This is a genomic window from Bdellovibrio bacteriovorus, from assembly GCF_002208115.1.
Lineage (GTDB): Bacteria > Bdellovibrionota > Bdellovibrionia > Bdellovibrionales > Bdellovibrionaceae > Bdellovibrio > Bdellovibrio bacteriovorus_C.
Map to the genome: position 1 here is coordinate 2464573 of NZ_CP020946.1, position 461373 is coordinate 2925945.

General features: G+C 50.6%; 443 protein-coding genes, 3 tRNA genes, 4 pseudogenes and 1 riboswitch (1 of these 451 only partly in view). Of the genes and pseudogenes, 180 read left to right on the plus strand and 270 right to left on the minus strand.

Annotation, left to right across the window (positions count from 1 at the left end; all coding sequences use genetic code 11):
• The 4 genes from B9G79_RS11800 to B9G79_RS11815 all read right to left on the minus strand — a co-directional run.
• Positions 1-14, minus strand: the beginning of a protein-coding gene (locus B9G79_RS11800) for a S1 family peptidase (RefSeq protein WP_088565678.1). The gene continues 838 nt to the left of window position 1, outside the view; 14 of the gene's 852 nt are visible here — the first part of the coding sequence; its start codon is at positions 12-14; the stop codon falls past the left edge of the window.
• Between the two features lie 116 nt (positions 15-130).
• Positions 131-904 (minus strand): hypothetical protein, encoded by a 774-nt coding sequence (locus B9G79_RS11805; RefSeq protein WP_088565679.1) that lies wholly within the window; start codon positions 902-904, stop codon positions 131-133.
• A 114-nt stretch (positions 905-1018) separates the two neighbouring features.
• Positions 1019-2656, minus strand: coding sequence for a hypothetical protein (locus B9G79_RS11810; RefSeq protein WP_088565680.1), 1638 nt, complete (start codon positions 2654-2656; stop codon positions 1019-1021).
• The gene (locus B9G79_RS11815) at positions 2643-3299 is read right to left on the minus strand and encodes a hypothetical protein (RefSeq protein WP_088565681.1); all 657 of its coding nucleotides are present in this window, start codon (positions 3297-3299) and stop codon (positions 2643-2645) included. Before B9G79_RS11815 ends, B9G79_RS11810 begins: the two co-directional genes overlap by 14 nt.
• 154 nt (positions 3300-3453) lie before the next feature.
• Here B9G79_RS11815 and B9G79_RS11820 point away from each other — a divergent pair, with 154 nt between their 5' ends.
• Entirely contained in the window at positions 3454-5055 is a 1602-nt protein-coding gene (locus B9G79_RS11820) for a tryptophan halogenase family protein (protein WP_088565682.1), read from the plus strand.
• Here B9G79_RS11820 and B9G79_RS11825 read toward each other — a convergent pair.
• The gene (locus B9G79_RS11825) at positions 5052-5666 is read right to left on the minus strand and encodes a tRNA-uridine aminocarboxypropyltransferase (protein ID WP_088565683.1); all 615 of its coding nucleotides are present in this window, start codon (positions 5664-5666) and stop codon (positions 5052-5054) included. The two genes, B9G79_RS11820 and B9G79_RS11825, sit on opposite strands and share 4 nt — an antisense overlap.
• Positions 5667-5848: 182 nt before the next feature.
• Between B9G79_RS11825 and B9G79_RS11830 the strand changes: the two genes are divergently transcribed.
• Positions 5849-6472 (plus strand): hypothetical protein, encoded by a 624-nt coding sequence (locus B9G79_RS11830; RefSeq protein WP_088565684.1) that lies wholly within the window; start codon positions 5849-5851, stop codon positions 6470-6472.
• Here B9G79_RS11830 and B9G79_RS11835 read toward each other — a convergent pair.
• Entirely contained in the window at positions 6469-7749 is a 1281-nt protein-coding gene (locus B9G79_RS11835; protein ID WP_088565685.1) for a trans-sulfuration enzyme family protein, read from the minus strand. The genes B9G79_RS11830 and B9G79_RS11835 overlap by 4 nt on opposite strands.
• 65 nt (positions 7750-7814) lie before the next feature.
• Positions 7815-8489 carry a glycerophosphodiester phosphodiesterase gene (locus B9G79_RS11840; RefSeq protein WP_088565686.1) on the minus strand — a complete coding sequence of 225 codons (675 nt, stop codon included), beginning with the start codon at positions 8487-8489 and terminating at the stop codon, positions 7815-7817.
• Between the two features lie 67 nt (positions 8490-8556).
• Here B9G79_RS11840 and B9G79_RS11845 point away from each other — a divergent pair, with 67 nt between their 5' ends.
• Genes B9G79_RS11845 through B9G79_RS11855 form a run of 3 tightly spaced genes read left to right on the plus strand, consistent with a single transcriptional unit; the run spans position 8557 to position 12028 of the window.
• A complete protein-coding gene (locus tag B9G79_RS11845) occupies positions 8557-9123 on the plus strand; it encodes a YaeQ family protein (protein WP_232468618.1) in 567 nt (188 codons plus the stop codon).
• Positions 9120-9839 (plus strand): pseudouridine synthase, encoded by a 720-nt coding sequence (locus B9G79_RS11850; RefSeq protein ID WP_088565688.1) that lies wholly within the window; start codon positions 9120-9122, stop codon positions 9837-9839. Before B9G79_RS11845 ends, B9G79_RS11850 begins: the two co-directional genes overlap by 4 nt.
• Before the next feature lie 50 nt (positions 9840-9889).
• On the plus strand, positions 9890-12028 hold the full coding sequence (locus tag B9G79_RS11855; protein ID WP_088565689.1) for a hybrid sensor histidine kinase/response regulator: 2139 nt from the start codon (positions 9890-9892) through the stop codon (positions 12026-12028).
• On the opposite strand, the gene B9G79_RS11860 is transcribed toward B9G79_RS11855, so the two are convergent.
• From B9G79_RS11860 to B9G79_RS11870, 3 genes are all read right to left on the minus strand, one after another.
• A complete protein-coding gene (locus B9G79_RS11860) occupies positions 12025-14616 on the minus strand; it encodes a PAS domain S-box protein (RefSeq protein WP_232468619.1) in 2592 nt (863 codons plus the stop codon). The two genes, B9G79_RS11855 and B9G79_RS11860, sit on opposite strands and share 4 nt — an antisense overlap.
• Before the next feature lie 70 nt (positions 14617-14686).
• Positions 14687-15616: a PA2778 family cysteine peptidase gene (locus B9G79_RS11865; protein ID WP_088565691.1), complete on the minus strand. Its 930-nt coding sequence runs from the start codon at positions 15614-15616 to the stop codon at positions 14687-14689.
• 1 nt (position 15617) lies between these two features.
• Positions 15618-15980 (minus strand): PA2779 family protein, encoded by a 363-nt coding sequence (locus B9G79_RS11870; RefSeq protein WP_088565692.1) that lies wholly within the window; start codon positions 15978-15980, stop codon positions 15618-15620.
• 174 nt (positions 15981-16154) lie between these two features.
• Here B9G79_RS11870 and B9G79_RS11875 point away from each other — a divergent pair, with 174 nt between their 5' ends.
• Complete coding sequence (locus B9G79_RS11875; protein ID WP_198298005.1) at positions 16155-17009, plus strand: hypothetical protein; 855 nt, start codon at positions 16155-16157, stop codon at positions 17007-17009.
• Here B9G79_RS11875 and B9G79_RS11880 read toward each other — a convergent pair.
• The 4 genes from B9G79_RS11880 to B9G79_RS11895 all read right to left on the minus strand — a co-directional run bounded on the left by B9G79_RS11880 (position 17006) and on the right by B9G79_RS11895 (position 20757).
• Positions 17006-18205 carry a DUF7453 family protein gene (locus B9G79_RS11880; protein ID WP_232468620.1) on the minus strand — a complete coding sequence of 400 codons (1200 nt, stop codon included), beginning with the start codon at positions 18203-18205 and terminating at the stop codon, positions 17006-17008. The two genes, B9G79_RS11875 and B9G79_RS11880, sit on opposite strands and share 4 nt — an antisense overlap.
• A 41-nt stretch (positions 18206-18246) precedes the next feature.
• Complete coding sequence (locus tag B9G79_RS11885) at positions 18247-19992, minus strand: substrate-binding domain-containing protein (protein WP_088565695.1); 1746 nt, start codon at positions 19990-19992, stop codon at positions 18247-18249.
• Positions 19993-20118: 126 nt separating this feature from the next.
• Entirely contained in the window at positions 20119-20385 is a 267-nt protein-coding gene (locus B9G79_RS11890; RefSeq protein WP_088566873.1) for a nuclear transport factor 2 family protein, read from the minus strand.
• A gap of 48 nt (positions 20386-20433) precedes the next feature.
• Positions 20434-20757 (minus strand): hypothetical protein, encoded by a 324-nt coding sequence (locus tag B9G79_RS11895; protein WP_157678777.1) that lies wholly within the window; start codon positions 20755-20757, stop codon positions 20434-20436.
• A 121-nt stretch (positions 20758-20878) separates the two neighbouring features.
• On the opposite strand from B9G79_RS11895, the gene B9G79_RS11900 reads away from it, so the two are divergent.
• Positions 20879-21151: a hypothetical protein gene (locus B9G79_RS11900; protein ID WP_088565697.1), complete on the plus strand. Its 273-nt coding sequence runs from the start codon at positions 20879-20881 to the stop codon at positions 21149-21151.
• Between the two features lie 2 nt (positions 21152-21153).
• Here the strand turns inward: B9G79_RS11900 and B9G79_RS11905 are convergent, their stop codons facing one another.
• From B9G79_RS11905 to B9G79_RS11915, 3 genes are all read right to left on the minus strand, one after another.
• Positions 21154-22428, minus strand: coding sequence for an aminopeptidase P family protein (locus B9G79_RS11905; RefSeq protein WP_088565698.1), 1275 nt, complete (start codon positions 22426-22428; stop codon positions 21154-21156).
• A 64-nt stretch (positions 22429-22492) separates the two neighbouring features.
• Positions 22493-24172 (minus strand): glutamine--tRNA ligase/YqeY domain fusion protein, encoded by a 1680-nt coding sequence (locus B9G79_RS11910; protein ID WP_088565699.1) that lies wholly within the window; start codon positions 24170-24172, stop codon positions 22493-22495.
• A gap of 99 nt (positions 24173-24271) precedes the next feature.
• Positions 24272-25498 (minus strand): DEAD/DEAH box helicase, encoded by a 1227-nt coding sequence (locus tag B9G79_RS11915; protein ID WP_088565700.1) that lies wholly within the window; start codon positions 25496-25498, stop codon positions 24272-24274.
• A gap of 275 nt (positions 25499-25773) precedes the next feature.
• Here B9G79_RS11915 and B9G79_RS11920 point away from each other — a divergent pair, with 275 nt between their 5' ends.
• Together B9G79_RS11920 and B9G79_RS11925 are read left to right on the plus strand one after the other, a co-directional pair.
• Positions 25774-26808 (plus strand): hypothetical protein, encoded by a 1035-nt coding sequence (locus B9G79_RS11920; RefSeq protein ID WP_088565701.1) that lies wholly within the window; start codon positions 25774-25776, stop codon positions 26806-26808.
• A gap of 67 nt (positions 26809-26875) precedes the next feature.
• Positions 26876-27928 carry a P1 family peptidase gene (locus B9G79_RS11925; RefSeq protein WP_088565702.1) on the plus strand — a complete coding sequence of 351 codons (1053 nt, stop codon included), beginning with the start codon at positions 26876-26878 and terminating at the stop codon, positions 27926-27928.
• A 42-nt stretch (positions 27929-27970) separates the two neighbouring features.
• On the opposite strand, the gene B9G79_RS11930 is transcribed toward B9G79_RS11925, so the two are convergent.
• The 6 genes from B9G79_RS11930 to msrB all read right to left on the minus strand — a co-directional run bounded on the left by B9G79_RS11930 (position 27971) and on the right by msrB (position 32777).
• Positions 27971-29257: a beta-sandwich domain-containing protein gene (locus tag B9G79_RS11930; protein ID WP_088565703.1), complete on the minus strand. Its 1287-nt coding sequence runs from the start codon at positions 29255-29257 to the stop codon at positions 27971-27973.
• A gap of 173 nt (positions 29258-29430) precedes the next feature.
• A complete protein-coding gene (locus B9G79_RS11935; protein ID WP_088565704.1) occupies positions 29431-29973 on the minus strand; it encodes an SRPBCC family protein in 543 nt (180 codons plus the stop codon).
• 129 nt (positions 29974-30102) lie between these two features.
• The gene (locus tag B9G79_RS11940; RefSeq protein ID WP_088565705.1) at positions 30103-30717 is read right to left on the minus strand and encodes a DEAD/DEAH box helicase; all 615 of its coding nucleotides are present in this window, start codon (positions 30715-30717) and stop codon (positions 30103-30105) included.
• Positions 30693-31811 carry an AAA domain-containing protein gene (locus B9G79_RS11945; RefSeq protein ID WP_088565706.1) on the minus strand — a complete coding sequence of 373 codons (1119 nt, stop codon included), beginning with the start codon at positions 31809-31811 and terminating at the stop codon, positions 30693-30695. Before B9G79_RS11945 ends, B9G79_RS11940 begins: the two co-directional genes overlap by 25 nt.
• A 55-nt stretch (positions 31812-31866) precedes the next feature.
• Positions 31867-32253, minus strand: a complete 387-nt coding sequence (locus B9G79_RS11950) for a nuclear transport factor 2 family protein (RefSeq protein ID WP_088565707.1) — start codon at positions 32251-32253, stop codon at positions 31867-31869.
• Entirely contained in the window at positions 32250-32777 is a 528-nt protein-coding gene (msrB, locus tag B9G79_RS11955; RefSeq protein ID WP_088565708.1) for a peptide-methionine (R)-S-oxide reductase MsrB, read from the minus strand. The genes B9G79_RS11950 and msrB overlap by 4 nt, the downstream gene beginning before the upstream one ends.
• Positions 32778-32965: 188 nt before the next feature.
• Here msrB and B9G79_RS11960 point away from each other — a divergent pair, with 188 nt between their 5' ends.
• Entirely contained in the window at positions 32966-34147 is a 1182-nt protein-coding gene (locus tag B9G79_RS11960) for a sugar transporter (protein ID WP_088565709.1), read from the plus strand.
• An 11-nt stretch (positions 34148-34158) separates the two neighbouring features.
• On the opposite strand, the gene B9G79_RS11965 is transcribed toward B9G79_RS11960, so the two are convergent.
• Complete coding sequence (locus B9G79_RS11965) at positions 34159-34581, minus strand: DUF4288 domain-containing protein (RefSeq protein WP_088565710.1); 423 nt, start codon at positions 34579-34581, stop codon at positions 34159-34161.
• 245 nt (positions 34582-34826) lie between these two features.
• On the opposite strand from B9G79_RS11965, the gene B9G79_RS11970 reads away from it, so the two are divergent.
• From B9G79_RS11970 to B9G79_RS11980, 3 genes are all read left to right on the plus strand, one after another.
• The gene (locus tag B9G79_RS11970; protein WP_088565711.1) at positions 34827-35651 is read left to right on the plus strand and encodes a hypothetical protein; all 825 of its coding nucleotides are present in this window, start codon (positions 34827-34829) and stop codon (positions 35649-35651) included.
• A gap of 14 nt (positions 35652-35665) precedes the next feature.
• Positions 35666-36268 carry a hypothetical protein gene (locus B9G79_RS11975; protein ID WP_088565712.1) on the plus strand — a complete coding sequence of 201 codons (603 nt, stop codon included), beginning with the start codon at positions 35666-35668 and terminating at the stop codon, positions 36266-36268.
• A 174-nt stretch (positions 36269-36442) separates the two neighbouring features.
• The gene (locus B9G79_RS11980) at positions 36443-37777 is read left to right on the plus strand and encodes a BspA family leucine-rich repeat surface protein (RefSeq protein ID WP_232468621.1); all 1335 of its coding nucleotides are present in this window, start codon (positions 36443-36445) and stop codon (positions 37775-37777) included.
• Here the strand turns inward: B9G79_RS11980 and B9G79_RS11985 are convergent, their stop codons facing one another.
• Positions 37778-38632 carry a trypsin-like serine protease gene (locus B9G79_RS11985; RefSeq protein WP_088565714.1) on the minus strand — a complete coding sequence of 285 codons (855 nt, stop codon included), beginning with the start codon at positions 38630-38632 and terminating at the stop codon, positions 37778-37780.
• A 245-nt stretch (positions 38633-38877) separates the two neighbouring features.
• Between B9G79_RS11985 and B9G79_RS11990 the strand changes: the two genes are divergently transcribed.
• The 3 genes from B9G79_RS11990 (at position 38878) to B9G79_RS12000 (ending at position 41356) form a co-directional block, all read left to right on the plus strand.
• A complete protein-coding gene (locus tag B9G79_RS11990) occupies positions 38878-40452 on the plus strand; it encodes a L,D-transpeptidase family protein (RefSeq protein WP_232468622.1) in 1575 nt (524 codons plus the stop codon).
• A gap of 2 nt (positions 40453-40454) precedes the next feature.
• The gene (locus tag B9G79_RS11995) at positions 40455-40763 is read left to right on the plus strand and encodes a hypothetical protein (RefSeq protein WP_088565716.1); all 309 of its coding nucleotides are present in this window, start codon (positions 40455-40457) and stop codon (positions 40761-40763) included.
• A gap of 68 nt (positions 40764-40831) precedes the next feature.
• Positions 40832-41356, plus strand: coding sequence for a dihydrofolate reductase family protein (locus B9G79_RS12000; protein ID WP_232468623.1), 525 nt, complete (start codon positions 40832-40834; stop codon positions 41354-41356).
• Positions 41357-41392: 36 nt separating this feature from the next.
• On the opposite strand, the gene B9G79_RS12005 is transcribed toward B9G79_RS12000, so the two are convergent.
• From B9G79_RS12005 to B9G79_RS18160, 3 genes are all read right to left on the minus strand, one after another.
• On the minus strand, positions 41393-41713 hold the full coding sequence (locus tag B9G79_RS12005; RefSeq protein WP_088565718.1) for a hypothetical protein: 321 nt from the start codon (positions 41711-41713) through the stop codon (positions 41393-41395).
• Between the two features lie 102 nt (positions 41714-41815).
• Positions 41816-42553 carry an SDR family oxidoreductase gene (locus B9G79_RS12010; protein ID WP_088565719.1) on the minus strand — a complete coding sequence of 246 codons (738 nt, stop codon included), beginning with the start codon at positions 42551-42553 and terminating at the stop codon, positions 41816-41818.
• Between the two features lie 93 nt (positions 42554-42646).
• A complete protein-coding gene (locus B9G79_RS18160) occupies positions 42647-42784 on the minus strand; it encodes a hypothetical protein (RefSeq protein ID WP_157678779.1) in 138 nt (45 codons plus the stop codon).
• Positions 42785-42993: 209 nt separating this feature from the next.
• Between B9G79_RS18160 and B9G79_RS12015 the strand changes: the two genes are divergently transcribed.
• On the plus strand, positions 42994-43524 hold the full coding sequence (locus B9G79_RS12015) for a hypothetical protein (protein WP_088565720.1): 531 nt from the start codon (positions 42994-42996) through the stop codon (positions 43522-43524).
• 8 nt (positions 43525-43532) lie between these two features.
• Here B9G79_RS12015 and B9G79_RS12020 read toward each other — a convergent pair whose 3' ends face one another.
• Together B9G79_RS12020 and B9G79_RS12025 are read right to left on the minus strand one after the other, a co-directional pair.
• Positions 43533-44045, minus strand: a complete 513-nt coding sequence (locus B9G79_RS12020; RefSeq protein WP_088565721.1) for a hypothetical protein — start codon at positions 44043-44045, stop codon at positions 43533-43535.
• A gap of 165 nt (positions 44046-44210) precedes the next feature.
• Entirely contained in the window at positions 44211-44744 is a 534-nt protein-coding gene (locus B9G79_RS12025) for a gamma-glutamylcyclotransferase (protein ID WP_088565722.1), read from the minus strand.
• Between the two features lie 262 nt (positions 44745-45006).
• On the opposite strand from B9G79_RS12025, the gene B9G79_RS18510 reads away from it, so the two are divergent.
• Complete coding sequence (locus B9G79_RS18510) at positions 45007-45444, plus strand: substrate-binding periplasmic protein (protein ID WP_269768114.1); 438 nt, start codon at positions 45007-45009, stop codon at positions 45442-45444.
• A 556-nt stretch (positions 45445-46000) separates the two neighbouring features.
• Positions 46001-46642: a hypothetical protein gene (locus tag B9G79_RS12035; RefSeq protein WP_088565723.1), complete on the plus strand. Its 642-nt coding sequence runs from the start codon at positions 46001-46003 to the stop codon at positions 46640-46642.
• A gap of 49 nt (positions 46643-46691) precedes the next feature.
• On the opposite strand, the gene B9G79_RS12040 is transcribed toward B9G79_RS12035, so the two are convergent.
• The 3 genes from B9G79_RS12040 to B9G79_RS12050 form a co-directional block, all read right to left on the minus strand.
• Positions 46692-47243, minus strand: a complete 552-nt coding sequence (locus B9G79_RS12040) for a hypothetical protein (protein ID WP_088565724.1) — start codon at positions 47241-47243, stop codon at positions 46692-46694.
• A 386-nt stretch (positions 47244-47629) separates the two neighbouring features.
• Positions 47630-47929 (minus strand): hypothetical protein, encoded by a 300-nt coding sequence (locus tag B9G79_RS12045; RefSeq protein ID WP_088565725.1) that lies wholly within the window; start codon positions 47927-47929, stop codon positions 47630-47632.
• A gap of 95 nt (positions 47930-48024) precedes the next feature.
• Positions 48025-48249: a helix-turn-helix domain-containing protein gene (locus tag B9G79_RS12050; protein ID WP_157678780.1), complete on the minus strand. Its 225-nt coding sequence runs from the start codon at positions 48247-48249 to the stop codon at positions 48025-48027.
• Positions 48250-48347: 98 nt separating this feature from the next.
• On the opposite strand from B9G79_RS12050, the gene B9G79_RS12055 reads away from it, so the two are divergent.
• The gene (locus B9G79_RS12055) at positions 48348-48998 is read left to right on the plus strand and encodes a hypothetical protein (protein WP_088565727.1); all 651 of its coding nucleotides are present in this window, start codon (positions 48348-48350) and stop codon (positions 48996-48998) included.
• On the opposite strand, the gene B9G79_RS12060 is transcribed toward B9G79_RS12055, so the two are convergent.
• On the minus strand, positions 48972-49874 hold the full coding sequence (locus tag B9G79_RS12060; RefSeq protein ID WP_088565728.1) for a hypothetical protein: 903 nt from the start codon (positions 49872-49874) through the stop codon (positions 48972-48974). The two genes, B9G79_RS12055 and B9G79_RS12060, sit on opposite strands and share 27 nt — an antisense overlap.
• A 328-nt stretch (positions 49875-50202) precedes the next feature.
• Here B9G79_RS12060 and B9G79_RS12065 point away from each other — a divergent pair, with 328 nt between their 5' ends.
• The 3 genes from B9G79_RS12065 to B9G79_RS18585 all read left to right on the plus strand — a co-directional run bounded on the left by B9G79_RS12065 (position 50203) and on the right by B9G79_RS18585 (position 52885).
• The gene (locus B9G79_RS12065; RefSeq protein ID WP_088565729.1) at positions 50203-50946 is read left to right on the plus strand and encodes a hypothetical protein; all 744 of its coding nucleotides are present in this window, start codon (positions 50203-50205) and stop codon (positions 50944-50946) included.
• A 243-nt stretch (positions 50947-51189) separates the two neighbouring features.
• Positions 51190-51402, plus strand: coding sequence for a helix-turn-helix domain-containing protein (locus B9G79_RS12070; RefSeq protein ID WP_088565730.1), 213 nt, complete (start codon positions 51190-51192; stop codon positions 51400-51402).
• Complete coding sequence (locus tag B9G79_RS18585) at positions 51395-52885, plus strand: recombinase family protein (RefSeq protein WP_420042857.1); 1491 nt, start codon at positions 51395-51397, stop codon at positions 52883-52885. Before B9G79_RS12070 ends, B9G79_RS18585 begins: the two co-directional genes overlap by 8 nt.
• Here the strand turns inward: B9G79_RS18585 and B9G79_RS12085 are convergent.
• Positions 52844-52920, minus strand: a tRNA-Asp gene (locus B9G79_RS12085). The genes B9G79_RS18585 and B9G79_RS12085 overlap by 42 nt on opposite strands.
• Before the next feature lie 168 nt (positions 52921-53088).
• On the opposite strand from B9G79_RS12085, the gene B9G79_RS12090 reads away from it, so the two are divergent.
• The 5 genes from B9G79_RS12090 (at position 53089) to B9G79_RS12110 (ending at position 56617) form a co-directional block, all read left to right on the plus strand.
• The gene (locus tag B9G79_RS12090) at positions 53089-53364 is read left to right on the plus strand and encodes a heavy-metal-associated domain-containing protein (protein WP_088565731.1); all 276 of its coding nucleotides are present in this window, start codon (positions 53089-53091) and stop codon (positions 53362-53364) included.
• 100 nt (positions 53365-53464) lie between these two features.
• On the plus strand, positions 53465-53872 hold the full coding sequence (locus B9G79_RS12095) for a response regulator (RefSeq protein WP_232468625.1): 408 nt from the start codon (positions 53465-53467) through the stop codon (positions 53870-53872).
• A gap of 76 nt (positions 53873-53948) precedes the next feature.
• Positions 53949-54476, plus strand: a complete 528-nt coding sequence (gene orn, locus B9G79_RS12100; RefSeq protein WP_088565733.1) for an oligoribonuclease — start codon at positions 53949-53951, stop codon at positions 54474-54476.
• A gap of 101 nt (positions 54477-54577) precedes the next feature.
• Positions 54578-55456: a hypothetical protein gene (locus B9G79_RS12105; protein ID WP_088565734.1), complete on the plus strand. Its 879-nt coding sequence runs from the start codon at positions 54578-54580 to the stop codon at positions 55454-55456.
• A gap of 27 nt (positions 55457-55483) precedes the next feature.
• Entirely contained in the window at positions 55484-56617 is a 1134-nt protein-coding gene (locus tag B9G79_RS12110) for a DNA alkylation repair protein (protein WP_088565735.1), read from the plus strand.
• Here the strand turns inward: B9G79_RS12110 and B9G79_RS12115 are convergent.
• From B9G79_RS12115 to B9G79_RS12140, 5 genes are all read right to left on the minus strand, one after another.
• Positions 56614-58287: a thioredoxin family protein gene (locus B9G79_RS12115; RefSeq protein WP_088565736.1), complete on the minus strand. Its 1674-nt coding sequence runs from the start codon at positions 58285-58287 to the stop codon at positions 56614-56616. The two genes, B9G79_RS12110 and B9G79_RS12115, sit on opposite strands and share 4 nt — an antisense overlap.
• 104 nt (positions 58288-58391) lie before the next feature.
• Positions 58392-59984, minus strand: coding sequence for a methyl-accepting chemotaxis protein (locus B9G79_RS12120; protein ID WP_088565737.1), 1593 nt, complete (start codon positions 59982-59984; stop codon positions 58392-58394).
• Positions 59985-60437: 453 nt separating this feature from the next.
• Complete coding sequence (ahcY, locus tag B9G79_RS12125; protein WP_198298079.1) at positions 60438-61730, minus strand: adenosylhomocysteinase; 1293 nt, start codon at positions 61728-61730, stop codon at positions 60438-60440.
• Positions 61731-61946: 216 nt separating this feature from the next.
• Positions 61947-62711, minus strand: a complete 765-nt coding sequence (map, locus tag B9G79_RS12130; protein WP_088565739.1) for a type I methionyl aminopeptidase — start codon at positions 62709-62711, stop codon at positions 61947-61949.
• 461 nt (positions 62712-63172) lie between these two features.
• Entirely contained in the window at positions 63173-63592 is a 420-nt protein-coding gene (locus B9G79_RS12140) for an SWIB/MDM2 domain-containing protein (protein ID WP_088565741.1), read from the minus strand.
• Between the two features lie 156 nt (positions 63593-63748).
• Here B9G79_RS12140 and B9G79_RS12145 point away from each other — a divergent pair, with 156 nt between their 5' ends.
• From B9G79_RS12145 to B9G79_RS12155, 3 genes are all read left to right on the plus strand, one after another.
• Positions 63749-64153 (plus strand): J domain-containing protein, encoded by a 405-nt coding sequence (locus B9G79_RS12145; protein WP_088565742.1) that lies wholly within the window; start codon positions 63749-63751, stop codon positions 64151-64153.
• Between the two features lie 106 nt (positions 64154-64259).
• Entirely contained in the window at positions 64260-65540 is a 1281-nt protein-coding gene (locus tag B9G79_RS12150) for a sensor histidine kinase (RefSeq protein WP_232468627.1), read from the plus strand.
• A 92-nt stretch (positions 65541-65632) separates the two neighbouring features.
• Positions 65633-68995, plus strand: coding sequence for a beta strand repeat-containing protein (locus tag B9G79_RS12155; protein WP_088565743.1), 3363 nt, complete (start codon positions 65633-65635; stop codon positions 68993-68995).
• Here the strand turns inward: B9G79_RS12155 and B9G79_RS12160 are convergent.
• Positions 68992-69714 (minus strand): DUF4010 domain-containing protein, encoded by a 723-nt coding sequence (locus tag B9G79_RS12160; RefSeq protein ID WP_232468629.1) that lies wholly within the window; start codon positions 69712-69714, stop codon positions 68992-68994. The two genes, B9G79_RS12155 and B9G79_RS12160, sit on opposite strands and share 4 nt — an antisense overlap.
• A 126-nt stretch (positions 69715-69840) precedes the next feature.
• Complete coding sequence (ettA, locus tag B9G79_RS12165; protein WP_088565744.1) at positions 69841-71511, minus strand: energy-dependent translational throttle protein EttA; 1671 nt, start codon at positions 71509-71511, stop codon at positions 69841-69843.
• Positions 71512-71715: 204 nt separating this feature from the next.
• Here ettA and B9G79_RS12170 point away from each other — a divergent pair, with 204 nt between their 5' ends.
• Positions 71716-71976 (plus strand): hypothetical protein, encoded by a 261-nt coding sequence (locus B9G79_RS12170; protein WP_088565745.1) that lies wholly within the window; start codon positions 71716-71718, stop codon positions 71974-71976.
• Between the two features lie 137 nt (positions 71977-72113).
• Here B9G79_RS12170 and B9G79_RS12175 read toward each other — a convergent pair whose 3' ends face one another.
• From B9G79_RS12175 to B9G79_RS12190, 4 genes are all read right to left on the minus strand, one after another.
• Complete coding sequence (locus B9G79_RS12175) at positions 72114-72440, minus strand: BolA family protein (protein ID WP_088565746.1); 327 nt, start codon at positions 72438-72440, stop codon at positions 72114-72116.
• Positions 72441-72443: 3 nt separating this feature from the next.
• Positions 72444-73031 carry a hypothetical protein gene (locus B9G79_RS12180; protein ID WP_088565747.1) on the minus strand — a complete coding sequence of 196 codons (588 nt, stop codon included), beginning with the start codon at positions 73029-73031 and terminating at the stop codon, positions 72444-72446.
• A gap of 12 nt (positions 73032-73043) precedes the next feature.
• Entirely contained in the window at positions 73044-73973 is a 930-nt protein-coding gene (locus B9G79_RS12185) for a ParA family protein (protein ID WP_088565748.1), read from the minus strand.
• A gap of 69 nt (positions 73974-74042) precedes the next feature.
• Positions 74043-74297 carry a hypothetical protein gene (locus B9G79_RS12190; protein ID WP_088565749.1) on the minus strand — a complete coding sequence of 85 codons (255 nt, stop codon included), beginning with the start codon at positions 74295-74297 and terminating at the stop codon, positions 74043-74045.
• Positions 74298-74414: 117 nt separating this feature from the next.
• On the opposite strand from B9G79_RS12190, the gene B9G79_RS12195 reads away from it, so the two are divergent.
• Both B9G79_RS12195 and B9G79_RS12200 read left to right on the plus strand, forming a co-directional pair.
• Positions 74415-74825 (plus strand): hypothetical protein, encoded by a 411-nt coding sequence (locus B9G79_RS12195; RefSeq protein WP_088565750.1) that lies wholly within the window; start codon positions 74415-74417, stop codon positions 74823-74825.
• Positions 74822-75508 (plus strand): RluA family pseudouridine synthase, encoded by a 687-nt coding sequence (locus tag B9G79_RS12200; RefSeq protein ID WP_088565751.1) that lies wholly within the window; start codon positions 74822-74824, stop codon positions 75506-75508. The genes B9G79_RS12195 and B9G79_RS12200 overlap by 4 nt, the downstream gene beginning before the upstream one ends.
• Here B9G79_RS12200 and B9G79_RS12205 read toward each other — a convergent pair whose 3' ends face one another.
• The 6 genes from B9G79_RS12205 to B9G79_RS12230 form a co-directional block, all read right to left on the minus strand.
• Positions 75509-76867 (minus strand): PAS domain-containing protein, encoded by a 1359-nt coding sequence (locus B9G79_RS12205; protein ID WP_088565752.1) that lies wholly within the window; start codon positions 76865-76867, stop codon positions 75509-75511. It lies immediately after the preceding gene.
• Positions 76868-76994: 127 nt separating this feature from the next.
• Positions 76995-79013: an ATP-dependent helicase gene (locus B9G79_RS12210; protein WP_088565753.1), complete on the minus strand. Its 2019-nt coding sequence runs from the start codon at positions 79011-79013 to the stop codon at positions 76995-76997.
• A gap of 22 nt (positions 79014-79035) precedes the next feature.
• Positions 79036-79476 (minus strand): hypothetical protein, encoded by a 441-nt coding sequence (locus B9G79_RS12215; protein ID WP_088565754.1) that lies wholly within the window; start codon positions 79474-79476, stop codon positions 79036-79038.
• A gap of 14 nt (positions 79477-79490) precedes the next feature.
• Complete coding sequence (locus B9G79_RS12220) at positions 79491-80423, minus strand: hypothetical protein (protein WP_088565755.1); 933 nt, start codon at positions 80421-80423, stop codon at positions 79491-79493.
• A gap of 45 nt (positions 80424-80468) precedes the next feature.
• Complete coding sequence (gene fumC, locus B9G79_RS12225; RefSeq protein ID WP_088565756.1) at positions 80469-81878, minus strand: class II fumarate hydratase; 1410 nt, start codon at positions 81876-81878, stop codon at positions 80469-80471.
• 2 nt (positions 81879-81880) lie between these two features.
• Positions 81881-82648 (minus strand): SDR family NAD(P)-dependent oxidoreductase, encoded by a 768-nt coding sequence (locus B9G79_RS12230; protein ID WP_088565757.1) that lies wholly within the window; start codon positions 82646-82648, stop codon positions 81881-81883.
• A gap of 125 nt (positions 82649-82773) precedes the next feature.
• Between B9G79_RS12230 and B9G79_RS12235 the strand changes: the two genes are divergently transcribed.
• The 3 genes from B9G79_RS12235 to B9G79_RS12245 are packed head-to-tail and all read left to right on the plus strand — an operon-like array spanning position 82774 to position 84598.
• On the plus strand, positions 82774-83169 hold the full coding sequence (locus tag B9G79_RS12235; protein ID WP_088565758.1) for a YchJ family protein: 396 nt from the start codon (positions 82774-82776) through the stop codon (positions 83167-83169).
• A complete protein-coding gene (locus tag B9G79_RS12240; protein WP_088565759.1) occupies positions 83166-83624 on the plus strand; it encodes an EVE domain-containing protein in 459 nt (152 codons plus the stop codon). The genes B9G79_RS12235 and B9G79_RS12240 overlap by 4 nt, the downstream gene beginning before the upstream one ends.
• 2 nt (positions 83625-83626) lie before the next feature.
• Positions 83627-84598, plus strand: coding sequence for a tRNA dihydrouridine synthase (locus B9G79_RS12245; RefSeq protein ID WP_088565760.1), 972 nt, complete (start codon positions 83627-83629; stop codon positions 84596-84598).
• Here B9G79_RS12245 and B9G79_RS12250 read toward each other — a convergent pair.
• The 3 genes from B9G79_RS12250 to B9G79_RS12260 all read right to left on the minus strand — a co-directional run bounded on the left by B9G79_RS12250 (position 84580) and on the right by B9G79_RS12260 (position 88651).
• On the minus strand, positions 84580-85437 hold the full coding sequence (locus B9G79_RS12250) for a TIGR02285 family protein (RefSeq protein WP_088565761.1): 858 nt from the start codon (positions 85435-85437) through the stop codon (positions 84580-84582). The two genes, B9G79_RS12245 and B9G79_RS12250, sit on opposite strands and share 19 nt — an antisense overlap.
• A 101-nt stretch (positions 85438-85538) precedes the next feature.
• The gene (locus B9G79_RS12255) at positions 85539-87812 is read right to left on the minus strand and encodes a hypothetical protein (RefSeq protein WP_232468631.1); all 2274 of its coding nucleotides are present in this window, start codon (positions 87810-87812) and stop codon (positions 85539-85541) included.
• Between the two features lie 182 nt (positions 87813-87994).
• On the minus strand, positions 87995-88651 hold the full coding sequence (locus B9G79_RS12260) for a class I SAM-dependent methyltransferase (RefSeq protein WP_088565762.1): 657 nt from the start codon (positions 88649-88651) through the stop codon (positions 87995-87997).
• 47 nt (positions 88652-88698) lie between these two features.
• Here B9G79_RS12260 and B9G79_RS12265 point away from each other — a divergent pair, with 47 nt between their 5' ends.
• The gene (locus tag B9G79_RS12265; RefSeq protein ID WP_088565763.1) at positions 88699-88953 is read left to right on the plus strand and encodes a glutaredoxin; all 255 of its coding nucleotides are present in this window, start codon (positions 88699-88701) and stop codon (positions 88951-88953) included.
• Between the two features lie 2 nt (positions 88954-88955).
• Here the strand turns inward: B9G79_RS12265 and B9G79_RS12270 are convergent, their stop codons facing one another.
• The 7 genes from B9G79_RS12270 to B9G79_RS12300 all read right to left on the minus strand — a co-directional run bounded on the left by B9G79_RS12270 (position 88956) and on the right by B9G79_RS12300 (position 94540).
• Positions 88956-90014, minus strand: a complete 1059-nt coding sequence (locus B9G79_RS12270) for a tRNA-dihydrouridine synthase family protein (RefSeq protein ID WP_088565764.1) — start codon at positions 90012-90014, stop codon at positions 88956-88958.
• 4 nt (positions 90015-90018) lie between these two features.
• Complete coding sequence (locus B9G79_RS12275; RefSeq protein ID WP_088565765.1) at positions 90019-90537, minus strand: DUF6580 family putative transport protein; 519 nt, start codon at positions 90535-90537, stop codon at positions 90019-90021.
• 13 nt (positions 90538-90550) lie between these two features.
• The gene (gene acs / locus B9G79_RS12280; RefSeq protein ID WP_088565766.1) at positions 90551-92488 is read right to left on the minus strand and encodes an acetate--CoA ligase; all 1938 of its coding nucleotides are present in this window, start codon (positions 92486-92488) and stop codon (positions 90551-90553) included.
• Positions 92489-92567: 79 nt separating this feature from the next.
• A complete protein-coding gene (locus B9G79_RS12285; protein WP_088565767.1) occupies positions 92568-93347 on the minus strand; it encodes a sulfite exporter TauE/SafE family protein in 780 nt (259 codons plus the stop codon).
• A gap of 11 nt (positions 93348-93358) precedes the next feature.
• Complete coding sequence (locus B9G79_RS12290) at positions 93359-93799, minus strand: DUF6691 family protein (protein WP_088565768.1); 441 nt, start codon at positions 93797-93799, stop codon at positions 93359-93361.
• 1 nt (position 93800) lies between these two features.
• A complete protein-coding gene (locus tag B9G79_RS12295) occupies positions 93801-94220 on the minus strand; it encodes a YeeE/YedE family protein (RefSeq protein WP_088565769.1) in 420 nt (139 codons plus the stop codon).
• Positions 94217-94540 (minus strand): rhodanese-like domain-containing protein, encoded by a 324-nt coding sequence (locus B9G79_RS12300; RefSeq protein WP_088565770.1) that lies wholly within the window; start codon positions 94538-94540, stop codon positions 94217-94219. Before B9G79_RS12300 ends, B9G79_RS12295 begins: the two co-directional genes overlap by 4 nt.
• Before the next feature lie 185 nt (positions 94541-94725).
• Between B9G79_RS12300 and B9G79_RS12305 the strand changes: the two genes are divergently transcribed.
• Positions 94726-95586 (plus strand): MBL fold metallo-hydrolase, encoded by an 861-nt coding sequence (locus B9G79_RS12305; protein ID WP_088565771.1) that lies wholly within the window; start codon positions 94726-94728, stop codon positions 95584-95586.
• Here the strand turns inward: B9G79_RS12305 and B9G79_RS12310 are convergent.
• The 5 genes from B9G79_RS12310 to B9G79_RS18520 form a co-directional block, all read right to left on the minus strand.
• A complete protein-coding gene (locus B9G79_RS12310) occupies positions 95569-96165 on the minus strand; it encodes a Crp/Fnr family transcriptional regulator (RefSeq protein WP_088565772.1) in 597 nt (198 codons plus the stop codon). The genes B9G79_RS12305 and B9G79_RS12310 overlap by 18 nt on opposite strands.
• Positions 96166-96254: 89 nt before the next feature.
• The gene (gene dnaK / locus B9G79_RS12315) at positions 96255-98168 is read right to left on the minus strand and encodes a molecular chaperone DnaK (RefSeq protein ID WP_088565773.1); all 1914 of its coding nucleotides are present in this window, start codon (positions 98166-98168) and stop codon (positions 96255-96257) included.
• A gap of 259 nt (positions 98169-98427) precedes the next feature.
• Positions 98428-99543, minus strand: coding sequence for a molecular chaperone DnaJ (gene dnaJ / locus B9G79_RS12320; protein ID WP_088565774.1), 1116 nt, complete (start codon positions 99541-99543; stop codon positions 98428-98430).
• Between the two features lie 541 nt (positions 99544-100084).
• Complete coding sequence (locus tag B9G79_RS12325; protein ID WP_232468633.1) at positions 100085-100723, minus strand: tetratricopeptide repeat protein; 639 nt, start codon at positions 100721-100723, stop codon at positions 100085-100087.
• Between the two features lie 46 nt (positions 100724-100769).
• Positions 100770-101384, minus strand: a complete 615-nt coding sequence (locus B9G79_RS18520) for a type IV pilin protein (RefSeq protein ID WP_088565775.1) — start codon at positions 101382-101384, stop codon at positions 100770-100772.
• A gap of 224 nt (positions 101385-101608) precedes the next feature.
• On the opposite strand from B9G79_RS18520, the gene clpS reads away from it, so the two are divergent.
• From clpS to B9G79_RS12350, 4 genes are all read left to right on the plus strand, one after another.
• Positions 101609-101953 carry an ATP-dependent Clp protease adapter ClpS gene (clpS, locus tag B9G79_RS12335; protein ID WP_011163787.1) on the plus strand — a complete coding sequence of 115 codons (345 nt, stop codon included), beginning with the start codon at positions 101609-101611 and terminating at the stop codon, positions 101951-101953.
• Positions 101950-104280 (plus strand): ATP-dependent Clp protease ATP-binding subunit ClpA, encoded by a 2331-nt coding sequence (clpA, locus tag B9G79_RS12340; protein WP_088565776.1) that lies wholly within the window; start codon positions 101950-101952, stop codon positions 104278-104280. Before clpS ends, clpA begins: the two co-directional genes overlap by 4 nt.
• Positions 104281-104339: 59 nt before the next feature.
• On the plus strand, positions 104340-105236 hold the full coding sequence (htpX, locus tag B9G79_RS12345) for a protease HtpX (protein WP_011163785.1): 897 nt from the start codon (positions 104340-104342) through the stop codon (positions 105234-105236).
• A gap of 99 nt (positions 105237-105335) precedes the next feature.
• Positions 105336-107498 carry a lytic transglycosylase domain-containing protein gene (locus B9G79_RS12350; protein WP_232468635.1) on the plus strand — a complete coding sequence of 721 codons (2163 nt, stop codon included), beginning with the start codon at positions 105336-105338 and terminating at the stop codon, positions 107496-107498.
• Between the two features lie 41 nt (positions 107499-107539).
• On the opposite strand, the gene B9G79_RS12355 is transcribed toward B9G79_RS12350, so the two are convergent.
• From B9G79_RS12355 to B9G79_RS12370, 4 genes are all read right to left on the minus strand, one after another.
• Complete coding sequence (locus B9G79_RS12355) at positions 107540-108085, minus strand: GNAT family N-acetyltransferase (RefSeq protein ID WP_088565778.1); 546 nt, start codon at positions 108083-108085, stop codon at positions 107540-107542.
• A 10-nt stretch (positions 108086-108095) separates the two neighbouring features.
• Complete coding sequence (locus B9G79_RS12360; protein WP_088565779.1) at positions 108096-108509, minus strand: hypothetical protein; 414 nt, start codon at positions 108507-108509, stop codon at positions 108096-108098.
• A gap of 17 nt (positions 108510-108526) precedes the next feature.
• On the minus strand, positions 108527-108826 hold the full coding sequence (locus tag B9G79_RS12365; RefSeq protein WP_088565780.1) for a hypothetical protein: 300 nt from the start codon (positions 108824-108826) through the stop codon (positions 108527-108529).
• 152 nt (positions 108827-108978) lie between these two features.
• Complete coding sequence (locus B9G79_RS12370; protein ID WP_088565781.1) at positions 108979-109488, minus strand: hypothetical protein; 510 nt, start codon at positions 109486-109488, stop codon at positions 108979-108981.
• A 171-nt stretch (positions 109489-109659) separates the two neighbouring features.
• On the opposite strand from B9G79_RS12370, the gene B9G79_RS12375 reads away from it, so the two are divergent.
• The 3 genes from B9G79_RS12375 (at position 109660) to B9G79_RS12385 (ending at position 112402) form a co-directional block, all read left to right on the plus strand.
• Entirely contained in the window at positions 109660-111036 is a 1377-nt protein-coding gene (locus B9G79_RS12375; RefSeq protein WP_232468637.1) for a S8 family peptidase, read from the plus strand.
• A gap of 158 nt (positions 111037-111194) precedes the next feature.
• Positions 111195-111767, plus strand: coding sequence for a hypothetical protein (locus tag B9G79_RS12380; protein ID WP_088565783.1), 573 nt, complete (start codon positions 111195-111197; stop codon positions 111765-111767).
• Positions 111768-111832: 65 nt separating this feature from the next.
• Entirely contained in the window at positions 111833-112402 is a 570-nt protein-coding gene (locus tag B9G79_RS12385) for a hypothetical protein (RefSeq protein WP_232468638.1), read from the plus strand.
• 51 nt (positions 112403-112453) lie between these two features.
• Here the strand turns inward: B9G79_RS12385 and B9G79_RS12390 are convergent, their stop codons facing one another.
• Entirely contained in the window at positions 112454-113275 is an 822-nt protein-coding gene (locus tag B9G79_RS12390; RefSeq protein ID WP_088565785.1) for a hypothetical protein, read from the minus strand.
• A 33-nt stretch (positions 113276-113308) separates the two neighbouring features.
• Between B9G79_RS12390 and lnt the strand changes: the two genes are divergently transcribed.
• Genes lnt through B9G79_RS12405 form a run of 3 tightly spaced genes read left to right on the plus strand, consistent with a single transcriptional unit; the run spans position 113309 to position 117529 of the window.
• Complete coding sequence (lnt, locus tag B9G79_RS12395) at positions 113309-114919, plus strand: apolipoprotein N-acyltransferase (RefSeq protein ID WP_232468639.1); 1611 nt, start codon at positions 113309-113311, stop codon at positions 114917-114919.
• Positions 114897-117227, plus strand: coding sequence for an endonuclease MutS2 (locus B9G79_RS12400; protein ID WP_088565787.1), 2331 nt, complete (start codon positions 114897-114899; stop codon positions 117225-117227). The genes lnt and B9G79_RS12400 overlap by 23 nt, the downstream gene beginning before the upstream one ends.
• A gap of 8 nt (positions 117228-117235) precedes the next feature.
• A complete protein-coding gene (locus B9G79_RS12405; RefSeq protein WP_088565788.1) occupies positions 117236-117529 on the plus strand; it encodes a GlsB/YeaQ/YmgE family stress response membrane protein in 294 nt (97 codons plus the stop codon).
• 44 nt (positions 117530-117573) lie between these two features.
• Here B9G79_RS12405 and B9G79_RS12410 read toward each other — a convergent pair whose 3' ends face one another.
• On the minus strand, positions 117574-117849 hold the full coding sequence (locus B9G79_RS12410) for a hypothetical protein (RefSeq protein ID WP_088565789.1): 276 nt from the start codon (positions 117847-117849) through the stop codon (positions 117574-117576).
• Between the two features lie 112 nt (positions 117850-117961).
• Here B9G79_RS12410 and B9G79_RS12415 point away from each other — a divergent pair, with 112 nt between their 5' ends.
• From B9G79_RS12415 to B9G79_RS12425, 3 genes are all read left to right on the plus strand, one after another.
• Complete coding sequence (locus tag B9G79_RS12415; RefSeq protein WP_088565790.1) at positions 117962-119419, plus strand: lipase maturation factor family protein; 1458 nt, start codon at positions 117962-117964, stop codon at positions 119417-119419.
• A gap of 145 nt (positions 119420-119564) precedes the next feature.
• Complete coding sequence (locus B9G79_RS12420) at positions 119565-120005, plus strand: hypothetical protein (protein ID WP_088565791.1); 441 nt, start codon at positions 119565-119567, stop codon at positions 120003-120005.
• Between the two features lie 191 nt (positions 120006-120196).
• Positions 120197-120946, plus strand: coding sequence for a hypothetical protein (locus B9G79_RS12425; protein WP_232468640.1), 750 nt, complete (start codon positions 120197-120199; stop codon positions 120944-120946).
• Positions 120947-121175: 229 nt separating this feature from the next.
• Here the strand turns inward: B9G79_RS12425 and B9G79_RS12430 are convergent, their stop codons facing one another.
• Positions 121176-122045, minus strand: coding sequence for a PBECR2 nuclease fold domain-containing protein (locus B9G79_RS12430; protein ID WP_088565793.1), 870 nt, complete (start codon positions 122043-122045; stop codon positions 121176-121178).
• Between the two features lie 143 nt (positions 122046-122188).
• Between B9G79_RS12430 and B9G79_RS12435 the strand changes: the two genes are divergently transcribed.
• From B9G79_RS12435 to B9G79_RS12445, 3 genes are all read left to right on the plus strand, one after another.
• A complete protein-coding gene (locus tag B9G79_RS12435) occupies positions 122189-122506 on the plus strand; it encodes a hypothetical protein (RefSeq protein ID WP_157678781.1) in 318 nt (105 codons plus the stop codon).
• Between the two features lie 222 nt (positions 122507-122728).
• The gene (locus tag B9G79_RS12440) at positions 122729-123046 is read left to right on the plus strand and encodes a hypothetical protein (RefSeq protein WP_088566879.1); all 318 of its coding nucleotides are present in this window, start codon (positions 122729-122731) and stop codon (positions 123044-123046) included.
• Positions 123047-123122: 76 nt separating this feature from the next.
• Positions 123123-124361 (plus strand): Hsp20/alpha crystallin family protein, encoded by a 1239-nt coding sequence (locus B9G79_RS12445; protein WP_232468641.1) that lies wholly within the window; start codon positions 123123-123125, stop codon positions 124359-124361.
• Here the strand turns inward: B9G79_RS12445 and B9G79_RS12450 are convergent.
• The 3 genes from B9G79_RS12450 to B9G79_RS12460 form a co-directional block, all read right to left on the minus strand.
• Positions 124324-124536 carry a helix-turn-helix transcriptional regulator gene (locus B9G79_RS12450; RefSeq protein WP_232468642.1) on the minus strand — a complete coding sequence of 71 codons (213 nt, stop codon included), beginning with the start codon at positions 124534-124536 and terminating at the stop codon, positions 124324-124326. The genes B9G79_RS12445 and B9G79_RS12450 overlap by 38 nt on opposite strands.
• Before the next feature lie 189 nt (positions 124537-124725).
• Positions 124726-124956, minus strand: a complete 231-nt coding sequence (locus tag B9G79_RS12455; RefSeq protein WP_088565796.1) for a hypothetical protein — start codon at positions 124954-124956, stop codon at positions 124726-124728.
• Between the two features lie 108 nt (positions 124957-125064).
• The gene (locus B9G79_RS12460) at positions 125065-125706 is read right to left on the minus strand and encodes a matrixin family metalloprotease (protein WP_198298007.1); all 642 of its coding nucleotides are present in this window, start codon (positions 125704-125706) and stop codon (positions 125065-125067) included.
• A 495-nt stretch (positions 125707-126201) separates the two neighbouring features.
• On the opposite strand from B9G79_RS12460, the gene B9G79_RS12465 reads away from it, so the two are divergent.
• From B9G79_RS12465 to B9G79_RS12480, 4 genes are read left to right on the plus strand one after another with little or no spacing between them, the layout of a single operon-like run.
• Entirely contained in the window at positions 126202-127203 is a 1002-nt protein-coding gene (locus B9G79_RS12465; RefSeq protein ID WP_088565797.1) for an isocitrate/isopropylmalate dehydrogenase family protein, read from the plus strand.
• A 2-nt stretch (positions 127204-127205) separates the two neighbouring features.
• Positions 127206-127931: a coenzyme F420-0:L-glutamate ligase gene (locus B9G79_RS12470; RefSeq protein ID WP_088565798.1), complete on the plus strand. Its 726-nt coding sequence runs from the start codon at positions 127206-127208 to the stop codon at positions 127929-127931.
• Between the two features lie 39 nt (positions 127932-127970).
• A complete protein-coding gene (locus tag B9G79_RS12475) occupies positions 127971-128435 on the plus strand; it encodes a hypothetical protein (protein ID WP_088566881.1) in 465 nt (154 codons plus the stop codon).
• Positions 128435-129340: a hypothetical protein gene (locus B9G79_RS12480; RefSeq protein ID WP_088565799.1), complete on the plus strand. Its 906-nt coding sequence runs from the start codon at positions 128435-128437 to the stop codon at positions 129338-129340. The genes B9G79_RS12475 and B9G79_RS12480 overlap by 1 nt, the downstream gene beginning before the upstream one ends.
• On the opposite strand, the gene B9G79_RS12485 is transcribed toward B9G79_RS12480, so the two are convergent.
• Entirely contained in the window at positions 129337-130002 is a 666-nt protein-coding gene (locus B9G79_RS12485; RefSeq protein ID WP_088565800.1) for a hypothetical protein, read from the minus strand. The two genes, B9G79_RS12480 and B9G79_RS12485, sit on opposite strands and share 4 nt — an antisense overlap.
• A 3-nt stretch (positions 130003-130005) precedes the next feature.
• A complete protein-coding gene (locus B9G79_RS12490; RefSeq protein ID WP_232468643.1) occupies positions 130006-131220 on the minus strand; it encodes a sensor histidine kinase in 1215 nt (404 codons plus the stop codon).
• 201 nt (positions 131221-131421) lie between these two features.
• Between B9G79_RS12490 and B9G79_RS12495 the strand changes: the two genes are divergently transcribed.
• Positions 131422-133614, plus strand: a complete 2193-nt coding sequence (locus B9G79_RS12495; RefSeq protein WP_088565802.1) for a phospholipase D-like domain-containing protein — start codon at positions 131422-131424, stop codon at positions 133612-133614.
• Between the two features lie 577 nt (positions 133615-134191).
• On the opposite strand, the gene B9G79_RS12500 is transcribed toward B9G79_RS12495, so the two are convergent.
• A complete protein-coding gene (locus B9G79_RS12500; protein ID WP_088565803.1) occupies positions 134192-135091 on the minus strand; it encodes an Hsp33 family molecular chaperone HslO in 900 nt (299 codons plus the stop codon).
• Between the two features lie 78 nt (positions 135092-135169).
• Here B9G79_RS12500 and B9G79_RS12505 point away from each other — a divergent pair, with 78 nt between their 5' ends.
• From B9G79_RS12505 to B9G79_RS12525, 5 genes are all read left to right on the plus strand, one after another.
• Positions 135170-135661 (plus strand): phosphoglycerate mutase family protein, encoded by a 492-nt coding sequence (locus tag B9G79_RS12505; RefSeq protein WP_088565804.1) that lies wholly within the window; start codon positions 135170-135172, stop codon positions 135659-135661.
• The gene (locus B9G79_RS12510) at positions 135658-136245 is read left to right on the plus strand and encodes a fumarylacetoacetate hydrolase family protein (RefSeq protein WP_011163753.1); all 588 of its coding nucleotides are present in this window, start codon (positions 135658-135660) and stop codon (positions 136243-136245) included. Before B9G79_RS12505 ends, B9G79_RS12510 begins: the two co-directional genes overlap by 4 nt.
• Positions 136246-136351: 106 nt before the next feature.
• Entirely contained in the window at positions 136352-139300 is a 2949-nt protein-coding gene (gene pruA, locus B9G79_RS12515; RefSeq protein ID WP_088565805.1) for an L-glutamate gamma-semialdehyde dehydrogenase, read from the plus strand.
• 221 nt (positions 139301-139521) lie between these two features.
• Positions 139522-139977, plus strand: coding sequence for a hypothetical protein (locus tag B9G79_RS12520; protein ID WP_198298008.1), 456 nt, complete (start codon positions 139522-139524; stop codon positions 139975-139977).
• A 280-nt stretch (positions 139978-140257) separates the two neighbouring features.
• Positions 140258-145075: a hypothetical protein gene (locus B9G79_RS12525; RefSeq protein WP_088565806.1), complete on the plus strand. Its 4818-nt coding sequence runs from the start codon at positions 140258-140260 to the stop codon at positions 145073-145075.
• Positions 145076-145516: 441 nt separating this feature from the next.
• Here B9G79_RS12525 and B9G79_RS12530 read toward each other — a convergent pair whose 3' ends face one another.
• The 6 genes from B9G79_RS12530 to B9G79_RS12555 all read right to left on the minus strand — a co-directional run bounded on the left by B9G79_RS12530 (position 145517) and on the right by B9G79_RS12555 (position 151150).
• Positions 145517-146383 (minus strand): endonuclease I family protein, encoded by an 867-nt coding sequence (locus B9G79_RS12530; protein WP_232468644.1) that lies wholly within the window; start codon positions 146381-146383, stop codon positions 145517-145519.
• 23 nt (positions 146384-146406) lie between these two features.
• Positions 146407-147390 (minus strand): rhomboid family intramembrane serine protease, encoded by a 984-nt coding sequence (locus B9G79_RS12535; protein ID WP_088565808.1) that lies wholly within the window; start codon positions 147388-147390, stop codon positions 146407-146409.
• Complete coding sequence (locus B9G79_RS12540; RefSeq protein ID WP_088565809.1) at positions 147387-148613, minus strand: RDD family protein; 1227 nt, start codon at positions 148611-148613, stop codon at positions 147387-147389. The genes B9G79_RS12535 and B9G79_RS12540 overlap by 4 nt, the downstream gene beginning before the upstream one ends.
• Positions 148614-148652: 39 nt before the next feature.
• Entirely contained in the window at positions 148653-149270 is a 618-nt protein-coding gene (locus tag B9G79_RS12545; RefSeq protein WP_088565810.1) for a hypothetical protein, read from the minus strand.
• A gap of 169 nt (positions 149271-149439) precedes the next feature.
• Entirely contained in the window at positions 149440-150645 is a 1206-nt protein-coding gene (locus B9G79_RS12550; protein WP_088565811.1) for a S41 family peptidase, read from the minus strand.
• A 70-nt stretch (positions 150646-150715) separates the two neighbouring features.
• A complete protein-coding gene (locus B9G79_RS12555; protein WP_011163743.1) occupies positions 150716-151150 on the minus strand; it encodes a helix-turn-helix domain-containing protein in 435 nt (144 codons plus the stop codon).
• A 287-nt stretch (positions 151151-151437) separates the two neighbouring features.
• Here B9G79_RS12555 and B9G79_RS12560 point away from each other — a divergent pair, with 287 nt between their 5' ends.
• Positions 151438-152175 carry a substrate-binding periplasmic protein gene (locus tag B9G79_RS12560; RefSeq protein ID WP_088565812.1) on the plus strand — a complete coding sequence of 246 codons (738 nt, stop codon included), beginning with the start codon at positions 151438-151440 and terminating at the stop codon, positions 152173-152175.
• Between the two features lie 53 nt (positions 152176-152228).
• On the opposite strand, the gene B9G79_RS12565 is transcribed toward B9G79_RS12560, so the two are convergent.
• The 4 genes from B9G79_RS12565 to B9G79_RS12580 form a co-directional block, all read right to left on the minus strand.
• Positions 152229-152732, minus strand: a complete 504-nt coding sequence (locus tag B9G79_RS12565; RefSeq protein WP_011163741.1) for a Dps family protein — start codon at positions 152730-152732, stop codon at positions 152229-152231.
• A 257-nt stretch (positions 152733-152989) separates the two neighbouring features.
• Positions 152990-153529 carry a hypothetical protein gene (locus B9G79_RS12570; protein ID WP_232468645.1) on the minus strand — a complete coding sequence of 180 codons (540 nt, stop codon included), beginning with the start codon at positions 153527-153529 and terminating at the stop codon, positions 152990-152992.
• Between the two features lie 188 nt (positions 153530-153717).
• Entirely contained in the window at positions 153718-154185 is a 468-nt protein-coding gene (locus tag B9G79_RS12575; protein WP_088565814.1) for a hypothetical protein, read from the minus strand.
• A gap of 75 nt (positions 154186-154260) precedes the next feature.
• On the minus strand, positions 154261-155034 hold the full coding sequence (locus B9G79_RS12580; protein WP_088565815.1) for an AMP nucleosidase: 774 nt from the start codon (positions 155032-155034) through the stop codon (positions 154261-154263).
• Between the two features lie 79 nt (positions 155035-155113).
• Between B9G79_RS12580 and B9G79_RS12585 the strand changes: the two genes are divergently transcribed.
• Positions 155114-156010 (plus strand): pirin family protein, encoded by an 897-nt coding sequence (locus tag B9G79_RS12585; protein WP_088565816.1) that lies wholly within the window; start codon positions 155114-155116, stop codon positions 156008-156010.
• 9 nt (positions 156011-156019) lie between these two features.
• Positions 156020-156451 carry a hypothetical protein gene (locus tag B9G79_RS12590; RefSeq protein ID WP_088565817.1) on the plus strand — a complete coding sequence of 144 codons (432 nt, stop codon included), beginning with the start codon at positions 156020-156022 and terminating at the stop codon, positions 156449-156451.
• Positions 156452-156454: 3 nt separating this feature from the next.
• Here B9G79_RS12590 and B9G79_RS12595 read toward each other — a convergent pair whose 3' ends face one another.
• Positions 156455-157735 (minus strand): carbohydrate porin, encoded by a 1281-nt coding sequence (locus B9G79_RS12595; protein WP_232468647.1) that lies wholly within the window; start codon positions 157733-157735, stop codon positions 156455-156457.
• Positions 157736-157826: 91 nt separating this feature from the next.
• Here B9G79_RS12595 and pulA point away from each other — a divergent pair, with 91 nt between their 5' ends.
• Genes pulA through B9G79_RS12625 form a run of 6 tightly spaced genes read left to right on the plus strand, consistent with a single transcriptional unit; the run spans position 157827 to position 166970 of the window.
• On the plus strand, positions 157827-160490 hold the full coding sequence (pulA, locus tag B9G79_RS12600; protein WP_088565819.1) for a pullulanase-type alpha-1,6-glucosidase: 2664 nt from the start codon (positions 157827-157829) through the stop codon (positions 160488-160490).
• Complete coding sequence (locus tag B9G79_RS12605) at positions 160490-162691, plus strand: extracellular solute-binding protein (protein WP_088565820.1); 2202 nt, start codon at positions 160490-160492, stop codon at positions 162689-162691. The genes pulA and B9G79_RS12605 overlap by 1 nt, the downstream gene beginning before the upstream one ends.
• A complete protein-coding gene (locus tag B9G79_RS12610) occupies positions 162691-163509 on the plus strand; it encodes a sugar ABC transporter permease (RefSeq protein ID WP_011163732.1) in 819 nt (272 codons plus the stop codon). Before B9G79_RS12605 ends, B9G79_RS12610 begins: the two co-directional genes overlap by 1 nt.
• A gap of 1 nt (position 163510) precedes the next feature.
• On the plus strand, positions 163511-164554 hold the full coding sequence (locus tag B9G79_RS12615; RefSeq protein ID WP_088565821.1) for an ABC transporter ATP-binding protein: 1044 nt from the start codon (positions 163511-163513) through the stop codon (positions 164552-164554).
• A gap of 9 nt (positions 164555-164563) precedes the next feature.
• Positions 164564-166006 (plus strand): alpha-amylase, encoded by a 1443-nt coding sequence (locus B9G79_RS12620; RefSeq protein WP_088565822.1) that lies wholly within the window; start codon positions 164564-164566, stop codon positions 166004-166006.
• A 1-nt stretch (position 166007) separates the two neighbouring features.
• Positions 166008-166970 (plus strand): ROK family protein, encoded by a 963-nt coding sequence (locus B9G79_RS12625; RefSeq protein ID WP_088565823.1) that lies wholly within the window; start codon positions 166008-166010, stop codon positions 166968-166970.
• Positions 166971-167038: 68 nt separating this feature from the next.
• On the opposite strand, the gene B9G79_RS12630 is transcribed toward B9G79_RS12625, so the two are convergent.
• Positions 167039-168748, minus strand: coding sequence for an ABC transporter ATP-binding protein (locus B9G79_RS12630; protein WP_088565824.1), 1710 nt, complete (start codon positions 168746-168748; stop codon positions 167039-167041).
• Positions 168749-169088: 340 nt separating this feature from the next.
• Here B9G79_RS12630 and B9G79_RS12635 point away from each other — a divergent pair, with 340 nt between their 5' ends.
• From B9G79_RS12635 to B9G79_RS12645, 3 genes are all read left to right on the plus strand, one after another.
• Complete coding sequence (locus B9G79_RS12635; RefSeq protein ID WP_198298009.1) at positions 169089-169886, plus strand: hypothetical protein; 798 nt, start codon at positions 169089-169091, stop codon at positions 169884-169886.
• A gap of 171 nt (positions 169887-170057) precedes the next feature.
• Positions 170058-170819: a TIGR02147 family protein gene (locus B9G79_RS12640; protein WP_088565825.1), complete on the plus strand. Its 762-nt coding sequence runs from the start codon at positions 170058-170060 to the stop codon at positions 170817-170819.
• On the plus strand, positions 170816-171421 hold the full coding sequence (locus B9G79_RS12645; protein WP_088565826.1) for a hypothetical protein: 606 nt from the start codon (positions 170816-170818) through the stop codon (positions 171419-171421). Before B9G79_RS12640 ends, B9G79_RS12645 begins: the two co-directional genes overlap by 4 nt.
• Here B9G79_RS12645 and B9G79_RS12650 read toward each other — a convergent pair.
• Both B9G79_RS12650 and B9G79_RS12655 read right to left on the minus strand, forming a co-directional pair.
• Positions 171418-171753, minus strand: a complete 336-nt coding sequence (locus tag B9G79_RS12650) for a hypothetical protein (protein ID WP_088565827.1) — start codon at positions 171751-171753, stop codon at positions 171418-171420. The genes B9G79_RS12645 and B9G79_RS12650 overlap by 4 nt on opposite strands.
• The gene (locus tag B9G79_RS12655; protein WP_088565828.1) at positions 171737-172093 is read right to left on the minus strand and encodes a hypothetical protein; all 357 of its coding nucleotides are present in this window, start codon (positions 172091-172093) and stop codon (positions 171737-171739) included. The genes B9G79_RS12650 and B9G79_RS12655 overlap by 17 nt, the downstream gene beginning before the upstream one ends.
• 175 nt (positions 172094-172268) lie before the next feature.
• Here B9G79_RS12655 and B9G79_RS12660 point away from each other — a divergent pair, with 175 nt between their 5' ends.
• Positions 172269-172622 (plus strand): hypothetical protein, encoded by a 354-nt coding sequence (locus tag B9G79_RS12660; protein ID WP_088565829.1) that lies wholly within the window; start codon positions 172269-172271, stop codon positions 172620-172622.
• Between the two features lie 47 nt (positions 172623-172669).
• Here B9G79_RS12660 and B9G79_RS12665 read toward each other — a convergent pair whose 3' ends face one another.
• Both B9G79_RS12665 and B9G79_RS12670 read right to left on the minus strand, forming a co-directional pair.
• Entirely contained in the window at positions 172670-173764 is a 1095-nt protein-coding gene (locus B9G79_RS12665) for a hypothetical protein (protein WP_088565830.1), read from the minus strand.
• 217 nt (positions 173765-173981) lie between these two features.
• Complete coding sequence (locus B9G79_RS12670; RefSeq protein WP_088565831.1) at positions 173982-174572, minus strand: YdeI/OmpD-associated family protein; 591 nt, start codon at positions 174570-174572, stop codon at positions 173982-173984.
• Between the two features lie 194 nt (positions 174573-174766).
• On the opposite strand from B9G79_RS12670, the gene B9G79_RS12675 reads away from it, so the two are divergent.
• Positions 174767-175312: a hypothetical protein gene (locus B9G79_RS12675; RefSeq protein ID WP_088565832.1), complete on the plus strand. Its 546-nt coding sequence runs from the start codon at positions 174767-174769 to the stop codon at positions 175310-175312.
• A gap of 149 nt (positions 175313-175461) precedes the next feature.
• On the opposite strand, the gene B9G79_RS12680 is transcribed toward B9G79_RS12675, so the two are convergent.
• Complete coding sequence (locus B9G79_RS12680; protein WP_232468649.1) at positions 175462-176643, minus strand: MFS transporter; 1182 nt, start codon at positions 176641-176643, stop codon at positions 175462-175464.
• A 91-nt stretch (positions 176644-176734) separates the two neighbouring features.
• On the opposite strand from B9G79_RS12680, the gene B9G79_RS12685 reads away from it, so the two are divergent.
• The 3 genes from B9G79_RS12685 to B9G79_RS12695 all read left to right on the plus strand — a co-directional run bounded on the left by B9G79_RS12685 (position 176735) and on the right by B9G79_RS12695 (position 178537).
• Entirely contained in the window at positions 176735-177625 is an 891-nt protein-coding gene (locus tag B9G79_RS12685) for a LysR family transcriptional regulator (protein ID WP_088565834.1), read from the plus strand.
• A gap of 160 nt (positions 177626-177785) precedes the next feature.
• Positions 177786-178079: a hypothetical protein gene (locus tag B9G79_RS12690; RefSeq protein WP_088565835.1), complete on the plus strand. Its 294-nt coding sequence runs from the start codon at positions 177786-177788 to the stop codon at positions 178077-178079.
• A 17-nt stretch (positions 178080-178096) separates the two neighbouring features.
• Complete coding sequence (locus B9G79_RS12695; RefSeq protein ID WP_088565836.1) at positions 178097-178537, plus strand: hypothetical protein; 441 nt, start codon at positions 178097-178099, stop codon at positions 178535-178537.
• A 52-nt stretch (positions 178538-178589) separates the two neighbouring features.
• Here the strand turns inward: B9G79_RS12695 and B9G79_RS12700 are convergent.
• Positions 178590-178665 (minus strand) — tRNA-Arg (locus B9G79_RS12700).
• Positions 178666-178734: 69 nt separating this feature from the next.
• Positions 178735-179340 (minus strand): TetR/AcrR family transcriptional regulator, encoded by a 606-nt coding sequence (locus tag B9G79_RS12705; protein ID WP_088565837.1) that lies wholly within the window; start codon positions 179338-179340, stop codon positions 178735-178737.
• 51 nt (positions 179341-179391) lie between these two features.
• On the opposite strand from B9G79_RS12705, the gene B9G79_RS12710 reads away from it, so the two are divergent.
• Complete coding sequence (locus B9G79_RS12710) at positions 179392-179994, plus strand: ATP-dependent Clp protease proteolytic subunit (RefSeq protein ID WP_088565838.1); 603 nt, start codon at positions 179392-179394, stop codon at positions 179992-179994.
• Positions 179995-180005: 11 nt separating this feature from the next.
• Here B9G79_RS12710 and B9G79_RS12715 read toward each other — a convergent pair whose 3' ends face one another.
• The 3 genes from B9G79_RS12715 to B9G79_RS12725 all read right to left on the minus strand — a co-directional run bounded on the left by B9G79_RS12715 (position 180006) and on the right by B9G79_RS12725 (position 182290).
• Positions 180006-180653 (minus strand): TPM domain-containing protein, encoded by a 648-nt coding sequence (locus B9G79_RS12715; protein ID WP_088565839.1) that lies wholly within the window; start codon positions 180651-180653, stop codon positions 180006-180008.
• 271 nt (positions 180654-180924) lie between these two features.
• Positions 180925-181686 (minus strand): TPM domain-containing protein, encoded by a 762-nt coding sequence (locus B9G79_RS12720; protein WP_088565840.1) that lies wholly within the window; start codon positions 181684-181686, stop codon positions 180925-180927.
• A 13-nt stretch (positions 181687-181699) separates the two neighbouring features.
• Positions 181700-182290, minus strand: coding sequence for a LemA family protein (locus B9G79_RS12725; RefSeq protein WP_088565841.1), 591 nt, complete (start codon positions 182288-182290; stop codon positions 181700-181702).
• A gap of 196 nt (positions 182291-182486) precedes the next feature.
• Here B9G79_RS12725 and B9G79_RS12730 point away from each other — a divergent pair, with 196 nt between their 5' ends.
• Positions 182487-184052 carry a pseudouridine synthase gene (locus B9G79_RS12730; RefSeq protein ID WP_088565842.1) on the plus strand — a complete coding sequence of 522 codons (1566 nt, stop codon included), beginning with the start codon at positions 182487-182489 and terminating at the stop codon, positions 184050-184052.
• Here the strand turns inward: B9G79_RS12730 and B9G79_RS12735 are convergent.
• Genes B9G79_RS12735 through B9G79_RS12750 form a run of 4 tightly spaced genes read right to left on the minus strand, consistent with a single transcriptional unit; the run spans position 184049 to position 187367 of the window.
• Positions 184049-184483 (minus strand): hypothetical protein, encoded by a 435-nt coding sequence (locus B9G79_RS12735; protein WP_088565843.1) that lies wholly within the window; start codon positions 184481-184483, stop codon positions 184049-184051. The genes B9G79_RS12730 and B9G79_RS12735 overlap by 4 nt on opposite strands.
• Complete coding sequence (locus B9G79_RS12740; RefSeq protein ID WP_088565844.1) at positions 184480-185361, minus strand: phosphatase domain-containing putative toxin; 882 nt, start codon at positions 185359-185361, stop codon at positions 184480-184482. Before B9G79_RS12740 ends, B9G79_RS12735 begins: the two co-directional genes overlap by 4 nt.
• 60 nt (positions 185362-185421) lie before the next feature.
• Positions 185422-186138, minus strand: a complete 717-nt coding sequence (locus B9G79_RS12745) for a TrmH family RNA methyltransferase (protein WP_011163712.1) — start codon at positions 186136-186138, stop codon at positions 185422-185424.
• 20 nt (positions 186139-186158) lie between these two features.
• Positions 186159-187367, minus strand: coding sequence for an acyl-CoA dehydrogenase family protein (locus B9G79_RS12750; protein ID WP_088565845.1), 1209 nt, complete (start codon positions 187365-187367; stop codon positions 186159-186161).
• A gap of 182 nt (positions 187368-187549) precedes the next feature.
• On the opposite strand from B9G79_RS12750, the gene B9G79_RS12755 reads away from it, so the two are divergent.
• A complete protein-coding gene (locus B9G79_RS12755; protein WP_088565846.1) occupies positions 187550-188650 on the plus strand; it encodes a competence/damage-inducible protein A in 1101 nt (366 codons plus the stop codon).
• Here B9G79_RS12755 and B9G79_RS12760 read toward each other — a convergent pair whose 3' ends face one another.
• The 3 genes from B9G79_RS12760 to B9G79_RS12770 all read right to left on the minus strand — a co-directional run bounded on the left by B9G79_RS12760 (position 188651) and on the right by B9G79_RS12770 (position 192836).
• Positions 188651-189016, minus strand: a complete 366-nt coding sequence (locus B9G79_RS12760; protein WP_088565847.1) for a hypothetical protein — start codon at positions 189014-189016, stop codon at positions 188651-188653.
• Positions 189017-189228: 212 nt separating this feature from the next.
• Positions 189229-190425, minus strand: coding sequence for a S1 RNA-binding domain-containing protein (locus B9G79_RS12765; protein WP_088565848.1), 1197 nt, complete (start codon positions 190423-190425; stop codon positions 189229-189231).
• Positions 190426-190541: 116 nt separating this feature from the next.
• Positions 190542-192836: a vitamin B12-dependent ribonucleotide reductase gene (locus B9G79_RS12770; protein ID WP_088565849.1), complete on the minus strand. Its 2295-nt coding sequence runs from the start codon at positions 192834-192836 to the stop codon at positions 190542-190544.
• Positions 192837-193033: 197 nt separating this feature from the next.
• Here B9G79_RS12770 and B9G79_RS12775 point away from each other — a divergent pair, with 197 nt between their 5' ends.
• From B9G79_RS12775 to B9G79_RS12785, 3 genes are all read left to right on the plus strand, one after another.
• Positions 193034-194602: a hypothetical protein gene (locus tag B9G79_RS12775; RefSeq protein ID WP_088565850.1), complete on the plus strand. Its 1569-nt coding sequence runs from the start codon at positions 193034-193036 to the stop codon at positions 194600-194602.
• Positions 194603-194688: 86 nt separating this feature from the next.
• Positions 194689-195858 (plus strand): cysteine desulfurase family protein, encoded by a 1170-nt coding sequence (locus B9G79_RS12780; RefSeq protein WP_232468651.1) that lies wholly within the window; start codon positions 194689-194691, stop codon positions 195856-195858.
• 104 nt (positions 195859-195962) lie between these two features.
• A complete protein-coding gene (locus tag B9G79_RS12785) occupies positions 195963-196289 on the plus strand; it encodes a HesB/IscA family protein (RefSeq protein WP_088565852.1) in 327 nt (108 codons plus the stop codon).
• Here the strand turns inward: B9G79_RS12785 and B9G79_RS12790 are convergent.
• The 14 genes and pseudogenes from B9G79_RS12790 to B9G79_RS12850 all read right to left on the minus strand — a co-directional run bounded on the left by B9G79_RS12790 (position 196279) and on the right by B9G79_RS12850 (position 211390).
• The gene (locus tag B9G79_RS12790; protein WP_442857625.1) at positions 196279-197265 is read right to left on the minus strand and encodes a methyl-accepting chemotaxis protein; all 987 of its coding nucleotides are present in this window, start codon (positions 197263-197265) and stop codon (positions 196279-196281) included. The genes B9G79_RS12785 and B9G79_RS12790 overlap by 11 nt on opposite strands.
• An 87-nt stretch (positions 197266-197352) precedes the next feature.
• A pseudogene (locus B9G79_RS18630) lies at positions 197353-197781 on the minus strand (MCP four helix bundle domain-containing protein); the annotation flags it as partial.
• Positions 197782-197881: 100 nt separating this feature from the next.
• Positions 197882-198691 (minus strand): alpha/beta fold hydrolase, encoded by an 810-nt coding sequence (locus B9G79_RS12795; RefSeq protein ID WP_088565854.1) that lies wholly within the window; start codon positions 198689-198691, stop codon positions 197882-197884.
• Positions 198692-198754: 63 nt separating this feature from the next.
• On the minus strand, positions 198755-199552 hold the full coding sequence (locus B9G79_RS12800) for a 2Fe-2S iron-sulfur cluster-binding protein (protein WP_088565855.1): 798 nt from the start codon (positions 199550-199552) through the stop codon (positions 198755-198757).
• A gap of 25 nt (positions 199553-199577) precedes the next feature.
• The gene (gene tyrS / locus B9G79_RS12805; protein WP_088565856.1) at positions 199578-200795 is read right to left on the minus strand and encodes a tyrosine--tRNA ligase; all 1218 of its coding nucleotides are present in this window, start codon (positions 200793-200795) and stop codon (positions 199578-199580) included.
• Complete coding sequence (gene rny, locus B9G79_RS12810; RefSeq protein ID WP_088565857.1) at positions 200792-202357, minus strand: ribonuclease Y; 1566 nt, start codon at positions 202355-202357, stop codon at positions 200792-200794. Before rny ends, tyrS begins: the two co-directional genes overlap by 4 nt.
• 7 nt (positions 202358-202364) lie before the next feature.
• Entirely contained in the window at positions 202365-202928 is a 564-nt protein-coding gene (locus B9G79_RS12815) for a 5-formyltetrahydrofolate cyclo-ligase (protein ID WP_232468652.1), read from the minus strand.
• 26 nt (positions 202929-202954) lie between these two features.
• A complete protein-coding gene (locus B9G79_RS12820; protein WP_088566884.1) occupies positions 202955-203263 on the minus strand; it encodes a cell division protein ZapA in 309 nt (102 codons plus the stop codon).
• A gap of 146 nt (positions 203264-203409) precedes the next feature.
• Complete coding sequence (locus B9G79_RS12825; protein WP_088565859.1) at positions 203410-203904, minus strand: hypothetical protein; 495 nt, start codon at positions 203902-203904, stop codon at positions 203410-203412.
• 108 nt (positions 203905-204012) lie between these two features.
• A complete protein-coding gene (locus B9G79_RS12830) occupies positions 204013-205026 on the minus strand; it encodes a hypothetical protein (protein ID WP_232468654.1) in 1014 nt (337 codons plus the stop codon).
• Between the two features lie 13 nt (positions 205027-205039).
• Complete coding sequence (locus B9G79_RS12835; RefSeq protein WP_088565861.1) at positions 205040-206773, minus strand: L,D-transpeptidase family protein; 1734 nt, start codon at positions 206771-206773, stop codon at positions 205040-205042.
• A 124-nt stretch (positions 206774-206897) separates the two neighbouring features.
• Positions 206898-208370, minus strand: a complete 1473-nt coding sequence (locus tag B9G79_RS12840) for a hypothetical protein (RefSeq protein ID WP_088565862.1) — start codon at positions 208368-208370, stop codon at positions 206898-206900.
• Complete coding sequence (locus tag B9G79_RS12845; RefSeq protein WP_232468656.1) at positions 208370-209497, minus strand: hypothetical protein; 1128 nt, start codon at positions 209495-209497, stop codon at positions 208370-208372. Before B9G79_RS12845 ends, B9G79_RS12840 begins: the two co-directional genes overlap by 1 nt.
• Before the next feature lie 258 nt (positions 209498-209755).
• The gene (locus B9G79_RS12850; RefSeq protein WP_088565863.1) at positions 209756-211390 is read right to left on the minus strand and encodes a hypothetical protein; all 1635 of its coding nucleotides are present in this window, start codon (positions 211388-211390) and stop codon (positions 209756-209758) included.
• A gap of 162 nt (positions 211391-211552) precedes the next feature.
• On the opposite strand from B9G79_RS12850, the gene B9G79_RS12855 reads away from it, so the two are divergent.
• Together B9G79_RS12855 and B9G79_RS12860 are read left to right on the plus strand one after the other, a co-directional pair.
• Entirely contained in the window at positions 211553-213112 is a 1560-nt protein-coding gene (locus B9G79_RS12855) for a hypothetical protein (protein WP_088565864.1), read from the plus strand.
• 19 nt (positions 213113-213131) lie between these two features.
• Positions 213132-213803, plus strand: coding sequence for an oxidoreductase (locus B9G79_RS12860; protein WP_232468658.1), 672 nt, complete (start codon positions 213132-213134; stop codon positions 213801-213803).
• A gap of 8 nt (positions 213804-213811) precedes the next feature.
• Here B9G79_RS12860 and B9G79_RS12865 read toward each other — a convergent pair whose 3' ends face one another.
• The 8 genes from B9G79_RS12865 to B9G79_RS12900 form a co-directional block, all read right to left on the minus strand.
• The gene (locus B9G79_RS12865; RefSeq protein WP_088565866.1) at positions 213812-214252 is read right to left on the minus strand and encodes a hypothetical protein; all 441 of its coding nucleotides are present in this window, start codon (positions 214250-214252) and stop codon (positions 213812-213814) included.
• Positions 214253-214348: 96 nt separating this feature from the next.
• A complete protein-coding gene (gene ftsY, locus B9G79_RS12870; protein ID WP_088565867.1) occupies positions 214349-215557 on the minus strand; it encodes a signal recognition particle-docking protein FtsY in 1209 nt (402 codons plus the stop codon).
• Between the two features lie 176 nt (positions 215558-215733).
• Complete coding sequence (locus B9G79_RS12875) at positions 215734-218118, minus strand: FHA domain-containing protein (RefSeq protein WP_088565868.1); 2385 nt, start codon at positions 218116-218118, stop codon at positions 215734-215736.
• A complete protein-coding gene (locus tag B9G79_RS12880) occupies positions 218119-219024 on the minus strand; it encodes a hypothetical protein (RefSeq protein WP_232468659.1) in 906 nt (301 codons plus the stop codon).
• A gap of 12 nt (positions 219025-219036) precedes the next feature.
• Entirely contained in the window at positions 219037-220566 is a 1530-nt protein-coding gene (locus B9G79_RS12885) for a microtubule-binding protein (RefSeq protein WP_232468660.1), read from the minus strand.
• Between the two features lie 222 nt (positions 220567-220788).
• Complete coding sequence (locus B9G79_RS18590; protein ID WP_088565870.1) at positions 220789-220998, minus strand: DUF5522 domain-containing protein; 210 nt, start codon at positions 220996-220998, stop codon at positions 220789-220791.
• Positions 220988-221542 (minus strand): GNAT family N-acetyltransferase, encoded by a 555-nt coding sequence (locus B9G79_RS12895; protein ID WP_088565871.1) that lies wholly within the window; start codon positions 221540-221542, stop codon positions 220988-220990. Before B9G79_RS12895 ends, B9G79_RS18590 begins: the two co-directional genes overlap by 11 nt.
• Positions 221539-221952, minus strand: coding sequence for an RrF2 family transcriptional regulator (locus B9G79_RS12900; RefSeq protein WP_011163679.1), 414 nt, complete (start codon positions 221950-221952; stop codon positions 221539-221541). The genes B9G79_RS12895 and B9G79_RS12900 overlap by 4 nt, the downstream gene beginning before the upstream one ends.
• A gap of 156 nt (positions 221953-222108) precedes the next feature.
• On the opposite strand from B9G79_RS12900, the gene B9G79_RS12905 reads away from it, so the two are divergent.
• Complete coding sequence (locus tag B9G79_RS12905; RefSeq protein WP_088565872.1) at positions 222109-222750, plus strand: NAD(P)H-dependent oxidoreductase; 642 nt, start codon at positions 222109-222111, stop codon at positions 222748-222750.
• A gap of 188 nt (positions 222751-222938) precedes the next feature.
• On the opposite strand, the gene B9G79_RS12910 is transcribed toward B9G79_RS12905, so the two are convergent.
• The 7 genes from B9G79_RS12910 to B9G79_RS12940 all read right to left on the minus strand — a co-directional run bounded on the left by B9G79_RS12910 (position 222939) and on the right by B9G79_RS12940 (position 233738).
• Positions 222939-223640, minus strand: coding sequence for a hypothetical protein (locus tag B9G79_RS12910; RefSeq protein ID WP_088565873.1), 702 nt, complete (start codon positions 223638-223640; stop codon positions 222939-222941).
• Between the two features lie 5 nt (positions 223641-223645).
• Complete coding sequence (locus tag B9G79_RS12915; RefSeq protein WP_088565874.1) at positions 223646-225331, minus strand: twin-arginine translocation signal domain-containing protein; 1686 nt, start codon at positions 225329-225331, stop codon at positions 223646-223648.
• A gap of 12 nt (positions 225332-225343) precedes the next feature.
• Entirely contained in the window at positions 225344-226891 is a 1548-nt protein-coding gene (locus B9G79_RS12920) for a hypothetical protein (protein ID WP_088565875.1), read from the minus strand.
• A gap of 222 nt (positions 226892-227113) precedes the next feature.
• Positions 227114-230701: a chromosome segregation protein SMC gene (gene smc / locus B9G79_RS12925; RefSeq protein ID WP_088565876.1), complete on the minus strand. Its 3588-nt coding sequence runs from the start codon at positions 230699-230701 to the stop codon at positions 227114-227116.
• 279 nt (positions 230702-230980) lie between these two features.
• Positions 230981-231490, minus strand: coding sequence for a hypothetical protein (locus B9G79_RS12930; RefSeq protein ID WP_088565877.1), 510 nt, complete (start codon positions 231488-231490; stop codon positions 230981-230983).
• A gap of 265 nt (positions 231491-231755) precedes the next feature.
• Positions 231756-232238, minus strand: coding sequence for an ankyrin repeat domain-containing protein (locus tag B9G79_RS12935; protein WP_088565878.1), 483 nt, complete (start codon positions 232236-232238; stop codon positions 231756-231758).
• Between the two features lie 12 nt (positions 232239-232250).
• Positions 232251-233738: a catalase gene (locus tag B9G79_RS12940; RefSeq protein ID WP_088566887.1), complete on the minus strand. Its 1488-nt coding sequence runs from the start codon at positions 233736-233738 to the stop codon at positions 232251-232253.
• A 164-nt stretch (positions 233739-233902) separates the two neighbouring features.
• Between B9G79_RS12940 and B9G79_RS12945 the strand changes: the two genes are divergently transcribed.
• Both B9G79_RS12945 and B9G79_RS12950 read left to right on the plus strand, forming a co-directional pair.
• On the plus strand, positions 233903-234412 hold the full coding sequence (locus B9G79_RS12945; protein WP_088565879.1) for a paraquat-inducible protein A: 510 nt from the start codon (positions 233903-233905) through the stop codon (positions 234410-234412).
• Positions 234387-235232 (plus strand): MlaD family protein, encoded by an 846-nt coding sequence (locus B9G79_RS12950; RefSeq protein WP_198298010.1) that lies wholly within the window; start codon positions 234387-234389, stop codon positions 235230-235232. Before B9G79_RS12945 ends, B9G79_RS12950 begins: the two co-directional genes overlap by 26 nt.
• Before the next feature lie 37 nt (positions 235233-235269).
• Here the strand turns inward: B9G79_RS12950 and ppdK are convergent, their stop codons facing one another.
• Positions 235270-237981 (minus strand): pyruvate, phosphate dikinase, encoded by a 2712-nt coding sequence (ppdK, locus tag B9G79_RS12955; protein WP_088565880.1) that lies wholly within the window; start codon positions 237979-237981, stop codon positions 235270-235272.
• 290 nt (positions 237982-238271) lie between these two features.
• On the opposite strand from ppdK, the gene B9G79_RS12960 reads away from it, so the two are divergent.
• Entirely contained in the window at positions 238272-238583 is a 312-nt protein-coding gene (locus B9G79_RS12960; protein WP_088565881.1) for a hypothetical protein, read from the plus strand.
• Positions 238584-238740: 157 nt separating this feature from the next.
• Entirely contained in the window at positions 238741-239244 is a 504-nt protein-coding gene (locus tag B9G79_RS12965) for a hypothetical protein (RefSeq protein WP_088565882.1), read from the plus strand.
• 94 nt (positions 239245-239338) lie between these two features.
• Here the strand turns inward: B9G79_RS12965 and B9G79_RS12970 are convergent, their stop codons facing one another.
• Complete coding sequence (locus B9G79_RS12970) at positions 239339-240679, minus strand: glycine--tRNA ligase (protein ID WP_088565883.1); 1341 nt, start codon at positions 240677-240679, stop codon at positions 239339-239341.
• A gap of 125 nt (positions 240680-240804) precedes the next feature.
• On the opposite strand from B9G79_RS12970, the gene B9G79_RS12975 reads away from it, so the two are divergent.
• The 6 genes from B9G79_RS12975 to B9G79_RS13000 all read left to right on the plus strand — a co-directional run bounded on the left by B9G79_RS12975 (position 240805) and on the right by B9G79_RS13000 (position 250750).
• Positions 240805-241158 carry a photosynthetic reaction center cytochrome c subunit family protein gene (locus B9G79_RS12975; protein ID WP_088565884.1) on the plus strand — a complete coding sequence of 118 codons (354 nt, stop codon included), beginning with the start codon at positions 240805-240807 and terminating at the stop codon, positions 241156-241158.
• Between the two features lie 190 nt (positions 241159-241348).
• Positions 241349-244366 carry an efflux RND transporter permease subunit gene (locus B9G79_RS12980; RefSeq protein WP_232468661.1) on the plus strand — a complete coding sequence of 1006 codons (3018 nt, stop codon included), beginning with the start codon at positions 241349-241351 and terminating at the stop codon, positions 244364-244366.
• Positions 244363-244785 (plus strand): YbaN family protein, encoded by a 423-nt coding sequence (locus B9G79_RS12985; protein WP_088565886.1) that lies wholly within the window; start codon positions 244363-244365, stop codon positions 244783-244785. The genes B9G79_RS12980 and B9G79_RS12985 overlap by 4 nt, the downstream gene beginning before the upstream one ends.
• 82 nt (positions 244786-244867) lie before the next feature.
• Positions 244868-245308, plus strand: a complete 441-nt coding sequence (locus tag B9G79_RS12990) for a hypothetical protein (RefSeq protein ID WP_232468662.1) — start codon at positions 244868-244870, stop codon at positions 245306-245308.
• Positions 245309-245374: 66 nt separating this feature from the next.
• Positions 245375-245821, plus strand: coding sequence for an OsmC family protein (locus B9G79_RS12995; RefSeq protein WP_088565888.1), 447 nt, complete (start codon positions 245375-245377; stop codon positions 245819-245821).
• A 51-nt stretch (positions 245822-245872) separates the two neighbouring features.
• Positions 245873-250750: a CUB domain-containing protein gene (locus B9G79_RS13000; RefSeq protein WP_088565889.1), complete on the plus strand. Its 4878-nt coding sequence runs from the start codon at positions 245873-245875 to the stop codon at positions 250748-250750.
• A gap of 2 nt (positions 250751-250752) precedes the next feature.
• Here B9G79_RS13000 and B9G79_RS13005 read toward each other — a convergent pair whose 3' ends face one another.
• On the minus strand, positions 250753-251037 hold the full coding sequence (locus B9G79_RS13005) for a hypothetical protein (RefSeq protein ID WP_157678782.1): 285 nt from the start codon (positions 251035-251037) through the stop codon (positions 250753-250755).
• Between the two features lie 185 nt (positions 251038-251222).
• Between B9G79_RS13005 and B9G79_RS13010 the strand changes: the two genes are divergently transcribed.
• Positions 251223-252023 carry an Mrp/NBP35 family ATP-binding protein gene (locus B9G79_RS13010; RefSeq protein ID WP_088565891.1) on the plus strand — a complete coding sequence of 267 codons (801 nt, stop codon included), beginning with the start codon at positions 251223-251225 and terminating at the stop codon, positions 252021-252023.
• Positions 252024-252446: 423 nt separating this feature from the next.
• A riboswitch (cyclic di-GMP riboswitch) is annotated at positions 252447-252530 on the plus strand.
• A gap of 158 nt (positions 252531-252688) precedes the next feature.
• Here the strand turns inward: B9G79_RS13010 and B9G79_RS13015 are convergent.
• Positions 252689-253756, minus strand: coding sequence for a branched-chain amino acid aminotransferase (locus B9G79_RS13015; protein WP_088565892.1), 1068 nt, complete (start codon positions 253754-253756; stop codon positions 252689-252691).
• 221 nt (positions 253757-253977) lie between these two features.
• On the opposite strand from B9G79_RS13015, the pseudogene B9G79_RS13020 reads away from it, so the two are divergent.
• Positions 253978-258610: pseudogene (locus tag B9G79_RS13020) on the plus strand (tail fiber domain-containing protein).
• Between the two features lie 111 nt (positions 258611-258721).
• On the plus strand, positions 258722-260539 hold the full coding sequence (locus B9G79_RS13025) for a hypothetical protein (protein ID WP_088565893.1): 1818 nt from the start codon (positions 258722-258724) through the stop codon (positions 260537-260539).
• On the opposite strand, the gene B9G79_RS13030 is transcribed toward B9G79_RS13025, so the two are convergent.
• A complete protein-coding gene (locus B9G79_RS13030; protein ID WP_088565894.1) occupies positions 260536-260856 on the minus strand; it encodes a hypothetical protein in 321 nt (106 codons plus the stop codon). The two genes, B9G79_RS13025 and B9G79_RS13030, sit on opposite strands and share 4 nt — an antisense overlap.
• 74 nt (positions 260857-260930) lie before the next feature.
• On the opposite strand from B9G79_RS13030, the gene B9G79_RS13035 reads away from it, so the two are divergent.
• Positions 260931-261794: a LysR family transcriptional regulator gene (locus B9G79_RS13035; protein ID WP_088565895.1), complete on the plus strand. Its 864-nt coding sequence runs from the start codon at positions 260931-260933 to the stop codon at positions 261792-261794.
• An 84-nt stretch (positions 261795-261878) separates the two neighbouring features.
• On the opposite strand, the gene B9G79_RS13040 is transcribed toward B9G79_RS13035, so the two are convergent.
• The 3 genes from B9G79_RS13040 to B9G79_RS13050 all read right to left on the minus strand — a co-directional run bounded on the left by B9G79_RS13040 (position 261879) and on the right by B9G79_RS13050 (position 267268).
• Positions 261879-263459: a LysM peptidoglycan-binding domain-containing protein gene (locus tag B9G79_RS13040; protein ID WP_088565896.1), complete on the minus strand. Its 1581-nt coding sequence runs from the start codon at positions 263457-263459 to the stop codon at positions 261879-261881.
• Positions 263460-263522: 63 nt separating this feature from the next.
• Positions 263523-265742, minus strand: coding sequence for a transglycosylase SLT domain-containing protein (locus B9G79_RS13045; RefSeq protein WP_088566889.1), 2220 nt, complete (start codon positions 265740-265742; stop codon positions 263523-263525).
• A gap of 5 nt (positions 265743-265747) precedes the next feature.
• Complete coding sequence (locus B9G79_RS13050) at positions 265748-267268, minus strand: flippase activity-associated protein Agl23 (RefSeq protein WP_088565897.1); 1521 nt, start codon at positions 267266-267268, stop codon at positions 265748-265750.
• A 62-nt stretch (positions 267269-267330) separates the two neighbouring features.
• Between B9G79_RS13050 and B9G79_RS13055 the strand changes: the two genes are divergently transcribed.
• Positions 267331-267984, plus strand: coding sequence for a hypothetical protein (locus tag B9G79_RS13055; RefSeq protein ID WP_198298012.1), 654 nt, complete (start codon positions 267331-267333; stop codon positions 267982-267984).
• Here the strand turns inward: B9G79_RS13055 and B9G79_RS13060 are convergent.
• From B9G79_RS13060 to greB, 3 genes are all read right to left on the minus strand, one after another.
• On the minus strand, positions 267928-268932 hold the full coding sequence (locus B9G79_RS13060; RefSeq protein WP_088565899.1) for a YheT family hydrolase: 1005 nt from the start codon (positions 268930-268932) through the stop codon (positions 267928-267930). The genes B9G79_RS13055 and B9G79_RS13060 overlap by 57 nt on opposite strands.
• 2 nt (positions 268933-268934) lie before the next feature.
• Positions 268935-269480: a DUF3465 domain-containing protein gene (locus B9G79_RS13065; protein ID WP_088565900.1), complete on the minus strand. Its 546-nt coding sequence runs from the start codon at positions 269478-269480 to the stop codon at positions 268935-268937.
• A 126-nt stretch (positions 269481-269606) separates the two neighbouring features.
• Positions 269607-270083: a transcription elongation factor GreB gene (gene greB / locus B9G79_RS13070; protein ID WP_088565901.1), complete on the minus strand. Its 477-nt coding sequence runs from the start codon at positions 270081-270083 to the stop codon at positions 269607-269609.
• Between the two features lie 136 nt (positions 270084-270219).
• Here greB and B9G79_RS13075 point away from each other — a divergent pair, with 136 nt between their 5' ends.
• The 3 genes from B9G79_RS13075 to B9G79_RS13085 are packed head-to-tail and all read left to right on the plus strand — an operon-like array spanning position 270220 to position 275490.
• Entirely contained in the window at positions 270220-272031 is a 1812-nt protein-coding gene (locus B9G79_RS13075; RefSeq protein ID WP_088565902.1) for a hypothetical protein, read from the plus strand.
• Positions 272031-273647, plus strand: coding sequence for a fibronectin type III domain-containing protein (locus tag B9G79_RS13080; protein WP_088565903.1), 1617 nt, complete (start codon positions 272031-272033; stop codon positions 273645-273647). The genes B9G79_RS13075 and B9G79_RS13080 overlap by 1 nt, the downstream gene beginning before the upstream one ends.
• A gap of 13 nt (positions 273648-273660) precedes the next feature.
• Complete coding sequence (locus B9G79_RS13085; RefSeq protein WP_088565904.1) at positions 273661-275490, plus strand: adenylate/guanylate cyclase domain-containing protein; 1830 nt, start codon at positions 273661-273663, stop codon at positions 275488-275490.
• On the opposite strand, the gene B9G79_RS13090 is transcribed toward B9G79_RS13085, so the two are convergent.
• Positions 275487-275702, minus strand: a complete 216-nt coding sequence (locus tag B9G79_RS13090; protein WP_088565905.1) for a hypothetical protein — start codon at positions 275700-275702, stop codon at positions 275487-275489. The two genes, B9G79_RS13085 and B9G79_RS13090, sit on opposite strands and share 4 nt — an antisense overlap.
• 313 nt (positions 275703-276015) lie before the next feature.
• Here B9G79_RS13090 and B9G79_RS13095 point away from each other — a divergent pair, with 313 nt between their 5' ends.
• Together B9G79_RS13095 and B9G79_RS13100 are read left to right on the plus strand one after the other, a co-directional pair.
• The gene (locus tag B9G79_RS13095; RefSeq protein ID WP_088565906.1) at positions 276016-276300 is read left to right on the plus strand and encodes a hypothetical protein; all 285 of its coding nucleotides are present in this window, start codon (positions 276016-276018) and stop codon (positions 276298-276300) included.
• A 37-nt stretch (positions 276301-276337) separates the two neighbouring features.
• Positions 276338-278242, plus strand: a complete 1905-nt coding sequence (locus tag B9G79_RS13100; protein ID WP_088565907.1) for an iron-regulated protein frpA — start codon at positions 276338-276340, stop codon at positions 278240-278242.
• 56 nt (positions 278243-278298) lie between these two features.
• Here the strand turns inward: B9G79_RS13100 and B9G79_RS13105 are convergent, their stop codons facing one another.
• Genes B9G79_RS13105 through B9G79_RS13120 form a run of 5 tightly spaced genes read right to left on the minus strand, consistent with a single transcriptional unit; the run spans position 278299 to position 281214 of the window.
• A complete protein-coding gene (locus B9G79_RS13105) occupies positions 278299-279348 on the minus strand; it encodes an ABC transporter permease (protein ID WP_232468663.1) in 1050 nt (349 codons plus the stop codon).
• Positions 279323-279565 (minus strand): hypothetical protein, encoded by a 243-nt coding sequence (locus B9G79_RS18390; RefSeq protein ID WP_232468664.1) that lies wholly within the window; start codon positions 279563-279565, stop codon positions 279323-279325. The genes B9G79_RS13105 and B9G79_RS18390 overlap by 26 nt, the downstream gene beginning before the upstream one ends.
• 8 nt (positions 279566-279573) lie before the next feature.
• Positions 279574-280263: an ABC transporter ATP-binding protein gene (locus B9G79_RS13110; RefSeq protein ID WP_088565908.1), complete on the minus strand. Its 690-nt coding sequence runs from the start codon at positions 280261-280263 to the stop codon at positions 279574-279576.
• Positions 280250-280747, minus strand: coding sequence for a ZrgA family zinc uptake protein (locus B9G79_RS13115; protein WP_088565909.1), 498 nt, complete (start codon positions 280745-280747; stop codon positions 280250-280252). Before B9G79_RS13115 ends, B9G79_RS13110 begins: the two co-directional genes overlap by 14 nt.
• Positions 280748-280764: 17 nt before the next feature.
• A complete protein-coding gene (locus B9G79_RS13120) occupies positions 280765-281214 on the minus strand; it encodes a DUF3299 domain-containing protein (protein WP_232468665.1) in 450 nt (149 codons plus the stop codon).
• A 100-nt stretch (positions 281215-281314) separates the two neighbouring features.
• Here B9G79_RS13120 and hisS point away from each other — a divergent pair, with 100 nt between their 5' ends.
• Positions 281315-282565, plus strand: a complete 1251-nt coding sequence (gene hisS, locus B9G79_RS13125) for a histidine--tRNA ligase (protein WP_041583482.1) — start codon at positions 281315-281317, stop codon at positions 282563-282565.
• 84 nt (positions 282566-282649) lie between these two features.
• Here hisS and B9G79_RS13130 read toward each other — a convergent pair whose 3' ends face one another.
• Positions 282650-283267, minus strand: a complete 618-nt coding sequence (locus B9G79_RS13130; protein WP_088565911.1) for a hypothetical protein — start codon at positions 283265-283267, stop codon at positions 282650-282652.
• Positions 283268-283683: 416 nt separating this feature from the next.
• Complete coding sequence (gene lgt, locus B9G79_RS13135) at positions 283684-284742, minus strand: prolipoprotein diacylglyceryl transferase (RefSeq protein WP_088565912.1); 1059 nt, start codon at positions 284740-284742, stop codon at positions 283684-283686.
• An 83-nt stretch (positions 284743-284825) separates the two neighbouring features.
• Between lgt and B9G79_RS13140 the strand changes: the two genes are divergently transcribed.
• On the plus strand, positions 284826-285581 hold the full coding sequence (locus B9G79_RS13140; RefSeq protein ID WP_232468666.1) for a hypothetical protein: 756 nt from the start codon (positions 284826-284828) through the stop codon (positions 285579-285581).
• A gap of 44 nt (positions 285582-285625) precedes the next feature.
• On the opposite strand, the gene B9G79_RS13145 is transcribed toward B9G79_RS13140, so the two are convergent.
• The 4 genes from B9G79_RS13145 to B9G79_RS13160 all read right to left on the minus strand — a co-directional run bounded on the left by B9G79_RS13145 (position 285626) and on the right by B9G79_RS13160 (position 288890).
• The gene (locus B9G79_RS13145; RefSeq protein WP_088565914.1) at positions 285626-286366 is read right to left on the minus strand and encodes a hypothetical protein; all 741 of its coding nucleotides are present in this window, start codon (positions 286364-286366) and stop codon (positions 285626-285628) included.
• 99 nt (positions 286367-286465) lie between these two features.
• Positions 286466-287014, minus strand: coding sequence for a hypothetical protein (locus tag B9G79_RS13150; RefSeq protein ID WP_232468667.1), 549 nt, complete (start codon positions 287012-287014; stop codon positions 286466-286468).
• Between the two features lie 62 nt (positions 287015-287076).
• A complete protein-coding gene (locus B9G79_RS13155) occupies positions 287077-288264 on the minus strand; it encodes an RsmB/NOP family class I SAM-dependent RNA methyltransferase (RefSeq protein ID WP_088565916.1) in 1188 nt (395 codons plus the stop codon).
• The gene (locus B9G79_RS13160) at positions 288261-288890 is read right to left on the minus strand and encodes a hypothetical protein (RefSeq protein WP_232468668.1); all 630 of its coding nucleotides are present in this window, start codon (positions 288888-288890) and stop codon (positions 288261-288263) included. Before B9G79_RS13160 ends, B9G79_RS13155 begins: the two co-directional genes overlap by 4 nt.
• Before the next feature lie 147 nt (positions 288891-289037).
• Here B9G79_RS13160 and nrdR point away from each other — a divergent pair, with 147 nt between their 5' ends.
• The 6 genes from nrdR (at position 289038) to B9G79_RS13190 (ending at position 293208) form a co-directional block, all read left to right on the plus strand.
• Positions 289038-289622 (plus strand): transcriptional regulator NrdR, encoded by a 585-nt coding sequence (gene nrdR, locus B9G79_RS13165; protein WP_011163623.1) that lies wholly within the window; start codon positions 289038-289040, stop codon positions 289620-289622.
• A complete protein-coding gene (gene nusB / locus B9G79_RS13170; RefSeq protein WP_088565918.1) occupies positions 289561-289968 on the plus strand; it encodes a transcription antitermination factor NusB in 408 nt (135 codons plus the stop codon). The genes nrdR and nusB overlap by 62 nt, the downstream gene beginning before the upstream one ends.
• The gene (locus tag B9G79_RS13175; protein ID WP_088565919.1) at positions 289968-290420 is read left to right on the plus strand and encodes a hypothetical protein; all 453 of its coding nucleotides are present in this window, start codon (positions 289968-289970) and stop codon (positions 290418-290420) included. The genes nusB and B9G79_RS13175 overlap by 1 nt, the downstream gene beginning before the upstream one ends.
• A gap of 79 nt (positions 290421-290499) precedes the next feature.
• Positions 290500-291054 (plus strand): GTP cyclohydrolase, encoded by a 555-nt coding sequence (locus tag B9G79_RS13180; RefSeq protein ID WP_232468669.1) that lies wholly within the window; start codon positions 290500-290502, stop codon positions 291052-291054.
• Positions 291054-291899, plus strand: coding sequence for a pyruvate, water dikinase regulatory protein (locus B9G79_RS13185; protein WP_088565921.1), 846 nt, complete (start codon positions 291054-291056; stop codon positions 291897-291899). The genes B9G79_RS13180 and B9G79_RS13185 overlap by 1 nt, the downstream gene beginning before the upstream one ends.
• A 73-nt stretch (positions 291900-291972) precedes the next feature.
• A complete protein-coding gene (locus tag B9G79_RS13190; protein WP_198298013.1) occupies positions 291973-293208 on the plus strand; it encodes a hypothetical protein in 1236 nt (411 codons plus the stop codon).
• Here the strand turns inward: B9G79_RS13190 and B9G79_RS13195 are convergent.
• The 3 genes from B9G79_RS13195 to B9G79_RS13205 form a co-directional block, all read right to left on the minus strand.
• A complete protein-coding gene (locus B9G79_RS13195) occupies positions 293205-293594 on the minus strand; it encodes a hypothetical protein (protein WP_088565923.1) in 390 nt (129 codons plus the stop codon). The genes B9G79_RS13190 and B9G79_RS13195 overlap by 4 nt on opposite strands.
• Positions 293594-294586, minus strand: coding sequence for a hypothetical protein (locus tag B9G79_RS13200; RefSeq protein WP_088565924.1), 993 nt, complete (start codon positions 294584-294586; stop codon positions 293594-293596). Before B9G79_RS13200 ends, B9G79_RS13195 begins: the two co-directional genes overlap by 1 nt.
• An 80-nt stretch (positions 294587-294666) precedes the next feature.
• The gene (locus B9G79_RS13205) at positions 294667-295098 is read right to left on the minus strand and encodes a hypothetical protein (RefSeq protein WP_232468670.1); all 432 of its coding nucleotides are present in this window, start codon (positions 295096-295098) and stop codon (positions 294667-294669) included.
• 184 nt (positions 295099-295282) lie between these two features.
• Here B9G79_RS13205 and B9G79_RS13210 point away from each other — a divergent pair, with 184 nt between their 5' ends.
• On the plus strand, positions 295283-295738 hold the full coding sequence (locus B9G79_RS13210) for a hypothetical protein (protein WP_157678784.1): 456 nt from the start codon (positions 295283-295285) through the stop codon (positions 295736-295738).
• Positions 295739-295746: 8 nt separating this feature from the next.
• Here B9G79_RS13210 and B9G79_RS13215 read toward each other — a convergent pair whose 3' ends face one another.
• From B9G79_RS13215 to B9G79_RS13235, 5 genes are all read right to left on the minus strand, one after another.
• Positions 295747-296115, minus strand: a complete 369-nt coding sequence (locus tag B9G79_RS13215) for a hypothetical protein (RefSeq protein WP_088565927.1) — start codon at positions 296113-296115, stop codon at positions 295747-295749.
• Positions 296112-297467, minus strand: coding sequence for a hypothetical protein (locus B9G79_RS13220; RefSeq protein ID WP_088565928.1), 1356 nt, complete (start codon positions 297465-297467; stop codon positions 296112-296114). The genes B9G79_RS13215 and B9G79_RS13220 overlap by 4 nt, the downstream gene beginning before the upstream one ends.
• Positions 297468-297526: 59 nt before the next feature.
• Positions 297527-297919, minus strand: coding sequence for a hypothetical protein (locus tag B9G79_RS13225; protein ID WP_088565929.1), 393 nt, complete (start codon positions 297917-297919; stop codon positions 297527-297529).
• A gap of 153 nt (positions 297920-298072) precedes the next feature.
• Complete coding sequence (locus B9G79_RS13230) at positions 298073-299977, minus strand: methyl-accepting chemotaxis protein (protein WP_088565930.1); 1905 nt, start codon at positions 299975-299977, stop codon at positions 298073-298075.
• A gap of 75 nt (positions 299978-300052) precedes the next feature.
• Positions 300053-300958, minus strand: a complete 906-nt coding sequence (locus B9G79_RS13235; protein WP_088565931.1) for a LysR family transcriptional regulator — start codon at positions 300956-300958, stop codon at positions 300053-300055.
• Between the two features lie 113 nt (positions 300959-301071).
• Between B9G79_RS13235 and B9G79_RS13240 the strand changes: the two genes are divergently transcribed.
• Entirely contained in the window at positions 301072-301791 is a 720-nt protein-coding gene (locus tag B9G79_RS13240) for a hypothetical protein (RefSeq protein ID WP_088565932.1), read from the plus strand.
• A gap of 79 nt (positions 301792-301870) precedes the next feature.
• On the opposite strand, the gene B9G79_RS13245 is transcribed toward B9G79_RS13240, so the two are convergent.
• From B9G79_RS13245 to B9G79_RS13255, 3 genes are all read right to left on the minus strand, one after another.
• Entirely contained in the window at positions 301871-303292 is a 1422-nt protein-coding gene (locus B9G79_RS13245) for a M16 family metallopeptidase (RefSeq protein ID WP_088565933.1), read from the minus strand.
• Between the two features lie 2 nt (positions 303293-303294).
• Positions 303295-304695 carry a M16 family metallopeptidase gene (locus tag B9G79_RS13250; RefSeq protein WP_088565934.1) on the minus strand — a complete coding sequence of 467 codons (1401 nt, stop codon included), beginning with the start codon at positions 304693-304695 and terminating at the stop codon, positions 303295-303297.
• A gap of 135 nt (positions 304696-304830) precedes the next feature.
• Positions 304831-305337, minus strand: a complete 507-nt coding sequence (locus tag B9G79_RS13255) for a flagellar basal body-associated FliL family protein (protein ID WP_088565935.1) — start codon at positions 305335-305337, stop codon at positions 304831-304833.
• 162 nt (positions 305338-305499) lie between these two features.
• Here B9G79_RS13255 and B9G79_RS13260 point away from each other — a divergent pair, with 162 nt between their 5' ends.
• Entirely contained in the window at positions 305500-306498 is a 999-nt protein-coding gene (locus tag B9G79_RS13260) for a L,D-transpeptidase family protein (RefSeq protein WP_088565936.1), read from the plus strand.
• 64 nt (positions 306499-306562) lie between these two features.
• Here B9G79_RS13260 and B9G79_RS13265 read toward each other — a convergent pair whose 3' ends face one another.
• From B9G79_RS13265 to B9G79_RS13305, 9 genes are all read right to left on the minus strand, one after another.
• Positions 306563-307555 (minus strand): Fe(3+) ABC transporter substrate-binding protein, encoded by a 993-nt coding sequence (locus B9G79_RS13265; RefSeq protein WP_088565937.1) that lies wholly within the window; start codon positions 307553-307555, stop codon positions 306563-306565.
• A 130-nt stretch (positions 307556-307685) separates the two neighbouring features.
• Complete coding sequence (locus B9G79_RS13270) at positions 307686-308063, minus strand: hypothetical protein (protein ID WP_088565938.1); 378 nt, start codon at positions 308061-308063, stop codon at positions 307686-307688.
• Between the two features lie 140 nt (positions 308064-308203).
• Positions 308204-308389, minus strand: a complete 186-nt coding sequence (locus B9G79_RS13275; RefSeq protein ID WP_088565939.1) for a hypothetical protein — start codon at positions 308387-308389, stop codon at positions 308204-308206.
• A 69-nt stretch (positions 308390-308458) separates the two neighbouring features.
• Positions 308459-309205 carry a rhomboid family intramembrane serine protease gene (locus B9G79_RS13280; protein ID WP_232468671.1) on the minus strand — a complete coding sequence of 249 codons (747 nt, stop codon included), beginning with the start codon at positions 309203-309205 and terminating at the stop codon, positions 308459-308461.
• A complete protein-coding gene (locus tag B9G79_RS13285) occupies positions 309198-309818 on the minus strand; it encodes an HIT family protein (protein ID WP_088565940.1) in 621 nt (206 codons plus the stop codon). The genes B9G79_RS13280 and B9G79_RS13285 overlap by 8 nt, the downstream gene beginning before the upstream one ends.
• 2 nt (positions 309819-309820) lie before the next feature.
• Positions 309821-310228 (minus strand): hypothetical protein, encoded by a 408-nt coding sequence (locus tag B9G79_RS13290; protein ID WP_088565941.1) that lies wholly within the window; start codon positions 310226-310228, stop codon positions 309821-309823.
• A 3-nt stretch (positions 310229-310231) separates the two neighbouring features.
• A complete protein-coding gene (sppA, locus tag B9G79_RS13295) occupies positions 310232-311200 on the minus strand; it encodes a signal peptide peptidase SppA (protein WP_088565942.1) in 969 nt (322 codons plus the stop codon).
• Positions 311201-311349: 149 nt separating this feature from the next.
• Positions 311350-313149 (minus strand): 30S ribosomal protein S1, encoded by a 1800-nt coding sequence (locus B9G79_RS13300; RefSeq protein ID WP_198298014.1) that lies wholly within the window; start codon positions 313147-313149, stop codon positions 311350-311352.
• A gap of 221 nt (positions 313150-313370) precedes the next feature.
• Complete coding sequence (locus B9G79_RS13305; protein WP_088565943.1) at positions 313371-313883, minus strand: hypothetical protein; 513 nt, start codon at positions 313881-313883, stop codon at positions 313371-313373.
• A 119-nt stretch (positions 313884-314002) separates the two neighbouring features.
• Here B9G79_RS13305 and B9G79_RS13310 point away from each other — a divergent pair, with 119 nt between their 5' ends.
• Positions 314003-315295 carry a prenyltransferase/squalene oxidase repeat-containing protein gene (locus B9G79_RS13310; protein WP_088565944.1) on the plus strand — a complete coding sequence of 431 codons (1293 nt, stop codon included), beginning with the start codon at positions 314003-314005 and terminating at the stop codon, positions 315293-315295.
• Here the strand turns inward: B9G79_RS13310 and B9G79_RS13315 are convergent.
• From B9G79_RS13315 to hisC, 3 genes are all read right to left on the minus strand, one after another.
• Positions 315292-316128 carry a TIGR02285 family protein gene (locus tag B9G79_RS13315; RefSeq protein WP_232469316.1) on the minus strand — a complete coding sequence of 279 codons (837 nt, stop codon included), beginning with the start codon at positions 316126-316128 and terminating at the stop codon, positions 315292-315294. The genes B9G79_RS13310 and B9G79_RS13315 overlap by 4 nt on opposite strands.
• Before the next feature lie 251 nt (positions 316129-316379).
• Positions 316380-317033, minus strand: a complete 654-nt coding sequence (gene cmk / locus B9G79_RS13320; RefSeq protein ID WP_088565946.1) for a (d)CMP kinase — start codon at positions 317031-317033, stop codon at positions 316380-316382.
• A gap of 12 nt (positions 317034-317045) precedes the next feature.
• Positions 317046-318164, minus strand: a complete 1119-nt coding sequence (gene hisC / locus B9G79_RS13325) for a histidinol-phosphate transaminase (RefSeq protein WP_088565947.1) — start codon at positions 318162-318164, stop codon at positions 317046-317048.
• A 262-nt stretch (positions 318165-318426) separates the two neighbouring features.
• Here hisC and B9G79_RS13330 point away from each other — a divergent pair, with 262 nt between their 5' ends.
• The 4 genes from B9G79_RS13330 to B9G79_RS13345 all read left to right on the plus strand — a co-directional run bounded on the left by B9G79_RS13330 (position 318427) and on the right by B9G79_RS13345 (position 322701).
• On the plus strand, positions 318427-319686 hold the full coding sequence (locus B9G79_RS13330; protein WP_232468672.1) for a hydantoin utilization protein: 1260 nt from the start codon (positions 318427-318429) through the stop codon (positions 319684-319686).
• Positions 319683-321083, plus strand: coding sequence for a hydantoinase B/oxoprolinase family protein (locus tag B9G79_RS13335; protein WP_088565949.1), 1401 nt, complete (start codon positions 319683-319685; stop codon positions 321081-321083). The genes B9G79_RS13330 and B9G79_RS13335 overlap by 4 nt, the downstream gene beginning before the upstream one ends.
• A 142-nt stretch (positions 321084-321225) precedes the next feature.
• Positions 321226-321732: a peptide-methionine (S)-S-oxide reductase MsrA gene (gene msrA, locus B9G79_RS13340; RefSeq protein WP_232468673.1), complete on the plus strand. Its 507-nt coding sequence runs from the start codon at positions 321226-321228 to the stop codon at positions 321730-321732.
• A 90-nt stretch (positions 321733-321822) separates the two neighbouring features.
• Positions 321823-322701 carry a substrate-binding periplasmic protein gene (locus tag B9G79_RS13345; RefSeq protein ID WP_088565951.1) on the plus strand — a complete coding sequence of 293 codons (879 nt, stop codon included), beginning with the start codon at positions 321823-321825 and terminating at the stop codon, positions 322699-322701.
• Here B9G79_RS13345 and ilvA read toward each other — a convergent pair.
• Positions 322618-323829: a threonine ammonia-lyase gene (ilvA, locus tag B9G79_RS13350; RefSeq protein WP_088565952.1), complete on the minus strand. Its 1212-nt coding sequence runs from the start codon at positions 323827-323829 to the stop codon at positions 322618-322620. The genes B9G79_RS13345 and ilvA overlap by 84 nt on opposite strands.
• Before the next feature lie 527 nt (positions 323830-324356).
• Between ilvA and asnS the strand changes: the two genes are divergently transcribed.
• The 3 genes from asnS (at position 324357) to B9G79_RS13365 (ending at position 327678) form a co-directional block, all read left to right on the plus strand.
• Positions 324357-325748 carry an asparagine--tRNA ligase gene (gene asnS / locus B9G79_RS13355; protein WP_088565953.1) on the plus strand — a complete coding sequence of 464 codons (1392 nt, stop codon included), beginning with the start codon at positions 324357-324359 and terminating at the stop codon, positions 325746-325748.
• Between the two features lie 338 nt (positions 325749-326086).
• Positions 326087-327229 (plus strand): hypothetical protein, encoded by a 1143-nt coding sequence (locus B9G79_RS13360; RefSeq protein ID WP_088565954.1) that lies wholly within the window; start codon positions 326087-326089, stop codon positions 327227-327229.
• Between the two features lie 14 nt (positions 327230-327243).
• A complete protein-coding gene (locus tag B9G79_RS13365) occupies positions 327244-327678 on the plus strand; it encodes a phosphoenolpyruvate carboxylase (RefSeq protein ID WP_088565955.1) in 435 nt (144 codons plus the stop codon).
• Between the two features lie 3 nt (positions 327679-327681).
• Here the strand turns inward: B9G79_RS13365 and tpiA are convergent, their stop codons facing one another.
• The 7 genes from tpiA to B9G79_RS13400 all read right to left on the minus strand — a co-directional run bounded on the left by tpiA (position 327682) and on the right by B9G79_RS13400 (position 336550).
• Positions 327682-328407: a triose-phosphate isomerase gene (gene tpiA, locus B9G79_RS13370; RefSeq protein ID WP_088565956.1), complete on the minus strand. Its 726-nt coding sequence runs from the start codon at positions 328405-328407 to the stop codon at positions 327682-327684.
• Positions 328408-328500: 93 nt separating this feature from the next.
• Positions 328501-329706: a phosphoglycerate kinase gene (locus tag B9G79_RS13375; RefSeq protein ID WP_088565957.1), complete on the minus strand. Its 1206-nt coding sequence runs from the start codon at positions 329704-329706 to the stop codon at positions 328501-328503.
• A 3-nt stretch (positions 329707-329709) separates the two neighbouring features.
• Positions 329710-330717 carry a type I glyceraldehyde-3-phosphate dehydrogenase gene (gene gap / locus B9G79_RS13380; protein ID WP_011163580.1) on the minus strand — a complete coding sequence of 336 codons (1008 nt, stop codon included), beginning with the start codon at positions 330715-330717 and terminating at the stop codon, positions 329710-329712.
• A gap of 147 nt (positions 330718-330864) precedes the next feature.
• On the minus strand, positions 330865-331836 hold the full coding sequence (locus B9G79_RS13385) for a beta-sandwich domain-containing protein (protein ID WP_088565958.1): 972 nt from the start codon (positions 331834-331836) through the stop codon (positions 330865-330867).
• 105 nt (positions 331837-331941) lie between these two features.
• Positions 331942-333306 (minus strand): beta-sandwich domain-containing protein, encoded by a 1365-nt coding sequence (locus B9G79_RS13390; RefSeq protein WP_088565959.1) that lies wholly within the window; start codon positions 333304-333306, stop codon positions 331942-331944.
• Positions 333307-333360: 54 nt separating this feature from the next.
• A complete protein-coding gene (locus tag B9G79_RS13395) occupies positions 333361-334953 on the minus strand; it encodes a beta-sandwich domain-containing protein (RefSeq protein ID WP_088565960.1) in 1593 nt (530 codons plus the stop codon).
• A 142-nt stretch (positions 334954-335095) separates the two neighbouring features.
• Entirely contained in the window at positions 335096-336550 is a 1455-nt protein-coding gene (locus B9G79_RS13400) for a beta-sandwich domain-containing protein (RefSeq protein ID WP_088565961.1), read from the minus strand.
• A 245-nt stretch (positions 336551-336795) separates the two neighbouring features.
• On the opposite strand from B9G79_RS13400, the gene B9G79_RS13405 reads away from it, so the two are divergent.
• Positions 336796-337728 carry a S1 family peptidase gene (locus tag B9G79_RS13405; protein ID WP_088565962.1) on the plus strand — a complete coding sequence of 311 codons (933 nt, stop codon included), beginning with the start codon at positions 336796-336798 and terminating at the stop codon, positions 337726-337728.
• On the opposite strand, the gene B9G79_RS13410 is transcribed toward B9G79_RS13405, so the two are convergent.
• From B9G79_RS13410 to B9G79_RS13430, 5 genes are all read right to left on the minus strand, one after another.
• Complete coding sequence (locus B9G79_RS13410; protein WP_088565963.1) at positions 337691-338461, minus strand: TatD family hydrolase; 771 nt, start codon at positions 338459-338461, stop codon at positions 337691-337693. The genes B9G79_RS13405 and B9G79_RS13410 overlap by 38 nt on opposite strands.
• Positions 338462-338502: 41 nt before the next feature.
• Complete coding sequence (locus B9G79_RS13415; protein WP_088565964.1) at positions 338503-339447, minus strand: DNA polymerase III subunit delta'; 945 nt, start codon at positions 339445-339447, stop codon at positions 338503-338505.
• Between the two features lie 10 nt (positions 339448-339457).
• Positions 339458-340090, minus strand: a complete 633-nt coding sequence (gene tmk, locus B9G79_RS13420; RefSeq protein ID WP_198298015.1) for a dTMP kinase — start codon at positions 340088-340090, stop codon at positions 339458-339460.
• 18 nt (positions 340091-340108) lie between these two features.
• The gene (locus B9G79_RS13425) at positions 340109-341272 is read right to left on the minus strand and encodes a hypothetical protein (protein WP_088565966.1); all 1164 of its coding nucleotides are present in this window, start codon (positions 341270-341272) and stop codon (positions 340109-340111) included.
• A gap of 136 nt (positions 341273-341408) precedes the next feature.
• Positions 341409-341879, minus strand: a complete 471-nt coding sequence (locus B9G79_RS13430; protein WP_088565967.1) for a hypothetical protein — start codon at positions 341877-341879, stop codon at positions 341409-341411.
• A 140-nt stretch (positions 341880-342019) separates the two neighbouring features.
• Between B9G79_RS13430 and secG the strand changes: the two genes are divergently transcribed.
• Together secG and B9G79_RS13440 are read left to right on the plus strand one after the other, a co-directional pair.
• A complete protein-coding gene (gene secG, locus B9G79_RS13435) occupies positions 342020-342424 on the plus strand; it encodes a preprotein translocase subunit SecG (protein ID WP_088565968.1) in 405 nt (134 codons plus the stop codon).
• 41 nt (positions 342425-342465) lie between these two features.
• The gene (locus B9G79_RS13440; protein ID WP_088565969.1) at positions 342466-343266 is read left to right on the plus strand and encodes an AgmX/PglI C-terminal domain-containing protein; all 801 of its coding nucleotides are present in this window, start codon (positions 342466-342468) and stop codon (positions 343264-343266) included.
• 23 nt (positions 343267-343289) lie between these two features.
• Here B9G79_RS13440 and B9G79_RS13445 read toward each other — a convergent pair whose 3' ends face one another.
• From B9G79_RS13445 to B9G79_RS13455, 3 genes are read right to left on the minus strand one after another with little or no spacing between them, the layout of a single operon-like run.
• Complete coding sequence (locus B9G79_RS13445) at positions 343290-344366, minus strand: phosphatase domain-containing protein (protein ID WP_088565970.1); 1077 nt, start codon at positions 344364-344366, stop codon at positions 343290-343292.
• A 41-nt stretch (positions 344367-344407) separates the two neighbouring features.
• Positions 344408-345991, minus strand: coding sequence for a penicillin-insensitive murein endopeptidase (locus tag B9G79_RS13450; RefSeq protein WP_088565971.1), 1584 nt, complete (start codon positions 345989-345991; stop codon positions 344408-344410).
• Between the two features lie 57 nt (positions 345992-346048).
• Positions 346049-346903 (minus strand): alpha/beta hydrolase, encoded by an 855-nt coding sequence (locus B9G79_RS13455; RefSeq protein WP_088565972.1) that lies wholly within the window; start codon positions 346901-346903, stop codon positions 346049-346051.
• Positions 346904-346912: 9 nt separating this feature from the next.
• On the opposite strand from B9G79_RS13455, the gene B9G79_RS13460 reads away from it, so the two are divergent.
• Complete coding sequence (locus B9G79_RS13460; RefSeq protein WP_088565973.1) at positions 346913-347839, plus strand: magnesium transporter CorA family protein; 927 nt, start codon at positions 346913-346915, stop codon at positions 347837-347839.
• Between the two features lie 34 nt (positions 347840-347873).
• Here B9G79_RS13460 and B9G79_RS18595 read toward each other — a convergent pair.
• The 8 genes and pseudogenes from B9G79_RS18595 to B9G79_RS13500 all read right to left on the minus strand — a co-directional run bounded on the left by B9G79_RS18595 (position 347874) and on the right by B9G79_RS13500 (position 356518).
• Positions 347874-348742 (minus strand): annotated as a pseudogene (locus tag B9G79_RS18595) (class I SAM-dependent methyltransferase).
• Between the two features lie 304 nt (positions 348743-349046).
• Positions 349047-349985 carry a DUF429 domain-containing protein gene (locus tag B9G79_RS13470; RefSeq protein ID WP_088565974.1) on the minus strand — a complete coding sequence of 313 codons (939 nt, stop codon included), beginning with the start codon at positions 349983-349985 and terminating at the stop codon, positions 349047-349049.
• Positions 349931-350923: a GHMP family kinase ATP-binding protein gene (locus tag B9G79_RS13475; protein WP_088565975.1), complete on the minus strand. Its 993-nt coding sequence runs from the start codon at positions 350921-350923 to the stop codon at positions 349931-349933. The genes B9G79_RS13470 and B9G79_RS13475 overlap by 55 nt, the downstream gene beginning before the upstream one ends.
• Positions 350923-351906 carry a DUF4340 domain-containing protein gene (locus B9G79_RS13480; protein WP_088565976.1) on the minus strand — a complete coding sequence of 328 codons (984 nt, stop codon included), beginning with the start codon at positions 351904-351906 and terminating at the stop codon, positions 350923-350925. Before B9G79_RS13480 ends, B9G79_RS13475 begins: the two co-directional genes overlap by 1 nt.
• Positions 351906-353441 carry a GldG family protein gene (locus tag B9G79_RS13485; RefSeq protein WP_088565977.1) on the minus strand — a complete coding sequence of 512 codons (1536 nt, stop codon included), beginning with the start codon at positions 353439-353441 and terminating at the stop codon, positions 351906-351908. Before B9G79_RS13485 ends, B9G79_RS13480 begins: the two co-directional genes overlap by 1 nt.
• Before the next feature lie 3 nt (positions 353442-353444).
• Positions 353445-354218, minus strand: coding sequence for an ABC transporter permease (locus tag B9G79_RS13490; RefSeq protein ID WP_088565978.1), 774 nt, complete (start codon positions 354216-354218; stop codon positions 353445-353447).
• Positions 354215-355159, minus strand: coding sequence for an ABC transporter ATP-binding protein (locus tag B9G79_RS13495; protein WP_088565979.1), 945 nt, complete (start codon positions 355157-355159; stop codon positions 354215-354217). The genes B9G79_RS13490 and B9G79_RS13495 overlap by 4 nt, the downstream gene beginning before the upstream one ends.
• 96 nt (positions 355160-355255) lie before the next feature.
• Positions 355256-356518: a DUF814 domain-containing protein gene (locus tag B9G79_RS13500; protein WP_088565980.1), complete on the minus strand. Its 1263-nt coding sequence runs from the start codon at positions 356516-356518 to the stop codon at positions 355256-355258.
• Between the two features lie 82 nt (positions 356519-356600).
• Here B9G79_RS13500 and B9G79_RS13505 point away from each other — a divergent pair, with 82 nt between their 5' ends.
• Complete coding sequence (locus B9G79_RS13505; protein ID WP_232468676.1) at positions 356601-356870, plus strand: DNA-dependent DNA polymerase; 270 nt, start codon at positions 356601-356603, stop codon at positions 356868-356870.
• 33 nt (positions 356871-356903) lie between these two features.
• Here B9G79_RS13505 and B9G79_RS13510 read toward each other — a convergent pair whose 3' ends face one another.
• The 6 genes from B9G79_RS13510 to B9G79_RS13530 form a co-directional block, all read right to left on the minus strand.
• Complete coding sequence (locus tag B9G79_RS13510; RefSeq protein ID WP_088565981.1) at positions 356904-357794, minus strand: RsmB/NOP family class I SAM-dependent RNA methyltransferase; 891 nt, start codon at positions 357792-357794, stop codon at positions 356904-356906.
• Between the two features lie 10 nt (positions 357795-357804).
• Positions 357805-358503, minus strand: a complete 699-nt coding sequence (locus tag B9G79_RS18405; protein WP_332454884.1) for a sensor histidine kinase — start codon at positions 358501-358503, stop codon at positions 357805-357807.
• 52 nt (positions 358504-358555) lie between these two features.
• A complete protein-coding gene (locus tag B9G79_RS18410) occupies positions 358556-359254 on the minus strand; it encodes a hypothetical protein (RefSeq protein ID WP_232468678.1) in 699 nt (232 codons plus the stop codon).
• Complete coding sequence (locus tag B9G79_RS13520) at positions 359251-359958, minus strand: response regulator transcription factor (protein ID WP_232468680.1); 708 nt, start codon at positions 359956-359958, stop codon at positions 359251-359253. The genes B9G79_RS18410 and B9G79_RS13520 overlap by 4 nt, the downstream gene beginning before the upstream one ends.
• On the minus strand, positions 359951-360616 hold the full coding sequence (gene phoU, locus B9G79_RS13525) for a phosphate signaling complex protein PhoU (protein WP_088565982.1): 666 nt from the start codon (positions 360614-360616) through the stop codon (positions 359951-359953). Before phoU ends, B9G79_RS13520 begins: the two co-directional genes overlap by 8 nt.
• Before the next feature lie 102 nt (positions 360617-360718).
• Positions 360719-361783, minus strand: a complete 1065-nt coding sequence (locus B9G79_RS13530; protein ID WP_088565983.1) for a hypothetical protein — start codon at positions 361781-361783, stop codon at positions 360719-360721.
• A gap of 43 nt (positions 361784-361826) precedes the next feature.
• Between B9G79_RS13530 and B9G79_RS13535 the strand changes: the two genes are divergently transcribed.
• The 3 genes from B9G79_RS13535 (at position 361827) to B9G79_RS13545 (ending at position 367594) form a co-directional block, all read left to right on the plus strand.
• Positions 361827-362738, plus strand: a complete 912-nt coding sequence (locus B9G79_RS13535) for a Ppx/GppA phosphatase family protein (protein WP_232468682.1) — start codon at positions 361827-361829, stop codon at positions 362736-362738.
• Positions 362739-362843: 105 nt separating this feature from the next.
• Complete coding sequence (locus tag B9G79_RS13540) at positions 362844-363386, plus strand: transposase (RefSeq protein ID WP_088565985.1); 543 nt, start codon at positions 362844-362846, stop codon at positions 363384-363386.
• 197 nt (positions 363387-363583) lie between these two features.
• Positions 363584-367594 (plus strand): DUF3047 domain-containing protein, encoded by a 4011-nt coding sequence (locus B9G79_RS13545; RefSeq protein WP_088565986.1) that lies wholly within the window; start codon positions 363584-363586, stop codon positions 367592-367594.
• Here B9G79_RS13545 and B9G79_RS13550 read toward each other — a convergent pair.
• Positions 367591-368097 (minus strand): SixA phosphatase family protein, encoded by a 507-nt coding sequence (locus B9G79_RS13550; protein ID WP_011163546.1) that lies wholly within the window; start codon positions 368095-368097, stop codon positions 367591-367593. The genes B9G79_RS13545 and B9G79_RS13550 overlap by 4 nt on opposite strands.
• A 7-nt stretch (positions 368098-368104) precedes the next feature.
• Positions 368105-370285: a polyphosphate kinase 1 gene (ppk1, locus tag B9G79_RS13555; protein ID WP_088565987.1), complete on the minus strand. Its 2181-nt coding sequence runs from the start codon at positions 370283-370285 to the stop codon at positions 368105-368107.
• A gap of 79 nt (positions 370286-370364) precedes the next feature.
• Here ppk1 and thiL point away from each other — a divergent pair, with 79 nt between their 5' ends.
• Positions 370365-371321: a thiamine-phosphate kinase gene (gene thiL, locus B9G79_RS13560; protein ID WP_088565988.1), complete on the plus strand. Its 957-nt coding sequence runs from the start codon at positions 370365-370367 to the stop codon at positions 371319-371321.
• A 64-nt stretch (positions 371322-371385) separates the two neighbouring features.
• The gene (locus tag B9G79_RS13565) at positions 371386-371928 is read left to right on the plus strand and encodes a PilZ domain-containing protein (protein ID WP_088565989.1); all 543 of its coding nucleotides are present in this window, start codon (positions 371386-371388) and stop codon (positions 371926-371928) included.
• Here B9G79_RS13565 and B9G79_RS13570 read toward each other — a convergent pair.
• Positions 371925-372824, minus strand: coding sequence for a LysR family transcriptional regulator (locus B9G79_RS13570; RefSeq protein WP_088565990.1), 900 nt, complete (start codon positions 372822-372824; stop codon positions 371925-371927). The genes B9G79_RS13565 and B9G79_RS13570 overlap by 4 nt on opposite strands.
• Before the next feature lie 95 nt (positions 372825-372919).
• Here B9G79_RS13570 and B9G79_RS13575 point away from each other — a divergent pair, with 95 nt between their 5' ends.
• Together B9G79_RS13575 and ygiD are read left to right on the plus strand one after the other, a co-directional pair.
• A complete protein-coding gene (locus B9G79_RS13575; protein ID WP_038450985.1) occupies positions 372920-373519 on the plus strand; it encodes a YceI family protein in 600 nt (199 codons plus the stop codon).
• A gap of 1 nt (position 373520) precedes the next feature.
• On the plus strand, positions 373521-374291 hold the full coding sequence (gene ygiD, locus B9G79_RS13580) for a 4,5-DOPA dioxygenase extradiol (protein ID WP_088565991.1): 771 nt from the start codon (positions 373521-373523) through the stop codon (positions 374289-374291).
• On the opposite strand, the gene B9G79_RS13585 is transcribed toward ygiD, so the two are convergent.
• A complete protein-coding gene (locus tag B9G79_RS13585; RefSeq protein WP_088565992.1) occupies positions 374288-374653 on the minus strand; it encodes a hypothetical protein in 366 nt (121 codons plus the stop codon). The two genes, ygiD and B9G79_RS13585, sit on opposite strands and share 4 nt — an antisense overlap.
• A 94-nt stretch (positions 374654-374747) precedes the next feature.
• Between B9G79_RS13585 and soxR the strand changes: the two genes are divergently transcribed.
• Positions 374748-375221 (plus strand): redox-sensitive transcriptional activator SoxR, encoded by a 474-nt coding sequence (soxR, locus tag B9G79_RS13590; RefSeq protein ID WP_088565993.1) that lies wholly within the window; start codon positions 374748-374750, stop codon positions 375219-375221.
• Positions 375222-375265: 44 nt separating this feature from the next.
• On the opposite strand, the gene B9G79_RS13595 is transcribed toward soxR, so the two are convergent.
• Positions 375266-378418, minus strand: a complete 3153-nt coding sequence (locus B9G79_RS13595) for an efflux RND transporter permease subunit (RefSeq protein WP_088565994.1) — start codon at positions 378416-378418, stop codon at positions 375266-375268.
• 192 nt (positions 378419-378610) lie between these two features.
• On the opposite strand from B9G79_RS13595, the gene B9G79_RS13600 reads away from it, so the two are divergent.
• Genes B9G79_RS13600 through B9G79_RS13615 form a run of 4 tightly spaced genes read left to right on the plus strand, consistent with a single transcriptional unit; the run spans position 378611 to position 382098 of the window.
• Entirely contained in the window at positions 378611-379345 is a 735-nt protein-coding gene (locus B9G79_RS13600) for a hypothetical protein (RefSeq protein WP_232468684.1), read from the plus strand.
• On the plus strand, positions 379339-380823 hold the full coding sequence (locus tag B9G79_RS13605) for a TolC family protein (protein ID WP_088565996.1): 1485 nt from the start codon (positions 379339-379341) through the stop codon (positions 380821-380823). The genes B9G79_RS13600 and B9G79_RS13605 overlap by 7 nt, the downstream gene beginning before the upstream one ends.
• A gap of 14 nt (positions 380824-380837) precedes the next feature.
• Positions 380838-381764 carry a hypothetical protein gene (locus B9G79_RS13610; protein ID WP_088565997.1) on the plus strand — a complete coding sequence of 309 codons (927 nt, stop codon included), beginning with the start codon at positions 380838-380840 and terminating at the stop codon, positions 381762-381764.
• Positions 381765-381795: 31 nt separating this feature from the next.
• A complete protein-coding gene (locus tag B9G79_RS13615) occupies positions 381796-382098 on the plus strand; it encodes a hypothetical protein (protein ID WP_088565998.1) in 303 nt (100 codons plus the stop codon).
• Between the two features lie 35 nt (positions 382099-382133).
• Here the strand turns inward: B9G79_RS13615 and B9G79_RS13620 are convergent, their stop codons facing one another.
• The 4 genes from B9G79_RS13620 to B9G79_RS13635 form a co-directional block, all read right to left on the minus strand.
• The gene (locus B9G79_RS13620) at positions 382134-383600 is read right to left on the minus strand and encodes a DUF1254 domain-containing protein (RefSeq protein WP_088565999.1); all 1467 of its coding nucleotides are present in this window, start codon (positions 383598-383600) and stop codon (positions 382134-382136) included.
• A gap of 81 nt (positions 383601-383681) precedes the next feature.
• On the minus strand, positions 383682-385493 hold the full coding sequence (locus B9G79_RS13625; protein WP_088566000.1) for an ABC-F family ATP-binding cassette domain-containing protein: 1812 nt from the start codon (positions 385491-385493) through the stop codon (positions 383682-383684).
• Between the two features lie 8 nt (positions 385494-385501).
• Positions 385502-386380 carry a trypsin-like serine peptidase gene (locus B9G79_RS13630; protein ID WP_088566001.1) on the minus strand — a complete coding sequence of 293 codons (879 nt, stop codon included), beginning with the start codon at positions 386378-386380 and terminating at the stop codon, positions 385502-385504.
• Positions 386380-387969, minus strand: coding sequence for a polysaccharide deacetylase family protein (locus B9G79_RS13635; protein WP_088566002.1), 1590 nt, complete (start codon positions 387967-387969; stop codon positions 386380-386382). Before B9G79_RS13635 ends, B9G79_RS13630 begins: the two co-directional genes overlap by 1 nt.
• A gap of 279 nt (positions 387970-388248) precedes the next feature.
• On the opposite strand from B9G79_RS13635, the gene B9G79_RS13640 reads away from it, so the two are divergent.
• Positions 388249-388770, plus strand: a complete 522-nt coding sequence (locus B9G79_RS13640; protein WP_157678785.1) for a cell wall hydrolase — start codon at positions 388249-388251, stop codon at positions 388768-388770.
• Positions 388767-389348, plus strand: coding sequence for a hypothetical protein (locus B9G79_RS13645; protein ID WP_088566004.1), 582 nt, complete (start codon positions 388767-388769; stop codon positions 389346-389348). The genes B9G79_RS13640 and B9G79_RS13645 overlap by 4 nt, the downstream gene beginning before the upstream one ends.
• 30 nt (positions 389349-389378) lie before the next feature.
• Here B9G79_RS13645 and aat read toward each other — a convergent pair whose 3' ends face one another.
• The 3 genes from aat to B9G79_RS13660 are packed head-to-tail and all read right to left on the minus strand — an operon-like array spanning position 389379 to position 392597.
• Positions 389379-390044, minus strand: coding sequence for a leucyl/phenylalanyl-tRNA--protein transferase (gene aat / locus B9G79_RS13650; protein ID WP_088566005.1), 666 nt, complete (start codon positions 390042-390044; stop codon positions 389379-389381).
• Positions 390044-391117, minus strand: coding sequence for a PQQ-dependent sugar dehydrogenase (locus B9G79_RS13655; RefSeq protein WP_088566006.1), 1074 nt, complete (start codon positions 391115-391117; stop codon positions 390044-390046). Before B9G79_RS13655 ends, aat begins: the two co-directional genes overlap by 1 nt.
• Positions 391118-391151: 34 nt before the next feature.
• A complete protein-coding gene (locus B9G79_RS13660) occupies positions 391152-392597 on the minus strand; it encodes a RecQ family ATP-dependent DNA helicase (protein ID WP_088566007.1) in 1446 nt (481 codons plus the stop codon).
• A gap of 213 nt (positions 392598-392810) precedes the next feature.
• On the opposite strand from B9G79_RS13660, the gene fusA reads away from it, so the two are divergent.
• The 4 genes from fusA (at position 392811) to B9G79_RS13680 (ending at position 396194) form a co-directional block, all read left to right on the plus strand.
• The gene (fusA, locus tag B9G79_RS13665) at positions 392811-394919 is read left to right on the plus strand and encodes an elongation factor G (RefSeq protein ID WP_088566008.1); all 2109 of its coding nucleotides are present in this window, start codon (positions 392811-392813) and stop codon (positions 394917-394919) included.
• Between the two features lie 202 nt (positions 394920-395121).
• Positions 395122-395352: a hypothetical protein gene (locus tag B9G79_RS13670; RefSeq protein ID WP_088566009.1), complete on the plus strand. Its 231-nt coding sequence runs from the start codon at positions 395122-395124 to the stop codon at positions 395350-395352.
• Entirely contained in the window at positions 395353-395793 is a 441-nt protein-coding gene (locus tag B9G79_RS13675) for a hypothetical protein (protein ID WP_088566010.1), read from the plus strand.
• A 146-nt stretch (positions 395794-395939) separates the two neighbouring features.
• Positions 395940-396194, plus strand: a complete 255-nt coding sequence (locus B9G79_RS13680) for a hypothetical protein (protein WP_088566011.1) — start codon at positions 395940-395942, stop codon at positions 396192-396194.
• Between the two features lie 84 nt (positions 396195-396278).
• Here the strand turns inward: B9G79_RS13680 and B9G79_RS13685 are convergent, their stop codons facing one another.
• Together B9G79_RS13685 and B9G79_RS13690 are read right to left on the minus strand one after the other, a co-directional pair.
• Positions 396279-396788, minus strand: coding sequence for a hypothetical protein (locus B9G79_RS13685; RefSeq protein WP_088566012.1), 510 nt, complete (start codon positions 396786-396788; stop codon positions 396279-396281).
• Positions 396789-396910: 122 nt separating this feature from the next.
• Positions 396911-397699 (minus strand): dienelactone hydrolase family protein, encoded by a 789-nt coding sequence (locus B9G79_RS13690; protein ID WP_088566013.1) that lies wholly within the window; start codon positions 397697-397699, stop codon positions 396911-396913.
• 236 nt (positions 397700-397935) lie between these two features.
• Between B9G79_RS13690 and B9G79_RS13695 the strand changes: the two genes are divergently transcribed.
• The 4 genes from B9G79_RS13695 to B9G79_RS13710 are packed head-to-tail and all read left to right on the plus strand — an operon-like array spanning position 397936 to position 400934.
• Entirely contained in the window at positions 397936-398976 is a 1041-nt protein-coding gene (locus B9G79_RS13695) for a CNNM domain-containing protein (protein ID WP_088566014.1), read from the plus strand.
• A 3-nt stretch (positions 398977-398979) separates the two neighbouring features.
• Positions 398980-399294, plus strand: coding sequence for a divalent-cation tolerance protein CutA (cutA, locus tag B9G79_RS13700; protein WP_088566015.1), 315 nt, complete (start codon positions 398980-398982; stop codon positions 399292-399294).
• A 32-nt stretch (positions 399295-399326) separates the two neighbouring features.
• Positions 399327-399842: an orotate phosphoribosyltransferase gene (pyrE, locus tag B9G79_RS13705; RefSeq protein WP_193352326.1), complete on the plus strand. Its 516-nt coding sequence runs from the start codon at positions 399327-399329 to the stop codon at positions 399840-399842.
• A 42-nt stretch (positions 399843-399884) separates the two neighbouring features.
• Positions 399885-400934, plus strand: a complete 1050-nt coding sequence (locus B9G79_RS13710) for a hypothetical protein (RefSeq protein ID WP_088566016.1) — start codon at positions 399885-399887, stop codon at positions 400932-400934.
• Here the strand turns inward: B9G79_RS13710 and B9G79_RS13715 are convergent.
• The 8 genes from B9G79_RS13715 to topA all read right to left on the minus strand — a co-directional run bounded on the left by B9G79_RS13715 (position 400852) and on the right by topA (position 411258).
• Positions 400852-401640 carry a phosphatase domain-containing protein gene (locus B9G79_RS13715; RefSeq protein ID WP_088566017.1) on the minus strand — a complete coding sequence of 263 codons (789 nt, stop codon included), beginning with the start codon at positions 401638-401640 and terminating at the stop codon, positions 400852-400854. The two genes, B9G79_RS13710 and B9G79_RS13715, sit on opposite strands and share 83 nt — an antisense overlap.
• Positions 401641-401666: 26 nt before the next feature.
• Entirely contained in the window at positions 401667-401861 is a 195-nt protein-coding gene (locus B9G79_RS13720; protein ID WP_232468686.1) for a phospholipase, read from the minus strand.
• 257 nt (positions 401862-402118) lie between these two features.
• Positions 402119-402958 carry a class I SAM-dependent methyltransferase gene (locus B9G79_RS13725; protein WP_088566018.1) on the minus strand — a complete coding sequence of 280 codons (840 nt, stop codon included), beginning with the start codon at positions 402956-402958 and terminating at the stop codon, positions 402119-402121.
• Complete coding sequence (locus B9G79_RS13730) at positions 402959-404014, minus strand: alpha-ketoacid dehydrogenase subunit beta (protein ID WP_011163511.1); 1056 nt, start codon at positions 404012-404014, stop codon at positions 402959-402961.
• Positions 404014-405144, minus strand: a complete 1131-nt coding sequence (locus tag B9G79_RS13735; RefSeq protein ID WP_232468688.1) for a thiamine pyrophosphate-dependent dehydrogenase E1 component subunit alpha — start codon at positions 405142-405144, stop codon at positions 404014-404016. The genes B9G79_RS13730 and B9G79_RS13735 overlap by 1 nt, the downstream gene beginning before the upstream one ends.
• 258 nt (positions 405145-405402) lie before the next feature.
• Positions 405403-407424: a S41 family peptidase gene (locus tag B9G79_RS13740; RefSeq protein WP_088566020.1), complete on the minus strand. Its 2022-nt coding sequence runs from the start codon at positions 407422-407424 to the stop codon at positions 405403-405405.
• A 119-nt stretch (positions 407425-407543) separates the two neighbouring features.
• The gene (locus B9G79_RS13745; RefSeq protein WP_088566021.1) at positions 407544-408443 is read right to left on the minus strand and encodes a hypothetical protein; all 900 of its coding nucleotides are present in this window, start codon (positions 408441-408443) and stop codon (positions 407544-407546) included.
• A 91-nt stretch (positions 408444-408534) separates the two neighbouring features.
• Positions 408535-411258 carry a type I DNA topoisomerase gene (gene topA, locus B9G79_RS13750; protein WP_088566022.1) on the minus strand — a complete coding sequence of 908 codons (2724 nt, stop codon included), beginning with the start codon at positions 411256-411258 and terminating at the stop codon, positions 408535-408537.
• A gap of 158 nt (positions 411259-411416) precedes the next feature.
• Between topA and B9G79_RS18600 the strand changes: the two are divergent.
• A pseudogene (locus B9G79_RS18600) lies at positions 411417-412212 on the plus strand (HAD family hydrolase).
• A 9-nt stretch (positions 412213-412221) separates the two neighbouring features.
• Here B9G79_RS18600 and B9G79_RS13760 read toward each other — a convergent pair.
• The 3 genes from B9G79_RS13760 to B9G79_RS13770 are packed head-to-tail and all read right to left on the minus strand — an operon-like array spanning position 412222 to position 415402.
• The gene (locus B9G79_RS13760; RefSeq protein WP_088566023.1) at positions 412222-412668 is read right to left on the minus strand and encodes an LEA type 2 family protein; all 447 of its coding nucleotides are present in this window, start codon (positions 412666-412668) and stop codon (positions 412222-412224) included.
• Between the two features lie 2 nt (positions 412669-412670).
• Entirely contained in the window at positions 412671-414014 is a 1344-nt protein-coding gene (locus tag B9G79_RS13765; RefSeq protein ID WP_088566024.1) for a TldD/PmbA family protein, read from the minus strand.
• The gene (locus B9G79_RS13770) at positions 414014-415402 is read right to left on the minus strand and encodes a TldD/PmbA family protein (protein ID WP_088566025.1); all 1389 of its coding nucleotides are present in this window, start codon (positions 415400-415402) and stop codon (positions 414014-414016) included. Before B9G79_RS13770 ends, B9G79_RS13765 begins: the two co-directional genes overlap by 1 nt.
• A 174-nt stretch (positions 415403-415576) precedes the next feature.
• Between B9G79_RS13770 and B9G79_RS13775 the strand changes: the two genes are divergently transcribed.
• Positions 415577-417133, plus strand: coding sequence for a hypothetical protein (locus B9G79_RS13775; protein ID WP_232468694.1), 1557 nt, complete (start codon positions 415577-415579; stop codon positions 417131-417133).
• Between the two features lie 3 nt (positions 417134-417136).
• Positions 417137-418498, plus strand: coding sequence for a hypothetical protein (locus B9G79_RS13780; RefSeq protein ID WP_088566026.1), 1362 nt, complete (start codon positions 417137-417139; stop codon positions 418496-418498).
• A 196-nt stretch (positions 418499-418694) separates the two neighbouring features.
• Here the strand turns inward: B9G79_RS13780 and B9G79_RS13785 are convergent, their stop codons facing one another.
• The 3 genes from B9G79_RS13785 to B9G79_RS13795 form a co-directional block, all read right to left on the minus strand.
• The gene (locus B9G79_RS13785) at positions 418695-421037 is read right to left on the minus strand and encodes a helix-hairpin-helix domain-containing protein (RefSeq protein ID WP_088566027.1); all 2343 of its coding nucleotides are present in this window, start codon (positions 421035-421037) and stop codon (positions 418695-418697) included.
• Positions 421038-421084: 47 nt separating this feature from the next.
• Complete coding sequence (infA, locus tag B9G79_RS13790) at positions 421085-421303, minus strand: translation initiation factor IF-1 (protein ID WP_011163494.1); 219 nt, start codon at positions 421301-421303, stop codon at positions 421085-421087.
• An 83-nt stretch (positions 421304-421386) separates the two neighbouring features.
• Positions 421387-422004 (minus strand): hypothetical protein, encoded by a 618-nt coding sequence (locus B9G79_RS13795; RefSeq protein ID WP_088566028.1) that lies wholly within the window; start codon positions 422002-422004, stop codon positions 421387-421389.
• 126 nt (positions 422005-422130) lie between these two features.
• Here B9G79_RS13795 and lpxD point away from each other — a divergent pair, with 126 nt between their 5' ends.
• Entirely contained in the window at positions 422131-423177 is a 1047-nt protein-coding gene (gene lpxD / locus B9G79_RS13800; protein WP_088566029.1) for a UDP-3-O-(3-hydroxymyristoyl)glucosamine N-acyltransferase, read from the plus strand.
• Positions 423178-423192: 15 nt separating this feature from the next.
• Positions 423193-423558: a hypothetical protein gene (locus B9G79_RS13805; protein ID WP_088566030.1), complete on the plus strand. Its 366-nt coding sequence runs from the start codon at positions 423193-423195 to the stop codon at positions 423556-423558.
• A 59-nt stretch (positions 423559-423617) separates the two neighbouring features.
• On the opposite strand, the gene B9G79_RS13810 is transcribed toward B9G79_RS13805, so the two are convergent.
• From B9G79_RS13810 to rpmB, 9 genes are all read right to left on the minus strand, one after another.
• The gene (locus tag B9G79_RS13810) at positions 423618-423992 is read right to left on the minus strand and encodes a polyketide synthase (protein ID WP_088566031.1); all 375 of its coding nucleotides are present in this window, start codon (positions 423990-423992) and stop codon (positions 423618-423620) included.
• Positions 423993-424032: 40 nt separating this feature from the next.
• Positions 424033-424428: a branched-chain amino acid aminotransferase gene (locus B9G79_RS13815; protein ID WP_088566032.1), complete on the minus strand. Its 396-nt coding sequence runs from the start codon at positions 424426-424428 to the stop codon at positions 424033-424035.
• Between the two features lie 17 nt (positions 424429-424445).
• Positions 424446-425570 carry a THUMP domain-containing class I SAM-dependent RNA methyltransferase gene (locus B9G79_RS13820; protein WP_088566033.1) on the minus strand — a complete coding sequence of 375 codons (1125 nt, stop codon included), beginning with the start codon at positions 425568-425570 and terminating at the stop codon, positions 424446-424448.
• A 51-nt stretch (positions 425571-425621) separates the two neighbouring features.
• Positions 425622-427358, minus strand: a complete 1737-nt coding sequence (locus B9G79_RS13825) for an electron transfer flavoprotein-ubiquinone oxidoreductase (protein ID WP_088566034.1) — start codon at positions 427356-427358, stop codon at positions 425622-425624.
• A gap of 53 nt (positions 427359-427411) precedes the next feature.
• Positions 427412-427657, minus strand: a complete 246-nt coding sequence (locus tag B9G79_RS13830) for a hypothetical protein (protein WP_088566035.1) — start codon at positions 427655-427657, stop codon at positions 427412-427414.
• Positions 427658-427795: 138 nt separating this feature from the next.
• On the minus strand, positions 427796-428626 hold the full coding sequence (locus B9G79_RS13835; protein ID WP_088566036.1) for a carbon-nitrogen hydrolase family protein: 831 nt from the start codon (positions 428624-428626) through the stop codon (positions 427796-427798).
• Between the two features lie 11 nt (positions 428627-428637).
• Entirely contained in the window at positions 428638-428991 is a 354-nt protein-coding gene (locus B9G79_RS13840; RefSeq protein ID WP_088566037.1) for a hypothetical protein, read from the minus strand.
• A gap of 173 nt (positions 428992-429164) precedes the next feature.
• Positions 429165-429425 carry a KOW motif-containing protein gene (locus tag B9G79_RS13845; RefSeq protein ID WP_088566038.1) on the minus strand — a complete coding sequence of 87 codons (261 nt, stop codon included), beginning with the start codon at positions 429423-429425 and terminating at the stop codon, positions 429165-429167.
• Between the two features lie 15 nt (positions 429426-429440).
• Positions 429441-429728, minus strand: coding sequence for a 50S ribosomal protein L28 (gene rpmB / locus B9G79_RS13850; RefSeq protein WP_041577024.1), 288 nt, complete (start codon positions 429726-429728; stop codon positions 429441-429443).
• Positions 429729-429922: 194 nt separating this feature from the next.
• On the opposite strand from rpmB, the gene rpsR reads away from it, so the two are divergent.
• Positions 429923-430192 (plus strand): 30S ribosomal protein S18, encoded by a 270-nt coding sequence (gene rpsR / locus B9G79_RS13855; RefSeq protein WP_011163482.1) that lies wholly within the window; start codon positions 429923-429925, stop codon positions 430190-430192.
• A gap of 76 nt (positions 430193-430268) precedes the next feature.
• On the opposite strand, the gene B9G79_RS13860 is transcribed toward rpsR, so the two are convergent.
• On the minus strand, positions 430269-430661 hold the full coding sequence (locus B9G79_RS13860) for a hypothetical protein (RefSeq protein WP_232468696.1): 393 nt from the start codon (positions 430659-430661) through the stop codon (positions 430269-430271).
• A gap of 145 nt (positions 430662-430806) precedes the next feature.
• Here B9G79_RS13860 and B9G79_RS13865 point away from each other — a divergent pair, with 145 nt between their 5' ends.
• Positions 430807-431013: a hypothetical protein gene (locus tag B9G79_RS13865; RefSeq protein ID WP_088566040.1), complete on the plus strand. Its 207-nt coding sequence runs from the start codon at positions 430807-430809 to the stop codon at positions 431011-431013.
• On the opposite strand, the gene B9G79_RS13870 is transcribed toward B9G79_RS13865, so the two are convergent.
• Positions 431010-431672 carry a hypothetical protein gene (locus B9G79_RS13870; protein ID WP_088566041.1) on the minus strand — a complete coding sequence of 221 codons (663 nt, stop codon included), beginning with the start codon at positions 431670-431672 and terminating at the stop codon, positions 431010-431012. The genes B9G79_RS13865 and B9G79_RS13870 overlap by 4 nt on opposite strands.
• Before the next feature lie 82 nt (positions 431673-431754).
• Here B9G79_RS13870 and B9G79_RS13875 point away from each other — a divergent pair.
• The 3 genes from B9G79_RS13875 to B9G79_RS13885 all read left to right on the plus strand — a co-directional run bounded on the left by B9G79_RS13875 (position 431755) and on the right by B9G79_RS13885 (position 432677).
• Positions 431755-431831: transfer RNA gene (locus tag B9G79_RS13875), tRNA-Pro, on the plus strand.
• A gap of 131 nt (positions 431832-431962) precedes the next feature.
• A complete protein-coding gene (locus B9G79_RS13880) occupies positions 431963-432157 on the plus strand; it encodes a hypothetical protein (RefSeq protein ID WP_088566042.1) in 195 nt (64 codons plus the stop codon).
• A gap of 31 nt (positions 432158-432188) precedes the next feature.
• On the plus strand, positions 432189-432677 hold the full coding sequence (locus B9G79_RS13885; protein ID WP_157678786.1) for a GNAT family N-acetyltransferase: 489 nt from the start codon (positions 432189-432191) through the stop codon (positions 432675-432677).
• A gap of 18 nt (positions 432678-432695) precedes the next feature.
• On the opposite strand, the gene B9G79_RS13890 is transcribed toward B9G79_RS13885, so the two are convergent.
• A complete protein-coding gene (locus B9G79_RS13890) occupies positions 432696-433358 on the minus strand; it encodes a hypothetical protein (protein ID WP_088566044.1) in 663 nt (220 codons plus the stop codon).
• Between the two features lie 218 nt (positions 433359-433576).
• Between B9G79_RS13890 and B9G79_RS13895 the strand changes: the two genes are divergently transcribed.
• Entirely contained in the window at positions 433577-434320 is a 744-nt protein-coding gene (locus tag B9G79_RS13895) for an endonuclease I family protein (RefSeq protein ID WP_088566045.1), read from the plus strand.
• 1 nt (position 434321) lies between these two features.
• On the opposite strand, the gene B9G79_RS13900 is transcribed toward B9G79_RS13895, so the two are convergent.
• The gene (locus tag B9G79_RS13900) at positions 434322-435212 is read right to left on the minus strand and encodes a YihY/virulence factor BrkB family protein (RefSeq protein ID WP_157678787.1); all 891 of its coding nucleotides are present in this window, start codon (positions 435210-435212) and stop codon (positions 434322-434324) included.
• Positions 435213-435408: 196 nt separating this feature from the next.
• Here B9G79_RS13900 and B9G79_RS13905 point away from each other — a divergent pair, with 196 nt between their 5' ends.
• On the plus strand, positions 435409-436035 hold the full coding sequence (locus B9G79_RS13905) for a hypothetical protein (protein ID WP_198298016.1): 627 nt from the start codon (positions 435409-435411) through the stop codon (positions 436033-436035).
• 268 nt (positions 436036-436303) lie between these two features.
• Positions 436304-436879 (plus strand): pentapeptide repeat-containing protein, encoded by a 576-nt coding sequence (locus tag B9G79_RS13910; RefSeq protein ID WP_088566048.1) that lies wholly within the window; start codon positions 436304-436306, stop codon positions 436877-436879.
• A 3-nt stretch (positions 436880-436882) separates the two neighbouring features.
• Here the strand turns inward: B9G79_RS13910 and B9G79_RS13915 are convergent, their stop codons facing one another.
• Positions 436883-437890: a malate dehydrogenase gene (locus B9G79_RS13915; protein WP_011163471.1), complete on the minus strand. Its 1008-nt coding sequence runs from the start codon at positions 437888-437890 to the stop codon at positions 436883-436885.
• 140 nt (positions 437891-438030) lie between these two features.
• Complete coding sequence (locus B9G79_RS13920; protein WP_088566049.1) at positions 438031-439290, minus strand: JmjC domain-containing protein; 1260 nt, start codon at positions 439288-439290, stop codon at positions 438031-438033.
• Between the two features lie 189 nt (positions 439291-439479).
• Between B9G79_RS13920 and B9G79_RS13925 the strand changes: the two genes are divergently transcribed.
• The gene (locus B9G79_RS13925; RefSeq protein WP_088566050.1) at positions 439480-440697 is read left to right on the plus strand and encodes a class I SAM-dependent rRNA methyltransferase; all 1218 of its coding nucleotides are present in this window, start codon (positions 439480-439482) and stop codon (positions 440695-440697) included.
• A gap of 19 nt (positions 440698-440716) precedes the next feature.
• Positions 440717-440998 (plus strand): chorismate mutase, encoded by a 282-nt coding sequence (locus B9G79_RS13930; protein WP_011163468.1) that lies wholly within the window; start codon positions 440717-440719, stop codon positions 440996-440998.
• A gap of 31 nt (positions 440999-441029) precedes the next feature.
• Here B9G79_RS13930 and B9G79_RS13935 read toward each other — a convergent pair whose 3' ends face one another.
• The 5 genes from B9G79_RS13935 to B9G79_RS13955 all read right to left on the minus strand — a co-directional run bounded on the left by B9G79_RS13935 (position 441030) and on the right by B9G79_RS13955 (position 447275).
• Positions 441030-443588, minus strand: coding sequence for a U32 family peptidase (locus B9G79_RS13935; protein WP_232468698.1), 2559 nt, complete (start codon positions 443586-443588; stop codon positions 441030-441032).
• Positions 443589-443750: 162 nt separating this feature from the next.
• Positions 443751-444968, minus strand: a complete 1218-nt coding sequence (locus B9G79_RS13940; protein WP_088566052.1) for a hypothetical protein — start codon at positions 444966-444968, stop codon at positions 443751-443753.
• A gap of 90 nt (positions 444969-445058) precedes the next feature.
• The gene (locus tag B9G79_RS13945) at positions 445059-445775 is read right to left on the minus strand and encodes an SDR family oxidoreductase (RefSeq protein ID WP_232468701.1); all 717 of its coding nucleotides are present in this window, start codon (positions 445773-445775) and stop codon (positions 445059-445061) included.
• Positions 445772-446482 carry an alpha/beta fold hydrolase gene (locus B9G79_RS13950; protein ID WP_088566054.1) on the minus strand — a complete coding sequence of 237 codons (711 nt, stop codon included), beginning with the start codon at positions 446480-446482 and terminating at the stop codon, positions 445772-445774. The genes B9G79_RS13945 and B9G79_RS13950 overlap by 4 nt, the downstream gene beginning before the upstream one ends.
• A 34-nt stretch (positions 446483-446516) precedes the next feature.
• Positions 446517-447275, minus strand: coding sequence for a type 1 glutamine amidotransferase domain-containing protein (locus B9G79_RS13955; protein WP_088566055.1), 759 nt, complete (start codon positions 447273-447275; stop codon positions 446517-446519).
• Positions 447276-447374: 99 nt separating this feature from the next.
• Between B9G79_RS13955 and B9G79_RS13960 the strand changes: the two genes are divergently transcribed.
• The gene (locus tag B9G79_RS13960) at positions 447375-448283 is read left to right on the plus strand and encodes a LysR family transcriptional regulator (protein ID WP_088566056.1); all 909 of its coding nucleotides are present in this window, start codon (positions 447375-447377) and stop codon (positions 448281-448283) included.
• A gap of 14 nt (positions 448284-448297) precedes the next feature.
• Here the strand turns inward: B9G79_RS13960 and B9G79_RS13965 are convergent, their stop codons facing one another.
• Positions 448298-448732 carry an OsmC family protein gene (locus tag B9G79_RS13965; RefSeq protein WP_088566057.1) on the minus strand — a complete coding sequence of 145 codons (435 nt, stop codon included), beginning with the start codon at positions 448730-448732 and terminating at the stop codon, positions 448298-448300.
• 56 nt (positions 448733-448788) lie between these two features.
• Here B9G79_RS13965 and B9G79_RS13970 point away from each other — a divergent pair, with 56 nt between their 5' ends.
• Positions 448789-449343: a GbsR/MarR family transcriptional regulator gene (locus B9G79_RS13970; RefSeq protein WP_088566058.1), complete on the plus strand. Its 555-nt coding sequence runs from the start codon at positions 448789-448791 to the stop codon at positions 449341-449343.
• On the opposite strand, the gene B9G79_RS18605 is transcribed toward B9G79_RS13970, so the two are convergent.
• Both B9G79_RS18605 and B9G79_RS13980 read right to left on the minus strand, forming a co-directional pair.
• A complete protein-coding gene (locus B9G79_RS18605) occupies positions 449251-449553 on the minus strand; it encodes a TIGR03643 family protein (protein ID WP_088566059.1) in 303 nt (100 codons plus the stop codon). The genes B9G79_RS13970 and B9G79_RS18605 overlap by 93 nt on opposite strands.
• Positions 449554-449582: 29 nt before the next feature.
• Positions 449583-449987 carry a thiol-disulfide oxidoreductase DCC family protein gene (locus B9G79_RS13980; RefSeq protein ID WP_088566060.1) on the minus strand — a complete coding sequence of 135 codons (405 nt, stop codon included), beginning with the start codon at positions 449985-449987 and terminating at the stop codon, positions 449583-449585.
• A 70-nt stretch (positions 449988-450057) separates the two neighbouring features.
• Here B9G79_RS13980 and B9G79_RS13985 point away from each other — a divergent pair, with 70 nt between their 5' ends.
• Entirely contained in the window at positions 450058-451356 is a 1299-nt protein-coding gene (locus tag B9G79_RS13985) for an ABC1 kinase family protein (RefSeq protein WP_157678789.1), read from the plus strand.
• Positions 451357-451369: 13 nt separating this feature from the next.
• Positions 451370-452428, plus strand: coding sequence for a cytochrome-c peroxidase (locus B9G79_RS13990; RefSeq protein ID WP_198298017.1), 1059 nt, complete (start codon positions 451370-451372; stop codon positions 452426-452428).
• Positions 452429-452432: 4 nt separating this feature from the next.
• On the opposite strand, the gene B9G79_RS13995 is transcribed toward B9G79_RS13990, so the two are convergent.
• The 3 genes from B9G79_RS13995 to B9G79_RS14005 all read right to left on the minus strand — a co-directional run bounded on the left by B9G79_RS13995 (position 452433) and on the right by B9G79_RS14005 (position 455684).
• Entirely contained in the window at positions 452433-453302 is an 870-nt protein-coding gene (locus B9G79_RS13995; RefSeq protein WP_088566063.1) for a LysR family transcriptional regulator, read from the minus strand.
• A 425-nt stretch (positions 453303-453727) separates the two neighbouring features.
• On the minus strand, positions 453728-454558 hold the full coding sequence (fghA, locus tag B9G79_RS14000; protein ID WP_088566064.1) for an S-formylglutathione hydrolase: 831 nt from the start codon (positions 454556-454558) through the stop codon (positions 453728-453730).
• Between the two features lie 16 nt (positions 454559-454574).
• Complete coding sequence (locus B9G79_RS14005) at positions 454575-455684, minus strand: S-(hydroxymethyl)glutathione dehydrogenase/class III alcohol dehydrogenase (protein ID WP_088566065.1); 1110 nt, start codon at positions 455682-455684, stop codon at positions 454575-454577.
• An 85-nt stretch (positions 455685-455769) separates the two neighbouring features.
• Here B9G79_RS14005 and B9G79_RS14010 point away from each other — a divergent pair, with 85 nt between their 5' ends.
• From B9G79_RS14010 to B9G79_RS14025, 4 genes are all read left to right on the plus strand, one after another.
• Positions 455770-456669: a LysR family transcriptional regulator gene (locus B9G79_RS14010; protein ID WP_088566066.1), complete on the plus strand. Its 900-nt coding sequence runs from the start codon at positions 455770-455772 to the stop codon at positions 456667-456669.
• Positions 456670-456849: 180 nt separating this feature from the next.
• Positions 456850-457299, plus strand: coding sequence for a DUF3015 family protein (locus B9G79_RS14015; RefSeq protein WP_011163441.1), 450 nt, complete (start codon positions 456850-456852; stop codon positions 457297-457299).
• Between the two features lie 29 nt (positions 457300-457328).
• A complete protein-coding gene (locus B9G79_RS14020; RefSeq protein WP_232468702.1) occupies positions 457329-459215 on the plus strand; it encodes an Lnb N-terminal periplasmic domain-containing protein in 1887 nt (628 codons plus the stop codon).
• Positions 459216-459278: 63 nt separating this feature from the next.
• The gene (locus B9G79_RS14025) at positions 459279-460301 is read left to right on the plus strand and encodes an SDR family NAD(P)-dependent oxidoreductase (protein WP_088566068.1); all 1023 of its coding nucleotides are present in this window, start codon (positions 459279-459281) and stop codon (positions 460299-460301) included.
• 45 nt (positions 460302-460346) lie between these two features.
• On the opposite strand, the gene B9G79_RS14030 is transcribed toward B9G79_RS14025, so the two are convergent.
• Together B9G79_RS14030 and B9G79_RS14035 are read right to left on the minus strand one after the other, a co-directional pair.
• Positions 460347-460910: a DUF3341 domain-containing protein gene (locus B9G79_RS14030; RefSeq protein WP_088566069.1), complete on the minus strand. Its 564-nt coding sequence runs from the start codon at positions 460908-460910 to the stop codon at positions 460347-460349.
• Positions 460911-460918: 8 nt separating this feature from the next.
• On the minus strand, positions 460919-461269 hold the full coding sequence (locus B9G79_RS14035; RefSeq protein ID WP_157678790.1) for a BON domain-containing protein: 351 nt from the start codon (positions 461267-461269) through the stop codon (positions 460919-460921).
• Positions 461270-461373: the final 104 nt, after the last annotated feature.

Below are 461373 nucleotides of genomic sequence, written 5' to 3' on the forward strand. Positions count from 1 at the left end.
TTAGAATTCAACACAGGGACTCCCCTTACAACGGCGTGAATCGCCGGTGGGAAATCTATCAAAGAGTTATGAAAACTCCTAGGAATTGATCAGTGTCAAATCGATGGACAGTATTAATTTCAGTTAATGATTACAGGAACAATTGAGAGCAGCGCTGAACGAACTTTTCAGATGAGCTGACCCGCGTTTTACGGAACATCTCGAACATGTCTTTGAAATAGCTGTTATAGAAGGGATCAAACAATCCCCCCGGCTTGGTGTTGTATTCCCACGAGCTCGGACCGATTTTGGCCGGTCGGGTGACATACATGCGAAGTTTTTTATCAGTGGAATATCCGGTAAAGCGCGAGAACCATTCTTCCAATAGCATCGGCCGTCCGGTGAAGGTATCCACGGCATACCAGCCGTTTTTGTCCTTGGCGCGAACCACGGTGGTCACATGGAACTGCCAGTCCACGCCATTTTTCATGGGACCCACTATAAAGACTTTCTTAATGGCTTGAGCATCGACACCATGGCGAAGCAGTTCCAAATGGGCATACAAAGCGCGCCCAAAGCAGAATCCACGGATGCCATTGGGATCATACTTTGAATGAGATCGGTTGCCGGTGACGTCGTTCTGATTGGTCATTTGCACGATTTTCAGGGCCTGTTCATAGGTCACGCCTTCGGCGCGCCCGTTGGTGGAGGGCTTGTAGTTACGGATTTCTTCCATCAACTGACGATTGGATTCGTCGATGTTGTCACCACGGCGGATTTCTGAATCCCGCAGTTCATAAAGATTTGCCCGATAATCGATTTGATCCCAGGAATACTGGGCGAAGGCGGGCCAAGACAGCACCGTCAGCAGTGCGATCAACACCGCCGGAAACTTGAAATGTCCTGCCAACTTCAAATTGTTCATGGGCCTCACCTGTTTTTCCAGGATTTAAGCAAATTGTTTGCCCCGTAAAACAGACGTCAGCTCAGATATAGGAATTCTGACAAGACCCGCCCTGCCCAAGAACTGAGCGTGGGCCTATTTTGGGCCTATCTTAGGAACGACCTGGGATTTTAAGACCGGATTGTGGACGATGCTAAAATCGACAATGTCCGGCCCCTGAAGCTCAATTTGTTCTTTCCGTCCATAGGCGCGCAGGAACAAATGCCCCTCATCACTCAGTTGCCCATGCATCTTGAGACCTTGCAGGTATTTGATTGAACGGCCGGGGATTTTAAAGTCCACGGCTTCTGTCGTGTAAGTCGTGCGCGAGTTGTATTCATCCAGCTCTTCATAGAAGGACTTAGCCACTCGCAATTCGCCTGTGCGAGTCAGCAGGAACAGATCCTCGTAAAGCACTCCTCCGGTTCCCTGCTGCCAGCCGCGGGAATCCTGCAGCCCTTCCGGTTTTTTAAACCAGTCTGAAAGGTAGGCATCATGAGCCAAAAGCCACGCATCCCCTTCTGTACTCAGGAAAACACTGTCCCCGTATTGCGCCAGAAAATAGCTTTCAAAGGCCGGATACTTGGCGATGTCTTTGGCGGGAATCATGTCCACCAGTTCAAACTTCATTTTGCCGGGCAAAAGTTTTGAAACCTTATAGACGCCGCCATCAGTTTTAAACGTGTGACGGGTACGATTAAATTCCCCCGGGATGGTGATTCGGGCGGCATCCCACACGGGCAGGTCCGGTCCAATCAGTTCGGGGTTGTAGTCCTTGAAACCTTCCCGGAAGGACCAACTGTATATATGCCCTTTGTTTGAAAAAAGAATCAAACCGCTGTTGCGCGGATTAAATGCAAGACGAAGAATTTTTTCGCCGGCGGAACGCAATTTCGTTTCTACCGGAGTGAATGTTTTTGCTGTCGCATCCACCACATAAACCTGCCCTCGGCGTCCCAGCGCCATCAGCACATCGGTCTTTTGCGAGACCTCCGCAGGCAGCTCATTAAAGCGGCTGACCAACACGGTCAAAGCCGATGACATCATGTATTCCCTGTCGGCCGGACTCAAACCTTTGCCGTAAAGAGCCAGCCCCGCTTGCAGCAGAACCTCGTAAGAATAGGCCCCGGCATCCTGCTCGGTGGTGTCAAACTTAGCATCACACCCACCCGTGGAAAATGGAATATCCCCACCGCGGCACTGAACATGTTTGGGAGAATAACGGACTGAGTGCCTTGCCTCATGAATCAGGGTCGAGATGGCTTCCAAAGGTTCAGAACCAAAGAAGTATCCGCCCAGATAGATGGACTGCTCTGAAGACATGTTATAAGCAATGGAGCCGGTCTGATTCAAATCCAGATTCAGCTTGCGTGAATTCTTGGCGACATAGCCCAGCAGGTCCCCCAGATCGTGCTGAAAACCGGGCAGCCAATCCGGCGGAGCCTCGATACGCAGTTGATCCATCAGCAAAAGAATCTTTCCCAGCTTTGCACGGTAAGAATCATCACAGGCTTCCGTCCCTTCCGGAATGACCAGCGAAACTTTACGCGCCAGCTCGTGGTACTTTTCTTCTGAAGGACAGGAAAGGTTTTCAATCACATTCACACTGTTCACAGATTCTGAAGCCTGCTCCAGACTGAATTCCGAAACCTCGGGCATCCACCGGCCGCCAGCAAAGCCCGCCACCATCGCAAATGAACACAAGCCCCAGGAAAGCCATTTAGCGCTTTTCACGCAAGGCCTCCTCGACGATTTCAGCTTCGGATTTAACAGACAAGCCCACAACGCGGGAATCCAGCCGACGATAGTACGCCTGTTTTTCCGAGGGACTTAAGGAGGATTTCAGGTTGCGAAAGACCTGACGTTTGATGATCCAGTTTTCTTCCGGATTTTCCAGAACCTGACGATAGAAAGTGCGAAGCTCCGGAGCCATCACCGAACTGGGCGCCCGACGAAGAGGCGCTTGCTGCCCCAGGGCTTTTAAAATACCCAGACGCTCAACCATCACCGCGCGATGGTATTTTTCAACCCGGGGATAAGGTTTGGCGAAAAGGCCGCTGATCTTTTGCAGATCCTGCGGATTTAATTTCTGAAAGACCTTCTTATCAAAGAGCGCGCTAAACAGGGCGCCCCCCTTCAGGGTTTCAAGGGCGCGGGGTTGCCATTGCGTTGGCGTTGCCATCTTCACGGGTTCTGGGATAGAGGGTCCCCCCGCCACCGCTTGGCCTGGCTTTAAAGACTTAGGTTGCACCCGTCCCTGCGGCAGTTCTGCGCGCAAAGGTGGCAGAACCGACCGGCTTTTTTTTCCTGCCCAGAAACAGGCAGCAAACAACAACGTGGCAACAGTGAGATACCCCCACCAGGAACTTTTCTTCATGGGAGGCTTATCGGTATTTCAAGATCGCAATATCACAGGCGAAGGTCCTGAATGACTGTTCTTATTTAAGACAGTTCCGGTAGTTTTTTCCGGCCCAGGAACGGTCCATCTCTGAAGTTGCAAATGACTGAATTCACGGGCAGATTAGCGCCCTATGAAAACACTCTCCGAACACATCGAAAATGCTTTTGACCTGTCCTATCTGAATTTCCCCAAATGTCCGCCAACGGACATCAAAACCATCGGCATTTTGGGCGGAGGCACCGCCGGCTATCTGGCGGCCCTGGCATTGGCAAAGTACCATCCGGAAGTGGAAGTCACCGTCATTGAATCCAGCAAGATCCCGGTCATTGGCGTGGGCGAATCCACCACCACTGAGATTGTACCCTTCCTGCACCGCGGACTCGAGATCGATCCGGTGGAGTTTTTCCGCGAAGTGGAACCAACCCTGAAGTTTGGTATTCACTTTGAATGGGGCTGCCCGGGTGATTACAAATTCAACTTCAGCTTCTTCGCCGGTCACCAGTACGAATCTTACTACTACGAAAACGATATCAAAAATTCCAACTGGCCATCCGTTCTGATGAACGCCAACAAGATCCCGGTCATTCGCAACAAAAACGGTTCTTTGACGTCCTTCCTGCCAAGCATCCCGTTCTCTTACCACATCGACAACAAGAACCTGATCCGCTTCCTTAACAAAGAAGTCAAAAGCCGTGGCATCGAGATCGTTGATGCCGAAGTTCATGAAGCCAAACTGGACGCCCAGGGCAATGTCGCTTCCCTGGAATCCAAAGAAGGTCACAGCCTTTCTTATGACTTGTACATTGACTGTTCCGGCTTCCGTTCCAAACTGCTGGGCCAGACCCTCAAGACCGAGTTCATGCCGTTCACCGACACTTTGATCACCGACCGTGCACTGACCTTCGATTTGCCGAACAAAGACGTGGTTGATTGTTACACTTCTGTGATCACCATGAATAACGGCTGGTGCTGGAAGATTCCAATGCGCACGGAAGATCACTATGGTTATGTATTCTCGTCCAAATTCTGTGACGAAGAAACAGCCCTGGCCGAAGCCCGCGCGCGCTTCGGTCACTTTGAAAAATACAAAATGGTTGAATTCCGTTCCGGCCGACACAAGCAGGCCTGGGTGAAAAACGTGTTTTCTCTGGGGAATGCTTATGGCTTCATCGAGCCTTTGGAATCCACGGCCATTCAGACCGCCGTTCACAGCATCAATGTTCTGTGCCGTCTGATGCCAAAGTCCCTGGAAGATCAGATTTCCATCAACGGTATCAACAATGAAATTGCCGTGACCTGGGACACCTTCCGCTGGTTCGTGGGCATGCACTACAAGTTCAACAAAAAACTGGATACACCATTCTGGAAACACTGCCGTGAAAAAACCAATATCGGCAACGCACAGACCGTGGTGGATCTGTTTAACCAAAGACCTCCGCTGAGTGCCGGAAACTTCGGATCCAATTCCCAGTTCACCGCCACGGAAGCTTTGGTGTTTAACAGCTACAGCTATGACACTTTGATCTTTGGGCAAAAAGAGGTTCACAAACCTCTGACCGCACCGGAAATGAGCAAAGAAGAATACTTCAGCAAGCTAAAGTCCTATGAAGAGCTGACCAGCCGTTCACTGTCTTTGTTTGAGTTGTTCAAAGGAGATCATCTGATGGAAGATGGAATTCTGGAGCAGCTCTTCAATGACACTGACACCTGGATCATGGAAGCCGACGTCTAAGTCGGCTTCGGCAGAACTCCCCGTCCCATCAAGGTTCTTTTTAATTTTTCCTGATACAAATCCATCAAGGCCCCACCGACCTCGGGGCCTTCCGCCACATAAAAGGCCTGCGCAATCGCCTGCAAAGTCGCCATACCTTCTTCGGTCGTTTCCGCCCGCAGGTGGTGCTGGGACTTATTGGGCGCACTGATCATCACACGCGGAATGCCGGCAATCTCAGGATGGCGAGTGTTGACCTTACTGGCCTGGCGCCAGTTTCCATCGGGGACAATCAACTGCAAAGGCCTTGGGTCTTCGGCCATGAAGTCAGCATTCAGTTCGCGGGCGTCTTCCGACGGGAAAAACAAAACCGTGCGGTACTGCGGCACCAGCACATCAGCAAGGCTCAAAGGCTCTTGGCTGTCCCCGCGCACCCGCATTTCACTGTTGATCAAAGACTTGATCGCCAGACGACCGGTGTTGGTGGTGCGTTTCAGTTCTTTGGCGTGAATCACCAGACACAAACGGGTGCGGGATTGCAAACGCGGTATCAAACTGCAAAGACACAAATCCCGATGCAAGAAACATTCGGGGCAAGGATCTTTGGTTTTACGTTTGCGCTGTGGGATCATTCCTTCACCTTATTTTTTCACACTGCCCGCAAAGGCCGCCGTGATCAACAAATTGACACACTCCTGGGGCAAAAAATCCCTGAGCCGGGCTCTAATTCCAACTGAAAGGGCTCAGCTGGTGGCATGGGCTTGGCATTTCCCTGTCATGGATGAATATTTAAGCCTCTTCCAAAGGATGAACCATGAAACTGCTCGTTGTTTTCCCTGCTCTGATCACCCTGCTTTTGGCTTCCACATCCTTTGCGGAAACCCGCCTGCAACCCAGTGCCGAAGGCCACCTGATTCAGGGAAAAGCGCCGGTCTCTACCCAGATCTCGGCGATGGCTTTTTATTCCCCGGCTTTCACCTTTAATAAAAAACTGGATGCTTCTGTTTGTAAATTTGCTGAAGACCGTATGAGCCCCGCAGGACACGACCGCACCCTGGTCATAAAAGCCCAGCGCCAGGAAGACGGCAGTTATGCGGTGAAAGTTCCAACAGCCGGCCAGCGTGGCGCCTGCCCGTATGTTCTGACTTCCGTTTATCTGGATTTGAATGACACCAAGGTCAGCCAGAACTTAAGCCTGTCCACTGAAAAAGAAATCCAGCAGACACGCGATGCCCTGTCTGACGTCACTGAACTTGATCCGGTCACTCCGTTTGAACAAGTCAAAACCATTTACTGCGAATTTGAATCGGAGTTTGAAATCGGTCTTTGCCATGTTGACGACGGTCTGCCAGAGATGAGTTACCAGATCTCTGACACGGCCACCAGCTACATTCTGGATGTGAAGGACGCATCCCAGCGTCCGCCCCGCGAATTCTAGATTTTTTTCAGGGCCTCGCTGAGGTCCTCAATAATGTCATTCACGTTTTCAAGACCGATACTAAGGCGGATCGCACGCGGATCAATACCGCTGTCGCCGCGCTTGTCATCCGGAATCGCCGAGTGGGTCATAAAGCCCGGAACCTCGATCAGGGTTTTTGTCAGACCCAAGCTGACCGCCAACGTGATCGAGTATGAATTCTTGGCGATATCATCGACAAACTTCTGACACTTTTTCATGTCACCTTTAAGCTGGAACGAAATCATTGTACCCGGAGCAAACTGACCTTCCGGGGATTTCAGATATTTTTTGGCCAGCTTGTATTGCGCATGACTTTTCAGACCCGGATAAGTGACGCTGGCCACTTTCGGATGAGCTTCCAGGAATTTTGCCACTGCTGTTGCTGAAGCCTGCTGCTGTTCAAAACGGATGGCTTGGGTGGAAATACCGTACACCAGAATGTGCCAGGCTGAATACGGATGGATGATCGCACCAAAATCTTTGCGGGCCACGCGCAGGATGCTTTCATGCGCTCTCGGGGCAATCACCGCCCCGCCCATCTCGGTACCGAAGCCGGAGATATTTTTGGTCAGACTCTGAATCACAAAGTCCACGTTCCATTCCACCGGACGCAGGGCCCATGGTGTCGCGAATGTGTTGTCCACCACTGTGTAAATCTGATTGTCCTTGCCACGTTTTTTATTGGCCGCTTTCACCAGGGACGTGATCTTTTCCAGATCAGCGATTTCCAAAATAGGATTGGATACAGATTCAAAGTACACCACACGCGCGGCAGGGTCCGCCAGTTGCTGCTCAAGACTTTTGAAGTCATTCACGTCCATCAAATGCGTGGAAATATTCAGTCGCGGCAACCAGTTCGTCAAAAGACTGTAAGTGCATCCGTACAAAGTTTTATGGGCAATGACCTTTTGACCGGAAGAAAGAAGTGACATCAGCGTGGAGGCAATCGCCCCCATACCACTTCCGAAGGTAACCGCGCACTCGCCTTTTTCCAGAAGAGCCAGTTGGTCTTCCAGCATTTTGGTGGTCGGCTCTTCGAGACGGTCATAGATCCAAATCGGTTTTTCCTCGCCCTTTTGCGCGCCGAAAGTGCTAAAGCCTTCTGCCCCCCGTTGCAACGACTCCAGACGGAACGTCGTTGAAGCTGTCATCGGTGGAATCAAATGATGAGAAAACTCCCAGGATTTGGAAAGGAACTCACCGTGAATGGCCTGCGTGCGCGGTGATTTGGATTTGGCCGTCTTTTTTTTGGTCATGGGACCCCCACAAAATGTATGGGAATCACTAGAGCACAGGTTCTAATTGAAGGAAAGCTCTACTCTCAGGCCCACGACGCAGCGGTAAATGGAACGTCTGTGCCCAGGCAATCCACGCCGATACGCTTCATTTTCCGGAAGGTCGCTTCGTCATTGGCATTCCAGGCCGTGACCGTAAATCCCGCCGCATGGCATTCAGAAACCAGTTGCTGATCAATCCAATTCACGCTTAAGGAAATCCCCTGCGCCCCGGCGCTTTTCATAATTTCCACGGGATTCAGTGGCAAACCAAAGAGCAGACAGGTTGTCCGGATCGAAGAATGATCCCGAAATTCACGCAGCCAGCGATGGTTGAAAGAAATGACGGTCAGTTTTTCAGACAAAAAATTCTTGCTCAGCAGTTCCGCCAAAGCTTTAAAATTCCCCGGGGACTTCACCTCGATCTGCAACTGGACTGGAGCGTTTTGAAAAAGCTCCAGAACCTGCTCCAACCGCGGCAGCGGGTCGCCCTCTTTTGTGCGAACCTTTGACAGGTCCGCCCAGGTGCAGGCATCCAAACGGCCCGTGCTGGTGGTAGTGCGATCCAAAGTGTCGTCGTGATGAACCACCCAAACGCCGTCCTTGGATTCATGGATATCGAATTCCACGGCCGCGACGCCGGATTGCAAAGCAAACTCAAAAGAACGCAAAGTGTTTTCTGGCGCCCGGTCCCGAGCCCCGCGATGTCCCATCAATTTCATGGCGCCATTGAATCAAAAAAACCTGTATCGGGGCAATCTTTTCTCGCTTTCACTGGGGAAAACTCCTATGCTACGCCCCATGGCACAACCCTCCAAACTGTACCGGTTTCGGATTGATCTTTCCGACATCGACCGCGGTATTTATGAACAGCTTGATTTCCGTCTGGCGATGCATCCGTCGGAATCCATGCCCTATTTGCTGACGCGGGCTCTGGCTTATGCCTGCAACGTTACCGAGGGTCTGGAGTTTTCCGCACAGGGTTTGGGTGATCCCGAGTCCGCAGCCCTCAGCCACAGTGATGCCACCAGCGGCAGAACTCTTTTGTGGATAGAAATTGGAAATCCCAGTCCGAAAAAACTGCACAAGGCTTCAAAAGCCGCGCAAGCCGTCAAAGTTTACACTTACAAAGACGCCTCCCAGATACTGCGCGATTGTGAAAAAGAAAATGTGCACCAACCCGAAAAAATTGAAATCTGGCAGTTGGATGACAAATTTCTGACAGCCCTGGGGGAAGAAAGCTCGCGTGAGTTCCGCTTTGGCTTGATGGTGCAGGACGGTTCGCTGACCGTCTCCCGCGGCGAAGAAATTCTGAACAGTGAATTTAAAAGGTACTATCTGAAAGATCCCGCATGAGCAGCGAAAGCCCTTTGAAAATCATCTATCAGGATGAAAACTTTTTTGCCATCGACAAGCCGTCAGGATTCTTTGTGCATCCGCCGGAGCTGTCTCCGTATCCCGTTCCCAAAGAACGCATTTGCCTGTGGCACTTGCGCAAGATGTTCAGAAAAGACGTCTTTCCGGTGCATCGTCTGGATGCGCCGACCAGCGGGATTGTCCTGTTTGCGATGAGCCGTCAGGATGCGCGTGAACTCAATTTTCTTTTTGCGGAACGCCGGATGCATAAAACCTATCATGCCGTGGTACGCGGTTTTGTGCCCGCGTCCGGCAGCATCGACTTGCCTCTGGAAGTCGATGAAGGACAAAGCATTGTCGAAGCCCAAACGGTGTTTCACAGTCTGGCACAAGTGGAACTTCCCTATGCAGTAGGTAAAAAATATCCGACTTCACGCTACTCTCTGGTTCAGGCTCATCCGGTGACCGGCCGCTGGCATCAGATTCGTCGTCATTTTGACCGCATTGCGCACCCGCTGTTGGGAGACATCGAACACGGTGATTCTCATCACAATCGCTTCTTCAGAGACACTTTAAACATCAAAGGACTGTGTTTGAAGGCAACCAAGATCGAAATGGACAGCCCGTGGAACGGAAAACCCGTCGTCATTGAGGCTCCGCCGTGTGAAAAATGGGATCAAATTCATAAGCTGTTCTCTTGGCAGCCTCCAACATGAAGCCGATGCAATTTGCCTAAAGAACACCGCCCTTGTAATATCACAGACAAATGGCGAACAAAGCGGATCTTCCATCCATCACATCGAACAACTCCAATTACGAATCCCTGGATTTGGCTGTTCGAAAAATTGATCTTATCTATCGCCAAAGCATCAATGGCGTGATCGTTATTTTCGCCAATGCCGCCGCCTTTCTGTATATTTCCTGGAACAATGTATCTCATGCCTTTTCCCTGACTTGGGTGGCGGTACTGCTTACTTCCGTGTTGATTCGCCTGTCCATGTTGTATCGCTGGAAACGCGTAAAACCCACCTTGCGCCACGTGGATGAAACTCACTTCTGGCATCGCGCCATGTGCGGACTGCTGCTGGTTTCCGGGCTTTGTTGGGCGGCGGTGGGTTTGGTGGCGCCTTTTGGTTCGACCCCCCAGCAGATTCTGACCGCCCTTCTGGTGTGTTCGATGTCTGCAGGGGCCATGATCACTTATGTTTCTTCACGAGTCGCCATGATGTGTGTGGTGGCACCGGCAATGCTGGGTTGGGGAATTGGGTATGTGACATCGGGACAACCCCATCATCTGTTGGTGGGAATGCTGGTGATGGTGTACTGCGGTCTGATGATTGTCATGGGTAAAAACCTGAATCAGGCGATCATCAAACTTCTGACCATGGACACCAGGCTGCAAAAGAATGAAGAACATCTGCGCATGTCCATGGCATCTTCCGATGCTTTGACCTGGGACTGGGACATGGCGACGGACAGTCTGCACTGCGAAGGAAATGCCTCGTTGTTCCCCGATGGCACTGAACAACTGAAAGCTTTGCTGAAAGAAAATCGTCACGCCACTCTGGAGCTTGATACAGAGGCGATCTTGACCGACACCTTTGGCTCCGCCCGCCACGTGGCTTTGAAGGGGCGCTTCTATCGCAACCCCGACAATGTTCCTTACCGTGCCACTGGGATTGCCTGGGACATCACCACGAAACGCAATGAAGAGCTTTTGCGCCGTGAACGCGATCTGCACGAAGCGGCCAACAATGCAAAATCCGTTTTGCTTGCCAACGCCAGCCACGAAATTCGCACTCCGCTGGCGGCCATTCTGGGATTTGCCGACACCCTTTTGCGCAATCCGCATCTGGATGAACAAAGCCGCCGGGATGTTCAGTCCATCCACCGCCAGGGGAACTTTATGGCCTCTTTGGTGAATGATCTGCTGGATCTTTCAAAAATTGAAACCAACCGCCTGTACATCCAAAAAGCCCCGATGAATCCCGCGCGGGAACTGGAAGACTCTTTAAGTGTCATTCGGTCGGCTCTGGAAGATCAAAAACATGACATCCAGATTTACTATGAATCCCAGATCCCTGAAATCATCGAATCGGATTCGGTGCGCTTCCGTCAGGTGCTGATCAACCTTTTATCCAATGCCGTGAAGTTCACCCATGAAGGAGCGATCACCGTGCGCGTGGCTTTCTATTCAGACATGAACAACAGCGGGCATCTGACAATTTCTGTGACAGACACCGGGATGGGCATGGATGAGGCCACTCAAAAAAACCTGTTCCAGCCTTTTGTGCGCGGGGAAAGTGCCGAGGTTCAGCGCGTGCAGGGCTCGGGTTTGGGGTTGGCCCTTTCAGAACGTCTGGCGCGCATGATGAACGGCCGTCTGCGCCTGGTGAATTCGGAACTGGGCAAAGGCAGCACCTTTGAACTTTCCCTGAATGTCGGACCGGTGCAAAATCTGAAACTTGTGGCCCCTTCCAAACACAAGATCCAGGCTTTGGACCGCGTGAAGATCGCAAAGGAAACCGGCTTCCTGAAAGACCGCCGGGTCCTGGTGGTGGACGATTCTGAAGATTTGCGTGTGCTGATGAACCGCTATCTGAAAAAGCAAGGTGCCGACGTCGACACCGCTGAAAACGGAGAGGAAGCCGTCAACAAAGCCATGGCCAACCCTTTTGATGTTATTCTGATGGATATCAAAATGCCGGTCATGGATGGCTATAAGGCCACCACCCAGCTTCGCACCAAGGGTTACACCCGTCCGATTGTGGCCCTGACCGCGCAAGCCAGCGTGGAAGGTCAGAAAAAATCGATGGAGTACGGATTCGACGGATACTTAAGCAAACCCGTCGACATGAACCTGCTGAACGATATTCTGACCCGGGTACAAGGGCCACTGAATTAAAGTTCCGCATCACGCGAAGACTGTTGTTTTGAAAAATCCAGACTGAGCACACGTTTTAACTCGGCCCGATCCAGGGGTTTTTGCAGATACCCGTCAAACCCCGCAGCCAGACATTTTTCCCGATCCCCCTTCATCGCATGGGCTGTCAAAGCCACAATGGGTCCACGATATCCTTGTGTGCGCAGTTTTTTAAGCGCCTGGAAGCCATCCATCTCGGGCATCTGAATGTCCATCAGAATCAGACTGAAGGGTTTCTCCAGCGCCTTGCGCACAGCTTCGGCCCCGTTGGCAGCCGTCTGGATGCGGTTTTCCGGAATCCCTGCGCGGATGATAAATCTTTTAAAAAGTTCCCGACTATCCATGGCATCGTCCACCACAAGAACGGTTTCCACCTTGCGGGAAGATGCCGGGATGGAGTCGGTGGAGGTCTTTGGCACATACACACGTTGAGTCCCTGTGACCTCTTTGCCTAAAATGGAAATCAGGAAGCTGCTGCCGATCCCCGCGGAACTGGTGTTCAAAATCACATCCCCGCCCAGCAGACGCGCAAGTTTTCTGGACAGAAACAGCCCCAGTCCCGTTCCCCCAAAACGCCGCGTGGTAGAACTGTCGGCCTGGGAAAATGGTTGAAATAAATTGTTTCGCTGTTCAGCGGAAATCCCGATGCCCGTATCAGTGACCAGGAATTCGATGCGTTGATGTCCACCGCGGCGCCTGCCGTTGCGTGAGCGGGCCTCCATTTCGACGTACCCGGAATCGGTGAACTTGATGGCATTTCCGATCACATTAATCAGAATCTGGCGCAGCCGGGTGGGATCTGACTGAATCTTTTGCGGCAAGGACCCCAGACGCAGTCGCAGCTCAATTCCCTTTTCCTCGGCCCGGCCACGCAGCAGATGGATCACATCATGCAAAAGATCCGGCAGATCAAAGACAATGCTTTCGATCTGAATGCGCTCGGATTCCACTTTCGAAATATCCAAAATCTCATCCACGATATGCAGCAGTTGCTGCCCGTTGCGCAGCACTGTCTCGACAGCTTCTTTCTGTTCTTCGCGCAAACTTTCATCTTCTTTCAGAATTTCAGCAAACCCCAGCATCGCCCCCAGCGGGGTGCGAATCTCGTGACTGACATTGGCCAGGAACGCCGTCTTGGCCCGGCTGGCCTCCTGCGCCCGATAATATAGCCGGGAATTTTCAATCAACACCGCCAGCCGCCGGCCAATTTCTTCGGCCATACTTTGATCAATCGGAGAAAAGTGCCGGCCGGGCGTGGTCGAAATCAGGCTGATAACCCCCAGTGGTTTTTCATCCCGCAACAGGATCGGCACTGTCATAAAGGCTTCCGCATGAATCGGGCGTTCCGTCAGGGCGGCCTCGGGACCGAAAGCGGACTTCAAAAACTGGTCCAAATCCACCCCGTTGATGATTTCTGTTTTGCGCGATCGAATCACACTGGCCGCCCCATAAGTGCCGTCCCAGCGCATCGGAAACTTTTCCCGCCAGCTCTGAATAAATTCGCTGTCTTCGGAATTCTTGGCGGCGATCTGGGTGTGGGAAATCTCAAGCCCCTCTTCATCCATTAGATCCACTATGCAAATGTCCGCCAAAGTCGGAATCGATTTTTCAGTGAAGGCTTTTAAAATATTATCCAGATCAAATGACTGGGTCATGGCGAAGGTCAGATCCGACAAAAAACCCATCTGCTGGGCACGAAGTTCAGCCGCACTGCGAGCGATTTGCTCTTTCACCAGAATGGCGCGCTGTCTTTCCGCTTTTTTCAGTTCAGTGATGTCCTCGGAAGCACCCAGCAAGTACTGAGGCCGTCCTTCTTTGTCAAAGACCGGAATCTTGCGCGTGTGCAGATAACGTACGCCGTGGGTGGTATTGATTTCCTCTTCGGGAATGTCGACAATTTTTGATTCCTTTAAAACATCACGGTCTTTCGCAGTAAAAAAATCAGCCTGTTCCTTGGGAAACAAATCATAGTCATTTTTCCCAATCAGCTCAGACCGGGGAATACCGATCAGATCCTCACCCGCCTTGTTGAAACGGACGAAACGCAGATCCCGGGCATCCTTGACAAATATCATGTTCGGCATGTTTTCAAAAATCGCCGACAGAAAAGACTCTGATTCCACCAATTGCCGGGTGCGTTCAGCCACGCGCTCTTCCAACAGAACTTTGGCCTCCTCAAGCTTTCTTTCGCTTTCTTTTTGTTCCGTAATGTCCTGAACCAGAGTGATCACAGTGCCGTCTTCAAACATCGTCAGACCCAGGCGCACCGCCACCAGATGTCCGTCTTTATGAATATACTCCTTTTCAAAAACCGGAACAGAACGCTGGGTTTTCAGAAGCTCTGCGACCTTCAGGCTCTGCTCCAGATACTTGGGATGGGTCAGGGTTTTCCAATTCAGCCTCCCCGCCTTCAGGTCTTCACGGGTATAGCCGACCATTTCCAAAAAATAGTCGTTCGCATCCAGGATCTGACCGTTCATGTTCGTGGAAAGGATGCCCACCATTTTTGAATCAAAAATGGTCTGATAGCGACGTAACAGTTGATTGTTCTGTTCCTGTTCTGCTGGCATCAAAGCTCCCTACCCTATGGTAAAAGAGCTTCCCGCAACCGTCATCGCCCCCTCAAAAGGCTGTCAACAATCACGGTCCATCCAGAAAGGACTGCAGATGTTTCGCGTAAAAATCTTTTGATTCCGGGCCCACCCAGCGCAAAGCCTCTTGGGCGCTTTTGCGTGCGGCGGAGAACTGCCCCACAGCGGCCTGTGCCATTGTCAAATTATACCAGGCCACGGCAGATTCCGGTTGCAGGGATGTGGCTTTCTGCAAATGACTGATGGCTTCTGAATACTGTTTTCGCGAATAATGAATGTTTCCCAGCCCCACATAAGCCGCCAAACTTTGCGGCCAGCGTGCCAGAATACTTTGATAGGACTTTTCAGCTTCGGCACTTTTTCCGACTGATTCCAACGCCGCCGCCGCCGTAACGTGCGCTCGTTCAGACGCCGTGACCGACAACTTGCCCGGAGGCAGCACCACCAACCCCCAATAATCCCCAAGCTTCCAGGAGCGCTCAAATTTACGAATGTCCCAGCGTTTTCCCGCTTCCGGTCCGGAGTGCATGATCACTTCTTCGCTGCCGGGATCAAAGCCGTAGACGATGGCATAATGCCATTGGGGAAGCCAGCTTAACGCCAGATTTTCAAAAACAATCACCGGATGCCCCGCCCGCACTTCGCGCATCAGATTCTGCACACCCGTCACCGGCAAGGCCATCATGCCCTGACGACGGGCGCCGCTTATCATGTCTGTTTGCAAACTGCCTTTCATTCCCGGCGTGTAGACCTGGGAGGTCACCGTCGACACAGACACACGGCTTCCCGCCCACTGCAAAGCCATGGTGAGTGTCGCCGGGCCACAATGGCCTGCGCTTTGTTCAACAAACGGCACACCGGCTATTTCTGTTTTTTGCGGAACCAACGAATGCAGATTCAACGAATCCACCTGCGGAGTTGTGCTGGCACAACCCGCAGTCAGCAGCAAAATTCCTGTTATCTGCCAGATGAATTTCATCTTAGATTCGCTTAATCAGGAAGATGATCAAGACCACAATGAGGATGGTCACCAGAATGTCGCCTCCGGCCTTGGCTTCCTGCACCTGTTTTGAAAGGTCATTCAGCTCGGCCACGGACAAGCTGGCCAAACGCTCAGACGCTTCGGCAGGCGAAAGGCCGCGTTGAATCAGGGCTGCCTGAACATCCTCGCGGCTCAGGAAATCCTGCACCTGAGCTGTGGCCTCCTCCCGGTTCAGCTCTTCAATCAGCGTCGTGGTGGGAATCATGCGGTTGACCTCGGCGAAGGCCACGGCGGGCGCCTGGGAAATGAATGCCGCCATGGAAAGCGCACAAACTGATTTAAAAGGTTTAGAAAACAACATAGAGCAACCTCCTTGTTCAGTCCTATTATACTAAATTCCCCTGCAAAGAGCGGCAAAGATCCCCGCAGTAATTTGCGAAGTGGCAATAAGTCGTTTTTCAGAGGGGAATCGTCAAAAGAATCGACAAAAAACGGAAATCAGTTTCTCTGTCAGAGACGTGCTATTCTTAAGTCCATGATCAAGGAACTATGGCATTCATTCCCACGTTTATTGGAACAAAAGATCAATGCCCTGCTGGACGAGGCGGAACCCACTCCGGCCAAAGCCTTTCAGCTATATAAAACCTGCCAGAATGAAGGTCTGTGGAACGAGTCCTTTGAAAAGTTCTCGGACCGTCTGGAAGATTTTTTTGCCATCGCCCGCAGCGAACGCCGCAAATCCCATATGGATCAACTGCTCGACCGCCCGATGAGCATGGCCGTGTATGAAGGTTTTCATCTGAATTTCCGCAGCGGTCTGGTGAACAGTCATTCAGTCATGAACATTGTCAGTTGGGCCCATAATCTGATGCGTCTGGGACATAAAACGGACAGCGCGGTGATTTCCAAGGATGTCCTTGGCAAGACCCTGCACTATATCACTCACCCGCCGTTTTTTGAAAAAGCCGAAAACATTGATTTCGATGATTTTTGCGCAGCCTGGAAAAAAACCGTCTTCAGCCTGTTCGGAAAAAAGCACGACGCTGAATTTAATGCCATCGTAAACGAACTGCGCTGGCTGAACACTCAGCTAAAAAGTGAAGAGCAGGCGATCAAAAAGACCGGCTTTGTGCCGACCATCTATCTGACTCAGACAGAAATCGACTGGACCGAAGCCGTCGAAAAAGCCGTGACCCTGAACCGCGAAATCCCAAAATTCCCGCTCTCACGAGGGCCGGAAAAACAAAGGCTGATAGATCTGGTCCGAACTATCAGCCTTTATAAAATCGTGCAAACAAGCAAGCATCCGGAGTTTTCAGAGCAGCGGGATAAAATCCGCGCCACCATCCTGGATCGCTGTGCCTCGCTGTTGCGGGAATGTGCCCGTTAAAGACCGGCCGGAGAAATGCGATAAACCGCGTCTCCGGTGATCTGATTGTCGGTGGTGGCAACCACACAGGCAAAGACCACTTCATTCTTTTCGTTGATATCGATATCCCCGGCAAATCCCGGGAAGTCTTTTCTTTGCAGAATCTGTCCCGGCCCCAGATCCGTCGGGATGCTGTCGCCCTCGCCGATCAGGCGTTTGATACCGTCCTTGGAGGCCACATAGATGCCGCGCAAGCCTTTTTCATTTTTCGCACGGAAGGCCACCACCCCGTTGGAATTCACTTTCGGAGAGAACAGCTCAAGTTCTGAGATTCCGTTTTGGCCTTCGCTAACCAGTGCCGTCTGGCTGCCATTTTCCCAAAGGATCAGTGACTTGGCGTTGTTCTTGTCATACCCCACGAAAGCCACCAGGCCGTTTTGAGCCATGGTCACTCCGTTACCAAACCCAGTGAATGGAGAATTCACGTCGCCCTTGTTATCCTGAGCCACGATGATCTTGTCATATCCCTGCGGCGTTGGCTTAACCAGCAGGATCTGATCGGATTGCTCGTTGCCGATTTCACCGCGTTCACCCACACGAACTTTGAACGCCCAGTGCTTTTTATCATTCACGGCAGGTTTGAACAAATACGCCGAGGGAACTTCAAAGTTCTTCTGACCTTCCCGGGCAACGGTTTTCAGGCCGCCATTAACTTCATAAAAGCCGCGCTCAAAATCGGTGTCCATGCCTCTGAAAACGGAAGTGCCGTCATTCAGGGTTTGAACATAAGCCATAAAGACCATTTTATTGGCAGGACCTGATAATTTCTCGACGGTTGTTCCTGACTTCGTGTCGAACACGAAAAGACCGTCACTCATCACCTCGGTGTATGGGCTGAAGGTGATTTCTCCACGATCATTCACCGTCGGATCAGAAACATAGCGGTCTTCCGGGGCTACATAGACAACCTGCCATTTGCTTTCATTCCTGGCCTTGTACCACACCGCCTGATTCGGAGTGCCATCCACGGCCATCAGCTTGAAAGTCACATCGCCATGGTTATTGATGGAAGGTGACGTGTTGCTGAGGTAAGTCAACGGCGGCAGGTTGTATGCGTTTCGATAGTGTGCACGCACCTGCATCTCGGGCGCTTGATAGGAAGGCAAAGCCCAGCAGGAACTCGCCACAAAGAACAAAGACAATCCCAGTGTTTTCATAGAAACTCCATTTTCCATGAAAATCATATGTCGAAAAACTGCTACAAAGCAAAGATGTTCCAGTCTTTCAGGTTGTATTTATTAAGAATCTTTTCCAGCTTTCCTGACGCGCGGTGAGTCTCAAACCACTGATTCAGGATCAGCGGAAGTCCCCCGTGCTCAGGATCTTTCGGGTGCCCCACAAGCACCAGCGCATTATAGCCCGCCAAAGACGTGGGTTGAATTTCAAAGCTCAGCAACTGCCGGCGCAGCATATTGTAGCGAAGGACATTATAGTCCCCCAAAGCAAGATCCACGCGTCTTTCGGCAATCAACTTGGTCATGCGGTCGCCGATTTCACCGCCGGAAATTTTAAGAGACCGATTGAAATCCGACGGCGGGAGGTGCATCGGTTTTTCATGGGCCAACTGAGCAAAGACGATGCGTTTATCCGCCAGCGAATCCGAATCCACCAGTTGAAGCTTCACCCCCGGCGTGAACAGGGCTCCGGCCAGACTCATCCCCAGCTTGGGCCCCACAATGCGCAGATCCGGTGTGTAGCGAACCTTTGAAATAGGACTGATCACAAAGTGAACCTGCTGACTTTGCAAAGCCGGCAGCAGCTTTTCACTGGGCAGGCTGACAATCTCCACTTTCAGATTGTTTTCCTTCGCAGCGCTTTCAAGAATATCATAAAGATATCCCGACCATCCTGCCGGGCCCATTTCGCAAAGATACGGGCAAGACGGAGTCAGACCCACTTTGATGATAGCGCCCCTTTTTAGCTTCCCGACCTTGGCCTCTTTGATAAGCAGATCGCGCAAAGACTGGAAGCGGACCTTTTCTGTCGGCCGCCCCATCCAGCCGGGATAATCTTTCAGGGATTCCGATGTCACCGGAAATGTAGGAATGAATTTCACCGGCTCCACTTTGCCTGACTGGAAAAAATGCATCATGGTTCGCGCGGTTTCCCGCCCCAGCTCTCCACAGAACTGAGCCGAATCAATCACCGTCATTTTTTTGTTTTTGATATTTTCAATCGAGGCCGGATCCCCGTCCACGGTCGCATGAACAAGTTTTTTATGCCCTTCATCCCACAGGGTTTTCACAATAATCAAACCACCGCCATCATTGTTGGTGAATATCACATCCACACTGCCGCGCTTGAATTTCTTCAGATATTCCTGCGCCGCCTTCAGACCCCCGACAGGCTCCACCGCTTCAAAATGCCCGAGCACGGTGAACTTGCGGTTGCGACTGCGAAGGGCATCAAAAAAACCATCCATGCGCTCAACGGTCGCAGACACCCGAAAGTATTCAAACGGCACAATCCTCAAAACCTTTTCCGGAGGAAATTGACTGTCGATGTAAAGACCATTGTCCCATCCGGCCTGATAGTTGTCGCTGCTGATGTAGGAGGTCATCTTGGCATTGACGACATACTGGTCATAGACAAAGACCGGAATATTTTTACGGTTGGCATCCTGAACCCCACGACTGAGAATTGTGATATCGGCAGGCTGGAGGACGATCGCATCCGGCGCGGATTTCACGGCCTGATCCAGTTGCTCGATTTGTCTGAGCAATCCCTCACGACCTTCCCCCGCCACATAGGGAGTCAATTTTATTTTGTTTTCCTCGTTGGCCTTATTGTACGCATTGATCTCTTCTTCAAACCCCTCGCGCATTGCAACCTGGCCGGGAATCTTCATGCTCCAATACAAAACTGCCACGTTGTAGGTACGGGCCTGACTGACTGCGGAAGCCAGAAAAAGAAATGTAAAAAAGGAAAGAGCTAGGGTGTTCACACACTGATTCTATAAATCGTGCTTCGGTTCCACCAGCTCTCACCTTGTGGACGTCTTGATGATTTCGCAAACTTAATCAGCAGGAGTGCTGATACTCAAAGGACTCACATCAAAACACGAGTTAACTCACATCCTATAGAAAAACTCTTCTTTGACAATTTTGCCGTCCTTCACTGTATACAGGGCGACCTCTTCCATTTTTATCCGCTTGTTGGTTTTCTTCTCGGTCGCGTCCATTTTATAATGAACTGCAAACCGATCTCCGAATGGAAAAGGACCTTCCACTTCAATTCCGTGCATTTCCATCTGCTCGTCAAAGTCCTTCATGTTGTCGCCCTTCTTGCAAAGTTCAACCAGCTTCTTACCTACGTTTAAAGTTGCGTTTGATTCCACAATTCCTCCTGGGAAGTTTGTGGGAACTATAATCCCCCCGCCCGTCATCTAAACAAATATGTATCTGAACATCGTTCCTGTTTTTCCGCCCATGGAACATTTCTCTTGCCAACTGTTACGGTCATCGACACTCTTGATGTCGAGCAACACGCCTGTATACGGCGCCGCTTTGATTGGACTGGTATAGGTAAATTGAAGAATGAACGCACAACCTAAAAAGACTCGCTCGCACTTTAAAGAAGATGGCGACGAAAAAACCAATGGCATGACCACACCTGTGACACCCGCCCCAGCCCCCAACTTGGCCTCTGTGTTCAAATAGTGGACAATCCTTTTTTCCATCATTGCTGTTTCCAATGTAGAAACAGGCAATTACTGACTTCCTGTCTAGAGACTGAAGGCTGTCAAAACAATGGGCCCTGTAGTCCCCCTATATTCACGGAAGCACTCGGCACAGCTTTGCAATAGGACTTTTCTGGAGAGAGGGGGATGCATGCGTAAACGCTATATCGCGCTGATCGTCGCGGCTTTCATTGTGGCAATTATACTGACTCGTCCGAAGTGGAATGTCGAGGCTGAGCCCAGAGGATCGGCAGCGGGAAGTTCCCCTGCTATTGAACATGCTCCTTTACGCGAAGGAGATGAGAAGGCCAATGGTTTTGACACTTCCATGGAGGCCCATGAGAGTGTCCCAGAATTAGACGCCGACTATGACACTCACAAATGGTCTTCCTGGCTTAAGGCAGGCCAGGAGACCTCTTTGTAAAATCACTTCGAAACGACGTTGGTGAGGCTTTCGGCCTCACCTTTCGTGATCAGGATGTCGTCCTCCAGACGAACCCCGCCAAAGGACTTCCACTTTTCTGCCTCGGACCACTGAATGTGGTCTTTGTATTTTTCGCGGATTTCCTGATCTTCGATAAAGGCGCGCGCGAAATAACAACCCGGTTCGACAGTGATCAGATAGTTTTCTTTCAATTCCAGATCCACGCGCAATCGTGCGCCATAGTATCTTTGTGGATTCAAGTTTTCTGGATGACCCGTGTCGCGCACTTTCAGACCCACCAGGTGCCCCACGCCGTGAGGATAGAACACGGAAATCGCACCGGATTCCAAAGCCGCATCCACCGAGCTTTTCCAGATCCCCCACTGCTGCAAACCTTCCGCAATCACGCGGGCGGATTTCATGTGCACGTCACGCCACTGCGTGCCCGGACGGCACATCGCCACTGAGGCCTTGTAAGCTTCGTGAACCAGATCATAGACGTCTTTTTGTTGCGGGGTGAATTTGCTATCGACCGCATAGACACGCGTGATATCAACACAATAGTCTTCCACGTCAGCACCGGCATCGACTAGAACCAACTCTCCGGAAGCGACTTTCTTTTTGGTCGGCACTGCGTGCAGAATTGCTGCATTTTCACCACTGCCCACGATCGAGCCATAAGGCATCTTGTCAGCACCCGCCATCAGCACGGCATTTTCATAGTGAAGTTGCAGTTCACGTTCCGTGATTCCCGGACGCAGGGCATTTTGCAGTGCCTGATAGCCTTTGTTCGCCATATCCGCAATCTGACGAATCAGCTGAACTTCGTGGGAATCTTTGCAACGACGAACCTGATCCAGCCTGATGGAAAGTTCGCGGGTTTCGGCTTCAAAGGTCTTTTCAGAAGTCTGCCCCAGATGGAAGACACGCTTGTACGCCCCACCCTGCAGTTTCTTTTGCAAATCCACCAGAGTGCTTTCACATTCGAAATTGCCTTCCGCACCTTCCCAGACGATATCCACGGGACTGAGCGGGCGCTGATGTTCGATCCAGCCTTCGCTCAGGGAATAAGCCATCACACCCTCATCACGGCGATGTCCGGTCAGCCAGAAATAGGACGGATGAGGAAGGAAATCATACGTCTGATCCAGACCACCAGGTTTCTGGACCGCTTCACCACTGTGAACCAGCACCAGATCCTGTGGCCCCAGCAGGCTTTTCCACGCTTCAGCCACTTTACCCTGACGGGTTTTATATACATTTTCAGCAAACAGCATAAACGACCACCTCTAAAACAAAGGCAGCCTTGAGGCTGCCTTCATCGTTTGATTTTCTTATTTCTTAGTGACTGGAAGCGAGTTCAACAACCCGGTTGAACACCAAGGCCCCTGGCTTGGAGTCCTTGCTGTCCAGGCAGAAGTAACCCACACGCTCGAACTGGTAGCGGTTTTCAAGTTTTGCGTCTTTCAAACCTTTTTCCAGTTTCGCGTTTTTGATCACCTTCAAAGAGTTCGGATTCAGATTCACTTTGAAATCCTGACCTTCCGGCACGTTTTCCGGATCTGCCACTTTGAACAGACGCTCGTACACACGCACTTCCGCATCCACACAATCCGTCGCAGAAACCCAGTGAACGATACCTTTCACCTTACGGCCATCGGCTGTCGGTTTGCCACCCAAAGTCACCGGATCGTATTCACAGCGAAGCTCAACAATTTTACCGGCAGCATCCTTGATCACGTCCTTGCACTTGATCACATAAGCATTGCGCAGACGAACTTCCTTGCCCGGAGACAAACGGAAGTAATCATCCGGTGGATTTTCCATGAAGTCCGCCGCATCGATGTACACTTCTTTGGTGAACGGCAAAGAGCGGTTCCCCAGCTCTGTGTTCTTCGGATGCACAGATGTTTCGATAAACTCTTTATGGCCGTCCGGAAGATTCTCGATCACAACTTTGATCGGATCCAGAACCGCCATTGCACGATGAGCTGTTTCATCCAGATGATCGCGCACACAGCTTTCCAGAATATCGTATTCGATGATGCTTTCAGATTTCGCCACACCAATGCGTTTTGCAAAACGACGGATGGATTCCGGAGTATAACCACGACGGCGAACACCGGAAATGGTTGGCATGCGCGGATCATCCCATCCCGAAACCAGCTTTTCTTTCACCAGTTGCAAAAGTTTGCGTTTGCTCATCACCAGATAAGTCATGTTCATGCGCGCAAACTCATACTGATGAGGTTCGGCCGGCACCGGAACATTCTGAACGCACCAGTCATAGAACGGACGGTGATCCTGGAACTCCAAAGTACAGATGGAATGCGTGATATGCTCCATCGCATCGGACAACGGGTGAGCATAGTCGTACATCGGATAAATGCACCACTTGTCACCCGTACGGTGGTGATGCGCCTTGCGAATACGGTACAACAACGGATCACGCATGTTCATGTTCGGTGACTGCATGTCGATCTTCGCACGCAGAATATGCTGACCTTCCTCGAACTCCCCGGCACGCATGCGGCGGAACAGATCCAGGTTTTCTTCAACAGAACGATTGCGGAAAGGAGAGTCCTTGCCCGGAGTCGTGAAGTCCCCGCGGTTCTTGCGCACTTCTTCTTCGTTCTGGGAATCCACATAGGCTTTCCCGTCTTTGATCAACTGTTCAGCCCACTGATAGATCTGTTCAAAGTAATCAGACGCATAGTAAAGGTGCTCACCCCAGTCAAAGCCCAGCCATTTGACATCTTCCTGGATGGATTCAACGTACTCAGTTTCTTCAGTTTCCGGATTGGTGTCGTCAAAGCGCAAATGGCAGCGACCCTGGTATTCCTGAGCCAGACCAAAATTCAAACAGATCGACTTGGCGTGCCCCAGGTGCAGGTATCCGTTCGGCTCTGGCGGGAAGCGTGTGACCACTTCGCCTTTGACTTTGCCAGTCTCAAGGTCTTTTTCGATGATTTGTTTCAGGAAATTAGGCGCATCTACAGGTGTTTTATTGGGCTTGCTCATAGTGTACCAGTACACTCCGCGCCCTGATTTCTGTCAAGTCTGGGAGGGTCTTAACTGGCTCTGAAAAAGTCCGAAAGCCCCCCTGCTGCTATGCGCAAGTTAGCGCTTTTTTACTCCCATGGATTTCGCGTATCCAGACTTGCCTTTGGCGTCTTTAAAACGAGTGGTGGAACCAACCCGAGGTTTCCCCATATGCTGGGTCTTTTTCTCCAGCGAAGGAGGCTTGTTTCCATCAAGAGCCGCCATCAAACGACCGTCCCGTTCGGTGACCAGATTCACCACCAGCCCCGGACGACCTGCGCGCGCCGTACGCCCCGCCCGGTGCAGATAGTTTTCCATTTCTTTCGGCAAATGATAGTTGATGACGCGAGCGATATTGGACACATCCAGCCCCCGACCGGCAAGGTCCGTGGCCACCAACAGATCGACCTGACCCTCGCGGAACTTCTTCAGGTTCGTGCGACGTTCGTTTTTATCCATTTCACCGCGATAAACCACGCAGGCATATCCCTTGTCCGTCAATTCTTTGGCAATCTTGTCACACTGTTCACGGGTGTTGGCGAAAACAATGGTGCCCCCGTCCACTTTCTGCGACAGAACTTTTTCAAACAACGGCCAGCGCTTGCCATCCTCGACCGTCAGATTTTTGGTTTTCAAAGTGGAAACGACTTTGCCACTGTTCTTGCTGCGAATGACTTCCGCTTTCGCGAATAAATCATTCATCAGCTTTTCCACGGTTTTGGAAACCGTGGCGGAAAACAGCGCCAGGTTCACGTCTTCAGGGCAGCAGTCGACAATGCGGTTGGTATCAGGCAAGAATCCCTGATCCAGCATTTGATCGGCCTCATCAAAAACCAGAAATCGCACATCACGCAAACTGATCAGATCCCGGTTCAGCATCTGCACCAGACGCCCCGGCGTCGCCAGCAGAACTTCAAAGGTTCCGGAGGTGTTGCGACGGGCTTGCTCCAGACTCATCCCGCCCAGGGCCGGGCGCACGCGCAGTCTTGTATCGTGAGTCATGGATTTAAAGACCTTGGCGACCTGTTCCCCCAGTTCACGGGACGGCACCATGACCACTGCGCGAGGTGCGTTTTCCTCTTTCACCGGATCACCGGATTCTTCCAAAGACTTCAGATAATTCAAAATCGGCAGGACATACGCCAAAGTTTTGCCGCTTCCCGTTTCAGAAACACCGACCACCGCCTGATGGCTCATGATCAACGGAATCGCCTGCTTTTGAATCTCCGTCGGTTTGGAAATCTTCAAAGTCTTAAGGGTTTTCAAAAGAGACGGCAGCAGCTCAAAATCAGCAAAGGTATTCATTGGGAAACTCCGGGATAAAACGAGGGACCACTATAGCTTATTTCGCCCTGGAAGAACACCACAATGGCACTATAGCTTATTTCGCCCTGGAAGAACACCACAATGGCAAAAGCCCCATGCCGGAGCATCGGCACCCACCGAACCACCGGCACAGGGCCCGCCGGGAACCCGGCAGAAGGCGGCTCATCTCGAAATAAAGGCCTTTAGAGGGTGGTTTCACCTCGGCATGACTGATGCTTTTAGATCCAGACATAACAATCAAACTGGAGTTAACAATGAAAAAATCCACCCTTCTGACCCTGATGATCCTGATGAGTAACACCGCTGCGATGGCGAATGTTCTTCATGTCACCACCGGCAAGGACTCAGTCCCGGGTTCTTTGCGATCCGTGGTTTCTGAAGCGCAATCCGGCGACACCATCGAAATCGACGAAAATGTGACACTGCTGACTTTGAGTGATGGCGAGATCGTGATTCAGAAAAGCCTGACCTTGCAAGGCGCGAAAAACTCCCGCCCGGTTGTGGATGCTCAAAACCGAAGCCGCATTTTCATGATCAGCGGATTGAATCTGAACGTGAACATTTCCAATATCAACTTCACCCACGGAAATTCCAACAAAGCCACTTTGACGACTTATCCTGCAGGCGGTGCCATCAATATTCTGAGTGAAGGTTCCAGAATTGACATCACCAATGCGGACTTCTTTGAAAACACTTCTGCAAGCCATGGAGGTGCGATTGAGGCCTCGGGGCCGGCGGCCCCTCATTACAGTATGCTGACTCTGAACCACGTGAACATTCATGACAACACCTCCCGCTATGGTGGTGCGGCCTTGTTTCACTGGGGTACTTCCGTAAAAGCGACGGACACTGTTTTTGAACACAACACTGCAATGCAAGGGGATGGTGGCGCCATCTGGTCTTCCACCGGATGTCTGGATCTGAATCACGTGTCTATCACCGGCAATCAAGGTCAAATCCAGGGTGGACTATACTCTGCCTCCTTCATGAAACTTGTCGACGTTTTGGTGGACCACAACCTTTCTGCTGAAAACACCGCCGCAGTCGAAGGCGGCTTCATCCTGAAAATGCAGGACAGCCAGATCCAGAGCCTGGCAAAACCACTTTCTTTGAAAAGTGACGGAAACAATCTGATCGGTGAATTCACACCATCCCCAACCAAACCACTTTCTTCGGTGGTTTTTCACCCGACCGATAAAGTAGGAAATACGGAAAACGTTTCCAGTCTTAACGTCAATGTCGCTCGTCAGCCCACCTACGGTCCATGTGTATGGGAGATGATGAAATAAACGCGCCGCTGCCGGACTTTTCTCGTAACAATTTGTTATTTACCCTAAAACCAACCAAGGAGCCCTTATGAAATTCAACTTTAAACCCGGCCCTCGAAACAGCATCACCGACATTGACTCAATCCGTGTTGGCCAGGCTGAAGATCCTAAAGTCTGGACCGGCGTTTCCGTAATGCTTCTGGATAACGGGGCTGTCGCCGGTGTGGATGTTCGCGGAGGTGCGCCGGGCACTCGCGACACCGACGCTTTGAATCCAAGCTGTCTGGTCGACCGTATCGATGCAATTGTCCTAAGCGGTGGCTCGGTGTTTGGATTGGGAGCCTCGTCCGCAGTCACGGACATTCTGGCTTCCCGCGGAATCGGTTTTCCGATTGGCCCCGCACGCGCCCCGATCGTACCCAGCGCAGTTTTGTTTGACCTTCTAAATGGCGGCGACAAAAACTGGGGCGACAAGTCCCCTTACTGGGAACTGGGTCGCACCGCTTTGAACAACGCTTCTTTGGATTTCAAATTGGGTAACGCCGGCGCCGGTTTTGGTGCGAAGGCTGGCCCGCTGAAGGGCGGCTTGGGCACAGCCTCTTCTGTTTCCGGAGACGGTTTGCAAATCGGAGCCCTTGTCGCCGTAAACTGCGTGGGAAGCCCGATCATCCCGGGACAATCCGCTTTTTGGGCGTGGCCTTTTGAACAAAACAATGAAATGGGCGGACAGCCGATTCCAACTTCAGCAATTGATTTCAATTCTGCTCAGGAAGCATGGACGGGGTCGCCGCTGGATAGCCTGATCCCCCGGGCCGGTGAAAACACCACGATTGGAGTTGTGGCGACCAATGCCCGTCTGACCAAAGCAGAAGCCCAGCGCATCGCCATCATGGCTCAGGATGGATATGCCCGTTCCATCCGTCCAGTGCACACGCCGTTTGACGGCGACACCGTGTTTGCCGTTGCAACCGGCACTTGGGGACAGGACATCGAAAACCGTGCGGATCTGGTGAATCGAATTGGTTTGGTGGCGGCTGACGTTCTGGCCCGCGCGGTGGCCCGCGGGGTCTATGAAGCCTCAGCCCTTGGCGCACTTCCCGCCTATAAGGAAGTTCACGGAAAGAATTTGCGCAAAAAATAAAAAAAGGCCCGTCACTGCGACGGGCCTTTTTCATTCTGCACTCTAGCGATAGATGCGGAACAGAGTACCGCTTTCAGAAAGGATGATGAGGTATTTCATCATGATCTCTGATGGATAATTTGCGGCATCGTTGTATTTCGCCTGATACTCAACAATCAGCTCGTAACGCTGGTCACTGGTCATGGTCTTCACTTCACGAGTCAAGGCCTGCTCTGCCACAGTATAAGCCGATGCGCTCATATCCTGGTGAGTTGTTTTCAGGAAGTTGTCCGGTTTACTTGTGGTTACAAGTTTGTGGTACTTGTGACCTTCTGCATCCGCCTGACGGAAGGTCAGACTTTTTGCCGCAAGCTCTTTGCGATACTGATTTGGGATCAGTTTGCCAACACCCAGAACGAACGCCTCGTAAAGCTTACGGGCACGGCTGTCAGGTTTGTTGCCTTCCAGACGTTTTTGGAAATCCGTCGCAATTTTGATCATGCCCTCACTGCCAATATTGTAGCAGGTCTGGTCGCTTTGCAGAGCCAGAATGAAGGCATTGAAGGTTTCCATCGCCATGTTTTTATAAGCCACATCTGCCGCACTTTCTGCACGGGCAGTGTTGTGACGTTCCGCAAAGAAATTCAGCAGCGTGACGGTGTATTCAGTCGAAGCAAACGCGGTTTTATCGTTTTTGATGACCGAGATAAACTCGTTCACATAGCGATTGAACTCTTTGGTGGCGTACTTTTCCTGAATGGATCCCGGCGCACTGACTTCGGCACGCCCCGCCCACACCTGCACCACGTCCAGGTGTTCTTTCAGGGTGGCATCGATGTTCTTTTTGCAGGCCACTTCTTCCACGCGCAGATTCAGTTTTGGAATCTCGCTGTTGGAAATGGCATTGATGTCCAAGGCCGCCTTGCCACCCATCGCTTCGGCCTGAACCTCAACAACTGCGATCGGTGCCGGGCTGCTCAAAATCTCAGAGGCCAAAGGCTGATCTGTGCTGGCGATAGTGACATTGTTATACGCCTTCACGGGAATCCGATCGCCTTTGTCGGTCACCAAAGTCACCGAAACGATTTTCACTTTTCCGGCACTGGGTTTTGCTTTGAGACTGGTCAGCGGCAATGCTTTGACCAGATCCAGTTTATACAAACTTCCACCCGTCTGACGAGTGACATCGCCGATACGACCCACCCCCTCGAACGGTGGTTTGTTCTGTGTTTCATTAAACAGATCCGCCCCGCTGGTATAAGCCGGAATTTGAACTTCCGCGTGCGCAACGGCTGCAAACTGCAGCGCCAGAACCGATGCAACTATTCGTTGAGACCAATAACGTTCCATTGAGATTCCTTTCTCTCGTTGTTTTGAAGTACGACTTTAGCCCGAATTGAGATTCTGAATCGTGAGACGCGAAATCACGACTAATAAAAAAGACAGCTGCATAAATGCATGTGACGCAAACACACTTCACGGTGGGTGACAGTGTGTTGCGGTTTGGAAATTATCAAAGAAAGTCAGTGTTGGCTGGTGGAACCCTTTAGATAGTTTTGAAGCTTGTCAAAGGATTGGGACCATCCTTGAATACATTCAGCCTGCAGCTCATTGGGAATGCCCTCTTGAGACAACGTGAAGCCACTGCGCTCTTTCCCGTGGGATTCAAACTCGAATGTGATGTAGCCTTTTTCCGGCCACTCCCCGGGCATATTGGCTTCTTTGGCGGATATCGGCTGCCCCCGTTCATTGGCAAACTGATCGGTCATGACGATGCGTTCGTTTTCGACGACCTCTTCAATTGATCCGGCCATCCCTCCGCCGCCCTGTTCGTAGCCCTTCATGTTGATATAGTACCTGCCACCGTTGCGAAACTCCCATTCGACATGATCGGTATATATGCCCTCCGGCCACCACCATTGTTTCAAGGCTTCAGGACTTGAGAAGGCGGCAAACAGTTTTTCCACAGGGACATCATACTGCCGATCGATCACCAGCAGCTTCGAATGCGGGGTTGAACCTTTGTGTGTGGCAGACTGCTTGCTGCCGCTTTTAATTGGCTCCATTTAAACTCCTTTTTTTGGGGTTTAGCCCACCTTGAGTCTATAGGATCAAATTCGGTATTTAAGATTAATGGTATTCAATGTTAAAAATGTACTTGCCTGTCTTTCAAAAAACATCATGACAAATCTATTCTATGCCGCCTTTTTAATAGGAGTACGGCCATTTGCGACCCAGTTCAAAAACTCGTTTAAGTCAGCTGATTTTCTCGAACCGGACTTTTCATATAAAGCTTTACTAAACAAACAGTAAAATCTGGATCTAGCCCGGGTAATGGATACATTTAGCCGTCTAGCATCCGCCAAAAAACTCAGATCTCCAGAAGAATTTGCAGATGTTCCAAACGACAGGAATACCGCTTCTCGCTCCTGTCCTTGAAATCGCTCGACCGTATCTACAAGCACTTTGGAGGCTTCTCCAACTCCCAATTTATCTTGAAGAGCAGCATTTATTTTACCTGCCTGTGCTCTGTAGGGGCATATGACTCCAACCGTTCTAAGATCTTCTTTGTTTCTCACCATCCGAGCAACCTTCTCTGCAATGAAATTAGCTTCGTCCTGCGAGACCTTGCCATACGAATCAGAATCGAACCTCTTAGAAACCACTGCGCTGTCAGTAAAATACGTCGGACTGCAAGAGAAGTAGTCCCGATTCGCTACTGAAACATGTGGGCGTAACTTCCCTCGATAAAACTTTTCAGATGACCAACCCTGAATCTCTCTTCTCATTCGATATTGAGTTTCGAGCATTGGGGTATCTCTATTAACAAATAGAGAAAACAGGTTATCAAAAGGCAGGTTCGAATGTTCAGTTCAGCGGTTAAAACCGGAGGCAACTGAAATTGATCACCAACCAAAACCAGTCTTTTCGTAATTCGCTGAATAAATGGCCAGAAGTAAACCGGCACCTGTCCCGCCTCATCAACGACCAATAAGTCAAACATCTGCGAAGAGCCACCGAAAGCAAGTTTATGAAGAGTTGATCCTATTAACTTAGCTTCGCTTACATCCCCAAATGTGGGCGCCCTAAAACCGCCAAATTCCACATGACTGCGATAGAACTCTTTCCTAACCCTGTCCGAATTACCTACTCTGACCCAAGGATAAGGAAACTCGTCACCGACGATTTTACCAAGTAAATTGTCAACGGCTGAATGAGTAAAAGAAGTTACACACACACGCATGTTAGAACTTAAAGCCAAAGCAACAACTGCCTGCAGCAAATGAGTCTTTCCAGTGCCGGGAGGTCCCTGAATCGCCCCACTGAGATTATTACCAACCAAATCATGCAGAGCGCTCTTTTGTGTGTCATTAAGTTGGTCGTAATGTACTTTGAATTCCGGTTCATCTACGGACAATACAAACTTTTCGGTGCCCAAAACCAAAGACTCAAAATTTGAAGGCAATCTTTGTATCTGGGAAATCAGAAAATTACTAAACACCTCGGTAGAACTCTTAAAAAGAAAAACCTCGATAGCCCGGTCATCATCAAGCGGTTTAACCCCACAAATGACAACTTCAATTTCCCCTGGAACTGGATATCTCACTGACTCCACCAACCAGCCATCACTGAAGCGTTCCGAAATATCTGAACCGTTTTTATTAACTCTCAGCTCAACTCTTTCTCCCGGTCTAAATCGAGAAAAAAAGGCACGTCCCGTTAACTTCCAACGTGCAACACCAAGCTTTGCATTCAGAACCAAAGGTCCAAGAGCATCACCACTATCACAGATATGACTTAGCGGAGACTCGGTCTCGTGCAAATACTGATGGTGTTGAGCTCGCCTCTCAGCCTGTATCATTTTGATAAGTGGAGCTCGATCAAGTTTAGTATTAGGTTTCATCCGATAAACATTTCGGAGTTTTCATAAAAACCTTAATACCAAAGGCGAGTTCCGGCTAAATTTCAGCCCACTCCACTGCCTTCTGGCTGTCGGTGAATGTGCGCATAAAGATAATTTTACCGTTTCGGACAATAAAGCCATCGGCGACGTTGCCTTCGATCCAATCCGATCGGTCTTTCAAGCGTACGTGGACTTTGACGAAGACCACGTACTTGTCCCCGGCATTCAGGATCTTTTCCGGCTTGCAGGTGCCTTCGGCCCAGGTGGCACGCGCGGTACTGAAGTGCTTCATCATCGCCTCGATGCCCTTGTAGGTTCCGGACATAGGAAAGCCTTCAGGCTCTATTCGTTCCACCTCGGGGTCAAAATACTGGCGAAGGGCCGGGATGTCGTCACTGTTAAGCAGTGCATAGACTTCGCGAACAATGGATTCGTTCGTCATTTTTTCTTTTCCTTTTTATACTTCGGGAAAAGGGACAAATACTTGCCATAACCTTTGGCTTCCATTTCTTCGACCGGGATAAAATTCAGCGCAGCAGAGTTGATGCAATAGCGTTTGCCGCCCTTGTCCGCCGGGCCATCGTCAAACAAATGCCCCAGATGGGAATCGGCTTTTTTAGAACGCAGCTCGGTGCGCTCCACCGACATTTCATAATCAGGTTTTGTTACCAGTGAGCCGTCATCAATAGGCTTGGTGAAACTGGGCCAGCCGGTTCCGGAGTCATATTTGTCTGTGGAGCTGAACAAAGGCTCGCCGCTGACAATATCAACATAGATGCCTTCTCTTTTGTTGTTCCAATAAAGATTGTCGAACGGCTTTTCCGTTGCTGACTGCTGTGTGCATTGATACTGCATCGGCGTCAGCTTTTTCTTAAGCTCCGCATCCGAAGGTTTCTTGTAATCACTGTCCTTGGCCCACAGCACACTGGCAAACAGAAAGCTGAGAATAAAAATCCCGAACCTCATAAGAGACTCCCTTGTATTTTCATTACTCTTTCATCTTCCTCTTAACCCCTGCCATCATCAAGTCCAGCGAGCAGGCCCGCCATAAGATTCGTAGCCAAAGTCATTTTTCTGTTTTGGCAACAGTTTTCCCTTTCCAGTGCCTTCTAACAGGTTCATACTGGCGACACTCCCATGGAGTGAGTCTTGTCATGAACACACATTCTCTCAAATCCTGGCTTCCCACTGTCAACATCAGTCTGGCTAGCTTCATTTTCGTGACCAGCGAGTTTATTCCCGTTGGGTTGCTGCCAGAGATTTCGGCAGGGCTTGGTAAAAGCGAGGCCTTCACCGGCCTGCTGATGACCATCTATGCATGGATTGTGGCGACGATGTCGTTACCGATGACGGTGGTGAGTTCTCACTGGGACCGACGTCGCCTGATGTTGATTCTGTTGGGAACATTTGTCGTGGCAAACCTTGCCTCGGGCCTGGCGGCAAGTTTTGGCATGCTGCTGGTGTGCCGGATCATCGTGGCCTTTGCCCATGCCGTGTTTTGGTCTATCGCAATTCCGCTGGCGATTCGCCTGGGTCCTGCCGGAGGCCGCGCCAAGGCGCTTTCGATTATTGCCATGGGAGCCTCCCTGGGTAATATCCTTGGCATCCCATTTGGCACCTTCCTGGGGCAAAGCTTCGGATGGCGCATGGCCTTTAGCGTGATCGCATTGGTGGCCTTCATTATTTACCTGATTTTGTATCGCATGCTGCCCGCTTTACCCAGCCAGAGCGTCACTACATTTAAAAATGTTCCGTCGTTATTCAGACGAAAATCCCTGGTGCTGGTTTACCTGATGACCGCCCTGACCGTAACCGGGCATTTCACCGCGTTTACGTATATCAAGCCCTTCTTGCTGGCCGTTGGCGGAATTTCAACTGATTTTGTCGTGGTGTTGCTTTTCGTGTTTGGTGCTTCCGGCATCTTTGGCAGCATTCTGGGCAGCAAGATCATATACAAGCACCCTAAAAACTCCCTGTGGGTGTCGTTAGGGATCGTGTTTGCCAGTTTGCTGTTAATGTCTTGGGCGGTGCATTCGCAAGTCGGGCTGATGGCGCTGGCCTTTATCTGGGGAACGGCATTGACCATCCTGTGCCTGATCTTCCAGTCTTCCGTGCTTAAAGAAGCCCCTGATGTGCAGGATGTGGCCATGTCGCTGTATTCGGGAATCTTCAATATTGGTATTGGTGGCGGTGCCCTGCTGGGAAGTATTTCATCCACAAACCATATCGGCTCAGTGGGCTATGTGGGCGCGGTCTTTGTCCTGATTTCTCTAATGCTGTCGGCCAAATTCCAGATCTCGCAACTGAAACAAAGCCCCGGAAGCGGGGCCTTTTAATTTTTTGCAGCTTAAACGTAAGAACCCAGTTCCTTGCTCATAAAACGCTTGCGCATTTTAATCGTGTTTTTTGTTTCCAAAACACCCAGTCTGCGGGCGATAAGTTCTTTGCTGGAAACCTTTTTAGTCAGGACTTCCGTGGAAGCAAACAATTCCACACCACTTTCCAAAGTTTCATAAAGCTCAAACACATCACAGGCCTTCAGGTACTCTGTGCGGACGGCCTGACCTTCAAAGTTCGTGTATGTGTACTGACTGTATTCTTTGGCGTCTTTTTCAGCCGCTTTTACCGCTGCGTTCGCATTCGCAGCCTGGAACAACACCACGCGCTCTTCAAGCAGTTCTGCGAAGGCTTGTTTGCCTTTGGCGCTGGATTTGCCCACAGCACGAGTTACATAAAGGGTCTTAACGGCGAACCATTTTTTATTTTTCATTACCAAATCCTATACATGAAGTGTTCAGAGCTGATCCCCAGCTCCCCGCAGAAACTATACTGAAAAGATTGAAGAAGCGTCAATAGAAAGGACCTTGGGGCCGAGGGATCGGGCCACGCCCATAGAATCAACAGTCGATTGCCCAAAAATGTTAGGGCTGCATAAAAAAGTGATCAAATTAAAATAAAGGACCTCTTACTTGGTTCTGTCATTGCATTGACACCTCTTAGGAAGAGGTGTCCCCCATGCGAAGCCTGGTAGTTTCAGCCTTCATGATCCTGATAGCATTGCCTGCAGCCGCGCAAATTGCGTGTGGCGGTGCTTTCCTGGACACCCGCACGTCTCACTTTGAGTCACTTTCGCATCAATCACGAGTCACGGAAACTCAAGTCTATCAAGCTGCCAAATCCGATGTTCTGGGGGACCGCAACTTATCCGCGAAAGCCAAAATGGCTGCGGCTGAGTTCTTTAACATTTTTCAGCTAAATAAAGACTATCGACAAGAACTGACCATTGAAATCCAGCGCCGCGACTACAAACGCGCCTTGGAAAAAATGGGTGTCCAAGTCAAGTTGGACCCGATGACACTTCTGCGCCACAATGCTCACTACTTCCGCCTTTTGTTTTCTCTTGGGGCCAACGCCGGCCTTAATTACCTCAGCTATCAGTATCTCGGGTCTGCCGGGTTTATTGTCTCTGTCCCGCACTTCAAATTCTTCCGCCCAGAGAAAATTCCTGACGCGGTCCTCATGGAAATCCTGACCCAGCCCGAGGGCGGCCCGTTAACAAAGGCCTATGTCAGTTCCCGGGTTCGCCACGGGGCCGACGTCGTCGTTTCCAGTCTGAATAAGTATGTATTCGTGGGCTTGCTTTCCTGGCTGACCGTCTTTCATCATCAAGTCATCACGGACCCCTCTGCCTACATCGAGAATCAGGCGCTCATGTCAGCCTCGGCCATGACCAAAGCGGTTTATGAGCAAAACATAAAAACCATTTCAGGGCTTGAGTTCAAACTTCACGAGTTCCAGACAACCGGCCAAAGCGAAAAGGCCGAAAAAGCTCAGGGATAAAAAGGGAGATTAAGATGAAAAAAGCAATGTTGATGATTCTAGCCAGTGCGATGATGGCTCAATCCGTTCAAGCTCAGGCCTACGCGGTGACGCCCCAGAGAAGTATCGCCTCTCAGGAGGCCATGAGCCCCCAGGCCCTTGCTGCCGTGAAAGCAATTAAAAGCCAATCCCTGACACTTCTGCAGTCCGGAAAGTCAGAAGTATCCCCTGAAGACCTGCAGGCCCTTTCAGCAGCGACGGCTGGATTGACCGCTGAACAGCGTCTGGAAGTTCTTCAGGCAGCCCTCGTGCAGCTGCAACGACTTCACTACTATCTGTCTGTACAGGCGGGAGAAGGCAACGAATCAACTATCGGAGGCGCGCTGGTGTTGAACACCGTGATCTCGGGATGCCTGACTGCGATCATGTTTGTCAATGACGATGCAGCCAAGCCCAGCATGCTAAAGTGGATTGGTGTCGTAGTTGCTGCTGCCAGCGTCGGTGGTCTTGTCACAATGATAGTCAAAGGCAACCCAGAGCTGGATCGTCTGGAGAATATGACAAAAGAACTGACCAACGCGCTGATACAAGCAAGCAGATCCACAATGATGCAAATTGATGCCGAAGCCTTGAACTAATAGATCGTGAAGGGAAGCTGGAACAAAAAAGAAGAGCCTAGCTCGTTTTTCGGAAATTTCCAGTTTCCCGCCGGTAAAAGGGCCCAACGTTACCAAGATGTATTCAAGGGTTCTTCATAGTAAACCGAAATATAAGTCATGATAACACCGGTACGTGTCTCACTCTGGAACATCATGCTTTTGCTGGTATCACTGGCTTTAACGGGCTGCACGTTTGATTTGCAACTGGTCCCTACCAGCGTCGTCCTGCCTTCAGAAACTCCTCCTAATATGACCCCGCCGGCCCCGACAGGGCCGACCTTGAACGTCAGTGCCCCGTCCGTGCCCTATGGAACCGTGGCGACAAACTTCGTTTATACCGTCAGCTACACTGATGCCACGACCGTCAACTTACAAGATGCCGACATCACCCTGGGTGGCTCCGACACGGCCGGCTGCACGGCTGTGGTGACGAATGGAACCACCATGACCCCGACGGTCACCATCAGCGGATGTTCGGGGGATGGCCCGGTGAATATCTCCATTGCTGCCGACACGGCGGCAGATGCAGATGGCCTTTTAGCACCCGCATACGGACCATCAACAAGTGCCACGATAAAAAACTCTTTCATCATGACCATCGACACCAGCAAAGGCAATGCTGCCAACTCGATGGAGCTGCCACTGAATGGCTGGTCCGGATACAACTTTGTGGTTCACTGGGGTGACGGCAGTTCCGATCCTGTTGATTCTGCAAGCTGGAATCCCGGCATGCCCGCAATTTCACACAACTACGCGACGGGCGGAATCTATGACATCAAAATCAAAGGTGCCATGCCTTGGTTCCGCTTTGCCGGTGCGGGTGATTATCTGAAAGTCATCGACGTAAAACAATGGGGCACCAATCAGTGGGGCACTATGCAACTGATGTTTGCGGGCTGCGCGAATATGCAAGTCACTGCGACAGATGCTCCGGACTTGACTCAAATGACCGATATGCGCGGCGCATTTATGATGGCTACTAACTTCAACAGCCCTATCGGTCATTGGAACACCAGCGGGATCGAGGATATGAGCAATTTGTTCATGGGAGCGGCAGCTTTCAATCAGCCCATCGGAAACTGGGACACTTCCAGCGTGATCACAATGAACAGTATGTTCAGCGATGCCCTTGCCTTCAATCAAAACATCAGCAACTGGAATACGGCCAATGTCACCGACATGGCTAGAATGTTCATGGGGGCTCTGGCCTTCAATCAGCCTCTGACTAAATCGGTAAGTTTCTGGGACACATCCAAAGTCACGGATATGACATCCATGTTCCAAAATGCAGACGCCTTCAACCAGCCCCTGGCCAGTTGGGTCTTTGCTACCCCTGGGCTGACTAGCATGGAGCAGATGTTCTTCGGCGCCGACGCCTTCAATCAGGATATCAGTGGGTGGGTCCTTCCCGCGGGCGTGAACAACACCCTCTTCGATCACCAATCCAATCCTGCCTGGGACGCCAGCAAAAAACCGACATTCCCCTAACTAAGGGACCTCAGGGGCCAAGGACTTTGCCAGCTCCACGATCATGGCAAATTGTTTCTGAACGCTGATGTAAATACCCTCATCGGTGCAGCGTTCAGTGTCGGCCGTGGCAGACTCTGACGATCGTGTTGTTTTTGAGGCGATCCCCACCACATAGGTCCGCCCTTGAATTCGAGCAAAGGCGGGACCACCGGAGTCCCCCTGGCAAAAACCTTTGCCTTGAGACTGTTGCACACGGAAACGGCTTTCGTTCTTTGCAAAAGCCGACACCGTCAACTGAACCGACCGCAGGGTGTTGCCGCCATCACCTTTAATGTCCGACCAAACACCATTGGTGCGCCCATAGCCTGCCGCCAGAACAGAGCGCAGATCCCCTACAGAATGATCCATCAGAGGCGTGACTATGATATCCTCAGGCAACTGCTTTTTTAACTTCAAAATCCCAAAATCAAAATCCTGATTTCCGGCTTTGTACTGCTCTGGCACCACGAACGTTTCTTCGGCATAGGCCAGGTGCTCTCCGGTTTTGGTCTTATATTCGACCGTGCGTAAATACGCTTGCGGTGTCTTCAGACAATGGGCGGCGGTCAGAATCAACTGTCTGCTGAGTGGAATCCCCGTGCACTGAAACACGTCGTTCATTTCCACCTTCTGGCCGTTTATAACCTCGATTCGGGTGTTATAGTAGGTGCGCACACTGACAACCATCTGGGACAGGTCGCTCTGAAAAGAAGCTGAAGCTCCGCCGATAATCCCCTGCCCTTGCTCCAATTCCATGCGGGTCCCTTGAAAGCTTTCAGGGCTTTCCTGGCAATTGATCAAAAGAAGTGAAAGAAGCATTAACAGTTTTTTCATAAGATACTTTCGCTGGGGCTTAAAACATCCATGCGAGTCTCATGCCTGCGGCCCCCTGATCTTAGAAGAGCTATAAGCCGCTCTTGGCGGCCCCCGGCTGTCCAGCAACTGAGCGAGGCACCAGAAGTGTCACCGGCTGACATATTTATATGAAGATATTTCTCAAATAATCTGCAAATCACAACCAGTTCCATCCCTACGCTGGCAGAGTTCTTGTATTACCTGCTGCCACGAGGTGAATGGAAATGGATACGCAACCTGTTCGTTTATTTCTTGCGATCACATCTTTGATTGTGGCAAGCGGGCTTTCTACGGCAAAGGCTCAAAGTCTTCCGTATTATTCGGCGGCGCCAACCCAAGGTCAAAGTGCGATTGATTATTTAACCGCTGTCGACAGCCTCAGTGCGGCTTCAATCCGCGAAGCTCTGCTGACAGCGTGGCAGCATGGCCTGAATCCCTCCGTCTATTGGAGTGCCGAACTGGAGCAATCCTTCCTGCGTGGAACCCTGGAGACTGACTTCGACCGACGGCAAATTCTGGCGGTCTATGTGAAGGCCCTGCGCGACGTCTATAGTGGATCGGTCAATCCGACCGGCCTGGCATCAGATATCAAAGTCAAAAGAAAGGACTTCCTGACGGCCGAACAGGTTCGCCTTGTCGTCCTGAGCAGTCAGGGCAGCGCAAGACTGGCCCTTGATAAAATGGCCCCGCAATTTCCTGTCTATCAGTCCCTGAAAATGGCGCTGCAAAGGCTTTATCCGCTGATGGAAACCGGACTGTGGGAAAGCATCACCCCCGCAAAAAAGCCCCTGTCCCTGGGGAAAAAAGATCCCGTCATCATCAAGCTGAAAGAACGTTTGCGCCAGTTGGGCTATCGCATCGACAGCATGAATGACACCTTTGATCAGGACATGCTGGCCGCAATCAATGACATTCAAATGAATCTGAAAATGAAACCGGATGGCGTGATTTCACCCGGCGGCCGCACCTGGAAGTTTTTCAGCGTTTCCCTGTTGGACCGATTGAGCCAGTTACAAGCGGACATGGAACAACTGCGCTGGTTCCCGCAGAATCTTGAAGACCGTCATATTTTCGTGAATACGGCGTTTTCCCACTTCATGATGACGGATAAAAAGAACAATATCTCAATGAGCTTCAAGGCGATCAACGGCACGGCGGAACGAAAAACGCCCACGCTTCGGGATCGGATCACCTATCTGGTGATGAACCCGACATGGACAATTCCGCCCACGGTGTTCCTGAACGACAAAGTGGAGATTCTGAAGAAACTCGACTCCAAGGGTATTCGCAAGTACTTCACTGACAACAGATTTGAAGTGTACACCGCTGACTTTAGCCGAACCATTGACCCCACCAGCATTGACTGGAAGTCGATTAAGTCTTCGAGCGTGAACTTTTATATCAGACAGAAACCGAGCTACAATAATGCACTGGGCGTTGTGAAGTTCATGATGACAAATCCTTATGCGATCTATCTGCACGACACCAATCAGCGCGACTTGTTCGGCGAGGCGCAGCGCCTGCGCAGTTCAGGATGTGTGCGCCTGGAAAAACCGCTGGATTTGGCCGAATATCTGCTTGCAGGAACGCAATGGTCCCGACCGCAGATTGAAAACTTCGTGGTTAAAGAAGGTCAAGTGGTTGATAAGGAAACCCGGGTGGACCTTAAAGAGCCGATGCCGGTTTATTTAGTACCTGTAACTTCCCAAATGAACTCGGACGGTGTTATCCGTTTTGTGGAAGACGTTTACGGACACAATCAGTTAATTTTATCTCAAGTAAAAGGATTAGGACGGTAATTATGGCAAAATATCTTTTAATCGTGGGTCTATTCGTATCTTTCAATGTTGTGACGTCACAGGCAAACGCCACTGTCAGTGCCGGTGCAGCGTCGCAACTGTACGTGACTGGCGTGGTTGAACACATCGAGGCCATGGAAAACGAAGCCATGGTAAAGCTGGTGGGCCTGCCAAAGCTTCTGATCATCAAAAATCTGATGAGCTTCCCTGAAGCCAAACTGCACCTGTTGACGGAATCTCAGGAAAGCCGCGTTCCATTGAAACTTAAGATCAACGGCAGCAACCAGATTCTGGATGTTATCAATCCCTAACGAAAACCCAGCACTTGCCGCTGCATCGAAACTGTGGGTATCATCCAAGGCTTGAGACGGAGGACCTGATGAAGACCATTTATTTCACAGCGGCCAGCTTGGATGGGTATATTGCTGATCCCAACGACTCTCTTGAATGGCTCTTCAAAAACGGCCCCACGGATATTAGTTTCATCGACACTTTTGTAAATACGGTGGGCGCCCTGGCCATGGGCACTTCAACCTACAAGTGGATGCAACAACATGCCGAGGAATGGCCTTATAAAGTCCCCTGCTTTGTTTTCACCCATCAAAACCTTAAGCCTTTCCCCAACGCCGACATCCGTTTTGTTCAGGGGGATGTTGCCAGTCACCACAAAGAAATGCAGAAGCTGGCTGAAGGAAAGAACATCTGGGTTGTGGGCGGTGGTGATCTGGCCGGACAGTTTTACGATCAAGGCCTGTTGAATGAAATGCACATTCAGACTGTGGCGGTCTTTCTAAATGAAGGCAAAAAACTTTTTGCGCGCCAAACCGACACCGCGTTTAAGATAAAGGACATCCGCCAGCACGGAGACACCTGCGTTGAGGTCATCTATTCGGTGACCCCTTAAGGCCTGTGGCTAACGAGGTCGCCACACTGCTTGAACTTACTCAGCGTAAAGAACGCCATGATCTCTCAGATTGCAGTCCAAGTCCAAGGCAAAGGCTTCTTGAAACCAGCCACTGTGATAAGAACCACTATTAAGATAAAGATAGACGTCCTGAGTAGAAGGACCAATTTGCCCTTGTGCGCCCCGACGAGCATCCCCTGCCTGCAGAGTACCTACCAGAACCGGAGACGAGGGACGATCACTGGGGTGTCCGTGCTTGGCTGCGATCTCAGAGATTTGTAAATCACAGTTGGCTGTAGCAGCCTGAGAGCTCAGGACCAGAGAAAAAGACAAAAAAGCAAAAGCGACTTTGTTCATGATGTTCTACCTTTGTTTAAAAGCTATAGGCCTTTGGCTTTAGCTGACTTTCGGGCGCCCCTCAAGTCAGGAGATTGTTCAGAGCCCCGGCCTATAAGAAGTTCAGGGAACAGGCTTTTTAAAGTACATATCTTTGGCCAGATTCTCCAGTTTCACCGGAGACTCCTGCCACACCTTGAACATCTCCTGGCCGATTTTGTCGGGCACAATATCCAAAACCTCTCTTTCGACGTGAGCCAAGATACTGTCTGCTACGTCGGCCGGAGAGGTCATATCCATCTCGGCACCTTTATTCATGTCCGTATCGATGGCACCCGGATTCACCGCATGCACGGCAATACCGTAGGGACTAAGTTCGATACGAGCCGCCTGAGTCATTGAATAAAGAGCGGCTTTGGATGCCGAATATCCAGCAATAAAAGGAAAGTTCACGAACTTGGCTATCGACACGATATTCACAATACGACCGTCGCTGTTGCGCTTAAGCACGGGGACAAAGGCCCTCATCACATCCATTGTCGAGAAGTAATTAACCTGCATGTCCTGGATGAAGCCGTCCCTATTCCCTTCCAAAAAACTTCCGGCATGAAGAGTGCCGGCATTGTTGATCAGAATCTGCACGTCGGCAGCGGACGACACCGCTTCACTGATTTGCTCAAAGTTGGTGATATCGAGCTGAACGGGAACCACGCGCGGGTCTTCATTTATCGGCAATTTGTTTTTATCTCTGGCGGCAGCGTAAACCTTGGCGACACCCCGACGGAGGCAGGCCTTGACTAAAGCGGCACCGATTCCGCGGTTGGCTCCGGTGATAAAAACATTCTTTCCTTTGAAATCCATAAAACCTCCTGGTAGATCCAAGGCAGGCTAGGATATTTCAACTTAAAATACTGGCCATTTACGGACATTGTCGTCCTTCTGTTCGGACCAGAACTACTTCCCGGTGGACACGACGTAATAGATCCCGCACAAAGTGATCAGCACCGGTAATATGAAGGTCAATCCTATCACCCAAAGGGTTTTACGACGTACTTCTCTTTCTGCGATTTCGGAATCTTGAGGCGTGTCCATATCAGTCCTTTACAAAAGACAGGTCTAATTTCGGGGAATTGTAACGACACCATTATCGGAAGACAAATAAAAAGCCCCCGCTCCTTAACCTGATCCAAGTGTACAAAATGTTGCTGTCACTCAGCAGGAGCCTTGAGTTCGGCTCGTATTTCCTTGGAAGGCGCAATAAACAGTTCATCAGCAACTCAGCAATCGTAAAGGAACAAACGATGAAACAGCTTATATCTTCAATAGCGATTATTTCAATGACAGCTCTGACGGCCTTCGCCGGGGAAAGCCAGCAAGTCACCATTGGCAGTGTGTTTACCAATCTAACCACGGAGTGTGTTGAAGTCAGCGCGGCAAACCAACAATCCCCGATTGATTTCTATAATGCCGAATGCAAGGGCTTTGGCGGGTATCAATTAAACATCTCAGGCGGCGACCTTCGCTATCATCCGGAGCTGGCTTACGGTGGGCAGCAGATTGCCCTTAACAACCCGTATTCCTTCCATGACGTGGCTTCAACTGAGGTGGAATGGATGTACCGCAAAACGAATTCCTTAGAGGACGGCAGCGGATCGTTGCAGTGGATTGGCTTTATCTATCGCCTGTCTGAAGCCACTGAAGATGGAATGTCGGATGTGGAAGTGGTGTATGCGGTTCGTTTGGATGGGGCGGACACCTGCTCGATTGGCACCGCCGCCACTGAAGAACAAGCACGGGCGCTTGTTCTGAGCTCAAAGGCTCACTGCAAATAGTCTGACTCTTATTTTGTATTGTCGTGAACGCAAAAGGCCGGAAGCTTATCAAGGGGTCGATCCTGATAGTCGACGGCCCCTAGCTCTTTCAGTTCTTTGAGGGTTGTTTCCCTGACGACGCCATCACCGCCGCGAATTCTAAGTACAAGATGAGTATCAACGTTCGCTGGATTCTCTTTGTCGATTTTGATCTTTTTCTTGTTGTCCCAAGCGACGATAGCCGTATCAACAGAGCCATCTTTCTTTTTAATCTGCACCATCATACTGTCCACTTGGGGTTTGCCGAATGCCGCAACCCGGATCACTTCTTCCAGGTCCGCCAGCTTCATATTCAAGCCAAGTTGTTTGCCCAGAGTGTGACAGAATGAACCCGCGTCAGCGCGTTTGCTAAACTTAATTTTGGAAACCGCGACGGAGTTCTCACCGACATTAACATCCTGAGTAAATGGCAGCAGGTTCGCGTGGGCGTGGAAAACGGAGAAGTTCAAAATTAAGACAGTTGCCAACAAGACTCTTTTCATAGGGCACCTCTGCCCATTTACACTGCGAGAGTCATTCCAGCGTCAACTGCAATAAAGCTTGTTTATACAAAGCAAGCACTGTCGAAGGCGCCAAAAGGCGCCTTCCAAATTTGTTATGTCTTAAATTGAAATACGAAGCTTCTGTTGCAAAGTGAGACGAGGATATTAAGGATTGCCTCGAGCTTTAGCTGGCAATGAGGCCACATACGCCTCTGGCAAACCCGAAGCCCGGGCTCCTCTTATCAAGGCCTCGAGATACCGTTCACTGACAGGACCATCAAGACTGCGACGACTCGGTGACGTCACAAAGGCCGTCGCCTCAAACTCTTGTCCGTCGACGGAAACACTCAGAGTCGTCTCAACTGACATCCCAGTCACGACACCTTCTTTGTGCTGAATAATGGGCCATTCTTTTTCCGGAATCTCAAATAACCTTCCAAAGACAGACGAGTCTTCTTTGGCGACCAACCCGGCAACACGCCCACCCCACCAACGCGAAGGAAAATCAAAAATCAAATCGACACCTTTTGCTTCAGCCACCAGCCCCTCGGGCAATGTGAAAAACTGGTAGCTATGCTCTTCCGCCCAAACCTCGAAAGCCTGGCGATCCAAAACCCCCGAGTATGCAAAATACAATTTGCTTCCGGTTCCTTGAATTTGATTTCTTGCTTGCATCACTTTTCCGTAATGGGCGTCCATATTTGATTTCCTTCTGCTTCTAAGTATCAGGTCTTGGCTCAAAGCTGTTGCAGTGTATCCCGGATCCAAGTCATTTGGCTTTTAATATCGCCTGACTTTGGCCCATTTTTGAAAAAAAAATGGCGGCCCGAAGGAGACGAGTTCAAAACGCCTTTGTGACAACAACATTCTGTTGTTTATCACAATCAAATGTCTAAAAAAAAGACGTGGTATCCTTCAAATTAAACCTTGCGACATCTCAACTGTCTAATAAACTTGGAGTATGAAAACGAAGCTGCTGTACTTCCTATCTTTTTTTATCTTGGCACATTCAGCGCAGGCAAAAACGGAGACTGAACTTCGCGCCGCGATTCCTGCGGGTCTGGCACCACCTCTTTTGATTGAAAAAGAAGGAAAAGTGGACGGCCTTATCGTCGACTATGTCAATGCTTTGGCAGAGGCTATGGGACGTACCGCAAGCTTCAGTGTCGTGACTCGTTATCGACTTAACAGATACATGCTGACAGGCCAAATGGATGTCCTCTGCTATACAAGCAAAATCTGGGATGACGGAGTTAAAAAATTAGATTTCTCTGAAGTTCTTTTTAACAAAAAAGAAGTTATTATTGGCCCGGCACCAATGCCAAAAAAAATAAGCGATCTGCAAGGCAAAAAAATCGGAACGATGCTTCAGTATGTTTACCCTAAGCTCGATCCCTAGATCCCTACTTTGCGTCCGGCAAAATTCTACGCGAAGACAGCTTATCCGAAGAAGGAAATCTAAAAAAACTGCTCAATGGCCGTATCCAGTACGTCGTCACAGATCAAATTTTTTTCGATTATTTCCGTCTTGAAAATCCCAACATTGCAAAGAACCGCGAAGCACTTTTTCTGAGAGACTACCCCATTGTCTGTTCAATCAGTCGCAAAGGGCGAATCACGAAGAAGGAAGTAGACAAAGCCATCGCTGATATTAAAAGTTCGGGAAAAATGAAGGCCTTGTTTAAAAAATACGGCAGCATGTATGTTGATTGATTTTGGGCATAAAAAAACCGAAGACTCAGCTTCGGTGATTTTGGCCATGTTTTCGGAGAAAAAATGGCGGGCCGTATGGGACGAGTTTAGAACTCAATTGCCATAAATTCGCCAATCGCTTAAAGTTCCAGAGAATGAAAGATGGTCAACGACCCTCAATTCGGCGCAGCGAATCCATCTAGGTGTATTTCGCCTTTTGGCACCGAATCCCGCAATTAGAATTCCAAAGAAAGATACACAAAATGGCATCCCAAGATTTCTACGTTACATTGAAAACAAATGACAGGCCTCTAATCGAGATGAACAAAAGAATCGAGAAGCTTACTTTAATGGAAATATGGGTAATGAAAGCGTCTTCACTTTTTGAGCGATATCATCGCCTCCTCGATCAAAATGACAAAGAAACTGACAAAGTAAAAATTGGGATCAACATTGAGGAAATCGACATTTGCTTCATGTCATCGGTGAGTTATTTTCTGAGATGTTTTTTAAATCAAAAAGGAAGTCTCAACCTTGAAATTAATAATGTTACTGCAGACGCTTCTCAAAGAGCCACATATCAAATGCTGATGGACTTGAGGAACGACGAGTACGTTCATTGGAAAGGAGCTCGATCCAAAATTGCTATTAAGTACTCATTTGCCGCACCAACCCCAACTACTTGTGAGTTTGCAAGAACAGTACAGGCCGACTATTCCGAAACAGTCGGGCCAGATCAAAACTCTGATCAAATTCGAACTCTATTTCGCACAACTCTAGAATACATTAATTCACGAAGACTACAGGAGCTTGATGCGATGAGGCAGCGCCTAAGCAAAGCCGAAGCTTGGCCTACTACCAACTTTTACAACCACAATGGGGACCCTGTTATTAAGAAGGATTGACATCTAGCGCCAGAAAAAGAGGACAGTCTCATTGGGTATGCCCATATTTCTATCGCATCTGGCGGCGCTCCGTTAAGCGGACTGCAAACTCTAGATCAACTCCAAGGGTCTTCGTGATAAACTCTGGAGTCATTGCAAAAAAATTTGGTTCTTCAGAACGAAGCTGCATTACAGCCTTAGGCTTTAAAATAAGTAACTCTCTAACCAAATTATAGGCGGCACAGTAATTCGAATTCGTTTTAAGGTCCTCGATAGCTAACCTTCTATAGTCACGTCCCATGTAGTTAGGGGCTTCTATGCTAAACTTAACAGCGAGCCCCTCCTCTAGCATTATCGCTGGAGGATGCCGTGCAGGTGCTAACAAATGAACGACCTCATGAGATAACTGATAAAGAGCCTGATCATCCTTCACTCCCTTCATCAGATGTATCTCGACCATTTTTTCATCGCCTGGGGGATAGTAAAGATAAGGTCCGTCACTTGAGAAGGTTACTCCAGCGAAATTCCAAGTTTTATCTCGACCTCCATACCATTGCTCTGCCGTAGCAAGTAACTTGGATGCTTGTCGTTTGAATTCTCTTCTGGATTCTCTGCTGTTCATTTACAGGCCTTTAATCAAGCCACTCTAGGACAGTATTTTCTTTAGCGAGCAACTTATTTCGATTGCATAGGGAGGAGGTGCACTTATAAGTTAATTCTCGCACTTTAGCTTTACGTACGCCACAGCCATCTCGTATGTACGCTTCGACTATCTTCTCATCTGGGGCCCTCGGGGCACACATCGAACAGGCACTATAGTCACCATAATTCTTCACGTTAGAATACCCACAGCACTTACAGAACTTACCCATAGCACCTCTTAAAAGGTTTAGCTCTCAAAGTTCGCATCTTTAACTATCTAGCCAATTTGCGGTTTTCACTGTCCGGCCAATAAATCCTTGAGCCTCCCGACACGAATACTACTATTGATGACATGCTCATTAAAAGTTACTGACTTTCTTTTTCTACCCCATCCGTCTTCGCTTGAATTTTAAGCAACGGAAGCACGACAGGGAATCCAACTTCACTCGACAGATTAGTAATCAATGCTCGAATGTAGGGCCAACCATTCAGCAGACCATTATGTTTAGAAAAAGCATCAAACATTTCCTGAGTAACTTCTTTAGGGATGTTAGATATAGGCAACTTATAAATAACATCGTACTGAACTGAATATACAATCTTAGCTGGTCCTTTATCGATAGTGACCGTTGCTCCGACCAGTGCTATTAACGTTTTTCCTTCCACCAGCCTTCTCTTGCCTGACTTGTAGTCGACGCTAACATTAGTTGCGGTCTTATCTATATAAATACCACAGTAATTATAGATACTTACAAGTAAGGCTAAGGATCAAACTCCAACAGCTTGCGAATCGGCACATTCAAAACATCGGCAATCCTCGCAATAGTATAGACTTCGGGGCTAGTAAGACCATTTTCGATCTTACTAATGGTACCTCTGGAGAATCCCCCCTCAAGGTAAAGTCGATCCTGACTATAACCTTTTTGTTTTCTTACCTTGGCGATGTGTGCCCCTAAATTCTTTAAAAACCGTTCTTTCTTGTCCATATAACAATTTTGAGACAAATAAGAACGATCACTCTTCCTATAGGAAGGTAAAGTATAGGAAGGGGCTTCCGATAAGAGCATAAACAAGCGGAGATAATATGATAAAAATAACGCGACATATTATGACGACAAAAATAGCCATAACCACCCTGCTTACAACCGCCTGCGCCACCCTAGAAACGCCATATTCTCGCTGGGACAAACTAACCTCAGATCCCCTATACCAATCTGAGAAGAAGACCTTCAACGAACGCCTGAACGGCAAAGAGCTTTGCCCCAGTATCGGGGTCGCAAATTTTACTTATGAAACCTCCATAGTACCGGACAAAAAGTGCATCTACCCTGATGTCAAAATTGCAAAGGTGTACCTGGAAAGCGACAGGGAGTGGGCGAAATCTCTAAAGGTCCTTCAGGTCCTCGACAATGGTTTCATCGTATCCAGCAACTCCCCAAGGGCCACGACCATCTTTATCCACAAAACCGATCAAGAAGGTGTCGTTGATGATACCTACTTAGCGAATGACCCAAATAAATTCCCATTCTATGAGTATACAGGGCCATATTCGTACAATAGCTTAAGTGGCAAACGAACAGTTCACTCATTTAAGAAGGTCGACAGACAAGTCTTCGTACAAGCCCAGAACGGCCTAAACTCTTACTTCTATCTTCGGGACCTTTTCGGAAACGAAAATCTATGGGACTGGGTAGAAGCCATAGAGAAGTCATACAAAAAGTTTGGATACAAATAGGTGCATTATTGCTCCTTGATATCTGTGGGGGAGATAGTCCAGCAGCTTGGGCAATGGCATAGCAGCCTCCCCCTCCCCGCCCAAAGAGTCGGCAACAACTCCAATAGCCTCCGAGAAATAAGGGATTTCTTCTTTTAATTCAGCAATCGCCAGATCCCATGGCGCTACTTCATGCGCCACACGCCCCAAAATCTTATCCCAAATCTTAGCGCATTTCGGGCACCCTTGCGAAAGCTTAGAAACAAAGTCCTCGGAGTTCCATCTCGGCCATTCAGATATCACCTTGGGCATATGACAGGCTTTCTTCTTTATAGCCTTATCAACCAACTTTTTTGCCCTGGAAATTCTATTCTGAACAGTGCCAACCTTAAGAGACTCCCCGAAGCCCCTCCAATATCCAACCTTCTTCAAAATCGCGGTTAAAACATGCGTTGGCTTCAAAAGACCGTTTTCCACTAAAATCTGATGCAAAACCCAAAGATGAAAATCTATAGCCTGAGCGTCCCGTATGTTACTTTTGATTTTTTCCTCCTGGATCAAGAACGCTTTCTCTAGCACAGCCAGGAATAACTGCCGTTTGATAAAATCATCTTCAATGAACTCGTAAGGATTCTGATCTCGCTCCAGTTGCTCGGCGGACCGGCTCAACGTAACCATTCTAAATTGAAGATCTTTTCTGACACTTCTCTTATCTAGGCCACTATTTTGAAGACTCAAAAAGTTGGTCCTAATACGAACAGAACTGACCACTGCCCGTCGCTGATGTGGACTCAACTCTATTCCCAGCTTGGATAACTCGATAGCCATTCGGGAAACCAATTCCATCTCTTTGGGCCAATGTGAAAACTTATCTTTTCTTCTATTTTTTCTATTCATGAGAAACCGCCAGACCGAACCCTTTGCCGTGAATAGTTACGGCTCACGCTTGATACGAGCAAGAACTAAGTTAGCCTTCATGAAAGTCGTAATACCTTGCACAATGTGCACATCAGATAAAGCATGCACCTGTAAAAGCGCCCTCGTATCGTTCTTCGAACTATGCCAACGGACTTCGTCCAGGATATTAACGCGGAAACCTTCGTCAAATGCAGTCCCCCTCCCCCTCGCAGGGGCAGGTATTGATAAGCTCAACGCTTCACTTCAGGAGTCGCCTCTAGCCTCAGATGTCTTAAACACTGCTCGCAACAACAATCTCGAGGTCAAAATGACTCGTTTAGACAAAAAACCTACACTTAGAGTTGGATCTGAAAAGATGTTTATTCATCTTTTGCTAGACCCCACCCACGAAATGATCACGGGGTTAATCTCAAATCCCAATCGATTCAAAAGCTGGACGGACTACGTTGAGTTCATCCAGAGCATCCTCCCGCTAACGAGCATTCAAACGGCTAAAGTCACTAGACTTGATTTGAATATCGATTTCAACACGCCCTTCAATCAGCTAATCCAGCAAATCAATATAAAACAGAAGAGTACCGGCACCCGATACGAGGATAAAAAAGGAGAAAGAACAGGCATTTACATCGGAAAAGGCAGCGAGATTCTGGTCATCTACGACAAAAGCAAGAAAGACAAACTTTCCTCATCACATTCGAGAATTGAACTACGCCTAGCCCGAAAAAAGCTACCGACTCAATCCTTATACGATCTTCCTCAATACCTAAAGAGCAAATCCTTCTTCTCGCATCTGGAAGGAGTTTACGTTGCACCGACGCCAACTCTTATCAGTGACAGCCAGAAGAAAAAGATACAGGAGTTTCAATCCATCTTACAAAGAGATGGCTTCTTTGCAGCTCGCAAGGCTATGGATCAGAATCGGAACTTCGACCGCGACTTCGTCCAGGTTTTAAAGATATCCCCATGGCCTACCCACCCCTCTGAAATCTTTAAACGTGGAATACAAGCCTTTTTAGAGGGCAATAGCGATACGACTAGCGACCTTCACTAGCCGACCCCATAAGTCAGCCAGTGTACTGCTAAAGCAGCATAAGGTTTCACTTAGAACTGGATACTCTCCCCGCACGGCTCTTTTGTGACGAAAGTCCGATAGTTTTTCTTCAGCCGGGGCGAAATTCACCTGCACTTGATCCTTTTTAGACAAAACTCCGCAAGTTTCCAACTTGTGGGGGCCATACAATTTTACCCAAACCCCTTCCTATAGGAAGGTTTCATTTTACAAAGGAGGTTTTAAATGGGTATAGAACAATCATCAACCTTAGGTAACATTGCACACAATGCTGGACATTGGCTGACGGTCAGCCAGTTGGCGAAGAAGTTCAAAGTTCATCCTGAGACTATTCGACGATGGGCCAACAGCGGGCGGCTAAAACATATCCGTCATCCCATCAATAAATATCGCCTATTTCTAGATACGGACTTTAGCGAGGGTAAAGATCATGATTAAAAAAGCAGTCGCTTACGCAAGAGTTTCATCAAAAGAACAAGAGCGCGAAGGCTTTTCAATTCCAGCACAGAAAAAGCTTCTTCAAGACTACGCAAAAAAGAATGGCTTTGAAATTGTCCGATTTTTTGAAGAGGCGGAAACTGCCAAGCAAGCTGGCCGAAAGCAATTTCGAAGGATGTTGGATTTCCTAGAAGAGAATCTGGACATCAAGGACGTCCTAGTCGAAAAGGTTGACCGAATGTATCGCAACTTTCACGACTCGGTGTCCTTACAAACGAATGCCAATCATCTTCGCCTGCATTTCGTAAAACAGGGGAAGATTCACTCAAAAGACTCTAAGTCTCACGACAAGCTTCACCATGATATTGATCTGGCCGTGGCCAATTATCACGTCAACAACCTTTCAGAGGAAGTAAAAAAGGGTTCTGATCAGAAAGCTGCACAAGGGGGCTGGCCAGGGCCAGCCCCTCTTGGGTACAAGAATCGCCTTGAGGATCACACCATCATCATTCACCCCGAAGAAAGCGTTCTAATAAAGAAAGCCTACGACCTGGCCGCCACCGGACAATACTCACTACTAAGGCTTAAAAAAGAAATGCACCGTTTGGGCTTGCGCTCCAAAAGAGCAAAGGTTGAGCTATCGAAATCAGCAATGTCTCGAGTTCTGACCAATCCATTTTACTATGGCTACTTCCTACGCAAAGGAACCCTATACAAGGCCACTCATCCCCCTATCATCTCAAAAGACCTTTTCGATAGAGTCCAAGAAATAATGGGCTATGTTAAGAAACCCCATCAGACAAAGCGCCTCCTTACCTACCGTGGCACCGTCACCTGTGCCCATTGTGGATGTTCTATCACCGGGGAGGTAAAAAAGGGGCGCTATACATACTACCGATGCACCAATGGGAAGCTCATTTGCGACAATGTTGTATATCTTCGCGAAGCCGAACTAGATGAGGGCTTCAAAAACGCACTTAGAAGAATCAAGATACCTCGTGAGATCATCGAATGGACCGAAAACGAGCTGAAACAGTCCTCGGCTGCGCAATTCAAAGAGAGCCAGGCACAACTGAGCCTACTAAAGAAACGTTTCAGGGAAATAGAAGGACGACTATCACTAGCCTATGACCACTATTTGGACGGCAAAATCACCTCAGATATGTGGGAACTCAAATCAAAACAATGGCAGGATGAGAAGGCGTCACTTCAGAATCAATTAACCACTCTAGAACTCCAAGACCAAGGGGAGCAAAAAAACGTACTTCCCTTGATGGACTTGGCTTCCAAGGCATCAACGCTCTTTGATTCTATGACTTCTGATGAAAAACGGGAGATGTTAGGTTTGGTACTATCGAACCCACAAATAAAAAACGGAAGTCTTCAATATGACTTCCGTTTTCCTTTTTCCTACTTCGTGGGGATCGGCCATTTAGAAAAATGGCGGGGTGGACGGGACTCGAACCCGCGGCCTTCCGCGTGACAGGCGGACGTTATAACCAACTTAACTACCACCCCAGTGGCGTTTCGGAGAATCTTTTATAGCCAAGTCGGACACCCCTGACAACATTATTTTTAAAAAAACTTAATATCATGGCGTCCTATGCCCTCTTTTTGGGCAAATAAAGCCCTAGCCGGGCAGTTTTGAAGGGTATAAGGTCTTTGCACCATCAAGGAGACCCCAAAATGAAGAAACTTTTGGCTGTAACTGCCCTGCTACTGTCCCAAGCCGCTGTGGCTGAATCCATCACCTATGACGTTGAAGGCATGCACTGTGCTTCCTGCGCCAAATCCATCAAGGCTCAGGTGTGCAAAATGGACGGCCTGGAAAAATGCGATGTTACTGTCGGCAAAGTGATTGTCTCACCTAAAGCCGGTTCAACGATTTCTCAAGATCAGATTCAAGCGGCGATTTCAAAAGCCGGTGAATACAAGATCATCAACTCTTCAAAGTCCAAGTAAGATTGTGGAATCATCGAATCCCCTTTTCAGGGGGTTCGATTAAAAAAAATTGACCATAGAGCGCGATGACCTGGCCGCACTTCTTTGGCATAATGATCCCATGATTAACACAGTATCCGCAGCCCCCAAGGGTCGCCTGCTTATTATCGATGACGAATTTGAACTTCTGGAAGTCCTGACGGCCATCCTTGAAGGCAGCACGTCTGAAATCCACCGCGCCAACAACGGCATCGAAGGCATTGATCTGCTGAAAACCCAACAATTCGACGCGGTTCTTTCTGATGAAAAGATGCCAAAGAAATCCGGCCTGGAAGTTCTGAAGTGGATGCGTGAAAACGGCCTGCAGATCCCTTTTATCATTCACACCGGCTATGGTCAGAAGGACATGGTGCTGGAAGCTCAAAGATTGGGCGTGTATGCCTTTATTGACAAGCCGTGGGATGAAAACTCCCTCATTTCCACCGTGGAACGTGCCCTAAAAACTGGGATGGAGCAAAAGAAGGCCTAAAGGCCTTGTCTCCCCCACCCAAATCCCTCATCATAGAGAGCATCCGGGCCTGTGGCGCCCTAGAATAGGAACTCTCATGAACAAGCTCTTTTGGATCGACATGGAGATGACCGGTCTTGATGTCGAGAAGGAAGTGATCATCGAAGTGGCGGCCATCGTCACGGATCTGAACTTCAAGGAACTCGAAACATTTGAAACCGTGGTGAAGCAGCCCCAGAAATATCTGGACAGCATGGACGCCTGGAACACGGAACATCACAGGAAATCCGGCCTGACCGCTAAGGTGCCTACCGGAATGGATCCGGATCAGGTGGAAGCCAAACTTGTGGACATGGTGAAGAAGCACTTCCCGGATCCAAAGGACAAGCCGGTACTTGCGGGGAATTCCATCATGCAAGACCGCCTTTTCATCAACAAGTACATGCCGGAATTTGCCGGTCGCCTGCACTACCGCATGGTGGATGTGTCTTCCTGGAAGGTCATCATCAACAATAAGTTCAAATACGTGTACCAGAAGGCCAATAAGCACCGTGCCCTGGAAGACATCCGCGAAAGCATCCAGGAACTGCGCCACTATACCGATAAAATGCACTTCACGAAATAACGCCCAAACATGCGTCCACTGCGGATCTTAAGGCAGCGGACGCATGCTCATTTCTTTTGACTCGAAAATCAAAGGCCCCTACTTTCTTGTGCAGGAGCTGAATGATGCGCAAAAGTCTGCTGTTTTTGCTATGTCTGTTTCTTCCTGTGGCCGGCATTGCTGCCGAGATGGTTTACATTTACCATCCGCCGGAATCTGAAATGGATCGTCGTTACGCCTACCACTGGGATCTCTTAAAGGCGGCGTTGGAAATCACCAAAGATAAATATGGGCCCTATGTTTTAAAGCCCAGCGTGCGCATGACGGAAGACCGTCAGATGCGCGAGCTTTTGTCGAACTCGCAAAAGCTGACTGTCATGATCCGCGAAACATCCATCAAACGCGAGCGTCAGCTTGAGACCGTGCGCATCCCCATCGACAAAAGCCTGATTTCTTATCGCGTTTTGCTGATCAATAAAAAAGACAAGGCCACTTTTGCCAAGATCACCACACTGGATCAGCTAAAAAAAATCCCCATGCGCCAGGGCGAAGGATGGGGGGACAATGCCATTCTTGAAAGCGCCGGATTCCGCGTGCTGGAAGAAGTTTACTATGATCGTATCTTTGAAAATCTGGTATTCAGCGCTCACACCACGGCCTTTCCCCGCGGCGTAACTGAGGTGCTCGAAGAATATCATGCACGCAAAGAACGCCTGCCTCAGTTGATGATCGAAGAAAATCTTTTGTTGTATTATCCCCTGCCGACTTATTTCTGGTTTCCGCAGACAGCAGAGGGAAAAAAGCTCGCACTCCGAACCAAAGAGGGTTTGGAAAAGCTGATCCAAACCGGTGAATTTGACCGGATGTTCAACAAAGCCTATGGCAAAGTTATTGCCGATCTGAATCTTAAGAACAGAAAACTGTTCAGAATCGACAATCCCATGTTGCCAACAACGGTTCCCTTCGACGATAAGAAGCTGTGGTTTGATCCGACCAAATAAATTCGGATCAGACGGAAGGGCTGCCTTATGCCGCAGAAGAAAACCGCTGAAAACGAATCGGCCTTTAAAAACTGGATCAACGAAGCACTGGTGCGCCGTATGGCCGAACATGTGCAATATCACCACCCTGCTTTTGATAGCATGAGCTTTCAAAAGCTCAGCCGTGAGCTGTCCGCGCTGGAGATGAAACCTCGTGTTCAGTTGATCCGCGGACGCTTGCAGTCTCATCTTCCCGAAGACTACACCAAAGCCTTAAACATTTTACTTAAAGCCGTAACGAAGCCCAAACCCGGTGTTGAGCCGCTGGCAGGCTTTGATCTTTGGGCTTTCACTGAGTTTGTCCAAGCTTATGGCCTGGAACATTTTGATGAATCCATGAAGGGTCTGCACACGCTGACCCAGAAATTCACCGCCGAATGGGCTGTGCGTCCCTTCCTGATCCACCGTCAGGAAGAAACCCTGAAACAGTTGATGGCCTGGACACGGGATGAAAGCCATCACGTGCGCCGCTGGGTTTCGGAAGGCTCCCGCCCCCGCCTGCCGTGGGGCGAGCTGCTGCGCGAATTTATCAAAGACCCGGCTCCGACATTAAAACTATTGGAAGAGCTGAAATACGATGAAGAGCTTTACGTGCGCAAGTCCGTGGCCAATCATCTGAATGACATCACCAAAACTCATCCCGAGGTGGTGATCAAAACTCTGAAGCGCTGGCAGAAAGAGTCTCCGAAAGAGCATAAAGCCAAAATCGACTGGATCACCCGTCATGCTCTGAGAACGCAAGTAAAGGCCGGAAACCCGGAGGCCTTAAAGCTTTTGGGTTATCACACCGAAGCCACCGTGAAGCTGCATGATCTGACGTTGAAGCCAAAGACCGTGAAAACCGGCGGCCACCTTGAAATGTCGTTTGCTCTGACAAGTTCAAAAGATGCAACAGTTGTCGTGGACTATGCGATTCACTATAAAAAGGCCAACGGCACAAATTCAGCCAAAGTGTTCAAGCTTGCCAATAAAGAGCTGAAAGCCAAAAAGCGGATGGAGTTCACGAAAAAGCATTCCTTCCGCCCGGTGACCACGCGAGTCCTTTACCCGGGCTCGCATGTTGTCGAGATCTTTGTGAATGGAAAGAGCCTGGGGAAGGCCACTTTCCTTTTGAAGGATTAAAGGTCTTTCTTCAACTGCTCCAGGGATTTTAGAACTTCCTTGAAGCGCTCCTCTTTCACTTCCGGATGAGCCAAAGCGATCTCGATGGTCTTTTTGGCTTCGTCCTTTTGTTTTAGTTCTTTCTGGATCTCAGCCAAAGTTTGCAGGTTATGAAGACGAAGATCTTCACCCAACTCCACTGCCAGCTTGGCCTGCGGCAGGGCTTTTTCGTAAGCCTTGTTACGCACGTAGTAGTTTGCAAGCTTCATGTGCGGCACGTAGCTGTTGGGATCAGCCTTTTCAAGTTTCAGCAGCCAGGATTCCTCGATTTCGGGAAGTCCGGCCTGGCGGAAGTAATACAACGTCGCCATCACTTCGCCCGGTCTTTTTTCCGAAAGCTTCAAAGAACGCACTTCTTCCTGCAGTTCTTTTTGAATTTTTACGACTTCTTCTTTTTGCCCCAGAGCTTCGGCAGATGTTTTCCACATGGAAAGGGCTTCCGCCCGCTCTACCGGTGCCATCGGACTGACATCCCAGGCCGCCACCCATTTGACGGTGTCGGCTTTGGATTTTGTCAGATTCTGCAGGAACTCACAGTTGGCCTTCAGACGTTCTTTCAAATCAGCCGGAAGTTCTTTCTTTTCATTCTGCAGAAACTCGGCCCATTCGTTGGTGGCTGTCACGCCGGTGAAACTTTGCGGCTTCAGATCGGCCCATTTTTTCAGGATGGCAAAATACTCGTCCGTCTTCTTGTCAGCACGGGCCTTCTTTGCAGCCATTGAAGTTTCGGCCGAGGCAAAACGATCCGACTGGGAATCAATCTGGCGATACCACTTTACTGAACTTTCCATATCCAGAGCGTTGTAGGCATTCTCGGCCAGGGTTTCGATGGCCTTTTGATCTCCGGCCTGTGCCAGTTTTTCAAGATCCGCAGCGGACTGCAGGTTCTTTTTCGCGTCTTTGATACGTTGGGCGTAAATATCGGCGGGCGCAAAATCCAGGGCACGATAAAGCTCGGTGCCGTCGGGTTTTAAGATCAACACTGTGGGAATAGCTTTAATATTGTACTGCTTCCCGAACGATTTATTGACGGTCATGTCAGCATTCAAAGCAACAAGAACGAAATCTTTCGTGACGCTTTTAAAAGCCTTGGTACCAAACACTTCGGTTTCAAGACGAACACAGGCCGGACACCAAGGGGCGCCGTAATCAACCAGCAGATTTTTTTTGGACTTTGCCGCCAAAACTTTGGCAGCTTCCAGATCATTTTCGATAAAGCCGTGGTGGTTCTTGTGAACTTTGCCCGTGGAAGCTTTCACTTCCGGCTTGGCAAGGTCGGCTTTTTTGACTTCGCTTGCTGACTTTAATTTTCCCGCGGAAAGCATGTAAGTGATTTTATGCTCTTCACAGACGGTTTTCTTGTCGTCGCAGACATAGAAGCCAAGTTCGAATGGCTCATTTTCTTTTGCTGGCATGGCGAAGATCAATTGAGACTCTTCTTTAACAAGAGGCGCGATCTCCGCGCCCTTCATAACAAAGGCAGCAGGAGCTTCTTTATTGAAATGAAAACCTTTTTGAATGGCGCCGACAATTTTTCCGTCTTTCACGGTGAATGTGGCTTTGCCGTCCGAAAGACGACCGAATGCGGATGCCGCGATGAACAGGGTTAAGATAAAACCAAGAACCTTCATAAGTCCTCCTGAATATCTTAAAACCCTATCACGGCGAAGGCAGATAACAACGCCTACGCCGCTCATGCTGCGGCGTAGATGTAAAAAGTCACCAGGCACCTTTTTTAGAAGCCGTCGGTGGTTCCTACTTTGCCCCAGTCGTCCATGGAATCGGTTGCGGGGGCTTTGCGTGGGGCTGCGGCGACCGGCGCTGGGCGCTTCTTGGCGGACTTGATGTCGATTGCTTTGGATTTGGACTGCCCACTGCTCACAGCGGCTGTGATTTCACGACGCACGCCTTTGATGGTGTAGGTCAACAGGTCCACGACTTTATCCAGTTGCTGGGCTTGCGCTGACAGCTCCTGGGAAGCGGCGGCCGCTTCTTCCGAAGTCGCGGCGTTCACCTGTGTCACCTGATCCAATTGGTTCATCGCTTTGCTGATCTGAGTAACCCCGTTGGATTGTTCTTCGCTGGCGCCGGCAATTTCGGCGTTCAGACTTGAAACCTTCTGAGCGGACTGCACAATTTCGCCCAGGACTTTACCGCTTTGTTGGGCCTGATTGGCTCCGCGGTCAATTTTCTCAACACTGCCCTTGATCAACTCAGTGATATCCTTGGCCGCAGAAGAACTGCGCTGAGCCAGGTTGCGAACCGCCTCGGCCACAACCGCAAAACCTTTCCCCTGCTCTCCGGCACGGGCCGCTTCCACGGCGGCGTTCAAGGCCAGCAGATTTGTCTGGAAGGCAATGTCGTCGATGACATTGATAATCTCTTCAATACGCTTGGAGTCCTGGGAAATCGCCTGCATGGATTCCATCAGGGAATGAATCTCTTTATCACCCCGGCTGGCAACCTGACTGGTTTCGCCAGACAAACGAGCGGCCTCGCGTGCGTTGTCCGCGTTGATCTTGATCATGGAAGTCAGTTCTTCCAGTGTTGCCACAGTTTCTTCCAAAGACGCCGCCTGTTCCGAGGACGCTTCCGCCAATTGTTCTGAAGAAACCGAGATCTGCTGGGAAGCCCCGGACACTTGCGTGGAGTTTTCCGTCAAATCCGAAATCACGCGGTTGATGCTGACACTCAAAGAGCGCAGCACCAGGAACGCACAGGCAATCCCGAACAACAATGCACCCAGCACCGTGCCCACCAAAAGATTGCGGGACTGAGCATAGGCGACTTCCGCCGCCTTTTGTTCAGCCTGCATGCGCTCGTTATTGCTCTTTACCATGCCGTCGACAATTTCAGTTCCACGCACGCGAACATCACGGCCTTTGGTGACCAGAATGCTCAAGGCCTCTTTGTCGTGCCCTTGATCATAAAGCTCTGTGACTTGCTGATTCAGCTCAGTCCATTCCTTATAGACGGCTTCAAATTCTGCAATACGCTTAAGCCCGGCTTCATCCGCCAGCGTTTTTCGCTGCTCCAGAATCCCGGCCATTTCCTTGTGGCGTTCAGCGATATACTTCCGAGCCGCATCCCGGGCTGGACTTCCAGCCGGATTCAAAGCAAAGTTTCTTTCATTAATGACTTGAGTAAGGAAGACTTCCTTCATCATGTGATCCCGATCAATTCGAGGCACCGTGATGTTCGTAATATGAGTCAAAGTAAAATTCAGATTCCCAAGACTGCGCCAGCTCATCACCGCAATCAGAGCAGAACAAATCACAAGGATCCCAACAATCATAGACACTTTAAAATTCAAACTTCGTACGTTCATGATTTCCCCTTAATGGGGGAATGTATCGGGCCCGGATTAAATAAACCTAAGGAACAAACCAGTTAAATTATTTTGATTTCGATTCTGAAATCTCAAGATCTTCAATAAATTCCAATTTCAAAACACCACAAAAATTCTTAACAACACAAAAAAATTCTACTCTACTCCCCCATCTATCGCACGCCACAAGCCCACACAACCAAGCTGGTCACCAGCAAGGGAAGAGGGGCTGTCTGGGGTTAGAAACCGAGTTCCACAGCGCAAGTTATGTCGGCAATAAAAAAGAAGAACGAACAAAGGCAAAAAAAAGGGAGCCACGATGGGCTCCCAAGCGCGAGGAAAAATTGGCCATGATGGCCAATTTTCGCGAAGTCCGAAGGATCGAGGGCAGGAGCCCTCGACACTGTCCGAGAGTTTCTAACCCCAGACAACCCCTCTTCCCTTACGGGTTGATTAGTAACGGTAGTGCTCAGGCTTGAACGGGCCTTGAGGACTCATGTGCAGGTACTTGGCTTGTTTGGAAGAAAGTTTCGTCAACTTCACACCCAATTTATCCAAGTGCAATGCCGCCACTTTTTCGTCCAAGTGCTTAGGCAAGCGGTAAACGGCGATGTCCTGGTACTTGTCACAGTTGTTGAAAAGTTCCATTTGCGCCAACACCTGATTGGTGAAGGAGTTGGACATAACGAAGCTTGGGTGGCCCGTAGCGCAACCCAAATTCACCAAACGGCCTTTAGCCAGGATGATCACCTGTTTGCCGTTTTTCAATGTGTGGATGTCCACTTGTGGTTTCACTTCACGCATTTTGGAGTTCTTGTTCAACCAAGCCATGTCGATTTCGATATCGAAGTGACCGATGTTGCACACGATCGCGTTGTTTTTCATTTTCATGAAGTGCTTGTCAGTGATGATATCGCAGCAGCCAGTTGCTGTTACGAAGATGTCACCCAATGGAGCAGCATCTTCCATCGTTGTCACTTCGAAACCTTCCATTGCCGCCTGAAGCGCGCAGATTGGATCGATTTCAGTCACAAGAACGCGGGCACCCAGACCACGCAAAGAGTGCGCAGAACCTTTACCCACATCGCCGTAACCTGCAACAACGCAGATCTTACCGGCAACCATCACGTCCGTTGCTCGTTTGATACCGTCAGCCAAAGATTCGCGGCAACCGTACAGGTTGTCGAACTTGGATTTGGTCACAGAGTCATTGATGTTGATCGCCGGAACTTTCAGTTTACCCTGTTTTACCAGGACTTCCAGATTGTGAACACCGGTGGTTGTCTCTTCAGAGATACCGATGATTTTCTTCATTTCTTTGGCGAAACGAGGCTCGTGCATCATGTTCGTCAAATCACCACCGTCGTCCAGGATCATGTTGAAGCCTTCTTTGCCCCAACCCACGATAGTTTGTTCGATACACCAGTTGAATTCCTGTTCAGTCAGACCTTTCCAGGCAAACACTGGAATGCCCGCTGCCGCGATAGCCGCTGCTGCGTGATCCTGAGTGGAGAAGATATTGCAAGAAGACCAGCGGATTTCCGCGCCAAGCTCTACAAGCGTTTCGATCAGAACCGCAGTCTGGATAGTCATGTGGAGGCAACCCGCGATACGAGCGCCTTTCAAAGGCTGCTGTTTTTTGTACTCTTTACGAAGAGCCATCAAACCTGGCATTTCAGTTTCGGCAATCTTGATTTCTTCACGACCCCATTTAGCAAGCTTTGCGAAAACCTCTGGGTTTTCCATCGCTTCTTTGCTGACTCTGTAGTCAACAACTGGAGTTTTAGCAGCAGCTTTAGTTGCTGTAGGAGCTTTCATTTTAGCATTTTTCTTCATAGCGGTTTTTCCGTTCGTCGTAGTCAATGACATTTGATTGAAGTCCTTGTCTTGTTATGTTTCTAAATTCAAATCTGCTTCAGCTTACGTGCCTACCGGCACTCCAGCTCTGCCGGCTTTCGCCGCTTAAGGCAGCGTTAAGATTTCATAGCCAGTATCCGTCACAAGAACTGTATGTTCAAATTGTGCGGACAGTAGACTATCTGCAGTATGATAGTACTTAATACTGCTTCCTGGAATGTCGAATTCGATGATTTCGTCAGTCCCTTGGTTCACCATCGGTTCGACGGTGATACAGTGGAACGGCACCAGGCGCTCGCCTTTGCCTTTTTTGCCATAGGATGGAACAAACGGCTCTTCATGGAACTTGCGGCCCACACCGTGACCACCGATCTCTTTCACGGCGACATAACCCTTGCGGGTCACAAGCTTGTTCGTTTCAAAACCGATGTCCCCGGTATAACCATTCGGACGAATGGCTTCGATACCGATATCACGCGCCATACGGGCGGTTTCCACCAGGTCCTTGGCTTCATCAGAAACGTTACCGATCATGTACATCTTGGAAGTGTCTCCAAAGAAACCATCAATCCAAGCCGTCACGTCGACATTGATAATGTCCCCGTCTTTCAAGATGGTTTTGTCATCAGGAACGCCATGGCAGACAACTTCATTGATGGAAGTACAAGTGTATTTAGGATAGCCATGATACCCCAGACATGCCGACTTGGCACCTTTGGTCGCCATAAAATCGAAGCAAAGCTGATCGATCTCGTTCGTGGTCATACCAATTTTGATATATTTATCCAGGTAAGTGAGTGTGTCGGCCGCAATACGGCAGGCAACAGTCATCTTTTTGATTTCTTCCAAAGAAAGCGGCTTAATTCCCATAGAGGATGGTATAGCACAGCCCCCCACCCTTGAACAGACCAAAACCCCAACTCCCACCAGGGAAAATCCAAGCCCACCTTTGATAAAAGCAGCCGTTTCCCCTCTAAAATCGAGCTAATAAACCACCACCCCAAAAGCCAAGCACCACCCCTACCAAGGGGGGCGGCGAAGCCCAAGCGACCCACAAAGCGGAAGCCCATACCCGCAACGACGAAGTCGAGCCCAAAAGGCGACCCCGCGAAGCGGAAGCCCACAGTACACGACGGGACGAGGGGCTGGTCAAAAAGGTCCATATACAAGGCGGAGGGCTGCCCTCGCAGCGGAGGCGTACCCATGGTACGTCGGAGCGAGAAGGCCGCCCGACAACGCAGGAGATGGGCCTTTTTCACCAGCCCCGAAACGAAGGCAAAAAAAAAGCCTAGGAGCAATCCTAGGCTTTTTTCCCCGTTTCAAACGACCTACTACTTAAGGTGTTTGGAAACTAGTTTAGTCATGTCGAACATAGAAACTTGAGTTTTGCCGCCGAAAACTTCTTTCAATTTAGCGTCAGCATTGATGTTTCTTTTGTTCTTAGTGTCTTGAAGGTTGTTCTTCTTGATGTAAGCCCAAAGTTTTTTAACAACTTCAGTACGTGGAAGTGGAGAAGCACCAACAACTGCTGCCAAAGCTGCAGATGGAGTCAACGCTTTCATGAAAGCTGCGTTTGGTTTACGAGCAGTTTTTGCTTTTTTAGGAGCTGCTGCTTTTTTTGGAGCTGCTTTTTTAGCTGCTGCTTTAGGAGCGGCTTTTTTAGCTGCTTTTGGAGCTGCTTTTTTTGCTGCTGCTTTTTTAGGAGCTGCTTTCTTAGTTGTAGCTTTTTTAGTAGCTTTTGCTTTTGCCATTCGAAATTCCTCCGTTAGGTTTTTAGTCTTGTTTATCTCGAATGAGCTTAGTGTCCCCTAGGGAAAGCCCCCTTTTCCCCTCTAAAAAAGTCCGTTTTTCACTGGGAAACGACCTTCTGGACTGAGCCTTTTACCCCTTATACCGATAAGAAAGGCATGAGTTTTCAGGCAAGCTTTAAGCAAATTCTCAGAGAGAAAATGGGTTCCGAATCCTTCGTGAACGCCTCGGAAGAAAGCCTTTTGAATGCCGACCCCTCCCACCTTGCCTTCCTGATGGGGCAGGTTGGTCGCAAAGAATTCAACTCCCCACGTGGACAATATCCGGCCCCTAAAGTTCGTCCACAACGCAAAGCTCATAACTTTTCCCCGTCACAACAACAGGCTTACGAGTTTCTGAAAAGCTGGATCTATGACCTTCCGGCCGGCTTCACCGCAAGCGAATTGAAAAAGGCATTCCGTCAGGCCGCGATGATTCTGCATCCCGACCATGGTGGAAATGCCCCGCAGTTCGTAGAGCTCAAAGCGCACTACGAGACTTTGCGCCCCCTTGTCTCACTCTAGTACGAACAAATTTCAGATAAACAAGATTACATTGCTGAAATAACCTCAGACCTTTTGCATCTGCGCCGATATTGCATTAAGGAAGCAACCAGGAATAAAAAGCACCATGCGAGACCTGACTTTTACATCTGAGGATGCCTATAAGAAAAGACTGACCTATTTCAAGGTCATCTATTTTCTTACCCTCGCCGTTTCGCTTCTCTATATAATTAAATTCAACTTCCAATATAAGGTCCCGGACTACAACTCAGCCCTGATCCCGATCTGGGTGGTGCTGCTGATTGTTCCACAAGTGTGCCTAAGACTGCTGAAAAACTATCTGATCTCTGCCTGTATCATGGGCACGATGTCCTCCCTGATCCTGGCCTATTTGCTTTACCTGTCGGGCGGTGTTGAGGCGCCGGGTATCTTCTGGCTGACGGCCATCCCCTTGGTCTGTGGCATCCTGGTGGGAGTTCCGGGGGCCATCGGTGGGTATCTGGCAGTCCTTGTGATCCTGGGGTTCTTCTGGTACGCACAGGCTCAAGGGTTCGGCCCCAACGTCATTGCTGAATATGGCGACTATAACCGTGAAAAGCTCTTCAATGTCGTGGTCTTCCTGCTGTTCTCGGCCTTTAACACCCACTACTACATCCGTGGGGAAAAGAGCCTGATGAAGAACCTTGAGGAGAAAAACCTCGACGTGGAAAACCTGCTGCGTGTTCTGATTCACGATATCGCCAACACCCTGTCATCTATGACCTACAATCTGGTCAAAGCCAAAGAAGACCGGGAGGAAAACCTGTCCGGCGCCCAGGAGCTGGACAAAATCGAACGTGCGGTGGATGACATCGTCAATCTGCTGGCGCAGGTGCGCCATCTAAAGTCCGTGAAAGACGGAAAAGCTGCCATGCCGCTGAAGCCTTTGAATCTGACCATGGTGCTGAACGAGGTTTACGAAAACACCGTCGCCACGGCCCAGCAAAAAGGCATCAAAATGCAGTTGGATATCTCCCGCGACCGCATGCCTATCAATGGTGAAAAAACCATCCTGAGCAGCGTGGTGCTGCAGAACCTTATCAATAACGCCATCAAGTTCTCTCACCCCGGCGAACGGATAGACCTGAGCGCCTACCCGACGGAAACCGAAGTGATCATCGAGATCCGCGATTATGGAATCGGCATTCCCAAAGAGATCCTGGCCAATATCTTCAACCTGAATTCCCAGACCACCCGCCCGGGAACTCAAGGCGAAAAAGGCACTGGCTATGGCATGCCGCTGGTGCGCGAGTACCTGCAGATGATGGATGGGACGATTGAGATCTTCTCAAGTGAGGAAACCAGCTCCTCTGCCCCGAGTGGCACTCTGGTGGTTCTGAAGATGCCGCTGGCCAAGACCGTCCTTTAGTTGTCTCGATTTAAGACTCTAAACCCCCTCGCCTTGCAAAGAATTATTAAAATTTCCTGAATCCGTGCCCACAATGAGCCGATAAGTATTCCATGGGAAAACTGTACGTCACCGGAATCACAGTTCTTTTTCTTTCGTCGTGGGCTTTGGCCACACCAGGCTCACTCACCTATCAGGGACGCATAAGAAACTCTCAAGGCGAAGCCCTTGAAGTCAACGGAGTTCAATTCGAGTTTTCGATCACCAACCCCACTGGCTCCTGCGTGCTTTACCGTGAAACTTCCAGCGCCATTGACATGCGCAATTCCTCTGGCGTCTTCGATGTGCCTATTGGCACAGGCACGAAGAACTACCCCGCAGCACCGGGCTTTAAATTACTGGACAGTTTTGACAACTCGGTCGCTATTCCTTGTGAGGGCGGTGGCTCTTACACTCCGGTTGCCGATGACAAACGCCTTTTGCGTGTGCAGTTCCATGACGGCACAGGCTGGAAGCTGATCACCCCAGACAATGAAATCCGCTCTGTTCCCTATGCCGGTCACGCCAAACTGGCGCAAAGCGCTTTGAAACTGGGCTCCAACGTAGCCAGCGACTTTGTGGCTAAAGCCTCTTTGCCGGTGTGTGGTGCCGGGACTTACCTTCGCCATATTGCTCCGGCTGGAACTTTCGAATGCACAGCGCCCGTGGTGACGGGCGCTAATGTTTCCGGAAACATTGCAGGCAGCTCTGCGGGCTTCACTGGCAATTTAACGGGGGATGTTTCTGGCACGCAAAGTGCGACTTCTGTGGATCGCATCAAAGGAACCCCGGTTGTAAATACCGGCTTGGTTTCCGGAAAAGTTTTGAAATTTGACGGGACCAACTGGGCCCCGGCCGATGACAACTCCGGAACTGCGGGAGCTATCACCTCTTTGACGGGGGCAGTTTCCTCTTCTGGCAGTCCGGCGGCCACAGTCACATTGAACGATAATACGGTTGCAACCGCCAAGATTCAGGATGATGCCGTGACCACGGGTAAAATTCTGAACGGGACCATTTTGAATGAAGACATCTCGGCCACCGCGGCCATTGCCGACAGTAAACTGGCGACAATATCCACTGCCGGAAAAGTTTCTGGCAGCGCGATCACTTCCGGCACCATCGGGGGTTCCACCGCCATCAACACCAGTGGTCTGATTCAGACCTCCAGCGGCGTGCGTCTGTACAGCGGAGCTAACTATGTGGAGCTGAAAGCCCCTGCTCTTTCGGGAAACAGCAGCTATGAACTGCCTGCCGCCGACGGCACGAACGGACAACTTTTAAAAACCGACGGGGCCGGAAAGCTTTCCTGGACAACCGTCACTTCCAGCGGAGGCACTGTCACGGGTGTGACGGCCTCGGCTCCGATTGCAAGTTCGGGCGGAACCGCTCCGGTCATTTCTTTGAATGACTCCGGCGTGACTGCCGGCACTTACAACCGGGTGACTGTCAGCGCCAAAGGCCTTGTCACAGCGGCTTCCAACGCCACGGCCACAGACATTCCGAATGTCGCTGGCGATGTGACTTCAACGGCGGGGCTCAGCAACACCAAAGTTGAAAAGATCCAAGGCACGGCGGTGGCTTCTGCGACACCGCTATTGGGACAAGTTCTGGTTTACGACAATACCAAGTGGAACAATCAGTATTTTGGATTCGGACAGCTTCGCTCCACCGTGACCGGCAATGCCCAGATGCCGGCGGCCTGCGCTACGGCCAATAAGACTTTGAACTGGAGTGCGATCACCGACACCTTCTCGTGTTCGGATATTGCCATCAGCAACACGCAGGTATCGGGCTTGGGCACGGCTTCCACCAAGGATTTCGGGACTGCTGCAGGAAATCTGGTTGAGCTGGATGGCACTGGAAAAGTCCCGGCGGCACTGCTGCCGTCCGTGGGCGACAATCTGGGAAATCACACCGCGACCGCCAATCTAAATATGGCGTCTTACAATATCACCAGCGCCGGAAAGATCTACCTGGCGGATGGTGCCTGGAATGCGCCTTCGATAAGCTTCTCCAGCAGCCCATCCACAGGCATTTCCAATAACGGCGGAATCATGAAATTCACTTCCGGAGGAAATCTGGCCATGGATTTAAGCGCCACCTCCCTGACTTTGAATGGCTCTTTCGGGCCTTTGATGCGCTTGGGTGGCGGATCTTTCAATGCTGCCAATCCGACATATTCCTTCGGTGGATACAGCACCTCGGGAATGTTCCCGGGCACCAACATACTGGGCTTCAGTGTGAACGGAACTGAAAAACTGCGCCTGGCCAGTGACGGAATGATTGGTGTCGGCACCACCTCCCCGACCCGCCGACTGCATATCGTGGGTGATGGTACGGACTATGGTGACGACATCTATCTGGAAGGCGTAAATTCCGAAACAGCCCTGCCGCAAATCAGTCTGACTCGTTCCCGCGGCACAACCGCGACCCGCAATCCACTTTTGGCCAACGACACTATCGGAACTTTGGCGTTCCGCGGTTGGGACAATACCGCACACGCCTATAGCGCACGCATTTCTTCTTCGGCTGAAACCGACTTTGCCACAGCCGTGAACGGAAACTTAAGATTCTTCACCGCCTCTGCTGGTACCGATGCCGAACGCATGCGTATCACAGGTGCGGGAAACATCGGTATTGGCACAACCGCCCCGACAGTCCCTTTGCAAATCGCGACCCGGGTGCCATCTTCTGCGGTTCACCCCCATCGTGCGGGTGTTCAGGCCCTGGGTGAAGGCACTGATGTCGGCGGACGCATTTCAGCTCTTGTCGCAAGTACGGTGGAAATTGCGACATTCTCAGGGTATCAAAGTGCTGGAACCCTTGCTTCTCCAGTTGCGGTCTCCAGCGGCCAAGCCATCACCAGCCTGACAGCCTTTGCTTACAACGGCACTCAATATCAAAACGGTGGAAATGCCGCCGTGAACTTCTATGCGACGGAAGCTCATACCACTTCGGCCGGTGGTGCGAAGATCACCTTCCACACCACCACAAATGGTGCCTCAGGGGCTTCCGAGAAAATGGTCATCAACCACAACGGCAATGTCGGCATCGGCACAACCAACCCGACGGCCAAGCTGGAAGTCAACGGCGCGGTAAAGATCGGAACCAGTGCTCCCATCGGACGAATGACCGTTTGCTCTTACGTGACTCAGACGGGAACAACAGTGGCGGCATACAATGTTCACAACTGGATTGCCGCAGAATGCACCGACGGAGTCCCAAATGCGACTTGCGTTGGCTACATTTCCAAAAGCGTTATTTCGGGTACAGAAAATAATCTAGCCGCACTAGGCCCAAATGAATCAGTTTATCCAGGATGCCCAGGATCATGCACGGCCAATGCGAATGGGGGGTTTGGGTTCTCTACGGACACCGCGGCCACGGGAAATGCCATCTATGATATTCGCGTCGTGTACATGTGTCAGAACTAAATGTGAATCCAGCCCAAAAGGTGCAGAAGTAAAAACAGCACAGCCGGCATCAGGCTGACGACAGCCCGTTTTTTAAAGGGCGCACTGGACAGGGTCACAATCAAAAACAGCTTTGAAACAAAACTTGCAAGCAAAGAGATCTCTACCAGTTTTTCATATTGAGCAAGACTGACCTGATCCGCCGCCAAAAGCTGAGCTGTGGAAATCAAAGACCCGTGAACTTCGAACAACGACACAATAAAGGTCAGAACCATCAGGCCGTCGTTACCCAGCCAGGTTTGCGCTCCCCGGCTGGCCGCCAGAATCAGGACAATAAACACCGTCAGCTTCAGCGACTCCCAGACATCCAGAACTTTTTCCGGGCCCGTGGTCAGACCTCGGGGGCGACTTTGCCTGTGCCACAAAACCACCGCCATCACCATCGTGATCAGGAACAGAATCAGGAAATGCAAGGATACGACCCGTAGTGCTTCAACACTGCCAGCGCCCACCAACACAACCGCTTGCAGCAACATGGCCAGAATCGCCGCGTGCAAAGCTGCCATCCGAACACTTTGCGACCCTTCCGTGTCATGACTGTCCTTAGCCAAACGAACGGTGGTGGCCGTGCTTGAAAGCAAGCCCCCTAAAAAGCCAGTCATCAAAGTACCGGCCCGATGACCGACAAAGGAAGACAACACCTTCCCCATCACCTGCAGCGCAGACAGGGCAAAAAACATGAAAAGAATCTTCTGGGGACGGAAAAGCCCCCAGGGATCGATGGAACCGGCCGGTACCACCTTGGATGCGACAAAAAGAAAGAGCAGGAATAACCCTGCTCTCACCCACTGATTTTTCATCAGCTATTACACCATTTTGAAACGAACACGTTTTGGACCGGCATTTTCGCCCAAACGACGTTTGCGGTCTTCTTCGTACTCGGTGAAGTTGCCAGGATAGAATTCAATCTTGGAATCACCTTCAAAGGCCATGATGTGCGTGCACACACGATCCAGGAACCAACGATCGTGCGAGATCACCACGGCAGATCCACCGAATTCCAACAATGCTTCTTCCAGCGCACGCATGGTGTTGACGTCCAGATCATTCGTCGGCTCATCCAGAAGCAACAAGTTCGCACCCTGCTTCAGGATTTTTGCCATATTCACACGGTTGCGTTCACCACCGGACAACTGACCGACTTTTTTCTGCTGGTCAGAACCCGAGAAGTTGAACCAGGAAACGTACTGACGCGCATTGATTTCACGCGTGCCCAACTGGATCACATCAGCACCACCGGACAGTTCCTCGTAAATGGACTTGTTCGGATCCAGAGTCTCACGAGTCTGGTCAACGTAAGCGATCTTCACTGTTTCACCGACTTTGAATGTGCCGGAATCAGGCTGCTCTTTGCCGGTGATCATGCGGAACAACGTGGATTTACCCACACCGTTCGGACCGATCACACCCACGATCGCCCCTTTTGGAATCGTGAAGCTCACGTCATCCAAAAGAACTTTGTGGTTGTAGGCTTTGGTGATGTTGTGGGCTTCCACCACGATATCGCCCAGACGAGGTCCTGGCGGGATATAGATGGACATCTCCTGGATTTTTTCCGGAGAAGCCTCCTTCAACAGGTTTTCGTAGTTCGAGATACGAGCTTTGGATTTTGCCTGACGGGCTTTCGCGCCCTGACGGATCCAATCCAATTCCTTTTCCAAGGTACGGGCCTTGCGGGCCTGATCTTTGGCTTCGTTCGCCTGACGCTTGTCTTTTTGTTCCAACCAGGAAGTGTAGTTGCCTTTCCAAGGGATGCCTTCACCGCGATCCAGCTCAAGGATCCAGCCAGCCACGTTATCCAGGAAATAACGATCGTGCGTCACCGCGATCACAGTTCCCGGGAACTTGGAAAGATATTGTTCAAGCCACGCCACGGATTCCGCATCCAGGTGATTCGTCGGCTCGTCCAAAAGCAGAATATCCGGTTCAGACATGATCAAACGGGCCAAAGCCACACGGCGTTTTTCACCTCCGGAAAGGTTCGTCACCGGCAAATCACCATCTGGACAACGAAGAGCGTCCATCACGATTTCGATCTTTTGATCGACGTCCCAGGCACCCAGGGCTTCCAGTTTTTCCTGAAGAGCACCCTGCTTTTCGATCAGCTTGTTCATCTCGTCCGGATCCAGATCCGGGTCAGAGAACTTGTCGTTGATCGCGTTGTATTCTTTCATTACTTTCGGCAACTCGCCCATACCGGCGAAGATGTTTTCTTTCACCGTCAGTGTTTCATCCAACTGAGGTTCCTGCTCGAAATAGCCGACTTTCATTGTCTTGGAAGGGAAGGCTTCACCCAGGAAGTCCTTGTCCACGCCTGCCATAATTCTGAGCAAAGTGGATTTACCAGAGCCGTTCAGACCCAAAACACCAATCTTGGCGCCATAGAAGTAAGAAAGATAAATATCCTTCAACACATATCTTTGTGGAGGATATACTTTACTTACGCCCTTCATTGTGTAGATAATCTCTTGAGACATGACGTCACACTCCTAAAAAGACCGGTTTCGGCCCTGACTTCGTCTATAAACGAAGTAATTTACCAGCCCGAAAACGCTTGTCAAATGGAGTTCCATTTATCACACTATCGCCCCTAGCGCAGGATGCGCTTCTGATAGAAAGCCGGGTTTCCGGCACAAAAATTAAGCAATAGCTTAGAATTTACGGATAGAAATTAGTATTTAATGAGTGGCGACAACCTAGAGCGGCAGCAAAATTCGAATACTGACACGCCGAATTCCCCGGAAAAGCCGGAGAAGCGTGAGCCGTCGTCCAAAAAGTCGCTGTTCGGCAACCTGAATTCTGACCTGAAGCACGCCCTCAACACATGGGAAACTCTGACAGAAGAGGCCGCCAACAAGGTGTCCCCTGACGAAGAGCAGTTGCAGGAAGTCAAACGCCTTCTGGGCGAGCTTAAATCCAAACTCAATCAATTCGACGAATAGAACTGGCACCCGATGGATGCGGGGATGGCCTTGATGACGGGCTGGGGCTGCTTGCAGCTCTGGGGCACGCCGTCCGGGCTCAGTTGCCGCCGCCTGCGGCGGTTCGCGCCGGCAGCTCCGCAGATGAACCTGCGTGCTTATTTTTTGTCGTGCTTGCTGCCGCCCAGGCATTCTGGGGAGACAAAGTTCAGAGTGTCTTTTTGTGTTGCCCATTCAGTCGGCGTTAGAGCCTTTTGCGTGAGAGCATGCAGGCCTGATTGAAGTTCCGACTTCAATAGATCGTTAACCATGCGTTGGCGGTCGATACGAGACTTGCCTTCGAATGAGTCAGAAACCACCAAAACTTTGAAATGAGTTTCGCTATTTGGTGGCACTGAATGCATGTGGCTTTCGTTTTCCACCCCTAGCTCTTGAGGAGCCAGGGATTGGGTCAGGATTTCACGGATGCGTTTTTCTCGGGACATTCTTTAGTGATTTCTTTTTTCGATTTTTGATTTGATAAGGTCAATGCCCATTTTAGCCATGGCATAGACGCCTTTTTCTTCAAGCTTCTTATCAACATCCTTGGCCGTGCGCAAAGCTTTTGCTGCTGCCATCTGGGCGATCGGGTTTCCAACTGGCAAACCTTCAAACTGCCCGTCTTTCTTCCATTCATCAGCCACGGTGTCGGCGATTTCCATCACTTTCGGGGCTTTCTGACGGATCACTTCGCTGCCATAGAATTCCAAGTGAACCTTTTCTTCAGGATGATGAATGTCAGAATCCACGGTGTCTTCAGAATAAACCGGGGCACCTTCGGAAACCATTTTTTTGGCTTCACGCATGGACTCATCCGCTTTTACGCCTTCGTTTTGCGCTTCGGTGTTGATTTCATCAGCGGCTTCCATCGTTGCTTGGGCCTCGCTCATCGTAGCATGAGCCTCGTCGATGATTTCTTCGGCGTCACCGCGAATTTCGGCGGCTTCGTCGATTTCAGCCTGAGCCTCGTGGTGAGGACGGCGTTTTTTTGGATGATGATGCTTCTTCTTTGCGTCGTAATGTTTGATCTCTGGCATGTTTACTTCCTTTTAAACAAATCCCAACATTTCGCGGGTTACAAAATCATAGTCGGCTTTGATCGGAGACTTTCCGGCATAAAGGCTTTTACCGGAGCGCACGGTGTTCTTCACCTCGGCTGAGGTTCGAATATAACCCTTCATCAGCGAGTCTTCAAAAGACTCTATGCACTTTTGTAAAAGCTCATGACTGAACTTCTCACGTCCATCGAACTTGGTAAAGAGAACTTTACGCGAGAACTCCAGACTGAAGTCACTGCGGATGTCCTCCAGTTCGCTCAAGTTCTTTTGCAGGCCCATAAAGGCGAACTTGTCCGGATTCACCGGCAAGATCACCTCGTCGGAAGCCACGGTCACCGCCGTGTTCGTGGCACTCAAGGCCGGCGCAGTATCGATCAGGATCAGGTCATAGCGGTGCTTGATTTTTTCCAGCGGAGCCTTCACCGCCAAAGACCAGTTGCGATTGGAGTTTAGCAACACCCGGTCCAAGACTGAATTGTTCAGACTGGACGGAATCAAATCAACATGCGGCTCGATAAAGCGCACACACTCGTCGATGCTCTTCTTTTTTTCAACGATATCCACCCAGACCGGCAGGGATTCGTCCTCCACCCCCAAGGCGAAACTCAGATTCGCCTGCTGATCCAGATCCACAAACAAAACACGTGCCCCGTACATGGCGGCTCGCAGGCCCATATTCAGGACGGATGTGGTCTTCGCCACCCCACCCTTCAGCATTTGAATGGAAATGACTTTGTGGGGATATTTGTACCCCTCTGCCAGCAACAGTTGACGGGCTTCTTCCGGCAGCAGCCACGGCGATTTGATCTTTCGTTGCAGAGTCTTTTCAGCCTTGGCTTTGATTTGATTTGGAGGAATCTCCATGAACGAGGCCAAATCGCTGAGAGTAATGCAAAACTCCTGTTGCGCCAAAGTGGACATGAAGGACCTCCGTCAGTCCTTCAAGCCTACAAGGGGGTGTTCCGCTTGGAAACACGCAGCGCGAAAAATCTAGGAAGGTCCAAAATCCTCAAGGTGACTGACCTCCTGCTTTAGCAGAGAGCGCATTTCTTCAATGTCGTCCTTATAGGACCAGAGTAATTGCTCGCGCATGCGGCGCAATTGCAGGACTTGTTCATTACTTAGCGGACGCAAGGACTCTGCCAGTTGCATTAAATGCAGGTCCACCTCGCGCTTGAAGTCGCCATAATCCGTGTCGTCTTCTTTATCCAGAAAGTCCAGGAACTCATTGATGTTCGGATTCATAGAAACCTCCCTTGTTGTATTTTGCCCCGCAACCCTTTGCTGCCTCAAACCCCCGGGCCCAGGCTTGCTAAGAATCAGCCAAAGGAATAAGCTTACAAAGTTCTTGAAAGGACCTCTATGGCCCCCGAACTTGCCGCCGCCTATGTCATCGGTTGGATCCCCTCGGCTTCCGTCACCGGACTGCACCTGTGGATGCACCGAAAAAAGGTCAAATCCCCTGCGTATCGACAGCTTCAAAAAAACCTGCAAAAAGTCGGTCTTTACTGGCGCGAGTCGCGCTCGGAAGTTGAAACCTTCACTGAAGGCGCCGAAGAGCAAAATCTGAAGTCCTATGAAAAGAACATCCTGCTGATGGGAACTTTTTTCCTGTTTCTGAGCTGGGGCGGATTTCTGTTCAACCTGATTGTTTTAATTTCCGTGCATTCACTGGCGATCTCCCGTAAAGAAAGAGCCCTGTTTGAAAGTCCACTGACCACTCAGGATCTGCCCACGGAAGAGGTGCAGAAAATTCTGAAGGAGATCCCATGAACCGCCAGCCCGCTCCCATCCAAATCCCCATCCTTGAAAAATCCAAACACTGGCTGGTCATCAACAAACCTTCAGGAGTTTCCGTTCATAACGATCCCCCCGACGTTCGCACACTGCTAAAAAAACAGCTAACACCGGGAAGCTATCAGGACATTCACCCGGTGCATCGTCTGGACAAAGAAACCAGCGGTTTGTTGCTGGTGGGACTGGATGCCGAAACAGCCGCCAATCTTTCCGGGCAGTTTCAGGAACACAGCGTGGAAAAGACCTACTACGCACTTTTGCGGGGTGAAATGCCGGTCAGCACCGACTGGCAGGAATGGAACACTCCCATTTCCGACAAGGCCGAGGGACGTAAAAACCCTCAGGGACTTTTAAAAGACCGGGTGGAAGCCCGCACCCTTTACAAAGTGCTTGAGGCCAACAAATATTTTTCCCTGGTGGAAGTGCGCCTGATCACCGGTCGCCAGCACCAGATCCGCAAACACACGGCCCTGATCCGTCATGCCATCGTGGGCGACACTCGTTACGGCGATCCCAAGTACAATGAACGCATGGCGAATATTTACCAAACCAAACGCATGTTCCTGCATGCCGCACGCATGACCGTGATGATCAATGGCTACAAACACTCGCTTGAAGCCCCGCTGCCGCCGGAATTCAAAGAAGCCATGAAAGGCTGATTAGCTGGCTTTCTGCTGCTCTTGCGAGGATGCAAGAGCAAAGATCTGATCCACGTTGCCCGAGATATTGCGGATGGATGACACGATGAACTCTGAATTTGAAGTCAACGACGTCACCCCCCGGCCGATTTCACCGGTGCTTTCACGCAGCAACTGGATGAAATCATCCATGGCTTCCAGATAATGAGTGAAGCTGTTTTTGATTTCGGTCGTGCGGGCTGATTCAATCGCCCCCATCTGACGAACCACCTCAAGGCCGGTCACGAACTTGGCCACTTCCAGCATCTCATAGGAAATCGCCGACAGGCTTTTCTTAAGCTCGGAAAACTCTTTTTCAAGGTTTCGGCAGTACTGGGCAAACAGATCGGAAAAGGCCTTTTGATTCTGCAGCATTTCGTCGAAAGCATTTTCCGACGACGCCAGCTTCGCGATGGATTCGCGAACGAAAAAGTCCACCATCAGCATCTGCACATTCAAAGCCGCCGCACGCAAAACACACTTCTGAATCACGCCTGACAGCTCCTCAACAAAACCAGACAGACCGCCCAGGTGTTTTTCAATTGTCCCTGACAACACTGAAAACTCGTGGGAAACAACGCCCAGACTTGCTGCTATCTCACCGAATTTGGCTGCGGCAATTTTCATGTTGATGGAAATAAACTTCAACTGCTGAAAGCCCTGATCCAGTCGGCCCATGGCATTATCAAGGCTTTGATTGGCCCCTTGAAAGTCCCGCAGCTTTTCAAAGACGTCATTCAACTTGCGGGTGGCGGAATTAGTGACTGCAGTAATTTGCCCAGCACCCTTCGCTCCTGACGAATGCGATTCGGATTCAAGAACTTGTACCGCCCGGGCTTTAAGCTCTTCCATGACCGCTTTCATCATAAAGCTTTCATAGTCAGGAAAACCGGCCTCTTGGATCTTAAGCATCAGATACTGATGTGACTCTTCCAGAGTGTGCTCTTTTTCATAAGCCAAGACTTCACCATAAAGCCCCTGTACGACCGAGAACAATTCAGAGGAAGGCTTAAAACGAACGGACAGATATCCATCGTCAATCGGAAACGCAAAGGCATAGACCCAATAGTAACTGCCATTACCCGCCAGATTCTTGACGTAAGCACCAACGGCTTTCCCTTGATTTAGAAAGTTCCAGAATTCTTTAAACACCGCACGCGGCATGTCTGGATGACGAATCAAACTGTGCGGAGCCCCTAACATGGATTCTTTGGGATAAACACTGACGCGAACAAAGACGTCGTTTCCGTACCTGATCACGCCCCGCTTGTCGGTGGTGGAGAAAAAGAATTCATCAAACCCGAACGGGCTTTCTGACTGGGTGGGCGTTGGACGTTTCATGGGAACCTCTCAGAAAACTTTTACAGTTTTTTGATCGGCATTTTAATGAGCATCCTTAGCTCTCCGAGACGAAAGCGACAGATGCTCATTTTAAAAGTCAGTGGATTCAAGTATTGTGAGAAAATTCCTATTTTTTGGCAGTTCCCAGCTTACTATCCAGTTTCGACAGGAAACTTGCAACTAAATCCTCACGTTCCTGCCCGACCACAGGTCGAGCGCCCAGAGGGAATTCAGTGTAAAGCTCTTTAGGAAGCTCCAGCAGGAATCTGGAAGGTGCCACCGGGCGAACCGCGCCGTTCTTCTTGCGCTGCTGACAGCGTGACATCACCAGACGCTTTTTCGCGCGCGTGACACCCACATAGAACAAACGACGTTCTTCATCGATGTCAGACCCCAGATTCTTGTGCGGCAACAGATCCTCTTCAAGGCCCGCTAAAATCACCACCGGGAACTCAAGGCCCTTGGAGGCATGCAAGGTCATCAGTTGAACTTTGTTTTCCAGTTCTTCTTCGGACAGATCGTCACGCAAAAGCATGCAATCCACAAAGGACTTGATGCTTTCCACGTCATAAGAGCGACGCCCCAGGAATGAATCCAGGATGCGTCCCAAAATTTCAACGACCATCCATTTTTTCTCGGCACTGGTTGGATCCGCTGCGGTTCCGTAAACGTATTCGCGGTATCCGATGTCCTGGAAGATCTGAACCATCTTCGCCCCCGGTGAAGACCCCACCTGGAAATCGAGGATGTTTTTCGGAAGGTTTTCAACGAACATCATCAAATCATCAATGGCGGCGCCGGCCTTGTCCTGCACACCTGCCTCTTGCCAGAATCGGCAGGCGTCGACGAAGTTGATGCGTTTTTTAAGAGCGAACTCACTCAGTTTTTCGATGGACGTGTCACCAATCCCACGTGAAGGCACATTGATGATACGACGAAGGGACACTTCATTCGGAGCCAATGCCTGCTTCAGGTAAGCCATCAGATCCTTGATCTCGCGACGGTCAAAGATCGAAGTGCCACCCGAGATATGATAAGGCACATTCGCACGACGCAAAGAGGACTCAATCAAGCCGCCTTGTGTGTTGGAACGATAAAGCACGGCCATGTCCTTGTAGGTATAGCCCTGTCTTTGGAAATTCAGGATTTCACTGACGACGAATTCACATTCGTCCTCTTCACGATCCAGAATGAACAATTCCGGCAATTGGCCGGTGTCTTCCGCGACCTGCGGGCGCAGGATCTTGCCGTGACGGTTTTTATTCTTGGAAATCGCCGCATTCGCCACCGCCAGAATTTCTGCGGAAGAACGATAATTGCGTTCAAGCTTGATCACTTCACAAGGTGTGAATTCCTGCGGGAAGTTTAAGATGTTCTTCACTTCCGCCCCACGCCAGCCATAGATCGACTGGTCATCGTCACCCACCACCGCGATGTTGTTGTGGCTTTGCACGATCTGCGCAATCAGATCCATCTGCAAACGGTTGGTGTCCTGGAACTCATCGACCATCACTTGCGTGAACATGCCCTGCACTTTTTCCAGGATTTCAGGATTTTCTTTAAACAACGTGATGGGTTTGATCAAAAGGCCTTCAAAGTCCACCACCCCCAGATGCTCCAGGCGTTTGGTGAATTTCGGTGTCAGGACTTCGACCATCTCGTGATATTCGTCAAAGCCTTCCGTCTGCGGAGCCATGCCCGTGCGACGGTCATTGATCATGTTCAGGATCTTGTCGGCATCGAACTTGTCTTTGCCCGAGTTTTTGATGTCTTTGATCAGGTCTTTGACGATGGCATTGCAGTCACTTTGATCGACAATGCCGAAATACGGGGAAAGACCCGCATGTTTGTGGAACCGGCGCAAAATCTGCAGTCCGAACGAGTGGAAGGTCCCTGCCCACATTCCCGTTCCAGAGCTTCCCAGCTTTGCGCCCACGCGATGTTTCAACTCGCGCGCGGCTTTGTTGGTGAAAGTAAGCACGCAGATTTCCTGAGCCTGTGCCACACGCTCTGAAATCAGTCGTCCTGTTCTGGAAACCAGAACCGTTGTCTTGCCTGAACCGGCACCCGCCAAAATCAACAAAGGCCCGAAGTTGTGCTTCACGGCCTTTTGTTGCTCGGGGTTGAGCCCCTTAAACCAATCCATTATTTTTCGATTCTATAAAAAATTACTGACGGTTGTGGATCAAAGTACGAACTTCGTCTTCGAACACAACTTCAATTTTATCGGTCAAAGCGTCTTTGATGAAGCCCAGGCCGAACTTAGGGTGTTGCAGCTTGGTGTTCTTTTCGAACTTGCCCTTCATGTTGTAAGTCGCAGTTGCTGCCGAATCGTTGGCCATCAGCATGTCGTATTCATTGCGGTGGCTGGATTTGCGGGAGTTCATCGTCTGCTCACGTTTTTTCGCCGCAGCACCCGTCAAAGGCTTGCCGGTTTTAGTTTGAGCTTTAGGAAGAGAATATGTCTTCTGAGAACCGCAGATCTCGCATTTGATCTTTGCGGAAGTCGCCGAAGTGTGCGCCAGAACTACATGGTATCTGTCAGCATCACATTTTTTACAGAACGCAAAAAAGGACTTCGCGACCGGTGGCAGGGTATTCATGGACATTTGTATCTTCCTATCTAGTATTGTTGTTTCAAACTATAAATCATCAATTGTTCGTCGAGCTTCTTTTGGGCAATCTCCCCTGCACTCAGGTAGAAAGGGCCCTCTCCGCGCTCAATGCGCTGCTGGAAGTTCAACATACTCATTTCCTGTTTCGGATCGATGAACGTGCCTGTCGGTCCGTAGTGTTCCAGGAAGGCCAGGTCCGGTTCCTTGTTAAAGAACTTTTCCCAGCACTGGGTATTTACCTGTACGCGGTAAGTAATAGTTTTAGCATGAGAATGCACCGGAGCGTAAGCCCCAATTACCTCTAAATGACCATAATGCGAGTGCAGCTTCAAAGCCGGACTTCCCCACTGGGTCATCCCGGAGCATTGCTCCACGTTGGCATACCAAAGACCAAAGGCCTTGGACAGGAAACCCAGACCGTAGAACTGCTCTTCCTTTGGCAATAACGAGTTCACGGAGCACAGATTGTGCGCCACCCACTCGCCCTTATGCATTGTCGGGATGATGATAAACAGGGACAACGGGACCCAGTCCATGTCGTCCAGGGACTCAACTTCTTTTAAAACCCCGGAGGATTTGATCGGAGAAAGGCTGGCCGGGAACTTTTTGGGGTCCAGCGCCTCACGCGCCGCCTTAGAAAGAGCCGACGGACGAGCCGCAAAGCCCGCCACAAAACCCGGCATCACCGCGCAGTCATAAAAGACCCAGCGAGGCATCGCCATATTTGAAGGCCCGAAGGCACGCTCTTCCAAAGAATAAATGCGATCAGCAAAGGCCAGCTCTTTCACATCCAGAGGATTCTTAAATACCGGCGACTGGGTGAACCAGTCATTACGGTGCACAGAGCCCGGCTGAGCGATCTGATTTTCGGGACGAACAAAGACATAGGGTCTGATGTCGTCACGATTCATCCAGTCCGCTTTTGCCAAAAGAGAATTCATGCAAGTTACTCCAGTACTGCTTCAGCTTACGCGGCTGCCGCCGCTTCAGCTCTGCCCGCTGTTGCGGACGCCGACCATCTGTTCCGGTTTTACTATCTTATCAAATTCTTCGCCAGAGAGCAGTCCAAGATTGATGGCTTCTTCGCGCAGTGTTGTGCCGTTTTTATGGGCAGTTTTGGCAATTTTGGCTGCATTGTCATAGCCAATATGAGGATTCAGTGCCGTCACCAGCATCAACGAGTGCTCCAGATGCTTCTGAATCTGTTTACGGTTGGCTTCAATACCCACCACACAGTGATCAGTGAAGGATTCTGCCGCATCTGCCAGCAGGCGCACGGAATTCAAAACGTTGAACACGATAACAGGCTTAAAGACGTTCAGCTCAAAATGCCCGGTGGCTCCGCCAATTGTGGCGGCCACGTGATTTCCCATCACCTGGGCACAGACCATGGTCATGGCTTCACTCTGGGTTGGATTCACCTTGCCCGGCATGATGGAGCTTCCCGGCTCATTTTCCGGCAAGTGAAGCTCCCCGATCCCGCAACGCGGCCCGGAACCCAGCAGACGAATATCGTTCGCAATTTTCATCAGGGACACCGCGACCGAGTTCAGCGCCCCGCTGACTTCCACCAACGCATCATGAGACGCCAGTGCTTCAAACTTGTTTTCCGCAGAAACAAAGGCAATCCCCGTCTCGCGGGCGATTTCAGCAGCCGCTTCAACGGCAAATTTCGGGTGCGTATTCAAACCCGTCCCCACGGCCGTCCCACCCAACGCCAGCTCATACAGGTGCGGCAGGGTGTTTTTCACGCGCTGAATGGAATGCTTCACCTGAGTGCTGTAACCGGAAAACTCCTGCCCCAGGGTCAGGGGGGTTGCATCCATCAAATGAGTGCGACCGATTTTAACGATGTCTTTGAATTCTTTTTGTTTGTTTTCCAGAGCTTTATGCAGCTTTTCCAGCATCGGAATCAGACGGTGATGAATCTGCTCGCCCACCGCAATATGCATCGCCGTTGGGAACGTATCATTCGAAGACTGGCCTTTGTTCACATCATCATTGGGATGAACTTCCTTGCTGGGAAGCTTGATGCCCATCATGTCCATCGCGCGGTTGGCGATAACTTCATTGGCATTCATGTTGGTCTGTGTGCCCGACCCCGTTTGCCACACCACCAGCGGGAAGTGTGCATCCAATTTGCCAGAGATCACCTCATCGGCGGCCTTCACGATGACCGTGGCTTTCTTCGGATCCAGCAGGCCTAATTTTTCGTTGGTGATGGCGGCGGACTTTTTCAAGATGCCCAGGGCCCGGATCATCTCGCGCGGGAACCTGTCGCCCCCGATGCGGAAGTTTTCCGTGGACCTTTGAGTCTGAGCCCCCCAGAACTTGTCTGCGGGAACCTTCACTTCACCCATGGTGTCTTTTTCGATTCTGAATCCGCCCTCTGCCATCACTACACTCCTTTGCGAGCGACCTGGCCGACATGGGCCTGGTCTGTGGGATAAATCACGAGTTCTTGAATGTTCACATGAGCCGGTCTGGCTGCACACCAAGCAACTGTCTCGGCGATATCCTGAGCCGACAGCGGAGTCATGCCTTCATAGACCTTGTCGGCCTTGGCCTGATCCCCCAGTCGCACCACAGAAAACTCGGTGTTCACCATGCCCGGTTCAATATTGGTGACACGCACCTTGGTGCCCAGTAAATCCATGCGCAATCCTTCGGAAAGCGCCCGCACTGCAAACTTGGTGGCGCAATAAACACCGCCGCCTGGATAGGTCCAGCGGCCCGCCACCGAGCCTAAATTTATAATATGACCGGAGTTCTTTTTCACCATGTGTTCCACCACGGCGCGGGTCATGAACAGCAGACCTTTGATGTTGGTGTCGATCATGATCTCCCAGTCATCCAGTGAGGCGTCCTGCATTTTTTCCACCCCGCGAGCCAGGCCCGCGTTGTTGACGAGGATCTCGACTTCGGCAATTTCGGCTTTGTGAGCTTTGACGAATTCACTGACCTCGAAACGGTCCGACACGTCAAAACAAGCCAGCTTCACTTGAGTTTTGGGGTGACGGGCTTTGATGGATTTTTCCAGCTCCTGCAGTTTTTCATAGCGTCGTCCGGTCACAAAAATATCAAACCCCTGCGCCGCCAGCGCCTCGGCCGTCGCCCAGCCAATTCCCGAACTTGCCCCCGTAATCAAAGCCCACTTAGCCATCATTTCACCTCACCCCAAAACGATAGCAGCCCCCCTCTGGAAGGGCACCCCCACAAGCCAAATAACGCAATGCTTCGGAAAAAGTAAGCAGGTACCTTTTAGGGGGAATTCTGGTAGTTTCGCGGGCTATGAAATGTCCTTGTGGTTCTGAGAAAAATTATTCTGAATGTTGTGGTGTTTATCACTCTGGCAAAGCTTTGGCGCCGACGGCGGAAGCTTTGATGCGCTCTCGCTACAGCGCCTTTGCCAAGAATCAAATGGAGTACTTGCAGGATACGACAGATCCTCAGACTCTGGATCAAATCGACGAAGAGGCCAACCGCGAGTGGGCGGAACGCGCGAAGTTCCTGAAGCTTGAGATCATTCACGCCGAAGAAAAAGACACCAAAGGAACCGTCGAATTCAAAGCCTACTATAACGTTGATGATGAGGACTTCATCCATCACGAAGTCAGCCTGTTCCGCAAACAAGCGGGCGAATGGTTCTTCAAATCCGGAAAAATCAAAGAGGAGAAATCCAAATGAAGTACTGGCTGATGAAATCAGAACCGGACGTCTTTTCTTTGGATCAACTGAAGAAAGACAAAACCACCTGGTGGACCGGTGTGCGCAACTATCAGGCGCGTAACTTTATGATGAAAGACATGCAAGTCGGCGACGAAGTGCTGTTCTATCATTCCAATGCGACTCCTCCGGGTATTGCGGGCATTGCTCGCATCAGCAAAGCTGCTGAGCCGGACAAAGAGCAGTTCGATAAAAAATCTGAATACTTCGACCCGAAAGCCACCAAAGAAAAACCCATCTGGTTCTGCGTGCAGGTGGAATACGTGGCGCACTTTAAAAACTATATCAGCCTGCCTGAGCTGCGCGACAACACGAAGCTTGCTGACATGCTGGTTTTGCAAAAAGGCTCCCGCCTTTCCATTCAGCCTGTTGAAAAAAAGCACTTTGATCTTCTGACCAAACTGGGCGGCGCTTAGGAATGAAACTGTTTCTGGCTCCGATGGAAGGCGTTGTCGACTGGGTGATGCGTGATACTCTCACGCGCCTGGGAGGCATTGATCAGTGCGTGACCGAATTCTTGCGTGTCACCGACCGTCTGCATCCGGAAAGTGTTTTCTATAAAAACTGCCCCGAACTGAAAACCGGATCGCGCACCCGCTGGGGCACGCCGGTCTTTGTGCAGCTTTTGGGAGGCCAGGCCGAACCTTTGGCTTTGAACGCCCAGCGCGCGGTGAAACTGGGCGCCTTGGGTGTGGACCTTAATTTCGGCTGCCCGGCAAAAACCGTGAATCGTCATGATGGCGGCGCCAGTCTTTTAAAATCCTGCGATCGTGTGTTTAACATTGTCGATACCGTTCGCAAGGCCGTTCCCGCGGATGTTCCCGTGACGGCAAAAATCCGTTTGGGCTTTGATGATCCGACCAAGTGTCTGGAAATTGCCCAGGCTGTGGAAGAAGCCAATGCCACCTGGCTGACGGTTCACTGCCGCACCAAAACTGATGGTTATAAACCACCGGCTTACTGGGACTGGATTCCAAAAATTAAAGAAAAGACCAAAATAAAGCTTATCGCCAACGGTGAAATCTGGAATGTCGCGGACTTCAACCGCTGCGTGGAAGTCACCCAGTGTGAAGACTATATGATCGGCCGCGGAGTCATGAGCAATCCGTTCATCTTCAGCCAGATCAAACAAAGCCTGAACCAGCAGCCCGTCGAAGACATGAGCTGGGAGCGCGCCCGTCCCCTGCTGCCGCAGTTCTTTGAATCGAGCACTTTGTACATCAACGACTATTTTGCCGTGTCCCGCTCCAAACAATGGCTCAAAGCCCTGTCCCTGAAAAATCAGGAAGCCAAGGCGATCTTTGACGAAATCAAGGTTCTAAAAAAACCAACAGAGTTCAAAGCCAAGCTGCACGCCTTGTGCGGTGTTGATCACTTGAGCGACGGATAGTTCTTTCGATAAAATTCTTTACGGGCCGGAGCCAGCTTTTCCCGGTCCTCAGCACTGAGCCAACGATCCACACCTTTTTCAAATTTTTCCAGCAAGGCTTTGTTTTGAAGGGCCCGATCCACGTCGGCAATGACTTTGGCTCCCCAAGGGGTTTTAGGGCAGGCCACAACCACTTCCACCCGGGCTGAGTTTTCTGTCACCGGAATATGCACTACAAAATCGCTCTTACTGTTCAGAAGCTCGTTGTAATAAACCGCCTCAAACGGATAGCCCAATGTGTACTGAATGCGATTGGAATGAAGCATCTTGTGAACCCGAAGGCTGGTGCTAATGGTGATCACCTGTGGATTTTTCTGATAGTTGTTCTTGATCAGTACTTCGTCGATGCCCTCGCCGTAAAGACGACCGACCCCAAGCTTCCAGGATTTCTTTGAATCCAAAAACTTTTGCAATGAATAAGGGGCCAAATTTCGAACCTCGTCCAGTCGGCTTTTTGGCAGCAAGATTCCATTGGCGGGAATCACAAACACGGGCGTTGAGAAATAAAACAGCTTGGACCACTCGGGCGTATCCAGCCACCCGGCGTTGCAGATCTGGCTTTTACCTTCAGCTTCCTTCAAAACCCGAGGCACCGTGCCTTCCAAGGTCTTGTGCTGATACTGGGGAAGTTTCTTGCGAAGTTCGCCCTCCACGGTGTCCAACACTCCCTGCCCTTTGAACGGTCCGGAGAAAATAAAAATCGGCGGATCGTCCCACCGGATCCACGTGAGATCCTTGGCCCCTGCCAATGGGCAAAATATGTTCACAATAAGGAAGGACAATAACATCCGTCTTTTCATCAACTCCTCAAGCCTTCACGATAGCTCAGTCCGAGTTGTCAGGATAAATGTATTTCAAACAAGATATTGCGCTGTAGCCAGAATTTTCAACCAGGCACCTTTTAAGGAAGGGCGTTGTAATTGGTGGAGCTGGAGGCGTTGAATTTTTGGATGGCTGCTTTAAAGGCCTCTTGGATGCGTTTGCGTTCGTGGGCGGTCAGAGTGACGCCGTTGGCTTCGCCCATCAGCAATTTGACACTGCCCTCATTCAAATTCTGGGTCCGCATGTCCACACCGAAAGTCAGCCCTTTAAGTTTTCTTGGCTCCATCTCTGAGCCCAAGGACTGACGCAGGATTTTTTCAACGGATTCCCCGTGATTAGCCAAAGCATTGCGCGAAGACACGTTCTTCACGCCATCAGGAATAAATGCCAAACGGTAGGTGCCCGAGTAATCTGTGTTGGCCAGGCCCTTCAGGATATCTTGCTTTTCCGCCTGATTGAGCGGCTTCACCGCCACGGCCACGCAGTCATCCCCTGAACACAGGGACTTCAGCTTACCGGCTGGCACCGCCCGGGTCAGAACGTCCTCGAACTGCTTTTTCTGATCATTGAATTTTTTGGTGACCGCTTTTTCCGCGGCCCGAGTCGATTCAAGGGCCTTGTTCACATTGGATGAAGACGCCAACGCCTCGGCCGTGCCTTTTAAGTTGGCGGAACCAAGCCCGATGATATCCACCGACAAACCACCCTGCTCGGCAGCATTCAGATGTGCGATCTCGCGTTTGGCGATGTAAATCCCCGGAGAAAACTCATCTGTCGCAGTCACATAGGACTGCAGTTTCTTGACCGTCCCCGTAGAGATGTCGCTTAAAGCGTAGCGATTCTTCAAAGCCTGCTGCACTTGGGCCGTGTCGCCTTTGCCTTTACGAACGATATCAAACACGTCCTGATCAAAGGTCCTTCCATCCACCATGCTGGTGCCCGCGACCTCCGTGCGCAGCTCTTGGCGTTGTTTTTCAAGGGACATGATTTTCTGCTGCATGGTGGTTTTCAGACCATCTTTACGGAAGCTTTGCACTTCGTTCTTGTCGAGTTGTCGGGAGTATCGGGCTGCCATATTGGCTTCATCGGCCGAATTCCCGATCCCCGCCCGAAACCAGTCTTCTGTTTTGGTTCCGGGTTTCAGGGCGTCGGACTCTTTCAGCTTTTTGTTGAATTCAGCATTCGTCTTGTCAAAAACCTTTTCAAGCTGCTCTTCAATATCCTTCGGAACCTTGCCGGAAAAGGCAAAGCGCGAGGATTTAAAATCAGAATACTTATCAATGACCAGCCCTGGATTTGCGGCTTCAAGCTCCTTGATGTTATCAAACAACAACTCCTTGTGATAGTTCGTCAGCCCCGTCACAAGATTTTTGTCTTTCAAACTGTCGTTCAGATATTTCATCTGGCTGTTTTCCACATCCAGGAAAGTGACCTTGGCATCCGCCCCTTTTTCAGCCCGGGCGATCCAGGCGGTGTTCTGCTCCACGCTGGTCGGAGAATAACTGATATACCGACCCGTCAGTTCACTGCGGGAAACCTTCGCAGATCCCGCCGCCACTTCGGCGCCGGCATGAACTTCTTTTTCAGCCTTTAGCAGTCGGCCTGCAGCGGTGGCCGCTCGCGCCCCTTTGACGAAATAGCCGGCCAGCAGCGTCGGGTCCACGACGGAGCCGATTGCATAACACTCCAGCTCTTCCCGGGCCAAAGCGTTGTAACACATGTAACGGCCGTACTGCTCTTTGATTTTAGAGCCGGCAATGGTCATCAGGCTTTCAAGTTTTTGACTCTGCTCCGGGGTCATTGTCGTGTCATCGCGAGCACGCTCCGCAATCGGCACATAGGGTTTTGGGCGCACGCGCTCCAACGAGGCCATGTAGGCTTTCATATCCTGGGCCTGCACATAAAGAAAAGTCGCCGGAAGTTTGTTGACCTCTTCATCAGAAAGTTTGTTGTACCGGTGATCGTCTTTCACCAGATCTTTTTTGCAGGACAAAGAGGTGTTGCATTGTTTGAGGAACGCCGCCCGCTCGCGGTTGTTTTTCTTGATGGATTCCCAGCTATCTTCAACCAGACCGGCCAATGAAACCGTCATGTCTTTTAAAGAAACTCCCAGATCCACCATCGCATTTTTATATCCACGCAAACAGGCCAGGGCTTTTTGTTGTGCATATTCTTTTTGCTGCTGGCACTGTGACGGCAAATCACACTTGCGCATCAGTGGCGCCCAGTCAGGATGCTCCTCAGCTAGCTTCGCACAGTTTTGGGATTTGATTTCAAGTTCACAGTTCCACTGCAGTTGAGTCTGCAGTTTTTTTACCTGGTCAGAACAATCAGCCGGTCTTAAGCAGGCCATGGCCAGCGCCACCTCAGAAGTGGCCCAGACGGGACTCGACCCAAAAACTGTTAAGAAGATGACAATTATGTGAAGACCCAACTCATATTCCTCACCTATCTCTTCGGAATATGGGTCTTAGGTCAAAAGGTGATCAAAAAATTCTCATTTGGAGTCGGCAGCTTTTGTATCACCCGTTAAGGCTAGAACAATTTCTGGAAAATCCAGTATGGGCTTCGACTTTTTATCAACTGCATTTTATAGGTCTGGGCAATCCACTGCATGGTCTGCTCTGAGAAAAATACGACGTGAGTCGTATCTCGGCGATAGTGCCAATCGTGGAAGACAGCTTCCCCGCGATGACCGGAAGTCATCACTCCAAGCAGTCCTCCCGGCTTCAAAAGGCGCAACATGCGTTCGATTTCGGTACGGGGATTATACAAGTGCTCCCACACTTCGGTGCTCGTCACCAAGTGATAGGTTTTGCGCAATTCATCCTGATTCGGATGATAGTACAAATCATAATCGTGAGTTTTAAATCCACGCAGATTCAAAAGCTGCGAAAGCATCGCCGTCGGACCACAGCCAAAATCCAAAGAAGTCAGTGAGGACCCCATCACTCCGGCAGCCTTGAAGTGTTCTTCAATGCTGTTAATAAGGGGCTCGAAGAATGCCAGATACCCGGCACCTCCCTGATTTTCGTGCTGGTCATAACGCTGTTTTTCTTCCTGCGGACCAAGACGCTCTGCGGGATCCATAAAGATCAAATCACACTCTGCGCAATGAAAATAGCTGCGAACGGGCTTTTTATCCACTTTGAAGGGCGCTGAATGAGGCGAATGACAGAGCAGGCAGTTCATCTTAGATGAAACCTTGTCTCCCCCTCTTAGCTATGTCAAAAAGAATTATGGCAAAAGTATTAATCTACAAGAAAAACCCATGTCCCTACTGCGATCGCGCGATTCACTTCATGGAAGACAAAGGCATCGCCTTTGACATCATCGATCTGACCGACAAACCTGAAGAAATTGAAAAAATCAAAAATGAAACCGGCTGGAGAACCGTTCCTATCATCATGATCAATGGCAAACTGATCGGTGGTTACACGGATTTAAAAGCATTGGATGAAGAAGGCAAACTGATGCCTCTGCTGCAGGAATAAGATTACTGCCGAAGCTCCGTGCGCAGACTCATCTCCACGGGGCCTTCGAAGAATTTCGTCACACCCTCGATCATTTCATCGACAGTGCGGGCTTTCGCACAGACTCCCACCAACGTGTTACCAAATGGCAACCACACACTTGTGGTGCGAACATAGAAGCGCACTTTGCGCATCGCCAGGTCGTCCCCGAAATAGAACCGACAACGCTCGATCAATTTGAGTAAACATTTGCCGTACTCTGCACCCTCTTCTTCTGACGTGCGCGGAGCCTTCAGGCCTTCTTTCCCCGCAGGGGGTGCAAAGCCCAGTTCTTCACCCAACTGCCACATCATCCACGGACGAGCGGCAAGGCCACGGCCCGCCATCGCCATGTCACAGCCGGTTTCTTTCAGCATGTTGATGGCATCATCATAAGTTTGTACGTCGCCATTTCCAATGACCGGGAAATCGACCGCTTTATGAAGTTGTTTGATCTGCTCCCAGTCAGCATTGCCACGGCGTTTTTGCGCTGCTGTTCTTGGGTGCAGGCACACCCAAGCGGCGCCCGACTGACGAAGCCCAGACACGAACGTCAAAAGTTCGTCGAACTCTTTCGTGCTGCCAACCGCGCGCAATTTCACACTGACCGGCACCGTGGAATTTTTGACGGTCATGCGCACCACTTCGGCGGCATAGGCCGGATCCCCCATCAGCGCCACACCGTAATTGTGTTTCAGTGCTTTTTGCACCGGGCAGCCCATGTTAATGTCGATGGCTTCAGCGCCCCACTCCACCAGACGTTTCACGCTTTCAGCGATGGCGTCTTCCTCGTTGCCCAGGATCTGTGGCACCAAGCCCGGCTCGTGGGCCGCGCGCATGGTTTCAGGGGTCTTTTCAAGATTTTCGCCAGGAATACGGCGGGAGTTTAACATCTCGGTCGGCCAGATGGTGTAAGCCTCGGCCGGAAGATAGTCGCGCATGACTTCGCGCAAAGCCACGTGAGTCAGGCCCACCATCGGAGCCAGACACAACGGGAAGTTCACTTTACCGTCCAGAACCGGACGATGGAGACCCAGTTTCACTGTCTTATTTTACAGTCGCGCCAAGGAATTCAGGCGCGTATTTTTTTACAGCTTCATAGCCACCGAACAACAAACCAGAGAAGAACAAGTCTCCGTAAATCTGGTTGTCAAAGAACGGGATGCCCGCAACCAAGCACTGCACCAGACCATTGAAAGTCGGCGCGTACATTGTGCCCATCGCCCAAACACCAAAGTTAGAGACCAGGAAGAACACCGAGCTTGTCACCAAAGCGGAAGTGCCCACTTTGAAAACACTTCTTTGATCGCGCAAAGCCCAACCCAGCATCACCACCAAAGTGAAGCCCAGGTACACAAACAACATGGTGTTATGGAAACCCAAAGCCAGATCGCTGATGAACAGCGCTGCCAACGGGATCAACAAAGATTGTTTTTTGGACGGGAAATAAGCCCCACCAAACAAAGCCATCGCACCAATCGCGGTGAAGTTCCAAGGATGAGGGATCAAACGGCTGAAAGCCGCTGCAACTACCATCAAAATCAGGGTCATCATACGTGTGTTCATGACGCGCAAGCTATCACCGGTTCATTCGGTTGTCCACCAGTTCTTGGACCACCGCAGGCTCTGACAAAGTTGTCGTATCCCCCAGTTGATCCGGGTGGTTCTCGGCGATTTTACGCAGGATTCGGCGCATAATCTTGCCTGAACGGGTCTTTGGCAGGCGGGGCGCCCACTGAATCAGATCCGGAGTCGCAATAGGACCGATCTCTTTACGCACGGTCTGGATCAGCTCTTTACGCAAATCCTCGCTGGCAGTTTCACCGGACTTGAGAGTCACAAAGGCATAGATCCCCTGCCCTTTGATGTCATGGGGATACCCCACCACAGCGGCTTCCGCCACTTTATGATGAGCCACGAGCGCCGATTCAATTTCTGCCGTCCCCAGACGGTGACCGGAAACGTTGATCACGTCATCCACACGGCCCGTGATCCAATAGTACCCGTCCTGATCGCGGCGACAGCCGTCACCCGTGAAATAGTATCCCGGATAGTTCGAGAAGTAAGTGTCTTCGAAACGTTCGTGATTGCGATACACCGTGCGCATCTGACCCGGCCAGGAATCAGCAATCACCAGCACACCTTCACCCGGTCCTTGAATTTCCTGACCTTCGTTGGTCAGAAGTTTCGGCTGCACCCCAAAGAACGGCAACGTTGCCGACCCCGGCTTTTGCGCAATCGCGCCCGGAAGCGGAGTGATCAAAATGCCACCCGTTTCTGTCTGCCACCACGTGTCCACGATAGGACAGCGTCCTTCTCCAACCACGTCGTGATACCACGCCCAGGCTTCAGGATTGATCGGCTCCCCGACTGAACCCAACAGGCGCAGAGTTTTTCTTGAGGTTGCTTTGACCGGACCTTCCCCTTCACGCATCAGGGAGCGAATCGCCGTTGGCGAGGTATAGAATATCGTGACTTTGTGTTTGTCGACCACTTCCCAGAATCGCGATGGTGTCGGATAGTTCGGCACCCCTTCAAAGAACAAAGTGGTCGCACCATTCGCCAAGGGTCCATAGACAATGTAGCTATGGCCCGTCACCCAACCCACGTCGGCCGAGCACCAGTAAATGTCATTTTCGTGATAATCAAAGACATACTGATGGGTCATGCTGGCATAAACCAGATATCCCCCTGTGGTGTGCATCACGCCTTTGGGTTTTCCGGTGGAGCCGGAGGTGTACAGAATAAACAAGGGATCTTCCGCGTCCATCGGCTCTGGTTCGCACTGGTCGCTGACGGTTTTGACTTCTTCGTGATACCAAAGATCGCGGCCCGGCTTCATGTCGACAGAGCTGCCTGCGTATTTCACCACCAGAACTTTCTGCACATCCGGTGTTTTCAAAAGTGCTTTGTCGATGTTTTCTTTTAGTGCTACCACTTTGCTGCCGCGATAACCGGCATCACCGGTGATCACAAACTTGCACTGCCCGTCCAAAATACGATCAGAAATAGAATCCGGAGAGAATCCGGCAAACACCACAGAATGAACCGCCCCGATGCGCGCACAAGCCAGCATCGCCACGGCCGTATCCGGAATCATCGGCATATAGATCGTCACCACGTCGCCTTTTTTTACACCCATTTTTTTCAGGACATTGGCAAAACGGCACACTTCCAGATGCAGTTCTTTGTATGTGATTTTACGAGAAGGGGTGGAGGGATTGTCCGCTTCCCACAACAAAGCGGTTTTATCGCCGCGGGTTTTTAGGTGACGGTCCACGCAGTTGACGGACACATTCAGTTTTCCACCCAGGTACCACTTGATGCTGACAGGTTTTTTGAAGCTGACTTCTTTGACCTTGTCCCACTTTTTGATCCAATCCAGTCGCTCGGCTTGTTCGGCCCAGAAGGTTTCATTGTCCTTGATCGAACGCTCATACATTTCTTTGTATTTTGCTTCATTGATCAGGGCGTTTTTGGCCACCTCTGCGTCTACGGGATAAAGATCTTTGTGCATACTCACCTCTTATGGATTTAATCGTAAATCAACTGAGAATGAGGTCAAACGTTAACGCCCAGGAAAGTATTTAAAAGTGTTAATTAAGCATCTGTTGCACAATGATAATTCCACCCAAAAGCAAAACAAAGATCCCGAAGGCCGGCTTTAAGCGGGCCTCGGATGTATGCTGCGACCAGTAGGAGCCAACAAAAATTCCCGCCACGGCCAGAGCACCGACCCGCAAGAGCAAACCGAAGTCCATCGGTGTCCGGGCCCAAAGATCGCCAAAGAAACCCAGCAGTGAATTGGCGGCAATCACCCCCAAAGATGTACCAACGGCCACTTTCATTCCAAGCCCCGACATGCGCACCAAGGACGGCACGATCAGAAATCCACCACCAGCCCCCACAAAGCCCGTCACCGCCCCGACACCCAGTGCTTTCAGAGCAAACACTCCTGGCGCGGCAGGATCCTTCACTGCAGATGCACGAGGCAGCAACATCGCCAAGGCAGCCATCACCATGACCACGGCAAAAGAGCTTAAGATCACAACTTCTTTGTTAAATAGAACCGGTCCCCAAACCCACTGATCCGGAATTATCGGCAGCAACCAGCGACGCACCAACAACACCCCAAGAAAAGATGGCACTGCAAAATAAAATCCTGCTCGGAGATCCACCTGCCCTTGACGAAAATTCCGGACAAAGCCGATCAGGCTCGACACCCCCACCACAAACAATGAATAAGTCGTGGCCAAAGACGGCGGCAGCGAAAAGAAGTATACAAACAAAGGAACTGCCAGAATTGCACCGCCTCCGCCCAGAAGGCCTAAAGAAATCCCGACAAGACTGGCACCGAAATAACCCAACAGTTCCATAAAAAAACACCTCACCCTTTCACAGTGAAGCGGGCGTACAGACGATAAAGTCCCATTCCCGCAAGCATCGCAATCACAAAGTAGATCGCCATCTCCTGACCGGCTCCAGCAGAAGTCAGTGCCGGCCCCGGGCAAAATCCGCCCAAGCCCCAGCCCAAACCGAACAAAGCACTTCCGACCACCAGGGGCCGGGTGACTTCCTTAGACACCGGCACATGCCACTGAGTGTCCAACAAAGGTGTGCGATGCCCTTTCATCCAACGATAACTCAGCATATGAACCGGGATGGCGCCGATCATGACAAACATAAGTGACGGATCCCAGCCCTCACCCAACTGCAGAAAGCCGATGACCTTCTGGGGCTGAGTCATACCCGAAACTCCCAGTCCGATCGCAAATATCAGTCCCACCACAAAAGCCGCCGCAGTCTGTTTCATAGATGTTTTATTCATATCAGCCTCCCACCAATGCATTAAAGAGTGTGGCCGTCAGCATTCCTATCACCATGAATGTCGCGGTCGCCACCAGCGAGCGCACGGAAAAGCGCGCAATGCCGCACACACCATGACCACTGGTGCACCCACTGCCCATCACCGTGCCAAAGCCCACGATCAAACCGGCAATCAGAACCACGCCCACGGATCGGCCTGAGGTGTTCACGAACATATCCGGCTGCAAAGCACCCAACGCCAGTCCTCCGATCAACAGCCCCAGGATAAAGGCACCTCGCCACAGATCCTTGCGAACATCGCCGATAAATCCATTCACAATGCCACTGATACCCGTGACCCGGCCGTTCAGAATCAACATCAACGAGGCCGCAAGGCCGATCAAAGCGCCGCCCGTCAAAGCCATCAAAATACTGTTCATCATTTTCCTGCTCCTTTAGTCACTGCATATCCCATTTCATTCCAGCGTAGCATTCCACCCACCATGTTGTAGGTGCTGGTGAATCCCATCTCTTCACTGAGAAGTGTGGTCTGTCCTGATCTTGCCCCACTCCGACAAACAAAGACAATGTTCTCGGACGGGTTCAGGGTTTTCAAAAATTCCAGCAGTGCAGGGCCGAGCGGACGCAGCTCGGTGCCCGCAATATGCCCCAGCTCCCCGGTGTATTCTTCGGGGGTGCGCACATCCACCAGACGGAATTCGTTCATTCTTTCTTTGAGTTGTTCACAGCTTATTTCACGCATAGCAGTCCTCGCTTATTTGGCTTCACAGGACTTCATCCTAAGGCTATCCTCGGTCTGGGTGTTATGCCCGGGGACATAAAGAAAAACCTTCTCTGATGTCCCAGGACATAACTCAGGGGCCGGTCTTTGTTCTATAATGAACCATAGCCAGAAACCTGAGACAGGCTTTCAGCAGGAGGTTTTCCATGAAACTGCAAATTCAGCACTTCTTTGACAGCGTCACTTCGACGCTGACCTATGTGGTTTATGACCAGGACACACGGGATGCCGTGGTGATTGACCCCGTATGGGACTATGATCCGGCATCGGGTAAACTCTCAACAAAATCAATGGATCCGGTGGTGGCGTTTGTGAAAGAGATGAACCTGCATCCTCACTATGTCATGGAAACCCATGCCCATGCGGATCACCTGTCCAGCTCTCAACTTTTTAAAAACTTCTTCCCGGACATCAAGGTCGCCATCGGCGAACGCATCACCGAAGTGCAAAAGGTGTTTAAGAAGGTCTTCAATATGAACGACCTGAACACATCCGGTTCTGACTTTGACATCCTGCTAAAAGAAGGCGAAGTCCTGCAGGCGGGATCGTTGAAAATTAAAACCCTGTTCACACCGGGCCACACTCCGGCGTGCGCGTCTTATCTGATTGAGGATGCGATCTTTACCGGGGATGCGCTGTTTATGCCTGATTCCGGCACGGGCCGCTGCGACTTCCCGGCAGGAAGTGCTGAAAATCTTTACGACTCGGTCACTGGAAAAATTTATTCCCTTCCGGAAAACACCCGGATTTTTGTCGGTCATGACTATCAGCCCAATGGCCGGGCGTTGATGTATCAAACAACCGTCAATGAAGAAAAAAACCAGAACATCCAACTGAAAGGTCACACCCGCAAGGAAGACTTTGTGAAGTTTCGCCAAGAGCGTGATGCCACGCTGGCAGCCCCTAAACTGCTTCTGCCAAGCATTCAGGTGAATATCCGCGCGGGCCAGCTTCCGGCGGCGGAGGAAAACGGCACCCGGTATTTGAAGTTACCCCTGCGCCAGTAATTTCTTTTTGTCGAGAATGATGATTTCCCGCCCACGCTGCTCAATCAGCCCGTCTTCCACGAAGCGGGCCAGGGTGCGGATCACGGTGGGCGTGGTGGTCCCGCAGAAATCGGCGATCTCTTGCCGGGTCCACGAGTATTCAGGATGAAGTTCTTTTAAGTACACCACCGCTTCAGCAATACGCGCCGGGGCGTCTTTTTCACTCAACGTCAGTTGCTTGGCCTCGGCCCGGCGCAGTTCAATCGCCAAAGTCTCCAAAAGCTTTTCCGCGAGGTCACAGTTGCCCTTCATCTGCTGGCGCATTTCGTTTTTGCTCATAACACGAAGGACGCTGTCATCAATCACCGTGGCGGTGGCATGATAGGGTTCATTGGCAAACAGGCTGCGATGTCCAAAGATCTGGCCCTCACGAAACAGGCGCACCAGATGGTCCTTACCCGACTCGCCCCACAACCCCAGACCCACCAGGCCTGATTCGACAAAATAAATATTCTGGGGTGTTTCACCAGCACGATACACCACGTCCCCGCGGCGGAAGTTTTTTGCGACGGCTTGAGAAAACAGATCTTTGAATTCCATACTGTCATTAAATCACAAAACCGGGTTTTGGACATAAAAAAAGCCGGGCTGTTTCCAACCCGGCTTTTAGTTTCAGGAATGACCCCTGATTAGTTTACGTCTTTGTAGTCAGCGTCGATCACATCGTCGCCGCCTTTATTCGCAGAAGCATCGCCGCCGTCAGCTGCGTCAGCCTGCTGACCTTCAGCACCTGGCTGAGCCCCTTGCTTTTTGTAAAGCTCGGAAGTCAGTTTGTGCGTCAGGTTCTGAAGTCTTTCGAAGGCCCCTTTCAACTCATCGCCAGAGGCAGACTTGTTTTCAAGGATCTTCTTGGCTTCAGCAACCGCTTCGTTCGCAGACTTCACTTCAGATTCTGGCAACTGAGCACCGGAATCCTTGATCAGTTTTTCAGTCTGATAAACCAGGTTGTCGAGGTTGTTTCTTTGTGTTGCCGCCTCGGCCTTGCGTTTATCTTCCTCTGCGTGACCTTCAGCGTCCGCGACCGCACGTTTGATCTCGTCCTCAGACATACCGGACTGAGCCGTGATCTTGATCTGCTGGGACTTGCCGGAAGACATGTCTTTAGCAGATACGTGCAAGATACCGTTGGCGTCGATGTCGAATGTCACTTCAACTTGCGGAACACCACGTGGAGCTGGTGGGATGCCTACCAGTTCGAAACGGCCCAGCGTTTTGTTATCGCCAGCCATTTTACGCTCACCCTGAAGGACGTGGATGTCCACAGCAGGTTGATTGTCAGCGGCAGTCGAGAACACCTGGGATTTCTTGGAAGGAATCGCCGTGTTTCTTTCGATCAAAGTCGTCATCACGCCACCCAAGGTCTCAATACCCAGGCTTAGTGGAGTCACGTCCAGCAGAAGGACGTCTTTCACGTCACCCGCAAGAACGCCACCCTGAACTGCGGCACCGATCGCCACAACTTCATCCGGATTCACAGAGCGGTTTGGCTCTTTACCGAAGAAGTCTTTAACGGCTTTCTGGATCGCAGGGATACGAGTGGAACCACCCACCAGGACAACCTCGTCGATTTCAGAAGCTTTCAAACCGGAATCGGCCAAAGCTTTACGGCAAGGTTCCATAGAGCGTTTCACAAGATCTTCAGTCATCTGGTCAAACTTCGCGCGAGACAGACGAGTCTGCAAGTGCTTAGGACCGGACTGGTCCGCCGTGATGAACGGAAGATTGATTTCTGTTTCCTGAGCGGAAGAAAGTTCGATCTTCGCTTTTTCAGCCGCCTCTTTCAGACGCTGCAAAGCCATTTTGTCGTTCTTAAGATCAATACCCTGATCTTTTTTGAACTCCGTAATCAACCACTCAAGGATCACTGTATCGAAGTTATCACCACCCAGGTGAGTGTCACCGTTGGTTGCGCGAACTTCAACAACACCATCACCCACTTCAAGGATGGAAACGTCGAACGTACCACCACCGAAGTCGTAGATAACGATTTTTTCGTCTTTCTTTTTATCCATGCCGTAGGCCAATGCCGCCGCTGTCGGCTCATTGATGATACGTTTTACTTCCAAACCAGCGATACGACCGGCGTCTTTTGTCGCCTGTCTTTGCGCATCGTTGAAGTAAGCTGGAACGGTGACAACCGCTTCTGTTACGGGTTCACCCAAATAGTCTTCTGCCACTTTTTTCAGCTTCGCAAGAACCGCAGCACCGATCTCTTCTGGAGAAGCGGTTTTGCCCTGAACCTTGAACGCACAGTCATTGCCTTTGGCAACAACAGTGTAAGGAACCAGTTTGATCTCTTCTTGAATCTCTTCAAATCTGCGGCCGATGAAACGTTTCGCAGAATAGATCGTGTTCTCAGGATTGGTTACAGCCTGACGTTTGGCAATTTGGCCAACCAAGCGGTCACCATCTTTGGTGTACGCGACAACTGAAGGAGTGGTACGAGCGCCCTCTTCGTTCACGAGTACTTTAGGCTCTCCGCCTTCCATAATCGCGACGCATGAGTTCGTCGTTCCTAAGTCGATACCAATAATTTTACCCATACCTAAATCTCCTTAAAATTAGCTGTTTTCAGCAATTTAAATGTGTGTCCGACCCTGATTTCGTCAAGCCGGTGGGCTCACTTTTTTATGACAATTATTTAACGAATAATTTCAATATCTTACAGGGTTTTAACTCGTGTTATGAGGCAGCTGAAGGCATGATGTGACCTCGCTCCTCTCTTAAAACAAAACAAAAACAAGACCCCTCTAGGCCCTGGCGTAACCCTTCTGCGCCGGGGCCGCAATTTTTTGCGGGATCCTATTTCTTCTTGCCGAAGAAGCCACCTTCCGAGGTCACATTCAGACCGCGTGCCTTAGCAATTTCTCGCAAAAGCTTCTCTTCGTCTTTATGTAATTTTTCCGGGAACTGCACGTTCACAGTGAAGTAGATATCACCGCGGCGGTTGCCTCTGAGCGAAGGCAATCCTTCACCCGCAAGTTTCACGTTGTCACCATGGTGAGTGCCTTTAGGGACTTCCAGTTTGGCTTTGCCTGTGACGGTCGGCACTTCGATTTCTGCACCCAGAAGCATCTGCACGTAAGGCAGTGACAGCTCGGCGAAAAGATCTTCGTTGCGACGTTCGAAGTTGTTGTGTTGTTTAACGCGGATTTCAACATACAGGTCACCCGGAGGCCCCCCCATGTAACCGCCCTCACCTTCCGTCGCCACACGCAGACGTGTGCCCGTGTCCACCCCTGCCGGGATGTTCAGACGGATCTTGCGGTGTTCAGCCACGCGGCCTTTGCCTTTGCACGGCTTGCATGGATTTTTGATCACTGTGCCCTGACCATGACAGGTTGGGCATGTGGATGCCATCGCGAAAAAGCCCTGCTGGCGCACGACCTGGCCGGAACCTCCACACGTGCCGCAAGTGCTGACTTGCGAGCCTTTTTCGGCGCCGGTGCCTTTGCACTCTTCACAGTTTTTGTCGGTATCAAATTCGATTTCTTTTTCAATGCCCGTGATAACGTCTTTCAACGTGATCTCGGTCACGTAGCGCAAATCAGAGCCGCGGCGCGGTTCATTGCGGTTTCTGCGCTGTCTTTGCTGGCCGCCCATGCCACCACCAAAGAAGTCGCCAAAGATATCCCCGAAGTGCGAGAAGATGTCTTCTGCATCCGTGAAGCCACCACCGCCACCACCACGAGTGAAGGCGTCATGACCAAAACGATCGTACTGCGCGCGTTTTTGTGCGTCGCTCAGAACTTCATAAGCCCCTGCAGCTTCCTTGAACTTTTCCTCGGCCTCTTTGTTGCCGGGGTTTTTGTCCGGATGGAACTGCATCGCCAGTTTGCGATAAGCTTTTTTGATGGTGTCCTGATCAGCGCCTTTTTCGACGCCCAGAATTTCGTAGTAATCTCTTTTGCCAGCCATAGTTTATGGAACCTAACGTTGTGCGCTATTTTTCGTGATGAATATGACAAAATAGGGTGTCAAAACCACGCCCGTCAAGGCTTCCTCGAAAAAACCTTGTGCGACACGGCCCCGGGGAGGGCTTCCCTGCTGCCCGCTTCGGACAGTCCTCGCTTCGCTGCGGAACTTGCAGGCAGCAGGGAAGCCCTCTCCGTGAGCTGACGGTGGCTTTTCGGGTGCGCATAGCGTCTAAGGGCGGAGATAGGGTTAACTAAAGAATGTTTACATTATTCCGATGAGTACTACTCGGGAGGTGGTATGCGTGGGGTGATACTGATTTTTACTTTGATCTTTGGCGTTTGTTCTATCAGTTCTGCACAGATGGCTTCGTCTTCTTCGACTGTTTTCAATATCGCGAAACTTACTGAAGCTCAACCGTTGAGGTCTCCGGCTCAGCACTGCTGCAAGATCTGCAGAAAAGGGAAAGCTTGTGGAGATTCATGTATTGCCAATTACAAAACCTGCCACGTTGGGCCAGGCTGTGCTTGCGATAGTCGCTGAATTATTTGGTTGGTTTTGCCTTCTTCATGGATTCGATTTTATCCTGAAGGCGCTTGATCAGAACCGGATCTTGCTCGGTGTTGATCATGTCCTGAAGGACAGACTCTGCAAGCTCTAGATTGCCTGCATCTGAATACAAACGACCGGCTAGAGTAAGAAACCAAGGAGGGCCGCCATTCTTCCCTGCTTGAACCAAAAGATCGGCTGCTCTTTTATTGTCTTTTACTTCATACATGTAATGATAAGCTGCACGATAGGCAATTGGCCAATCTTGGGGAAGCTCCTTAACCCCTTTCTCAAAAATCTTGGTAGCGCCGTCGATATCACTAATAATAACTGTTAGAGCCAATCCACCAGCCGCATAGGCAATTCGGAACTTCGGAGACAACTCAGTTATAGTATCGAGCATCTTGTACAACCAAGAGTCTCCCACACAAATATTTTCCCCGACACTTTTTTCACAATAATCCAGATCCTGAATCGTTCGTATCCATAGCACATCGGCGATCACTTCAGAATATCCGAAAGACATCCGCTCAAGCATCGGCGGCGGGGCAATGTAAGCACCTTGATTTAGAGATTGAGGCGGAAAATTCCGCAAAGAAATCACAAGAAGAGAAAAAGAAAAGATCCCAAGCACAAGACTTGGGATCTTCCTAAAAGACAAAAAAGAATACTTCGTAGAATTACAAGATACCATTTCTAGTATTTCTAATAACTTTAGAGTCATCAATGGACCAGTGGTCTTCACCTACAGCACCCGATTGAATTACTGCAGCAGCTCCAGCTCGGAACGTTGCTGCTGCCGTCGTACAAGCCGCAGGATGAGCAGAGCCACCACCTGCTGTACAGATACCTGCTGCGATATCAGGGTTATTCGCCCCAGTCGCTCCACGCAATACTGTACAACCATTTTGGAAGGCACCATTTACTCCGCAATAAGCAGCAGCACCAGCACCAGCGGCTTTAAAGTTGGCATTGGTAATTGTTGTATTGAAACCATTACCGGCATTCGCAATTGTACCAGCAGCATTGAATCCGATATTATATCTCAACTGCCCTTCTGGAGTGTAAGCAACCGCAGAGAAACGGCTATCAAACGTATTGTATTCAGCATAGAAAGCCTTCTCTGCAGTGTAAAGAGAAGACAAATTTGTCTTCGCCTCAGACTGACGAGCTTTCGCCATGTACTTGTTGATAGACGGAATGGCGATGGACGCCAGGATACCAATGATCGCAACAACGACCATCAACTCTACAAGCGAGAAACCGCTTTGAGATTTTCTTTTAACTGAAAACATTTAAAGACCTCCATGGTTCTTTTACTAACTGTTTACCCACATAAGTGTGTCAAAAGTGAATTGTTATTGCAAGGTCCTGTCTCGAATAAGACTGGGTAATTTGTTTCATGTTTATTATGTAAGGGACACGCAGTACTCTCGACCTATAGCCAGCTTTTTTCACTCTGCTAGACTTGCCAGACACGAAAGAGTGCTCAAATTGAGTCATAAGGTAGAATAAACACATGGGTAACAATAAAAAAGACAGCAACAGCAACTATCCTTTTGCATCTCCCGAGGGGGAAGCGGGCGTCCAGCTTGTCCCAAAACTAGACACTCCGAAGATGTACAAGGTGATCCTACTCAACGATGACTACACGCCCATGGACTTTGTCGTCCTTGTATTGCGTCGCTTTTTTGCGAAAACAGAAGAGCAAGCCACTGAAATAATGTTAGATGTTCATAAGAAGGGTGCAGGTGTCGCAGGGGTTTTCAGCCTTGAGATTGCCGAGATGAAGGTGATGCAGGTCAACCAATTCGCGCAACTCAATCAGTACCCCCTAAAGAGCACACTGGAGGAGGAAGCATGATGAGCCGAGAACTTGAGCGCAAGCTCGCCGAAGCCACGGAACTCGCCAAACGCAACCGACACGAATTTGTGACTCTGGAGCACATACTCCTCATCCTGTCCGAATCCCCCGTGATGGTGGAAATTCTGGAAGCCTGTGCAGTCAATGTGCAGAAACTAAAACAGGATCTGCGCGATCACCTGAAGGTCGGCATCCCCCAAATTACCGATGAACAATTGGGATCCTATGGAGGCTTTGAATCCTGGACCCCTGAGTTCACCCTCGCCTGCCATCGACTGATTCAGCGTGCGGCAATTCAAATGAAAAGCGCTGGACGCAATCAGATTTCCGAAGGAAGCCTGTTGGTGTCTTTGTTCTATGAACAAGATTCCCACGCCGCTTTTGCACTGGCTCGCCAAGGGTTGACCCAGTTTGACATCATCAACTTTATCTCTCACGGGATCACCAAAGACGGGAAAGATCACGACATCCCTTCGGCCTCCGCACCAAGATCAGCAGAATACCAAGCTGAAGGCGCAGATGAAACCCGCGGCTCCCCGCTTGAAAGTTTCTGCGTGAACTTGAACGAACGCGCCAAACAAGGAAAGTTAGACCCTTTGATTGGCCGTGAGGACATCATTGAAAGAACCATTCAGGTCCTTTGCCGTCGCACCAAAAACAATCCGCTTTTGATCGGTGAACCCGGCGTGGGTAAAACCGCGATCGCGGAAGGTTTGGCGCAAAAAATCGTGCAAAACCAAGTTCCTGAAAAACTGAAAAATGCCGTTATTTACTCTTTGGATCTGGGCGGCCTGCTTGCGGGCACCAAATTCCGTGGGGATTTCGAAGGACGCCTGAAAGCCGTCGTCAAAGAAATCGAAAAACACCCGAACGCCATCTTGTTCATCGATGAGATCCACACAATTGTGGGTGCCGGTGCGACCAGTGGGGGTTCGATGGATGCTTCGAATCTTTTGAAGCCCGCCTTGGCCAGCGGAGATATCAGCTGTATTGGCTCCACCACCCACACGGAATACCGCCAGTACTTTGAAAAGGACCGCGCGCTGAATCGCCGATTCCAAAAAATCGACATCCACGAACCGTCCAAAGAAGACTGCGTGAAAATCCTTAAAGGCTTGCGCAAATCCTATGAAGAGTTCCACCAGGTCTCTTACTCGGATGAAGCCATTCAGGCTTCTGTGGAACTTTCCCAGAAGCATATTCACGGAAAACTGCTTCCTGACAAAGCCATCGATGTTCTGGACGAAGCCGGGGCTTACTTCCGCCTGAAGTATGAAAATGCGGAAGACATCAAAATTGGCGTCCCAGAAATCGAAGAAGTCATTGCCAAAATGACCGGCCTTCCGGTGGCAAGCATTTCTTCCAGTGAAAAAACGCAGTTGCGTGATCTGGATAAAAAACTGAAAGCCCTTATCTTTGGTCAGGACGAAGCCATCGACCGCCTGGTCGCGAACATCAAGTACGCGCGCAGCGGCCTGGGCCGTCCGAACAAACCTATCGGAAGCTTCCTGTTCACCGGCCCTACGGGTGTCGGTAAAACGGAAGTCTGCCGACAGCTCGCGACCATCATGGGTGTTCACTTTGAACGCTTTGACATGAGTGAGTACATGGAAAAGCACGCCGTCGCCCGTATGGTCGGCGCGCCTCCGGGATACGTGGGGTATGAAGAAGGTGGTTTGTTGACGGAAGCCGTGAACAAACATCCTTATTGTGTTCTGTTGCTGGACGAAATTGAAAAAGCGCACCCGGACATCACCAATATTTTGTTGCAAGTGATGGATGCGGGTCGCTTGACCGACAGCAATGGTCGCGTGGCTGACTTCAAGAACGTGGTTCTGGTGATGACTTCCAACGCCGGCGCCCTTGAAACATCCCGCGGCACCATTGGTTTGATCGATGAAAACCGTGGGTCTTTGTCCATGGATGCGATCAAAAAAGCGTTTGCGCCAGAATTCATCAACCGCCTGGATGCCGTGGTGGCCTTCCGCGATCTTTCTGAAGATATGGTCATCCGTATCACTCAGAAATTTGTGGACGAGCTGAAAATGACTTTGCTTGAGAAAAAAGTGGAACTGAACGTTTCTCAAGATGTGATTAAGTGGCTAATGAAAAAGGGCTATGACAAGGTTTACGGAGCGCGTCCTTTGGCTCGTTGCGTGGACGAAAATCTGAAGAAAGCCTTGGTGGACGAACTTCTTTTCGGCCGTCTTGTTGACGGTGGACGCGTAAGTGTTGAACTCGAAAAGGATTTGCTCAAGTTCCATTTTAGCACCACCCCCACTGGCGGAAGCGGTCAAAAAAATCAAAAACAACCTGTCACAACGTGATGGCATTGACATTCCTTTTAGAGTTATCATTATTAAATGACTCTAGAAGGAGTGCATAAATGGCATTTTTGAAACGTATTGGTCTATTTGTTCTAACGAACGTCCTTGTGATCGTCACGATCGGGATTGTTTGGTCTATCGTCAGCCGCTTTCTGGGCATGGCGGGACTTAACTCTTATATTCCGTTCCTGATGGCCTTCTGTGCCGTTTGGGGTATGGGTGGCGCGTTCATCTCCCTGTTCATGTCCAAGTGGATGGCGAAGATGTTCCATGGCGTGAAAATTATCGACGCCAACAATCCAAATCCGGAACTGCGCAACTTGGTAAACAAAGTTCATGAGTTCGCTAGACGCGCTCAGCTTCCTAAAATGCCAGAGGTTGGTATCTACGAATCCGTGGACATCAACGCTTTCGCGACAGGTCCTTCCAAAAAGAATTCTCTGGTTGCAGTTTCCACCGGACTTTTGCAGAGAATGAATGAAAAAGAAGTCGACGGCGTTCTGGCGCACGAAGTGGCCCACATCGCCAACGGTGACATGGTGACCATGACTCTGATCCAGGGTATCGTGAATGCCTTTGCGATGTTCTTCTCCCGAATCCTGGCCGGCCTTGTGGCTGCCAACGTGGACGAGAAATACCGTGAGATCGTGCGCTTTGCCGTGACGATCCTGGGCGATATCGCCTTCACAATGCTGGGTTCTATCGTGGTGAACTACTTCTCCCGTCAGCGCGAATTCCGTGCGGATGCCGGTGGTGCGAAGTATTCCTCCCGCGACAGCATGGTCGCAGCTTTGCAAAAACTGCGCTCGGTGTATGATCTGCCAATTCCACCGGAAGAAGGTCAGACTGCGACTTTGATGATTTCCAACCGCGACAAAGGTGGAATCGCCAAATTGTTCATGACTCACCCTCCTCTGGAAGTTCGCATCGAAGCTCTTCAGCGCGGTCGCTTCTAAGACGACCTGCAAGACCGCGCGCAGCGGAAAGCCAACTTTAGAATGGCTTTCCGCCCTGCGGGGTTGTTTCTTCCTCTGAATGGGCATACCCTTACTGGTATGCCTCGTATAGTACTAGCCCTGACATTCTTCTCTGTGATTCTTGGTTGCGCGACCACCTCGCGTTTTGATTCCCGTATTGACAAGCGCCTGACTCCGCCGTTGCCAAACTTTATAGCAAAGTGGAGATCTGCTCCTATTTCTGATCTGGAAAAACTGGAAGTCGGTTCTAACGAAAATAACATTCTGTGGTGGAAGACCTACACCGTTTCCATGGCAAAAAAAGAAAAGCAGCCCCAAGAGGCCTGCGCAGGCTTCACCCGCCTTTCCCTGATCCCCGAGTTCCCGCTGCATGATCTGGCTTTGCTGCGTGCTTACGAATCCTGTGAGCGCATTAACACCCTGGCAGAGCTGCCAGCAAACGTGGCGCCGTGGTACCGCGAGCTTTATATCGACATCAAACTGAAAGAGGCTTTGGCTTCTGAAGAGCTTCAGGACGACCTGCCGGCGTACATTGAAAAAGCCCGCGCTGAATCCAATAAAAAGAAAAAAGAAGAATACTACATGAAAGCCCTTTTGATCGCGCAAAAGCTCGAATTGAAAGAGGACATTCAAAGCATTCAGACCCAGCTTTATAAAAACTCTCCGCGCCTGAACCCGCTTCCGGCGTACAAAGACCTGAGTGCTGTGGCCTCGGACTATCGTTTCCATCGTGAATTTGATCAGGCTCTTGCGACCTATAAGAAAATTCTGGCGGCAAAAGAAGCCACGGCGGATGAACAGTTCCAGGCTTTGAAAAACATCCGTCAGACTTACAAAGTGGCGCAGCGTCGCACGGAATACATCAATGCGACCGCCGATGTCGTGAACTGGTCCAAAACTCAGTTCCAGAAAAACAAAAAAGACCGCCGTTCGATTGCCCGCTTCCATGATTCTCAAGTTCTGTTTGCAAAAACTTTGTGGACGGAGGACCAAACGTCCCGTGCGGTGAAAGTATTGAATGAAACTCACCGCCTGCTTCGTGGGTCCTATCCGATGGATGAGGTTTATTTCATTCTGGGTCGCATCGACGAAGAAAAAGGAGATTTCAAGAAAGCCTTGGAATACTTTGAAGCCAGCTATCAGCAGCCTGTCAGCTTTGCGGGCTTACGTGACAAGATCGCGTGGCTGAAATCCTGGAACTACTACAAGCTTTCCCAATGGCCCGAGGCGAAAAGCAGCCTTGAGCAGATGAAGGATCTGGTGAAGGATTCTTCCGACAAGGCGCGCGCCCGTTTCTGGCTGGCGCGCACGCTGAAGAAGCTGGATCAAGCTCCCGAGGCGCAAGTTGAACTGCAAACCCTGATCAAAGAAGATCCTCTCGGTTACTATGGCGTATTGGCCTACCGCGAACTGGGCTGGGAATTCCCGCCACTGAAAGTGGATGTGAACGAACTGCAGGGATTGAGCCTGTTTTCAGTTGAAGAACTGGATGCACAAACCCGTTTGACGACGGAGTGGCTAATTGCCGTGAACGAAAAACCGTTCGCGGAAAAAATCCTGAACATCGCCGTGGATGATCTGAAAAAACGCAATGTCACTTCTGAAAAGACCTGGCTTGCAGTGTCTTCCGGCTATGCCCGTTCCGGTCTTTACCTGCCGCTGTTCTCGGCGATTGGGGCGCTGGAACCTCAGGTGAAGGATCGTTTGCTAAATGACCATCCGGATCTGCTGTTCCCGCAGGCGTATGGCGACATCATTGCTGCTGCTTCCAAAAAAAGCGGCATTCCGCAGGAATTCATTTTCTCGATCATCCGTCAGGAATCCGCCTTCAACCCAGAAGCGCGCAGCCCCGTGGATGCCTTCGGCCTGATGCAGCTTCTGCCCAGCGTAGCAAAGCAGCTAGCCAAACAAAACGGTCTGCCTTATGGCGAGGCTCTGGACCTGTACAAGCCTGAAATCAACGTCCCGCTGGGGGCCTTTGAATTGAAGAATCTGATGCGCAAGTACAAGGATCAGTACATTTTGGCAGTGTCCGGTTACAATGCCAACGACAGCGCCATCCGCGGCTGGTTGAAAACCCGCTACCGTGATGATTCCGTGGAATTCATTGAAGAGGTTCCGTACGAAGAGACCCGATCTTACATCAAACTGACAATGCGAAATTACGTCTTCTATCAAAGACTGCTTCATCAGGACAAAGGCTCGCTGTTCCCGGAAGAATTGCTAAAGCTTTCCAGATAATCTCAAACAAAAAAGCCACCCGACAAGGTGGCTTTTTTTATTTAGATATCCAGTCCCAAACTCCGACAGAACAGCTTTCTGCGCTCAGGGTTATAAATGTATTTCAGCTCTATCAACGAACGAAAGCGTTCATGAAACTGCATCCCCGTAACGATAAACCCAGCCTTTAACTTCGGAATCAAGACCGACGGGTTGTTAGGGTGATGAATGCTGGTAACAACCTGGAATCCTTCTTCCTGAAGCTTTTGAAGCGTGCAGGTCAGGAGTTTGGCATAAAGGCCTATGCCGCGAAAGGATGGCAGTACCGCTGAGTTTTGCATATAATAGGTTTCAGCATCCGTTGCATGACCATAGTGCCACCCAACGATACTGCCCTCGAAAAACACAGCCAGTCTCAGCCGGTATCTCTGCTCCTGCTTACGACGTTCATCAATTTTCGCCTGCGCTTGAGGGTCATCGAACGGAACTGCCTCAGCCTCATGCCTGTTTGAATATACAGATGCGAAGTGTTCATCTAAGCAGGCATTGAGCTCTACCGCAGATACCTCTTTCACCGTAAAGCCACTTCCAAGGTCTTTTGAATACATGTACGATCTCCTAAACACCGAGCAGTTCTGGATAAAGAAAGAATATCCTATTCACAAAATCAACACCCATTTTAGACTCTAACAAATTCATTTGCTGCTCAAGAGCTATTGCAACCATCTGACCATCTACCTCCCCTTCGTTATCACAAACAGTCTCAGGGGAATGGTGCAGGTACTCACCAAACTCTCGGTCACAAAAATCACTGTAAAACTTCGTATGCAGGATAAAGTGATGCCAAGTTTTATCAAGGTAATCGATCTGATTTGTGAAAAAGAACGGGCCACTTAAAGACCCGCTCTTTTCAGCTTCATGAATAAAACGTAGTAGCAGAATCAAATCATCAAAGATCATCTCCAGCAGCACAGGAGATTTCAAGCTTGAGAACTCTTTTCCATTTACATGCTTAGCGATGATACTTTTCATGATATTCCTCAATCAAATTAAACAGGGTCGCCGCTTCCACCATGAGATCCCGCGCCACAGGTTCTATAAATTGAACCATCTTTAGCATCTTCTAGCAGATCGGCTTTGGACTTTTCATAAGAGCGGATTTCACTCCCCCGCTGACGAAGCGCTTCAATCTCCTCATTGGATAACTGCGATTCATCGATATTCATGGCGCGAAGAACGCCTCTGACAGAATTGAGCTCGGAACCAGTGAGAGAGCTCGCTTGTGCGAATGGCGCAGCCGCCACTACGATAGCCATAACCAATACTTTGTTAAAATTCTGAACTTTCATTTTTGTCTCCTTTTCCGTTAATCGGATGCAGAGACGTAATGCGAACGAAGTGCCGCCATAAGATCAAATATATGCAATCTGAGGAGGCATTCTTAAAAGAATCCCCCAGCCGTGGTCCAAGATCCGAGACTGGGGATAAGAATTCGAAAGCTTTAGCGGTTGCAGAAGGTGTCCGCGACAAGACCGGCTTGAGCGGCTGTGTATTCGGGATAGTCTGCATACAAGGTGTTGGTCAGATCCAACAGGTCCAAATTTTCGTTCCATTTGTATTTCAGGCTCTGATAGCTCAGCTCACGCAGGTCGTAACGCTTTTCAAGCGCCACAGCGCTGCCATTCAGCTCTGTCACCGTCACGACAAGCTCGTTGCCAACTTCCGAATCCACGGTGCCCGGCTCAACGGCCCAAGTACCTTTAAGAAGGCAACTGGTTCCAGACCCTGTCTGGTCAAACAAAGCTTCGGTTTGCTCGAAGTCCCCGTTGGCTTTCAGATCCATTTTAACGTAATGAAATTCGCTGCCGGAGGAAGTTCCGGTTTCGGTTTGATTGTGGAAGGTGGCGTCTTCGCTCAAGCTTCCCAAATCCAGCTCACCTGACCCCACAGTCTGATTGCACGAGATCAGGAACAAAGCGCTGAAGGTCAGAAACATTCTAAACTTTTTCATGTTCTTCTCTTCGGTTAGGGGCCTCCAGGCTTTAGTTTAAACCATTCCGGCAATATCTATATAATGTATGCCCACACTGGCCCGACCGTCTCAAGATGAGATCAAACCCTTTCGTGCTTATGCTGGCCCTTTAAATTCCGATAAGTGTTTGTGGAGAAAGGGGAATACTTCATGTTTTCTCGCAAGATGATTGTTGCAGCTGGCTGTACCGGTTTGGTGTTTTTTGGTGGACTGGGTCTATACCTGTATTCCACAGAAGAACATTCCCCTTCCCGTTCTCAAAGCTCTAAAAAAGACAGCACACGTGCTCTGGAAAAATCATTCATCACCTCTCAGACGGACAAAGTCATTGATGAACCGAGTGCGCTTTTCAACGACCCCGCCATCAGTCAGGCCTGGGGACTGAAAAAATCCGATGCGGCTCGAGCGTGGTCCGTCACCAAGGGCAGTCGTGACATCGTGATTGCCGTGATCGACACCGGCATCGACATCAAACACGAAGACTTGGCGGGCAACCTTTGGCGCAACCCGGGTGAAACCGGCAAAGATGCCATGGGCCGCGACAAAGCCACCAATGGCATTGACGATGACGGCAATGGTTTTGTGGATGACGTCTATGGCTGGAACTTTGTTTCCAACAATCCAAAACTGGATGACAATCACGGACACGGCACGCATATCGCCGGCATCATCGGCGCAGAGGCCGGAAACGGCAAAGGCATCACCGGGATCGCCCCGGAAGTCAGCCTGATGATTCTAAAATACTATGACCCGAAAGTTCCGGGCACGGATAACTTGAAAAACACCGTGGCTTCCATCCGCTACGCAGTGAAGATGGGCGCACACATCATCAACTATTCAGGTGGTGGTACTGAGTTTTCACAAGAAGAGCATGATGCCATCGCCGAAGCCGAGAAAAAGGGCATCCTTTTTGTCGCGGCGGCGGGGAATGAAAGATCCAACTCGGATCAACATCACTACTATCCGGCCGATTATAAACTGAGCAACATCATCTCAGTCACGGCGATCGATCCAAGCACGCAAGTTTTGGCATCGTCCAATTATGGTGTCGAGACTGTGGATATCGCAGCTCCGGGCCAGAACATTCTGTCCTGCCTTCCGGGGAACTCTTACGGTTATATGACGGGCACATCGCAAGCCACCGCATTTGTGACAGGTGCAGCTGCTTTGGTGATGGCACACAAACAGTCTTTCTCTGCCAGTGACGTGAAAAAATACATCTTGGCTACGGGGGATGCCCAGTCACAACTGGCTTCCAAAACCCGCACATCCCGTCAGTTGAATCTGTATAAAGCACTGACCATCCTGGATCAGGGCGTGGGCGCCACGGGTGTGATCGCGGTGAACACGGCCAATATGAAAAGCTTCAGTGGGGATCCTAATGACAAAAATTCCCGCGCCGCCGAAGACGGCGTTGATGCCACCGCCAAAGAGATGAGCCACTTTGGCCGGTCTCTGATCGATGCCATGGGCACCAAAGTTCGCCCAAGCAAACTCGGTACAAAACAGGAAAACGAAGGGTTCTAATATCTCCCTTCCCGCCTAAAAAGGAGCCCACGAGGCTCCTTTTTTACGTCTTTCACTGTCAACAATCTGGACAGGCCTATCGGTTTTTCCCAGGTCCCATCCACCACTGGGAATCAGCCCCACCCTGTGGCACACTTGCCTCCATTCGGGGGCATTCCATGAATAAGTTTGTTGTCGTTCTGTTGTTGTTGCTTTCATCGGCGTCTGCATTTGCGGGTATGGATGAGACTTTCGAGAAAATCCGCAATCAAGCCCGTCATTATCGTGATCCCGGTGCAGTGTGCGAAGAGGTCGCCCGCGCTGAGTTTTCTGAAAAATACCCTGCTCCCCAATATGAAGTGATCGTGGGCATTGCCTACAACCTGAAAGGTCGCACCGTAGGTGAACTGGACATGGTTTTGATGGATCACAACACTCAGAAAGTTGCGATGGTGGGCGAAGTAAAGTGTTACAGCAACCTGAAAAACGGTCTGACCAAAGCCAAACAACAGCGCAAACGCTTCCTGACCCACCTGGGTTCGGGCGCTCCTTTGGAGTTCATCAACACCTCCACCGGGGAAAAGTACGCTTATGACAAATTCCAGTATGTGCGTGAGTTCATCTCGGTATCGCAAAAAGGCGGAAAAGCTGTGGGCTTTGATGTCGAGCTTGAGCACAACTTGGATGAAATGACCCAGTTGCGCGACAGAATCATCCACTGCCAAAAAGACAATCTGTGCCCTGTGCCGTAAAAGTCGCTCCTGTGTTGCAATTCAAGTCTGGATCGTGCCAGACTTGATTGCACAGGGGGAACTTTATGAAATCGGTATTTTCAGTATTCATTTTCTTGCTAGGTCTGTCTGCCCACGCCGAAGTCGGCTTCAAAAACGGAAATCAAAAAACAGCTGTTCTTGCTCAAGGAAGAATCGTCGTCCACTGCTTCGGGAACAACCCAGGCGGTCCATCCCACGGCTCGTTCATCTGCCGCGAAGAAATTCTGACGGCGGGCGAGTACGACTACTTCGTCGGCCCGAAGGGTGTTAAGGGTGACTCGGTCACGCTGACCGCCCTGCACCAGGACGGATCACAAAGAACCAAAACTGTTGATTACGACAGCGCCAAAAGCCAAAGCAAGAAATCCATCAACCTGTGGATCGCCACCTTGCTGCAACGCCCGCTTCTGGATCCAGGTATCAACACTGTCAGATACAAAATCACATCCAACGGCAAAGTCACAGCCTCTGGCGAATTCGTGGCTGAGGTCAAAGACGGCGGCACCAAAAACTGCTCCCGCACAGGATCCTACACATCCAACACGCCATCGGACTGCCAAAACGGCACATCACTGTGCCGCCGCTACTTCAACGAAAACAACTACTGTCTTTAATTAATTGATAACGAAAAACTAAAAAGGCTCCCGATGGGAGCCTTTTGTTTTTTAATCCAGGAAATCGGAGGCGGAGATTTTGCCTTTGATCATGACGATCAGTCCGGCCGCCATACACGCTAGCGCCACACCCACACCGATCAGATTGCGGTGACCCAGGTTGATCATACCCAACAAAATCAACAGCGCACTCAGACCAAACGGACCCCAGTACATGTACTTGTTCCATTTTGGCTTCACCGTCGGATCTTTCGCCGTAGGTTTTTGGCTCAGTCCCACCATCATCAAAGAGTTGATACGTGCGATCATCTGATCACACTGTGGATCGCCACCTTGAGCGGTTTTAAGGTCTTCATACTTCAAGATAGCAAAGCGCAAAGCATCCAGTTCATGACAAGAACGGATAAACTCGTCATGCAGATCTTCGTTGTCAAAGTTTTCAACCAGGTTCTTCCACTTGCGCACAAGGCTTGGCTGCGCTTTCAAAGAAGGATCCTTTGGCAGACCTTCCAGCTTTTCAAAGATCACGTGGCAAGAGTAACACTCTTTCGCACGGCGACCGTTCAAAGCCCCGCACTTCGGGCAGGATTTCATTTCCTGAGCGCCCGGCTCGATCGCATGATCCTCTTGTCGCTTAGCAGCAAGAACAAGCTCGCTTTTCTCCAGCTCAGGAGCGGATTCAGCAGGTGAGCTCTCTTCAGCTTCAAGAGAAACTGCAAAACAGATCACATTCGCCGGATCTTGAGGAGGATATTCGAAACTGAATCGGCCCTCGCAGGAAATGCACTGAAACAGCGGCGACTCCGTCTGGATGTCGTCACTTTCAACCTCGTACAATTTCGCGCATGATGGGCATCTGATCTTCAATTTCACGTGGACTCACTCACTCTTTATGTTACTAATACCATGATGAAGAGATGGTTTCAATTTTTCAAGCATAAAGCCTACGATTTTCGTTGGGCGATTCTCTCCGGAATTCTCGTCGGCACAAGTTACATTCCGTTTCCACCTTGGGCGCTGATCTTCTGCTACACGCCGCTGTGGATTTACGTGACGGAAGAATCCTCGTCGGTGAAGAAATCTTTCTGGGCCGGATGGGTCACGCAGTTCATTCTGACCTTGATTGGTTTTCACTGGATCGCCTACACCGCACATGAATTCGGTCAGCTTCCGTGGGCCGTGTCCTATTTGGCGCTGCTGCTTTTTTGTGCGTTTATGCATCTCTATATCCCGGTGGCCGTGGCGGCAGCAACCTGGCTGCGCCTCAGATTCAAGCTTTCCGGCGGACAGACACTGTTTACGATCGCTCTTTTGCACGCGCTTTTGGAGCGAACCTGGCCGGTCATCTTTGAATGGCACTTGGGTTACACTCTGATCTGGTCGAAAATTCCGATGTATCATCTGGCGGATCTGGTCGGTTTCCACGGGCTTTCCACGGTGGTATTGCTTTTCAACGCCTGGATGGGTTACGTGTGGCTGAAACAAAGCTTTGTCAAAAAAGCCTTAAGTCACCTGTCATTGCTGGCGCTGACTTTTGCTGCTTTGGTGGGCTGGGGCTTCTGGCATGGGAAAGCCTGGAACAAGTTTGACGGCGAAACCAAGGCCACCGTGGTTCAGGCCAATATCGGCAATCTGGAAAAGATCTACGCCGAACAGGGCCGCGCTTATCAGGAAGTCATCACCCGCAAGTTCCTGGATCTGTCTTTTGCTGCTATGCAAAAGTATCCGCAGACCGACATCCTGATCTGGCCCGAAACGGCCTTCCCGGATTATCTGGATCAGCATCTTTTGGACCGCAAACACACCCAGATCCTGATTTCCGGTCTTCAACCCCTGGGCCGCCCGCTGATCACCGGGGCTTATTCCAAAGATCCCAAGGCCGACGAAAAGCAGGACACCTCCACTTACAACGCGCTTTTCCTGGTAGATCAGTTGGGTAACAACCTGGACAAACCTTACCGCAAGACGGAGCTTCTGGCGTTTGGTGAATACCTGCCTCTGAGTGAGCAGTTCCCGTTCCTGCTGAAGCTTTTGCCGTTTGTTTCAAACTTCGGCCGCGGCCATGGACCGGAAGTGATGAAGTGGGAAACCCCGCAAGGAGTCATCAAATGGGGCGGCCAGATCTGCTATGAAGGTCTTTACCCGTCCTTCACCCGTGGGCTTGCCGAAAAAGGCGCAGATATTCTGGTGAACGTGACCAATGACTCTTGGTTTGGAAAAACCTTTGAGCCGCAACAGCACCTGTACATGACTCTGGCCCGGGCCATTGAAGTGCGCCGTCCGCTGGTGCGTTCAACCAACACTGGCGTCAGCACCGCTGTTTTGGCAAACGGTGACGTTCTACAAAAATCGCCACTCCATGAAGAATGGAGCGGACAGTTCGTGATAAAGTATCTTAAAAACGCTCCCCTTACTTTCTTTGTCCAATGGGGTCATTGGGACTGGATTGTTATTATACTTGTGCTGGGAGCAGTGATTGGCCGAGGAGCCCTCAATGCAAGATCTCGTCGTTCTTGACTGGATAGAAATTCTAGAAAAAATCAAATCCCACGCCACCAGTGACATGGGTCGTGAAGCCATTATGCAAACGGAGCCATTGAAAACTCCGCAAGAGGCGCACGCAAGCTTTCAGGAAATCAAGAACGCCACGGAAGTCTTAAACCAAGGCGTCCGCCCGTTCATGACCAGCCTGGATCTTTATTCAACCTGGATTCTGCGCCTGAAAAAAAACGCGGTTCTGAAAACTTTGGAAATGAAAGATGTCAGAAGCTTCTGCCTGGAAGCTTTGGCGCTGAAAGAAGCCCTGCACCCGGTACAAAACGACTGGGCCCAGCGCATTCACCAAAGCCTGATGAAGGCCGAGGAACCCGTCTCTGCGATTGACCAGATCCTGACTCCCAGCGGGGACATCAGATCGGACGCCAGCGAAACCCTGTTCCGACTTTTCCGCGAAAAAGAGCGTCTGGCGCGTGAAGTGCAAAACACCCTGGATCGTCTGGTAAAAGATCATCAGATGGAAAACGTCCTTCAGGACAAGTACGTCACCACCCGTGACGGTCGCTGGGTCTTGCCGGTTCGAAGCGGCATGCAACACCACTTGCCAGGTGTGATTCACGGATCTTCCCAGACCAAACAGACCGTGTTCATTGAACCGGAAAAAGTGATCCCGTCCAACAACCGCCTGCGGCAGATCGAGGTGGAGATTGAAGACGAGATCGAAAGACTTCTGACCGAGCTTTCCCGTTATCTGTCTTCCAAGTCTTTGGACATTGAAAGCTCGCAAGTGCTGATGAAAGACGCCGACGTGCGTTTTGCCCAAGCCCAGTTTGCCAATCAGGTGGAAGCCCACCCGATTGAGTTTTCTGATGACAGCATGGAGCTGATCGAGGTTCGCCATCCGTTGCTGCAACTGTCCGGAAAAAAAGTCATCGCCAACACCGTGCTGCTGGAAGGTCACAAAAGTATTTTGCTTTTAAGTGGTCCCAATGCCGGTGGTAAAACCGTGCTTTTGAAATCCATCGGCCTGGCGGCGCAAATGGCCCGCTGTGGTCTGCCGATCTGTGCCAGCGAAACCTCCAAGCTGCCGTTCTTTAAGAATGTCCTGATCGGCATTGGAGATGCACAAAGTGTGGATGAAGAACTTTCCACTTTTGCCGCTCATTTGAAAATTCTAGGTAAAGCCGCATCTGTCAAAGGCCGCGACAACCTGATTCTAATCGACGAGATCTGCGGATCCACCGATCCGGAAGAAGGCAGCGCTTTGGGCCGTGCCTTTATCGAAGAATTCTCGAACAACGACGTCTTTGCCGTGATCACGTCCCACTTGGGCCCGTTGAAATCAGGCTGGGACGAACAAAGCCGCGTCTATAACGGAAGCCTGGAGTACGACCCGAAAACCGGCCGCCCGACTTATCAGTTTCTGGCTGGTATTCCCGGGGATTCCATGGCGATTCAAACAGCCAAACGCGTGGGCGTTGCGCAAAATATCGTTCAGCGCGCTTTGGATGTGCTGGCTCCGGCCACACGCGCCCGCCTGGAAGGTCTTGAGCAGATCGAGCAACTGAAGGCGGATATCAATCTTTTGCAGGAACACCTGAAAAAAGAAACCAAGAAAGCCACCGAGATGAAGCGCAAGTATGAAGGCATGCTTGAGCAGTTCAACAAGGACAAGGACGAATGGTTGCAGCGCACGCTGAAAAAAGCCGAGCGCAAAGTGGAAGAAGCCATTGCCCACGCCAAAGCCGATGAGACCTTCAAACGTCACACCGCTTTGCAGGAAATCAAATACAAGCTGCCAGAAATCGTGAAAGCCAAACCGATCACGCAGCCGGGAGCACCGGAAACCGCCGAAGAGTTTGGTAAGAAGTTCCCACCGGGATCCAAGGTGTATGTTCCGACCTTGAATCAGGATGGCATCATCCAGAGCACGCCAAACTCCAAGGGTGAAGTCATGATTTTGTCAGGCTCTGTGCGCCTGCAACTGCCATGGACTATTTTGAAACCTGCGGGGAAACCGTCCAATCCGACGTCCCAACTGGTCCGTCAAAGCTCCAACATCACCGTGGCTTTGGCTGACGATGATCGCACTTTGGATCTGCGCGGCCGCACGGTCGAAGATGCCTTGCAGGAACTGGAATTGGCATTGGACAAAGCCGCCCAAGCCCGCGAAGATCGTATTAAGGTCATCCACGGCCATGGCACGGAAGCTTTGAAGAAAGCCGTGCGCACCTACCTGTCCCGCTCCATTTACGTGAAAAAATGGAAAGCCGGATCACCGGAAGGTGGCGGCGATGGCATTACATGGGTTGAGATCGGCGAAGCATAAGGAACTTTATGACGTACGTGAATATGGTTTTGAATCATCCTTGGTTTAATCAGTTTGTGCTTTGGTCCCTGCTGGGACTGGGCGTGGGCGTGGTTGCGAAGATCATCATCCCCGGCAGCGAAAACATGGGATGGATTCGAACGATTCTTTTGGGCCTTGCGGGATCTTTCATTGGAAACTTCCTGACGCCCCGGGTGTTTCACTGGCCCAAGTACAACGCATTCAGTTGGGAGGGCATTGCCATCGGTATTGGTGGCGCGGTGATTCTGGTTCTGGTGAACCGGGTGGTCACAAGATCCTAGAGCGAACTCAAAAGCGCGCCCCTTAAAAGGCGCGCTTTTTTTATTTATTCAACAAAGTTAGGCTCCGGAACAGGTGGCGGAGTTTCACGCTTCGGATGGCAGACCACTCCGCATTTCACGAAACACCCGCGTCCCGTGTTCCAGCAATACTTCGCAATGGGCATCATGTCGGAAGGACAACTAAGGCGATTGGCCTCAAAAACAGGTTCCACTACGAAGTTTTCTTGAATTTCCTGAAGATTGACCACTTCCTCAGCAGCAAAAGACGTGGCACTTGACAAGGCCACCACTGCAAAGAGAGATAGAACGAATGCTTTCATATATTCTCCTGGGTTATGATTGATGTATGCGACCCGGGATCAGGCTAAAAGGAAGCACCTTGGACTTGCTATTGATTTCAGATAAGCGTGCCGGAAATCAGCGACAGAAAGAATGGATATGTTAATTGAAGACTACAACATCGCAAGCTGGATCATTTCAAAGACACTGGCGCTGGCTTACTTTGTCGCCTTTTTGTCTTTGTTGCCACAGGTATTGGGTCTTTATGGATCTCAAGGCATCTTGTCGATTGATCATCTGCTGAATCTTCTGGATAAAGAGCTTAAAGCGGAGCGCTTCTATCACGTTCCCAGTCTGTTCTGGTTTTCTTCCGGCGATTTAACTTTGAAACTTTTCTGCTTTATCGGCATGACCGCTTCTTCTCTGGCATTTCTGGGGTTTTCTCAGAGCTTTATGTTTTTGACGTGTTTCATCTGCTACCTTTCTTTTGTCAGTTGCGGGCAGATCTTTTTAAGTTATCAGTGGGACAGCTTGCTTCTTGAGCTGGGCTTTTTGGGATTGTTCTTCGCCCCTTGGCAGTGGGAGTGGATTCCACTGGCGGCGCACAACCTGCATCCGATCATGCTGGGGCTGGTGATTTTCCTGTTGTTCAAACTGATGTTCTTATCCGGCATCGTAAAACTTACGCACAAAGATGGCAGTTGGAAGGACCTGACGGCCCTGACTTATCACTACTGGACACAGCCGCTGCCCACGCCAGTGGCTTACTTCGCGCACAAGATGCCCCGCTGGTTCCAGAAAATGAGCACCGTGATCATGTTCTTTATTGAACTGGTGTGTCCGTTCCTGATGCTGGTTCCCGGAAAAATCCAGGTCGTTGCCGTGGCGCTGCTTTTGACTTTGCAATTCCTGATCATCCTGACTGGCAACTATGGCTTCTTTAATCTGCTGACCATCGGACTTTGCCTGGCCGTGCTGCCGGATTCGGCGTGGGGTTTCAAAATCAACTGGGTTGAAGCCACCACTCTGCCTACTGCGGTGATGCTGATTCCGGCATTGATTCTGGTTCCGTCGTCCCTGTTTTGGATTCTGAAAACGCTTTCTGAAAACAGCACGAAATTAAATTTCATGTTGCCGTACATGCGCTTCTTCTATCCGTTCCGCATCAATAATCCCTATGGGCTGTTTGCGGTGATGACGAAGACCCGCCCGGAAGTGGTTTTACAGGGAAGCAACGACGGATTGAACTGGGAAGATTATGAGTTCCAATTTAAGCCTGGCAGCCTGAAGAAAGCTCCTCCGGTGTGTGCTCCCCACCAGCCGCGCATGGACTGGCAGATGTGGTTTGCGGCTCTAGAGAACTTCAACGAAAACATGTGGCTGCAAAACCTCGCAACCCGCGTATTTGAACAATCCCCCGACGTGATGACCCTGTTCAGCAAGGATCCGTTCAAAGGAACCTCGCCAAGATTCCTGCGTTTTGAACGCTACGAATACCGCTTCAGTGACTTCAAGGATCTGCGCCAAAACGGCCAGTGGTGGGAACGTGTTCATTCAGGTTCTTACGGCCCCGTGTTCGGCAGAGACGACGGGAACGGCGAACCTGCTTAGAAGATTTTTCAGCCTGTCTTAAGTGTAATCCACCATAAACAAACAATGAGATTTCAGACTTAAACGCGCCGGTGACGAAACTGGCGCTCTTTTATTTTTTGCATTCTTTCATTAGAACATCTCCATTCACAATCAAGGAGTTTTTATGAAAGCCCTCTTGTTCCTTCTGATCGCTGGTCTTCTGCTTGGCACTGTTCCTTCCCACGCCAAACTTCAACCTCTGACAGACGACGAGATGTCGAAAGTCTACGGCTCGGCCGATTTGGCCAGCAGCCTGCTTTTTATGTTTGAAGTAAGACGGGTTTCCGGTCAACCCATGACCGGGGTTGAAGTCATGAACCACCTTCAGGCGGTCAGCAAAGCTTTCGGTATCACCCTGGAAAACATCACAGTTGTAGGAGAAAGATATGGCTCATTGCAAATGACGGTGATCAAGGATGGAAAAACCATTTCTACCACTCAGCTTCCGTCTCACTTTGATCGCATTCACATCGGCGCCATTCGCGCGGGCAACGGACCTTCCATGGGTTCTATGACGATTGAGGGTTTAAGTATCTCCGGACACATCACCGTGACACTGCACTAGAATGAGAAACCTGCGCGCAAAGTGACACGCCTTGCGCGGCACCCTCTTAGAAGTTTGACGTTTCACTCTGGGAACGTATCACCCTGAGAATGATGGAATTTGCAACCACCTGAAATCAGGTGGTTTTTTATTTTGTCTCAGTCTGACCTATGGCACCGCTGTTGCTTTATAGATTGGCATTAGGGGGCTTTATGAAAAATGCGAAACAAATCTTCACAACTCTTCTGACACTCGGTGCACTGTCCATGTTGACAGCTTGCGGATCCAGCCAGCAGGTAGCAGGCTCTACGGATTCTTCCAGCCGCACACCAGTCACAGACATTGGTTCTGCTTCTTCTAAAGCTCTGGCTTATTGCAATCAGGCTTCCGGCAACGAGATCACCGGTAAAATGAAGGTCTTCGTTGATTCCAGCAACTATGTTCGCATGGAATACGTTTACCTGCGCCTGACTTCACTTCCAGCGACTTTCAAAACCGGCGGTTCTTATATCTCTTTGTGGAAATGGCTGGCAAACCCATCCGGTTACACCAACCTGGACACTTCCGCTTTGAACTTCGCTTTGATGAACCCGGCGAACGGTCAATACCTGACTGGCTGGAAGACGACTTTGAAATGGTCTGATGTTGTGACTGTTGCTTCCGGCATGGGTTACACAGATCCACAGACTTTCTTCAACAACGTCAACATCCTGGTTGATCTGAAAGATCCAAATGGTGAATACGATGCATTGAAGATCTCCAACTACGATGCCTCCACCAACAAAGCGATCAACACGGTCGACGGTCTGTTGCCACTGTTCTCTGCAAACCCAGCAGACTACGCTAACGACAACGGCTCAACCCGCGCCGGTGTCCTGCAGAAGCTGCACCCGTTCTATGGCAAGTCTGGTCAGTTCACAACTTCCCAGTTCCAGTCCATGGCGAACAACTACTGCTTCTAAATAAGTCCCAACCCCCAAACGCAAAAAAGCCACTCTTCCCCCAGAGTGGCTTTTTTCATTTTTACGCGGTGTTTATGCAAAAGTAAGCAGGTACCTTTTGCGACCACGGCCGTTCAAAACGGCCCAGATGCAAGGCGGAGTAGACCCTCGCAGCGCAGGCGTGCTCCTGCACGTCGGAGCGAGAAGGTCGCCCGACAACGCAGTCAGATGGGCCGTTTTCAACGGCCGCCTAGTGGGCGGATTCCTGGCTGACTTCTTCGGCCTGCAAGTTTTCGCCTTGTCGGTAGCGATCTGCCAGCGTCTTGTCGGTCGTTGGGAACGAGAACAGCAACGAATGAACGTTGGAGTCTTCGTCTTCCTGAGTGACCGCGATATAGATCAGGTCCTTGGTGGTTTCGTGATCCGGGAATTCGCGGATGAAGCTGACCAGGATGTTTCCGTCCAAATCGTTTTTGCGCCAGATTTCATCGGCACTTTCGATAGTTTCTTCACGAAGGTCGGCGTAGTCTTTGAACTTTTCCTGTGGAATGTCCTTTTCCCCACGCACTTTCAGCATCGCCTGATAAAGACCCATGGCCAAAGGATCCCCTTCGCCCATGGCATCACCTTCCACCGAGCCTGCGGATACTTCTTCGAAGGTCTTATCATAGACCATTTCACCGCGCTGATAGTTCTGCCACACGCGACTGTCTTTGGATGGGAAATGGATGAACACGAATGAAGGGTACTCGTCTTCACTGGACACGTACGCGACCGCGACGTATTTGAAGGCTTCATTGCCCTCTTCGAAACTTTTAATGAAGTGATAGATGGCAAATTCTTCGAAGGTTTTGTCATCCATCCAGACTTCATCTGGTTCGTCCAATGTGGACTCCAAATAATGCTCGCGTTCAATTTGCTCTTCGTCAGTGAAATCCTCAGCCGAACGCAGAGCGATATACTCTTCTTCCAGCTTATCGATGGCGCTTTGGAAATAGCCAAAAAGGTCTTTTTCATTCTCAAAAATAAGTCCAGCCGCCTCATCAACCAGAATGAGTTCTTTTTCGGAGGAGGTGCTTGGTTTCTTCTTTGCGCGGGTCCTTGTTTTCGCCTCCTTCACCTTTTTATTATTGAGACAATCCCTTCAGCCAACAACTAGAAAAAAGACACTCTCGACGGCCCCTGTCATAGACGCATTTTTGGTCTTGCAAGTGTGGACAATATTCCTCACCATTCAACTTAAGACGTCAGCAGGAGGCGCTCTTGGTCAACTTAGAAGAAACAAGTCTGGAACGAATGGAAGCTTTGCTGTCTCATTCCGCCATGGGTGTTCATGTTCTTTTTGACAACAAGTCGATCGCCACGGTCCTTAAGGAAGTGGCAGACGATAAGGACTTCTACAGCTTCGATAAGATGAAGAAGGTCCAGGATGTCATGACAGAACTGATCGCGAAAAAGACCTACTTTGAAAAAATGGCGTACTTGCAGGCACTGGATCAGGATTCCTACCAGATGCTGGTCAGGGCCTACTTCCACATCGTGGAAAACACGGTCCGCGCCAATCACGAACACGCACACTAAAGAAAACGGGAACTAATAATTCCCGTTTTTTCGTTTAAAGTTTGCACACTTTCCCCGACTTGCTTCAGCCAATATGGGATCTTCGATATTTCGTCTAAAGCTTAGAGTATTAATTCGACATCACCGCGCTTATTTAATGCGATGTGCCGACAGAGTGTTATTCTGAAGAGGTCGGATTTGGTGTCTTTCAAGATTCCCACCGCAAAGCCGATAGGAAGAACTGTGAAATATCGGATCTTCTTATCGGCTTTCTTATTTGTTCTGCTGCCGGCCTTTGCACAGGCCGAGTACCGGGTCTTTCTTTTGAAGATCACAAAAAAGACCGCCGCCCCCCAGGCACAACAACCCGAGACGCAAGACTTCCGTCTAGTCGAAAGCACGTTGGATCACGTCCAATACCGCTATTACTATCCCGTGGCCGCCGATGAAGAGGTTACCTACATTGATACCTGGCGCTGTTATGGGCGCACCAGTGATTTCCAACCTCACTGCCCCAACCCGAAAGGCCAGATTCCTGCCGAGCCCGCCCCGGCACCTTAAAACCTGTGTGTCGATTTGATACACTGGTTTCATGTCGTCAATTGACAATTCCACGAGAAAAGCCCAGCAAGCGGATTTGAGTGAACTTCAAGCCGATCACGCGCGCAAAAAAAAGCAGCTCGTGAAAGAGAACGAAGCACAACTTTCTGATCTCAAGGACTATTATAACGATAAGAAGGCCGGACTTCAGGAGCAGAATGAAGCCGCCATCAATCACATCCGCAAAAGCCAGCAACAGGCCGCCTCCGAAGCTCATGAGGACCGTCAGCGTCTGACTGAGAAATACAATTCCCGCACCCAGGCTATTGCCAAAGGCTATGACGAAAAGCTGACCACCACCCGTCAAAAACGCGCTGAACAGATTGCGCAGGCCCAGACAGATTCCCGCGAAAAAGTGGCCAGCATTGAAAAAGACGCCGCCGAACGAGTGGAATACGTGCGCACCAAAAGTGCCGATGACATCAAGGGCGCCAAAGAAAAATACAACAAGGACATGTCCCAACTGAATGAGTTCAGCGATCGACGCCTGGAACAGCAACGCACGCAAAACGATGCCAGCCTGAAAAGCGAAGTTGAGCGCGGCCGCAACGTGCAGGAGCGCGTGCGTGCACGCAATGAAAAAGAATATGGCGAATTGCGCGAACGCGGCGAAAAAGTTCTGGTTCAGGAAAATGAAAAGCAGCAAAAACAACTGGCTCGTCAGGACAGTGATTTTGCAAAACGCTATGACCAGCAGCAGACGCAGTGGGAATCCCGCGAACAGAATCTGAACAAACAGTACTCTTCCCGCCTGCAGGATCAGAAAGTGGCTTATGAAAACCAGCTGGACAACCAGCATGACCGTTTCCAAAGCACTTACATGAAAACCGAGGATGCCAACCGCGAATCTTTGAACATTCAGAAGAAACGCTATGTGCGTGAACTGGCTGAAACCCGCAAGGACTTTGTAAAAGCCGCCGGCAAATACGCCACCAAAGAAGCCGATCCGTTTTACAAGGTTGAAGACCGCGGCAGTCAGCTAAAGGAAAATCCGGATTTCTATATTCTGCGTGCCTATGTGCCCGAGCATGAAAAGGATTCCGTAAAGGTGACGATTCAAAACGATCGCGCCACCGTTTCCGGTCAGCGTTCTTTCAAAGACAAGATTGAGGAAGACGGAAAAAGCGTCAGCAGTTCCAATTTCCAGACATTCCGTGAAGAGTTTGCTTTCGACAAACCCGTCATCACAGACGGCATGACCCGCCAGCGCGATGGCGACTGGGTTGTCTATCACATTCCTAAAGGGATTCCGAGCCGCTTTGAGCGAAAGGCTTAAGGCTCGTTTGCGCGGCCAGCAGATTTTCCAGGAAATAAGCCGACAACTGATGACGTCCCTCCACTGAGGCTTTTTTGTAAAGGCTCAGGGCTTGCTGACGAGTTGTCGTTTCAGAAGTGCCCCGCCTGTCCGCGATCTCGCGCAGACTGAGGCCAAGAAGAATCAGGCTACCCACTTCACATTCAGTTTTAGTTAGTCCCCATTTGTCGAAATGAGTTTGAAAGTAAGCTTGAAATTCTTCAGGATTTTGTTTCATATCCGAAATTTAATCGGAATTTGTTTAAACTGTCATCATACAGAAGTACGCAGTAAGAAAATATTCTTCCCCGGGTGGAGAAAAAGAACTCTCCGGAACGGGTGTTCCTTAGACTTTCATCAAATAACGAACTTCACGCATTACAAACGCCAGACGAGTTTGCAGATCCTGAAGCATCTCAAGATTGGCGTGCAACTGAGCCAAAGCATCCACTTCCACAACAGGTTTGTCGGCCATCTCGTGGTAAGCTTTGTGAGCCACAGGAGAAAAGGATTCAACAACAGACTCGGTCACCACCGCTTCAACTTGTGCGTTTTTATCCAAAGTGATCACTCTCATCTTGTTCTCCTTCACCTGCGTTCTCAGGCGCGAAATCAAAGTCTAGTTAGCTTTTTTCAGTTCCAACAACTTAAATAAACTTACATGGACATTTTACACTGCTAGGCGCTAGTACTCGCACTGCAGGGCTGAGCTGTCTGTCTCTGCCAGCACCACTCGGTCATCACCGCTGGACAGATAGGTCGCCATCACGGAACCCGCGCCATCCTTGTGTTTCAGGCCGAGCACGTGACCCATTTCATGAAGCACCAAAGCCTCAATATTCACCGGGCCGGAGCTTTTGCGGGACGGATTCACCGCCGTCGTCAAAGTGGCACCATTCCAATAGAAATTAAAGTCATAGCCGTTCAAACGGATGTCGGCTTCCTTAATAAGGTCCCCGATCCAGTAAACACTTGTTCGCCCCTGTTCCGAAGCGCGGTTGCTTTCCCAGGCATCCATCAAATAGATGATATTCTGCCCGTCTTTGTGAGGAACGATCGGTCCGCTATAACGTGGATATTGAATGATATTGATCAGTTTGCGTCCGGCGGTGCGTTCCCAGGTTTCTGCTGCTCGCATGATTGCTGGCACCATGGAATCCGGAATCGAGGTATGCAGTTGCATGGTCACTGGAGCATCGCTTTTCCAGGAGATTCGTTCGCCATACACGTTTTGCACGAAACCACAGTCTTCCTGGGATTTCGGCGCGCAGGCTTGAACAACTAATGCTATTGATAGGACCAACGCGGTCCCAAGCCACTTCCACATGAGAGCGACCTCCTCTGCCTTGGTGTATTACAAGGAAAGGGCCACCTTGGCCCGCGCGAATGTTTTGTCCTAACTGATTGCTTTTATTGGTCTATTCAAGGGCCTCGTGATTCAGCCCTAAAACCGCCCAGCGCCAAGGAAAAGCCGTCAGGTTTAGCGACAGCCCCTTAAAATCGCCCTAAGTAATTGATTTTACATGAGGTTTTACGTGTAAAAGCTTTGAACACCCCTTCGCCGCAAAGTGTGGTGCAAAAGGATCCCAAACAAACTGGCCCGCCGATTGCTTTAGTAGGAAGTATGTCTCAAATAGAGACAATCGGACCCCACCCCAATCGGGGAAACCTTAGCGGTCCACACAACACATCCCACATCCTACCTTCCCTGGTGGTGAGCTGAAGAAAAGCTCCTCCCGCCAGCCGCGCGCGCGACGTTCAATCCTTGGAAAAAGACCGCAATTTTGATAAGTAAAAACCTTTCAACCAGAAAGGTCCCCTCATGATGAAACTGACAGTGATTCCCGGCGATGGTATCGGCCCAGAGATTATGACTCAGGTCGTTCGCGTTCTTAAACACGTACACGCTCCTTTCGAATACGAAGAGCATCAGGCCGGTGAAGTGGCCCTGAACTCTGTGGGCGAACTTTTGCCTCAGACCACCATTGACTCCATCAACAAAACCAAGCTGGCAATCAAAGGCCCGACAACCACTCCAGTGGGTGGCGGTCATAAATCCATCAACGTGACCATGAGACAAAAGTTCGATCTGTACGCCAACGTGCGCCCAGTTCGTTCTTTGCCTGGTGTTCACTGTGTTTGTTCTGACGTGGATTTGACCATCGTGCGCGAAAACACCGAAGACCTTTATGCGGGCATCGAACGCATGGTCGATGAGGACACTGCTGAAAGCATCAAGCGCATCACCCGCAAAGGTTCTGAGCGCATTGCCCGTTATGCTTACGATCTGGCTCAGAAAACCGGCAAGCCTCGCATGGCGATCGTGCACAAGGCCAACATCATGAAGCTTTCCGACGGTCTGTTCCTGAAAGTGGCACAGGAAGTGGGCTGGCAGTATCCAACCATCACCACCAAAGACGTTATCGTTGATAATGCCTGCATGCAGTTGGTGACCAAACCTCAGCAGTTTGACGTGATCGTGACTGAAAACCTTTACGGCGACATTCTTTCGGACCTGTGCGCGGGTCTGGTGGGCGGTCTGGGTGTGGTTCCAGGCGCAAACATCGGCGCAAATCACGCGATCTTTGAAGCGGTTCACGGTTCTGCTCCGGATATCGCAGGTCAAAACAAAGCCAATCCAACAGCCTTGCTGCAATCTGCAGTGATGATGCTTCAGCACGTGGGCGAAAACGCCAAAGCCGATGCGATCATGAAGGCCTTGATTGCCGCACTTTCTGACGTCAACGCAAGAACTGGTGACTTGGGTGGTAAAGGCACAACAGTGTCCTTCACCGACGCCATCATCCAGCGCCTGGGTCACTAATTATGACAAAGCCACTGATGATCTCTCCGGTTCGCACAGCGATCTTCCATCAAGGTGGGGATCTGGTGGATTTCATCCTGGCTCATGTCGAAAAATCCCAATGGCAGGAAGGAGTCCTTCTTGCCATCACCTCCAAAGTGATCTCTCTGGCGGAAAACCGCCTGGTTCCTTTAAACAGCATCGACAAAAAAGACCTGATCCGCCGCGAGGCTGATCACTACCTGGGTGAAATCGGTCACGGCGTGTCCTTGACGATCAAAGAAGGTCTGCTGTTGCCTGCGGCCGGGATTGATGAATCCAATTCTGAAAACGGCGACTATATCCTGTACCCGCAGGATCCCTATCTTTCTGCGGAAAAACTGCGCCGGTCCCTTTGCGAGCGCACAGGACTTAAAAACCTGGGTATCATCGTAACGGATTCCCACACCAGTCCTTTGCGCAACGGTGTGACCGGTATTGCCCTGTCCTTTGCAGGCTTTGATCCAGTTCGCAATATGGTGGGTGAAAAGGACATCTTTGGCCGTGAACTGAAGATGACCAAGATCAATCTCGCCGACAGTCTGGCTGTCTCGGCAGTTTTGATGATGGGTGAAGCGGCGGAACGCTGTCCGCTGGCCCTGATCCTGAATGCACCGGTGACTTTCAATGAAAATCCCCGACGTGAGGATCTGCAGTTTGCTCCCGAAGACGACATGTACCTGCCTCTTTACAAACATCTCATGAAGTAGAGTTTGCCTGATCCCGGTTTTAAACTTAACATTGGTTACATGAAATCAATGTGTTTGCTTCTTGGATTCTGCCTGCTGATGTCTGCCTGTGCCACCAACCAAAAAAGCCGTCTGGCTGCCACCGGAATCGGTATCGGTGTGGGGGCTGCGATTGGTGCTGCCACCGCCCCTGAAGATGAACGTCCTGAACTGCATGCCCTGTACTGGGGTGGCATTCTGGGGGTCGTTTCTGCTGTGGCTGCCAATTACTATTATAACGACGAAAAAGACATGGAACTGATGCGCCTGGAAACTGAAAAAATGAAGGCTCAGTTGGATTTCTTCCAGAATGGCCCTGCCACTTTGCTGAAAGAAACCACTGGCAAAGCGGACAAAAAATACTTCCAAAGCGGCAAAGCCAAAATCAAACTTTACAAAATTGACCAGTGGGTTGATGAAGGCCCGAACAAAAAATACCACCGCGATCAGATGATAGAAATTCTGCCTTTGGAAAAAGGTGAATAATGAAAACGCGGGTTTTGTCGGTCCTGCTGGCAGCGTCGGTGATTTGGGCTTCGGTCGTCACTTACCTGTACTGGCAGCTTAAGAACAATCCGCGTGTGGTCGCCGTGACCATTGATGCCGGGAAAGAATCCCTGCAAAACATCCAGATGGGCGAAATGGAGCGCATGACCTTCCTGCGCCAGTATCTGGAGCGTTTCTTTAACTATGACTCCAACAACTTCTGGCAGTCGCAAACCTCGCTGGCATTTTTGATGGCGCCCAAGCTGGGTGAAGAGCGCATCCGCGAAGTCAGCCGCCTGCGTGAAAAAGTGCAGCAGAAAAACATGTCCCAGATCGGACGCCTGATCAGCTTAAAGCTTCTTTCCGATGGCAGCTATAAGGCCCTGCTGCAACTTCAAATCACCGAAGACACACAAAAGAACCAACTGTTCGCCACCACACAAATCCGTCTGAACACCACCGAGCGCAGCCTGGAAAACCCCTGGGGTCTGGTGGTCAGTGAAATGAAGTTCACCGGCACAACTCCGCAGGAACCGGCATTCCCCGCCCAGGTGTTCGCAAGTCATCAGAATCCGACATTGCTGACTTTCCCGTGTGCCATTGAAAATATTGAAAATCCGCGCGAGCAGGATCTGAAAATCAAGATCACCACCCTGAATATCAGCGAACTGCAAATCACGACGGCCAAATCCTTCAGTGGCACGGCAGCTTTGATCGCGATTTGCAAGGACCGCGAGTTCAAGTTTGAAATCAGTGCTGATGGCAAAGAGCGCGATCTGTTTGCCGCCTTCCCAGCCGCTGCTGGCAGCGAGCGCCGTCGCGAGACGGCCCCGGTCAAAGCCAAGAAAAAAGACATCTATGAAAAGACCATCGAAAACGTTCTGGGAATTGAGATCGACAACTAGACCGTCTTCATGTCACTGCGCTTAAGGGCATCATTCAACAACGCCTGATCGATGCCCACCATCACCCCGATTTTTGGATCTTTCGCTTCACAGACAAAATAGGCCGGCACCGGCAGCGTTCGGCGCTTTCCTTTCAGGTCATACCAGTCATCATCTTTTTGGATCTGACGGTCGCCTTCCTCTGTGGTGAAGGGCCAGATGTCGGCATCAAAGAATTCCCCCACAAACAACGACTGCCCCTGCGGCCCTTCCGCTTCACCTTCCACGAAATAGCGGGAAAGCTTGCGGCTGTCGCCCGCAACGTAATTAAATGACGTCAGCTTCCCGACAACAAAGCATCCACTTTCCGGGTGACGCAAAAATTTTCTTAATACGTCCAGACGTCGTTCCCGCAAAAACACGCGGGAACCAAAAACAAAAGTCCCCGCCAAAAGCAACATCGCCAGTGCACTGCCCACGGAGGACCACATCGGAAGCTGATGGGAATAAGCCATTTGCAAGAAGAAACCGGCAAGCCCCAGGCTGATCAGGGCACATGCGGCGAAAACAAAGATCATCAAAAAGCCCGGAAGCCCGCGATGCCTTGCCAGTCTTTGCAGGCGTTCGCGGTTCTTCAGGTCCTGTTCATTTTTTACAACCAGATATTTCCATGAGCGGTACATGGATTAAGGATGATGAGTCGCCACCGCGCGGTCAAGCCCCGCCTCGACCGGCTTGGGGAATCGCAGAACCACCTGAGTCCCCACACCGACGCGGGAACGAATCTGCAGGTCACCGCCCACCGATTCCAGAGTTTTCTTGGCATCATACAGACCCAAACCGTTGCCGTTGTCTTTGCCGTAGCTCACGCCCTCTTGCGCCAGTTTTGGCAAAATGTCCTCAGGGATACCGCTGCCATTATCCATAATCTGAAGCAGCCAGTGATCCTGACGCTCCATCAAAGTCAGATTGATCGAAGCCTCTGATTCCGGCAGCGCTTCCAGGGCATTGTTCAGCAGATTGCTGACCACACGCTGGATTTTCACTGATTCCAGATTCACCTTCACCGCATCAGAATGAATGTGTTTATGCCATGTGAAGTTCACCGCAGGGTGTGAGAAACGATACTCTTTCAACAAAGAATCCATCAAATCCGTCAAATCAGGTTGCACGGTCTTCACAACCGGCAAGCTGCTTTGCGTATTTTGCTTGCGACCCTTCGCCAGCAGATCTTCGGCGATGCCTTTGATACGGGCTACGGCGTGATCAAACAGCTCTTTCTTTTCTGTGCTCATATCATGGGACAACTGACTTAAAGTGGTCAATGCCATCAACGGACCACGGATATCATGGGCCACCTGGAGGAGACTTAAAGTGGTCAATGCCATCAACGGACCACGGATATCATGGGCCACCTGGCGGGAAATTTCTGAGATTTCTTTGTTGCGAGCAAGTTCAGATTCAAGTTTTTGTTCGTGCAGACGCGCCAAAAATTCACGACGATAGCCGAACCCCAACAGAATCAAACCCAATACCACACCCAACATAAACACCGGTGAAGTCAGAGCTTTAACCGCCAACTCGGATAGACCGAAGCACACCGCCATTTTACCGGCTGGCAAAGAGTTCAGGGTGATTGGCACTTCCGTGGAAATCAGGCACTGCAGGGATTCAGGGTTCTGAACTTCGCTTTTTACAACGGCCGTGTGGACTTCTTTAAGCTGTTTCAGAATTTTATTTTGCAATGTTGGGTCGCCCTGGAAAAGTTTAGCGCGGGCAATATCGTCTTCCCAAATCCCGACGTATTGACGAACAGAATCCTGGGCGCGGTGAACTTCGTAGCCGAAACTAAGTACGGCGACCACCAGACTTACGATCGCAAAGACCGACAGCCATTTCACGGGGATCTCATTTTGAGACGAAGATCTTGTGTTTTCCATACCTTAAACACAAGCAAAGCCCGGTCCGCCCTGCCCTCAACCAAGACCCCGAAAGAGGTGTCTAAAGATTGTTCAGGCGACGAAACAGGGTGATGTTAATTTTTGGAAATTTCTTAAAGAAAATCGTTAACTTTTCCCTCTGAGCAGCCGTTTTAGTATCTGATGAACAAGCATTTGGGAGGCCTTTTACTGGCCATCACATTACTGACTTCATGCACGGGCCCGCAGCGCGCACCGAGCTCTGTGATGTATGACGATGAACGCGCCAACCGCATTCAGGAAATCGACGTCGAACTTTCCCGTTATTGGAACAAAGACTGGAAGTACAATCAGGAGCTATTCCAAAAAGGACAGGAAAACGCAAAGTTTCGAAAAGACCTCGATCATGCCCATGAAAACTGGCCCTATGTTGAAGCCTTGCTGAAAGAGCGCAACGCCGAGATCAACCAGCTGTCCTCGAAGCTTTACTTGCGTGAATGGTCGGGCCTGGGTCCGTGGTTTGAGGCCACCTTCCGCCCCCGCCTGTTTGAAAAAGAAGAAGTGCTTAGAATCCGTTCAATGGATGACTTCAAATTCGGCTCCCAACAGGGCTCCTTCCCGATTGAACATATGTTTTATGGCACCTACATTCTGCGCTTTGAAAACGACTTGCCGGTTGAAAACAGTCCTTTCCGTGACGAAAGAAGCAACCAGCAGAAAAAATACCTGAAAGCACGACTGGAGTGTGATGGCGACATCATTCATCCTGGCTCATGGATTTTCTCGGGCGAAAAGCAAAGCCGTGTGTATGAATTCAACTGGTACTACAACCGTGAAAACGGTCAGAAAATAAGAGTGAAATTCACTCCACGTGTGAACTATTGTAAGTTCTCGTTCCGTGATCCCGACAAGTCCTCAACATGGACCAACGGTCTGCAGCTGGTGGATCTGGGCCGCGTGTCCCAGGAGTGGATCAAGTTGACCAACCAAATCGACATCTGCGCCCGTCCCGATGGGAACTTCGGCAACGACGTGACCGCGTTCTTCTGGAAGCAGGACTTCAACTATACAACCTGCCCGCAGACCTTCGACAAACTGGTGAATCTGCGTGACCCTTACGTGTCGATCAATCAAAAGATCCTGGCGCTAACGGGCTCACCACTAAGCCGCAGGGACTTCAACAAAAAGAATCCACTGGCCGAGCTGGATTTTTCCAAAGCTCCGAAGTTTGACATCATCTGGGTTTCTTCTTTGAACTTCTCGGCGGACTTTTATGGCATGGTGCTGTCCAGTGCTCTTCGCTATCATGGTCAGCAAGGAACACAGATTCGCATTCTGGTCCCGGAAGTCACTATGACTAAAAAGGACAAGGCGATTCTGGATCGCTTGCAACAGGGTCTTCCGAACATCAAAGTGCAGTACTATAAATACGTACTGTCTGATGAAAACAACGGCGGCTGGTTTGACAAGTTCCACCGGGTGAATCACACGAAACTGATTGTTGGTCATTCCAGCACCAACACCAAAGACAGCTTCCTGATCACCGGGGGCCGCAACATTCGCGATTCTTATATATTTAGTGATACACCTTTCTATAAGGCGTACAAATACCTGAAGAACTACGGCGATGGCGAAGAGGCTTATGTTTATTATGACGATTTCGAAATCGAAATCCGTGGTTATGCCTTCGTAAAATCCGTGATGGCCCAGATGCTGTCCTTCTGGATGCGTGATCCAGAAACCCAGCGCCACCGGTCCACAAACATCAACGTGCCTAAAGAAGCCACAGCAGATCAGGTCATGCGCCTGCGCTCACTTCCTTATGCCGCACCACTGGTTCGTCACATCACTTCGATGCCTTACTTTGACGGCTATCAGTTGGAAAAGTTCTATATCGACATGATTGATTCAGCCCAATCAGAACTGCTGCTGACCACACCGTACTTCCGCCCGTCCGTGGCAATCAGTGCAGCGTTGGATCGCGCTGTTCAGCGCAAAGTCAAAGTGAAGATCATCACCCGTATTCATCTGGCTGGTGACGGCACGCCAAAGATCGCCGAAGACGTGAACAAACAAGGCATCAACCGCCACCTGAAAAATGTCGAAATTTACGAATGGACCCAACCCAATTCGATCATGCATTCGAAAATTCTGGTGATCGACAAAAAGTTGAGTTTCATCAGCAGCGTTAACATGAACCGCCGAAGCTTCATCCACGACACTGAAAGCGGCGTATTGATTTTGCACGGCCCCACCGCGCTAGAAATGCGCAAAGAGGCCTTAGACTACATCAGCAAAGGCCGCCGCATCACAGCCCAAGAAAAAGTAGGCTGGATCAACTCGACCCTAATCGACTGGGGAGATTCGCTCTTCTAATTCTTTTTTTGAAATCGGGATTTGGTTTGAACACGGGGGGATTGGGGAAGTCACCGGGCTTTCCCGACACTCCGTCGGCACGGCGTCGTGCCTCGTCGCTTCCCACCTGCGGTGGGAGGGCCATCCAGGCCCCGCGAAGGCCGACTGCGGTCGGGAAAGCCCGGTGACCTCCCCAATCCGTCTTCGAACGAAATGACTTAAAAAGAAATTAGAGGAGACGACTGCTCACGCGCGCGAAGTTCCAGGTTCTTACGAATGAAATTGTCGACACATTTCTTTTGACGACGCTTTTACGACGGACTTCCGTTTATCTCGCGCAGACGTTGATTGTCAGGTTTGGTATTGCCTGCGCTGTCTTTATTTCTGTGGATGAGCTTAGAGACCATTCCAAAGATCCCTACTCTAGAAATTCGAAGATGATTGCAGGACAGGAAGGACTTGGCTGGCCGAAGGGAGACCTTCGCGGGGCCTGGATGGCCCTCCGCCGCAGGCGGAAGCGACGAGGCAGGATGCCGTGTCTCCCGCAGCGCCGGGCAAGGCCTTGCTGGCCTGCAAACCTCGCGCTACGAAGAACTAACTAGTGAAGGGACTCTTTGTGAAGCTTGTCTTTAAGCTCCTGAACCTCAGGAATGGAAACTTCGTAAGGACGACCACAAACCTGACAAGTCACGTGGACTGGTTCGGATTTTTTGATCATGTCTTCGAAATCTTCCACCGTCAAAAGTTCCAAAGCTCGCATCACGCGGTCTTTGGTGCATGGGCAGAAATATTCAACTTCCGGTTTGTGTTCGATTTCTTCAAACGGGATGCCATCCATGAATGGGGCCACCAATTGTTCGGCAGTGGCGCCGTCCAAAAGCATTTGTGAGATGTTTGGTTTTTTGTCTTCGTAATTTTTCTGGATTCTTTCCACGACCGCTTCGTCCACGCCAGGCATGACTTCAATCAGTACGCCGCCGGCAGAACGGACTTTGCCGTAAGTGTCCAGATATACACCCAAAGAAACCAATGATCGGATTTGGTGGGACTGGTGCAGATAGTGGGCGATGTCCTGCCCGATTTCACCGCTGACCAGTTCAACAGTTCCTTGGAACGGTTGTTTTTGGAATGGCTGATGTCGAGCCACACTCAACAAACCGATGCCGATGGCGTCTTTCAAAGACAAACCATTGTCATAATTGGCTGGTTGGTATTGTGGGTTTGCGGTGTAACCACGCACGTGTCCGTTGTAGGACGCCTCTGCATAAACACTTCCCAGCGGGCCGTTACCACGGAAAAGCAGGCCGACCATTTGATCGTCCTTCAATTGAGCCGCCATCAAAAGGGCGCCCACCATGCTGCGGCCCACGGCTACCGTGGCCAAGGGATAAGTGTTTTGCAGACCCTGCATATGTCGAACGACTTCAGTCGCATTCACTGCGGCAATACGCACAGTCAGATCTTTGGATACGAAGCGATGAACTCGTTCTTTACTCATGACAAACTCCCGGACTTTATGGAAAAATGAACCTAACAAAGCAAGACCCTAATTTCAAGCAGAAGAGAGCCCCCCGCAATGAAGATCTACGTCTTTAGACACGCCCAGAAAGCCATGGATTTTTCCGGAGACCCCGATCTCACGGCCGAGGGACATGCGCAAGCCTCCAAACTGCTCGACAAGGTGCTTAAAGAGGAATTGCCGCGACCGACGGAGCTTTGGGTGTCCCCTAAAAAGCGCACGCATAGCACCTTCCGCCCCCTGTCCCAGCATCTGGGTCTGCCGCTGATCACCCAGGACGCGCTGCTAGAACAAAAAGGCGACGAAACCCTGAGTGATTTTCGTAAACGCATCAGCAAGCTTCTGGAAAATGCCGCCACCAAAACAGATGCGACAATTTTCATGTGCTCCCACTATGACTGGGTGGTTGAAGCCATGGGTGTGGCCCCTGCTGATAAAGATCTCTCTGATGCTGAGTTTTCCCACTGGAGTCCCTGCCAGCACGTCGGTTTTCATGTGAATTCCGACGGCGTTTTTGAATTCATCGAACTAAAAAGGATTCAACTATGATTCGCAATATCTGGGCTGTCGGCCGTAATTACGCTGAACACGCAAAAGAACTGGGTAACGAGGTTCCCACCGAACCGATGATCTTTTTGAAGGCCGGAAGCACCGCCACTTTGGCCGCCAAAGAACTGGTTGTGCCGGCTTGGATGAAAGAGGTTCACCACGAGGTGGAACTGGCGCTGCAGTTTGATGAAAACCTGCAGATTGACGAAGCCTGCATTGCCCTGGATCTGACCGACCGGGACAAGCAAAATCAGTTGAAATCCAAAGGCCATCCCTGGACGCTGGCCAAAAGCTTCAAGGGCGCCACTCCTCTTTCGGCGTTCTTCCCGGTGGACGATCTGGAAGAGCTGAAGAACCTTGAAATTATTCTAAAAATCAACGGGGAAACCCGCCAGATGGGGAACACCAACCAGATGATTTTTTCTCTGGAAAACCTGATCGAATTCGTGCGCCAGCACTTCCCGGTTGAACCCGGCGACCTGCTTTTGACCGGCACTCCGGCCGGGGTCGGCCCTATTCGCCGTGGCGACGCTCTGGAAGCCGAAATCGTGGGCAAAATGAAACACCAATGGCTGGCTCGCTAGCCATTTGCGTCAATACCCTGTTTCCACCCCTATTCCCGGAACACTAATCGCTTGAATTTTTATATCCCCGTGAGAATATGCGGCCCTTCTGTAGAGGTAAAAGCATATGAACGACATTCAGTCGCAAATTGTCTCCCGTGGTGAAGAGATTCTGAAACGCATGGAAAGCCAATCCAAGGCTTCCATTTTCTCCAAAGACTTCTGGTATGGCTCCATCATGGAATGGAGCATGAAAAACGAAAAATTCAAAACCAACATGTTCCGTTTCGTGGACGTGCTTCCTTCCATCAACTCGGGTGATGAAGTCGCGCGCCACTTGAAAGAATACTTCTCTGAAGACGGTGGCACTCTGCCTCCGGTATTCAACGTGGGACTGGGCTTGGGCTCTTTGGCTCCGGGCCTGATGGCTGGTGCTATCAAAAAGAACGTTATGGGTATGGCAAAAATGTTCATCACTGGTGAAAGCCCGGATGAAGCTTTGCCGGTTCTTAAAAAAGCCCGCAAAAACAAAATGACCTTCACTGTCGACATTTTGGGTGAAGCGACGCTGTCTGAAAAAGAGGCGCAAGATTACAGCAACAAGTACATGGAGCTTATCTCCTGGCTGGCGAAAGACGCCGAGAAATGGGACGAAGTTCCGCAAATCGACCGCGATCACGAAGGCGCTTTGCCGAAGGTGAACGTGTCCGTGAAAATGACGGCACTTTATTCCCAGATCAAAGATGCGGCTTGGGATGAATCCAAAAAAATCCTGAAAGACCGTCTGCGCCCGGTGTTCCGTCTGGGCATGGAAAAAGGCGTGTTCGTGAATCTGGACATGGAACAGTACTCTGTCAAACACCTGACACTGGAAGTGTTCACAGAGCTGATCAACGAACCTGAATTCAAAAATTACAAGTTTTTTGGCATCGTGATTCAGGCTTACCTGCGCGATTCCTTCGAAGACGTCAAATCCCTGACAGAGTTCGCGCAAAAACGCGGCACTCCGTTCTGGGTTCGACTTGTTAAGGGAGCCTACTGGGATTACGAAACCATCGAAGCTGAACAGCGTGGCTGGCCGGTGCCGGTTTACACCAACAAGGCTGAATCCGACGCCAACTACGAGTTGTGCGCGAAGTACCTTCTGGAAAACATCAAATCCATCCGCCCTGCTTTTGCATCCCACAACGTCAGAACTTTGGCGGCGTGCATGCTTTACGCAGAGAAACTGAACATCCCGAAAGAGGCTTTGGAATTCCAAATGCTTTACGGAATGGCAGAACCCATCAAAAAAACCATCGTGGACATGGGCTACCGTATGCGTGAATACGCTCCGGTGGGGGAACTGATCCCAGGCATGGCGTACCTGGTGCGCCGTCTTCTGGAAAACACGTCCAACGAATCCTGGCTGCGTGGCAAATTCGCCGACAACAAATCCATGGCGGAGCTTTTGAAAGATCCGGCGCAAGGATTGACTCCGACGTCTCCGGTTATTCCGAAAAAACCTGGCAAGTTCTATAACGAACCGCTGTTGGATTTCGCAGTGAAGGCTGATCGCGAAAAAATGCAAAAAGCACTGGCTGATGCGAAAGCCTCTTTGCCAGTGAACGTGAACATCGTGATCAACAACAAAGAACTTCAATCCGGCAAAGTCTTTGACCGTGTGAATCCATCCCAGTCCGATCAGATCGTGGGTAAGATCCAGATGGCAACAACGGAGCAGGCTGAACAAGCCATGCAAGCAGCGCAAACTGCTTACAAAACCTGGAAGAACGTTCCTTGCGAACAGCGCGCCGCTTTGGTTGATAAACTTGCTGACATCATGACCCGTGACCGCTTCAAACTGATTGCGACGCAAGTCCTTGAAGTAGGTAAACCATGGGCGGAAGCTGACGGCGATATCGGCGAAGCGATCGACTTCTGCCGTTACTATGCCCGCCACATGCGCGAGCTGCAAAAACCACTTCGCGTGGGTGGCTTGCCGGGTGAACTGTCCCACTACATCTACAAATCCCGTGGTGTGACGGCGGTGATTGCTCCTTGGAACTTCCCTCTGGCGATTCTGGCCGGCATGGTGACTGCGGCGGCTGTTGCGGGCAACACCGTGGTGATGAAACCTGCAGAGCAGTCCACAGTGGTTGCCTGGGGCTTGATGAAAATGATCCAGGAAGCCGGATTCCCACAAGGCGTGATCAACTTCCTTCCGGGTTACGGTGAAGAGGTCGGCGAGTACATCGTGAACCACAAGTACACGACCACGATCGCCTTCACAGGTTCCAAAGCCGTGGGCCTGCACATCATGAACCGCGCAGCGGTGGTTCAGCCAGGCCAGCAGCACGTCAAACGTTGCATCATCGAGATGGGCGGTAAAAACGCCGTGATCATCGACAACGATGCGGATCTGGATGAAGCAGTTGATGGCGTGATCTATTCTGCGTTTGGTTTCAGCGGTCAGAAATGTTCTGCTGCCAGCCGCGTGATCGTGCTGGATGAAGTTTACGACCGTTTCGTGGACCGTCTAGTGGAAACAGCGAAATCCATCGAAATCCACCCGGCTGAAAATCCAAAAGCTTACATGGGTCCAGTTGTCGACAAAGAAGCTTACGACCGCATCCTGGGAACGATTGCGGAAGCAGAAAAAAATCACAAACTGCTGTTCAAGGGCTCGGTTCCTGGCGGCGGATTCTTTGCCCCGCCGACAATCTTTGGTGATGTTCCAGGCGACGCGAAGCTGGCTCAGGCTGAAATCTTCGGCCCGGTGGTGGCTGTGATCCGCGCGAAAAATCTGGATCAGGCGTTGGAAATCGCCAACAGCACCGAGTACGCGCTGACGGGCGGTATGTTCTCTAGAAGCCCGGCAAACATCGCTCGCGTGAAAGAAGAACTGGAAGTCGGAAACCTTTATGTCAACCGTGGCATCACCGGCGCAATGGTCGACCGTCATCCGTTCGGTGGCTTCAAGATGTCTGGTGTTGGTTCTAAAACCGGCGGCCCGGATTACTTGAAACAGTACATGGAGCCAGCGTGCGTGACCGAGAACACTCTTCGTCGCGGCTTTGCTCCGGCGGAAGAATAGTTTCCCTTCAATTCAAGAAAACCACCCAAAAGCCCCTGGTCACCCCAGGGGCTTTTTGTTTTTTCCCTTTAGCCCAGCCAGGGAACGCCCATTCTTTAAACACCTTCTGGCAAAGACTTCACGCCCCCCAGCCTCAATCCCATTCTAAATTTAATAGAGCTGGCCCGGCCCCTGCATTGTTTGCGGTATTGATTTTTAATCCCTCACCACTAAGGATTTATATGAAGCACCTTCTGCTTTTCGCCATCGCTCTCATGCTGACTGTCCCCGCTCAGGCCGTGACATCGGACCGTTTTATTTTTGATTTTCTTGAGCAGACCCAGCGCTCTTTGAACGTTATCAACAAAGAACGGGCGGCAGAAGGCAAGCGACTGTACTGTGAAGCTCTGAACCAGGAGCAGGTTCTGCTGATTGCAGCCACGGCTTCGGTCCCCGACATCACCGTCGCGGAGTTCACCAAAACCGTTACCGAAAATCTGAAGTGCTACCCGGTCTTTTTCCCACCGTGGGGCCGCAAGGGTGTTGGTGGTACACTTTTGAATACCAAAGCTTATGTCATGGATGTTCTGCTTGTTCAGAATGTTCTAAAGTGGATGAACGAAGGCAAAATGCCTTCTCCCGAAACTCCCCTGATGGAAAGCTATAATCCCGATTTTTTCAAACAGTTCGAACAATAGACAAAAAGCCGGCACTCAACGCCGGCTTTTTTTATTTAAAGCGGATGTCTTCTTCAATGCTGTAAGCCGGACTGTAAAAGCAGCTATCGGCGGACGCCGCAAACACCTTAAATCAATTTTAATTTACACACGAACTCCAGCCTATCTCAAATCAAGACAAGAACCTCCACCCGGGAGCTACCAGATGCGATAAATTGAAGATGAAATTTCTGCGGAGAAAATCGAACACTTCTCGAGAAAGAAAACTCACAAAAAAGTCCGTGGTTTCCGATAAGAAATCATGATCTCTTACGGTACGTTGCCACCAAATCCAATTAAAGCGATCTCAAGGGGTTTCCTTGTTCTGCTGACCTGTCTTTTGACGGGATGTACCTTGGATTCCGTCATTCAGGCTCTGACCAAAGAAGACTTCAAACTGCTCACCGATCCGGCCACAGACTATGTGGACCTGAGCACTTCAACACTGAATCTTCAAGGGCATTGTGATGCCACTGAAGGTACTGTGACCCTGAAGCTGGGCTCGGTGGAAAAAGAAACACTCACCTGCCCAGAAACAGGCCTATGGCAATACCAACTTGATGTGACTTCTTTGGGGGACGGCGAAGTTGATCTGACCGTTGAACAAGCCGAGTTGAAGGATGCCACCAAAAACGTCAAGTCCGCCACTGTCACGCTGAACAAAGATACGACCCCGCCGCAACTTTTGGCGATGCCCGATATCATCCTGAATGATAAAGGCTATATCAGTTGGGACTGTCAGAATCTGAATGACAAGTGTACGTTCCGCTCATTCGTCTCGACAACGGACCTGTTTACCTTTGCTGCTGAACCTTACACAAATCTGAAAAGCAACGTGACCTTCCCCGACGGAAAGTCATATCTGTTCCTGCAGGCCAAAGACGCTGCCGGGAATCTTTCGGCCGTTAAAAAAATTGAAGTCTACTCCGGCGCTATGGGGATTTTGCTGAATCCCATGCAAATGAAACTCGCGATGGATCAGTCTGTGACTCTGCGATTTTATATTCCTCAGGTTTTCGCCAGCTACACTCTGTTTAATAATGCTGATTGCACGGGTGCTGAAAACTGGCAGGCCCGTGTCGCCGGGGCCCACCTCTGGAGTCTGCCGTCAGCCACACCGGCTCTTTATTCAGTTTCCGCAAAGTTCAGAACAGCCACTGGAATTGTCAGCCAGTGTTTTACTGACAAAATTCCCATTGTCGACGTAAGCACCGACTATGACATCTGCTCGGGGGGCTCTTCCAGCGCGGCCTTCGGTATGGTTCGAGCCAGCCTCTACCCACAATCCCCCGGCTATAATAACAATGAAAACTGCGCCTTCACTGTCAATACAACCGATGCAATGGATATCGTTCCGGCCACCACTATCCAAACCGAAACAGACAAAGATATTCTGTCCGTCAAACAACAAGGTCAGACTATCTATTCTTTCTCTGGCTCCTTTGTGCCAAGCGGTTTGATGCCTCTGACCAGCACACAGCCCGGTCCGTTCACAATTAACTTCCAGTCGGATGGTCAAAATACCGACGCCGGTTTTCTTGTTTACTGGATGCCGAAAAACGCCATCCGCCAGGAAATCACAATTAATGACGGCGCGTCCCAAACCAGCTCTAAAAATCTGCGCGTGTCATTTAATGTTCCCTCCTACTTGAAAGAGTATTATTTGACCGAAGATTCTTCATGCACTGCGGGTGGCATCTGGAAAACCATCGCCCCTGTAAACCAGTTCACCGCGCAAACGAGCAATACAAATCTGACATTACATGCTCGATTCCGCGACACTTTTGGCAACGAATCAGAATGTGTCTCGGCTGCAATTGCCTATGTGCCTTCGAGCATCTCCATTGTCGGCCCTGCTAATTCTTCATACTTCGGCACGACTGTGGAATTTACCGGTATATGCAGTGACGGCGGAGCCACTGTTAAAATCTCCGGAACCTATTCGGGCGAAACAACTTGTACACCTCAAAGCTTGTGGAGCAAGTCGTTCCCAATTGGAAATATTCCCAACAATACAACCATCAACGTCGATGCAGACTTAGTGATTGCAGGGGCTACTGTGGCTTCGGCTTCGAGATCCTACACGATTCAGCGCCACGTCACACCGACCTATCCGATCGACAACGGTTACGTGGGCCTGTCTTTCACGTTATCCGGAACATGCTCTCCGAATGGAGCCATAATTAATGTCACCGCCCCCTCGGCGACCACCGCCACATGCTCTAACGGCGAATGGAGTGCTGTTCAGACTGTCACCGGAAATGATGGCGACACCGTTACTATTACCGGCAACCTGACATTCCAAAATGTCATCCAGGACACTTTCTCGCTGCAGACCACACTCAGCACTCAGCCACCAGTAGCTGTAGTGTCAGGGGTTCCGAACGGCAAAAGCTCCATACCAAATCTGTCCATGATCGTCGGCGGAATTGGCGTTTCCAGCTACAAATTCAAATTTGGAGTGGGTATTTCATGCTCTGCCATCGCGGGATATTCTGCTGAACAAAGTGTCGAAGCAGGTCTTTTCGTGAATCAGTCCACCTTCAGCGTCAACGACTCCATCACACTTTGTGTCGTCGGCAAAAGTGGTCTGAACGGCCTTTGGCAAGACTATTCCCAGGCGACAGTATACAGCTGGCAGAAGTCAGGCCTGAATTACGCATCACTCACCGGCCCAAGCCAAGTGGTGGCGGAAGGCGAAAGCAGCGTGACTTTGGGTGTAACCCTGAGCGCACTTTCAAGCGCGCCCGTCCGCGTTTACTTCCAGACATACGGCGACGCCCTGTATATGGTCGACCACAATCTTTATCCAGGTTATATTGAAGTTCCGGCCGGACAACTTAGTGCCCAAGTCACGTTTGACAGCCTGAACAACAACCTTGAAACCAAAGACAGTACGCTCGGTGTGTATCTGACCCACACCAATCAACCAGAGTTCTTTGTCGGGGAAAATCATTCCAAACACTATATGCTTCGTGATCCCGTGCGAAGCTCGCAAAAACTTATCAGCTTTGCCCATGGCAGTGACAACAATCCGCCACCGGCTTGTGCGCTGACGGAAGATGGTCGCCTGCGCTGCTGGGGACTGGGTTCTTCAGCCCCGACAGGAATCGCAGAGCCTTTACCAGCCATGCGCTTCAAACAGGTTGTCGGAAGTCGCATTCATTTCTGTGCCCTGAGCGATCAGGACGACCTGTACTGTGCCGCCTACGGCAACTTCACCGCTACAAACTATGATCCGGGAATCAAGTACAAGTCCATCGCGCTGAAGCAGTATATTGGCTGTGGTATCACCTCGGATGACAGAGTTCGTTGTTGGGCCACTGACGGCTCAAGATTGACCTTGTATATTGACGATGGCGTCGTGAAGTTCAAAAAGGTGTCTCCATCCCACGGTACTATTTGTGCGATTTCTCTGGCGGATGATCTTTATTGCTATGGAGAAAACACTTATAAAACGATCGCCAACAACGCGACTGCCAACTATGGAGTACTGACACTTGTAGATGGCGGAACGAAGTACAGTGATGTCACATCCTACACTTATGTTTGCGGTATCACGCTGACCAACCAGCAACTGCGTTGCTGGGGACGCAACGACTACTATCAAGTCGGTAATGGAACGAACACCGCCACCACCGCTCCGGCCATTATTGACGGCTCGACGAAATATTTGAAAATCAGCGGCAGTAACACCAAAGCCTGTGCGATTACGGAAAACTTCAAGTTGAAGTGCTGGGGTGGCGAAATCGTCGGCGGCTACACTGCCACACAGGAAAAAAAGATTTATTCGACTCCGACCCTGCTGAATTCCAACCTGGTCTGGAAAACGGTCCAAGCCAACGAAGGAACCATTTGTGGGATTGCTGATGACGACCTGGCTTATTGTTTCGGAGATGACACCAATTACCGCACGGCCGTCAAGGGAGTCCGCGGAGAGCTGACTCTGATAGATTACAGCGGTCAATACACAGACTACGCTGTGAATGGCGGAGCTTCCATCTGTGCTATACGCAACGATGGGGCTGCGGTTTGCAGCGGCTATAATGGCAGTGCCATATCAAGACTCACCCCTCGTGTTATCCAGCCTTCCGTGAATTTCACAGGTGGCAAGGTGTTGGAAACTTCAGACTCCATGTCCTGCGTTTTAACCCCCACCGCCTCGTACTGCGCGCGCTACAACTTTTTCGGACACCTGGCTGACGGTACCACAACCAGTACAAAACTGGATTATACACCAACTGGTGGGATCGCCATCCAGGGGTATACCGCAAACACCTATTGCGCCGCCGCGGTGGGCACCGATGGACATTTAAAAAGCTGGGGTTCTGGCTCCGGAGGAGCCATGCCCTGTCCGAACACCCTCACAGCCCAACCGTCAAAAATTCTGCCTTCGGTTCTATTTAAGCCTGTTTTGGGAAGCCACGGCACAGACTCGATGTGTGCCCTTAGTCAAAGCAATGAAATTTACTGCTGGGGACTGGGGCTTATCAAAAGAGGCACGGGCAATTCATCAACTCCCACGTCCGTGGATCCAAGCAATCGCTACACGGATTTCAAAATTGCCGGTAACCGCCTGTGCGGTATCCTGGAAACTTCCAGTCAAATTCGCTGCTGGGGTGACAATACAAACGGAAAACTGGGTAACAACAGCACGACGAACTCCACAGGCAGCGCCGTTCAAGGTGGTCACAGCTATTCAAAACTTGGAATGAACGACAATATCACCTGCGCACTGAGAGGCACGACATTGGATTGCTGGGGGGGACTGACCGCCCACAACAGCCTTGTTCCATTCACTATGAATGGCGGAGCTGCATACAAAGACTTTGCAGTGAGCGTGAACGACGTTATTGCCATCACAACCAGTGGAGAAGTGCATATCTGGGAGGACAGTTTATTTAAAAACGCGCCTCGCGTAGTCACTCCGGCTGGAGTGACTTTCAAGTCCGTCAAAGCCGCTCCCAATCACTACACCTATTGCGCCTTGAGCACGGCGGATAAACTGTACTGCCGCGATATAAACGGCCCTATCGACACTCATCACCACCTGCACCAGGTTCGTCAGGCAAGGTTCTAGAAAAAGAAAAAGGCCACTGTTTCCAGTGGCCTTTCTTAATTTAATTAAAATAGAGGTGAGAACATCATGCTCCCCGAGACCTTCCTTGGTATCACCCCTCCCGTAAAAATGATTGCAGCATAACAAAAACTCGATTGCAAGCGACTTATTACAGATTTTTTAAGAATTATGCCCGGGGCCTACAAAAACCCACCCTTTCTGCCAAGTCCTTAAGCAAAACTCAAAATTCCTAAAACTCTTTTGTGTTTACGATTGCAACCTGAATCCAAAAGCGAGCGCAGCGATGCTGCCCCAAAAAACAAAACCCACCAGTCAAGGTGGGTCAAAAAGGTTCAGATGCAAGGCGGAGGGTTTTCTCCGAAACGGAGGCGTGCTCCAAGCACGTCGAAGAGAAGGAGAAGGCCCGACAACGCAGTCAGATGGGCCTTTTTCACCCGCCTCTTAGAAATCAGACAAGCGGTCTGCTAGTTCTGGGTGATCAATGAACGGATTTCTGTTCCCCTGAGCTTTAAAGATCTCAACATTACGTTTCATTTCGTCCTGATCTACCGGATCTTCGCGGTTCCATTTGCGAAGAACATTTTCTTCCTGGGGATCAATCGGAAGGTCATAGCGCATGGAGAAATAGAACAACGCACGAGCCACATTCCCTTTGTGGTTTTGAGGTGGCTCAAACACCTCGTCAGAACCGGAGGAGCCGATACCGAAACGGGAATCCGGGCATTTCAACTCCATCACATCTTTGCTGACTTCACCAAACGGATGGTTACCGCGGATGGCATTCAACTGAGAATCCGTCGGGAACAAGTGATGCAAATCGGATTTCTGAACATCATCCGGGAAACGACGAGTGAAGTGGCTTTGTGGCCAGGTGTGCTCAACGTTGATCACGGTGTTGTTCGGAATAGTTCCCGGAGAAGGCGGAGAGCTGCGGAAGTCTTCCGGACCACGATCCGAATTGCAGTAAACGTCGCGAACCGCATACTGATTGCCGTCTTTAACAAGGTAGTAGTTCCCCATCAGGAAAACTCTGGCCGCCTTATAGCCGATGGCCGTGTGGCGGTAGCAGTGACCTTGCCCCTGCATGCAGTTTTTCACTACAAGATCATAAGAGCCTTTTACAGCGATATGATAACTTTGCAGAACAGACTTGATTCGGTTTTGAAGGGTCTCTCCGGAAACTCCGGCGCGAAGGTCGCGATAGAACTCTTCCCCATAGTATGGGACCGCTTGGGATTGGGAAGCTGCATTTGCAACTCCAGCAACAGACAACAATGTAAGAACAATCACTGACTTAATGAGCTTCATTAGCTTCATTCGGGTCCGCCATTTCAACGTAGGGGGTGATCTCCAGCCTCTGCGCGGTAATGTGTCCCACCGGTAACGTTTCTGTCAACGGGTATATAGAATTTACAAACAAGCCCCAGCATGGCGCCAAACACGCTGCCACCCAAGTGGGCCGCGTAGGCAACGCCACCCCCAAGGCCTTCAGGAATCGCCCACAGGTTCGCCAGATCGACGATCAGGAACAAAGGTATGATCAGCAGGGTTGGCAAATAAATCGCGCCATAATGGCCTGGCATCGGCGATGCAAAATATAGAAACTTCACTCGCATTCGAGTTTCAGCCACACAATAAAATGCGAGCAACGCACTGATCGAGGCACTGGCCCCCACCATCGGCACGGCTCCATGGGTATCAGACAACAGGAAGCCGAGCCCCCCGGCCATGCCTCCCGCCATATAGACAAATAAAAGCACCCAGCTTCCCGCCATCACTTCCACCGCCGCCCCCAGTAAAACCAGGAAGCCCAGATTGGAAAGCAAATGCATCCAGTTGGAGTGAGAGAACTGATACGTCAGCCATGAAAGAGGCCCCTTCGCCCCCGAGCTCAGCCCGAAGCGATACAGCAGTTGTTCCTGATATTTTTTGCGGAATTCAGCGATATTCTTTTTCCAAGTGGCAATCTGCACTTCATCACCGCGATAAGTCCCGGCTTCAGCGGCACTCAGGAAGCGGCGGTCCCTGAGCGCATAGGCCCCCAGAATCCCCATTTGTTCGGCGTTGACCGAATTCATCTGATGCACCCACTGGGGCTTTTCATACAGAATTTCGGCAGGAATGTTTTGCAGATACTGGTAATACAGCCGGCCCGTCAGAACCAGTCCGTCTTTTTGCAGTACCGGCGATGAGGTCAGGCCCGAGTTCACCCCGCTGAAGATCAGAATAAAAATAAAGACATTCAGCACCGCCAGCGTGATCGTCAGCGGGTACTTGGAATAGTCTTTAAAGTCTTCCGGGCACGGGATGATCATGGAACCTCGTAACGTTCTTTGAAATCGTCAATCCAGCTTTCCTGTTCAGCAGCACTTGCCGGCATACGACCGCCATTGCCACTTTGCGGGCCCAGCTCGGCATCCCGCAAAGCCCACACAGAACGAACGAAGCGTTTTTCAAGACCGGACTGCAGAATCGGATTCTTTTGCAATTCAGCGATCGCTTTCAAACTGCCGGCAAAGTCGTTGGAGGCAAACAGCTCCTCAGACTTCAGGAACTTCGTCGTCCACAGACGACCATCGGCCTGCTCCAGATCATCGAAGCTTCCTTCTTCTGCCATGTAGCGCGCCAGCGCGCACGTGGACGAAGACGAATCCTCACAGATTTTGCTTAAATATTGTTCCTGGGCTTCGCCGTCGGCCAAAAGATATTTGGCCAGATAAGCCAGCGGCTGGGCATTGACCGGGTCACCCCACAGCGCCACTTCCGCTTCTTTATCCAGACACTCGCCAGAGATTTCATTCAACAAATACAAAGACAACGCCGCATCCAGGCGCGCCACACCTTCAAGATCCGCACTGCCGCGCATTTCTTTGCAGGCCGCCACTTGTGTGCCGCCTTTTTCACGGTACTCCCCGGCCATCAGACTGTGATAGGTCTTAAAGTAACCCAGCACTCCGAACAGCAGCAGGAACAACAAGCTCATGCGCATCCAGGAATTAATGAATCGCGACTCCAGCGGATGAGGTCCGTCATCATGCACTTTTTTAAGGGTGATCACCAGTGTATCGGCGGCACGATCCGGGAAGGCCCGGCGCAGCGGATGACTGAGGATTTCCATAAACGGCAACGCCAGCAGCACGAAGCTGAAGCTCCACGACAAAGAACGAATCACACACTGAGCATAAGACAAACGCGGCTGATACACGGGATACGCAATCACACGCAGTTGCAGAAAGATCTGACCCGGAGTCGCCTGCCAGAAATACAAGAACACCGACTGCAGGAATGTCACAATAAAGACCACGGCCAGCACCACAAGGCCCGCTGCCACCACACCTTCCGCCGAGTTCGCATTCAGCAAAAAGAAAGTCTTGGTCTGACGAACAAGGCCTGCAACCAGCAGACTGACGATGGGTGATAAAATCAAAAAATCCAGTATCAGTGCGATAAAACGATCGGCCACAAAGGCCACCGGCACTGTACTGGATTTTGGATGATGAGGCTTAACTTCTGGAGCCGACAGATCTGGAAATACCATACAGATCGTATCGGCCTGAAACAGGAAACACTAAAGAGATTAGTGGGCGAAATTGATCGCCTGAACACGACCTTGATCATCAGTAACGAACTGGGCTTTACCGATGATTTGCTTGGAGGAATCAATCAGACTATAGACCTGCTCCCCGGCAGCACTGGACGCCACTGACACTTCGGAATAGTTCATGCCGAAAGCTTCGGAATACTTTTTAAGGAAGCCGGCTTTGTCTTCGATAGCCATCGGGTGTTCACCCGCCTGGGCATCAATGAACTCCAGGCTTTCAATACGGCCTTGCGCCAGCTTCATGCCGTATTTGCCTTCAAGATAACCAAACACCAATTCATCACGCAATGTCGGAGCTTCCGCAAGACTTGCCGCCATAGCAGATTTTTCTGTCGCCATTCTTTTTGCCAGGTCGTGTTCCCACTTCACATCTTTGGCGAAGCTGGAAGGTTCAAAGCTCGCAACCCCACGGTTGGCGCCATTAGCCAGGTTTTGATCCGGGCCGCGCACCAGCCACTGATTCAGGAACACCGTCATCAAAAGCACCGAAGCGATGGAAAGAACAAGAACCGCTTTTTGTTCCTGCGCTTTGTCCTGCAGTCTTTTTCTTACTGATTGTGCTTTAGGAAATTCGATCACGTTTGCGTTCCTCATTTATTACCCCTTCGCAAGTGCTGTATATTGTCACTGCGAAGGGCGTGCCGTTTAATAACCACTTCAATTCATTCTAGCTGCACAGAGCCTGAACAGACGTACAAAAGATGTTTGACGTATTATTATGATCATCTCACTGTGAGACGACAAACGCCATACATCCGGGACTCTAGTCGAGGGCCTTTTTCACCCAAGAATCAATCCCCGCCTGCATTTCCGGGAGGCTGTAGTACAGGACCCGGTCCAAATCCACGCCCTGTCCCTCGATTTGATGCTGCTTGTGGCTGAGATAAATCGCCTCTGGGATGGAGATCTGCACCCCCGGCCCCACCTCTTCCAGTGGATACCAGACACCAACCAGCAACTGCCCGCGACTGGGACTTCCCAGCAGGGGCGCTTTTTTAAACTCTTTCAAAGCCTGCGCGACCATTTCAGCCACAGAAGAGCTTTTCCCATCGACGAGCACCCGCACCTCGCCTTTAAAGCACTGAGGGTTGTCGTAAGTCTTCAACAAAATCTCGCTGCTGTTATCAAGCACGGCCAGTTGTTCCTGATCCCGCAAATCATTAGGAAGTTCGGCCGGAGCTTTCACTGGGGCCCGGGGCTTTACCAGGCGCCCGACCTCCTCGGACTTGCACATGAACAACGACAGAAAACGCAGACCCGCGACGAAGTTGCCGCCCGGGTTTCCGCGCAAATCCACCACCAGCTTGCGCAATGGCGCGATCTGCTGTTGCAGCGTTTTGAGTTTTTCTTCTTCAAAGAAAGCCGCACGGAAGGACGGGATTTCCAGCACCGCGTTTTGCGCGGATTTGATTTCAAGATTCAGATCCTCGGACCGATGGATGGAGCGAGGTTTGATTTTGACAGAAAATTCCCTGTCCTGACGAAGCATCAGGTAGGAGCCCTGCTCCGTCTGCGCTTCCCAGGGGTTGGGTTGTTCGGCGTTGATGCTTTGAATGACATCACCGGGTTTCAAACCCGCCTCTTGCGCCGGAGAATCAGGATGAATTTTATAAATGACCAGTTCCCCGTCGACAAAACGGCTTTCGATGCCGGTCTCCAGACTTTCCCCGCGCCAGATACTGGCGACCTCGGAAGAATCATAGACCTCGAGGTGCGACACCTTCAGCAACGCCAGGGCATTGTTCATGTCCTTGATGATCAGTTTTTTCGGAGAATACGGAGTGACCAGACGGCTGCGCCGACTGCAGGTCTTTTTCCAGTTTTTGATTTTGCTGTCGTCAAGAAAGATTCTTTCCGCGACAAGATCACACACTGCCGGATACGGATTAACGAATCCGCGCTGCAGAGTGAAATGATACGCCCCATAGGCGCAGGAGACTGCCAGAAGAATTCCTAAGATCCGCGTCATCTCGGTCCAGTAAAAACAAAGACCGGATGTATCTTCATCCGGCCCCTGTCTTTCAATTCAAAAGGAAGAATTAAGCAGCCACTTTCTTCTTGCGAGCCGCAGAAGGATCAATGTGGTATTGCTTTACTTTACGATACAAAGTCGCGCGACCGATACCCAAAGCTTTTGCCGCTTCCGTCAGGTTGCCTTTGTATTGCACGATTGCGTTTTCGATGGCGTGAGCTTCAAGCTCTTCCATTTTCTGAACGCTGGATGAAGTAGCTGTTGGCGTTGGGAACTGGATTACGTTACCACCACCCACGTCAGAGTTGATCGGGCTTGTGCCTGAAGCCAAAGCCGGAACACCCGCTACTAGTTGTTGTCTGAAAAATGCGTTATCAAGCCCTTCTCTGAACTGTGCAGATGAATATGCTTGAACTGTCACATCGTGGTTCTCCCAGTACTTTTTTGTGTTTTCGATTGTTTCCTGGCTATCGCTCACCACGATCATAACTGTACGTGACATTTAGTCCTCCCCTTTTGAAACATTAACAAAGCCTATTTGACTCACTTTGTACCTATCGGCGTATCACGCTGAGAATTTAGGGCCAGTTGCAAATATTTTTTGAGACACTTTAAGCAGGCCAAAACACTGGACTTTTGTCGGTCTAAAAATCCCGCTTGACCGACCTTTCCGAATTTATGCCCAAATTCTTGCCGGTTTTATCGGCAAATTCAGCTTCCACAATCTGCTCGTCGCTTCGGACTGTCTTTGTTATATTGATGCTGGCTGTTTATTAAGGACGTTCTGGAATGCCACAGTTTCTATCTGCTCTCTTTATATTGACGTTTTTCTCGGGATCTTTCGCTTTTGGGGAAGTGTTGCGGGTGAATGTCTATGACCTGCCTCCGCACATTTTCACTTTGAATGAAGAACCCGAGGGTCCGGGCATCACGTTCTTCAAAGACTATGTGAAACTGCCTAACACCGAAGTGCGCTGGGTGGCCACGCCGTTTGCACGCGTCTTATGGGACATGCAAAACAAGAAGGTGGACGTTGCCCTGTTCCTGGTGCCCTCACCCGAACGAGAAAAGTACATGCGCTTTTCCAAAACACCCTTATTCACGACATCTTCGGCGATTATCATTCCTCGCAACTCCCCCCTGACCCGGGCGACGTCACTCAAGGACTTCCGCGGACGCACTCTGGGGCACTCCAAGGATTCCTTCACTCCGACAGAGCTTCTAAAGCACGGAATCAAGATCGAACCTTTAAGTGGTGAAAATGTGATCGAGCGCAACCTGCAGAAGATCCGCGCCAAAAGACTGGATGGCATCTTTGTCCCGACAGCCTCCAACGGAGAATACATTTTGCGCAAACTGAGGGTGGATGATCAGTATCAGGTCTTTGTGGTGCCAGACACCACTTTGAATCTGCATGTGGCCTTTCGCAAAGACATCGACGAAAAGACCTATCAGATGGTAGAGGCTGCTCTAAAAAAGAATCAGCGCATTTATCGCAAGCTGCTGGATCAACAGCTATCCAGATAAAAAAAGCCTCCTTTGCGGAGGCTTTTTCTTTTTAGGTTTGTGAAACCAAAAAATTATTCCAGCATGCTTCGAAGCATCCACGCTGTTTTTTCGTGAAGCTGCATTCTTTGAGTCAGCAAATCCGCGCTGACTTCGTCGCCAGCTTTTTCAACCAACGGGAAGATGGAACGAGCCGTGCGAACAACCGCCTCCTGCCCTTCCACCAGTTGTTTGATCATGTCTGTTGCGGAAGGAACACCCACAGGTTCTTCGATGCTGGTCAGTTTCGCGAATTCCTTGTATGTGCCCGGAGCGGCCACACCCAAAGAGCGGATGCGTTCAGCAATCAGATCCACGGCTGTTGCCAGCTCGGTGTATTGACCCTCGAACATCACATGCAAAGTCTGGAACTGAGGACCGGTGACATTCCAGTGGAAGTTGTGAGTTTTCAAATAAAGAGTGTAAGAGTCTGCCAGCAAACGGGACAGGCCATCAGCAATTTTCTGACGGTCTTTTTCCTGGATACCAATGTTGATAGAGGGCTTCGCGTGCTTTTCGGACTTGTTGTTCTTTTTCATAGTCGGAACCTTTCTGTAAAAGCTACGACCTAAACTCTAAACCAAAATTCATAGATGAAAAAGGAGCGCTGCACACCAACTGAGAAACCAGACAAAAGGCAAAAAGGTACCTGCTTACTTTTGCATAAGCTGCGCGTAAGCTGCAGTGCTTCTGCAAAAGTAAGCAGGTACCTTTTAGGAAAAAACAAAACCCAGCTTTTGAGGGCTGGGTTTTGATGGTGTTTTTTTGTGATTCAGCTATGCCAGTTGGTGCTGAACTAGCGGCGGCCGGATTTGATTTTCACTTGAAGTTTGGAGATCAAGTGAACTGCCATTTTTTCCTGAACTTTACACATTTTAAGTTCATCACGGCGGTAAGATCTTTGAGATGGAGTCAAAGTTCCGGTCTCAAGTTCCATTTCATAATCCAATTTGGAAGAACGGATGCCTTCCAGCTCTTTCGTTTGCGTCTTGAACAGTTTGGTCACGCCAGAAAGAGGAGCTACTTCGATCCACTCTTCTTTACCACGGTACCAGCTCACCATTCTCAGGAAACGTGCCTTGTTTTTAGCCAAAGTGAACTTCGGGAAGTTCGTGTCTTGCAGCTCAAGGATGTTTTCCACTTCATCTAGGTTCAGGTCATCTTCTTCACCTTCCATCAGAAGGTTGTCAGACAGGCTCGCCAATAGAGCGGTTTCCTGTTCTTCGTCGACATCTACGTCGAAGGCCGATTTCTTCACCTCTTTTTCGTTATCTAGGTCAGAATCCAAATCTGTGTCGATTTCGTCGGCGTGCATGTTAGTGCCTGGATTGATCAAAACGAGCCTCCCCAATAGTGCATTAAAACGTCTAGGTGATTTAAAGTGGCCCAGTTATATCGCAACTTCTGGAATGACACAATATGTTAATTGCATGAAAAAAGGTGAAAATCACAGGAAAGCCACCCACAAACCGAGACCTTTTTGCATTTTCATATCTAAATTTCATGCTCGAAAAATGGGCATTTCTACTTCACTGCGATCACGTCAACTCGGAATCCACCGGGCTTTTTCCAGAAGTACGAAGGTGAGGCTTTTACGGTTATGCGATAGATGGGACGCCCGTCCAAGACCGTCTCCCGCACTCCACTGGATTTCAACTCCCCTTCCAGTCGGTATTCGCGTCGTTCCCCCGACGCATCCGCGTACTGAATACGCACCTCGACAATCTCCAGATTGTTGCGCAGCCCCACCAAGCGAATGCGTTTGATGCGATTCAAATCGTAACGTGGAAAGAAATCAAAAGTTCTAGTGCCGAAACGACCCGTTTCCCCGCCCCCTAAGGAATAAGGAACATCTTTAGGCGGAGCTGGTGGCGGCACGGGATAAGGTTCACCCGGATAGGGATCATCCGGCAACGGCATCGGCAGTCCGTCGTTTGCGTACCCGGTTGATAGAGTGAAGATCGTCAGAATAAGTAGAAACCACTTCCCCATGCAGGCCTCCTAGGCATTGACCCTAGTCGACCCGAGGGGATTTTGGAAATTACGGAAAGGACACTATGTCTGAAATCAATCCCAGCGCATGTGCTTCACGGACTCACCAGAGTCACGCAGCTCACGCAAGGAATCAATTCCGATCGCCAAATGCTTGTCTACAAAGTTCGCCGTGACTTTCTTGTCGCTTTCTTCGGTTTTTACACCGTCCGGGATCATCGGATTGTCAGACACAAGCAACAAAGCCCCACGCGGGATTTCATTCACAAAACCAGTCACAAAGATCGTCGCCGTTTCCATATCCACGGCCATCGCACGGGTCTTGGTCAGATAATCTTTGAACTGTTCGTCGTGTTCCCACACGCGGCGGTTGGTGGTGTACACCGTTCCAGTCCAGTAATCGCAACTGTGTTTCGCGATCATTGTGGAAACGGCTTTTTGCAGACGGAAAGAAGGAAGAGCCGGGATTTCTGCCGGCAGGTATTCGTTACTGGTGCCCTCACCACGAATGGCCGCGATCGGAAGGATAAAGTCACCCAGTTGATTTTTCTTTTTGATACCACCACATTTACCCAGGAACAAAACAGCCTTGGGATTGATTGCAGACAGCAAGTCCATGCAGGTCGCTGCCAACGCACTGCCCATACCGAAATTCAGGATGGTGATGTTTTCAGCCGTGGCACTTTGCATCGGTTTATCCAAACCGCGCACCGGCACGTTGAACTGTTCGGCAAACATTTTCACGTAGTTACCGAAGTTTGTAAGCAGAATATAATGGCCAAATTCATTCAGCGGCACGCCTGTGTAGCGAGGCAACCAGTTATCGACGATTTCTTTTTTTGTTTTCATGCTACTCCTAATAATTTTCTTCAATTGGTAAATTGGTTTAAGCTAACATGATATTTCACAGAAGAAAAGGGGTCCGATTATGAGTTCTACGCAAAATCATATTCTGATGGAAATTGCACCAAGGCTGGTCTCTGTCGGAGGACCTCAAGTCCACCGTCTGATCCCCTATTCCAAAAAGCGAATGGTAGGGCCCTTCATCTTTTTCGATTATTTCCCTGCCACTGATTTCGCGGCCGGCGACGGCCTGAATGTGCGCCCTCATCCTCACATTGGTTTGTCCACCCTCAGCTACCTGCTGGAAGGAAAAGTTCTTCACCACGACAGCCTCGGACACAAACAGGTGCTGACACCGGGGGACGTGAATTGGATGACTGCGGGCAAAGGAATCTCACATTCTGAAAAGCTGCCGGAAGACGTTATCGGAAAAGCTCACCGTCTGCACCTGCTGCAGTTCTGGGTGGCCCTGCCACTGAACGAAGAAGACCGTGAACCCAGCTTCAAACATCACCCGGAAAGCAGCATCCCGCGTTTTAAAGTCGATGATGCCGATGTGATGCTGATTGCCGGAGAAGCCCTGGGCAGAAAATCACCAGTGGATGTGTATTCGCCACTGTTCTTTATGGATGTGAAGCTAAGCAAAGGAAAAACTTTCCACTATGATCCCGGCACGCAGGAGCTGGCATTCTATATCATCAAAGGCAGCCTGGATATCGATGGCAAAATCATTCCGCCGGATGACTTTGTGGTCCTGGAGCCGGGTTCATCCTTGAAAGTCACCGCCACCGAGGACACCCAAGTCATCGTTCTGGGCGGCGAACCGTTCCCGGAGCCGCGCTATATTTACTGGAACTATGTTTCCTCTTCGCAGGAAAAAATTGAAGAGGCCAAAAAACAATGGCGAGAGTTGACCTTCCCACAGGTCCCCGGCGAAACTGATATCATCCCGTTGCCACCGGAACCGACCGGAAAAGGGTAAGGAGTTTTTGTGCTGAAAAAATCAAAAGGACTTGTCGTCATGGCCTTGTTTGCCGCAGGCTGCGCCACCACTCCATCCCCGTCCACCCCCGAAGGCGACGAAGCCCTTGTGCCGAACTGGGAAACCCACGCCCGTGATGCTGAAATCATGAAAAGCGGCCCCGCCCCGGCATCCGCAACGGCGGCCACAACCGCGCCCACCAATGCCATGGATGAAATGGCACTGGAAGCCCAACAGTTCGCAACGATCAACTATGATAACTTGGGCAAAGACCTGAAAGCCGGAAAAGGCAAAAACGTCACAGAACTTTTCCGTATTTTGAAAATCCAACAGAAAGACCAAGCCACGGCTTTGCGCCGAGTGAAGTCACTTCACGACGGCAGCACCAGCGCCGACCAGTTCGCACAATCACTGTGGAACTGGTACCAGAATAGAAATTAAAGATTAAAACCAAGCCTCAAACTGGTAGCCTAAATTTGTGCCGCTTAGCTTGTCGCTGAAGGCGGGGGCGCGGTTTCCGATGAAGTTTGCGCCCTGGTTGGCGTCATTCCAAAATGAGTGGGACACAAACGCACGCATGACGGGGCGACCCCACATGCTTTTTCCGACGGACAACTGAGCTGCCGCCGTCACGCGACCCAGGTCACGATCCCCGACATAGTCACCACCACCGGTTTTTTCAGATTCATTGTTGATGCGGGAATAGCCCGCTTCGAAAGCCCATTGGAAACGATCGGACACAAAGTAAATCGGACGAACACCGATGGCCTGCATCTGACTTTTGCTGTCGGTATCGGTGCCACTGTCCGCAATCTCTGCGGCCAAGCCAAACATCAACGCCCAACGATCCGTCACATCATAGGTGTAGTCTTCAACAAATCTCCAGGTCCATGCGCGATTTTGGCTTTCATCCGTCGCGGGTACTGTGCTGTCAGCATAGATATTAAATCCACGCATCGTGCCCTTTCCGTACAAAATGGCAAAGTTGTTGTTACCACCCCATACCGGCCCCTGAAGTCGTGTCGCCAAAGAATAGCCATTCGTAGGAACATATTCTTCGGTGTCGGTGGAGCTTCCCGCCGCCCATGCATACACACCCCAGAAGTTCAGCTTCTGATCCGCGAATGAAGGCACCGCAGTCCAACGCAAATCCAAAGCATTCAAAACCGGACGACCGACATTGGTGTCATTCAAATTATCATCAGCCTGAATCAAGTGAGCGAAAGCAAAGCGCCCTTCACCCAACGGCAGACCTTCGATCCCCGCACCCACGCCGCTCATGTCGGCATAGTAGTACCAGTCAAAAATATGAAGATCGACATCGCGATAAAATCTTTTACCAACCCAGAATTCCCCGGGGATTTCGGTAAAACCACCAGCCTTCACAAACGCTTCAATCTGGCTTGTGTCGCGGTTTGCAGCAGCCTCCCATTGACGCGTGCCTAAAGAGCTATAGACCATGCGGAACTGGGTTTTGAAAAATACGGGATCTGTTTCGGTGGGTTTAACATGGTGGAACACCATGGCCAATTCAGTGTAGAAATCGCACTCATTGCCTAAGCGAAGGAAATTACCGGGCATTCCCGCGTTTCCGAAGCAATTCATGTGACCACCCTGCATGTTCAGTCCGCTTCCGCCACGCAGATATCCGGTGAAAGTCGTTTCCACAGCGTGAGTTGTGCTGCTTAGAATCAAGAACAATAACGCAATCGTAATAGTTTTCATCGAGTTCCCTTGAAAAAGCTGAGGGATACCCATAAAGTCTGCGCCTGAAAAGACCTTACGCACGAAGACTCAAACTTTTTGGGGGAAATATTTGAAGCGCTTCCGTACCTGTTCACAACTATTGATTTTCTGCTTCGTACTTTCTTGCACACTTTTGCTGGGACAAATTTCTGAAGCCAAAGCTCCTGCGCGCGCGCAGTGGGTGGACAACTCGCGCATTGTTTTGCGCTTGCCACAAGGCTTCCGCGTTCACCAAAATCTTGTATTTTCCCTCGGAGAACGCATTTCACTGCACCAGCAGGACTCCATTCTTCTGCCCGTGATTCGCACTGATTATTCCCACGTTGAGTTAAGCACACAACACCTTTCCTCCACACAAATTGATCAGCTCATTCGTCGTCCTTTGCGTCTTTTTGTTTCCAATAAAAACGGCCAGGTGCTGGATTCCACGGCTTTGCAGTATTCAGGCATTCTGGATCAAATGTATTTCTATAACGGCAATGACCTTGGCGCCCACGTGCGTTCCACGAGTGTCGGTGTAAAACTATGGGCACCCACGGCACGCAACGTGGAATTGCTGCTATATAAAGAGGCGCAAGACACCCATCCAGCGGCTGTTGTACCAATGAAGCGACAACACAGCGTGTGGTTCGCGGATCTTCCCGGAAAATACGTCAACTATTTCTATCTTTACCAGGTTGAAGTTTACCAGCCCCTCACCGATCAGGTCGAATCCCACACTGTGACGGATCCTTACAGCTTCAGCCTGACTGCGGACGGCGCCAAATCCCAAATCGTGAACTTGCAGGATCCCGCGCTGAAGCCACAAGGCTGGGACCGACTGCAAAAACCGTCTTTGCGCTCTTTCAACGACATTGTGATTTACGAACTGCATATCCGTGATTTCAGCGTTGCTGACTTCACCGTGCCTTTCCCGTATCGCGGTGGCTATGAGGCTTTTGCACAAACCAACACCGACAGCAGCAAGTACCTGCAGTCTTTGGCGGACGCTGGAATGACCCATGTGCATTTGCTCCCGTTCAATGACTTTGGCTCGGTTCCGGAAAATAAAGACTCTTGGGAAAACTATGAGTCCGAAAGTTCGGACCTTCAGGAAGCACAAGCCTACCTTGGCCGCATCAAAGCCAAAGACCCGTTCAACTGGGGCTATGATCCGGTTCACTTTATGACTCCGGAGGGCAGCTACGCGACAGATCCAAACGGGTCCCGCCGTGTGTATGAAACCCGCAACATGGTTCAGACCCTCAATAAAATGAACCTGCGAGTGGTTCAGGATGTTGTATTTAATCACACCTTCGAGGCCGGTCTGGAACCTTACTCGGTCTTTGATAAGATCGTGCCACTTTATTACTACCGAGTGAACGACGAGGGTGACATTCAAAAAAGTTCCTGCTGCAACGACACCGCCAGCGAACATCGCATGATGGAAAAGCTTATGATCGACAGCGTGCTTCACTGGGCACGCACTTACAAGATCGATGCCTTCCGCTTTGACCTGATGTCGTTCCACTCCCGCAGCACGATGGAAAAAATCAAATCCGAATTACGTGGCCTGACTGAACAAGAAGACGGCATCGACGGCTCCAAAATCTATCTGTACGGCGAAGGCTGGGCATTTGGTTCTTTCTATGACCGCTATCCATCCGAGTCGCTGCACATGCTGAATTCCTATGGCAGCGGCTATGGCTTCTTCAACGACCGTCTGCGCGACGCGGTTCGTGGGGGCACAACCAATTCCGCTGAAAAATCCGATCAGGGGTTTGCGACGGGGCTTTATTTTGATTTCAACAAAGAGCCTGCCAACCGCAACACCCCGCCAGATAGCAACGGTCAGCGTGAAAAGATTTTGCATCTTGGTGATGTGATCAAAGCAGGCCTTGCGGGCAATCTGCGTGATTTCCGTTTCAAGGAACACTGGGGTTCATTCGTGACCGCAGGACAACTGCACTATCGTGGGGCGCCCACCGGCACCAGTGCTGAAGCCCTCGAAACAGTCAGCTATGTTTCTGCGCACGATGGTTACACTTTGTGGGATGCCGTTCAGGCCAAAGCGCCGTTTTATACCAGCGGCCGCTTCCCTGCTTTGAGTAAATCCGAAGACCGCCAGCGCATGCATCAGTTGGCCCTGGCATTGCCAATGCTAAGCCAAGGCATTCCGTTTATTGAATCCGGATCGGAGCTTTTGCGCAGCAAGAACGGCGATCAGGACAGCTACAATTCCGGTGATTTCTTCAATCGCATCGACTGGAGCCGTCAGCAGAACTTCTGGGGCGCGGGACTTCCACCTGCCTGGAAAAACATTGATGACTGGTCGTTCTGGCAGCCACGGCTGCAGGAGCCGGGCATGAAAGTCACGCCTGAGCTGATCACTCGCACCGAAAAGTACTTCAAAGCCCTGCTGCGTGTCCGTCAAAGTTCTGACCTGTTCAAACTCAACGATTTGTCCGAGATTCAAAGATCTTTGACCTTTATCGACAACGACAAACAGGCCGAACCGGGTTTGATTGCGATGCATCTGCAGTCGTCCTCGGAAAAACTTTTGATTTTCTTCAACGCCGCCCGCGAAGCGCGCAGCTTTGAACACGGTGTCTTAGGTCAAAACTGGGAACTGCATCCGCTGCTGGATGAAAAAGTCGATACCATCCTTTCTCAGGTTCTGCTGATCCCGGGTGATAAACGCATCCAAATCCCGGGTCGCAGCACCGTGATTCTAATTCAGAAAGCCGGTCACTGATGAAATTCTGGATTTTTCCTTTTCTGATTCTTGCTTCACTCACCGCTCGGGCCGAGGATGTGCGCATCCAGATCTGGCACCAGATGATCTATGGCCACCGTCAGGTCTTGGCCGAGGCCCTGGAAAAATTTGAAAAAGAAAATCCCGGCATCACCGTTCAGGCCACGTACCGTGAAACGGAAGAGCTGCGTTCAAGCTATCAATCCGCCGCCATGGGTGGCAGCGGGCCGGAACTGGTTTACGGCCCCAGCGATCAGGTCGGGCCTTTTGCCACGATGGGCATAGTGCGTCCGCTGGACGAGGTTCTGGGTTCTGACTATTTCCAGAATTTTGATCCGTTGGCAGCCCCGGTTTACGATAACAAGCACTACATGATCGGTGATGCGGTCGGAAATCACCTGATGCTTCTGTACAACAAGAAGTTCATCACCACCCCGCCAAAAAATTCACAGGAACTGATCGAGCTTGGCAAAAAAATGACGGTGGACACCAATGGCGATGGCAAAATCGACCGCTGGGGTCTGGTGTTCAATTATACCGAGCCGTTCTTCTTTGCCCCGTTTATTCCCGCTTTTGGCGAAGCTTTTCTAAAAGCCGACGGAGTCACTCCGAACCTGAACACCCCGGCTTTGAAAGACACTTTCCAGTTCATTCTGAAACTGCGTGATCAGGACAAGATCATCCCAAAAGAATGCGACTATGAAACCGCCAATGCTTTGTTCAAAGAAAACAAGGCCGCGATGTTAATCAATGGTGACTGGTCCTGGGGTGACTATCAGCAGGCCAAAGTCGATTTTGGTATTGCTCGCATCCCGATGATTTCTGAAACTGGCAAATGGCCAAGCCCGCTGGTGGGAACCAAGGGCTATTCCCTGAATGCCAACATGAAAAGCGAGGCTCATTACGAAGCGGCCGTCAAACTTTTGAAGTATCTGACCTCTACGCCGGTGCAGTTGCTGTTCGCTGAAAAAGTCGGCGTTCTGCCGTCAAATCTTCAGGCGCGTGAATCCGATATCGTCAAAAACAATCCACTCTTGAAAATTTCTGCCGACATCATGGAAGTTGGAACACCGATGCCGGTGACCCCGGAAGTGCGTGCCGTCTGGGACAGTCTGCGCATTCAGTACCAAAAAGTTCTGGCGGGAAGCCTGCAACCGCAAGCCGCCGCAGAACAGGCGCAAATCACCGCAGAACAACAAATCCGTGACATGAACGAAGTTCTGACTCCGGGTGTGGGCGCCACTGTTTTGAAAGCTATTTTCGGCATTGGCATCGTTCTGTTGATCTGGCTGACAAGAAACTCGCTAGTGGCGTTCTTTAAAGGATTCCGCGGGCCCCAGCGTTTTGCCTATTACATGATGCTGCCGGCGTTTATCGGCATCTTTGCGGTGATCATCTATCCGTTCTTCTATAATATCGCGATTTCGTTTTCGAACTTCAGTCTGCGCACGTTCCAGGACTGGTCCCTGGTGGGCTTCCATCACTATGTCGCGGCTCTTTCTGATCCCCGCTTCTATTCCCTGTTCCTGAAAACCGTTATCTGGACCGTGGTGAACATCGTCTTCCACGTTTCTATTGGTGTGTTCCTGGCAGTGATCATCAATCAGGTGATTGCCGGCAAAGGATTCTGGCGGGCCTTGCTGATCATCCCATGGGCGGTGCCTCAATACATCACCGCTCTTACCTGGCGTGCGATGTTCAATCAGGAATACGGGCCGATCAATATCTTCCTGCAACAGTTCCTGCACATGTCCCCGGTTCAGTGGCTCAGTCAGCCGACGACGGCTTTTGCTGCGTGTATTTTGACCAACGTGTGGCTGGGCTTCCCGTTCATGATGATTGTGGCGCTGGGTGGTCTGCAGTCCATTCCAAGCTCTTTGTACGAAGCCGCAAGACTGGATGGCGCCAATGCTTGGCAGCGCTTCCGTCATATCACCTGGCCGTTGTTGTTGCCGGTGATGGCGCCAGCGGCTTTGCTGGGTTCTATCTGGACGTTTAACAATCTGAATGTGATCTGGCTGGTCAGCAACTCGGGGGAACCGGGCGATCAAACGCACATTCTGGTCAGCTACGTTTATAAAGCGGCCTTCAACCTGTATCGCTATGGCTATGCGGCTTCTGTGTCCGTGATCATCTTCCTGATTCTGGTCGTCTGGGGTCTGGGATCACTGAAAAGCCAATTCAAGAAGGAGACGAAGTAATGCTTAAAAAGACCTTCTCCTGGATCAGCATTTTGCTTTTCTCACTGTTTTCGATTTATCCGATTTTGTATGTGCTGTCGGTGTCTTTACGTCCCGACAACGCTTTCCAGACACAGTCCTTGGAAATCATCGGACCGAATGCTTCCTTTAAGAACTTTGTGGATCTGTTTGCCACCACCGACTTTCTGATCTGGATGCGCAACTCGTTGGTGGTCAGTGCGGCGACCACACTTTTGGGTGTGGCTTTGGCATCGACCAGTGCGTATGCATTGGCAAGATACCGCTTCCGTGGGCGCAACATGATGCTGTTCTCGCTCTTGATGACCCAGATGTTCCCGGCCACCATGCTGATGCTGCCGTTTTATATCATCCTGTCAAAGCTGCGCCTGATTGACAGCTTCTGGGGCTTGTTCCTGATTTATTCTTCAACCGCGCTGCCGTTCTGTATCTGGCAGATGAAGGCGTATTACGACACTATTCCGCGCGAACTGGAAGAGGCGGCGTTGCTGGATGGCTGCTCAAAGTGGATGATCTTCTATAAGATCATCCTGCCGGTGTCCTCGCCAGCTTTGGTGATCACCGCGTTATTCAGCTTTATGAGCAGTTGGAGTGAATACGTGATTGCCGCCGTGGTTTTGCAGGACCCGCAACTTTACACTTTGCCGTTGGGACTTCGTTCGTTCCAGGCAAGTCTTGCGACCCAGTGGGGTCTTTATGCCGCGGGCGCCTTGATTGTCAGCGTTCCGGTTTTGATTTTGTTCATCAGTATTTCCCGATATCTGGTTTCTGGCCTGACCATGGGAAGCGTGAAGGGTTGATATGGCAAAAATTCAGTTTTCCAACATCAAAAAAAGTTTCGGTTCTGCGGATGTCTTAAAGGGCATTGATCTGGATATCGCTCCGGGCGAATTCCTGGTTTTGGTGGGCCCCTCCGGCTGTGGCAAATCGACTTTGCTAAGAACTTTGGCGGGCCTTGAATCTGCGGATTCCGGCACCATCAGCATCGACGGCAAAAAAATCAACGACATCGAACCGCAAAACCGCGACATCGCGATGGTCTTCCAATCCTATGCCCTGTACCCGCATATGACGGTGGCAGAAAATATGGGCTTTGGTTTGAAGCTGAAGAATCTGGCAGCCGGCGAAATCACCAAACGCGTGAATGAGATTTCTGAGCTTTTGCAGATCAAACACCTTCTGGATCGCAAACCCAAAGAACTTTCCGGAGGCCAGCGCCAGCGTGTGGCCCTGGGCCGTGCTTTGAGCCGTCAAACCCCGGTGATTTTGTTTGATGAGCCGCTGTCGAATCTGGATGCGCATCTTCGTTCCCAAATGCGTCTGGAGATCAAACGCCTGCACCATAGTTCCAAGAGCACCATGATCTATGTGACCCACGATCAGATGGAAGCCACAACTTTGGGGGACCGTATCGCGGTTCTGAAGGACGGCGTGATTGAGCAGATCGGAACTCCGTCTGAAATTTACCACCGTCCGAAGAACACCTTTATTGCGACCTTCATTGGTTCACCTGAAATGAACTTCCTGGAAGGTGCGGTTCTGGAAAAGATCCCATGGCCTGAAGCCCGCAAAGCAGATCAGATTCTGGGCATCCGCCCGGATGCTTTTTCCTTGAATCAGGGGCCCTTGGGAGCCCAAGAAGTTGCTTTGGGGGACTTCCAAGTTGAGATTTCTGAAAACCTGGGCGGCCAGCAGATGCTTCACGGAACACTTTCCGGAAACAACGTACGCATCCTGGTGGATTCAATGGATAATTTTTCCATGAAGCAGACCCTGCCTCTGAAGATCGACCTGACAAAGGCCCACCTGTTTGATAAAAAAACGGGCCTGAATCAAAGGCTTTAAGGAGATCGGATGATCCGCAGTTTATCCCTCGGTATTACAGCGATTTTGCTGACTTTGGCGTCTTGCCTGTCAGCAGCTGCGGCTCCGCGCACGGTCTTCGTTCAATTGTTTGAATGGCCGTGGAATGATGTTGCCCGTGAATGCGAAACCTATCTGGGGCCGGCGGGTTTTTCTGCCGTTCAGGTTTCCCCGCCTCACGAACATATTCACTGGCAGGGCAACCCCTGGTGGGAACGCTATCAGGTGGTCAGCTACAAACTGGAATCCCGTTCAGGGACTGAGGCTGAATTTGCCGACATGGTCCGCCGCTGCCGTCAGGCCGGTGTGGATGTCTATGCCGATGCGATCCTGAACCACATGACCGGCATTCCGGGCGGTGTGGGTTCTGCCGGCACGCAGTTTAGTCACTATGAATACCCTGGTCTTTATTCCCATCAGGATTTCCATCACTGCGGCAGAAATGGCAATAACGACATCCGTGATTTCCGTGATTTGTACGAGCTGCAAAATTGCGAGCTGGTCGATCTGGCGGACCTGAAAACCGAATCCACTTACGTGCAGGAAAAACAGGCCGAGTACTTAAACCGTCTGCTGGATCTGGGCGTGGCAGGCTTCCGTATTGATGCCGCGAAACACATCCCGGCCCGCGATCTGGAACAGATCCTGAAACGGCTGAAAAGATCAGCTTACATCTATTCTGAAATCATCTATGACCCGGCAGGCCCTGTTCAGTACAGCGAATACACCCCGTTCAGTGATGTGACCGCCTACGACTATCCTCACCGTCTGGGTTATGCCTTCAAAGACAAGAACACCGATGCTTTGCAGTTCATTGCCAGCGGCTTCCCAAGCAGCATTGATTCCATCGTCTTTGTCACCAACCACGACATCGAACGCACGAATGATTATTCCGTTTTGAAATATTCAAGCCCCGAGCAGCACCTGTACCGTCTGGCGCAGATCTTTATGCTGGCGTGGCCGTTTGGTTACCCGCAAGTGTATTCCGGCTTTGATTTTAATTCTTTCGATCAGGGACCGCCATTGAACGACAGCCTTCGCACCCTGCCGATTCTGGATGATCAGAACCAGTGCCGCGCCCCGTGGACCTGCGAACACCGCCTGCCGGAAGTGGCGGCGATGGTGGACTTCCGCAATCAGACCGACAAGGCGTTCACAGTTTCCAACTGGTCAACCCACGCCCGCGACGTGATCTCGTTTGCCCGCCCGCGCTTTGGTTTTGTGGCCATGAACTTTGGCAGTCAGTCTGTGACCAAAGAATTCCAGACCAACCTGCCAGCCGGTGACTACTGCAACATCGTGGATGCAGGCTATCGCCTGAAATCACGCAGTTGCGCCGAAGGCTTCAGCGTCAATAACAGCGGAAAAGTGCGCACCACACTGGCGCCTTATTCATCCTTGGTTCTTTTAGTGAAGGCACAAGTTAAGAAATAATATGAAAAAGAAAACCTACACCATCGGTCTTGATCTGGGCGGAACCAAACTGGCAGCAGCGCTGCTTTCTGATACCGGCGAAATGCTGGATTTCATCAAAGTTCCAGTCGACATGAACCGCGAAAAATCAGCTCCCAAAGCCCAAAAACGTCTGATTCAACTGATGACGGACATCGCTTTGGATTTCAAAAAACGCTTCCCGAACGAAACCAAAGCATCGGTATTCAAGGGCATCGGCCTTGCCAGCGCAGGTCCTTTGAATGCTGAAACCGGCACCCTGATGAATCCGGCAAACTATCCAGGCTGGAAGATCGTTCCGATCCTGGATCTGTTGACCAAAGAGATCCACAAAACCTGGAAGACCCCGGTGTACTTCCAGCACGACGCCACGGCGGCGGCTTTGGCGGAAGGCTGGGTTGGTGGCGCTCAGAAAATGAAGTCCTTTGCGATTGTCACGATCGGCACGGGTGTGGGTACTGGTGTGATCTTTAACGGTCTGCCGGGCCAGTCGGATGGTATGGGCTCTGAGTACGGCCATATTGTCGTTGATTATCAGCGCCTGATGAAATCCCCGGACAAAATTGATCACTGCACAGTGGAAGGAATTGCGTCCGGAACGGGTCTTCTGCGTCGTGCCCGCGAAATGGGCTTTACTGGAAATTCTGTAGAAGAACTGATTGCTGCCAACGATGCCAAATACCAGGTGCTGTTCAAGGAAATGGCCTGGGCTCTGGCGATTCTTTGCTACAATCTTTCTATCGGCTACAACCTTGAAAAAATCTTCTTAAGTGGCGGCCTGATCAAGATTCGCAACATGTACTTAAAAGACCTGAAGGATCACTACAAAAAAATGGTCCGTCAAAGCAAGGCCGTCTTTGAGTGCCCGATCGAAGTGGCCAAGACCCAAAACCACGCAGGCGTGATCGGCGCGGGCTTCCTGCCCCACCTTTACGGAAAAAAATAAGACAACAGCCAAAACAAATAAAAAAGGCCGGTTCATCACCGGCCTTTTTCTTTTCATGTTTTGATAAACTAAACTGTCAGCTCTTTCGGGATCCCTTTTGGAATCGCGCTTAGAAGCTTCTTCGTGTAGTCGTGTTGAGGGGCATCGTAGATCGCCTGAGCCGTGTTGTGCTCAACGATCTTACCACCGAACATCACTGCCACTTCGTCCGAGATGAATTTCACCACAGACAGATCGTGAGAGATAAAGATGTATGTCAGGTTCATCTCGTCCTGAAGATCCAACAACAGGTTCAGGATCTGCGCCTGGATGGAAACATCCAGAGCGGACACGGACTCGTCACACACGATGAATTCAGGGCGAACCATCAAAGCACGCGCGATGGAAATACGCTGTCTTTGACCGCCAGAGAACTCATGCGGGTAACGATTCATCATCGCCGGGCTCATGCCCACTTTTTTCAGCATCTCTTCCGCGATTTCGCGGCGCTGATTGTTGTTGTCACCGATGTTGTGAATCTGCATTGGCTCCATCAGGATGGTCCCGATAGTCATACGCGGATTCAGGGAGGCATACGGATCCTGGAAGATGATCTGCATTTTTTTGCGGATCGGATGCATTTGGCTGTAATCAAGCTTGGTGATGTCCTGACCATCGAAGATGATCTGACCATCCGTCGGCTCAATCAAACGCATCAGCGTGCGGCCCAGAGTGGTTTTACCGCAACCGGATTCGCCCACCAGACCCAGGGTCTGACCCTTTTTAACTTTGAAGCTGACGCCGTCCACTGCTTTTGTGTAGCTCTGAACACGGCCCAGAACACCGCCCGTGTGAGGGAAGTGGGTTTTCAGGTCATTCACTTCAAGAATAAGTTTGTCTTCACGAACGATTTCTTTAGACGGAGTGTACACGCGCGCCGCTGGAGTGATTTCTTCACCTGTCGCGCTCATGAAGTCAGAAAGAACCGGAAGACGAACCGGGTTTTCATCCAAAGACGGACGGCACGCCAAAAGACCTTTGGTGTAAGGGTGCTTCGGGTTGTCGAAGATTTCTTTGGAAACGCCACGTTCAACGATCTCACCTTTGTTCATAACAATCACTTCATCAGCGATGTCAGCAACAACGCCCAGATCGTGCGTGATGAACAAAAGACTCATGTGGGTTCTTTTTTGGATGTCCGCCAGAAGATCCAGGATTTGTTTTTGAATTGTCACGTCCAACGCTGTGGTTGGTTCGTCACAGATCAAAACATCCGGATTACAAGCAATCGCCATCGCGATCATGATACGCTGGCGCTGACCACCGGAGAATTTGTGCGGATAGAAGTACAGACGCTCTTCAGCGTGCGGAATACCCACTTGCTTCAGAAGGTCCAAAGCTTTGTCCAAAGCCTGCTGTTTGTTCAGGTTTTGGTGAAGCATCAGGGTTTCAGTGATTTGATCCGCAACCGTCAGAACCGGATTCAAAGAAGTCATCGGCTCCTGGAAGATCATGGAGATGCGTGCACCACGGATTTCACGCATTTTCTTTTCAGAGACTTTCAGCAGGTCCTGGCCTTCAAAAAGAATTTCGCCGCTGGAAACACGGCCTGGATTTCCGATCAAACGCATGATCGCCAGGGACGTGATACTTTTTCCGGAACCGGACTCACCCACCAACCCGACAGTTTTACCTTTCGGAAGGTTGAAAGAGATGCCCTTTACGGCCTGTACAATCCCGTCTTCGGTTTTAAACTCAACAGCAAGATTGCGGACTTCGATAATATTTGTGTTGCTCATTCTTTTTTGTCTCTCCAGATGGCCTCAGGATTCTATCACCTTTTAAGGCAAATAAACCCCTGAAATGACCACGGTCAAATTCCAGAAACACTGAATCGCTTATCCGGGCAAAATGGTCAATAAATTGTGTTCAATCCTATTGGATTTTCAAAGGATTTTGCCCTGTCTCGAACTGAGATGTTCCCTAAAAAGTCCTGTTTCCGGGCCCAACGGGAACATTTAGTCATTTTTTCAGTATAGAAGGTCCAGCCATCGGCCGATGACTCTATAGAAGACGGCGTTTTCAAGGGGGCACCCCTATGACGCCCTAGGTCTAGCCGGTAAATCAGGAGGAACCTAAATGAAGATCCTTTCATCATGCATCAGCACCATGCTTATGGCCGCGATCCTGTATCATCCTCCCACTTTTGCCAGCGGCACCGAAGCCGGAACCTGCACCGACTGCTTTGTGGAAACGCCCAACGGCCTTAGAATGAAAGACAATCTCACCTTCGTGGCTTCGGTTCTTGACGATATCAACGACAAGTACAATTGGGGTCCGTCCTGTAACAACTATGCAACTGGCACCAAAATCGGAGAATGGGGTCACGCGATCCGCAAAGAGTACATGGCTGGAAACTTCACTCACCTTGCGGAAGGTTCTCCGGACATCCATAAATTGTGTCCGAACTATAAAATCATGAAGCCCACCGACAAGGCCAACTTCTGGGTTTTGATCTTCAATGCCATGACCCACTACGAAAGCACCTGCAACCCCAAAGCCACCGCCCAGGGACCAAACGGCAGTCTGTATGGTCTGATGCAGTTGCATGTGGGCCGCGAGCAGGTCTATGCAAAATCCTGCGAAAAAGGCGACAGCAAAACGCCGGTCAACACTTTTGCCTGCACCCTGGACATGCTGAATGGTCAGTTGCGCCGGGATGATGCCCTGTTCAGCCGCAAGTCCTATTGGGATGTTCTGCGCCCGCAGGCCGCCAGTGGAAAAGCCAAAAAGATTTCAAGATCCATCAGCGCTTACGTTCCCTGCCACGATGAAAAACGTCTGAACGTGAAGCAGGCGGAATTCTTCGACAACGAGGAAGTCTGGAAAGCACTGCAGATCAGCGACACCCCGGACGACGGAGCCTGGGACGGATAGCATTCCTCAAGTCAGGTAAATCCTACAAAACCGGCCACCACAGCCGGTTTTGTCGTTTTGGTGTTCGCCATGAAATTTCGAACAGTTCATCCGCCAAAAAGCCTTAAACTCAGGTAAACCTCGCAATTGACATATACATGTGCAACCTGAGTTGGTAAGTGTCTTGGCCAAATGAAAACGTTGAACAAGTTTTTCCATGTAAAGTTTGAAGAAAGACGTGCGGCAAATCCGCGTTTTTCATTGCGTGCCCTGGCTCAACGGGTGGAAATTTCTCCAGGACATCTGTCTGAAATTTTCAATAACAAGCGTCCCATCTCCTCTGCCAACTTCAGCAAGCTTGTGAATGGCCTGCGCCTGTCCGATGAGGACGTGCAAAAGGCCCAGTCCCTGTTTGACTCTGAAAGAAAGCGCAAAAAAGCGACTCATTCCATCGAGCGTGTTTTGAGCAAATCAGAGTTCTCTGAAGTTTCCAGCGTCGATTTCTTCCTGGTACTGGCGGCGATGGACCTGCACACCGAGGAATGGGATGTGGGGCTGATTTCGGCTGAAACCGGGGTGCCGGCGGACCGCACGAAGGTTGTTATGAACAAGCTCCTGCAACTGGGGCTGGTGGAAATGAACAGCCCGACCACCTACGTGAAAACCGTGCGCAGCCTGGCCTCTGAAAGCGACATTCCGAATTTTGACGTGCAAAAATTGCACAAAGAGGCCCTGAAGCGCTCGACTGACATTTTCCCGCAGGTTCCCACTGAAAAAAGGGAAATGGTTTACCTGACAATGGCTGTAAATCCGAAAAATTTGGACCGGGCAAAAAAAGAACTCGAAAAGGCCTGGAAAAAGGTTTACGGAAAGCTGACTCAAGGCGAATGCACTGAAATCTACACGCTGGGCATGCAGTTGCTGCCGGCCGTGCAAAAGGAGACAGAAGAATGAAACATCTGATTGCTGTTATCGTTTTATTGGCGGCGCCCAGCGCCTTTGCGCAGTACGTGGTTCGCAACGGAGGCTACGTGGTGAGCTGCCTGAGCCAACCGACCGTCGCTTTGGAACTGGCCGAAGCCAAGGAAGAGGGGATTTCTGTTCAGTACTCTCCGGCCAGATCCTATCAGGCCAAAGTTTCTGACTTGGTCGCGCGCATCCGCCCGGTGAATTCCCAGAAAGCTTTGAAATACACCCAATGGCTGAAACAGTGGCCACAGCAAATCCGCTGGAAATCGTCCTTTGTTTTGGAAGGCCCGAACGATCAGGGTGATATGGAACTGGGCCGCGGCTGCCGCCTGAAGATTGCCATCGTTCAGACCAACGAAACCCGTTTCGGTGAACAGTTGTACGAAATTGATTCTTTGGTTTGGGGCTCTTTGGATGAAAACCAAAAAGCCGCCTTGGTGATGCACGAATTCATCTATCGCGACATCCTTGAGGAAAATCCGGAATCCAACTCTTTCGAAGTTCGCTTTATCAACAAAGCCCTTCACGACCTTGATTCCCAGCTCCGTGACCGTCGCAAGTTCACAGAGCTGATGCATTCTTTCTAACGACAGGAAGCGGACACCAGACGCTGGAAGTCGGTGTCCCTTTTGAATTTGAAAATCACGTCGCCGTCACTCATGTAATTGAAAATATCCTGATTGCGCAAAGAACAGTTTCTTTGCGCTCCTGTCAGCACCGACTTTCCGGCTTTGATCATCGCCGGGTCCTGATTCAACGCAAAGCCCACATCCAGAATCTGCCCCTGATAGCCGACGATGGACACCCCGCCTTTATTGTTGGTCGCGACCTTATCCACCACCACCTTGGCAGCACCTGAAATCGACTTCAATACGGCCTTGTTCACATCAAAGACGAATTTGTCACCGGTAACGTGCAATGATCAGCTCATCTGTTTCAGGGACCCATTGATAGCTGCTCGTCGTCTGCTTTCTTGGAAACAGGAAGAAGTCCCGCGCCCCGAACTGCCCGTCCGTCCCGTAGGCATTAAAGACCATGAACATTCCGTCTTCAGTCAGCACATAATCGCGGTACACCATAGTTTTATAAGCATCCGTCGGAGAAACCGACAGCATGCAGATCCCCGCCTGTTCAAGCCAGATGCGCTGAAGTTGAACGCCTTTGAGGGTTTCAGTGATGGTTTTGCAGCGATCCGGCGCAGGAGCTGCTTTGGCCAGCAAGACGAACAAAAACGTGGTGACAAACAAAACGCTCTTCATGAATCCTCCTTGGGATGACTTTCAGATTACAAATCCCCCTGAAGCGGTCAACGAGCCCACGACCAGATCCTGTTTCATCAAAAAGGTGTGAACAGATAAATTTCTGTTTCCCCGCCAAAAGTTTGACTGAAAATCCATGCGCAGGCCCAATGAATTGTCACCTTGGGAGGTTCTTATGAAGTGTCTGAAAACTTTGATGTTCTTTGCCTTGCTTTCACCAATTGCAGCTTCGGCGCAAGTTGAATCTCGCATGGATTTTGGAATGCAGATGGTGGGATCGGAACGCTCAAAAGATATGCTTTTGACTAATTACAGTTCTGGGACCATTTATGACATTTCACATACAATTACCGGCCAGGGTTTCAGTGTGAACAGCGATTGCCCGAAACAACTGCGCTCGGGACTTTCCTGCCGTTATCGCCTAACCCTGACCTGCAACCGCGAAGGTTATCAGGACGGCGTTTTTGAGATCTTCACCTCCGACAAGAACTATCGTGTTATCCTGTCGGGCTATTGCAATCCCCTATAAAAAAAGCCTCCCTCGGAGGCCTTTTTCGATTCATAGACCAAGCTGACTTAGTCAATTGTATGGAAATTAGTAAGGCTGAAGTCAGGAACGTTTGTCATCAATGCGGCTTCGTTTGCGCCGAATAGGACTTTCATGTCGTTATAGGATTTATTAAATACATGGCCAAAAAGAACCCAATCATCGATATCCGGAGCCGAACCACAAACACCTCCAACAGCACTCAAATCCGATACGTCCACGCAGAACTCACCGGTGATGAGATTCATTCCACTCTGACGAAATCCGACAGTTCCTTCTGTAGAATCAGCACCGTTTGCAAAATCAGCTGTAAAGAAGACATTGTCTCCGGCATTGTGCATTGAGTGGCCAACGCGCGACTCGCCTGTAGCTTGGATCACAATTTTTTGAACTTCAGCGGCAGATGTATCCTCATCTCTGCTTGCATAAGTATAAGTCATAGCACCTGTAGAACGGTTCCAATACAAAACATCCCAGCTAAGTCTGTTGTCGCCATTGTCTTCTGAAGCAATGATATTGGTTTGGTTGTTACGGTTTTTGAAATAGATCGTGTTTCCAGAAATCATGGTCTCGCCACTCGCAGTTCCAGTTACGTTGATTTTTACGTCGAAATAATCAGATGTCACAGCCGCCACGGTCACAGAGAAGTCAACCGGGAAAGTACCACCCTCAACTGGCACGTCTTCAGTGAATGTATGCATACCCATTTTCGGAGCACCATTTTCAAAATCAATGTTGTCACCAACAACCTGAAGAATAACCATTGTCTGCGAGAATCTGCCAAATATGGATGGCGTATAATCATCACATTCATAATCTGAATCCAGCAAATCCAAAGTGAATTGTTTCAAGGATGCTGCAGCTTCAGAACAGCCTGGTCTTTTCATGTGTGTAGTCTGTGTATCCCAAGCCGCCGCCGCTTTCGGACGGATCACACCTTGTGCCAAAGATGCTGATGTTGTCGGAATTGCAGAAGACATGTGGGTGGTGATATCACTGCTCAGATTCGCCAAAGGATTCGTAGTGGATGGGGAACTGCCGCTGCCGCCTCCACTGCAACCCATGATGAGTGCCGTAGTCCCTGCAAACATCGCCGAAACTGTAACTAGATCTTTCACTTTCACTTTTACTCCTGGTTAACTAAGAATTTCGTTTCACACGACTCCGAGGAGATGTTAACAAGCAGGCAAACTCACAACGAGTCTAATTACACATTTGATCTATAAAGAAGGAAATTTTGGTCAAATGACCTGTGGACACTTCAAGACCATGGGCCGCTTTAATTGCTGACACCGGTTTAACTCTCAAGAAAAACTCAACGAAAAAACAGCATCAGACAGCCTAACGATCCGTCAATCCCAAGCCCTGCAAAATCTTTGGAATGCACTTTTGCACCCGAGAAGCGCGAGTGGCCGATTGTTTTGCGGAAGAGAAATGCACCAAATACATCCGACGACGACCCGGGGTCAGTTTTTCAAAAGCCGCTTTCAGCTTCTTGTTTTTATCCAGGGCCTGTTTCAATTCTGCAGGCATCACCGGCATCTTTGCCGGCTTCTTTTCGGTTTTCACTTCAGATTCAGAAATCTTGACGGCTTCCTTGATATAGGAACGAATGGCCGCCTTCACTTTCGTAATATCTGCCACGCTGGTGAATTCAAAACGTCTGGCAGACTGAGAGTTCGCCCCGGGTGCCTTCAGCAGTTTTTTGGCATCTTTAAGCTCACTCCCCTGAAAGAACATCAGGGCGCAGGAGTCTTTAAAATTCTGGATGATGGCAATATTCTTATCCCCATGCAGATAACAAGGCAGGCTCCATTTGAAGTCTTCCGTCAAACCGCTGTCCAAAGCAATCTGGCGTATAAGCTGTACTTCGTCTTTCCACTTCTTTTCAGACTTGATAAAGGCATCGACTTTGGCATTTTTGGAACTCATCACAGCACTCCTTGCCTTTAAAGGATGCTATGAGGGGCCTCAGGAATCAAACAAATGCTGGAAAGACAGCCCCGCAAAGGACATCATTCTTTCCGCGTATATTAACTAATTTTTTATAAATTTAACTTATGTCATTTAACTTATGTCTTTGAAACCTCTATAAGCATCTTCATCAACCCCCACCGGAGCCGAAATTGAAAGCACTTATTTTTACCATGACCATGCTGTTATCCATCAACTCCTTTGCCAAAGACGCCAACTATACTTCCCGCAAACTGCAATATGCACTGGAGATCCTGACCTCTATCACCGAAGAATCCAAGGTGACCCAGGTTCAGCCTAACAAAGACATCAAAGCCATGATGATTGAATATGGGATCAAGGAAGGTGCTCTGGAATCCGCAGAGGACTTTAACTGGGTCAATGACAACAGCGCCTGGGAAGGTGACTCTACCAAATGGGGCACGGACACTCTCGAAGGCGCAAAATCTTATGTGATTTCAGTGCTGGAGCAGCGTCTGGAATACAGTGACAATAACTCAGCCGACAAAGTGGTTTTCGCTGACAACTATATGAAGGCCCAACATGCCTTTTCTTTGCTGAATGAACTTAAAGGCATTCAGTATGGCGTTGGCCCCGTGGGGGCCGTTCAGTGTGGCGGACAATACGCGGCCCTGCTGATCATCGATACTTTCACTGGTACTATCTATACGATTATCATGGAAGCTTCGGGCTGCTGATCGGTTTACAGTTCAAGTACTGCGCCCTCGACTTCTTTAAGAACCAACTTTGCATTGCCGGTTTGGACATCCATCAAGGCCATGCCGGAAGGCTGACCCCAGATAATTCATGAAATTTCGAACGGTCAGCAAGCCGGGCCTTTGCCGCGTCAGTGTCCCAGCAGGCTTCGATCAGCCTTCACCACCACCGAACCCGCACTTGCTTTTCCGCTGATGTAAGCAACCAGTGTGGCCAGCAATGAAATACCCAGCGCCGTCCAGGCTGTCGTTATCAGATTTCCATTATCGATGGAAACTCCCCCTGCCCAGGCACCTAGCGCATTACCCAGATTGAAGGCAGCAATGTTAAGAGCGGACACCAAGGTCGGAGCTTCCGCCGCATGTTCCAGCGCCCGCATTTGCAGTGGTGGAACGGTCGCAAAACCAGCAAAGCCCAGCAGAGTGACCAAAGCCAATGCCGCCAGCTTATAACCCATCAGGAAAGTGAACCCGAATAAAACCAGAGACAGCAACAACAGAGTTCCCACCAAAGTGCGGTTCAGGTGTTTATCCGCCCACTTGCCACCGACAATATTTCCCACGACCAGCCCCGCACCAAACAGCAACAGAATCGGTGAAACGGACGCCACTGCAAACCCTGATACGTCCGTCAGAATAGGTGCAATGTAAGTGAAAACGGCAAATACCCCGGCGAAGCCAAAGACAGTCAACAGCAGACTTAGCAAAACCTGCGGTTTCATCACAACACTGATTTCTTTACCCATACCTGCCGCATCACCTGTTTCTTTCTGTGCAGGAACAAAGAAGATCAACGCCGCCATCGCCAAAGGTCCCACTGCAGTCACCGCCCAGAATGTCGCATGCCATCCGTAATTTTGACCAAGCCAGGTGCCAAAGGGAACTCCCAAAACGTTCGCCAGGGTCAGCCCGGTAAACATCAAAGCAATCGCCGTGGCCCTTTGATTTGGTTTTACAAGACTGGTGGCAAGCACTGATCCGATTCCAAAGAATGTTCCGTGCGCAAAGGATGTTAACACCCGCGCGATCATCAAGATGGAATAACTGGGCGCCAGGGCGCAAATCAGATTCCCCAGAGTGAAGATCGCCATCAAAATCACCAGAGCGCGCTTCTTTGGCCACTTCGCAGAAAGCAGTGACAGCACGGGTGCCCCGATCGCCACCCCCAGGGCATAACCGCTAACCAGCAGTCCCGCTGACGAAAGACTCACCCCCAGGTCCTTGGCCATTTGGGGCAACAATCCCATAATCACAAATTCAGTCGTTCCAATTCCAAACGCTCCGATCATCAGTGCGTATATTGCTAAAGGCATTTGAGCCTCCTTGTATAACCACCAATCTATCAGGATTGGGGTTGCCCATTTAGTCACGAATGGGCAAAATATATTTGATTCGGAGTCAATAATGAAAACAACCCTGGACGAGCTGCAAACCTTTATAACGATTGTGGACACAGGCTCTATCAGCGCCGCCGCTGAGGAGCTGAATCAAACTCCTTCCGGAATCAGCCGCACCCTGGCCCGACTGGAAAAAAAGCTGCGAGTGACGCTGCTAAGAAGAACCACACGTAAACTTGATCTGACTGCGGAGGGTGAAAGATTTCTGCAAAGCTCCCGGGAAGTCATTCAGGCCCTGGAAAACGCCGAAGAATCCGTGGGTTCCAAAAGCACTCCATCAGGGGTTCTGCGTATTGATTCAGCCTCGCCGTTTATTCTGCATTCGGTGGTGCCTTACCTGAATGAGTTCCACAAACTGTACCCGGAAGTACAGGTGGAGCTGTTTAACAGTGAACGCAATATTGACCTGATCGAAAACAGAATCGATGTCGCCATTCGAATTGGAGAACTTGCCGATTCGTCCCTTCATGCTGTCAGCCTGGGACAAAGCCGAAGACGAGTTCTGGCGAGTCCCCAGTATCTGAAAGCCTATGGCACCCCCAAAAGTGTCGAGGACCTGCAGAATCATATCCTGATTGGTTTTACCGATCCCCAAAAGCTGAACCATTGGCCGCTTAAATACAGCGGTGGCACCCGCTACCCTATCAAGGCAAAATTCAGCGCCTCCAGCGGAGAAACAATTCTTCGCTTGGTTAAAAGCGGTGTCGGTATCGCCTGCCTTGGCGACTTCATGACAATCCCCGAACGCGAAAGCGGCGACTTGGTTCAAGTCCTGCCCGGCGCCGCCGTGGAACAAAAAGAGCAAATCCACGCCATCTATTACAAAAACGCGCAGTTATCATTGAGAGCCGACGTCTTCATCAAATTCCTAAAAGGAAAACTGAAAAAAGCCTTGTAGAGCTTAACCAGGCCTCGTTAAAGAAGAAAGGGTTCGACTGTCCATTAAGAATACAGTCCTGGAAGATTTTCATCCTCTGGCAAATTTTAAGAAGGATCTCTCAGGTTAAAGTATATTCGATCTGTTTGAATACTTTTAATTCATGCCTGCAGGAGGTTCTGTGAAATCCGTATTTGCATCTATTATTTTCATTTTAGCTTCGACTTCGGCATTCGCTGCGAACAAGGATTGTACTGCATCGAAGAAAACCGTAGCCCAAATTGAACAACTCAGAATTATTGATCTCCCTTATAAAGCTATCGAAGTAAAAACAGTTGAAGCACTAGTGACTGACAAATGTGTAAAGTCTCGTTTAAGTAACGAAGAGATTTACAATTTATCCCAGCTGCTTTTGTCACATGAGTATTCACAAGACTCTGCAGATCAGATTATCAACGAGTTCCTTGCTCAGTAATTCCAGGAGACTTACAGATGAAAACAATTATCTCGATGATTTTTACAACGCTTGTGACCTCTTATGCTTCTGCAGGCAATGTTCAAGTTAACTGCACTGGCGTAGATGGCGCTGGTCGTGAAGTTTTGATCAGCCTTATTGATGTTACTGGCGATGGCTTTGGCAGCGCATTTGGCGTGTTAGCAGCTAAAACTGATTCAGGAGTAAATACTATTGCTACTCGCGCTTGGTTGGTCGGTCGCGAAGGCAAAATGGAAGACGAAGGAATTGGCTTTAATAAAGACCTTTATATTGAAACCGATGACGTAGCTTTGAATCTTGATAAAACAGGTCGCCAACGATACACAGGCTCCATCTGTGGCCCCCGTAACAACATCAAAATCGCGGGCATTCAGTTTGGCCAAGACGACTGTTTTGACTTAGTTTGTTCTTCTAAAGGCCTAAGCACTCTTAAATAAATCCCCCAACGACAAGGGGTGCAGTCGGCAGTTGTGCCAGCGCTAAAAAGGATGGTGCAGTCGGCAGGACTCGAACCTGCAACCCCTTGGTTCGAAGCCAAGTGCTCTATCCATTGAACTACGACTGCACAGAGGGCCCCAGACTATCAATGAAGCCCGGAAGAACGCAAGGTTTGGGCTAGCGCAACGTGGCGTCATTACAAATTCACGAAATCTGTGTCGTGTTCCAAGTAAGGGCATAAAGCGGATGTCATGCGGCTTGTCAGGTGTTTTTGGATGCCTTTTTCATTTAAAAAACCGAATTGAAAAATAGCCCCTTGGATAAGGGCTTCCAAAGTCATGGCGTAGTCTTTGACGTCCGGGATTTTTTTCAGCTCTTTCCGGGCGACAGCTTCTTCCAAAAGGCGCTGGATGATTTTTCTGGTTTCTCCAAAATAGGCGGCGACCTTTTTTCGCGCTTTGGGGTCTTCAGCTTCGGTTCCCAGCCAGCGGAGATGTTCCCCCAAGCGGTCCGAATCCACGCTTTTGGCGATCAAGCGCAGAAATTCAAACAGACCAGTCAGTCCGTTCAGTTGCAGAATTTTTTCTGCATTCACCCGCCCCAGATTCTCATCCCACTTCTGGTTGCGGGCCAGAAATGCCATTTGTTTTTTGCTTTTAAATCTTTTCACCAAGGCTGCCGGGGAAAGATGGGTCGCCCTGGCGACTTGCTCGAAAGTAAATGATTCGAAACCCTCCCGGGCAATGACATCAAAGGCGGCGGACAGTACTTCGGAATCACTGGTCTTTTTAGGTCTAGCCATAGTTCTAGATAGTAAATGGATATTTACTTATTATCAACTGCGGAGGTGCTTATGGCCATCAATCCGTTCGTTATTGAGTCAACGTCCGCCGGGGAACGCAGTTATGAAATCTATTCCCGACTTTTGAAAGACCGTATTGTCATACTGGGTTCCGTGGTGAATGACGAAGTTGCGATGTCCCTTTGTGCGCAACTGCTGTTTTTGGAAGTGAATGATCCTGACAAAGACATTCATCTTTACATTAACTCCCCTGGAGGGTCTGTCTCCGCTGGGCTGGCCATTTATGATGTCATGCAGTTTATAAAATGCGATGTTGCCACTTACTGCCTGGGAATGGCTGCCAGCATGGGGTCATTTTTACTAATGGCCGGCACCCCCGGAAAGCGCCACGCGATGCCGAACAGTCGTATTCTGTTACATCAGCCGCACCTGGGGGATGGGGGCCTTGGCGGTCAGGTGACCGATATCGAAATTCATGCACGCGAGCTTGTGCGAACAAAGAAGAAAATGACAGGGATCTATGCCGCACACACGGGGCAAAAGGTTGAACATTTAGAACAGATCATGGAGCGCGACCACTACATGAGTGCCGACGAGGCCAAGGCTTTTCGTCTGGTGGATCACGTCGTGCCACCTCGGAAAAAATTGGGGTGAGACCGGGCCGATCAGATATCTTTGACGATAAGATGATTTTTAAGTTCGTTGGCTTTACCGGAATTGACCGGGAAGTGAGTTTGAAGGTCCTTGCCGCAGGCTTCAATCGCCGCTACAAATCCATCCGCCCACTTGCCGTCATGCAGATGTTTACCAAGCATACCCAGGATATCGTCCCAGTGTTCTTTCGGAAGCTTTTGGGAAATACCTTCATCCGCCAGCACGACCGCCTTTTTTTCCATCACTGAAACGAAGATCAAAACCCCCGTCCCATTTTCGGTGCGATGGATGCGGTTCAGATAAAATTCCAGATGAGCACGACGATGGACTGAATCCAGCTCGTCCTTTTCAGGCACAAACACTTTCTGAATCCACTTGGACTTGGCCAACACCTGCGAAAGACCAAAGAAGACCACGACAATCACCGGCCACAGGTAAACCCAAGGAGTCACCCACAACCAGTCACTGAACGGAAACTCAACAATGACCAAAAGCAGAGTCAAAAGCAAAGTCAGCGTCAAAGGCACATGCCCCACTGCGGAAGAACGACGAACAATTACAGGAACAATCTCTCCCGAAGTGGTTTCCTCCACCTTGGAAATAGAAGCCTCAATCCGCGCAAGATCCGCCTCAGAAAGATATTTATTAATCCAACTCATAAAGTTCCCTCAAAAAAACAATTACGCTTCCAAAACCCGCCAAAACGACTTCAGCACACCCAAGGCTAGGCTTTAAGCAACAAGGCGAATCCTAGGTTGAAAGCCGGTACTCCGCCTTGGCTTGGGCTATGGCCTTAGTGCCTTGAGCGCGAGTTCCGCAGCGAACCAAATTCCACCAGCGGCAGCCACAAAAAAACAAAAAGAGCGAGGACTGTCCGAGCGAGCAAGGCACTAAGGCCATAGCCCAAGCCAAGGACCGAGAGTAACGGCATTACCAACTGCCGGATGAGCCCCCGCCGCTGAAGCCACCGCCGCCTCCGGACCAGCCGCCTCCGCCGCCACCAGAAGACCATCCCCCACATCCCCCACCGCCGCCATAGCCACCGCCCCAGCCGCCACCACGAAGATGACGTCCACGACCGCCACCAAAGCGACCCAGGATAGAAATAATGATGAAGAGAATGATGATCACACCAATAGGAATATCACCGCCGGAACCGTCACGGTCACTTTTTGCAGGAACACCTTCCTGCAATCCGTTTTGTTCTGCGAACTCTTTATCCGCCAGGCGCAGGATTTCATGCGTGCCCAGAACGATCCCGGCAGAAAACTGACGGGCGCGGAAAAGCGGCACCACCTGATCACGGATGATCCGGCTGGCGATCACATCGGGAATGGCACCTTCAAGGCCCTGCCCGACTTCGATGCGCAGCTTGCGATCATTGGCGGCAATCAGGAACAAAACGCCGTTGTCTTTTTTCTCGTCGCCGAGCTTCCATTTGTCGGTGACCGCAATAGAAGCCATCTCGATGGGTGTGCCATCCAAAGTGGGAACGATCAAAACCTGAACTTGAGCGACCCCGCGTTTGTTGAAGTCATAAAGAAGCTGCATCAGCTCTTGACGATCATTGCGGGAAAGATAGCCCACCTCGTCCATCACCGGACCGGTCAGCGTAGGAACCTTAAACTCAGCCCGGGCGGAAACACCCAGGGCCAAGAAGAAAGCAAAAAAGGAAACTGTCAGTAAACGCATGTTCCCTGACAAACTAGAACTTCACTTCCGGAGCTTTTTCAGCAGAAGCCTTTTCTTCCGGAGTCATATCCCATTGAGGCATTTTTTCGAAGTGATACATGATCGCATTTGTCCAGCTTGTCGGCGGAACGCTGACCTGGTTGTTAAACACGTTGATAGACTCGATGTATCTTTGGCGAGCAATTGTGATGCGGTTTTCAGTGCCTTCCAACTGCGCCTGAAGATCACGGAAGTTCTGATCCGCTTTCAACTGAGGATACTGCTCAGACACCACCATCAAACGACCCAAAGCTTGAGACAAGCCACTTTGCGCCTGTTGGAATTTCGCCAACTGCTCTGGCGTCACTTTGGAAGGATCAATCTGCATAGCCGTCGCTTTGGCACGAGCTTCCGTCACCGCTGTCAAAGTAGCCTCTTCGTGTTTGGCATAACCCTTAACAACATTCACCAGATTCGGAATCAAATCAGCCCGACGTTTGTATTGATTGTTGACCTCAGCCAAAGCCGCCTCAGTCGCATTCTTAGATTGAGGAAGAGATTGAATCCCACAACCTGCCAAAAACGGCATCAACATCAAAGCAAGAACTAGAATACGGTTTTTCATAAAAACAAAGGCCTCCGTTAGATTCGTTAGAACTTATAGCTGGACATCGACGCGAGTTCCGCAGTGAGGTAAAACAGCCTCCGCGAAGCCACCGCCAAAAAAACACGAACGAGGACTGTCTGAGCGGCGAGGTCCAGCTATAAGTTCTAACGAATCTCCCAGTGACCCACAATAAAAACCGAATTATAGTAGTCGGATGACACGGATAATTAAGCTTCAACACACCGAAATAGCGGGCTGCATCTTCGTTGACAAGATTGCAGGTCTGAACACCCATACGCCGGAGTATGGTCAGCGCGGCTGTGTCGAAATTTATGAAGAAGAACTGGATCGCAAGCTCTACACCGTGCATCGTCTGGACAAAGCCACTTCCGGCGCTTTGGTCTTTGCCACCAGTTCTGAAATTGCCGCTCAGCTGACCCAAGCCTTTGAACAGCACAAGGTCGAAAAGAAGTACCTTTTCCTGACCGACAAAAAAATCGCCCGCACTGAATTCACCTATGAATCCTTCATCCAGAAGGAAAAAAACGTCTTCGTCAGCCGCGAAACCCAGGAGCCCAATTCCAAAACCAGTTTCAAGTGGGTGAAAGCATTGGGTCCTTACCAGTTGTGGGAAGCGGTGCCTCACACGGGTAAACCACACCAGATCCGTCTGCATGCCGAAGCCAATGGCATCGCCGTTCTGGGTGACAGCGATCACAATGGCACCAACCATTTCCGTCTGTGCCTGCACTCGCAAGTTTTGGGCTTTGAATTAAATGGCCAGAAAGTCCGTTATGAAACCCCACTTCCCGGCTGGGCCGAAGACGACTTCACGACGGATCCGGAAGAGCAAATCCTGAATGAAGCTTTCCAGCGCCGCGAGCGCATGTACAAGTTTTCAACTTTGACTGACGAATGCCTGCGCCTTGCCCACCGCGAACTGGACACTTACCGCATCGACCAGTACGGCGAATACCTGTGGGTTTACTGGTATAAAGAATCCGACCCGACGGTTCAGGATTTGTTGCGCTTTGAAAAAATCGCAAAGAAATATCACAAAAAGATTCTTGTCCGAAAGATGCTCAATCGCGGGGAAGACCCGAATGCTGAGCTGCTTTGGCATATCGGCAACACCGCTTCGCGCTGGCAGGCCAAGGAAAACGGTGTGATCTATGATCTGCGCAGCGACACCGGCCTGTCGCCGGGCCTGTTCCTGGATCAGCGTGAAAACCGCCTGTGGGTCAAGAATCACGCCGAAGGCCGCAGTGTTTTGAATTTGTTCTCTTACACCAGTGGATTCAGTGTGGTGTCAGCTTTGGCTGGCGCACGCGAAGTCTGCACCGTGGACGTGTCCCAGAACTTCATCGACTGGAGCAAACACAACTTCACCATCAATGGCCTTGACCCTGAGGCGGAAAATCACGAGTTCTGGGTGCAGGACTGCATCCTGTTCCTGAAGGGCACCATCCGTCGCAAAAGAAAATTTGGCATGATCGTTTGTGATCCACCCTCTTTCGGGCGATCCAAAAACGGCGTCTTCTCCATCAGCAAGAACTTTGACGAGCTGCTGATCAACTGCATGTACTGCCTGCAAAAAGACGGTCTGCTGCTGTTCTGCACCAACTACGAGAAATGGACGACAGGGGATCTGCACCTGCGCCTGAACAAACTGAAAAAAGATTTTTCATTCAAGATTCTGCCGGCCCCGGCACAAGGATTGGACTTTGAGCTCCCGGATCAGGAGCCCCTGATGAAGTCCATCATCTTAAGAAAAAACTAAGGATAAAACTCGTACCGAAGCTGAATGCGCTCCTCCCCTTGCAGGCCCATTTTAGAGCCGCTGGCATAGGGAGGAATTCCGCGTGCGGTTTTCTTCTTTTTTGCTGGGTGGTACTTGTCATTCACGAAGCAATCAAAACGCTTGTCCTTGCAAAGAGTGTTGAACTCCTTTTTGTTGCCTTTGTGCACGTAAAGTTCCACCGCCTTGGTCATGCGGTCCAAGAGCGCCAGATCCTGTGGGTCCACCACGATTCCAGAGTTGCGGGCCATCTCGGCAGGATTTGCGTCAGCCTTGGGAGACTTATCTGACTTGGACGATTTTGCTGCGGCTTTCTTTTCTGCCGGCAGATCATCAAAATCCAGATCTTTCGTTTTCTTGGTCGCACAGGCTGACAACACCAGGGCTACAGCCACCATCATCAAATATTTCATCTTAGCACCCACTCACCCCAAAGCATGCCCTCTCCGTTGGGATGGGCTTTGGCATAATTATAGAACTCGGTAACGAATGCCGCACGCTCTTTCTGATAAGGATATTTCCAGTCCTTTTCATCGGCAGGCACGGTCAGCACATCATAGTCGTTACTGAGTTCGGTATTGCGCTTGATGATTTCATCAAACGAAACGGTCTTGGCATTTTTTAACATGTCATACAAAACCATAAATGTGGTTGTACGCCCCTTACCGGCACGACAGTGGAAGTGCACCCAGGCATTTTCCGGCAGCGCGCGCACGCTTTCAATAAAACGATCCACTTCAGAATCCACCGGGCGCACGTGATCCGTCACGGTCAGACGCACGTACTGATGGCCCCCGGTGCGGATCATGCTTTCTTCGGTTTCAATGCTTTGAATAGCGGTCGTCCCCACCGTATCCCCCACACGCAGATCCCCCAACAAGCGGCGTTCGCGGCGAACAGCTTCTTCATGGTTTAGATCCGCATTGGCCCAGTCACGGTCGGCGTACCAGGTCACCGGGATGTCATTGATCAGGCCGTGGGATTCCTGGCGCAGGTCAAAGACGTACAAAGAGGCCTTGTTCTTTTTAACGGGCTTAGCAACTTCTTTCAGCGCCTTCGGACTGAACGTGGCACTTCCGGACATTCGCAAAGAATCACTCTTGCGATAATTCATGGGCTTTGGCGCTGCATGGTCTTTATCAAACACCAGCTCTACCGGAGTTGTCGGCTGAGGCCTTGTCATGAAAAAAGGAATTTTAGTGCTGACCGGTTTATCCGGCTTAAGGCTTACGGTCTTTTCCGCACAGGCGGCAACCGCAAACAGAACGGGAAGCAAAAGCAGTTTCTTCATGGGGGTCCCCTTTCTTTCCAATAAGGTTATTGGAAATTAAAGGGCGACACAAGTTTGAAGTCAGGATTTAAGAGTGCCCCGGGAAAACATCTCTTCCAGATACTGGGCCGCGCTGTCCTGGGTTCTCATGTAATAGTGAGCCCGCAAGATCCCCTGCTCTTCTTCCGTCAGGGACGCGTTGGTTCCACGGCGCTTCAAGCGGTCCTGGGAGATATGATAAAGCCCCAAAGCTCCGGCCACGGAAATGTTGAAACTTTGCACAAAGCCTGTCATGGGAATGATGATAGTCTGATCAGCCGCTGCAATCATTTCAGGGGTCACACCGTCACGCTCGTTCCCCAGCACCAGCGCCGTCTTGCCGCTGAAATCAATTTCGTGCAGAGGTTTCGCGTTTGCATCCAGATGGGTCACATAGATTTTGTAACCCTGATTTTTCAAAGCCTTCACACAGTCCGCAGTCTTTTTCCATTTTTTGACTTCGACCCACTTGTCAGCCCCTTGGGTGACACGATTGGCTTCTTTGAATTTTTCCTGGGTTTCAATGACGTGGAAATTGCCAAAACCAAGACCCTCGGCAGATCTCATCACGGCGGAGATATTGCCACGGTCATAGATGCCCTCAAGCACCACGGCCGTGTCAAAATTGCGAAGCGCCACCACTTTTTCGATCTTCTGGCGGCGTTCGTCTGTCAGCAGGGGCCCTATCTTCTCCAGCACCAACTGGTAGTTCACGCGAAGATTGGCATTGATTTCAAGTTCGGGCCCGTATGGGAACATTCTGACCTCGGTAGACAGGACTATTTGTAAAGAGCTTCCGGATTTTTTGCCAGGTCGCGAGTGATGTTTTTCTGGTGGGCTTCCAAAGTCCCGCCACCGATCTCAAGCAACTTCGCGTCTCTCCAAAGTCTTTCCACCACGTATTCGCCCACGTAACCGTAACCACCCAGAACCTGGATCGCGCGGTCGGCCACGTTTTTCGCCATGGTTGTCGCCACAAGCTTAACACCGTCAGAATCCAGACGGTTGCCTTCTTTGTTCAAGTCCATACGGCGTGCTGTTTCGTAAACATAAGCACGAGCCGCTTTGTATTCAGCATAGGAATCAGCGATATAACGCTGCATCTGACCGAAGTGGTTCAAAGATTTACCGAACGCCTCACGCTCTGTCGCATAACGGTTCATGATTTCGATAGAGCGACGGGCAATACCCAAACTCATCGCAGCCAAAGTCAGGCGCTCGATTTCCAGATTGCGCATCATGTGCAGCATGGAATCACCTTCGTGACCGATCAGTGCACTTGCCGGAACGTGACAGTCCTGGAACACAAGTTCCGCGGTGTTGGACCCACGCATGCCCAGTTTGTCTTTGATCTTCTGACCGACTTCGAAACCTTTGTGATCTTTTTCAACCAGGAAAGTGGAGATCAAAGCACGACCGTGCTTTTCTCCGGTGCGAGCGTAAACCAGCACCAGATCACACGGAGTGTTGTTTTCATCGACAGTTCCATTGGTGATCCACATTTTGCGGCCGTTGATAATGTACTCGTTACCTTTTTTTACCGCTGTCGTCTGCATGCCCAGAACGTCGGTGCCGATTGCAGGCTCAGACATCGCCATGGACCCCACCCATTCACCAGAACATAGTTTTGGCAAAACGCGGTGACGTTGTTCATCACTGCCGTTCACGGCAATATTGTTCACACACAGCATGGAGTGCGCTAGGTAAGCCAGGCAGAAGCCCGGATCTGCAGCTGAAAATTCTTCGTGAACGATCGTGGCTGCAGTTGCATCCATCCCGGCTCCGCCGAATTGTTCAGGAACCGTGATACCCAAAAGCCCCAGTTCCCCGACTTTGCGGAAAAGCTCCAAATTGAATTTTTCGCTGCGGTCGTGTTCATGCGCCTGAGGTTCGATCTCAGCTTCAGTGAAAGCCTTCAAAGTTTCACGCAACATTGCGTGTTCAGGTGTTGGATTGTACAGATCAAACTCTTTCCAATTGAAAGACATAAAACGACTCCTTAAAACGGTGCAGTACAGTCTGGTGAATCTATGTAGTGACTGCCTTCTGGGCAAGGTTTTGACCACAATAATGCGTCGCATCCGCACCATTTAACAAGAGGCTTGGCGTTGCTTCTGGACGCAAATCCGGGGGTAGAATACCTTAAAGTTCCTCGAGGAGACCGCTGACTATGAAAGCCGCTGTATTGGGCATTGGAACTGAGCTGACCGATGGGCAAATTGTAAACAAAAACGCCTCTTGGATCTCTAAAAAGCTAAAAGACTTGGGGTTGACCACCAAAGCCCACCTGGTGGTGCCGGACGAGCGCCCCCTGATGCTTGAAGGAATCGAGTTCTGTGCCGCCAAGGCGGATTTGATTTTTATTACCGGAGGCCTGGGCCCCACATCGGACGATTTCACCCGTGATGTCGTGGCCGACTGGGCAGGGAAAAAGCTGCAGTTTGATGAGGGTAGCTGGCAGCACGTCAACGACCGCCTGACCTCGCGTGGTTACGTCGTGAAGGACATCCAGCGCCAGCAGTGCTATTTCCCGCAAGGCGCCACCATTCTTCCCAATCGCGAAGGCACAGCCAACGGGTTTACCCTGGAAGCCCACGGTAAAAAAGTTTTTGTCCTGCCCGGCCCGCCACGCGAAATCGAAGCCGTGTGGGATGCAAACATTCAAAGCTGGCTTTCTGAACAGGCGAAGAGTCTGGATCCCTATCTGACCCGCAAATGGGACACCCTGGGTGTCGGTGAATCCGATATTGCCGTGATCGTCGAGGAAGTTCTAAAGGATGTGGCAGTGGAAAAAGGTTACCGCGTGCATCTGCCTTACGTGGAAGTGAAGGCGTCGTATTATCGCAGTCAAGAATCCGCCTTACAGCCCGCCTTTGACCGCCTGACTGAGGCCCTGCAATTTTGCACCCTGGCCCGCGATGGCGAGGACGCGGCTGAAATCTTTGCCGCAAAACTGAAACAGATTCCTTCTCTTTGTGTGATTGATGAAGTGACCGGCCAGTTTTTGATGAACCGACTGATGCCGGTGCTGCGTGGTTTTATGACAGATCAAATGTGGAGTTTTTCAAAATCCCGTGAGGTGAAAAGCCCGGCAGGTCTGCATCTGCACGTTTTGCCGAAGGATGAACACAGTTGCGAAGTCAGTCTGGAATACAAGGGCCGGAAGGTGAAGGACGTTATCACCAGCCCTTATAAGTCGGCGAATATGAAAGAGCGCCGTCATCAGTACTTTGCCGAGATGGCGCTGATTTTCTGGATTCGCAATCTGTGACTAGCCGGCCTTTTTAAAGCCCGAGAAAAGCCTTCCGAAGAAACTTTTCTTCGTCCAGTCTTCCGGTGCCTGCACCAGACGATGATAGTTTTGGTCGGCATAGCGAAGATGATCATACACCATCGCACAGGCATCCTGGATCGAGTTGTACTCTTTCGGTGTGATCGAATTGCGATAGAAATCCCCGGCGACATCAATGCTGCCGTTGGAATTCAGGAACACTTCAATCACTCCGAAGTCGAAGTACTTGCGTTGCTCCAGGGGGCGCAGTTTCAGACCTTCAAATTTGAAGTTCTGAAACAACCAGCGTTCGTTGGCATTTTCCAGAATTTTTGTCTCAATGTAAGACACAATGTTGCTGTTCATATTCCCTCACCCTGATGGACGTTCTGATAGGGCATAAATCTGCATTTCTTATCGGTTCATGGAACACTTTTATTTAGGATTAACCAGAAAATTGATGAAAAACTGATTTAAGTATGAAAAACTGATTTAAGTCCTAAAGAAAAAAACAAAAGCCCCCTGGAGTATTTGCTCCAAGGGGCTTTCCATAATTTCAAATTGTCGAGGAAGATCCGTTAGTTCTTCTTGATGTTAAGACCTTTTAAAGCCTCTGCCATCGCCCCCAGACCGGATGAGGTCGTGGAGTGAGACTTCCAACTGTGGTCTTCCGCTTCTCCAGGCAACGCCAAAGAAATTTTCTTTTCTTCGAACATGATCTGATCAACCTGAACAGTCACATCGTCACCACGCTTTTTGTTTTCGTATTGAGCGGCATCCACGGAATCACGCCATTTGGAGCGAGGCAAAAGACCCGTCACACCCGGCGCGATGTTCACAAACAATCCATAGGTCTCTTTCTTTTCCACTTTCCCCTGCACCACTGTGCCCACCGGGAATTTCTGCGGAACTGTCATCCAAGGATTGCCTGCACCGTCAGCCTGTTTCAAAGAAAGGGAGATTTTCAGACGACCGTCGATTTCTTCCATTTTCAAAAGCTTCACTGTCACCGGCTGACCGGCCATAACCACTTCCTTTGGGTCATGAACGCGGGACCAGGAAAGTTCAGAAACGTGGATCAGACCTTCGATACCCGCTTCAAGCTCAACAAATGCGCCGAACTTTTCCAGACGAACGATTCTGCCCTCAAGCAAAGCGCCCGGCTGATGTTTCAGCATGAAAGTACCTTCGTTTTCAGCTTTTTGCAGGTCCAGAACCTTGCGGCGGGAGACAACAATGTTGCGCCCTTTTGGATCCAACTGAGTGATCATGAAGTCGAATTTTTTACCCACGTATTCGTTGGCATCCTGAACAAAGCGGCTGTCGATCTGACTGATCGGGCAGAACGCGGTCTTACCCTGGATGTTCACACGGAAGCCGCCATTGCAGGTCTCCGTCACGCGGCCTTCCACTGGAAGTTCCATGTCGAAAGCGTCTTCCAAAGAATCTGTGGAAGCATTCATCGAGCCTTTTTTCGCCAGACGAACTTCGCCACCTTTGATGGAAGTCACAACGCAGTCGATGTAATCACCGACTTTGTATTTTACTTCTTTATTTTCATCCAACAGATCCTTGGTCAGGATCATACCGTCAGTCGGAGTGCCCGTGGCTACGAAAGCCTCTTCCTTACCGATGGAAAGAATCTCGCCATGAACTTGATCGCCCACGGAAAGCTTTGTCTTCATCCCTTTTTCAGATTGAGCAAAAAGTTCTTCGAAACTTGCGAAGTCTTTTGTCTCGTTAATATCATCACCAAAAATATCTTTTTTAGACATAAAGCAGTCCTTAGTTATAGAGAACAGAGAGAATAAAGGCCCCACCAAACTTTGACCAGCACCGCCGCACAAAGCCAAAAAGAAGGTTCAAGGACTGGCGGACGCTTTTCAGCGCTTTAGGAGCAGCCCACTGTAGTCCCGCAGTTCGGGCATCTATAGCACCCACTCGTAAGCACTGTGTCACTCCCGCATTCCGGGCACTTCATGGTGAAGTTCGGAACACTGACCTCTTCCACCGCTTTGGGCTTTTCCTTCAGATTCAGAGGCTGGCTCTGCTTGCTGCCGTCCCGGTAAACAGCCACGGCCTTCACCCCCAGCTCCCAGGCCAGGAAGTAAATGCGGCTGATGTCCTCTTCAGTGGCGGTGCTTGGCATATTCACCGTTTTGGAAATGGCCCCACTGATGAACGGCTGCACAGCCGCCATCATCTTCACATGACTTTCCGGGGACAAAACCCGCTGACCGGGCATTGCCGTGGCGGTGTCAAAGACCGGCAGGTCTTCCGGGTGCATTTGCGGAGCCCCCACGACCGAGTTGTTTTCCTCGACGTACTTCAGAATCGCCTGACGTTCTTCCTCGGTATACTGCAGAGCTTTCAAAGCCGCATCGACAGACTGATTCACAATCTGAATTTCGCCCCCGCCCACAAGTTTTTTAAATTTGATCAGAGAAAAATCCGGCTCGATCCCCGTGGTGTCACAATCCATCAAAAGACCGATGGTTCCGGTCGGCGCAATCACTGTGGCTTGAGAGTTTCGGTATCCGTATTTTTCGCCGTTATACAAAACACCCTTCCACAGGTTTTTCACCGCTTTGTCGATTCCGGAAGGCAGCATCTTCCACGCCACCTGATTCAAGGCGCGCTCGTGCATTTTCATCACCTTCAGCATCGATTTGCTGTTTTTGCGATAGCCCGCAAATGGCCCCTTGGCTCGAGCCATCTCGGAACTGGTCAGATATGCGACCCCCGACATCAGCGCCGTCAAAGCCCCCGCCCAGGCACGGCCCTCGTCACTGTCATAGGCCACACCTTTTCGCATCAACAGGCTTCCCAGGTTGGCAAATCCCAAACCCAAAGGGCGATAGTCATGGGAATTCTGGGCAATTTTCTGCGTCGGATAGCTGGAATAATCCACCAGAATTTCCTGCGCAACGAACAAAGTTCGCGCGGTGTGAATAAACGACTCAAAATCAAAGTCCCCGTTTTCGCCCAGAAACTTCACCAGATTGATCGACGCCAGATTGCAGGCCGAATCGTCCAGGAACATGTATTCCGAACACGGGTTGCTGGAATGAATAATGTCGGTTTCAGGACAGGTGTGCCACTTGTTAATCGTGTCGTGGAACTGAATGCCGGGATCAGCGCACATCCACGCGGCTCTGGTGATGCGGCTCCAGACTTCGCCTGCCGGGATCTCGCGCAGGACTTTTCCGGTCAGGCGGGCTTTCAGCTTCCACGGGCGCTCAAGCTCCACGGCCTTCATAAAGGCATCGCTGACACGGACCGAATTGTTGGCATTTTGGCCAGAAACCGTGCGATAGGCTTCGCCCTCGAAGTCATCACTCAGGCCGGCGGCAATCAAAAGATGCGCTTTTTGCTCCTCGCGCATTTTCCAGTCGATGAAATCCAGAACCTCGGGGTGATCAATATCGACCACCACCATTTTCGCCGCCCGTCTGGTCGTGCCCCCGGACTTGATGGCCCCAGCGCCCTTGTCCAAAACCTCAAGGAACGAAATCAGGCCCGAACTTTTTCCGCCGGAGCTGGTGGCTTCGTACTTACTACGAATTTTTGAAAAGTTGCTGCCCGTGCCAGAACCGTATTTGAAAAGCTTGGCTTCGGTTTTCGCCAGATCAAAGATGCCTTCGATACTGTCGTCCACACTTTGGATGAAACACGCCGAGCACTGCGGGCGTTCATAGGCGTTTTTGGTGGCTTGAATGGATTTCTTTTTTTCATCCCAGGCGAAATGCTCACTTGGACTTTGGGACTTGTAGGCTTCCCACAAACCGGCATTGAACCACACCGGGCTGTTGAAAGCTCCGCGCTGGGACAGCAGGATGAATTTCAATTCTTTGGCAAAGATGTCTGCTTCCTTGCGAGTGGCAAAGTAACCGCCCTGGCGAATGGCGGATGCAGCAATGGCCTTCACCACACGATCCACCATCTGACGAATGGAAGTTTCATGCCCAGCGCCCGGCACACCGACTTTACGGAAGTATTTGCTGGCGGCAATATCAATTGCAAGTTGTGACCAGCCTTCCGGAGCCTCGACATTTTTCATTTCGAAGAACACTTCACCCTTGCGGTTGCGAATTTCGCTGTTCACTTTTTTCCAGGCGAAAAGACTTTCTGGATTTTTGCCTCCAGAAACAAAGTACGACGGGCTGTGCAGAGTTTGTTTTTTCATACATTCAGTCTAGAGATTCTTTTACTTGGAGCCAAGCCCACGATTTCGACAGTACAGATGTGCGATATGACCATGGTCCAAGGGCCTGCGTTCTGTTAAGCCTTGGCAATCTATCCGCAGTTTAACCTGCGCGGCTTGTTTGTTTACGACAACAGACCGTTAAGAGAAATATGAGAACGTTTCAAAGGACGTGGGGAATGGATCAAAACTCGATCAAGAAAAAGCTCCTCATTATCAAATCCAAACCGGCAGGTCTTGGAACCGTCGAAGGTTTCTTAAAAAACCGCGACTGGACCATCAAGTCCACGACAAACCTCAAAGAGGCTCTGATCTTTTTGGTTCAGGAACAGCCGCAGTTTGTGATGATCAGTATTGATCACCCCAACCGCAAAGTTCGAAATCTTCCCAAAATTCTGGCGCAGGCCTTCCCCTGCTGCGTGATCATCTTCGGCGAAGAAAACTCAGCGGCCAGCTTTAACATGCTGAACACCAGCAGCTGCGAATATGTGCTGTATCCCCCGGTGACCGGTCCGGCAGTGGAAAGAACCGTCAACAAATTCTATAAAGACCAACAGGCCAAAGGCGTCACCAATCCGTTTCAGCGAAATGGCACCGGCACCGCCGAAGACGGCAGTGTTATCGCCATCAAAGGCGAAGGCGGATCCACGGGAGCCCAAAGCGCCCAAAGCATTCTGCAGCAACTGCTGGCCGGTGATGACGGCAACAATCAGTTTGCCGGAATAGGCGCTGCGGATAACAACACCACCGCCACTGGCAACCCCCTGCAATCCAATATCGGCTATATGCCAGGCACAAACTCAGAACTGAATCTGGGACTGATGCAACCGTCAGCGCAGAACAACGGTCTGGGCCCAAGCTGGGCCCAACAAGGTCCCAGCGCTGGCAACAGTATGGGAAATGGCGCAGATGAAAGTGACGAAACTCTGAACGCGATGCTGATGCGTCAGAACGCCGGCAACAAGGCCGGTACAGGATGGGCGCCAATGCCCACCAAAGCGAACCGCAAGGATCGTCCGACACCTGAACAGATTGAAAAAAATCCGCTGGCGTCAAAGCAGGACTCGATCATTCTGCGTGGAACCAAAGACGCTTTGGAAAAGTCCTGCATTCAGACCAGCTTTGAGGAATCCGAGGCCATTGAAGATTCCACCAATATTTCCTGCATCGTGATCGAATCCACCCGTTTTTCCGGTTATTTGATCACCGCCATGGGAAAAGATCGCAAGCTGGATGACATTTTCCTGGGAAAAGTGCGTGAACGCCTGTTCCGTTTCCTGAAAGAAAATGGCGAAAAAATCGAAGACAGCGAATCGATGCAACTGAAAATCAAAGAGGTTCCCTTCGAGGAATGGGCTTTGGAACAAGCTGAATTCCTGCGCAAGTCCGTGCATGAAGGAAACGAGGTCGCCATGGCCTTCTTCCCACGTTCGGATGTCAAAACCACTTTTGGCGATTCCGCCGACGAGGAAATGGCCAGCATCCATCTGAATGAACTGGCTGGGGATGTGGCGGTGGAATTCAACGTTTACATTTATCTTCCCAAAAACAACAAATATGTCCTTTACACTCCCCGGGGCTCAAAATTCTTTAATGTGCAAAAGCAGCGCCTGCAGAATCAGGGCGTTTCCAACCTGCATATATTGAAAGCCGAGATCCAGGATCTGGACAAATACCGCGCCCAGAACTTCCTGAACGACAAAATCCTGGATTTTGAGGCAAAACAAAAAGATAAAGTCGTTGCCTAAAGACGTCGTTCCGGCGTTTTTCGTTGACCCCAAGCCCGGGCAAGGTTTAGCTCATAGGCACTATGGAAATGAGCACCGAACGCCCTATGGGAAAGACTTTGCAACAGGACACCGGCATCTATCTTGATTACAACGCCACGACTCCCGTGGACCCGCGCGTTTATGCCACCATGGAACCTTACTTCAAAGAATTCTTCGGCAACCCGGCCAGCGCCGGTCATCACTGGGGTTGGATCGCGGAAAATGCCGTTTCCAAAGCCCGCACTCAAGTGGCAAGTTTTATCGGCTGCAAGGGCATGGAGGTCACCTTCACTGGTGGCGCCACGGAATCCAACAACTGGGTGATCTTCGGTTTGATTTCCAAACTGCGCGAAGAAAGCCCGGACGCCCCGATTCACTTTATCACCAGTAACATCGAACACAGCTCGATCATGAAGGGCATGGCCGCCGCTCAAAAAATGGGTGTGGAGGTCGACTTCCTGCCGGTGAATAAATTCGGCGTGGTTGAACTTGAAACAATCAAAGCCGCGATCAAACCGCACACCAAACTGATGAGCTTTATCTGGGTGAACAACGAAATCGGATCCATCAATCCGATTCCGGAAATCGCCGCCCTTTGCAAAGAAAACAAAATTTATCTGCACACGGATGCCACTCAAGCAGTGGGCAAAATCCCGGTGAATGTGACTGAGATGGGCATTGATTTGATGTCCTTCTCGGGCCACAAAATCTATGGACCTAAAGGCGTAGGCGCTCTTTACATCCGCGGAAAAGATCCCAAGGTTCAACTGAATCCTTTGATTTACGGCGGTGGTCAGGAGCGCGGACTTCGCTCGGGCACGGTGAATGTTCCAGCGGTTGTCGGCTTCGGCACAGCTTGCGAACTTTGCCAGCAGAACTTCACGGCGGAAGTGCAGCACATGAAAGACCTGCGCGACTTCCTGTGGTATGAGCTTCAGCAAAACATCCCTGGTGTGAAGCTGAACGGTCATCCGACCGACAGATCTCCGGCAAATTTGAACATCACTTTACCTGGAATTAAAACCGAACAGATTCTGCCTCGTTTACAGAAGCTGGGGGTCAGCACAGGTTCTGCCTGTGGTACGGGTGCGATGGTTGTCAGCCACGTTCTGAAAGGCCTGGGACTGAGCACGGAAGAGGTTCAATGCTCGCTGCGCCTAAGCCTGGGCCGTTGGACGACTCAGGACGAATTAAGCCGTGCGGCTCAGATTCTTAAGCAGGCTATTCAAAAATAGTTAATATATTCAAATACTTGAACAATCTCCCCGAAGGGCCTATCCGGGGTTCCCCTGCCCTTGACAGCTGTGTTATACTGGCTTCGACGTTAAAGGAGCTTTCTATGATCAATATTTCACCTGAAGCAGCAACTAAACTGGCTTCCCTCAAAAAAGATGAAGGTAAAGACGATGCAGCTTTCCTGCGCGTTGAGGTGAAAAAAGGCGGCTGCTCTGGCCTGTCTTACAAAATGGACTTCGACACTGTGACTCGTGATGGAGACAAGTTCTTTGAATCCCAAGGCCAAAAAGTGGCGGTGGATTCTCAAAGCATGCTTTATCTTTTGGGTATGACACTGGAGTATTCCGGTGGCTTGAACGGCAAAGGGTTTGTGTTCAACAACCCGAACGCCAACAAACACTGCGGCTGCGGTTCCAGCTTCAACGTTTAACTAAAACAGCTGAATTCAAGTTTAAAAAGGGAGTCTCTACAAGACTCCCTTTTTCTTTTCCGTGCACAAGCGCATACAGTTCCGCCGCGATGGCCTCCAGTTGCAAAGCCTGATTCTGCATGGCCTGAGCTGACGCTGACACCTCTTCACTGGCCGCGGCATTCTGCTGAGTGGATGAATCCATCTGATTCATCGCCACACTCATCTGTGAAATCCCGTGGGATTGTTCCTGGGTGGCCACTGCCACCTCCGCGTTCAAGTCCGTCACTTTCTGAATCGAGGTGACGATGTTGCGTAAGGCCTCGCCGCCACGATCCGCAATGCTGACACCTTTGTCGATCGTAATCTGCGAGGCTTCGATCATGGCGTGAATGTCCTTGGCCGAAGACGCTGATCTTTGCGCCAGACTGCGAACGGCCTCGGCAACCACGGCAAAACCTTTTCCTTGCTCTCCCGCGCGGGCGGCTTCGACGGCGGCATTCAGCGCCAGCAGATTTGTCTGAAAGGCCAGGTCATCAATCACCGCAACGACTTCAGCCATCTTGCGGGCTTTTTCGGAAACCTCTTTCATCGACTCGATCAAGGCACCAATTTCTTTTTCACCGACCACCGCATACTGACGGGATTCCTGCGCCAGCGTTGCCGCCTGACGACCATTGTCTGCTCCGACCTTCACCATGGAAGTCAGTTCTTCCATCGTCGCCACTGTTTCTTCGATCGCACTGGCGGATTCAGTCGAACTGCTTGCCACCTGCAAGGATGCGGCTGCCAACTGCTCTGAACCCGCAGAGACATCCTTTGACGACACATACAACGCCTGCACCGACTGATCCAGCAGCCTTACCACGCGGCGGATTTGCAGCGCACCCAACGCCAAGACCGACACCCCCACCAACAATCCTACAATGGACACCATCGCTTCCACACGACGGACTTCGAGTTGTTCCTGATGGGTTTCATTTTCCAACTTCGCCATGCGCTCTTCGGTGATGGTCTGATTCACGCCATCAATCAGCTCCAGGGATTCTTTCAGATCCTTGCGCACATAGGCTTTGATCTCGGGCTCCGGAGTTTGATTTTGCAAAGCCGTGGTGATCCAACTGATATTTTCCTTCAGCACGGGCCAGCGGTTTTTCACCTGTTCAAATTCTTTGGCGTATTCCGCCGACTGGGGCAACTGCAGATACTTTTGCAAGGCCTGCTCGAAGTTATGCTGGGAGCGATTTAAGCGCTCTATCGCACGCTGCTGCTCAGTGGCATCCTCAGATCCCAGGGCCATCCAGGCAAAGCGCGAAATATCATTGGTCGCGGCATCCATCTGGCCCGAATAGCGCACCAGCGGAGTGCTCCCGGTCGTTGCTTTTTCCAGGCGATCTGCCAACTCTGAAATATAGTAATTGGATCCGGCGATACTGACAGTCAAGGCCAGCAAAGGCACCACCAGCAAAGCAAAGAGTTTACCACTTAATCCTTTAAACCAACTGAGATTCATAAATTCCTCCGGCGTAATAACAAACTGAACTTGCCGCACAGTTAGAATGCCCAAGGACTATGACTGGAATGTGGAAGCGTAATTTTATTTCGAAAGTGTCTTAAGCAGCGACGGATTCGCTTAAAAACTCACGTATGAGACGTGAGACTTCTTCGGGCTGCGTTTTAATAGCCAAGTGTCCTGCACCTGTCAAAATCACAACATCTTCGCAGCCGATATGATTGGCGAAATGACGATAGGCCGTCTGATCAAAAAGCAGATCTTTTTCATCAAAGATCAACCGACATTCCCCGCGGTACGTGTACAAACGCGTGTGCCAGTAAGCCCAGTCTTCAGAACGCAAGATCCAAGCAAAGTGATGAATCATGTGCGCCACGAACTGTAATTTGCGGCCTTTGAGTGTTTCTACCGACACGTTTCCTTCACTGCGCTCATCGCGGAAAATCTGCGCTGAACGTTTCAGGAAGGCGCGCCCCATTGGGGTCGAAAGCATCACATAGACACTTTTCAAGTTGAGCGGAATGGCAAAGAAGAATTTCAGTTCTTTGGGCAGGAAGTGACGAATGGGGTCTGTCACCATCGGATTGATCAAAACGGTTTTTTCAATCAAATCCGGATGCTGGGTCGCAAGCCCCCAGGACAAAGCCCCCCCGTAACTTAAACCCGCAAGACTGACCTTTTCACCCGGGAAATTTTCACGAATGAACTTGGCAACAGCTTCGATTTGCACGGTGAAGAACAGCTTATCGCTGCTCATATAGATGTGGCTAAGATTGGGAACGATCACACGGTAATGAGCCGACAGGTTTTCCGCGATGGATTCCCAATGATGAACACTTCCTCCATAACCATGAAGAAGTATCAGCAGTGGCCCTTGTCCCCGTTCCCGGAAAGTGATCTTGTGTGACATCCATGAAACTTATCGGTAAAGATCTGTTTACAGGACACTGCCCACAGGTCCAGACCGCTCGGATTATTGATTATCCTTACGGTCCTGTTTTGGCTGCTGATTTTGCTGAGGCTTCTGGCCCTGCTGCTGATTGCGATTTTGATTCTGATTGCGGTTCTGGTTCGGCTGCTGTTGCGGCTTTTGATTTTGCTGCTGCTTTGGCTGACCCTGTTTTTGCTGGCCTTGCTTCTGTTGCTGGCCGCCTTGTTTCTGCTGACCCTGCTTTTGATTCTGCTGCTGGTTGCGATTACCGCCGCCGCCCTGCTGCTTTTGTTGCTGCGGGCGATTTTGCTGCTGCTGACGCTGCTTTTGTTGTTGCTGTTGTTTTGGCGGACTTTGAGTTTGTTCAGTCGCCATTCCTTCCGCGACCACCTCAGTGGAAGTTTCAGACGAATCCGCGCCACGGTCCGCGTTCTGATGCTGTGGACGGTCTTCCGGCTTTTCAGACAAAAGCATGGTGTCGTTAACAGCTTTGGATTCCACCTGTTTGTTGGCGCGGAAGCCCCTGATTTTTTTGGATTTGTTTTCGCTGTTTTGAACCTGTTCAGTCAGGTCCACCGTCACATCCCCGTAACAACGAACCTGACAGCTCAAACGACGACCGTCGATGAAGTGACTGGTCCCGATCAGGTTCAGCTCGGCTTTCGTCGGGGGCAGCGTATTGGATTCCCCTTCTGAAATGCGCACACGGCATTCTGCACAGGATGGAACCCCTTTGCAGATGGATCGGATTTCCAGTTTGTTCTCCGTTGCAATCTGCAAAAGACTCTTGTCAGGAGTGCCTTCGACTTCGATATTCTGCGGAAGAAATTTGATTTTCATAACTCGGATCCCCGATCAGTTCTGACTACTTAACAACAATCTTAACGAATTTCTTTTTACCGGCTTTCAGCACGAAGCTTGCTCCGGATTTCAGGTCGATTTTCAAACGAGGGTCCGAAACCTTCTCGCCATCAATCTGCACCCCACCACCCTGGATCAAGCGGCCGGCTTCACTGTTCGAAGCGGCCAGTTGAGCTTTCACCATCAATGCCGCCAGACCCACTTGATCTTCAGCAGAGACTTCAAAGTCAGGCACTTCATCCGGCAAACCTTTTTCCACGAAGATGCGGTTGAACTCGTCTTCCGCCGCTTGCGCTTCAGCCTGGGAATGGAAACGTTTAATAAGGAATTTTGCCAGGTCCACTTTCACTGTGCGCGGGTGTTTGCGGCCTTCGGCCACATCCGCACGCAGCTGTTTCAAACCAGCGGCATCCACGTCCGTCAAAAGCTCGTACCAGCGGTACATCAGCTCGTCGGAAATTCTCATGGTTTTTCCGAACATGTCTTTCGGTGTATCCACGACAGAAATATAGTTGTCCAAAGACTTGGACATCTTGTTCACGCCGTCGATACCTTCCAGAATCGGCATGGTCAGCACACACTGGGCTTCCATTCCGTAAGCGGCCTGCATCGCACGGCCCACCAGAAGATTGAACTTCTGATCCGTACCACCCAGCTCGACATCTGTTTTCAAAGCCACGGAATCGTAACCTTGAGTCAGAGGATAGATGAACTCGTGAATACCGATTGGAGTGCCGGATCTGTAACGTTTGGTGAAATCCTCGCGCTCTAGCAACTGCGCCACGGTGTACTTGGAAGTCATGGTGATGAATTCCGCCGGAGTCATTTTCATGATCCAGCTGGAGTTGTACACGATCTCGGTTTTTTCCGGATCCAGGATTTTGAAGATTTGTTTTGCGTAAGAGCGGCCGTTTTCCTCGATCTCTTCGCGAGTCAGCATCGGACGCGTGCTGTTTTTACCGGAAGGATCCCCGATCATCGCCGTGAAATCCCCGATCAGGAAAGACACCTTGTGCCCCAGATCCTGGAAGGTTTTCAGCTTGTTGATCACAACGGTGTGGCCCAGATGGATGTCCGGACGAGTTGGGTCCGCACCCAGCTTGATGTTCAAAGGTTTCTTCGTTTCGATCGAGCGCTTAAGTTTTTTAAGCATGTCCTCGTCGTTGATGAAGTCGGCCGTGCCGAATTTGATTCTTTCCAGCTGCTCCTGAGGACTCATCATCTTGCATGCTCCACAGAACGGGTTTCACGAACCACAGTCACTTTCACCTGACCGGCCTGAGGCATCTCGCGTTCGATCTTACGAGCGATATCACGGGACAACATCACCGCCTGATCATCCGTCACACGGCTGGATTCAACCAAGACGCGGATGTCTTTACCGGCTTGCAGCGCCAATGTTTTCAAAACACCGTCGAAGCTGTTGCCGATGCTTTCCAGGTCTTCCAAACGATGGATGAAGGTATCCATCTGCGGACGACGTGCGCCCGGACGAGAGCTGGAAAGAGTGTAAGCCGCATGAACAATCCAAGCCAGGATGGAGTGAGGTTTTTCCTCTTCATCGTGAGCGCGGATTGCATGGCACACATCTTCAGATTCATTGTATTTCTTAGCGGCCTCAGCACCCACGAAAGCATAGCTGCCTTCCACGGTGTGATCGATCGCTTTACCGATATTGTGCAAAAGACCTGCACGACGAGCCAGCTTCACGCTGACACCCAGTTCAGCCGCCAGAAGACCGGCGATCGTCGCCACTTCCAAAGACTGATTCAAGGCGTTTTGGCCCTGGTAAGAACGGTATTTCAGACCACCGATGATTTTCACCAGCTCAGGGTGCATGTTCGGAATGCCCAGCTCCATCACGTGGCGCTCGCCTTCCTCTTTCATGGATTTCATCAGTTCGTTTCTTTGTTTTTCAGCGACTTCTTCGATACGTGCCGGATGAACACGACCGTCTTCCATCAGCTTTTCGATGGTACGACGAGCCAGTTCACGGCGAACCGGATCGAAACCGGAGATAACCACCGCCTCTGGCGTGTCATCGACGATCAGATCCACGCCACAGTGTGCTTCCAGCGTACGGATGTTACGACCTTCACGGCCGATGATTTTACCCTTCATCTCGTCGTTTGGCAGAGCCAGAACGCTGACAGTTCTTTCAGAAGTGTATTCGGAGGCAAAGCGGGACAAAGCTGTTGCCAGAATGCGCTTGGCTTTTTTCTCGGATTCTTTGTTGGCTTCTTCCTCGATCTGGGCAATTTTTTTCGCGGCCTCTTGTTTCGCTTCGTCTTCCAAAGCGGTCAGTAACTGGCGGCGCGCCTCATCCTGGCTCATTGCTGCCACGGACTCCAGCTTCTGCTTCAGCTCTCCGATGTGAGTCTCGCCTTTTTTCTCAAGATCCTTGATGCGGTTTTCAGAGATCGCGATTTTTTCCTCGCGGTCTTTGAGGGAATTCAGATAGCGCTCGTTTTCTTCCATCTTTTGTTTGAACTGATCCTCGATCTCTTTCAAACGACGATCCAGCTGCGCTTCTTTGTTTTTCAAAGTGGATTTTTGTTTGTGAATGTCCTGTTCGACATTTTTGCGGGCGCGGGATTCGAAATCCTTGGCCTTGTTTTCAGAATCCTTCTTCAGCTTGGCAGCTTCAGAGTTGGCTTTGTTGACGATGCGCTCTGCCTCAAAACGTGCGGATTTCTTTTTGTTGTTGTCCTGCAGACGCTTGATAACGAAGACGACTGTTCCACCGATGAGCAGGCCGATAATGGCGCTGATTACGATCTCCATGATTCATTTACTCCTGATGCTTCTTGCAATCGACCAGGCCCGATTCTGTGATGAGGAAATCCATTTTCACATCATGAGGCTCGGTGGGAAGCGGATCAGTGGTGACTTGAAAATCAAAACCAATTCCGACTTTCACCCCCGGGAAGGATTCCAGAGTTTTATCGTAAAACCCTTTTCCCTTACCGAGGCGATTGCCATTCTTATTAAAAACCAAACCGGGAACCAGCAGACCGGACATTTCGGCCAGGGATCTTTGGATAGAGCCGGGTTTAGGCTCCCGCACTCCGTAGGGCCCGAGATCGAAATCCCGGGTCTCATAGAATTCCAAAAGACCCTCGCGCATTTTGGGGAAGGCCCATTTCAGGTGAAGGATGTGAAACACCTCTTCGACCTGAGCCTCTTCGGGCAGGGCCCGGTAGGCTCCCCAAACCCCCGTCTGTGATTTCATAAAATCACGCAGATGGGCGTCGAGCTGCTGTTGTTGTTGAACTAGACCTTGTGCAAACTCTTGGGCACAAAGAGATTTAAAGAAGGACCGACAGTCCTTTTTAGAGCTCCAGGAAACTGGCATGGACACTCCAAGAAATCAAAACAAAGTCAGTTGTTCAAAACCTTGTTGTTCTTGGAATTTTCCAGATCCATTGAAAGTTGCAATGCCTTCTCTTCAAGTTTTTCCAACTCGCGGTGGGCTTTGCGTTTCAATAGAATAAGTTCTTCGGCAAGATTCATCGCCGTGAGCACGGCTGCATTCTGATAAGAGCCATTCTTGGTTACACCCAAGGCTTGATTCATTCTGGAATTTACAAATTCAACGAGCTCTTCAACAGTCGCGTCGTCATGAGAGGTTTTTAATTTGTAAGGGACACCCGCAATTAGGAAATTGTAGGTTTTTTTCTCAGATGTCACTAGCACCTCAACAGCTGCAGAATCTATGGGTCTGGAAGTCTTTGGAACTTTTTCGACCACGAATGCCTAAACCTTTTAAAACTCTAGAAAAATCCTAGATCAACACAAGGAAAAGTATATATCTAAAAGGTCGATATTCAACAGATTTATTTTTTAGAACAGGTGCATATAATGCCGAGATTCTTCTGGTTTTCACAGTGTACGGAACGCTTGCCGTCACGATCGGTCAGGTCGATCTCCTGGATCTCTTTAAAGTTCCGGCGGTAGGTCGAGACGACGTTATTAAGCTTCGTGTCATTATAGGAGTATTCGTCTGATTTGATCACTCCATTGAGCAGGAAGTTGTTGATCGTGTCCTGATTCGGGTTCAGGCGCTGGTTGTTCGTCAGCTTGATGTCGGTGATGACACCCTTTTCGTCGACTTGCTGCAAAATAAGCTCGGTCTCGACCTTTTTAGCCCCGGCGAACTTGGTTCGCAGGATCAGGTTCATCAGCTCTTTGTCAGCATTCAGATAATGGATCTTTCTTTGACGCAGCTGCGACTGAGAGGTCACGAACTTTTCGTCCATGATCTCTTTCAGGCGATTGAGGTCGACTTTGAAGGACAGCTTTTCATCTTGAAGCTCAGGGAAGCAACGCATGAGGTTTTCATACGAAACGGAGACTGGCTTAACGCCTTGAGCCCCAGCAAAGTGAGGCCCAAAAATAAACAATAAACTTACAACAAATTTATGCATTCCCTTTTCCCATTACATGGGAGTGCAGCTTGATGCGGCAGAACGGTCGCAACCTTCCTGATCATCACTCGTGCAATACGCACGGGATTCAGTTTCCCATGTACGTGCCGATGCGCAATCCCCTTCACCTAGGTTAGTGAAAAGGCCATCCACGTTCAATGAAAAACCCAAAGTACTGCCGGATTTGGAGTAGTTTCCGACTTCAATTGAGACGTTTTTGATTGTTTTCCCTTTAGCATCTTTGCCTTCGACGTTAATGCGATACGCACCGGGGAACACAGACACGAAAGTCGAGTTCTTCAAAGGCACAGCAACCAAATAAGGAGGATGCCTCATAACAAGTGAATCCGAAGGAGTAGACACCCATATCTGATCGAAGGAGCCATCCTTCTGTTGTTCAACCACGTTGAAATTGAACAGACTTCTAAGATCCTTGGGGGATCTTGCCGCGCCCCAAGCCTCACAAATCTTCACAGCCCGCTTAACTGATGCAGGTGCATCATCACCATCTTGAACGTTATCGCAAGCTTCGTAGGTAAAACGCTGAACAAAGTCACGCTCCCAAGCACCCGCAAGATAAAGATCACCGAAGTTGTCTTTATCCAGGAAGAAGAAATGACGTTTCATATAGAACATTGTCATATAGATCTTCTGCTGCTCAACCAGCTTAGACATATCACGATAGACACGGACTTTTTGATCTCTCATGTTCACAGGAATATCGATTCTCTCCAATTGCAAAGTCGTCGTCGATCCTTGACGGACCTCCACCAGGTCGGGATTGATCGAATTCTCAAAGCCGACGATATACATGCCAGCTGGAACTGCCGTCGGCTTATTCAAATCGAAGAATACCGGATTGTCGCAACTGCCACGCTTGGCGGCGTCACAACGAACGGCTTTTACTTTACGGAAGCCCTGGTTTTCGCCACCTGTGCCATTCACCGCAAGCGAGCCCATCGCCTGCGCCCAAGCCGAACCCGCAAACAACATCAAAGACAATACTGTCCAAAGCTGCTTTTTCATACTCATGGCTCCTTTAGAATAGTTCATTGCCATGTCTCACTGCTTTCATTGTTTTCGCCACACGCTCGTCCTGGCCGTAAACGTCTTTCACGAATCTCACCGCACCGTCTTGAGCACGATCCACTGTTAAATACATCAAATAAACTGGGACCGGCACTTTCAAGTGAATGCGTTTTTCCCAATTTTCACGATCGACATAAGCGTCTGACTTTTCCGGCGGCACAAAGGACTCCAGTTTATCCTTAGGCCAGTAGTCATCTGTCTGCGTTGACTTGACCGCCACGTTGTCACGCAGGATATATTCAGCAAAAGTAAATGGATCTTCCAGACGAACGCACCCCGAACTCAAGTGTCTCTTGCTCTCATCAAACAGATCCGGATTATCCGTATGATGCAAATAAATGGACCATTCATTTGGCAATGGAAACTTGATAGAGCCCAAAGCATTCTTTCTCCAAGGATCTTGGCGCAATAGGTATGGAAAATTGCTGCGAGAAAGACTTTGCAACAGTTCGTCTGATGGAATTACCTCTTTACCATCAGACTTTCTTATCAGTCGCATGCGGTGCTTTCTCAAGTACTCCTGACCATCCTTACCGCGCAACGTATTTATCTTGTCTTTAAAGATAATTGACTCTGGAGCAGTCCACGTCGGATTCAGCTCTACGAAGCTCAACATATTTCTCAACACTGGAGTACGTCGGTAACTTTGACCATTGATTGTTTTGAAATGCATGATCTTGCGGCCTTCATCAAAGAACTGGAACTCTGTCGTCGCCAGATTCACGAACACGTGGCGAGACTCCATGGCCTTTGGCAGCCAGCGGACTTTTTCCATATTCACTTCAAGCTGGAAAACACGATCAGCCACGGTGGTGTTAAGGAAGGTCATGACCTCATTCCCAATCACACCGTCGACGCCCATGCCATTCACGCCTTGGACGTCCTCAATCACCCGTTTTAGTTCTGCATCATACACATCACCCGTGGATGGCACAGCATAACCCAGACTCTGTAAACGACCCCGAATTGCCGGAATCGCCGGATCCTTATCTCCAGGGCGAAGACTCTTTTTAGCAAGCTTGATTTGAGACCAGCCGCCTGCGCTCTGAATACTGCGGAAGTACGCCAGAAGCTGCTTCAAATCCACATACCGAAGGTGGGTCGGAGCAAACTTATCCAACCCCGCCGCCAATGCCTTTGCACTGACATTCGCCTGTACCGCACTGATCACTTGATTCAATTCTGAGTACTCGGTGAACTTCTTTTTAGCGATTTTAATATCAGTATCAATTTCCATTGGGTCAAAGCGACCAGTGGAAAGATGAGTCACATAACGAATGACAGCTTCAGACACTGCCAATTCAAACGTCGGCCCGAATCGACCATCAGTGTTTGAGGTATAAATATTTTCAACAATTCTATCCCAATAATCATCGGGATTAAGCCCATTCATGGTCGCGCCATACTTAAGAGCTTCGCGTACGGCAGCAGCCATAGCGTTCGGCTTCCCATTCGCATCAACCCAAATCGCGGAATAACCACGCTTTTCATACAAAGAAATCAAAGTCGCTTTATGAAGGTAGAAGTTGGATCCACGGACAAAAATAACCGGGATTTCTTGAAGGTCTTTATTGAGGTAGCCACTAAGCTGGGACTCCAGTGCCGCGGAGGCAAACTGGGGCGCCAGAGTCATCATGGACATACCGATCAGGAAAGTCTTTTTAAACAAGCTCTTCATAGACATAGAAACCTCTTCAGGTCTTTTATATCCAAATAAAGTGCCAGCTGTACGGGGCCTATACTTGCGTACGGGAAATGTTTACTAGACAGGGGCCCCAATTTGTCACCCGTCTCAACTTGAGATGGGACTATTCAACATCAGGAAGGTCGGTCGGTACAGGCAGTGGCGGCAGATCACCTGGGTCGTCGGGACTTGGCAAGTCTCCAAAGATAGTGTCTGGATTTCCCGGGGCCTGTTCATCCCGGTGTTTTGCATTTTCGTCCGCACTTTCTTCGACAAACTCTTCGGGCCCTCCTTGCTCTTCCAGCTTTCTTAATCGCTCTGCCTCTTCAGATTTACGGCGTGCCTCCTGGATTTCTTCCCACTCGCCATCATCATAGCTGTCGCTTTCAAAGTAGTGATTTTCCAACATCTGTTGAATGCCGACGCCCCAAGGAAGGCGCTCCTCCTGGTACTCAATTTGACCTTGATCATTGCGATAAGGTGTACCCAATTCTCCATAGTAAGGAATTCTATGAATGTACATAGAGGTATTCCAGTAAACCGGGTCAGCCTTTCTGCCGTTGCTGCGCGACTGCCTCTTGAATTTACGATAGCTACCTATCACCTGCCCTTGCTTGACGTAAATCAGGTCGAAATCTGATTTCTTAATCCCGTATTTCTCAGCTAAATAGTCGGATGAAGCAAAGTCGTCGTCTGCAAACTCTTGACAGTTTAAAACACCAACTGACAACTTCGGACACTGAAGAGATGGCTGAATCTGATAGTTTTCATGGGACCATGAAATTCTCATTAATAAAGCTGGCGAAATCCACAAGCCAGAATCATCAATATTCCACAAGGTTGATTTCAAAGTTGTGCGATTACTGAGATAACCCAATAACGTTGGCTCATTAAAATATCTTTGGAATTGTCGAATCAACTCAGCTTCATATAGTAATTGCACATCCCCTGGCGAAATCTCTTCCGCACAACTGAGCTGCCTTATGAACTTTACTACAACAGCCGAGTCTGTAATTACATCAGCCTGAAGATCCTGAACAATCTGATTACGTACAAACTGACAAGATAAACCTGAACGATTCATAACTCCTTGTGCACCAGCGAAATCAGCCTGGGAAACCAGCTCCAATATAGCTTGGGTCTTTTTGGCATATTCAGTCGCTAGCATAGCTGCAGACTTATTCAAGACAGCGCCGATAGATTCAGCGCGCTTGATGTGCTTGAGTGCCCGGAATTGATCCTGAGCACGAGACTTTAAAACCTGACTTTCAAAGTTTTTCTGCTCTCCACCCAAATTGAAGGCGTCAACTGACTGCGCCCACAAGGTTTTAACCACTTCTAAATTATCAGCAGCCACAGCCACACCCATTGGCGTCTCAACAGATCCTACAAAGGAATACTCATGCAACTTCAAGGCGGAAATGCTCCTTTCCACCAGAGCCAAGTTACCCAGACGTGCGGCAACTATCAGATCTTTCTGACTTTGAGTCAGGTCTTTTTTTGTCGAAACAGTCTTCACAACAGGTTCGTACTTTCCGTTATCAAAAGAGCACGCTCCCAAAGACAGAACAGCTGCAAGAACAAGAAGGTACTTCATTAGTAAGTCCTCCTTTTTGGCTCGGTGCAGATCTCAGCCTTAAATTCCTCGAACTTCGTTGCAACAAACTCGCGGCGCTCTCCTGTATAAAGAGAGTGGAAGTCCTGCTGGTAGATATTTTTCTTGCCATCGACAATCTGGAAAATCACATACATACTTTCCACATTACGGTAGTAATGAGAACAATACTTCGGCTCGCCCCCACACACATTGGGACCTTCCGGATTGTTATCACTCATATAGTATGGATAAGAATGATCCTTACCTGTTTGAACCATCAGTTCACGCACAAGTTGCACCCACTCGTCACGCCGGCCCTCATCGGCAAGGCAGTCCTTTTTCAGCATCAACATCGCTAGCGGGCTGACTTTTACCTGACTTGACAGCAATCCTTGATGGTCCTGATGCCAATCTCCAGCAGGAACAACTACAGATAAAGCCACACCTTTACGCATAGAAACCAAAGACTTAATAAAGTCGATGGACTTAAAGCTTGATTGGAATTGATACAAGAACTCGTAACCCACCCATTTATTGATAAGTTCCGTGGAAAACCGAGAGGTTTCGGCGGAGCACGACGTGTCCTTCAATAAAGCATTAAATACTTCGCGAGGCTTTAACATATCGAGAACTTGATAATACAGCCCTGGCATAGATGGATCACGATTCAGGTACTCACGCTCCATCAGCATATTCGCAAACTTCTCACATCCACTGTAACCCAGCTTATATTCGTCGATACGATCACGGAACTTCTGCATGGAAGTATCCGGCGCAATTCCCTCGTACGTTTTCTTCGGATAACTGCGCAGGATATCCATCATCCCATCCAGCTGAGCTGATTCAATCAGCTTGCCCATCGCCGCATCGTAGGTCAGTTTCTCCCGGCTTTCCTGATTCAGCACAAACGGACTGTGCCCGCTGATCAGCAGGAATTGCGCGACTTTCTGTTTTCCGTGTTTGATTGCCAGATCCAGCGCACTCACCGCTCCACCGCGGGACAGGGCTGCCAGTTCGTCCTTGCGCTGAACCAGGGCTTCGATGGCTTTTTCCTCGTCGTCCCCGGAAATAACCTCATCCAGACTTGCCACGTGTTCAGGCAGGGCCTTTTCTTCGATCAGGGTCACAGGGGCTCCCTTGCCGTTTGCCGGGTCCTTTTTAAAAGAACACCCGCCCGTTGCAATCAGCAAAAGGCAAAGCAATCCAGACATGACAAAGCGAAGTGACACTTCCATCATCTGCGATATTTGCAAGGCTTATACCCGCAATGTGAGCTTTTGGTGGGCCTTTGGCCGTCAAGACTCTATCCAAAGAGACATTTAAGGGCGGTCACTTTGAAAGTGTCTCAAAATGAGAAAGGGCCCGGAACCGGGCCCTTTGGGACTCTATCTTAAGGAATTCAGCAGTCGGATGATATCCACATCCGGCGGCTGAGCGATGCCGGCTCCTGGTTTCGGGCCGGTCAGCTCGTCCAGGGAATAATCCATCCGGGCGTCATAGCGACGCTCCCACTGATTGCGCAGCCATCTTTCTCGGTCATACCACAGACGTTTGTTTTCATCATCCATACAGGTCGCAAGCTCCTGAGGCGTTTTCGCTCCCCAGCGCAGCTCCACACAGTGATACGGATCGAAGCTGATATCAAAGACACGCTGACGGGCTTCTTCCAGATTCAAAGTGACAGAACCACCGGCAGAGTTTCGATAGACGAACTGACAGGCGCGGGATTCACGCTCATAGGTTGCCAGCAAATCAACGGCAATGTTGGCCCCGCTATAGACGATCGCCGGGTCACCAGAGCGTTGACGCTGAACCAGGGTGCGTGCCTGATTTAAGATATCCATAAAGCCCACCTTCAGACGCGCATCTCTCGACGGAGACGCATAGTCCTCCCACTCGCCAGTTGTGCCGAAGATATTTGTCGGCAGACGCTCTGGGTGTGGTTTACGATCCACCCCCGCTTTGATCGCCATATCGACCGCCACCACACGGTCCTTCAAGTTCACACAAATATCCGCCACCATCTGACGCATATCCTGAAGCGGATCAATCTTCAGGTCTCCACTGGCCATCGCAATACGAAGATAGTCATAGTAAGGATACTGCACTCCACGATACAGGAACTTTCCTTTGTTCCACTCGCCCGCAGGGTCCGGCGAATTTCCATAGAACTGCTCAACACTGAAGTTCGCAAGCTGCGTGTTCAGAGCGCCGACAATTTTACCGCCATAATATTCACCATTGGCTCTGCGGGAGGCACCTTGCAACGCCAGTGGGCGGAAATTTTTGAATCCAGCACCATGCCCGGGAAAGCTGCGCGTGAATTTCGGCGTGTACATTCCCGAAGTCAAAGTGTTGTCCGGGTGCGAATCGATATAGAAGATACGCCCGTCATCCGTCACACGATGGATGATCGCCACATGCCCGGCAGGATCATAGATCACCGTCCCCGGACGAATGCTTTCACGGTTAAGTTTGACCGGATAGAAGTCAGTAAAACGAGCCGCATCTTTGTCACCCATCATGCGGAAGGTGGCAGAATAGGTCATATCCACGATAGTTCTGTTTAACAACTGAACGGCGTTGGGATTGCTGGTGCGGCTGGGAATGATGTCATAACGACTGGCGACCGCATTTCCGAACTTGGAATAACGAGGATCTTTGTTCTCAGAGCCAGGAAGCGTATTAACAGCACTGACCAAAGACATTGGCAGTCCGTTTTTCCACGCAAAATAGGAGCGCAGATAGTATGGCAGATCCGCGCAATCAGCAAACAAGCGCAAGTCCGCTGGATCTGTCCCGAAATAAGGATTGGCCGTACTACGCAAACACGCATCCACCGTCGCACATTCACGATTTTCCACAGCATTGCCCAAACGGGTGATGAACTCTCCAAAACGCTGTTCATCGGCTGCGGTCCAAGACGGCTTGGTGATACGCCACGCTTTGGAAATTGTTTGTGCCTCCGCCAACCCTGGAAGAAGAATCAAACCCAGCAGCAAAATCTTTCTCATCTTCATGAAACCTCCATGTGCCCAAAAAGGGCTCCGTTGATAAACAGTTTGACGGTTGAAAACAATCCTTTCAAAAATACCGCAGGTCTGAAGGCTGTCACGCTTCTTGCTGAGAGGGTTTGAGTCAATGACATAAGTTTAATAGATATACGTTTCTGGAGGACGTTCATGACAAAAATTAATACGCGCCGACTCTGCTCTGCAGTTTTGAGTTTGTTGATTGCCAGCTCTCCCATGCTGGGGGTTGCACAAGAAATCACTTCCAGTGATGCGAATGCCAGCGTAAATGCTGCTGCCGTCGGCTTGTCCAAAGCCAGCCTGCAAGTAGGTGGCAGATACTTTATTTCTGCGGATGCACTGAATGTTCGCAGCAGCAACTCCACCACGGCCTCCAACATTGTTGGCAAACTGTCTATTAATGATGAAGTTGAGATCTATGATCTTCTGAACGAAGCCACTCCGCTGGTTCAGATCAAAATCATCAAATCAGCAACAGTAAAAGCGGATGTTTCTGCGGAACTGTTTGTTTCCAAAGACTATCTGAGTGCAAAACAACTGCAAACAGCCGCTTCCAAATACTTTGTGATTCAAAACATCGCGACAGAAAAAACCCGTGTTTATGAGCGCTGCACAGAATCCCCAAGTTGCGCCCACAAACTGGTGATGGAAACGGAAATGGTTGTTGGTCGTCCTGAAGAAGGCACCAAAACCGATCCTCACGCGTTCAAAACCTGGCTGGGCCATGCGCGTATCTCTGAATGGATCAAGTTCTATCAGGATGGTCAGGGTCATTATCCTCACTGGTACAAAGCCGGTCAGGACATGAAGACCATTCCAGGTCCGATCACTGATGGTATGTCCAAATTGGTCAGCTCCCGCAAGTGGATGGTTGACGATGCTCAGGGCAATTCAACCATTTATGGCGCTTTCGGTTGGTATGCTGCCAAGATCACTCCGGCTGATGAAATCAACGGTATGAACTATCAGTGGCTGCATGGAACCATGGGCTGGGGTAAAGACGGCGCGGCAGCAATTGAGCTGACTCGCGGCTTCTTCATGAACATGTTCTCCAATCCAGGCTCTGCAGGCTGTACCCGCCTTGAAAACCGCGCGATTGCTTACCTGAGATCCATCCTGGTTCCAGGCACTGACATCTACCGTGTTTATGCCCGTGAATCCACTCGTGAGGCCGAAGTGACAACGGGTATCTTCAAAAAGAAGACAACTCCACTGCCACGTTATGCGCACAACTTTGAAAAACCAATGGTTTGGAACTACATCCTGTTGACTGACGGCGCTCAAAGAAGCGGTGGTTTGTCAGCTGACGCGAAAAACATCATCGACAAGGCTATTCCGGTTATCGCTGGTCAAAACCTGATCGAACAAGGTACATATGATGTAGACCAATATCCAAATGCCAACGAGTTGAACTATGGCAAGTCTGCGGCTTCCGGCAAATCCGGTGACCGTTACAAAATCGACTCTGGCTGGGAAAAAGATGCCGCGAAAACAAACTTCACCGGTTACTTCCTGGTGGACGAAGGTCGCTTCATCGATTACAAACACCCGGACAGAACACGCACTAAAGGTGTGATCCGTGTGAGTGGTCTGGCTGACTTCCGTGATTCTGTTCCTGAGTTCCTGGCAACTTCAGGCAAACACAATCCACCGAAGATCGTCTACAGAACTGAAAACGAAAACGATTCTACAAGAAGAGGCGGCAACTAAGCTCCTCTTGGGAGAAGCTTTGATTTATCCGACAGATATCTGCATTGCCGGTGCGACGGGGCTCGTGGGACACGAGCTCCTTCTTCTTTTAGCCCACCTTGACGAGGTTCGTTCGATCAAGGCCATCTCCCGCAGCCCCATGGGCCGCATCCCCCCGCACGTCGAAAACATCATCATGGATTTTGACAGTCTTGAGCAGCGCAAAGAGGTGCTGAAGGCCGGGGTCTTTATTTGCTGCCTTGGCACCACGATTAAAAAAGCGGGTTCGCAGGAAGCCTTCCGCAAAGTGGACCACGACTATGTCGTGAATTTCGCGAAAGTTGCCGAAGCCTGTGGGGCACAAAAATTTTTGGTGATTTCCGCTATGGGCGCCGACGCTGAATCCAGCATCTTCTACAACCGGGTCAAAGGCGAAATGGAAAGCGAACTGCGCAAACTGAAAATCCCGCAGATTGAGATCTTCCGTCCTTCCTTGATTTTGGGGGACCGCAAAGAATCGCGTACAGGAGAGGAAATTGCGCAAAAACTCAGCCCGCTTCTGAACACCCTGATGGTGGGTCCGCTGAAAAAGTACCGCGCAATCAAAGCCAACACGATTGCCCGGGCGATGGCGATTGCCACCTTGAACTTCCACCCGGGCTTTCATGTCTATGAATCAGATCATATCCAGCGCATCGCTGATCAAAAATAGTTTCCGGACTATTCGGTGATCAACGCAAAAGGAACGGTGTAATTCTGAGGCTTGGAGTGGCAGGTGTCATTGGTTTCAGCCACTTCAACAGAAACGTTCAATGACTGCGGGTGGATTTCTCCATACTCGGTGCGACCGCTGATCACCAGCTTGGCAGAAAGACCATTGCCACAACCGCTCTGCCAGATATCCACCAGCGCACCTTGCGCTTTGAAATTCAATTTATCTTCATTGTGGCGGCTGGTTTGAACCACATCCAGAAATGCAGGAACAGAATAGTCCTGACCGATCAGCTCAAGCTGCTTTTCATCTGAACTCAAAACCACTTCGTCAACGCAAAGAACAGAGGCAACACCCTCGGGCAGGGCCTCGGTCGCACGGAAACACGTCTGAGCCTGGGAAAGAACTGGCAGCGCCAAAAGAACGAATGCAATAACGATGGATTTCATAAGAGCCCCTTTGTGAATTTGAGGCTCTCTTATAACCGAGTTGTTCCGGGAATCACGTCAGGAATTCGTCAGGTCCTGACAACGGCCCGGTATTCGCTATTGGAACAACGAGTTTACAAACTCCTGGGAAGAGAACGTGCGCAGATCCTGAATACGCTCCCCGACCCCGATCAGTTTGATGGGGATGTGAAGCTCTTGCGCCAGCCCCACAGCCACACCACCTTTGGCGGTACCATCCATTTTAGTCAGAACCGCTCCGGTTAATGTCAAAGCGTTATGGAATTCTTTGGCCTGCATCAAAGCGTTCTGGCCAGAGTTCGCATCCAAAACGATCAGTGTCTCGTGCGGAGCTTCCGGGATCACCTTGGACATCACACGTTTCATTTTTTTGATTTCTTCCATCAGATTGGCTTGAGTGTGCAAGCGGCCCGCAGTGTCCACGATCACAACATCATAGCCCTGCCCTTTACCCTTGGCGACCGCATCAAAAGCCACCGCACTTGGATCCGTCACGCCTTCCGGAGAGAAAATCTCGACCTGAGCGCGATCCGTCCAGACTTTCAACTGCCCGCCAGCCGCCGCACGGAACGTATCACCTGCCGCCACCAAAACCTTTTTCCCTTCGGCAGCAAGTTGAGCAGAAATTTTACCGATGGACGTCGTTTTCCCGGCGCCATTCACACCCACAATCATCAAAACCGTCGGACCTTCGGCTGCGAACTGAATCTTGGAAAGGATGCCGGTCCCCACGGAAGTGGAATGAGAACCCTGGAAGATGTTTTTGATCTCTTCTTTCAGCGCTTCACGAACCGTGTCGTAATCCGCACGCTCTTTTTTGGAAAGCTTATCTTCAATGGCGCCCATCAGACGCTGTACTGTCGCCGGGCCCAGATCGCTGGTGTAAAGGATCTCTTCGATTTCTTCGAGATGTTTGTTGCTGGTTTCTGTTTTGAACAGGCTGCGAATACGACCGAAAAGATTTTCTTCGGTCTTCTTTAGGGCCACGGCAAGATCCACGGCCTTTTCTTCAATCACCACGGCGGCGTCATGCAGGTCCGGAACAGATAGGTCAGAAACCACATTTCCGGTGGAATCAATATGCGCCAGCGGAAGCTCTTCCGGTTGCTCGGAAGTGGTCGGCATTTCGCGTTTTGCTTCGTGAGAAAGTTCCTGCGCGCGCAACTGTTCACGTTTTTTCGCATTCTTCATCATGCCCATGATCAGAGCACCGACAATCACCGCGAAAATAAGAACAATAGCCCCCACCAAAATTTCCATCTGCTGAGCATGCCCAGGTGACATCATAAACGAACCTCCACAACAACGTGCGTCATTAAGATAAGAAAATCACCCCTTATGTATCGTATTTTAAAATGACAGACCAGCCCAATTAAGGAAAAAACCCGCAACAAACGGCGGCGGCGCAGCCCAAAAGGCCGCCCAGCCAGAAAAAACCGAGAGTCTTAGACCGTTCAGACGGTCTAATGCTGGGCCATTCTTCTTCTTTGGACTTCTTCTTTATAGAAATTGCGCTCGAAACGGCGATAGGATTCCAAGCGGACTTCGGTACCCAGGACATCTTTCATGCGCGCCAATGTCTGGTTTTCCAGCTCGCGCATTTTCTCGATGCCTTCTTTGATAAAGTCCGGATGGATTTTGGCTTTGCGATCCGCCAGTTCTTTCACCAAGGCATTGGCGGACGAAATAACCTGAATGGACTTGTCTTCATCCACGCGCCAGGTTTTTAGCAGATACTGGGAAGCGGCCTTATAAAGCTTCTGCTGGAACTGAGCATCCGTATAAATATCCATATAGTTGCGCGTATAGATGACCGCATCGGTGTAAGAGTCTTTGATTTCTTCGGCCTGAGGCGGATTGAATTTACGTCTTTCCAGTTCATCCTGACGTTTCTTTGCTTCGTTGCTGACCATGGTCTGCATCGGAGTCTGATCTTTCACCACGCGGTCCACGACAATCTGACTGACGAAATAACCCACGGCCCCCATGGCAAGACCCACAGTGACCCAGCGAAGCTTTTCGCTCTTGCGTTTTTTCATCAGGTCCACTGGCTTTTCGCTCATCGAGGATTGGGACAGGGTCGCCACTTTACCGTCGATGGCTTCAGCAATGTGGTTTTCCACGGACTGGCTGATGTTGCGCCATTTTTCAGGCTCCATCAGCATCACGATCTCTTTTTCAATAGCCGAGTGGATCTCCTTCACCATGGAGTTCTTCTTGCGAATCACATCATCCAGCAGATCGCGCTCCATCTGCTGCAGGCGTTTGGACATCTCCAGACGCATTTCTTCCAGACGCTCTTCTTCGGACTTCGCCATCTGGGTCTTTTCTTTTTCCAGCTTTTCATTCAGGAAAATCTTCTGCGCATCGTACTCCTTGAACAAATGCGTTTTCTTGGATTCGATGTCGTGCACATCCATGGTCAGATGCGCCTGCTTTTCCTGCAGACCTTTCAAAGACGCTTCCAAAGCGGCTTTTTGTTTTTCCAGCTCCGCATGGGTCGTCTGAAGCTCTTTCAGCAAAGCCTGGCCTTTTTCCACCTGCGCCAGCAGATCGGAATTGTCAGTACGGGTTTTGCTCAAATCTTCAGTGGCCTTTTGCAGCTCTGCCGTGCGGGCCGCTACGTTATTCATAAGTTCATTTAAGACAGTCTGTTTTTCATTGCTGACGGCCGTGATTTCCTGAACTTTTTCATTCGCCATTTGAATCTGCTGTTCACAGTCGGCCTTGGCCTGCTGCAATAGCTGGTCGGCGGTTTCCTTGGCGGTGGCAATCAAAGTAGCGTTATCATTGCGTGCTTGTTCAGATTCTTCGCGCAAGCGCGCTTCCGCATCGCGAATCTGGGTGCGGGATTCATTCAACAGTCTTTCGGCTTCAGCCTGGGCCTCTTGCAAAGTCCGCTGATTCAGTTCCTGGGCATTTTCCAGATCCGTGCGAATACGAGCTTGAGTTTCCTCGATCTGAAGTTTCGAGAAATCCAGAATACGGTCCGCTTCCTCGCGGCTGGTTTTAAGCAATGCTTCGCTTTCCTGACGGGCCAGCTCACGACCGTGGGCGACGGCTTCGTCTTTCATCTTCTCGGCCGCAAGTGTGGCTTCCGAGATAATGTCCTCGCTGTCTTTACGGGCCTTCTGGCGCAGGCTCTGAACGTAAGAATCGACTTCTTCACGCAGTTCCTGGGACATGTTACGCGCATCGTGCAGAAGGCTTTGCCCCTGCTTTTGGAAGTCCGCCAAAATGGCATCTGCTTCCTTGTGCGCCTCCGCCATGCGGGTCTGATAGAACAGTTCGGCCTGGGCCTGCGCTTCACGGGCCTTCTGATAAATAACCTGCACCCGGCGCTCAGCCTGGGTTTCGCCCTCCATGATGATCTGCGCCGCTTTGCGCTTGGCTTCGTGCAGGATTTTTTCCGCCTGGAAAGGCGCCATGTTCGGCGCTGGCATAGCCACCGTGGCTTCCAAAGGCGCATCTTCGTCCTGCGGAATGACTGCGGCGGACTGGGAAATCGACGGCTCAGGTTCCGGTTCGGGGGCGGGTTCTTCCACGAAGAGATCCAGATTCAGAATATATTCCGAACGACCCAACTGAATACGATCCGAGGGAACCACGTTGACCGGGGTCCCCTGCACGATGCGCGTTCCGTTGATGTAAGTGCCATTGGAAGAGTTTTTATCCTCAATCCAGATCTGATTCCAGCGACGGCTCACAACCAGATGCACCCGGCTGATATTGCTGTCGTTCAAGGACAAATCACAGTCCAAAGAGCGGCCCATGGTGAACGAGTCCTTGTTCACCTCACGGCTTAGCACCTGATCCTTCCTGTGGATAGTGACTATAAACTTGTTCAATTAAGCTCCTCTGACCACCGCCGCTGTTTTTCCGATTTCCTTATTAAGGGCATCTTCGGCCAAAGCTTCAACGGCATCACGATGTTCATCAAATGGGCGTTCATGAGCTGGGAAATTATTGTTGTCGCTGCGGTACCACAACAAATCCAAAGAACTTTCGAAACGGTCGATCATGGAAACGTAAGCTCTTTCCGGGGAAAGAATCACGTTCGCCACGTGCGCCATCAACGAGAAGATGATCCCCGCAATGGATGTTTTCATCGCAAAGGAAATCTCGTGAAGGAAGCGGTCCATGATGTTTTTCGTATTTTCAAGATCCTGCAGATTCATCGTGCCCAGTTCCTGCAAACCACCGGCGATACCGATGAAGGTCCCCAGGATCCCCGCCACGACAAACAGACCCGGCAAAATAGAAATCAGGTCATTCATACCAACCATCGGGATCACCCCGAACACCTTGTTGAAACAAGGATTATGTTGCAAAGTCGCTTTGGTGATGTTCAAAAGTTTCGGATTGTCATCTGTCCAGCGCAGGAACTTCACCTGTTTCAGGATGTCCTTTACCAGCCAAGCACAGCCCTGACGAACCAGGAAAACTCGGTCACTGGCTGACATCACATTGTCCGGCTTTCTGCGCTTCATGCGGTCACGGATTTCGAAGACCTCATAGTAGGTTCTTTCCAGAAGCTTTTTGGTCAGTACATAGAACGACACGTTCTCGACTTTGCCGGGAACTTCCGCTTCGATGAAACGATTCACACGCTTTTCAAATTCACGCGCAAAAGATTCATGGCGGCGGACCGTGTAGTAGATAATTGCACGGAAGAACAGCCCGACCAGAAAGACGGCGCCCATCACATACGGCAAACTTATAATGAAATACTCAGCAAATGCCTTTGTTGTCACAACCCACCCCTTTTATTTCTTTTGATCCATGTTAAAGCGGATGATTACCCGCTGCGCCTTTTTACAGTCGTTCTGCTTGCAGAATTCGGCTGCTGTGGCGACGTTGCGATTTTGCACCTTCATGACTTCCAGGAAGCTTCGTCCGGAAACCTTCATAAGGGCCAACAGTTCGCGTTGATGTTCAAATCTCATGTTTCCTTCATCCAGCATGTAACTGAAGATGGAGTTTGCACGACGATAACTCAGATCCATGTTGTACTTCAAAGCGGCCTTGTCAGCCGGTTTGGAGCTGTGCGGGTCGACGAAGCGGCCCTGATATGTTGGTGACGCAAAACCGATGATTTCCACCGCAGAAATTTTATCCGACACCTTTGGGTTGCCGAACAAAGAGCGGGAATAGATCGGCATGGCTTTTTCAAGAACGCCTTTCATTTCGTGCTTCAGGCGGTCAGAGTCACTGTCAAAGTAAGCCTGGCCGAAATCCAGAACCACATCGCCCGTCTGCATATCAATATCCGCTTTGATTCCGGCTTTAGCGAAACCTTTTTGAATTTCACCAGCCACGGATTTACGCGCTTCGATCTCTGCTCTTGCTTTCGCCAGTTGGCCTTGCGTCTCGTTCAAAGCGCCTTGCAATGCGGCTTTTTCCTTGCCAAAGCCTGCCGCTAGGGCAGCTTTCTCTTTACCAAAGCCAGCAGCCATCGCCGCTTTTTCTTCGGCAAAACCCTGTTGCAGACCTGCGATTTTTGCACCGGCTTCAGCCTTGGTGCGGGAAAGAGCACCAGCCAGATGAGTGGCTTCGTCTTCTTTCTGTGCCAGCAGGCCTTGAGTTTTTGAAAGCTCACCCTGCACCTGCCCCAATTGCACATTGGCCCGGTTCAGTTGCATTTGATACTGGGCATTGACCTGGTTCAACTGGGCCACCTTTTGGTTCCCATCAGCACGGGCCTGAGCCATCTTCTGTTCAAACAGTTGTTTGGACAGTTTGTTGTTCTTGTAAGCCACGCGCAGTTCGGTCAGACGTTTTTGCAACTGAGCCTGGGTGGCGGCAATTTTCTGCTCGCCCTGGGCAATCAGTTGTTTCTTGGCCTGGATGTCCTGGTTCAGATCCGCAATCTGAGTTTCCTGAGTTTCGATTTCCACGTCCTGCTCTTTAATCAGATCATCACGGTTGATCAGCTTGGACTTGGCCATCTTGTTGGCATTAAGGACATTACGCACCATCTGCTGATACTTGTTCAGCGCTTTGACCTTTTCACCATTTTCACGGGCTTCCTGGATCAGACGCTCTTTTTCTGTTTTGGCGTCTTCCTGAAGCAGAGTCAGCTTGTCCATAAGCTCTTCATACTCCTGCACCTCATCTTTAGGTGCCTGGCTGGCCAGATATTCATTCTTCACGTTTTCGTACATCTTCAACTGGTTTTCCAGTTCCTCCACTTTCATGGAAAGCTTCTGGTTTTCCACCTGCCCGCGCAAAGCATCGGTGCCTGTACGCAAACTGGATGTGACATACAAAAGAAGGAAGATCGTGCTTAAACCCAAGAATAAATCCGAATACGACGTCCAAAAACTGTCGCTCGAATGTTCTTTGTTTTTTTGATAATTAAACGACATACCAACGCACCCCACCTGCACAAATCATAACAGTGACGATACCAACGCACCCCACCTGCACAAATCATAACAGTGACGATCTTCTTTTCGGTGGCTCAAAAACAGAATTGAGTGTTTTTCTTTCGGCGAAAATGCCGAAGCTTTCAACACTTACGTCGGGTCGGTAGGATCTTTTGGATTTTTCTGACTAATCTTTTTCCATGGGCAATGTCTGCAGCCTGAACCGCAGCAGTGACCGCGCTTCAGGTGAAAATACTCAGTAAAAACAGTGTATCCTGTGGCTGGATCGACATACGAGTCCTTGCCGGCGTCGCAGGCGCTGCGATGAAGTTCTTCGATTTCGCGTTTTTTATCGTTCATCACGAAGCTTGGCGAACACCAAAGTGTCTCGTCTTTGGCCGTTTTCAACGGCGTGATGCCGCAACCGGGCCTCAAATTTGTAATGACAATTTTCAGCTACAGAGCCGCTGCGGCTGTTAAGACCTGAACAACGAATCTCAATTCGATAAAATCCAAGATCAAACAGGACCTTTTCCAAGGCCAGTACCGCTTCACGCACATACCCGTGACCTTCGAATTTTCCCAAAATCCAGTATCCCAGTTCACAGCGGTCATTGTCCCAACTGATGGTGTGCACACCGACATTCCCCATATAGATGTCGCCATCATTCAGGTACATGCCATAGTCGAACATTTTGAAATCCTGCCACTGTTCACGGGTCATTTCGATGTATTCACGTTCATCGTGAACACCACGGATCATCGGCACCCATGGCAGAAAACGGCCCAGGCGTTCGCGGTCCTCATCGACATACTGAAACATGGTTTCAGCCATTTCAACTTTGTGCTTTTTTAAGGTGATCCGTTCGGCGCGAATTTCCTCGGCAGGATAAACGGACTTCATTTGGCGATTTTGGACGTCAGATCAGACAAACGGATTCCGCCCAGATAATCCATAGAGTTATTTTCAATGCCGTCCACCAGCTCACACATCAGCTTTTTCATTGAGCAACTGACCACGCAGTTTTTGAAAGGCTCTTTGTCTGGAGTTGCAATCAACTTCTTATCAGTGATCGCCACATAAACATCACGAAGGGAAATTTCTTTCGGGGCTTTGGCAAGCTTCACGCCCCCCGCCTTGCCTTTGAAGGACGTCAATAGTCCGGCATCGACAAGTTTGGAGATCAAACGGCGAATCACCGTCGGATTGGTGCGAATGCTCGCGCCCAATTCTTCAGACGTCATCAGATCGCCCTTGTGATAAGCCAGGGCGGTCATAATATGGACTGAGACAGAAAACCTTTGATCAACCATGTCTAGATCATACCCTAAGCCTCAAAAATAAACAATATCAAGGAATTAAGCCCCCAAGGACACGAGGTTTCCTTAAATGTATCTTTTATTGTTGCAATTAAATTCCAACCACGGCATACTGTGCCTGTATCTGACACAATTAAAGGAGCCCCTCCCATGACCCATAAAACGATTCAAGATGCCCTGGAATGGCGTTACGCCACTAAAAAGTTCGATGCCACCAAAAAGATCTCGGATGCCGACTGGACAACCCTGCGTAATTCCCTGACTTTGGCGCCGTCTTCCTACGGCGTGCAGCCGTGGAAATTTCTGGTCATTGAAAACCCGGAAGTTCGAAATCAACTAAAACCGGTATCATGGAATCAAACTCAAGTGACTGACGCCAGCCACTATGTGGTCTTCCTTTACAAAGAAAAGATGGATGCTGACTTCGTACAAAAGTTCATAAACCGCGTGGCTGAAGTCCGCAGCGCCCCTCTGGAAGCTTTGGACGGATACAAAAATATGCTGGTTGAAAACCTGGTAAAAGCGCCGGAAGAAAAAATCCGCGTCTGGTCCCAGCGTCAGGCTTACATTGCCATGGGCTTCCTGCTGCAAACCGCAGCCTTGCTGAAAATTGACGCCACTCCGATGGAGGGCTTCGATCCGGCGGCTTACGACAAAATCCTGGGCCTTGAAGGCACCGGCTGGAAATCCGTGGCCACTGTGGCTCTGGGTTACCGCCACCAGGAAGATACTTTACAAAATCAAAAGAAGGTCCGCTTCGCAGAAGACGACCTGATCCAATACATCAAGTAATTCCGGATTTTCCGCTGCTCTCGGCGGATCTGCAAAGAGTCTCCCCAGATTTTCCCTTGCAGGTCTCCATCGGCAGCGGAGGTTCCTCCTCCAAGGTGCCTTTGTTGTGATCCCTTCAAAGGCTGTCTTAAAAAAATCCCCGGGGTTCTTGCGAATCCCGGGGATCGTCTTTTTTGCATTATAAGATTCTATTGCAACTGCCAACCGGGTGATTCGCATACTTGCAGAGCCAGGGCCCGCCATCTTTCCATCGCCGGCTCCCCTTTCAGCGCCAAAGCTTTGTCATAGTCGAGCAAGCTTGCCACGATAATGTCCGACGCTCCGTCACCGCGATAGAACAATCCGTACACCTGGCGAACAGCATCCGCCGTGGGCGCGGCCGGACGATTCGAGATCTTTTCCAGGATCGCGTTCACACCTTCATCCATCCCCAGCACGTTTTCACAGAATTGAACCCGGAAGGATTCGCGCACGGTGTTGTCATCGGCTTTAATCGGCAGGTTCGCATTTGAAATATCGCCCCCGCAATCACGGCCGCTGTAGGTGCTGTAAGGATTGCAGCCCAAACCATACTGCGCCCCGCGCTTGATAATCCACTGCTCCAGCAGACTTTCAAGATTGGGCACCGGCCCGGAAGAACGAGTGAAAACCTCGCGCATCAGCGAGGCCACGTATTCACGATTCACCACCTGAACTTTCTGAGTCGGCAATGTCACGTCTTTCTGGCTGGGGTGAGACTGATCGGTGCCGCCGCTTGAACCCATATCCAGATTCAATGACGCCTGATCCAGAACAGCGAACTCACCCATCTGACCGCAGTTTTGATACATCTGAGTCAGAACAGCTCCGGACAACAGCAACATAAAAAATTTATTCTTGGCTGTGATCATTGTTCTTACCCCACCAGCTTCGCCGCTTTAAGAATCTGCAGTTGGTCGCCATTCAGGCGAATCAAAGGTTCAGCCAGATTCTCGTATGGATTTTTTGGAACTCGCAAAAGAGCTGTCACTGTGGATGCCGCCATCGTCGGGGACGGCATGCCTTTTTGGTTGTAACCATCAATCGGTGCCGCACGACCTTGAGTGCCCACATAGCCGCCACCGTGCCCCGCACGATAGATGTTGCCGACCACAAACGGTCCGCGCTGGATGGCACCCGAGAACACACTGGTCACCATCTGATTAAAGCCATGGTCACTGCCCGAACCGTTGGTTCTTGCCGTGCGGTTGAATTCCGAGATCACCTGAATCACGGTTTCAGACCACAGGTCCACACCGTTCACTTTGGATTTTTTCAACTGTTCAATCAGCTCAAGCATCCCGGCACACAGGCCGCGATAGTAGGCTGTCGTGATAAGCACACCCGGGATCGCCCCGGTTTCGTGCATGTCTTTGATCGCCACGTGATTTCCAACCACACCATCCGCAGCATCTTTGATCATCAAACCTGCCGGATCACCCATTTGCAGATTCATCGTGCTGACCAGGCCTTCTTTCAGAACGTATTCAGCCAATGCCAAACCTTCTGCCAATGAACCAGGAGCCGTCATTGTCTTGATGGAATCACGCAAGTCAGAATCACGACTGACCACCAGACCGCGGTTGCCAGAGGCAACGTGAACCCGCCAGAAGTTCCCCTGATCAGAAATCATCGCCACGTCATTGATGCCCACAAGCCCCTGCTGGCGCATGCTGGCCTCAATCACGGACCGATAACGGGCCACGGCCCCGTCCCAGTAAGAACCGATATTCCCAATACCTTTTTTCATCAGATCTGAGGCATTGGAAAGATTTTTGGAAAGAATTGTCGAACCCGCAAATTCAGACTGCGAATAAGCACGCAAACGTGCCTGAGCCAGATCAAAAGCTTCACGGTTGCGGTCTTTCAGGCTGCGCCCCTTGGCACGGTCTGCGGCTGGACCGCCAAACCCCTCCAGCAAAGAATTCAGTGGATTGCCCGTCAGAATATTCAGGGCTTTGCCACTCATGGAAGCATAGTTGCCGTAAGCTCCACGGTCGGGCCACTCTACGGCCTCAAAGGTTTTCTTGGAATAGTCGGCAGCCAAACCCATCACCGAGGATACACCGCCCACCGGAGCCTGTTGAATTGTCGCATTGAACGGATGACCGTCAAAACCAGTACCGAATCCGCGGATCACCAGCATATTGTTCAAAAGATCTGTCAACGCTTTGGCACCGGCAGATGTCGTCACAGATTGTGAAAACATGTGTGGGACCATCACACCGTTATAATTGAAAGTCGCGTATTCAGTGCCGACGATGTTGTTCCCTGACCGAACCAGTTTCGTTGCCACCATGGGATTGTATTCCAACGGAGCATCCGAAGGATTCGTGCGCATCCACGCATCAAACGTGTAGCGCATCGGACCACCGGCGATCAGAATGTTGATATAGTTGCGGGCGCCCAGATTTCCGGTTGCTTCGGCCTGGGCTTGATGGATAAAGCCTGTGCTGAGAGCATTCAGAAGTCTTTCATAAGGTGTTGCCACCAGGGCTGCGGCCCCGGCCACCGCACCACCTGCGATAAAGCCCCTGCGAGTCAGATTTTTTCCGTCCCCCATAATGCCCCCGGATTATTTTTCCCGATAGTTCACGTCACGATAGTATTTTGAAGACATGATCTGTTTCACCATATGGCGCACAGACTGGTTGCGCTGAAGCTCTTCCCCAAGAGCCTCAACGAACTTACGGTCTTCATAAGCTTCCGTGGATAGTTTTTTATTCAGTTCTTCATTTGCCGGATTGGAGCGGTCATAAAGAGCCACTGTGATTCCGGTGAAATACTCAAAGTATCTTTTAGCTGCGCAGTAATAGTAATCCTTGGTTTCCGCCATCGCCGCACCCAACTGGGCAATCCCCGTCACCGGACGATCAATCAAAGCTCCCGTCATGGAGCGGAAGAACAGACGTCCCGTCGGGGTCTGACGATGGAAGTTCGCCACTGGTTCTGACGGCCAACCCGCCACCGAAGAAAACTCTGCACGGTAAGTGGCCAGATGCAAAGCCGTTTTGGAATGAGTTCTGGCCCCGGCACTCAGTGCTGCATAGTCAGAATTTCCGACCACGACGTTGCGGGCGGTGTACGCCATCGGATCCAAGGTCGCATGGCACATCACGCAGCTGCTGGAGTTTCTAAACGGAGCCGAAGAATTTCCGACCACATACTGACGAATGTCGTTTTCACGCAAGGCCGGAAGCTCCGCACACAGGAAGGATTCCATGTTGGTCTGAGACCAGCGGCGCGGAACCTTGGTGGTCCCATTGGCTTCAAGGCCACGGCCATGACCATAGTTCAGCATCAGATAAATAGGTGTCCCCAGCACACCACCACCCTGAGTCTGGAAAAGATTGAAACTGAAGTTCAAGCCCGGCTGATCGCTGCCGCGCTTGTCAGCCCCCAAAGGCTGCAACGACAGATTTGGAATGGTTGCATTATCAGTCGCGATGCGCACACCGACCAGCTCACCCACCTCAATTTTTGGCAAAGTCACAAACATCGCCTGAGTGGTGTCCGAGTTGCCATCAAATCCGCCCGACATCGCGCGGAAGTTGAAAAGATTCTGATCGAGGCCCCCGTTGTTACCGGCAATACGACGGCCCGGGAAGGTCACATTAAAGCCAATGCGATTGCGCACGGCCATGTCCTCTTCACGCTGGGCACGCACGCCCTGCCCCAGAGTCAGCACATCACGGTACTGGGCATTGCGGGCAAACATTGCACGCGTCAGTGCCAGGCCCGGCTCAGTGGAATCATAAATGTCCATGGTCCCGCGGGACATCTCTTCATTGTATTCCTGGATTTGTTCAACCGTGTTGGCGGTGAACCAGGTGCGGTGGAAATTATAGAAGGTGTTTAGAACGGCACGGGCTTCTTTGTCAGCACGATTGACAAGCGGACCGGAGGCATCCAGTTCGGCCTTGTCCAACAATGAATTACAGGCGTCCAGCGCCTTGATTTTACCGGCACGAATCTGCGCCATCGTCGCGTGCCCCAAAGGCACCGGCTTCCCGGTCAAATGGGAATAGCAACGATTGAACAAGCCTGCCTCACTCAAAACTTGAGCAGAAGCAAACGGTGCCATCAGCAACGTGAATGCAAAGATTAACTTGGTCACGGTCATTCCCCCAAAGAAGTTCCGTTGTTCCTTTATCTTATCGGAGCTTTTGTCGGGAACGCGACCGTGGTTCTCACATTGGGGCGTTCCGTTGCTGTTTAGACTGAAGATTCCGGAACACGAAAGAAACACTTTCGCGGAACGTCTCACTTTGCAACACCCCGGAAAAAGAAAAACCCCGTTGAGGTCATCAACGGGGTCTTTGGCATTCGTTTTGTTATCTTCGGACTATTTGATGTCCTGGATGGAAACAGAAACCATCGTGGAAACACCGCGCTCTTGCATCGTCACGCCGTACAACTTGCCCGCCACTTCCATGGTGTGTTTGTTGTGGGTAACAACAATGATCTGAGAACGTTTGGCCATTTCACGAACCAGGTCGTTGAAACGGAAGACGTTGGCGTCATCAAGTGGAGCGTCAACCTCATCCAGCAAACACCATGGAGATGGTTTCACCAGGAAGATCGAGAACACCAGCGCCACCGCAGTCAAAGCTTTCTCACCACCGGACATCAAAGACACGTTCTGAGTCTTCTTGCCTGGAGGGCGTGCGATGATCTCGATACCCGCTTCGTTCTTTTCAGTTTCTTCAACAAGTTCCAACCAAGCTTCACCGCCACCGAACAAGACCGGGAATACGCGGGTGAAACGATCGTTGACCAGCTCGAAGGTTTCCTTGAAACGCTTGGAGCAGATTTTGTTAATACGCTCGATAACCTTGCGCAACTGATCTTTGGCCTCAGTCAGATCCGCGTGCTGTTTGGTCAGGAATTCGTAACGTTGAGCGGTCTCTTCGTACTCTTCAATCGCAGACAGGTTCACTTCACCGATCTTCGCCAGCTTCTCACGCAGGTCTTTCAGTTGAGCATCCGCTTCCAGGAAGTCGCCTTCACGGTTCACGTATTTCTCAACAACGTCTGGCAGGTTCAGCATGTAGCGCTCGCGCACCTGATCAATCAGGTACTGCTCTTTCATCTTCGCCTGCTCCAGTTTCAACTGGGAGTCGTTCATTTTGTGCTGACGTTCATTGCGTGCACGCTGAGAAGCGGAAGCTTCATCTTCGATCGCACGGATGGATTCAGACATCACTTCGTATTCGTCTTTCGCGCGAGCCGCCTGAAGTTTCAGGGTCTCGACTTCATCCAAAAGACGTTCAAATTCAATTTTCTTTTCTTCCAGAGTCACCTGAGTGTCGGTCATCTGGGAGTTGTACCCTTCAGCCTCTTCACTCATACGTGCCAACTGAGCTTCCAGATCCGTCAGGGATTTGGTCACCATTTCAAGCTGTCTCAAGACACCAGTGTATTCCTGGGTTTTGGAAGCGGACTTCACCTGAAGATCCGTCACTTCCGCCTGAAGACCGTCAAAGCCCAGACGAACAGAGTTCATTTCAGAATTCAAAGTCTCCACTTCAGATTCCAGCAGAACTTTTCTTTCGCGAGCCTCGATCAGAGCCTCGTTCAGTTCCTCAAGTTTCTGCTCTTGAACTTCCAGTTGCTCTGTCAGTTTTTTGACTTCGCGTTCCTGGCGCTCTACAGCTGCCAAGGCATTCTGAACTTCGTTTTCAGCGCGTTCAGCGTCTTTTCTCAATTCGGCAACTTTGATCTCCTGATCGATCTTGCGTTTTTGCGCGCCTTCGAAGTCATTCAATACGTTGGCCAGCTGCTCTTCGGTCTTTTTAAGAGCCATCTGAGCCAGCTGCAGTTTTCCTGCGAATTCGTCTTTTTTCTCGGACAATTCCTTGATTTCACGACGACGCTTCAGCATGCCAGAATCGGCGGACTCGGAAGAGCCCCCCGTCAAAACACCGTCAGCAGTCAGGGTGTCACCGTCAAGAGTCACGAATGTCCAGCCTTCATATCTTGGGCGCAGGTTCAAAGCAGTGCGGATGGAATCCACAATCGCCACGCCATCAAGCATGTAGGTCACTGTGTTTTTGAATTTATCAGCCGCCTGAACCACGTCTTTCAGGATGGCTTGAACGCCTTCCTGGCCCACCGGGGCTTCTGCGCGGCTGAAAGACAGACCCTGACCGTCAGCAGCCATGAAGCTGGAACGACCGGATTTGTTTTCTTTCAGGTGAGAAACGGCGTCCACGGCGATATTGGCATCAGAAGACAACAACATCTGCAAACGGGAACCCAAAGCCGCTTCCATCGCCACTTCGTATTCAGCCGGAACTTCAACAACCTCAGAAACTGGCTGGAAGTGGGATACAACAGAACCGTCCGCCATCATTTCCTGAGTGCGGGTTTTCTGCCAAAGCATGACCTGCTTCACACCCTCCTGGAAACCTTCAAAGTTGTTTTGCAGGTTCTCCAGACCGTAAAGGCGGGACGCCACTTCATTCAAAGAATCCTTGAAGGAATCCACTTCGGCTTTTTTAGTCGCCACGGAATCCTGAAGGATTTTTTTGTTGGCTTCAAAAGAGTCCACATCGCTGGCAAGATCCAGCTGCATCTGACGCTCTTTATCCAGCTCTGTGATCACTTTTTTGCGGCGGTTTTCGAACTCGACTTGTTTTTCACGAAGTTCGTTCAAAACCTGCTGTTCGTTGTCCTGACGGTCTGTCAGGTCCGCGATCTGAGAGGACAGGGAATTCACACGCGCATCCAAAGAGGATTCGGTCTGACCGACGGCGAACAGCTCACGACGTTTCGTCGTCAGGTCCTCGTCCACAGTGCCGATGCGGGAATTGAAGTTCTGGAAGATTTCGTTTTTCTCGGTGAAGGCGGCCGACAGAGTCTCGGACTCTTCCTTCAGCTCGATCACCTGCTCATCCAACGCGGCTTTGTCGCGGGCAAGAAGCTCTTTACGGGCTTGCTGCTCCTGCAGGATGGTGCCGGTCATCTGTTCATTGCGGCGAGCCTGTTCGATCTCGAAGCGAAGCTCCTGGATCTCCATCTCTTTCTTTTGAACAGTGGATTGTTTGGTGAAGTACTCAGTCTGCTGCTCTTCAACTGCTTTTTCCTTTTCCAGGATCTGCAGTTTCAGAACTTCCAACTGGCCCTGCAAAGTGGAAAGGTTTGTTTCGCCTTCCACTTCCATGCTTTGCGCTTCGTTGAAGATCGCCTGAGCCTCATCCGCAGCACGTTTCAGTTCAACGTACTGAGCGGTGGACAGCCACAGATCCAGATCTTCGATCTGATTCTTGATGTTGCGATAGCGTTCCGCACGCTGCGCCTGTCTTTGCAAAGAATCAATCTGGCGTTTCAACTCGCCGATGATGTCCTGCAAACGCACCAGATTCTGATCGGTCGCAACCAGTTTGCGCTGGGATTCTTTTTTACGGGCTTTGAACTTGGTGATACCGGCAGCTTCTTCGATAAGCATGCGGCGGTCTTCAGGTTTCGCAGTGATGATCTTACCGATCATACCTTGAGCGATGATGGAGAAACCTTTGGAACCGGCACCCGTATCCATAAAGATCTCTTGCAGGTCTTTCAAACGAGCAGGTTCTTTATTGATGAAGTATTCACCTTCACCGTTTCTGTGCAAACGGCGGGTCACCATGATTTCAGAATGTTTAATATATTTTGCCGGGAATGGACCACCGTCATTTTCAAGTGTCAGGGACACTTCACACATACCCAGTGGAGCATAACCTTCCGCTCCACCGAAGATGACGTCTGTCATTTGGGATGCACGCAGATCCTTGGCGGACTGGTCACCCATAACCCACATAAGGGCATCCACGATATTGGATTTACCGCAACCATTCGGTCCGACGATACCCGTGATACCGGCATCAAAGTGGATGACGGTGCGGTCTTTGAACGACTTAAAACCAATTAGTTCAATCTTCTTAATTCTCAAGGTATATCCCCTCTTGAGTACTTCCCCTCAAATACAAGCCCTTGGTCTAGCTAGACCAAAGACCATTAGAATTTCGCGAGTGTTGGGAAGCATGTCAACCATAGGCTCTTAAAAGAAGGCCTAACGCTGAAAACTTAAGCAGACTTACAACCGATTTACCTGCTGCATCATGAAAAGCCGCCTAGATATTTTGCATGGCGCCAAATGCAAAACGGCGCACCGGGTAACCGGGGCGCCGTGGATTGTCGGAATCAAGAAGGAATTTTTATCCGCAGAATCTTACAAACACTGTACGGATTGGCCGTACTGGTTCTGCATGATCACACCAGAACAGTTGTGAGTCACACCGCAGTTGTACTGCTGACCGCCGTAGTAGTAAACGCCGGAGCAAGTCTGGGAAGTCGTTCCACCTGTGTTACCCATGCAGTATGTGTAGTTCACCGGGATGTACTGTGTACCGCTGACCTGGTAGCACTGGTTGCCGCTCATGATGTACTGACCGGTTGTACCGTTCGTGCAGTATGATTGTGCCACTTGCTGACCTGTGGACTTGATCGTGCACACGCCGGCAGAGTTGTAAGCATAAGTGGAGTTCGTGGAGCAGTAAGTCTGGTTCACCTGAACCGCCTGCCCGTTTACGTTCTGATAACAGATGTTGTTGGCGCCCCAGTAATAGATATTGCTGGTACCGCTGTTATTGTCATCCTTGCTACAGTTCGCCAAACCTACAGTCATGGCAGTCAGTACAAGGGCTTTCATAATCGTCAGAACATAGTTTTTGAATTTCATAAAATTTGTTTCCTTCTCTATGCTGTTGCTTAAAGCAAATCAGCGGCCAAAAACCCCTGGCACGAGTTTCACCAACAAATTTCGAACACTTACAGCATTCAGGAAAGATCATGGAATATGTTCACGCTGTCTTTTGGTTAGACAGTGACGACAATTGGCTTTCTGAAAAGCGTCTCTACAAAACTATCACGTACCACAATGAAACAAAGCACTTAGCACTGCACAGTGTTTACACAATCTGGCAGTGCCCTCTCTATATATAATATCAAGCTTCCGGAGTCGGTCGCGACAGCTTGCGGGAAATCAGGCGGCAGGCGACCTCCATCGGATCCGTCCACGATGCCGGGCGGTCACTTAACAAAGACACCACTTCCTTGCGCCCGAAAACCCGGGCCAAATCCAAAGCCGTCATCCCGTGAGGGTTTTTATCCTCCAACCGGGCGCCGTTACTTAATAACAGCTCCGCCAAACGCGTGTGCCCTTTAAAGCAAACCCCCATCAGCACCGAATTTCCCATATCATCGGTGGAGTTCACATCCGCCCCGCGCTCTATCAGAAATTCGGCCGCGTCTTCCTGATTGTTGTAAGCCGCCAGCATCAAAAGCGTGTGCCCCTTGAAATTGCGGATCTCCAACCCGCCACCAAAATCCAGATATTGTTTCAAAGCCTCGCAGTTGCCGTTGCGGGCCTCTTCAAAGATCAGTGGCTCCACCACCATTGTTTTTTTATACTCTTCCCAGGTCGCCATACATCCCCCGCCCTAATGATGGGCACTGCCACTTTCATATTTGTCGGAATAAACCTTCACTCCCATGCGTTCGGCCAAGCCGCCACCGTAAGCAGGATCGCACCTCATAAAGACGTCGATCTGCCGGCGCACGATTTCCTCCGGCACGTTCCCGCCCTTCATGTGTTCAGCGATATTGTCCAGCAGTTGCCTTTTTTTATCGGCATCCATCAACCGGAACAAATCCCCCGCCTGGCGGTAATCATCATTCCCCTGACGATGATCAAAACGATCCATGATGGCATCATCCAGCTTTAAAGGCGGTTCGCGGTACTGCTCTTGTTGAGCGGGCCCGCCGAAAGAGTTCGGTTCATAATAAGCATGATTGTATTCCGGAACATCCAGGCGCATGGCCCCATCCAGATGATAGTGATTCACTTCCACTTTGGGTTTGTTCACCGGAAGCATTTCATAATGGGTCCCGATACGATAGCGATGGGCATCCGCATACGCGAAGGTTCGCGACTGCAGCATCTTGTCCGGGGACCATGAAACACCCGGCACCATGTTGTTCGGATTGAAGGCGGCCTGCTCGATTTCGGCAAAATAGTTTGTGGGATTGCGATTAAGCTCCATGGTGCCCACTTCAATCATCGGGAACTCTCCATGCGGCCACACCTTGGTAAGATCAAAGGGATTGTACCAGGTCTTCTTAGCCTGCTCTTCAGTCATGATTTGCACATACATGCGCCACTTCGGGAAATCCCGGGCTTCGATTGAGTTGAACAAATCCTCCTGATGACTTTCGCGCGTGCGCCCGACCAGTTCGGCCGCTTCATCGTTCATCAGATTTTTGATCCCCTGCTGGGTCTTGAAGTGGAACTTCACCCAGTGGCGTTCCCCCTTGCTGCTGATCAGGGAATAGGTGTGCGAACCAAAGCCGTGCATATGTCGGTACGAAGCCGGCAAGCCACGATCCGAAAACAGAATTGTCACCTGATGGCAGGACTCCGGGCTGAGGGACCAGAAATCCCACATCGCTGTGGGGCTGCGCAAATTAGAGCGCGGATCACGCTTTTGCGTGTGAATAAAGTCAGGGAACTTATAAGGATCGCGCACGAAAAAGACCGGCGTGTTGTTGCCGACCAGATCAAAGTTGCCTTCTTCGGTATAAAACTTCAGCGCAAAGCCGCGCACGTCACGCTCGGCATCGGCGGCTCCCCGTTCGCCCGCCACAGTGGAAAAGCGAATCAGTAAATCTGTTTTGGTTCCCGGCTGAAGGAACTTGGCACGGGTGTATTTGGAAATATCGCCGGTGATCGTCAGTGTCCCAAAAGCCCCCGAGCCCTTGGCATGCACAGTTCTTTCCGGCACGCGCTCACGATTTTGGTGCGCCAGCTTTTCTATCAGTGCCACATCCTGAAGCACCAAGGGCCCGCGCGCCCCCACAGTCATCGAGTTTTGATTGTCTGGAACCGGCGCACCAGCACTGGTGGTCAAGCCCTTCTTGGATTGAGCCATGGTCTGCATCCTTTCATGTTTTTTTGAACGACCCCCTCAGCATAAAGACAAAAAATATATCACCGTGAGTTGTATTTTATTGCTGTGTCAGACAAAACTCGCCGCTCTGCCAGGGTTGTGGAAATACAAATATCCCCCTTGGGTCAACGGCGTAAGATGACGAAATGAACACGCAAGCTCAGCCTTTGACGCTGGCCTTTTCCATTACGGCACTGGTGCTTTACATACCGGCGAATCTGTTCCCGTTTATGAGCATCGAACTTTATGGTCGCAAGAATACGGCGACCATTTGGGACGGCATTGTCTCGCTGGCCGAAGCGGGATCGTGGCCCATTGCCATCATCGTATTTTTAGCAAGCATTCTGATTCCCCTGCTGAAGCTTTTTATTCTTTTTTACCTGTCCTTGGATTCATCCCGCCATCATCCGAAGCTCAAAGACCAGCTTTACCGAATCGTCGAAGCTATCGGCCGCTGGTCGATGCTGGATATCTTTCTGCTGGCAATCATGATCGCGATTCTGAAGCTGGGAAAATGGGCCACCGTGGAGCCCAAACCTGGCGCACTGCTGTTTGCCCTGGTGGTGATTTTCACCATGCTGGCGTCCGCTTACTTCAACCGGGATTCCGCCCCTGCAAAGGAACAACCTCATGAATCCGGAAAAGACCGTTCGTAAAATCAGCTCGCACTGGTATGTGTGGCTGTTCCCTGTTTTTGCGGTGCTGATTTCAGCATGGCTGCTGGTGCAGTATCTGACCGGACTGGGGCCAAAGATCGAAATCTCTTTCGACGACGGCAGCCGCATCGAGGCGGAAAAAACCAGGTTGAGCTATCGGGGTGTGGAAATAGGCAGCGTGACTGACGTAAAGCTGTCAGAAGACCAAAAGAAAGTCATCGTGCATGCCCGTCTTAAAAAGGATGCAAAAAAATTCGCAGAAGAAGGCGCCAAATACTGGATCGTCACCCCCAAGGTCAGCATTCAGGGAATCACCGGCCTTGAAACCCTGATTGAAGGACCTTACATCGCTGCCCAGCCGGGCGATGGCGGTGAAAAAACCGAATTCCAGGGAAAGCAGGAAAGTGAAACCGACGACCCCTTGGAAGACACCGTGGCCTATCGGCTGGAAACCGCAAACGCGGAATCCATCAATCCCGGTGACAATGTCAGCTTCAGGGGCATGAACGTGGGCACCGTCACCAAAGTGACCTTAAGCAAGACCGCACAAACCCTGCATGTACAGATCAACCTGCAAAGCAAGTACGCCCGCCTGGTGCGCACAAACACTCAGTTCTGGCGCAAAGTCGGCGTGCAGGCCAAACTGGGGCTGTTTAAATCAGAACTTAAGATCAATTCACTGGAAACACTTCTACACGGCGGCATTGAAATGTTCACTCCGGACCCCGCTGGCGAAATCGCCAAATACAACCACAAGTTCCCGTTACACAGCTCGGCCCCCAAGGACTGGCAGAAATGGAACCCTTCCTTAGAAAAATAAAAAAAGCCCTCTTCATCAGAGGGCTTTTTCATTTAGCTTAGTGGATTTTCTTACCGATCAAGGCAGCGCGGGCTGCCGCCAGTCGGGCGATAGGCACACGGAACGGAGAACAAGACACGTAATCCAGCCCCACCTTGTGGAAGAACTCGATGGATTCAGGGTCACCACCGTGCTCACCGCACACGCCGACTTTCAAATCAGGCTTCGTGCGACGGCCCAGGTCCACACCCATTTTCACCAAAGAACCCACACCCACCTGATCGATGGACATGAACGGATCTTTTGGCAGGATTCCGTGAGACACATAAGTGCCCAGGAAGCGACCGGAGTCGTCACGGGACAAGCCCAAAGTCGTCTGAGTCAGATCGTTCGTACCGAAGCTGAAGAAGTCCGCGTGTTCAGCGATAGCATCAGCGGTGATCGCAGCTCTTGGAAGCTCAATCATCGTGCCCACCGTGTATTCAAACTTCACGTTCTTTTCAGACTGAACCTTGTTCACTTCCGCAATGCTTTGTGCACGCAAAGTGTCCAGCTCTTTGTCCGTTGCCACCAGCGGGATCATGATTTCAGGAGACAATGTCTTGCCTTCTGCCATCAACTGAGCCGCCGCTTCGGCGATCGCACGAACCTGCATCTGATAAATTTCCGGATAAGTGATCGCCAAACGGCAGCCACGGTGCCCCAGCATCGGATTGAACTCGTGCAGGGATTTGACCTTGGAGCGCAGACGCTCATAGTCCGTGTTCAGGCGTTTTGCCAATTCCTTGGTTTCTTCATCCGTGTGCGGAACGAACTCATGCAGAGGTGGATCCAACAAACGGATCGTCACTGGCAGACCGTCCATGATTTTGAACAACTGATAGAAGTCTTCACGCTGCATTGGCAAAAGTTTCGCCAAAGCTTTTTCACGGTCCATTTTGTTGTCAGCAATGATCATCTCACGAACCGCATCGATGCGGTCTGCGCCGAAGAACATGTGCTCGGTACGGCAAAGACCGATACCTTCCGCCCCAAAGTTGCGCGCCGTTTGCGCGTCTTTCGGCGTGTCCGCATTGGTGCGAACTTTCAGTTTGCGAATGCCATCAGCGATTTTCATGATGCGTTCAAAGCTGCCATCCAGTTTTGGCTCGATGGTTTTAACTTCGCCCAGATAAACTTCACCCGTGGAACCATCCAAAGTGATCACGTCGCCCTTTTTCAGGACATAACCTTTCACCTTCATGGTTTCATTGCGATAATCGACTTCGATATCACCACAACCCGCCACACAGCATTTCCCCATACCGCGAGCCACAACGGCTGCGTGGGAAGTCATACCACCACGAGTTGTCAGGATACCCTGGGCTGCGACCATGCCGGCAATGTCTTCCGGAGACGTTTCAATACGCACCAGGATGACTTTCTTGCCTTGCTCTTTCCACTCAACCGCTTCTTCTGAAGTGAAAACGATCTGACCGTTCACCCCGCCCGGAGACGCCGGCAAACCTTTGGCCAAAGTGGTCTTTGCCGCTTTTGGATCCAAAGTCGGATGCAGAAGCTGATCCAAAGCCGCCGGGTCCAAACGCAGGATCGCTTCGTCCTGAGTGATCAACTTTTCGTCAATCATGTCGCAGGCGATTTTCAATGCGGCCGCTGCAGTTCTTTTACCGTTACGGGTTTGCAGCATCCACAAAACACCGCGTTCGATCGTGAACTCGATGTCCTGCATGTCGCGATAGTGACTTTCCAGCTTTTTATAAATTTCAACCAACTGAGCGTAAGCCTGAGGAAGAGCCTCCTCCAAAGACATCACACCCGCCGCTGCTGCGGCAACCTTCGTGATCGGTTGCGGAGTGCGGATACCCGCCACCACGTCTTCACCCTGAGCATTGATCAGGAATTCTCCGTAGAAGGCTTTTTCACCGGTGGATGGATTGCGCGTGAACGCCACACCCGTTGCGGAGTCATCACCCATGTTACCAAAGACCATGGACTGAACGTTCACGGCCGTACCCCAGGCCGCCGGGATCGAGTGCAATTCACGGTAAGTGATCGCACGCGGCGTGTTCCAGGAATGGAAGACCGCAGAAATCGCGCCCCAGAGCTGTTCCCAAGGATCTGCCGGGAAGGACTGACCGGTCATCTGATGAACCAGATCTTTGAACTTCTTCACCAGAAGTTTCAGGTCCTCAACCGTCATTTCGGTGTCGAGTTTGTAGTGTTTTTCCTCTTTCAGGTCTTCCAGAGTCACTTCCAGAAGTGATGAGTTCATGCCCATCACAACATCTGAGTACATTTGGATGAAACGACGGTAAGAGTCCCACGCAAAACGTGGATTGTTAGAGGACTTCGCCAAACCTTCGACAGTCTGATCATTCAGACCCAGGTTCAGGATCGTGTCCATCATGCCCGGCATGGAAGCACGAGCACCGGAGCGAACAGACACCAAAAGAGGGTTGTTCACATCACCGAATTTTTTGCCAATTTTGGATTCCACTTTATTCATGGATTCCTGAACTGCGGGACGAACCCAGTCAGGAAGTTTACCGCCGGCTTCGTAGAAGTGAGCGCAGATCTCTGTAGAGATCGTGAAGCCTGGAGGAACCGGAATGCCCAAAGAGGTCATTTCGGCCAGGTTGGCGCCTTTACCGCCCAGAATGTTCTTCATGCCCGCATTGCCTTCGGATTCCCCGGCAGCAAAGAAGTACACGAACTTCTGTGGTATAGCTGTTTTGGTTGTTTGTTTGTCAGAGTTTACATTCTGGTGCATTAGTCTCCCCCACCGGAAAAGTAAAATTAGTTGTCCTGTCTAGTAGACATAGAACATCCCTAAGCCCTTAATATCAATGAAATTTTGGGACCCAATATGCTCTGAGTTATAGAGCTTTCGTTCCACCCCCGGAAGGGTGTTCCGGGGCGTTCTGCTTCCCTTAAAAAACCACATGTTTATCGAGCACTTAGGAGTTTTTACAGGAAGCCCTTCCCGACCAAATCCTAACGGGTCTTTCTTCGAACCCTATGCTAGAAAAACGCGCATCATAAAAACCCAAGGAGAAATTCATGAAAAAGGCCGTTCTTGCCCTGTCTGTTTTGTTGTCCGTAAGCACTTCTTTCGCTCAAGATTGCACTGTTGAAGAGGCTCAAGGTATCGCCCTGGTTTCCTCTGTAGAACCTCTGAATGCGACCCAGTGCCTGGTTCAAATCTCTGGCATCAAAATGTTCAGCCCGGCTTACAACTGCCCGCTGTCCTTGGATGAAGTTCTGGTTTCAGGTGTGATCGCAGAATGTTCCCGCGTGCGAGCTAACGGTCGTATCGACGGCATCTTCTATCGCGACAACACCAAAAACAACTCCAACATCTATTTGTACTAAGCCGGCCCTGCCGGGCAAAGCTGAAGGGGCGGCAGCCCCCGCAAGCTGAAGCATTAAGTATTCCTAAAAAGCATATTAACTTTGATTCTATGCACTTCACGCCAACGAATCAGCTTGATAGGAATACCCTCGAAATCGAAACACTCAAGGAGAGACTATGAAACACCAGATCCTGGCTTTAGCCCTGACTTTGACTTCCGCATCTGCATTTGCGGCACCACAATCCTATTCCCTGCCTGCTTTGAAAGAGCTTTGCGCAATGGACGCCGGCAACGAAGATGAATTCGCTTTTGAAAAAGCCTTCGCAGACGTCAGCGAGTTTGACATCAAGGAAGTTCAATCTATCAGCGACAAAGATCTGGCGATGGTGAACGCTCACTTGGTGGATCATGAATACACCCCGAAGGCCCTTACCTTTGCTGAAATCAAAGCTTTGTTCGGCCCAGACGGTGATCAAAGCTACAATGATCTGTATGTTATCACTTTCAAATCCAAAACCACCGGCCGCGTCTACACTCACGTGAAAACCTATCCGGGCGACAATCCTTATGGATTGATCTTTGATAACAAAACCTTGAAGCCTGTGGCTCACAATGGCGATGGTAGCATCGTACTACTGACCAACAACGGTTCTTACAGTTGCTGGGAACTGGACAAATAAGCTCACCGAGCTTGTGATATGATTGAAATAAAAAAAGGGAGTGCGATGCACTCCCTTTTTAATTTAAAGCAGCTTCATCTCTGCCCCTGTCGGGCTACTGATTAAAGGTCTTCAACTTCGCTGCGATGTACGCGTTCAACTGAGTGATCGCCACGCGCTCTTGAGTCATCTTGTCACGGTGACGAACGGTCACAGCCTGATCGTTGATGGTGTCAAAGTCGACAGTCACACAGAACGGGGTTCCGATCTCATCCTGACGGCGGTAACGTTTACCGATGGACTGGGATTCGTCATAGTTCACGTCGAAGTCTTCAGCCAACTGGTCACGCAGTTTTTCAGAGATAGAGCTCAGTTCCTCTTTCTTGGACAGTGGCAGAACCGCCACTTTGAACGGAGCGATTTCCGGGTGCAGACCCATCACCACGCGCACGTCCTCTTTCCCCGCTTCGTCTGTGGTCACTTCTTCACGGTAAGCATCACACAGGAACGCCAGGAACAGACGGTCACAGCCCACGGCTGTTTCGATCACGTAAGGGATGTATTTCTTTTTGTTCGGCTCATCGAAGTACTCCAGGTTTTTGCCCGAGAATTTCATGTGCTGGGACAAATCGAAGTCCGAACGGTTGTGGATACCTTCCAGCTCCGAGAAGCCCATTGGGAACTTGAACTCCACGTCCACCGCCGCTTTCGCATAGTGCGCCAGCTTGTCGTGATCCTTGAATTTCAAATTCTCTGGCTTGATGCCGTACTTGATATAGAAGTTCCAGCGACGCTCTTTCCATTCTTTGAAGAATTGTTCGTCGGTGCCCGGCTCGACAAAGTATTGCATTTCCATCTGTTCAAATTCACGCGTGCGGAAGATGAAGTTTCCTGGCGTGATTTCGTTACGGAAGGATTTACCAATCGCCGCGATACCAAATGGAATCTTGTAACGGGAAGCCTGCTGACAGTTCTGGAAGTTCACGAAGTGACCTTGAGCAGTTTCCGGACGCAGATACACCACGCTGCCGGAATCTTCCAAAGGACCCATGTGAGTTTTAAACATCAGGTTGAAGGATCTTTCTTCAGAAAGATTCTTGCTGCCGCAGTTCGGGCATTTTTTTTCATTGATATAGGAATCGGTGTTATCCGCACGGAAGCGTGTTTTACACTCTTTACAGTCCACCAATGGATCCGAGAAACCATCCACGTGACCGGAAGCTTTCCACACCATCGGGTGCATCAGGATCGCGGCATCCAGACCCACGATGTCAGGTCTGCGGGTCATGGCATTCCACCAAGCGCGCTTCACATTCAGTTTCATCAAAGAGCCCAGAGGACCATAATCCCAGCAACTTCCAAGACCGCCATAGATCTCACTGGATTGGAATACAAAACCACGACGTTTGCTGAGGCTCACAAGAGTGTTTAGGTCCTCAAGATGCTTAATTTTCATGCAGGGCTCCAAGTTTTAAAAAAGGGACAAAGTCCCGGTGCTTATCGTTACACTTGGGTCCAGAACCAGTCAAGAAATCAGGGTCTTGCCTTGCCTGAGGGCGGGTCCTCGGACAAGCTATTCCTATGCAGTGCATCCGAAAATGGCTCGCCCTTCCATTCTTGCTGGTCCTTCTGATTCCTCAGGCTCACTCCGAGTCTGTGTCCAAATTTGTGACAAAAGAAGAAAAAATCCGTGAAGAGATGATTGTGATCTCGCGCGAACTGGGTGTGACCTGCAATGCCTGCCACAATGTTCAAAACTTCAAAGCAGATGACAGAAAAGCCTTTAAAGTCGGCAAGGAGCATATGAAATTGACTCAGATGCTTCGTGAAAACGGCATGGACGGCAAGAAGAGCGCCAAAGCCACCTGCTACATGTGCCATCGCGGCAAACTGATGCCTGACTACAAAGAGCCAGCTAACGCGAAAGCTTTCTAGATATTCCCGTTTTTTCACAAAAAAGTCCTCTGGGTGTGAACCTCACCCTCCTTCTTTTCGTCTAAACTGACATGCCTTAATGTCCCCGCATTGACTCCGTCGCCAATTGGGGAAAAATGTATTGTGCGAAAGGACCACTATGAACCTGATTGACCTCTCGATTCGACGCCCGGTGTTTGCATGGGTTCTCATGTTTGCATTGATTGTTTTTGGTGCCATCTGCATGAACCGCATGGGGATCTCGCAGCTTCCGGACGTCGACTTCCCAATTGTCAGCGTTTCGGTGGACTATGAGGGCGCCGCCCCGGAAATCGTCGAAGCCGAGTTGCTGGATCCTATCGAGGAACGCCTGCTCGCCATCGAGGGCATCAAGGAAATGCGCTCTTCCGCCCGTCAGGGTTCCGGCTCTGTCACCCTGGAGTTTGATATCAATCGAAATGTCGACGTGGTTTTGCAGGAAGTGCAAACGGCCTTGAGCCGCATGCGCTGGCCGCCGGGTGTGGACCCTGCCACCATCCGCAAACAAAACCCCGAGGAAGACCCGATCATCATCCTTTCAGTCTATGGCGAAGCCGAACTGCGCGACATGATCAACTGGACTGAAAACTATCTGCTGGATCAGGTGCGCTTCTTGGAAGGCGTCGGCGAGGTCAGCATCGGCGGATTCAGTCAGCGCAACCTGCGTATCTGGGTTGACACAAAAAAACTATCCGCACTGTATCTGACTCTGACTGATGTGGTGGATGCCATCAGCACTCAGCACCTTGAAAGTGCTGCGGGTCAATTCACCGAAGGCGAACGCGAACTGCGTGTACGCTGGCTGGGTGAAGCCACCAACGTCAACGATGTCGCCAACATTCAGATTCTGCGCCGGGGCGGTCAGCGCATTCATGATCGCGAGATCTTTATCCGCGATGTTGCCCGCGTCGAAGACGGTCTGTCAGACATCCGCCGGGTGGCCCGGGTGGATGGCCGCGAAGCCGTCTCGATCATCGTGCGCAAGCAGCGTGGCACCAACGAGGTCACTGTTGCCAACGAGGTCCGCGCCAAACTGAACAGCATCAAAGACACCTTTCCCAAGGGTTTTGACTTCCGCGTGAACGTCGACTTTACCCGTCCGACAGATGCCACCGTAAAACTGACCATTGAAAAGCTGTGGGTGGCGGCTCTGATCACCATTTTGATCTGTTTCCTGTTCCTGGGAAGTATTTCGGCTGCCGTCAATATCCTGTTCTCGATCCCGACTTCCATTGTCGGCACGTTCACGATTTTATATTTCTCGGGGTTCACCCTGAATCTCTTCACCTTGCTGGCGCTGACGCTGTCGATTTCCATCGTCGTGGACGACGCGATCATGCTACTTGAAAATATCGTGCGCCACTATCGCATGGGAAAACCTTCGGCCAAAGCTGCCTCGGACGGCTCCAAAGAGGTTTTGCCGGCGGCCATCGCGGCGACCTTGGCGGTCATCGCGGTGTTCCTGCCGGTCGTGTTTATGGATGGTATCATCGGGAAGTTCTTCTTCCAGTTCGGTGTCACAATGAGTGCTGCGGTGTCCTTGTCCCTGCTTGAAGCCGTGACCATCACGCCGATGCGTGCGGCCGCCCTGCTGTCCAGCGAGCCGAAAATTTCCAAAATGGAACACTGGCTGGATGAGTTGTTTGAAAAGTTCGCGCATTCCTATCAGAAGGTTCTGCACGGAACTTTGCGATTCAAATACGTGGTGGTGATCGGCTCACTGATCTTCTTCGTGGTTTCTCTGTTCCTGGTGGCCAAAGTCCGTCAGGAATTCGTTCCTGCACAGGATCAGGACTTTATCATCATCAATGCCCAGATGCCTCCGGGCACTTCACTTGAAAAAACCAGTCGTGAGGCTGAAAAAATCGAAGCCATCCTGAAGCAGGATGCTTCGGTGGAAGGTTTTGTCGTTTCTGTCGGTGGCGGCGGCGGTGGATCCAACGTCAATCAGGTCTTCCTGCCGGTGGCATTGAAAGCCCGTGCGGACCGCCAACAAGGTCACCTTGAGATCATGAACAAATGGCGTGCTGAATTCCGCAAACTGAAAGACATGCGTGTTTCCATGCGTGATATTTCAGCGCGAAACCTTTCTTCCGGCCGTCAAAATCCCCTGGCAATCAATTTGCGCGGACCGGATTTGAATGTGCTGTCTGAAAAATCCCAGGAGCTGATGGACCGTCTGGAAAAAGAAAACCTGGCCGTGGACCTGGATTCGGATTTCCGCAAAGGGATTCCGGAGCTTGTTCTGACCCCGGACCGCAAAGCGATGGCGGCGCGTGGTGTTTCGGTGGAAGACGTTGGCCGCATCCTTTCTGCCGGCGTCGGGGGCTTGCGTGAAGGCCGCTACACCGCCGATGGCCGTCGCTATGACATTCGCTTCAAGTTCCTGGAAGACCAGATCCAGCAGCCGGAAGATTTCAAAAAACTTTACGTGCGCAATAACTTCGGAAACCTGATCCCGCTTTCACAACTGGTGAAAATCGAAGAGCAGGCCGCCATTCAGGGCATCAGCCGCGTGAACCGTCAGCGTGCAATTTCGGTTTTCGGAAATCTGGCACCGGGCCAGTCCCAGGCCGCGGTTCTGGAACGTGCCAGTGCGATTGCCAAAGAGATTCTGCCCACGGGTTATTCCTTCGCTCTGGAAGGGGCTTCTGCCGGGTTCGCCGACTCGTTCAAGAGTCTTTATTCCGCAATGCTGGTCGGCATCCTGGTGGCGTATCTGATTTTGGCAGTGCAGTTCAACTCGTTCATTCATCCCGTGTCTGTCCTGGTCGCGTTGCCTTTCAGTGTGACCGGAGCCCTGGTCGCCCTGTGGGCATTTGATGTGTCGCTGAATCTTTTTAGCTTCATCGGTCTGATCGTTCTGATGGGGATTGCCAAAAAGAACTCGATTCTGCTGGTGGAGTTCACCAATCAAGTTCGCTATCACGGGGAAAAGGACATTTCCAAAGCCCTGCTGCAAGCCTGCCCGATTCGTCTGCGCCCGATTCTGATGACTTCCGTGGCCACTGTCGCCGCCGCCTTGCCGCTGGTCATCGGTCATGGTATCGGTTCTGAAACGCGTGTACCGATGGGTCTGTCGATCATTGGTGGCACGATTGTTTCAACACTTTTGACTTTGTTTGTGGTGCCGGCTCTTTATCTGATGCTTTCCCCGCTTGAAAGTAAAAAGAAAGAGGTCCATCTGTGAAACTGATCAAGCAGACAAGAAGAACCGCCTACTTTGTGGCAGGCTGGATCTTTCTGGGGTTGGGATTTATCGGCATCTTTTTGCCGCTGCTTCCGACAACCCCGTTTCTGCTTTTGACCGCTTTCTGTTTTGCGCGAAGCTCGATCCGCTGGCACAAGTGGCTCTTGGCTCAGCCCCACATGGGGCCGTTGATCTTGGACTGGCAAAAACACGGGGTTATCCGCACACGTGCGAAACTGATGGCCACTGGGTTGATGGTGCCTCTGGTTTCAATATCCTTGTTCTTTGGCAACGTTCCTCTTTACGCCAAAATATCCGCGGCTGTGGTGTGCACCTGCGTTCTGGTTTTCATCTGGACAAGGCCTTCGCAGGCCACGGACAGGCGTGCCAGTAAGCGGCACATCGACATTCCAGAGTGAGAATGTTGTTCTCTAGGCCCTTTAAGTTTGTTCTAAGCTGCGCACAAAGCTTGCTCCTTCATAAAAGAATGAAGGAGTGTGGATGCACTGGCCTTGTTTAATTCTCATTTTGGGACTGATGATTTCGGGTTCTGCCTTGGCGCAGGAATCACGCCTGGTTTCATCCGACGGTTTGTTCCGCCTGAACAGCGGCACCGACAACTGCCCGTTTGAAATCGAGCGCAGCCAGGACTGCGATGGCTTTGCTATGCATCCTTCGTCCAATGGTGTGGCCCACGAAAGTGTGCGCTTTTGCCAGATCAATAAAGGTTTCAAGGTTCAGCAAAAACCCGGGCAAAAAATCTTAAGCGAAGTTGTCAGCCGCGACAACTATGTGCGCAAACAGGAAACCACGATCTATATCGACAAAGATAATTCACTCAGCCTGATGCAGGAAGACACCGTCATTCAGGAGGGGCCAGATAAATTCCTCTGGGAACACAGCCGCAACGGCCGTGGGTTTAGCTGTCTTTATTCAAAATAGTCTTGTCATTGTAAATCCCTGCTCTAAAATCAGACCCATCTTCTGCACCTTACAAAGGATGGGTTCATGCGCGCACAGGTTAAACGAGTTGACGGTCACCATTTTAGATTTAATGTTCGCGGCATGGAAGGCGACATCGACGTCACAGCTCCCGATCAAACTCCGCAAGGACCGACTCCGAAAGAAATGCTGCTGGCGGCTTTGTGCTGCTGTACGGGTACTGATGTCATTGATCTGATGGCGAAGTTTCAGGTGCAGTATGAATCATTCGAACTGGAAGCCAAAGCCCCACTGACAGACAAACATCCAAAAGTTTTTTCCCGCATTGATTTAAGTTATCAGGTGAAGGGTCCTGCGATCGACGCAACTCAAGTGGCGGAAGCGGCGAAGCGCTCGACCCACCAGTACAGTGGAACGGCGGCGATGCTTTCCAAGGCCTGCCCCATTTTTTATTCGGTTTGGGTGAATGGCGAAAAAGTCGCTGAAGATCAGGTTCAATTTGTATCAATTTAAGACTTAAAGGTTTTTCTAAACAACTTGAGGATTTCTTCCGATGAATACCTCATGAAACACCTGGAACGTCTCGGATCATCTGGCATTATCTTGCTTTTGCTACCGCTTTTACTGGCGGGATGCAATATCACTGCAAAACTTCAGGACCTGCTGAGCTCCGACGCAGGCTCGGCCGAACTTAAAATCGCCGACAAAGAACCCTATATCATTGTCAACGCCAGCAATGTCTCAAACAAAATCATCTCCGGCTCGTGCGCCAACGACGAAGGCTCTGTGCAAATCAAAATAGAATCCAGCCATCGGGGGGCTGCGACCTGCCTCAACCACCAATGGTCCTGGACCTATGATTTTTCTGCGCTGCCAGACTCAAACAATCTGACACTAGAGGCTGTCGAAGTTCTATCTTCCGGCGAAACCCGGATCGCAACCGCTCAGATTCTTAAAGACACAGTTCTGCCCCAACTTAGCAATCTCGACAATCTGCTAATTCCGGCCGAACCGCAGCCCGTGACATGGAGCTGCCTGGACCCCGCGGACCTTTGCCAATTTCGCTATCTTGACAGCAGTTCTCCGGCTTTCGTTTTTATCACAGAAGCTTTTGCCGGAGCCAATAATACAACTCTCACCACACCGGGTATTCGCTACCTTTACCTTCAAGCCGCCGATAAGGCCCAAAATCTTTCGACTCCGCTTCAAGTTCAGGTTTATGTGGGATCCCCCCGCATCTTTATTGGCAGTCTGATCAAGTCCACAACATTAAGTGGCGTAGAGGATCTGAACATCCTGGCTCCGTCTTCACTGCCAGAAATGGCCCTGTTCAACAATCAAACCTGTACGGGCGCTCCTTCTTGGGTCAGCACGACGAACTTTATTGATGATTGGAATCTGGATGCCGGTGCTCAGGGCGGCACAGCCTATGTCAGTGTCAAATTCCGAACAGCCACACTGGATGAATCCCCGTGTTACCACGACTCTATTCAATGGCCGACATACACCGCTCACACCATGTGCACCAACACCACTTCAAGTCTTTCCCGCGGACGGATTGTCGACTCCGGCGGCCTGGCAGGAGTATACCAGAATGATGAACTCTGCACCCTGGACCTGACACTGACCGGTCCCGCCAAGTTTTACATCGATCTGTTTGATACAGAAAGCGGCTATGACTTTGTAAGAATCTATGACAACGGCACCGAGGTCTTCAGTGAATCCGGTGTGGTTGCACCTATGCTAGTGAACACGACCTCCAACACGGTTCGTGTTGAGTTTGAATCCGACGGCAGCGTGACAGACAATGGCTTTGATATTCGCTGGGAAGCCACCGGGGCAGACCCGGCCCCAGCCCCCGTAATGACCCTGAATGGCGGCGATCCCATCGCAGTCAGTGCCACTGTCAGTGTCGCACTCAGCGCCCCTTCACCAATGAGCCAGACCTATCTGACCGAAGATTCCACCTGTTCCAATGGCGGAAGCTGGGCGACTTTTGCCGCTAACACAAACTGGACATTCTCTGACGCCACCTCCGGCCCAAAAAAGCTCTATGTCAAGTTCCGCGATGCCTTCAACAGCGAAACCTTTTGCTCTGCTGCGACGGTGACTCTGGAGGTTCCTGAAATCTTCATCGACTATCCAGCCACAGAAGACCAGATCGGCAACTCGCTGGAAGTGGGGGGCTATTGTTCTGTCCCGAACAAACAGGTTCAACTCAGCGGAACGCTGAGTGCGACAACCACCTGCACCGTGGATCAAGAGTGGTACTACACTCTTGACACTTCCAATCTTGCCAACAGCTCCACTGTGAATGTCACTGCCACACTCAAGGACAATGACGTCAATCTGGCCAGCGACAGCAAGACCTTCACAATCACCCGCACCCTGTCGATTCAATCTCCGGCCAACGGAGCCATCATCGGGCCCAACACACAATTCAGCGGTTCCTGCAACGTTGAAGGAGCCACCATCAACATCACAAGTCCGGTCACCACCTCCGCCACCTGCAGTGATGGCACGTGGTCTTCAGCCATCAATGTGCCTGGCGCTGACGGGGCTTCCATCACTTTCACAGCACATTTGATGCAAAATTCACTTGTTCAGGAAACCAAAACCGCCAGCTACACGCTGTCCACCACACCACCCACGATTCAGATCACCGGAGCCCCGTCGGGCGTCAGTGTCCTGAACTCAGTCAGTGTGAATTTCGGCGGCGCCTCAGTCAGTGCCTTCCGCTATAAATTCGGGAACTCTGCCGATTGCTCATCCTCGACCGGCTATATTGCAGAAGCTGCCGCTCCAGCCAACCGCACTCTGGATCTTTCCGCCCTCTCCAACGGCAACGTCACCGTCTGTGCGATCGGAAAAAGTAGCGTGAACGGGCTTTGGCAGGATTTTGCCTCTGCCACCAGTGTCAGCTGGACGAAAGATTCCGAAGTTGTGGCCTCGATCACCTCCAAAAACATTTCCATCAACGAAGGAACCACCAACAACGCCGTGACCTTTACACTGTCCGGAACCAAAACCTATGACGTGAAAGTTTACTACAATTATTTCGGTGATCAGATCTATATGGTCGACCACAACCTTGCCCCCGGCTTTGTCACCATTCCGGCAGGTTCCCTGTCAGCCTCCGTTTCTTATGACACTTTCGACAACGGTCTGACTGAAAATGATCGCAATCTCAGAATCTTTATCAGTCACACCGACCAAGCGGCGGTCCGCATCGGCACCACAAGTTTGGTCTATCATCTGATCAAGGACGACGATGCCGTCTTTACAACAGTGACCAAGATTGTCTCTGCTCGTTACAACCAATGTGCCATTTATTCTGACGGACGAATGTTCTGCTGGGGCGACAATTACAACGGTCAGCTTGGCGTCGGCCACAAAAACCGCGTCAGCACCCAGGTGGAACCTCTTGCTGGCTTCACGGTCCTGGATGTTTCCATCACTGACCAATACTTCTGCGCCATCACCACCGCAAAAAAACTCAAATGCTGGGGCTACAACTATTATGGACAACTGGGTAACGGCAACAACACCGAGCAGACCAGTCCGGCGGATGTCGACAGCGGCGAAAATTATGTCCAAGTTTCCACAGGTTCTCAGGGAGCCTGTGCCTTGACCGAGCTGGGTAAAGTCAAATGCTGGGGCCGCAACAATTCCGGAAGCGTCGGTGACGGTTCGACAACCGACCGGAACACCCCGGTCCTGATAGATGGAACCGTCACTTACACAAGTATTCACAGAAAATCCTCCACCGTGTGCGGCATCACGGATACGCAGGTGCTGAAGTGCTGGGGTGGAAACGGTCAACAGCAAATCATTCCAGGCAGCACCAGCAATGTACTTTCGCCAACAGTTGTGGACTCGGGCACAAGCTATCTGTCAATCGCCGCCGGCTCTACTGTTTGCGGGGTGACGACAGGTCAAAAGTTGAAGTGCTGGGGCTGGAATGGCAACTCGGTTGTCGGCGCCTTGACTGGCACCAATCCGGTCGTCAGCCCCACCACCATCGATGCCGCCACCAATTATCTTTCTGTCTCGGATGAAAGCGGCTATCGCTGTGCGATCACTGCCGCCAATGATTTGAAATGCTGGGGTGAAGTGCGAGGCACCGTCAGCTCGGAACAAGTCACGGTTCTGACCACACCCACGCTGGTCAACGATGGTATCAAATACACACAAATATCCATGGCATCATACGGCGCTTGCGGAATTTCCACTGACGGACAAATTGTCTGCATGGGGGACAACTACAACAACTGGTTTGAACCTGTGCCGGTCTTTGACATGGTTCCCCTAGATCCAAATACAACGATTGCCCACTATGGTGTGGGCTCTGCCGGAGCCTGTGCGATCAAAAGCAATGGCCAGGCCGTGTGCGTGGGAAGCTATGCGGGATCCGGGTACACAGTTTCCACACCGGCCGTTGTGGATAATGGCTCCGACTTTACCGGCGGAAAGGCCTCCCCTTCCAACAACGGCAGCTGTGTCATCAATGGCAGCGGACGCATGATGTGTGCCGGTGCCAATGGCTTCGGTGCCGTGGGTAACGAATCCATGGACTCTTCTGTTCAATACATGTCGGTGGTGGCACCTTCCGTGAGCTTTGCCATGACGGCCCGGGAAACTTTCTATTGCGGCTACGGACTGTCCACCGCCGGAAAACTGTATGCCTGGGGAGCAGAATCAAACTGTCCGAATCGAACCCCGACCATGGTGGATGGGGCCACCACTTACAAAACAGACTCTTTGGCCGTTGCCAGCAGTCTGGCCTGCGCCATCACGACGGGCGATCAGATCAAGTGCTATGGCTATGACGACGGCAAAGGCCATCTGGGTGGAGTCTCGCGCACCACGCCGACTGTTCTGGATGGCGCGACTCTTTATAAATCGATTGCTGTCTCTTATGCGCATATCTGCGGACTGACTTCTGCGGATAAGCTGAAATGCTGGGGGGCCAACAACCGGGGGAAGGTCGGAAACGGCACCACCACCAATACCAGTGTCCCTTACACGGTCGACTCAACAGAAAACTTCACGAAGCTGAGCGTGGGGACCGACGCGGTTTGCGCCATCACCAGTGGACAGGTTTTGAAATGCTGGGGTTACTGGGGAGATTACACCGGCAACTTGACGGTCACCTCTCCGACAGTGGTCAACGGCAGTGAATCCTATTTGGATATTCAGGTCGGCACCAATTCGGCCCTGGGACTGACCACCAGTGGAAAGTTGCACTATTGGCCTGCGGCCCGATTTGACCTGGCCCCGTTGGCAATTGCTTCAAGCCAGAGCTTCACCAGCATCAAAGGTCATGGCGAAGGTGGTCTATACTGCGCAATGAATTCGTCGGGGCATCTGTGGTGCTCGAAAAACAGATGGGATGGAAATTTCGTCTCAACCCCTCGCTATATGCCGTACCGACGACAGTAAGCCTAGGCGGTTTTATTCAGAATGGCTTTGTAAGCTGTTTCCAGAAACTCCAGGGATTCTTTGTCGCTGCGGCGAATTGCAGTCTGATAGGCTTCAGTGACCAGCTTCAGCGACGCTCCGGCCGGAACGCCCAAAACCTCGTACGCATCCCAACTGTGCCCGTTGTAATTAAACATCACATTCAAAGACTTGGTTTTAGCGCCAGATAGATCAGGATGAACCTGAGGCGCTGCGGCCTGACGACGCAAAGGCTCAAGACCCGCCTTTTCAGGGGGAGCTGCCTCCATCAGAGGGGGAGCGCTGTCCTTCGCATTCAAGTTCAGCTGCGTCGGCCGACGGCTGCCTCCTCGAGAAAGAAGATACCAGGCAATGAAAGCCCCCGCTCCCACTAGGTTCAATGTCAAAAAGTCTTGGCTATTCATCCAAGTTCTATTATTGGTTGTGTGGACAAAATTAGCAAGGAGTCCCATTCATGGCAGCCCCAAATCCTTTTGAAAAGCAGACCGCGATTCCCGGAGTGAAACATATTATCGCCGTAAGTTCCGGCAAGGGTGGCGTGGGTAAAAGTACTGTGGCAACGAATCTTGCCATGGCTTTGGGCAGAAAAGGCGGCAAAGTCGGCCTTTTGGATGCGGATATCTATGGTCCCAGCATTCCTCGCATGTTGGGTACGCTCGCGCAAAAACCTCAAATCAATCCGGACACCAATCAACTGGAGCCGGTGGTCCGCTACGGCATCAAACTGATGAGCATTGGCTTCCTGGTCGAGGAAGGTGCGGCAGTCGTTTGGCGTGGACCTATGTTGTTTAAAGCGATGGACCAATTCCTGCGCGACGTAAACTGGGGCGAGTTGGACTATCTGGTTGTGGACCTGCCTCCGGGCACAGGCGACATCCAACTGACCCTGGCCCAGAAAGTTCCAGTGTCTGGTGCAGTGATGGTTTCCACTCCACAGAACGTGGCGTTGGTGGACGTGAAAAAAGCCGTCGACATGTTTGCCCGTGTGAACGTGCCTTTGCTGGGCATGGTTGAAAACATGGCCTATATGATCAACCCGGCCAACGGCGAAAAAATGCAGTTGTTCCCGAAGGGCGAAATCGATTCCTACGCCCAATCCAAAGGCATCAACAAACTGGGTGAGATTCCTTTCAACCCGTCTGTGGGTCTGGCGTGCGAAGCCGGAATTCCAATCGTTGAAGCCAACAGCAACGGCGCCGAAGCGCAAGCCTTCATGAAAATCGCCGACGAAATTCGCGAATTGCTGCCGGTATAATTAATTTTCCGTCTCCAATTTCAAATTTTCCAATTTCCAATCTCCAAAAAGCTTTTTTTTGTTTCAAGTCTGAACAAATCCCCGTCTGTTTTCCCACGCTGATACGTAAATCTGACGTAATTTGAGAATCGAACGGGGTGCTCTTGAAAATAAAACTTTGGTCGAGCTATCCTGATTTTGTTGAAACCACAAGGCTCGGGAGACTTACCTCGGGTAAGTGAACGCTAGTAGGGCCAAGCGAAGGAGGACACGGATGAGAGCACATGACCATCACGATGACGAACTGAAGTGAAGACGCGTCACCAGGATTACTACGCAGAGGTTGGGTTCATGCCTCTGAAAAGAAGAATGGACTGGTTGGATCTGATGAATAACTCATAAGGAGGTTCCTAGGGTTATACTCGTTAGGATATAGATCCTTCCTTTGCCTCAAGGCAAACCGTCGGAAACGGCGGGACGCAAAGCTAAAGGGGTGTCGGTGCAAAGCCACGCCAGCCAGCTGCCAAAGGTCATGAGTCACCTGAGGAATCAGAGGTGTGCATATGGAAGGAACAAATACATACAAGGATTGGTTTCATTCCCCTTAGCTAGCGAGTTATCACTGACGATTCCTCGCTAGCACTTTTTTTGGCGAACGAATTTCTTAAGACAAAATCCCTAAAAAATTATTTTTTCAAAGGAACAAGCCAGTTCAGGGTGTCGGCTTGAGCGCCACGCTGGATCGCCGTGATCTCATTGTAAAGCTGCGTGCTCAACGGACCGTTTTCGTTGTTATTGATGGTCCAGTCTTTCCCCTGATAGTGCAAAACACCCACTGGGGAAATAACCGCCGCCGTCCCCGTGCCGAAGGCTTCCTTCAGTTCACCTTTTGCCAGGCGGTCGACCACTTCCGCGATGGTGATGCGTCTTTCCACCACCGGCAGATTCTTGGAGCGCAACAACTGCAGGATCGCATCGCGGGTCCCACCGGACAGAATGCTGCCATTCAATGCCGGAGTTACGATTTCATTATCAAAGACGAAGAACACATTCATGGTGCCAACTTCTTCAATGCCCTGGTGTTCGACATCCAGCCACAGCACTTGAGCATAGCCCTTTTTCTTGGCTTCCAAGGCGGCTTTCAGGCTGGAGGCATAGTTCGCCCCGGCCTTCACCGCGCCCAGGCCCCCTGGAGCTGCACGGAGGTACTTTTCCTCGGTCCAAATCTTGATTGGTTTTGTGCCTTCAGAATAATAAGAACCCACCGGAGACAACAGAATAAAGAACAACGTTTCACGGGAAGGACGAACCCCTAGGAACGGCTCAGACCCAATCAGGGTCGGACGGATATACAAAGACGTGTTCGGCCCTTTCGGGATCCAGCGCTCATCAGCCGCCACCACCTGGTGCAAACCTTCCATGAAAAGATCCATTGGCGGAGCTTCCAGGCACAAACGAGCCGCCCCTTCGGCCAAGCGGTGATAATTGAACTCAGGACGGAAGAAAACCACTTCCCCGTCTTCCTTGCGGAAGGCCTTCATGCCTTCAAACAAAGCCTGGCCATAATGGAACACAGAAGCCCCGGGATCCAAAGAAAGCGGTCCGTAAGGAACCACGCTGGCTTCAGACCAGCCCTTGCCTTCAGTGTATTTAGCCACAAACATGTGGTCAGAAAAGTGCTGCCCGAATCCAAGTTGATCAGAGGGTGGAAGGGCTTTCGGAGTGCTGGTCAGATTCTTCGTAATTGTGGTCATAGGTAGGACCTATCGAACATGATGAGAATGGTCAAACATCGATTGTTCTTTTTTACTTTTTAACAGAAAACTCACCTTCTCCCGACTAACGCCCTGCAAATTTTGGCCGGACTGTTTCACTCTGAAACGCTCGCGGAACCTCTTGTTAGAACTTCTCGCATACTAACGAATCGTCCTTGTAAAAAACTGGGTTTTTTGGTCAAAAAACCGATAAGAAATACATGAGAAACGGAACGTCGCTGAGCTCTTTCTTAGTACTCCTTTTTATGGCCGCTTTAAGCCATGCCGCCCCTAATTCTTTGACCTATCAGGGAAGGATTATCAAATCCGATGGGACCGCACTGGAGTACGCTCACGTCAGCTTCCTGTTTGAAATCACCAACCCTACCGGAACTTGTGTCATCTATCGCGAACAAGTCGATGATGTGAACATGCTGAACTCTAAAGGTGTGTTTGATGTTCCGATCGGTTCAGGGACGAAACTGTTCCCCGCTTCTCCGACCTTTAAAATGTTAGATTCTTTCAAGAACTCTTTGGCGCACAACTGTTCGGGTGGTTCCACTTATACAGCTGCTTCCGGCGATACGAGACTTTTGAAAGTTCAATTCCATGACGGTGTTGGCTGGAAGGTCATCTCCCCGTCCAATGAAATCCGTTCGGTTCCTTTTTCTGCCTATGCTCTTTCGGCTGAATCCCTGGGCGATAAGATTGTCGATGACTTCCTTCTGAAAGCCGGCCTGCCGACGTGTGCTGGTGGAACCTTCCTGACCTGGAATGGAACTGCGCTCACGTGTGCCGGGATTAGCGGCGCCAATGGCGGTACAGTGACGGATGTCACTTCTTCCAATTCTTATATTACGATTGTTAACGGCACTTCCACCCCGGCGCTGACCTTGAATGTGGGGACTTCCGCTGGCACAGTGGCTGCCGGAAATGATGCCCGCTTCAGTGATGCTCGTGTTCCAACGGGCGCAGCGGCGGGCGATCTGGATGGAACTTATCCGAATCCTTCTGTCGCAAAACTTCAGGGCACGGCTGTTTCCAATGCGGCTCCGGCCAATGGAAACTTCCTGAAATTCAATGGCACGGCGTGGACACCTTCGGCCATTGCACAAAGCGATGTCTCGGGTCTGTCGGCGACATTAAGTTCTTATATGACAGATGCGGAGTTCAGCGCGGCGGTCGCCAATGCCGGCTGTGCGGCGCATGAAACGATGTACTGGAACGCGGTGGCCGGCTTTTCCTGTCAGGCCATCAATGTTTCTTTGGCCGGTGACGTTGGAGGCACGATCGGTGCTTCTTCAGTCAATAAAATCAAAGGTGTGACTGTTGATACCACGGGTCTGGTTGCTGGTCAGGTTTTGAAGTACGACGGCACCAAGTGAATAAAATCAAAGGTGTGACTGTTGATACCACGGGTCTGGTTGCTGGTCAGGTTTTGAAGTACGACGGCACCAAGTGGGCTCCCGCAGCCGACAATGATGCCAACTCTGGCGGGACTGTTACAAATATTGCGACGGGCACCGGTTTGTCTGGTGGTCCGATCACTTCCACCGGAACTATTTCTTTGGCGAACACAGCGGTAACTCCGGCAGCTTAACCGGTTTGTCTGGTGGTCCGATCACTTCCACCGGAACTATTTCTTTGGCGAACACAGCGGTAACTCCGGCAGCTTACGGCTCCACTACCTCCGTGGGCACCTTCACCGTGGATGCTCAAGGGCGTCTGACCGCGGCTTCAAATGCGGCGATTGCCTTCCCAGTTACGACCGTGGCTGGCAGAACTGGTGCTGTGGTACTGGATGCCGCCGATATCACCAGCGGCGCTGGCAAATATCTGACTTATCGTCCGAACAACACTGCCTGTGCTGACGGGCAGGTGTTGAAATGGGTTACTGCAAACAGTCGTTGGGAGTGTGCGAACGATACGGATACCGACACGTCTTCCGGCGGTACAGTGACGAACATCGCGACCGGCACTGGTTTGTCAGGTGGCCCAATCACAAGTACAGGTACAATTTCCTTGGCAAACACGACGGTGACTCCGGCGGTATATGGTTCCACCACAGCGGTGGGCACTTTCACTGTCGATGCCCAAGGTCGTCTGACAGCCGCTTCGAATGCGGCCATCGCTTTTCCTGTAACAACAGTTGCTGGTCGCACGGGTGCCGTGACTTTGGATGTGGGTGACGTCGGCAATGGTGCTGGTAAATACTTTGTCTATCGTCCGAACAACACGGCTTGTACGGATGGCCAGGTGTTGAAATGGGTTGCTGCTAACAATCGTTGGGAGTGCGGTACTGACACTGACACTTCTTCGGGTGGTACTGTAACCAACATCGCAACGGGCACGGGTCTTACTGGTGGTCCGATCACTTCCACCGGCACTATTGCTTTAGCTAATACCGCTGTAACAGCGGGTTCTTACACTCGCGCTTCCATCACTGTGGATGCTCAAGGTCGTCTGACGGCGGCATCCAGTGGTGCGGCGATCAATCTGGCTTCTGATGTGACTGGAACTTTGCCAATTGCAAATGGTGGTACCGGAGCAACAACAGCGATTGCGGCCTTCAATGGTCTTTCCCCGCTAACAACCAAAGGGGATGTTCTTACCAATGACGGCACCAACGACGTTCGCCTGCCTGCAGGGACGAACGGTCAGGTGCTGACGGCGGACTCGGCTCAAGCTTCGGGTTTGAGATGGACTACTCCGACTGTGGGTACTGTGACCAGTGTCACGGGCACCGCTCCGGTTCAAGTTGCAACGGGCACAACGACACCTGTCATCTCTGTGGATCCGGCAACAACCGGCGCTCGTGGGGTTGTTCAAGTGGGTTCTGGTATCGCGGTTTCTTCAGGCACAATCAGTGCGGATCCGGCGAACTTCCCTTCTGCGGTTCCTGTCACTAAAGGTGGTACGGGAGCAACATCACTGACTGCTGATCGTCTGCTGGTCTCCAATGGCACGGGATCTGCGGTGATTCCATTTACCTGTGCTGTCGGCCAGACAATTACATTCAATGCTTCGGGCGTGATGGGTTGCACAAGCTATTCGGCCACGTCTCTATTCTCAAATGGCGGCAACAGCTTTGGCGCTGCGGCGACTTTGGGTACAAACGACAACTATGAATTGAACTTTGAAACTAACGGCTCCCCGCGCATGACTATTTCCAATGGTGGTGCTGTCGGTATCGGGACCACGTCTCCAAGCTACAGCCTTGATGTTCAAAGCGCCGATGCATTCCAGGCACGCCTGTGGCATTCATCCAACAATCAGTATGATGGTGCGGCTTTAATGATGACTCGTACTCGCGGCACTCTGGCTTCCAATTCGGCAGTTACTTCCGGCGATACTCTGGGTGGATTCTACTTCCGCGCTCACGACGGCACCAGCACAGGCACAACGAACTCCGCCATCGAAGTCAGTGCAGGTCAGAATCACACGACCTCGACTCGCGGCTCAACAATGACTTTTGAAACCACCATCAACGGCGCAGCTTCCCGCTCTGAACGAATGCGTCTTCATTCCAATGGGAATGTGGGGATTGGACAGACCAGCCCAAGCTACAAGCTGCATGTGGGCAACAACTCTGACGCCACAAACGGAATTGCCGTCAGCGGTTCTTCTGTAACTTCCCTGGATCTTTTGAACTCAAGCTTCGGTGGTCTGTGGCTTGGTGTGAACTTCTCCGGAGCTACTGTCAACGGTATCCCGGCAAACGGGATGGGTATGTCTGTTGGAAACAGCACTATCATCTTTGCCACAGGAAGCACACGCACAGAACGCATGCGCATCAACAACGTCGGTAACATCGGTATTGGTGTGACAAATCCCGCGCAGAAACTGGATCTTTCCGGCGGCGCCATTCGTGCTGGTACTGCCTCCTCCGTTTCCAGCAGTTTACTGCTCGTAGACAACTACTCTAATGGCAATATAACCAACATCGGTACGGAATACTCCAGCGGTGCCCCATCAATTGGTTATGGTGTCTATCCTGCTGGCTCCCTCGGAAGCTTCCTCTCTTCGTCGAGCACAGCTGGTTTGGCTCGCGCGGCGATCAATGTCGGTGGTACTGACGGCATTCGCTTCTACAGTTCCGACGTGCAAACCGTAACTGCGGCAAGCGCCGTCACCGTGTCCGAACGCATGCGTATTGCGAACAACGGAAATGTGGGCATCGGTACCAACAATCCAAGCTATCCTTTGCACGTCAGTGGTACAGGTTATATCCATGATGGTTCTTCTTACCTAGAGTTCTTGTCACGTTCAGACTCGGCTCTGAATGTGAATAACAACCACGCCACCAAGCGTGGATTGACGATTCACCACACCAACAGTGCTTCTCACATCGCGCAGTTCTACCACTGCCCGAGCGGCTCGTGCACCCAGAAGTTTTATATCGATTATAACGGCAACATGTGGATCGCTGGAAATTTGACAGAAGCTTCCGATGCACGCCTGAAACGTGACATCCAGATTCTGCCAGACAGTCTGCAAAAGGTCCTGGGTCTGACCGGATACACCTACTACTGGAAAAATCCGGAAAACAAAGAAAAACAAATTGGTTTGATCGCGCAGGAAGTGGAAAAGGTATTCCCTGAAGCCGTTCGTACCGACAAAGATGGATCCAAATCAGTGGCCTACCAAAAACTGGTGGCACCACTGATCAATTCCATCAAAGAACTTTATCAGATCGTGATTTCTGAAAACAAAAAGCAGGATCGTGAGATTGCCTCACTCAAAGAAAACAACGCCGTTCTGGTTCACAAGGTTCAGTCATTGGAACAGCAGAATCAGGCCTTGAAAGACGCCATCTGCGAAGTGAATCCGAAAGCCAAAGTCTGCCGCAAATAGCCGCGCAGGAGCCCCGCAAAGGCTCCTGTTAAGTCCTTAAACACCGAAAACTCTGTTAAAAAGCCCCTGCTTTCAATTCAGCATGGCCATCGTTTTGCTCTGTAAGTGGCCATGCGTCGCTATTTAGGATTCCTATTCAGTCTGCTCGTGCTTTCCCCTGCTATCGCCGGGGCGGCCACCGACGTTTGCGCAAAACCATTTGTCTCAATTCGAGACATTCAGGATGAAGAGATTCTGCATCCCCAGCTGACCGGCATGCTCTATCAGCGATCCTTCCTGAAACTGGCCCAGCGCTTGAGCCTTGAGAACCTGAACACCGTGGAAGCCTATGCCCACACCCTTTCTTTGCGCTTAACCAAAGAACAAACCGAAAGCTTCAAAGCCGAATACACTCGCTTTGCTCAGTTAGAATCCTATGAGGCTTTCCTGCAAATCATCAAAAAAGCCGACTACTGGAAATCAAATCTGCGTCTGCCGAACTCTTATGTTGCATTGGTTGCCGCATTGGCCCGCCATATGGGAGAAATCCATTTAAATACGGCCGAAGTCGAAGCCTTGTGGCTAAGCCAGAACTGGCCCGCCCAGGACAACCTGTCCCTGACTCGCCAATTGGCGCAACTGGCAGGAGCCCTGGACAAACGCCGTCATCTGACCGTGGCAGAATATACTGTGTCCCTACGCTCCCTTGGAAAAGACTGCGCCAACATCACCGAGGCCTCTCTGCAAAAAAAACTGCGCGAAGACTTCTGGCTGACACTTAGGAACAAACAGGCAGTTCGCGCTGCCGGTGCAAAAATACTGCTGAATCAACAGACTCTGGCTGAACTTCCCGCTTTACGCCTGCCGGACCAGAAACTGCGTTTGGGAGTTGCCCATGCAGTACCTTTGAAATCCTATGCCAACGAAGACTTCCGAACTTACATCGGCAAAAGACACGACATCAACCGCAAGGACAATCTGGAAGTAATTCGTTTCTTCCACACTGAATATGGCGATGCTCCATTTGCAGTTGTGAACAAGAAAGAAAAGCTCATCCAGTTCTTCCGCGCCGACGGACAGGAATTGTCCCGCAATATCATCGAGACCTACCCTGGGGATGAGCTAAACTCGGGTGGCGCTGGCATCTACAACTTCAGCTCCCAACAGGACGGATTCGTCTTCCTGCAGGCAGAACGCGACCTGCAGATCCGCGCAGCCTTTAAAACCAATGCCTCGCTTTCCCGCGACATGGTGGTGTATGTACTGCCTGAAACAGCAGACCATCACTTCCGCATTCGCAATCACCGTCTGACATTTGGGGCAGCCAAGGTCTTCCGCAACCGCATGGCCTATAACTACAGCCCGATGAACCGCGCTTTTAAAACAGTTCAAATTAAAGTGGATCTGAAAGACAGCTTTGCTCAAAGCTATGCCCAGGCCCTGCAAGACGAAAAAGCCACGCTGATGAATTTGCTAAGCATTGAAGATGACGAATACAATATGCTGGCGGAATTTGCCTTCGGGGTGATGTCACCAGAAACCAATTTTGGAAAAAACTGGAAGTACCGTTTGAAGGAACTGGCCCCGGTGGCCATTGCCCTGCTTAAAGGAAACGGTCTGGATACGGATGAAAACAGCCGTGGTCCGACACAGATCAAACGCATCCCGCAGGTCATCATTGAAAAATACAAAATGGAAAAAAGTGATTTGAAAGATCCAAAGTCAGCGGCCATTGCAACCCTGGCCTTCAGTGCGGATCTGTTAAAAGACCTCAGAAACGTATCCTGGCAGCACCCATCCATTGTGGAGGAAAACCTGCAGGACTATCTGTATTACCTTTATCAGGGGCGCCGCTGGGAAATACGCGACGCCACTGCAACACCAGACAAGAACGCCTCGATCAAAAAGATCAAACAGGCCGTCTTGCTGATGACAATCCAGAACAATTAGTTAGCCGGGCAGGAAACGGTCAGGCGGTCACTGCCTTTTTTCAAAGAAAGGTCCAGATTCCCCTCTACAATCGTGCTTGCAGAGCTGTCACCCTTTGAGATTGTACCGATATAGCGGCCATCCACCAAAACCACGGACACATTGAAGCCGCTTTCTTGAGTGCGCAATACATAAGCCGCCAGATCCGTGTTTTCTTTTACTTCCAAAACCAGCTCTTCGGCGCGCAGGGTGTTGGTGGTTTCAAGCAGGCAGCTTGGAGCCGCAAAAGACACTGAAGAAGACAAGATCACCAACAAGGACAGAATAGCTTTAGTCATAAGAACCTCTCTTGAAGCCCCTTATAATGCACAAGCGTCACAATCGAAATTGAATATAATAAGATATTGTTATTATGTCAGAACCCAATATTTATCATTTGAAGTATTTTTCAAAAGCTGCAGAGTTGCAAAGCCTGGCCGCTGCTGCCAAAGCCCTGAACGTCAGTCAGCCGGCCATCAGCCAGGCTATACGCAAGCTCGAGGACACTTTGGGATGTGAGCTTCTTCTGCACACCAAGAACCGCTTCAAACTGACCGAAGAAGGCCGCCTTTTGCTGGAAAAATCCCGGGGAATTCTTGCCCAGCTCGAGGATTTGAAAGCCGAACTCAAGGGTCGATCTGAAATTGTTACAGGCTCTTTGAGTATAGCGACCTCCAGCGCCGTGGCCCACTATCTGCTGCCCGCCCGCCTGAAAGACTTTATGAAGGCCCATGGCGAAGTTCAGCCCGAACTTCACTTTGGTTCCGTTCCCGAAATCGCCGAACTGGTTCGCAGTGGCAAAGCGGACTTCGGAATCATCATCGAAGAAAACCGTCTGCCGGGATTTGAACACCGCCTGCTGGGCGAGGGTGGGTTCACCTGTGTGATCCGCACGGGTTCACAATGGCCCGCAGCCCCACGCTTTTTGGCGACCCAGGAAAGCCCCGGATGGACCGAACTGCAAAAAGCCTGGCGTCGGCATACCGGGACGGATGCCCGTGCGGCTCTCACGGTTGAAAACTGGGAGGTTATCAGTCAGATGAGTCTTTTGGGGATGGGAGTGGGCTTTGTTCCGGACTTTATCGCTGAAAACCAAAGCGGCCTTAAAGCCGCCGAGGAACAAAACCACTGGGCCAGTAAGATCCGCTACAAGATTTATCTGATTCACCTAGGCGAGCACCAATTGGCAAAACCCGCCCGGCTTTTTGTGAAGTCCTTGGGACAACAAGGTTTCTAGAAAAAAAAGACCCCAAAATCTAAGACCGGCTTTACTACCAGTTGTGATTTTGGGGTCGACTTAAAAACTTTTGCGAGAAAAGTCTTATTGCTTCACTTCAGACGGAATCACAATGCGAGCGCCCACAACCAGGGAGGCCGGGTTGCGGATTTTATTGCGCTCCGTAAGGTCAGAAACAGCCACATTGTACTTCGCGGCAATCACAGAAAGGTTTTCACCTCTGCGAACCACGTGAACTTTAGATTTCGTTTTTTTGCTTTGAGCAACTTCTGTAGCCACTTCACGAGCAGAAGAACTGCCCGGTGTTGGAACTTTCAGCTTCATGCCCACTTTCAGTGTACGACCACGCTTGATGTTGTTCATACGCTGAAGTTCAGAAACGCTGGTGGCATACTTGCGCGCAATCGTGAACAAAGAGTCCCCGGATTGAACGATGTAGTAACGACCGTCACTGCTGATTGTCACCGTGTTCTTGGGAGCATCAGACTTCTTTGCCACCATAGAACGAGACTGGGAGCGATCCTTCAGCGGCGTGCGATCCGGAACCTGGATACGCATGCCAACTCTCAGCGGTTTGCGGCGAGGAAGATCATTCAGATCACGCAGGAACGCCACGGTCGTGCGATAGCGACGAGCCACCGTACTCAGAGTGTCGCCACGACGAATGCGGTAGGTCTGGGTGTCGCCAGTGTCTGCCACGAACTGCACGCGGGAAACAAAACTTTCTGTCGCAGCCACTTTGGACTGTTCTGCGGTGCCCGGAGGAATGCGCAGAATCAGGTCGCTGCCTTTCAGGATCGCCACTTCACCCTTGAACTTGGGATTCAACGCTTTGAAGTCCTCATAGTTCAGGTTCATTTTCTCGGCCATCTGACGCAAGTTCACTGGCTGGGAAACGGTGATGTGATCGAACTCAATCGGTGGAAGATAATCGATGTCATCAAATCCGTACTTCGCCGGATCTTTACCGATCATTTTAGCCGCGATGAATTTTGGCACGTAGTTGATGGTTTCTGCTGGCAGACGTTTTTTACGAGCCAGCTCCCAGAAGTCACGGGTGTAGTGATTCATCACTTCACGCTTCACGCGATTTTCACCCACGTTGTAGGAAGCCATCGCCAGATACCAAGAACCAAACACGCTATAAAGACCTTTGAAGTACTCGGCCGCAGCCTGAGTTGCAAAGACCGGGTCACGACGTTCATCCACGAAGGCGTTGATGTCCAGACCATAACGTTTGCCCGTACCACGGATGAACTGCCAGTACCCCACCGCCGAAGCGTGAGAGGTCGCGCGCGAGCTGAATCCGGATTCGATCAAAGCGATGTAAAACAGATCTTCAGGAAGTCCATTGTCACGCAAAACCTTCTTCATCAGTTTTTCGTAACGAGTGGAACGAGCCAGATAACGTTCCATGTGCGGGCGACCGCGACCCTGGAAGTAGGCAATCCATTTTTCAACTAGGGGGTTAACTTCAGTAGGGATGGATTCCAATTCCTGATCCACCACCTTGGGGCCTTCGGGGTCAGACAAACGGAACGAGCCAATGTCCTTCAAATCCCCTTCACTGTTGGTCGCTGTTCTGCCAGCTTTCGTGCCCAAATCCTTATGAGCACAACCTGACACAAAGGCCAGGACCAAACTCAATGTTAAAAGTCTCCTCATGAGTCCTCCGACTGAGTTTTCAGGCTACAAAACTCAGAGGGATTTTTCAATCAAACATCGCCCTTATTTTGCCTTTTTGTTGAGCAAATCCTGCCATAAGACGGGATTTACCTCGTAATTGCCCTTCTCTGACAGTCGATACAGCAGGACGTTGCGAAGAATGGCCTTCACGTAAAAGCTTGTTTCCGTCCAGGGAAGCTCATCAAACCACAGTTCATCCACTGGTGCGGAGCTGGGTTTGGCAAGTAGTTCGCTGACCTCAGCTCTTGCATCGATCCACAGCTTCATGCGATAGGGTCCTGCGTTATAAGCCGCCAGAGCGAAAGGAACGCTTCCCTGGAACTGGTCTAACATCTGGGAGACATAGTAAGACCCCATCGGGATGTTCACTTCGGGACGGAACATATCATCGGGAAGCTCCACCTTCATGCCCAGTTTCTTGGACACTTCTTGAGCGGTCGGCGGAATCATCTGCATCAGCCCCAGGGCATTTGAAGTGGACACCGCTTTCAGATTGAAGGCACTTTCCTGACGAGTCAGACTTTTAAACAAAACCGCGTCGACTCCGTAACGGTCCGCCTCAACCTGATACAAGCTGGCAAAGGCTTCAGGGTAGCCGATCTTCACAAACTGCTCGCGACGCAGACGCGGATCCGCTTCCAGGGCCTCATTGATCCAGCGAATGGCGGTCACGTACTGATGACGCTCCACCAGCTTTTCTGCCAACTGAACTTTGAGCGTGGCATCTTTCAGGAATGGCACGGAAGACAATTCCTCCTGCGCCTCGCTCACCCAACCGGCCTCAGACAAAATCTTGAACCGGTGCCACGCACTTTTTTGTGCACCCACAACAAAGAATTCATTCCCCAATGCGGGTGCCTTGTCTTTGTTATCCGGCCAGGACAGTTTGCCCTTTTGTGATTCTGCGCGAAGACGAAGACCATAATAAGAAAACGGATAGCGCTCAATCAGATCGGCCGCCGCTTGCGTTGCCCGCTCGGACTTGCTTTCCTGCAAAGAGCGCACAAGCCAGTACTGCCCATTCAGATCATAGCGATCCCGTCCCTGCTGCAACAGACGCTCCAGCAAGGCCGAAGAGCTTGTATAGTCCTGCTTGCGGAAATAAATCAGACTTGCGCGGAACAAGGCTTCGGCGGCTTCATCCGAACCCAGATGATAGGTGTAAAGCTTTTTATAAAGTTCCAAAGCCTTGTCGTACTGACCCAGGAAATGCGCGGAACGGCTGGCAATCCAAAGTGCCGAGGTCGTGGAAGGCGCCTGGGGACTCTTATCCAAAGCCTTCATCGCCAACGACAGAGAACCGGAATAATCCGCCCGACGATGCATGTTGTGCGCCCACTCCATTAACCGTGTGGTGTCAGCTTCTTCCATTTCATTCAAAGCTTTGACCTTGACCAGTTTTTCGCTCAGGGAATTGTAAATTTCCAGCGGCTTGTCTTTCAGGCGACGGGCGGCGCGACTGCCCGGGTATTCGTTCAGAATCTGCACGCTGTCTTTAAGAGCGGCGATCGGATCGTTCTGCTTTTGCGCAAGCTTGATGCGCTCTTCAATCTTCGCCTCATCTCCCGCCATTTCTGGCGCGGCGGTCGCGGTTTTTGCCGGAGGCATCACCGTTGTTTTGGTCTTCGCGATGAAATCCAGTTTTTCCTGAAGATATTTGGAGTCTTTCTGATCCTGTGCCTGTTCAAAGAAGAACTGCGCTTCGTTGTAGTTGTTATCAAGCATCGCCAGATCACCCAGCAACTGATAAGCCTTGGATTTCTGTTCACGATTCAGCACAGCCGCGCCGGACAACAAGGCATCAATACCGACAGCCGCCTTTTTGTTCTTGCGGGTCACCTGATCTTCCAGTTGCACCATCTTAAAATCCAGATAGTACTTTTCAAGATTTGCAGACCACGGTCCATTGCGGAAAAGATCCTTGTGCGACTCCATCGTGGTCAAGGCACGATCCACGGCCGCGCGGTCCTTCACTTTCTTCTGGGACTCATCCAGGCAGTGCAGCCAGGTTACCCCTACCCAGCCACGCAGGTCTTTGTTGGCTGTGAAAACCTGAGGCGCCAAACGCGCGCACTCGGCCCACTTCAAATGAATTTCATAATCCTTCAACTGAGACAAGGGCGAAAGCTTTGCTGTTTTTTTGGTGTCGGCAATGCGGTAAAGATCCACCACCGGAGCTTTCGGCAGTTCTTTTTTTACATCCACCTTTTGCACCTGGGCAAAAGCAACACTTCCCACAAGAAGGCCACCGGCCATGATCATATTCTTCACGGAGACTCCTCCAACTCAGGCCCCACGATGTGCTTGGGCCCCTTGTAATCACTCAAATCAAAATCAGCCTTGCGCAGGTAAATCAAAGAAGGCTCCCGCGACTGACGGAAGACCACTTCCAGCTTCCAGTACGGCTCATTCAGCAGACGCTCAACATATTCGCCCACATTGTAATCACAGAAATAGACGGATGCGTCTTCCAGAATGCGCTTGCTGCAAAGCTCATAAGAAAGATTATTTGAATAACGCAGAAGCCACGGCCATGGCCACTGTTCTTTCATGCCGACTTGCATTCTTTGTTGGGCCAACGAAGGTTTTTTCAGGATGTTTCCGGTGATCAGGTCTGAAACCTGCACCAGCTCATAGGTGGAATTGACATAAACATAAGGATGCGTCAAATCGATCGGTCTTTGGTACACAGATATCCAGGCACTGCGAAGTCCCAGGGCCGCCAAAATCAAAGCCACCCCGGCCAGCACGTGACGCCCCAGAAAGCGGGATTCGAAAGCATTCACCAGGGTCATGGCCAGCACAAAGTAAAAGCCCCACACCAGCGACAGCACACACCACACGGTCTTGTAGGGAATCAGCGAATACACCGCCAGTTGCACCAACGAAAACACACTGACCGCACGCAGCTCTTTGCGTTTAGAGAAAACACCGGCAACCGCGAGCGCGCCTCCGAACAAAACCAAAGGCTCGGCCGTGTACAGCACCTGCACCCAGTACCACACGCTCTTTTCATGACCGTGCCCATGCACTCCGGTTTTCAGCCACGGCAGCACGGCTTTAAAGAAATCAACAATGCCCGAAAGATTCTGGTAAAAGCCGGTGAACAACTGCAGGAAGATCAAAAGCAGCAACACCGTCAGCACAGTCAACCGACCGCTCCACGCCAGACGGATGGTTTCCGGGGAAAACATCGTGCGAAGATGACTCCAGCCCAGAATCAAAAAAGCGACCACCCACGCAAACATCGTGATCACGAAGGTTTCTTTCAACGCCATCATGCCCCACAACCCGATCAGAAAAAGCCCCAAAGCTTTTTCATCCTGACGGCCGATCCAGCGCAAAATTCCCATCCCTGCCACCAGTTGGAAGAACACAAACGGCATTTCGTGGATCCCGGACCGGCCGAAAAAGATAAACGCCGGACTGATCAGCACCAGCACCGCCATCACCATGTTCACCGCCTTGGGACGAAGAGCCCCCCAGGCCAGGATAACCACACTGAGCACACTGAACATGGCTGGCACCGTCCGCAGGGTTTCAAGACTGCGGCCCCACAGGGTTTCAAAGCCCTGCAGCAAATAAAAATACATCGGTCCATGATAGTTATTCGGATCGTATTTGTAGTATCCCAGCTTTGACATCTGCATCACGAACCAGCCGTTGATGCTTTCATCAAAGTGAATGGGTTTATTGGTCAAAAGAGCAAAACGGCTGATCAGAGCCAGCAGGAAAAGCCCCGCCCAGAAAGCCGCATGAGAGAAGTTCGTGACCTTGAAAGATTTCATTGTTAACTATCGTAAAGATGGAATCTTCTGTGTCAACCCCGCACTGCTCACTGATTGTATATTTGGAACATCCTGAAATGCTTCCGGCCTACCTGCGTGACTTGCGCGGTTTTTTTGCCAAGTTTCCATTAAACTATGAAGTGGTCGTTGTGGCAGAAAAAGGCTGCGCGGTGCCCCCAACCGAAGGCCCCGTGCGCGTTCTGCAAAATTCCAAGAAGCTGGGCCGTGCGGCCAGTTTGTGGCGGGGCCTGCAAAGCAGCCAAGCCCCTTTTTCAGCCATCACCTCTGTCGACATGAACACCCCTCTGGGCGACTACTTCAAACTGCTGCAAAATCTGATGACCGAAGAAAATTTCGAACTTTGCTGGGGCGATCGCTACAAGAAAAAAGACAGTCCCTTCCTGAAAGGACCTCACCCCCGTCAGCAGATGGAGGACGGATTCAACCGCATTTTGCGTGAAAAATTCCCGCAGGGCCCGAACGATCCTTTAAGCGAAATTCTGCTGTTCAAGAAAACTGCCATTGAAAAACTGGCCGCCGAACCTCGTAAATTCACGGGTTGGTATCTGGGACCACAACTGCTGGGGGGACTTCGTCGTCAGCAGCTTCGTGTTTTGGAAATTCCGGTATTTGAATCAGGACAGACGCTGCCAGGGTTCTCACTTTGGAGACAGCGCTGGAACCTTTTCATTGAGTGTGCCTTCAAGACCTCTTAAGGCCTCGTGCAGATAGTAATCCAGCCAGCGCGTTCCACCGACTGGCAAGGACTGACGGTGCAGGTAGCCCATGTGGCCACCGCGCTTTTCAATATGCAACTGTACATGTTTGGAAAAAGGCGCGCGCAGGTAATCACCGACATCCACAAACGGATCATCCGCAGAAGTCAGGGTGTAGGTCGGCACATCAATGCCTGAAACATACTGAATCGATGAACAGCGCTGATAATAGTCCTCGCGACTGGCAAAGCCCGACGCCGGAGCCGTGTAAATCTGATCCATATCCCACACCGTGGCCCACTTGGGAATTTCATATTTTTCTGTGATCAAACCCAGGCGGTGTTTTTCTTCCACCAGCTTGCGCAGGCGCAAAACAAAACGCATGTCATAAACGCGATTAAAGCCCGACTTCAAAAGCAAAGAACCGGATTGCAGGTTTAACGGTGCATTGACGGTGATCGCTCCATCAGGCTTGTTCTTGCCGCCATATCCACCGAGCAGGCACAGCATGATATTGCCGCTCAGGGAATATCCGACCGATATGTGCTTTTTATGGGGGAACATCTGACGAAGCTGACCCAGCACCACAGACACATCCTCGGCGCTGCCGGAATGATAAGGGCGCTTGGCGAAGGGCGCGCCCTCACCGGCACCGCGATGGTTTACCAGAACCACCGTATGTCCCAGTTGCTGACAGATCAGCGCGGTTCTTTGCATATAGTCCGAAGTGACATCCCCGGAAAGACCATGAAAAAGACTGACCACCAGATTGGTGTGTCCCTCGATCCAGGAACAAAAAAGTCGATCCCCGTCAGGAAGATCGACTTCAAATTTTTTACCGAAATGCGAAAGCTCTGCGGACTTTAGAAAGTGAGCCCACAATGTCTGACCGTGACCGCTGTCGGCCCAAAAAGGCGCTGCACATGGAATCAGGTTCAGTCGTTGCAAGTCTACTCCTTACAGTAGTACTGCCCGTTCACGTACACATATCCGTCCGGGCGTCTGCCGCGGGGATCGTGGTGAAGCCAGTGAAGCAGTCCACCCTTGTTCGTCCAGATAAATTGCCCGCCCATGGCGATAACGTCGCCGACTTTCAAAGGCACACGCGGGCACATATCCAGATTATACACAGCCTGCATCAGCTCGCCATTGGAAAGACGAACCACCCATTTTTGATGCTCCAGCCCGCTGTTGTCGTCCGGCAGGACCTTCACGACTGTCAGGCTGCCACCTTCAACGAAGTCCTCGCGACGACGATCATTCACCGCGCGTACCAGATCGGAATCACTGGCAGTTTCATCCAAAGACGCGGACGGCTCGTAACTAGAGTCTTCGCTCTGGCGGTTTTGTTTTTGTTGTTTGTTCTGCTTCTGACGACCTTCAGAATCCCAGGATTCCTCACGATTGTTGCGGCGCTTGGCTTCAACTGTTTCAACGTGGGCGAAAACAACGGCGAAGGCGAAAAGATAAATGCTGACTTTAGTGATGAATTTCATAGCTCCCCCTGCTATGCGCGGGAGTTTGCTAAAATGTGCGGACAAAGACAACCACTAAAAAAGGGATGCCATTGAAACATCCCTTCGAAGATTCGTTTGAATCTGATCTGACAGAATCTGTAAATTTTACTTAAACTCCACGTTCTCGATAGTTACGAACTCTTCGCCGGCCGGCTTGACGATTCGTACTTCATCTCCCAATTTTTTTCCAAGAAGCGCACGCGCCACCGGGGACTTCCACGAGATCTTACCCACTTTCGGATCAAACTCATCTTCACCGACGATCTGATACACGACTTCATCACCCTCTTCATTGACCAACGTCACCGTGGCACTGAAAAGAACCGTGGTGCCTTTCATCTGTTTTGGATCGACAAGTTCGGCATCTTCAATTCGCTTTGTCAGAAAATGCACACGACGGTCGATTTCGCGCAATCGGCGTTTGCCATACTGGTAGTCCGCGTTTTCGGAGCGGTCCCCGTTGCTGGCGGCCCAGGCAACAACTTCCACCAATTTGGGGCGCTCGACGTGCATCAGCGCGTGATATTCCGCCTTCAATTTAGCCAGACCTTCGGGGGTGATGTAGTTCTTGTTGTTATCCATATGGCAAGACTCTAGACCATCTTCCAGAACCCTTCCAGCAAACTTTCCACAATTTCTTTACATCATCCTCGGACCTAGACTTTAGCTCCCTTTAATACTGAGACAATAACTCCGAAAAAAGTATGAGGAGGAATCGATGAAAAAACAGTGGAAACGTCTGCTTATCGCTGCATTAAGCTCGTCGTCCGTTTTTGCTGCAACGTGGTTCTGGTATCAGTCCACGGCTGACACACGGTCCTCCAATTCCAATGAAAAACCGCTGGCCTACGTCGGAAAAGTTGTTGAAGACATTCAACGCCGTCCCGCTTCACGTCTGTTGTGGCAGCTCGTCAATTCGGGTGAGCCCCTGTACAACGGCGAAGCGATTCGCACCAGTGAACGCGGTGAAGTGCGCATTCAGTTTGTGGATTCAGATCGTTATCTGGATCTGGAACCGGAATCCCTGATCGTGATCAAAAAATCCGAAGGCGAAATCGCTTTGGATTTGATGGAAGGTAGTTTGTTCGTTAACGCCAAGACCGGAACCGCGGAAGGTAACGCTCCCGGCCTGGTGCTTAACTCTGCCAACGGTAAAGTCGATCTGTCTCAGGCTTCCGCTAGTCTTTCCAAGGGCCGCGGCGATTCCGTCGATGTTCAGGTCTTGGAAGGTAAGGCCTCCATCAAGAGATCTGACGGTCAAAGCAAAGATCTGACCACACGTGAAGAAGTCAAAATCCTGACTCCCCTGCCGCAAAAACCGGTGGCGATGGATGCGGAAAATCCTGAAGCCGTGCCATTCCAGTGGCAGGGCTTCCCGGCCAACTCCAACGTCACTTTGTGGGTTGGGCCCAGCCGAAAACAATTGAAACCGCTGATGAAGGCGGCTCCGAATGCAAATCAACTTATGGCTTCACTGCCCTTCGGTCGTCACTACTGGAAACTTGTAGCGACAAATCCGCAAGGGTCGGTGGCTGCCGAAAGTGCTATCTATAAAACAGAAATCCTGGCCCGCTATGCGCCCACGATGGTCTTCCCGACGGCGGATGCCGAAGTGCCAGCAGTGCAGACTCCTTATGATATGACCTTTAAATGGCAAAAGGGCGATGACACCCGACAAATGACCTTGGAACTGTGGGCGGATGAACAACTGAAAAATAAAATCTCCTCCAACACCTTCACCAAAGAAGAAAGCTTCACCGCTCCTGGCCTGAAAGGCGGCACCTATTTCTGGCGGATGACCACTTATTTTGTCGACACTGAAAAACCGGCTCTGGGGAAGGTACAAAAATTCACCATCAAACCGGCCAATCAGGTTCAGGCCAAAGTTGAATTCGTTCCCGTGCAAATCAACTTCACCATGCCTGAAAAAGACATGGTTCAGTACTACGTTGAAAAGCCCCGCCTGGGTCTTTCCTGGAAAGCGGACAAGGCCGAGAATGTCTCTGCATGGCGCGTGAAATATCACACCGAAGAAGAAGACCCCGCCCTGGCTCAAAGCTTTGACGTCAAAGAAGTTCAAAACACTCAGGTGCAGGCGCCCGTGGCCCGTCCGGGTCGCTACATTGCTTCTATCGAGGCACTGAATAAGGACGGAAAGGTTCTGGGCACAACAAGTTCCCAGATTCTGACAGTCAGTCCCCTGCCTTTGCTGGAAGCTCCAAGCTTCACACCCGCCGAAGGCACTTTGCAGGCTTCAATGGACGGTCGCACGCAGTTGACCTGGAATCCCGTGGAAGGTGCCAAAGAATACTGGCTGACCATTCGTAAGGATGGCAAGGAACTGAAACGCAGCAAATACATGCAAAACTCCACGGCATTAAAAAATCTTTTGCCGGGTGAATATGAAGTGGAACTGATCGCGGTGGACACCTATGGCAGAAACAGCCAGGCCGGTCCGGCCAGAAAACTGCTGGTACCGGACAAGTCCAATGTGCGAGCCCCTACTTTAAAGAAGATCAAGGTTAATTGATGAAGTTAGGCAGTGCGTTCATTTTATTAATGATCTCTTTCTGGACCTCGATGGTTCTGGCGGCGCCTTATCGCCGTTTGGTGAACTTCGAGTGGGAGGCCATTGAGAACGCCAAGTCCTATGAAATCGAACTGAAACAAGTCAAATCCAGCAAAGAAGAAGAAGCCAAAACCTTCACCTTCAAAGTGACCGAAGCCGCCTGGAATGGTCGACTGACACCGGGCAAGTACATGATGAAACTTCGTTCCCGGGACTATCGTGGTGTGCCGGGTGACTGGAGTGAGCCAAGTGAATTCAACGTCGGTCTTGAAACGGCCGTGCTGAAATTCCCAGGGGCCCGGGTGAAAATGGCGACGAAAGAAACCGACACCACGTCCCTTGAGTTCAAATGGGCTCCGGTCGGCGGCGCGGATCAGTATCATTTCGTGCTGACATCTGATGACGGCAAAACCCAGATCACGGAAACTTTGAAAGAGCCTTCTTTCAAAGTAAAAGTTCCGGTGGCTTCACACTATACGTGGAAAGTTTCATCCAGTAACAACGAAGGCATCACCAGTGATGCCACAGCCGTGGGGCAGTTCACCCTGCTGGGTAAACCAATTGAAAATCCGCGCATTGAAAAGCCGGAAAGCGATTTCGTGCGTGAACTAAAATGGTCCCGACCGGATCATGTTTCCAGCTATGACGTTTACCTGTTGAAATACAACACGGCCGATAAAAAATGGGAAAAGCTGAAAGTTTATGAAAACTACCAGCAAGACACCCTGCCATTTGATGACAATCTTCCCGGTGGTAAATACCAGGTGGTGGTCCGCGCAAAATCAGACCTGCGCCCGTCGGCCCCTCTTGCAAAACAATCCTTCTCGGTGCGCAGCGGGGATCGATCTCCAGCGGCGGAATACACGGCCTTGGTTCGTAAATCCATCGAACGCGTCACCGGCTGGTATGCAGTGGCAAGCTATCTGATCACTGAAATGTCCTATCAGGGTGTGAATCCGGAAAAGAACTCCTCTGTGGCTTACAAAGCCCTGGGCGGTACGGGCCGCCTGGGTGTGGGCTGGTTCAGTCCTCACACTCCTTGGGGTTTCCTGGGAATCATCGACATGAGCGGCTTCACCTTCAATGGCAAAACCCAGACATTCGCTTCGGCTGAAGCCAATGCGGTTTACAGAAAATCCCTGGGGGACCGTGGAGAAGTGCGTTTCCAGGCAGGTCCTTATTACAAGGAACTTCCTGAGACCGTGGGCGATCCTTTCTCGGGTTCATCCGAAGATCTGAAAATCAGCTCTGCCGGTCCGCATTTTGGTGCTGAATACTGGTATTCCCTGACGCCGAAACTGGGCATTCAGGTGAATGCGCATCTATATATGTCTTTGATGAAAATCAGCACACCCAATGGTGAGCCGATGGAACCCAAGATGTCGACTCAAATAGGCTTCCTGGGAAGTTATCGCTTCACGCCGCGATTTACAGGATTGATTGGTTATGCCATGCGTGAAGACAAGATGTCCTACAAGGCGAAAACCGGAACGGACAGCTTTGCCTCTGACGGAGATGTCAACGAGTTCACCATTATTGGTAACTATCTAAACGTTTTTGCCGAGTGGAGCTTCTGATCAGGAGAGAACTATGAGAATACCGATTTCGACAAAACTCATTACAGTCACAATCCTGATCCTGGTTGCCGCCACCGGGACCATCACCTGGATTTCGTCGTCTTACTTTGAGAAGAAAGCCGCAGAGCAGGTCGATATCGCGAACCTTGAATCTGCCGCAGCCAAAGCCAAAGAGATCGAAAACATCATCGCCAATCTGGTGGACAAAACCCGTGTCACCGCGTCCCTGCTGACCAAGGGCGCAAACTCTCAAGTACAAACCGGCGATGACTTTGACTTCAACTTTACCAAAGACAAAAACTTTATTTCTCTGGAAGTTCTGAAGCTGGACGGCACCAGTGTGGAAACCGTGGCCCGCAGGGTGAAAGAAGACCTGCTGAAACCCTATGGTCTTAACTCCACCTACATGATCCATGTGCGTTCATGGCAGAAATTCCCCATCCGCTCGGTGGCTCAAGGAAGCATTGAAATCAAAAATGCCACTTACCCGAAAGCTCCGGCGATGATCACAATTGGCATCCCGCTGATCCGCGATGAACAAGGTAAAATCACCCACGTGGCTCTGGCCGATGTGACTTTGGCACCGTTTGAAAAACCCTTCACGGACCCGTCTGAACGCACCCAGTACCTGATTGACCGTCAGGGAGAGCTTCTCGCCCACAAGGACGAACAAAAAGCCATGGCGCGATTGAACATGGCAAAGTATCCGATCGTGCAGAAGGCTCTGACACAAAAGTCACCACAGTTCCAAACCAAGTTCCTGAATCCTGACAACGACAAGGATTACTTCGGGGCTTCTGTAAAAACCTCTTACGGCGCCACGGTGATCTCCCAGACATCCGAAGAAACCATCCTGGAGGTTTCCCGCGAAGTAAAACGCCGGGCGATCTTCGTCGCCGGTTCCGCGATCTCGATGGCGATCTTCTTTATCTTCCTGTTCTCTATGACCCTGACCTCCCCGATTGAAAAACTGGCGGAGATGATCAATCTCGTGTCCAAGGGTAACTTCAATGTGAAGGCCCGTGCCCAGGTGAAATCCCATGACGAAGTGGGCGATCTGGCCGAGGCCTTTGATCACATGACCGAGGGTCTAAAAGAACGCGACAAGGTGAAAAGCCTGTTCTCGAAGTTCCACGGCTCTTCCGTTGCCGAGGACTTGATCAACAAGGACATCGGGGTTGGCGGTCAGACCAAAGACGTTGTTGTCTTCTTCTCGGATATTCGTGGTTTCACGGCGTTCTCGGAAAAACGATCTCCGGAAGAGGTCGTAGAGATGCTGAATGAATACTTTGGTGTGATGGTTAAAATCATCAACTCCCATGGCGGGGTTGTGGATAAATTCATCGGGGATGCGATCATGGCGGTCTGGGGTGCGCCGAAGAGCTCGGACAAAGACGCCCATCAGGCCGTGCGTGCGTGTCTTGAAATGCGCCGCGCTTTGGAAGGCCTGAATGAACGCCGTATTGCCCGCGAACAGCCGCCGATCAACATCGGTATGGGCCTGCACGCCGGAAAAGCAATTTCCGGAACGATCGGTTCAGATGAGCGCATGGAGTACACGGTGATCGGAAACACGGTGAATACGGCTTCGCGAATTGAAGCCTCCACCAAGGCTTTCGGTGCGGATCTGCTGATTTCAGACACCGTCATCGAAAAAATCGGTGAAGACTTCAAGACCGAACTTGCCGGTGCCGCCGAGGTCAAAGGACGCTCGGAGGCTTTGAAAATGTTCAAGGTTCGTGGTTATCGAGCGGAAGATGGCTCGATGGTGGAAGTGCGCACTGCCTATTCTGACTATGAAGCGGAAGCCGCTGACAAGGTCAAAATCAAAGACGCAGCTTAAGGCACGCTGGCGGGAGCGCGTGAAGTGCCTGCCGCCGCGACCTGCTTGCGGCTGAATTCTTCTGCCACAGCAACAGTCTGTCTATATTCCGGATATATAAAGGCTTCAGTGACGTGAACCTGCTTGGTGGGATCTTTTGGTCCCACGCTGGCGCAGGATACGACATTAATAAGCAACAGACACAAAAGCACTAGCTTTAGATTGATACGCATGATTCCCCCCGGAATCCACTACCCTTGCATTTCCCTTGCCGCCTTTAAAGCAACCTATTGCTTATCGCCGTTGATACCCTGGTCACTGTCTAAAAGCTGGTTGACGTTCCCCACCCCCTGTTAGCGGACTGTACACGCAATTCCCATGTTTAAACACTGGGCGGTTTTCAGGTTTATCCCAGACAAATCAAGCATTCACAGAGATTAAGGAACGGTAACGCCACCAAAACGTGAACAGCGCCCTTCACACGATTTCAATCACTTAAGTGCTGGCCTGACCGTTGCTTTAGGAAAATTCCCACGGGGGGATGCTATGACGAAGGTAATGGGTGGACTTTTACTATTCACACTGATCGCACCAGTAAAAAGCTTTGCTAAAGATGGTATCGGCACCGGCGACTTTAATCAGATGATTGAAGAAAACAACGCTGCTGCCAGGAATCTGAACAACACCATCACACGCAATGTCAGTTCAGAAAACACCTTTAAAGGTGAAGTGATCACCGTCGTGCAAAGCACGCGCAATCCGGTGAAATACAATCCGTTCCTGCTGGAGGACGAAGTCGAAGTGAAATCACTGCGCGATCAGAATCACTAGTTCGCAAGTATTCAGTTTTAAATCCGGGGGGATTTTCGTGAATAAAGTAACTAAACTTTCAAAAATTGTTCTGTGTGGAGCGCTTGTTGAGGCTGTCGTAGGTTGCAGCCAACCTGTACGTTTTGCCCCCTCAGTCCTTGAACAAAGCTCATTGACGGACAACGTTTTCGGTCAGACGCCGGTGATCCCGGAAGTTGAAGAACCTAAAGTCGATCCGTTCAATCCATATAAACACATGTCTGACATCAGTCAGGGTGACGATTCCATGACACCCAACATTGCCGCTGACGAAGGCTTGAACGGTAAAGCCGTTTCAAACTGCGAGCGTCAACGTGCTGACGGCAGTGACCGTTATGAAGAAGAACGCCTGGCAGCCCTGGCGGCGGCAAAAGCGGACACTTCTTTGATTCCCGTGCGCTTTTCCGTGTCTGCCGGCAGCGCCGAAGACGCGATTGCCCAGTGGTCCCACGAAAGATCCATTCTGCGTAAAGAATCCAATGGTGTGACACCGTTCTATGTGGGCGCGGCTAAAAAAGACAGCGCTGCGGATGCCTGCAAATGGTCCACGAACTGCAACAAAGCAGCGGTAAAAACCAATCACTTCCACTATATCGCTGACCACCAGCAAGCCCGCCGTGAATTCATCGCGGGTGAAAAATGCTTCTTCAGCACCGTGCGCGCGATTGCCAGTGTTGATGACGTGGGTGCCGTGACTGTCTTTGCAGAAGGCGCCGCCGCTCCAGCAGACGTACTGGCCGTGCAAAACCATTCCCTGCGTAACTTGTACTATGGTGAATCCTATGAAGACATCGTTGATTCCGGCAGTCCCCGTCTGTTTAAAAAACTAGGCGATGGAACTCCGAACATCGTGTCCCTTTATGTTGCCGACCTTCGTGAAAACGTCGTCGATAAATCCGGCAAGACCGTCAGCATTCTGACGCCGGAGTTTATTAAATTGAGTAAAGGCCTGACCCGCGGTGATGAAGTCCGTTTGACCTTCAAAGAAATCTTCTCTTTGAGAACCCTTTGGACCGAGCGTGAATTCGTGACCAATGTGCTGTCCTCGCAGCGCACTTCCAAAGCCGGCACCCTGTCAGCTTACGAAGGTGTGCCACAGCTGATCCAGTGGCTGGTTCATTCCGGTGTCGAAGGCACGGCGATGAGCACCAAGTACACTCCGCTGGTTCTGGATTTGGGTGTAAAAAACGTTCGCACTTCCAGCCTTGAGGGCGGAAGCTTCTTCAACCTTGCTAACATCCAGGCGCCGGTGACTCACATGACGGCATGGTTGGGTGGTAACCTGGTTGTGCGCGAGTCCACAAACAGCGTGAACAAAACCCACTTCAGTCGTGAAATTGATGACGGCTTCCTGGTGGTTCCGAATGCGGATGGCAGCATCACAAGTTCTCAGAACCTGTTTGGTTCTCAGATGAAGGTGTCTGTGAACGGTGAAGAAAAAACTTTTGCCAACGGTTTTGAAACTTTGGCGGCGCTGGCGGCAAAAGACTGTCAGTCCGAAGATCCAAAGAAGCATTACCTGGGCCCTTGGGATGGTGAACTGTACAGCCAGAAAATCAAAGTCTGGGTGGACAAAAACCGCAATGCGGTGGCGGATGCCGGTGAAGTCATCAGTCTGGCCGATGCGAAAGTGGCTGCGATCAATGCCTGCCACGTGGTTTATGCCAATGAAAAAGACAAGTACGGCAACAGCACTGAATTGCGCTCTCCGTTCCTTATGTTCAAACAGGGCGAATCAGATCTGGCGGAAGAGGAACTGCTGACCCGTCTGGCAACAGGTAAAGACAAAGACGGTCAGGATGTCGAGTTCCGTCTGATGGTGGATATTTTCTTTAAAGCGAAACCAGGCGTGATCCTGGAAAACATTGATACGACGGGCCTTCCGGCTGTAGGAGGTGCCCAGCTCGCACAAATTGTTCAGTAGATAATTCCGAAACCTAAGAGACATGAAACCGCAGGTCGCAACACCTGCGGTTTTTTTTAAATACGAACGCTCAGTCCGTCTTTCAAGGCCAGCTTCTGCGCACGCAAAGCCGGAATCAAACCAATCAGCGTCCCGCCAACCAGAGTGATGATCAGATACATCAATTCATAACGAGTGACCCAAGGGCCGACAAGATACAGACCGAACTCGGTTTCAATCCACGGTTTCAACACCGCGATCAAACCCCAGGAGGTCACCAGTCCCAACGCCACACCCACCGCAGTCAAAAGTGCGGACTCGAACACCAAAAGACCCAGAATCTGGTTGGACTTCGCCCCCACAGCACGCAGGATCGCCATTTCACGCCGGCGTTCGTTCAGTGTCGTCGTCAAGGCAATCAGCATCGCCATAAAGCCCACGGCCACAACCATCCAGGAAATCATGCGAAGCACACCTTCAACATAAGACAATCCATTCCAAAGTTCGCTCAAAGTCGCCCCCGGAATGATCGCCAGCAAAGGTTCACCTTCAAAATTATTGATCTCGCGCTGAAGTTTCAGGGTTTCGATGCGGGACTTTGCGCCTACAAAGAACGCCGTGATGGTGTGAACCTTCAGATCATTCGTCAGTTGTTCACGAGGAATAACCTTATCCATCGCCGGAGCTGCGCCATCCTGCCAGTCCACGTGCAAAGCCTCCATGCCCTGCAAGGACATGTAAACTGCACGGTCCAGTGGCGTGCCAGTCGGCTCAAGAATACCGGAAATCACGAACGGACGATCATCGTGCTGCAAGATGCCTTCGCCCTTGGTCACACCGTGAGCAACCACAATACGACCACCCAGAGAATAGTTTAGCTTGCGGGCCACATCAGCCCCGATAACCACATCCCAGATGTCGGCGAACTCTTTGCCGTGAGCAAACTTCACCTGCTGGTCACCACGATAGTGATAATGCTTGAAGAAGTCTTGAGTCGTGCCCACCACGCGGAAACCGCGATGCCCATCACCCAAAGAATAAGGAATCGTCCATTCAATCGCCGGGTGCGCTTTTACTTTTTCATAAGTTTCATAGGAGATATTATGGGGAGATATTATGGGTGGCATTTCCCATATTGAACACTGTATACAGAATCAACTGCAGCGGACCACTGCGCGCACCGACGATCAGGTCGGTCTTGCTGATGGTTTGTGTGAAGCCCTCTTCCGCGGCCCGTTTGGCGCGCTCGACAGTCAGAAGCAAAGCCACACTCAATGCAATGGAGATCACCGTCAGCGTTGTTGCGAACGCCCGATTCTTCAGGGATTTGATTGCCAACTTCAAAAAGACCATCACACAACCTTGTTAATGGATTCTAAGGAGATTGAACGCGTAAAGAGTTTTTCAATGCTGCGGTCATGAGACACAAATACGACAGTCGTTCCATAAAGCTCGGAAAGTTCAAACAAAAGCTTCAGAAACTTTTCGCGGTGATCTGCATCCAGTGCCGAGGTCGGTTCGTCGGCCAAGAGCAGATCCGGCTTCCCCAGAAGAGCGCGGGCCACGGCCACACGCTGCTGCTGTCCGACACTCAGTTCGGTGACACCTTTTTCCAGCAGATCAGAAATTCCCAGGTTGCCGCACAAAGCGCGGATCACCATTTCGGTGTCCACACTGCCCAAGCGAGCCTTGCGGGCCGGGCTCAGGTGCAACGGAAGCTCGATGTTTTCACGCACGGACAGATAAGGAATCAGATTGAAGCTTTGGAAAACATAGCCCATGTGTTCGGCGCGGAAAGAGTCGCGCTCGGAATCGGACATTTTAACAAAGTCACGTCCCAGAATCTGCACAGTCCCGCTGGTCGGACGAAGCACGCCCGCCAGAATCTCTAACAACGTCGTTTTACCTGTGCCACTGGGACCGTAAAGAAACAGCTCTTCGCCCTTTTTCACCGTAAATTCAGGAACGTGCAGCGTGGGATTTCTCTGACCTTCATAGGTGTAAGACAAATCCCTGATGGTGATCAGATCATTTGAGCTCAAGAGTTTCTCCGTTCTTGCCAACCTCCAAGGACTTTTGCACCTGATCGGCCAGCACTTCAACCTGCACCTTTTTCAGGCGCGGGAAGACTTTCTGGAAATTGAACGTCATGGTACTGCCTGCCACCGGCGCTTCACAGGAGATATTGAACTCCCCTTCCACGTCGGAATGGTTTTTCTTTTCGATGACTTCGTACATGTCCAGCTTGATTTCACACTTCAAAGACGGATCCAAAACAACCATCTCGGCCATTTTTTCGCCGAGCTTGGCCAGAGCCTCATCTTTTTTCTGCTTGTCCTTTTTGGATTTGGCCGCGTGTTCGAATCCGTAGATGGATTCTGCCGGAGCATGGAACTCCAATTTTCCTTTTTTGCCATCAAAGGCCAGACTGACTTTGCCAGCGCCGTGAACGTGTGCCGCCTGATTATGGGCAGCGTGATCGGAGTGCGCCATGGCCATCAGGGAAAACAGAAGAACTTTCAACATAAAGACCTCCTTGAAAGTTATTTGTAGGGTTCGATCGCCTCACCGATGAGTTCGAACGAGGCGTCCCCGTACATAGACTTCTTAGTCACTAGATTCAAAGTTCCGTGGACCCAAATCGGCCCTACAGCCGCATCGGTTCCGCGTTTCATCTTAACGTACACCATTTGGTTCGGCGGCGGTGGTGGAACGTGGATGCAAGCCTGCGGGCTTGGCACCAGAAGAAACTCCACGACCTCGCGCTGGTTGTCTTCAAGGGGAACCATGAAGCCAGGGATCTTCACCCCTTTGCCGTCCAGCGCTTTCAGTTCTGAAGAAGAGCTGCCCGTGACATAGTCCATCTCACCCAGCAGACGCCAGTCGACCTCCACACCATTCAATGCGGCGCCACCGGATCCGGCAAACTGATAAATGACGGCAGCTAAAACAGCCACCAGTATGAACGCTCCTGCTAATACCCAGTTCTTCATAATCCCATTAAAGACGCTCCCCCCTTTAAAAGCAATAGCTTTGCGCACCGCCCTTGCCTCTGATATAACGATGTTTTGTAGTCAAAAAAGGGCCAATTCCATGAGCAACAAAATCCAACGCGTCCGCGGCACTCGAGACCTGCTTCCTGAAGACAGCATTCTTTTCCGTTTTGTCGAAGAATCAGCCTATGAAAAGGCACTTTTGTACGGATACGGAGAGATCGAAACCCCTATTTTCGAGTTTTCTGACGTTTTTCACCGCACTTTGGGCGAAACTTCCGACGTTGTGAATAAAGAGACTTATGATTTTACAGATCGTGGAGGCGAAAGTCTGACGCTCAGACCCGAGGGCACTGCGGGTGTGGCTCGCGCTTTTATTTCAGAAGGCATGATGCAGAATCTTCCACTGAAGTTCTATTATTCCGGCCCGATGTTTCGTTATGAGCGACCACAAAAAGGACGATATCGCCAATTTTACCAATTGGGCGCAGAGTGTTTAGGTTATGAATCCCCATTGGCGGATGTGGAAACCATCTCTTTGGCGTGGGATCTGCTGAAAAAAATCGGCATCTCTGACGACTGCACCTTGGAAATCAACACCCTGGGCGATGCGGAAAGCCGTGCGGCTTACCGCGATACTTTGGTGAACTACTTCACCGCCCATAAAGATCAGCTTTCTGAAGACAGCAAAATGCGTCTGGAGAAAAACCCGCTGCGCATTCTGGATTCCAAAGACGAAGGCGACAAAAAGCTGAATGCCAATGCACCAAAACTTGAACAATCCTTGAATCAGACCTCCCAGGACTTCTTCAAGAAGGTCATCGCGGGCATCGAAAAGCTGGGCATCCCGTACAAGATTAATGATCATCTAGTTCGTGGACTTGATTATTATTGCCACACTGTCTTTGAATTCACGACCACCAAGCTGGGGGCTCAGGGCACCGTGCTTGCGGGAGGGCGTTATGACGGCTTGATTGAAACCATGGGCGGACCGAAAACTCCGGGCGTGGGCTGGGCTGCCGGCATCGACCGTTTGGCTGATCTGACCCCGAAAGAACTGGCGACAAAAAAGGAAGTCATCATCGCCGTAGTTGGTGCTGACGAACAGGGCGAGGACGAAAGCGTGAAAGTCGCTCATGAAATGCGCGTGCGTGGCTTTAAGACGGAAAACTTCCTGTCGGGCAAAATGGGCAAGAAGATGCAAAAAGCCAACAAACTGGGTGCTCACTATGCCTTGATTTTGGGCGGCAACGAAGTGACCAATAAAACGGTCACAGTGAAGAACTTCACGACGGGCGAACAAAAAGAAATCACCCGCGCAGAACTTCAGACCTACCCGTTTTCAATCTAATTTTTCAGACGTGATTTAAAAACAAAAAACCCGCTTCGAAAGAGCGGGTTTTGTTTTTCAGAAATGACCTGGCAGAACAAAAAACTATTGGATATTACGCAGCTTGAATTCCATTTTCGGGAAGACAATCCCGCCGCCAAAGCCCAGCTTCACCGCGACGTGAAACAGATCATTCACTCGGTTTTGCGCCGGCAGCCAAGAGCCCTCAAGGCCCAGGAAAGCCTCGGCCACGACCCCGACGCCACGGCCATAAACCGCACCATTGAGCTCGCTTAAAGAAACCCCGCTTGGAATAAAGCTGAACATCCACTTGTAAGCGACCTCAAACTTCAGGCCGCCGTTTTTGAAATCACAAAGATACAAACCCGGAACACGCACAACTTCATCCGTGCCCGGCACCAGGAAAGCCGCATCAAAAGCCCACACGTCGTGATCCACAAACAGACCGACATTCATGCCGTGAGCATACAGATAACCCTTAATAGGAATTTTATCTCCCGGCTGCACATTGAACTGATTTTGCAAAGTAACAACCAGTTGATCGATCTGCTCTTGATTCAAACGAGTGTTCTTTTTCAAAGACTCCACCAGAACCTCTCGCGACATCCCGGCATCTTTGTCAAAATCCAAAGCCCACGCCGTAGCCGATCCCAGCGAAAGACAACCCAACAACAACGCGGACAGAGCAAGTCTGAAGATCATGGCCTTTTCTCCTGTTGGGAAAAGGCTACCGCTTATTTGAAAAAATCAGTAACAAAAAATTTGGAGTGCAGCCACCCCACCCTCAACATGCAAACCGTCCTGTACCCCTACAAAATAAACGCACCGCTTCGGAAAAAGTAAGCAGGTACCTTTTCCGCCAACGCAGAGCTTCTGCAAAAGTAAGCAGGTACCTTTTAAGCAGGTACCTTTTAGATAAGCCGGTATGAGGGGGAATGGTTGGGGGCTTTGCAGCCTCCAACCGAGTTCCGCAGCGCTAAGAAAAGCCTGCGATGGCAATCAGAAAACAAAAAAGCCACCCATAAGGCGGCCTTCACAAAACAAACAGAGCGCGAGGACTGTCCGAGCGTTGGAGGCTGCAAAGCCCCCAGCCATTCCCCCGGGCGTACCGGCGCGATCTATTTACGGTTCAACTTAATGGAGTGCCCTCTCTGCCAGCCCGGAATTTTCAGGGAGGCAGCGCGAGTCCATACGACCATCAGGATCAAGCCGACAACGAACATGGCAACGCTCAGCCACTGCCCTCGGGTCAGACCCAAAGCCTGGAATCCGATGTGAGCATCTGGCATACGGAAGTGTTCATCAACAACACGAACCACCGCATAGATCAGCACGAAACAAGCGGCGATAAAGCCCGGCTTGCGTGGTTTTCTCCATAGGAAGAACAAGAACATAAAGATCAGCAGACCTTCACCGAAGGCTGCGAACAACTGAGACGGATAGCGCGGAGTCAACAAAGGTGCAATCGCCTCTTTGGCTGCAGTGTTGCCGTCTTGGATGGATTCAATCACTTTGTTCAAAGTAGAATATAGCTGCTCACGAGCTGTCAGATCGAAGCGGAACTTATCTACAAGTTCCAGCCACTGCTCACGACCCACGCCGACTTTTTCAACAACCGGAACAAGCTCCGTCAGTTTCGCGGCTTCCTGACCTGGCCAGGAAACGATGTCTTGAGGAAACTTCACCGCCAGCGGATACGTCGGATCGCAAGGACGACCGACAAGTTCACCGTTGATGAAGTTGGCGATACGACCAAAGAACACACCGATCGGACCGGTTACCGCGACCAGATCGAGCAAGTACAAAGAGTTCACAGAATACTTGCGCGCATACAGTAAGCACGCAATCACGATCCCGATGATACCACCGTGACTTGCCATGCCGCCTTCGTTGACAGCAAGCACACCCCAGTACGGGAATTCAGATTTGAACTTCATGAAAAGATCCGGGCCATAGAAAAGCACATACCCCAGACGACCGCCCACCAAAGTACCGATGGCTGCATAAGTGATAAAATCGCCGACCATTTGGACAGACAAACCCGCACGTTGTCTTTTTGCCAGCCAAGTGATCAGGATGTAGGCGCAGATAAAGCCCATCATGTAAGAGAGGCCGTACCAACGGACTCCGAAATCACCGGAAATTCTTAAAGCAAATGGATCGAAATCATGAACCACAGACGCATCCTTCTTTGAGACATACAAGGGTCTCGATAAGAGAATTTTTGGACCTTATGGTAATAAAGCGAGAAAATGGGGGTATGTCCAGATTTTCGTCTCTACTTCTACTGTGCATTATTTTGACCGCGAGTCTGTCTCAGGCTCAATCCGGCAGTCGCTGGGGCAGCGGTATTGATTTCACCAAACGCGCCACCGCCCGCGAAGGCAGCCGGTGGTCTCTTTCTGAGTGGCTCGAAATGAAGAACCGCAACCGCATGATGGATATGTGGCTGTCGGTGAACTCTCCGTCGCCCTACGAGTTTTCACTCGCTGCCTCGTACAACTCGTTCAAAACCGAGGACCCCGACAACACGTCCGTGAGCGATTCTCATGTGTCGTACATGGGTGAGCTTTCCGCCTATGCCCAGTTCGTCGGGCTGACCGCGGAATATGAAAACAACAGCGAAGAGGAGTTCAACGACCTGACCGGCATGCTGAACATCCGCGTTCTGGGAAATTCGATCCAGAACACCTCGCTAACCCTGCACTACGGACTGCGCACCCGCGAGGCCGATCAACGGCTGTCGCAGCAGTTTGGCCAGGTGTCGCTGCAGGTATATTTGACCAAGTATTTTGGAATTGACGGGAAATATCGCTATTACCTTCCCACCTCCACGGATGAATTGGGAGATGTCGAAGGCAATCGCACCGAAGCCGGGCTTTTTATAGACTTTAAAGCCGTACGGATCTTCGGAAACTGGTACAAGGAGAGCCAGAAAACAAAAATCCCTGCTGCTGCCGATGACACAGTCACCGATCGCACAGGGATCAGGTCAGGACTTAAGATCTTCTTCTAGAGAAGACAAAAGGCCCGGTTTTGCCGGGCCTTTTTTTATTTAAACTACTCGAGTTCGATCAGTTTGTTTTCGCCGCTTACGAAGTAAGACTCTGTCGCTTGCTCGTGAGCCATTGGAGAAGTCACTTTCCACTCCATGTTCATTTGCATACCAGCTACAGGATCACGCTTGGAGCCTGTGTTGAACACAGACGGGATGACTGCGTTAGCATCGAAGTTGAAGCCCCATGCAACAGACAGGTTCGCTGGCATGAAGGTCGCGTTAGTGATGTATTTACCAACACCATCAGCAGAACCACCTGCAGTGTAAGTCACGCGGTAAGAGAAATCGACAACAGACATACCGAAGCCGTTTTCATAAGTTACGTTGTAAACTTTGGACTGAGGAATGTTCCAGCCAGCAAGGTCAGACCAGCAAGTCAAACCAGCAGGAAGAGCATTTGCAGTGTCCAATTTCACGTTAACAACAGATTTACCTGCGTTGATAACTGCGAAGATTTTTTTACCGATGTTGATGATTTGATCCACGATCAATTCGATCGCGTTCAGTGGGTTCACGTCATTAGCGATAGCTGGCTCGCCAGTGAACTTCACGCGCAATGGGCGCTGAGAGTTGCAATCCTGAGAAAGACCGTTTGCACCTTTTGCATACGTTTCCATCTGTGGATATTGAGCAGTTACGTCGCGAACGATAACTCTCTTGATTTCGAAGTAAGCTTTGTCAGTAGCGAATGCGGATGACGCCATACCCAGTGTCAACGCAGCTGCGATAATAGAACGAATCATTTGGACCCCCTTGTTTCGTTGGCAGGGGTCATATCAAGGCAAATACGAGCTTTCAAATGAAAAAGCCCCGATGCTGACTATTTAACCTTTCGCAAGGCGTCACCATTCTTTGGTGAGCGTAAGCATTGGGAAAATCCAGGATTTCGAGTTGGACGAGTTGGTTTCAGTGCCGTCGACGGTCTTCTTTGTATAATTTGCCAGGTAATAGTTCAAAGACGCCCCGATATGGAAGCCCTCTTTGAACTCGGGCATGACCCCGAACTGAAACCACATGCTGGTCCCCGTCCACCTTTCAGCCTCGCCATCGTTGGAGAAAGTCCCGGTGCTCAGGATATTGTAAGCCATGCTGACACTGTAAAGTTCGTTGCGCCCAAACTGCCACTTCACGTAAGGGCCGGTATCGGTCGAGGCAAAATCGATCGTCACGTCATCTTTGTCGGTGTGGGAAATTCCAGAGTAGTTCCACCCGCCCCAGATGTGTTTTTTCAGACTGAACAGCAGGCCGATGTTATAGAAGTATTTGGCGGAGGTTCGGGTTTCGTCGGTGGTCAGATTGTCTGACATGTAGGTGCCACCCAGCTCCAGCAAAAAGCCGGCATGGGCATTCATGGAAAACAGCACTAAGAGGACCACCAATAGTTTCTTCACAGAATCTTTATCGGCGTGTTTACTTAGGACCCCGAGGCCAGCCGAGGTCCAGTTGCAGAATATTAATTCCTTTTCAAAAGCGCAGCGTAGAAGCCATCATAGCCTTCTTTATCCGGGCGCACATGAATCTGCTTGAGCAAAGTCCAGTCCTTGCCATGTTCGGCCAGGAACTTTTCAACCTGCTTTTCGTTTTCACTCGGCAACAGGCTGCAGGTCGCATAGACCATCTGCCCGCCTTTTTTGGTCATGTTGCAGTAGGTGCTTAAAATCTCGTACTGCAAGCCATGCAGACGGTCGATCTCTTCGTTGCTCAGTTTCCATTTGGTGTCAGGATTACGGCGCAAAACGCCCATTCCCGAACAAGGCACATCCAGAAGGACGCGGTCCGCGGTGTCGTACAGGCGCTTGATCACTTTGTTGGAGTCAATCAAACGCGTTTCGATCACATCGACCCCGTCACGGCGGGCACGGACTTTCAGCTCTTTCAATTTCCATTCATGAATATCCAGGGAAATGATCTTGCCCTTGTTCTTCATCATGGAAGCCATGTGCAAGCTCTTGCCGCCAGCACCGGCACAGGCGTCGATCACGCGGTGACCCGGCTCAATGCCCAACAATGGCGCAACCATCTGGGAAGCGGCATCCTGAACCTCGAACAGACCCTGTTTGAAGGATTCGGTGATAAACACGTTTTTACGTTCCACCAGACGAAGAGCGTTTGGCAGATCCGGAGAAACTTTCGTGGCGTTGATGCCGTCTTTTTCCAAAGTTTTGATCAGCTCATCCGGCGTGGTTTTCAAAGTATTGGTGCGCAGGAACACTTCCGCGGGCTTGTTCAAAGCGCGCATCGCATCCTTCCACTCTTCACCCAACTCTTTGGTGCCACGCTCGTGCATCCAGTCTGGAATGGACTGAGCAATCGCGAACGACGACACGTTCTTTTCACGGGCGATGACTTCTTTCGGATCAAGACCGTCAAGCTCTTCCCAGTCAGGAAGTTCGTTTCCGCCGCGCACCCAGTACGCGCCCCACACTTTCCAAAGATCGTTGTCATCAGCAAGATGGGACAGCAGACGCTCCCAGCGCACGATTTCGTAAACAGATTCAGCAAAGAAACGGCGGTCGCGGGAACCCCAGCGGGTGTTGGCCTTCAAATGGCGCTGGATGACTTTGTCGGCATAGAAACCCTGTTCAAAGATTTCATCCAGAGCGGTGACGATTTCAGATACGAGATGCTTGTGAATTTTCAAAATGTAAACACCAGGCCAGTGGCCAAAAAGGTTCCGTTGAACTGCCCAGAGGACAGAATAAGAAGGTGGTTTTTTAAACCAGCTTCAATGAAGAATCCAGTGTTTTCAAAGATATTGAAGAATCGTGCCCCGGCGACAACCTGATAATCCAGGGACAGTGCAGATTTTCCAGAGGCCTGTTTAAAGAACACTCCCAAACCGGCACCCGCGCCAAAATACAGCGGGAAACGTGAGGTCGCATCCGGGAACATGATCATCGGAACAAACGCCAGTTTATTCGGAGTTTCGCCACCCAGGTCGTATTCGGAGTAATCAATTCTCAGCAGCATGTCCATGGAGTTGTACCACTCGCCCACCCGGTAAGTGACGCCGAACTGATTTTTCCCCACGTCATCTTCCTGACCGTTCTTGCCCCAGTCATAGGATTGCGACGCCATGTAACGGCCAAAATGCAAAGCCAGATAGTGATCCGACGGACCGCCTCCGGTGTTGAAGGAGGACGATGCCGTGTCACGGGGCTGGAAGTACTTCGCAGCGGCCTCGCGGCCCACCACGGGCTGGGAGTCTTGGGCTGTGGCAATGGAGCTTAAAAACAAGGGCAAAATCAACGATAGAAAAGTCTTCACACGCACCTCAATTCTGGCTTCTATTCTATTCAGTTTTCCCTCTGGCGAGGAAGTTGTTGACGCGCTAGGTCGTTAACACTAGACCCATTGACTCAAGACAGGCGCCTCCCTAATCTCCGGCTAGCTTTTTGGACGGGACTAAAGACTATGAAATGCCCTTTTTGCGGACATGCTGATGACAGAGTTTTGGATACCCGAGTGCAGAAGGACGGAAGCATCCGCCGCCGTCGTGAGTGCCTCGAGTGCAAAGCCCGTTTCTCGACTGTAGAAACGATCATGCTGGCGTTCCCGTTCATCATCAAAAAAGACGGCCGCCGCGAACCGTTCAGCAAAGAAAAAATTCTCAAAGGTCTTCAGGCCTCCTGTCAAAAGCGTCCTGTCAGTCTGGCGCAGATCGATGCGGTGGTTGAAAAAATCTCTGCCTGGGTGATCAATCGTGGTGAATCCGAGATCTCTTCCCGTCTGATCGGGAAAAAGGTCATGGCTGAACTAAAACAACTGGATGACGTTGCCTATATTCGCTTTGCAAGTGTATACAGAACCTTCAAAGACGTTCAGGAATTTGTGGAGACTCTGGAAGACGCCGAACTTCTTGATTTTGTCGATGCAAGTAATCCACAATTAAGCCTCACGGCCATGACATTTGTTGAAAGCGAGAAAAGTACGAACCATGAAACTGACAGCAAGACGCCAAGCCCGCGAACTCGCCCTCCAGGTCCTCTTTCAAACTGAGTTTGCTCCGCAGATCAGCTACCAAACATTCCTAGAGGTGTTTGAGCAGAGTCTTGACCCCGAAGTGATCACTTATGCTGATCTTCTCGTGACCGGTGTGAAATCCAACAAAGAAAAGATTGATTCCAAGATTCAGGCGTCCAGCGCCCACTGGAAAGTGGAACGCATGGCGACCATCGACCGCAACATCCTGCGCATTGCCGTTTACGAAATGCGTTTTGCGGCAGATCCGATCAAAGAAAACATCGTCATCAATGAAGCGGTGGAAATCGCCAAAAAATACGGAACTTCCGATTCTGGCAGCTTCGTTAACGGACTTCTAGATCAAGTCGGCAAGGCTCACTAATGGCTCTTAGCGTACTTTCCCAGGCCAGCGCTCTAAACCCGGGTTCCGACCTGTGGATTGTGCCTGATCTGGAAAAGTCGCCGTGGACCGCGAAGCTGGATTGGTACCTGAACTTTCAGGTGTGCAAATCCTCGCGCCACCAGTCCCCGGCACTGCCTGAGTTCTTGGGCAGTGTATTGGAACAGACCGAACTGAACAAACCCGCGATCCCTGCGGTGTCTGATCAGCCGCTGATGATCGCCTCGGACAAACTTCTGCCCAACAAATGGGTCGTGATCCTTCCCTGGAACGAAGACCTTACCCAGTGGACCGCCGAAATCTTCCGCATCTGGAAGAATCTGAACAAACCCACTTTGCGCATTTTCATGCCACCTGGACAAAGTACCGGGAACCTGCAGATCGCCTGGCAGACCCACCACCCGGTTCAGGAATTCACAGTCGTCCTTGATTAAACAAACGTTTCTCCCCACAATTAAATAAACCGCCAGCACCAACATCATCATTTGGCGGAGCATCTTAGTGGGAGCGTTCATGGAGAAATTTTCGCAGTCTTTGGTGTCAACAATCACAAACCTTCAGAAACGACTTGAGTCTGTTCTGGAAAATGATTTTGAAGCCAAGGTGGAAGCGTCAGAGCGCCATGCGCACTTTGAACCTTCCCGCGATCTGTCTTTGGTGCGCGGCCTTTCTTTGGGTCTGCCGGAAGATCATATTGATCGTGCGATTGTGGTGTTCTCGCGTCTGGCCTTGTTGTTTGATGCCGGCGTTATGCTGGAAAATCACGACGGTCAGTGGAAAGCGCAGGCTTATTTCCATAAAGGTGCGACTCACCTTTTGAAAAACAACTCCAAGTCCTTTGTTAAAATCCCTCAGATGAATCTATTGTCAGTGCTTTCCACGGCGTCCCAGCCGATGCTGGAAAAACTGCAGTTACAGCATCTGGATCCGGACAATAAAACGTCCTGCCTTTTGATCAAAGCCAGCCCTGACTTTGCCTTTATTCTTTTCTCGGGCATGGCCGACCTGTGGCTGAAAGAACATGTCGAAAACGTGCGTCGCGCCCTGATCAACGGACTTGCTGACTGATGGACGGCGACAACAAAACCTACACCATCTATATCCTTTCTGACAGCACGGGTGAAACCGCCGCAACGATGATCCGGGCGGCTTTGGTTCAATACACCACCAAAGACGTTAACATCATCCGCTGTAAAAACGTGCGCACCGAAACCCAGGCCGAGGCCGTCATCGAAGAATGCTTCGAGCGCCGTGGAATGCTGGCCTACACCGTTGCCAGCCAGGGCCTGCGCGCCAAGATCCGCGAAATGGCTTCCGGCAAAGGCATTCCCTACTTTGACCTTCTGGGCCCGCTGCTTTCCACCTTGGACACTTTCTTTGGTCAGCATTCCGAAGACACCGTGGGTGCCTTGCGTGCGGTCGATGAAAGATACTTCAAACGCATTGAAGCCATCGAATACACCGTCAAACACGATGACGGCAAAACCTTTGCCGAACTGGACAAGGCTGACATCGTTCTTGTCGGAATTTCCCGCACCAGTAAAACGCCGCTTTCCATCTTCCTGTCCCACAAGGGCTGGAAGGTCGCAAACGTCCCGCTGGTATTGGACACTCCCCTGCCGGAAGAATTGTTCAAGATCGATCAGCGCCGCATTGTGGGTTTGATCATCGATATGGATTCCCTGCAAAGAATCCGCAAAAGCCGCTTGGAAAAATTCGGTCAGGATCCGGGTGGTTCTTACGCTTCAATGTCTCATATCGCCAAAGAAATCGAATACGCTGAAAAGATCTTTAAGGTGAATCGCCGCTGGCCGGTCTTCAACGTCACCGAACGTGCGTTGGAAGAAACAGCCAGTGAGATCGTGCGAATCATCGCCGCCCGTCTGGGCCTTCCTGACAGCGTTATCTTTTAATACGACGGCCGGGCTGCCTTGGCCCCGTCGGCCTGCTGCCGTCAACTCCGCGACACGCCGTCCGGGCTCTGCCGTGGCCCGCGCTTCCGCGCGGGTGCGCGCCGTCGTGGCGCCCACGGAGGTCGCTGCGTTGCTGGCAGCTGTCCGCCGGGTCCAAGACATCCCAGCCTCGCTCGGGTTAATACGCCTTCTCTCGACCTTTGCGCCAAAACTAAGAAGAGCCTGTGGCATAGCAATTGTATCTCTGTTTATACAGAGGTTGCCTATGAGATCATCTGCTCTTAAATTCTTTATGCCTTTCCTTTCCTGTCTAGTGTCTGTACAGGTACAGGCGCAAAGTGTTGAGTCGGACTTTATGGCGAATCAATGTCCCGGGATCTCTTCCTTTTCCTCAGTGAATTTATGGCAAGACGGTAATGATTTATCTGTCTCATCTTGCGGGTTCGCGCAAAAGCTGGCTGGTGTTGTCGATTCGATTTCTGATTGGGCTCCCGTCTCTGAGAAAATCATGCTGTCATTAAAGCATTCTGCCAGCGGGGCTTCCTATGATGGTGTGAAAGTACTTTCAGCCGCAGAGTTTCTTTACATTGAAGGCTCAAACCACAAAGAAAAACATCTGCGCAATGAACAGGGCAATCTAACGACCTTTGCACACGAATACGGTCACGTAATCCTAACTGACTGGCTGACTCGCGACATTCCTGAATTCAAAGCCATCCGCGAAGGCATCGCTTCACCCATGATCGCAAACCAAAAAGTCTACTTCCTCGCAAATCAACGGGGCTTGATTGAAAAGCGCATCATTGCAGCACCCACCCCGTCCCACCAAGAGCGCCTTCTGAAAAAGAAACAGGACATCGAACGCCAGTTGGCGCAAGCCTACTTTGAAGGGGGTGAATTTTCTGCGGAACAAAACCGCATACTGAATTTGCTTGCGCCCTATCACGAACTTTTTGCTGACGTGGTGGCCGTGCTTTATGCCGAAGACCCCCAAGCCATGCGCAAGGCCGTGGAACTTCCCAGCAGCTCTGACAAAGATATCTATATGGCTGAAGCCCGTGATTTCACCATCAGACACTCCCACGAGCATTGGAATGACTCCACCCCGCACTACAGGCTTTCACCAGTTCGCAGCAGGCTGTTTGCAGGCCATTGGATCAAGGGATATTCGTCGACAGAAAAACGTGAATATCTTGAAAAAGTCTATAACCTATTGCGCGACGATATACTGTCTCGCTGGCATCAAGAAACGCCCTCAGTTCAAGACGCTAACAAAACGCTGATCGAAAAGATCAATTCAAGGCTTTAAAATTTGAACTTGATGGTTTGGATTTTGGCGGCGCTGTTTTCTTTTACAAAGACGACATAGCCGTGGGATTCTTTTTTCAGACCCGTCAGTTTCATACAGTAAGAGGTTTCGCGGGATTGCAGACGCATGGGTTGTACCGGCGCATTTTCTTCGCATTCGCCTATGTCAGAAAAAGAAATTCCCTGATCCAGGAATCGAATCAGAGCGGCCTTTTCCGGCGCAGACAGCTTTTCTGAAAGCTCGGTGTTGGCGCAGCGTAAAAGATCGGACTCGTTAACTCTGAGCTTTTCGCAGGCACGGAAAATCTTCCATGTTTGGCGGGCTTGGAGCAGGTCGACTTTCTCCGCTGCCGACCAGGCCAGGGACATCAACAACAGATAAATCATTACTGTGCCCCTTTCTTTTGTTTTTCACCGAAAAGTTTAAACAACAGATAGTCCCCACCACCCGACATCGCCGCCTGGGCGGTATCAATGACATCTTTAGTGGTCATCGGCGAGGCTTTTTCAATTTGGGAAGTTCCTGTACCGCGACACTTCGGATGCAGCAGCAAGGCGGCTTTGTCCGCATGGACTTTTTTGGCCGTTTCGCAGGCATTTGCATCCACCGGGCAATTCATATTCCATTTTTTTGTGACCGCGGTGATACGGTCATGAATTTCCTGGGTGGCGAAGCTGCTGCAATTGATGGTTTCATCCATCGCCGGTTCAAAGTAATTGGCCAGATCAAATTCGCGGTTTTGCACAAACTTTCCGTCTTTGCACACGATCAAGGGCGGAGCTCCATCAAACAGATCACGCCAGAAATAAAGGCCTTTATAGTTGGCCATCAGATCGGCATAGGATTTCACACCGGGACGCTGCAACCCCCACGTCGCATTTTCCTGCATGATCCCAACTTCCAGCGCCTTTTTCACTTTGTCAGCCGGGAGCTTCGGATCCTGCCCGACCATGTCCCAATACATGGAACCGTGAGAAAAGAAGTGATCGATCTTATCAAACCCCACAAAAAAGATTTGACCCTTCACTTGTACTTTGGCGCTTTGGGAAAAGTAAAGCTGCGTGTACGGCTTGCCGGATCCATAAGGGACCTCGGTGTGAACTTTCGGCCCCGCCTGCGGCACATTGAAATACAACGCTTTGGTGATTTGTGGAAGGTTGCGATCCAGATCGTCTTCCAGATATTTCAAAAATCTTTTGCGATCACAGGATTTGCTGCTGTAGTTGTAATTATCAAGTGCCATCGTCAACAGAGCGTTCACCACGCGGTTGATTTCAGCATTGGCCACCACCGCATTCTTGTCACGACGGGCGGAAAAGTTGTCAGGCTCTCCAGCAAAGACATTCCAGGAAAATAAGAAGACTAAAAAAAATGCCATTGGTTTTATTATCCAATGGCATCGTCATTTTGCCCAGTTTGTTGAAAGGCCCTAAACAGAATCAGACCTTGGTACTACGGCTAGGGCTGCTGGCCACGCTTTCCGGCCCACAGTTCAATTCCTTCAGGGGACAAAATCAGATTGAAGCGGTCCTCCATAGAGCTTTCAAAGGCCATCTCAAAGGACTGTGGGAACTCCTTCGTCGCCACAAAAGCCTTCACGCTGCGGCCTTGGATTTTCACGATCTCAGACGGCAGGAAACGGATGGTGCAAGTGGCTCTGACATCTTCGCGGGCGCACTCGATTTTTACACTTTCATCGGCACTCAGCCAGCGATAGCGGCCCTCAGCTCCCACGGCATCCATGAACTGCTGGATTCGCCCGTAAGCGCCACGCTCGTTCAGCAGAACGCCGACCTTTTCTGCGCGATGAAACACCGCCACCGAGTCCGCCGCGGCCTGGGCCCCTGCTCCTGCCAATAACATCAAAATCACAACCATCAATGCCTTCATACAGAGTCCTTTCATTTAGGTGACCTTACAGATCCACCTGAGGAATACGAGAAAAATCACTGAACCACATAAAAACCCGTCAGACACCATAGAATGCCCCGTCACAATCCTGACAGTTATGGTAATTTTGCCTATCAAGCCCCCACCGCTTTACACCGGCCCCTGGCTTCTTTATGTTCGGCCCATGCTTAGATATTTGATTTTATTGCTTTTGTTTACACCCACGATCGCTCAGGCCACCTGTGTGCCCAGCGATAATTCCTGTGAATTTTATGCCTGCAAAGAGCGCGAACACGCCTGTGGTAAAAAAGGATACTGGCAAGACTTCGGCTACCCCTACTGTGAGAAGTTCTTAGTGGACGAAGAACGGTTCTCTGCCCGTTCTCAGATCTGGCTTCAGGATGTGCGCTATTGTCTGCAGGAACGGGTCCAAGAGGTTTCTGAAGGCACAAGCTGCAAAAACCTTCATACGCAAGCGATGGACAGTCACGTCAGTTGTTATGTCGACACCGGCTTTTGCGATCTGACCTATATGGAGCAAGTCCGAATCTATTGGTATCTCAAGGGGGCTTTGCGCAGCAAGGACACCTGGCGCGAGGCTTATCTGCTGAAGCAGGCCTGTGCCAACAGATTCAACTAGGCTGAAGCTTACTCTGCCCGTCGCTCCCAGATAAACGACAGATCCTCTTCCCCCATCAGAACTTTCAGATACAAGCGACCGTTCATCTCCCGAAGGACGGTCCAGCTTTCAAAGCCCAAACGCATGTCAGAATCCTGAGAACACCAGGGTGCATTGTCAGGATGAACTTCAACCACCTTCTGATAAAGCTGATCCTGACTCAATGAGTACTGAGCCCGTCTTTCACAAAACCCCTGCTCCCCTTCGCGCCAGTAGCGCAAGGTGTTTTCAGTGTTAGAACTGAAGTGATAGACGATCTGCAACGCCGGATTCGGCGGCGGCAACTCTTGCCCCTGATACAGAAGACCCACAAAAATCCAAATTCCCAGCAGGCTCATAACCATCCTCGCTTGGAAAGAATCCCATTCACTTTTCGCGCGTCCTCCATCGACAGACCTTCAGCACAAACCTCTTTCAATGTGCCGCCAAAATCAGCGAAGTCACTGCCTGGCACCAGGCGATTCAAAACCGCCATGGAAAAATCCAGGCCCTTTTTAAAACCCAGTTGCTCAGAGATTTCCCACAAGGTGCCGCTGACAATTCCGGAATCGTGATACAATCCCCCATTTCGGTCCGCCACCGTAAGATCATTCAAGACGGTCCGGCGAAAAGGGGCTTTCTTGTAAGAGGCTTCGCCCATACGGGGACTTCCCAGTTGCATAGCTGTGAAATAGTCGGCAAAGCCCTCGTTCAGGGATCCACCTTCCCCTTCAAAGGGAAGTTTCGCCAGCACATCAATCACCGCGTGAGCACTTTCATGCACTACAATGGACGGATCGCGCGGAATGTTCTGATAGAATTCCCCGTCGCCCTGGCCCAAACGAATTTTCCCCTGGTAATAGAAGGCCGAATTGGTTTTTTCAGGATAGCCCACAAACACTTCGGCCTGCACCTGAAACGGCATTTTGAATCCCAAACGGTTTTGAAACCAGTTGAACGATTCATTCAAATATACAAACGCCTGCGCTTGATCAAAGCGATGGTCCTGCGTTGAAAACTTCAACGGACCTGCCACTTTGTCGATCTTGTCGGGGGCCTGCGAACTTACATACACCCAATGATTGGCCAGAGTGGGTTCCAGATAAAGACCTTTTAAGGGAACCTCTTGCACAGATCCCAACAAGGGGCCGCGCGGATACACCCAGGCGCTGGTATCAATAAACTGAGAACCCGCAGGCCTGATAGAGCGTACTTCCAGATTTTGATTCAACTTCAGTGTCCACATCTGGCCTTTGAGATCCATATAGTCCACCTGCCAGATGACTTCATAAAAACCACCTCGCTGGGTAATCACCGGAGTCACGCTTTGCGGGGGACGCTTGCGAAACAAAGGAAAAGCCGATTGAAGTTTCCGATGAATTCCTGAGGATTGCTCCGCGACAGAAGCCAAATCCAAGTGGGCAAAAGCGATCTCCGGTTTGACAGCACCGGCCCGGACACGCTTTAAAACACCATCGGTGGCAAGGATCTCTTTTTTGTAGGCAGATTCAACCACCAGCCCTTGATAAATCTGAGGTTGCAGACGAACCCATTCCCGAGCGGAGAGGTTCTTTTCTGCCGGAGCGAATTCGAAGCCCGCAAGCTGCGCAGTGATCTTAGTCTTGTCGCCCTCTTTCCAATCGTAAGTATAAAATGACGCCTTGGTGCAGCCGACAAAAATTAAGGAAAGTAAAATCAGGATTACGTGCATGGCAGCGATCCCTTCAAAAAAAAGAGGGCTTTAAAAAGCCCTCTTTTGGGTGCAAGTTCTTACTCGATCATCACTGATTTTTCGATGTAAGTGCCATCCCCATTTTCAAAGTGCAAAGTGTGTTTTCCCGGGGCAAAACGGCCCAGACGGACTTCTTTCTGGAAAGGAATCAGAACCATCAGGCACATGCCCGGGCTCACTGTCGCGATGGATTTGACACTATGATAGTAAGTGTCTTTGTGATCAATTTCAGCGCTCTTCCATTTGTAACAGCCATTTTGGAAGATGCCGTTCACCACAACATAAACATCAGATGCGGAATCAAAACCACCCGGAACATAAACACCACTGATGCCAATCTGAACATCTTTGGCCACACCCTGTTCCTGGGATGCCATTGCTGAAGAACCAAGACCTAACAAAGCTGCCATAATCAGAGAAACGAATTTCATAGTGACTCCTTGAACTCTGCCGGTCATCGGCAGGGACCCGTGCTTGGGTGATTGCACTGTATGCCCGCCAAAAAAAAACAAGCATGACCATGATCATGCTTGATTCTATGAGTTATAGGAATCCATCCCCCGAGTGGAGAGATTCATTTCAAATTAAGCTGCTTTCCAGCCTTCTTCGTCCATGTCAGAGTGCGAACTTGTCCCTGATGCCAGTTTGGCGACAGGTGCTTCAACGCCTCTGTCCCCGTACACAACATTGTTCAGCTCATCAACGACATTTTTCATAATGGCTGCCTGAGTATTGATCTCTTGAGCCGTGCCCGCGATTTCTTCAGAAGAAGCCGCATTGGACTGCACCGACTGATCCAGTTGGTTCATCGCTTTTGAAATCTGAGAAATACCTGTGGACTGCTCTTCGCTGGCCATGGAAATCTCGTTGTTCAAATCAGAAACCTTCTTCACAGACGTCACGATGGCCTTCAGCATTTCACCGGATTTGGCGGATTTGTGTGTTCCGCGCTCGATCTTTTCAACGGATTCCTTGATCAGACCCGTGATGTCTTTGGCCGCCGATGCAGATCTTTGCGCCAAAGTACGAACCGCTTCCGCAACCACGGCGAAACCTTTACCGTGTTCACCGGCACGTGCCGCCTCGACCGAGGCATTCAGGGCCAGCAAGTTTGTCTGGAAGGCGATATCATCAATCACGTTGATGATTTCTTCGATTTGTTTGGACGATGCTGAAATCTCATTCATGGAAGACAGCAACTCGCCCATCTCTTTTTCACCCTGAACCGCCGTTTCAGAAGACTGCGCGGAAAGCGCCGCCGCCTGTTTCGCATTGTCTGAATTCATTTTCACCATGGAAGTCATTTCTTCCAAAGCTGCCACCGTTTCTTCCAACGAAGCTGCGGAAGAACTTGAAGATTCAGAAAGGGACTGACCTGCAATGGACAACTGATGGATCGCAGAAGAAACCAGATCACCGGAGTTCTGCAATTTTTCAGCAAGACCGCTGACGGACTTGGAGATATAGCGCGCAATCATCATCACTGCCGCCAACAGCACAAAGATGCCGGTCAAAGAAATGATGATTTGAGTCCATACCGCCGCACTGGCTTCCGCCAAAACAGTCTTGGTCGGAGTTCTAACGATCAATGCCCAAGGCTCTTCTGTTGCGCCCACGTTCATTGGAGACACCACATACAGGTACTCAAGGCTGTCTTTCGGATCAACGCCGGTGATAACCAGTTCTTCACCTTTACTGATAGCCGCTTTGAATTTATCCGCTTCAAACGGGTATTCCGCCGCTTTGGTGATCAATGCTTCATCCGGATGGGAAACATAGTTCCCTTGGGCCGTCACCAGGAAGGCTTGTGAAGTTTCAAACGGCTTGATTCCCGCCGCTTTTTTCTGAAGGTCCTTCAGCGGCAGATCCACACCCGCCACGCCGACGAATTTACCATCAATCACGATAGGCACAACCGCAGAAGTCATCAACACCTGCACCCCATCAATTGGGTACAGATAAGGCTCCACCATGGTTTCTTTCAAACGCTGTTTTGGCACAAGATAATAGTCACCCTCACCCTGCTTGGCGTAACCCACCAGCGGCGTCAATGAGGACTTGCCCTTTTCCCAGTTCAGGTACGGAACAAAACGACCGGTTTCATCGTGGCCTTGCACAGACACGTATTCAGAGTCCTTGCCATCCCAGGCATTCGGCTCCCAGCCCGTCCATGTACCGATCACGAATTTGTTTTTTTCCAGAATCTCGCGCAAAGCTTCAGCGACCTGGGAGCGGCCGGTGTTACCGCGCTTTTTGAAGGACTCAAGAATGTGAGCCACGTTGCGGGAAATATCCAGGCCGCGTTCCACTTCCAAACGCATTTCCGTGGCATACGCCCTTCCCATGGCCACCGTCTTTTCCGTTGCGGCTTTTTCCGCATTGTCATGACTGTTGCGAGCCATCAGGAATGTCATCGTTCCCAACACCAGCAAGGCGATAAGAATGATCGGCACTGCCAGCTTCACCTGAATTGAATAGCTTTTTTTCATGGACGTCCCTTCTGACGAAAAAAGATCTGAGAATCTCTTCGGTCAAAAGGGCTCACATATTAATGGGACCTTAGATCAGCCTTTTTCCTGCTGGGCCAAGGTCTGATAGAACACCTCGACCAAAGCACGGCTGTCCGAGTTCTTCTTATAATAGAACATCAGATCGATTTCATAGTGCATGTCTTTGACGTACACCCGATTCAAACGGCCTGAACGCACCTGTTTCTTGATGGAGTGAGCCGGCAGGAACCCCCAGCCCAACCCCGCCTCGATCACGCGCTTCAAAGTTCCGACGTTGGATGATTCAAAGATCGAATTGACCTTCGCCCCTTGGGTCTGGATCTTTCCGTGCAGTTCACTGTAAAAAGCCGGGAACTCTTCAGTAAAATCCACCAGCGGGAAAGATCCCATGTCCTTCACCATGATTTGTTGGGGCATTTTTTCGTCTTTGCTTGAACCCACAAGCCACATTTCTTCTTTTAACAAGAAACGCTGCTCACTGCTTTCAAGCTCGGAAGCAAACTCGGTTTGGACATCCGGCAGAATCAGCACGTCGTACTGGCCTTTTTTGTATCCCTTGATCAGCTCTTCCCCACGATCGTACTCAATCTTCAGGGTCAGTTCCGGGTTGTGGCGCATCAGACGTCCCACAATGGGACTCATCACGTGCAAGCCCAAAGAGTTCAGTGTCCCAATTCGCAACTGTCCCTTCATTTGATTACCGATGGATTTAATCGCGATTTCAGCCTGTTGGGTCAGATGAATGATCTTCTTGGCATACTCATAAAGCACCTCCCCTTGAGGAGTGGCCTTGATTGAGCGCACGCCCCTTACCAGGAGCTCCACACCTAGATCTTCCTCCAGATTGCGAATCTGCTGAGACACCGCAGGTTGAGTCAGATAGAGCTTATCTGCCGCAGCAGTCATGCTCCCTTCGCTGATGACAGTCACAAAGGTGGTCAGCTGATAAAGGTTCTTCACAAGAAAATCTCCCTTTTGCTCTTTGATCCGAGAGGAAATTGTTATTATACTTGAACTTCAAACGCCTATTCCGGCAAAGCCGGAGTACCAATGGTCAACCAGCCGAGGTCTGCATGAAGTTACGTTTGTTCGCATCACTCGCCGTTATTCTACTCAGTTTTAGCGCCCATGCAAAAGTCTTTCGTAATGCTTATATAGCTTTCGAAATGCCGGAAACCTGGAAGTGCAACCTGGAACAAACCGAGTGGGTCTGCCGAAGCGAACAAACCAAGGAAGCCAAAGAGGCCATCATCATCCTGACCGCCAAAGAAGTCGGTCCGACGGACACCTTTGCGCTGTATGAGTCTCACCTGAATGCGCCGATCTCTGTGGCCCTGAAGGGTGGCGGCGCCTCTGAATCAAAAATTGTCTATAAATCCAAATCCGTTCAAATCAATGACCAGACCTGGATTGACTCTCTTCACTTGGGTTCTGAAGTTCCCAACTACTTCACCCGCTATCTGGCGACCATCAAAGACAAAATCGCCATCCTGATCACCTTCAGTGCTCATAAGCAGTACTATACCAAGTACAGCCAGGACTTCTTCAAGGCCGTGATGAGCTTGCGTGTGATCGCTTCCAAAAACCTTCTGGCAAAACCAGAGCTGGGCCCAATCCGCCCAGGATCTGAAACCCTGGGAGCACCGATCAGTTCCGCGATGCCGGCAGACATGCTTCAGGGCGAGGAAGAAGGCGGCAAAGGCAATAACAAAGCCCTGCTGCTGGGCGGAGCGGTTCTGCTGGCAGCCCTGGGAGCTTACATCTTCCTGAAAGCCCGCAAAAGAAAACGCTAAGAGTTCACTTAAAGACTTAAAACAAAAAAACCCGCTCTGTCTTCAGAGCGGGTTTTTTATTTGTACTGTTTGTTCTGTCTTATTTGATTCGCTCAATGGTCGGCTTGTACTTTTCAAACTGTGGAATGATCTTTTCATCCCCATAGACCAGAACCTTGAACTTCGCCGGTTCCACCGCTTTTTTGAAGGCGGCGTTGGCATCCTTCGGTTTGATGTTCCCGACTGTTTTATTATAGTCCGTCAGGTAATCCACCGGAATGCCATAAAAGTCCAAGGCCAGAAGGTTGTAAGCCAATCGGTCGGCCGTTTCAATGGCCCGTGGGAACTGCCCGATCAACTGGTTGCGACCCGCTGCCACTTCCTGTTCGGTGGCGCCACTGGAGGCAAAGTCAGAAACCACCTTCAGAGCCTCTTCCATGGTCTTTGCCGCCGTTTCATTTTTCGTAAACGTCGTCACATCGTAACTGCCGCGTTCTTTACGCACATCAAAGTAGGAATAGATCGAATAAGTCAGCCCCTGATCGTCACGCACTTTCTGATTCAGGCGGCTGGCAAAGCTGCCACCCACAGTCTCATTGGCCAGACGCAGGCGCAGGAAATCGTCATTTTTGCGGGCAATACCCAACTGCCCCATGCGAATCTGAGTCTGCTGCAGACCCTTTTTGACAATAAGTTTGACCTGCAGGGACTCATTTACTGGCGGCGCATCCACGGCCACTTCCGGAATAGTGCGTTTGGTCCACTTGCCGAAAACCTCCTGAATTCTGTTTTCAAAAGCCAGATCGAAGCTTCCCACCACTGCCAGGGAGGCATTGTTCGGACGATAGAATGTCAGATAATGCTTGATGATGTCCTGCTTGTTGATAGAACGCAAACCGTCGGGGGTGCCATTGGTATCCCGTCCATAGGGATGGCTGCCAAAAATAAACTGATCCATTTTTTCATCAGCAAACGAAGAAGGATTGTCGATCTTCTTTTGCAATGCCGCCAGCATCTGCGAACGCATACGCCCGATTTCAGCATCTTTAAATGCCGGATTCATCGCGACATCCGCAAACAGACTTAGTAAAGTGTCAGCACCGGCGGACAATGAATCGGCATACACCGTCGTCACGTCCGCTCCCGGGGAAACATCCACCGAAGAGCCCAACTGACCAAATTCATCCGCCAGCTTCAGGGCATCACGGCTTTGTGTTCCCTGCTCGAGCAAATAAGCTGTCAGCGCATTCAGGCCTGGCTTCTGAGACCCTTCCTGCATGCTGCCGGTTTTCATCATCAGGGTCAGACTGACCCGAGGCAACGAACTGTCATGAATGAAGAACACCTTCAGACCGTTTGAAAGTGTGATTTCCTTGTAGGGCTGAAGTTTGAAAGAACCATTCCCCTTGGTCACATAGCCATCAGATGGCGGCTTGCTGACCGTTTTTTTACCGGAACTGGAGCAGGAAACAACCGCAGTGCACACCAAAGGCAAAGTCAAAGCTAAGGCTAAATTTCTCATGTCTACTGTTCCTTTTTCACTTTGGGTTCAAGGGTGATGATCGAGCGCTGTGTTTGTTGGGTGTATTTGTCGGCCACTCGTTTAATGTCATCCGCTGTCACGGCCTGGTATTTTTCCAGATCTGTGAACAGGCTTTCATAGCTGCCAGTCACAATCTCGTTCACGGCCAGGGCGCGCGCTTTGCCGTCCATGGTTTTCAAAGAATCCACAAGATCCTTCATCACCTGGGTTTTGGCTTTTTCCAGCTCGGCTTCAGAAACTTTCTGATTACGCAGTTTCCAGATTTCGTTGTAGACGATATCCAAAGACTCCTGAGAGGTCTGGCCCGGCTTCAGGTTTACACCCACCGCGAACATACCTTCATCCTGCATGGCATAGTTATAGGCATAGGCTGAGGTGGCGGCCTGTTTCTGATACACCAGACGCTTGTGCAAACGGCTGGAAGTGCCATAGCCCAGAATGTTGGCCGCCAAATCAAGAGCATACATATCAGGCTGACCCTGCTTCGGGCTCTTGAAAGCAACCACGAACGAAGTGTTTTGAACGTCTTTGCGCAAAGTTGCGTTCTGCTGAACTTTCTGTGCAGGTTCGGAAGGGTATTTTCTTTCCGGCAAAGGACGGGACGGCAGTTTGCCATAGTATTTTTCAATCAGGCTTTTCACTTTGGAGGTATTGAAATCCCCCACCACCACCAGCACCGCATTGTTCGGCACATAGAAAGTGTTATAGAAGTAGCGAAGCTTTTCAGAATCATAAGCCTCGATGTCCTTCATATAGCCAATCACCGGCCATTTATAAGGATGCACTTTGAAGATCGTTCCCATCATCAACTCACGCAGCAGGCCCATGGGATTGTTGTCGACTCTCCAGCGGCGTTCTTCTTTCACGACTTCTTTTTCGCTTTTCAGATCTTCCGGGCTGATCAGCAGTGAACTCATGCGATCCACTTCCATGTCCATGACCAGCTCCAGCTTGGAGCTTGGCAGGTTTTCATAAAAGCCCGTGTAGTCATTGGTGGTGAATGCATTATTGGTGATGCCATTTTCGTGGAAGATACGGTCAAAGGACTTACCGTCATACTTCTTAGCACCCTTAAACATCATATGTTCCAGCATGTGTGCGGCCCCCGTCACTCCCGGGGATTCATCGCGGGAACCCACGCGATACCAGGTGTGATAGCTGACCATCGGAACGGCGTGGTCTTCCAAAAGAAGCACTGTCAGACCGTTTTCCAGCGTGAACTTTGTCACTGGCAGGGAAATCTTCATGTCGTTTTTCGGAGCCCATCCTTGAATGGTTCCGATAACGTCTTTTTCCGGAGCTTTCGGTGCAGGGGTTGGGTCCACGGCGTAAGCAGACAGGGACAGGCTCAGCCCCAGGAGCAAAGTTGAAATCCGTTTCATAGATGCTTCTTTCGTTGGTTATGCAATAGCCCCTAGTTTGAAACTGAGGGGCTATGAATACAACGACCTTGAGGACTTTTAAGACTTTTGGCAGATATTGCCGCAGGAACTACGGAATCAAACTATTGCACCTGATTATTGAACGACGAAGTCAGAGAAGAAAACATCCTTCACAACACCACGACGAAGAATACCATTCACTTCACCGGCAATCTTGTCTTTCAGGAACAGCTTGCCCTGAATGCTGTCGAGGTCTGAAAACGGTTTTTCATTGAGCAGGCGGACAATGCGGTCACGGGCTTTGGCGCGGTTTTCCGGCTCCATCACCTCTTCAAAACCCTCTTTACCCAGCATCTGCAGGTTGATCTCCAGACGGATGGTGCGCTTTGGCTCGCCGCCCAGATTCACCGTGAACTTATCCATGGTATAAACCAAAGGCGCCAGATCCGCTTCATCAGAAACAGAGGCCAGTTCGCGATCGGCATCTTCTTCGGTGATTTTGGGACTTTCCCATCCCATCGTCGAGGCATAGACCATGTAACCACCCGCGCCCATCACAGCCAAATTCAGGACTGCGAAGACAATCTGAAATAGCATGGCGGTATTCTTTGGTTTTGCAGACGTCTCTTGTGCTTCAGCCATTTGTAACCCTCTGTTCATTGAAACTATCGGTGAAACAGGCTTAGGTCTTAATATCAAAGGCCACTTTATTTACATTTTAATTACACGGAAAACGTTTAACCTCTGGACACCCGAGGACAGGCACTTGACAAGTTTAAGCCCTATTCGGGCATAATAGTATTTATGAGACTATTGCTCACGGGCTGTGCTTTATTTGCGTTGAGTCTGCCGGTTATGGCGGGCCCTGCTGTCGCGCCGTCTTCTCAAATTGAAACAGACCTGCTGCCTGCTTCCCTGCTTCAGATTTCTGAAACCGAAGCCTTTTCCCGCTATGTGTTCCTGGTGGATAAAGAGCAGCGCAAACTTTCTGTGTTTGAGCGCAATGGTGAATTGATTCAAAAAATCACCGAGTACCCTGCTGACATCGGCAAAATGGGTGGCAACAAAACCAAACGTGATGATCATAAAACTCCGGAAGGCATTTACTTCCTGCAAGAGCGTTTGAGCCAGCCAAAAATTCCGTTCAGTCTTTACGGGGCTTTGGCCTTCACGACGAACTATCCAAATCTTTTCGACAAACGCGAAAACAAAACCGGTTCCGGAATCTGGTTGCATGCGATTCCCGACTCGGTGCCTTTGACCCGCGGCTCTCGTGGCTGTGTCGTTGTTCGCAACGACGTGATCAAGAAGCTTGCGGACTATATCAAATTGGGTGAAACACCTATTTTGATTTTTGATCACGTGAACTATGTTTCCAAATCTGAACACGACAAGCGCCGCCAGGATCTAAGCCGCTTCGTGGAAAGCTGGAGACAGGCCTGGGAAAATCAGGACATTGAAAAATACCAGACCTTCTATGACGAAGGCTTCAAGGCTCCGGGCTTCAATTACAAGTCCTGGATGAGCCACAAAAAGAATCTGAAGTCCAAATACGAGTACATCAAAGTTCACCTGTCCCAACCGTACATCGTTCAACACAACGATCAGTTGCTGGTGAAAACTCTGCAGCGCTATGAATCCGACAAACACGTCGATTATGGTGTGAAGACAATCTATGCCCTCAAGTCCGGTGACACTTATAAAATCATCCGAGAAGAGTGGGCTCCGTTCAGTCAGCAGGAAGTGGCGGCCGCGATTGCTCGCGAAAACTCCATGACAGCTTCCTCCCAAAAAACCCAATAGCCGGTTCTAAAAACAAAAAAGCCACCCTTATCAGGTGGCTTTTTTTTATTTCGATCAGTTGAAACTATTTGTAACCCGCTTTTTTCATCAGCTCGATGCCTGCTGGCACAAGCTCAGAAACCGCATTTACGTTGGTCATGTCTTCAGCAAAACCACCGAACTCTTTCAGGATTGGCGCCATGTCGGCTTCTTTGCTGGCAGGGTACTGACTGAAACCACCAGCAACCGCTTCCTGAACCGGCTTGGAAACCATGAATTCAAGGAACGCATTGGCTGCCGCCGTATTTTTGGAGGACTTGGTGATACCGATACCCACACCGTTGATGTGCGCACCAACTTTGTCCTGCTCAAGGAAACGAACGCCCACTGGATAATTCACATCATCACGAACAATCGGCGCCAGATAGTACGTGTTGGCAACACCGATCGCGCAAGTGCCGTTGGCGATAGCCGCGATCACGTCACGGTCACCTTTCAAAGGCTCTACGGCAAAGTTTTTCACCCATGATTCAAGCAGCGCTGTTGCCTGGATTTCACCGAAGTGTTTGATGAAGTAAGCAGCCATTGCTTCGTTATAGCTGTTTTTGGAGGTTCTTACGCACAACTGACCTTTCCATTTAGGATCGCCCAGGTCCGCATAGGTTTTCAGATCTTCCGGATTCACTTTCTGGGTGTTGTACATCACCGTGCGTGCACGATAGAACAACAGGAACCAGTTCTTGTCGTCAGAGATCAAATGAGAAGGAACTTTTTCAGTCACACCCTGGGATGTGAAGGACTGCAGGAAACCTTTGCGGTTCGCCTCACCCATGTAAACGATGTCTTTATCCAGATAAAGATCCGCGCGGGAGTTCAAACCTTCAGTTTCAAGTTGTTTCAAAAGATCAGTCGAGGATGCAAACACCACTTCCACTTCAATGCCCGTGGCTTGAGTGAATGGTTGCAGGATTGGCGCAAGTCTTTCGCCGTCATAAGAGGAATAAAGTACCAACTTGTCAGTTTTAGCCTGAACGGACACAGCCGCCAACAGAGTCACGATTGCGCTCAAAATTCTCATCAGTTGCTCCTTTGAAATTTTGGACACAACTAAGGCATTCCACTGCAATCGTCAAATTTTTCAGGGAAATATCCGAACGAATCTCAGTACACTTTCAATGCGTTTTCGTTTAGGGAACTACGGCGGCTAACTACCCCGGAACCCAGTTCACACAGTAAAAACGACTGAAAGGCACATCATCAACCTGCACATCATTCTGCGGATGAACCAGCACAAGCTCATACACCATGTTTTTCTCCGGCACCAGATAGGCCCGAAATTGGGACCACGGAGAATCCACCACAATCTTTCCGGATGCCGAAACATACTTTTTCCAGCCGAAGTCTTTGGTCATGCGGTCGGCCTGGTAAAACATCAGACGGCTGCGCACGTTCTTCCCATCCACGGCCAAAGAGTAACGAAAGATCAGATTCGAATTTTTAAAATCGCCCCGGCATTGAAAGCTCTTTTCGGAAGCTTGGACGAGTGGAGCTGATAAAAGAACAATCAGAATAAAGAGCAGTCTCATAAGACTATTAGTGACCTGGAGACAGACTCGTGCAAGCAAAAGACCCGCAAAGGACAGGATAACGTTCCACGAACCCCTGAAACGCAAAAAGCACAACCCCAGGGTTGTGCTTTTTTAGATTTCACAAGAAGTGACGAAGCCTAGTGGTTGTCGTCGTCTTTTGTGTTTTTGCCGTCCATAGTGAACGTCTCAACGTTGTGAGAAAGATCTGGAAGTTGCTCAAGGTGCTTTTGCCATTCTTCTTTAGTCATCTCACCCGCGTTGATCTTGTTTTCAGTCATACGCTTGTCATACTTCAAATTTTTGTTAGCTTGAGCCAAAGACATAAATCCCCTTTTCGCAATCGAGCCCCCATTTATAGCCCAAAAAAAAGGCCCCGTAAAGGGGGCCGTTTGTTAGTTCCAGTATTTCGGAGGTTTTTCGTTCTTTTCGTTATTAACAACTAATCTCAGGTTCCGGCCCTTGCTCTTGGCCTTCTTTTTCCATTCATTCCGGTCAAACCAGCCCTTCATTTTAAGGCAGATAAAGCCGGCCACGATCCCGCCCAAGTGAGCCAGATAAGCCACTTCCCCGCCCGCGACGCTGGAAGTCATAAGGGAGGCCAACTGCACCAGACCCATCAAAGCCACGAAATACTTGGTCTTCATCGGGAACAGCATAAAGAAGTACACGATGCGCTCGCCGAAGATCATCCCCTGCGCCAGCAAAAGACCGAAGACCGCCCCCGAAGCCCCCACCACCGGCACAATCAGACCAGTTTGAGAACCCGTGATCAGGGCATAAACCCACACACCCAGGCAGTACAGGATCGCCGCGCCCACCCCGGCTACCAGATAGTAGATCAGGAAGAACTTGGAACCCCAGCGCTGCTCAAGCTCGGCTCCGAAGAACCACAGCATCAGCATATTAAACAGAATATGGGTCACCTGCATGGAGTGCAGGAACATGTATGTGAACGGCTGCCAGATATGGAAGTCGAACAGCACCTTACCCGGGAACAGGCCAAAGATGGACGTGAAAGGAACACGCAGGAAACCTTCCAAGATCACTTGGAAAACAAACCAGATAGCCACATTGATGATCAGCAGCCACTTCACCACCGGAGTCATGGGAGCTGTTTGGAAAGTCACGCCTCTATTCATATTTTCTTAAAATACTCCATACCTTCTCGTAGGTCTGCTCAAGACTTTCAACCAAGACCTTGGTCTCAGCAATCAACGGGAAGAAATTAAGGTCCCCGGTCCATCGGGGAATCACATGATAGTGCAAGTGCTCAGGAATCCCCGCCCCGGCCACCGCCCCGTGGTTCAAACCCACGTTAATGCCACCTGGCTGGTAAAGCTCATTCAAGGCCTGCATGGTCAGACGAATGACATTTTGCAGGTCATGGTATTCTTCATCAGAAAGTTTTAACAGATCCCCACAATGGCGTTTTGGCAAAACCAAAAGGTGCCCGCTGTTATAAGGGAACTTGTTCAGAACCACCATCGAGTGCTTGGATTTAAACACGCACAGGGTCTCAAAGCTGACTTTTTCCTCTGAAGCCCGGCAAAAAACACAGCCGTCGGGTTTGATCAGTTTACGCACGTATTTCATGCGGTCCGGACGGAACAAAACATCACGCTCCATCGGCCAGACATCCTTGCCGATCTGAATTTTACCATGAGCGGCCACGGGGGCCTTGATGGGCGCTTTTCTTTTCGCAGGGGTCTTTTTCGCGGATGTTTTTTTGCGCGCCTTTTTGGCTGCTGCCATGCTTACTCCGTGCTGTCAGTGAAATAGCTGGAGGTGCCTACCAGACGGTTTTCAACAAAGAAAACCGTCACACAATTCTTGCGCATCTCGAAGCCGATTTCAGTTTTGTTACCACCCGCAGGATTCAACAAAACCAGCTCTGTTTCAAGCTGCGGCGTCTCGCAGACCAAAGGTTTCAGTTCAAAAACAGTGACGGGAACGTAACCGCCCCCGCCCGTGATACCGACAAATTCAAATTTCTGGCCCGTTTTAAACACCACGCCCGGTGCAGGCTCCAGATCCGCGGTCAGATAGTAAATACCTTCCCAGCGGACATCAAACCAGGCTTGAGGCTGACGCGGATCCTGAGGATTCGCCCCGGCCAAAGCCGTACTAAGCACTGTCAGTAAAAACAGAGCCACATTCTTCACGGATTACTCCCAGTAACCCGGCATCAACATCAACGGCTGATTCAGATATTTCGCGCGCAGGATGTATTTCATCGCACCTTCCATATCCGCACCGAAAGATTTGCCTTTCAGAACATCGGCGAATTCCGCCATGCTGTTCAGGTCGTCTTCCGTGTCACCGCCACCAAGATCAAAGATGCTGACTTTCTTTTTTGGAACTTCAAAGACATCGTAATTGTCGCCCAGCTTGGCGATTTCCGCTGCCAGTTTCACAGCGTCGTCATAGTAACCAACTTTGTCGGCAAAGCCCACTTTCACAGCGGTGGCACCAGTGAACACGCGCCCATCGGCGTATTCAGCCACAACTTCCTCTTTCAGTTTGCGCTCTTCAGCCACAGTGCCTTTGAACTGCGCATAGACTTCGTCGATCATGCTTTGGAACAAGGATCTTTCATCTTCACGCATCGGGCGATATTCAGCCCCCGAGTCCTTGAATTTGCCCGAGGTGATGGAATAACGGGAAATCTTAGCCCAGTCGTACAGTTTTTCCAGATTCGCAAATTCCATGATCACACCGATGGATCCAACCAGCGCCCCTGGAGCCACGACGATCTTGTCGCAGGCCACGGCGGCATAGTAGGCACCACTGGCCATCACGCCTGTGCTGACACAGACAACCGGCTTTTTGATTTCATCACGAACGCGTTTGATTTCAGCGAACATTTCCTGGGAAGGCCCCACAGATCCGCCCGGAGAATTGATGCTGATCAGGATCGCTTTGACCTTGTCATCATCACGGTACTTTTTAAGATTTTTAATGAACTTCTTGCCGTTAAGAATAACGCCGTTCATTTCCAGATGCAGAATGGTGTTTTTGGCAGTGACACGTTTGTCTTCACTTCCGAAGAAGTCCCCGCTCATTTTCAACAAGGCACCCAGGCCTACGAACACCAAAAAGATAATCACCAGTTTTTTGAAAAAGCTGCCCTTCATACCAACGCTCCCGAACGGTTTGAAATAGGTCCCTTTCCAAATAAAAAAAGGGACCCTACTAGGGTCCCTCTTTAAAACTTGTCAGTCAATGCCGGGTCAGGGTCCAGTCGCGTCGTTTTGCAACGACTCGACCTTTCTCCTATTCACGACTATTGCTTGTCAGTTTTTACGTTTTTCAACTGGTCAGCAAACAAGTCACCGAAAGTGGACTTGGAAGTTGCAGTCGCTTTTTTAACGTAATCGTCAACATCCGCTTTTGCTTCGCGAAGTTTAACAAGTTTTGCAGACAAGCCGATCTTACGAGCGTCTTTGTCGATAGAGATAACTTCAGCTTTTACAGACTGACCTGGCTTGATGAATTCTTCAACAGAGTTGATTTTTTCAGTAGTCAGTTCAGAAATGTGGATCAAACCTTCGATATCGGATTCAAGCTCAACGAATGCACCGAAGTCAGCTGTTTTAGTGACTTTAACATCGTGTTGAGTGCCGATAGCGTATTTGTTCTCGATGTTTGACCAAGGGTCAGACTCAAGTTGTTTGATACCCAAAGAGAATCTTTCGTTCTCGATGTCCACGCCCAATACAACCGCGCGAACTTTTTGGCCTTTAGCATAAAGTTCATTTGGATGATTTACACGTTTAGTCCAAGAGAAGTCAGAGATGTGAACCAAACCGTCGATGCCTTCTTCGATGCCGATGAAGATACCGAAGTCAGTTACGGATTTCACTTCGCCTTCGATGATTGTACCTGGAGCGTATGATTCTTTCATTTCAACCCATGGGTTGGCCTGAAGTTGTTTCATACCCAAGCTGATGCGGCGGTTTTCAGTGTCTACTTCAAGAACCACTACTTCAACTTCTTGATCAACAGTCACGATCTGAGAAGGGTGTTTTACACGTTTAGTCCAGGACATTTCAGAAACGTGGATCAGACCTTCAATGCCTTCACCAAGCTCAACGAATGCACCGTACTCAGCCAAAGATACAACTTTGCCTTTCAGTTTAGTGCCTGGAGGGTAAGAAGCTTTTACGGATTCCCAAGGATCTGCGTGAAGCTGTTTCATGCCCAAAGATACGCGTTCTTTTTCTTTGTCATACTTAAGAACTTTAACTTGGATTTCGTCACCAACGTTCAACATCTCAGAAGGATGTTTTACGCGGCCCCAAGACATATCAGTGATGTGCAACAAACCGTCCATGCCACCAAGGTCGATGAACGCACCGTAGTCAGTGATGTTTTTAACAACACCAGTAACAACAGAACCTTCTGCCATAGTGTCAAGAGTTTGAGAGCGCAAGCTGTCACGTTCTTCTTCAAGAAGCGCGCGGCGGGAAAGAACGATGTTGCCACGTTTCTTGTTGAACTTGATAACTTTGAATTTGAACTTCTTGCCCAGGTATACGTCCATGTTGCGAACCGGACGCAGGTCGATTTGAGAACCTGGAAGGAATGCTTTAACGCCGATATCAACGCTCAAGCCGCCTTTAACTTTAGCAACAACAGTACCTTCGATAACTTCTTCGTTTTCTGCTGCTTTAGAGATGTCTGTCCAAGCACGAAGCATGTCTGCTTTGTCTTTGGAAAGAACGATCATGCCGTTTTCGTTTTCGATACGGTCGATCAAAACTTCTACTTTGTCTCCAGCTTTCACATCGCGTACGCCGTCAACAATACGGAATTCGTTGATCGCGATCAAACCTTCAGACTTGTAGTTGATATCAACAAGAACGTAGTCAGACTGAACTTCAACTACAGTACCTGTTACAACGTCGCCGACTTTGAAGTCTTGTTCTTTCATGGAAGCTTCGAATAGAGAGTCGAAGTCGCCACCTTTGTCAGCTTTCGCATTCAAAATGCCAGGATTTGCTGGAACCTTTGCGTCTTCAGCATCCAAGAAAGCAAGAACTTTCTGTTTCTCCAATGCGGCTTTGTTCAATTGTTTTGTCATATCGTTTTTTGTAAACCTCCCACGTAGTAAGACCTCTTGGATCCTACCCGTAACCTTTCTTCGCTCTTAAGGCGAATCACTGGTTTAGCGACCTAAGGGGTCGGAAGTCAAAGGTTTTACGCACGCCAGCGAGGTTTTCGTGGTCCTGTGTTATTTGAGGTAAACTTGGGACGCAAAAAAGGCCCTCGAAAGGGCCTCAAGTCGCATATATTTCAATACAGCTATTCCCGCTGAGACTGCCTGCAGGCTTGGATTTCACTGTCAAACCACTCTTCCTGCTTCTCATAAGAGGCTTTATAGCCTTCAAAGCGCTTCAGACGCTTATTCAGATCCTCTTCCCGCAGGGTGATCAGGGTGCCGGATTCATCCACTCCGGTCTGCCGGGCGAGCTTGTTTTCTTCTTCTGTCAGGATGTTTTTCGGAATCATGTCGACCTTGCCACCGGCTTGCGGGCTGGTCTCCATTTTACAGTCGCGCAGAACGCCGTACTTGCCCTTGTTTCCCAGATCACGGTTGCCATAGATGTTTTCCTCCATCGTATAGACATCCGTCTGCACCTCCTGAAGGTGCTGAATCAGATTCTTCTTTTCCTGCACGACATAGCTGTCATCGCGCTTGCCGACGGTTTCCTGCCCCATAAGCTGCGCGTCCTCAAGCTCGGTATCCAGCTTGTCTTTGGAGGAACAACCCACCAGGCTTGCGACCACAAGCCCCGCCAGCCAAATTGTTTTCATAATTCACCTCGCCCTTCCAGAATACCGTGCGGAACGAAAAAACCAGCTTGTACTTTTACAAGGCCCGCTGACAGCCCTGGTCCTGTCCTGATTTCATGGTCTGATTCGGAGGCAATCCCATGAAGTACCTGCTGTTTTTGCTGGGGCTGATCAGTGCGACCGCACAGGCCCGTTATGAAAAACACATCGACTCGGCCCTGGATTTTCTGGCGCACTATCAGACGACAGGCCGCGAAGGCTATGAGCCCGGTCAGTGGCGATCGCGGGTGACGTCCTATGTCCCCAGCGCGATCGGCGTGGGCAGGTTTGGTGTCGCTTACGATGAGCCCAGCGCCTTTTCAGCCGCCGCCACCTCCAACGTTCTGGCAGAGACCTATTTTTACAATCCCCGTCTTGGCAAGATCCCACCCATGGTACGCAAAACCGCCCTGGGGCTGGCCCCCTATCGCTGGGGAAACCTGTTTAATTTCTACCCACCCTCCAGTTTCAAAGGCGTTCCGACCCGCGGGCCGCGCAACATGTATCTGGCCCCGCAGTGGAAAGGTTTTGCCAACATCCCGCCGGACGCCGACACCACCTCGGTCACTCACACCTATTTGCATTTGCTAAAAAGCCTGGAGGCCGGCCAATCCCCGCGCCACAAGGCCGCGGCCCTGCCTGAAGAGGTGATCGACGCCTTTTCTTCAGCCCGCGACCTGTCCCGCCTTCCCCACACTTACAATGCCGCGCAACTGCACGTGAACACCGGGGCCTTCATGACGTGGCTGTGGGACGAAAAAGATCCGGACATGCCACGCAATATCTTTGCAGCCCCTCATCGAGGCACGCGGATTCCGTTCAACGTCAACGACGTCGACTGCGTCGTAAATGCCAATGTGCTGAAACTTCTGACCTACGCCAGGAAAACCGAAGGACCCGGTTATCAGGCCAGTTGCCGGCACCTGAACCGCGTTGTTGAAAAAAGACAGTTCTATTTCTGCGGAATGTACTATCCCAGCCGCTATGCTCTGCCCTATGCGATGGCTGCCACGATCAATGCCGGGGCTTCGTGTCTGGAGCCCTCGCGACAAAAGCTGCTGAACTATATTCTGGCCCTGCAACACAAAGACGGTTCCTGGCGAAACAGCTTTATGGCAAGGCCGGATTATGCCCATTCCACCGCCTGGGCACTGAACACATTGTTAATTCTAGGCGACCCCAAAAATGAATGGCATCGGGAGCGTGTGCGCCGGGGGGTGAATTTCCTGCTGTCGCAGGCCCAAAAAGATTCCACCGGAAAGCTGTTCTGGAGTGGTCAGGTGTTCTTTGCCGCCACATTTGTGGCAAGATTTCCGGTGGTGTGGAGGTCAACTGGTTACACCACGGCCCTGGCCGTGAAAGCCCTGACCCTGGCTGATTTGCGCTGGAATTAAGGTGGAGTGTCGTACAGATCCCGATAACTTTTCTTCATGTCCGGCGGAAGCTCCTGCATGAAGTACTTATAGATTTTGCCCTTCACATTTTTTTCACGCACGGCGCGGGTCAGATCTTTCAAAATCTGTTCGCCGCGCAGGGATTTTTCACAGGACGCCCACACCGAAATATGGTTGGGCATGTTTTTGACATTCAAAAATTTCAGCGCAGGCACGGCGATATTGTTGCGCTCGTAATCGGTTTTTTCCAGTGCGTAAGCCAAAACACCGTTGACCCGCTTTTTTTCCAGCATCAAAAAAAGATTTCCCATGGCACTGTCACCGACAATCTTTGTCGCATGCCCGCTGTGGGAAAGAATGTCATCAATCTGCTGGGTGTAGGCACGGCTTTGAATAACCCCCAGGCGAAATTTCCCGGTGGCCAGCAGCTCTTTTAAATCCACGTCCTTTTGATCATCCCGGATCCCCGGCGTGCCTTTGGCGTGCACCACCAGCCCCACAGGAAAAGCCCGCGCCAGTTCGTCGCCAAAAATCAGAAATTTTTCCCGCTCTTTGGTTTTTTGCAAAAGCACCGTGCAATACCCACCCTGCCCACTGAAAAGCTTTTCCGCCCGCGTGAACGACACCCGCACAAAACGGTGCGAATAGCCCGGCAAGGCCCGTTCTATTTCCTGATAAATGCTGGCAAAAGGTCCCTTAGCTTGTGAAATATCAACCATCATCCCCTCGCCTGAAAGCACCAAAAACGGAGGGAAATCATTCACGATCCACTGAATAGCAGGCTTCTGCGGCGGCGGTTCAATCGCCCCAGCAATTTGTGGCAAGAGCCACATTGAAAATAGAAAAAGAAAACGAAAGGTACTGTTCATAAAGTACCTAAAGATTATCAGCAACGGCTAAATCTTCCGAAGCTACCATCAAGAGAAACTGTCAAATTACTTGAGTGCCCGACAGACCAAGGTCGCTCAAAACGGTTCATATGCAAGGCGGAGACATGCCCTCGCAGCGCAGGCGTGCTCCAAGCACGTCGAAGCGAGAAGGCATGCCGACAACGCAGTCAGATGAGCCGTTTTCAGCGGCCGCCTTAGATTTTGTTTTTTACGTATTCTACGACGGCATCAACCACTTGATTCAGGTTGAGCGCAGTTGTGTCCACAACCAAAGCATCTTCTGGCACGGCCATCGGAGCCACTTTGCGAGTGGAATCTTGCAGGTCACGCTGCTGCTGGGCTTTCACCATGTCTTCATGGTCCAGACCCAACTCTGCCGCACGGCGGGCCGCACGGTGTTCACTGTTAGCAGTCAAATAAACCTTGGCTTCCGCAGAAGGGAATACCACGGTGCCACAATCGCGGCCTTCAGCCACCAGACCTTGAGGGCCGGCAGAACAGTTGCGTTGAGCATCCAATAGCGCCTTACGCACTTCCGGATAATGACTGACTTTACTTGCGAAATTGCCCACGTCTTCGTGAGCGATTTGGTCGGTGACGTCCTGGTCTTTGAAGAACACACGAGTGCGTTCATCATCCATCTTCACGCTCCATACCGGATCGTGAGTCAGATTGGCCAAAGTGGAAACGTCATCCAGATCAATTTGCAATTGAAGAGCGGCAAATGCCAAACCACGATAGAATGCACCCGTAGAAACCCACTGCCAGCCCAAACGACGAGCCAGCTCACGACTTACTGAAGATTTTCCGGAGGCCGCAGGGCCATCAATCGTAATTACCATTCCCATAATTCTCCAAAACTACAGCGGAGTGATTTCTTTTAAAACATCCGCCAAAGCTGACATAGCAGCTTCATTTTCATGATCGCGCCCTACACTCAAACGCAGATGCGTCTTGAACCCATAGTTCAATAGCGGTCTCATGATAATCCCACGACGTAACAAGGCTTCGTTCACCTTGGCGGCGTCGCGGAGAGTGTCAAACATGACAAAATTTCCCTGAGATGGAATGTACGGCAGGCCTAATTCTTCTAACTTCTTGTAGAAGTAATCAAGCCCTTTCCAGCAAATCTGCTGCGATCGCTCAATAAATTCTTTATCTTGCAGAGCCGCATTTGCAGCCACTTGCGCTAAATCGTTGACATTAAATGGTTTGCGCACACGGTTAAAGACCTCCACAACCTCGGGCGGCGCGATCATCGCCCCCAGGCGGAAACCCGCCAGGCCATAGATTTTGGAGAAAGTGCGAAGAACAATCAGGTTTTTATACTGTCCCATATAACCTTGTGCGGATGCATAGTCTTTGGCACGCACAAATTCGTTATAGGCCTCGTCGAAAATAATCATCACATCGTCGCGGTTACCGACTTTCTGAAGGAAAGCCTCCACTTCAGCTTTGGTCGCGTAGGTGCCGGTAGGATTGTTGGGATTAGAGACAAAAATCAAACGGATGTTTTTTTCCGGGTGTTTCAGGAAATAATCCGCAATCGCCGGCAGATCAAAGCGGTATCCTTCCGCCATTGGAACTTTGTGGATCACGGCACGGTTCGCCGGAGCGCTGACTTCATAGGCATTAAACGCTGCCGCAGATGTCAAAACGCCGTCATGGTGCTCACAGTAAATACGGCACAACAAATCAATCAGTTCGTCGCTGCCGTTGCCAATAGCAAGTTGTTTTGTCGGGAAGCCCCATTCTTTCGACAAAGTCTGCAAAAGCTCATAGTGGGATGGATCCGGATACAGGTGCTGATGATCCAAAGCCTGCTTCACAGCCGCCATGGCTTTCGGGCTGGGACCCAAAGGATTCTCGTTACTTGCGAGCTTGTAGACCGTTGTGAGCCCGTACTCACGTTGGGTCTCGGAAATCGGCTTTCCAGGTTTGTAGGGCACCAGATTCAAAATTTCGGGAGAAATCTTCACTTTAGAATCCTTTTCTTAGAGAGAATACTTTGCTATACCTGTCCGACTAAGACTTAACATTTTTAGAGTGTATAAGAGACAGCCTTTTCTTAGAGAGAATACTTTGCTATACCTGTCCGACTAAGACTTAACAACATTCCAGTGCAATTTCAATAGAGAGCGTTCGAAAATGCAAAACAGCCTCGTGCTCGGGGTGAGCGTCGGTGAATCTTTCGCCGAATTCTCACTCCTGTCAGACTCCAGTCCCCTTGCGCAAAAGAGAGTGTTTCACTCTCGTGAAAGCCTTAAATCCTCACTGTCCCAGTTCATCGCGCCCCATGGAAAAATCCAGAAGGCTTTCATCAGCCTGCGCGTTCCCAAAAAACTTTTGGACTACAAACTGAGTGGTGCTGTGGCTCACGTCAGCACCGAAGGACTGGAACACTGGCTGGATCTTTGCGGAACTCCGGCAGCGCTGACCAGCAAGGATCTGCAATTTGCCCTGCGTGAACGCGTGCGCGCGGACGGCAGTGTGGAAACCGCATTGCAAACCGAGGAACTGGAAGCCATTGCCGCAAAGCTTGAACTGATGAGCTGCAAAAAAGTCTGCCTGAACCTGTTGCACTCTGCGACCAATCCCGTGCACCTGAACGCGGCGACAAAATTCTTCGCCGAAAAAGGCATTGAAGTGTTTGCTCCGGCCAGCAGCGACAACCCTCACGAAGTCACTCGCTGGACTCAGAATGCCCTGAACGCCACTCTTTCCGGCGTTTTTGCGGACCTGAAAAAAGACGTGTATGCGGGCCTTGAGTCCGCGCTGGATAAAAAAGACATTCACTTCCTGGATGCCGGCGGTGAACTTTTCCAGGAGGAATCCGGAAAAGAAATCAGCAGCCAGTTTGCCGCTTCCACCGCCCTGGGGCTTTGGAACAAGTCCTTGGGGTCTGATGTTCTGTATCTGGGCCTTGAATACTTCACTTTGATTTCTCCGACCCGCTGGGCAGCCCAATGGAACAGTTGCTGGGGACCGGTGGAGCTACGCCACGTAAAAGTAAAAAATCTGGGCATTCAACCCACTTTGGGAATTGGTTTGAATGGCTTTGAGCGTTTTGACTTCCTGACTCAGGAAGAAGGCTGGGAACCGGGGCCGATGTTCCTGGGTCGCGGGCAAAAAATGAGTCTTTTGGATCTGTGGTCCGAAAATCCAAAGCTTTCCAAACTGGAAGGCCTGGAAGACCGTGTTTCCGCCCAGGGAATTCAGCGCTTTAAAACCTCCCTGCTGACTCTTTCCAAAATCAGCACGTTCAAAGACAATGACTTCAATCATCTGACCAAAGAACTGCAAAGCCTGTCCGTGCAAAGACTGGCGGTGGAATCCTTCCTGCAGCGTGATCAGCAAAAGTTATTGGTGACGGGTCCTTTGGCGGCGCTGTTTGCCAATATCTTCAAAAAAGATCCGCACACAACAGTGGCAGCTGATGAATTCTGTGAATCCGCAGCCACGGCCCTGTGGGGCATGAAAGCCCTGAAGGAGTCCAAATGAACTATCAAATCGAACTTCTGCATTCTTTGCTGAATCAATTCCTGGTGGGTGAATCCGCACTGATGACTTTGGACGGTGATGTCCTGGGTGTGCGCGGTCAGCAACCAGTGACCTATGGCACACTGACAACCGCGGCCGGCACTGCGGCGAAGTACCTGAAACTTCAGGAAGGCGACATCGCCCTTTTGAATGACCCTTACAGCGGCGGAAGCCTGTTGTCCGAGATGACTTTTGTCATGGCGGTTTCAGAGGATCTTCTGTGGGTTTCGCGCCGTCCTTTGGACACCCAGGTGAAAATCGTCAAATCCATCGAAGAAGAAGGCCTGCGCATTCCGCCGACACCCCTTCGTCAGAAAAACCAGTTGAATGAAATGATTCTGGCAGCCATGCAGGCCCATCCGGCCTGCCCCGCTGATTTCGTGCCTTGGCTGAAAGCCCAAGTGGCTGATCTGACCGCCGGCGCAAAAAAACTGGTGGATGCGATTGAGCTGACGGGTTTCACTGTGACCGGCGAGCTGATCGAAGACTATCTGCGCATCTCGAAGAAAGCGGCGACGAAAAAGATTTCTGAAAGCGCTTCGGGCGAAGCCCGCGTGGATGTGGTTTTGGACAGCGGTGAACTGCTGCGCCTGAATATGGAAATCCAGGATGGCAAGATCTCTTTGGATTTCAGCGGCACCACGGCGGCCAAAACAGTTTCCATGACTGAATCCGCGACCTATGGCGCCTGCTTCCATGCCCTGAGCCGTCATTACGGATTCACGGACCTGGCGAATTCCGGTTCATTCTCTGTTTTGCAAATCACCAAACCTTCCGGCTGCTGGCTGGTGGGTAAATATCCAGCGCCGACTTTCAAAGGGATGACCTGCGGGGTGGCGGCGTTACAGTCCGCAATTGAACTGGCGCTGGCACAAATTCACCACAAACAGGAATCCTCATTGGGCAGCCACTGTGCCCTGCAATTTGATCTTCAGTCCGGCAGCAAACATGCACTTTTGACTTTGCCAGGCGGTGAAGGCGCGAAAACGTCCCGTGACGGCGTCAGCGCGCATCTGGATACAATTTCTTTGGAACAACTGGAACGCGATTTCCCGATCAAGGTTCTGCGTGTGGATCAACGCCACTCTAACGGTGGCAAAGGCAAATTTAACGGCGGTCGTGGTGTGGTGATGAAGATCGAGGTGTGCGGAGACCTTTCCGCCACCTGGATGACCGACCTGACCTTGCATCGTCCCCGCCTGCTGAAAACCTGCAGCCATGGCGATCCAGCCGAAGTCACCCTGGAACAAGGTGAGGTGGCAAAATCACTTCCCGTTTTGGGACAGCAAAAATTTGCAGCTAAAGACATCCTGACACTTTGTTCAGGTTCTGGTGGCGGCTATGGTCGTGCAGAATAACAAAGGACTCTAGCGAGAGTCCTTTGTCGGTGATAACATATCAGGCATGAAACACCTTTTTATGTTTTTCGCAGCATTGGGTTTGTTAGTGGGCCTCAACTCTGAGGCCAAGACACCCCCGTCTGCCAAGAAAGGAAACACCGTGAGTACGTCTGAAGTGGCCTATCTGGCCGGCGGCTGTTTTTGGGGCATGGAAGATTTGTTGCGCAAACTTCCGGGCGTCACCCAAACGGAAGTTGGTTACATGGGCGGCGAAACTAAAAATGCGACCTACAATCTAGTAAAAACCGGCACGACTAATCATGCCGAAACCGTGAAGATCACCTTCAACCCGGAAAAGATCACCTATCAGGATCTGCTGCTTTACTTCTTCAAGATTCATGATCCGACGACGAACAACCGTCAAGGCAATGACATCGGCACCCAGTATCGCAGTGCCATTTTCTATACCTCTGATAAACAAAAAGATGAGGCAGAAATTGTAAGAGCTCGCGTGGACAAGTCAGGAGCCTGGAAAAGTCCCGTGGTTACTCAGATCATCAAAGCTGCCGATTTTTGGTCTGCGGAAGAGTATCATCAGGATTATTTACAAAAGAATCCAGGTGGATACACTTGTCACTTCGAACGTAAAATCGAATTTAAGCAGTAAAAGGTTACATATAAGAAAGGTCCTTCTTTTGTCCGTGCAACTTGTGGAACCGCACAGTATTGCATAAGGGTAAGTAAGGAGAGGGGCCTTATGCACCTGAGAGTTCAACAAGCACTTGTCGCATTGATTCTGTCAGCAACTGTCTTCGTGTCGGGGCACGCCCGTGCCGACGTGATCTCTTTCCGCTCTGATTTCTGGTGCCCTTACGTTTGCAATCCTGATTCTGAAACTCCCGGTTATATGGTGGAAATCGCCCGCACCGTTTTTGAAAAACACGGCCACAAGGTGCAGGTGAAACTTTCCAACTGGGTTCGCGCCATCAAAGACACCCGCAGCAACCGCGTGCAGGGCCTGATGGGTTGCAGTGTGGTGGATGCACCGGACTTTATCTATCCCAAGAAATCTTTGGGCATCATGAAAAATGCCTACTTCGTCCCTAAGAACTCCACTTGGACTTACAAAGGCCGCCCGTCTTTGCAGGGCATGAAAATCGGCGTGATCAATGGCTATACCTATGGTGACAGTGTCGACAACCTGATCCGCTCCCGCCATCGTTCTTTCATTCCGTTTTCCGGGGATCGCCCGCTGGAGCAGGTCATTCGCATGATGCAGGCCGGACGCCTGGATGGTTTTATCGAAAATCCGGTGGTGCTGCAGTACACGTCCGTGTCCGCCAAGATCACCATGGAAAATATGAAAGTTGCAGGCTGGGTTGAAAATCACGATCCGGCGCTTTACATCTCTTTTTCGCCGAACAATCCGAAGTCGCAGGAGTACGCAGAAATTCTGACTCGTGGGGTGGAGGAACTTCGCCGCAGCGGAGAGCTGCAGCGGATTCTTCAGAAGTACAACCTGAAGGACTGGGAACAGCCCTCAGGGATTTCATTAGGTGCTTTGGACAACCTTGGCTCCAGTTTCCTCAAGAGCCCGCTTAATCCGTTCAACATGTTCAATGCTCGTAGTCTCTAGAACGAAGTCGATGCGGGTTTCACGCAAGGAAAGCCCCTTCGACACACGGTCATGACGAACTTCCAGGATATTGGCTTTTTGGGAAGCAATCGCCTGGGTCAAACGGCTCAGATTCCCCGGCAGGTCATCCACGATCACGGACAATTCACACAGTCTTCCACGCAGAATCTGACCGCGGTCGATGATCTTGGAAACGATATTCAAATCGATGTTACCACCGCTGATAATCACGCAGGTCTTTTTACCTAGATCCAGGCCGCGGGACATGGCTGCGGCCATCGCGGCGGCACCGGACCCTTCGGCCACGGTTTTGGCTCTTTCCATCAGGAACACGATCGCTTCTGCGATTTCGTCATCACTGACGGTCACAACCTGATCGACATATTTGGAAATGAAATTATCCAGCATCACCTGCGACGGATTTTTGATCGCAATGCCGTCAGCAATCGTTGCCGCCCGTTTGATCTGGGACAGCGGCTGTTTGTTATAAAGATGCGCCATTCCCGGTGAACGGTCACTTTGCACGCCGATCACCCGGATTTTTGGATTGATGGCCTTCACCGCCAACGCCACACCACTGATCAGACCGCCCCCACCGATGGGAACAATCACCGTGTCCAGATCCGGAACCTTTTCCAGGATTTCGATCCCGATAGTTCCCTGACCTGCGATCACATGCGGATCCTGGTACGGATGAACAAAGGTATAGCCGTGTTCTTTTTCAAGTTTCTGAGCGTGCTCGAAAGCCTCGTCGTAAATTTCGCCCTTCAGCACAACATTGGCGCCGTAATCCCGGGTCGCAGAGGCTTTGCTGATCGAGGCTGTTTCCGGCATCACGATGGTGGATTTAACCCCGGCCAGTTTTGCTGAAAGTGCCACGCCCTGAGCGTGATTTCCGGCAGAGCTTGCCACCACACCACGGGCTTTTTCATCGGCCGTCAGATTCGAGATCTTGTTATAGGCCCCGCGGAATTTAAAACTGCCCGTGCGCTGAGTGTTTTCAAACTTCAGATACACTTCGCTTTTAAGCAGGTTGCTGGCACTGATGGAATGGCTCATTTCTGTGGGACAGATGATGTCTTTCAGAAGTTCACGGGCTTTTTGGATGTCTGCAAAGCTGACTTTCATTTTGGATCAGGACTCCCAATACACAGTTAATCCCCACACCGGAGGATACTCTTTATGGGGCAAACGATCGGACGACACCCTTACTCCAAGGCTGGAGTAAAAATTCGAATCGGTCATGCCCATGGCCCTACTCTCGTCGAAAAAATAGAAGGGTGCAAGGTGCTTTCCACAGCATTCACAGGTCGTCACAAGCTCCCCGTCAGCCGAGTTTACGGTGTCGCAGCGGTGGCAGCGACGAAAGTGTGTAGAGTCCGACATACGTGCTCCTTTGAAAGATTCATTCATCTTAGGCCCGTCCACAGACCCCAGCAAGGGGCGGTCTCAATTTAAGCTATTGAAATGACGTCACAAAATGACTAATGACTTTTCGCGTTATGCGCAATTTGAGGCCGTTTACAAGCATCCCGAGGCTGTGTCGCGAAGTCGCCCCAATTCTGGACTGCAAAGGCACCAAGGGAATTTGCGCGCGTCTGTTAGACAAGCATGCGAAAGAACGATATTTTAATCGGACTGTTGAAAGGGTCCCTATGAAAACCACACTCGTAAAATCGCTATTCAGAGAAACAGAAAAGCATCTGGACAAAGAAGTCTATCTTTCCGGATGGGTTCGCAAAATCCGCGACCAAAAGAATTTCGGCTTCATCGAACTGAATGACGGCACCTTCTTCAAAGGTGTGCAGGTGGTTTTTGATACTCATCTGGCAAACTTCGCTGACGTTGCAGCTCTTTCCATCTCCAGCTCGGTACTGGTGACTGGCAAGGTTGTAAAATCCCAGGGCGCGGGTCAAACATTTGAAGTCATGGCTTCCAAAATCGAGATCGTGCAAAAAGCCGATCTGGAATACCCGCTGCAAAACAAACGTCACAGCATGGAATTCCTGCGCGAGATCGCACACCTTCGCCCGCGCACCAACACCTTCAGCGCGGTCTTCCGCGTGCGCTCTGTTTTGGCTTACGCAATTCACAAGTTCTTCAACGAACAGAACTTTGTGTACGTGAACACGCCGATCATCACCGGCTCTGATGCGGAAGGTGCGGGCGAGATGTTCCGCGTGACCACACTGAAACTGGACAAACCACCGCGCAAAGAAGACGGCAGCATTGACGCCAGCCAGGACTTCTTCGGCAAGGAAACCAACCTGACTGTGTCCGGTCAGTTGAACGGTGAAACTTTCTGTGCGGCTTTCCGCAACATTTACACGTTCGGCCCGACATTCCGTGCGGAAAACTCCAACACCTCCCGCCACGCGGCCGAGTTCTGGATGATCGAACCCGAGATCGCCTTTGCTGATTTGACGGCGAACATGGAACTGGCGGAAGACATGATCAAGTACATCATCCGCTACGTGATGGAGCAATGCCCGGAAGAAATGGAGTTCTTCAACCAGTTCATCGAAAAAGGCCTGTTCGACAAACTGAACAACGTCCTGAACAACAACTTTGCGCGCGTGACTTACACCGAAGCCATCGAGATCCTGCAAAAATGCGGGAAGAAATTCGAGTATCCGGTTCAGTGGGGCATCGACATGCAGTCTGAACATGAACGTTACCTGGCTGAAGAGCACTTCAAAAAGCCGGTGTTTGTGACGGATTATCCGAAGGACATCAAGGCTTTCTATATGAAGCTGAACGAAGACGGCAAAACTGTTCGCGCCATGGACTTGCTGGCTCCGGGCATTGGCGAAATCATTGGCGGATCCCAGCGTGAAGACAATCTGGAAAAACTGGAATCCCGCATGAAGCAAGTGGGCCTGCATCCGGAAGAGTATTCCTTCTATACGGATCTGCGCCGCTATGGCAGCTTCCCGCACGCGGGCTACGGCCTGGGCTTCGAGCGCATGCTGATGTACGTGACTGGAATGGGAAATATCCGCGACGTGATTCCGTTCCCGCGCACACCGAAGAACGCTTTGTTCTAGTAACTTTCAAAGGGGATCACCGGATCCCCTTTTTTATTTCTGTTTCGGATCGGGAAACCGCCCCTGAAAATCTTCTTTACGATTTCATCCACCCTGACAGTGGAAGCCCCCTCAGCCTCACCACAATCAACTTATACGCGGTACAAATATTGAAGCCTTCCTCAAGAGCCACACATTCAACTTCAGGAAAGGTATCTCAGAGTAAGACAGCATGACCGCAACACTTCGCACGTACTTTCATTAACAATGAGTGATTTAGGCAGGACCTTCGCCCGGTTTGCGATGCAAACGCTTCACCTTTTGGACAGAAGACCGAAGAGCCCCTAAGGAGTATCAATTTGAATTTATTGAGTCGAGCACTGCGCATCACTGTAGCCCTGATTCTGAGCGGAAGCTCAGCGCTGGCCGATATTCCTCAAGAGCTGCAGGATGTGGTCTTCTCTGGAGACCTGAATGCCCGCTCCTCGGTTGATTTCCGCGGCAAAGCCAAAAACCTGGTGTCCGTGGTTCCCAAAGATTCTGAAGGCACCGTTTTGGAAACCCGCAAACTGAAGCGCACCGGTTCGTATGGTGTCAAGGTCCGCATCACAAAAGTGGGCGGCGGTAAAACTAAAACCAAAGAAGGCGATGAGGTCTGGGTTTATTTCTCTCAGAAAGATCCATGGCTGGCCTTTAAAGACAAAGACGGTTCCGAGGTGCAGGATCCTGAAGTTGCACTGACTTCCCGTGCGATTCGCGATGGGGAAGGCATGCCGGTGGAAGGAACTGAAGCCCGCCCGACTCTGCCGACCAAAGAAAGTGTCAAAGCCAATCAGATGCCGGAAGTGGATCCGAACCTGGCCAAGAACAAAGATCCTCGTCAAACCGAGGGTGGCTTTATCACGACTTGTAAAGACTGCTCCACGACCAAACCCAGTGAAACTGCACAACGCAATCTGCAGAACCTGGATGACGTCCGCAAAGAAGTCAGCCGGTCTTCAAGCACGTCGATTCCCAAGAACCCTGCGGCCGGCAAGTGGTCCGATGATCCAATGATCATGGGTTATTCTGAAGGCAAAGAAGTCAAAAACACCATTCGTTACGGGATGAGAAACAAACGCTCCCGTTCTACAAGTTACTGTTACCGCTATGTCAAACGTGCCCTTATGGGTGGTGACATGATTGATCGTTATCCACCTGGAGGCCATGCCCGCGATGCGGTCCGTGACCTTAAAGCCCAGGGCATGATCAATCTGATGGACAATCCCAAGTACCGCAACATGATCAAAAGTCCTGCGGATGTTCCAAAAGGCGCAGTGATCGTCTATCATAATGGTACCAAAGAATCCGGTGACGTTCAGATCAAGACGGACTGGGGTGATAACGGTGGATTTGTCAGTGATTTCTATTCCAACAATTCATTCCTAAGCTCTCCTAAAGCGCGTCGTTACGCGAAACAGGGTAAGCCGTACCGAATGATCGGCGTGATGATCAAACCGTAAGAAGGGAAAGTACAATGAGAAAATTCGCACTTATTGCCATCCTTTGTTCCTTCTGCGCAGCCCCTGCAATGGCGGCTGATGCGGTGACTGCTGAAGTGTCAAAACTGCAGGCTTTGAAGCTTGAAACCGTCAAAACAGCGGACGAAAACACCAAACTGACTGAAGCCGACATGAAGGCGCAGGATGAAGTGTTTGAGGCTCTGGAAGGCGCGGTGCAAGCGGCCGTCAAAAAAACCACACCCGAACTGGATGCCGAGATCCTGCGTGTGACTGTGGAAATGCTGAAAAAAGATCCGACTCAGTTCGCCGGCGAACTTGTGCTGCCACTGTATGAGAAAAATAAAAAAAGCTTCCTCGAATCACTGAAGAAGCTTTCCCCGTCTGACGCCAAACTGGTTGAAGACGCCGTCAAAGCAGCCGCGCGCCAAAAGCGCTACGGCAACGGATAAGTCCTAAACGGAAGCAATCTCGCTGAAAGACTTTGCTTCCAAAGATGCTCCCCCGACCAGGAAACCATTCACGTGCGGTTGTTTGATCAAACCCGCCGCATTGTCCGGCTTTACGCTGCCACCATAAAGAATCGGTGCCGTTTCAAAACCCAGTGCTTTTAGAATATTGAAAACGTCGGTGTGAGTTTCCGCCACCTGTTCCGGCGTCGCCACCTTCCCCGTGCCGATTGCCCAAACCGGCTCGTAGGCAATGACCACAGGTTTGGATTTGTCGGCCTTCGCCAGACCCAGATTCAGTTGAGTTTCCAGAACACGGAAAGTTTTTGCAGACTCGCGCTCTTGCAGGGTTTCACCAATGCACAACATCGGTGTCAGGCCCAGGCTTTGAACGAAAGCGACTTTGTCTGCCACCAGGGCATCGCCTTCACCAAAGATCGCACGGCGTTCGCTGTGACCGATCAATACGTAGCTGCCGCCCAGATCCTTTACCACTTGCGCAGAGTTTTCGCCGGTGAAAGCACCTTGTGCCTGAAAATAACAGTTCTGCGCACCAAACTTGATGCTGGAACCTTTCAAAGATTCACTGGCGGCTTCCAAAGAAATCGCCGAAGGGAAAAAGACCACTTCCCCCGTTGCTTTCCCCGCCAGTTCCTTGAACTGAGCAAAAAACTCACGCGTTTCTTTTGGAGATTTAAAAAGCTTCCAGTTAGCAGCAAAAATCTTTTTCATCGTTTCGGTCCTTAAAAGAAAAAAGGCCCTTCATAACGAAGGACCTTTCAAATTTAGCAAAAATTCTGAGGTCAGCGCACTACGCGCCGGGCCTTAGCGAATTCTGGTGCGTAGGATTTCAAGACCCGGCAACTTATCGCCCTGAAGATATTCAAGGGATGCGCCGCCACCTGTTGAGATGTGAGTCATCTTCCCAGCAAAGCCGGAAGCATCCGCCGCCGCTGCAGAGTCACCACCACCCACGATTTTAACTGCGTTGCTTTCAGCAATGGCTGCTGCCACACCGAAAGTGCCTTTTGCGAAGGCCGGATTTTCAAAGATGCCCATAGGGCCGTTCCAGAAAATAGTGCCCGCTTCACGCAAAGCCGCAGAGAAGTTCTTGATGGATTTAGGACCGATATCCACACCCAGCTCGTCTTCTGCGATCGCCACATCATTGGTCACATGCGCGTGCGCTGTGTCCGTGATGCCTTTGGTCGCCACATGATCCACCGGCAACAAAATGGTTTTGTTGCGGGCTTCAATACGCTCGATCATTTCTTTGGCGTATTTCAACTTGTCATTTTCAACCAAAGACTTACCGACTGGCAGTCCCTGAGCTTTCAGGAAAGTGTACGCCATCGCGCCACCCACGATGAAACCGTCAACAACGTCCATCAGGCGTTCGATAACTGCGATCTTGTCTGAAACCTTCGCACCACCCATCACCGCGATGTACGGGCGTTTTGGGTTTTGCAGCAGGGAATCCAGCATCGTGATTTCCTTTTCAATCAGGAAGCCGATACCTTTGTCCTTCATCACTGAAGGCAAAGCATGAATGGTCGCGTGGGCGCGGTGAGAAGCACCAAAAGCGTCGTTGATGTAAACGTCGCAGTAGTTGGCGATCTTTTGCGCGAACTCGATGGAATCTTTTGTCTCCCCTTCTTCGAAACGCACGTTTTCAAGAAGGATCAACTGATTTGGTTTCAGAGAAGGCAAAAGGTGTTTTGGAGCGTCAGAGTCCGGTTCTTCCACCAGAATCACTTCCGCATTCAAAAGATCCTGCAGGCGCTTTGCCACAGGCTCCAAAGAAAACTCTGTGTCGTCTTTGGATTTGGGACGACCCAGGTGGGAAGCCATAACCAGCTTCGCTCCTTGTTCCATGCAATACTTGATTGTCGGCAAAGATGCCGTGATGCGGTTTTCGTCCGTGATCTTGCCGTTCTCCATTGGAACGTTCAAATCCAAGCGCAGGAAAACAACTTTCCCTGCCAACTCGAAATCACGAACTGTCTTGATGCCTTTAAGACCGTTAGCCATGAATTAAAGACCTTTCTTCTGCATGTGCAAGGCAACGTCCACCATGCGGTTGGAGAAGCCAGTTTCATTGTCGTACCAGGAAAGAACTTTCACCATGCGCGGGCCCACAACCATGGTTGTTGCCAGATCGACGATGGAAGAATGTTTGTTGCCGTTGAAGTCCACGCTGACAAGCTCGTTGTGTTCTACTGCCAGAACACCTTTCATCGCGCCTTCAGAAGCTTTGATCAAAGCTTCGTTCACGGATTCACGGGTTACGTCTTTCTTTGCAGTGAATGTGAAATCCACCAAAGAAACGTTCGGAGTCGGAACACGCACGGAGATACCGTCGATCAGACCTTTCAGCTCTGGCAACACCAGGCCCACGTTTTTCGCAGCCCCGGTTGTTGTCGGGATCATGCTGACCGCCGCAGCACGGGCACGGCGCAAATCACTGTGAGGAGCATCCAGGATCTTCTGGTCATTCGTGTAAGAGTGAACAGTCATCATCGTACCGTGTTCGATACCGAAGGTGTCGTTCAGAACTTTCGCCAAAGGCGCCAGGCAGTTTGTCGTGCAGGACGCGTTAGAAACCACAACGTGCTTGGATGGATCGTAAGATTCGTGGTTGATACCGTACACCATTGTGATGTCCGCACCTTTTTCAGCAGGGCCGGAAACCAAAACGCGTTTTGCACCAGCAGAAATGTGCTGCATGAAATCTTCGCGTTTTTTGAATGCGCCAGTGCACTCAAGAACAAGGTCCACGCCCAGATCCTTCCAAGGAACTTCGGCGGGATTGCGGGTTTTGGAAACAGCGATTTTTTTACCGTTTACGATCAGGTTGTGACCTTCGGTCGAAACGTCAGCGTTGAACACGCCGTGGGCAGAGTCGTATTTCAGCAAGTGAGCATCACCTTCGATGCTGTCCAGAGAATTGATTCCGACGATATCGAATTTTTCAAAACCCGCGCGGAAAAGAACACGACCAATACGACCAAAACCGTTGATACCAACACGCAACTTAGACATGAGTGAGCTCCTTGTTTTAAACCCACTCAATATCGGCTTTTGGAGACTAAAAAGCCAGTCTAGACACTGTTAGTCATAGACTGGCTTTTAGTGAAAATTACTTAAAATTTCCGCTCTCAGGGCCGCCTTGGGCGGCACTGATGTTTTTTAGTAACGGCTGACTGTCAGGGAAGGACGGTCTTCGCTGGAAATCGCCTTCACAAGTACGTCGGCAACGCCACCCATGGACTCAGCACGGATGTCGATGACCTGAACGCGCTCACGCAGGTTCAAGTTCTCGGAAATCGCCGTATCACCCGCATAAACTGTGCCCGTGTTGGTCAGCTCACGAACCTGGATGCGACGGTTGGATTCTGTATACACAGTCGTGTCGTGGATTTTAACACCCGCAGCCAAGCCACGGATCTCGATACGATCCAAAGCAATTGGGTAGCGCAGGGTCACACGGAACCACTCACCACCCGTGCGGCGGGTGATTTGGCTGATCTGAGCCGTGCCTTCATAACCGTAGCCATACTGACCACCCGGAGCTGGAGGAGGAGTTGGGCGAGTCGGAGCCGGAGTCGGGCGGATTGGTTCGTTGTTATGACGACCACCACCACCGTTGCCACGGCCGTTGAAGCGAACTTCCGTTTCTTTTACTTCATACCAGGAACCATCACGGCGGGAGCACGCATAGCCGCGGGTTTCTTCGGTACGGTCACGCAGATAGATGATGGACGTGTATTCACGGCAGTATTCGCCCGTGCGGTTGTTGTAACCTTCACGAGTGGAAGTGAAGCTTCCGCGAGCACCCGTGCGGGAACCATAATGACGACCATCCCAATCACGACGGCTGCCCAGGTTGTCCTGCAAAGAGCGTCTTTGTGCTTCTGCCAGAGCCTGACGATCAGCTTCATCCAAGTCCTTGCCGACTTTGGAGCCAATCAATGTTCCAGCTACAGCTCCGATAATGATAGCTGCTTTGTTGCCGTTCCCTTTACCGATTTGCGTACCGATACCGCCACCGATGATACCACCAATGATACCGCCGATAACTTCCTTATTCGCAAACGCAGGGCTTGTATATTGTACAAGGGAAGCGACAATTACTGATCCTAGAACGAGGTTCTTTTTCATAAAGTCTCCTTAAAAGACTGATTAGTGAATCCGTTGACCCTATATCCAAACTTTGTGCCAAGAAAACCAGTGTCAAAAGGGAACCGAAATTCCCTTAAAACCATTTTAACGAGCCGCGATCTCTTTCATCGCAGCAAAGTGATTGTAAAGAAGCGAATTGTACGAATACGCGTTCTTGCGACCGTCAAAGTGCTTCACCAGATCAAAGCGCTGCAAGCTGCTCATATGAGGCACCAGACGGCGCAGACTTCCTTGAGACAACTCGACACCTTTGCGGATGATGGCAGCGTAAGAATTATACCCTACAGAATTGTATGAATAGGAATTCATCTTTCTGTGGTTTTCATCCAGTTCCTCATCGATCTTAACAAAGGTCTTGTCCAAGCGACGAACTTCCTGCTCATAGAAGTTCGGGGCCGCAGCATAAACCTGCTGAGCCATCTTGCTGTAGGCGTTGTATGGAACCGAATTGTAGGAGTAGGTGTTCATTTTCCCGACATACTCATCCCCGCGAGCCAGCAACTGAGCTGTGGTTCTGATGTCACAATCCAACGCCAGTTTAAGACCGTTTTCCATCGCGCCGAAGATCGCTCTTCCCACCTCAGAGTACGCATTGTACTGAGTGGAGTTGTACGACTGCTGATTCATTTTCTGGAAGTAAAGGGCGCCCAAAACCTCCAGTTTTTCCATCTTGGTTTCTTTGGCTTCATTGCTTTTTGCGATCTGAACCATTCTGGCCGCTGTTGCTTTCAGCTCACGGTCGGCCATGTTGTATTCCACGGAATTGTAGCTGGCTGCATTCTTTCGGCGCGACCAAGCATCCATTTCCACATCCTGTTGCTCCAGACTGCGAGTCACATCGGCACGGCGAGCGCACGCATAGTTGCCACCACCATGACCACCATTATTGCCACCGCCATTGTGCCCGCCGTTGTGACCGCCATTGCCGTTGCCACCCGGTTGTTGCGGCACATTCCCCAGAACCAGTTGCGGACGGCTGTCCGTGGAAAGAGCCGTGACACGAATATCGGCATATCCACCATAGGATTCAGCCAGGATGTCGATAGCCACGATGCGGGAACGCAGGTTCAGATTTTCAGAAACCGCGCGGGAACCCACACCGAACACCGCTGTGTTGCGGAATTCACGGATGGAAACACGCTGGCCGTCTTCAGTGATCACACTGGCATCGTGAATTTTCAAACGCATTGCCAACGCCGCCACTTCAATGCGCTCCAAAGAAACCGCACGACGCAGACTGATGCGATACCACTCCCCGCCTGAACGACGGGTCACACCCTGAATCTCAAGAGTGCCTTCCTGAAGATACTGACCCGGAGGAGGTGGTGGCATCGGCGGAGCCTCGGGATAACGACCCGGGCGGTTGTCATTGTGTTGTGCCATCGCAGGGTGTGCCGCCTGCAGTACTGCTGCAGCAGCCAACATCCCAAGGATCAGTTTCTTTTTCATAACAATCTCCGAAATTGCAAATATTGATATTACTGGTTTTAACTTAAAATCTTCTTATTTGGACAGACGAGAAACATCTGTGTAGCTCGCATCACTGTAACCATCGTATTTCACCAGGGCATAACCGTTGGTGTAAACCGAACGAACCGTGCCGGCGTACTGGCCGTTCAGGATCACCCGATTGCCAGTGCAGATGTTTTTATGACAATCCGCCTGACGTCCCAAACGATCCACTTTGATGAAGCTCAGGTCACTGTAACCATCAAACTTGATAGAGGCCGTGCCATCAGCAAACACCTCGCGCACGGTTCCGACATAATAGCCCGAACCGTTATTGAACAGCACGCGAGTGCCGCCGCTGTAACCCTTCACAGAAGACACCACTTTCACCAGACGCGAAGTCTTGATGAAGCTGTATTCACTGTAACCTTCAAATTTGATTTTCGCGGTGCCATCAGCATAAATTTCAGTGACACGGCCCAGATAATTTCCGCTGCCATTATCGAACATGACTCGCGTGTCCACACAAATATCGCTGGCGCAACTCTGTCCTTTCATCAATCTTTTATGGTCAAGGAAGCTCAGGTCGCTATATCCGTCAAACTTGATGGAAACCATTCCGTTTACAAACGTCTCGCGCACAGTACCCGCATAGTAACCGCTGCCATTATTGAAGATGATTCTTTCACCCACACAAACAGATCCCGCACACTGCGCGGACTTGGTCAGTTTTGTCGATTTGATGAAAGATGGATCGCTGTAGCCTGGGAACTTCACCTGACGAACGCCGTTGGCGAAAACCATGCTGATCATACCCACATACTGATTTCCATTATCGAACAGAACGCGGTCACCGACACACTGGCTGGCCTGGCAGTTCATTGAGCGTGCAAGGTCTTTCAGGTCCAGAATAGAATCCTGGCTGTAACCCGGGAAGCTCACGCGGGCTTTACCGGACACGAAGATCTCTTTCACTGTGCCGACATAGCTCGTGCCGTTGTCAAACAGAACCCTATCACCCACAGCAATAGCCGTGGATTCTTGAGTGCGACCCGGAGCCGGAGGAGCTGTCGGCGTCACTGGTTGCGCAACTGCCGGCCCCTGCGCCGTCATACGTGGTACACCCAGATCAGAAACCGCTTTCACGCTCAATTCACTGATACCACCATAGGACTCAGCGCGGATTTCGATTGCAGTCACTTTCTGGTTCAAATTCAGATTGCCGGAAGACGCCGTGGCGTTGATATCCAAAACAGCGGCGTTACGGTACTCGCGAACATCCGAGCGCTGGCCATTTGCCAGAATCAAAGTCACCTCGTGAATTTTCACGCGGGCATTACGCCCTTTGATTTCCATATTTTGCAAAGTCAAAGCCTCTGCCAGAGTGATCTTGCGGATCTCACCGTCTTTCTTACGGGAAATCTCGCGCACCTGAACCTCGCCCGTGTACTGGCGCTGCACGGTGGACGTGGCAGTTGAAGACGTCGTCGTGGTCGTTGTATCTGTCCCTTGCTCTTTCGGTGGCTGCGGGAATTCCATGCCGCCACCGACATCATCAAAGCCCGGCAGGTCCGAAATAATGTCTGCATGAGCATTTTGCATCATGGAGAGTGTCGCAAGCACAGTGGCAATCAACCGACGTTTCATAAAGACTCCATACTGTTTTGGTTCCGCAGGCAGTAATCCAAGGTTCGTGCCGCCTGCGGGCGGCCTCAAACACCGATAAATTTGTTTTAAAGCTGGTCACCTGTCTCATTGTTGGACAGGGGGCGCCCAGGGGCACTTCCGATTATCTTGCGCGGGACAAGACCGTATGAGGACGCAGATACACCTTACCGTCGTCGTCATCTCGAACCGAGATCAAGCCACCGGCATAAGCTCCTTCTACACGGCCCGCATAGTAGCGGCCATTGCTCAGAGTGGACAGAACACGATCACCGCGGCAGAACCCGTTGGCACATTTCATCTCTTTAAATACGACATTGTGCTGACGTGCATAGGATTTACCATCATCGTCATCGCGCACATAGATCAGACCATTGGAATAAACACCCGTCACGGACCCGAAGTAGTACTTGTCACCGGACTTCGACATCACACGGTCTTTAATGCAAAGACCTGAACTGTGGCACTGCACGGACTTAAAGACGATCTCTTTTGTACGGGAGTAAACCTTACCATCGTCATCGTCACGCACAAGGATCACACCATTGGAGTAGATGACATCGATAACGCCACTATAGTATTTCGTGCCATCACCCGACCGGGAAAGAACGCGGTCTTTCACGCACAGGGACTCCAGGCAGCTCAAGCGGCGATGAATGACCTTGATATCACGGAAATAGTCCTTGGAATCATCAGCATCACGCATCTTCACCATGTTGTTGGAATAGATCGCAATGATCTTACCCACATAGGCCTTGGCTTGAGAACCCACTGGATAGGCCATGACCTCCTCACCTTCACACAGGCCGTTAGAAGCGCAGGAAATGCGTTTACCCACAGAGGAAATATCACGAACGTAGGTTTTGCCATCGTCCTCGTCACGAACCAGGACTTTGCCATTGCCATAAACTTCGACAACACGGCCGTCATAGTATTTGCCTTGAGAACTTACAGACACCACCACGTCACCGGATCTCAAACGAGTGTCCACCGGACGGCTTGGCTGAGTTGGCTGAGTCGGACGATTCGGCTGCGACGGCGGGGCCACAATCACCGGGCGCTGCACAGACATGCGAGGAACAGCTCTGTCCCCCACGGCTTTCAAAGAAATCGTCGCGGCATGGGAATAAGACTCCATACGCAGCTCAATAGTGCGAATGTCGTCATTGATATTCAGGTTTTCAGACGTCAACTGGGTGCCCGTCTCCAGAACATTGCTGTTATGGAACTCACGGATCATGTAGCGCTGACCACCCACGGTCATCACGGTCGCTTCATGGATTTTCAGACGGCTGGATTGCACGGTCAGTTCCAGATACTTCAGGTTTGTCGGCTGCACCAGATTAAAGCGATAGGCTTCACCGCCGGACTTGCGGCTGATCTGATCCAGGTTCGCCACGTCGGTATACTGACGGGTCACACCTTCATTGGGCATCGGCGGAGGAGGCGGACGGAACGTCTGTCCTTGAGAACCACCGTCCTCAAAGCCCGGCAGGTCCGAAATAATCTCAGCGTGAGCTGAGGCCTGAATCAAAGTCACAGCGGCAAGCAAACCCGCCACCCATTGTGTGTTCTTCATGGAAACGCTCCTGTTTTAATAGACAGAGCGAATTATTCCAAAGTTCGTGCCTCCACAATGGTTCCTAAATAAGCTCTAATTTTGAGCTCGGCATTTTTTACTGACTCAGAATTAGACAGCAGGTCCTTTTTCGGCGGCGCTCCCAAGTCCTCATGGGAACTGTGTTTTTGCAGCTTTCAGAAAGAAAACGGGTGACCCCGCAAAGGGTGCGATAGCAATTGAGGATCACATCAAGGAGTCACCCCATGAATTCATTTAAAAGCCCCTCCCCGGCCCTAACAACCCTGGTTGCCGCCTTGGCCGCGACCCTCGCCCTGACGGCCTGCAGCCCACGTTCTTTCGGGCCCGCAGCGGAAGAGCCTGCAGACACGTCCCAAACCGGAATTATTAACGGAGACCCGATTCGGGAACGCGGCACTCAAGCCGCCCGAAGTGTGGTGCTGATTGAGATGGTCAACAGACATAATCAGGTTCTGGCATTTTGCACCGGCACCCTGATCGCCCCGCAGACGGTGCTTTCCGCCGGACATTGCTTTGATGACAGCATCAAAGGCATGACGGGATTCAATATCGTTTTCACGAACAACTATGAAATCTTCGGCCGCAAGATGCTGGTGCGAGAAACCACCCGCCGGGGACTGGCGTACAAACACCATCCAAAATTTAACTCCACCAAACTTTATGATCATGACATCGCCATTGCGACCTTTGATGGTGGGATTCCGGAAGGCTATTCCACCGTCAGTATCGACACCGACACCAAAGGGAATTATTCCGGGCGAAGTGTTTACGTCTATGGCTTTGGGCGCTCTAAGGACTATACCGGTAAGCCCAATGAAGACCTCTTTGCATATCTGGGGCAGCTTCACCGCGGCGTCATGCAGATTGATTCCCAGTTCAATCGCTACGGCGACCGTTACTGGTTGAATTCAAAGGTTCCGGTGTTCATCTGTCAGGGGGATTCTGGCGGGCCGCAGTTTTCACATGAAAACGGCGTGCTAAAAGTGATCGGGGTCAATTCCGCAGTCTATGGCAAACGCCTGCCGAACGGACAGGTCAGTTGTGCTGGCATCGCCCAGGCCACCAAGGTGGCACCCTTTGCACCGTGGATCAAAACCACGCGAGCTCAGTTGCTGCAAGCTACCACTGAATTTTCGGGAACATTTTCAGAGCATTGATACGCGTCTGTTCACACAATTGTTCAAGGCTGATCCCTTTAAGGTCAGCCACGAACTTCGCCGTGTGAATAACATAAGCCGGCGTGTTCTTTTTCCCGCGCATTGGGATCGGCGCCAGGAACGGTGAATCGGTTTCCACATGGATACGGTCCAGCGGCAGCATCTTCACTGTCTCGCGCAAAGAATCGGCACTTTTGAAAGTCACCACGCCGCTGATGGAGATATTAAATCCCACATCCAGAGCCTGACGAGCCAGCCATTCCGTGCCGGTAAAGCAATGGATCAGGCCATTCACTTCACCTTTGAATTCTTTTAAAATCTCGATGGTGTCCTCTTCCGCATCGCGGGTGTGAATTTCCACCGGCATTTTGGTTCGGCGGGCGATTTCCAGCTGTGCGCGGAAGGCTTCCTTTTGAAGTTCACGCGGGGAATTGTCGTAATAATAATCCAGACCGATTTCACCGACAGCCACCACACAAGGCTCAGTGACATGTTCTTCGATGAATTTGCCGGCGGCTTCTGTATAGGTGCCACCGTCATGAGGGTGAACGCCCAGTGTGCAATACACTTCCGGGTAATATTTGCGGGCGATGTCCAGAACGATCGGATGGTCTTCCGGCTGGGTGCCGATGGTGATGATCTTCTTCACGCCCACGGCTTTCGCATTGTTGATAGCGGCTTCAACACCCTCTTCGAGCATATTCAAATGTGCGTGAATATCGATCCATTCCATACGGGAAGTATAACAGTCCCCACGGATTGTGACAATGCGCTTTACACTCTGGACGTGACGTAGAACTCTTCGATGATCAGCTGTGGATCACGATTGGCAGCAAAGGCCTGCTCCACCTGCAGCGCTTTCTGAATCAAATTCAGAATTCGTGGGCGCTCCAGCTCTGCCAGGACCTTGATCAGCGGCGCCTGATCCAGATTCACAATCTGAGTTTTGGCACCCTCTTGCAGGCAAATAGCATCCTTCAGGAAGCCCACCCAGTAAGAAATTATGCGCTGCCCTTGTGCGCGGTCTTTGAACTCGGTTCTCCATAGTTCATTCAGCAGGAAATCGTTATCCTGAATAAACAAGGTCAAAAGCTCGACTGCTTTTTCGCGAACCTCTTGTTCAGGACCTTCCTGCAACTGAGCCAGCTTTTCAAAGCTGCCCCCCGCCGCTTTCAAAGCCCAGGCTGGTGCTTTCACGCGCTTCCCCAAATCTTCCTGAGTCAACGGACGGAATTGAACAATGCGGGACCGGGAACGAATCGTCGGCAAAATCCCCGCCACACTCGGAGCGATCAAAAAGAAGAACGTGCCTTCAGGGGGTTCTTCCAAAGTTTTTAGCAGTGAATTGGCCGCTTGCGGATTCAGGGTTTGCGCCTGATCAATGATGATCACGCGATTGCCCGTCAGACTTTTTAAGCTGAGGAACTCCAGAATTTCTTTGGCCTGTTCCATTTTGATGTTGGCACCCGACGGCGCAATCACCTTCAGACCTTCGTGCGAACCTTGAGGAATCCGGAAGCAGGAGGGACACTTGCCACAACCACGCGGACTGGAAGGACACAACAGCGCCTGGGCCATGCCCATCGCTGTCAGTTTTTTGCCGATGCCGCCGGGACCGACAAACAAAAAAGTCTGGCCGGGCTTTCCGTTTTCGAAAGACTCGACCATCTTTTTGATTGTTTCCTGATGTCCTAAGACGAAATCCAGCATGCGGGCCATAGCGACGTCCTTACAGAACTTTTCGTTCAGTCAAAGACTGCAACAACTGTTTAAACAAAACTTCCGGGGTTTCACGCGCATCCAGCACGATCCACGAAGCGGCGTCCTCGCGGGACTGCTTCAGGAAGGACTGGCGAACGTTTTCATGGAAAGTATCGGCTTCAGATTCAATGCGGTCTTCCGTTTCACCCGTGACTGCCCCACGCCCTTGACGACGACGGCGGCTTTCTTCCACGGACAGATCCAACAGCACCGTGACATCAGCTTTCAAGCCACCCGTGGCAAAGCTATTCAACATCACCACATCAGCTTCCGAGATCGCACGCCCGCCGCTTTGAAACGCAACAGAGCTTGCAGAAAAACGATCACACAAAACCCAGGTGCCGGCAGCCAAAGCAGGACGGATCACCTGATCCACGTGCTGGGAACGGCTGGCTTCATAAAGCAGCAATTCCGTGCGCGGGGTTGGTGCCGGACCTTCTTTTCTCAGAATCATATTGCGGATTTCATCACCCAGCGGGGTTCCGCCGGGCTCACGGGTGCGCAAAAAGTTGATGGCTCTTTTTTGCAGCTCACGCTCCAACGCCGCCATCAAAGAACTTTTGCCGGAGCCGTCCAGCCCCTCAAATACGATAAATTTCATTTTGCACCGCAAGAAAGATTAGTTGAATACAGGACCGCACGCACGGCGTCCACCTACGTGGACTTTGTCAGATATTGCGCGGTAGACGTCAACAAATCGCATCGCGACAAGGCGCACAGAGCCCTTCACATCGCCTATTTGGACTCTGACGAATCCTTTGACCAGCGGTGACACGGTAATGCGGATCAAGGCCTGGCGCTCAAAGCGGTTGGTGAACGTCAATAGGTCCGCCAACGGTGGCGGAGGGAAGCCAAGACTGGAGCTCAACCCCGACGAGAAGAACTCAGGGGACGAGGTGCTGTACCCAGGAATTGCCGGAGGATAGAACGAAGTCCCCTTCAGAGTCTCAGCGCCATCCCGACGGCCCATGGTAATACCGGCTTTACCAACCACGCCCATCACGGTGATCGCGGCCTTGGTATTGTCGAACTTTTCAGAGTTGTGGAAGATCTCAAACACAAAAGCTTTTTTGGTTTTGTTAAAGGCAATGCTGAAGCCCACTTCGTCAGCTCCACCGCCCCCTTTGCGCAGAACCCCGGCTTCGGCCAGAATACCCGCAGAAACACTCAAACCAAATTCATTGGAATCAATCACCAGTGGCGCCTGAGACCACAACTTGTAATCCAACCCGCGCAGAATGCTTTGCACAGCCTGCTGGCTGCGCACTTGGAAGGTTCTTTGCGCCTGGGATTCAACAACAGTCTCTTTCCCGAAGGCTTTTTTCACTTTGATTTTCACAAAACTCAGACCGTCGCCCACCAGGCTTCCGGCACCGTACACAAATTTGGTGGAATTCAGAATGCGCGCAGCATTCGTCAAAAACATCAGACGCATTTCATGGAATTTTTTGCGGCGGTCTTCAGGAAGACTTTCAAATGGTTCCAAAGGGTCGGTTTCAGCCACAGAACCACCACGGGCGATGATTTGTTCACGGACTTTCTCAGGGATCTTCAGACCCAAAGATTCTTTCATCAGCTCGCGATCCGGGGTCGTTTCAAATTCGTAGATCTGCTCGCCCTTGCCGACCTTGATCAGCAACTTGTCCTGTTGGGCGATCTGCGCTTTTTCAAGCGTGCTCTCTACGACTTCCGTTTCAATAGACGAAAGATCTTCGGCCCAGGCAGGGACCCAAGTTGAGACAAGCAATGCCGCAAAGGTAAGGGAGCGAACTACGTTTTTCATATTGAGCTGTGAAAAATGCAATCCCAGGACCGGGCTTTTAGCAATGCTAACTATATGATTTCTCGATTTTTTGCTGTCTAAGGCTTAGACGGCGAGCCCTAGCCCGCCACCAGTTCGAGCTGAGGCGTGGGACCCCTTAAAACTCAACAACCCAAGTTCCGGCCGAGGTTTTATTGAACTTGTACATGATCAGGGGATGCTCAAGGGTTTCCGGGGTCTTCCCGATCTGCTTGCCAATCCCGTTAACGGCTTCAGCAAAGTTGAAACTGCGACTGCGGCCCGGATCCATTCCACCCGCGATGCGGGCGAGGGTCATTCGCAAGGACGGCGGATAGGTGTTCACCACCACGACGGCGGTGGCTTTGGTTTCGGTCAGAAATTTGACCTCCACCACTTCCACTTCGGATTTTTTCAGCATGAATTCCTGATAGGACTTGTTCAGCCATTCGGATTGTTTGATGGAATCATCCGCTTCGATTTTCAACTGCTCCTGGAACTTCTTTTCCCCCAGCTCCAACGCGAGCTTTTTGATGGTTCCCTCCTGAGTTGTACAGGAGGACAGCAGCACAAAAAATAAGCAGGTGGCCAGACGGATGGAGTTTTTCATGTCTCTATGGTGATCAATAAGCGCTCCAGACTCAACAGAGTCGTGACTTAACGCGTTAGGTCGCCAGAATCAGGTCACTTTGGGGTGGACGAAAACCGCCATTATCCATATATTTGGGGGTCTTTGGGAGATTACATAAAATGACTACATTTATCGGCGTATTGCATATCATCGTAGCCCTTGTTTTGATCATCTTGGTTTTGATCCAAGATTCCAAATCTGATGGCGCTCTGGGCATGGGTGGATCTTCCGGTTCCAACTCTTTGTTGGGTGCAACTGGCGCTCAGTCTTTGGCTGGTAAAATGACAGTATGGGCAGCCATCATCTTCGCAGTGACTTGCCTGGCTTTGGCGACTTTGACTTCTTCCAAAACCAAGTCCGTTGTTGACAGCCTTCCGTTGCCAACAGCTCCGGCGCAGGAACATTTCCCAACAGAAGCTACTGACGCTGCAGCAGGTGCTGCGGCTGTTCCAGCTGCAGAGACTGCTCCGGCAGCAACTCCAGCGGCTTCCCCTGCTGCAACAGCAGCTCCTGCACAGAAGTAATTTTAGTGCCTTCCTGACAGGTTCTTCGCTATAGTTTTCCTATGGCGAAGAACAACTGGCTGATTCCATCTCTGATTATCGTAGGCGTATTAAGCGTCGCCCTTTCTCTCTTCATCTCAACTCAGACTGAAAAAACCAAACCCGGTGCCCGTCCTTTGGCGCGACTGGAATTGAATCTGGGTAAAGTCTTCGTTCTTCGCAACAACATGACCAACAAAGAAGTCCTGACCCGCAAGGCGACTTTGTTTGCGCTGGATTCCGTTGAAACCAGTGTCGATGGTGATGCGACGATGGAGTTTGATTCATCTTACCGTATTCGTGTGCTGGAAAATTCTTTGATCACGCTGGATGAGGAAAACGAACGCATTGTTCTGATCATCAAGCGCGGTGATCTGCAGGTTGAAAACTATGGCCGCGAAGGCAGCGTTTACATCTCGAAGGACGGCGTGCGCTGGACGGCCACTGATTACGAAATGAATTACAAAAAACAGGCCCCGACCGAAACTCTGCCGGAACTGGCTCCGGCGGAAACACCGATGGCAAATCAAAAACCGGTGGAGGGCCTGACGTCCGAGTTCATTCAAGACACTCTGAAAACCCATCGCAGTTCGTTCTTTAAGTGCTACACACAACTGCTGCAAAGAACTCCGGGTGTTGTCGGCCAGGCTTCGATCAGCTTCACCATCGAACGCACAGGTAAAGTCAGCCAGGCCGACATTGCCAGCAGCAGCCTGAATGACCCTCAATTCAAAAAATGTCTTCTGGAATCCGTACGCCGTGTGGAATTCAAAGTCTTCGGCGGTGATCCGATCACCACTGTCTTCCCTCTAAGATTTGAATAAAAAAAGGGCCTTCGAATGAAGGCCTAGCGATAGTCGTGCAGATAATCAATGCGGTCCGGAATCCAGGGTTCATGCACCCCTTCCATCTCGTACACCCGTCCGTCATCCACCAGCTTCTCTTTGAGTGGCGCAACACTGGGCTGATAAGATGAATGCAGCAGACCTTTTTCGATAAAGAACGGACGGACTTCGTTGTAAGCGCGTTCACCCAAAACCCCGCGGCGGATGAATTCATCAAAACTCTTCATCAGCTCTTCCGGAGTGTAGCCATAATTATAAACCATATCCTGGATCACGGCGTAGATTCCGTCCAGATTCAGACGGCCGTCCTGATACATATCCAGCGCCACTTGGAACGTGTTATAAGTCGCCAGCGTACGGCGACCGAACTTCAGATAGTAGTCCGGGTCCGTGTCGGTGGCCAGGTTGATATAGATTTTTTCCACCGGATCGTTTTCTGGAATCTGCGCCTGCAGCTCCAGAATGGTGTTCACCTGCTCGCCCGTGACGTTCAGCTTTTCCAACGTCGTGCGAATGTCGTTGGTGCCCAGACGGCGGGAACAAATATCCGAATAAAGATTATAGATGATCGCATCGGTTTCACTGTCATCGCCCCAGCAGATCTGGCGCACGTTTTCACCCAGACGCGTGCGCAACTGCATCAGCGCCTGCAGCTTGTAACCCACCTGCTTGGTCAGACGCCAGAAGCGGCCCGGGCGCAGGTTGGCCAGATTGTCTTTATAAAAACAGCCAAAGGGACGGATGTTGTCCAAAGAAAACTTTTCCGAGATACGTTCTTCCATCTGTGGCGGTGAAGCTGTGATGAAATAGATCGGAAAGTACATGTAACCTTTTTGTTGCTTGCGGTATTCAGACAGGGACTGCAAAAGCGTGTTGGTGCCGGGAATGTTTTTCTTGTTCAGGGCACGTTCCAAAATGGTGGTCATCAGACCCGACAGGGAATCAATCGTGGTGTCCAGATAGGTCTTATCCAGGTCCCACAAAAAGACTTCCTCGTGACTTTTCTCCATGCCCTCGGACACGTAACGGAAAAAAACCACATCCCCATTCATCTCACTACGATCACGCCAATCAGCCATGACTTTATTCTGACACAGGCCCACGGCTGCCGCAATTGAGATTAGAAACAGCCCGTGGTATTGACCGGTTCTGCCATCTGACGGCAACGAACCTGAGCTTTGGAACACTTCACACGCAGGTGGAAGTGATTGTGGTGGTCCTTTTCGGGAATCAGGCGGCGCAGCGTCTGAGCCGCAAGGCTTGAGTTGTCACCCTTGGTCAACTCGCCCTTGGCAATGGCATGACTGCACAGGGCCTGCTTCAAAGCACCGTGAATAAAGATACGGTCAATAAGCTGAGTGCCCACCACCTCTTTAAACAGTTTCCATTGAGGCTCCAGCATCCAGTTGGCGTGAGGTTTGTTCACTGCCACAGCGGACGCGAAGTACCCTTGGAAGGACTTGTTGTTAAAGAAGAAAGCCACGTCCGCGTCCAGACCATTTTGATGGGATTTGTGGGAACCCAGCTTACCCCCCGCCTCACGGGACAGATCGCCCACAGACAGCTCGTAACCCGGGATTTCTTTTTTCGTCAAAAGACCCATTTTCACAATAATGTACGCCAGCTCATTGGTCGCGAAGTGAGTTTTTCTTTTCGGACGAATGATCTCATAGCCTGTCGGAGCATGGGCCTGCTGGTAGGTCAGCATGTTCGCAGCATTCTGCAAACGGCCCGCATTCACCGGTCCGATAGCCTGACTGACTTTGTTCACAGGCGGAGCTGTCTCAGGCACACGAGGCTGACCGGTTTTTGGAGGATCCTTTTTAGGCTCCTCACGCTTTGGAGGTTCTTCTTTTTTTGGTTCCTCTTTTTTTGGTTCCTCTTTTTTCGGTTCTTCTTTTTTAGGCTCGTCCTTTTTAGGAGGATCTTTTTTGGGATCTTCCTTCTTAGGTGGATCGGCCTTGGGAGAATCCTTCTTAGGTTCGTCCTTTTTCGGAGTGTCCTGCTTTGGCTCCTCTTTTTTAGGCTCTTCTTTCTTAGGTTCTTCCGTTTTTGGAGCTTCCGGCTTTTTTACTTCCAGAATCTTTTCGATGTCATCGGCAACGTCACCGACGTAACGGCCTGGCTCGCCCTCGACTTCATCGTGCCCGCCCTCGATCTCAGATTCTTCGTCTGCCGGCAGTTCTTCTTCACCCGGAATTGGTTCTTCCGTCGCCGGACTGACGTCATCCTGCAGAGACTCCACCTGATGGTGATAAACGATGCCCTGATAATAAACGTAGATATCAATGAAAGATGAGCGGCATCCGCCGTCAACACTCAGACACGTGGCCTTCGCCGCCACTTTCAAATCCTGATTGTCCTGGGTTTTGGCTTTATAGGTTTTCAGGGCGATGAATCCGTAAGGATCCAAGATACCCGCAAGGTCCAGCTCCACGGTCTGAACTGATTTTGCACGCACCGGAAGGAATTCGATTTTTCCCTTCAGGGTCATGCCTTTGGTCGTCTGATCAAAATTGACACTCAAATCCTGCACCCGAGTGGAACCGCGCACGACTTTGTATCCATCCTCGTCTATCACATTGGGTTGTGCCGGCTCATAAGTCGTCACGACCTCAGACCCCTGTTCACGGGTGTCCGGAGCACAGGCTGCCAGCATTGATAAGGAGCTTAAAATGATGAGGGCACGCAACAAAGTCTTCATCCTGCCGGGAACATTGCAGGATTCATGCTTTCGGGAGCTGCAATATAAGCGGACTTCCTACTGACGGACTGTCAAAGTTTTAGATAGATATGACAAGAAGCGGTCCCGCAGCTCGCCATTGCGGATTTCGTACAGATTTCCGTGACGTCCGTCCGGGATCAGCCAAAGTTCTTTCGGCTCGGCGGCGGCTTTATACATATTTTCAGTAAATCGCGGCTCTACCGCTTTATCAGCCGTGCCGGTGATGAATAGCAACGGGATGGGTGACAACGACGCCAGCGACTGCGGGGCGTATTCATCACTGACCACCACCGACGACAAGGGCTGCAGGATCCATGTGAACCAGTGCCGGTTCATCACGCCTTTGGCCATCCCCTGATAGGAATCAAAACTGGCTTCGACGACCACATTCCGCAAAGGAATGCGGCCTTTGATTTCTTCTGCGGTTTTCAGTGCGATAATTCCGCCCAAGCTGTGCCCGTAAATTATCAGGGGGCGCGAGTCCTTTTTCTGATGCAGCCATTCCGCCGCTGCGACCCCCGCCGCCACGGTGTTTTCCGGGGTCGGGTAACCGCTGGACTGCCCATAACCAGGATAATCAAAGATAAAATAGTTATATCCTTGCGACGGCAGCCATTGAAACATCAGAAAATGCGACGTCAGGTTTTCGGCGTTGCCATGGAAAAACAGCATCGTGCCTTTGTTGTCAGCATGTGCAGAGGCAAAGTACCAGCCGTGCACTTTTTCACCTGTGGAGGTGGTCAAATACACATCTTCAGGACTTAATTTAATCCGGGCCGGATCAAAGAGCTTTTCTTTCATCGGGTAATAGAAAAATGACTGACACCCGGTCAGCAGCATCGTCGCGATGCATCCGAAAAAGAAACGGCGAAGGCCCGAAAACTTTGTCATACTGGAATCATGAAACGATTCGAACATCAATGGCAAGACTATAAGTGGGTCGATTGTGAAGCTCCTTCGCAGGAGGATCTGCGTCAGTTGGCCGAGGAATTTCCCATTCCCCTGCAGGCCCTGACGACATGTCTTGATCCCGAACATTTGCCGATGTGCACGTTCTATGAAAAAGTATGCTTCTTCATTCTGCGCCATCATGATGTCCAGGCAAAACCCAAAGCCGGCACCATGCAGGAACTTACCACCAAAATCATTTTCTTTGTGGGTCAGGATTTTTTGCTGACGATTCACCGTGTGCCTCTGGAATGCATTTCAATTAAAAAAGACAAAGTCGCTTTTGAACAGCTTCCCCTTTACACCCTGGTGAAATCGCTGTGTGTGCAAACTGTGAAAAGTTTTGATGCGCCCTTGGATGTGCTGGATTCAAAAACCGATGTGATCGAAGAGCGTGTGTTTGCCCTTAAACGCCGCACGATCCTGCGCGAAGGTTATCACATCAAACGAAAAGCCGCGTCTTATCGCAAGATTTTCAAATTCACCGCCGATGTCTTCAGCAAGATTCATCACCACGAAAACATTCCTCTAAAAGACATACAGCAGGTGCGTGAGCCTCTGGAAAAAGTGGCCTTTTACGCCGATGACATTTACGAGGAAATCACCGGACTATTGAATCTGCACCTGTCCTTGATGTCACAAAAAACCAATGAAGCATCTTTCCGCACCAACGAAGTGATGCGGGTGTTGACTGTGCTTTCCCTGTTCTTCTTGCCTTTGAATTTCATTGCCGGGGTTTACGGAATGAACTTTGAAAACATGCCGGAACTCAAAGAGCCCAATGGCTATTACGCAACCTTGGCCTTTATGCTGATGGTGGTCGTCGGCATCACATGGTGGATCTATAAAAAAGGCTGGCTGAAAAAAGAAGAACTGTAAAAAGCAGGCCCCCAGGGCCTGCTTTGACTGCCAGCTAAGTCCGAGCCCGGGCCTGCACGAAGGAATAAAAGAACACGGCGTTCGGATCACTTGCGACCCGCGCCATTTCTTCCTTCACACCTTCAACCACTTCCTGAGAAATGCATTTGGCTTCCACCAGTTGATCGCTGGCGCTTAACAGAAGCTCAGTCCAGTATTCAATACAGTCTTTACGTGCTTGCGGATAACGATTGTCCAGGAACCAGGTTTTGATCTCGGTGTGGATGTCATGATATCCGAGCTGCATAAAGAAGTTCCCCAGCTTGGCTCCGACAAATGGATCCCCTTTTTGCTTCAGTTGATATTCATTGAAGGCCATCCAGTACTTCCACACGTTCGGCGAATACGGATCCAGGAAAAAGGAAGCATTCATCACTTCAGTGGCATAGACCCTGTCTCTTTATACACATCTAAAAAGGAAGCATTCATCACTTCAGTGGCATAGACCACGGACCCAGGGCGCAACACCCGGCGCACTTCCGACAAAACCCGAATCGGATCCGGCACGTGCTCCAGAATCCAGCACAGGAAAGCCCCGTCGAAAGAGTTCGCAGAAAAGTCCATCGCCGTGGCATCCATTTCCTTGAGCTCAAAACGCTGTTCGGCAAAAGGCAAATGACTTAACCGGTGTTTCGCCGCAGAAAGTTGTTTCGTGCTGCGATCAATGCCGGTCAGCTTCAGATCAGGAAAACGCCGCAGAATGATTTCACTTTGCGCCCCAACACCACAGCCGACTTCCAGCAAATCTTTGACGTTGGATAAATTGATATTTTGATAAACCGTGTGTTCACCGAAGCGCGCCTGTTTGCGCAAACGATCTTGTTCTTCTTTGGTGAACCCATGCAGATAAGGAAAATCAGCCATCGAAAGCCCCCTTCGGAGGTGAAGCTTCTATTTAATAGCTGAGCCCCCGATTGCTCAAGCCCTCTCACTCTGCGCCAGCACAAAGCAAAAGTTGCCATGCAACAAACTTAAGAAGCCTTAGCTCTATTCACCAGCGCAAATTGAGGCCCTCTTCTGCGGGCTGCCTATTCACAGGCAGCAACGCAGCGACCTCCGTGGGCGCCACGACGGCGCGCACCCGCGCGAAAGCGCGGGCCACGGCCGAGCCCGGACGGCGTGTCGCGGAGTTGTTGACTGGGAATAGACAGACCGCAGAAGAGAGCCGCTAGAATCCTTCCCAGCGTACATTGACGCGGGGGAATTCGATCCAGTCTTCATTGGAGGGGAAACCGTCAGGGCGAGGCTCGGTGCCGCCCTTGAAACTTAGGAAGGCCGTCAAAGCACATATAAAGGCTTCGAAGGCGTGATTGTTTTCGATCATCAGCTTCACGTCCTGATCGTACACGAACGCGACGTTGTGCGTGCTCAATGCGTGTAGAATTTCGCGACGACTTTCATCGCCGCCGATGGCGTGTTTATGAAAGCGCAGATGACTTTTCATCACATTCAAAGAACGTCCCAAACGCCATACCGAAAGTTTGGGGAAGACCTCGATGCACTTGGCCTTCATGCTGCGTTTCAGATACATGGCCCGCGCCAGTAAAGGAGCCGTATTCGCCCCCATGGCGTGCTGAAGGATGAAGGGCTCTTCCAACTCGGAAGACACATACATCTCCACACAGCGCTGGGTGTACGGAGTGAACAGCTTGCGTGGTTTTTTCTTCTTGTGCAGTTTGCGGGTGTAATCCCACATCCATTTGACGTGGGGCTTTTTGCAATCCTCGATACTGGTACAGCAGTCATCCGACTGCAGGCACACCGGCAGATTGAAAGGCACATCAAACGCGATCAGATCAATTTCATTGTGATACTGACGAATCACTTCCTGAATTTTGAAGTCGGCGGAATGAACTTCGTCGCTCTTGATTTTTTCCACCAAGCGCGACAGGAAGATTTTTTTGTGTTTGGGATAGTATTCCAGAACGGCCAGGCAGGCCTTGTCGGTTTTACCGCCCCCCAGGGACAGACCGATGAAACGATGAACATCTCCGGCATGCGTCGCCGAAGCCGCAGTTTTTTTAACTGCGGTCTTCTTCGTCGTCTTTTTCTTTACAGGGGATCGACGGGTTTTGCGTCCATCACCTGGAAGCCGGCTTTTTGGCATGCGTTGGCTACTCCCTCACGTTTATCCGGAGGACACCAGACCAGAACACAGCCGCCGCCCCCAGCTCCACAAATTTTAACAGCCTCGGCCCCATTCTGCAAAGAGACTTCCGCAAGCTTGTAGATCTCAGGACTTGAAAATTCCGGGGCCAAGCGGACACGGGCTTCAAATTCGCGTTTAAACAACCCGCCCAGGTCCTTCCAGTTCCCGGCACGAATGGCATGCTCGGTTTCAATGGCAATACCTTTGAGATCCCGCAGGGCCTGTAATGTTCTAGGATCCTTAACAACGGAATCCTTCATCACTTCAAAGTTGTTAAGACCCGAATGATGGGCCTTGCCGGTATAGACCAGCATGAATTTTTCAGCCAGCGGCGTGTGGGACACCGGAAGCACCTTTTGTTCGATGCCGTCATAGCTGTAGTGAAGAACATTGATGCCACCGGAAGCCGCCGGATAATAATCCTGAGTCCCGGTTGGAGTGTTCAGAATTTCGGCCTCGATATTGTGAGCCACATGAACCATATTGTGCACGTCTTTGAATGGCTTTCCACAGAACTGGGCAAAGGCTTTCATCAAGCTGATTGTCAGACTGGAGCTTCCGCCCAATCCCCCGCCCACCGGACTTTGCGAAGAGGTCTTCAAAGTGAAGCCCTGCTTGGGCATCCAGTAACGAAGCTGCGTCTGCAGCAGAATCATCTGGGGATCGGTGTCGGCCAAAGCCTCTTGCAGGTTGCTATAGGCCTTGCGCAATTTCAAGTCAGCGGATTCCAAAACGATGGTGGAATCATCATGCGGAGTCAGTTCCGCCACCGTGTAGATATCAATGGCCACGTTCACAGTGGAAGCCCCATTGATAAACAAATAAAGGGGCCACAAATCCAATGTGCCCCCAGCCAAATCCACACGCGTCGGAGATTTAACTACAATCTTCTGCATTACTTTTCTTTCTGCTCGGCCATCATGGCCTGCGATTCTTCTGCTTCACTTTTTTTAGGTTGTTTCGGTTCGGACACTTCACGCAAGTCAGCCAGACTGACTTTGATAAAACGATCCAGCGCGCCCGCTTCCATTTTCATTGCCTGAGCGGGTTCAGAAACCTTGGCAAAGATGCCAAGGTCTTGAGCCTGCCCCACTTCGGCCTTCCATTTTTTGTCGGCCATCGTCAGATCCATCACAAACAGATTCTTCAGGGCCGGAAGTTTGCCCTCGACGATTTCAGAGGCCTTGGCATCTGAAATTGCTGTCAGGAATTCACGCACCTTGTTTTGATCGAGCTTCAGGTCCTTCTGCGCGGGCGCCACCCACTGGCCTTCCACACGGCGGATCTCCAAAGACTCCACCTGGTTTTTCAAACGGACTTCGTCCACGCTGGCAATCTTATGGCGCAGGAAGCGGCGTTCACGGAAATCCATGACACCTTTGTTCACGCGGTTTTGCCATACCGAATTCACCACCAGGACTTTGTTTTCACCATCACGGCGGGCAAACACGTTGTCTTCAAAGTTGCGTTTTTCAGAGATCTCAAAGACATTCTGGGTGCCCGCGGTGGTCTTGAAAGTCACTTTACCTGCAGGCTTATCCAGCCCATACAACGACCAGTTGATGCTGTCGCCTTCGGCGGCGGTTTCAATGATACGTTCTGGGAATGCGCCTTTGACAAAATCGTCCACGGCGGTGTTGTCAGCCTGATCTTTCAAAGGCTCTTCCATATTCCAGCCGTCCACCGTGCGCTTCAGAGTGATTTTCTGATCCCCTTTTTCGACCTGAACCCAGTCCACTTGTTCAAAATTGACGGTCATCAGGCGCGCGTCCATCGAACGCTTTTCTTCCATCTTTTTTTCGTGGAAGAAGTCATAAACCGCATAACCACCAAAAACCAGCAGACAGATGACAAGAATTGAACGTCCTTTGAGTTTCATTACGCATTTCTCCTTCTAAGCCACAGACCGATGCTGGTGCCCAACAAAAGAATAGGAAGTGGGATGATGAAAGCAAACAAGAAAAGACCAAACTTGGTTTCTGTCATGATCATTTGTGTCGCCAGAGGCTCTTTCGGCGTGATGCTGATCAGGCTTTCCTCTTTGGCCAGAGCCGCAATGGAATTCAGCACTAGATCCCGGTTTAGGTTCTGATAAAGCATCTGATTGGTCAGGAAATCCACGTCCCCTGCCACGATCGCCGTAAAGTCCTTGGCGTTATCATCTCCGGCCCACTTGCCGCTGACTTCATCCACCAGAGCATAACTGCCCTCTGGGCCTTCGCCGCGAATCTGCATGGACGGGAACGCCATGGCATTGGGAGCGGTGGAAACCAGTTCATCCACAACCACGCCTTTAACAATATCCACTTTTTTCAAAGACTGCGGATAACGGAACAAAGTCACTTCCGAGCGGCCGAAAGGTTTTGTGATCTTGTTGTTCATCGAGAAGATCACCCCCATGGTTGGGCCCTGATTAATGCCTTTACCCATGACAGTTTCAACCTGATTCAGGATGTAGTTGTTTTCAAACTGCACACCCATCTTGGCAACCAGCTTTTCAAGACCTGCCGTGTTCTGGGATTCAATCGCCAGGAACAGACTGCCTCCATTTTTCAGGTATGCTTCCAACGCGTCGATTTCAAATGCCTGGAAACCCTGAACCGGTCCCGCGATCACGATAACATCGGCATCATCAGGAATTTTGGCATTCTGGATCAGGGAAAGTTCTTTGACCGTGTAGCGGTTGTTTTCCAGCAACGACTTCAAAGAACCCAGCCCCAGAGCCTCCTTGTTTTCGCTCAAAGCCTTTTCCCCGTGACCGACGGTGAAATAAACAGTCTTGTTCTTTTCGCGCGTCACCTTCACCAAAGCACTGGTGAAATCCTGCTCGTCGATTTTTTCGATGCGATTGCGGCGGCCCTTGTAATCCAGGAACACCACGCCGCTGCCCTTGTCGACACCAAATTCCTGTGCCAGGTCCGGGCGCTCATTCACTTCCACGAAATCCAGCTGCACTTTGCTGCTGTGATCCTGATATTTTTTGATCAGCTCGCGGAACAGACGACGGTTTTCTTCGTTGCCCTCGACACCTTTTTTATAGAAGAAATAAACTTTCAGATCTGAATCAAGCCCCTTTACAAGCTTGATCGATTGCTCAGACAAAGTGTTCACTTTGGCGGAAGAAAAGTCCCAGGTCTTGGTGTGGCGAGCACCGATATAATTCACGGCCCCCAACACTGCCAGCAAAAGGATGATCAGCATCCCCATGCTCATGCCTTCTTTCGTTGTCTTCATGGTGAAGAACTCCTTAAAGAAGGCACGGTCCTTGATAAGCCCGACCAGAACAAATACCACCGCCAAGCCCAACGCCACCCAGCAGAACGGAACCCAGTCACCCAAAAGGTAACGAGTGATGGACATGGCGACCAAAGAAAACCCAGCGAACAGGAAAGAAATTTTGCTCAATTTACTCATGACTTATCTCCAACGTGAGGATTCAACAACACGCTCTGCCAGGAAACAGAACAGGACAATAATACTGAAGAAGAAGACCAGCGCATTCGAGCGCACGGTGCCTTCCACCAGACTGGAAAGATGACTGCTCAGGGAAACATGCTCGAAAATTTTACGAGCCGCTTCGCTGTCCATGACCTCGGTGCCGATACCGACAAACCAGATGGACACGTTAAAGATCACCGACGCCACATAAGCCACGATGCTGTTTTCTGTCAAAGAAGACGCAAACAAATCCATCGCCGCATAAACCGCGCCGACCAGGAAAATCCCCAGAAAGGCCACGACCAGCGGGCCCCAGTTCACGGTTGCCAAAGTGGAGGTCGCCAGCGGATACAGCAGCGCCAGCATCACCAGCCCCCCTACCGCGCCAAGAGCGGCCAGGTACTTGCCCATCACGATCTGCAGGGACGTCACCGGAGAAGTCAGAAGCAGGTCAAAAGTGCGAAGCTTCTTTTCCTCTGCAAACAATTTCATGGTCAAAGCCGGGACCACAAAGATCAAAAGAAGATTCAAGTACGACAACTGACGCAGGAACACCCCATAATGAATGTTCAACTGGTTCTGAGGAACCCCCTGTTGCATCACGTAGTTCATCAAAAGCTGTGAAAACAGATTCAACTGAATCGGGTAAACCCAACTGAACACCAGACTCATCAGGAAGCAGATCACCCAGAACGTCGAATTGAAGTAAAAACCTTTCAGCTCTTTTTTAAAGATTGTCATTGTTGGATTCATGCTTCACCTCCACGATCCTGCTGACCATATGTGAGTTTCAGGAAGACATCTTCCAGATCGCGCTTGGCCTGACTGAGCTCAAGCAGTCCGTACCCGGCCGTCACAAGCTGGGACGAGACGTTTTCAACGGCCTCTTCGCCGCCCTTCAGGTCAATATTCCATTCCTTGCGGGAAGCCCCCAACTGAACACCCGTCACCGCCCCGACGCCGGAAAGAACCTTTTTCATGTCTTCCACGTCCTTGCGCAAGCGCACGTGCAGGCGCACCTGGCCTTTATCCAAAGCAGCCAAGTTCTGGATGCTGTCTTCCGCGACGATCTTGCCTTTGTTGATGATGATCACTTTTTCGCAAGTCGCTTCCACTTCCGGCAGGATGTGGGTGGAAAGGATGATGGTGTGCTGGCCTTTTAAAGCTTTGATCAACTCACGGATCTCGGCCACTTGTTTTGGATCCAGGCCCACGGTCGGCTCATCCAGAATCAGAACCTCAGGATCAGACACAATCGCCTGAGCAATGCCCACACGCTGCTTGAAACCTTTGGATAAATGATGAATCAAACGTTTTTGCACATCGCCCAGATTGGTTTTTTCAATGGCGTTGTTCACACACGTTTCGATTTTTTCTTTTGGCACTTGCTTCAGGGCCGCTACATAGCGCAGATAATCGCGCACGAACATGTCCGCATAGACCGGTGGAATTTCCGGCAGGTAGCCAATGCGCTTTTTGACTTCCAAAGGATTTTCAAAAACATCAAATCCTGCGACGGAGGCATTGCCATGACTTGGAGCCATGAAGCCTGTGATGATTTTCATTGTCGTGGATTTGCCGGCACCGTTGGGACCCAAAAAGCCCACAACATCACCCTTGGAAATTGAGAAGTTCAGTTTGTCGATGGCCCGTCGGGGACCATAATCTTTGGTGAGATCTTTGACTTCAATCACGATGCAATCTCCTCTGTAATCTAGAGGAAAATGTTAGACCGAAAAAACCCCAAAAGGTACCTGCTTACTTTTTCCGAAGCGTCGCGGCGTAAGAGCTTAATTCAGGGTCAGATTGAACGATTTTTCCGAATGATAGGTGACGCGCCCCAATTTGTCGCCCTTGATCGGACGGACAAAGCGGCACTCGACGATCACCACCGCCACTTTTTGCCCGACCATCAGGGATTTGGACGACAGAGATTCACGGGCCACCCAGGCTGCGACCTCTTGCACCTCGGCCGCAGTGATTTCCTGCTCGCGCTGGCGATGGATGATGGCGTGTGCTCCCGGATAATCTTTCAGATGCAGCCAGTAATCCCACGCTTTGGCCTGGCGAAGCAGCGCCAGATTGTCAGCACCCGACTTTCCGCAATACGCCAAAGCGCCGGAATCCAGGTGCAGTTTGCGGCCCCGCGCATCGGCCTTTTTCATCAGGTCCACCAAGACAGGTTTGCTTTGCTTCGCCGAATAACGAGTGGCTTCGAGCTTCTGGATTTCGATCAAAAGCTCATCCAGGCGTTCGCGGGCACCCTCTTTTTTTCCGACCATCTGTTTGGCTTTGGAAAAACAGTGTTCGATGTTCCAGCTTAAAGACTGCTTGCGATCCACACAGGACTGCAGATCCTCAGGCACATCCAGGGTTCCGTGAGTTTTCAGATACTGGCCGGCCTCGTACCACAAAAGCTCACGATCGCTTTCGATCTGCTTTTGGATTTCACTTAAGGCCTTGCGCTTTTTTTCCAAATCCTTTTGCTTCTGCTTTTCCCATTGGGCGACCGGATCCAGGTTCGTTGGCTTTTTGCCACCGGATTGCTCTGCCAGCCACTCTTCATGGATGGCGGTCAGATCGCGCGGCTCGGGGGGATTTTCCACCACCGGAGCTGGCGACAGATCCAGAGGCCGATCCCACGCCACCTGTTTGCCATGAGCTTTGACGATCAAATTGCATTGTTTCGGAATCAGGCGAATTTCAAGTTCGCAGTCCATCGTGGCATTCTTTAGCTGCAGACAGACCACGCGGCCAAAGGCCTCTTGAACGGTCATGGAAGTAACATACAAATTGCGAGCATGAGAATTCAGGAAAAGACTGACCGGCTTGGTTTTCGGGCCTTTTTTAAACGGGCACTGATCCTCGAAAAGCAGCAGCATCGGGGTGTTTGGCACAAGGTCCAGTATCATCCAATACATGGTCCCGCGCAGGTGGAAGCCCAAAGCCAGACCTCGGTCATTGACAAGCACGTCCTGCAACTGGGCGCCGTCCAAAATTGGAGCAAAGTAAGAGACGAAATGCTGGAGTTCTTGCTGGGTCAGGGCTTTCATTGGTCCAAGTCTCTCATCCTTTGGGCCAAATTTCTATGGGTGATGCTCAGGTTCGAAGAAGGAAAACCGATATTTGAAGGGTATGAACACAGATATGCTGCTAAAAATCGTAGAAACACAGCTTCAAGAGACTCAGAACATGCGCGAAAAGACCCCGGACTTTATCCGCAAGGTTGTACATCTGTACACGCTGCAACTGATGAAAACAGGCACCATTCCACTGGAATTCATGGAAGATGTGCTGGAAGACATTGAAGCAGAGACCATTGAAATCTATCGCAAGAAAACCTACGGTTTTTTGACCTTGGAAGAATATCGCAGGCATAAATTCCGTCAAAAAGACGACAACTAGTCACCTAAAAGCGAACTGCAAAGTTCGCTTTTTTTATTCTTCAACCTTCTCGATCACCGCAAAGTACAACGGACCAAAACCACACTGATCCGGCATGTACGCCACGCCCAGCTCCGTGCGCTCCCCACCCAGACCCAAAGGTGCTTCCAGCAGTTTCACCGCTGATTTTTTCTTTTTCAAAAGCTTGCGAACCACATCATCGTTTTCCGCCGGACTGATAGAGCAGGTGGAATATACAATGCGACCCCCGGCTTTTACCGCCAGAAAGGCTGCCGCCAACAAAGAGTACTGCCTTGCCGCCAGATGTTCGGTGCGACGCGGACTCCATTCGTCCTGAGCCGCCTGATTTTCCAGAATATGGCGCTCACCGGAACAAGGAGCATCCAACAACACGCGGTCAAAGCTGCCGGGTTCTTTCAAACCAAACTGCACACCGTCTTTCCCGGTGACCCACACGCGGTTTCGCACCTCGCGCGGCACATACTGCTGAATCACCTTCTTCAGGCGTTCACGACGTTCCGGCGACAGGTCATTGCAGAAGATCTCACCCTCGTCCCCGAAAGATTCAATCATCACCAGACTTTTCCCGCCCGGGGCCGCACACATATCCAACAACCGGTCCCCCGGCTGCACGTCCAAAGCTCGCGCCACCATGACGCTGGCCGGATCCATGATGTAAATATCCAGCAGCTCATCAGAATTGCGCTCGGGCTGACAGCCGTGAGCCGGCGTCAACCAATGACAGCCAGGAAGCTCGGCCTTTTCCGGAAACTGAGACCAGGATTTGGTGCTTTTATCGGAAGGGCTCCAGGCGTTCACCCGGGCGACTTGTTGTTCGCGGGTTTGCAAAGCGGCGAAAAGGCCCGCCCAACGGGAGCCATAGACTTTTTCAAAATGACGATAAAAGGGATGATCGGTGTTCATCCCCCGGATTTTACTTTCGGATCGGGAAAGAGCAAATAAATTCAGATCCCTGGTCGACAATACTTTTCACCGCAACCGTACCACCGTGACTTTGCATAATATGCTTCACAATGGCCAGCCCCAGCCCCGTGCCCCCGGCATCGCGGGTGCGCCCCTTGTCGATGCGATAAAAGCGCTCAAACAGGCGATCCAAGTGTTGCTCAGGAATCCCCTGCCCGTCATCGATCACACGCAGGATGATGTATTCTTTGATATCGCGTTCCCAGCGGATCTGGATGGTCTTGCCAGAGGGAATGTATTTCACGGCATTGGACACCAGATTGCGCAGGACTTGTTCCACTTTGCGGGCATCGGCCAAAAACGGGGGAACATCGCCGTTCACACGGATGGTGATGTTTTTTTCCGCCGCCATCACGGCCAGCTCTGAAACCACGTGCTCAGAAATCGCCAGCGGATGAATCATTTCAAGCTTCAGCTCAGAATTTGAGGCTTCCAGCGTGTTGATGCTAAGCATGTCATTCACTAGATCCATCAGGCGGTCAATATTTCGAGACACGATATCCAGGAACTTTCCGGCCTGCTGAATCTGGCCAGTTTTTACGTCCTCTTTCAGTGTGTCCACATAGCCCTTGATGGACGTAAGCGGCGTTCGCAGTTCATGAGACGCGTTTCCAACAAAATCCATGCGGATCTGTTCAGCCCGTTTCATCTCGGTGATGTCGTGGAAGATCCCCACGACGCCGTAGATTTCCTGGGTCTTTTCATTGCGGATCGGATTCACTGACACCGCAAAGAAACGCGGTTGATTGTCGATCAAGGTCGGAAGCTTCACCGTAAAGCGCTGAACTTTGCCGATCTTGATGGTTTTGCCAAAGCCTTCCAACACGTCGGAAGAGCGAATAGCATCCTTCAATCGCAGAATCTGACCGTTCAGAAGGTCGGACGACAGGAATTGCGGACGACAGGAATTGCGCGGCAAATTGAGAATTAAAATAAAGAATCTTTTCATCAAGGCTGACAGACACCAGCCCCTCGGCCACGGCGCTCATGAAGGCCTGGGATTCTTCCTGAGACTGCAGATAACGGGCTTTGCGGTTTTTCATCTTGCGATGAATGCGATCCAAAGCCAATTCCAGTTCAGAAATATCAGCGGTTTCGTCGTCCGCCAGATCGTCTTCTTGTTCTTTCACCAGACTGCCGAAGGTGCGTTTGCTGGAAATGCGCAATGCTTTCAGAATCACGCGATGAATGGGTTTTGCAAAACGATAAGACGTGATGGCCGAAACCAGAATGCTGAAAACCAAGAAATTCAACAGGGCTTCGTTATAGACAAACGGACGAACCCCGTGACGAACATCGATAACAGAAATGACGGCCAGATACAGACCATTGAAGGCCACTACCTGCCAGGAGAAGTAGCGCCAATAAACTCGCCATGGAAATCGGATAAATCGCTTCATGCGATATCTACTTTAACCCGATATCCAACGCCACGGATAGTCTCAATACGGTCTCCCCACTCCCCTAACTTCTTGCGTAATCCGAAGACATGAGTGTCGATAGTGCGGCCAACCACGTTAATACCCTCGCCCTGAATGTTTTCAATCAGTTGTTCGCGGGTCAAAACGCAGCCGTGATTCTGAACCAACGCCCCCAGCAGCTTGAATTCCGAAGGAGTCAGGTGCAGAGGCTCGTTGTTGTAAGAGATCTCGTAAGACTTGAAGTTGATTTTCAAACCCATCAGGGAAACTTCACCGTCGTCAGCCGCTGTGGGAGCAGCGGTCTGAACCTGAGACCTGCGCAAAAGAGCCTTGATGCGAGCAATGAAGACGGAAGGATTGAAAGGCTTGGTCATATAGTCGTCAGCCCCTTTTTCAAGGCCGGCAACGATGTCCTGAGGTTCGGTTTTAGCGGTGACCATCAGAACTGAGGCCCCGGTGTTTTTGGCTTTGATTTTGTCGACGATGTCGACGCCGCTCAAGCCCGGCAGCATCCAGTCAAGGACGAACAAGGAATAGTTCTGGCGATTCATTTCGTTCAGAGCTTCTTCGGCGGAAGCACATTCGGTCACTCGGTACCCTTGACGGAGCAGGTGCAGAGCCATCAGCTCCCGGATTTCCTGCTCATCTTCCACCACTAGCACATGAACTGAATTATCAGCCAAACTTTCCTCCGTGTCGGACGTCCTTGCCAGTAAAGGCAAAGATCACGTCTTCTGCGATATTCGTCGCGTGATCTCCAAGACGTTCCAGATTTCTCGCAATCAAAATCAAATCCATGCCCGCTTCCACATCATCAGAGTGGGCTTTCATGTGCGCCATCGCGTCCTGGAAAACCTTGTTTTTCAGAGCGTCGATTTCGTCATCCATCAACAGGATCTTTTTGGCCTGCTCAACGTCACCACGGACGAAGCTGTCCAAAGAGCCCTTCACCATACGTCCGGCGATTTCAGACATTTTCTGAATGTCGCCCAACTGCTGCTGGATGGGTTTGCGCCCCAGATAATCCTTCCCGGAGTAGGAGATATTCACGGTCTGATCACCCATGCGTTCCAGATCGTTGTTGATCTTAAGAACGGAAATGATCAAACGCAGGTCTTTGGCCACCGGGCCCTGCTTTGCCAGGACGTGCATGCAGGCGTTGTCCACGCGGATGTGGTCTTCATTGATCAGTTTCTCGATGTCATGAACACCGCTGAACATATCCACATCACGGGACAACAAAGCCGCGGTCACCTGAGCCAGAGATTTTTCAACATGGCCACCCATCAGAAGAATCATTTTTTTCAGGTCTTCCAGTTGAATATCTATCGCTCTTTCCATGGTATCCACCTTTAGCGCTTGGCTTGATTTATAATGATTTGAAAAATAAAGACACCGCTTAACACGGCATCTCTATTGATTCTAACAGAAACTTAACACACTCTAGAACAGAACCTGAGCGGCCAGCTCCAGCTTGGATCGCTCGCGGGCTCCCGGGGCGAAGTCCTCACCGTATTTGGTGTGATCAACCGCCAAGGCCGCCTTAATATCATCCGTCACTTGATAGCCCAAAGCAAGAATCGCGGTCTGCAAATCCTTGCCGTCCTCACCAACGACAGGGTTCAGATAATCATAACGCACCAAAATCTCCGCCTTAGGCCCTGTATGCACCACGGCGTAAAGACTGGCACCCTCGCCCCGGACGGACTGACCACTGAGCGCCGTCACATCCACCCCTTCCGCCATGTCATAATCGCGGATGGCATCGGCCGGGTCCTTGGTGGCAAGGTATTCCAAAGCCACCATCCACTCGTCCTCTTTTTCATAGGACAGCAGCCCCTGGATGCGCTCCTTCAGGCCCACGTCGGCGCCGTAAAGATCGTAACTGCCCCGGACATAGCTGAGACTCAGGGACCACGGATTCCATTTAAAGATTCGCGCAAAAAGAGTGACTTCTTTGTGCGGCCCCTCTTCCTTTTCCTGCGCTCCCTCCCCGTTGGTCAGATTAAGTGCCCATTCGCCATAATCATGGGGAAGCTGGGACATGAAAGACACACCCAGGTCGGAGTACGAAAGGTATTTCCACTTTTCAGTCATGGACCAGGCGGTCTGTCCCAGGAAGCGGTATTGGTAATTCTCGTATTGAGCCTCTTGCCAGGTTTGCGGGATCAAGCCAGCGCGCAAAGCATGCATGCCTTCAAAGACACTGACCAGATCCAAGTAGGCCTCGCGAACACCGACATCAAAACGGTTCGGGCTGATGTTTTTTTGCTCAGAGCCTTCCATTGTCACGACCAGCAGGTTGTCCTCTTGCAAGGGGATGTGAACACCCAGAAACAGGGACGGAACTTCAAAGGCCGAGTTCCCGCGCTCGCCAGTTGGCAGATTCCAGACAGAGGCTGTGGCATCCAACTCACCGGTCAGCTCAATCTCAGAAAGAGCCAAAGCCTGCGTGGACGCAAAAAGTGAAAATAAAGAGCCAAGAACGATTTTTTTCATGTCTCTCATGCTGCCATCTTTATATACTGTTGCCAAGGAAAGGGAGCTTTACGTGTCACGTCGTATATCCGCCATTGATATCGGGTCCAACGCCATTCGCATGATGATTGCCGACGTTCATGAGCAAGCTCCGCACCTGCATATCGTGAAGAAGTACCGCGCCGCTGTCCGCCTGGGGCATGACGTTTTCACTCAAGGGGTGATCACGCCGGCCTCTTTGGACATCGCCAAGGCCACCTTTCAGCGCTATGCCCTGACCAACCGTGAACTGGGTGTGACCAAGTGCCGGGCGGTGGCCACTTCTGCCAGTCGGGAAGCGAAAAATCAGAAGGAGTTCGTGGATCTGATTTATAAAACATCGGGCATCAAGATCGAGGTTATTGATGGCACCGAGGAAGGTCGCCTGATTCATCTGGCTGTTCGTAAAGAGCTGGATCTGGACAACAAAAAGTCGATGCTGATTGATATTGGCGGCGGCAGTGTTGAGGTGACCTTTTCGCAAGGGCCGAAGATGCTGGCGACCAAGTCATTCCCAATGGGCACCGTGCGCGTGCTGGAAAATCTGGCCAAACGAAATCTGAATGAAAATCATCTGAATATCATCATGGGCGAATTCATCGGCGCTTTGGGCGAGCATATCTACAAGAACTGCGATCACGACCCGGTGGATTTCGCCATCGGCACCGGTGGCAATCTTGAATGCCTGGGTCAACTGAAGGGCGAGTTGCTAAAGAAATCCCCCCAATCATTCCTGACCCTGGCCGAGCTGACTGAAATCATCGACCGCCTGCGCACCTTCAAGGTCAAAGACCGCATCGAAAAATTGCACCTTCGCCCCGACCGCGCCGATGTCATCGTCCCGGCCGCCATGCTGGTCCAAACCATCATGCGCCAGGCAGAGACCGAAAAGATCCTGATCCCCAACGTCGGCCTGCGCGACGGCCTGATCTGGTCCATGCTCTGATCCTGATTTCCGACCCTCGCCCCATCCGTTCCGCCACCACCACCCTCATTGCTTTTGGGACCCTCGCCCGCTTTGCAGCTATGGCTCTTCATCAAGGAGTTGCACATGGCAAAACACTTTTCTTTTGGCGGCGATCTTAAACATGACTTCAATGGAACCTCTTATGGAGGAGAACTTTCTAAAGGCAAACGACGAAGCCAGCGACCACTTTCCAACTATGAACCGATTCACCTGGTACTTAAGAGCAACAAAGCCTTCGGGCGAAGGTCCCTTTTGCATCCGGCGAACAGGAAAATGCTTCTGAAATACACACGAAGATTTGTATTTCGTTTCAAGGTGAGACTTTACAGCTTTGCCAATGTCGGAAACCACATCCATATATTGATCCGCGTCCCTAATCGCAAAGCCTATGTCAGTTTTATCAGCGCACTGACAGGCACCATCTCTAAAATGATCTTCAAATCCGCCGGCATGTGGGACCTTCGCCCCTTCACTCGTGTCACCTCTATGGGGCGAGGGTTCGGAATTGTGCGGAAGTATATAGAAAGGAACGTCGAACAAGGCTTGATGGTGGTGGAATCCATTATGAAGAAAGATCCACTTTGGCGGCGGGCGGGATTTGACTCGGTGATTTGGTCCTGGGGATAGACTGGGGCGAGGGTCCCGGAAGACAGGGGGAGGAGGTATAAAACTGACAGTGTGGTGAGTGAAATGTCACTGGTCCCGGAGTGAGACAGTGGTTTTATCAGATTCGGTTTTAAGTCTGTCTTAATTCAGATGGCGAAGCTTCTTTGGCACCGCTCTTGCCTTTATTCATAGTGAGACAACTTTTTAAAGGGGTTCCTATGAAGTCCGCAAAGTCTTATAAGAATGTTCTGGCAATGAGCTTTATCTCCACGATCATTGCTTTTGGCTCCACCACAGCCCATGCCTTCGACATTCCATTAAAAGCCAGCGACATCAAGACCGTGGCCCGACCTGCTGCTCAGAAAAAATCCAAAACGATTTTCCTCGCAGTCGACGGTCTAAGCTACAACGCTTTTGCAACAGCCCAAAAGCAGGGACTCTTCAAAGAATTCTCAAGCTTCGGAGCACACGTCGCCCCTTTTCCATCTATGACTGACTTGTCCTGGGCCACCGTCACACACACCTCCGACATATTTGGAGCCGCCGGACGTATTAAATCTGTTGAAGCTACCTATTTCGATGAGTCCTCCCAGTCAATTCAGGGCGATCCCCGCGACTACTACCGTCGTTTGGCTTCCCCAAAGTACTATATGGGGGCCTTCGAATCCTTCTTTAATCCATATGTCGAAGCTCTTATGTACTTCCCCACAGAAGAGGTTCCAAAACTTGAAATCAAAACTGTTGTGGATGAGCTTTCCGCAGCGAAATCAAAGCCGGTCCTGACAGGATATATCGGCGCAATTGACTCTACCGCCCACACTCAAAAAGACCGCCTGTTCCCGGTCATGAAAATCCTGGATTCAGAAATCAAACGTCTGATCAAAAACTTCAAGGACAAAGGTGAAGACTTTGAAGTTGTTCTGGTGTCCGACCACGGCAACATCGGCCGTTTTCAGGAAGGCACCGCTGAAATGGAACTCATGGGTGTGGATATCGGCGAAGTTATCTCCCGTGCCGGCCTCAACAACGTTCAACAATTAAAAGACCCCAAAGACGTGGCCGTGCCTTTGATGGCATTGGGCACCTGGGGTCCTGTCTACCTGAAAGACCGCAAACAAATGCCTCGCCTGATCGAAGAGTTTAAGAAAGCAAACTGGTTCGACATGGCGGTCTACATCAACCGCAACAACGCCTCGGACACTCTAATGACCGTAGAAACCTCCACAGGCGGGGCGAAGGTCCAATTTGATAAGAAGAATGGCTTGTATTACTACTATCCAGAGATGGGAAATCCGTTGGGCCTTCCCAAGGAGTATCACTCCACTAAGGCCGCTCCCAAAAGTATGAAAGCCGATCAGCTTTTAAAAATCACAGCCCTTACTAAATATCCTGACTCTATCTTCCGTCTGATTGAGTCGGCTTCTGAGCGCAATTTTGACTTCCCGGATTTCATCCTGACCCTGAAAGACGGTCACTACATCAAATCCGCTCTGGGTGGCTTCACTAAAATGTACCGCACTCACGGCTCTTTGACCGCAGCTTCCAGCTTCGGCCTGGTTGCTTCCACCAAACGCATCATCCCTGGCCAGATACGCTCCAAAGACATCCTTCCATTCTTCGGTATCGAAGCCAAAGAACTGTTCGGCAACACCGCTGCCCGCCACGAAAAGTCCGGCCGCGAAGCCCTGCAAGAGGTCAACATCAACTCCCGCCGCGGTGTTGAGACTCAAGCCAAAGATCTTTCCCAAAAACGCATCTTCCAGCACCTGACAAGATTCGTGTCTGACACGCGTCCTTACTTCCTGGTGTCTGAAATCAAGAGCTTCATGGATGCCTTCAAGTTCGATCCGTTCCAAAAACCAGGCTCCAGCTCTATGAGCCCAATGAACTTTGATATCTCCAAGTTCGACGTCAACACCATGATCAGCCCAGAAGACATCGGTGCGGTGACGGATGCGGTTCTGACTGCAGGTTCAGTTGAAAACCTCATGAACGATCCACGCATTGAAAAGGTAAAAGCCAAAGTCGGCATCCTTCAGGATACCAAAACCGCAAACCTGGATCTGAAAACCACCGACCTGACTTCCGGCGGTATCATGGGTGACATCGCGAAATTCGTGCTGCCAGCCAAACGCGCCGTCATGAAAATGTACCAGCTTCCATACCTGCTGGAAAAATCCATCGTGGTTCAGGAAAAACCATTCCTGCCAGAAACACGCGACATGGTCTTTGCGAAAAACTGGGTTTCCACCAAAGAATCCCTGGCAGCTTCTTTCGCGAAACTGACTGACGTGAAGCAAGCAACCAAAACGAGTGCGGCGGAACAACTGCTGAAAGAAACCATCAAGGAAGCAGACCTTGAAGACCGCATCTATCCAACACCACTGACGAAGATCTACAACTCCAAGCTGGAAGACGTGACCTTGGTGTACGTTCCAGGCATCTATAACAGCATCTTCGACAAAGAGATCTTCTCTTTGGGTCTGAATGCCCTGCAGGACGATCTGGGCCTGCGTGTGATCCAGCCGCCAGTGGAATCCACTTGCGCGAGCGACCTGAACGCCGACATCATCATGAACTACATCCGTGACGACTATAAAATGCGCTTGCAGCGTGGCCACAAGGCTCCTCGCTATGTGTTCCTGGGCTATTCTAAAGGTGCGGTGGATACACTTCATGCTTTTGTTAAAAATCCTAGCTTCGTGTCCACATACGTAAAAGGCTTTGTGTCTGTCGCGGCTCCATTGCATGGTTCCAGCATCCTGAACACGACCGACGTTCCGTTTGCCCTGGTTTCAGCCCTTTCTGAAAACCAAGGTCCGGAGATCTGCCAGACTGAAAAAACCGCGTCCAAGTCCATTTCCCCGACGGCGATGGATTCTTTCTGGAGAAAGAACGAAAGATCTTTGATCGGTCTGACTCGTTACTTCTCTGTGACCTTTGAAAGTGACCCTGAAGATTCTCACATCTTCATGAAAGCCACCAAAATCATCGGTCAATTCGAAGAAAACAACGACGGTGTCGTGACGGTGTCTTCTTCCAAGTTCCCGGCTCGTTTGAAGGCCGTGGACATGGGCACCATCAAAGCCGATCACCTGGCTGGTATCTTGTCTTCCCGCTTTAACCAGAAGGCCTTCATGAAAGGTCTGGTGACGGCGCTGGCGGAAGCCAACATCACCGATGACAACGCCAATTTGGAATGGAACTCCCGCGTGATCCTTTCTGCGGCGAATGCCTCCCCGATCAAGAACCGCGCTTACTATTCTTTGGGTAAACCGGGCGTTGCCAAGGTTATGCACCTGGGCCACGAAAATCTGGTGGACTTCCTGCCATACGGAAACTCTTACGAGCTAAACCGTCAGGCATTGCCAGCAATCGTGGATCCGGCTGACAGCTATGAAGTGAAAACGAAACTGCCACAATCCCAGTTGCGTTACGATCCGTATGCGGTTCTGGACGTGGCAAAACTTCCGGATGTGATGGCTGGCGTGAAGGTGTCCCCTGCGACCAAGTCCAACATGCCTGAAGGTATCAACATCGAATACCACCACCAGAACATGGTTCACTTCCGCATGGATCACCAGTTCAACTATGAATCCCGCACTCCGGGTGGCATGGATGACAACAAGGATTCCGGTTACATCACTGCTGAATTCAACGGTGAAAAAGACTGGGCTGCGATGAGAAGTAAAAACAACTCCATCCGTCTGACGACGATGGCGTACAGATTCTCTCCGGCGGAATTCTCAACGATGGATCTGAAACTGGCAGTTACCAAAGGTGTTAAAGGCGCTGACCCGGTAAAAGGCAAAACCGGCAAAGACGACTCTGCCTTCCAGGTTTGGTTCACCATCCGTGACGGCAAAGCCAACGGCGACCGCACTTTGGTTGACCCAAAGAACGACAAGGTGATCTTGTTCGGTTACTACTGGGGTGACGAAGTGAACGGTGAAGTTCGTCAGGCTGGTTCCATTTACGAAAACTGGTACTCGAACAAAAATATCGTGGTGGCAACACTGCCTGAGGCGAAACAGCTTCTGCTGAACAACCAGGACATGCTGGGTAAAGCCCAGAACTATAAGCGCAACCTGATGGAAGACCTGAAGAAAGCCTTCCCGGATAGAAATGTGAATGACTTTGAAATCGTGGCAATCACGATTCAGCACGACTCCAACGACGCGGAAGACTCTTCCGAGGCGTTCTTCAAGTCCCTGAAATTCACACCTTAATCAGCAAGGAATTTGGGCGGGATCGAGTACAAAAGCTGTGCTCGGCCCGCTTCGGCTGACGAAAAAGACTCCAGCTCAAGTCCGATAATGCCGCTTTTCTTAAGATCAATAAAACTCTCGGCCTTCAAAGACAGCATATAACTGGCAAAAACGCTCAAGTGCGGCTCATGGCCGACAACGGCGATGCGTTTGTAATTGCGCCCCTGCACACGCAGCCATTTCAAGAACGCCTGCGGAGGACTGTGCGGCACCAGTTCGGGTGCTTCGACCACTTTGGTTTCATAGTAAATCTGGGAAATGATTTCGGCCGTCTGCCGCGCACGGGTCAGCGGACTTGAAACAATCAGGTCGATTTCCTTCACATAATCACGCAGGTTTACGCAGACCTTCTGCATGCGCTTGCGACCCTTCAGGGTCAGCGGGCGCAGGTAGTCCTCCTGGCCCTTCTTGGCGAACTCTTCTTTGTCTTCAGCCACTGCGTGACGGATAATGATCAATTCCACTTAGGCACTACTCCGAAATTGAACTGGTGGATGAACTGGTATTTTCGTCCACAAATGTAACCCGGGCTTTCGCAATTTGCATCAGGGTTTGATGCAAGCCGACATCCTGCGAGTTGTGACGTACATAAGTGCCATCAGACTTCATTTCCCAGGACTGGCGCTGTTCTTTCACACAAAGATTCAGAATCTCCCAGCACTTTTCTTTCAAGCTGCGATCCAAAACCGGCACGATGGCCTCGACCCGGGCGTGCAGATTGCGATACATCCAGTCGGCAGAGCCCAGATAGAACTCCCCATCCACCGGGTCTTTTTCACCGTTTCGGAAATAAAACAGTCGAGAATGCTCCAGGAAGCGGCCGATGATCGAAGTCACACGAATGCGTTCACTCATGCCCGGCACCCCCGGACGAAGACAGCAGAAACCACGAACGATCATCTCGATATCCACGCCTTTTTGCGAAGCCGCGTACAGGGCCACGGCGATGTCGTTTTCTTCAAAGTTATTAAACTTGGCAATGATCTGCGCCGGACGCCCCGCCTTTGCATGCTCGGCCTCACGCTCGATCATGGCCTTAAAGCGCGAGAACATATTCACCGGAGCAATCAGCAGGTTCTGATAGTTGCTCTTTAAAGACCGTCCCGTCAGATAGTGGAAGAACTCAACCACATCGTTGGTGATTTCTTCGCGCGCCGTCAACAACCCCAGATCCGTATAGAACCGGGAGGTCGCCACGTTAAAGTTCCCTGTTCCGATATGGCAGTAACAACGCAAGCCCTCTTGCTCCTGACGAACCACCAACGCGGTCTTGGCGTGAGTCTTCAAACCCACAACCCCATACACCACGTGAACGCCGGCATTTTCAAGCTCAGTCGCCCAATAGATGTTGCGCTCTTCATCAAAGCGCGCCTTCAGTTCCACCAGGCACACCACTTGCTTTCCTTGTTCGGCCGCGCGGATCAAAGCACGGATGAACGGACTGTTGTCGCCCGTGCGGTACAAGGTCATCTTGATCGCCAGAACCTTGGGGTCTTCGCTGGCCACACGGATGAACTTTTCCACGGACGCGGCGAAACTTTCATAAGGATGATGCACCAACTGATCCGCCATCTTAATGGCGTTAAACATGCCGTGACCGTCTTCGGCAAAAGCCGGCCCCACCACCGGAGTGTAAGGCTCAAACTTCAGCTTTGGCAGATTCACATCCGAGATCACACCCAAATCAGTGAAGTCCAAAAGACCGGCGGTTTCATAGATGTCCTCTTCAACCAGCTCCAGCTCTTCCATCAGAAATTTAAGCATCCACGGGTCTGGATTCGGCCCGTGTTCAAGGCGAACCACTTCGGCAAAACGACGCTGGCGCAATTCTTCTTCGATCGCCTCCAGCAAATCTTCGGCATCTTCCTGATCCTGATCGGAATCAGCGTTGCGGGTCAGGCGAAACGGCATCACTCCCAGCACCTGCATGGCCGGGAACAGATCCGCCAGATTTTCTTTGATCACGTCCAACAGACTGATAAAGCGATGGTCTTTGTTTTCAGCGTCAGTGCGAATCCACTGCGGCAGGACTTTGGGAATCTTCACGCGGGCAAAAAGCTTTTCTTCGTTGCCCGGATGTTTCAGAGTCACGCCCAATGAAATCGAAAGATTCGAGATAAACGGGAATGGATGCCCCGGATCCACCGACAGCGGAGTCAGCACCGGGAAGACATTGCGGTTATAGTACTTTTTGACGTTTTCTTTTTCTTTGTCCGAAAGATCTTTCCAGGAAAGCAGACAGATGCCTTCTTTTTCCAAGGCGGGCTTTAGCACCTTGTTGTAGGCATGCGCCTGATCCTGAATCATCGGGATCACGAACTGACGGATTTCCTGAAGCTGGGCCATCGGGGTTTTCCCGTCAGATGATTTGGCAGAAACTCCATAAGCCATATGGCGCTTCAGACCGCCGACCCGCTTCATAAAGAATTCATCCAGATTGGATCCGGAGATACTTAAGAACTTCACCCGTTCCAGCAAGGGATTGCGTGCGTCCTCAGCTTCAGCCAACACTCGTCTGTTGAAATTCAGCCAGCCAATCTCGCGACTGGTAAAAAGACTTTCAGATGACAGAGGATGTTCGACAACCTTCGGCTTGCGTGTAGATTTCTTTTTCGATGTGCGTTTCGGCGAAGCCGCTTTGGGCGTGTTCAAAAGAATCCTCCTTGACTCCTAACCTCCTTATTTCACAATAAAGCGACTTCTTTAGCAATGTCTTACCAGGAACAACGACATGCAAAATACTCCAAAAGAATGGTCGCTTATTGATCGCATCCGGTATCGGGTCCAGCGTCAAAATGATCACACCAAAGTGCCGCTGGGTGACGACGCCTTCGTTTTCAGGAACTATCCGGGCTATTCGGTGATCTGCCAGGATATGATGGTCGAGGGAGTTCACTTCGACCTCGACTATTTCAGCGCTTTTGATCTGGGCTATAAGTCGCTCGCGGTGAATTTAAGTGACATCGCCGCCATGGGCGCACTTCCTCATTTTGCGCAGGTGTCCCTGGCCCTGCCGAAAAAACTGAATGAATCTTGGCTTGACGATTTCTATAAAGGCATGACCAGTTTGGCTGATGACTATCACATGCAAGTCGCCGGTGGAGATCTGGCAGCGTCCCCCGACCGCCTGGTGGCGGATGTCAGCGTGCACGGGTCCTGCGAAAACCCACTGACCCGCAAAGGTGCAAAACCCGGAGACCTGTTGTTGTGCAGTGGCCCTCTGGGGCTTTCTTTCACCGGCATGACTGCTTTACAGAAAAATTTGGCCGGCTTTGAAGCCGCCAAAGAACGGCATTTACGTCCGAAACCCCGCTTGGATCTGGTCGCGAAGCTGCAAAAACATCACGACCGCATTCATGCCCTGATGGATTGCAGTGACGGCCTGGTCAATGATGCCCTGTTGTTGCGTCCTGAAAACTGCGGTTTTCATTTGTTTGCTGAAAATCTTCCGTTACATACCGAAAGCCAGAGCCTTGCAGTGGACCTGCATCTGAATCCACAGGACATTGTGCTTTGGGGCGGCGAGGATTACGAACTTCTCATGGCGATCCACCCTGAGGACTATGAACATTTCCCGGAATGGAAGATGATTGGGCAATTCACTGAAGATCCTCGCGTCTTTGTGACCCATCCCGATCACCATGAAGAGATTAAAGAGTTCAAGGGCTGGAAACACTTCCCCGGCTGAAATTTCTCAATTCGAGACAGCCCTTTTGCTTCAGAAAGACCGGCAACGGGCCGAAAAGTAGACTATGACAAGTCTTGCTCGCTATCACGGCCGATCACCACGCTACATTCTCAATACTGAGGACGACAGCCTGGTTCGTGTCGCGGGCCCGAAGCAAGTCCCGTGGGAAGAAGGCACCGAAATCAAAAACGTCTCTTTGACGGGTCTGGCCTTCACTGCTCCGGATGATCTGTGCCCGCTTCTGGGCGAAGTCGTGAAAATTCAGTTCACTCCACCCGGTTCGCGCCAGATGGCATGTTATGGAATCGTCACGCGACTTGAAAACATTTCTGATTCCCGCATGCTCGTGGGGGTCCACTTCTATAAACTTGAAATGCAGCAAAGAATCGTGCTGGCACAGGGCCTGGCCCGCAAGTTCAAAGAAAGCCAGGAACGCGGTCAGATTGATGATATGCTAAACCGCCCGCGCAACTCAGTCAGTTTTGCCAATCTGCCGCAACTGGTTTTGATGGGCTTACTGGCGACCTTGTGGTGCGCGACGATCTGGGCTCTTCTGCGCTTTGAATACTCAGGCCTTTACAAGATGCTTTTAAGCGTCCTGTCTTAAGCGAAATACACTTCCTTCAAACGTTTATACGCAAAGTCCATGAAGCGCTTCACCTTCTGGGAAGTCTCTTTGGTGTCGGGTGAAACCAGGCTGACCGACACTTCATCCCCGCGCAGATGTTTATGAATCTGAACCAGACGACCGTCACGCAGTTCATCCTTGCACAAAAACTCTGGCACAAACGCATAGCCTTTTCCCAGACGGGCCAGATTCAACAACATCTCGGGATTGTTCGCCGTCACGATGGGATTGGTCTTCAACGTCAAACGTTTGCCGTCAGACCCGCGCACCACTTCAAGCTTCGGTTGCTGAGTCAAACCCAGAAAAGGCGCCGCTGCAAGCTTGGCCAGATCCTCCCCCACACGATAGCGCTCTAAAAACCCCGGCGAAGCCACCAGCAGGTTTCTGACCGTTCCGATCTTACGCGCCCGCAGGGAGCTGTCTTTCAGGTTTCCGATACGAATCCCCACATCGACAGACTCTTTCACCAGATCCACATAGGCTTGAGTTAAATACAGATCAAAGCGCACCCGTGGATACTGTCTGGTGAATTCATCCACAATCAGCGGAAGCTGCTTCACACCCATATCGTCCGAGGCTGTGACCCGAATCACGCCCGAAATTTCCGCTGTGGATTCACTGACCTCGCCGGTCAGGGTTTCAAGGCCTTCAATCAGACCGCGAGCGCGTTCGTAATAGATGCGTCCCATTTCGGTCAGTTGGAACTGCCGAGTGGTGCGGTAAATCAACTGCACGCCCAGGTCTTTTTCCAGCGCTGACAGCCTGCGGCTGACGCGGGACTTGGGTTGCTTCAAAACTTCTGCCGCTTTGGTGAAGCTGCCGCTTTGAACAAGTTTGACGAAGGTGCGTATCTGATTGAGATCTAATTGTTCCATATATGCAACAGTATATTCCGAATATGTCACCTTTCGCAATAATCAAAAACGCACGATACTAAGTCCGTTGAAACAACATAAAAGGAGAAATTCACATGAAAGCACTTATTCTTGGTTCCCTGGTTACCTTGGCTGGTATGTCCGCATTCGCTAAATCCATCCCGGCGGGTTCTTACAACATCGACCCTGCCCACTCTAAAATTGGCTTTGAGATTCCTCACTTGGTCATTTCCACGGTGGAAGGTCGCTTTGCTCAATTTGATGGAACTTTGGACGTGGACGCAAAACTTGAGAAATCCAAAGCCAAATTGAACATCGAAGTGGCCAGCATCAGCACCGAAAACAAAGATCGTGACGATCACTTGAAAAGCCCGGACTTCTTTGATGTGGCCAAAAATCCTAAAATGACCTTTGTCACAAAAAAGATCACTGGCACGCCGGACAATCTGAAAATTGTTGGCGATTTGACCTTGAAGGGTAAAACTAAAGAAGTGACTTTGGATGCCAAGTACCTGGGTGACGTGAACGACGCCTACGGTAACAACAAAGTGGCATTCACTGCGACCGGCAAGATCAACCGCAAGGATTTCGGTCTGAACTGGAGCAGTGTTGTGGAAGCCGGTCCGGTTGTGGGTGATGAGGTGACTTTGATCCTTAAAATCCAGGCGGGCAAACCAGCTCCTAAGAAAGGTTAATATGTCGACGATGCCTGTGCTTTTTATTGGTCACGGTTCTCCGATGAATGCTCTGGACAAGAATGCCTTCACGGAAAGCCTTCATAGACTAGGCAAAGCCTTGCCAAAACCACAGGCCGTTCTTTCTGTCTCTGCTCACTGGGAGACAGAAGGAACGAAAGTTCTTTATCATCCCGACCCTCCCACCATTCACGATTTCTACGGATTCCCGAAAGCACTTTTCGACATGCAGTACCCGGCGCGAGGCCCGTTAAGCATCGCTCATGAAACCCAACGACTGCTGCCAAAGTCTGAGCTCTATGACAAATGGGGTTTGGATCACGGCACGTGGTCAGTTCTGGCACACATGTACCCACACGCCGATATTCCCACTTATCAAGTCAGCCTGGATGTGACGAAAACAAACCAACAACATCTGGAGCTGGGAAAACTGCTGCGCCCGTTGCGCGACAAAGGTGTTCTGATCGTTGCCAGCGGCAACATCGTTCACAACTTAAGACTGATTCAATGGAAAAACAAAGACGGCAGCTATCCTTGGGCCGAAGAGTTTGACGGCCAAATCAAAGCCGCCTTGGAAACACGCGACACCAAAACCCTGACCGACTATGAAGCCCTGGGTGAAAGTGCCACGCTGAGCGTGCCCACCCCAGAACACTATCTGCCATTGCTGTATGCGTTTGGTGCCAGCACCGAGGAAGACCGCATTTCCTACCCTTATGAAGGGTTTGAAATGGGCTCCCTGTCGATGCGTGCGGTAATGTGGAGCCGCTAGAACATAGGCTTGGCAACCGCCAGCCAGATTGCGGCACTTCCCAACACTGAAAGCACGGCCATATTGGTGAAAGTCCATTGTGGTTTCTTGCGCACAATAAATGCCCAGATCCCCAGCATCACCCAGATCGCGGTTTTAGCCCGGCCCCAGTTGGGAAAATTCGCACCCATCCCCAAAGTTTCCACCAGGCCATAGGCGCTGGCGAAAAGCGCCAGCCACGAAACCCCGTGAAGCGCATAACTGAATTTTCTGAACTTCTTTGCCGGCTCCCCGATCGCCACCGCCACCAGCATGAAACCAAAACTTACAAACATCAGGGTCAGACTGATCAGATGGATCATCTTATAGGTAAAATAGTTCACGAAATCTCCTTTGGGCTTAAGCCGCCCGATTAAATTGCTTGCGTGATTTTGGGCTGATGCTACAACCTCAAGTTAACTTGAGGTCAAAAGAAATATGACTGTAAAAAACAAGACCCCTGTCCTTGCAAGCTCCCTGTCCGTTGGAGAAATCGCCACCCGCAGTGGCATCTCGGTCCCGACCTTGCATTTCTATGAATCCAAAGGGCTGATCAAAAGTCATCGCAACAACGGCAATCAACGCCGTTATGACCGCTCGGTTTTGCGTCTGATTTCAATAATTAAGATCTCCCAGCACCTGGGAATGAGTCTGGAGCAAATCAAAGATCACCTTTCATCGCTGCCCCAGGATCACGCACCGACGGCGGCGGAATGGAAGCGACTGACAAAGAAATGGAATGACGACCTTGAAGAGCGCATCAAATTGCTGCAGCTTCTGCAATCACAACTTGCAAGCTGCATTGGGTGTGGCTGCATGTCATTAAAAGACTGCCCGTTACGAAACCCGGATGACCGTTACGGCAAAAAAGGCACCGGCGCCCAACGCCTGAAAGAACAATGCCGGAAATAAAAAAAGCCCAGCGGCCATGCCACTGGGCTTTTTGCTTTTGGCTTTTAGGCCTCCAGGCCCTCTTCACCAACAGCGGCGAAGGCTTGTTTGGTTTTTTCGCGAACCTCGTCGCGCTTCTTGAATTTATCCATCAGCAGATACACCGCTGGAACAACGAACAAGGTCAGTGCGGTGGAAACCACAACCCCACCGATAAGACAGATCGCCATCGGACGCATGGTCTCAGACCCCGCCCCGCGCGCTGTGGCTGACGGAACGGCGGCAGCGACCGTCGCCACCGACGTCATCAGAATCGGACGAAGACGCGTCGGGCACGCTTCAATCAGCGCATCCAGTGCTTTGCTGGTACCACGGTCACGAACCGTGTTGGTAAATTCAATCAACAAGATGGAATTCTTTTTCACGATCCCCATCAACAACAACAAACCGATCATCGAGAACATATTCAAAGACTGCCCCGTGATCAAAAGTGCAAAGAATGCCCCGCTGAAACTAAATGGCAATGCCATCAGGATCGTCACCGGATCGATAAAGGAATTGAACTGGCTGGCCAGAACCATGTAGGCGATCACCAGACCCATCACCAAAGCAAAGATCAGGCTTTGGAAGGACTCTTTAAAGGTCTTCGAGCTTCCGCCCTGATCAATCATATAACCCGGCTCCAGCATCTTCTTCGCCACGTCTTCGATGTAAGCCATCGCCGCCTGCTGGGAAACGCCCGGCTTCATATTCGCTGTCACCGTGATCGCACGCTGACGGTTGGAACGAGAGATCGACTGCAGGCTCGACGTCTGAACTTCTTTCGTCACTCTTGGCAGCGGAATCAGATTTCCGCGGCTGTTACCGACGAACAAAGTTTTGATCTCACCCATCGGATCACCCTGATCCACCAGTTTCAGCTTGATGTCGTAACGGTGCCCGCCTTGAGGATATTCGCCGGCCTTCACCCCACCAATCAACGCACTGACCGTGGAACCGATGGAGGCAATGCTGACCCCGTGCTGAGCCGCCGCCAGACGGTCCGGCTGCACCTGAATTTCAGGCATACCCAACAGATAGTTGGAATCCACGTCCACCATCAGTCCGCTGTCGTTCATGGCTTTCATCATGTCTTCAGTGTACTTCGCAAGCTTATCCCAGTCTGAACCCAGGATCGTGAACTCGATCGGATAACCACGGCCCCCCGAGAAGCCCTGCTGCGACAAATCCATCAGGACCGGACGCATGTCTTCGATCTTGGAAAGATTCTTACGCGCCACCTGCATGAATTCCTGCTGGGACAGAACCTTCCCGGTTTCAGGATCCTTGCCGCGTTCGTTTTTTTCTTTCATGGTGATAAACATCATCGTCACGTTGGAATCAGAAACACCGCCACCAAAGCCCCCCAGGGCGGCATACACCTGTTTGATTTCCGGACGGGACAAGAGCCACGCTTCCGCTTTTTTCGTCTGCTGGTCCGTGTACTGCAGGGACGTTCCCACCGGCATGATCAAACGGGCCATAAAGATGCTCTGATCCTGCGCCGGGCTCATTTCCTTGTTCAGGAACTTGATGGAAATAAAGGACACCGCCACAAACACCAGCGAGCCAATCAACACCTTCCACGGGTGCTGCAAGCTCACTCGCAGCCAGCGGTCGTAACCAATTCGCGTGTTTTCCATCAGAGCTTCAAAGCCCTTGCCCAGTTTGGTTTTTCTTTCACCGTGATGAACAAAGCCCGCACAACGCATTGGCGTGATCGTCAAAGACTCCACCAACGACAGGAACACGGCGATAGAGATCGTCACCCCGAACTGCATGAAGAACTTCCCGATGATACCCTTCATGAAGGCCACCGGCAGGAAGATCGCAATCACGGCCGCAGTGGCGGCCATCGCAGCAAACGAGATCTCGCGCGCGCCCAGGATCGCGGACTCAATACGCCCCCGCCCGTTTTCATTGTACCGGAAGATATTTTCCAGAACCATGATGGCATCATCCACGACGATACCGATTGCCAGAGTCAGCCCCAGCAGCGTGAACGTGTTCAGAGTATAACCCAGGAAGTAAAGACCGATGAAGGCACCCAGCAACGACGTCGGAATCGACAGCAAAACGTTAAACGTCGCCGACCAGCTTCCCAGGAACATCCAGCACACCAAAGAAGTAAAGATAACCGCCAGAATCAAGTGATGGTTCAGCTCGCCCACGGATTGTTCGATGAACTTGGTACTGTCAAAGTTCACCTGCAGGTTCATCCCCGGAGGCAGGGTTTTCTGAATGACCGTGATTTGCTCTTTCACCGCACGCGCGACTGACACGGCATTGGTGCCACGCTGCTTGCGGATCCCCAGCCCCAAAGCGGTTTTCCCGTTGAAGCGGGACATGCGCTCAATCTTGTCCAGGCCCATACTGGCGTCGGCGACCTGGCGGATCTTAACCATGTTGGTCGGATCAGCAACCGTGACACCCGCACGACGGCTGATCACGATATTGCGGAACTCCTCTTCCGTTTTTGCTTCGCCCATGGTGCGAACGTTGAAGGTTTTTTTGTCGGTCTGAATGTAACCACCCGGAAGCTCGGAGTGCTCATTACGGATGGCATCGACCACGTCATTCACAGAGATGTTATAACGGAGCAGATCTTTCGGACGCACATGCACACGCATCACCGGATCGGTATAACCACCCAGGAAGATGTCCCCGACACCTTCCACCGTGGTGAAGCGGTCTTTCAGATAGTCACGCGCATAGCGCATCAGGAATTCAGGGTCTTCCTTATCGTAAGTCAGAGCCAGCCAAAGAATCGGCTGATCATCAGGATTGGTTTTGGAGATGGAGGGAGGGTCCACATCATCCGGAAGCATTCTTTGAATGCCCGAGATTTTCGCCTGCACGTCCTGAACCGCCAGATCGATGTTGCGATCCAGATCAAATTCCACCGTGATGCTGGCACTGCCGGTTTTACTGCTGGACTTGATGGATTCAATCCCCTCCACAGTCATGAGCGAGGATTCAATCGGATCCACGACCTGGGTTTCCATGACCTCCGGAGCTGCGCCATCAAGGTTGACGCTCACCGTCACGGTTGGGAAATCGACATCCGGCATCTGGCTGACGCCCATGCGGGAAAACGAAATCAGTCCGAAAATCATCAGACCGAACATCAGCATCCACGCAAATACAGGATTCTTAATAGAAATATCCGACAGTCTCATACATACCCCTCTAAAGACCGGGACACTGTAGGCAATCCACCCCCATTAGTCATTAGGATTCCTATCAACACAGCGGCTCATAAGGCCTTGATATTAAAGGATTTATAAAGGCCCCCAAAGGACCACGGGCAGAGGTTGACAGCCCCCAACCCTCGGACTATTCCTGACGCACATTTATTCGGGGAGTGCACTATGAAATGGGGATTTCTGTTAGCCGTTATTTTCTCTTCTGCGATCTGCAACGCTCAAAGCTTGCGAGACATGGCAGTTGCTGAAGCCAAATACGACGGCCTTGCAAAACAAAGTGCCACCGACGCTCAGGTGTCCGGCATGCTGACGCTGAAAGATCCCCGTCCGGAAATCATCACGCGCAACTGGAAGTATTTCGCCGGCTTCTCTGTGCAAAGCTTCCAGCCCGAAGGCATCGCCACTAAAGATGGCTCCGGTTCCTTTGACATGAGCAAAAACGGCACCACCGTGATGCCGGGTCTTGAACTGGGTGTGATGAGCCCTGCTCTGCAAACGAAAGCCGTGTTGTGGAAACTGGGCCTGCGCGCCAAAGGTGGCTTCGCGTCTCAAAGCGCCCAGGTGAAACTGGATTCCGGTTATGAAATCGACGACGCCCGTTTGAACACCATCATGTTCAGCGCAGGTCCCGTGATCAGCATGGGCTGGGAACGCCTGCCTTGGCTTTCTTTGAACGTGTCCCCGCAGTTCGGAAACATCAGCTACACGCAAAGCAGCTCCAACGATTTTGCCACTTTCAGCAAGTCCGGCGCTTACGAATCCATGAACTATGGAGTCGACGTGATGCTGGGTAAGAAATGGTCTGTATTCACTGAATGGTCCCAAAGAACTCTTAAAGACAACAATGAGATCGCACTTCAAAAAGACAACTTTGAGCTAGGAACAAAAGTAACATGGTAAAAATCCTTCTTGCACTACTTAGCACGACAACAATCCAGGCAGCGTATGCCCAGCAGGCTCCTGCAAAGAAAGAGATCACGCTGACTCAAAAAGATGTGGCGGAGCTGGTTTTAAAACAGGGTCTTAAAACCAAGGAAGTCAATTTGAAGTACCAGCAGTTCCGCCTGACTCCGGCGTTGGCGCTTTCTGCCTATGACTGGGTTCTGAACGCAGAAACCGGTTTTGAGTACGACAAATCCGCAGGTCTTCTTTCCAACTCCACTCCGGTCGAAGCCAAATACGAACGTTATCGCACCACCGTGGGCTTGAAAAAACCTTTCACCACCGGGACCACGCTGGGGATTGAGCTGAGCCGTCTTTCCCAACAAGTTGAGTTTGACAGTGTCGTGACGAATCCTCCGCCGGGCGAGCAGACCTTGGACAGCGCAGGATTGCTTTTGGAACAAGCCCTTTTGGGGAACTTCTTCGGGGTTGCGGACCGTGGCACCGTGAATGCGGCCGAACTGACCTATCAGGCAGAAAGCATCAACCGCGCCAACGAACTGGAAGACGTCGTGCTTGAGGCGATCCGTCAGTTCTGGAACACTTATGTTGCACAGGAAAATTTCAAAGAATCCGTGGCTTCCCGTGACCGTTATAAAAAACTGGTCGATGCGGTGAAACGCAAAACCTCTTTGGGTTATTCCAACCCAGGGGACCTGCCACAGGTTCAGGCGGAGTTTGAAACACGCGAACAAAAAGTTAAAACGTCCTCGACCGAGTATCTGGACAATCTGGAAAATCTGGTGACGTTGCTTTCTTTGGAACCGGGCACAGAAATCCGCTTCCAGATCCCGGGCAATATCCCGACGGTGCCAAAACTGCCAATGAAAAAAGTGGAAGAGCTTCGCACCATCCGTTCCCAAAAGCTGAAGGTCGAAGCGGCTCAGGAATCCCTGACGGCGGCGGAATCCTTAAGCTATCCGACGCTGAACTTCGTCGGCAAGGTTTACACCACCGGTGTGGATGAAAACGCGAACGATGCTTATTCTGACGTCGTGTCTGGCACCCGTCCGAAGTACTACATGGGTCTGAGATTCCAGTACAACTTCGGCTCTGACATCCAGAACGAGCAGATCATCAACAAAAAGCTTTCCAAGGATCTTGAATCCACCCGTCTGAGCCGCCAGTTGCTAGAGGCCGAGGACCTGGAGATCCAAGCTCAGCGTAAAGTACAGTCCACCTATGCCGTGGTGCTGAGCGCAGAAAAACAGAAAGGCTATCGCGAGAAGGCCTCTCAGGAACTGAACCGTTCCTACAATCAGGGGCGTACGGACATCTCGATCCTGATCACGGCAATGAACAACTATTTCGACTCGGAAGTTCAATACATGCGCGCCATGGGTGATTACGCCATTGCGCTGAATGAATGGGCGGCTTCCCGTGACGAATTGATTCCTGACGACGCTTCGTCAGCTGATTACACTGAAAATAAATAATAAGAGGGGTTACCATGTTGAAAAAACTAATTCTTGCAGCGACGGTTCTAAGCCTTGCCGCGTGCGCCTTTGATCAGGACAAAAACGCCGGCAAACAGCGCGAGATCGAGCAAAACGGAAAGTTGCAACAGACTTACAAACCAGTGATCGGCACTTACGTGGGCCAAATCACGACCGCTGACGGCACTCAGGATCTGGAAGTGAAATTCTTCGAACTGAAAGTCGATAACGGCGCGAAAAACTCTGACGGTTCCACCCGCTTGCACTCCACTCTTTATGCAACTTACAAGCGCATCAATCCGGCAGGCGAAAGTTACGATTTTGTTGTTGGTTTCGCTCCGGAAACCGGCGACCTGACTTTGGTGAACGTAAAAGACATCAAATCTTTGGGCCGTGACGAAATCCAGACTGTGGACGCTAAAATCAGCGGCAACAACATCCTGGGTGAAGCCAAGGCGATCTCGGGCCCGAAAGGTATCGTCAAACTTTCCTTGAAAGCGCGTGAAAATGAATCCACGGGTGGCGGCAAGGAAGAGTTTGCTTACTATGAAAGACTGCGCGCGCAACTGACCGCGATTTCCGGAACTTACGTGGGCCAGATGGATCAGGGCAACTCCGGTCCGGTAAAGGGTGTTGTGGGCATCACATTGCGCCTTTACGTTCAGGAAACTGTGAAGGAAGGATCTACCGTGACCATTCCTCGTCTGATGGGTGAATTGAACCGCGCGGACGATCCAGGCCACACGGCGGACCTGACCTTGACGGGTGTTTACGAAGCGGACCTGGCTGAGCCACGCCTGACTTTGACCGGCAAACCGGCTCGCGATCTGAATTCAAAATTTGAAGCGGCTATTTATGGCAAACTTGTAAATGGTGTTTTGGAAGGCGCTCTGACATCTAATTACTCCATGTCAGGCAAGCTGATCCTGAAAAAACAATAATCCTGCAAAGGATTAACCAAGGAGATTTGAGATGAAGAAACTACTGGTGATTGCAATTGGATTCGTGATTGCCGGATTCACGACTCAGCCTGCTCTGGCACTGAGTGTGCCTTCGGTGGTTGATTCTGTGGAATACACCTACAACGTTCAGTGTTCCTTTTCTCATTTCTCGAAAAACGAATTCTGCTTCAACTACATCTGCAAGTACAAAAAGTACTATGTGTGTGAAGGTGACCAAGGGGTTCTGGATCTGATCCTGAACATCAAAACCGTTCGATATCCAAATGAAACGGCGAAAGAAGACGTCACCAACTACAGCGTACAACCAAGATAAAAAAGGGGCTTTGCAAGCCCCTTTTTTCTTTCTGCCTATCGCAGACTCAGACCCGTCGCGGGCTGCACCTGCTGCACTCCAGGCATTCGCCACTGATGACTGAGAACTTCGTCCTTCGGCCAGTACAAACGCATCAGCAAATTGAAATCATCCCCCGCCGGCGCCGGCAGCCAGTTGGCCACCTTGCTGGCCTCAGGACGTTCGCTTTGGATGTAAATCTCCAGTGACCCGTCCTTGCCGTATTTCAACTTGTCACGATCCCCAAGAGCGTATCGGTTCAGGGGATTTTTCACGAAGTTCTGTTTTGAATTGTACATTGTCAGCGACCAGAACGCCCGGACCGGAGGCAACTGCCCCTTGGCAAAGCGCAGGGTGTATTTGTTATCCCCTTTCAAAGGCATGCCGTTGGCATCCACTGAAGCGCGCGGATAGACCGCATCCTGGGGAAGATTCGCACCTAAAAAATATTTGGCGACATAGGCTCTGTTTTCGTAATCGGCACCATAGGCCCCCATGTGATAGGAATACACCCAGCCCGCACTGACCTCCACGCCCGGAGGCGCCTGATTCAGGGCCACGATTTTTTCCAACGCCATCTTCGCCCCGCGATTGAATGCGACTCTCTGAGCATCGCTTAAGGCCCGGCCATCAAACTGCCCGGTTTCAGAAATACCCAGTCGTGCCATTTTCTCAACCATGGCAGAATCCTCCGGCTTCGGAGGATTCTGTTTCAGCAGACTTGCGAATTTTTCCATGAACTCAACCCCGTCCATGGCCTCCACCTGGGCCACCGGCGGTGTTTTCATGTCCACCGTGGAGCTGACCTGACGAGTGGGGGTGGCGATGACCTCGTTGTCCGACTGCTGCCACGAACTGAGCGTGGTCAGACGGTATTTTTTCTGAATTTCCCGAACTGCGGCAAAATCTTTCGGCCCGTTGGTTTGGGTGCGCCCGATGATCCATACAGTGTTGGTCGGTGATTTGATCTCAGTAAGACCCGTTGGCAGCTCTCCCCTCCAATCCGGTCCCGTGATGGCGAAGTCCCCTTTGTGAGACCCTGTGGTGCGCGTGCCCGGCGATGCAAACACATCCGTCCAGGCACTCATCAATTGCATCAGATAGTAGCGCTTCCCCATTTCCGGCACACTTAAGATGACCGGCTCGCGCGAAAGATCCAGAAATGCAGAGCTGTAAAGTGTGTCGGCGTTGGGACTGACCACTTGGGTGAAGCTCGCATCAGGGAAGCGGTCCTTGTGCAGGAACTGATTCACCGGTGCCGCATCCGCGGTCACACGGGAAACATTGGTCATCACCTCACGACTGGTTTCAACCAAAACCATCGGATAGCCATAGATATAAACCTCTTCCGCCAGCTTCTGGATCTCCGCGGGGCTGGCCGTGGTCTTAACTGATGCGGTTGTTTTTTTCTCGGAAGAACTACAGGATGCCATCAGCATCCCGGCCGTCAGGACAACGGCCAGATTGACGAATTGGATCTTCATGAGAGCCTCCTTGCTCAACAGCCTATGATTGAAGGCGCCCTGAAGATCAGCAATATGTAAGAATGCACCAGCCTCGACCGGCTAAGACTGCCCGTGGGATTTCTTTTCCAGCTCTGCCCAACGGGCATAAGCGGTTTCGATTTTGCTTTGCAAAGCGGAAATCTCGGAGAAAAGCTCCTGAACTTTAGAGGCCTGGCTGACGACCTCGGGCTTCCCCGCTTCGGTCTGCAGATTTGACAATTTTTCTTCCATTTCAAAGATATTGGCTTCCATGTTTTCCAGTTCAAACTTTTCCTTGAACGAGAGCTTCACTGGTTTGGCCGCCACTTTTTCGGCTTTCTTCTCTTTCTTCAGTTCCTGAGCTTGCAGCTCTTTTTGTTCTTCGAACCATTCTTCCCATTGCAGATAACCCGCAAAACGCTCCATGGAAGTGGAGCCATCCAGGTTCTTGTGCAATGCCAGAATGTCAGAAGCCACCTGATCCATGAAGAAACGGTCGTGTGTGACCAAAATCACGGCCCCCGTAAATTCCTTCAGAGATTCTTCAAGCACTGTCAATGTTGCCACATCCAGGTCATTGGTCGGTTCATCGAGAATCAGCACCTGGGCTTCATTCAGCATCAGTTGCGCCAAACGCAAGCGGCTTTGCTCGCCACCTGACAGCTTTTCCACTGGCAGATCCATTTGCTGACGGTTGAACAGGAATCTTTCCAGATAACTGCGCGCAAACACATACTGTCCCTGATAATGGACATAATCGCCATCAGGGCAGATGTTCTTCAAAACGGACTCTTTCGGCTTTAAGGTTTCACGGTTTTGTTCGAAATAGGCAATTTTCAATTTGTCCGCTTGAACCACACGGCCGGAAGTCGGCGCTTCCTGCTGCAGCAGCATGCGAATCAGCGTGGATTTTCCCGAACCGTTATCACCCAACAACGCCAGACGTGTTTTAGGAGTCACCAGATAGCTGAAGTCACTGAACAGCACACGACCGTCATAAGCCTTTGTAACGTGATCGACTTCGATCAGCTTTTGCGGATTACGGTCGGTTTCCTTAAATTCAATTTTTACTTTGCGAGCGGCGTTCTTCGCGGAAAGCTCCTCGACATCCTCTTTCAGGGTGCCGGCGCGATCAATACGGGCCTTTTGTTTTGTCAGACGGGCCTTGGCCCCGCGGCGCAGCCACTCGGTTTCACGACGAAGAGTGTTCTTCATCGCCAGCTCCTTCTGTTCCTGCCCGGCCAAAAGAATCGCTTTTTCCTCGAGATATTCGAGATAACCACCGGTGGTGGAAATCAGATAGTTCGGATTCTTCGGATCAAGATCAAAGATCTTGTTGACGGTTCGTTGCAGGAACAAACGGTCGTGCGTGATCGTCAAAGTGGCAAAGGGCGCACGGCTCAGGAAATCCTCCAGCCACATGATACTTGAAACGTCCAGGTGATTCGTCGGTTCATCCAACAGCAACAGCTCTGGATCGCGCACCAGTTCGCGCGCCAAAGCCACACGCTTTTTCCATCCCCCGGAAAGATCGCTGACCAGGAAGTTTTCTCCGAACTGGGTCAGCTCCAGACGGGCAATCCATTCATAGGCCGATCCAATCGCCTCATGCGGGTCCTGGGCTTTACTCAGGACCGCATCCAGGATGGTTTCATCTTTTTTGAATGTCGGAGTTTGTTCCAGATACCCCAGACGCAAACCCTTTTTAGCGGTCACGTCCCCGGCATCCGGAGTCATGGTGCCGGCCAGAATTTTCAGCAAAGTGGATTTACCGGCACCGTTGGGCCCAACCAGGCCCACACGTTCGCCCTCTTCAATGCCCAAAGAGACGTTTTTAAACAGGGTTTTCCCCGCAAAGGATTTTTCGAGCTTATGTGTATTGATGAGAAGCATGGCCCAACTTACTTCTGTTTCTCGATATCGGCCAGAATTTTCTGAATAGGAATGACGAATTCGCCCTTACAGGCATCCTCTGCGCACTTCATGATCTCAACAGAACCGCCTTCCGCGCTCTGTTCCTGGAAATCATCCTCACCACCGTGCAAAACACCAATCAATTCGTGAGTTTTGCTGTCAAACACCGGCGAACCTGAGTTTCCGACGAAAACATCCAGATTGGTCTCCAAGGATCCCGTTTCATTCACACGGCGCACTTTACCCTGAGCGGTCTTCTTCAGACTGCCCAGCGGATAACCGATGGAATAGACCGAATCCCCGACCACCGGCGAAGTCTCGGATATGACCACGGGCTCGACTTCATCCCGAGGGATGGAAATTTCCACAAGGGCATAGTCCAGCCCGCCCTGGAAATCATTTTTCTGAGCCACGATCAATTTGCACTGCCAGCCCTTGCGGGTGGTGGCCCCTTCCATCTTTTGCTCGTCATTAAAGACAAACACGGTGTTTTCACAAGTATGATCTTCGGTGAAACAATGCCCGGCCGTCAGAACCAGATTCGGCCCAATCAAAGTGCCGGAACAAAAGGCCTTGGATTCCTGGTCACTCCAGGCCAACTGCGGACCGGTCCCGTAGACTTCATCCACGGTCCATACAGCTTCGCCCTTCATGATATCATTCCATTTGTCAGCATGAACCAGAGCAACGTTTGCCCGGGTGTTGCGAGTGTGAGTGGAAACCTCCTGAATGGAGTCCTCGCCATAAATCACACCCTGGGTCAGTGTCCCGTCGGTGTTTACAAATGCCGAAGGTGCAGAGTCTCCTCCGCACCCGACAAGATTCATGATAAGGGTCCCGCTAAGGATGGCCTTCCACAGATTCATTAGTGTCCTTTAGTGAAGTCTACGTCATCACGGTGAGCTTCAGCCATGTGGCCTTGTTCCCAGCGACCTTCCACGTTTTCAGAGTCTACAACCTCGTTCTGCGTGCCTACCGCCTTCACTGTATAAGTCGCCGTGGCGATTTCTTTGTTCATGCGGTTTTCAACCGAGATACGAACCAAAGCGTCTTTACCCGCCTCGCTCACTTCACGGATGTCTTTCAGGTCGATCGTGCCGTCAATTTCTTTGGTCACATCACCCACAGTCACGAACTTCTTAAGACCCGCCATCTGAGCATCACGACCCGCAAGGGAGATGTTCATGAAGTCACGGTCGGAAGTCATGTCGATCTTCAGATCCAGGTGGCGAGCAACGCTTGCCGACTTAGGACGCGGAAGTTTTGCGAAAGTGCCTTTTCTGTAAGCTTCGATTTCAGATGCAGAGGACTTGTCCATGAACGCCTGAAGTTCATTGTAAGTACCGCATTTGACTTCCGGCTTGGAGCACACTTCATTGGCAAACTCAAAGAATGCTTCCATGTAAGCACCGCTCATCCATTTAGAGAAGTGGTGACCGATATGAACCGGAGCACGGTTGCCATAGTAGTTCGTGTTGAAGTAGCTGCGATAGATTGAAAGCATGTTAGCCTTAACCTGTGCTTTTTGCGCAGTGGAAACTTCGTTCAAGCAGTCACGGGCCTTGTTGGCTTTAACGGTGTTGCCGCTTTTGTCACGCTTCATGATCTGCATTGTCTGAGGCTCTTCCTTCAATACACGGGCAGAGTCACGAACGCAGAAGTTGTAATCCATAGAGATCCACTTGCGCGCGCCACCTGGTTCCGGCACTTCCGCCAAAGGGAAGTTCCATGTGCCGAATTCATTTCTTTGCGGCCAGTAGTTTACGAAATTCAATTTGGAAGTGTCGTACTGAATACCGAACTTCGGCAGATTCGGCCACAGGCCCGGGCTGACCCCCAGAACCGGTGCACGGAAGCCCGTGATTTCGTTTCTGAACAACAAACCTTTGGATTCTTTTTTAGAGATGCCATTCAGGTCGAACACGCGATCCAGGATTGCATAGAATTGAGTGAACTCAGATTTCCAGTCCGCCTCGCTCCAGCGCAGGTCCCATTTTTTATTGCGGAAGCCACCATCAAAGTGACCCACGGCGTGGGAACCGATTTCATGGCCTTCACGATAAGCTGCATTCATCTGATCAATACGATCGGAGATATCACGTCTGTCATCGCCCCAACCGATCGCGGAACCACGGTTTTTCGTAGCCACTTCGTTGCCGGCGCCATCCAGAATCAAACGCTGACCCGGTGGTTGATAGAAGGTTTTGTTTTCAGGGCTCAGGAAATAAACCGGATTGATAAAGAATGTGAAACGTGTGTCCACGCCCGCATCTTTTCTAAGTTTGGTGTAATCGCGGGAGTACTGCCATACCTCGTTGTTGTAAGATCCATCAAAGGCAAACATCACAAATTGTGGTGGTCTTTTAACTGTGGTGGTTGTTTGCGCCCATGCAAAATGCTGGGTGAACAAAGACAAAGTCACAAGGCCCTTTGCGATCAGTTTTCTTTTGGACATGGAATCCTCCGTATTGTTTTTATATTCAATAGGGGTGATTGCAACGGCTATGCCCGTGAAATCACGGGGTTTGACCCTAAAAAGGTGTCCAAAGATTGAACGAGGAACAATTAACGGCGTTCAGTGTCTCACTATAAGACACACCCTTTTCAGGACCTTGGACCAAGATTCGGAACACATATTCACTGAAGGTCGAGGGGGAAAATAAAGAATTCTTCAAATTCAAAACTTCCCATATAAATGAAAATACAGATCGTTGCCCTTTTCATAATTGCCTGTGTGTCACTTATAAACTCGTCTGCATTTGCGGCGTCCATGACCTGCAACAAAAGACAATCCGCCACCAACTGCATGATTTGCAACTGCTATCATGAAACCCGCGGAGAATCCTTCGAAGGCATGGTGGCCGTGAATAAGGTGGTGTTGTCCCGTTCGGAAGACGATGCCTATCCGAGCTCCATCTGCGGAGTCGTTTATGACGATGCCCAGTTCAGCTGGACTCAGGACAATATCGGCAACAACATCAATGCCACCAAAGATGAAGACAAAGAAGCTTTGGAGATGTGCAAGAAAGCCGTCAACCTTTCTGTCAAAGAAGGTCCCAATGACGTCATCTATTACTACAATCCAAGCATCGCCCGTCCCTACTGGGCCCGCCGCATGACCAACTGTGGAAAGGTCGGCAATCACACCTTCCTGGTTCCGCGCGGTGAATCCTGCCCTCGGAAGCTGGGCGTGATTGGCAAGTATTCCTCTTCCGGCGCAAGCAGCCAAAGCAAGAAAAGCACAGGTGCAAAATGATGAACGCTTTGATCGCAACTCTTCTCTACAGCATTTGCAGCTCGGCTGCTCCGGTGACAACCTCGGCAACCAACGCCGCTGAAATCACGGTGCAGGATGGAAATGTAAAGGTCACCCTGCCTGCCGAGGCAAAAAAAGCCCTGATTGACTGGAACCCGGAGTTTCTGACTTTCGATCTGAAAGATTATCCGGAATCGGTCTTGAGCCTGGTCAAGGAAGTCGAACCCGGTGGTGTTCCGATGGCCTTTATTGCCGACCTTGATAACAACGGCGACAAAGACATCGTGCTGCTGGGAAGTGATTTGCACCGCCAGTACGCGGTGGCCTTGACCAAAAAAGAAGGCACTTGGCAGGCCATTGAAATCCAGTCCTGGAACATTCCGAACATCAAAAAAACAGTTCTGAAAAAAGAGGATAAAACCAAAGAAACCGGCATCCCGCTGTATGTCCTTCCCGCTGAGGAAGAACACGCCAAGAAGCTCGGTAAAAAAGTCGGCATTCAGGTGGAAAGATATCTGGGCCCGGCAACTGTTTACGAAATCAAAGACGGCAAGGCTTCCAAAGTCGTTCTGGAATAAATCAAAAGGTTCTCGTTCTTCGGGAACCTTTTAGGTTGTTTCATATTGAAAATGTCGTTGTTCTAACATTTCCAGATACTGCTCCCGATCAATCAGTTTCCCGCCCATGCTGGCCACCACGGGCGTCACCATTTGCACATCGATCCATTCGTGCCCCTGTTCTGACAAAACTTCCACCAGGCGCCACAGCGCCAGTTTTGAAGCATTGGGCTTTTTATAGAACATGCTTTCACCGCTGAACACGCCTTCAACCAGCACTCCATAAATGCCGCCGATCAGAACATTGTTTTCGCGAACCTCCACCGACATGCAGTAACCGGCTTTGAAAAATTCCATATAGGCGCGTTTCATCTGTCCCGTGATCCAGGTGCCATCCTGACCAGGACGCGGCTGTTTGGAGCATTCCTCCAGCACATGATGAAAATCCTGATTCACTGAAAAATGAATTTCCGGATGACGCTTGCGAAAACGGCGCAGACTTTCCGGAACGTGGAAATCCCGAAACTCCAGAACTCCCCGTTCTTCCGGGGAAAACCACAGCATCGGCAAGCCAGGCTGGGGCCAGGGAAAAATCCCTTTGCTGTAGGCCGTATAAAGTGTGCCGACATCCAAAGATCCCCCAATAGCCAAAATCCCTTCAGCCAGGGTTTCGCGCGGATCTGGAAAGTCGACCGAGGATCGTAATTTTCCCTGCATTACTTCGCCTTATAAGTCAGACGGTAAATGACCCCCGCCTTGTCGTCAGAAATCAGCATCGCCCCATCGGGCAAAACTTCCACATCCACCGGACGCCCCCAGGAGGAATCCCCCTGCAACCAGCCTTCAATGAAGGACTCTGTCTTTTCAACATTGGAGCCATTCAGCTTCACAAACGTCAGACGATACCCCTGTGGTGTGGATCGGTTCCAGGAACCGTGTTCGGCCAGAATGATGCTGTCTTTGTATTGTGCCGGGAACTGAGTCCCCGTGTAAAAGCGCATACCCAACGGCGCCACGTGGGCGCGAAGCTCCACCACCGGAGCCACATAGTCTGAGCACTTTTTGCCTTTGCCAAAATCCGGATCCAGAGTGTCCTTGCCATGACAGAACGGGAAGCCGAAGTTCTGACCTTCTTTGGTCAGGCGGTTCACTTCACACGGCGGACGATCATCCCCCATCCAGTCGCGACCGTTATCGGTAAACCAAAGTTCTTTCGACTGAGGATGAAAATCAAAGCCCACAGTGTTGCGCACTCCGGAGGCCACTTCCTCTTTGCTGGTGCCGTTCACATCAATGCGATAAATGCGTGCATACTGAGTGCCGGGATCACAAATATTGCAATTAGCCCCCACCGGGACATAGAGCTTTCCATCCGGACCAAAGCGGATGAACTTCCATCCATGGTGAGTGTCTGAAGGAAAGGTTTGAGGCAGGGTGCGCACAGGTTTTGCCGGAAGTTTCACACTGGGGCCGGCATCAAATTCGTGAATGCGCGCAATTTCGGCCACATAAAGTTTTCCGTCTTTATAGGCAACACCGTTGGGCGTGTCCAGGCCCTGAGCAAAGACGCTGGCCTTGCCATCCTTCACCACATAAACCTTATCACCGGACCGAGAGCCCACAAAGATCCGGCCATCCGGAGCCTGCGCCAAAGACCGAGCCCCCGGCACCTGCGCCCACACCGAAATCTGAAACCCAGGAGGCATCTTCAATTTTTCCAAAGGAAGCTGCTTCGCCCCCACAGAAAGCGAAACCAAAAGCCCAAAAGAAACAATCCATCCAGCTCTCACAATCCCCTCCTTGGCCCGACCCAATCTCTAATCTCTATTTTCCACGTGCGACACAAACATCGCACTTTCCACAAGGCTCCAGGTGCTCATGCCCAAAGTAAGCATAAATGCGATTCATGCGGCACTCACTGTCCTGATTGGCCCATTGAACCATCTGCAAAAGCTTGGTGTTCTGGGCACGCAAAATAGCCTCCCCATTTTCAGCCAGGAACTGTTCATCCGTCGGCGCATTGACACAGGCATAAGGGAACGGATCGTCGGACTTTTGCAGACAGCCCCAGCGCTCCAAAATACTGACCGCCGCCTCGGACCTGAAGTCCCGGCGATTTCTAAAATTCATTTGTTCACGAAGGAAGTCAAACCCGCCCTGATCCACCTGCATTCTTTTGTCTTCTATCAGTTGATAGATCTTGCGGATGAAATCAGGCTCGGGATGGGACCATTTCAAAAACTCCATTTGAATGCTGACATCGTCCTGATCATACAACAGATGACAAGAAGACTCTGCCCCGTCCCGGCCCGCGCGACCCACTTCCTGAAAATATGATTCCAGCGCATTGGGGGTTTCGGCGTGAATCAAAAGACGCACATTGCTTTTGTCGATGCCCAGACCGAACGCCGGCGTCGCAATCATCAGCGGAGCCTCTTCATTTTGGAAGGCCTTCTGATTACGCTTGCGATCATGCGGCGGCAGATCGCCGTGATACACCAGATGCGCCATGCCCAGACGATTCAGGGAAGAAGAGATTTTTTTCAGCGTCTGAATCAAAGAACAATAAATGATCGCGGTGCCCGGTTGCTGGTGACGAAGCCCGACAATGGCGCGGATCTTTTCGTCAATCCCGTAAATGTCGTGAACATTCAAAGCCAGGTTCGGTCGCTCGATCCCGGCCGAGATAATCAGAGCGTCTTCCATGTTCAGTTTTTTCAGGATGTCTTTTTGAACCTCGGGGGTTGCCGTGGCGGTCAAAGCCAGCGTCGGCGGATTCCCCAAAAGGGCGCGGAATTCCCCCACCCGCGAATAATCCGGGCGGAAGTCATGCCCCCACTGGGAAATACAGTGCGCCTCATCCACGGCCAAAAGCTGGATCGCGCGTTTTTCAACAGCTTGAAGGAACTCAGGTTTACGGAAGCGCTCGGGGGTCACATAAATCAGTTTGAAGTCGCCTTTGGCCAGACGATTCTGGCGGGACTCCCTTTCCTCCCGGCTCAAAGTGGAACTTAAGAACGTGGCGCTGATCCCCAGCTCCTGGGCCTTGAAAACCTGATCCTGCATCAAAGCGATCAGCGGAGAAATAACGACCACCAGGCCGTCGCGGGTCTTTGCCGGAAACTGAAAACAGAGGCTTTTTCCCATTCCCGTGGGCATTAAAGCCAGCAGGTTTTGGTTTGCCCAAACTTTATGCAGGATTTGCTCTTGCTCGCCCCGGAAGGAAGTAAAAGGAAAGTTCGCTTTTAAAAGCTGAAGAAGATCGCTCATAGTGCCGATCAGTCTACGCTACTGAGAGGGGCCCGACTAGCCAACCGCCTCGAGGATGCGGTGCGTTGGGATTCTGGCCTAGAATCTTTTTTTGCACTTAGTAGTATTTGATGATAATTCGAGTACTTTCATAAAATTTGTTTAATTTTTGCTAATAATAACAGCGATTAAATAATAACAGCGATTAAAACCATATAAACGAAGGGTAAAGATATGTCCAAAAAGTGGAATATTGATATGGTCAGAAACATTGGTATCTCGGCGCACATCGACTCCGGGAAAACCACAACTTCTGAGCGTATTCTGTTCTATGGAGGAAGAATCCACGCCATCCACGAAGTACGTGGAAAAGACGGCGTTGGTGCGACAATGGACTCCATGGATCTAGAGAGAGAAAAAGGGATCACCATCCAGTCTGCTGCAACTCAGGTTCAGTGGAAGGATTATACAATCAATTTGATCGATACACCGGGGCACGTGGACTTCACAGTTGAAGTTGAACGTTCTCTTCGCGTTCTAGACGGTGCGATCCTGTTGCTTTGCGGTGTTGCCGGCGTTCAGTCTCAGTCCATCACTGTTGACCGTCAGATGAAACGTTACAACGTTCCTCGTTTGGCCTTCGTGAACAAATTGGACCGTCAAGGTGCCAACCCATACCGTGTTACTGATGCTTTGATCGAAAAATTGCGTTTGAACGCAGTTATGATCCAGATCCCAATCGGTCTGGAAGATCAGCACAGAGGTCACGTTGACCTGACTGACATGAAAGCTTACATCAACCAAGGTGAATCCGGTGAGAACGTTCTTGTAGAAGAAATCCCAGCGGACCTTGTTGAAACTGCAAAAAAATACCGTCAGATCATGATCGGCAAACTGGCTGACGTTGACTCTGCTATCGAAGAGAAATTCTTGATGGAAGAAGAGCCAACAACAGAAGAAATCCGCGCAGCTATCCGTAAAGGCACTATCGCCTTGAAGTTGGTTCCGGTTCTTTGCGGTTCCGCGTTCAAAAATAAAGGTGTTCAGCGTCTTATGGACGCGGTTACTTACTATCTTCCTTCTCCAGCTGAGAAAAAAGAGCAAGCTCTTGATATCACTAAGAACGAAGAGAAGTTCGACCTGTTCCCAGATTCAACAAAACCATTGGTTTCCCTGGCGTTCAAACTTCAGGAAACTCCATTCGGTCAGTTGACTTACATGCGTATCTACCAAGGTAAGATGGGCAAAGGCGACTTCATCATCAACCAAGTGAACAAGAAATCTGTTAAGATTCCTCGTTTGGTTCGTATGCACTCTGACAAGATGGAAGACATCGACACTGCTTACGCTGGTGACATCGTGGCATTGTTCGGTATCGACTGCGCGTCCGGTGATACTTTCTGTGACGACAAAATCCAGGCGTCCATGCAATCCATGCACGTTCCAGATTCTGTTATCAGCTTGGCTGTTGCGCCTAAAGATAAAACTGCGGCGAACAACTTCTCCAAAGCACTTCAAAAATTCCGTAAGGAAGACCCTACATTCCGCGTACACCGTGACGAGGAATCCAACGAGACTATCATCTCCGGTATGGGTGAATTGCACTTGGAAATCTACGTTGAGCGTATGAAACGTGAATTCAACTGTGAAGTTATCGTGGGTCAACCTCAGGTTGCTTACCGTGAGACTATCTCCGTTGAAGCTCCGTACGACTACACTCACAAAAAACAAACTGGTGGTTCCGGTCAGTACGCGAAAATCGTTGGTAAGATCGTTCCATTGCCTCCACAAGAAGACGGCTCTGTATTCAAGTTCGAAAACAAAGTTGTCGGTGGTCGTATCCCTAAAGAATTCATCCCTGCGGTTGAAGAGGGCTTCAAAGAGCAGACTGTTAAAGGTCCTCTGATTGGCTTCCCGATCGTTGGTGTTGAAGTTGTTCTGGAAGACGGCGCGTACCACGATGTCGACTCCTCATACATGGCGTTCAAAATCGCTGGTATGGCGGCTCTTCGTGAAGTGTACTCTGCGGCAAAACCAACTGTTCTTGAGCCGATCATGAAGCTTGAGACGACAGTTCCAGACGAATACCAAGGTTCCGCTGTTGGTCAAATCAACCAACGCCGTGGTTCCATCGTTGCAACTACTGCATTCGAAGGTAACTGCGTGATCGAAGCTGAAGTGCCACTGACAGAAATGTTCGGTTACTCTACAGACCTTCGTTCTGCAACCAAAGGTAAAGGTGAGTTCTCCATGGAATTCGCGAAGTACGCTCCAGTACCTCGTAACATCCAGGAAGAGCTTGCGAAGAAATACCAAGCTAAGCGCGCAGCTGAGCAGAAGTAATTTCGCGCGGATGCGCAGAAGGTGCGAAGCACTGGACTGCGTCCCCGCTAAGTTTGATCTTCAAACTTCAAAGCCCGGTGGAAACACCGGGCTTTTTTTTTATTTCCCTGCCCCGACTTATATCCAGAAAAACTAAACATCGCCGCCGGTTGTGCCGAAAAGAGATTCGTAAATTCATCTTTCAGCCCCGAGGACGACAGCCATGGATCGCGACCAGCTTATTGCCGAAATCAAAAAGCAGCTTCAGGAAGAACTGAAAAGTCAGACGGACGCCATTAAGAACAAAATCCCCGGCGAACAGCGAGAGCAAATCAAAGACATGAAAGACAGCCTGACCCAAACCATGAAGGAAAACCCATGGGCTTCGGTCGGCATTGCCGCCCTGGCGGGCTTTGTGATCGCGCGCATGCTGTACAAAAGAAAGGATGACTAGATGAACTTTCTTCTGCCCATCATTTCATTCTTTATCGGTAACGCGAAAAGCCTGTTCAAAGAACCGGGCATTGCCTTCACCCAACAACTGGTGCTGCATCTGCGCGCGCTGACATTCGTGCTGGTGTCCACCATCGGCTCTCTGGCTTTAAGCTGTGTGGGCGTCTCTCTATTGATCACAAGCCTTGCCGGCCAGCTCGACAAGGGCGAGGAATTCCAGATCACGGGAGGCATGATTGTGTACCTGGTAATGACCGTGATTTCTGTGGGTGTTCTGATCTACAGCCTGAACAAGAAAACATGGTTGAAAGCTTTGGGTTTTGCTGAAAAGCCTGTGGCCGCCAAACAATCCGGAGCCCTGGAAAATGCCGTGGCCTTACTGGTGATGGACTATGTGGAAGAGCGCCAAAGCAAGCGCGCAAAGACATCAGAAGCCAGTTAAACCTGTCCCATGAATCCCCGCCAACACGGGGATTTTTGTCCCATGCGCCCTTCCTGCCCCCTTCAATTCAAATTAAACCCGGCCTCATCGTGGCACTTGGGTTGCTTTTAACAGCAGCAACACTTGATTCACGAAAGGAATCCGAAATGAAACACATTATCGTGGTATTGGCTTTGTTTGGTTTTATGTCTGTATCTCACGCGGAAGAAACTGTTTCTGAGAAAGCGAAATCCACCGCCAATGACGTGAAACGTGGCGCGAAGAAAGCCATGAACCGTGCGGAAGAAGCTGTGTGCATGGAAGGCGATGTAAAGTGCCTTGCAAAAAAAGGCCAGAACCGCGTTGAAGAAGGTGCCGACTATGTGAAAGACAAAGTCGACGAAGTAACCGACAAAAAATAATTCCTGCGAGGAATTTAAGACCAAAAAAAAGAGCTGACTGTCATGGTCAGCTCTTTTGCTTTATATAGAAAGCGGTTTCAGAAATTACATCGGCCAGCGATTGCAATACTCGTTGCTGTCAGAAGAAATCACTTTACCAGTGGATTTAGCCACAACCAGAACAGATACAGTTGTGCAGGTTTCATCATAGCTGATGTCTTCCTGAGTGCGGGTTGTGTAAACCAGAACATCGCCACGGTCTTCAACTGTGGTGTTGGACGTCACAGGATAAGTTTTGCCTTTGCCTGGAACAGAGAAGATTTCACCGATCATGCCGCCGCCGTCACCACCGCCATAGCCGCCGCCATCGAATCCACCGTTGCCATAACCGCCACCATCAAAAGCGCCACCGCTGTTGCGGTCGTTGCCTTCATAGGTCTCTTCACGAGGGTCTTTTTCTTCACCACGACCACCGTCGTCTTCCTTCGGAGCCGGCTCGGATTTGCCTTTTCCTTTTTTAGCAGAAACCACGTCCTGGGAATTGTCAGAGATATTGGCAAAGGTTGGCGCCGCGAAAGAAAGAGAAAGCAGGGCCGCCAGCAAGATTGTTTTCATATGAAGACTCCTTTTGTATTCAAAGCGAAGTCTTTAGCACGAAGGGTGGTGAAGGGCCAATCCCCGTCACCACCCTTTCCATATTTTCACGATTGTTCAAACTCTGGACAGCTCAGTTCGCATTATTTTGCAACGGGCGCGACCTCGTTCAAGAAGGCCTCCAAAGCAGACCAGGAGCGCTTCTCAGCCGCCTCATTGTAGGCGTGTCCCTTGGAGGGATCGTTGCCGGCGTCCTTCTGGGTGAAGGCATGAACTGCTCCAGAATAAGCTACAAACTGATAGTCAACTTTGGCTTCGTTCATTTCTTTCATGAAGCCGTCGACTTCCGCCGGTGGTACGTAAGGGTCGATCGCCCCGTGCAACACCAACACTTTAGTTTTGATATTTTTAACGTCTTTGGGGTTTTTGCTGGCAAGGCCCCCATGAATACTCACGGCACCCGCAACCGGCAAGCCTGCACGAGCGGCCTCAAGGGCTCCGGTCCCGCCAAAACAATACCCCATGATCACGATCTGTTTGGCATCGACGTTTTTATTTTTCTTCAGATAATCAAAGGCCGCTTTTTCACGCGCACGGAAAAGCTTTACGTCCTCTTTGTAAGTGCCGGCAAGTTTTCCCGCCTCGGCCGGGGAACCAGGACGCACCCCTTTGCCATAGATATCGGCCGCAAGAACTACATAACCTTTTTCCGCCAAACGCTGAGCGCTAGCTTTTTCATGATCACCCAGTCCCATCCACTGGTGAACAATGATGATCGCCGGACGAGGGCCTTTGGCCGAATTGTCCTGCGCCAGGAAACCCTCCAAAGTGGTCTTGCCATCCTTGTACTCAACCGTTTCAGTTTTCACTTCAGCATGAGCCTGCATAAAGGCTCCGAACGCCAACACCACTGCCGCCAAACTCTTCATCATCTTAGGTACTCCTTTTAAGCTTTACCAAAGTCTAAGAAGGACCCGGCAAAAGGTCAAAAACCCCTCTTTCAGGCCCTGATGAGTCACAAATTCCTGTTTTATCTCGATTATATCAGGACTTCTTGCAAGTCGCGTTATAGACAGGTCCCTTCCCGGATGTGATACACTCTAGTCTCTATGGAATACCACAGGCCTAGGCCCGTCACATTTAACTTCTCAGATTTAAGCACCACTCTATGACGATCATTATTGTCCTATTCATCAGTACCATCGGTATCTCTTTTTTATGTTCAATGCTGGAAGCTGTTCTTTTGACGTCGACCTCCGCGTACATCGGGGTTCTGGTCAAAGAGAATAAAAGAAGCGGAAAGCTTCTTGAACATCTGAAAGAAAACATCGACCGCCCCATCTCTGCCATCCTGACCCTGAACACCGTTTCCCACACTCTTGGTTCCGCTGCGATCGCCTACCAAATCCAGATTCACTACGGGCAAGAAGCCGTCACTGTTGCCTCTTTTGCCCTGACCTTCCTGATCCTGATTTTGTCTGAGATCATTCCCAAGTCTGTAGGAGCCGCCCACTGGAAAGCTCTAGTTCCCTTTGCCGCCTACACCATCCAGTTCATGATCCTGCTATTGTATCCCTTGGTGATCATGTCCGAGTGGCTGGGCCGTTTCTTTGCAAAGACCTCTGAAGACCCGGAAGTGACCCGCGAAGAGATCCTGATGACTGCCGAAATCGGCGTGGAAGAAGGAACTTTGAAAGGCAAAGAATCCAACATCATCAAAAATCTGCTGATGCTGGACAAAATCTATGTGTCTGACATCATGACCCCGCGATCCGTGTTCTTTGCTTTGGACAAGGACCTGACCGTGGAAGAGGTCTTTAACAAGTACCGTCCGCTGCGCTTCTCGCGCATCCCGGTTTACGACGGCAGCCTGGATAACATCATAGGCATGACCTATCGCTATAAAATTCACGAAACTCTTTCCAACGATCTGCACGACAAGACAATCGGTGAAATCGTGACTCCGATTTCCAGCATCCCGGAACGCATGACTGTGTCCCAGGTTCTGGACTTCTTTATCAAAGAAAAAGAGCACGTGGCTTTGGCTGTTGACGAGTACGGTATCGTGGCTGGTCTGGTCAGTCTGGAAGACGCCGTTGAAACCTTGCTGGGTGTTGAGATCGTCGATGAATTGGATAACGTTGAAGACATGCGCAAGTTCGCTCTTGAACAGTGGCAGATGCGCAAACAGAAACTGCGCCGGAGCTAGGTTGTGATTTTGTTTTATATCCCCTGTCCTGACAAAAATTCTGCGCAGAGTATCGCAAGAACTCTGCTTGAAGAAAAACTTGTCGGTTGCGCCAACATCATTCCGGGCATGGAATCGATGTACTGGTGGGAGGGAAAATTAGAGACAAGCTCCGAGCATATCCTGATTCTGAAGGCTTTGAACACCCCTGATGCACAGAGCAGAATCACAAAAAGGGTCGAAGAGCTTCATCCTTATGAAGTCCCGTGTGTCATGACTCTCCCCGTCCTGGGAATCAATCCCGCATTCAAGAACTGGCTTGAAGAAAGTCAAAGATAGCCCTAGCTTTGAAAAGCGAAGGAGCTATCGCCATGACCAGACAAGAACTTGCCAAGAATATTTACGACATTGCTCACCTGACGGGTGAATTCAAATTGCGCTCAGGCCAGATCTCGAACGAATACTTCGACAAGTATCGTTTTGAGGCACAACCGACGTTGCTGCGTGAAATCGCCAAACAAATGGTTCCATTAATTCCTGCAGGCACCGAAGTTCTGGCGGGCCTTGAAATGGGCGGCATCCCTATCGCCACGGCCCTGTCCCTGGAAACCGGGATCCCTTGTGTGTTCGTTCGTAAAGAGGCCAAAGAATACGGTACCTGCAAGTTTGCCGAAGGCCTTGAGATCAAAGGCAAGAAGGTCTGTGTGATTGAGGATGTCGTCACCACTGGCGGTCAGGTGGTGCTTTCCACGGCGGATTTACGCTCTATCGGAGCTGAGATTTCCACAGTTCTGTGTGTGATCCACCGCGGGCCCCAGTTCCCCGAACCCAAGCTGACTGAGATCGGCCTGGACCTTCGTCCATTGTTCAAGAAATCCGATTTCTAGCCGATAAAGAGAACTGGTTTATCTTATCGAGAGGAAGACAGGATGAAACAGTTCTCAAAGGCTCTATTAGCCACAGCTATTGTTTTCACCGCCAGCCCGTCCTTCGCGGGCTACGATGAGTTTGATTGCCGGACAAACAATCAGATGAAGAATGCTGGCCTCGAGTGCATCACTTGCGGCATTCAGAAGTACTATGCCGACAAGGGCACTCCCGTTGATGTTTCTGATAAATGGTTGGCAATGATTGCACTAAACGTGCAAAAAGAATACGGCTACAATACTGTCCGCTCTGACGTTGATAAAGAGAACTTCCAAAAAGAGGTCATCCGTCGCATTCAAACGTATGGCTTCTGTGTAGAATACCTCGGCAAAGACACTAAAAAAGTGGGTCGTTCAAGAGAATACAAAGACATGAGTCATGTCGACTGGACTTACTTCAATCAATTGCTGAATCGAGATGCAAGACCATCGGAAAAGCAAATGGCCGACGCAGCTGAAAGGCTGGGCTTTAAAACTGGTTGGACTTCCAGCACGCCAGCACTTGAAAACATGAACTACTTGTTTGAAGGTATGTTTGAAAATCGCAGCCTAGACGAGAAACGTGCTCTGTTTAAAGAAAAACTAAGACAGGCACTTGAGTCAGACTATACTGTCTCAGGTGAAAAGAAGGAAAAGTCCAAAGAGTTCATTGCCAAAGGTGACAAAGACCAAGGCCTGACTCGTTGTCTGGCCGACATAAATGCCAAGTTTATGAAGAAGCCAATGGGTGACAAAGAGACCCATGCCTTCTGTGGCGTTATGGCAAACTCCTGCGATATCGCTCGAGTGAACTTGGACTCTCAAAAAGACTTTTGTATTTTGAAAGGTATGGCGCTGAAACCAGCATCCTCCCCGATCAGTCAGCCGCCAGTATTCAGCGGCGATGGCGGCGGCGGCTACAGACCACAACCTCCACCTCCTCCAATGCCATCAAGATCCGGCAGCGGACACTTTTTAGTTTTGAATCAAATTATTGCGCACATCTTTCAGCAATCACAGACTGAATCTTCTGAAGCTTTACAGAAGGGTTCCTTACGTCCCATTGCCATTTGAAGTCGCGGCAGTCCTGCCACCATGGGAAGACCATGGGACCGAATTTTTCATCCTTGTCGTCTTTCTTTATGCGCTTGTAAACGATCTGCTCAATCGGGCCATAAGCCTTCTTCATCAAAAGACCTTTGGAAATCAAATCAATCGCCACTTCCACGCTGGTGACAAAGCCAATCTGACCTTCCATCGTTGGGAACTTGGAACGATCCAGTCTGGAATAAGCTTCGCGGATATAGCTGACAGCCGGAATGTGCGGGAATTCTTTCACCATCTGGTCGTAAACAACCGCATCGAACTGACCGTTGTCGCCGAAATAGATCACCACTTCCGGGTTGGTTTCAGCAAGCACCTTGCGGATGACTTTTTGCTTCAGCTCAGGATCCTGTTTGATGCCCGAGTTCATGTGCAGTTTCGTGATCGGGAAGCCGTTTTCCTCTAGGAAATCCGTGTGCTGCTCGTTCATCAGAAGCTTTGGCGCCAAAGACACATAATGGAATTCAATGTCTTCATGCTGCAGATTTAACATCTGTAAGATTTCAGACATACCCACGAAACGACTGTCATCATCGGCAAAAGAGGTTGCCGCACCCTTCTTGGATAGCACGTGGGACACCTTCAACGTGTCATCAATATCAGACACCACAAGCACCTTGGCTTCGGCAAAGGCTGACAACATCAATCCGGCAAGTAAAGCGATGTATTTTCTCATGGACGTCTCCTGTTATTTTTTGTTTCCTAAAAAGATTGAATCGTAAATCTGCTCCAGTAAGCCACGTCATGCGCCACACAGCAGTCCAAATAGGCATTCACCGACCAGGCAAACCCGTCCGGACTCATGCTGCAGCCATCGCTGGTAAAGTCTTTCAGCGTATTTTTAGCAAACCCCTGCCCAGCCACCATAGTGACCAATAAATAGACAGCAAGCGACACCCAGTGTCCCTTGCGAGGCTTAAATAAGGCTAATTTGGATTTGAATATCATCAGCCCCTAAAGGAGCAAGAGGCAGACCAAAGAAAAACATTTAAGAAAACCAGAAAATCCCCACCGCGACCCACCCAACCAAGGTTGGTCAAAAAGGCTCAGATGCAAGGCGGAGGTGGGCCCTCGCAGCGCAGGCGTGCTCCAAGCACGTCGAAGCGAGAAGGCCCGCCGACAACGCAGTCAGATGGGCCTTTTTCACCGACCGCCTATTTTTCGCCGACTACGTAGGCAATCCAGGACTGACAAGCTTCGCCGTGATCTACACGGGTGAAGTTGCCGTCTCCGGAACCATCCGGAGCCGTACCTTCCCAGTACACGTGGGTCTTTTTAAAACCCACTTCTTCCATGATGTCGCGGACCTCAGAGATGGACCACATACGCCAGTCATAGGTGAAGACCTGTTCGATCTTCTTCCCACCCACTTTAAAGTGGATGTGGAACAGAGCCTCATTGGTCACAGGATCAAAGTTCGTCTGATCCCAGTAGTAAGTGAAGCCTTCGTGTTTGATCGCGTCTTCAATGGCTTCGTAGCACTGACTGCCACCGAAGATATCCACCAGGAACATGCCGTCTTTGTTCAAAGTCTTCAGCACATTGGCGAAGTACTTTTTCAAAACCTCACGTTTTTTAAAGCAGAAGTACGAGAAATTCATCGCGGCCACGATGTCGGCTTTGGCCAGATTCGGATCCAGCACGTTGCCTTCAACCAGCTTCATGCGCTTTTGCTGTTCCGGCTTTAGCTTCGTCAGATAGTTGGCTTTGCCGTAGGCCATTGGTTCCGGATCCAGATCCACACCCACCGCCTCATGACGAGGATGCAGCTTGATCCACTCAGTGGAAAGAGCAAATGTCCCGCAGAAGTCTTCACGGAATACACGGGGCTGCTTGCCTTTCAGCTCGCGGAACGTGTTCCAGATAAAGACCACATCGTTTTCCGCCGACTGAACCGCCTTGCGGTACAGTTCGTATTTATCGAATACCAAAGCCGTGCTTTTTTTATTCACACGACGGCGGACTTTTTTCCTGTGGGACATTTCTTTTTTCATTTACGGCACTTCCGCTACGACTTCACGAATCGCAAGTTCAATGTCATGGATCTGTGGCACAGAGTTCTTTTCAAGGTTCGGGTGCAGACCGATGCCCGGCAGGTTTTTACCAGCCAGAACACGCGGACGCGCCATCAGTTGATAGAAGCACTCTTGAGTCGCACGGTAAGCCAAATGTTCGCCGAAGTTAGTCACTTCCGTGTCCTCGTTCACGAACAGCACGCGACCGGTTTTTTCGATGGATGCTTTGATCATCGGCCAGTCGTATGGATAGATCGAGCGCAGATCGATCACCTCAACTGAGATGCCTTCTTCTGCCAGTTTCACCGCCACTTCGTCACACAGGTGCACCATGCGGCTGTAAGTGACAACCGTGATGTGTTCACCCGCGTGAGTGATCTTGCCCTTGCCGATTGGAACCATGTATTTTTCAAGTTCCGGCCAGCGCGGCTTCCAGCCTTCAGAATTCTGAACTGGTTTGTCGATCATGGCTTTAAGCTCTTTTTCATCCGCAGGTTCACCCGGGATCAGCTCATCACCTTTATGGCGCATCAACGCCTTGGATTTCAAATAAAGAACCGGATTTGGATCCTCGATCGCAGAAAGCATCAAGCCGTAAGCATCCAACGGATTGGACGGCATTACGATCTTCCAGCCTTGCAGGCGGGATGCCCAGGCGTCGAAGGAATGAGAGTGGTAAACGGAACCAAAGATCCCCGCACCCACCGGAGTCATCACCACCATCGGCAGTTGAATCTGACCGTTCGTGCACCACAAAGTGTTGCCGGCAATTTTCAAAAGATCGATGGTGTTAAAGATATAATCCGCAAACTGGATTTCAGCCACGCAGCGGTCACCACCCATCGCGATACCCATCGCCATGCTGATGATCCCACGCTCATCCAGAGTCGAGTTCCACGCCGTTTCCAAACCTTGAGTCGCTGTGAAAACGCCCCCCAGTGGTGCGCCCACGTCCTGACCGAAGATGTCTTTAACTCCCATGTTGGCTTCACCATAGTGAAGGGCCATTCTGATGGCCTGAGCAATACTTGCCATTAGAATTTTCTCCAATCTGCATTTTCGCTGTTAACGTAAACATGATCCCAAACAGATTCCGGAGTCGGTACCGGTTCCTGACGGGCTTGTTCCTGGGCGCTGACGCCTTCGGCTTCATAATTTTCCCAGATCTTCTTCGCCGCTTTCGCATCAAGAATACCAGCATCGATCAGGTTCTTTTCGAAAGTCAGCACCGGATCAAACAAGTGTGGTTTTTTATTGGCGCCGTCCGCGGAAGAGTGACCGTACAAACGAGTCACCTTCGCTTCGATGAAGGATGGTTTGCCGGTTTTACGGATGTATTCCATCTCTTCCTTCAGAGCCAGATAAGTTTCAATCGGGTCATTGCCGTTGATCACGCGGGAACGGATGTTGAACGCAGCAGCGCGATCCGCGATGTTTGTTTCACCGTGCTGACCTTCGTACGGAGTCGAAATACCGTAACCGTTGTTCTGCACAGTGATCAGCATCGGAAGTTCCTGGCCCTTACGGGACGCAAGGATCAAACAGGATGCAAAGTCACCTTCAGCAGTCCCGGCATCACCACCAGTCACGATGGAGATCGCACCTTTACCCGCACGCTTTTGCACGTGAGCCGTACCGCACGCGATCGGATACTGAACTTCCAAAGGAGACGTCACCGGAGCCACGTTCCATTGCGGGAAGCAATAGTGGCTGGAGAAGTTACGACCACCTGTTGATGGATCCGTCGCACGGTTCATCATCAAGCGGATGGAATCAATCATGTCCATGCCCAAAGCCACCATCGTCGGAGTACAGCGATAGTGCAGGTGCAACCAGTCGTTCTCTGGGCCAGAGCCTTTGCGCGCCAGCATACCCAAAGCAACACCCCAGGCTTCCTCACCAGGTCCACCAATCCAGAAGTAAGCCTCACCGGCTTTATAAATTTTGATCAGACGTTCTTCAAGCACGCGGGACTTAACCATCAGGTTGTGCATGCGAAGCAAAATTTCTTCAGACAATCCACCAAAGCTCTGCTTCTTTTTTGCAGGAGCAGTCGCTTTTTTAGAAGCTTTCACAGTGGACTTTGCAGCAGGTTTTGCAGCCTTCTTGGTAGTCTTACCAGCAGCCGCCTTACCCCCTGCTTTCACAGTGGTCTTTTTAGACATGTTAAGGGCCTCCATATTCGCGTCTATCTAAGCGAAAACACAACCCTTTGTCACGTCCATTCAAGCCCCCGCAAACCACCTGCCATTAAACCCCTAAAAACCCCCCAAACCCTGTAAAACCACCCCAATATTGCTTAATTTTTAAGCTTTCACGCCGTCAGATGCGCCTTTTTCACCGCCCCAAAATAAAAAAGCCCGGGGGCTTATGGCCTCCGGGCTTAAAACAACAACAACACGTTTTTCTAATCTATCGGAACACTACTTGGCGTTAGCCTGCTTCTGCTGAGGCACCAGGGATTTCCCGTCCTCAAGCTGAATCAGATCCAGAAGAACATTTTCTGCTTCCATGATATCAGGACGCTTCAAATACTCTTCGTTTTTCTTGGCCTTGCTAGCGGTCTTTTTAGCTTTGTCTTTCTTTTCTTTTTCGTTCTTGTCTTTAAGAACTTCGCTCACGCGGATCACTTTACCGCGGGCTTTGGCTTTGTTCAGCTCTTCCACGATCTTTTTGAACTCATCGTTCTTAGCAACACGCTCGCCGGATCTTTCACGCAGGGACTTCAGCCACTCCGGTTTGATTTCTTTCCAAGCGCCCGGGCCTTCTTTCACGTAGGCATCCGGTGACAGGAAGGATTCAATCGTTTTTGGCGGCAAAGAGTAATCCATGTATTTTTCGCCAATGTCATCCGCACTGAACGGGCCTGGCAACACGATATCTGCATCCACACCACGGTGCTGAGTGGATTTACCACCCGGCACGAAGAACATACCCACAGTCACTTTGATCGCGCCCAGATTGTTCGGGATTGGAAGGACAGACTGAACTGAGCCCTTACCATAAGTGTGATCACCACCCACGACTACGGCACGTTTATAATCCTGCAAAGTGCCGGACACGATTTCAGAAGCGGAGGCAGAAATACGGCTGGTCAAAACAACCAGCGGTCCCGCCCAGTCCACCATTGGATCTGTGTCACGAAGTGCGGATTCCGCACGGCCTTCATTTTTGGAGGACTGCTTCACCACGTTTCCGGTCTGGAAGAACAGACCCGCGATTTTCACCGCGTCTTCAAGCGAACCACCACCGTTGTTGGAAAGATCCAGCACCAGGCCGTCAACTTTCTTTTCGTTGGCTTCCTTGATCAGCTTTTTCATGTCAGCCGCAGAAGATCTGCCACCGCGACGGGAATCCGCATAGAAGGATGGGAAGTTGATAACACCGATTTTCTTTTTCTGGCCGTTGATTTCACGATCCTGATAGATGATGGACGCTGCTTCGTCCTCAAGGTTCACCTTTTCACGGGTCAATGTGACATCAAAACGTTTTTTGCCTTCACCGGATTTTCTCAGGATTGTCAGGCGCACTTTCGTGCCCTTGTTACCACGGATTTTTTTGACGACGTCTTTCAAATCCATGTCGATCACGTTTTCCATCGCGCCTTTTTCCTGACCGACAGCCACGATTTTATCCTGTGGTTCGATCAAGCCGGATTTTGCAGCGGCCCCACCCGGAACCAGTTGTTCAACAACTGTGAAACCGTCCTGGGAGGAAAGTGTCGCGCCGATACCTTCCAAAGACAAACGCATTTGAATCTCAAAGTCCTCCAGCACATCACGAGAGAAGAAGCTGGAGTGTGGATCCAACGCACGAGCAAAGGAATCCAGGTAACCCGAGAACAGATCATCCTGAGTGGTGTCAGCGGTTCTTTTCACTGCACGCTCATAGTTTTTGATCACGTTCTTTTTGGCTTCATCCATTTTCATGTCTGTCGCCATGTAGTTCCCGATCTGGAACTGAATGTATTTTTTCAGGTATTCATTGGCTTCTGCGGAATCTTTCGGCCAGGTTTTCTTTTCCGGATCGAACGTGAATTCCGTTGCGGATTCAAACTTGAAATCTTTGCCCAGATATTTTTTTGCAAACTCAGAGCGGTCTTTCACGCGCTCCAGAACGATTTTTTGAGCTGCATCCAGGAATGAACAGTCACGGTTTTTGGTTTTATCAAACACGTTGCCCGCGGATTTGCGAATCGCATCGACATCACCTTGAGTCAGATAGATTTTGGAAGGATCCAGTCTTTTCAGATACTGCTCGATCACACGATTTTGCAAGTCTGTGTCGCGGTTGGAATACTTCACGTGGTTGGCAAGGAAGCCCTGTTCAATCACTGTCAGGTAACGGCACTCAAGGCCCTCTTTCAGTTGTGCCGATGCCAAAGATGAAACTGCCAATGATCCGGCAATGATGAAACCTCTAACGCCTTTTGAGAATGAACTCATGCTGATCCTTCCATGGCTCCCCGAACGGGAGCAGTCCTAATTGCATTAGATTATCAAATAATTAGCTGAGAGCATTCAATTTATGAAGCACGTCATAAATTAGGACGTAGAAAGGATTCTTAAGACTTTCGTCGATCTTCTTCGAAGAAGGAAAGCTGGGAGAGATTCTCCACTTTGTCGCCACGAAGGCCGTTCAATTTGACCTCATGCTTGATGAAACTGCCATGCTGAGTCTCGATCATAAAGAACGACATCTCGGGGAATCTCGCCTTTAGTCGAGTCATTTCCTCAACAATCAACTGGATGTTCTTGGGATCATCGTCCGACATCCCGAAGCGGTGATGCGGGTTGTAACCATACAGCTCAATAGCCTGCTCCACGCTGGCGCGGATGGCTCTTTGTTTTAATTCTGCAGTGCCTTCTTTGAAGGCCGAATCACCTAACAACTGACGTGTCTCTTTATGACTCACTGGATACACACTCAGATAGTTGGGCTCCAATGGCAGAACCTTTTTCTGAACGAACACGCGGATGCCCTCTTTCAGGGTTTCCGGGTGATGACCACGGGCTGTGATCACAGACAAAGGACGTTGATTGAAGGCCGCGTGATAGAAACATTCCCAGGAAGGCCCCTTCCACTGGAAGTCGGGATAGCCCAGAGCGGCCGCCACGTCCTGCACGAAAATCTGCTTTTTGCCTTCCAGTTTTTCCAATTCATCCACATGGTGGTCCCGGAAATTACGGAAAGTGCCGGTCATGTCGCAATAATCAATATTGTAGTCTGCAAAAGGACCGCTGCTGCCGATAGTCTGATGATGCTGGGCAAAGTCCCCGCTGGAGATCTGAATTTCAGACTTGTCGTTTTTGTGGAAAAGAATCAGCGGCGTCGTCAAAAAGGCGATGTTGTCGTCGAAATCGAAGAAATAGAAACTGCGACCGCCAAGGTGGAAGTTTCTATCCTTCTCCTTGGAACGGTTGATTCCTAACTCCAATTGTCCCTTCAGGGGACTGTCGCTCATAACACACCTTTCGATGCCCAGTGATGGGATCTGTAACTATGCGGAACGAATTTATCAGAGATTCCCCCCTCGGAAAAGGGGGGTGAACAAATTACTTCTTGGCCTTGCGAGTGACTACTTTTTTGACACCGAGAGCTTCGGCTTTCTCTTTGGCGCTGGCAGCTTTCTTCAAAGCCGGCTTTTTAGCAGCCGCCTTTTCACCATCAGCTTTTGCAGCCTTGGCTTTCGGAGCGGCTTTCGCCTTTCCTTTGCCTTTGCCTTTTGCCGGGCCCTTTTCGTTGATCAAAGCAACGGCCTGCTCCAGGGTCACCGTGTCTGGCGTCGCACCCTCTGGCAAAGAGGCATTAACCTTGCCGCACTTGATGTACGGACCGTAAGGACCATTGAAGACCTGAATCGCATCGCCTGAATCCGGATGCGCCCCCAGCTCTTTCAATGGAGCCGCACGACCACGTCCCTTTTTCGGCTGAGCCAGCATTTCCATCGCTTTTTCAAAGGTGATATTAAAGATGCTTTCACCTTTTGGAATCGAACGATAGTCGCCATCGTGAACCACGAACGGTCCAAAACGACCCAGGCCCGCTTTGATTTCTTTGCCAGTTCCCGGGTGAGTTCCCAGGGTTTTTGGCAAGGAAAGCAGGCTTAGCGCCATCGCCAGATCCACCTGTTCTGGCTGAGTACCCGGAGGCAACGACGCACGCTTCGGCTTGTCGTCTTCCGGAGTCACATCCCCCAATTGAACATACGGTCCATAACGGCCATTCAGAACGTAAACCGGCAGATCTGTTTCCGGGTCATTACCCAAAGAATCCGCCCCGTTGATTTTCTGGTCGATCAGTTTTTCCGCGATCTCGGGCGTGATATCCGCCGGAGATTCATTGTCCGGCAACGAAGCACTGACGTCTTCACCGTCACGCTGAGTGGTCACATAAGCACCGTAACGGCCGACGTGGAATTTGTATTTATCCATGCCTTCCAAAGTCATTGTACGGGCTTCGTTTGGATCAATCTTATCACCTTGATTGTCGACCATGGCACGCAAGCCCTTAGGGCCTTTGTACACAGACGCAAGGTAACTTTCCCAATCCAGCTCCCCGTCTGCGATATTATCCAGGCTCTGCTCCATTTCGGAAGTGAAGCCCAAATCCACATACTGGGACAAATACTGACTCAAAAGTTTAGACACAATCATCGCCGTGAACGTCGGCACCAACGCCGTGCCGTTCTTGCGAACGTAACCACGGTCAATGATAGTTCCGATAACAGAAGCGTACGTGGAAGGACGGCCGATGCCCTCTTTTTCCATCGTTTGAACAAGGCTTGCCTCTGTATAACGAGCCGGTGGTTTGGTTTCGTGGGATGTCGGATCCAGTTTCGCGCATTTCACACCGTCTTTGACTTTCAAAGCCGGCAGACGCACTTCACGTTCAGCCAGATCCGCTTCTGGATCATCACTGCCTTCCACGTAAGCTCGCAAGAAACCCGGGAATTCAATGGTCATACCGGAAGCACCAAACAACGCATCACCCACGGTGATTTTTGCGCTGACTTGTTTCTGACGGGCGTCGACCATCTGGGACGCAATCGTACGTTTCCAGATCAGGTCATAAAGACGGAACTGAGTCCCGGTCAGACCTGTTTCATCCGGATCCATAAACTGGTTCCCGGCAGGACGGATCGCTTCGTGGGCCTCTTGAGCGCCTTTGACTTTTTTAGCTGCGTAATTGCGCGGCTGCGGAGTCAGATACTCTTTCCCGTACTTGCTTTCGATGCAATCGCGGGAAGCCGTGATAGCTTCGTTGGAAAGGAACGTGGAATCCGTACGCATATAGGTGATGAAACCCTGCTCGTACAGTTTCTGCGCCACTTGCATCGTTTCACGCGAGCTCAGACCCAATTTTCTATTGGATTCCTGCTGCAAAGTCGACGTGATGAACGGAGGCGCTGGTTTACGGAACGTCGGTTTTTCCTCGACATCCGTCACCTGCCAGTTGCCGGATTTCAGATCCATGGACAACTTGCCCGCGGTCTTTTCATCCAGAACCAGAACGTCTTTACCTGCCGTCAGTTGACCGGTCAGACCGTCAAAGTCCTTACCGGTGGCCACACGTTGATTTTTGTATTGCTGCAGACGGGATTCAAAGCTGACACCGTCTTTGCTGAGTTCCGCAAGCACACCCCAGTAAGAGGACTTTTTAAAGCGCACGCGCTCAAGTTCTCTTTCCACAATCAGGCGCACCGCCACGGACTGAACACGGCCCGCAGAAAGACCGTAAGCTACTTTTTTCCAAAGCAACGGAGAAATCGTGTAACCCACCAGACGATCCAGCACACGGCGGGCCTCTTGGGCGCGCACCAAGTTGAAGTCGATCTCACGGGTGTCTTTCAATGCTTTTTGAATCGCGTCTTTGGTGATCTCATGGAACACCATTCGCTTGGTTGGAACTTTTGGTTTTAAAACTTCCAACAAATGCCAGCTGATAGATTCCCCTTCGCGGTCTTCATCCGTCGCGAGGTACAGCTCTGAGGCTTCTTCAAGTTTGTCTTTCAGGTTTTTGACGACCTTGGTTTTATCCTTGGGAACGCAGTAAAGAGGCTCGAAGTTTTTATCGACGTTCACGCCGAGTTGCGCCCACTTTTCTTTTTTCACCTTTTCCGGGATGTCTTTTGCGGACTGAGGAAGGTCACGGATGTGGCCCATGCAGGACTCCACCACATAATCTCTTCCCAGGAACTTGCGAATGGTCTTTGCCTTCGTGGGAGACTCCACGATGACAAGCTTGATACCATCTGTTGCGTCACTTTTTTTGGCCATGCTAAGTCCTTCGTCTAGGTGTCACCTTCCAGAAAAGATCTGTAGCGACCCCTATATAATAGACAAAACATGAAGGCGAATGCCCGCCCGTGCAAGTCTAAATTTTGACGAGCCATATCAACTTAGACCTTCGCAAGATCAACAGATATACTGCAGAAATGAAAAATGCCTCTGAATTCTCCAGCCCTTTGCGCTTTCTGCTGACTGATATCGACGACACTTTGACTGACGAAGGACATTTGGGTCCGGAGGCTTATCAAGCATTGTGGAACCTGCATGATGCCGGAATCCATGTGATTCCCGTCACAGGCCGCCCTGCCGGCTGGTGTGAAATGATCGCCCGCGTCTGGCCGGTCAGTGGGATCGTTGGCGAAAATGGCGGGTTTTATTTCCGCTATCATGGAAAGAAAATGCACCGTCATTTCTTCTTTGATGAAAATATCCAAAAAGAAAATCGCACAAAACTTCAGCAACTTGAAAAAGAAATTCTGCAAAAGGCTGCAAAAGGTCCCCGGCTGCGATCTGGCCAGCGACCAGTTCTGCCGCTTGATGGATCTGGCCATTGATTTCTGCGAGGACGTCCCACCCCTGCCAAAATCCGAAGTGCAAAAGATCGTGGACCTGTTCCATGCCGTGGGGGCGCAGGCCAAAGTCAGCTCGATCCACGTCAATGGGTGGTTCGGAAGCTATGACAAACTGACGATGTCCCTTAGGTTCTTGGAAAGGGAATTTGGTGTCAGCGCGGAAGAGGCGAAAAAAGTCTGTGGCTTCAGCGGCGATTCCCCGAATGACGAGCCGATGTTTGCTTACTTCCCGCACAGCTTTGCCGTAGCCAACATCCAGAACTTTATCGATCAGATAAAAAACAAACCCACCTATGTCTCCAAGGACCGAGGTGGGTTGGGTTTCACTGAAATAGCAAAAGCGATTTTAGAAAGTCACGCGAAGGCCTAGCAAGAAATCTTAACGAAGCTCGACCTTGCCTTCTTTGGAAAATGGAATGCTGAAGAAGCCCGTCTTCGCGCTGCCATCAATACGATAGGCCACTTCACGAGCCGTCAGTATGTCCCCCAAATTACCCAGGATCGCTGTGTATTTGACTGGCAATGGAACTTCAATGTCGGTGGCAGCATTGGCCGGAACCAGAATCGGCTTTTCGGTCTTGGCTTCGGTCAGCTCTTTACCCGAGATAAAAACCTTGTAAGCGATCTCTTTGACTTTGATATCGCTCTTGTTTGGATTTTGCACATTAACCACAAAGATCAGTGTCGCCCCGGTAAAGTCCGCATCACGCAAATACACCTGATTCAACTGAACCTTGGGTTCTTCGGAATAACCAAACAGGCTGGAGCAGCCCGCACTTACCACCATCTGAAACAACAACATTGTAATAAGTGCGAACTTTTTCATGCCTAGGCTCCCGCAAAACTCAAAGACTTGATCAAAACATCAGGACAGATAAAGGAATTACCCGGCTTGTTATAGTCACGGCCCACCGCTTCGATGTCACGAAGAAGCTCCAGCACGTTTCCAGACATCACAAACTGTTCAATCGGCCCCATGTTCTTGCCATTTTCATACAAGAACCCTTCTGCCGGCATCGAGAAATCCCCGGTCGACTGCTTAAAGCCCGCATGAAGTCCGCCTTCAAAACTGGCCAGATGAATGACCTTGTCATAAGAAGACAGCAAATCCTGCAAAGACTTTTCCCCACGAGCCACAACAAGATTTGTCGGCGCAATCGCCTGCTGGGAAGCCGGGCTGCGACGAGCGTGCGCCGTGTGGGGAAGATTCATTTTATTGGCATACTCCAGGTTGGACAGGTAGTTCTTCAAAACACCCTTTTCAAACAACACGGTTTTCTGCGAAGGCGCCCCTTCATCGTCAAAGGGACGAACTGAAGTGCCGCGAGTTTCAAAAGGATCATCCAACAGCTCAAACTTGTCGCTGGCAATTTTCTGACCCAGCTTACCCTTGAACAGGGACTTTCCTTCATGCACTTCTTTGGCAGAGAAATAATCATAAATCATCTGCAAAACTGTCGAGAACTGTTCGCGATCAATCACCACAGCATAGTTCCCCGTCTGAAGCTTTGTCGCCCCCAGGCGGGCAATCGCTTTTCGCACACCTTCTTCAGCCACTTCCGTGGCATTGATGTCCTCAAACTTACGGGCAAAGAAACCTTCGCCATCCATTTTGGAGGACTCCCCTTCTTTGGCCAAAGGATAAGTGTATCCAGAGTAATAGTTCTGCTTGAACTCCTGATCCAGCCCCTCTGAATTCAAGATGCGTTTGAAGCTGACTGACTCGTTAAAGCCCGAGTATGGAACATTCGCCACACGCGCATCTTTAGCCAGACACTTCTCTTCAAGAAGCCTTGCCACTTCCAGTTTGCGGTCCATGGAAATTTCCTCTGGCTTGAAAAGTTCCGGCATGGCTTTCACAGCCTGAGGTTTCACCAGATCCACCGGCTTGCTTTCACCCGTCTGAACGGTTTTGGCATTATTCAAAGCCTCTCCGTAAGTGCGCAGCAAGGATTCTTCTGAAAGGTTTTCAGTGTATGCATAACCCTGATTGGCCCCCAGAATCACACGCAAGCCCGCCATTTGCGACTGGGTGGATTCGAAAGACTCCAGCTTGCGTTTGGAATAACCAATGCTCAGTGCTTCTCCGCCGGAAACAAGCATTTCGACTTTGGCACCGTCTTTACGGGCCTGGTCTGCGATTTTTTGGAAGTTCGTTTTAATAGTGTCCATTATTTTGCTCTCCCACCAACCATCAGGCTGGAAACCAGAACTTGAGGCTGACCCACGGCCGCCGGAATTGTTCCGCTGACAGATCCGCACATACCGCGCGCCAGTTTCAGATCATCAGAAACTTTTGTGATCTTACCCAGCGTATCGATACCACGACCGATCAGGCAGGCACCCTTCACCGCTTCTTCAATACGGCCATTGCGGATGATGTAACCTTCCGCCACCTGGAAGTTGTAATCACCTGTGCCCGGGTTCACCGAGCCGCCACCCATGCGTTTTGCATAAAGGCCGTAATCCACATCGCGAACCATGTCTTCGAACTTGTCTTTCCCGGCCGCGATGAAAGTGTTTCTCATGCGGGACGCAGGAGCAAACTTGTAAGACTGACGGCGACCGCTGCCGGTGATTTCATAACCGGTCTGACGGGAGCCCATTTCATCCACGATATAGGATTTCAAAATACCGTTTTCAATCAAGGTTGTTTTCTTGGTCTTGTTGCCCTCGTCATCCATATTCAAAGAGCCCCATCCATTTTCGATGGTGCCATCATCAATCGCCGTCACACATTCATGCGCGATTTTCTGATTCATCTTGCCGCAGAACACGGAAGAATCCTTGGCCACACCGGTCGTTTCCAGACCGTGACCACAAGCTTCGTGGAACAATACACCGCCAAAGGCATTGTCGATCAATACCGGCATGTCCCCGGCTGGTGCATAAGCCGCAGTGGTCAGCAACATCGCACGGTCCACAGCACCCTCTGCCAGAGCTTTCAAATCAATCTGATCATAAACTTCCGAAGTCCCCATGTGGCCTTCATCGTCGGCGGAGCTTTCTTTCACGCCGTTGCTTTCAACGAAGGTCTGCATGCGGATACGGGAATAGGCACGTTCATCATATGCCATCAAACCGCGAGAGTTGGCGATTTGCACACGCTGGAACTTTTCATTCAAACCCGCTTCAACTTGCGTCACCGCCGAGTTGCGGGCCCGGGCATGCTGATCAATGCCGTTCAACCACTTGAACTTGCGGTCGCGGTTCATCTCCCACGGTTTTTCACCAAAGGTGTGAACAGAATCAAAAGGCACCTGCATCAGCGGCATGGATTTGGAGGCCGCACCCGTGCCACGGCTTTGAGCTGCGTTCAACGCCGCCTTCACCAGGCCGGCTTCTGAAAGATCATTCGTTGTCACATAGACAATCTCATGGCCGAAGAACAGACGGATCCCTGCGCCGTACAACTGGCCCACAATGGCCTGGTCGGCTTTGGAATTCAGAACGGTCAGTTGGGAAGAATAAGTGTCTTCAACAAAGATATCAGCGAAATCAGCACCCGTGCTCAGAGCCGCATCCAGAGCCTTGGACAGAATGTGAGGTTGAATAATCATAGGGCCTCCTTAAGATCTTCAAAGGATAGCTCAAGTCTTGCCCCCTCCCAAGGGGAAATCCCCGGAGGTCGCGTCAGAGGCCTGAAGAACTGATCCGGTATCATCTTATGATCCCTTCGATATTATGGGGCCAAATGGAACGATGCTTGAAATACCTCTGACGCAGGAGTGATTATGAGCATTAAAACAACGCTAGCCGTCTTGAGCTTGTCGAGCCTTTTGACAACGGCGCTGCCTTTTGCGGCACAGGCGTCGGTTGCGGCCCGTTGTGAAGGCATATTCACTTTTGCCAAGGTCGAGAAAAACGATCCCCGCGCCTTTGAAAACCTGACGAAATATGAACAGCTTTTCACCAAAGGTCGTGGTCTTGAAACTTACAAGATTGTTCTGGGAAAGGACTTTACCCAGTCCCTGTCCCGCGTTCTGCAAAAGCAGGACGGTCACTGGTTTGATTCCGGAGCGGGCCATGCCTTCGCGGTCCGCCAGGCGCTGCAGTCCCCGGAAGGCCAAAATCTGAAGTCCACTGTTGTCGCCTATGAAACCTCCGCCAAATCTGCGGAACGCCTGAATGTGATTTCCGGCCGGTTCCTTGAAACCATTGCCGACAAAGAAATCGCCAAAAGCGATCTGATCACCGATGTCTTCGGCCCCCTGGCCTATTCCGGCCAGCCTCATCAGGTGATGCAAAAGTATCTGAACAACCTTAAGCCCGACGGAGAAATCTTCATCTTCCTCGGGGCCCGTCATGAACTTTATGGTGAATTCAACAAGGTGATCACGGCCAAAGGCGAAGTTCTGAATTTGGGCCAGTGGCTAGAAACGATTCCCGGTATTCGCGCTGAACTTGTAAAAACCCCGAAAGAGGACGATGGCACTCATTACGAGATGTGGACCATCAAAATCACCAAGACCGATGAAAACGCCCAAGTGCCTGCCGTTGAAATGATTCACTTTAAGGAAGGCGCACCGCCGGTGATGTCCTTTAAAGAAGTCGCCAATCAGGGTCTTTCCAACCACGCTTCTTTGCAGCAAAAAGCCCGCGCCACCTTCCGCGAAAGAAGCAAAAACATCACAGCCACCGAGTTCCTGGATGCCTTCCGCGGCGGCGAACTGCGCCATCCGCTGATTGCCAGCATCAAGGGCCTGAAACGCGAAGACCGCTGGGTGAATTCCTCCGAAGTCGGTGCCCAGGTCTTTGCCGGGATGAAATCCAAAGACTATGACTATAGCGGCACGTCCGTGTTTGTTGGGCTGGCGCAAAAGTTTATTCGCTGGAGAGCTTCGCGCATCAACACCGATAAAATCAACTACACCCCTGTCGCGGATTCAGGCCTTCTGAAAGACGTGCGCGATGTGAAACTGATCACCGACTATCACGGGGACTTTATGTCCTCTTTCGCCCCGGACGTTGTGCTGGGCCGCTATCTGGAATCCCTGTCCAACAAAGGCGAGATTTATCTGTACACGGGGAAAGAATACGGCGGCTTCGGATCTGACAGCATGGTCATGAGAAAAGACGGAACGCAAATGCCCCTGCGCCAGTGGTTGCGCCAGATTCCCGGCGTGAACACCAGCTTGTTCCGTGGTGGTTACCACTGGACTGGTGGAGAATGGACCTTCCTGAAGGTCACGATCAAGGATCGCAATAAAATTAAAATACCAAAACTAAAACTGATGGGAACAACGGAGGGCAAAGACGGCCTTCCGCTTCCTTTCTTTGAGGAAATTTAAGTCATGAACGTTTCTGCTGTATTACTGACTCTCCTGCTGGTCGCTTCGGCCTCGGCGCAAGCCGCCTCTTCTCCGTCTTTCACGGCAGCGGAAGAAGCCGTCTTGATCGATATTAAAACCAAAACCATCGAGCTGGTGGAAAAGCAAAAGCTGGAAGCCGAAAAACTGCGCCGCTGTTTTGCTTTTGTTACTTTGTGTGATGCGGAAGTAAAAGAAAAACTGCCGCTGATCCGCAACGCCATCAAACAAAAATCCGAGGAATACCGCCTGCTGGTGGGTCTGGCAAACGCACAAAGCCTGATGACTTCAGCATCCGCGGCCCGCATCGGCATGACCCTGCCATTTGTGCAGTATGAAAGAAGATTCGACAAGGATCAGACAGAAATGAAACTGATCCGTCGCCTGTATCAGGAAGACTATCGCGCAATTTCCGATAAAGCCGCCGCGATGTTCAAGGACAAACCAAAAAGTCCGTATGTGAACCTGGAAGGCTATATCATTCAAAACGAACTTTCCACCGCCACGCAGTTTTACAACATGCAGGCCCTGCTGATCATTCATCAGGTGCCGTTTGTGATCTACATGAAAACCGACAAGGCCCCGGATCAGGAAATCGCCGTGGCTTTGGGGAAATACATCGAGCGCGTGAACAAGGCTTTGGGTGAACTTTATGACACCCAGAAAAATCCGCTGGAAAGTTTTCTGGTGTATGAACCGATCGTAAAAAGCATCGTGGAGGAAAATCCGCAAAGTAAAATCATCATCGAAAACCTGCTGCGCCAGCAAAAGCACGCCGTGGGTCTGAAAGCATGGATTGAAAGAAACTCACCAAGCATCAAACTGGCCGCTCTTTCCACATGTTCTCTGGTGGCAGCAGTTCTTCAGGCATGGCCGGTATCCTTAGCCTGCGGAGGCACCGCCGCAGCCATCACCGGCAAGCAGCTTTACGATGACTATCACCGCATGCGCGACAACTTCGCCCTGTGGCTGACCGGAGCCCAAAGCCACACGGCTTTGAAAACGTCCGAAGCCCGCGTGATGTATTCGACATTGGCGCTGTTCTTTGCCGGACAGAGCGTGGGTAACACGTTGCTGGCAATAGAAACAAGCCTTGTGGCAACGCTGTCGAATCTGCCGACGGTGGCGGCGGCCCGCTTCACCAGCCTGACAGCGCTGCGTGAAGGCGGCATCCGCTTTGCCTCACGCACGATTGAAATGAAGGGCAAGGATCTGGGGGCCAGTATCTTCGCGGCTTCCTATGCCAACGTCACCGATCATGATTTGAAGACGACCCGCGAAGACCGCATCTTCACGTACAGGGATCTGCTGCTGCTTCAGCAGGCGGCGCAGACGACGAAGCCTTAAAGGCTTGGGTTTCACTCTTTCCTTAAAAAACAAAACCCACAACCGGTTAAAGTTGTGGGTTTTTTATTTTCAAACTTGAAAGCGAATTACTTGCGGATTTTCGCTCTGTACATACGCTTCTTGGTCAAGATGCGTTTTTTTCTGTGACGGATACCTTTTCTGGATTTACCTTTTGCTGCCATTTTAGTTCTCCTTATTATTTCTTATTTGTCGGAACATTCATCAAAGCTGCAAACGGGTTGTTAAACGGGTTTGCAGGTTTCATTGGAGCCTGAGCAGGTTTGCCTGCCGGCGGACGCTGCCCCTGACCCATTGGGCGGGAAGCACCACGGTTTTCCGGACGTCTTTCACCACGAGGTGCAGAGGCTTCCGGAGCATCGTCCATTTTCATCGTCAAAGAGATCTGGTTTTTAACCACATCCACTTTCAGAACCTTCACTGTCACATGGTCACCTGGGTTTACCACTTTACGAGGGTCATCCACGAACTTGTGAGACAATGCAGAGATATGCACCAGACCATCCTGGTGAACACCGATATCCACGAACGCGCCAAAGTTAGTCACATTCGTCACGATACCCGGGCAGATCATACCTTCCGTCAGATCCTTCACTTCCATGATGTCATCACGGAACTGGAATACCTTGAACGGATCACGCGGATCGCGGCCTGGCTTTTCAAGCTCTTTAACGATGTCATCAAAGGTGAACTCACCCACCAGTTGCGCCCATTTGGTTCTTTGGGAAGCCAGTTTTTTCGCGCCTTCACCGATAACATCAGACAAAGACACACCCAGGTCTTTCGCCATGTCCGTCACCGCCTGGTAACGCTCAGGGTGAATACCGGTGGAATCCAGAACCTGTTTACTTTGCGGGATTCTCAAGAAACCTGCTGCCTGTTCGAAAACTTTTGCAGAGAACTTGGGAACTTTCAAAAGCTCAGTACGGTCGTTGAACAGGGCTTTCTTACGAGCCTCTACGATACCCTTCGCCAGTGCCGGACCGATACCCGCCACGTGGGAAAGAAGCGCTGCTGAAGCCGTGTTCACGTCAACACCCACGTTATTCACGCAGGACTCAACCACTGCTTCCAGGGATTTTTTCAACTGGGACTGATTCACATCGTGCTGGTACTGACCAACGCCGATGGATTTTGGATCAACTTTAACCAGCTCGGCCAACGGATCCTGCAAACGGCGCGCGATAGAGATCGCACCTTTTACCGTCACATCCAGATCCGGGAACTCTTCACGAGCCACTTCAGAAGCTGAGTACACGGAAGCTCCGGACTCAGACACCATCACAACCGGGATGTTTTTACCCAGGTCTTTCAGAACTTTCTTCAGGAAGGCTTCGGTCTCACGACCGGCAGTTCCGTTACCGACAGCAATCGCCTCGATCTGGATCTGCTTCATCACGTCACCGAACAGAACTTTGGCTTTTCTGTCAGCATCGTCACCCAAAGTGTAAAGAACCGTGTGGGAAATAAAGGCACCGGATTTGTCGATCAGAGCCACTTTACAGCCTGTTCTCAAACCTGGATCCACGCCCAAGACACATTTTGGTCCGTACGGGGAAGCCAGCAAAAGCTTACGCACGTTTTCAGCAAAGACCGTGATCGCATCCTGATCCGCTTTTTCTTTCAACTGACGGTGAACTTCGTTCACAACAGAAGGAAGAACATAAACGTTCAATGCCAGACGAGCACACTGTTTCAGATAGTCGCCGATCGCATTGTCCGGAGTGGACGTCGCGAAGTTTTCATAGGATTTCAAAATAGCTTCGTCGTCGCCTTTAACGTCAACGGTCAGCTCTTCTTCCTGCCAGCCACGTCTCATCGCCAGATAGCGGTGATTGTTTTTTGCATCCAGAAGGTTTTTAACCGGCTCTTCAAATTCCTTGTACATTTCGTACTTGGAGTTTGCTTTGTAGCCTTTGGCCGCCTTGGCCACCACACGACCGCTGTCGTTGTAGTTTTTCGCCACCATCGCACGAAGGTCGGCATCATTGGCCACTTTTTCGACCAGGATGTCCTGCGCGCCTTTAAGCGCTTCTTCGTAGGTGTTGATTTTTGCAGTTGGATTGAGGAAGTTCTTCGCCTTCATCTCCATGGTCTGATCGTCTTTGATCGTGCCATGGCCCATATCCCAGATCCAGTTTGCCAAAGGTTCCAGGCCCGCTTCGCGTGCGATGGTCGCTTTGGTTTTCTTTTTCTTTTTGAATGGTTTGTAGATTTCTTCCAACTCGCCCAGATCCCAGGAAAGCTCGATGCGCTTCTGGATTTCTGCCGTCAGGTTGTTTTGTTCGCCGATTTCTTTAATCAGGAACGCCTTACGTTTGACGATTTCGTTGTAAGTTTCGTGACCTTCGATAACCGCGCGGATTTGAACCTCGTCCAAATTGCCGGTTTTCTCTTTACGGTAACGTGCGATGAACGGAACGGTTGCCCCTTCTGCCGCAAGTTCGATCACAGCCTGTGCTGACTTTGCGGTAACGGTTGGAGCAATACGAGCCAAATAACTCTGAAGAGCCTGATCCATAGAACCTCTAGATTTAATTGGAAATGTTAGAAGATATTAAATCGGTATTATTTGTGACGGAATTGGATCAAGCCGTGAGATGGGTCGTAAGGAGATACCCCTACGCTCACACGGTCACCAACAACCACGCGGATATTAAAGCGTCTCATTTTTCCGCAAAGCTTTGCGTTAATGATAACTTTATTATCAAGTTCAATTTTGTATAGACCACCCGCCAGGGCGTCGATCACTTTTCCGTCAATTTGTACCAAATCGTCTTTTGCCATGCAGATAAATTTCTAGGTCAGTTTCCGGGGCCTTGCAATAGTTTTCTGCCCATCGCACCCCGAAACATGAGATTTGGATTAACTTAAGACAGCTTTCTATTGCTGATCAGCATGCGTTTTCCGTCCTCAAAAAGGACTTCCAAACGATCATATTCATTGGAAAGGATGAAACCCCAGCCAAAGATCTTATGCTGTAGCGGAGTTTTTGCCTCAAATTGACCAGAAATGCTGTAGTTCGGGGCTTTCATGGCCTTGTACTTCTCATGAAGCTCGTGCCATTTCACCTGATCGTCTGACATTCCGGTTTTGTCGATTTTGACCTTTTTTTCTTTTTTCGGAGCTTCGACTTCAACTGCCGCAGCCTCTTCAACCAGCTTCAGTTTTCTCTCGGGCTTTTCCGCCTTCGCAGCTTTTTCAGCTTTCACAGCTTTCGGAGCCGGAGCCGGCTTTTCCGCTTTGACTGGTTTTACCGGGGCTGGAGCTTCTTTTTTAACAGGAGCTTTGGCTGCCTTCACTTCCTTTGCCGGTTTTGCAACTGGCTTCGGAGCAGCTTTTGCCACAGGCTTAGCAGCAGGTTTCGCAGCCGGCTTGGCAGGTTTTGCCGCCTTCGCAGGGGCTGCCTTAGCCGGGGCTTTTTTCGCCACAGGCTTCGCCGTTTTCTTTGCCGCAGGTGCTTCCTTTTTCGCTGCCTTTTTTGCCATCGCGTTTCCTCTCCAAAATTAAAGGTGAGAAAGAATCAAAAAGTGTCTATATAAGCAGCTTTATACTATCACCCAGTGTCTTGACATCAAAAAAATAATAGTAAAGTGTTAGCGCGAGGCATCACTATGATCACAGCAGAAGTCATTAAAGAGTTAAATTCTTCCGATTTGAACTTCGTCTCCGGCTCACTTTCCGCCGTAGCTTCGAAGGTCCTTCCCCCTGAACAGTGCGATTCTGAAAGCCTGGTATTTGTGTCCAAGCCCGATCAACTGGCCCTGGCACTGAAAGCCCAGGCCCCGATTATCGTGGCTCACAAATCCCTGACAGTTCCGACCGACAGCAAAGCGGCGTTCTTCACTGCAGGCTCTATCCAACTGGGAATGGCCGCGATCCTTCCGCTGTTTGACGGCAAGATGAACCGCTTCAACCAGGCGACCAAAATCCACCCGACGGCGATCGTTCACGAAACTGCGCATCTGGGTAAAAACGTGGGCCTGGGTCCTTATGTGGTCATCGGCGAACACGCCAAGATCGGTGATGGCGCCACCATCGGAGCCCACACCGTGGTGGAATCCTTTGCAGAAATCGGTGACCACACCCTTTTGCATCCCCATGTTTTTGTGGGGTCCCACTGCGTTTTAGGATCTCATTGTGAAATCCACCCGCACACCACCATTGGTTCGGACGGCTTCGCCTTTGCGATGCAAAAAGACGGAACTCAGAAAAAGATCCCGCAGATCGGCCGCGTGGTTATCGGCAACAACGTCGAGCTGGGTGCAAACTGCGCCGTCGACCGCGCTGCTTTGACTGAAACCCGCATCGGCAACGGCACCAAGATGGATAACTTCTGTCACATTGCCCACAATGTGATTATCGGCGAAAACAACGTGATGGCGGCAAAATTCAGCATTGCCGGTTCCAGCAAAATCGGAAACAACTGCATGTTCGGCGGCGAAGTGGCGGTTTCTGACCATATCACAGTCGGCGACCGCATTGTGATCGCCGGCCGTGGTGCTGTGACTTACAACCTGACAGAGCCTGGCCAGTACGGCGGCTACCCGTTGGAGCCCCTGCGTGACGCCCTGAAAACCCTGACCAACAAAACCCACCTCACGCGCCTGCGCAAAGACGTATCCCGCGTGATTAAACATCTGGGTCTGAAAGACGAATAACAAGGAGATCCCTCAATGACATATCAGTTTTATAAAATCATGCACTTCCTGGGTTTGATGACCCTGTTCTTCGGATTGGGCGGTCTGCTGGTTGCCAACTATGCAAAAGTGACTTTGACCAAACAAGCCCGCATCATGACGTTTGTGACTCACGGGGTGGGTTTGATGCTGCTTTTGATTGGTGGCTTCGGGATGATGGCTAAATTGGGTATCATGGCCGCTATGCCAGGCTGGTTGTACGGCAAATTGATCATCTGGATGCTTTTGGGTCTGGCGGTTTCTTTGATCAAAAGAAAAGGCTATATCGGATGGCCGATCACCATCCTGCTTTTGGTTCTGGGAACCACGGCAGCGATCTTTGCGATCAACAAACCGTTCTAATTAAATCACAGGCCTTAAAAACAAAAAACCGAGGTGATGAACCTCGGTTTTTTTATTTTCTACTGACGAGTGCACTGAACGCGGGCTGAAGCGAAGTATTCCCAGCCGGAATCATTCTCTTCATACTCCAGAGTGCCCTCACCGTTGTCGGCCACTTCCAGTTTAACAAAGTACTCTGTGCGGTCGCCCAAAGCCGTGGTCAGCTTCGTCATGCCGCCAATAGTGCGGTACAGGCGAGTGTGCTCACCCACCCAACTGTTTTCAAAGTCTGCACTGGAAAAATTCACTTCGGCATAGTCATTCACATCAACGGAAATCGTGACGGACACCGGAACCTGCTCTTCCGTCAGCCCCTGACAGGAAAACTTCTTAGCCGCCAAGGAAGGAACAGAGAACAACAAGGGTGCTGCCATCGCCAACATCAATTTTTTCATCTTTTACTCCAATTAAACGTACTGCAAAAATTCAAACAATCTACTGAATCGGTTCAGCCAGCTCACACTGAACAGTGAAACCCTTCAGTGTCGACTTCACCCAGGAAACCTTCTGACCGGATATTTCCACAGAAGACTCTGTTTCACCAATCATCAGGTTCTGCAAAAAGATCAGGGACTCCGGAATCGCTCCGCTGATGTCGTCCTCGATGAAAAGCTGATATTGAATCTTCAGCTCGGCATCCCCGAACTGGATCTGCGAAAATTTCGCATAACCAATATCGGTTTTAACGTTCATCATGTATTCGGAATGCTCTTTCAGAACCACGCCGTCATTCAAAAGACGGCAGTCGATTTTCTGATAGACATCCTTGGACGTCAGTCCCGCCATCGCCGAAACCGGCATAAGCATCATCACAGCCAAAAGCAGTTTCATATCCCCCCCTTTATTCCTTAGAACATGGAGTACTTAAGGAAGCGGCATTCGATGTTTCCGTTAAACACGAAGTGCTTGCGTGTGGATTTCAGTTTCAAATCAGCGATCAGCTCTTTGTTACCGGAAAGGATCCACGCGTCCCAGCCCTTGAATCTGTGCTTCATGGTGAAGCTCAAGTCACGGTACACGTCACGCAGATTGTCCTCATCACCGATACGCGCGCCGTAGGGCGGATTCACAATAATAAGACCTTTTTCAACCGGTGGCTCGACAGTTGCCACAGATTCTTTTTTGAATTCGATCACCTGATCAACACCCGCACGCTTGGCATTGTCTTTCGCATTCATCAAAACGCGTTTGTCGATATCAAAGCCATAGAACTTGAAATCAAGTTCTTCTTTTTCCGCGTCCATGGCTTCCTGAACAACCTTTTCCCACGTCTCTTCTTCATAGTTCAACCAGTTCTGGAAACCAAAACCTTTGCGGTTGATACCAGGGGCAATGTTCAAAGACATCATCGCCGCCTCAATCAGGAATGTTCCGGAACCGCACATAAAGTCCACCAGTGGGCTTTGACGATCCCACTCGGACAAGCGCAGCAGACCGGCAGCCAGGTTTTCTTTCAGCGGAGCATCGCCAACTTCTTTGCGGTAACCACGTTTGAACAAGCTGTCACCGGAGGTGTCGATCGCGACGTTGAACTGGTTTTTGATCGCACGCACGTGAATGCGCAGGTCCGGATTGGTGTTATCAACATCCGGGCGCACGCCGAATTTTTCGCGGAACTGATCCACGATAGCGTCTTTGACTTTCATCGCCACAAAACGCTGGTCACGCATTTTGGATTCATTGACGCTGGCGTCGATGGAGATGGTCTGATTCGGCTTGATGTATTTGGTGAAATCGTGGCGAAGAATCTGACTGTACAGTTCTTCCGGCTGATAAGCCGTGAAATCAAGGACAGGCTTCAGAATACGGCTGGCCAAACGGGAGTGAAGGTTCGCTTTATAGCAGCCTTCCCAGTTGCTTTCGAAGAACACACCACCGATGTAACGGTCTGTGACCTTCAGGCCAAGCTCTTTCAATTCAAGTTCCAGGGGTTCAACAAGTCCACGGGCTGTGGAGGCAAAAAACTGAGGCATGGGACTGAGCCTTTCCTTTGTTAAGAAAGCCCAGTCCGAACGCCAGGCTTCCTATGTTTCGCGGTATTGTGGTCCACCGCCCCCTTCAGGAACGGTCCACTCGATGTTTTCGAATGGGCACTTAATATCACAAGTTTTGCAGTGAATACAGTTGGTATAATTGATTTGTAAGTCCTTCTTACCTGCCTCTTTTGTAGACGGCACCATCTCATAAACCGCCGCCGGGCAGAAATGATTACATGGTGATTTGTACTGAGGCTCACATACGGTACGGCAGATGTCCCCGTCCTTCAAAATAAGGTGGTTTGGGGAGTCCTCGTCATGCATGGTCCCGGTCAGGTAAACACTGGAAAGCTTATCAAAGAACAGCTCGCCATCCGGCTTCGGAAGCTTGTTGTCTTCGTGATCCAGGCCATAAGGGCCCCAGATATCCAGGACTTTTTCGGTGGTTTCAGCGTCGATATGGTCAATCGGCATTGGGTCCTGCAGACCGCGACCGCCCGTCAGCTCTTGCAGGGCCAACAGAGGCATGCTTTCCACGATGCCCTTGCTCAAGGCCTGGTGGAAGTTACGAACGCGGTAAAGCTCTTCTTTTACGAAGCCGGCTTCAATACGGTCAGAATACCCCTTGGTCACTTCCTCAGAGAAATCGCCACCCTTGATCAAGCCGTCAACGACGGCTTCCGCCGCCTGCATGCCGGATTTCATCGCCAAATGGATCCCTTTAAGCTTCTGCACGTCCACCATGCTGGCAGAGTCACCGCAGACCATAAAGCCGTTACCGTAAAGCTTCGGCATGGAATACCAGCCGCCCGCAGGCAGGGTCTTACCGCCGTAGGCGATGACTTTGCCGCCTTTAAGCATGCTTTGCAGGAACGGATGGGTTTTCAGCTTTTGCAGTTCACGGTGTGGATCCAGCAACGGATCCTGAGTATCAAGGTAAGCCACAAGGCCCACGATGATCTTGTCCCCTGGAAGGGTGTAAATGAAAGTACCACCGATGGATTTGGACAGAGGGAAGCCCATGGTATGGATAACCTGGCCGGCTTCCACCGTACCCGGAGGCATCTGGATGATTTCTTTCACGCCTTCTTCGAAGACTTCTTTGTTTTTACCGGCGCGCAGATCCAGCTTCTTTTCAACCTGGCGGAACAGGGAACCACGAGTCCCTTCGGCAAAGATCACGACTTTGGATTTCAAAATCAGACCCGGCTCGAAGTTCGCTTTTGGATTGCCATGTTTGTCGCGGCCTTTGTCGCCAGTGCGAACGCCGACGATCTTGTCGCCTTCATAAAGCGCCTCAACTGCCGCAAAGCCCGGGAAGATGTTGATGCCTTTTTCTTCACACTTAGTGCCCAACCAGCGGTTGAACTTGCTCAAAGAGATAATGTAATTGCCTTCGTTGTGGAACGGCGGAGGCGTGATTGGCAGCTTGAAAGAGAAGTCAGAACCCAGATAGTAAACCGCATCTTTTTTGACTTCAGAGTCAATCGGGCAGCCTTCTTCTTTGAAGTTGGGAATAAGTTCAGTCAAAGCCTTCGGATTCAAAACCGCGCCCGAGAAACTGTGCGCGCCCACCTCCGAAGCTTTTTCCAGAACAACGATCATCTGTTCCGGGATTTGTTCGCCCTGCTTTTTACCAGCAGCAACGTCTTCGTTGTGTTTTTGAATTTGATTTTGCAGATGCAAAGCGCAGGACAAGCCCGCGGAACCACCACCGACGATCAGGACATCGACGTCCATCGTTTCGCGTGTTACACCTTCTGGCAGTTGATCGTATACAGACATATTCTCTCCATTCAATTCAATACAAAAACTCGAAACCCGGGGGCTGGCTTCCCCTATTCTTCCATCGGCTCGTCTTTGACTTCCGCCTGTGGAGCCAGCTTGCGCGCCGGAGTGGCCAGTTGGGACTGAACCTTCAGTTCCTCTTCATCCCGTCCGCCAGGATAAAGACGCTTCTTGGCCTTCATCGCAATCTCTGCCTCACGGGCCTCATCGTACTGAGGCTCGGTGGTGTCTTGCGCGTGCGCAAATGGAACACCTACTGAGGATAGCAGAAACAAACATAAGAAAACTCGGATCATAACCCGCTCCTGTCTTCCGCGCTTCGCGCGCATATTAAAAGCTAACTGAGAAAGTTGTCATTAGAAATAGTGCAGGAATTCTGGTTTTCAGTCCAGAACTCTGGCGCGGCCCAGCCCATGTTTTTCGGGGGTAAAAGCTCAACCCACCGGCAGTCTGCGGTGGAACTTCATCGGTATTTGGCGTCGAACAGATTCAATCCGCTCGCGTGTGAATTTAGCGATCGTCACCCCAGGCTGGCGCTTTTCAACTTGGCCTACCACGGCCCCCCAAGGGTCGATAATCAGACTGTGACCATAGGTTTCCCGGGTGCCCCCGCGAAGACCTGTATGAGTGCCGCCTTGGGCGGCTGCGATCACATAAGATTGATTCTCAATCGCACGGGCTCTGAGCAGGATTTCCCAGTGGGCCTCGCCGGTTTTCACCAGGAATGCCGCCGGCAGCAGAATCACATCGACTTCGCGACGGGCGTACTGCGAAAACAGTTCCGCAAAGCGCACATCATAACAAATGGCCTCGCCGACCTTCCAGCCATCGATGTCGATCACATGCGGGGTCTGACCGTGACGGAACACATCGGATTCGCGGATAGGCTGTTGCCCTTCCAACTGAATGTCGAACAGATGCATTTTCTGATAAGTCGGCTGAACCTCCCCTTCCGGAGTGATCAGCGCCGAGGAATTATAAAGATGCCCCTCCAGATACAGAGGGATCGAGCCCAGATGCAGATAAGTATTGTAGTGTTTGGCCAGTTCGGAAAGACGGGCAAAGGCCGGGTGACTGAGAGTAAGCCCCTCGATCTTTTCGCCCTCTTTCAGACGCAAATAAAGGCAGTTTTCAGGAAAGGAAACAAAGCGCGGTTGCGCGGTTTTGAAGGTCTCCTTCAAGAGCTCTTCCATCTGAGCCACGTTGGTTGTTACATCATCGACCGAAGTCATTTGCACTGCTGCGACAACCAACTCTGAGCTCATCAGGGGACCTCTTACTCTTCGCTGTTAATCAGAACATTGGAAGTGCGCGCTTCTTTGACTTCGCGGCAGTTCCATTTGGCTTCTTCCAGATTTTTTCGCACATTTGTTACGAAGTCATGGCAGGACTGATGATTTTGTCCAGAGCCGATGGTTTCATCCACACCTTGTTTTGTGTAGATCGCGCGGCAGATTTGGTCTGCACCAATCTCAACACGCAGAGTGCGAACCGTCTTGTTATGTTTGCACAGAACAAGAGACTCCCCTAATTCAGCCGCGTGACTGAAAGACGAAAAAAAAAGCACTGTGATCGATGCCGACAACAGTGCTTTTATGTTTTTTGCTTTAGAGATTTGGTCCTGTTTCAAGCTGCTCTCCTCTTTTAACAAGTGGGGCGAAATTAATGTTTCTAAACCCAACTTAGATTTTACGCAGCTATGTAAGAGACTAAAACGAAGAGATCGCCTTAAGGACCAAATTTAGACTTTGTCTTAGGCAAACTTTGCCCGGTTGACCTTTAACTGACAACCGGACTTATAGACTAAGCGGACTTAGACTTAGCAGCCTTTTTGGAAGTCTTCTTCTCTTTGGAAGCAGCTTCTACCAACTTCACGTTGGAGTAGTCGATGAAGCCTTCTTTTTTCAAAAGACCATCTTTTTTGTCGTAGTGTGTTTGTACTTTCACACCTTGAACCTGGATTTTCATAGCGTTAGCGTCTACAGCGATAACAGTGCCCTTCTTACCTTTGTCAGAGCCTGTGATAACTTGAACTGTCGCGCCTTTTTTGATTTTCAATTTCATTGTGGCCAACCTTAATTAGTTCTTAGAAGAAATTTTCTTTTTGATTCTCATCTTAACGGTCAAAGCTCTTTTAGAAAGCTTGGAGTCGTCTTGATTAAGGATGAAATTATCAAAACCACCTACGTGCTCCATATCACGGATAGCACTAGCTGCGATTGAAAGTCTTACCATTTGGTTCAAAACGCGGCTAAAGATGCGTTTTTTCTGAACATTTGGTAGAGCAGTTGATTTTGTTTTAATGTTGGAGTGGGATACCAAGTTTTTAACAACTGGACCTTTTCCGGTTACTTCACATTTGCTCATTCTAAGCTCCTCTGGCTCTCTTACATAGGGCACCCCTTCGGATGCCTTAAAACTAGCTACAAGTCTGGGTTGGCGCCTAACGGCGCGAAAAACAAGAAACAACCATATAAAGTAAAAAGACACTTGATGGCAACTCTTTTTTCTCGTATACACAAGAACTCGCTAACCAACAGGAAATCGAAAGTAGGATAGTAATGAAAAAGACAACTCGTAGCAAATACCGTCAGGAATTCTCTGGTGACCACGTATTCGATTACAAAGATCCAGCATCTTTGACTCGTTTCATCGGTGACGGTGGTAAAATCACTCCATCCAGAATCTCTAAATTGTCCGTTGCTCAACAAAAAAGAGTAGCAGCAGCAGTTAAGAAATCCCGTAACTTGGCTCTATTGCCATCTGGTTCTGACTCTTACGATACATTCCACAGAGCAGAAGCAATCTCTCCAGTTCCTTTCGAGATCTAATCCGAAGCGAACAAGAGAACTGATTTCCTGCTTGGGAAGACAAAAAAGCCGGTGTGAAAACCGGCTTTTTTGCGTTTTAAACCTTTTCCCGGCTGACTTTCCACCAGCTCCAGACCGTCGCCGCCATCATCAGCATGTAACTTTTACTCGACCACTGATGCAGCACCGGGCCCGGAATTCCGATAAAAGACAGTTGCTCAAACGGCACGCCCCAGTTCATCAAACGGATACCTAATATAGGTAACGCAAACAGGGTCCAGAACTGCATCACAACCACAAACCAGACAAACTGGCTGAGTTCCGCCCGGCGGTATTCGACCACCATCATAATGACTGGCAGCAGCACAAAAAGAATCCCCGCCAAGGTCGCCGCGATCTGGCGATCCGGGACCCCCCTGAACAGGGCCATCACCGCCAGGATCACAATCACTTCCGCTATTAGATATCCAAGAAAAGCATTTCGTCTCATATCCAAGAAGCTAGTCCACCCCACCAGACAACTCAAGGGGTAAGCACGCCCAGCACCCGTTTATTTTGATTTGAAGCCCGAACCGTCCGGCCACCGCCTTGCAATAGGGGTTACTCGAACAACGAAACCTTTTAAGGGGGCTTAAATGGAAACCAACGAATTGAGACTTTTGAAACTGCAAACGGAACTGAAAACCTTCGGCCTGAATCCGGCCGAATGGAGCCTGCAAAAGATCCAGGCCCTGGGTTACCTGCTTCTAAACACCCAGGACGAACAATTTGCTATGTACGGAGAACTTGAATACCGCGACAAAAAACCTCGCTGGAAGTCCCTGGAGGTGGTGTCGCTTTAATAGACTTCGCAACGGACCGAGAACAAGCTGCGATTCCAGATATCCTGCTCTGAAAGAACCTGCGTGGCCTTACGAGGCTCGACAGCCACCAGAGCCGGATCCGCGGACGGCGGCAGTTCTTCGCCCGGGAACTTTTCATAAACTTTTTTACGGAAGTTCGTCCACGCCTCTTCCCCATTGGCCCGAGTATAGATGTTCTTCAGACGACAGAAGATCGCGATCTCGGCATCTTGCATCCATCCAAAACGCTCAAGCCCCATTTCTGGAGGCTTGGTTCCCCAGGCCAAACGCGCCATCAATTCAATCCCATCATTCAAGTTGGAACGAACTTCATTAATCCCATACAACTGGGAGGTACATTCGGCAGAGGATTTGCCGACACCTTCCGCCACCTCACGCAAGATTGTGAAGTACTCATAGCAAGACCCCGCACTGTTCCCGAGCTGGCAGGCCTCTTTGGCGCGCACGATGGTCGGCGGAATTTTCGATTTCTTGTAGTCTGTTGGGAAGATGTTGCCTTTTTGCAACTCCTTGAAAGCTTCAGCCTGGGTGTCGCAAACTGAGTGAGGCGGGCTCATGATCATGAAGGCAATGATGGCAACCACCAGGACCAAAATGGCAAGAACAGGCTTCGGCAAAGAGTTCAGAAAGTTTTCCATGAAAAAAAGGGTACTAATATTACGCGTTAGAATCTAGTAGTTTGACAAGAGGCCTAGGGATTATGTAGTTTTCTGACTCTGTCGGGGAGTAGCGCAGTCTGGTAGCGCATCTGGTTTGGGACCAGAGGGTCGTAGGTTCGAATCCTATCTCCCCGACCATTTTTCTCTCCAGCCTTTGGCTGGGAAAAATGGCCGCCTGCACTTCGGCGCTGCCGAAGTAGTTCCTAAAGATTGTTTTTATTCAAAGCCTTTTGAGAAATCAAAAGGCTTTTTTCGCTTCAGGAGCAATTATGTCTCAGCCTCAAGATCCAAAAAACCAGCCCCTGCCAGTCAATACTTCTGAACAACTGACTGCCGAGGCGGAACTGCTTGAAGAAAACTTTGAATCCGCTGACACCCTTGAGGATTTCACGAAGACGCTGATGGAAAGTCTGACCTCAAAGCTTCACGCCAATATCGACGAGATCTTTAAGCAGAATAAATAAAAAATAGAGAGCTGCCTAAAGGATGTGCATCATGATGACCACGGAAAGTCTCATAATTAAAAAATGGACCGAAGATATGGCTTCAGACTTTTTTGATCTTTCCATGGATTCGGGGTTCACTCTTTTTACGATTACAGACTACCGCCAAACAAGTGTCGAATCCGCCCTTCAATGGATCAGAAAGAACACATCCAAATTCGCTGTCATCGAAAAACAAAGCGGAAAGATCATCGGCATGGGAGGCCTGACTCCGTGGAGCTATGCTGGAGAGGCACTGACGGACATTACCTACAGGTTTAAGTCCTCCGCCCAAGGAAAAGGCTATGGCAAAGAACTGGCAAAAGCTCTGATTGATTATGGGTTTAACACGTTATCTCTTGATCAAATCACAGCGACAATTACACCCGACAATCTTCCTTCAAAAAAACTAACAGAAAAATTGGGTTTTAAATTGGATCGCAGAATCGAACTCTTGGGTGTGCCCACAGACCTGTATCGACTCTACAAGAAAACTTCGTAACGCAGTATTAGGTCCGACTCAGTAAGCCTTCTGGGCAGCCAGCCCCTTTGCCACGTATTCTCTCTGCAATAGCGTCAAAAGATCCTGGGGCCACCAGATATGCTTCCAGGTTTTTGTTGAAGAGTTATAAGCCGTACCTCTGGCTTTACCACGAGCCCACATGTAAAGCCCATCACCCCTTGCATAAGAGCTGCGATTGACGTTTATAGCGGGTAAACCCCTCATAAACCCTCTGATCGCCATAGTGACACAGTTATTATTAATGGGATGAAAAACCGTGCTGCTGATATGGTACCAATCCGCATCTGCAGAACGATGGTAAAGCTTCGCACCCGAGAGACCTTCGAAATACTTTAACACACTCTGCGCCTGGGCAGAGGTTGCCTGAAAGCGAATCGCACGAATAACCGGGCCTCCTTCACGTTGCGCATCCAGATGGCTGCGTGCATTTTTCCAGACACGCAAAATAGCTTCACCCTGTGAATTAAACAGGCCCCACATTCGACCATAACGACCAAAATCAAAAACCAGGTCTGTTTCTGCATCTTTCACACGCAAGGAAACATGACCCCATTTGTGCTCGGGCCATACCTTGCCGACGACGATAAATTCCACGAAAGTTTCTGCATGGGCGAAGGTTGTCGCAAAGAAAATAACAACCGCAATGAGAAAAGAACGCATGAGGCAGGCTCCCTACTATTTAATGCATGTGAGAGCGCAACCTGAACCACATTACGACTTACGACAATACGAAACCTCATATATTTCAAGATCATAATGACTTAACTCTTTTGTCAGGAATTCGTTTAGATAGCTCGCCGCACGAAGACATCCAACCTTTCAAGATTGAAACGTCCGCACCCCTTTGATACTCGTGAAATGTCTACAAGGGGGGAACTGTGGGCCGTTCATTATTATTGTTGTCATCTGTACTTCTTTTAACTTCAATCGCAGCCAAAGCCGATCTTCGCGGCGATCTTAAAAAAGAAGTCACTTCCAAGCACGATCCAATTTCTTACGACAAAGCCCAAGTAGAACTGCTTGGCAACGTCGCTCTGATACGAATGACCGACGGCTCTTATGCCATCGATGAAGTCTATTGCTCCACACCTTATGGCAAAACCCATCTCGGAAACGGCGTCGGCCCAGGAAAAGAACCTGCTTCCACGATCATCAACGTTGAACACACAGTCGCTCAATCCTGGTTCAAAGGACGACACTATTTCAATGTCGGCAAAGCAGACCTGCACCACCTTTACCCGTCTGATTCCAGAGCCAATTCCATGCGCGGCAATTTCGCATTTGGGGACGTGGGCACAATTAAAAACATACCGAAGTGTTTTGATGAAGAAAGACATGACATCGACACAGAATCCAAACTGGGCAGCGGCAGCGAACGTGAGCTGGTGTTTGAACCACCTGTAAAACACAAAGGCAATGTTGCCAGAGCGATCTTCTACTTCGCGGTTCGCTACGACTTCCCAATCCCAGCTGCACAGGAAGCAACCCTGCGCCGCTGGAACAAGCTTGATCCCGTAGACCAAGCAGAAGTAGAGCGCAACAATGCCATTGAAAGAATTCAAGGCAATCGCAATCCGTTCATTGATCATCCGGAATACGTTGATCAAATTTCTAAGTTTTAGTCTAGATTACGGGCCAGTGAAAAGTCTGATCTAAATCCCGAGGTCTTCTTACTGCCACCTCCGACTTTACTTCTGCCTGGGACGACTTATCCCGCAACAAGACCTGGTTAGCAAACTCATAGCTAACCAGCAAGGTCAGAGCGCTATAGTAAACCCATGCCAGAAAAACCACGAGAGATCCTGCCGCTCCATAGGATTTCTCCAATCCTGCAGTCCCCAGATACAAACCAATCAAGGTACGGCCAATATTAAAGAATACGGTGCTGGTAACCCCCGCCACCGCACATCGTTTCCACGAGGCTTTGTCTGAAGGTACGAATCGATAGATCGCCGTGAACAGCCCGGCAAACACCATCAAGGTGATAACAAAAACCAGACTCTGCCAGAACCACCCCTGCTGTGCGGGAAAAACCACCATCAATGCCGTGGTCAGAAGCATCGAGGTGATCGTCAAAAAAACGAAACCCAGTAACAACCCCATGGATAAAAAACGATCCTTAACAAAACCCATCACCCCTTGTTCCTGCTCAGAGGCCTTGTGCTCATTGATTTTGTCCAAAGCGTATCGCAGCTGCGAAAAAATAGCCGACGCCGATATCAGCAGAACCACAAAGCCAATGACTCCAGAGATCCCAGTGCCCTGAGGATTCTTTTCTGCATTTTCGACAATCAGCTGAATCGAGCCACTGGCCTGTTGCCCCACAACGTCCGCAAATCCGGCAAAGATCTTATCACGGGTTCCTTCCCCGAACAGAGTCGCCAAGGACAAAAGAATCAAGACAAAGGGAGCCAGAGCAAGCCCTGTCGTATAGGCAATGGATGAAGCAAGAATAAAGACTTCGTGCTTGCTGACCTGATCCAAAAACTTTGAAAGCCGCTGTTTGAAATTCATGGATAGTTCCTCTTGGTTGAGACAAAAGACACACGTTTCAGCGTTACGATTTACTTCGCTTTTGCCAAACCAATAAGGCTGTTCCGGTGCAATTACAAAAACAGAAGTCCTGATTCTTTCTGCAAAGACAGGCGAGGACTTTCCCGGACTTGCAAATCCAAGCACCCCCACTAAACTAAAACCCATGAATAACATCTTGCGATTTCTTCTCACACTGACCGTAGTTTTGGCCACAGCCTGCGCACAAAAAGCCCCCAAACCACCCGAGGGCGGCAGATCAGGGGTCTTCATTGGTTACAAAAGCACTCCGCAAGACAAAGAACGCGATGCTGCCCTAAATAAAACGGCAATCGTTCCCATGAGCGATGACGAGCTGACGATAAAAATATACTTCCAGCTGCCAGAAGTCTCCATTGCCACCAGGGAAAAAATGGCGAAAAAGTTTGGAACAAACTTTGATAAGGACGACGGTGTTCACCCCTACAATGGGCACCTCTGCTTCCAGGGGGACATCAAGTCCAAAGAGCAAAAGGACTACTCCAAAACAGCCTGGTCGGCGACTGTGTTTGTGAACGGCAAGAAAACCCCACATACTCTTACTGCCAACCCAACTCCGGTTTTAAATCTTAATAACGGACAAAACCGACTGCTCAGCGGCCGAACGACGGTTCGCCTGTGCACTGATAAGAAATTCTTTAACGGCGTGAAGAAAGTGAAGCTGATTTTAAGCGCCGACAAAAAGAAACTTACCGAAATGGATTGGTCCGCCCCATGGCCCACGACTGAAATCGGCGAGCCCGAGCAATTCAACTTCAACCGCTAGGCGTTAAATCCCCCTCTGGGAAAACTATTTTTTAGCTCTTTACGCGCACGCCAAGGGGCCGTCCTTCAGCTGTTTTCAGTTTTGGATTACGGCATAAACACCCGGGTCAAAATCTCGCGTCTTGGACCCTTTTTTATCGATTCTAAAGTGGCTGCAATTTGACTCTTTCAAGACAGCGACACGCTTTCAAGACCGTCATTTGCCCCCCCATAAAAACATTTCAATTCACACCGCCAACAATGCTAGCTTCCTAAAAAAGGGAGACGAAATGAAATACATCCAGGTCACCGAAAATCAGATGCTGCAAATGTTGAGCAACCCGGACACAGAAATTTCCGGATTTGAGTTCACCAAGATGGACTTCACAGAGCTTAATCTGAAAAGTTCGCTTTTCCTGGACTGCAAGTTTGTCAGCTGTAACTTTGCCAACTGCTCTTTGATGAACGTCGCATTTCGCGGGGTCGCATTTGAAGACTGCAACCTGATGGGCACCAATTGGACCGAAGTGCGCAAGAATGGTGGTTATACCTTCAGCGGATGCAAACTGGATTACACAAGTTTTCAAGGCGTGGACCTGCGCGGATCAGGCTTCGTCAACTGCATGATTCGTGAATCTGATTTTGCCGGTGCCAACCTTTCCAAGGTCAGCCTTGCTGGATCCTCTCTGGCCGGGACATCGTTCACCAATGCCAACATTGAAAAAGCCGACTTCCGAGGTGCGCGTGACTACTTTATCGATCCCAAGTTCACAAAAATCAAAGATGCTCATTTTTCATTTCCGGAAGCTCTGGTTCTGATTGAAGCCCTGGGCGCCAAGCCTTTTTCAATTCAATATTTGAATTAAGAATTAAAGCATAGAAGCAACAGCGTCTTTTTCTTCGTTCAATTCTTTCAGTGTGTTGTTCATTTTCTCGCGAGAGAAAGCGTCGATCTCAAGACCTTTTACGATCTCGTATTCGCCGTTTTTGCAAGTCACTGGGAAGCCGTACATGATGCCTTCTGGGATGTCATAAGAACCATCAGAAGGGATACCCATAGTAACCCACTCCCCGTTCGTGCCCAACCACCAGTCACGGATGTGATCAACAGCTGCGGAAGCCGCAGAAGCTGCAGAAGACAAACCACGAGCTTCGATGATCGCAGCACCACGTTTACCCACTGTCGGGATGAACGTGTCTTTGTTCCAAGCATCACCTTCAGCCGTGCCCAGTTTCAACAACTCAGGAACTTTTGCACCGTCAGCAGTCGCGAAACGAACGTCCGGGTACATCGTTGGGCTGTGGTTACCCCATACTGCCACTTTCTTGAAAGAAGCAACTGGTTTGCCGGTTTTAGTCGCCAACTGAGACAATGCACGGTTGTGGTCCAAACGAAGCATTGCTGTGAAGTTTTTCGCTTTTACGCGACCGTGTTTCATCGCAGATTTCATCGCGATGTAGGCGTTCGTGTTTGCCGGGTTACCAACAACCAGAACTTTTACATTTGGATTAGCGTATTTGCCGATCGCTTCACCTTGTACAGTGAAGATCTGACCGTTTGCAGTCAGAAGATCTTTACGCTCCATACCTGGGCCACGAGGACGTGCACCAACAAGAAGGGCCACATCAGCGTCTTTGAATGCAACTGCTGGATCACCCGTAGCGATCATAGAGTGCAATAGAGGGAACGCGCAGTCCTCAAGCTCCATCATCACGCCTTTCAGCGCTTTTTGAGCTTTTTCGTCTGGGATCTCTAGAAGTTGAAGGATCACTGGTTGGTCTGCACCCAACATCGCACCGCTGGCGATACGGAAAAGAAGTGCATAACCGATTTGGCCGGCAGCGCCGGTAACTGCTACACGAACAGGAGCTTTCATAAGCTGGTTCCTTTCAAAGATTGTCGATTTAGCTATCCCGAAGAATTTAAACCCGCCGAAAGCCTCTGTCATGGGAAAATCGGAAAAATATGCCTGTTTTCTGGGCAACAGGACCACTTTTGTGTCCGGCACCCAAAGCGTCAGGCGTGAAACGCCCCGGCATCAGCCAGCTCTTGCAACAAGCCAAGGTCCCGCTTCGCCCCCTGAATCTTCAGGTACTGAGCCGGAACACACTCCTTGCCAGCATTCAAATCCTTCACCATCTTCAAAAGTCCGGCGGAAGAGCTCTGAACCAAAACCCCACCATAACTCAGACTGAAAGCTTTTTTGTTCACAGCACTCTGCTGCCACAAAACAGGCGAACGAACACTGCGAAGCCGCAAACGCGATTTTGCTGTGACCTTCACTGCGGATACAGGCACGGTCTTAAATCCTTGAAGCGAAATGTGCTTCATCCAGGATTTCAAGAGCGCCTCTTCAAGCTCGGCGGCACTCAGGGACTTCAGCGCTTTCAAAGAGTCCTGATAAATCTTTGGCAGCTCTCCGACTTCACCGGACTTGTCATGCAACGTCTTAAAGGGTGTTGTGACTTTCAACCCCGCTGAGCCCAGCTTCGCATCAACCAGATCCTTCAATGCCGCCCCAAACATATCCCCGTGGGGCTGATCCACCCACACGCCCAGACTCCAGGTCGCACTGAAAGAGCCGTCAGATTCAGCGATATGCCACTCTGAAGACGGCCAATAGGTCATGTCCCCCGGACCGACTTCGACAAGCTGGGAATGCTTCTTGTGCTTTTCATAATTGAACGTGCGATCCAGTTCCGGATGTTCATCGCCGTAAGCTGCAGGCCACAGACGGAATCTTTTCACCCCCGCCACCGGGAAGCTGAAGACCCCGCAGGAATCCACATGAACCCCGAACGGAGTCTTGCGATAGTTCCCCAGATAAAGGCCGATTTCAGAAAAACGATTCGGAAAACCCACATGACGGAAAAGATCGTCGGTAAAGTCCTGCAACAGATGCTGCTTTTTCAGATTCACCTGCAAAAGCTCATCGCAGACCAGGCAGTAATCCGGGAACTGGGCCTTCATACGTTTGTGATAGCCCAACAAGGACTTGTCGGACGTTTCGGGCAGCAGTTGCAAAACTTCTTCGGGGTCGGCTTTCACGCCCTCAATGAAAAACTTCAATCCTTCAGGATCATTCATTTCGCGGCAACGGTCACTGTAGGCCACCAACAGCTCAAAGATCTCGGCATCCGTCATCTCCAGCAGGCCGGATTTCACATTGCGGGCGACCAGGGGCTTTTTCTCCCAGTGGTTCTTGGCGAAGTTCTGCCAGAACTTCTGATCAAGCACGGTGGATGCAGCCTTGGGGGTGCCGGTTTTTTGCGCCATGAAATACTCCGTTTTAAGAGCGAAATTTGAAGGCGCCAGAGTCGTTGAGATTGATCTGGGAGTCAAATAGAAGGTCCGGCCTGTAAATTTGCCACCCCCTTTCTGTGCCCCCGGCAAAGCCCCTGCTAACACCTTGCGAAGAGGGGCGATTTAGCATAAAAAGAGCCCTCGCTTTGGAGACCCCGAACTATGACTTCTGCTGCCGTCACATTTGAAAACACCATTGAAACCATCGAGCTAAAACGTGACGTGACCAAGCACTTAAAACAAGGTCATCGCTGGCTTTTCGCTAACTGTTTTGATCCCAGCCGCAACCTGAAATCGGGGATTCATCTGCTGAATTATAAGGGCGAAGCCCTGGCGTTGGGCATCTGGCAGGGCGACACTCAATTGCGCTTCCGAGTTCTGGTGTTGGCTGAAGAGCCCATCTTCCGCCGCAACAACATGAAGCGCACCCTGGAACTTTACTTTGAAAGCCAGTGGCGCAAGGCTGTTGAGATTCGCAAAACCTTCGATCTGTCAGTCACCAATTCCTTCCGCCTGATTAACGGCGAAGGCGACGGCCTTCCGGGCCTGATCGTGGACGTTTACAACGACACGGCCGTAATCAAACACGATCACCCGATCATGGAAAAGACCTGGAATGCCCCGGCCATTGCCGAAAAAATCCAGGAAGCCTTCCCTCAGGTGAAATGCGTCTATCTAAAGCGCCGTAACGACGCCGAAGAAAAAGGTGTTAACATCGTGGGGACCCTGGCGCCGGAAGTTCAGTTCCTGGAAAATGGCGTTCTCTTTGCCTCGAACATCCGTGATGCTGCCAAGACCGGTTTCTTCCTGGATCAACGCGACAATCGCAAAATGATTCAGCACTTTGCCAAAGACAAAACGGTGCTGAATCTGTTCAGCTATACTGGCGGCTTTTCTATTTTCGCCGCCAAAGGTGGCGCCAAAGAAGTCACCAGTGTGGATATCGCGAAAGTCGCCATCCAAGCCGTGGCTCGCAACTTTGAAATCAATGATCTGAAGACGGTTCACCACGATGTGGCGACCGATGCCTTTGCCTACCTAGAGCAATTGAACACCGAAAAGAAAAAATACGACATCGTCATCACTGATCCTCCCAGCTTCGCGCCGAATGAAAAATCGGTCGAGCAAGCCAAGGCCGCTTACACCAAGGTGTTCTCTAACTCCATCAAACTGGTGAACCCTGAAGGTCTGTTTGCGGCGAGTTCTTGTTCCAGCCATATCTCGACCAAAGAGTTTATGGATATCTGCCAGGAAGCCTTTTCCCGCGCCCGCAAGAAGGCCACGCTGGTTTATATTGGCGGTCAGCCGGTGGATCACCCCTACCCTTTGGCCATGGAAGAGCTTCGTTATCTGAAGTTTGCCCTGTTCCGTCTGGACTAACCAAGAAGGTCTTTTATCTATGGAAACAATCCAAAGTCTTCGTCAGGAAATTGATCAGGTTCACAAAGAAATGCATGCGCTTTTACTGCGCCGACGTGATTTGACCATGGCCGTGTGGAAGATCAAGCAGCAGGAAGGCCAGCCCTTCTTCAATGCCGAACGTGAAGAACAGATCTTAAAAGACTTCGTCAATATGGACGGGAAACAAGGTCAGGACCCGGCAATGGATGAACTGCTTAAAGGGGTCATGAACTCGGTCCTTCGGGAATACGAAAAGTATCTTCGCTCGAAATTTGAATAAAAAAAAGGGAGTCTTCTGACTCCCTTTTTTATTACTTCTTGCGGCTTTGGTATTCTTTTTCTCTCTGGAAGTGGCTTTCAGAAAGACCGTAGCTTTCTACGTTCCCCAGATCCTTGATCAAAGATTCCAGATCTTTTTTGCCGCTGATGAAATCCAAATGCCCCTGAATTTTTGTAATCAGCTCAGAGTGACGCTCTTTCAAGGCCTCATAGCGGATATAACCCAAGCCCAAAGATTCCCATTCCTTCACATAGCGGGCCGCCGACTGGGACGTTCCGTTGTACATGGTATTACGGCATTCCTGATCCGGCTTGATCTGGTGCCAGTTGCCGAACTGGTCTTTCAGTTTCACCTGGTGCTTTTCACAAGGCTTGCCACAATCCTTGAAGCTGGAGCCTTTGCTTAGGAACGCCGCGAACACACAGTGCTCCATGTGGAAGCTTGGCATGTACTGGTAAGCCGTCACTTCAAATTGCGCGGCTTGACCGGCTTGAATCAGCTCACTGACCTGCACGTTGTTTAAGTCATAGCCCAGGCACAGGCTGTGAAGACCTTTGTTCAACAGGTATTGCGCCGTCAGGTGGTTCGTCACGTTCAAGCTGAAGTCACCCAGGATCTGGCCCTGATAGTTATTGGCCTGCAGCCACTGAACCGCACCCAGGTTTCTGGCAAGGATCGCATCCGGATTCAAATTGAACAGATGCTTCACGTTGCGGTGTTCATTCGGTTTCAAAACACGGGTCGTGGCAATACCCACCTTGATTCCGTTTTCTTTCAGCAGCTTCAAGCTGGGCTCAAAATCCAAACCGAACTCGAAATCCAGGATCACCAGATTCAAACCCGTGGTGGTCAACTCGCCGGACTTGATGGCGTTAACGAAGTCTTCAACCTGCCCTTTTTCACGCAGAAGCAGATTCAGTTTTGCACCCGGAGCGGCTTTTTCAGCCGTCTTGTTGCCTTCAATCCATTCACCAACCGCCAAGGCGGTCAGCACTTCCGGAGCCGCGCCATTTTGAATGCGCAGATCCGTCAGTTCTTTCACCAGTTGCTGACGAAGCTCCTTCACCTGACGAGCCGGCAGGAATAGCGGCGTGGAAGCATCCAGTTCGCAAGTGAACTCATGCCCGCGGAACGGGCTTCCCATCAAAGCAAACAGCTCTTCCCGCAAGTCCAAAGAGTTCAAACCTTTGGATTTCGCAGGCTCACAGACGTTGGCAGACGTTGCAGAAACGGTGTAACGACCATCTGTGTAAGTGACCTTCAAAGGCTGCCCCAAAGACGCCTCCACATGAATAGACACAGGAAGACGCTTCTTTCTTTCCTTGTCTTCCACACTCAAAGCCACGTCACGCTTCAGGTCCTTGTCGTGATTGTAGAACACACGAGCACCCATGAAGTGCTCACTCATGTTGATGTCGCGAGAAAATTCCAATTCAAAGCGGCGCGTGTTCAGGGATTTGACGGCGAAAACAAATCCGCCTTTTTCAGCACTTTGTCCGTTGCGGTCCTGATAAACCCACAACACACCGTCACCGGCCTGAATGAAGTCGGCTTTCAGTCCCTGCTGGATGTTTTCTTCGGTCAGTTCGACTTCCAAAGAACTGTCTTTAACACGAACGACTTTACCGAATTCAAATCCACGGTGGGCGCTGAACGTGCCTTCCACCAGTTTCTGATGATTCACCCCATGGAACCAGCCGCTGAAAAAGCCACGGGAAAATGCCGTGGCCATTTGTTTTTTCAGCAGCACCGGATTCATCAAGGCCTGATGATTTTGCGCCGACTCAATCGCCTGATCAAAGCTGCGAGCCGCCGTCGCGACGTATTCAGGCGTTTTCAGACGTCCTTCGACCTTGAAGCAGTCCACACCCGCTTCAAGCAGGCTTGGGACTTCATTGATGCCACAAAGGTCCTGAGGGGACACCAGGAAGGACTTCCCGCCCAGATCGCGCTTTTCTTCGTCGACATACATTTCGTAGTTGAAGCGGCAGCTTTGCGCGCACTGACCACGGTTGGCGGAACGGCCACCGATGCCTTCGGATGTGAAACACTGACCGGAATAGCTCACACAAAGTGCGCCATGCACGAAGACTTCGATTTCTTTGTCAGTGTTTTGTTTGATCGAATGAATTTCTTTAATAGAGTTTTCACGCGCCAACACGAAGCGCTGAATGCCCAGATCATCAAGCCAGGTGATGGCTTCGGCATTGCTGATGCTCATCTGCGTGGAACCGTGCACTCGCTGATTCGGAGCCATCTGACGGATCAGACGGACCAAGCCCAGATCCTGTACGATGAAGGCATCCGGTTTTAGCGGAAGGATTTTTTCCAGAGTCTCGGCTGCCTTGTGCAGTTCGTTTTGGAAGATCAGAATATTGAAGGCCAGATTCACCTTCACGCCGTAAAGATGGCAGGTGTCGATGATCTCTTTGACTTCCTCGATTTGGAAATCATAGCTTCGCCCGCGGGCATTGAAACCCGGTACACCCATGAAGATGGCATCAGCCCCATTGTGGATGGCGGCCATAGCCATCTCTTTGGTACCCACGGGAAGTAACAGTTCAGGACGTTTGAAGCTTTGTGTTTGCATGGACGGTAATAAGCCAGTACCCAGCGAATTCCGCAAGCAGAAACCCCGCCCCTTCTCAAAATACGAAATTTTTATTAATTACAGGGGCTTGGCAGCAATACAGAAGCCCCTGGGAAGCACTCTTTGCCCCCTGATTTATGGAATATTTTCCAAGAGTCGGCCCTAATGGACAGCCTGCTTTTCTGCAGCTGAAAGCATTTTCAACAGGCTTTCCAGCATGTGCACTTCCGCCTCGAGGGGACCAAAGCGCTTTTCCAGCTCAAGGCGGGCTTGTTTTTTGAGTGTCTCATAGCTGCGGCGGCTGGAAAACTTCCACGCCGGATGCTTGCGACAGGCCTTCAGATTCTTCTTGAGCGTTTCGTACTCTTCATTCAACACCAAAGAACTTTGATAGATTTCATCGGTGGTCAAGTCATTGAGCTGCCCCAGCTCGGCCATGCATAAAAGTTCAATGCGTTTCAAGGCGTCATGGTCCTGGGCTTTGTATGCCGCTTGCACACGCTGCCATTTGATGGAAGCCCAATCCTGATGCTCTTTCGAAACACCGATCTGCTTGTCCGGATGAAGCAGGCGCGCCAGTTTACGATAGGTGGTGCGCAGCAGACTTTCAGCCTCCGCCTGCTCTTTTTCCAGGGCTTCTTCACTGGCATTTTCAGCAATGATCTGCTGAAGGAAGTCTTTTAAATGGACCGGCATATTGCGCAGGTATCTTTGCTGGTAAGCGGGATCAGCCGCTTTCCACAAACGCCCCAATAATTTCCAATCCCCGCACTTCATCGCGATCTGAAAGGTCTCTTTAAACAACTGATATCCCGCCATTGGAACGGACAGATGACGGGCCATCATGCCATCGTCAATATCATTCAGATAGTGATACACCGAGCGCGCACGACGTCTAAGACCGCTCAATGCGGAATCGTCCTTAAAGAAAATTTCAGCAAAATTAACGGCCGGTCCATCTTCAGGAATCGGCAGCGGCTCCCCCGGCACTGCGGAACTTCTGGTCGCGGTGTCGAAGCGATTCTTTCTCAGTTTGTCGATAACAAACTTCCACACATCATCGCCGGCCTGGTACTGGCTTTCCTCCTCTTTCAGCATGCAGTAGGCACGCTCCAAAGGAACATTCGAGGTGTTGGCGACGTATTTCAAATGCACTTGGAAGGTGGTCAGAACCTTATGACGTTTTTCAAGCAGCTCGCCGGCTTGAAGTTCGTCTCGGAACGTCAGATTGTACCAGTCTTGATACAGGATTTGATCCCAGAGCAGAAAATCCGTGTGGTCTTTTTCAAGCTGACGGATTTTCTTCAGCAGGTTCGACGAGGCAAAGAACAAATCTTTGCGTATATTTTGGTCATCCGTCAGAGAAACATCATGATGCATAAGAGGCAATCCCTTTACCACGCCTCTGATGTCATCGCTAATAAAAACACGGAACTGCCAAATCTATCGGCAGTGCTGCTGAAAAACCCATCAGTCCAAACGCGGACGAAGCCAACTTGGATAAATCTTGGCAAGAACATCCGAGCCCACAACCTTGGAAGGCTCTTGTACGTCAGTAAATAAAATTGGAGCCATTCCCCGCGCGGCCGTCCACTCGCCATAGTATTCTTTTTTTACGGGATGAAATGGCGTCACAGCATTAATAACAGGCAAAGCGGATTCTGCCTGAGCCGCCGCCCAGATGATCTGCACCAGATCGTCACGGTGAATCAGATTCACGGCTGAATTCCCAGCGCAAGGCCGCTGGCTTTGCGACAAACTTTTGGCAGGGTGCCGGTCACCACCAATCAAGCCGCCGGGACGAATCACCGTCAGTGGGCCCGAGAACTTCTGACTTAAAAGCGTTTCCACGGCCACCAACCAACGTGCGCTGTCCGTGGTGGGCATCGTCGGTGTTTGTTCGGTGATGCTGCCGGCTTGGCCGCCATACACTGAAATCGAGCTTATAAAAATAATCCGGCGATAGTCCCCTGTCGGAATTTTGGCAACGAAGTCTTCAGGATTGATTTGCACCAGCGGAGGTGTGTTCAGGAAAAGTACGTCACAGGATTTATTCGGAAAATCATCACAACCCCAGTCAAAATCCTGACTGCGGGTGCCCCAGTTTTCGATCCCTTTTTGACTTAAGTGTTCAGCAAGCTTCTGCCCCAGCCAACCCAATCCAATGATGCCCCACGTTTGCTTCACCACTGACCACCGACAAAATCCAGAACGGCTTTACCCAGTTCGGCGGGTTGTTCCAACGGCACATAATGCCCGCAATGATCAATGATCTGGAACTTGGAGCGTGTTATCTGGGCATGACGATTCTTCAAAGACTCCAACGGCACCACCCGGTCATTGGCTGCCGCCACGATCAGAACCGGGAACGACAGTTCTTGCAAGGCAGCGCCTTGGTCGATCCGGTCCACAGTGGCCAAGGTTTGGTTGATATACTGTTCAGAGGAAAAATCCGCACTCATCTGCATGATGGGGCCGACCACTTGCGGGTCCTTCAGAAAATCGGGGTGGATGTAACGGTCCATCTCTTTTTCCGAGATGCCGTTGTACTTTCCACGTCTTAAAAGGCCCACCATCTTCAGGCGTGCCGCCCGTGTTTTTTCCGACAAGGCACCAACGCTGGCAGCCACCAAGGACAAAGACAGAACTCGTTCAGGAAAACGGGTCGCAAAAGTTTCGGCGATATACCCGCCCATGGAAAAACCGACCAGATGAAAAACTTTGTCGGCCGTCTTTCCCACTTCTTCAATCATCGCTTCCAGGTTCTGAGGATGCTTCAGATCCACCACGCGAACATTGTAGCGTTCGGAAAAAACCGGGACCAGCGGGGCCCACAGGCGCTCATCACACAAAAATCCCGGCAGCAATACAATAGTTTCAAGTGTCTTTGTCATGCCCCGATCTTAACACCGGGGCATGACAAAGACACTATTTTAACGTCTTGGACAGTTCTACAAGCTTCTTCGCGACCGCGTGTCCCGACTGGGGATTCTGACCCGTCACCAGTCTTTCAGACACAATCGCCTGCGAATTCCAGTTTTTTACCGGATGCATTGTTGCGCCTCGTTCACGCAAAGTGGATTCCAGCATGAAAGGCACCACTTTGCTAAGGCCTACTTCGTTTTCTTCAGCGTCCGTGAAGGCACTGACATCTTTGCCTTTCACCAAATAATCACCATTGGAAAGTTTCACGTTCACCAGGGCCGCAGGCCCGTGGCAGACCGCCGAAACAATACCGCCGTTTTCATAGATAGCTGCCGTCAGCTTGTCCATATCAGGCGAGTTTGCAAAGTCCCACATGGCCCCGTGCCCCCCGGCAAAGTGAATCAACTGATAGTCTTTTGAATGGACCTTGCTCACCGCCAGAGTGTTCTGCATTTGCGACATCAACTTCTTGTCTTCCACGAACTTCTTGTTATCAGGATCCTTCAAATCAAGGCTGGATTCGTCCATCGTGGCCACTCCTCCTTTGGGGCTGGCGAAGTCCACTTTATATCCGGCTTTGATCAACGGATAATAAATATGCGTCACTTCCGACAGATACCAGCCCGTTTGTTGGCCCGTGCTGCCTTTTACGTTATGGTTTGTCACAACAATCAATGCCTTTTTCATGGTTTTACCCTCTTCCTTGGCCTGGGCGCCGACCGACAGTCCCACTACAGCCAAAATAGTTGCCAGAGCTTTCATAAGTGATCTCCTTTGTTACAGCCTCAAGGATGCCCGTTTCATCCTAATCTATCAATTTCATAGCTTTCATAATGGCTATCTGAAATAATCATAATTACTATGAAACCTGGCCTGGATTTAAACCTGTTATTTATCATTGAAAGCCTGTACCGGACGTCGAACATCTCAAAAACAGCCGAAGAGCTGAACATGAGTCAATCCGCCGCCAGCCACGCCCTTTCCAAACTGCGTGATCACTTCAATGATCCTTTATTTGTTCGCGTTCCCAAGGGAATGTCGGCCACCCAGACGGCTAAGAACATGCGTGCTTCTGTTGAGGCGTTCACCCAGCAGGCCCGTGCGCTGGCCCAGCAGTCCGAAAAGTTCGACCCCAAGAAAGCCCAGGACCGCATCAGTATCGCCACCACAGATATGGTGGAAGTGATTCTGGCTCCGGCCTTGTTAAAAAGACTGAAAAATGAAGCACCGGGTTTACAGATCTCTTTCCGCCCCACGGGCGGCGACCTTCCCAAGTCAGAACTTGAAAGCGGAGTGTATGATCTTGCCATCGCCGGATTCTACAAAAATCTTCCTGAAGGCTTTTATCAGGTGAAGGTTTACGAGGATGGCTTTTCAACAGCCTATCGTAAGAATCATCCCATCATCCAGGGAACACTGAAAGCCGCACAGTTTTACGAGTGCGACCATGCCCTGATCACGCTGCAGGGGGATTTCAAAGATGGCCTGCGCAAACGTGTGAACGGCAAAACTCTGGAACGTCATATTGCATTTGGATCTTACAGTTTTACCGGACTTGCGTGGACAGTGGCTTCAACGGATTTGGTGCTGACAGCCCCTTCACAGCTACTCAAGAAGTATGCTGAACACTTCCCGGTGCACGTACAAAAATGCCCCGTCGACATACCCAAGATTGAGATTCGCATGATCTGGCATTCTTTGACTCATAAAGATCCCCTGAAAGCCTGGTTCCGCGAGGTCTTAAGGCAAGAATTCCAAAAGCTGTCCTAACTGGCGGGAACTCTCTAAGACACATGAAATTCAAACACCTTCTCAGTCTTGACTGAATTCAGAATCATGCAGTTTTCGGATGTCCTCGCCAGGATTCTTTTGGCATTTTCAATCTGCACACAGCCCTCAAGATACACAGCAAAAACACAACGGGCCATCCACGGTCGCCCTGCCTCATCCCGATCCACAGTCAGTTCTGATTCCACCCGAAGACTTTCATAGGCCAGTCTTGATTTTTCAGCGAACACTTTAAAAGTGGCCACAAAACAATTCTGCAGCGCCATGACATAAAGATCCTCAGGGCTGAATCCGCCCCCGGGCCCTTCAAATTCTGCGGGTATTGCCATCTGAAGACCGGCATCTACTGACATCGGTTTGGAATCCCACGGTGTCTGAATTCCCGACAAGCTTTCGGCCCTTGCTTTGAAGAACATTGGATACTTGCTCATAACAAACTCTCCTCAAAATCTTGCTGCCTTATATGGTTCATGGTAGCATGAACTAAATGAAAAAAGCAGACCCAAAAAACAGCATCCCCACCAGCACTGCCGAAATTAACAAACTCCGCGACTTGTCAGAGTCTGTTGGGGACTTTATTCGCTATTGGGGCTTTCGCAGAATTCACGGCCAAATTTGGACTCAGGTCTTTTTGTCAAAGACCAGTCTTAGTGGCGCCGAACTGACTCAAAGACTGGGCGTATCTAAAGCTCTGATCAGCCCGGCCCTTTCCGAGCTGGAAGCCTATGGCCTCATCCTGATGACAGAAGACGGAAAGAAAACAAAACGATACTCGGCGGCCCCGAATGTCATCCCTGTGATCAAAGACATTCTTAAAGAGAGAGAAGCCAAAATCATCGCGACCGCGCAAGAAAAATTCGGGACACTCCACAAGATCCACGAAAAAAGAGGCGAGCAGGAATCGCTGCTTCAATCCGACCGTGTCGAAGAGCTTGGACAGATGATCACTTTAGCGCAATTTGCCCTGAATTTTATTATCGGACAAAGTGACGAAGAATCCCTGGCTTGCTGGACGGAAGAAGCACTGAAAGCTGAAAAATAGAACTACAAACACACGCCGCCTCCAGCGGCTGAACGCATTCCCTGACAGCACTGATCTCATGAAGTGAACGAACTCATTGGGCGACAGCCCAAACTGCACGGCAATCACCTCAAAAGTCGTGCGATCCTCCCAGCCCATGCGAACAAGTCTGGCGCGATCTTCTTCAGAAAAACCGGCAAACTTCTTTTTCAGCTCTTTTGAAATTCCCATCCGACCCTTTCCCGCCTTTCTAAAGCCGCTTAGGTTTGGCAATAAGGGCTGTCAGAACATTCCTTCCTCGGCAACAACGGCCGGACTTTTGCAAACAAGAAGTAGCCTGCCTCCAGAGTCTTTTTTACCGGACCAAATGAAGCCAAAGGAACAATCTTTTTCAAACTTTCCAACTGAGTCCAAATCACAATAAAGGCTTCAACCCCTGTAACGATATGACCCTCAGAATCTCGAACATGAAGACTCTTATGAATTTTGTATGGATCCAGGCCTTCTGAAATCGCATCAAAGTCCGAAGAGGTGATGTCAATAAATGTTATACGATCGGCCCCTTTGAGTTTCTTATAATGAGTTATCTCACGCGAACACAGGTGGCAAAGGCCATCGTAATAAACGGTGATTCCAGATTGAGACGCGCTTTTTAGCTTTTCCATCTTGAACTCCAATTTAGTTCATAGTAGTATGAACCATATTGAAAGTCAATATTCACCAGGAGAGCCCGGCATGGGATCCATCTTTAACAGTCAATTCAAACGGACGTTTGAACTGGCCAAAATGGCCACTAAGATCGGCCTGAAGGAACTCTCCTCCGGCGACATTCAATCCAGGATCGAGCAGGCCAAAATTCTTACAGAGACTCTGGGAAACCTCCGAGGTGCCGCCATGAAGGCCGGTCAGCTCTTAAGCCTTGATCTGGATGACTACTTCCCTCCCGAAGCGATTCAAATTTTATCGCAACTGCAAAACCAAGCTTTTGAAAGCCCCGAACTGGATCTTGCTCAGGTGCTTAAAGCTGAATTGACTCAAGACCAGCTTCGACTGCTGCAGAACATAAACTATAAGCCGTTCGCAGCGGCCAGCATGGGGCAGGTATATAAGGCGAGCGTCTCAGGCAATCCAGTTGTTATCAAAGCTCAGTATCCGCATCTTGAACAATCAATTGAAAATGACATAAAAGCCCTGAAAAGACTGATGTCCACTCTCTGCCTGTTGACTGGCAGAAGTATGAATCTTGAACATCTCTTTGTGGAAATTGAAGAAGTTCTGCGGCAGGAAGTAAACTATCTGAACGAGGCCCAGGCCCTTTCAAACTTTACAGAGCTCTTTGAATCCCACGCCTGGAAGTACGCCAGAATCAGAACACCAAAGCCCCTGCATCACCTTAGCACGAACAAAGTCCTGTGTCTGACTTACGAACAGGGCCTCACACTTAAAGAGTGGATCGACACCCGTCCCCCGGTCGAAAAACGTGAGATCATTGCCAAGGCCCTGTTAGAGCTTTATGTCATGGAATTTTTTGAGTGGGGCTTCGTGCAAACTGATCCCAATCCTGGAAATTTCCTGATCCGGCAAGTCCCCGAATTGGAAATCGTAGCCCTCGACTTTGGCGCCTCCCGGCGCTATCCGCCGGAATTCAGAAAAAACTATGTCGAGCTTCTTCATTCTATTCGCAGCACCTCACCGGAAAAGATCGTGCAAACGGCGGTTGAGTTTGGACTGCTGGATTCACGCGAGTCTGAAGATGCGAAAATGGTGTTCGTTGAACTTTTAAAACTTGGTATGAGTCCGTTCTTCCAAAATGCCAATGGCCAAAAGTTCGACTTTAAAAATGACAAATTCGCGAAAGAAAATGCCCGGCTTTCCCGACAGCTTGTGCAAAGCCTCAAGTATTCTCCACCGCCACACAAGCTGATCTTCTTGCACCGCAAGCTTGGGGGAATGTTTGCCGCCCTTAGAAAGCTCGAAGTCGAGCTGGATTTGCGCGAATATTGGGACCAGATAGAAACAGCAGATATCAATTGATAAAGGAGGCCTCTTGAAAACAGCTCGTATACGGTTCTTAACCTTGTCAATGGCAGCCTGTGGAATTTTCCTGACGATCCCCAAGGTGGCTTTCGGCACGGACAAGGAGCTTGCGAAAACCGCAAAAGCACTTTTTGGAATCATTCCGGCGAAAACAGCGGCCCCTGACAAAGTCACTGCCGCCCAAATAGAGCTGGGCAGAAAAATATTTTTTGACTACAGACTTTCCAAGGATGGCAGCACAACTTGCGTTCGCTGTCACCAACCTCAGTTTTACAGTACGGACCGACTGCCTCAATCTGCGGGATTTAATAACAACAAAGGGGCGCGCAACGCCCAATCGATCCTGAATCTGAAATATCAAGACATCGTGCATTGGCGCAACGACAGAACAAGCATCGAAGACCAGGCCCTGCGTTCGTTCACAACACATTTAAGCTTTGGAAACTCTTCGGAAAAAGAGGCCCTTAAAAGATTGGAACTGGCTGGTTACCAACCGTTGTTCAAGGACGCCTTCCCGGGATCGGGCAATCCATTAACTCTTGAAAATGCCGCCGCAGCACTGGGGTCTTATCAGCGCTCTTTAACCACCCGGGCACCCTTTGATCAGTTCCTGGAAGGCGACATCAAGGCCCTGTCCAATCAGGCCAAAAAAGGCCTGAACGAATTTATAACTGTTGGATGCGCCTCCTGCCACAACGGCACCGCTGTGGGAGGAAGAACCATGCAAAAATTCGGGGTTTATCAAAACTACTGGAATCTTACCAAGTCAAAAAATCCGGACAAAGGACGCCAGGAGATCAGCAAGAAAGATGAAGACCTTTATGTCTTCAAAGTGCCGTCGCTTCGTAACATCAACGAAACAGCCCCTTACTTCCACGATGCCTCGACACAGGATCTGGAAACTGCAATTCGCTGGATGGGCAAGCTTCAGCTCAATAAAGATCTGACGGACGAGCAAGTCAGCCTGATCAAAGCCTTCCTGCAAAGTCTGACCGGTGAACTGCCAAAAGACTTCCGGATTGCTCCGACGCTTTCGCCACAGCCCTACGCTGGACCAGAGCCACTCTGATCCGCTATCCCAAGTTACGCAGACTCTTGGCGATCTGTCGGTACAACGTGCTTTCCGGATTGTTCTTTCGCTGAATTAAAAACACACTCTGCTTTCGGTCTTTTTGGGAAAGCGGTGAATCCATCTCGACCAAACGATAATCCGGAAGCAGCGCCTTGTTATGCAGGTTGACCACAAACTCTGGCAGATAGGCCACACACAGCCCTTGCCGGCACAACTCCATCGCCGATTCCATCATGGTGACGCGGTAAAGAATTTGGCGAGTGTATTCATGATCGGGCCAGCCATCCAAACCCTGCACCTTGGATGGCGTGCCTTGTGTCGGCAGCAGGGGCACAACAAACGGAAGCTCACTCCAATTCAGGCCTTTGAACTTCTTCAGACCAAAAATTCCCATTCTAATTTTTGTGACCTCGGTAAAGTCCACTCCGGCTTTCGGGATGGGCGCATAGGTAATACCGATATCCACGACTCCCTCCGCGATGGCCTGCTCCAGGCGACCGGGCCGGTATTCGTGCAGCTCCAGCGGCCCAAGATCGACGGACTTCAGCAGGTGACTCAGGAAATAAGTGGTGAACACCTCAAAAGAACCCAGGCGATACGGAACTTTCTCCGAATCGGAACGAAGAAGATTTTCCGGAACTTTCAACCATTGATCCAGCAGACCTGCTGTTTCATTTTTAAAACGCTGGCCCGCCGGAGTCAGGCGCAATCCCCGTCCTTCGGGTTCCAGCAACTTTGTGCCCACCTCTTGCTCAAGCAAGCGCAACGCCTTGGACAAGGCCGGCTGCGACACGTGCAACACCTCTGACGCCTTTACCAAGGAACCAGTCTCTGCAAATACCTGGAAGTAACGAACTCGTCCTATATCCATAAGTTAACTATATATAACTTTAATGAACTTTTATTCAACAATAAATATGACTAATTTAGCGGCAGAACCCGTCAGGAAAGGAAATAACCATGAAATATGTCTTAGTATTTGGACTGTTACTAATGTCAGCCCTGCCAGCCCAAGCTGCAAAATATGTATGTAGTTACACAGAAAGCGCGTGCGATGAATACGGCAATCACTATATCTGCTCCACCGGTGACGGATGGGCCGGAGACTACATTTTCTGCTCTCCAAAGGACGTCGGTTCAAAGCAGATCCCCCGAAGCTTCAGGGGCAAAGACTTCCTCAAAGAGTGCATTGAAGAGTGTGTTAATGCGGGAGGCGCTCCGTCCACTTGCCACCATCGATGCTGGTAATCAGCTTCAGCCGAAAAATAAAGTGGCCGGGAATCCGGCCTCTTTATTCTAGAAACTTGCGTGAAACTTGATGTGACTTTCAATGAAAGTCGCAATGAAGTAATAGCTGTGATCGTACTGCTCACAATAGTTCACTTCGTAAGGCTGTCCCGCAGTTTTACAGGCACCTTCAAAGTTCTGAGTCAGCAGCTGGCCTTTTTGCAAAAACTCATCTTGCGTCCCCTGATCAATCAGGATTTTCGCCGGATGACGGGCACCGCTATTTACCAATTCTGTGGCATCGTACTGGGACCATGCACTGGTGTCTGTTCCCAGATATCCTGCGAAGGCTTTTTGTCCCCAAGGACACTGAACCGGATTCACTATCGGAGAAAATGCCGAAACAGAACGATACTTCCCAGGATTGCGCAGCCCCAGAACCAAAGCACCGTGCCCACCCATAGAATGCCCCATGACGGAAATATGCTCAGCAGAAACTGCGAACTGTTTCTGAATCAGGGAATAAAGCTCTTCATTCACATAGCTGTACATCTTGTAGTGGTCTTTATAACCATCCACTGTCGCATCCACATAAAAACCCGCGCCAGAACCGAAGTCATAGCTGTCGTGCTCTCCGGGAAGCTGCAGGCCCCGTGGTGAGGTGTCCGGGCAGATCACCATCAGTTGGTGTTCTGCCAGATACTTTTGCGCTCCGGCCTTGGTGATGAAGTTTTCATCGGTGCAGGTCAGGCCTGAAAGCCAGATCACGCAACCTTTGACTTTGCCCTGGGGGATGAAGGTTGAAAACTTCATCTTGGTTTTGGTCACAGCCGAATCATGCTCCCAAAACTGAGTCAGCCCCTGGAATGTCTTATGTGTTTTTAAAGGTGTTAGATTCATGGATCCTCCGCCCGTTCTACATCTTGATGACAGAACGGATGCTTTTTCCTTCATGCATATAATCAAAGGCTTTGTTGATATCTTCAAGTGGCATTGTGAAGGTCACCATGTCGTCGATGTTGATTTCACCCGACATGTACTGCTCCACGTAACCTGGAAGCTCCGTACGGCCTTTAACACCCCCGAAAGCAGAGCCCTTCCACACACGACCCGTCACCAATTGGAACGGACGAGTTGAAATCTCCTGTCCCGCTCCCGCAACACCAATCACGATGGACTGGCCCCAGCCACGGTGTGCACACTCCAAAGCCGCACGCATCAACTGGGTGTTACCCACGCACTCGAAGGAATAGTCCACGCCCCATTCAGTCATTTCCACGATCACCTGTTGAATGGGTTTGTCGTGTTTTTTCGGATTTACAAAGTCCGTTGCGCCGAACTTCTGCGCCATTTCCCATTTCGCATCGTTAATGTCAATTGCGATGATACGGGAAGCTCCGGCCATTTTTGCACCTTGAATCACAGACAAACCAATGCCGCCCAAACCAAAGACGGCCACCGTCGCACCTTTTTCAACCTTTGCCGTGTTCAAAACAGCGCCAATCCCAGTGGTGACCCCGCAACCCAGCAGGCACACTTTATCCAAAGGGGCCGCCGGATTGACCTTCGCCAATGCGATTTCTGGTACAACGGTATATTCCGCGAAAGTGGAGCATCCCATATAGTGATGAATCATTTTGCCGTCTTTAGAAAAACGGGAGGTTCCATCCGGCATCAGGCCTTTGCCTTGAGTCGCACGGATACGCACACACAGATTGGTTTTGCCGGAAAGACAGAATTTGCACTCTTTGCATTCTGGGGTGTACAGTGGAATCACATGATCGCCTTTTTTCAAAGTGGTCACGCCTTCGCCAACTTCTTCAACGATACCGCCACCTTCATGACCCAGAATCACCGGGAACAAGCCCTCTGGGTCCGCCCCGGACAATGTGAAAGCGTCTGTATGGCATACGCCCGTCGCAACAACCTTGATTAGAACCTCGCCCTTTTTAGGTCCTTCCAGATCAACCTCTTCGATGGACAATGGGGCTCCGGCTTTCCAGGCAACAGCGGCTTTGATTTTCATGTAATTCTCCTTAGTTAATAAGCAGGAATTATAAATTCCCAAGCCCCTCTTGACTAGGCAACGAAAGGAACAATACTGTTTCCACATGGAAACAATAAGATCGTTGCAGGGAATCATAGCCTTCGTCAAAATTGCCGACTCGGGCAGCTTCTCTGCTGCCGCTCAAGCTTTGGGAGTTTCCAAGTCCCATATCAGCAAAACCATCAGCCAGTTGGAATCCGACCTAGGCGTCGCCCTGTTCGTCCGTTCCACCCGCAAGGTGCAACTGACGAGTGTTGGAGAACGCTTCCTGGAAACGTGCCGTCAGTCCCTGCAAAATCTTGATTCTGCAAAAAAAGAAATTCTGGATCTTTCGGACACTCCTCGCGGGGTTTTACGTGTCACTCTGGCGGGCATCTTCGGCGAAGAGTACATTGCCCCCGTAGTGATTGACATGGCCAAGCGTTATCCAGACCTGAAAATCGAGCTGGATTTCTCAAGCCGCGTGGTGGATCTGATTGAAGAAAAATTCGATGTAGCCATTCGTATTGGGCATTTGGAAAACTCGTCACTGCTGGCGCAGAAGATCGCTTCCAGAGTGGAATACGTTGTGGCCTCCAAAGCTTACCTCAATGCGTCCCCGGCCTTAAAGGACCCTGAAGATCTCGCAAATCACAACTGCATTGGCGAAAGATCGTCATGGAGTTTCCGCAAAAGAGGCAAGTCCTTTCAGGTTCCTGTGAAAGGGAATTTTAAATGCAACAATCCCCGCGTTCTGCAAAAGGCGGCGCTATCGGGACTGGGGGTCGCAAGACTTCCAGGCTCTTATGCCTTTGAAGACATCAAGAAAGGCCGGTTGATCTCATTGCTTGAGAATTTCAGCGAAGGCCGTAAAGACATCTGGGCCGTGACCCCTATTCGACACAAGCAAAACATCAATGTGAAGATTTTTATTCAGGAGGTCAAAAAGCATCTGGCAGATGATTATGCGAATGTTCTTTTTTAGCCTTTTTTTTAGGCATACTTGTCCAATGGTCTTGCTGCTTCACATAAAATCCAGACTTCGGGGTCAATAGCGATAGGTTTATCCGTCTACATCGGATGAATCCTTGCCAAGTCTCACTTCGTTTTTCATAATTTTTAGGACTTCGACAATAAAGTCGGATCGACTACAAAAGGGGATTACGTGAAATCATTCATCGTAGCATTGGCTGTTTTGGGTTCTGCGGTATCTGTACAAGCTGCTTCCGGTCTTAAAGGCACTGGCGTTTATGGCGTTGCAGGTTGCGGTCTGGGTTCTTTGGTTTTCGGTAACGAAGAAGGCGCGATGCAAGTTATCGCTGCAACTTTGAACGGTACTGGTGTTCAAACTTTCGGTATCACTTCCGGTACTTCCAACTGCGGTAAAGGTCTTTTTGCCAAAGCTGAAGTGAACTCCTTCATCGAATCCAACTCTGTAGCTTTGGAAAACGACATCGCTCGTGGCCAAGGTGAGACTCTGTCCACTTTGAACAACATGCTGGGCTGTGATTCCAAATTCAACAGCACTCTTCAACAGAACTACAAAGAGATCTACGCTCCAGGCGTGAACTCTTCTGAAAAAATCGTTACTTTGGCTCAATCTTGCCAAGGTTAATGACTTTGAGTTTCTGCAACAAAAGCCTCATGAAAATGGGGCTTTTGCTTTTTTCACTGACCTTCTCTTCGCTGGCTCTGGCAACCAACGATCTGTCCTCTCGCGCCTCCACGGAAAAATGGGCCGACAATGTCCAGTGGTTGCGACTTCTGCAATACGACAAAAACACCTTCGGCGGTTATACCAGCCCGGCTGAAAACCCCGCTTTTTTCCTGCACCCTGAAGGGAAAAACAATCCTTCGCTGGAACTTCAGGCCACCATCTCGGCCCTGATGAATCCAGAAAAGAAAATCAAATCCAAAGATGGCCAGTTCAATGAATCTGCGGCTTGTGTCTTCCCGGCGCGTAAACTGTGGCTTGAAAAAATCAGCGGGCAAAAGCTGCCCTCCGTATCTTGCGAACGCTATGAACGCTTCCTGGAAATCCTGCAGCCACAGTCTTTGACCTATGTGTTTTCATCCTACTATCTGAACAATCCGGCATCTGCTTTCGGGCACACCTTCCTGCGCATCAATAAAAGCGCTTCATCCCGTGACGGCGAACGCTATGAGCTTTCTGACTATGGTGTCGGTTATGCTGCGGTGAAGGTTTCGGACAATCCTTTTATCTATTCATTCCTTGGTGTTTCAGGGCTGATGCCCGGCACCTTTGATATCAATCCGTATTACTACAAGGTTCGTGAATACAACGACTTCGAATCCCGTGACTTGTGGGAATATGACCTGAACTTCACGCCCGAGGAAGTTCAGTTGATCGTCGCCAATATCTGGGAACTGATCAGTGCCGAGTTCAATTATCACTATTTCAAAGAAAATTGTTCGTACCGTATTCTGGCGCTGCTGGAAGCCGCCCGACCTTCGCTGGAACTCACCAAAGACCTCAAGTCCCAGGTGATGCCTGCTGACACCGTCGGAACACTGTATGAACAAAAGGACCTGGTAAAGAACATCCATTATCGTCCTTCCATCCGCGCAACGTTCGACACCCGCTATAAAAAGCTGGGATCCGTGGAACAAGAACGCATTCGCCAGTTTGCGAAGACCGAATCTTTGCCCCAATTGATCGCAGGTCTTGAAACCCAGCAAAAGCGCGACACCCTGGATGCAGCCATGGACTATCTGGATTTCAGATATCCAAAAGAAATTTTGCGCAAACAAGGCGCTTACCTCTTTAAAAAGGACATTCTGCTGGCTCGTGCCGAACTCGGGGGCGCCTCTGAACCTCTGACCGTGCCTGCCCCTTGGAATGAGGCCCCTCACGATGCTCAAGGGTCGCGGCGCTGGGGACTGGGATACCGTGAGTGGAATTCAGACCGTTTCTATCTGATTGATGCAAAACTTTCGCTGCATGATCTGCTGGATCCCAAAAAGGGCTATCCTCCCACTGCCGAAATCACTATGGGCGCTTTCAGTTTCAGCTTTAATCCCGACTCTGATGAAGTTGCATTGGACAAAGCCACCTTGTACGAAGTCATTTCCCTTTCACCGGTCGATGCATTTAATCAGGGCTTTTCCTGGCGCCTGAAAGTTTCCGTCGAGCGCGGGTACGAAAACGGGTGCACTTCTCTTTGCCGCTGGACTGAACTGAGTGGAGGATCTGGCATCACCAAGACTTACTGGAGTGATCTGGATCTCAGTCTTTGGTTGCGTGCCACCGGTCAAACCAGCACGGACTTCGCTGGTGACACGTGGAAGATCGGTGCGGGCCCGTCGGTCAGCGCCCGCTGGAACCGTGACTGGTTTGCACTTTTTGCCGAAAGCTACTATCGCTACGACTACAAAGGTGCTGAGCACGAGTATCGTCAAAATACACTGGGTGTGAACTTCAGTCTGAACAAGTCCTTAAGCCTGCGCCTTTCCGGCGAAGACACAAACTCTGTCCAGCGGGGCGAAGCCCGCCTGCTTTACTATTACTAGCCTCTGCTACCTTACACGTTGAGCTCCCCCCTTCGTCCCCTATGATGAAGAAAAGGAGCTCCTATGAGCCTGACAAAAAAGATTATCACGGGTTTCGCCACAGGTTTTGTTTCCGCCCTGCTGCTTTCCAAAATCAGAACTCAACTGCGATCACGTTCTTTCAAAGGAGCAGTGGTGCTGGTGTCTGGAGGCTCGCGGGGTTTGGGACTTCTGATCGCCAAAGAGTTCTGCCGCGCGGGGGCCAGCGTGGCCCTGACAGCAAGGGACGGTAATGAGCTGCGCCGGGCACAGAACATTTTGCAACTGGATAGCCCCGAAGCTTTGGTTCACACCTTCGTCTGCGACTGTCGCATCCCTCTGGATGTTGAACAGACCGTCGCAGAAGTTGTGCGCACCTTCGGAAGAATCGACGTGCTGGTCAACAATGCCGGCATTATTTCTTCGTCACCCTTGGAACATGTCACTGAAGCCGACTATGAGGATTCTTTGGCAGTTCACTTCTGGGGTCCTTATCATTTCATCGAAAACTGCCTGCCGTTCATGAGTAAAGGCAGCCGTATTGTGAACATTGCCTCGATCGGAGGCCTGATACCCATTCCCCACCGGGCCGCCTACTGCGTGGGAAAACATGCCCTGGTAGGATATTCCCGAGGCCTGCACTCTGAGCTTGCAGCCAAAGGTATCTATGTCACGACAGTCTCACCCAATGTCATGCGCACAGGATCCGTCGATCATGCCACCTTCAAAGGTCAGGTTCAAAAAGAGTACGCCTGGTTTTCCATCCTGGCCTCTTTACCCATGATCAGCACCAGTGCCGACACCGCCGCTCAGCGAATCTTTCAGGCATGCATTCGGGGTGATGCCGAACTGATATTGTCCTTACCCACCAAGATCGCGGCCACCATGCAGGCGCGATTCCCCAATATGTTTTCAGACTTGATGTACTTGGCAAATATGGTGATGCCAGGTCCGGGTCAGGCAACAGCGGTGGAAGGCAAAGACGCGCACTCTTCCATCTCTCCGTCTTTTTTGACAACTTCCTCTCAGCGTGCGGCGGAAAGAAACAACGAAGGTCCAATACACTAAAAGCAAAAGCCCCGGACCAACCGGGGCTTTTTTCTTTAAACCTGATTACGGATGAGACCGCAGATCGCGTTGGGATGATTTATCCCCACGAACCTCACCAGCTTTGGAAATATCCTCCCCGCCGGATTCTTTTAGAATACGCTCGGCTTTGTCCGCCCAGTCCCCGTCGTCCACGTGGACTGAAATCAGGATACCTCCCTCTTTCACATACCCCTCATAGCGTTTGGCTTCGTACTCTGGAATTCCAATACCCACCAGAGCTCCCCCCAAACCTCCTACGGCTCCACCGACACCAAGGCCCGCCAGGGCACTCATGATAGGACCTGCGGCGACCAAAGGTCCCAATGCAGGGATCGTGGCAATCACCCCGGCCCCCACCAGCCAACCCAGACTTCCGCCGATGACAGCCCCGGCGCCGGCTCCGACTGTTGCGCCTTCCGGAGCTTTCGTTCCCTTTTCATGGGCGAACTCTCGCGTCTCGGATTTCTGCGGCATCAGCACTGAGATGTCGCTGTTACGGAAGTTTTCCGCTTTAAGACGTTCCACACAATTTTCAAGTTGTGCACGATTTCTAAAGATACCAAAAACCGAATTATGACCTTTTTCCATAGTGACTCCTATTTTCTGACCGTCATCTGGTCCGTGACTTTGTTACCGGAAATTTCATTGGCAATTCTGCTGATTTTCTTTTTTTCTTCCTGGGATGCCACGGCGCCTTTTAAGGTCACCATGCCATTCTGACTGACGATGGTGATATTTTTACCCATCATCGATACCGATCCATCGCTGTTGATCTTTTCGCGAATACTGCGGGTCAGGGTTGTGTCCGACTCGTTCATGCCCTGATCAGTGGCTTTGGTTGTGGTATCTTTCGTTGTCGTGGTGGAGTATTGATCATCGCCCTTGGCGAGCGTCGTGCAGGCCACTGCACTGATAAGAAAACCGATAAACAAATGTCTGAATTTCATAATGGACCTCCTTTGGTTAATCCCCGCCATAGGTAACTATGGAAGCAAAACCTTGGGAACCATCACATCCGAAATATGCCAAGAAGCTTTGGAAAAGACGCGAG

Bases quoted from the DNA above. Each gene is read 5' to 3' on its own strand.
- B9G79_RS11805 (WP_088565679.1), bottom strand. From the start codon at position 904: ATGAACAATTTGAAGTTGGCAGGACATTTCAAGTTTCCGGCGGTGTTG.
- B9G79_RS11815 (WP_088565681.1), bottom strand. From the start codon at position 3,299: ATGAAGAAAAGTTCCTGGTGGGGGTATCTCACTGTTGCCACGTTGTTG.
- B9G79_RS11820 (WP_088565682.1), top strand. From the start codon at position 3,454: ATGAAAACACTCTCCGAACACATCGAAAATGCTTTTGACCTGTCCTAT.
- B9G79_RS11825 (WP_088565683.1), bottom strand. From the start codon at position 5,666: ATGATCCCACAGCGCAAACGTAAAACCAAAGATCCTTGCCCCGAATGT.
- B9G79_RS11830 (WP_088565684.1), top strand. From the start codon at position 5,849: ATGAAACTGCTCGTTGTTTTCCCTGCTCTGATCACCCTGCTTTTGGCT.
- B9G79_RS11835 (WP_088565685.1), bottom strand. From the start codon at position 7,749: ATGACCAAAAAAAAGACGGCCAAATCCAAATCACCGCGCACGCAGGCC.
- B9G79_RS11840 (WP_088565686.1), bottom strand. From the start codon at position 8,489: ATGAAATTGATGGGACATCGCGGGGCTCGGGACCGGGCGCCAGAAAAC.
- B9G79_RS11845 (WP_232468618.1), top strand. From the start codon at position 8,557: ATGCTACGCCCCATGGCACAACCCTCCAAACTGTACCGGTTTCGGATT.
- B9G79_RS11850 (WP_088565688.1), top strand. From the start codon at position 9,120: ATGAGCAGCGAAAGCCCTTTGAAAATCATCTATCAGGATGAAAACTTT.
- B9G79_RS11855 (WP_088565689.1), top strand. From the start codon at position 9,890: ATGGCGAACAAAGCGGATCTTCCATCCATCACATCGAACAACTCCAAT.
- B9G79_RS11860 (WP_232468619.1), bottom strand. From the start codon at position 14,616: ATGCCAGCAGAACAGGAACAGAACAATCAACTGTTACGTCGCTATCAG.
- B9G79_RS11865 (WP_088565691.1), bottom strand. From the start codon at position 15,616: ATGAAATTCATCTGGCAGATAACAGGAATTTTGCTGCTGACTGCGGGT.
- B9G79_RS11870 (WP_088565692.1), bottom strand. From the start codon at position 15,980: ATGTTGTTTTCTAAACCTTTTAAATCAGTTTGTGCGCTTTCCATGGCG.
- B9G79_RS11875 (WP_198298005.1), top strand. From the start codon at position 16,155: ATGATCAAGGAACTATGGCATTCATTCCCACGTTTATTGGAACAAAAG.
- B9G79_RS11880 (WP_232468620.1), bottom strand. From the start codon at position 18,205: ATGAAAACACTGGGATTGTCTTTGTTCTTTGTGGCGAGTTCCTGCTGG.
- B9G79_RS11900 (WP_088565697.1), top strand. From the start codon at position 20,879: ATGCGTAAACGCTATATCGCGCTGATCGTCGCGGCTTTCATTGTGGCA.
- B9G79_RS11905 (WP_088565698.1), bottom strand. From the start codon at position 22,428: ATGCTGTTTGCTGAAAATGTATATAAAACCCGTCAGGGTAAAGTGGCT.
- B9G79_RS11910 (WP_088565699.1), bottom strand. From the start codon at position 24,172: ATGAGCAAGCCCAATAAAACACCTGTAGATGCGCCTAATTTCCTGAAA.
- B9G79_RS11915 (WP_088565700.1), bottom strand. From the start codon at position 25,498: ATGAATACCTTTGCTGATTTTGAGCTGCTGCCGTCTCTTTTGAAAACC.
- B9G79_RS11920 (WP_088565701.1), top strand. From the start codon at position 25,774: ATGAAAAAATCCACCCTTCTGACCCTGATGATCCTGATGAGTAACACC.
- B9G79_RS11925 (WP_088565702.1), top strand. From the start codon at position 26,876: ATGAAATTCAACTTTAAACCCGGCCCTCGAAACAGCATCACCGACATT.
- B9G79_RS11930 (WP_088565703.1), bottom strand. From the start codon at position 29,257: ATGGAACGTTATTGGTCTCAACGAATAGTTGCATCGGTTCTGGCGCTG.
- B9G79_RS11935 (WP_088565704.1), bottom strand. From the start codon at position 29,973: ATGGAGCCAATTAAAAGCGGCAGCAAGCAGTCTGCCACACACAAAGGT.
- B9G79_RS11940 (WP_088565705.1), bottom strand. From the start codon at position 30,717: ATGCTCGAAACTCAATATCGAATGAGAAGAGAGATTCAGGGTTGGTCA.
- B9G79_RS11945 (WP_088565706.1), bottom strand. From the start codon at position 31,811: ATGAAACCTAATACTAAACTTGATCGAGCTCCACTTATCAAAATGATA.
- B9G79_RS11950 (WP_088565707.1), bottom strand. From the start codon at position 32,253: ATGACGAACGAATCCATTGTTCGCGAAGTCTATGCACTGCTTAACAGT.
- msrB (WP_088565708.1), bottom strand. From the start codon at position 32,777: ATGAGGTTCGGGATTTTTATTCTCAGCTTTCTGTTTGCCAGTGTGCTG.
- B9G79_RS11960 (WP_088565709.1), top strand. From the start codon at position 32,966: ATGAACACACATTCTCTCAAATCCTGGCTTCCCACTGTCAACATCAGT.
- B9G79_RS11965 (WP_088565710.1), bottom strand. From the start codon at position 34,581: ATGAAAAATAAAAAATGGTTCGCCGTTAAGACCCTTTATGTAACTCGT.
- B9G79_RS11970 (WP_088565711.1), top strand. From the start codon at position 34,827: ATGCGAAGCCTGGTAGTTTCAGCCTTCATGATCCTGATAGCATTGCCT.
- B9G79_RS11975 (WP_088565712.1), top strand. From the start codon at position 35,666: ATGAAAAAAGCAATGTTGATGATTCTAGCCAGTGCGATGATGGCTCAA.
- B9G79_RS11980 (WP_232468621.1), top strand. From the start codon at position 36,443: ATGCTTTTGCTGGTATCACTGGCTTTAACGGGCTGCACGTTTGATTTG.
- B9G79_RS11985 (WP_088565714.1), bottom strand. From the start codon at position 38,632: ATGAAAAAACTGTTAATGCTTCTTTCACTTCTTTTGATCAATTGCCAG.
- B9G79_RS11990 (WP_232468622.1), top strand. From the start codon at position 38,878: ATGGATACGCAACCTGTTCGTTTATTTCTTGCGATCACATCTTTGATT.
- B9G79_RS11995 (WP_088565716.1), top strand. From the start codon at position 40,455: ATGGCAAAATATCTTTTAATCGTGGGTCTATTCGTATCTTTCAATGTT.
- B9G79_RS12000 (WP_232468623.1), top strand. From the start codon at position 40,832: ATGAAGACCATTTATTTCACAGCGGCCAGCTTGGATGGGTATATTGCT.
- B9G79_RS12005 (WP_088565718.1), bottom strand. From the start codon at position 41,713: ATGAACAAAGTCGCTTTTGCTTTTTTGTCTTTTTCTCTGGTCCTGAGC.
- B9G79_RS12010 (WP_088565719.1), bottom strand. From the start codon at position 42,553: ATGGATTTCAAAGGAAAGAATGTTTTTATCACCGGAGCCAACCGCGGA.
- B9G79_RS18160 (WP_157678779.1), bottom strand. From the start codon at position 42,784: ATGGACACGCCTCAAGATTCCGAAATCGCAGAAAGAGAAGTACGTCGT.
- B9G79_RS12015 (WP_088565720.1), top strand. From the start codon at position 42,994: ATGAAACAGCTTATATCTTCAATAGCGATTATTTCAATGACAGCTCTG.
- B9G79_RS12020 (WP_088565721.1), bottom strand. From the start codon at position 44,045: ATGAAAAGAGTCTTGTTGGCAACTGTCTTAATTTTGAACTTCTCCGTT.
- B9G79_RS12025 (WP_088565722.1), bottom strand. From the start codon at position 44,744: ATGGACGCCCATTACGGAAAAGTGATGCAAGCAAGAAATCAAATTCAA.
- B9G79_RS18510 (WP_269768114.1), top strand. From the start codon at position 45,007: ATGAAAACGAAGCTGCTGTACTTCCTATCTTTTTTTATCTTGGCACAT.
- B9G79_RS12035 (WP_088565723.1), top strand. From the start codon at position 46,001: ATGGCATCCCAAGATTTCTACGTTACATTGAAAACAAATGACAGGCCT.
- B9G79_RS12040 (WP_088565724.1), bottom strand. From the start codon at position 47,243: ATGAACAGCAGAGAATCCAGAAGAGAATTCAAACGACAAGCATCCAAG.
- B9G79_RS12050 (WP_157678780.1), bottom strand. From the start codon at position 48,249: ATGGACAAGAAAGAACGGTTTTTAAAGAATTTAGGGGCACACATCGCC.
- B9G79_RS12055 (WP_088565727.1), top strand. From the start codon at position 48,348: ATGATAAAAATAACGCGACATATTATGACGACAAAAATAGCCATAACC.
- B9G79_RS12060 (WP_088565728.1), bottom strand. From the start codon at position 49,874: ATGAATAGAAAAAATAGAAGAAAAGATAAGTTTTCACATTGGCCCAAA.
- B9G79_RS12065 (WP_088565729.1), top strand. From the start codon at position 50,203: ATGACTCGTTTAGACAAAAAACCTACACTTAGAGTTGGATCTGAAAAG.
- B9G79_RS12070 (WP_088565730.1), top strand. From the start codon at position 51,190: ATGGGTATAGAACAATCATCAACCTTAGGTAACATTGCACACAATGCT.
- B9G79_RS18585 (WP_420042857.1), top strand. From the start codon at position 51,395: ATGATTAAAAAAGCAGTCGCTTACGCAAGAGTTTCATCAAAAGAACAA.
- B9G79_RS12090 (WP_088565731.1), top strand. From the start codon at position 53,089: ATGAAGAAACTTTTGGCTGTAACTGCCCTGCTACTGTCCCAAGCCGCT.
- B9G79_RS12095 (WP_232468625.1), top strand. From the start codon at position 53,465: ATGATTAACACAGTATCCGCAGCCCCCAAGGGTCGCCTGCTTATTATC.
- orn (WP_088565733.1), top strand. From the start codon at position 53,949: ATGAACAAGCTCTTTTGGATCGACATGGAGATGACCGGTCTTGATGTC.
- B9G79_RS12105 (WP_088565734.1), top strand. From the start codon at position 54,578: ATGATGCGCAAAAGTCTGCTGTTTTTGCTATGTCTGTTTCTTCCTGTG.
- B9G79_RS12110 (WP_088565735.1), top strand. From the start codon at position 55,484: ATGCCGCAGAAGAAAACCGCTGAAAACGAATCGGCCTTTAAAAACTGG.
- B9G79_RS12115 (WP_088565736.1), bottom strand. From the start codon at position 58,287: ATGAAGGTTCTTGGTTTTATCTTAACCCTGTTCATCGCGGCATCCGCA.
- B9G79_RS12120 (WP_088565737.1), bottom strand. From the start codon at position 59,984: ATGAACGTACGAAGTTTGAATTTTAAAGTGTCTATGATTGTTGGGATC.
- ahcY (WP_198298079.1), bottom strand. From the start codon at position 61,730: ATGGAAAACCCAGAGGTTTTCGCAAAGCTTGCTAAATGGGGTCGTGAA.
- map (WP_088565739.1), bottom strand. From the start codon at position 62,711: ATGGGAATTAAGCCGCTTTCTTTGGAAGAAATCAAAAAGATGACTGTT.
- B9G79_RS12140 (WP_088565741.1), bottom strand. From the start codon at position 63,592: ATGGCAAAAGCAAAAGCTACTAAAAAAGCTACAACTAAGAAAGCAGCT.
- B9G79_RS12145 (WP_088565742.1), top strand. From the start codon at position 63,749: ATGAGTTTTCAGGCAAGCTTTAAGCAAATTCTCAGAGAGAAAATGGGT.
- B9G79_RS12150 (WP_232468627.1), top strand. From the start codon at position 64,260: ATGCGAGACCTGACTTTTACATCTGAGGATGCCTATAAGAAAAGACTG.
- B9G79_RS12155 (WP_088565743.1), top strand. From the start codon at position 65,633: ATGGGAAAACTGTACGTCACCGGAATCACAGTTCTTTTTCTTTCGTCG.
- B9G79_RS12160 (WP_232468629.1), bottom strand. From the start codon at position 69,714: ATGTTTTTTGCCCTGTCTGCGCTGCAGGTGATGGGGAAGGTGTTGTCT.
- ettA (WP_088565744.1), bottom strand. From the start codon at position 71,511: ATGTCTCAAGAGATTATCTACACAATGAAGGGCGTAAGTAAAGTATAT.
- B9G79_RS12170 (WP_088565745.1), top strand. From the start codon at position 71,716: ATGAGTGGCGACAACCTAGAGCGGCAGCAAAATTCGAATACTGACACG.
- B9G79_RS12175 (WP_088565746.1), bottom strand. From the start codon at position 72,440: ATGTCCCGAGAAAAACGCATCCGTGAAATCCTGACCCAATCCCTGGCT.
- B9G79_RS12180 (WP_088565747.1), bottom strand. From the start codon at position 73,031: ATGCCAGAGATCAAACATTACGACGCAAAGAAGAAGCATCATCATCCA.
- B9G79_RS12185 (WP_088565748.1), bottom strand. From the start codon at position 73,973: ATGTCCACTTTGGCGCAACAGGAGTTTTGCATTACTCTCAGCGATTTG.
- B9G79_RS12190 (WP_088565749.1), bottom strand. From the start codon at position 74,297: ATGAATCCGAACATCAATGAGTTCCTGGACTTTCTGGATAAAGAAGAC.
- B9G79_RS12195 (WP_088565750.1), top strand. From the start codon at position 74,415: ATGGCCCCCGAACTTGCCGCCGCCTATGTCATCGGTTGGATCCCCTCG.
- B9G79_RS12200 (WP_088565751.1), top strand. From the start codon at position 74,822: ATGAACCGCCAGCCCGCTCCCATCCAAATCCCCATCCTTGAAAAATCC.
- B9G79_RS12205 (WP_088565752.1), bottom strand. From the start codon at position 76,867: ATGAAACGTCCAACGCCCACCCAGTCAGAAAGCCCGTTCGGGTTTGAT.
- B9G79_RS12210 (WP_088565753.1), bottom strand. From the start codon at position 79,013: ATGGATTGGTTTAAGGGGCTCAACCCCGAGCAACAAAAGGCCGTGAAG.
- B9G79_RS12215 (WP_088565754.1), bottom strand. From the start codon at position 79,476: ATGTCCATGAATACCCTGCCACCGGTCGCGAAGTCCTTTTTTGCGTTC.
- B9G79_RS12220 (WP_088565755.1), bottom strand. From the start codon at position 80,423: ATGAATTCTCTTTTGGCAAAAGCGGACTGGATGAATCGTGACGACATC.
- fumC (WP_088565756.1), bottom strand. From the start codon at position 81,878: ATGGCAGAGGGCGGATTCAGAATCGAAAAAGACACCATGGGTGAAGTG.
- B9G79_RS12230 (WP_088565757.1), bottom strand. From the start codon at position 82,648: ATGATGGCTAAGTGGGCTTTGATTACGGGGGCAAGTTCGGGAATTGGC.
- B9G79_RS12235 (WP_088565758.1), top strand. From the start codon at position 82,774: ATGAAATGTCCTTGTGGTTCTGAGAAAAATTATTCTGAATGTTGTGGT.
- B9G79_RS12240 (WP_088565759.1), top strand. From the start codon at position 83,166: ATGAAGTACTGGCTGATGAAATCAGAACCGGACGTCTTTTCTTTGGAT.
- B9G79_RS12245 (WP_088565760.1), top strand. From the start codon at position 83,627: ATGAAACTGTTTCTGGCTCCGATGGAAGGCGTTGTCGACTGGGTGATG.
- B9G79_RS12250 (WP_088565761.1), bottom strand. From the start codon at position 85,437: ATGAAAAGACGGATGTTATTGTCCTTCCTTATTGTGAACATATTTTGC.
- B9G79_RS12255 (WP_232468631.1), bottom strand. From the start codon at position 87,812: ATGGCCTGCTTAAGACCGGCTGATTGTTCTGACCAGGTAAAAAAACTG.
- B9G79_RS12260 (WP_088565762.1), bottom strand. From the start codon at position 88,651: ATGAACTGCCTGCTCTGTCATTCGCCTCATTCAGCGCCCTTCAAAGTG.
- B9G79_RS12265 (WP_088565763.1), top strand. From the start codon at position 88,699: ATGGCAAAAGTATTAATCTACAAGAAAAACCCATGTCCCTACTGCGAT.
- B9G79_RS12275 (WP_088565765.1), bottom strand. From the start codon at position 90,537: ATGAACACACGTATGATGACCCTGATTTTGATGGTAGTTGCAGCGGCT.
- acs (WP_088565766.1), bottom strand. From the start codon at position 92,488: ATGCACAAAGATCTTTATCCCGTAGACGCAGAGGTGGCCAAAAACGCC.
- B9G79_RS12285 (WP_088565767.1), bottom strand. From the start codon at position 93,347: ATGGAACTGTTGGGTTATTTCGGTGCCAGTCTTGTCGGGATTTCTTTA.
- B9G79_RS12290 (WP_088565768.1), bottom strand. From the start codon at position 93,799: ATGAATAAAACATCTATGAAACAGACTGCGGCGGCTTTTGTGGTGGGA.
- B9G79_RS12295 (WP_088565769.1), bottom strand. From the start codon at position 94,220: ATGATGAACAGTATTTTGATGGCTTTGACGGGCGGCGCTTTGATCGGC.
- B9G79_RS12300 (WP_088565770.1), bottom strand. From the start codon at position 94,540: ATGCGTGAAATAAGCTGTGAACAACTCAAAGAAAGAATGAACGAATTC.
- B9G79_RS12305 (WP_088565771.1), top strand. From the start codon at position 94,726: ATGAAACTGCAAATTCAGCACTTCTTTGACAGCGTCACTTCGACGCTG.
- B9G79_RS12310 (WP_088565772.1), bottom strand. From the start codon at position 96,165: ATGGAATTCAAAGATCTGTTTTCTCAAGCCGTCGCAAAAAACTTCCGC.
- dnaK (WP_088565773.1), bottom strand. From the start codon at position 98,168: ATGGGTAAAATTATTGGTATCGACTTAGGAACGACGAACTCATGCGTC.
- dnaJ (WP_088565774.1), bottom strand. From the start codon at position 99,543: ATGGCTGGCAAAAGAGATTACTACGAAATTCTGGGCGTCGAAAAAGGC.
- B9G79_RS18520 (WP_088565775.1), bottom strand. From the start codon at position 101,384: ATGTTTTCAGTTAAAAGAAAATCTCAAAGCGGTTTCTCGCTTGTAGAG.
- clpS (WP_011163787.1), top strand. From the start codon at position 101,609: ATGGGTAACAATAAAAAAGACAGCAACAGCAACTATCCTTTTGCATCT.
- clpA (WP_088565776.1), top strand. From the start codon at position 101,950: ATGATGAGCCGAGAACTTGAGCGCAAGCTCGCCGAAGCCACGGAACTC.
- htpX (WP_011163785.1), top strand. From the start codon at position 104,340: ATGGCATTTTTGAAACGTATTGGTCTATTTGTTCTAACGAACGTCCTT.
- B9G79_RS12350 (WP_232468635.1), top strand. From the start codon at position 105,336: ATGCCTCGTATAGTACTAGCCCTGACATTCTTCTCTGTGATTCTTGGT.
- B9G79_RS12355 (WP_088565778.1), bottom strand. From the start codon at position 108,085: ATGTATTCAAAAGACCTTGGAAGTGGCTTTACGGTGAAAGAGGTATCT.
- B9G79_RS12360 (WP_088565779.1), bottom strand. From the start codon at position 108,509: ATGAAAAGTATCATCGCTAAGCATGTAAATGGAAAAGAGTTCTCAAGC.
- B9G79_RS12365 (WP_088565780.1), bottom strand. From the start codon at position 108,826: ATGAAAGTTCAGAATTTTAACAAAGTATTGGTTATGGCTATCGTAGTG.
- B9G79_RS12370 (WP_088565781.1), bottom strand. From the start codon at position 109,488: ATGAAAAAGTTTAGAATGTTTCTGACCTTCAGCGCTTTGTTCCTGATC.
- B9G79_RS12375 (WP_232468637.1), top strand. From the start codon at position 109,660: ATGTTTTCTCGCAAGATGATTGTTGCAGCTGGCTGTACCGGTTTGGTG.
- B9G79_RS12380 (WP_088565783.1), top strand. From the start codon at position 111,195: ATGAATAAGTTTGTTGTCGTTCTGTTGTTGTTGCTTTCATCGGCGTCT.
- B9G79_RS12385 (WP_232468638.1), top strand. From the start codon at position 111,833: ATGAAATCGGTATTTTCAGTATTCATTTTCTTGCTAGGTCTGTCTGCC.
- lnt (WP_232468639.1), top strand. From the start codon at position 113,309: ATGATGAAGAGATGGTTTCAATTTTTCAAGCATAAAGCCTACGATTTT.
- B9G79_RS12400 (WP_088565787.1), top strand. From the start codon at position 114,897: ATGCAAGATCTCGTCGTTCTTGACTGGATAGAAATTCTAGAAAAAATC.
- B9G79_RS12405 (WP_088565788.1), top strand. From the start codon at position 117,236: ATGACGTACGTGAATATGGTTTTGAATCATCCTTGGTTTAATCAGTTT.
- B9G79_RS12410 (WP_088565789.1), bottom strand. From the start codon at position 117,849: ATGAAAGCATTCGTTCTATCTCTCTTTGCAGTGGTGGCCTTGTCAAGT.
- B9G79_RS12415 (WP_088565790.1), top strand. From the start codon at position 117,962: ATGGATATGTTAATTGAAGACTACAACATCGCAAGCTGGATCATTTCA.
- B9G79_RS12420 (WP_088565791.1), top strand. From the start codon at position 119,565: ATGAAAGCCCTCTTGTTCCTTCTGATCGCTGGTCTTCTGCTTGGCACT.
- B9G79_RS12425 (WP_232468640.1), top strand. From the start codon at position 120,197: ATGAAAAATGCGAAACAAATCTTCACAACTCTTCTGACACTCGGTGCA.
- B9G79_RS12455 (WP_088565796.1), bottom strand. From the start codon at position 124,956: ATGAGAGTGATCACTTTGGATAAAAACGCACAAGTTGAAGCGGTGGTG.
- B9G79_RS12460 (WP_198298007.1), bottom strand. From the start codon at position 125,706: ATGTGGAAGTGGCTTGGGACCGCGTTGGTCCTATCAATAGCATTAGTT.
- B9G79_RS12465 (WP_088565797.1), top strand. From the start codon at position 126,202: ATGATGAAACTGACAGTGATTCCCGGCGATGGTATCGGCCCAGAGATT.
- B9G79_RS12470 (WP_088565798.1), top strand. From the start codon at position 127,206: ATGACAAAGCCACTGATGATCTCTCCGGTTCGCACAGCGATCTTCCAT.
- B9G79_RS12475 (WP_088566881.1), top strand. From the start codon at position 127,971: ATGAAATCAATGTGTTTGCTTCTTGGATTCTGCCTGCTGATGTCTGCC.
- B9G79_RS12480 (WP_088565799.1), top strand. From the start codon at position 128,435: ATGAAAACGCGGGTTTTGTCGGTCCTGCTGGCAGCGTCGGTGATTTGG.
- B9G79_RS12485 (WP_088565800.1), bottom strand. From the start codon at position 130,002: ATGTACCGCTCATGGAAATATCTGGTTGTAAAAAATGAACAGGACCTG.
- B9G79_RS12495 (WP_088565802.1), top strand. From the start codon at position 131,422: ATGAACAAGCATTTGGGAGGCCTTTTACTGGCCATCACATTACTGACT.
- B9G79_RS12500 (WP_088565803.1), bottom strand. From the start codon at position 135,091: ATGAGTAAAGAACGAGTTCATCGCTTCGTATCCAAAGATCTGACTGTG.
- B9G79_RS12505 (WP_088565804.1), top strand. From the start codon at position 135,170: ATGAAGATCTACGTCTTTAGACACGCCCAGAAAGCCATGGATTTTTCC.
- B9G79_RS12510 (WP_011163753.1), top strand. From the start codon at position 135,658: ATGATTCGCAATATCTGGGCTGTCGGCCGTAATTACGCTGAACACGCA.
- pruA (WP_088565805.1), top strand. From the start codon at position 136,352: ATGAACGACATTCAGTCGCAAATTGTCTCCCGTGGTGAAGAGATTCTG.
- B9G79_RS12520 (WP_198298008.1), top strand. From the start codon at position 139,522: ATGAAGCACCTTCTGCTTTTCGCCATCGCTCTCATGCTGACTGTCCCC.
- B9G79_RS12525 (WP_088565806.1), top strand. From the start codon at position 140,258: ATGATCTCTTACGGTACGTTGCCACCAAATCCAATTAAAGCGATCTCA.
- B9G79_RS12530 (WP_232468644.1), bottom strand. From the start codon at position 146,383: ATGAAGCTCATTAAGTCAGTGATTGTTCTTACATTGTTGTCTGTTGCT.
- B9G79_RS12535 (WP_088565808.1), bottom strand. From the start codon at position 147,390: ATGATCATCCCGTGCCCGGAAGACTTTAAAGACTATTCCAAGTACCCG.
- B9G79_RS12540 (WP_088565809.1), bottom strand. From the start codon at position 148,613: ATGGTATTTCCAGATCTGTCGGCTCCAGAAGTTAAGCCTCATCATCCA.
- B9G79_RS12545 (WP_088565810.1), bottom strand. From the start codon at position 149,270: ATGAGGAACGCAAACGTGATCGAATTTCCTAAAGCACAATCAGTAAGA.
- B9G79_RS12550 (WP_088565811.1), bottom strand. From the start codon at position 150,645: ATGACGCGGATCTTAGGAATTCTTCTGGCAGTCTCCTGCGCCTATGGG.
- B9G79_RS12555 (WP_011163743.1), bottom strand. From the start codon at position 151,150: ATGTCACGTACAGTTATGATCGTGGTGAGCGATAGCCAGGAAACAATC.
- B9G79_RS12560 (WP_088565812.1), top strand. From the start codon at position 151,438: ATGCCACAGTTTCTATCTGCTCTCTTTATATTGACGTTTTTCTCGGGA.
- B9G79_RS12565 (WP_011163741.1), bottom strand. From the start codon at position 152,732: ATGAAAAAGAACAACAAGTCCGAAAAGCACGCGAAGCCCTCTATCAAC.
- B9G79_RS12575 (WP_088565814.1), bottom strand. From the start codon at position 154,185: ATGGGGAAGTGGTTTCTACTTATTCTGACGATCTTCACTCTATCAACC.
- B9G79_RS12580 (WP_088565815.1), bottom strand. From the start codon at position 155,034: ATGAAAACAAAAAAAGAAATCGTCGATAACTGGTTGCCTCGCTACACA.
- B9G79_RS12585 (WP_088565816.1), top strand. From the start codon at position 155,114: ATGAGTTCTACGCAAAATCATATTCTGATGGAAATTGCACCAAGGCTG.
- B9G79_RS12595 (WP_232468647.1), bottom strand. From the start codon at position 157,735: ATGAAAACTATTACGATTGCGTTATTGTTCTTGATTCTAAGCAGCACA.
- B9G79_RS12605 (WP_088565820.1), top strand. From the start codon at position 160,490: ATGAAATTCTGGATTTTTCCTTTTCTGATTCTTGCTTCACTCACCGCT.
- B9G79_RS12610 (WP_011163732.1), top strand. From the start codon at position 162,691: ATGCTTAAAAAGACCTTCTCCTGGATCAGCATTTTGCTTTTCTCACTG.
- B9G79_RS12615 (WP_088565821.1), top strand. From the start codon at position 163,511: ATGGCAAAAATTCAGTTTTCCAACATCAAAAAAAGTTTCGGTTCTGCG.
- B9G79_RS12620 (WP_088565822.1), top strand. From the start codon at position 164,564: ATGATCCGCAGTTTATCCCTCGGTATTACAGCGATTTTGCTGACTTTG.
- B9G79_RS12625 (WP_088565823.1), top strand. From the start codon at position 166,008: ATGAAAAAGAAAACCTACACCATCGGTCTTGATCTGGGCGGAACCAAA.
- B9G79_RS12630 (WP_088565824.1), bottom strand. From the start codon at position 168,748: ATGAGCAACACAAATATTATCGAAGTCCGCAATCTTGCTGTTGAGTTT.
- B9G79_RS12635 (WP_198298009.1), top strand. From the start codon at position 169,089: ATGAAGATCCTTTCATCATGCATCAGCACCATGCTTATGGCCGCGATC.
- B9G79_RS12640 (WP_088565825.1), top strand. From the start codon at position 170,058: ATGAAAACGTTGAACAAGTTTTTCCATGTAAAGTTTGAAGAAAGACGT.
- B9G79_RS12645 (WP_088565826.1), top strand. From the start codon at position 170,816: ATGAAACATCTGATTGCTGTTATCGTTTTATTGGCGGCGCCCAGCGCC.
- B9G79_RS12655 (WP_088565828.1), bottom strand. From the start codon at position 172,093: ATGAAGAGCGTTTTGTTTGTCACCACGTTTTTGTTCGTCTTGCTGGCC.
- B9G79_RS12660 (WP_088565829.1), top strand. From the start codon at position 172,269: ATGAAGTGTCTGAAAACTTTGATGTTCTTTGCCTTGCTTTCACCAATT.
- B9G79_RS12670 (WP_088565831.1), bottom strand. From the start codon at position 174,572: ATGAGTTCCAAAAATGCCAAAGTCGATGCCTTTATCAAGTCTGAAAAG.
- B9G79_RS12680 (WP_232468649.1), bottom strand. From the start codon at position 176,643: ATGCCTTTAGCAATATACGCACTGATGATCGGAGCGTTTGGAATTGGA.
- B9G79_RS12685 (WP_088565834.1), top strand. From the start codon at position 176,735: ATGAAAACAACCCTGGACGAGCTGCAAACCTTTATAACGATTGTGGAC.
- B9G79_RS12695 (WP_088565836.1), top strand. From the start codon at position 178,097: ATGAAAACAATTATCTCGATGATTTTTACAACGCTTGTGACCTCTTAT.
- B9G79_RS12705 (WP_088565837.1), bottom strand. From the start codon at position 179,340: ATGGCTAGACCTAAAAAGACCAGTGATTCCGAAGTACTGTCCGCCGCC.
- B9G79_RS12710 (WP_088565838.1), top strand. From the start codon at position 179,392: ATGGCCATCAATCCGTTCGTTATTGAGTCAACGTCCGCCGGGGAACGC.
- B9G79_RS12715 (WP_088565839.1), bottom strand. From the start codon at position 180,653: ATGAGTTGGATTAATAAATATCTTTCTGAGGCGGATCTTGCGCGGATT.
- B9G79_RS12720 (WP_088565840.1), bottom strand. From the start codon at position 181,686: ATGCGTTTACTGACAGTTTCCTTTTTTGCTTTCTTCTTGGCCCTGGGT.
- B9G79_RS12725 (WP_088565841.1), bottom strand. From the start codon at position 182,290: ATGAAAAACCGTATTCTAGTTCTTGCTTTGATGTTGATGCCGTTTTTG.
- B9G79_RS12730 (WP_088565842.1), top strand. From the start codon at position 182,487: ATGACACGGATAATTAAGCTTCAACACACCGAAATAGCGGGCTGCATC.
- B9G79_RS12735 (WP_088565843.1), bottom strand. From the start codon at position 184,483: ATGAAATATTTGATGATGGTGGCTGTAGCCCTGGTGTTGTCAGCCTGT.
- B9G79_RS12740 (WP_088565844.1), bottom strand. From the start codon at position 185,361: ATGAAGAAACTGCTTTTGCTTCCCGTTCTGTTTGCGGTTGCCGCCTGT.
- B9G79_RS12745 (WP_011163712.1), bottom strand. From the start codon at position 186,138: ATGTTCCCATACGGGCCCGAACTTGAAATCAATGCCAATCTTCGCGTG.
- B9G79_RS12750 (WP_088565845.1), bottom strand. From the start codon at position 187,367: ATGTCTTTCAATTGGAAAGAGTTTGATCTGTACAATCCAACACCTGAA.
- B9G79_RS12755 (WP_088565846.1), top strand. From the start codon at position 187,550: ATGAAAGCCGCTGTATTGGGCATTGGAACTGAGCTGACCGATGGGCAA.
- B9G79_RS12760 (WP_088565847.1), bottom strand. From the start codon at position 189,016: ATGAACAGCAACATTGTGTCTTACATTGAGACAAAAATTCTGGAAAAT.
- B9G79_RS12765 (WP_088565848.1), bottom strand. From the start codon at position 190,425: ATGTCTAAAAAAGATATTTTTGGTGATGATATTAACGAGACAAAAGAC.
- B9G79_RS12770 (WP_088565849.1), bottom strand. From the start codon at position 192,836: ATGAAAAAACAAACTCTGCACAGCCCGTCGTACTTTGTTTCTGGAGGC.
- B9G79_RS12775 (WP_088565850.1), top strand. From the start codon at position 193,034: ATGGATCAAAACTCGATCAAGAAAAAGCTCCTCATTATCAAATCCAAA.
- B9G79_RS12780 (WP_232468651.1), top strand. From the start codon at position 194,689: ATGGGAAAGACTTTGCAACAGGACACCGGCATCTATCTTGATTACAAC.
- B9G79_RS12785 (WP_088565852.1), top strand. From the start codon at position 195,963: ATGATCAATATTTCACCTGAAGCAGCAACTAAACTGGCTTCCCTCAAA.
- B9G79_RS12790 (WP_442857625.1), bottom strand. From the start codon at position 197,265: ATGGCGAAGTTGGAAAATGAAACCCATCAGGAACAACTCGAAGTCCGT.
- B9G79_RS12795 (WP_088565854.1), bottom strand. From the start codon at position 198,691: ATGTCACACAAGATCACTTTCCGGGAACGGGGACAAGGGCCACTGCTG.
- B9G79_RS12800 (WP_088565855.1), bottom strand. From the start codon at position 199,552: ATGAAAATCAAATTTCTTCCGCAGAATATCGAAGTCGAAGGCACTCCT.
- tyrS (WP_088565856.1), bottom strand. From the start codon at position 200,795: ATGATGAGTCCTCAGGAGCAGCTGGAAAGAATCAAATTCGGCACGGCC.
- rny (WP_088565857.1), bottom strand. From the start codon at position 202,357: ATGGAGATCGTAATCAGCGCCATTATCGGCCTGCTCATCGGTGGAACA.
- B9G79_RS12815 (WP_232468652.1), bottom strand. From the start codon at position 202,928: ATGCCAGTTTCCTGGAGCTCTAAAAAGGACTGTCGGTCCTTCTTTAAA.
- B9G79_RS12825 (WP_088565859.1), bottom strand. From the start codon at position 203,904: ATGCGTTGCTTCCCTGAGCTTCAAGATGAAAAGCTGTCCTTCAAAGTC.
- B9G79_RS12830 (WP_232468654.1), bottom strand. From the start codon at position 205,026: ATGAAAAAGCAGCTTTGGACAGTATTGTCTTTGATGTTGTTTGCGGGT.
- B9G79_RS12835 (WP_088565861.1), bottom strand. From the start codon at position 206,773: ATGTCTATGAAGAGCTTGTTTAAAAAGACTTTCCTGATCGGTATGTCC.
- B9G79_RS12840 (WP_088565862.1), bottom strand. From the start codon at position 208,370: ATGAAGTACCTTCTTGTTCTTGCAGCTGTTCTGTCTTTGGGAGCGTGC.
- B9G79_RS12850 (WP_088565863.1), bottom strand. From the start codon at position 211,390: ATGAAGATGAGAAAGATTTTGCTGCTGGGTTTGATTCTTCTTCCAGGG.
- B9G79_RS12855 (WP_088565864.1), top strand. From the start codon at position 211,553: ATGACAAAAATTAATACGCGCCGACTCTGCTCTGCAGTTTTGAGTTTG.
- B9G79_RS12865 (WP_088565866.1), bottom strand. From the start codon at position 214,252: ATGAAATCCATCGTTATTGCATTCGTTCTTTTGGCGCTGCCAGTTCTT.
- ftsY (WP_088565867.1), bottom strand. From the start codon at position 215,557: ATGATGTCACCTGGGCATGCTCAGCAGATGGAAATTTTGGTGGGGGCT.
- B9G79_RS18590 (WP_088565870.1), bottom strand. From the start codon at position 220,998: ATGAACGATAAAAAACGCGAAATCGAAGAACTTCATCGCAGCGCCTGC.
- B9G79_RS12895 (WP_088565871.1), bottom strand. From the start codon at position 221,542: ATGAAGTCCGTTTATCCTGCCGAGGAAATTCGCGCCGAACGGATCACC.
- B9G79_RS12900 (WP_011163679.1), bottom strand. From the start codon at position 221,952: ATGGTTGATCAAAGGTTTTCTGTCTCAGTCCATATTATGACCGCCCTG.
- B9G79_RS12905 (WP_088565872.1), top strand. From the start codon at position 222,109: ATGACCCATAAAACGATTCAAGATGCCCTGGAATGGCGTTACGCCACT.
- B9G79_RS12910 (WP_088565873.1), bottom strand. From the start codon at position 223,640: ATGATCACAGCCAAGAATAAATTTTTTATGTTGCTGTTGTCCGGAGCT.
- B9G79_RS12915 (WP_088565874.1), bottom strand. From the start codon at position 225,331: ATGGGGGACGGAAAAAATCTGACTCGCAGGGGCTTTATCGCAGGTGGT.
- B9G79_RS12920 (WP_088565875.1), bottom strand. From the start codon at position 226,891: ATGACCGTGACCAAGTTAATCTTTGCATTCACGTTGCTGATGGCACCG.
- B9G79_RS12930 (WP_088565877.1), bottom strand. From the start codon at position 231,490: ATGAAATTCAAAAACTATGTTCTGACGATTATGAAAGCCCTTGTACTG.
- B9G79_RS12935 (WP_088565878.1), bottom strand. From the start codon at position 232,238: ATGGCGACCTGGGAAGAGTATAAAAAAACAATGGTGGTGGAGCCACTG.
- B9G79_RS12940 (WP_088566887.1), bottom strand. From the start codon at position 233,738: ATGGCTCAATCCAAGAAGGGCTTGACCACCAGTGCTGGTGCGCCGGTT.
- B9G79_RS12945 (WP_088565879.1), top strand. From the start codon at position 233,903: ATGAACACGCAAGCTCAGCCTTTGACGCTGGCCTTTTCCATTACGGCA.
- B9G79_RS12950 (WP_198298010.1), top strand. From the start codon at position 234,387: ATGAATCCGGAAAAGACCGTTCGTAAAATCAGCTCGCACTGGTATGTG.
- ppdK (WP_088565880.1), bottom strand. From the start codon at position 237,981: ATGCACCAGAATGTAAACTCTGACAAACAAACAACCAAAACAGCTATA.
- B9G79_RS12960 (WP_088565881.1), top strand. From the start codon at position 238,272: ATGAAAAAGGCCGTTCTTGCCCTGTCTGTTTTGTTGTCCGTAAGCACT.
- B9G79_RS12965 (WP_088565882.1), top strand. From the start codon at position 238,741: ATGAAACACCAGATCCTGGCTTTAGCCCTGACTTTGACTTCCGCATCT.
- B9G79_RS12970 (WP_088565883.1), bottom strand. From the start codon at position 240,679: ATGAAAATTAAGCATCTTGAGGACCTAAACACTCTTGTGAGCCTCAGC.
- B9G79_RS12975 (WP_088565884.1), top strand. From the start codon at position 240,805: ATGCAGTGCATCCGAAAATGGCTCGCCCTTCCATTCTTGCTGGTCCTT.
- B9G79_RS12980 (WP_232468661.1), top strand. From the start codon at position 241,349: ATGTTTGCATTGATTGTTTTTGGTGCCATCTGCATGAACCGCATGGGG.
- B9G79_RS12990 (WP_232468662.1), top strand. From the start codon at position 244,868: ATGCACTGGCCTTGTTTAATTCTCATTTTGGGACTGATGATTTCGGGT.
- B9G79_RS12995 (WP_088565888.1), top strand. From the start codon at position 245,375: ATGCGCGCACAGGTTAAACGAGTTGACGGTCACCATTTTAGATTTAAT.
- B9G79_RS13000 (WP_088565889.1), top strand. From the start codon at position 245,873: ATGAAACACCTGGAACGTCTCGGATCATCTGGCATTATCTTGCTTTTG.
- B9G79_RS13005 (WP_157678782.1), bottom strand. From the start codon at position 251,037: ATGGAGGCAGCTCCCCCTGAAAAGGCGGGTCTTGAGCCTTTGCGTCGT.
- B9G79_RS13010 (WP_088565891.1), top strand. From the start codon at position 251,223: ATGGCAGCCCCAAATCCTTTTGAAAAGCAGACCGCGATTCCCGGAGTG.
- B9G79_RS13015 (WP_088565892.1), bottom strand. From the start codon at position 253,756: ATGACCACAATTACGAAGAATCTGACCAGCACTCCGAAAGCCCTTCCA.
- B9G79_RS13025 (WP_088565893.1), top strand. From the start codon at position 258,722: ATGCGTCGCTATTTAGGATTCCTATTCAGTCTGCTCGTGCTTTCCCCT.
- B9G79_RS13030 (WP_088565894.1), bottom strand. From the start codon at position 260,856: ATGACTAAAGCTATTCTGTCCTTGTTGGTGATCTTGTCTTCTTCAGTG.
- B9G79_RS13035 (WP_088565895.1), top strand. From the start codon at position 260,931: ATGTCAGAACCCAATATTTATCATTTGAAGTATTTTTCAAAAGCTGCA.
- B9G79_RS13040 (WP_088565896.1), bottom strand. From the start codon at position 263,459: ATGAGGAGACTTTTAACATTGAGTTTGGTCCTGGCCTTTGTGTCAGGT.
- B9G79_RS13045 (WP_088566889.1), bottom strand. From the start codon at position 265,742: ATGATCATGGCCGGTGGCCTTCTTGTGGGAAGTGTTGCTTTTGCCCAG.
- B9G79_RS13050 (WP_088565897.1), bottom strand. From the start codon at position 267,268: ATGAAATCTTTCAAGGTCACGAACTTCTCTCATGCGGCTTTCTGGGCG.
- B9G79_RS13065 (WP_088565900.1), bottom strand. From the start codon at position 269,480: ATGAAATTCATCACTAAAGTCAGCATTTATCTTTTCGCCTTCGCCGTT.
- greB (WP_088565901.1), bottom strand. From the start codon at position 270,083: ATGGATAACAACAAGAACTACATCACCCCCGAAGGTCTGGCTAAATTG.
- B9G79_RS13075 (WP_088565902.1), top strand. From the start codon at position 270,220: ATGAAAAAACAGTGGAAACGTCTGCTTATCGCTGCATTAAGCTCGTCG.
- B9G79_RS13080 (WP_088565903.1), top strand. From the start codon at position 272,031: ATGAAGTTAGGCAGTGCGTTCATTTTATTAATGATCTCTTTCTGGACC.
- B9G79_RS13085 (WP_088565904.1), top strand. From the start codon at position 273,661: ATGAGAATACCGATTTCGACAAAACTCATTACAGTCACAATCCTGATC.
- B9G79_RS13090 (WP_088565905.1), bottom strand. From the start codon at position 275,702: ATGCGTATCAATCTAAAGCTAGTGCTTTTGTGTCTGTTGCTTATTAAT.
- B9G79_RS13095 (WP_088565906.1), top strand. From the start codon at position 276,016: ATGACGAAGGTAATGGGTGGACTTTTACTATTCACACTGATCGCACCA.
- B9G79_RS13105 (WP_232468663.1), bottom strand. From the start codon at position 279,348: ATGCCACCCATAATATCTCCCCATAATATCTCCTATGAAACTTATGAA.
- B9G79_RS13115 (WP_088565909.1), bottom strand. From the start codon at position 280,747: ATGTTGAAAGTTCTTCTGTTTTCCCTGATGGCCATGGCGCACTCCGAT.
- B9G79_RS13120 (WP_232468665.1), bottom strand. From the start codon at position 281,214: ATGAAGAACTGGGTATTAGCAGGAGCGTTCATACTGGTGGCTGTTTTA.
- hisS (WP_041583482.1), top strand. From the start codon at position 281,315: ATGAGCAACAAAATCCAACGCGTCCGCGGCACTCGAGACCTGCTTCCT.
- B9G79_RS13130 (WP_088565911.1), bottom strand. From the start codon at position 283,267: ATGATCTTCAGACTTGCTCTGTCCGCGTTGTTGTTGGGTTGTCTTTCG.
- B9G79_RS13140 (WP_232468666.1), top strand. From the start codon at position 284,826: ATGTCCAGATTTTCGTCTCTACTTCTACTGTGCATTATTTTGACCGCG.
- B9G79_RS13145 (WP_088565914.1), bottom strand. From the start codon at position 286,366: ATGATTCGTTCTATTATCGCAGCTGCGTTGACACTGGGTATGGCGTCA.
- nrdR (WP_011163623.1), top strand. From the start codon at position 289,038: ATGAAATGCCCTTTTTGCGGACATGCTGATGACAGAGTTTTGGATACC.
- nusB (WP_088565918.1), top strand. From the start codon at position 289,561: ATGAAACTGACAGCAAGACGCCAAGCCCGCGAACTCGCCCTCCAGGTC.
- B9G79_RS13175 (WP_088565919.1), top strand. From the start codon at position 289,968: ATGGCTCTTAGCGTACTTTCCCAGGCCAGCGCTCTAAACCCGGGTTCC.
- B9G79_RS13180 (WP_232468669.1), top strand. From the start codon at position 290,500: ATGGAGAAATTTTCGCAGTCTTTGGTGTCAACAATCACAAACCTTCAG.
- B9G79_RS13185 (WP_088565921.1), top strand. From the start codon at position 291,054: ATGGACGGCGACAACAAAACCTACACCATCTATATCCTTTCTGACAGC.
- B9G79_RS13195 (WP_088565923.1), bottom strand. From the start codon at position 293,594: ATGATTTATCTGTTGTTGATGTCCCTGGCCTGGTCGGCAGCGGAGAAA.
- B9G79_RS13200 (WP_088565924.1), bottom strand. From the start codon at position 294,586: ATGGCATTTTTTTTAGTCTTCTTATTTTCCTGGAATGTCTTTGCTGGA.
- B9G79_RS13205 (WP_232468670.1), bottom strand. From the start codon at position 295,098: ATGAAGGCATTGATGGTTGTGATTTTGATGTTATTGGCAGGAGCAGGG.
- B9G79_RS13210 (WP_157678784.1), top strand. From the start codon at position 295,283: ATGCTTAGATATTTGATTTTATTGCTTTTGTTTACACCCACGATCGCT.
- B9G79_RS13215 (WP_088565927.1), bottom strand. From the start codon at position 296,115: ATGAGCCTGCTGGGAATTTGGATTTTTGTGGGTCTTCTGTATCAGGGG.
- B9G79_RS13220 (WP_088565928.1), bottom strand. From the start codon at position 297,467: ATGCACGTAATCCTGATTTTACTTTCCTTAATTTTTGTCGGCTGCACC.
- B9G79_RS13225 (WP_088565929.1), bottom strand. From the start codon at position 297,919: ATGAAATTCGTTTCTCTGATTATGGCAGCTTTGTTAGGTCTTGGTTCT.
- B9G79_RS13230 (WP_088565930.1), bottom strand. From the start codon at position 299,977: ATGAAAAAAAGCTATTCAATTCAGGTGAAGCTGGCAGTGCCGATCATT.
- B9G79_RS13240 (WP_088565932.1), top strand. From the start codon at position 301,072: ATGAAGTTACGTTTGTTCGCATCACTCGCCGTTATTCTACTCAGTTTT.
- B9G79_RS13245 (WP_088565933.1), bottom strand. From the start codon at position 303,292: ATGAGAAATTTAGCCTTAGCTTTGACTTTGCCTTTGGTGTGCACTGCG.
- B9G79_RS13250 (WP_088565934.1), bottom strand. From the start codon at position 304,695: ATGAAACGGATTTCAACTTTGCTCCTGGGGCTGAGCCTGTCCCTGTCT.
- B9G79_RS13255 (WP_088565935.1), bottom strand. From the start codon at position 305,337: ATGGCTGAAGCACAAGAGACGTCTGCAAAACCAAAGAATACCGCCATG.
- B9G79_RS13260 (WP_088565936.1), top strand. From the start codon at position 305,500: ATGAGACTATTGCTCACGGGCTGTGCTTTATTTGCGTTGAGTCTGCCG.
- B9G79_RS13265 (WP_088565937.1), bottom strand. From the start codon at position 307,555: ATGAGAATTTTGAGCGCAATCGTGACTCTGTTGGCGGCTGTGTCCGTT.
- B9G79_RS13270 (WP_088565938.1), bottom strand. From the start codon at position 308,063: ATGAGACTGCTCTTTATTCTGATTGTTCTTTTATCAGCTCCACTCGTC.
- B9G79_RS13275 (WP_088565939.1), bottom strand. From the start codon at position 308,389: ATGTCTTTGGCTCAAGCTAACAAAAATTTGAAGTATGACAAGCGTATG.
- B9G79_RS13280 (WP_232468671.1), bottom strand. From the start codon at position 309,205: ATGAATAGAGGCGTGACTTTCCAAACAGCTCCCATGACTCCGGTGGTG.
- B9G79_RS13285 (WP_088565940.1), bottom strand. From the start codon at position 309,818: ATGGCAGCAGCCAAAAAGGCGCGCAAAAAAACATCCGCGAAAAAGACC.
- sppA (WP_088565942.1), bottom strand. From the start codon at position 311,200: ATGAAGGGCAGCTTTTTCAAAAAACTGGTGATTATCTTTTTGGTGTTC.
- B9G79_RS13300 (WP_198298014.1), bottom strand. From the start codon at position 313,149: ATGACAAAACAATTGAACAAAGCCGCATTGGAGAAACAGAAAGTTCTT.
- B9G79_RS13305 (WP_088565943.1), bottom strand. From the start codon at position 313,883: ATGAAAACAATTTGGCTGGCGGGGCTTGTGGTCGCAAGCCTGGTGGGT.
- B9G79_RS13310 (WP_088565944.1), top strand. From the start codon at position 314,003: ATGAAGTACCTGCTGTTTTTGCTGGGGCTGATCAGTGCGACCGCACAG.
- B9G79_RS13315 (WP_232469316.1), bottom strand. From the start codon at position 316,128: ATGTGGCTCTTGCCACAAATTGCTGGGGCGATTGAACCGCCGCCGCAG.
- cmk (WP_088565946.1), bottom strand. From the start codon at position 317,033: ATGGGAATGGTAATTACGATTGATGGCCCTGCGGCCTCCGGAAAATCT.
- B9G79_RS13335 (WP_088565949.1), top strand. From the start codon at position 319,683: ATGAACTATCAAATCGAACTTCTGCATTCTTTGCTGAATCAATTCCTG.
- B9G79_RS13345 (WP_088565951.1), top strand. From the start codon at position 321,823: ATGCACCTGAGAGTTCAACAAGCACTTGTCGCATTGATTCTGTCAGCA.
- ilvA (WP_088565952.1), bottom strand. From the start codon at position 323,829: ATGAAAGTCAGCTTTGCAGACATCCAAAAAGCCCGTGAACTTCTGAAA.
- asnS (WP_088565953.1), top strand. From the start codon at position 324,357: ATGAAAACCACACTCGTAAAATCGCTATTCAGAGAAACAGAAAAGCAT.
- B9G79_RS13365 (WP_088565955.1), top strand. From the start codon at position 327,244: ATGAGAAAATTCGCACTTATTGCCATCCTTTGTTCCTTCTGCGCAGCC.
- tpiA (WP_088565956.1), bottom strand. From the start codon at position 328,407: ATGAAAAAGATTTTTGCTGCTAACTGGAAGCTTTTTAAATCTCCAAAA.
- B9G79_RS13375 (WP_088565957.1), bottom strand. From the start codon at position 329,706: ATGGCTAACGGTCTTAAAGGCATCAAGACAGTTCGTGATTTCGAGTTG.
- gap (WP_011163580.1), bottom strand. From the start codon at position 330,717: ATGTCTAAGTTGCGTGTTGGTATCAACGGTTTTGGTCGTATTGGTCGT.
- B9G79_RS13385 (WP_088565958.1), bottom strand. From the start codon at position 331,836: ATGAAAAAGAACCTCGTTCTAGGATCAGTAATTGTCGCTTCCCTTGTA.
- B9G79_RS13390 (WP_088565959.1), bottom strand. From the start codon at position 333,306: ATGAAAAAGAAACTGATCCTTGGGATGTTGGCTGCTGCAGCAGTACTG.
- B9G79_RS13395 (WP_088565960.1), bottom strand. From the start codon at position 334,953: ATGAAACGTCGGTTGATTGCCACTGTGCTTGCGACACTCTCCATGATG.
- B9G79_RS13400 (WP_088565961.1), bottom strand. From the start codon at position 336,550: ATGAAGAACACACAATGGGTGGCGGGTTTGCTTGCCGCTGTGACTTTG.
- B9G79_RS13405 (WP_088565962.1), top strand. From the start codon at position 336,796: ATGAATTCATTTAAAAGCCCCTCCCCGGCCCTAACAACCCTGGTTGCC.
- B9G79_RS13410 (WP_088565963.1), bottom strand. From the start codon at position 338,461: ATGGAATGGATCGATATTCACGCACATTTGAATATGCTCGAAGAGGGT.
- B9G79_RS13415 (WP_088565964.1), bottom strand. From the start codon at position 339,447: ATGGCCCGCATGCTGGATTTCGTCTTAGGACATCAGGAAACAATCAAA.
- tmk (WP_198298015.1), bottom strand. From the start codon at position 340,090: ATGAAATTTATCGTATTTGAGGGGCTGGACGGCTCCGGCAAAAGTTCT.
- B9G79_RS13425 (WP_088565966.1), bottom strand. From the start codon at position 341,272: ATGAAAAACGTAGTTCGCTCCCTTACCTTTGCGGCATTGCTTGTCTCA.
- B9G79_RS13430 (WP_088565967.1), bottom strand. From the start codon at position 341,879: ATGAAAAACTCCATCCGTCTGGCCACCTGCTTATTTTTTGTGCTGCTG.
- secG (WP_088565968.1), top strand. From the start codon at position 342,020: ATGACTACATTTATCGGCGTATTGCATATCATCGTAGCCCTTGTTTTG.
- B9G79_RS13440 (WP_088565969.1), top strand. From the start codon at position 342,466: ATGGCGAAGAACAACTGGCTGATTCCATCTCTGATTATCGTAGGCGTA.
- B9G79_RS13445 (WP_088565970.1), bottom strand. From the start codon at position 344,366: ATGGCTGATTGGCGTGATCGTAGTGAGATGAATGGGGATGTGGTTTTT.
- B9G79_RS13450 (WP_088565971.1), bottom strand. From the start codon at position 345,991: ATGAAGACTTTGTTGCGTGCCCTCATCATTTTAAGCTCCTTATCAATG.
- B9G79_RS13455 (WP_088565972.1), bottom strand. From the start codon at position 346,903: ATGACAAAGTTTTCGGGCCTTCGCCGTTTCTTTTTCGGATGCATCGCG.
- B9G79_RS13460 (WP_088565973.1), top strand. From the start codon at position 346,913: ATGAAACGATTCGAACATCAATGGCAAGACTATAAGTGGGTCGATTGT.
- B9G79_RS13470 (WP_088565974.1), bottom strand. From the start codon at position 349,985: ATGCCAAAAAGCCGGCTTCCAGGTGATGGACGCAAAACCCGTCGATCC.
- B9G79_RS13475 (WP_088565975.1), bottom strand. From the start codon at position 350,923: ATGCAGAAGATTGTAGTTAAATCTCCGACGCGTGTGGATTTGGCTGGG.
- B9G79_RS13480 (WP_088565976.1), bottom strand. From the start codon at position 351,906: ATGAAACTCAAAGGACGTTCAATTCTTGTCATCTGTCTGCTGGTTTTT.
- B9G79_RS13485 (WP_088565977.1), bottom strand. From the start codon at position 353,441: ATGAGTAAATTGAGCAAAATTTCTTTCCTGTTCGCTGGGTTTTCTTTG.
- B9G79_RS13490 (WP_088565978.1), bottom strand. From the start codon at position 354,218: ATGAATCCAACAATGACAATCTTTAAAAAAGAGCTGAAAGGTTTTTAC.
- B9G79_RS13500 (WP_088565980.1), bottom strand. From the start codon at position 356,518: ATGAAAGCCCTGACCCAGCAAGAACTCCAGCATTTCGTCTCTTACTTT.
- B9G79_RS13505 (WP_232468676.1), top strand. From the start codon at position 356,601: ATGAACACAGATATGCTGCTAAAAATCGTAGAAACACAGCTTCAAGAG.
- B9G79_RS13510 (WP_088565981.1), bottom strand. From the start codon at position 357,794: ATGAACACCGATCATCCCTTTTATCGTCATTTTGAAAAAGTCTATGGC.
- B9G79_RS18405 (WP_332454884.1), bottom strand. From the start codon at position 358,503: ATGAAACGGGCTGAACAGATCCGCATGGATTTTGTTGGAAACGCGTCT.
- B9G79_RS18410 (WP_232468678.1), bottom strand. From the start codon at position 359,254: ATGAAGCGATTTATCCGATTTCCATGGCGAGTTTATTGGCGCTACTTC.
- phoU (WP_088565982.1), bottom strand. From the start codon at position 360,616: ATGGAAAGAGCGATAGATATTCAACTGGAAGACCTGAAAAAAATGATT.
- B9G79_RS13530 (WP_088565983.1), bottom strand. From the start codon at position 361,783: ATGAGAGACATGAAAAAAATCGTTCTTGGCTCTTTATTTTCACTTTTT.
- B9G79_RS13540 (WP_088565985.1), top strand. From the start codon at position 362,844: ATGGCAAAACACTTTTCTTTTGGCGGCGATCTTAAACATGACTTCAAT.
- B9G79_RS13545 (WP_088565986.1), top strand. From the start codon at position 363,584: ATGAAGTCCGCAAAGTCTTATAAGAATGTTCTGGCAATGAGCTTTATC.
- thiL (WP_088565988.1), top strand. From the start codon at position 370,365: ATGCAAAATACTCCAAAAGAATGGTCGCTTATTGATCGCATCCGGTAT.
- B9G79_RS13565 (WP_088565989.1), top strand. From the start codon at position 371,386: ATGACAAGTCTTGCTCGCTATCACGGCCGATCACCACGCTACATTCTC.
- B9G79_RS13570 (WP_088565990.1), bottom strand. From the start codon at position 372,824: ATGGAACAATTAGATCTCAATCAGATACGCACCTTCGTCAAACTTGTT.
- B9G79_RS13575 (WP_038450985.1), top strand. From the start codon at position 372,920: ATGAAAGCACTTATTCTTGGTTCCCTGGTTACCTTGGCTGGTATGTCC.
- ygiD (WP_088565991.1), top strand. From the start codon at position 373,521: ATGTCGACGATGCCTGTGCTTTTTATTGGTCACGGTTCTCCGATGAAT.
- soxR (WP_088565993.1), top strand. From the start codon at position 374,748: ATGACTGTAAAAAACAAGACCCCTGTCCTTGCAAGCTCCCTGTCCGTT.
- B9G79_RS13595 (WP_088565994.1), bottom strand. From the start codon at position 378,418: ATGAGACTGTCGGATATTTCTATTAAGAATCCTGTATTTGCGTGGATG.
- B9G79_RS13600 (WP_232468684.1), top strand. From the start codon at position 378,611: ATGAAATGGGGATTTCTGTTAGCCGTTATTTTCTCTTCTGCGATCTGC.
- B9G79_RS13605 (WP_088565996.1), top strand. From the start codon at position 379,339: ATGGTAAAAATCCTTCTTGCACTACTTAGCACGACAACAATCCAGGCA.
- B9G79_RS13610 (WP_088565997.1), top strand. From the start codon at position 380,838: ATGTTGAAAAAACTAATTCTTGCAGCGACGGTTCTAAGCCTTGCCGCG.
- B9G79_RS13615 (WP_088565998.1), top strand. From the start codon at position 381,796: ATGAAGAAACTACTGGTGATTGCAATTGGATTCGTGATTGCCGGATTC.
- B9G79_RS13620 (WP_088565999.1), bottom strand. From the start codon at position 383,600: ATGAAGATCCAATTCGTCAATCTGGCCGTTGTCCTGACGGCCGGGATG.
- B9G79_RS13625 (WP_088566000.1), bottom strand. From the start codon at position 385,493: ATGCTTCTCATCAATACACATAAGCTCGAAAAATCCTTTGCGGGGAAA.
- B9G79_RS13630 (WP_088566001.1), bottom strand. From the start codon at position 386,380: ATGAATCTGTGGAAGGCCATCCTTAGCGGGACCCTTATCATGAATCTT.
- B9G79_RS13635 (WP_088566002.1), bottom strand. From the start codon at position 387,969: ATGTCCAAAAGAAAACTGATCGCAAAGGGCCTTGTGACTTTGTCTTTG.
- B9G79_RS13645 (WP_088566004.1), top strand. From the start codon at position 388,767: ATGATGAACGCTTTGATCGCAACTCTTCTCTACAGCATTTGCAGCTCG.
- aat (WP_088566005.1), bottom strand. From the start codon at position 390,044: ATGCAGGGAAAATTACGATCCTCGGTCGACTTTCCAGATCCGCGCGAA.
- B9G79_RS13660 (WP_088566007.1), bottom strand. From the start codon at position 392,597: ATGAGCGATCTTCTTCAGCTTTTAAAAGCGAACTTTCCTTTTACTTCC.
- fusA (WP_088566008.1), top strand. From the start codon at position 392,811: ATGTCCAAAAAGTGGAATATTGATATGGTCAGAAACATTGGTATCTCG.
- B9G79_RS13670 (WP_088566009.1), top strand. From the start codon at position 395,122: ATGGATCGCGACCAGCTTATTGCCGAAATCAAAAAGCAGCTTCAGGAA.
- B9G79_RS13675 (WP_088566010.1), top strand. From the start codon at position 395,353: ATGAACTTTCTTCTGCCCATCATTTCATTCTTTATCGGTAACGCGAAA.
- B9G79_RS13680 (WP_088566011.1), top strand. From the start codon at position 395,940: ATGAAACACATTATCGTGGTATTGGCTTTGTTTGGTTTTATGTCTGTA.
- B9G79_RS13685 (WP_088566012.1), bottom strand. From the start codon at position 396,788: ATGAAAACAATCTTGCTGGCGGCCCTGCTTTCTCTTTCTTTCGCGGCG.
- B9G79_RS13690 (WP_088566013.1), bottom strand. From the start codon at position 397,699: ATGATGAAGAGTTTGGCGGCAGTGGTGTTGGCGTTCGGAGCCTTTATG.
- B9G79_RS13695 (WP_088566014.1), top strand. From the start codon at position 397,936: ATGACGATCATTATTGTCCTATTCATCAGTACCATCGGTATCTCTTTT.
- pyrE (WP_193352326.1), top strand. From the start codon at position 399,327: ATGACCAGACAAGAACTTGCCAAGAATATTTACGACATTGCTCACCTG.
- B9G79_RS13710 (WP_088566016.1), top strand. From the start codon at position 399,885: ATGAAACAGTTCTCAAAGGCTCTATTAGCCACAGCTATTGTTTTCACC.
- B9G79_RS13715 (WP_088566017.1), bottom strand. From the start codon at position 401,640: ATGAGAAAATACATCGCTTTACTTGCCGGATTGATGTTGTCAGCCTTT.
- B9G79_RS13725 (WP_088566018.1), bottom strand. From the start codon at position 402,958: ATGAAAAAAGAAATGTCCCACAGGAAAAAAGTCCGCCGTCGTGTGAAT.
- B9G79_RS13730 (WP_011163511.1), bottom strand. From the start codon at position 404,014: ATGGCAAGTATTGCTCAGGCCATCAGAATGGCCCTTCACTATGGTGAA.
- B9G79_RS13735 (WP_232468688.1), bottom strand. From the start codon at position 405,144: ATGTCTAAAAAGACCACTGTGAAAGCAGGGGGTAAGGCGGCTGCTGGT.
- B9G79_RS13740 (WP_088566020.1), bottom strand. From the start codon at position 407,424: ATGAGTTCATTCTCAAAAGGCGTTAGAGGTTTCATCATTGCCGGATCA.
- B9G79_RS13745 (WP_088566021.1), bottom strand. From the start codon at position 408,443: ATGAGCGACAGTCCCCTGAAGGGACAATTGGAGTTAGGAATCAACCGT.
- topA (WP_088566022.1), bottom strand. From the start codon at position 411,258: ATGGCCAAAAAAAGTGACGCAACAGATGGTATCAAGCTTGTCATCGTG.
- B9G79_RS13760 (WP_088566023.1), bottom strand. From the start codon at position 412,668: ATGAAAAAGTTCGCACTTATTACAATGTTGTTGTTTCAGATGGTGGTA.
- B9G79_RS13765 (WP_088566024.1), bottom strand. From the start codon at position 414,014: ATGGACACTATTAAAACGAACTTCCAAAAAATCGCAGACCAGGCCCGT.
- B9G79_RS13770 (WP_088566025.1), bottom strand. From the start codon at position 415,402: ATGATTATTCAACCTCACATTCTGTCCAAGGCTCTGGATGCGGCTCTG.
- B9G79_RS13775 (WP_232468694.1), top strand. From the start codon at position 415,577: ATGAGCATTAAAACAACGCTAGCCGTCTTGAGCTTGTCGAGCCTTTTG.
- B9G79_RS13780 (WP_088566026.1), top strand. From the start codon at position 417,137: ATGAACGTTTCTGCTGTATTACTGACTCTCCTGCTGGTCGCTTCGGCC.
- B9G79_RS13785 (WP_088566027.1), bottom strand. From the start codon at position 421,037: ATGGATCAGGCTCTTCAGAGTTATTTGGCTCGTATTGCTCCAACCGTT.
- infA (WP_011163494.1), bottom strand. From the start codon at position 421,303: ATGGCAAAAGACGATTTGGTACAAATTGACGGAAAAGTGATCGACGCC.
- B9G79_RS13795 (WP_088566028.1), bottom strand. From the start codon at position 422,004: ATGGCAAAAAAGGCAGCGAAAAAGGAAGCACCTGCGGCAAAGAAAACG.
- lpxD (WP_088566029.1), top strand. From the start codon at position 422,131: ATGATCACAGCAGAAGTCATTAAAGAGTTAAATTCTTCCGATTTGAAC.
- B9G79_RS13805 (WP_088566030.1), top strand. From the start codon at position 423,193: ATGACATATCAGTTTTATAAAATCATGCACTTCCTGGGTTTGATGACC.
- B9G79_RS13810 (WP_088566031.1), bottom strand. From the start codon at position 423,992: ATGAAAAAATTGATGTTGGCGATGGCAGCACCCTTGTTGTTCTCTGTT.
- B9G79_RS13815 (WP_088566032.1), bottom strand. From the start codon at position 424,428: ATGAAACTGCTTTTGGCTGTGATGATGCTTATGCCGGTTTCGGCGATG.
- B9G79_RS13820 (WP_088566033.1), bottom strand. From the start codon at position 425,570: ATGCCTCAGTTTTTTGCCTCCACAGCCCGTGGACTTGTTGAACCCCTG.
- B9G79_RS13825 (WP_088566034.1), bottom strand. From the start codon at position 427,358: ATGTCTGTATACGATCAACTGCCAGAAGGTGTAACACGCGAAACGATG.
- B9G79_RS13830 (WP_088566035.1), bottom strand. From the start codon at position 427,657: ATGATCCGAGTTTTCTTATGTTTGTTTCTGCTATCCTCAGTAGGTGTT.
- B9G79_RS13835 (WP_088566036.1), bottom strand. From the start codon at position 428,626: ATGAGCTCAGAGTTGGTTGTCGCAGCAGTGCAAATGACTTCGGTCGAT.
- B9G79_RS13845 (WP_088566038.1), bottom strand. From the start codon at position 429,425: ATGAAATTGAAAATCAAAAAAGGCGCGACAGTTCAAGTTATCACAGGC.
- rpmB (WP_041577024.1), bottom strand. From the start codon at position 429,728: ATGAGCAAATGTGAAGTAACCGGAAAAGGTCCAGTTGTTAAAAACTTG.
- rpsR (WP_011163482.1), top strand. From the start codon at position 429,923: ATGAAAAAGACAACTCGTAGCAAATACCGTCAGGAATTCTCTGGTGAC.
- B9G79_RS13860 (WP_232468696.1), bottom strand. From the start codon at position 430,661: ATGAGACGAAATGCTTTTCTTGGATATCTAATAGCGGAAGTGATTGTG.
- B9G79_RS13865 (WP_088566040.1), top strand. From the start codon at position 430,807: ATGGAAACCAACGAATTGAGACTTTTGAAACTGCAAACGGAACTGAAA.
- B9G79_RS13870 (WP_088566041.1), bottom strand. From the start codon at position 431,672: ATGGAAAACTTTCTGAACTCTTTGCCGAAGCCTGTTCTTGCCATTTTG.
- B9G79_RS13880 (WP_088566042.1), top strand. From the start codon at position 431,963: ATGTCTCAGCCTCAAGATCCAAAAAACCAGCCCCTGCCAGTCAATACT.
- B9G79_RS13885 (WP_157678786.1), top strand. From the start codon at position 432,189: ATGATGACCACGGAAAGTCTCATAATTAAAAAATGGACCGAAGATATG.
- B9G79_RS13890 (WP_088566044.1), bottom strand. From the start codon at position 433,358: ATGCGTTCTTTTCTCATTGCGGTTGTTATTTTCTTTGCGACAACCTTC.
- B9G79_RS13900 (WP_157678787.1), bottom strand. From the start codon at position 435,212: ATGAATTTCAAACAGCGGCTTTCAAAGTTTTTGGATCAGGTCAGCAAG.
- B9G79_RS13910 (WP_088566048.1), top strand. From the start codon at position 436,304: ATGAAATACATCCAGGTCACCGAAAATCAGATGCTGCAAATGTTGAGC.
- B9G79_RS13915 (WP_011163471.1), bottom strand. From the start codon at position 437,890: ATGAAAGCTCCTGTTCGTGTAGCAGTTACCGGCGCTGCCGGCCAAATC.
- B9G79_RS13920 (WP_088566049.1), bottom strand. From the start codon at position 439,290: ATGGCGCAAAAAACCGGCACCCCCAAGGCTGCATCCACCGTGCTTGAT.
- B9G79_RS13925 (WP_088566050.1), top strand. From the start codon at position 439,480: ATGACTTCTGCTGCCGTCACATTTGAAAACACCATTGAAACCATCGAG.
- B9G79_RS13930 (WP_011163468.1), top strand. From the start codon at position 440,717: ATGGAAACAATCCAAAGTCTTCGTCAGGAAATTGATCAGGTTCACAAA.
- B9G79_RS13935 (WP_232468698.1), bottom strand. From the start codon at position 443,588: ATGCAAACACAAAGCTTCAAACGTCCTGAACTGTTACTTCCCGTGGGT.
- B9G79_RS13940 (WP_088566052.1), bottom strand. From the start codon at position 444,968: ATGCATCATGATGTTTCTCTGACGGATGACCAAAATATACGCAAAGAT.
- B9G79_RS13950 (WP_088566054.1), bottom strand. From the start codon at position 446,482: ATGACAAAGACACTTGAAACTATTGTATTGCTGCCGGGATTTTTGTGT.
- B9G79_RS13955 (WP_088566055.1), bottom strand. From the start codon at position 447,275: ATGAAAGCTCTGGCAACTATTTTGGCTGTAGTGGGACTGTCGGTCGGC.
- B9G79_RS13960 (WP_088566056.1), top strand. From the start codon at position 447,375: ATGAAACCTGGCCTGGATTTAAACCTGTTATTTATCATTGAAAGCCTG.
- B9G79_RS13965 (WP_088566057.1), bottom strand. From the start codon at position 448,732: ATGAGCAAGTATCCAATGTTCTTCAAAGCAAGGGCCGAAAGCTTGTCG.
- B9G79_RS13970 (WP_088566058.1), top strand. From the start codon at position 448,789: ATGAAAAAAGCAGACCCAAAAAACAGCATCCCCACCAGCACTGCCGAA.
- B9G79_RS18605 (WP_088566059.1), bottom strand. From the start codon at position 449,553: ATGGGAATTTCAAAAGAGCTGAAAAAGAAGTTTGCCGGTTTTTCTGAA.
- B9G79_RS13980 (WP_088566060.1), bottom strand. From the start codon at position 449,987: ATGGAAAAGCTAAAAAGCGCGTCTCAATCTGGAATCACCGTTTATTAC.
- B9G79_RS13985 (WP_157678789.1), top strand. From the start codon at position 450,058: ATGGGATCCATCTTTAACAGTCAATTCAAACGGACGTTTGAACTGGCC.
- B9G79_RS13995 (WP_088566063.1), bottom strand. From the start codon at position 453,302: ATGGATATAGGACGAGTTCGTTACTTCCAGGTATTTGCAGAGACTGGT.
- fghA (WP_088566064.1), bottom strand. From the start codon at position 454,558: ATGAATCTAACACCTTTAAAAACACATAAGACATTCCAGGGGCTGACT.
- B9G79_RS14005 (WP_088566065.1), bottom strand. From the start codon at position 455,684: ATGAAAATCAAAGCCGCTGTTGCCTGGAAAGCCGGAGCCCCATTGTCC.
- B9G79_RS14010 (WP_088566066.1), top strand. From the start codon at position 455,770: ATGGAAACAATAAGATCGTTGCAGGGAATCATAGCCTTCGTCAAAATT.
- B9G79_RS14020 (WP_232468702.1), top strand. From the start codon at position 457,329: ATGAAAATGGGGCTTTTGCTTTTTTCACTGACCTTCTCTTCGCTGGCT.
- B9G79_RS14025 (WP_088566068.1), top strand. From the start codon at position 459,279: ATGAGCCTGACAAAAAAGATTATCACGGGTTTCGCCACAGGTTTTGTT.
- B9G79_RS14030 (WP_088566069.1), bottom strand. From the start codon at position 460,910: ATGGAAAAAGGTCATAATTCGGTTTTTGGTATCTTTAGAAATCGTGCA.
- B9G79_RS14035 (WP_157678790.1), bottom strand. From the start codon at position 461,269: ATGAAATTCAGACATTTGTTTATCGGTTTTCTTATCAGTGCAGTGGCC.